Below are 461,373 nucleotides of genomic sequence, written 5' to 3' on the forward strand. Positions count from 1 at the left end.
GTATCCCGATCTCATCGTCTTGCTCTACCATTTCAAGTACATGTTCGATTTCGGTCCATGTTTGATAATTCAGGGCGTTGCGGACTTCGGGGCGGTTGATTGTCACTTTGGCAATTTTACCCTGTTTCTCGAAAATCAGGTTGAAAAAATCCAAAATGATCCTCCTATTTCTTGTTGCCATATTCGTATACTCCCCGGCCAACCTTCCGACCGATACGCCCAGCTTTTACATACTTAGACAACAGCGGAGCGGGTCTGTATTTCTCACCCAATGTTTGGTGCAGGTACTCCATGATTTTCAGGCGGGTATCCAGGCCGACCAGGTCGACCATTTCGAATGGCCCCATTGGATGGTTGAGTCCGAGCTTTATCGCTTTGTCGATATCTTCTGGGGACCCGAGCCCCTCCTGAAGCATCGTGAAAGCTTCATTACCGATCATGGCATTGATTCTAGTTGTCACAAATCCAGGAAATTCGTTAATTCGAACCGTTTCTTTACCCATTCGTTGGCATGCAGCTTCACAGGCAACCAGCGTTTCCTCGGTTGTCTCAAGCCCGCAGATGATTTCTACCAGTTTCATGATGTGAACTGGATTGAAGAAATGGAGACCAATTGTGCGGCCTGGTTCGGATATTACAGCGCAAATTTCGGTCACACTCATTGAAGAGGTGTTCGTAGCCAGGATCGTATGAGACGGGCATGAAGCTTCTATGCTCTTGAATATTTTCTGCTTCAGTTGGAGGTCTTCCGGAATCGCTTCGATAACAAGGTCGGCATTTTCAACAGCCTCGCCGAGATTCGTCGTTACCGACATATTCGCTTCAGCTTCGGATTTTTGTTCCGGAGTCAATTTTTTACGGTCTACGCCCTTTTGCATATTTGCCGAAATGGTATTGATCGAATTCTGGAGCAGCGCTTCGCTAACATCGTTTAGTTTGACGTTGAAACCGCCGAGTGCGCATACATGAGCGATTCCTCTTCCCATAATTCCGGCACCAACAACCGTTACATTTTCGATATTCATAATTTTCTGCGTCTCCTATGGCATTCAATATTGTATACAATTTAAAATCCAAATTTACCTTTGCCACTTGCCTATCTCTCCCCTAATTAATCAGTAGCGGCCAAGCTGTTTGGACAGTGATGACAGGTAAAGCGGAATTTTTTTCTTTTCTCCGATGGAGAGGGTAATGTCGATATCCTTGTAGATGAGATCGAGGGTGCCACCCTCGAAATAATTTTTCTTCCATCCATGCACGGTTTCCCAGTTGTCGATCACCCAGCTTTGCCCAGTGCCGGACTTGACGATATCGAAAACTTCGGAAGGGTCCATTCCTGCGCATTCGGCTAAACTCACCGCTTCATATGCAGCACACATGTGGACCAGAAGAAACATGTTGTTGATCAGCTTTGCATACTCCCCGGCGCCAACACCACCGACATGGACGATTTTGGAGCCGAGGGTATCAAACACAGGGAGAAACTTTTGAAAAGCATTCCTCTCGCCGCCTACCATGATCGTAAGTTTTCCGGTCTCCGCTCTTTCACGGGCGCCGCTGACGGGGGCATCTAAAAATTCAATGTTTTTTTCTTTTGCCAGGGCCGCCATCTCCCCTGCATCAACCGGACTGATAGTGGACATTACAGCTACGGCCGATGGAGTCGTATCAGCCGATACCACTCCGTTGTCGTCGAATAGGACTTTTCGCACTTGATCGGTTGTACGCACAATGACCATCACCAGGTCCGAATTCTCTGCGACCGCATCAGGTCCTGAAGCTGTTTCTGCACCCATCGCTTTAAGCTGTTTGAGAGGCTCATGGTCCAGATCATAAACTGTTATCGGAAACCCTTTCTTAACAAGATTCTTGGCCATCGGAAACCCCATCTCCCCCAGGCCAATAAAACCAAGCTTCGTCTTCATGAATCCTCCAATCCAGTGGCTCTAACCAAACGGAATTATCTATTCTTAAGGATTGACAAGCAAATCTATCAGATCCGAAAGATCCTCAGTTTTATCGAGTTTTGATATCATTTCCCATGTTTTATCTATTTGAGACTCCGTCAGCACCGGACGCGTGTATTTTCTGTATAGGGTTTCTACCTCAGCGTCGGACACCGGTTCTTTTGGACCGCCCCTCGCCTGTTCCTTTTCCCTTGAAATAACCGTCCCGTTCTGAAGCGTAATTTCGAGAAGAGCCAGACCACTCATGAATTCACTCGGCCAATCGTCGTGACGGATAACGTTAACTTTTTTCCGAGCATTTTGAATCCGTTCATCTGAAAGGCTTTCCTTTGTGAAATGATGACTGTCGATATCACCGTCCACCATGATTGCACCTAGGACATGATGAAAACTGAACCTTGCATCCTCAGTGTCCACGGGAAACGGACGATTGCAGGTGTAATCCACCGGGCCGACGTGAATATCGATTTTTTCTATTTCCTCTTCCTTGACGGATTTCTCGGCAAGGATATCTAACATCATGTCTATGTGCCGGTGTGTTAAAAAGCAGCACGGATATTTCTTGATCCACGTCTGATGAACCTTCCAAGTCGGCTCTCCAAGTCCTTCAACGACTTTGTTGAGATCGAAATTTGTGCCTTTGCACACACCGGTTAACCATCCTTCCAGATCTGCAGTTCCTGTCATTCCAAGCTTGGCCAGCCGGGCAGCCATCAACCCGTCCCGGCATGCGGCGGCAGATTCAACATAATGGGCATCTGTTCCGAAATTTGCGATAAACCCGCTGGCGCGCCCCAAGGAAATCCCGATGGCCGATTTGATTTGCTCAGGTGAGAGGTTTAGCATTTTGGCTGCAGTTACTGCAGCTCCGATAACACCATAGAAAGGAAGATCGGTAATCCCCTTGGACGAAAGGGGAAACATTCCGATTCGGTGCATCACTTCTATTCCAACGGCAGAGGCAGTGATAAGCGACTTTCCCGACACATTATACTTTTCGGCTAATGGAAAGCCCACGGGAAAGATGGTGATATCGCTAGTTGCCGAAGGGAATTGGTCATCTTCGAGTTCTGCTGCGTGGCAAGTGATTCCATTGACAAAGGCGGCATCTTCCAATGAAAACTTTTTTTGAGTGCCAATCGCACCAACTTCCTTACCATTTCCGCTTGCCCTACCATATTCGATCGCCCGCTGACCTGCGACCGTTTTGGCACCTACAAGCATCGCTGCTACGATTTTTGATGTCATAGAACGGGTGTATGAAACGGTTTCATCTGGAATATCTTCAAATTCGGTTTTGGCAACAAACTCGCAGATGGTATCCATCATTGTCATATTTCTCTCCTTTATTGGTGGTACCGTTTCAATTAACCTACTATATTAACTTCATATCTTTAATTAACTACCCCGTCGCAAGCAGCGAGGTATCGACGAAGGATTGAGTCAGTCTCAGCGTCGCAATCGACGGGGTATTAGACCCGAAGCTTCGCAATAAAGGTGCCCTGTTCATGAACTTTCTTCAAACTCACATAATCAGTCGACCAAAATAGAAGGCAGCCATGTAATCGTCTTGGGAAACAGAACGCATATGACGAGCCCGAGTTCCATCAGGCGCCAGAATGGGAATGAACCCCAGTAGATATCCTTGGTCTTAACCTCTGGAGGAGCCACGCCCTTTAGGTAGAAAAGGGCATATCCAAATGGCGGGGTAAGGAAAGAATCCTGCAGCATCACTGCGATGATGACTACGAACCACAACTTATCAAAACCGAGCTGCTCAGCAATTGGCAGAAAAATGGGAAAAACGATCATAACAATCCCTATCCAATCGATGAACATGCCAAGAAAAAAGAGAATGATCATCATGACGATGAAAGTTCCCCATTTTCCAAACCCAACACCAAGAATAAGATTTCTGACCACATCACCGCCGCCCAAGCCAAGGAAAACACCGGTAAAGCATGTGGCTCCGCACAAAACGATTAAAACCATCGAAGTGGTGACCGCTGTTTCCTTCAACACCTCGTAGAAACCCTTCCAATTGATTTTCCGGTAAGCGACCACCAAAAAGAAAGCAAGCATCGCACCAACTCCCGAGGCCTCCGTGGGCGTCGCAACTCCAAGGAAGATCGATCCCAGAACACCGAGAATGAGGATCAGAGGGGGAACCATAGAACGGAGAACCATCAATGTGATGTCCTTGTTGCTGACAGCCTCGCGTTCTTCTTTAGATATGGGTGGACCCAGCTTCGGATTCAAGCCGCATTTAATCAATATATAGCCTATGTATAACCCGGATAACACCAGTCCAGGACCGATAGCACCCGCGAACAGTTTTCCTACAGAGAGATTCGCCTGGTTTGCCATGACGATGAGCATAATGCTTGGGGGGATCAGAATGCCCAAAGCGCCTCCTGCAGTGATGCACCCGCAGCTTAAACGCTTGTCATAGCCGTATTTCAGCATCAGCGGCAAACCCAACAGCCCCATGGTTACTACGGACGCACCGATGATTCCAGTGCATGCACCAAACAAGGTTGAAACCACTATCACAGCAATTGCAATGCCTCCCCGAACTGGTCCGAACAAATAACGCATGGCATCGAACAGCTTTTCAGCCACTCCGGAGCCATCTAGAAATCTCGCCATCAAAATAAATAAAGGAATCGCTATCAGGATGTAATTATCCATAATATTGTATATTCTTCCGGCGAACATATAAAAACATCCTGGTCCCCATCCTAGTAATCCGAAGATTACCGCCAAGCCACCAAGAACAAATGCCAGACTGTGGCCCATCAACAATCCCGCTATCAGCCCTGTAAACATTAGAATCGTAACAGCCTCTGGACTCAGCTCTAACATACTACCTCTCTTTGATTAAAAACCGAATATGGCTGATAAAGATTGCGATGCCCTGTAGAAGCATCAGTGCTACGGCTACCGGTATTACAGTTTTTATCGGGTACAGCGGCGGCGCGAAAACACTCCAGCTTGTCTCGGATATTTGCCATGATTTTTTGGCGAACTTGATCCCCTCGATGAGCACAACCGTACAAAATGGAAAGAAAAAAATCAGGTAGGAGATGATATCGAGTATAGCGCGGGTTTTTGGTTTCAACATTTCGTAGATAACATCTATGGCGACATGGCCTTTTTTCTGCAGCGTGTAACCACCCAGGATCATAAAATAGAATCCGTAAATCATCTTGGTCACTTCGAAACTCCAGGTGGTCGGCCGCCCGAAAAGGTATCGCATTACTACTTCTAAGACCACGAGTATGGTAAGCACGATGACCAAAAAGCTACCGCATCTTCCAGCCCAGCGATTGATGAAATCCACTGTCTTTATAAATTTATCGAGCATATCTCCCTCACTATTATCCAGATACGGCATTGGATGTGCTCCCGACCAAAGATCGGGAGCACATGGTTTACTTAATACAGCTTTTAATAGCATCCATATCAGGAAGTTTGGGATTTCTGCCGGATGTAAAAGGCGAGGCTACTGAGCGCCATTTTGCACTTTTTTGAAGGAATTCGAGTTGCGCATGAGCGATCCGGGCAAACATCGGATTCTTTTTACTGGACTCGAGAAGATGCTTGTAGGCAAGTTCCTGAATCTTATCGAGGTCCGCATCGCTAATGCGAGTAATCTCGATGCCTGCGTCGATAAATTTATGGGTTGCATTTACAGAAGAGTATTCATAGAAAGCGTAGGTCCACCCAAAAGTTTCCTTTGCCAATGTCACCATAAGTTTTTGGCTCTTTTCAGGCAGGGAATCCCACGCTTTTTTATTGATCATCACACCCCCAACAGAACCGGGCTGGTGCCATCCGGGACTCGCCCAATATTTTGCTATCTCTTGGAAACCGAGACTCCAATCATTGGCGGGATCCGAAAACTCACCGGCATCGATGACTCCCTTTTCAAGGGCCTGGTAAATTTCGCCACCAGCCATCATCACCTGTGAAGCTCCCAGGTCCTTGAGGATCTTACCCTGGGTTTGGCCTGACATCCTAATCTTCATCCCCTTGTAGTCTTCCAAAGAAGTAATTTTCTTGTTACCCCTTACGCCTGATTCTGATGTCGAAACCCAGTAAGGCAGGTAAACGATACCGAATTGGGCATACAGCTCTTGATACAGCTCAAATCCGCCGCCCTGATAGATCCAGACAAAATAGTCGTTGGGCGTCAATCCCATTGGGTAGGCACCAAGCAGATCAAACGCTGAATTCTTGCCAGCCCAATAATTTGGCCAGTCGCCCCCCGCTTGCACAACGCCATTGGATACCGCATCCAGCAGTTCGAAAGCTGGAACCAGCGATCCGCCTTCAAAAAATTTGATCTTGAGCTGTCCGCCCATATGCTCGTTGACCAAATTAACAAAATGCCGGTCTGCCTCAATAAATTTGATCGATGGCGGCCAACAGGTTGTCATTTTCCAATTCTTTTCTTCCGCTGCTACATTTGCAGCGATTAGACCGACACAGAAAAACAAAATCGCGCTCAAGAAATACCTGCTCAAATTTCGTTGGACATTCATAGCTCCTCCTTTTGTCTGTTGTTTCAGCTGACATTAAAAGCCCTCATCAAGCTTTTCCCAAACACCTCTATGCGTGAAATCAATTTGTATTGTTTTTAATAGCATACAATTTGGTATACAATTGCGCGCAAAAAAAAATACAAAACAACCGCACGCGGACAAAACTACGAATATTTTCGAATCATCATTTCTACCAAGGCCTTACTGGCCTCAAGAATATGCGCTTTCATTAATCGTTGCACGGTTTTGGGTTTATTGCCTACTAACGCCTCCATTATCTGATGGTGGGAGTTAAGATACTTATCTACGTTCATCGGAAGGGAGAGGCCTTCAGAAACCATTCTATACATCTTATTTCTCAGGTCCTTCGCAATGTTAGCAATAGTTGCATTGTTGCAGCGGTCAAGAAAAAATTGGTGAAATTGAATGTTGAGATGGTTGTATTCTATAAAATCCTTTGCCTTGGCGGCATTGGACATTTCATCGTGCAGTTTTTGCAGATTTAGGATTTCCGATTCTGAAAAGCCCGCCTCTGCAACCATTTCTGCTGCCTCGCTTTCTAAAATTGCAATAACCCGGAATATCTCCTCGACCTTTTGAGGAGATATTTTTCTGACCGTTGCCCCCACGTTCTTAATGTGTTCAATGTAGCCTTCCTTCTCGAGATGGAGCAACGCTTCCCTGATAGGGGTACGACTGACAGAAAATCTTTTTGCAAGATCGGCTTCGACTAGTTTTTCACCAGAATTGATTCGGCCTTGTAAAATATTATCAACAAGCTCGCTGTAAATCACATCTCTTAGCGGCTTTTTTTCAATTTGTTTCGGATCCATAGCAATTCTCTAAAATATTGTATGCAATCTTGTATTCGATTTTGTATCTTGTCAGAATCATGATTGTCAAGAAAAAAATGAAAATTTTGTTGGATCGGGGACGTCTGATGATCCTCACAGCAACATTAATTGCCTACCATACCAATCTAATGTAAATACCATCAAATGGATTACCATGATTATGAATATTTCTGTAAAACTGAAGTTTGACAGTTAGGCCCGATATTTGGCCCTTCTTGTGATGCAACCTATTGAAATTACTATACCGCATTAAAAATGGTCGCCAAAAGGTAGTGCCACAGAATTGCGGTTTATATATTGACTGCCAATGCTTTAACCGATAAATTTGGGGTGTCTCTTCATCAAGGAGCCCCCCATGTTTGCTCGCGTTAAAAAGTCCGGCAAATATCAGTACCTGCAAATCGTCGAGAACCGAAAAGAAAAGGGTAAAGTCAAGCAACGGGTCATCGCCACGGTCGGTCGAATGGACCAACTGCACGCTAAAGGCCGGGTGGAAACGCTCATCCGCTCGCTGTCCAGGTTCTCAGAGCAGACCCTGATGATTCTCTCGGGCAACAGTGATATGGCGGCCGATGCCAAAAAAATCGGGCCGGTGTTGATCTTCGAGCGGTTGTGGAGAGAAACCGGGATCAAGGCCGCCATTACCCGCGTGCTGTCTGGCCGTAAATTCGAGTTCGATGTCGAGCGGGCTATCTTTCTCACGGTGCTTCACCGCTTGATGGTATCGGGTTCCGATCGTTTCTGTCACCGATGGTGCCGTGACTACACCATTAACGGCATCGATAGTTTGGATCTTCACCACCTTTACCGGGCGATGGGCTTTTTGGGTGAAGAGATCCAGGATCAGGATGGGGCCACCCCCTTTTCACCCCGATGCAACAAGGATCTTGTCGAAGAGTTGATCTTCTCTCATCGACGGGATTTGTTCTCGAATCTCGATCTGGTCTTTTTTGATACGACCTCGATTTACTTTGAGGGCCACGGCGGTGAAAGTATCGGTCAAAGAGGCTTCAGCAAGGACCACCGGCCCGATCTTGTCCTGATGGTCGTCGGTGCGGTTCTCGACGATAAGGGCCAGCCTATTTGTTGTGAGATGTGGCCGGGTAATACCGCCGATGTCAAAAGCCTGCTACCGATCGTTGACCGACTCAAAATGCGATTTAAAATCGCACGGATTTGTATCGTTGCCGACCGCGGCATGATCAGCGCAAAGACGCTGGAACAACTCGAATCTGGTGAGAACCCGACGCCCTACATCCTCGGTGCCCGTATGCGCAAGGTCAAGCAAATCCGGGATCGTGTGCTGTCCCACCCGGGCCGCTACAAGCAGGTACGGTCCGAAAGCAGTGATCCGAAAAAACCGGCCCCGCTGAAGGTCAAGCAGGTCGAAATAGATGGTTGTCGTTACATCGTATGCGTCAATCCCAGTCAACAGCGCAAAGATGCCGCTGATCGTGAAGCCATCGTTTCCGCTCTGACCAAGCAGCTCAAAAAGGGTCCCAAAAGCCTGGTCGGTAACAAGGGCTTCCGTAAGTATGTGAAGATCGAAAAGGGCAGCACGAGCATTGACGAAAACCGAATCAAGTATGAATCGCGTTTTGACGGCAAATGGGTGCTTAGGACCAACACGGACCTATCAGCCGATCAGGCAGCGCTTAGGTACAAAGAGTTGTGGCGGGTAGAAAAGGTCTTTCGTGACGTCAAGTCGTTACTTACGACCCGCCCGATTTTCCATCAGAAGGACCAAACGATCCGTGGCCATGTTTTTTGCAGCTTTCTGGCGCTGGTCCTTCGCAAAGAGTTGGACCGGCGACTGATTAAAGCCGGGCATCGCTTTGAGTGGGCCGAGATCAAGCAGGACTTGAAAGCCCTGCAACGCGTAACCATCACAGAAGATGGCAGGCAACTTTCGATCAGAAGCCAGAGCAAGGGCACATGCGGCAAGATCTTTCAAGCAGTTGGAGTAGCGATGCCGCCGACGATACAGGACGCATAAGCCGCGCCTGAAATTTCAAAAGGTAGTGCCAAGAACTTTTTTGTGCCTTGTAGCACCTTGAAATGAATGGATATTTAAAAAACAACTGTCAAACTTGAGTCACGATGGTGTTGACGCCACGCCATGCGAATACCCTTTTTCGGCGGCAATCAAATCAAGATGGAGGGAGGCCACCTGTTCCAGCGGCGGATAGAAGCCGCGGTCCAGCTTGCGCGTATCCACCACTTTCATATATCGCCGGCACTCATGGCACAGGTTGACCCGGTATTCCGGTTCGTCATCGCTGTATACGTATTCCAGGGAAGTGTTGTCCCGGTTGCTGCAAAACGGACAGGCCAACCGCTTTACCGGCCAGCGGTGCCAGCAGAAGCCGCAATGATTCCACTGCTTGCCCTCAGCGTCCAGTTCTCCGAGGATGGGGGCGCTGCCGCAGACCGGGCAGCTGCTTCTATTTTCCTGACTGGCGGTTAGCCGCGACGCCAACTGCCGGGAACCGGCTTCGACGCTGGGTTTTGCGGCCAGATAAAACAGCAGCGAAAGCATGTCCGGCGGTACGCCCATCGTATGGGCAAAATCCCCTATCCGGCCGCTCTCATCAAGGATATCATCAAAAAAGGCATTCACAGCCACGCCTTCAGTCATGGCTTTAGCCAGCGCATTACCGGCAGCGCTCAATTTTTCACCTGACTGCGACGCAACACGGCAGACCTGTACCAGCAGCTTTTCAGCCGCCGGTTTGTCGATCGAAAATGCCGCCGGTTCGATAAGAGAGAAACCCTCTGCCGATCTCATTTCCACTGCGGAGGTGTCCACCTGGATTGCCGCCGGGCAGGTCTGGTCGGCCGCATTGGCCTGGGCGACAAAAACCGGCCCGTAAAAACCGAGGATGGCGGCATATACCGGCCGACGCGTGGCAACTTGGGCGACGGCGTTTTCCACGGCGGCCGCATCCCAGACGGGGGTAATGCTCATTGAATCGTTCCTTTCCGTTATCAACTCGTAAACATGCGTCAAGCATACCATGCCCTGACGCTGGTTTCGACTGGTTTTTCGGACAAAAAAGGAGAGGCGCCGCAAGCGCAGCAACCCCTCCTTTCACTCATGGGCATATACGGGACCGGAGCATGGGGCCCGTCAATTGTTAAACCCGCTTAAGCCAGCTGGCGAAACGCCCGCGCAAAAGGCCGGACCATTTTTCTCAGGGCCATTTGGCGCGTAACCCCGTGGGAGCCTGCCGAGGCCATCACAAACTCATGATAGTCGGCAGGCGCTTCCCCGAGCAGATAGATCACATTGACCTCGTCCGCATCCACCAGCTGGGCTTTTTCATGTTTCTGGCGGACCCGGGCCAGCCGCTGCCCGGCCAGGGCAACCATCTGTTCGCGGTCGCCGAAGTTCATGGCGCCCGTGGGGCAGGTCTGCACGCATGCCGGCAGAAGGCCGTTGGTTACGCGGTCGTTGCACATGTCGCATTTGGCCAGGGTGCCGTCGGCCGCTTTTCGGGGGATGTTATAGGGACACGATTCGATGATCTCGTCCGCGTCCAGCCCTTTGGTATTGGCCGTAAAAATAACGGCACCGGTTTTTTCGTCCTTGTAGATGGCGGTTTCGTCATCGGCCGTTTCCAGGCAGGGCGGCTCGATGCAGTGGCGGCACTGTTCCGGAAAGAAGAGCCATTTCAATTTGCCGTCGGTTTCCACTTCGCGCATGCGGACCAGTTTATAGGTGAAAAAAGAGAGATCCGGCGGATTTTCAAAGGTGCCCCGGTTCCGGGTCTCTTCTGCCGGCAGGTCATGCCACTGCTTGCAGGCCACCTGGCAGGCCCGGCAACCGGTGCAGCGGGTGGTGTCGATAAAAAACGATTTACTCATGCCGATTCCCTCCTTTTACAATTTGACCACGTTGACCATGAATGCCTTGGTTTCCGGAATCCGGGTGTTGGGGTCTCCGGCCGACGGCGTGAGCAGATTGGCGCTGTCCTCCTTGCCGGTGGACGGCCATCGCCAGCCATAGTGCCAGGGAATCCCCACCTGGTGCACCGTCAGGCCGGCGATGGTGAAGGGCTTGAACCGCTTGGTGACAATGGCGCTGCACGCCACCTGCCCGCGTGCCGACGTGACGTTGACCCGTTCGCCGTTCCGGATGCCCTTGAGCCGGGCCAGCTCTTCGCTGAGTTCCACGAACATCTGCGGCTGCAATTCCATGAGCCAGCTCTGGGTGCGGGTCATCAACCCCGTCTGCCAGTGCTCGCTGACCCGGTAGGTGGTGCCCACATAGGGGAACCGCGGGTCGCAGGTGGCGTGGGCATCGGCCTCGGTGGCGTACACCGCGGCCGTGGGGTTGGTCATCTGGGGGTTGAGGTAATTTTTTTCCACCGGGCATTCCAGGGGTTCGTAATGCTCGGGAAAAGGACCGTCCGCCCGGCCGGGCCCGAAGATCTGGGCATGGCCGTGCTTGCGCATGATAAAGGGGTGCTTGGCGTCGGCCCGCCATGACCCGTCCGGATTCTGCAGGGGATACCAGCCGCCGTCAGGCACGTCCCCCAGCCATTTGCGGGAGACATACTTTCCCTCTTTTTCGTCGCCCTTGAAGTACACCACCCAGTCCTTGCGGTCCCAGGGTATCCCCTTGGCGTCCACCGAGGCCCGGTTGTAGATGATGCGACGGTTTACCGGCCAGCACCAGGCGAATTCGGGGTAGAGGCCGATCTTGTTGACCGCATCCTTCTGGCCGCGTCGGGCGGCCATGTTGCCTTTTTCCGTATAGCTGTTGCAGTACAGCCAGTTGCCCGACGAGGTGGACCCGTCGGCCTGCAGGTACGCGAAGCTGGGAACCAGGGTGCCCTTTTTAAATGTTTTTCCTTTGATGGTGACGTCTTTTACGAAATACCCGTTGATCTCCCTGGCCACCTTGTGAGGATCGTAGGCCCCATCGGTTTCGTAGTCCCATTTCAGGTTGAGGATCGGTTCGGGGAAAACGCCGCCGTCCTTGTATAGCGCTTTGATCTTCTCCCCCAGTGCCAGGATGATGTCGCCGTCCGGCAGGCTGTTTCCCAGGGGCTTGGGCCCCTGATAGCGCCACTGCATCCAGCGGCCGCTGTTGGTGATGCTACCCTCTTTTTCCACGGACACACAGGCCGGCAGCATGAACACTTCGGTTTTGATGGAAGTCGGATCCATTCCCGGCCCATGCCAGAACGAACCGGTTTCGTTGTCGAACAGGTTGACGTTGACCATCCAGTCCAGTTTGCTTAGGGCCTCGCGGGTCTTATTGGAATTGGCGCCGCTGCAGGCCGGATTCTGCCCCCAGGCAAAAAACCCCTTGATCTTCTCCTTGTACATGGCATCGAAGAGGTCGAACCAGGAGTAGACGGCCCCGTCATCGACCTTGGGCAGCCATTGATAGCCGAACTCGTTGCCCGCATTGCCCTTTTCGCCAAAAAAGGATTTGAGCATGGAGACGCTGTATTTGGGGTAGTTCTGCCACCAGTTGGCGGAGAGAGGATCCTTGCTGGTCGGCGTCCATTTTTGATTGTATGCCGCCAGGGTGGTGTTGGATGCCCGCGCCGTCTTCAGGTAGCCGGGCCAGATGTGCCACAACAGGCAGTGGTCCGTCGACCCCTGGACATTGGATTCGCCGCGCAGGGCGTTGACGCCGCCGCCGGCCACGCCCATGTTGCCCAGCAGCAGCTGGATGATGGCCATGGTGCGGATGTTCTGGGTGCCGGTGGTGTGCTGGGTCCAGCCCATGGCGTACATGATCGTACCGGCCATGCCCCGTTCACCGGTGGCGCTGTATGCCTCGTAGACCCGTTTCAGGTCGGCCTCGGAGGTCCCCGTGATCATGGATACGGTTTTCAGATCATACCGGCTGTAATGCTTTTTCAGGAGTTGAAACACACTTCGCTTGTGCTTCAGCGACCGGTCCATTTTGGGTACGCCGTTCCTGTCCATCTCGAAGGCCCACTGGCTCTTGTCGTATTTTCCCATGGCGGGGCCCTTGGGATTTTTCTCGTAGCCGGAGAAAAGGCCGTTCTTGAAGCCGTATTTCCTGCCGACGATGAAGGGCGCATTGGTATACAGCGACACGTACTCCTCGCTGAAGCGCTTGTTCTCGAGGATGTACTTGATCATGCCCCCGAGAAACGCGATGTCCGTTCCCGAACGCAAGGCCGTGTATATGTCCGCCTTGGACGAGGTCCGGGTGAAGCGGGGGTCCACGTTGATCATCGTGGCCCCGTTTTCCATGGCCTCGGTGACATACTTGAAAGCAACGGGGTGGTTTTCAGCGGCGTTGCTTCCCATGATGAGGATGCAGTCGCTGTTTTTGATATCGATCCAGTGATTGGTCATCGCACCGCGTCCGAACGACTCTGCCAGAGCCGCAACCGTAGCGCTGTGTCAGATGCGCGCCTGGTGCTCGACGTACACCAGCCCCAGCGATCGCATGAGGGCCTGGTAGACCCAGCACTCCTCGTTGTCCATGGCGGCGCTGCCCACCGATGCAATTTCCGTGGTCCGGTTGACCGTCTGCCCCTTGTCATTTTTTGCGGTGAATGAGGCATCGCGGGTCTCTTTCACGCGATGGGCGATTTTGTCAAGCGCCCAATCCCAGGACACCGATTGCCACTGGTCCGAATAGGGCGCCCGGTACATGGGTTCGGTCAGCCGGTTTTCGTTTTCCGCCAGTTGCTTCAAGGAGGCGCCTTTGGAGCAGAGGGCGCCGCGGTTGATGACGTGATCGGGATCCCCCTCGATGTTGAGGACCCGGCCGTCACCCCGTCTGCTGGTGTGGACGATGGCGCCGCAGCCCACCGCACAGTAGCAGCAGATGGTGGTGGTTTCCTTGGCATAACTGGTTTTCAGCATCCCGGCATGAGCCCTGACCGGCTTCAGGTCAAAGCCCAGTCCGCCTACGGCCAGTCCGGCAGCGGTGGCGCCGGTAATCTGGATAAATTGCCTGCGGTTGACATCCATAACGGTTCTCCTTTTCTTTTACCGGTTATCCGTTCCCGAATCGTTTCCTGTCGAAGCAGATCAGACACTGAACCGCCTGAAACCAGACTTCCGACAAGCGGGTCCGGGCCTCCACCCGGAGGTGCCGACTCAGCAGGTGAAAGCCCGGACGCGCCACAAAGAGGATCTTCTGGGACGACCCGAAAACCGTCGCCCCCATGGTGAGATTGCTTTACCACAGCCGCGGTTACAAAAAGGATACAAGGGGGTTACACAAGAATGGGGGGGGGCGGCCCGCCGAAAACGGGGCGCTGTTGGCCGCGATACGGTGGGGTGGCGGGCTGCGCCGCCGTCGGTGTGATTACGATGCCCTCACGATTTCCTCGTACAATCGGGTGGTGGCAGGGTCGGGGGCGGTGTCCAGTTCCGCGGCCAGGGTGTCTGCCAGGTCCCGATAGACTTTCAGGGCGGCGCTGCGCCGGCCCTGACGCTGGAGCAGGCGCATGAGTTGCTGGTGGGCCTGTTCGGCCAGCGGATCCGCCTGGATGACGATACCGCAGTGACGGACCGCCTGTTCCAGATCCCCTTTTCGTTCGAAAAGCCCCGCCATTTCCATGAGCACGGTGAGATACTGATCCTTCAGGGCCGCGCGCTTCGTTTCGGCCCAACTCAGATAGGGTTCCTCAGGCAAAAAATCACCCCGATAGATTTCAGCGGCACGCCGGCAGGCCGACAGGAGCCGACGGTCATCGTCATCGCGCCTGAATTGCCGGATCTGGTCGCAGGCCGCCAGAAAATCGTTGACGTCCACCCGGCAGCGCCCCATGTCGAGGCTGACCCGATTGTCTTTCAGCGAGATGCACGATGCGCCCGCCCGCGGATTCCCATCCGATGCCAGGATTCTGCGCAGCCGGTGCAGGGTGACTTTAAAACGCTTCAGGGCGGCCTCCTGGCTGCTGTCCGGCCAGAGCGCGTCCATGAGGATGTCCTTGGGAATCTCCCGGCACCCGTTGACCAGAATGGCTTTGAGAAGCAGCTTCTGCCGAAGGCCGGTCCACTGGGCATCGGCAAGCACCTTACCACCGCCCAGGCGCACTTCGAACCCACCCAGGGTACGAATGTCAAGATCAGGCCGGGACCCCCCTTTTCCAGATGTTTCCGCCGGGCGCCGGGCCCCTGAGCCCCCCCCCGCGTCGCTGCCCCCTGCCGGTACCGGAGGGTGCGGGGACAGACGGGCCAGGACACGCCGTGCCAGGCGGGCGGTCCTTGAACGGGAATCGGGAAGAACCGGCGAACATGCCGCCGCCACATCGAAGGCCGATAAGATCGGGAAGGTCTCGTATCCCTTTGACGCCGCCAGGGAAAGGCCCGATTCCAGATGCCCCTGGGCCGCCTCGTCCTCGCCCATGGCCCTGGCCACCAGTGACAGCCCCAGGCGGGCCTCTGCCAGCGACAGGTGGCTGGACATCCGGCTGAAAAAATCGCGGGCCGATTCCAGCGCCTGTCGGGCGCCTGTCAGATCATCCAGGTGATAAGCCACCATGCCCACGATCAAGCGGCAGCGAAACAGGTGAATACTCTCTCCCAGGCTCCGGGAAATCACCTCGGCCGCCTCGCCGGCCCACCTGCACGCCCGCTCATAGTGCCCCTGGTGATAGGCTTTGAGTGCCCGCAGGCGCAGGGCCAGTCCGTTGTACAGGGGGTTGGCCGCCAGGGTGGCCACGTCCGTGAGGTGATGGGCGGTTCGCCCCACGGCATCAAAACGCCGCTGATGAATCTGGAGCAGGCCGGAAAAATCCACATGAATGGGATAAAGGAAAAGCAGACCGAACTTGTCGATATCTTCCTGGTTGTAATCCAGCAGCCGCTGGGCGCTCGCCAGGTCTCCCTTGGACAGGGCCAGTTTAATGCGCACCAGGTTGCGCAGGGCGCGGTATTCGGGGTAAGCGGCCGCCACCAGTTGATGAATACCCGCCAGGGCTTTTTCCGCGGCGGCAAACTCGCCGGCCATGGTGTACCCGAAAACATGAATGATGGTGGCATTCACCGTCAGCGTTTCGTCTTCGATGGTGCTGGCCAGCAGCATGGCGTTGCGGCAGGCCGACAGGCCTTTCTGGAGATCGCCGGTGCCGGAAATGAATCCGAAAGCCACCTGCATCCACAAGACGGCCTTGGCAAAGGGATAATATCGATTGCCGCTCACCCGTTCGAGCATGGCCCAGGCTGTTTCGAGCCATCGGTTCAACGCCGGTGCCGGATGGCCGATAAAAACAGCGGATTCGATGAGATAGGCCAGCGCCAGAAGTTGGCCCCGTTGGTCGCCTTTTGTATTGAACCGATCCAGAGCCGCTGAAAAAACACGGATATTCCGTCGGCCGTCGCTGATGCGCCGCCCCACGGCCCGGTATAGGGACAGCCAGGCATCGTCTTCGATCATGGCACCGGGCAGAATGTCGATCCAGCCGGCCAGGTCGGCAAACCGTCCCTGGGCGGAAAGTCCCATGGCAATTTTCTTGATTCCGGCCGCCGCCTTGTCAAAGGCCTCGGCCTGCAGAAAAAAGCGGATCGCCTCCTCGAAACGTCCGGCGTCCCAGGCCAGGTCGGCAGCCCGTCCAAAAAGTGCCTGCTGCGTCTGCCTGTCCAGGACCCGATGAAATTTATCGAGCAGGAAATCACGGAACAACTGGTTGTAGCGATAGCCCCAGCCGGTTTTGACGTCATAAAGCGGATGAATGAACAGGTTGCGCCGGACCAGGGTATTGATAATGGCATCAATGTCCCCCACCGGCTGGTCGTCCAGATAGCGGGCGGCCATTGGGGGATCGATGGTTTCAAAAATCGACGATCGAATCAGGAAGTTCCGGGTGGCCTCGTCAAGGCCGGAAAAAACCGCCTCGGAAAAATACGCCAGCCGCTGTCCGTGCATGGCGGCAGGCAGGCCGTTGTCGATAAAGGCCATCCGCTGATCGTCCGGGACATGGCGCAACACCTCCCACACCAGCACAAGGCCGCCGGCCCAACCGTCCGTGATTTTCCGGATCATGGCCAATTGGGGCGGCGCCAGACGAAGACCGTACAGCACGGAATAGAAACGATAGATTTCATCGGTCGAAAATGCCAGATCCCCATTGTCCAGGACGACCAGTTCCTGGCGGATGCGCAACGATTCAAGATGCAGCGGCGGTGTCTCCCTGGACACGAGCACCAGGCAGCTTGGCGGGGAAATGGCATCGAGAACCCTTTGGACCAACGCCATGCTTTCGGCGTTTCCGGACAGCTGATCGAGCCCGTCCATCACGATACGAACCGGCGTCCGGGCAATGATCTCGTCTACGAATGCGCCGGCCAGTTCGGCAATGCGGCCTGCACCCGCTTTGGTTCCCAGGGCGATGGCGGGATTTTTCAAAAAAGTGGAGACGTCCCGGCCCCGCCGCGAGGTTTCAAGGGCATGGACCAGCAAACGGAAAAAATTGACCGGGTCGCTGTCCGTGGAATCCAGGTGCATCCAGGCGCCGGTCGGACCGGGACGCCGGGCAATCTCCGCCGCCAGTGTCGATTTTCCCTGGGCCGCCTGTCCGGTGATCAGGATCACCCGGGCGGCTCTCGAATCGGTCGCACGCTGGACCAGCCGCGGACGCGGGATCGCCCGGGAAAGATCCGGCAGGGTGATTTTGGATATGATTCGCTGGTCGATCATGGCTTTTCGGTTCAGCAATGCGGAGCCGGTCGGTTTCGGGGGAAGTCGCAAGGCATAAAATGAAGTCAGGCCCCACATAAGTGCTATACAATAGATTCCATTGCCAGTGCAAACAGGGCCTGGCCATGGGGCGCCCTATAAGGAAATCATTGCAAATATTCAGGTTTTAGGTATCATGAGCGTGTCGGCCAGGACAGCAGCGCGCCGACAGCACCCATGCGACCCAACCCGTTCCCGAAGGAAAGCCCTTGCCATGGAACCCATGAAAACGGTTCTGGTCATCGATGATGAAACCGCGACCTTGACCATGTTCCGTCTGTTTTTAAATGCGTACGGCTATTCGGTAATAACCGCGGATAGCGGTGAAACCGGCCTTGAGATGGTCCGGGAGCACCATCCCGGGATCGTCTTCACCGACCTGAAAATGCCGGGCATGGACGGGTTTGAGGTACTCCGGCAAATCAAGAAAACCGCACCGGCGACCGAGGTGATCGTGATCACCGGTCATGGCGACATGGATCAGGTCGTCCGCGCCCTGAACCTCGACGCCACCGATTTTATCAATAAACCCATCGGCCGCAGCGCCCTCGATGCCGCACTCAGACGGGCGGAAGCGCGCCTGGAGGCCGACCGGCCCGATGGGGTCCCCATCGAGGTGGACATCTCGTCAGGGGTGGCGATCGTTTCTGTTCGCAACACCCTGACCGCCCGGCACAAAAGCCTGCTGAAGGCATCCCTGCAGCGTGCTCGGGATTCGGGCGCCGACGGCATCGTCATCAACTTCGATGACCATTCAGCCGTCAACGGAACCGGCATCGCCCTGCTCACCCGGCTGCTCACCGAGGCCAAAGCACAAGGGATGCAGGTCTGCATTGCGGGCCTGTCGGAAAACTTCAACACCATTTTCGACATGGTGGGCATCACGCGGGTGGCCCCGTGCGTGGACACGGTGGAAGCCGCCATCTCGGTCATCGACAGAAACGAAACGGCATGACCCTCTTTTTTTTGTGCATGTGGCCAAAAAACGACCTTGCGGTTTCAAATCCGAATCAGTATAAAGCCGCGAATATTTCAACGAGGAGGGACTATGGTTGATTCCCGAAGCTGGGACTGGAAGACCAGTGAAAAAAAGATTTCTCTGGCCCCTTGGAAAGCGAAATACCAGTGGGTCGAAGAACCTTATGTGAGCCCCGACGGAGAGAAGGTCGCCGCCATTGTCAACATCGACGAGGGAGAGTTTACCGTCTGCGTCAACGGCTCGGCCTGGGGAGAAACGGTGTTCGATAAAATCTGGCACCTGCGGTTCTCACCGGACGGGCGGCTCGCCGCCCTGGTTTCCGAAATGGGCGAGTGGACCATGGCCCTGGACGGCCGGGCCTGGGAGAACAAATTCGGCTACATCTGGGAGCCGCAATTCAGCGCCGACGGCACCGGTATCGCCGCCGCCGTGCAGCAGGACATGCAGTATGCCATGGTGCTCAACGGGACCCCCTGGGAGCAGACATACGCCAACATGACCTATTTTGCCCTGAGCGAGGACGGCAGGCACACCGCCGCTGCCGTCCAGGTGGAAGCAGTGGATTCCGGAGAGATCCACAAGTTCCAGGAAGGCTCCTTCACCGCCGCCCTGGACGGCACGGCATGGGATGCCCGATTTGTCAACGTCTGGAACCTGGCCATCAGCCCGGACAACGGGCATCTGGCCGCCGAAGTGCGGCTCAATCTTTACGATTACACGATTGCCGTTGACGGCGTACCGTGGGCGACGCGCTACGCCACCGTCTGGGAGCCGTCGTTCAACCCGGCCACCGGAACGGTCGTGGCCCCGGTAAGGGAAAAGGGCATGTGGACCCTGGCTGAAAACGGGAACATCCTCTGGGACCGCCGCTTCGTCCAGCTCTGGCACCAGATGTTCAGTGCCGACGGCAGCCGGCTGGCCGCCATCGTGGCACCCAGCTACGGCCGATGGACCGTTGCCGTGGACGGCGTGCCCTGGCCGGCCACATTCACCCAGCTGGTCACCGACGCCACCTTCAGCCCGGACGGGCAGCGTATCGCCGCCCTGGCCAAGGACAAGGAGACCTTCCGCGTCGTAGTTGACGGAAGCCCCTGGTCAGACACCTGGGACATGGCCTGGAAGCCGGTCTTCAGCCCGGATGGAAAGGACGTGGCCGCCAAGGTGGAGAAAAAGGGCCGCTACACCTACACGGTGAACAACCGGGTCTGGTCCACCGCCTGTGATGCCGCCTGGCCCCCGGTCTTCAGCCCCGAGGGCTCGCATCTGATGCTGCGAACCATCGAGGCGGGCAGCTACATCCGGCGCATCGTGCCTGTTTCTACCATCACCGGTTAGGAGAAATAACACATGCATACCTTCTACAACATCGTCAGTGGGCCGCTGGCATGGATCGCCTTCATCCTCTTCTTCGGAGGCAGCGTCTACCGCATCGCCCGCATGCTGGTGCTGGTCGCCCAGAAAGAGAAATTCATTTTCACCTACATGAGCTGGCGCTACAGCCTGCGATCCATCCTGCACTGGGCCATCCCCTTTGCCACGGTGAACTGGCGGCGCCAGCCCGTGCTCACCGTGGTCACGTTCGCCTTTCACATCTGCCTGGTGGCCGCGCCCCTGTTCCTGCTCTCCCACGTGATTCTCTGGGACGAGGCCTTTGCCATCAGCTGGTGGACCCTGCCCGATGCCGTGGCCGATATCATGACCGTCATCGTCATCCTGGGGGCGCTCTACTTTCTCGTACGACGACTCACCCAGCCGGAGGTCAAGTTCGTCACCTCCCCCTCGGACTTCGTGATCCTGGCCATCGTGGCGGCGCCCTTTGTGACCGGATTCCTGGCCTACCATCAATGGTTCAACTACCCGCTGATGATGGGTCTGCATGTGCTGACCGGAGACATCATGCTGGCGGCGATTCCATTCACGCGCCTCAGCCACATGCTCTTTTCGCCCTTTACCCGGGCCTACATGGGGTCCGAGTTCGGCAAGGTGAGGCACGCCCGGGACTGGTAGGGACAATCGAGTGAATCAACCAGCGGCCGGAATGCATTTTGCGGCGGCTTAAGTTGAATAAAGGAGTTTTCATCATGGCGGAACCGTCAAAAAAAGAAGAAGCGAACCGGGTCGTGGATGAAGGTATCGATGTCGGCATCTCCCGGCTGACGGAAGAAAAAATCCAGTCGGTCATCAACAGTGTTCTTGACAATGAGACCGGCGCCCGGCTGAAGACCTACGTGGAAACCTGCATTCACTGCGGGCTGTGCTCGGAAGCCTGCCACTACTACCTGTCCCACGACAAAGACCCGCACTACTCGCCTGTGGGCAAGGTCAAGCAGACCATCTGGGAAATGATCAAAAAAAAGGGGCGCGTGAGCCCTGAATTCATCCGCCGGGCCGCCATCATCGCCCATACCGAATGCAACCTGTGCAAGCGCTGCGCCCAGTACTGCCCCTTCGGCATCGACATCGCCTACCTGATGAGCGTGGTGCGACGGATCATCCACCGGCTGGGGGTCACCCCGCTCTACATCCAGGACACGGCCCACAGCCACTCGGTGACCATGAACCAGATGTGGGTCAAGGGCGACGAATGGCCGGACACCCTCCAATGGCAGGAGGAGGAGGCCCAGGCGGAAATTCCCGACCTGCGCATCCCCCTGGAAAAAGAAGGGGCCGACATCATGTACAGCGTCATCGCCCCGGAGCCCAAGTTCCAGGCCCAGCTGATCTACCAGGCCGCCTATATCATGCACGTGGCCGGCGTGGACTGGACCATGCCCGCCTCCGTGGGGTGGGACAACAGCGACATGGCCATGTTCACCGGGGACAACGAAATCATGGGGCGCATCAAACGCGCCCATTTCGAGACGGCCGCCCGGCTGAAGGTGAAAAAGATTGTCATGGGCGAATGCGGCCACGCCTTCCGATCGGTCTACGACATGGGCAACCGCTGGCTGGGATGGTCAATGCCGCCGTTTACCATCGTCCATGCCATCGAGTTCTACCACGATCTGATCAAGGAGGGCCGCATCAAGATTGCCAAGAAGTACCAGCCCCCCATCACCCTCCACGACCCGTGCAACGTGGTGCGCGGCGGCGGGCTGCACGAAAAGGCCCGCTATGTGGCCCACGCCCTGTGCGAGAATGTGATCGAAATGCACCCCAACCGGGAGCATAACTACTGCTGCTGCGCCGGTGGCGGCGTTATCAACACCGGCCCGCCATTCAAGATGACGCGCATCGAAGGCAACCGGGTCAAGGCCGAGCAGCTCTTCGGGGCCAAGAGCAAGGGGGCCCAGGTCCTCGTGGCACCGTGCCACAACTGCCACAGCGGCCTGGAAGACATCGTGCATCACTATGAAATCGGTCTGGACATCAAGTTTTTCGGGGATATCATCTACGAAGTCATGGAAAAGCCCGAATGAGCCCAGGAGGAGATATGAAAACCATCACGCTGATCGTACTGCCGCTATTGATCGGAATCGTATTGGGCATTTCCCCGGTGTGGTCCCAGGAGGACATGACCGTCGTGGATAACGCCGTCTTCGACGCCCCCCAGCGCACGCCGTCGGTGTTCGTCCACGATGAACACAACGAAACCGCCGGCATTGACGACTGCGCCGTATGCCACCATGTCTACGAAGACGGCCAGCTGGTGGAAGATGAATCGTCGGAGGACCAGAGCTGCTCGGACTGCCACAGCCTGGAAGGGGATGACGGCCAGCCCTCGCTGATCAAGGCGTTTCACACCAACTGCAAAGGCTGCCACCAGGAGCAGGGGAAGGGGCCGATACTGTGCGGGGAGTGCCACATCAAGTAATGTTGACAGAGAAAGGGCATCTTATGCTCCAGGCCGGCGTTCTCACGAAGTTGAAATCCTCGACGTAGCGCTGGTGCGCCTCCGGTTTCGACATCGCTGCGGCCTTGGCCTGAACCATAATCTACCCTTTCTGAGTCAACATCAAAAACCGAATAGAACGAACTGATTGCGACATTTTGCTGGAGCGGCTTCTATGCGCGATAGAGAAGGACCCAAAAAATATGCCCAGGTCGTAAACAGCCAGAACACTTCTATCTTTGTCTTTCCCGCAACAGCGGGAATCCATTTAAAGTGGAGGTTTCCATCATGCCCAAGAAAATCCTCATCATCGACGACGACCCCATTGTGGTCAGATATCTGGAAGCCGTATTCAGTGACAACGGTTATGAAACCTGCACCGCCTCCAGCACGATGGAAGGCCTTGAGGTGGTCAAGCAGGAAAAACCCGACCTGATCACCCTGGACCTGCAGATGCCCGGCGAGTGGGGGCCCCGCTTCTACCGTAAGCTGAGAAAAGACAAAGACCTGCGCGACACCCCGGTCATCGTGGTCAGCGGCATCGACGGCGACCACGCCATCAAGGACGCCATCGCCTTCGTGAAAAAGCCCTTCGACCCGGAGAAACTTGTGGGAATTGTGAAAAATACCATTGGCTGACCGGAAACGGCGCTGAAGGTTCACGCGCCGTCCACCCAGCGTCATCGTCCGTCCCAGTTTGTCGTGGCTGATTTTGGGGGCCGAATTTTCATGTGATGCCCAGCGCTTTTCCGGCCGTTGCGTCCCCCGCCATTTTTTTCAGTACTGTCGTTCAGGCCATATTCAACCGGCCCAGAACCAATCGGACGCCCACCCATAGCATGGAGCACGCATATCCGGCCCCGGCAGCGGAAACACGGGCCAGCGTCGCCGCTCCGCAGGCGACGGCACGGATGACCCGGCCCGGTGCCATCTCCTATAATGAATCCACCCATCGAGCCAGCATGGTTCCCCCTGCAGGGGGGTGACTCAATCTCACGGTGTTGCCCGTAAGGCCCGGCGGTCAGCCGTCACCCAGATCCGCATCGGCTATGCCTAAAAACGCAAGGGCCTTTGATCTTTTCTGGAAGACATCCACCTCGATCACCCCGGACAGGAGCAGGTGGCTCATGTTGGCACTTTGAAAGGTCACCGGGTCTCTGGAATAGATAGCCCATTTCCGGTGAATGTTCGCCTGTTGGAGGGATTCGAAAAAAGACTGGTAGGCACCGAGGCCGCCATCCTTGAAGGACACCGTGGCATCTTCAAAATCAATGAAGCTGTTGAAGGAGGGATCAAAGTCGGGATGGCCATGCAGATTCATGATCTGACGCATCAGATAGGCAAAGCTGATATCGCCGGTTCCCAGAAAGTGAATACACCTGGCGTTTTTCAGTATCCTGAATTCGATGTTACCCATGTCATGCCCCGTCGGTTCAACTGTCAGCACACCGGCGACAGCCCCGTTATCGCTGCCGGGCCGTATACTACCACATGCATGGGGTAATGGCTACACCCTGTTCACGGTAAGCCGGGAAGGATACGGGGGCCCCATTGACACGCTGCCGTCCTGCGGCGGCGGCGCGGAGGTACCGGAGGTCCGCGTTCCATTGACCGTCGTTTTCAATTTTGCCGGAGCGTCGATCCGTCGGCAGAACCCTCTGGGCAAGCACCTCAGATGCGGCGGCCCGGCCATGGCCCGCCGCTTGTGAGAATCATCAAGGCGATGGCGGAATCTTCCGGCAAAAAAAGTGCAGATTGAACGGATCGTCGGGAATCTCCATCACCGCCACCTGACCGAATCCGGCCTGGGCGAGCATCTCTTCGGCCCGCTGCCGCCCCCACATCATCCCCAGTCCGTCACCGCCGTCCACCAGTCCCACCGGCATACAGTGCATCAGGCTGACCGTATACAGAAACGGTCCCATGGGGTGGTCCCGATTGCCACCGATATCGGTGTCGGCGGCGATGTCGATCATGGAGAAGGCACCGTCGTCCGCGAGAATTTGATGAATCCCCTGCAGCGCCTCCAGCGGCCGCGTCTGATCATGGATGGCATCAAAGGCGGTAATGTAATCAAACCGTCCGGACAGGTCTCCGGGGCGGCGCAGGCCGGCTGCATCCCGCCGCTCGAAACAGACGTTGGCCAGGCCCTTTTCCCGGGCGTCGGCCCGGGCCGTTTCGAGTGCCTCGGTGCTGATGTCGATGCCGGTGAACCGGCTGGCGGGAAAGGCCCGGGCCATCAGGAGGGTGGCAACCCCCTGGGCACATCCCAGGTCGCATACATCGATACCCCGATGCAGGGCCTCGACCAGCCGCCCGTCGTCCACCGACGGCAGAAAAACGTCGACAAGGGTCTGGCGGTGCTTGGCGTCTCCCAATTGCGCCATGAAATCATGAAAGTCCGGGTACTGGGTATAAGGGATCCCGTCACCGGTCTCAAAGCCCCGGGACACCGCCCCCATGGCACATGCCGTCAGCAGCGGGATCTCCTGGGCATAAACCCCCAGGTTCCCGCTGCCGGCACGACGGGCGAGCACATCGCCATGGGCCGCAGGCAACAGAAACCGGGGTTCACCGTCGTCTTCCCGGACCCATTCCACGATGCCGCCGCAGACCATCACGCCCAGCCACTCCCTCACGTAGCGGTGGTTCAGGCCGGTATCCCCGCAAATCTCATCCACGGTGCCCGGCCGGCCGATCCTGTCCATGATATCGAAAAGGCCGGCCCGGTACCCCAGCCCCATGGCCAGGTTCAGGGCCCCATGGTTGAGGATGTCGACCATCTTGTCCTGAAAGGGTTTTTCATCCGTTGGCATTATTTTTCCTTTTTTTAATGGCGTGGCAAACAGGTGCCTGTCCCTGTCCGGGGTCAGGCGGTAATGCTGTCGGCACCGGTGATGTCCGGTCCTTCTCCAGCAGCAGACGCATCGGATCAGGCAATCCACCGGACTGGAACCGGGTGGGGTGGTCATCGCCGGGAAGGGTTAGCGTCAGAGCATGGGCGTGTAATCCCAGCCGGTTGAAATCGAGGTGCCGCCGCAGGTATGACAGGGAACGGACCGAACCGTAGCGTCGGTCGCCCGCCACCGGGTTTCCGGCCAGTTTGGCATGCCGGCGGATCTGGTGTTTCCTGCCGGTCAGCGGTTCGCATTCGATCAGGGAGAAGTGAGGGCTGTGGGCCAGTGGCCGCCACCGGGTGGTGCAGGGCTTGCGGGGGCCCTTTCCCATTGGATGGTTCCGGCCGGCGGCCCCGGCGGTCAGGGGCCAGTTCCAGACTGCCCACGCCTGAGTTTCGGGTCGGGCACGGCAGAGCCCATGGACCAGGGCCAGGTAGCGCTTGTGAACGGACCGGGCACGGAACTGCCCGCCAAAACAGGCCAGCGTTTTCGAATCACCGGCCAGCAGAACGAGACCGCTGGTGTCCCGGTCGATGCGGTGGGCCGCATGGATGGTGGCCACCTCAGGGCCCACAAGAGGCAACTGCCCTGCCCGCACGGCAGCCAGGGCCACCGAACACAGGTCGCGGCCCGGGTCGTTGTGGATGCTCATGCCACACGGTTTTTCCACCAGCAGCCATCCGCGTCCGCAGGCCACCACCGGGATTCTGGCCGCGCCGTCGGCAATAACGGTTCTGATCTGTCCAGCAGGAAGGGTCATGGGGGAAGCGCCTCCAGCGCCTCCCGGGCTTCGGCAAGCAGCACGTCGGCGCCGCACGCGTCGAGCAGATCGATGCTTCGGGCAAGATAGCGGCGGGCCTGATGGAATTGTTTTTTATGGGCGTACAACAAGCCAAGATCATGGGTTGCCAGCGCCAATCGCAAGCGTGCGTTGATCTGTGTGCCGATTTCAATGGCCTCGCGCAGGTATCGCTCGGCCAGGCGGGAGGCGACCGGCAGGGTCCGCACCAGAAATCCGGCATTTTTTAAAAAGGCTTTGAAGCCCAGTGTCCCCTGGCGTCGGGCCAGGGACAGATAGAACCGGCCCAGCATATGCGTAAAAATCAGGTCGTGGTTGCGTTTGCCCCGCTGCCGATGGCACTGGATCTGTTCATGGATGAGGCGCACGCCTTTTCTAAGGTTGCCCATGGCCGCCGATACGATACCGTAGAAGGCATTGGCGGAGGTGCCGACATATTCGTAGCCGAACTGTTCGGTGGCGGCAATGACCGATTCGAGGGTCTGGGCGGCGATGGCGACCTTGCCCTGGGAAAAATAGGCATAGCTGAGAAAGAATCTGGCATTCAGGCTGTAAATGGGATCGACCGAGGCCTCGATGGCCCGACCCAGCAGCACTTCGGCCCCGGAAAAATCCCCGGCGGCCATCCGGGCGGTTCCCATCAACAGATAGCCTTCCGAAAACGTACGCACATCACCCTGTGTTTCACCAAACCGGATCAGTTGCTCTCCGCCTTTCCAGCAGGCATTGATATCGCCGCTGAAAAAATGCAGCAACCCCATGCCGGTGAGATTAAAACGGACCAGTTCATGATCCGATGGAATCCGGTCGGCCACTTCAGCCGCCTGCCGCCCGTAGGCCAGGGCTTCATCCATCCGGCCCAGGTCGGTGCAGGTCCAGCACAGACAGGCGCTGCTGTATGCGATCAGGTTGTCGTCGTCCAGGTCCCGGCCGGTCTTCAAGGCCCGGGTCAGGTAGGTATAGGATTCCGAAACCAGTTCCCGGCGCTGCATGGCCCATCCCATGCAGATTTCATACATGCCCGTTCTCAAGGGGTCGCCGAAGGCCTTCACGGCAGCCTCATGGCTTCTCAGAAGATCCAGCATCTCGCGGAACAGCCCCCGTTTGTTGAAGGCAAAGTACCACTTGATGATCAGGTCGATGAGCATGGCCTGTTCTTGGGCGGTGGGGACGGCAATCCCGTTGAGAAACCGATAGGCCCTTTCGTAATACCGGTGGGACTCCTCCACCGCATATTTTTCGAGGCTTTTTTCACCGGCGCGGATCAAATACTCGGCGGCTTTGATCACCCGGGCACTGTTGGCATAGTGCAGGGCCAGGGTCTCCACGGCACTGTCCAGACGACCGGCAAACAGGCTTTCCAGGATACGGGCGATTTTTTCGTGAGTGGCCCGCCGATCCTTTTTCAACAAGCCTTTGTAGACCACTTCCTGAACGATGGCATGCTTGAAACTGTAGGCCCTGTCATTCTGATCCGGAATCCGGCGGATCAGATCCGCCCGTTCAATCAAATCGATACAAGATCTGAATGCGTCCGGAAATGCCGTGACCCGTTCCAGCAGATCCAGGCGAAACACCCGCCCGATGACGGATGCTTCCTGAAGAACGATTTTGGCAGTGCGCCCCAGGCGGTCCAGCCGCCCATGGATGATGCCGTTGATCGTCGAAGAGACATCCGAGATATCAAAGGTCTCATCAAGGTACCACTGGTTGTCGAGGCGCTTGAGACGTCGGTTGTCGAGCAGGGAGTTGATCACCTCTTCCAGGTAGAATGGATTGCCTTCGACATGTTTGAGGATATAGCGGTCAAGGGCCTCTGGGATAACCTGGGTATCCATCAACGACCGCACCATCTCCCTGGACGAGGGTGCATCCAGATCCTGCAGCCGGATGCTTTCGCGCGCATAGGAAAGGGGCTCTCCGCCCTCGCCATCCGGAAACGCCAGCACCGGCCGGTAGCTGATCACAAACAGGATGGGAAGGCCCGATTCCTTGAGGATGAACCGAATCAGCGCCAGCGAGGAAGGATCCGCCCAGTGCAGGTCCTCGATGCAGACAATCGTGGGTCCCTGGCGGGCAAATGCAGACAGCAGGGTAATGAAGGCATGTTGCAGGCGGGATTTGTATATTTCGGGTCCCGCCGCCAGGGGTTCCAGGGAAGAGCGCGCATACAATCCTGCCAGGAAGGGAACCACAGCGTCGGGATCATCCACCAGCGGTCCGATGCCGGACCGGATTTTGGTGTCGATGACCGCGTCGGAATCCTCATCACGGATATCGAAGAGCCGGTTGAGCATATCGATGAACGGGTAATATGGGACACCGCCGCTATAGGCATAGGCATAGCCGTCCAGCCAACGCAAGGTCTCTGCAACAGGAGAATTTTTGAATTCCGTGATCAGGCGGCTTTTCCCGGTACCGGCGTCCCCGGACACGGTCAGAACCGTGCCCTCTTTTCGCCGCAGCCGCATGGCGGCGGTTTCCATCTGCGTCAGCTCCCGGTTCCGCCCGATGAGCCGGGCCTTCACGCCGTGTACGCGGCGGACCTTGTCCGGCCGGATCACCGCAGCCCGAACCCGGTATACCTTCACCGGCTGCGCCCGGCCTTTGACCGTCACCTGGGTTTGGGGCTGAAAGCTGAAAAAACCGGCCGTGGCTGAAAAAACACGGCTGCTCACCAGCACTTCTCCGGGCAGCGCCAGGTCCCTGAGCCGGGCGGCCAGATTCACGGTATCCCCGGTAATACCATGCCGCCCGATCTTTTTTTGGGTCGATCCGGTGACCACCAGGCCTGCCGCAAGGCCGGATCGCATGGCCAACACGATGCCGATGCGATGGGCGTATTGGCGCCCCAATCGCGAAACCATCCGCTGAATTTCCATGGCCGCCCGGATGGCCCGGATAGAATCGTCCTCATGGGCCTGCGGCATGCCGAACACGGCCAGCACCCCATCCCAGAGAATGCGATCCACATGCCCTTCGTAGCGGGCGACGATCTTGACCGTCTCCTCGAAAAGATGGCGGGTCACTTCCCGGAGCTCTTCCGGGTCAACCCGATTGATGATTTCCCGGTATCGGCAGATGTCCGAGAACAGGACCGTTACATGCTTGCGCTCACTGGCCAGGGTCTCGCTGAACGGGTCCGGCCCCTGCTCGAGGGGCGTCCCGCACTGGTCGCAGAAGTTGCTGCCCGGCCGGCTGAGGGTCTGACATTGGCTGCATTTTACGGGCGGTGCCAGAGAAGCGCCGCAATGGCGGCACACCACCGCATTATCATCAAGCGCACCGTGGCACTCGGGGCAGATCATGAAGGCAGGCCTTTCATGGAAACGATTGGCACGTTCGGAAATTCACCAACAGATACCCGACAGGTGAAAACAAGTCAAACTTTTCATTGGCCGTATGCAACGGCAACGGCTGACAGGCCGAAAAGGGATGTATGAAAACCAAAAAAGCCGGCTGCATGAATGCTGCAGGCGGCTTATGGCTGATAGGAGATTCTCTGCCTTTCCCTTTAGCGCGTTCAGAACCAGGAGCGATGGCTCCAGATATCTTCCTCCAGGTTCTTCTTGTCTTCCTGAAGCTTAAGGTACATGGATGCGTTCTGGATGGCCAGGCCGCCCTGATGCGCCAGGGCTTCCACCATGACCATTAATTCCGACGGGAACTCCCGCTGGACGCCGCTGTAGAGCCGCATGACGCCGATCACCTGATCCCGCGCCAGGATGGGCGTGACGATCATGGAAACGATGCCCTCTTTTTTCATGGCCTCTTTGAACCGGATGCGTTTGTCGGTGGTGGCGTCGTTGATGACGATGGTTTCGCCTTTCAGGGCGCGTGTCGCCGTTTCCGTGGTGGTGAGGCTGCCGATTTCGAGAAATTCATCGCTGAGGCCCTGGCTGGCCACCAGTTTCAACGATCCGGTGTCTTCGTCCAGCAGACGTATGAGAACGCCTTTCATTCCCAGGGTATCGCAGATGTTTTCTGTCAGGTTGCTGAGGACTTCTTGAATATCCAGAGAAGAGTTGATGCTGGAAGCCAAGTCCAGAAACAGCATGGACAATTTCTGCAGGCGGTTGACCAGGCGGGTTTTCTCAATGGCGATACCGCCATGTTCGGCCAGCGCCCGCAGGAAATCGATCTCATCGGGCTCGAATTCATGTTGGGTTCCCGTATAGAGGGACAGCACCCCGATGGTGCGATTCTTGACGATAACGGGAACGGTCAGCAGGGAAGCGATCCCTTCGGCCCGCTTGGCCTCGTGATTTTCAAGACGGGGATCGGTGGCGGCATCCGGGAATGCCAGGAAGCCTTCCTTCTCCAATGCCGCAACCACGTCCCTGGCCTTGAGGGGATTGGCATGCAGGTAGGCGTCCGAGAGGCCCTGCTGGGCCATGGGCACGAAAACATCCTGCTTCTCGTCCCGCAAAAACAAGCAGGCCGCCTTGCCCGCCATGGCATCGATGGCACTGATCACAATCAGGTCCAGAAGCTCCTGTTTGGTGATGGCCGTACTGAAGGCCTTGCTGATTTTACAGAACGTTTTGAAATAATCTGTATCTCTGGTCATCGCTTACCTCCTCGTGGGGTGGTCGGCCCACGTTTCCGTTTATTCGCTCCAGACGCAGCTTCCGATTGGGATCTATTGGGCGCAGCTTTCTTCGATGCACGTTTAGCGGTGGCCTTCTTGCCCGGCACCTTTTTTTTCGATGCAGCAGCCGAGCGGGTTCCAGGGGACTTCTTCCGGTGTTTGCTTTTATTTTCAGGCAACGCGTCGCGTTCTTTTAACCAGGCGGCAATTTTGGGTGCAAACGCTTGCTGGAATTTTGAACTGACATAGATGCCGATATGCCCGGTCTTCAAACAGATGTCTTCGGTGTCCTGGCTGCCTACGTGCTTGACCAACTGGTCACAGGCCTCCGGCGGCACCAGGTGATCGTATTGCCCGTATATATTGAGAAGGGGCATGGTCAGTTTTTTCAAGTCGACGCGCCGGCCGCCGACCTCGAGTTTGCTCTGGATGAGCTTGTTGCCCTGATAGCATTCCTTGATGAATTGACGAAACACTTCTCCGGGTAGATCGGGGCTGTCGAAAATCCATTTATCCATGCGCACAAAATTCTCGACGAACTTCTTGTTGTCGGAGTTCTCCATGAAAGCTACGTATTTATCGATCATCAAGCGGGCGGGGTTGAGAAGGAGAAATCCGAAATTCATTATATCGGCCGGCAAATTGCCGAATGTGTCCACCACCCGGTCCACGTCGACATTTTTCATCCAGATATGCAGCAACCCCTTCCTGGTGTCGAAATTGGTGGGCGTGACCGTGGTGACCAGGTTTTTAATCTTTTCCGGGTGCAGGGCCGAGTAAATGACGCTGAAGGTCCCCCCCATACAGATTCCCATGAGGTTGATCTTTTCGATGCGGTGTTTGGCGCGGATGAAATCGACAACATTGTCCATGTAGCCGTTGATGTGATCGTCAAAGCCCTGGAAACGGTCTTTGCGCGTGGGATACCCCCATTCGATCATGTACAGGTCGATGCCGGCATCCAGAAACCGTTCGACGACACTCAGACCGGGCTGCAGATCGAGCATGGTCTCTCGGTTGATCAAGGCATACACAACCAGCAGCGGGGTGTTATAGCTCGCTTGTCTGTGCGGTAGGTAATGCTTCAGTTTGATCCGGTCTTCCCGGTAGACCACCTCATACGCTGTCTTGGCCAGGTCGGTGTCCAGATCACCCAGCAGCACTTCCGATGCTTTGCGGACGCGGGATTGCGCCTTTTCGGTATTCTCTGCCATTTTCGACAGAATCAGATCTACTGGAATTTTGGCTTGTGGCATGCCATCCCCCTTAGAAGAACCGGGTTGTTGGGCGGATCATGCGGTGCATAAGGCCCAATGTCTCTGCAGGTAATGGACTCACTGCCCGCTTCAACGATACAGCAGCGGTTCAGGTAACGAATCGGTGGAACACACTCAGCCAAAGGGCAACGGGTTCGTCAATACCAGTCAACGGGTTGTTTTTTGCAACTTTTCAAGCTTTTTCAAACGTTTTTTCAATTCATAAAGTTCCTGGGCCATCTCGTCCATATCGGTCTTTTTAGCGACCGGCAGCAGGCTCAGGGCATCCTCAATGGCTGCATCCCGGGCAGCCGCAAAATCAGCCAGGGAGTTGACCGTGCGCGTCAGCGTATCCACATATTCCGGGGTTTGAAAAAGGGTCATGAAATGCCCCTCCAACACTTTGACCCACATGTTGTAGTACATTTTTGGATCATCAGGAAGTTCGTCGGATTCGGCCATCTCATTTATTTTTTCCTGCATGACCTGCACCGTGCGGGTGAAGGGCATGCCGAGCAAACTCAAAAACTCGGACAGTGTGGACTGATACAGGTTGTACTTATCGGCCACCTGGCTGGCCTTTTCCTGATAGGTGCGCATCAGGCCCAGTTGCGGGATCTGGAAAAATTGGCGGAACTCTTTTTCGTAAATATCGGCCCAGATCCGGTTGATGTTTTCATCAATATCCTGAAATTGATATGCTTTAACCGATTCCCCCATCCGGCCAAGACGCTCGAACATATTCTTTTGCAGCTCGACCAGACTGCTCATGGTACTCTGGGCAAGGCCAAGCAGCACCTCCGGGACGGCACCGCTGCCTTTGAACAGTGCGGTCATGGACTCCGGTGTCGCCATGGCATCGGCCGACTTCTGCCAATTTTTAAACGCCGCCGCCATGGCTTCCTGGGTTTTCGATGGCGCCGGCTGCGGTTCCGTCTGAGCCGCAGCCGGTTTTCCGTCCAAGGAACCCCAAAAAGTGTTCATGGATTTCATCCAGGAGGAAAACATCGATGTCATTCCAAAAGGGTCTTCTGTTTTTTCTGACATGAACGGTATTCTTATTTTTGGGTGAACATTTACTCAATCGCTTGTTTAGACGTCCTGCGACCGCTTGAATCGGCCGGCTTGACGCGCGCCGCCTTGGGCTTGGATTTCCTGGCAGGCGCCGCCGCGGCTGTTGGTTTGGGCTTCCCCTTTCTTGACGGTGCCGGTCTGGATGGTGTCCGACCGGCAGGCTCGCCTGCTTTCGGGGATGGTTTGCGAATCCGTGTTGGCTTGCCAGCCGCTTTTTTTGCCGACGGTGAGGCGGCTTGCATGGATGCTGCCGGAAGCGGCTTGGAGGCCCGGGCAGATCGCTGCCGGGCATCATCCAGAGCGGCGTCCAGATCCATATGATAACGCACCGGACCGCGATAGTCGCCATCGCCGAAGCGCGTATGCAGGGCGCATGCAGATTGCGGAGAAGACCAGGAGGTGGCGATGGCCACATGCCCCTTGGGAAAAGGGGCGACCTCGGCATCGATAAAGTCCAGCGGGGCCAGGGCGGTTTCTTTTTCCACCAGATCGTCATGAATGCCGTAGCAGATCAGCCAGGGAATCTTTTTTTCCTTGAGCCGTTTCAGATTCAACTTTCTGCCGAACAGACGCACCGGCAGGATGCCGTCTGCATCGATGGGCGTGTTGTAGGAAGCAAAGCTGATGCGCGTCATTTCCAATGGCAGATCGTATCGTTCGTTCTGCAGCCAATAGTTCAGTGCGGCCGCGGTTTTGCTGATCTGGCGATCCCCGTTTTTCTCGCGGGCAAACATCATCAAATCCCGATAAAAAGCCGCCGCGGGGATCTCCTGCTCGATGCTTTTGAGTTTATACACCCACCCCATGAGTTGGCCGTCGGCCACCTGGTTGCCGTTGGGCAGGGTTTTGGTGCCATAGGCCAGATCGTTGAAGCGTTGGGGCAGCCGCGCCAGAAAGCGGGCCAACCCTTTGCTGCGGGTGCCGTCCATGGGGGACACGCAGGTAATGAAAGCGTCCACCAAGCCGTCCAGTTCCCCGCTGAGAAGGTTGCACAGGGCATTATACCCACCCTGGCAATACCCGTTCAGCGTCACCAACTTGCCATGGGTATTTTTGATGGTCTCGCAAAAGCGGCGGGTATCGTTGGCATCGTCATCCCCATCCATGGTTTGCAGGGCCGGATGTGCATCGATCACCTTGAGGATACGGATATAGGTGGGAAAACCCTGGTTGGCAAAACAGTGGGCATAACTGCGCTGTTCACCGGGCAGAAACCCCAGAATATTTGCTCCGAGCACATAAGGCGGTATGATGAGAATCGGTTTGGCGCCTGCACGCGTTTCTGCATTGGGGATCGAGGGAGCCACCCGATAGAGGTAAAAACGGTCGGTTTCATCCGCCAAAACATGCTCACCACGCTCGAAATGGAAACCGTATTCGGGGGCGATGGCATCAATGGCCTTCGGGTAGACGTTGGCCACCAGGTCCAGCAATTCGGCCTGCCGGGAAGTGAATTGAGCCAGTTTGGCCGGATTGCCTTTCAAAATTGCCTCTTGCAGGGCTTCGACCAGACCATCGGCTTCGTTGCGGGAGAATGTCTCCATCAAAGCGGCGCTGCCTTCGAGACTGCGCGTCATCAATTCGATGTTGTTCTCCAGCAGACCGAGGTAGGCGTCCAAACTTTCCGCCGGTGGCCGTTCCAGCAAACGCAGGGATTCGACCCGCTGGAAATACTGGGTCGCAAGCAGATAGGGGACATAGAAACTGGCGGTATACCGCGAGATTCCGTTTAGGCCGGATTGAATGGCGCCAAACAGGTTTTGCAAAACAGAAAGCCCATCATAAAACGGATCATCCTTGGCGGTGGCGTGATTACGGGCGGGGTCTGATTCCGGCATATTGTTCTCCTTCTGGCCGCCCTATGGGGAGGCCGGTTCGGATGACCAACTGGCGTCTTTGCCGATGCCAACTGCTGGTGTTGTCGGCATGGGGTTCCCCCCATGCATGCGATCATCTCTTCCGTATCGAACACATATCGAAGCGATTCCAGGCTCCCGATTGCGGGGCGGGAGTACAGTAACATAATCACTCCATCGCGATTGTCATAATGCGATGCAACATTAAATCGAACCGGGATACGCCGATGCCGGCCATCGGCCGGCAGCTCGGTTTCGAGCGTTATGGATCAGCAGGCGATCGTACGCGTTCCCTTGCCAAGTATCCCAGGGGGATCCCTTTAGGAAGGCCATTGGGCACGGGAAGGCGACAACGGTGAGCATGGAAAACGGATACGATCGGGGGGTCGCCCTGTCAATAGAAAAATTTTGCGGCGCACAAAAAAAAGCCGGCCCAAGTGTGATGCGCCGTACCCGCGATGACGGATCGCGGGTACGGGTAACCAGGGGGCACCTGTCAACTGATGCTGGTGTCTCTCCGTCGCAGGCTTTCACGGCGATCCATCCATCCGACCATCTCGATATAGCAATACCCCTCGCATGACTTTTTGCGTCGATCTTCCTGGCGCCGCTCGCTTTCCAAGGCGGCCCGGGCACCATTTGTGCGCACGTGTTGTTCCTCCCGCTGATCGTCCATTTCACACCCCTTGCGCAGAAAGGCTTCCGGTGATCCAGCTCGTTGCCGGCAACCCTTTGTTAATGCCGATCGACGGCCATCTATCCTCCCGGAGAACACTGCCTATCTGCAGCCGAATTGGCCGCCTAAAGCGACCTTGATAACAACTGCGCCACCGGCCGAAAGACGGTTAAACCGCAGGTTCAGATGGAGTTCGCTCATTGCAGGAGCGGGGCGACAGGGCGGATTCACAGGAAAGACAGAAAACGGATTGTACCGCAAATCGGTCAGCGCAGAACGATATTCTTTTATTTTAGCGCTGCGGGGTTTGCCACGCAAGCACAAATTTCCGGATCTGTATGGATTCGATCGTCGGGCGCCGAGGCCTCCCGATCGCCCCGTCTTTTATGTTGCAATGCAAAATTTTTGCTTGACATCTTTTCCTGCGCGTATAGATTACTATATTATAGCATGTGTTCGAATATAATGCGCAGCACAAACTAACCAACTTATTGTCAGGGTCAGGAGGGAAGTCAGATGGATGCCATGAAGGTCAACCAACAGATGCTTGCTTTTCAAAAAGAGTCTTTTGCCGCTTTTCAGAACCTCTGGGAACTCACCCAAAACCAAGCCTCGGACTCGGTCAGCCAGATGATGGATCAGTCTCCATGGATGCCCGAGAAAGGCCGCCAGGCCATGGAAAAATGGCTCACGTTAATGAACCGGGAGCGCAAACGTTACACGGCTTATGTCGAACGGGGTTTTGCCATTTACGACCAAATGTTCTCCCCACCCAAGGCCGCGACAGCACCCAAGACAAAAACCAAAAGAACCGCCACCGCCGAATAAGGAGGGCCGCATGGAAATGAACAATTTCGTCAACCAAATGATCAAATTCAATCAGTCGCTTTTCGACAGCACCTTTGAAACCAGCGTACAATTTCAGGATCAGGTCGAGAAGGCTGCCAACACCATGATGGACCAGGCCGAATGGCTGCCCGGCGAAGGGCGTAAAATTTACGACACCGCCGTGGAGGCCTACAAGGCGGGTCGCAGCAATTTCAAAACCTACATCGATGATGGCTTTCAACAGGCCGGTAATCTTTTCAAATAGATCAATCGCATAGTCCCTGTTCGCTCTGTGCCCGATCCCGCCGATGATCGCGACGAATCCGCTGCAGCCAATTCTTGATCCGCATTGTCGCCCGGGGGACGGCTTCGTTCCCCGGGACGATTCTTGTTTTATCTTTATCTAACCGCGCATCTTTGGGTGTTAATCGGGCTTACACCCCAAAAGGTCGGCAATAGCAGCATGCGCCTTCATCATCTTGACATCGGCGGATGTTGTTCCGATCAACAAATCCGCGGCAATGGCCAGGGCTTTTTTGCGATCGGCCTTATCGGGAAGCATGCGGGTCAAGGACGAGCGTGCACCTCCCCGGTCACAAGTCACGATACAGGACTGCCGCCAGATCATCTCGCGCAAGGCGCCCCCCTCAAGCGCCTTCAGCCGGTCGTCCTGATCGGCAAGGCTCTTATACGCCGTCAGGTTTTGCCGGCAGGTGACGCAATCGTCACCCGCTAAAAGAACCATGATACGCACCACCGCCTCGGGGAAACCGCCCTTGTCAATACGGTCCAGCCATTGCGGCCGGCATTCGGTCGGCGTCGCCCTGCTCTCCAGGTATCCGTCCGGTGACATGGCGCGAACCCACGGATTATCGAAAACCGCAAAAAACCATGATTCCAGGATCCCGTCCCGAAAATCGCGATACAGGTTCAGGCCGCGGGAGATGGCATCGGAAACCAGCGTTTCCATGGCAAGAAAGGGATTGTCCGGAGAGACCGGTTGTCGCTGGGCCTTCACGCCTCTGGCCGCCTGCTTTAGCGGCGCCATCCACGGGTTCAAATCGGAGAGGCCGTAACGGGAGATGCGCAGCGGATGCAGCTGGCGCAGTGCCTCTGCATTGGCTTCGTTCACCCAGGCCTTCACCCATGGCCGTGCCAACATGCGGTAGGCGCTGTCGTTGAAACGGGACAGGGCGTCTGCCGGCATGAAGGCCGCCTCATCCTCATTGCCGTCGTCCAGGGCCATGATGTCACCCATCTCCCTGGGCTCGAACCGCACCTGCCGGAGGCCGTCTGCGTCTTCATCGGAAATGATCATTTCATAAAGCCCCGGAGCGAGGTAGCCGATCAGGTCGATGCTGGCAATGATCTCCCGATGCTCCTTTCTCGATACCCCCGCGGAGACAAAAATGCCCAGGTGCCCGATGGTGTCGTGGAGCATGTAAACGATGGTCTGCCCGCGCCGACAGACTTCTTCCACACTGCCCCACCGGGCCGGGATCCAGTTCAAGGCCTGTTGAGGCGGGGTGATGTTGTCGCCATGGGAGGCAAAAACTACGATAGGGCCTTTGAGCGACATCAGGTCTACCGGTTGGGCATTCATCATCAGCCGCCCCTGCTGGGCGCGGTTGCCCACGAACAACTGGTCCACAATGAAGTGGATCTCTTCGGCAGTCAGCATGAAGAATCCACCCCACCAGCGCTCGAAATCCAGGTAGCGATCCGCCTCGGTGTCCACGCGGGACCACAAATAGTAGTGCTTGTCCCAGATCGTGTTGGCCGGGTTGAGATCTTCGAAACCGGCCACCAGGTGAGCGCCGTCGAACATGCCGTTGCCCAGGTCCCCCCACAGTGAAGCCTGCCATACGCCACCCGTCAGGCCCCCTTTGTAGCGCATGGGATTTTTCCCTTTCACCCCGGCCCAATAGGAGAGCGGTGCGCCGTTCAACACGATGGGGCCGGTGATGTCGGGCCTTACGGCCCCCAAAAGCGCGGAAGCCCAACCGGCCTGGCAGTTGCCGATAATGGCTGGATTGCCCGCCTGGGGATGACGATCGCGCACCGCCTCAACGAAACGGGCCATGGCCTGTTGGACGCGGTCCAATGTCTGCCCGGCAACGGGCCAGGTGTTGAAAAGGATCACATACACCGGGAAGCCCTGGTCCAGGGCCATGCCGATCTCCGAATCACGTTTGGAACCCCCGATTCCGGGGCCGTGGCCGGCCCGGGGATCAATGATGACAAAGGGACGCCTGGAGGCATCGGGGCTTTCTTGGAGCAACGCCTTGTGCCGTTTCTCTTCGAAATCGGCAGAATGAGAACCGGGCGGCGACCGCCTGTCCTTGATCTGGGCCAGGTAGTAGTTGGTCGGCGGGTCCATGTGGCGGCCATCCAGCAGGATTTCGTAGTCAAAGGTTAAAACCGGCGGCTGGCCCCGCCGCAAATGGTCGAGATACTGATTGCCCCTGCGCCGGAGGATGTCGGCAAACAGGACCGACCGCTGGAAAAAATCCCTTGTGTATTCAAACGCATGGGCCTGCCAGGAAATGGGCGTCGCGGGCATTTGGATCAAATTCGTATTCATCATGGCACCTCGGATCTGTTTGACAAACGGAAGAAGGACTGAGCAACGCGGCAGCAAACGCACATCGGCGGATAAAGCCGGATGGCTATGCACCGGATTCATTTTCGTCACTGGTGTCCTGCGCGTCCCGATCCTTCCGCTCTTTTTGGGCGGCGGGCGCACCGGACAAGCCGAACATTTCCATCATGGCGTTGACGGGAGCACCGCCGGGCATCATCTCCGGCATGCGCCGGGACATATCCAGCCCCATATCCAGCCATTGGCCGAACTGTTCGTCAAAAGCCTTCTTGGTCTGCAGGTAGTTTTGGATGGTTTTTTGAAAGTATTTGTCGAAAAACTCCCCCAGAGCATTGTCGCCATAGCGGATGATCAGATGCAAAACCGGAACCGGCAACAGACTATTTTTGCGCTTGGCCACCTCCAAGACAATCTGGGTAAGAATGAAGGCGGTCACATCCTCTTTGGTGCCGGCGTCCTGAATCTGCACCTCTTCACCCGAGCGGATCATCCCGGCCACATCTTCCAGGGTGACATAGCAGCTCTTGCGGGTGTCGTATAAGCGTCGGTTGCTGTATTTTTTTAATATCAAAGGGTTAGACATGGTTGCTTTCTGCCTCCTCTTTCGGCTCGGTTGCACCATCGTTTTTTTGCTACACTGCAAAAAAACAAATGACCGCCATCGTCGATTACGGCCTACGTTGTAATATATGCAATATCGGCAAAGATACAACCTGAATTAACAGTTTTTGTGCATCGCACCATTTTTCCATTGACATTGTCCACCGGGGACCTATATTGAATTCACGAAAAAAGAAACCCACGAATTCACAAACCACAAATAGGGAGTACAATCATGGATCAAAAACAAATTTTCAGACAGATGGTCGACTTCAACAAGGGCGCTTTCAACAATGCATTCAACGCCATGGTCATGGTCCAGGACCAGACCGAAACCCTGGCCAATTCGATGCTGAACCAGGCCACCTGGATGCCCGAAGAAGGCCGCAAAGCGATCAAGGAGTGGGTGGAGGCCTTTAAAAAGGGGCGCGAAACCTACAAGCAGAGCGTGGATGAGGCCTTCAAGAAAGTGGAGGAGTTCGTTTAACTGAATCCAACAAGGATGGCACCATGACTGGCAGAACCTTCGATCAGCTTACCGTCGGAGATGCGGACCGGTTCACGAAAACCGTGACCGATGCCGACGTCTACCTGTTTGCCGGCGTCACCGGAGACCTCAACCCCGCGCACGTCGATGAAACTTACGCGCAAGGTACATTTTTCAAAACACGCATCGCCCACGGCATGCTGTCTGCCGGGTTTATCTCCGCGGTGATCGGTATGCGCCTGCCGGGTCCGGGGACGGTGTACATGCGGCAGGAGCTGAATTTTGTGGCACCGGTACGCATCGGGGATACGGTTACCGCAACGGTGGAGGTCATCGAAAAGCTGGGAGAGAAAAAACGGGTGCGCCTGAAAACCACCTGCGTGAATCAGGACGGAACCACGGTCCTGGAGGGAGAGGCCCTGGTGAGCCCTCCCCGGCCACCGAAGACCGCCTGATCGCCGGCTTGTCCACACAGGCGTGTCACACGGACATGCAAGAAATCGCGATTCACAAGGCGCCGCACAAGAGCCGGGACAGCGAGCCTCAGCCGGCGAGCGGAAAAAATCGTCGCCTCCGTAAATGGTCCATCATGCGCCATCCCGGGAATGCCGCAATCGCGGGTGCCGCAGGCAGCGTACACATGCTGGCCCACGGCAACGAGGGATGAGGCGTAACGCCGATATCGGATTTTGCCGGCGCCTTCTTACTTGGATTCGGGCCGCCAGCACCAGTTCTCGTAGTAATCCCACCCGACCATGGAGTTGAGTTGTTTGAGCTCCTCATCCTTTTCCTGGATGGATGCCTTCATGACATCCCCGCCGGAAATCATGCCGATGGTCTCGCCGTTCTTTTCGATGAGCAGGTGTCGCACGCGCAGCCCCAGGAACTTGTCCATGAGATTGTAGACGGTATCGGTGTGCGCGGCAAAGATCAGACTTCTGGTCATCACCTCCTCGATGCGGGTGGTCGCGGGATCGAAGGCCTCATCGAGGATGTTTCGCATGAGGTCCCGCTCCGTCCAGATACCGGTCGGCTTGCCGTCACGGGTAACCAGAATGGCCCCCACCTTGCGCGCATTCATCTTTGTCAGCGCCTCCAGGACAGCGGTTCCCTCCGGTACACAGAGAATATCACTTCCCTTCTCCTCGAGCATGTCGTTGGCTGTCTTCATCTTTCACCGCCTTTTTCGAAGGGGTTGCATACAACCGCTGAAGCCGGTGCCTGACCGTTGTCTCCGGATTCTGGATCAAGGAAGGCCCAACCCGACTGGCGGCGTGATCGTTTGAAAATAAGATAGCCTTCCGGCCCCGGGCTGTCAACGATACCCAAGCTGTGTGTTGACACCGGCCGACCCTCCCCATTATAGTTCTGCACAGTTCGGTGCCGGCCGACATCCATACGGCACCCCGACCCTCCACACGAGCGGCGCAGCCATGCAGCGGACTCCCAAAACCCTTTTTTCCGGCATCCAGCATCTTTTCCGGCGGCGATCCCCGGGCGATGTCCAACTGGGCCAGGTATTGGTGGATCGAGGCATGCTTACCGAAGAAGAGCTGGCCGCCGCCCTGGCCGCCCAGCGCCAGCGGCTGATCGAAACCGGCCAGGCCGTTCGCCTGGGGCACATGATTACCGAGCTGGGACTGGCCTCCGAGGCTGCGGTTGTCGATGCCATCAATGAAAATTTCAGGATCTCCGTCGCCTCCCTGTCGGACAACATCCGGGAACTCATCCTTCACCAGCGCGGCCCGCTGGCCGAACGTCTGCCCGCCCCGGCCATTCCCATCTGGCTCAAGCTGTGCATCGGCGCACTGCTCATCGTCACCGTCACCATCTTCTCTTTCAGTTATTTTATCATCAACCGGCAGAAGGCCCAGCTTTTCGACCAGACGGTGACCGTTGGGACGGTAAGCCTCAACTATTTCGCCAACAACGCGCGCATTCCGCTTATCGACGACGATATCCTGAGCCTCAACACCCTGATCAAGGAGGCCACCGGAACCGAAGGACTGCGCTATGCCGTGGTTGCCAACACCCGGGGGGTGATCCGGGCGCACACCGATGTGGATCGGATCGGCACCCCACTGGCCGCCCCCACCCCGGCAGCACCGCCGGTATCCCGGGGAAACCTCTCTTATTTTTCTTACACGGCCGATTCGGGCGAGCAGATACTGGACCTGACCCGGGAAGTGGTCTTTCAGGACAAAATCCTGGGGACGGTCCACGTGGGCGTCTCGCTGGATTTTATCGAGCAACTGGTGGACCGGGAAAAAGGATCGATCCTGGTGATGACACTGGTCATGCTGATTGTCGGCCTGGCCATCGCCGTCTTCCTGGGCGTCCGCTTTTCCCGGCCCATTTCTCAACTGGTCGCCGCCACCGAAGCCATCGGGAAAGGGGATTACCGCTATCGGGTGGAACTCGACCGCCAGGACGAGCTGGGCAACCTGGCCACCGCCTTCAACCAGATGGGCGAAGAGCTTTTCCGGCACACGCTGACCCGCCAGTCGTTCGGCAAATATGTGGGCGAGGAGGTGCTGGAAATGATTCTCGCCGATCCGGAGAAAACATGGCTCAAGGGGCACAAAAATGATGCCACGATTCTCTTTGCCGACATCCGTGGTTTTACCGCCTATGCCGAAGAGCGGGAACCCGAAGCGGTAGTGGAGATGCTCAACACCTATTTCGACCTCGCCACCCGCGCCATCCTCGATTACGGGGGCTACGTGGATAAATTTATCGGCGACTGTGTGCTGGGGGTGTTCGGGGTGCCGGTGTTCAGAAAGGATCACGTGGAGCGCACGGTGCGGGCCGCCGTGGATCTCATGGATCGATTGCGCCATCAGAGCATCCATGGTAATCCATTGCTGGCATCGGTGGGCGTCGGCATCCACACCGGCCCCATCGTTTCAGGCAACCTTGGATCCCAGGCAAAAATGGAATACACCGTTATCGGCGACACGGTGAACCTGGCCTCCCGGCTCAGCGGGCTGGCCGCCCCCGGTGAAGTGCTGGTGACGGACACCGTTTTCGACCGCCTGCGCGGCCTGGTCGGCGTGGAGCCGGCCGGCACCCGCACCATCAAGGGCAAGACGGCACCCGTGGAGACCTTTCGCGTGACGTCCATCAAACAGAGGGCCCATGTCAAATCAGCCGAATAATCCGTCCGGGAATCCGCGACGGCAGGCAGCGGGTGCCATAGCACGCACCCTATTGCAGGTGACGGCCTGCCTGCTGACCCTTGCAACCGGCCTGCCGCCCTCCTCCCTTCATGCCGAAACGACCGGGGAGCCCCCGGCCCCGGACCGGCCCCTCCTGGTCAGGCCCCGCCAGGGAGACACCCCGGCCAGCATCGCCCGGCGCTATCTGAACGATGCCGCCAGAGGCTGGATGATCGAAGAATACAACGACAGTGACACCCTGTCCGGGGGCGGGGCGGTCATCGCCCCCGTGGCCCCGTTCCGACTCGGCGGCCTGACGCCCGACGGCTACCAGACGGTTCCGGTTTTGGCCTATACGGATGTCGGCGACACCCCGAACAACGGCCGGCAGGTGTCCCGGTCGGCATTCGGGCGTCAGATGAACTGGTTGAAAACCGAAGGGTTCACGGCCATCACACCGGGTCAGCTGGTCAATTTCATGGAATTTACCGACCAGCTGCCCCGCCGGTCGGTGTTGATCACCTTCGACACGGCCTCCCGGCGCCTTTACGAGATCGGCATTCCCATACTCAATGAACACGGCTTTACGGCAACGGTTTTCCTGGCCACCAGTGAAGTGGGGGCAAAGGGCGCCATGAGCTGGGAGCAGGTAAAACAGCTGGCGGACAAGGGGTTCACCATCGCATGCCGGGGCCGAAGCGGGCGATCATTGACCCGCAGGCCCCAGGGGCAGTCATTCGCAGCCTATTTCAAATCGGTGGAAACGGAACTGCGCCTGGCACGCGAGGCGATCGAAGCCCGCCTGGGCACCCCCTGCCGCTTCCTGGCCTATCCCCACGGCCGCACCAGCCGCCTGGTCTCCGCCATGGCCGCCAAGATCGGATTTTCGGCAGCCTTCAGCCGGCAACCGGGGGACAACCCCTTTTTTTCCGATCGGTTTGGCATCCATCGAACCGTCATCGACAGCCGGACCAGCCCGGAGCAGTTCGGGAAAAAACTTACCACCCTCATCAAGGCGGATCTCAACTGATGCGGCGATGGCTGCCAACCATCGCCTTAACGGCCACCGTGCTTCTCTGCGGCTGCGCCGGCACACTGAATTCGGTGTCGGATTATTTGCGTGCCGGCCCCTGGTGGTCGGCGGCACAAGCCGGCAATATCCGTGGGCGGGCCCGCAACCTGGAAGCGCAGGGTGAACTGGCCATGGCACTGGATCATTGGCGTCTGGTCCGTCGGATATCAATGGATCGGACAGAAGCCGGCCGCGAAATCACCCGCCTGGAAGAAAAAATTGCGCGGGCGGTAAACGCCCATTATCAAAAGGGCCTGGCGAGTCTGAAAGCGAAGCGGCCCACGGCGGCCCGCAACCATTTTCTGGCGGCGCTCCGCCTGGACCCCGACTTCCAACCGGCCCTGAAACAGATCAGGGCCCGCTATTCTCCCTTTCCCATTGCCGTTCATCTGTCGGCACCCGGCGACCGGCCCGCCACCGTGGCCCAAAAAGTCTTCGGCGATGGGGAAAAAGCCTTTGTCGTGGCCTGGTTCAACGATCTTCCGGAAGACGCGGCCCTGCCGCCCGGGACCCTGCTGATTCTGCCCAAACTGGGCAAGCTCCCCGCCAAAAAGGTCCGCAAAAAAAAGCCCTCCAGCCGACTGGCCGAAGCCGGCACACGGCTGGCCGAAAATGACCTCGATGGTGCGCTGGCCCTGGCCAGAAAGGCGAACCCGTCCGATCCCGGCGTCCAGGCCCTGATCCACACCATCCATCTGAAAAAAGCCCGGACCCAGATCGAATCCGGACGCCTCGATGAGGCCCGGCAATCCCTGTCTGCGGTTCCGGACGGATTCACGGGCAAGGCCGACGCCCGGGAAAAACTGGAGGCCGCCCGCCAGGGAATGCAGGCCACCCTCGACCTGGCTGCCGCCCGCAATCATTTTGATCAGGGGCGCTATCAGGAGAGCCTCGACCTGGCCGAAGGCGTGCTGGCCAGCGCACCGGGCAACGACAAGGCCCGCGAACTGGCTGCCGAAGCGCGCTACCGGCTGGCCCTGGACCACTTCGACCACAGGCGTTTTTTCAAGGCACGGGAAGTGCTGGCCCGGACCGATGAGGGTCACGAGGCCGGCATGGCCTTGAAGGAAACGGTCCACACCCGATTGCGTGCCCTGGCCCAGATTCACTACCGCAATGGCGTCAAAGATTTCATCAACGAAGATCTCCAGTCAGCCATCGCCGAATGGGAGATGGCCCTGGCCTGCGACCCGGACCACGCCAAAGCCCGGGAAAACATCGACAACGCCCGCCGGCTGCTCGACAAGATCGAGACCCTGCCCTGACAAACGGTCAAAACTCCGACCGCGCCATCACGTTGGGCATTACCTTCATCAGTGTATCTGTTTCAGAACCCATACTGATCGCCAATGCGGCGCAACCACTCCTCCTGGCGTTCATAATCAGGTGCGGCGCGCTTCAACCTGTCGTAAGAAGCCGGGCTGTGGTTGTGCCCGTGAAGATGCACCAGTTCATGCAAAATCAAATAATCGATCCGCTCGGGAGGGAGAAGAATCAACCGCCAGTGGAAGAGGAGTTTTCCTTTGCTGGCACATGATCCCCAGCGGAACCCCAGGTCACGAATCTCAATGGATTCTGGCTCAATTCCCACACGCTCCTGCAGCAGCCGAAGCCGCCGGGGAACCCATTCAGTGGCAGGAGGTCATGCTCGACGATTCGGCGGTCAAGATATCGGGATAACACAGCAGGAGTTTTTCCTGTCTGACCATTTTTGAAAGATAGTGGTTTTTCAAGGTTTCGATACTGCGCTTTAAAATCTGGGAAAGCTCACTTTCATTTTATGGCTACCTGCCAAGCCAAAGTTTCAACAAAATGGTTTCCGTGTGACCGTATCTGTCACACGCTGTGGCTATAATGTCCTATACGTCAACAAAGAAGGCCACCATGACCGGCAGGTCGCCGAGGAGAAAGCATCCCTGAAAAAAGAACGTCAGCGGGAAAAGGAGGAGTACGAGTATATCTTTACCCGTGAGAAAGAGCAGCGTAAGAATGCCCTGGAAGACGAACTGCATGCCCTTGCAAAAGAGATAGCCGACAAACGCGGCGACTTCGACCACAGCGTTCAGGAGCGAACCGCAGCCCTCGATCTCCGTGAGGAAGCGGTTGCCGCCCGCGAAAAAGATATTGATGCTCTGCGAAAAGAGGTGGATGGGTTTCCCAAACGACTGGAAACGGCCGTTCAGTCCGCGTTGGCGGACGCCACCAAGCAGCTGACCCGGGATTTTGAAAGTGAAAAGGCCCTTATGCAGGCACGCTTTGACGGTGAAAAGAATGTGCTGACCGGGAAAATCGAGGCCCTGGAAAAGATGGTGGGGTCCCAGGAAGCCCAGATCCGGGATCTTTCCAAAAAGAGCGAACAGGCCTATGAGAAAGTCCAGGACATCGCCAACAAGGCCGTCAGCGCCTCCCGCCGGGAAAGCTATGCACCGCCGTCGTCACGCAGCGGGATTCCCGTTCGCGACGAGGACCAGGGGTGACGAACCGGTAAGAAGCTTTTTGATGCCACCTGTGGCAAACATTCCAAAGAAAGTGGTGGATTCGATAGGGGTCGGGAAGGGCCGTCGCCCTCCCCGCCCTCCGAACCGTGCGTGCGGTTCTCCCGCACACGGCTCTCCAGTCGGTGGTTTCAACATCGTGATTGGCTTGCCAGTGCATGGGCTTCGGTCATGGTGAAAAGCCCACGCTCAGCAAAGAAAGCATTCGGCCAGCGGGTATGGTCTTTACGGCATTGACCCATTCCAGGACGCTTCTGCTGTTTCCGTAGCACCGATCGAAGCCGACGACGGATAAATCCATCGACCGATTTGAACTCATTGGAATTCGCATGTTTGAAATAACCAAACCACCCACGCAGCATCGGGTTCAGGTCCTCAATAATGTGTTTGAGGCTGTTTCCTCGCGTGCGCCGGGTCTTGGTCCGAATGCGATCCCGCAAGGCGTTCAAACTTTTGCGGCGGACCCATCGTCTTCCAGCCTCGAACCGATATCCCAGAAACTCGAAGCCTTGCCCCGGTACCGTGCAATCCCCCACGTGGGTTTTGTCCGGATGCAAGGTCAGACCGTTTGCCGCTACCCAGGCGTTTATAACGGCCAGCGCCGATTGAGCCGTCTCCGGGCTCGGGCACATCACGACAAAGTCATCGGCATAACGCACCATGCGGTACCCTTTGGACCGCATCAGACGGTCCAGCGGATGCAGGTACAGGTTCGCCAACAGCGGGCTGATAACCGCACCTTGCGGCGTGCCACCAATCGGCGTCCATCGCTTGAGCTCGCTGATGATATCCTGTTTGAGATACCCGTGAATCAGGTCGAGAACCCGCCCGTCGCTGATGCGCGTTTCCACCAGCGCCATCAACCGGTCATGGGCAATGGTGTCGAAGTAGCTCGCCAGGTCCGCATCCACGACATGGGTGCAGCCATTCTTAATCAGGCGGTCCACCTCTCGAAGGGCGCTCTTGCAACCGCGCCCCGGTCGGAAGCCAAAGCTCGTCTCCTCGAATTCCTTTTCGAAAATCGGTTCTATCACCAACTTCAACGCCGTCTGCACGATGCGGTCCTTGACCACCGGAATTCCCAGTGGGCGGGTCTTACCCGGTCCCTTGGGAATCTCCACGCGCTTGACCGGCTGGGGGCGATAGGTTCCCGATTTCAACGACTCCGACAATTCCTCAAGGTAAGCCGACGCCTTGTACCCAAACCGTTCGATACTCTGGCCGTCCACACCTGCCGACCCCTTGTTTGCGGCGACCTTCTGCCACGCGATTTCAAGGGTTCGCTGACGGGCAACCTTGTCGATCAGGCTGAACCATGTGCCTCCTTTGACGCCGTTTTCCAGCGCCGCCAACATGCGCTCTGTCCAGATCGAGGCTTCCACCCAACTTCGGGTTTCTGTGCCTTGTTTAGTCCCGCCGCGACGGGACACTGGCGACACGTAGCTTGTGCATTGCCTGTTACTGGATTTCACACATCCACCTTCCTGCCTCCCTTCCCTCGGCACGGGTTTGCTCTCCGCGCTTCTCACGACAGTCGCCGCTGCAGTACTATGAAGGCTCTGACTCCTGTCCACATCACCCCACAGACAGGTCTCCCCGCTTTACCCACGACGCCTTCCGACCATTCCATCTCCAACCACCTGACGTCCCCCTGTCCCAGCTTTAACACGCTACCCCTTAGCTCGGCAGGTCCCCTTTCTTCGGGTAGAGGCTTCGCCATTCTCCAAGCAGGCTCGCCGGCAACGCCCGGCCGAATCGAGTTCGTCATCCTACGGACTGGTCGTTCACCTCCGGTTGCTTCCCACCCCGCCTCACGGCGACGCAGTTACCTTCGGTTACAGGCCCGGAGAGCGATAGGCCTGAAGAGAACTTGCACCTCTTTGACATCGTGCGCTCACGGGCGCACTTGGAGCGGCGTCCTCGCCGCGACTGTCCAGATTGCATCGCGGCTGGAAGCCGCTCCAACGAAAAAATAGCCCCCGGCAGCTGCCACTTCCTTTTTCAACACTCCCCCGCCAGGTCGGCAATAACCCCACGCACCCAATCCCGCAGCTGCTCCGGCGTCATCCCGGCGCAGACCGAAAAGGGGATCGGCGGGCCAATCGCGACCTGAACCGGTTTGGGGTTCAGGTGAAAGGCGCCCTTGGCATTGTATTCGAACAATCCGCTGATGGCGAAGGGCAGGATATCGGCCCCCGCCTGGCGGGCCAGGTGAAAGGGCCCTTTCTTGAATTCCCCCATCCGGCCGGTAAGGGTGCGGTGCCCCTCGGGCAGGATAATTAGGGAAATTCCCTCCCGCAGGCGCTGTCGGGCGATATCGAGGCTCTCTTTGGCTTTTTCCAGGTTCCGGCGATGGATGGGGATGCACCCCCAGCGGGCTATCAGGCTGCCCCACAGGGGGATGGAAAAGTGATAGGCCGCCTCCACAGCCGTATAGACGCCCGGAAGGGCCGCCGGAATCACGAACAGATCGAACAGGCTCTGGTGATTTCCCATGATCAGGTAGGTTTTCGTCCGGTCCAGGTGTTCGAGACCGGTCACATTCAGCCGGATTCCCATGAGCCGCGTCTGGATGGAAAAGAGAAACCGGGCCAGGGCAAAGACCCGTTCCCGGGAAAGCATGAACAGGCCCACGGATAGAATCACGAAGGTAAAGGCAAAAAAGGCCGTACCCGCGGTCCACAGCATCGTCGAACGCACCATTTTCATGAGAAGTACCTGACCCATTGGGGATGAATGGCAACCCGCGTCGGTGTCGACCCGAAAAGTTCACCATCGGGCAGCAGGGGTTTGGGTGGATCGGTTCGCACCGAAGCCGTTCGGGCACGATAAAACCGGACCGCCGGATGCTGCCCGTGGGTGCCGCTGAATATTTTGGGGAAGGTTGCCATCAATGCCCCCCGGCTAATGGGCCCCGCGACCACCACATCGAACCATCCATCGTCAATCTTCGCATGCGGTGCCATAAGCATTTTACCCCCTGTGTATCGGGAATTGCAGAATTCTACGAAACAATTGTCCCCGTTGATTCGCCGGCCGTCGATCTCCAGTTCCATATGGTGAAACCGCAAATTCAGCATCCGGTGGAACACCCCCATTACATAACTGAAGTCGCCGACCCGTTTCAAATGGTGGGCCGTCTGGGCCACATCGGTCACAAATCCGAATCCGGCAAGATTGACGAAATACCAGGGCTGTCCTCCCCGGTCAAAGCTGCAGACATCCACCGGCCGCGTCCGTCCCCGGATCAATGCCCGGAGGCCGTCTTTCGTGGTGCGGATGTTCAGATCGCGGGCAAAGGAGTTGCCGCTGCCCACGGGGATGATGCCCAGGGGCGGCAACCGGTCCGGATCATGGTATTTCAAGAGGCCGTTGAGCAAATGGAAGTTGGTTCCGTCGCCGCCTATGGACACGATGCCATCGTAATTCGCGGGTGTCAGCCGCCTGGCAATATCCAAGGCATGGGCATGCTGCTGGGTGATGAAAATACGGTAGTCCAGCCCGTATAGGCGCAACCGTTTCTCCACCTGGGGGATGACTCGGGCTCCCTTGCGGCCTCCGGCGCTTGGGTTGGCGATCAGTGCGAGGGTCATGGAGGGTATCGGAAAATCCTTTCCAAATCAGTTCCAAAGCGACGGCGCGTCGGGTCTGTCGGCCTTGTGAAAACAGCGGCGAAGGTCATCCCTGATCGGCGTCTGACGGATAATTGGGAAACACACAGGGATCCATCGATGGTACAGACACAATTCCTATTGCACAAATTTAATATATTATCAATATATTATAGGCGTTTAATAACGATTCATAAAAAATATACTTGACATATATTTGAAATACACACAGAAATAGGTCACATATCCGCTAACCATCATCGAACCGGTGCCCCATGCCCCTGCCTGGCAGTTATACGTCGACAAACCTCAAAAAGTCCGCGGGAAGCGGTCGGCAGTCCCTGGCCGCCAATGCATACCAAACCCTGTACCGCCATATCATCAGCCTGGCCTACGAGCCGGGGCAGCGGCTGGAAGAGAACCAGTTGGTGGAGCAGCTGGGCATCGGCCGGACACCTGTCCGGGAAGCCCTTTTGCGCCTGGCCGCCGATCTGCTGGTCGAATCCTCCCCCGGCAAGGGCTACACGGTGCGCCCCATCACGATCCAGAACACCAAGGCCGCATTCGATGCCCTGTTGATCATGGAACTGGGGGTGGCCCACCTGGCGGTCAGGCAGGATACGGCCCGTTTTCTGACGATGATGGAAGCGGCCAACGACGACGTGGCAGGGGCGATGAAAAACATGGACATCCTGGAATTGGTGGAAGCCAACGGGGTCTTCCACAGTCACTATGCCGCCTGTTCCCGAAACCTGTACCTAATGCAGGCGCTCCAGAAAGTGAGATGCGAGACCAACCGCCTGGCCTACCTGTCCTATGGTAACGAAATCGAACTGCAGCGGTCGCTGAAGGAGCACTACACCTCCGTGGTCGAGCAGCATCAACAGATCATCGAACTGATCCGGGACCGGGACGAAAGCGGTCTCAAAGCGGTCATCCAGGCGCATATCCGGATCTTTAAAAACCGGATGATTCAATACCTGATCGACTCGTAAAAAAACGCAATTTCGACGGATTCGTTAAAACGCCCGGATCAAGGTTTGCGGGCCGCCAAACCGAGCTTGTGCGAGCGAACAGCAAATCGGCCTTCATCCTTACGGCAAACATTCATGTTCCATCCCGAGAAATGGGCTTGCTCACAGTACGGCGCAGTGACGAGGGGTGAAGCGTAACGCAGACCTCGGCGTTTTTACGAATCCGTCAAGATCTGGCCGACCGAGCCGGGACAGTTCGCATACCACCGGTTGTATCCATGGTGCCAGCCGCCGGGCTGGGCCACCACCGTGTTCGAATAACCCGCCAGCGTTAAAGGAGGAAGAAAAATGAAAAGAGCCCTGTTAATCCTGTTCTGTGTCGTTCTCGCCGTTTTTGTTGTCTCCGATGGTTTTGCCAAAACCAAGTGGGACATGCACCTGAATTACCCGGCCGGCAATTTCCACTCCCAGGGAGCCCAGCGCTTTGCCGACAGGGTGGCGGAGGCCACCGGCAGTGAACTCACCATCGTACTGCACCCCGGCGCGGCCCTGGGCTTCAAGGGGCCCGAGCTGCTGCGCGCCGTGGCCGAAGGCCAGCTGGCTGTGGCCGAAGTCCCCACCGGCATGGTCGAAGGCGACGCCCCGGTGCTGGCCCTGACCGCCCAGCCGTTCATCTCCACCAATGCCTTCGAGCAGCGCCTGCTCTACCAGCTGTCCAAGCCCACCTACGCCAAGGTGCTCAAAAAATTCAACCAGTTCACCCTCTACACCTCGGTATGGCCCTTTTCCGGCATCTACACCCAGCGGGCCATCGGTTCCGCCGCCGATCTCAAGGGCTTGAAAATGCGCGTGTATGACGGAACCGGCCTGGCATTCGGCAAGGCCACCGGCATTGCCGCCCGCAAAATGCCCTTCTCCGAGGTCTACCCGGCCATGAAGGCGGGCCTGCTGGATTCCATGTACACCTCGTCCGTCTCGGGTGTGGATGCCAAATCCTGGGAGGTCCTCAAGTATTTCACCCCGATCAACATTGTGGGGCCGGTGAACATGGTCAACGTCAACCAGGCCGCATGGGACAGGCTCCCCGCGGATATTCAGGCAAAAGTGCTGGAAATTGCCGCCGACATGGAAGATGAGATGTGGAACCTGGCCGGCGACATGGATCGCAAAAGCCGGGCCACCCTCGTTGAAAACGGCATGCGCGTATCACCGGTCAGCCAGGCATTCCGCAAGGAGATGGACGCCATCGGCAACCAGCTGCGCGGTGAATGGGCTAAAAAAGCCGGCGCGGACGCCCAGGCGATATTGGACCAGTATGCCCGGATCACCGGCAAATGAAGTGATCTTCCAGAGATAGCATCTTGCAGCCCGGGCCGGCGTACTTACGTTGGCGCAATCCTCGATGAAGCGCTGCTACGCCTGTGGTTGTGCCAACGCTGCGGTCCCGACCTGAACCACAAGCACCCATTTCTGGAAAATTACGTGTCAGCATCATTGGTTATGCAATATGTCCGGGGTTGAAAACGCAATGAACCGAATCGTAGGCCTTACCGAAACGCTCAGCGACTGGATGGCCGGCATTTCCGCCGTCATGCTGGCCCTGATGACCCTGTTGATCCTCGTTGAGATCCTGCTTTGGAACACGTTGAGCAAGACCACGTTAATTGCCGATGAATACAGCGCCTACGGCCTGGCGGCCATCATTTTCATGGGGGCCGGCTACTGCCTGAAGGAAAAGGGTCACATCCGCATCACCCTGATCCTGAGTTTGTTGCCCCGGCGACTGGCCGCAACGATCACCTTCGCGGCCACGGCTGTCACCACCGCATTCATGGGCTACCTGTGGTGGTACCTGTTCAAGATGGTCCAGTCCACCATCCGCTACGGGTCCACCTCCGGCACGCTGACCCAGACACCCTTGTGGATTCCCCAGACCCTCATGCTGGCCGGTGCGGCCTGCTTTCTGATCCAGCTGGCCGGCACCACCGTGAAAACCTTTGCGGCCATCGGGACCGGAGAGGAGGTGGTCTGATGGAAGCCGGTATGGCCAGCATGTCCCTCGTCGTTTTCGGCGTCCTGTTTCTCGCCCTGGGTGCCGGCATCTGGGTGGGTTTTTCCCTGTTTATCGTCGGCTTCGTGGGCATGACCCTGTTTTCCGGCCTGCCCGCGGGAAACAACATGGCCTCGTCGGTGTGGGCCACCATCGAAAAATGGGAGTACGTGGCCCTGCCCATGTTCATTCTCATGGGCGAGATCCTCTACCGGTCGGGCATCTCCGAACGGCTGTTCCGGGCCCTGGTGCCCTGGCTGTACCGGCTGCCCGGTGGACTGCTGCTGATGAACATCATCTCGTGCACCCTATTTGCCGCCGTTTCCGGCTCCAGCGCCGCCACCACGGCCACCGTGGGCCGCATCACCCTGGCCGAGCTGCAGAAACTGGGCTACGACCGCTCCATCGCCCAGGGCTCCCTGGCCGGCGCCGGCACCCTGGGATTTCTGATCCCACCGTCGCTGATCATGATCGTCTACGCCATCCTGGCCGAAGTTTCCATCGGCAAGATGTTCATGGCCGGCATCCTGCCGGGGGTCCTGCTTTCCGGGATTTACGCTTCCTACATCATCTACCGGGGCATCCGTAACCCGGAGATCGCCCCGCGGATGCAGGCCACCTATTCGTGGATGGAGCGCATCCGGGCGTTAAAGGATCTGGCCCCCACGCTTATCCTCATTCTGATGGTGCTGGGCAGCATCTACGCGGGCGTTGCCACGCCAACCGAAGCGGCCGCACTGGGTGTCCTGGGCGCCACCATCTTCGCCTTTCTCAACCGCCAGATGAACATCCAGATCCTGTTCGACTGCCTGGTGGGGGCCGTGAAAACCAACGCCATGATCATGCTGATCGTGGTGGGTGCGGGTTTTCTTTCCCGGGTGATGGGTTTTCTGGGCATTCCGGCGGCCATCACCCAGGCCATCACCGGAATGGACCTGTCGCCCTATACCCTGATGGTACTGCTGGGCCTGGTCTACGTGGTGCTGGGCTGCCTGCTGGATGGCTTTTCCATCGTGGTGATGACCCTGCCCATCGCCCTGCCCATGGTGGTCGCCGCCGGATTCGATCCCATCTGGTTCGGCATCTACCTGATCCTGATGGTGGAGGTCAGCCAGATTACCCCGCCCGTGGGGTTCAACCTCTTCGTCATCCAGGGCCTCACCGGCGATCCCATCACACGCATCGCCCGCCACGCCCTGCCGTTCTTTTTTCTCATGTTGCTGACCACGGCCATCATCACCCTGTTTCCGGAGATCGCCCTCTATCTTCCCCGGTTGATGACTGCCAAATAGTGCCTGCCTGGAAGTGAACATTTCGGGCAGCAGAACCGGTTTCGGACGGACACTGAACAGGAGCGACCCATGAAAGCGATCAACCTCGAGCGATTATCCTGGAAAGCGGTGGCGGCCTACCTGGCCTCGGACAGCCGCATCATTCTGCCCGTGGGCAGCACCGAGCAACACGGCCGGTTTGCCCCGCTGGGGACGGACACCTATGTGGCCACGGCCGTTGCCGAAGGGGCGGCACAGACGACCGGCGTCCTGGTGGCACCGCCCCTGTGGTTCGGCTGGAGCCCCCACCACCTTGTCAAGCCGGGCACCATCTCCATCCGCGCAGAGATCCTCGTCGAGGTGCTCAGCGATGCCATCGGGTCGCTGGCCGAACATGGTTTTAAAAACTTCGTGGTGGTCAACGGCCACCGCATCGTCAACATCCCCTGGATGCAGATCGCTGCCGAGCGGGTCCAGCGCACATTAGGGGTCAAGGTGGTGCTGTTCGATCCCGCCTACATGTCCAAGGAGGTGGCCGGCACACTGGGGTTCGGACCCATCGGCCATGGGGAAGAGATCGAAATTTCGCACATGTGCCACTGCCACCCTGACCTGGTTCGCCTGGACGAAGCCGCGGACAACCCTCATTCGGAAACACCCCTCTACCACCTGGACCCGCAGGATCCCCGGGACACCCTGTGCTACGTCCCGGCCACACGGGAAGGTCTGCAGCAAACGTTCGAGCACACCGGCGACACCATTACCGGCTGTCCCAGCAAGGCCACAGCCGAAAAGGGCAGGGCCTACCATGATCATCTGGTTGGCCGCCTGGTCCAGGTGCTGGAGATGCTGAAAGGGGATTAGGCGTTATTAACCCGCGAAAACGATTTTCCCTGAGTCTTTGGAGTCTTTTGTAACCCAACAGCCCGGAATTAAGGAGTCAGGAGCCTGAATCCAGTAGAAAAGCGGCGGTTAAATCGATCATTCTTATCCGACAGCGACAACGCCGAAGGCGAATCCTTCTTCTGGATTCTTTTTCCATTTATCCGATTTTACCCGTTAATCCAATAAAGTGACCCACCATGACCGATTTAAAAAAATATCGATTTTCCATCGACCGCGGCGGCACCTTTACCGACATCTACGCCGAAGTGCCCGGTGAACCCGGGTTCCGGGTGGTCAAGCTGCTCTCAGAAGATCCCCAGAATTACGACGACGCCCCCCGGGAAGGCATCCGTCGCATCCTGGCCGAGACCACCGGCATCGACCTGCCCAAGGACAGCGTGCCGGCGGATGCCGTCGAGTGGATCCGCATGGGCACCACGGTGGCCACCAATGCCCTGCTGGAACGCAAAGGTGCCCGCTGCGCCCTGCTGGTCACCCGGGGATTCCGGGATATCCTGCAGATCGGCAATCAGGACCGCCCGGCCATCTTCGACCTGGAGATCAAAAAGCCGGATCTGCTCTACGAAACGGTCCTGGAGGTGGACGAGCGGGTACGCATGCTCAGGGACGATGAAGCGACACCGGCCGAACCGGTCGTACAGGGGATCACCGGTGAACGCATGGTGGTGCTGGAGGCCCTGGATGTCGAGGCCCTGCGCCCCCGGCTGCAGGCCATTCTGGACCGGGGCATCCGCAGCCTGGCCGTGGTATTCATGCACGCCTATGCCTGGCCGCAACACGAACTGGAAGTGGGTCGGTTGGCCGGGAAAATGGGCTTTACCCAGATCTCCCTCTCCTCCGGGGTGATGCCCATGGTCAAGCTGGTGGCCCGGGGCGACACCACCATGACCGACGCCTACCTCAACCCCCACATCCAGGCCTACCTGAACAGCTTCCGCCGGGGCTTTGCCGGCGGACTCAAGGAAAAAGGCCTGCAGTTCATGCAGTCGGACGGTGGTCTGGCCCGGGCAGACGACTTCACCGGCAGCCGCGCCATCCTCTCGGGACCGGCCGGCGGCGTGGTGGGCTATGCCATGACCACCTACAGCAGCAGGGACCGGCAACCGGTAATCGGCTTCGACATGGGGGGCACCTCCACCGACGTCTCCCGCTTCGGCGGCGATTACGAACTGGTGTTTGAAACAGAAACCGCCGGGGTGCGTATCCAGGCGCCCCAGCTGCAGATCAAGACCGTGGCCGCCGGCGGCGGCAGCCGCCTGTTTTTCGACAACGGCATGTTCATGGTGGGCCCGGAGTCCGCCGGTGCCCACCCCGGCCCGGTCTGCTACCGCAAAGACGGCCACCTGGCCGTCACCGACGCCAACCTGGTCCTCGGCCGTCTCCAGCCCGATTATTTTCCCCGTATTTTCGGTCCCGGCGAAGACCAGCCCCTGGACCTCCGGGCCGCCCGGGCCGCCATGGCGGATCTGACACGGGCGATCAACGACAGCACCCATCAGGACGGCCAGTCCGCCATGTCCGTTGAACAGGTGGCCATGGGCTTCATCCGGGTGGCCAACGAAACCATGGTGCGGCCCATCCGTGAAATTTCGGTCATGCGCGGGTTCGACATCAAGGAACACACCCTGGCCACCTTCGGCGGGGCCGGCGCCCAGCATGCCTGCGCCATCGCCCGGGCATTGGGCATCTCTAAAATTTTCATCCACCGCTTTTCCGGCATCCTGTCGGCCTACGGCATCGGCCTGGCCGACGTCGTGGCTGAACGCCAGCAGCCGGCCGCCGAGGTGTTCACCAGGGCCAAACGTCATCAACTGATGAAGCGCCTCAAGGGCATCCGGGCCGACGCGCAGAAAGAGTTGGAGCGCCAGGGGTTTTCGCCCGGACAGATCCGCTGCACAAGCTATCTGAACATGCGCTACCAGGGCACGGATACGGCCCTGATGATCCCCGGACCCGAAAACGGCGATTTCAAGGCGGCTTTCAAGGCCACCTACCGCCGTGAATTCGGGTTTGATCTCAAGGACCGCGACATTCTCGTGGACGACTTGCGGGTGCGCGCCCGCGGAGAAGCCTCTACCCTGCGCAAAGTGTCCATCGAAACCGCTGACGCCCCGGCGGTCCGGGTGGATCGCAAACCCTGCTATTTCGAGGACGGCTGGCTGGAAACGGCCGTCTATCGCATGACCGATCTGAAGGCCGGCCATGCCATCGACGGCCCGGCCATCATCATCCAGGATACGGCCACCATCGTGGTGGAGCCGGACTGCCGTGCGACGGTCAACCGCTATGGGGACATCGAGATCCGGGTGGGTGAAAACAGCAGCCGCCGGTTGAGCACCCGGGTCGATCCGGTCCAGCTATCGATCTTCAGCAATCTGTTCATGTCCATTGCCGAACAGATGGGCCGCATGCTGCAAAAAACGGCCATCTCCACCAACATCAAGGAGCGCCTGGATTTTTCCTGCGCCCTGTTCGGCCCCGACGGTGCCCTGGTGGCCAACGCCCCCCACCTGCCCGTTCACCTGGGCGCCATGAGCGCGGCCGTCAAGGAGCAGATCCGCCGCCAGGGCAATACCCTGGCGCCGGGCGACGTGCTGGTGACCAACCACCCGGCGGCCGGCGGCAGCCACCTTCCGGACATTACCGTCGTCACGCCGGTGTTCCGCAAAGGGGCGATCATTTTCTGGGTGGCCAGCCGCGGGCACCACGCGGACATCGGAGGCATATCACCCGGCTCCATGCCCCCCAACTCACGGTGCATCGAGGAAGAGGGCGCCTGCATCATGTCCTTCAAGCTGGTGGCCGACGGTATCTTTCAGGAAGCCGGCATCGCCGACCTGCTGACGGCCCCGGGCCGGCTCACTCCCCAGCCGGGCCGCCCGGCCATCTCCGGCACCCGCCTGCTGGCGGACAATATTTCGGACCTCAAGGCCCAGGTGGCCGCCAACCGGAAAGGCATCGAACTGGTGCTGGAGATGGTTGACCACTATGGGCTTGATGTCGTGCAGGCCTACATGGGCCATGTCCAGGACGCCGCCGAAACGGCGGTGCGAAACCGGCTGAAGGAACTGTCCCGTTCCAAGGGCATGCAGGCCAGGGACACGGTGCAGGCCGTGGACTATCTGGACGACGGCAGCCCCATCGCACTGGCCCTGACCATCGACCGCACGGACGGCAGCGCCGCCTTCGATTTTACGGGAACGGGCCCCGAGATCTGGGGAAACTGCAATGCCCCGTCCGCGGTGGCCCGGTCCGCCATCCTCTACAGCCTGCGGTGCCTGATCGAAAAGGATCTGCCCCTCAACGACGGCTGCCTGATTCCCATCACCATTCACATCCCTCCGGGCAGCCTGCTGGCCCCGTCCGCCGGGGCCGCCGTGGTGGGCGGCAACGTGCTCACCTCCCAGCGGGTGGTGGACGTTATCTTAAAGGCCTTTGGCGTGGCCGCGGCCTCCCAGGGGTGCATGAACAATTTCACCTTCGGCAACGACCGCTTCGGCTACTACGAAACCATCGGCGGCGGCGCCGGCGCCGGCCCCACCTGGCACGGCCAGACCGGTGTGCACACCCACATGACCAACACCCGCATCACCGACCCGGAAATCCTGGAGCGGCGCTACCCGCTGCTGCTCAGGGAATTTTCCATTCGGGGCGGCTCCGGCGGAGAGGGCAGACACCACGGCGGAGACGGCCTGGTCCGTGAAGTCGAATTTCTGGAACCGCTGAACATGGCCATCCTTTCCGAACGCCGGGTGTTCGCACCCTATGGCCTCGAGGGTGGCCGGCCGGGCAAACGGGGTGAGAACATCTTTATCCACCGGGACGGACGCCGGTTGAACCTGGGAGCAAAAAATGAAATTCTCGCCGGCCCCGGGGATCGCTTCCGCATCCTCACCCCCGGAGGCGGGGGGTTCGGGGAAAAGGGCTCCTGACCGCCCCCTGCCGGCCCCGTGGCAAGGGTTGCGGGCCCGGCTATTTTTCCTATATTATCCAAAAGGTTACAAAATTCAACCGACCAAACGACATCGATCCTAAGATCTTGACAAGCACCGATTCCTTATTTATTTTGCCGTTGATTCAGCCATCTGATTCAACCATGCAGGCGCGACGGCACCATCTTCGCGTCCCTGGGGCATCGATATGAAAACGGGCAAAAGGAGACTGCCGTGCCACTGGAAGCACTCAAAGCGCAAATTGAAGAAAAACATCTTTTGGTCAACCGCATCCGGGAAGAGATCGGCAAGGTTCTGGTGGGCCAGCGGGAACTGATCAACGGCCTGCTCATGGGTATTTTCACCCGGGGCCACATCCTGATCGAGGGCGTGCCCGGCCTGGCCAAAACCAGTGCGGTCAAGGCCCTGGCAGACACGGTACGCGCCGATTTCAAACGCATCCAGTTCACCCCCGACCTGTTGCCCGCCGACCTGGTGGGAACGGAAATCTATCGTCCCAAAACCGGCGATTTCAGCATTAAAAAAGGCCCCTTGTTCAACAACATCATCCTGGCGGACGAGATCAACCGGGCCCCGTCCAAGGTCCAGTCGGCACTGCTGGAAGCCATGCAGGAGCGCCAGGTCACCATCGGCGACAACACCTTTTTGCTGGCCGACCCTTTTCTGGTCATGGCCACCCAGAACCCCATCGAACAGGAAGGCACCTATCCGCTGCCCGAGGCCCAGGTGGACCGGTTCATGCTCAAGATTCTGATCGACTACCCGGACAAGGCCGAGGAGAAGGAAATCATGAAGCGGGTGGGCTTCGACCTCCCGGAGGCCGTTCAGCCGGTGCTCGACCCGGCCGAGATCAGCGCCATCGGCCTGCTGATCAACGGCGTTTACATGGATGAAAAACTCAAAGACTACATCGTGGACCTGGTTTTCGCCACCCGCAGTCCGAAGACCTACAACATCGATGTGGCCAACTACATCCAGTTCGGTGCCTCGCCCCGGGCCACCATCTTCCTGAGCCTGGCCGCCCGGGCCTATGCCTTTTTGCAGGGCCGGGCCTACGTGACCCCCCAGGATGTGAAAACCATCGCCCCGGCCGTGCTGCGCCACCGGATCCTGTTGACCTACGAGGCCGAAGCCGAGGATATCGACACCGACAGCATCATCGCCCGCATCTTCGATTCGGTGGAGGTGCCATAAGTTCACGGTTCACGGTTCACGGTTCACGGTTCACGGTTCACAAAAAATATCCTGACGGTCTCGTTTGGCAAACGGCAATTTGACAAAACCTCAAGATTATGTAGCAACTGAAGTCGAAGCCCATGCTCTCCCCCGACATCATCAGAAAAATAAAAAAAGTTCACATCAAGACCGGCCGCATGGTCAACACGCTGATGGCCGGACAGTACCGGTCGGTCTTCAGGGGGGCGGGCATCGAGTTTGAAGAGGTGCGCGAGTATACTGCCGGCGACGACGTCAAGAGCATCGACTGGAAGGTGTCGGCCCGCATGGGCAAACCCTTCATCAAACGCTACCGGGAGGAGCGGGAGCAGGTGGTCATGCTCCTGGTGGACATGAGCGCGTCCGGCCGCTTCGGCACCACGGAAAGCATCAAGCGGGAAACCGCCGCGGAGATCGCCGCCATCCTGGCCTTCAATGCCATCCGCAACAATGACAAGGCCGGCGCCATCCTGTTCACCGACCAGGTGGAGCGCTACATTCCCCCCAAAAAAGGATCGGCCCACGTGTGGCGGCTCATTCGCGAAATTTTCGCATTCCAGCCCGAGCACCCGGGAACCGACATCGTCGCGGCCGTGGATTTTCTGGCACGGGTGTGCCGCAAACGCACGGTGGCCTTCCTGGTTTCCGATTTTCTCACCGAAGATTTCGGCCGGGCCACCAGCCTGCGAATCCGTTCGGCTGCCAGGAAACATGAGCTGATCAGCGTGCTGGTCACCGATCCCGGAGAGTTTCGACTGCCCGACGGCGGCATCGTTGCCTTCAAGGACCTGGAAACCGGCACGGTACGCCACCTGGACGCGTCGGACCGGGTCACCCGCGAACGGTATCGAGCCGGCCGGCAGGCGATTCACGAGCGGATCCTGCAAACCCACAAGGCCATGGACATGGACTGCATCGAAATGCCCACGGACGGTGATGCGGCCGAGGCCCTGGCCGGGTATTTCAGATACCGGGAGCGACGGCGGCGATGAAGACGATAGGCGTCACGAGAATGGTTTTGGACCTCGTTATCGGTCGTTGCGATATTGGTGATACAGCGTCCTCCCGCCGGCCCTGCCAAACCCGTTCTCGTGTCATCTATACCACGGGAGTTATTCTTTGTTTGCTCACTTTTCTTCAGGCGGGCCAGGTCATGGGAGAGGAAGCCGCGGCTCCTGCCGGCCCGGCGGCAGCATCTGAATCGCCAGCTCCACATGCCCCGGCACCCATGACCGATATCCACGACATCCTGCCGCCGGTGCCGGTGGGCATCGATGCCCCCTGGCTGGTCCCCGTGCTCCTGGCCCTGGCCGCAGCGGCCATTCTGGCGGCGGCATGGTGGTGGTGGAAAAAACGCAGGAAGGCCCGAGCCATCGAGACCCTCGTTCCCGAGCTGCCCCCGGAAATGACGGCCATGCAGGCCCTGAAGGAAATTGCCGATGTCCGCCGCCTGGACGGAAAGACCTTTTACTTCCGCCTGTCGGCCATCCTGCGGCAATACGTGTTCGGCCGCTTCGCCGTGGGCGCGCCGGAGATGACCACCGAAGAGTTCCTGCCCTGTATCGACCGGCTGCCGGTCGACAGCGACCTGGCCCGGGGGCTGAGAAGCCTGTGCCGGGCCATGGACCCGGTGAAATTCGGCGGCGAGACGGTGGTGGAAAAACAGATGGAAACGGACCTCTTCTTCGCCCGGGAGTTTGTGCAAAAAACCACGTTGGCGGACGAAGCGGAAAATAAGGGAGAACAACATATTGTGCTCCCCCCAGACGATGGAAATTCCAAAAAACAAATTCCAAACCGCAAATAATATCCAATTTCAAATATCAAAACGGGAACCGCAAATATTGTACGATCTGTTTGGGATTTGAAGTTTGGCCTTTGTGATTTGTCTTTTGATTATTGTGATTTAAAATAATTATGTTTCGTTTCGCATCTCCCTATTTTCTCTTTCTCCTGCTGCTCCTGCCGGCCTTGTTCTGGTATCGCCACCGGCGGCACCGCTCCCCCGCCATGGCCAGCAGCGCCCTGTTTCCGGCGGCAGCGATCCCGGCTTCGCCGGCCCTGAGGCTGCGCCGGCTGGTACCGGCCGTCAAATTTGTGGTGCTCTGCCTGATGGTGGTGGCCCTGGCGCGGCCGCAGTGGGGCACCGAACGGACCGAAGTGCTCACCGAAGGCATCAACATCGTACTGGCCATGGACCTGTCCGAGAGCATGGCCGCCCTCGATTTCAAGAAGAAAGGGCGCGTCGTCAACCGCCTTGAGGCGGTCAAGGGGGTGGTTGAGGAGTTTGTGGCCGGACGCAGCGGCGATCGCATCGGCATGGTGGTTTTCGGCACCCACGCCTACACCCAGCTTCCCCTGACGCGCGATTACAACACCATGGTCAGCATTCTCGACCGGCTGGAAATCGGGGCCGCGGGAAAAAGTACCGCCATCGGCGATGCCATCGGCATCGCCCTGAAGCGGCTGGCCGACATCGAGAGCTCCTCCAACATCATCATCCTGCTCACCGACGGGGTGAGCAACGCCGGCGAACTCTCGCCGGACACGGCCGGTGAAATCGCCGTACAGAAGGGGGTCAGGATATACACCATCGGCGTGGGCACCCGGGGCAAAGCGCCCTTCCTGGTCAAGGATCCCCTGTTCGGCGAACGCTATGTCTACCAGCAGGTCAATATCGACGAAGCGACCCTGCGGGCCATTGCCGACCGGACCGGCGGGCTGTATTTCCGGGCCGAAGACCTGGAGGGGCTGCAGCAGATCTATGACACCATCGACGCCATGGAGACCACCGAGGTGAAGGTGGACATCTATGCCGAATACAGCGAGGTCTACCCCTGGCTCCTGATCCCGGCCCTGGTCCTGCTGCCCGTTTACGTTATCTTGCGCAACACGAGGTACCTGGTCATCCCATGACGTTTTTCAGAATCGAAATGCTGTTTTTCATCTGGACCGTGCCGCTGTTGCTGCTGGTGATCGTCTACGGCATGCGGCGGCGGCGTGATATTCTGAACCGGTTTTCCTCCGGCCACGGCCTCGGCGTCATCGCTCCGGACACGGTCGGCGGCCGGCGGTGGATCAAGGGGGCGCTGCTCATGGGCGCGGTGCTCTTTGGCGCCGTGGCCCTGGCCGGCCCCCGATACGGCTACCGCTGGCAGGAAATCCGTCAGCAGGGGGTCGACATCATCATCGCCCTGGACTGCTCCCGCTCCATGACCGCCGCCGACATCCAGCCCGACCGCCTGGAACGCGCCAAGCGGGAGGTCTTCGACCTGCTGGCCATGCTGGAGGGCGACCGGGTGGGGCTGGTGGCCTTTGCCGGCACCGCGTTTCTGCAATGTCCCCTGACCCTGGACTACGATGCCTTCAACCTGTTTCTGGGCGCCCTCTCGCCCGATTATCTGCCGGTGGGGGGTACCGATATCACCGGCGCCCTGGAAACGGCATTGACCAGCTTCGACCCCAAGAGCGCTTCGGACAAGGCCGTGATCCTGATCACCGACGGTGAAAACACCGGTGACGGCGATCCCGTCAAGGCTGCAGAGGCATTGAAAAAAGAGGACATCAAGTTGTTTTGCATCGGGGTGGGCGGCAGCGCCGGGGTGCCGATTCCCGAAGCGGCCGGCGGCTTCAAAAAAGACCGCTCCGGACAGATCGTGCTCTCGCGGCTGGATGAAACCACGCTGAAAAAAATAGCCATGGTCACCGGCGGCACCTATGTCCGTTCGGTGGCCGGAGACATGGACCTGGATGCCATCTACACCGATGAAATCCGCCGGAAGATGGAGGCCGAAACCCTCGCTTCGGGTCGCCGGCAGGTGTGGGAGGACCGCTTCCAGTGGCCCCTGGCCCTGGCCCTGCTCTGCCTCGTGGCGGAGCTGATGCTGCCGGTCACCCGTAAAGGCCTGGTTGCCGGGCTGCTGGCTGCGCTGATCCTTTCCCCGCTGCCGCCGGCCGAGGCCAGCGACACCCGCGAGGGTATCGCCGCCTACGAAAGGGAAGATTTCGAACAGGCCCTCAAACACTTCACCGACGCTCAGCTGGATGCCCCTGACCGCCCTGAAATGCTTTACAATGTGGCAGATGCCTACTATAAAACCGGCAATTTCGAGGCCGCCGCCGACCATTACCGGCAAGCGCTGGAAACCGATGATGCCGGACTGAAACAAAAAGCCCTCTATAACCTGGGCAACACCGAATTCCGAAGGGGCAACGCCAGGGAGGCCATCGGCCACTACGAGGCGGCCCTGTCCCTCGATCCTGAGGACAGCCGGACCAAAGAGAACCTGGAATTTGTGAAAAAGGTTCTGGAGCAGCAAAAACAGCAGCAGCAGTCGGGCGACAGTCAGAAGAACGGGGACCCAAAAGATCAGGAGGACCAGGAGCAGAAATCCCAATCCGACGGGGCCCGGGATTCGAAATCGGACCAAGACCCGCAGCAACAGGAGGGTTCCCGGGACAGCCGGCCGGAAGGCGACGGGGAACCGCAACGCCCCGAATTTGGAGACGAGATGGACCCGCAGCAGGCCCAACAGGCGGCCGGGGACAAGCCGCCGGACGATGGGCCGCCCGACCAGACGCCCCGGGCGGACCGGCAGGGCGGGCAGACCGGCGACCCCGGACAGGCCGAGCGGATGCTGAACCGCCTGCAGGATCAACCGGGCCGGGCGCTCATGCCCGCCGGGGGCAGACGGACGGTGGAGAAGGACTGGTGATGGTCAGACAACTGGTCATGGCGATGGTAGCGTGTCTGCTGGCGGCGGCAACGGCCGACGCGGCGAGCGTGCGTGCCGTGGTAGACCGCAACCAGGCCACGGTCGGGGAGTCCATCGCCATGCAGGTCACCATCGAGGACGGCAAAGGAACGGTCGATCTTTCCGGGATCACCGGTTTCAAAACCATCTCCCGGGGAACCAGCAGCAGTTTTAACATGATCAATGGCCGGACCTCCCGGCAGCTGGTCCATAATTATGTGTTGATTCCCCTGAAAGCCGGCAGCCTGACGATCCCGGCCATACCGGTGACCATCGACGGCAAGGCCCATTTCACGGCCCCCATCCGCGTCACGGTCTCGGAAGAACCGCCGGTCGACAGCGGAAAGCGCGATGTGTATGTGACCGCCGCCGTCTCGGAAACCTCACCATGGCTTGGCCAGCAGATCATTTACACCTTCCGCCTGTTCAACGCCGTCCAGATTGCAGACGCCAAATTCCAGGCCCCTGAATTTGATGGATTCAATGCCGAGGAACTGGAGGACCGCCACTCCTTCCGCACGGTGGTCAATGGCCGGGAATTCATCGTCACCGAGGTGACCTTCATCCTGGTTCCCGTGAAAACCGGCACCCTCCAGATTGAACCGGCCGTGCTTCAGGCGGGCCTTGTGCAGCGCAACCGCCGGCCGAGGCCCTTCGCCGGCATGGACGCTTTTTTCGGTCGAAGGGAATTGACCACCCGCGTCCTTGACACCGACCCCATTTCGGTCCGGGTGCGGGCTCTGCCGGATGCACCGCCGGGCACCGCCTTCTCCGGCCTGGTCGGCCGGTTCGAGATTTCAGCCAGCCTGGAAAAAACGGACATCCAGGTGGGCGACTCCACCACGCTGGCCGTGACCATCAACGGCAGCGGCAACATCATGGACGCACCGGCACCGGTCATTCCCGCGCCGGAGGAGTTCAAGGTCTACGCCGACAACCCCGAGGTGCAGGTCCAGCCGGGGACCGACGGCTACACGGGAAGCAAAACCTTCCGGACGGCCCTGGTTCCCGTCAAACCGGGCCAGTACCGTATCGATCCCATCGTCCTAACCTATTTTGACGCCGGCGCCGGTCGCTACCGCACCCTGTCCAGCCCGGCATTTGATCTGACCGCCTCGCCGTCCGATACGACAGCGGCCGACATCGAGGTGTTCCGGGCCGCGCCCGGGCAGCCCCCGTCTTCGAAACGACGTGTGGAGTTTACCGATCGGGATATCCTCCCGTTGAAGGCGGGACTGGAAGCCCTGAAGACCCGTCGTTCGATGACGCCCCTGTGGTTCGGGATCTTTCTGGCCCTACCGGTGCTGGGGTTTGCGGCAGCCAGGGCGGTGGTGAAGATGATGCTGAAAGAGGACGACCCCGGCAGGATCATGGCCGACCGGGCCCGGCAGTCCCTGAAAACAGCCGCCGGCGACTGCGCGGATGCCGATTTTCTCACGGCCCTTTACCGGGCGCTGGTGTCGGCCATCCAGGGCCGTAAAGGAATCATGGGAACCTCCCTCACCTGGTCGGAGGCCAGACATCAACTGACCGACATCGGGTGGGATGACGACGAAGCCGCCGCCACCGCAGGCCTGCTGGAAACGATCGAGTCCCTCAATTATTCCGGCAGCCCCCTGGACGGGAACAAGCGGACGGAACTGCTCGACCGGACCCGGCAGGCCGTACGGAGACTGACCCGATGAAACGACGGACGCTCACCTTCGGATGCATCATGCTGCTCCTGGCGCTGGCCACAGCTTCGGCATCGGAGCCCGCCCGCACCTTCATGGACGGCACCGAAGCCTACCGAAATGGAGATTGGCCGGCGGCCATCGCCGCATTCGAAAGCCTGGCCGACGGCGGGGTAGACAACGGCAGGCTCTTTTATAACCTGGGCAATGCCCATTTAAAAAACGATGACCTGGGCCACGCCCTGCTGTGGTATGAGCGGGCACTGCAACATATCCCGGACGACCCGGATCTGCGCTTCAACCACGACTATGCCCTGACCCTGACCAAAGATGAACGCGGCGAGCGGGAGTCCCCCCTGCTGCGCATCCTGTTTTTCTGGAAATACCAGCTGAGCCATGCCACCGTCCGCTGGACGGCCATCCTGCTCAATGCGGCCCTGTGGACGGCCTTGTCGGTCCTGGCCGCCCGCAAAAAACGCCTCCTGCGGCCTTCCGTCATTCTGACCGCCGCCGCCACGATTGTCTTCAGCGCTACAGCGGCCTATAACTATGTCGAGGCCCGACAAGTCCGGTATGCCGTGATCCTGACCGAACAGACCGCCGTGCGCTCCGGTTTCAGCGACACCGCCACCCAGCTTTTCATCCTGCATGCCGGCACCCGCGTCCGGGTCGAACGTCAAACCGACACCCACCTGCTGGTCCGCTACACCGAGGACAAGATCGGCTGGGTCAGGCAAACCGATGCCGGGATAATCTGATCGCCACCCGGCGGGGAATGGGCTGCCGGCGCTCAATCACCCGACAGCAGAAGCAGCCGAACGGCATCCAGGGACGGTCTCTTTATCTGGGCAATCCATTGGCGCAGAAGGGCGATGGCGTCCTGGTCAACCCGGGATGTTGCCAGAGGCGGCATCTGAAAGAGACCGTCCCGCAGTGTCATCCGAAGAAGCAAAACGGAATCATCCACCCGACCGGTTGAAATGATCAATGCGCCGTCTAAGTTGAAATCGCCGTTTCCCGGAGGCACATCGACAGCGTTCATCCTTGAATTCACCACCTCCCACCGCAGATCAATATGGGTGGGGGCGGGGCCGCCCGGCTGGTGGCACATGGAACAATTGGATGCCAGATAGGCCCGTGCCCGTCGCTGCAGGGAGGCAGACGTGTCCGCAGGGTCCGGCATGCGGGGAAGCAGATCAGGATCAGCCGGCAGGGATGGCGTGAAAAGGCCGATATGATCCAATGTCCGCAACTGGTTGTCGGTAACCTGTGAGGCCGGATATAGATAGTCCACATTTAACTGCGCGGTTGTCAGGCCGAGCACCCCGTTGGCGACGCGGGTATGACATTGAATGCACTGACTGCGGCTGGGGTATAGGTAGGAGAGGATAACCGGCAGGCCGTTTTTATCCGTGATGTTGAAGGTCTTGGTCTTGCCGGTCAAAAGCAGTCGGGCATCTGACCCGCTGTCATCCCATTCGTAGGAAAATCCATGCCACAGGCCATTTTTCCTGTAGAGCAAACGCGTTTCTGCCCTTTTGGCGGATCCCGCGGGATCCCGTTCATCCAGTGGAATAACAAAATTTTTAATCAGAATGCTGTTTTCGGGAAAATCCCAGCCCCCCCTGTTTTGATAGCCGGCCGGTTCCAGTTCGGGAAGGGCCATGAACCGTTCTTTTAATGCGCCGTCGGACCACAGGGCGGCGCTCGGTTTATAGGGAATGATGCCCAGGTGGGTCTGATCGACGCCACGACCGGCGGCAAGCAGGGCCGGGATATCACTGAGCCTCGAGGGGAAGCCGCCGCCACCGGAGGATTGATCCAGCACATAGACACCGCCGCCATGATAATCCAGTACATACACCTCGCCGGAAGCATCCTGGCCGAATCCGGAGATATTCAAACCCGAATTGCTCACCAGCACATGAGGACCGTGAACGGTGGCACCGGTATACCCGAGGCTCCATATTTTCCCGCTGGCAAAATCACCGTAGACATACTGCCCATAAAGCGCGGAGACCTCACTGCCATAATAGACATACCCGCCGGTCACCGAACTGCCCTCCGACCGGCCATAGTCGGCCAGGGGGAGAACCAGGCCCGCGGGATCGCAGGTCGGTGGGTCATAGCACCCGGAGCCCTCCATAATCCGCCAGCCAAAATTACCTCCCGGCGTAATGGAATCAATCTCTTCCCGCGCAGCTTGTCCCACATCGCCGGCAAGCAGGTACCCGTTTAAGGAATCGAAGCTGAACCGCCAGGGATTTCTCAACCCATAGGCGTATATCTCTTTTCGGGTTGAAGGGCCATCCGGCCCGCCGCTGTAAAAAGGGTTGTCGGTCGGGATCCTATAGTTCAAGCCAGGGTCGGTTTCATCGCTGCGCACATCAATTCTCAGGATACTCCCCAGCAAGGTGGTCGTATCCTGCCCGGAGTTCAAAGGATCGCCGCCGGATCCGCCATCTCCCAGACCGACATACAGCATCTCGTCCGGACCAAAGGCAATCATCCCGCCGTTGTGATTGGTATAGGGTTGTGACACCTCAAGAACAATTTCCTGAGAGGACGGATCTACAGTGTTGTCTGCAGGATTGTCATTGGTAAACCGTGATATACGGGACGTTCCGGGGTCGGTTCCGTTCCATGAATAGTAGACATAAAATTCGCCGCTGGAGGCATAATCCGGGTCAAAAGCCAACCCGAGCAACCCCTGTTCACCGGCATCCAGAACCTGGTCGCTGATATTCAAAAAAGACGAGACATCCTCCGAAGCAGGATTCACCGTTTTCGGAAAAATCCGGATAAGGCCGTTTTTCCGGACGACGCAAAGACGATTGGAGGCGTCGGGGACGTCGACGATAAGTACCGGATTGGAAAAGCTGAGGCCGGGGAAAACCCGACGGGTCTGCATGGTTCCCGGAAGTTCGGACGGAAGTTCATCGATCAGCAGTGCGGTATTGGGCACACGGGTTTCGATGCCATAGGGATGGGCAGCCCCGCTTGAAAAAAGGGTCAAAGCGATGGCCGCGGAGATAACCGAAAAATACGTTACCATGAAAGTCACCGATGGCCGGATCTTTTTGGAAAATGGATGCGGATGATTTTTAGGTCGCTCGTTCCTTTCGGGAGCGTTCCATTTGTGGGGCGCTGATTTTTTGATACCATGATGAAAGATATTCCCACCCGTTTTTTGGCCACCATGGTATCATATCAGTCTATTTTTTTAACTTCTGCCTTGTCAACCCACTTCCTATGCAATAAATTTGCATAGCGTCATCAGGCGCTCAACGCAAAAAACCAGCAACTGACCGGGAGATACAAGATGGCCCATTCCAAAATATCGTTTTGGATTGTTTTTTGGATATTAACCGGGTTAACGCCCTGGGCGGGGGCCGGCGAGCGCCTGCCCGTCTTCGTCAGCATCCCCCCCCAGGCTTACTTCGTGCAACAAATTGGCGGGGATCGGGTCGACGTGCAGGTGATGGTGGAACCCGGAGCCGACCCGCACACCTACGAACCCAAGCCGCAGCAGATGGTGGCCCTGTCCAGGGCGGTGCTCTATTTTGCCGTCGGCATCGAGTTTGAAACCGCCAAACTGGACAAACTGACGGCCATCAACCCCGGGATGAAGGTGATTCACACCGATCATGGCATCATGAAGCGGCCCATGGCAACCCATGACGGCCACCAGGCGGACGATGCGCATGGACACGGGCACCACCCGGACACGCTCGATCCCCACATCTGGTTGTCACCGCCCCTGGTCATGCTGCAGGCACGATCGATACTGACGGCGCTTCGGGCCGCCGACCCGGCCGATGGGCCGGTCTATGAAACCCGTTATCGGGAATTTATTCTTGAACTCGTGGACCTGGACGCCGACCTGAGAACCGCGTTCGACGGGTTGAAGGGCTCACCCTTCATGGTGTTTCACCCCTCATGGGGAACATTTGCCCACACCTATGGACTGAACCAGGTGCCCATCGAAATCGAAGGGAAAAGCCCCAAACCGGCTCAGCTCAAAACACTGATCGAGCATGCACGATCCAACCGGATCCAGGTGGTTTTCGTGCAGCCCCAGTTTTCGTCCAGAAGCGCCCGGCAGATCTCCAGGGCGATCGACGGCCGGGTGGTCGCTGTCGACCCGCTGGCCCGGGACTGGGCAACCAATTTGCGCCATGTCGCCGAGGAATTTAAAAATGCGTTCAACTAATCACACCGCCAGCGATCCGATCATCCAGGTCACGGATCTCGATTTTACCTACAACGGGCAGCGGGTGCTCGAAGACGTCAACCTGGAGGTCGGGGAGGGGGATTTCATCGCCATGATCGGACCCAACGGCGGGGGCAAGACCACGCTCCTCAAGCTGATGCTGGGGCTGCTCAAACCGCAACGGGGACGAATCCGGGTCATGGGCGAGCCGGCCGTGCGCGTTTCCCATCATATCGGCTATGTGCCCCAGGATGTGCACATCAACCGACGTTTTCCCATTACCGCCCTGGACGTGGTGCTCATGGGAAAGCTGGCCCCCGGCAAAAGATGGTCTGCGAACAAAGCGCAGGACCGCCGGGATGCCATGGATGCCCTGGACCGGATCGACATGGCCGATTTGGCCCAGCGCCGGATCGGCGAGCTGTCCGGCGGCCAGCGCCAGCGGGTGTTCATCGCCCGGGCCCTGGTGACCCGCCCCCGGCTGCTGCTGCTGGACGAACCCACGGCCAGCATCGATTCCAGGGGCCAGACGGAGTTCTACCAATTGCTCAAACGGCTGAACCGGGACGTCACGATTGTGGTGGTCAGCCACGACCTGCTGGTGATTTCCACCTATGTGAAGTCCGTGGCCTGCGTCAACCGCCGCCTGCACTACCATCGGCAGGCCGAAATCACCGGCGACATGCTGGAGACCATGTACCCGTGCACCGTGGAGGAGGTCTGCCCCGTGGAACTCGTGACCCACGGCCACCTTCCCCACCGGGTGCTGCAGCACCACGAGGAGTGACCCATGATTGATGCGCTTCAATTCGAGTTCATGCGCAATGCCCTGGCCGCCGGCCTGCTGGCCAGCATCATCTGCGGCATCATGGGCACACTGGTGGTGGTGAACCGCATCGTTTTTCTCTCCGGGGGAATCGCCCACGCGGCCTACGGCGGCATCGGCCTGGCCTTTTATTTCGGCTGGCCCTACCTTGCCGGCACCCTGGGTTTTTCCATGGGCGCGGCCATGCTCATGGCCGCCGTCACCCTGAAAGCCCGGCACCGGGCCGATACCATCATCGGGGTCATCTGGGCACTGGGCATGGCCTGCGGTATCATCCTGATCGACCTGAGCCCAGGCTATAACGTGGACCTCATGAGCTACCTGTTCGGCAGCATCCTGACCGTACCGGACGCCGACCTGTGGATCATGGTCGTCATGGGACTGTTTATCGTCGGCCTGGTGGCGGTCTATTACAAGGATCTGCTGGCCCTCTCCTACGACGAGGAGTTTGCCCGCATTCGGGGCGTACCGGTGACCGCCCTCTACTTTATGCTCATCGGCATGCTGGCCGTCACCGTGGTGATGGTCATCCAGGTGGTGGGCCTTATCCTGGTGATCGCGCTGCTGACCATTCCGCCCTTTATCATGGAAAAGCATGCCAACTCCCTGCTGCAGATGATGGTCGGCTCCAGTGTACTGGGCGTCGTGTTTACGGTGGCCGGGCTGTGGATCTCCTACGCATTCGACCTCACCTCGGGGGCATCGATCATCATGGTGGCCGGCCTCTTCTTTTTTTTAAACCTGATGGTCGAGCGATTGAGCCCCGTTCGACGCGAGACCGCACCATCCTGGAACCGGAAGGAAAACACCGCCGTGGATTCGCAAAGGAGCTGATCATGTGCGATCGATGCGACTACGAACACCTGCTGAATAGGGCCGGCCTGGATGTCACCGACAACCGGGTGCGTGTGCTCGAAGTGGTCGGTAACAACAACTATCCCCTGTCCGCCGGCGATATTTACCAGACGCTGGAGCGAACCTGCAGCATCAACCGGGTCACGGTCTACCGCATCCTGGATCTGCTGGTGTCCCGGGGACTGGTGGATCGCATCAGTACCGGCGGCAGGGCGTTTTACTATGGCATGGCGCCCAATGAAAACCATCGCCCCCATCCCCACTTCTACTGCAAACGCTGCGGCCAGATGGACTGTTTGACGCCGGAAAGCCTGAACGTGAATAGCGACACACTGCGTAAAACCTTTCCCGGCCGCATCGACAAAGTGGAAATCCGGGTGGACGGCCTCTGCAAGAACTGCATGAAATAAATGAGCCCCCCGATCCCGGCCGAGCCGACAGCCCATCCGACGCACCACCACCCGCCGCCCGGGGAAACGGGCTCCCGGTTTTTCATCGTCGCCCAATTCGGGTCTGTGGCCGCCCTGGTCGGCCTGATTGTTTTTTTCCGCCGCACGCCTGGATTCGCCACCCTGAGCATCACCTTCGTCTCCATTTTTCTCGAAGCGCTGCCCTTCATGCTGCTGGGCGCGGCCATCGGCGGATTCATCGAGGTCTTCGTCTCTAAAACGGCGATCACACGCATCGTTCCGGCACGCCCCCTGCCGGCGATTCTGCTGGCCGCCGGCCTGGGCCTGGTGTTTCCGGTATGCGAATGCGCCATCGTGCCGGTGGTGCGCCGGCTTTTCCAAAAGGGCCTGCCCCTGGGCGCCGGCATCGCATTTCTGCTGGGCGGCCCCATCGTCAACCCGCTGGTGGCCCTGTCCACGGCAGTGGCCTACGGCAACGATCTCCTGATCGCCGGGTATCGGCTGGCCGCCGGCTACCTGATCGCCGTGGCCATGGGACTGCTGATCGACCGCCTCTTCTCACGGAAAAGCGCACTGCTGGCGGGAACCATGGCAAGCCTCCCGGAATCGGGAGGCGGGCTTGAGCGGCCGGCCATCCCACTTCGGGCCCGGGTTAAAATGCTGCAGGCACTGGGCCACGGCGCGTCCGATTTTCTCGATACCGGCCGTTTTCTGGTTGTGGGAGCCCTCGTGGCCGGCCTTCTGCAGACCCTGGTGGCGCGGGGTGACCTGGCCGCTGTTTCCGGATCCCCGTCCCTTTCCATCCTGGCCATGATGATCCTGGCCATCGTCCTGAGCCTTTGCAGCGAAGCCGATGCGTTTGTGGCGGCCTCCTTTCGCACCTCCCTGCCCCTTGGCGCCCAGATGGCCTTTATGGTGCTGGGCCCCATGCTGGACCTTAAACTGCTGGCCATGTATTTCCGGATCTTCAGAAAACGCCTGATTCTGGTCTTATCCGTTTCGACGGGCATCATCGTTTTTCTGAGCATGATGGCCGGCACATGGATGGGCCAATGACCCGGACGGCCAAAACCATCGCCGCCTTCGTCTGCCGCTACCTCGATGCGCTTTTGTATGCCCTCTGGCTGGGCGTCCTGTGCTGGCTGCTGCTCACCGGCAGCGACAGCGCCTTTCTTCATCCCCGGTTCCGGTTCTTCCTGGCGGGTGGCGCCATGCTGCTGGCGGCATTCATGGTGGTGACCCTTTCCGGCCCGAAGCCAGTCGGCACCGGCTGGTCATTGGCCGCGACAACCGCCCGGGCACTCCTGCTCATGACGCCGCTGCTTTTCCTGACCACGGTGACCGGTCAGGGCATGGGCGCCCATGCCCTGACCCGAAAATTTACCGGGATGGAGCAGCAGACCCTTTCACGCCTGCTGGAACGCGGAAACGAACCATCCAGAGGGGCGGACCGGGACCCGGAGGTGTCACTTCTGGACATCGCCCGGCGGATGAAACGAATGGAGGGCCGGCAGGTGGTCACCGAAGGGCTGGTCTACCGCCCGGCCATCATGCCGGAAAACTATCTGACCCTGTTCCGCTTCGCTATCTTCTGCTGCGCGGCAGACGCGCTGCCGGTGTGGGTCTTCGTGGAAAACACCGGCGTGGAGGCCTTTGAGGACGAGAACTGGATTCGCGTGGCGGGTACGGTCCGGATCGTCAATTTCAACGGAACCGATGTGCCGGTGATCGAAGCCGACACCATCGTAAAAAAAGCGGCCCCGTCACCGGCCGAGCAATACCTGTTCTTCTAGCCACGGGTCGGGACATCCGGCCTGACAATCGCGCAAAGCAGGATCTACCTGACCTGCCAGCATCGGGAAACGGCAAGTGTTCACAGGGTGAACGCATATGCGTCGTTACCGGGCATTTGAAGCACAAATAGTACGTCTGCATGCCCGAAGCCCTGCATCTGCGGCGCCCTGTAAACGCCTACAGTTCAGTCATTGTTAAAAATTGATCGTTTCAACCCCGTGTGCGCTTACGGGAAACGATATCTGAATTTGACGGAACCGGCTATTACTCAATACCTCTCAAGTGGCCACATTTCTGGGATAGCTTCTTTTCCCCCAATGCAATCTGCAAGGGCTTGGCAATTCAGGCGTCCCCAGATATCGTGGTGCTTGGGATGGGCCCACGATCCACCCAATCGACAACCTATGGCTATCTGTCGTTACGTCAAGGGCAGATAGCTTTGGTTTTCAAGATCTATTCTGAATCGATTGGTCCCGGCTCTTATCATTTTTCAATACCCAATCCAGCCCTCCCGGAGTCAACACATCCTGCAACTGCTGTCAGCATATGACATCCTCATCGTTTAGGAATGGCTTCATTGCCTTCTCCCCAAACATTCGCGCTGCGGGTTACCTTTTTGCGCACAGTTGTCCATTCTCCATCCACGCTGAACATGGATTCCGGCAAGGCCGCTAACATTTTCTTATACAGAGACCAGGGGACCGTAAAGGTTAACTCATCGGTTTTCATATATTTCCTGGCCGAAGGGTCAAACCCGCCAAGTATGGCCTTCTCGATCCCTTGCTCTTTATAGAAAAGTGGCCAAGCGATTATGTTGGTACATCCTGCTCCAAAGGGGGAGGCGACACAATCCACATCGCCAGTGGTGAACGTCGTTTGGATGAAAAGACCGGTCAACACTTCGGGCCTTGCGAAAAAGATTACGAACTCTGGCACCTCGCTGTCAGTAAACAAAGAAAGCGGCTTAAAAATACAGTATTTTCCAGGAGCTTTGCGGGGGTTGACTTTGTCAAGAAATTTCCTCATGGCCTCAGGCGAAGGCAAAAACCGCTCGCCATGCAGGGGAGTACCACTAAAGCCCGTGGTCACATAATGCTCAATGAATCTAACATTGGGTTTCATCATGGAGCAGTAGAACACGCCTCCCGGACATCCATACTCTTCCGTGGAAATATAGGCGGCACGATGCTTTTTCCTTGCTAGCCAAATGTTGCCGATGACGCAGGAAAAGTGCTTAAAAACCTCTTGCATATCTACTTCTCCCTGCTCTTCCAGCTCGCGCGACAAGGGTATGCCAGGCTTTGGCCCGAACGCATTTTCGGGTTTGATGTTATCGTAATACACTCCGAATGGCTCTTCGATCAAACCGAGATGGTCCAGAAATTTATTGGTTTCTTCGAGTACCGATTTCATGGTCATGGTATCTTTCCTCCCTTTTTAGGTGAAACTTTCGGGGTCGCACGCGATATTAAGCAGCCCGCATCTCGCGCACCATCTCAGCAGGACTTTGACCAAAGTAGCGCTTGAATTCGCGACTGAACTGAGAAGGACTTTCATATCCCACCTTTTCAGCGGCAATGTATGCTTTCAGGTTTTCCTGTATCATTAAATCCCTTGCTCTGGTCAACCGGATCTTCTTCAAATACTGCATGGGAGAATCCGATGTAATTTCCTTGAAGGCCCGGTGAAAGGCAGAGGCGCTCATGCGCGCCTTATCGGCCAATTGTTCCACGTCGAGTTTTCCCGCATAGTCGCTTTGCATGATCTGTAGTACACGCGCCACCTGGGAGAACGCGCCGCTATGCATGGCCAGCGAATAAAGGACCGGCGCCTGGGCGCCGCACAGCGCCCGATAGAGTATTTCCCGCACCAGACCTGGACCCAGGATTTGGGCTTCCGCTTCTGACTGCAGGCACTTGACCAGTCGCGTCGTTGCCTCCGCCATATCTTCATCCATGGCAGCCGGACCGATCCCGCAGGGCAAGCCCTTTTCACTGGCAATGCCAATCTCTGCCTGAAGCCCCAATCGGCCGATCAGGTCGTGCAGCTGGGCCATATCAATATCGATGTAGAGACCACGCAACGGTTCCTCGGGGCTCGCAAAAGACTCGCATTCGAACGGCATGGTCACCGAAGTCACCAGGTAATGGCTGGCGTCGTATCGAAACTTCTGGCCGCCCAGGTAGCCAATCTTGTGGCCTTGGGCAACGATGCAGATGCCGGGGTTATAAACCATCGGTCTTCGGGGGATGGGCTGGGTCTCCTTAAAGAAGAGCACTCCTTGGAGCCGCGATTCAAATGCTCCGTCATTAATGTTCGGAAAGCGTTTTAACAGTTCCGCCATTTTTGACATGGTCGATCCCTCCTTCTTCGCATGTCAGATTTAGACAATATTCCAAATTATTAATCAACCAAAAATAAAGATATAAGCAGGAATAGGCAATATTCTGAGAGGATCGGATATTTCCTGTCGGTCGGCCTCGCATTACTATCCATTCAAAACCATCAACAAGCCAAACGAAGGAGGCCTTTCATGAATTTCGAATTTTACAACCCAACCCATCTGATCTTCGGTGCCGGAACCTTGTCAAAACTCGGTGAAGTGGTCAGCAAGCATGGCAGCAAAGCGTTGATCGTCACCGGTGGCGGCAGCGTCAAACGCCATGGCGTTTTTGACAAGGCGGTCTCCAGCCTGGACACCGCTGGCGTTGCCTATGCGGAATGCGCCGGAATTGACCCCAACCCGAGAATCACATCTGTGAAGCGCGGCGCGGATATCGTCCGGGAACAAGGCTGCAATGTGATCGTTGCTTTGGGCGGTGGCAGCACAATGGACGCCGCCAAGGTGATCGCAGCGGCAGCTTTGTATGATGGCGATCCCTGGGACCTGATTGGACATGGGCAGGAGAACTGGGTGATCCCAACAGAAACCCTTCCCATTGTCACGGTTCCAACTCTGGCAGCCACCGGCTCGGAGATGAACTGCGGCGCGGTCATCAGCAACCATGAAACAAAGGTAAAATCCTTTGTACAAACGGAGGCTCTATTTCCAAAGATCGCCCTGGTCGATCCGGAACTGACCCTGAGCGTGCCCAAAGATCAAACCGCCTATGGTGTCTGCGACATTATCACCCACGTGACCGAAGGATATTTCAACGGCGCCGACGGCACACCGATCCAGGATCGATTCGCCGAAGGCACGATTATCAACGCCATCGCGTGGGGTAAAAAAGCGGTGGCCAATGGCAGCGATCTCGAGGCGCGAACCCAGGTGCAATGGGCTTCCATCGTGGCGCTGAACGGTTTCGTGCAGGCCGGGGCAAATCCGGCAGGATTTCCGGTACACATGATCGAGCATGCACTATCCGCCCATCATGACATCACCCATGGCGCCGGCCTGGCAATTGTCAACCCGGCCTGGATGCGGTTTGCCGCCAAGGCCCGTCCTGACAAATTTGTGCAGTTTGCCGAGCGTATCTACGGCCTCAAGCCCGAGCGCAGCGATGACCTGGAATGCGCCCTTGAAGGCATCAACCGTTTGGAAGCGTTCCTCCGGTCCATTGGCTGTCCTACCCGTCTGTCGGAACTTGGCATCGGCGAGGAGTTGTTTTCCAAATATGCCGAAGATGCAGCGCTGGTTCTCCGAGATGAGGACGGCAATCTCCTCGGTCGTCCTGCCATGAGCAAGGAGGATATCGCTGAGGTGCTGAAAACCGCTCTGTAAGCGTCACTCCGATGGCGCCCGCCGGTAAACGACAGCTTTCAGTGGTCACGAGGTGCGGCGCCCGCTTTAAAAATGGCACCAAGATAGGAGCATCAACCGTGGAAATAAAGAAAAACGGTTCTCAGCCATCGATGCAAGGACCCGCCGAATGGCTTACCGGTAGCGTTCGCATCGATCCGCTCTTTCTGATGGCCAACGATCCATCTCGTGCTCATCAACTGCCGATAACCCGGACAGTATGCGGGTATCTACCGGTATTCGCTCTCCGGGCTTGATCAGGATTTTGTCCGACCCCCACCTTCTCAATCGGGACAGTCTTTTCTTCATCGCCGCTTATTACCGTGGCGGTTTCCGGTGTTATGTGCACCAGTGACGTGATGGCCTTGCGTGCCGATTCGCTGGTGACCTGTTCAATCAGCCCGCCCATGGTCATCACAAAACTGACAACGGCGGCGGTTAGAAATTCGCCCTGGATGAGACTGGCGATGATCGCCAGGCTGACCAATTCATCTACGTTGACTTCGCGCTCGAGTAGCCCCTTCACTGCGCCCCAAACAATGGGGGCACCATTTATGACTACGGATATGATGGCCAGGATGTTTCCCAAGAGGCTGGTATTTGGGCTGCCATAATCAATGAGGAAACTAAACAGTGCCAGTACCGCCGCTGCGAAAGCCAGGTAGAAATCTCTCAATCTGAACAATTCCTGATACACACCCAGTTTGGAAAAAACGCCCAATTATTGATTCAATCCTGTCCAATTAAGGTTACCATGCAATTGAAGTGATAATAATCAATTTACTATCCGTTTACAGCCATACCGGCTTCAAAGAGAATGATCTCATCTACCTGTGGCCTGATACCAATCTTCTGACCAATCGAGTGATTATGATGGCTTGATACCAACGCAAGCACCTCCTCATCACTTTGTAGTTGCAACGAATAAAGAATGTTTGCGCCTCGAAATCTCTTTCTGATTACTTTGGCTTTAAATGGGCTGCTGTCATCGTGGATGATATCGTCCGGCCGAATCAGCACATCGGCGGGGCAGCCATTTCTGCATGGATAGGAAAAACGACCTTTTAGAGTGCCAAGACTAGTCTGAACTTCGTCCGCCGATGTGACTTGCCCTTGAACCAGCACCCCTTCGCCGACAAAGTCTGCTACATATTGGCTTTTGGGTCGGTGATAGAGGTTATAGGCCGTGTCCCACTGTTCTAGCGCCCCTTCTCTCATCACGCCAATGATATCTGCCATGGCAAAGGCTTCATGCTGATTGTGGGTAACAAGCAGGGCACTGATGCCGATATCCTTGAGGATGTTTCGTACATCGATGCAAAGCCGTTCCCGCAATGCGACATCTAAATTCGAAAAGGGTTCGTCCAATAGCAGCAATTCCGGATTGGGTGCCAGCGCCCTGGCCAAGGCAACGCGTTGCTGCTGGCCGCCGGACAGTTCATGGGGGTATTTTTTGGCGTCGTTTTCCAAACCAACCAGCTCAAGCATATTGCCTACGCGCCTCCTCCGGTCTTTTGAAGGTCGGTTTCCGATACCAAATGCAATATTCTTTTCAATCGTTAAATGGGGAAACAGTGCATAGTCTTGAAATACCATTCCCAGCCGTCTGTCTTCAGGAGGCACATGCCTGGATAAGCTTGATACCAACGTCCCGTCTATCCGGATCGTACCCGATGGAATGGTTTCGAATCCGGCGATACAACGTAATGCAGTGGTTTTACCGCACCCGCTTTCTCCCAACAGACAACCAATATGACCCCTTTTAAGATCAAGTGATAACGCGCTGATGACGCATTTGTCATTAAACGCTTTTGAAATTGAATCTATGTGTAGCGCACTCGACATTATTAATATCCTGAAATTATAAAGTTGATCCTTCCGCTTTTTTGTTCAGCAGCATCAATGGTAACAAGCCAGCAGCAACCAGGGTGATGGATGGCAGTGCCGCCCGCTGCCACTCGCCTTCAGATGTCAACTCAAACACTTTGACGGCAAGGGTGTCCCACCCGAATGGACGTGTCATCAACGTGATCGGCATCTCCTTCATCACATCCACAAATACAAGCATCGCAGCGATAAAGAGACCATTTTTTAAAATGGGAATGTGGACGCGCTTGAGCAATTTGAAGCCGGTAATTCCCATAAGAGTTGCGGCTTCATCCATGTTCTTTGTAATCCGCAGCATGCTGCTATTAATGGTATTAAAACCTGCGGTCAGAAAACGGACGGTATACGAAAATAAAACCACAGCAATGGTACCGTTCAACACGGATGACAAATCGATCCCGAAAATATCCCTGAACACCCAAACCATCGGTTTGTCGGCCCAATTGATGATAATCACAATACCGACAGCCAGAACGGTTCCTGGCAAAGCATACCCCATCGTAGCAAACCGTATGATCCATTTAGTGAAAAGATCGTTGTTTAGCCGCTGGATATAGGCCAGAAGCAGGCCAAGGGTGGCAATTAGCGCTGCAGCCATTGAAGAAAACAACAGGCTTCTGAATAGTAGGCCGAGGTAGCGGCTATCCAGTTCAGCGGATATCGAGGCGATTGACCAAACAATCAATTGCAGGCATGGAACTACGAAGGCAACCATAACGATGAACATCAGCGAAAAACAGGCCGCCCATTTACTCCAACCGTTGAGTTTCAATCGATTCGACGCCAGAGATAATCGGCCTACCTGATGAAACTGCATTCTACTGCGCATGCGTTGCTCGATGATGATGATCACAAAAACAAACAGGAGGAGCACCGAGGAGAGTTGTGCGGCAGCCGTAAGTGAAAAAAAACCGAACCAGGCTTTATAGATGCCGGTGGTAAACGTGTCGTAGTTAAATATGGAAACCGCGCCGAAGTCAGCCAATGTCTCCATGAGTACCAGCATCATACCGCTGGCGATCCACGGCCTGGCCATAGGCAAAGCAGCCTTGAAAAATGCCTTCATGGGGCTGTGCCCAAGTATTCGTGACACTTCCAGGACGTTTTTCCCCTGAGTCTCGAACGCATTGCGAGCTAGCAAATACACATAGGGAAACAGCGCCAACGACATGACCAGGATCACACCACCGGCAGAGCGGATCTTGGGGAACCAACTTACGGATAGATGAAGCTGGCCTCTTAGAAACGACTGTACCGGTCCGGAAAAATCCAGCAGGCCAATAAAAACAAATGCCAGTACGTAGGTCGGTACCGCCAAGGGCAGCACCAGCGCCCAATTGAAAAACGATCTTCCGGGAAATTCACATGCGGCTGTCAGCCATGCCGAACCAACACCAAGAACGAATGTTCCCGCCAACACCCCAACACTCAAAACGAATGTGTTTTTCAGCCATCCGATAAGCAGCGTGTCAACAATGTGCTGCCAAATTTTCGATTCCGGCTGGATGATGGAAGTGACAATCACCAGCAACGGCAAGATAACAGCTAATGCCGCGACCACCGCAATTGCTTTGATGCTGATCAACGCTTGCAGCTTGCTAAGCAAGGTGTTGCCTGCAGGATCGTGATACTTGCTGTCGGTTACACATACCGAAGTGTTCATAACACCACATGAAGGTGCCCAGACCCTCATCTGCCAAGTTTTAGTTTTGCAGGTGGGGGCATGGGTGTTGAAAGATTAAAAACCAATTCGGCTAATTGTATCCGGCACGGTCCATCAGCTGGATAGCGGTGGCCTGGTTTTCACCTGCATTGGCCAGATTGATTTGGTTTTGCTTGAACGATCCCCATGACGCGACAGTCGGGTTGACAGGGACATTGGGGTTGACCGGATATTCCATATTTACATCGGCAAATATCTGCTGGGCACTTTCAGTTGAAAGCCATTCCAGGAAAGCGACGGCCTGGGGTTTATTTCTGGAGGCAGCCACTATACCTGCTCCGGATACATTTACATGAACGCCTCCGGTTGACTGGTTCGGCCAGTACAGAGCAATTGGAATAGTTGGATCTTTTTTGGTCAACCGTCCAAAATAATAGGTGTTCACAATCCCAACATCACCTTGACCGGCAATGATTGCTTCCATGGTCTTGGTGTCATTCGAAAAAGGTGGCGCTGCCAGATTGTTCACCCACCCCCTTAGAATTTCGCTGGTCCTGGTCTCTCCATGCTCCTTAATCAACATAGCGACGAGAGACTGATTGTACACTTTCTTGGAAGTCCTGAGGACCAATCGATCTTTCCAGTCCGGATTGGCCAGATCCTCATATGTGGCCAACTCACCGGCCTTAACACGATCGGTGCTGTATACAATTGTCCTGGCACGTATTGACAGCCCAAACCATCGATTATCCGGATCTCTCAAATGGCTTGGAATATTGGCGGCTAAGACTTCCGAGTCCACTGGTTGGAGAACGTGCTCTTTGGCGGCATGCCACAGATTGCCCGCATCGACGGTGATCAAAAGATCTGCCGGTGTGTTTTTCCCCTCGGCCTTGATCCGCTGGAGCAGGACAGGGGCTTTGTCAGTAATGTATTTGATTTTGACGCCGGTTTCTTTTGTGTAGCGATTAAAAACGGGTTTGATCAGGTGTTCTTTGCGCGCAGAATATACTACCAATTCTTGGCTGAATGCAGTTCCGGCATAAGCGATAATGCCGATCAAGAAAAAAATTGAAATTACCGTGCGATTACGTTTGTTCATCGAAACAGAATCTCCTTTATTATAAATGATTACAAAATATTAAAAGCTAAGATGTAAAAACCGCAGTTCCAATTTGACAATGTTTGATAGCCCAAACATTATATTTAGTCAACGACATTTTTATATCCCTCAATAATTTTTTGACAAATTGATTAAAGTATGCGATTTGCATAGATATTGGAAACGATTGACTGTGTCCGGAGGGATAGCGTTTATGGAAGGATTGTCAGAAAATTTGGAAGATTACCTCGAAACCATCCTGGTGCTTCAAAATGAAAATACCGTGGCTCGGGTTAAAGATATTGCCGAAAAGCTGGGTGTGCTCAGCGGAACCGTTACCTCGGCACTACGAACACTTTCCGAGAAAAAGTTGATCAACTACAAGCCATATAGCTTTATCACCCTTACGAAAAAAGGGAAAACCATCGCCGAGGAAGTATTAAGGCGGCATAATGTGGTCAAAGACTTTTTACAATGCGTGTTGCTATTGGATGAGGAGAAAGCCGAAGAGAACGCCTGCCGCATGGAACATTCCATGGACAAGGTTGCGATCAACCGGCTTGTCCAATTTATTGAATACATCTACCAGTGTCCCCGAACCGGCGAAGATTGGATTGGCAATTTCAATACATTCTTTACACAAAATAAAATTGCCGAGGCCAACTGCCCGGAGTGTTTAAATAATTGTATGAAGCGATACCTAAATAAAACCGCTAAATAGGACCCTACGTTTTTTTCTATGATAGTTTTAGCCCTTCAAGAATAGGACACTCTCCCGATAGGCTGTTGTCATCGCATTGAATCAACATTCGACCAAGAGCATCGCGGATCTGGATGAGTTCATTGATTTTTTGATTTACAGCGACCGCTTTAGCAGTAGCGTTCTCTTTAACATCCCGGCAGTTCATGGCTTTATTCGTCCTAAGTCCCAATAGGTCATCAATCTCATCAAGGGAGAAGCCAACGGATTCACATCGTATTATAAATAATATCCGTCTGATCGCTTCGGTTGAAGACCGTTTCGGCACGATCAATCACAAGGCCGGGATGTTGCTGCCGAATGCGTTACCGAGATGACACCACGGTCCTTGGAAGTATATCCAACCAGGCCGTCGACCTATCTGATTGACTGTGTGCTGATCATCTGATTGAGACCGTCCTTCCCTGAATTTGCGTGGTCATGCCTTGTACCGATATGGGGCCAGGCATGATGTCCGCATTTCAACAGCCACCTTTACGGCGATTCAATAAAGATTGCCCATACACTTGGAGGCCGATCTCAATGAAACATCGATTTAACCAACCTTTGGTAATTATGATTGCCGTCGTCCTGATGGCGAGCGCCCTTTTCGCCACCGCAGCCCTTTCAACCAAACCTTCAGCCGGTGATGCGGTGCGCGGACGCGCAAAGGCCGTTTTGCGCGTGGATGGCATGACCTGCGGAGGCTGCATCGCGACAATCGAAAAGAGCCTGGCCGGATTCGAAGGCGTCGACGACGTTCAGGTCGAGAATGCCTCCGGAACCACCGAAATCTTATACGACAGTGCCCTCGCCCCGGATGTGGAGCGCATGGCGGCCGCCATTACGGCCAACGGCTACCCTGGGACGGTGATGCGCACCCTTTCGCCCGACCCGATACGCGAGCAGGATCGCGCGAACACTGCCCGGTCGGAAAAGGCGATCGCATCCGTGGGCGGCGTGGAGATCCCCCGCAGCGACCTTGAAATCGAGATGGCCCATGTCCACAGCCGATACCAGATGGCCTACGGGGAAAACGCCATGGCCAGCGATCAGGACCAACGGCTGCTGAACAACCTGAAGGTTCAGATCGCGCGCCGCCTCGTCGACGAAAGCATCAAGTTGCAGGAGATCCGAAGCGCAGGATTCACCGTTGATCCATCTATGTTGGCGCAGCAGTATGAGACCTTCTGGAAGGAAAGAGGGTTTGCCGATCAGGCCGTCGACAAATTGAGGAAGCGTACCGAAGTGGCGAACCTTTGCTTGATCGAACAGACGGGTATCGGTGGCGCGCGCATTCACGCTCAACCGCTTCAGATCAATGATGAACTGGATGGAGAGAAAAGGTGCGTCGCGCTTTCCTTGTCTGTCGAATCGTGTAGCGTCGTATTATTCTCGACGAATCTTAAAAGGGATATTTCATGCTTATGATGGGCAGATCGTACACAACGATTTCCTGAACGGCAGGTAGCTATAAAGAGCCATACGAGAAAAAAGATGGCCGATCACAACCCATAGTGCTGGGTCCGTTCCGATGATCAGTTGGCTTTCAAATTGCTGTCAAAGGAGAAAAACGAGCGCGGATTCCGTTGCTCCCTCCAACAGATGCAACTTTTGGAAGACTCCAGAAAAGCCATGATAGGGTCACTCGAACGAAGCACGTTCTTTCCAGTTCCGCCAGTCCACGCATAAGCGACTGCACGTTAACGTCCCAGCCGCTTCACCGCCTTTACCACCACGATAACCGCACGATCGATCTGATCGACCGTGGTCATTCGCCCCGTGGAAAACCGCACGGTTCCCCTGGCCCATTCCACCGGCACCCGCATGGCTTCAAGGACGTGAGAAAGGGTTACCGTATCCGAATGGCAGGCGGCGCCGGCAGACGCGGCCACCTCCAGGCCGATCTCCTCCAGAATGCGGTTGGCCTCAAGCCCCCTGAAAGAAAGGCTCACGGTGTTGGGCAGCCGACGCTCCGGGTGGCCATTGAGTAGCAGGTCGGGGATCTGATCCGCCAGCCCCCGGTGCAACCGGTCGCGCATGGCCTGCAGATGACGCCGGCTATGATCGAGGCTGCGGTCGGCCATTTCGCAGGCCTTGCCCAGCCCCACGATCGCCGCTACGTTTTCGGTGCCGGCCCGCCAGCCCATCTCCTGCCCGGCCCCATGGCAGAACGTCTCCGGCAGCAAACCGCTTCTCACATAAAGGGCACCGATTCCCTTGGGGGCGTAAACCTTGTGTCCGGCCACGGAGAGCAGATCCACGTTCAGGGCTTCAACATCCGTGGCAATCTTGCCCACGCTCTGAGCCGCATCGGTGTGGATACAGATGCCTTTCTTTCTGGCAAGGGCGGCGATATCGGCAACCGGCTGAATCGTTCCGACCTCGTTGTTGGCGTGCATAATGGTAATCAGGATCGTGTCCGGCCGAATGGCGGCCGCCACATCCTCCACGCGGACCATGCCGGCATCGTCGACATCCACATAACTGGTTTCAAAACCCTCTTTTTTCAGGGACCGGCATACCTCCAGCACCGCCGGGTGTTCGATGGTGCTGGTAACGAGGTGGCGGCCTTTTTCCTTTAATGCCCGGGCCATGCCCTTGATGGCATGGTTGTTTGATTCGGTGCCGCCGGAGGTGAAAACCACCTCCTGCGGTTGACAGCCCAGCAGGCCGGCCACCTGCCGGCGGGCCGCCGCCACCGCCTTTTTGGGTCGGATGCCATACCAGTGGGAGCTGGACGGATTGCCGAATTCGGTTTCCAGGAAAGGCCGCATGGCCGTGATCACTTCCGGGTCGAGGGGAGTGGTACCGTTGAAGTCCAAATAGAGTGGTTGAATCATGGGAATATTCCGATTTATTTTTGATACTTTCGTAAAAAGTCCTTTTTCCGGCGGGTTCGTAAAACACCGAGCTCAAGGATTGCGAATTCCCAGAAATGAGAAGTGCTTACGGCACTCCGCAGGACGAGGGGTGAAGCGTAACGCAGATATCGGTTTTTTCGAACCCCTCATTTTTTATTCGCAGCCAGATAGGCGTCCACCGACTGCAGGCGCCAGTTCTCTTCTCCCTGCAGGTCGAGAACCCGGTTGTGAAACGGCAGAATCGTGGGGCGGTGCCCCACACTGTTATAGCGGATGCCCAAACTGCATTGCTGCTCGCCGGCGGCAAAGCCGTTAATCTCTTCAATCTGGGAGACGATCAGGCTCATGGCCGCATACACCTGGGTGAAGGCGAAGTCGGTATGGATTCGGTGTGGTCACGCACACGTACCAGGCTGTATCGGAAACCGGCCTCGTAGCCCAATTGATCGAAATTGAGCCGCACCAGGCGGCGTCCGATCAGCGCCGTGATCAGGGTGCCCGATAGGGAATACCCCAGCACCACCGCCAGCAGAAGCATGATCATGAGCAGCAGGGTCATTCATGTTCCCAGTCGAGCCGCCGCCAGTCCCAGGGCGGGCGGTCACCGTCCGCCGTTTCTACCTCCGGCCAGGGCCATGACCGGGGAATCGGGCAGGTCAGATGCAGCCGCATGCCCCGGGTAGGGTGATCCACGGACAAATGGCGGGCCAGCAGGGCGATCTGCTTGCCCGGGAGCGGACCGGGGGCCCCATAACGCAGGTCGCCAAGGATGGGATGCCCCATATCTGCCAACTGGATACGGATCTGGTGGCGCCGCCCGGTCTCCAGGGCTACATCCAGCAGACTGCTGCCCCCATCATGCCCGAGGACCTGATAGCTCAGCCGCGCCTCCTGGCTCTCCGCGGTGGGCGTTGCCACCACCCGGCTCAGACGGCCGCGGCGCTCGATATGGTTGATCCGCCTGCCGGATTTTTTTCCTAAGATGCCCTGAACAACGGCCAGGTATCGCTTTTCAACGGTCCGTTCCCTGAACTGGCGGGAGAGGCGGCCGGCGGCCTTGGATGTACGGGCAAAAAGGACCACCCCGGCCACCGGACGATCGAGACGGTGCATCATGGCCAGAAACACCTTGCCCGGTTTGGCATACCGCTGTTTGATCCATTGTCTGGCCAGGTCCAGCAAACACGCATCTCCGGTGCGATCCCCTTGCACCAGCAACCCCGATGGTTTATAAACCGCCAGCAGATGGTTGTCCTCGTAAAACACTGGCCAGCGCCTGTCGAAAAAAAACGGATTTTCAGTTTCGTCGCCAATGGCGTTCACGGTGTCCATCCTTATGTGAAATCACCGCATCGCACCCATGCGGCTTACCGAAGGGGTATCATGTGAAACCAAAGGGTACAAGATCACAGCATTCAAAAAAAAGGACCTTTGAAAAGCCTCCCAACCCTGAACAGATGGACGCCCTTTTGCGGCGGTGCGGCATCCGGCTGACCCCCGGACAACTCGGGCAGCTGTGGGTCTATCACCAACTCCTGAGACGATTCGACGCCGAACTGAACCTCACCCGCATCCACAACTTCGAAAACATGGTGGTCAAACTTTATGCCGATTCCATCCTGCCGGCCATTGAATACACCCACCTGCCGTCACCACTGCTGGACCTGGGCACCGGCCCCGGCATGCCGGGCATCCCGCTGGCCATTTTTCGTCCGGACCTGCAGCTCCTGCTGGCTGACAGCCGGACACAGCGCACCGATTTTCTGAAAACGGCTGTCTCACAAATGGGTTTACCCGGAATCGAGGTGGTAGAGCGGGGCATCGCACCGGATTTCGACCGACCCGTTGCCGGGGTCATCACCCGGGCGGTGGAGCCCATGGCCGATACCCTGGCCCGCGTCGCCGGCTGCCTCCAGCAGAACGGGTCGGTCATTTTCATGAAGGGGCCGGCATGCGATGAAGAAATCCGCGCCGCCGCCACGGCCTTTCCCGCCGATTATGAACTGACCGATGACATTGCCTACCGGATTCCCCACACTCCGCACCAGCGCCGTCTGGTCATATTCCGGCGCAAGGTGGCCCCGGAGCAAACCGTCAGGGCCGTCAGCAGACACCGCATCCGGATCATCGAAAGTGAAAGCAATGCGGTTTTCAAGGATCTCAAGAAGCTGCACAGTGGGCGGGGCGTCAAAAAGCTCGGCCGTACGCTGGTTTGCGGTCAGCGATTGATCGAAGAGGTCCTGGAGCGATCGCCCCAGCGGTGCCGGGCATGGATCAGTCGGGGAGATCGCCAGCCGCCGCCGGACCACGCGCCTGTCCCGATGGAGTGGTATCAGCTTTCACCGGAGCTGTTTCAAATCCTGGACCTTTTCGCCACCCGAACCCCCATGGTGCTTTACGACACGCCGACACCGGCAACCTGGCGACCCGCGGAGCCAGCGCCGTCCGGTTGCAGCCTGCTGGTGCCCTTCCAGGATCCGGAGAATGTGGGGGCCGTCATTCGCTCGGCCGTGGCCTTCGACGTTGGCCGGATCATTCTGCTGGCCGAAAGCGCCAATCCGTTCCACCCCAAGGCAATTCGTTCTTCCTCCGGCACCGTCTTTTCCGCCAGATTGCTCCAGGGACCGCCCCTGTCCGAAATCCCGCGGGACCTGCCGGTTATCGCCCTGGCCGCTTCCGGACAGCCGCTGGCAGCAACCCGGTTTCCACACGCCTTTGCCCTGTTGGCCGGCATGGAAGGCCCGGGGCTGCCGCCTCGCTGGCAGGCCAATGCCGTGGCCATCCCCATGAACCCCGAGGTGGAATCCCTGAATGCCGCCGTGGCCACGGCCATTGCTCTCTACGAATGGCGCAGGAGTTTAAAATAATCCTTTTGGACTGCGTTATGGGTATTCATATTAAAAAAGGGGGCCTAAGCCCCCTTTTTTAAAACACCCCACATACGACATCGATAATTTATTTTCGATCGCTGTACTCCTGATACGCCATGGCCGTGGTGCGATAAACGATATGGGCCAGTTTGGAAAACGGCGTATAGGCAAACAGGCTCCAGACGAAAATAAGGTGCAGGAAGTAGACGATGGCCGACAGACCATACATACCGCCCAGCCGCAGCATCTCGGTGAGCATACCCGTTGCACCAAGGGCCAGCACCAATCCGACCAGATACCAATCCCAGTAGCTTGAGATCTGGTCTTTTTTGGCCAACCGGTTTTTCAGCAGCAGGATGCCGCCGATCACCAGAGCGATACCGCTGATGTTGCCCAGCCATTTCACCGGGTTGATCTGGCGGTAGGGGCCTTCGATGTGGAAAATCCACTCGGCGGCAAAAAAGCAGTTGGTGACGATGAACAGGCCGATGAAACTGAACAGAACCATCATGTGAGCCGTCGAGCGGTCCCGGTTGTCGGTGCACTCGTTGAACTTCTGGTGCTTCATGATCGTGGGCACCGTTTTGATGAGGGCCTGGATGAAGCCGGCCGGATCGATCTTGTCTTTATTGGTCTTGCCTTCTTTGATGGCATTGGCATGCATGTCGGTCAAGAAGCGTTTCAGGCCCAGGGCAAAGACCGCCACGGCACCGAAAAACGTGGGGATCATGATGATGTCCACCAGATAGTTGCCGATATAATCCGCCTGCCACAGATGGTCGCCGGTGGGGGCGAAATTGAGCCAGTCCACGCCGACCATCTTCAGCAACAGCCCCACAATCAGAAAAATCGCCGCCGGAATGGCCAGCAGGATGGGCAGTTTCTTGGGGTCGCTGACCATCTTGGCCACGGCCTTGGGCGTGGCGTACTCGATCACGGTGGCTGCGCGTACGGCCGCCAGCACATCACCGGGTTGGGCGCCACGGGGGCACAGGGTGGAACAGTCGCCGCAGTTGTGGCACAGCCAGACGTCGCCATTGCCGATCAGCCGGTCCTTCAGTCCCCAGGATGTGGCAATCATCTCTTTTCGGGGAAACGGCTTGGTATCCGGAGAGATGGGGCAAGCCACGGCGCAGGTGGCGCACTGATAGCACTTTTTGACATCGGCGCCGCCCAGCCGGCTCACTTCGTTGATAAAACCCACATCAGGTTCGACCAGATATGAATTCGCCATTGGTATCCTCCTCAATTGGACAAAATGGGTGGGAAAGGCGGCCGCGGCCGCCTTTCCATCGTATCATTAAAGGATTAGAAACCCTTGAACGGGTTCGGTCCGAGCGCCTCGATGGATTCCACGAAATCATTGATCATCTGCGGAACCTTGTCGTAGTCGTCGATGGCCACTTCAAACTGGGCCACACGTTCGTTTTCCAGCGCCAGGCTGGCCAGGGCGTCACCGATCTTTTTCATTCGGATGTCCGCCAGCTCTGAGCCTTTGACAAAGTGGCACTGGTAGTCGTCACCGTGCTTGCAGCCCAGCAGGAAAACGCCGTCCATTCCCTGTGAGAGGGCATCCTTGATCCAGATCACGTTCATGGAACCCAGGCACCGGATCGGAATCAGGCGAACATCGGCCGAGTAGGACAGGCGGTTGAGACCGGCCATGTCCAGTGCCGGATAGGCATCGTTTTCGCAGACCAGCCCAAGGATACGATAGGGCGGGTCGGTGTAGTCGTCTTCGGACGGCACCCCCACGGCCTTGACCATGGAGCCGACGCTGTCGATATTGTAGTCGGCAAATCCGATGATGCGCTCGGGACAGGCCCCCATGCAGGTGCCGCAGCGGCGGCAGCGCGTGGGATTGGGTTTTGGGGTCCCTTTTTCATCATCGTCCAGGGCGCCGAAAGGACACTCTTCCGTGCAGCGTTTGCACTGGGTGCAGCGCTGGAAAAAGAAATCCGGGAAGGTCATGTCGCCGGAGCGCGGATGCACACTGACGCCGCGATTGACGGACTCCAGGCATTGGATGGCCTTGAGCGCGGCGCCGGAGGCATCTTCCATGGCCTCTTCCATGGTCATGGAGCGCCGGACAGCACCGGCGGCATAAATGCCGGTCCGCTGGGTTTCGTAAGGAAAGCAGATGAAGTTGGAGTCCGCGTAACCGTTGAACAGGCCGATATCGCGGAACCCCGGTCCCTGGCGATAGGCCAGATTGACCACCGGGTCGTCCTTGGTCACCGGAACCATGCCGGCACCCAGCACCACCAGATCCGCCTTGACCTGAAGCTTTTCGCCCAGCAAGGTGTTTTCGGCGTCGACGATCATGCCGTCACCATTTTTGGCCACACCCGTCACGGCGCCCTTGGTCATGAAAATACCCGGATCCTGCTGCAGCCCTTTGTAGAACAGCTCGGAAAAACCGGGGGTACGCATGTGCTGGTAAAAAATGAAGGCCTTGCCATCGTCGTAGTCTTCACGCACGTACTTGGCCTGCTTCAGGGAGACCATGCTGGTTACCGCGCCGGCGTAGGCGAAGTCGCTGTCGGAGTCCCCCCTGCCCGGACTCTGAACGAAAACCACCGACTTGGCAGGTTTGCCGTCGGAGGGGCGCATGATTTTTCCGGCCTTGGCAATCTCTTCGAACTGATGGTTGGTGACCACGTCGGGAATTTCACCGTATCCCAGGTGGGCGAAATCACCGTCCGCGAGGTCGTCCGGGCGCCATCCGGCGGCCAGGATCACGGCACCGAACAGTTCGCCGTCCGGGTCCAGCTGGAGAATGTCTTCCCGGCCTTCATTGTAAGCCAGGTAGGCCTCGTGCTGTTTTTCGGCATCAAGTTCCTTGCCGGCGTCATCGACTTTCATCTCATCGGGCAACGGAAAAGGCACGTCGAAGGGAATCTTCTCCCCGGGTTTTTTCAAAGTGACCGTGAATTCACCGGGCTGGCCGGCAATCCGGGCCACCTCGGTCTCGGTTCTGACCGTGATGTTCCCAAGGGCTTCCACTTCCTTGATCTTGTCCTCCACCACCGGGGGAATCAGCGCATCGTAGGGTGCGGCAACCGGAATCTGTTTTCTCACCTTGGCCGCATAACCGCCCAGGGCAGGCGTTTTTTCGACGATCGTAACGTCAAAACCGGCCTTGGCCGCGTCGACGGCTGCGGACATGCCGGTGATGCCGCCGCCCAGGACCAGGATTTTTTTGGACAGGTTCTCCAGTTTATAGGGCTCGGGCAGCGTGATTTTCTCCACGCGGATCATGCCCATCTTGATGTAGTCCTCGGCCATCATCTGGACGCGGTCGAAGTTGTCCTCGTCTTCTTTCTCTTCTTCGGTCAATGCCGGGAACTCGCTTCGCGGGTGGGACCAGACCACGCCTTCACGCAGATTGACCCGGTCCACGATGCAGCCGTCGAAACGGAAAACGTCAAAGTTCACCCGGCGGGAACAGGCGGCGATCACCAGGGTATTGGTGCCGTCGGCAACGTCTTTTTTAAGCAGCTCGACCCCGTCCTTTCCGCACAGGAACGGATGGGATTTGACGGGCACGCCCTCTTCTTCCGGGACCCCGCACAGGGCCTTTACATCGAGGGATTCCCCGATGCCACAACCTTCGCAGATATATACGCCATACTTTTTATCCATGGGTTACCTCCTACCTTTTCACCAGGGTTTGAATGGCTTTCAGGGCCATGCCGGTCGCATTCTGGTTGGATGTGATCACGTCCGCCGGCTTGTTGGCGCAACCAGCGGCAAACATGCCACCCTTTGCAAAGTCATTGATGATGAACCCGTCATCGTTGACGTTGAGGTCGGCAGGCAGTTTGGCATTGGCGGCGGTGGGTTGCATGCCCGTAGCCAGAACGGCCATTTCCACCGTCTTGTGAATCTTTTCCCCGGTGACTGCATTTTCGGCAACCACGGTGATGTTCTTGGTGGCCGGATCTTCACTGACCTCGGCGACTTTCCCCTTGATCAGGATAACGTTTTCGTCTTCTTTGATCTTGTTGTAAAACTTTTCGTACCGGTCGCCGGGCGAACGGATGTCGATGTAAAAAATATACACCTTCGTGTCAGGATACTGCTCCCGGATGTAGGTGGCATGCTTCAGAGAGGCCATGCAGCAGATGTAGGAACAATAGGGCAGATGATTTTCATCCCGGGATCCGGCGCACTGAACAAAAGCCACGCTTTCCGGTGCCTTGTCGTCCGAGGGCCGCACGATCTTGCCCTGAGTGGGGCCGGATTTGGAGGCCAGGCGTTCCAGCATCATGTTGGTGACAATGTTGTCATACTGGCCGAAGCCCAGATTGTCGATCCGGTGGGCATCGTAGGGTTCCCATCCGGTGGCCCAGACAATCGACCCCACGGGCAGATCGACGGTCTTTGCCTGCATCTCCAGATCCACCGCGTCGTATTTGCAGGACGCTTTGATCCGGTTGGCATCGTCGGTGCCGATAATCTGCGGCGAGATGACGAATTTTGCAGGAAAGGCCATTTCAAAGGGCAGATAGGCGCCTTTGGTTTTGCACATGCCCAGGTTGAACTCGTCGGACACCTCAGTCTGGCAGGCTTCGGCGCAGGCACCGCAGCAGGTGCAGTTTTCGTTTACATAGCGGGGGTTCAGCTTTACGCTGACCGTGTAGTTGCCGGGCTGACCGTCGACCTTCTCCACTTCAGCCAGGGTGAAGACCTTGATTCTCGGGTTGTCCTTGATGCGCCTGAAGTTGATCTCCAGTCCGCAGGTCGGCGGGCATAGCTTGGGAAAGTACTGATTCAGCTGTGCAACTCTTCCGCCCAGATAAGGATTCTTTTCGACCAAAAACACTTCATACCCCACTTCAGCGGCCTCGAGGGCCGTGGTCAGACCGGCGATGCCGCCGCCGACTACCATAATGCTTCCACTCGCAGGGGCTGCTTTGTCGTTTGTCATGCTATCCCTCCGTGCATCAACGTTTCAAAAAAGTCATGAAAACCGGTTGTTAAGTAAACGCTGCCATTGGTTTCGGGTAGTACCCTTTTATTGAAACTGGAAACGGGGAACTGGAATCCGCGGGTCCGACGGGTGCGGGCCTCCAGGTGCCGGTTTCACGCTCCAAAAAAAGAAACCGGTCCTGCCGGAACAGCATGCCGCTCGGCAAGGTGATTTCCCAGATGGGTAATACCCGAAAACATAAAAGAACAACATCATTTCGGTAATAAAAACCTCCAGGTGCCGTAAAGACACCTGGAGGCGTGTTGCTATTCGACTAGAAAAATCGTCGACATTCCATTAGTCCGGGATGATCTTGATGTAGTCTTTCTTGAAGACATCCCATTCTTGCTTCTCGGGATCGAACTTGGAGTTGACGAAGCAGAACCAGTTCTCGTCATCCTGTCCCGGGTAGTCCGCCTGATAGTAGAAGCCCGGATAGCGGGTCTCTTTGCGGTACTGGATGTGACGCAGGTGGGCCTCGACCGTCCAGATGCGGTGTTCGATTTCCCAGCATCTCATCAGTTCATGCAGGTCACCGGCGGCCATCTTGGCGCAGTCTTCGCGCATGGTGGCCAGCAGATCCATGACAATTTCCAAGGACTTGCTGGTGGTCTGGTAGAACGTCGCGGTACCGGCACCGTACTCATGGGTGGCCTTCATCAGGCGATACATCATGCCGTTCGGTTTGACGTAGTTGGGGTTGATGTCAATCGCGGTGGTGTAGTCGCAGTTGTCCAGGAAGGTCCGGACCGGCTTGTAGACCAGGTCGACCAGCTCCTGGTTGGACTGCTTCAGGGTCGGGGTGAAATCAGCGAAGTCCGCAGCGTAGCGCACCATCTGTTTGGCGGTGATACGACCTTCGGCATGGGACCCGGAAGAGAACTTGTGACCGGAGCCGCCCACACCGTCACCGGCGGTGAACAGGCCATTGACGGTGGTCATGCGGTTGTAGACCTTGCCGTTGGTGGCTTTGATCTTGTAGCTGTCCGGCACCCAATCCAGATCCGGGCCGGAAGTCCACAGACCACAGCAGCCGGAGTGGGAACCCAGCAGGTAAGGTTCGGTCGGCATGACCTCGGAGTTCTTCTTCTCCGGCTCACAGTCCTGCGCACACCACAGGTTGGCCTGGCCACAGGTCATGTCCAGGAAATCTTCCCAAGCTTCGGACTCGAGGTGCTTGAGTTCTTTCTTGTCCATGGTTTCGCCCAACGTCGCCAGCGCGGTCACGGTGTCCATCATGATGGGGCCGCGGCCCTCTTTCATTTCGAACAGCATGAGGTGGTTACGCAGACAGGTCGGGGTGATGGCGGCCGTGCCGTAAGGTGCGTATTTTTCCAGCTCGGCTTTGGCAGCGTCGCTGGCGGCAAAGTTTTCGCCCAGACCGTTGAGGGTTTTGGCCTTGAACAGCAGGAACCAGGCACCGACCGGGCCGTATCCGTCTTTGAAACGGGCCGGGGTGAAACGGTTTTCCATCATGGTCAATTCGGCGCCGACCTTCATGGCCATGGTGTAGGTGGAACCGGCGTTCCATACCGGATACCAGGCACGGCCTTTACCTTCACCGACCGAACGGGGCTGGTAGATGTTCACCGCGCCGCCGCAGGCGACCATCATGGTCTTGCATTTAATGATGTAGACGATGTTCTCGCGAACGGAGAAACCAACGGCGCCGGCGATCTGATTGGGCACCTTGGCATCCAGGAGCAGCTCCACGATGAAGCAGCGCTCGATGATGTTGTCATCGCCCAGGGCCAGTTTGGCAGCTTCGGCGACGATACGCTTGTAGGATTCACCGTTGATCATGATCTGCCATTTACCGGTGCGGACCGGTTTGGCGCCGGACTTCAGGGTCCCCATCTTCTGACCCTTCTTGCCGTCCAGGTTCTTTCCGTCTTCGGTTTTCTTCCAGACGGGCAGGCCCCATTCTTCGAACAGATGAACGGAATCGTCGACGTGGCAGCCCAGGTCGAAGATCAGGTCTTCACGGACCAGGCCCATCAGGTCGTTGCGGACCATGCGGACATAGTCTTCGGGAGCATTTTCGCCAACATAGGTATTAATGGCGGACAGACCCTGGGCAACGGCGCCGGATCTTTCCATGGCGGCTTTGTCGCACAGCAGGACGCTCTGGCCGTCTTTCATCCATTTTTTGACTTCAAATGCGGTACCGCAGGCAGCCATACCACCGCCAACGATGAGAATGTCAACCTCTTTTTCGACGACTTCGGGATCCCGTACGGCCTTGAGTTCACCCACAGGTTTATTCGGTAATGCCATATTTTATCCTCCTGTAGAAATACGAATTCTTAAATATTGTTTTTTCAGCAAACAATGGACCGGATCAGACCTTCGGCGTCGGGATGGCGTATCCGTCGGCTTCTTCGGTGGACAGCAGACCGCTTTCGAGGTCTTTTCCCTTAAGATCCGCATAGGCATTGGCCTGACCTTCGGGGGTGGTCCGGATGGGGAACTTGAAGCGTTTGATGAGGCCGTTTCTGAACTTACAGGTCCACATGACGTCTTCGGTACCCATCATGGGCATGATGGAGCTTCCCAGGGGTACGAAATCGGCATAGCCGCGGACTTCGATGGCCTGTGTCGGGCAGATTTTTACGCAGGAAAAGCACTCCCAGCACTGGTCCGGTTCCTGGTTGTAAGCTTTCATGGCGTTGGGATCCAGCACCATCAGGTCATTGGGACAAATGTACATGCAAGCGGTCTTGTCGCCACCCTTGCAGCCGTCACATTTTTCCTGAATCACAAAACTTGGCATTTAGTATACCTCCTACGGTTAGTTAAAAAGATTTCACTCAACCTACTACCGAAACTAAGGATAGAACCTCCTGTTCGTCGCACCTCCCTTCCATTGATTAGGCGTCCGAATGGTTTCAATCCGGACGGTTACGCTGGTTTAACTTAAACCTCCATACCCCGTTAAACTAAACACGTATCGCGGACATGAGTTCAATGCGCTGCGGCATTGATTTGGTCGATTGAATATATCGTATAAATTCGGGAAGATAGTCATTGTGCAACACAAGGTAAGATCAATACCATCCAGCATATTCATTGTCAAGAATTTTCGGCGGCATAAAATCCCAAAAGATGCAGCCACTTACATTCAAAGTGATGATCGCCTACATATCGTTGAACCGCCCGATAAAGACACAATATGTGGTGGGAAATCCCGATCGGCGAAACCCCTCTCAGCCGGCCCCCGATCCTTTTTCGGTCGTACCGGCAGGAATACAGAATGAAAATTGCGGTTGACATGGCGCCCCAGCATGCTACCACTGCCCACCAGCGGCCCGAAACACCCTTTGGCAGGGCCTCGAAAAACGTCATGAGAGCAGGCAAGACAGGGCCAACCAGGAATAAAACCGCAGCAGCAGCGTCGACGCCCCCATGGTAAAACCGAAACGCCGCACCCGTCGGTCGGACAACCGATCCTTTCCGATGGGAACCGGGCAGGAGACAGATGATGCACGACCCCCTTACGCCACTGGCAAAAAATCAGACATTCTGCTTTTCCTGCTCTCCTGAAGTGGCCTGCTTCAATGCCTGCTGCCGCGATCTGAATCAGGTGCTGACCCCCTATGACGTCCTGTGCCTCAAAAGGTTCCTGAACATGTCCTCCGGCGATTTTCTCGACGCCTACACCAACGTCAGCACGGGTCCCGGAACCGGGTTGCCGGTGGTCAGTCTCCGTTTTGAGGACGCCGCGGACCTGGCCTGCCCCTTTGTCTCCGATGCCGGCTGCCGCGTTTACCCGGCCCGGCCCGCGTCCTGCCGCACCTATCCGCTGGCCCGGGGCGTGTCCCGCCACCGGGGTACCGGAGACCTGACCGAACACTGGGCCCTGATACGGGAGCCCCATTGCCGGGGCTTTCGAAACGGACGGCCCCAAACGGTTGCCGAGTGGATCGACGACCAGCAGATTGCCGAGCACAACCGCATGAACGACATGATGCTGGAACTGATCAGCCTGAAAAATCGATTCCGGCCGGGCCCGTTGATGCCCGCCGAAAAAAACCACGTGTATACGGCCCTGTACGATCTGGACCGCTTCCGCGACGATTGGTTAAAAAAGGAGGGCCACATGGCAACCGCCGCAGGAGTCCGGCCCCCTGACCGGGACCAGATCGAAGACAAGGACCTGCTGGTCGCCGCCATGGACTGGATCAGGGACCGTCTGTTCAACCCGAATCCGGAGAAACCGCAACCATGACCTCCAACGGGAAAGTGGCCCTTTTGCTCGGCGGCATCAAAGGCATCGGAAAAGCCATCGGGATCGACCTGCTGCAGCGCGGCACACGGGTCGCCGCGACCTGGCATGACTGGCCGGAAAGCCTCGCATCCATGCAGACCGATTTTACCGGCACGGGAACGGACCACATGATCGAGCAGGTCGACCTGCTGGACACCGATGCCATTCCGGGCCTGGTGGAACGGATCATCGGCCGCTTCGGCCGGCTGGATATCCTGATCAACAACATCGAACGGGGGGGATGGCCGGTGGTTCACGGCCGGTACACCCGTCAGCAGTGGGATCTGGAAATGGCCACCACCCTGCGGGCCAAACAATGGGTGTTCGACGCGGCCCTGCCCCACCTCAGGAAGTCCGGCAACGGCGCCGTGGTCAACCTCTCGTCAATTGCCGGCATCGTCGGCCGCAGCGGTCCCGCCAGCTACCTGTTCAACGAAGGGTATGCGGCCGCCAACCGCGGCATCTCACTGCTCACGGAAACCTGGGCCCGCCTGGGCGCCCCCCATGTGCGCGTCAACGAGTTGATGCTGGGAATCGTTGAAACCCGGCATGGCCCACGGACGCGGGGCTGGGGCTTGCTGACCGACCGCCAGCGCCGGGCGGTGGTCGATCACACCCCGCTGGGTCGAATCGGACGGACGGACGATGTGACCCGCGCCATCCGCTTTTTACTGGATGAGGCGCCGTTCATGACCGGCACGGTGATTCGCCTGGATGGCGGCTACCCCCTGGGGGGCGACCCCGTGGCGCCCATGCCCGACGGGGTCGTCTGATGACCGCTGCCGGAAAACCGATGATCACCTACGCCGCACTGACCGCCACCATGATCTTCTGGGGGCTCTCCTTCGTGGCCACCAAGGTGGCCCTGGAAAGCATCCCGACCTTCACCCTGGTGTTTTTCCGCTTTTCCCTGGCAGCCCTGATCTTCCTGCTGATCCGGCAGGGACGCAGGTGGCCCAGTTTTACGCGCAAGGACCATGTGAAAATGGTTTTGCTGGCATTGTTCGAGCCGGGCCTTTACTTCATCTTCGAGACCATCGGCCTGCAGCACACCAGCGCCCCGAAAACCGCACTGATTATCGCCACCATCCCCGTTGTGGTACTGGTCTTGAGCGCACTGATGCTGGGGGAGCGCGCCAGCGGCGCCAGCATCACCGGCATCATCCTCTCTTTCGGGGGCATCGCGTTGCTGGTGGTCGGGGATCCCCAATTTGGCTGGTCGCTGAAAGGATCGCTGCTGGGCGACCTGCTGATCGGCGGCGCCGTGGTTTCGGCGTCCCTGTACATGATTTTTGCCCGTGACCTGGGCCGGACCTATTCGTCCCTGGACATCACCTTCGTGCAGATCGTATACGGCGCCGTTTTTTTCTGCCTGCCTTTCATCTGGGAACTGCCCGGTTTAACGGGGTCCGCCGTCACCCTGAGGTCCTCCCTGGCGGTCATCTACCTGACCGTTTTCGCTACGGTGGGTGCATTTCTGTGTTACAATTACGCCCTTTCCCAGGTGCCTGTTTCCCGGGCAGCCGTATTTGTCAACGGCATCCCGGTGGTCACCGCCATCGGCGCGTGGGTGCTGCTGGAGGAAAAACTCACCGGCATTCAGGCCGGCGGCGGCGCATTGGTCCTTCTGGCCGTTTTCATAACCAACCTGCCTGCCAGAACCCAAACCTGACCACCGGATCGTGTCATCTCGGTTCCGTCCGGAAAGGAGCCCTTGCCGCCGGCATCGTGCGGGCGGAAAAGCACACAGGAATCAATGTGGTGTGGAAAAGGCAGACCGGGCGCTTCCGGACGGGCCGGTCTCAGGCGTATTTTAACTTTACCGCATCGACGATCCGACTGCGGCGCAGGCGGTCCCTGGGATCACCATCCTTCCCTGTGAGAATTTGGGTCAGATAGGCCTGCTGATTGTCGATGGCACGCTGATAAAGATCCTCGTCGATCTGCCAGCGGGCCTTGAAGTGGTGGACCATAAGACGATTGCAGGACGACAGCTGGGTTTCAAAACGCGCCGCCATGCGGTCGTAAAATTCCTCTGACTGACGCAGAAGCGCCACTTCATCGGAATAATCGTCAATACGCGCCTCGTCCAGTTCGTAATACAAAAAAAGCAGTTTCTCCAGATAGGTCCGATCGGCCATCTGGGCCAGGATATCCGCCGTAGCCAGCATCTTGCCGATCTGCTCGGTGACAGGATCCGGAAACGGCACGTCCGCCAGGTCGCAGTTGAGATCGGTGCAATGGATCATGGCCATGCAGGCGTGGATTTCACTCTCCTGAAGGTCGAACACCGCAAAGTGCCGTTGAATAAAATCCATGCTCCGCCGCACATGGCAGCATGTGTATTTGGCGCCGGTGCCTTCGGTGTCATCGCGACTTTGCAGGTATCCCGAGTCGTGCAGCAGGGCCGCCACCATCCCCTGGTGAATCTGCCGGGGAGAAAATTCAGCGCCTGTCTCCACGGCACCATGAAAAAGCCGTACCATGGCCAGAAAGCAATCGGTGACATGTTTGAGGTTATGGTAGTCGGTGTTGCAGCCACTGGTCTCTTCCCATGCCCCCTCGTATAGTGAAACGGTCTGATTGAATGCCGACCTGACGGCCAGTGGGTTTGCACCCGGAAGAAACTGTACGACCAACTTGATCCCCTCGTCCAGCACCGCTTGGGGGGATTCCATCTGAACCAGGTTCGCCAACTGGACGTCAGCCATGCGAAGCGTATCCTTCCTGTCTGTCGCCGCCCACTGCCGTTGACATCCGGGGGACGGGGTGGATTTATTTCGCCCGAAAACGCGGCCGCAACTTTGCTTTCTGTCATGCATCGGCTTAAACATCAAGCCCAATTTACACCCTGACGGCCATCGGATTCGCCGGCATCGACGGGAAGCTATTGCGGTTCAACCGTATTGTTGATACATTTGCGTTCCCGGCCGACAGTGCCGACCCACGTTGAAAAACAATCGTTCTCGCCCGTTCACAAAAGAAGGCGTGGAATTTTTTCCGGTGGCTTAGGTCTGATACCCGACGGATAAGAGGTTGCTCATCACACCGGCGCAGGGCCAAACCGTCAGTCGAAAATGGCCGATCGTTGATCGATAGGGCAAACAGGCCTTTTTGTCCACCTCAATGCCTGCCTTGCGGGAGTAAAGGAATTGACCCGATGAGAGTCGTAACCAGGCCCGATTTCGACGGTGTGGTGTGTGCCGTCTTGCTGATGGACGCGCTGCAAATCCCCCCCCCGGTGCTATGGGTCCAGCCCAGCGATATGCAGCACCGTCGGGTGGACATTCAAAACGGCGATGTCATCGCCAACCTGCCCTTTCACGAAAACTGTACCTTGTGGTTCGACCACCACTACTCCAACCGTCCCAAGACGCCCGTGAACGGTGTTTTCAAAATTGCACCCTCGGCCGCGGGTCTCGTCTATGAGCATTACCGGGAGCGCCTGGATCGGGATTACGGGGAACTGGTCCGCCAGACCGACCGCATCGATTCGGCGGATCTGACATTGGACGAGATCCTTCACCCCCAGAACCACCCCTATGTTCTGCTGTCGATGACCATCACCAATCACGACCCGTCCGAAGCGCGCTATTGGGAGCATCTGGTCGCCCTGTTGCGGTCCGAGTCCGTGAATGCGGTCATGGATGATCCGCAGGTCAGCCAGCGGTGCCGGCAGGTGGTGGCGGCCAACATTGCCTATGAAAAAGCCCTCATTGCGCACACCACACTCGTCGACCACATCTCCGTCACCGATTTCCGCGGCCTTGATCCGGCACCCAACGGCAACCGATTTCTGGTCTACAGCCTGTTTCCCGACTGTACGGTGAACGTCAAAATCGTTTTTGACGGCGACCATCTGGCCAGTATCAAGGTGGGGCACAGCATCCTGAACCGGGGCTGTGAGGTGAATGTGGGGAAAATGCTGTCCGCTTTCGAAGGCGGCGGCCATCCCGGCGCCGGCGCCTGTCGGTTCTCCCGTGAGAAGGCGCCCGACTACCTGGCGCGCATCATAGAAATCCTCAGAAAAAATGTTCCGGTGTAAACCGTGGCGGCCCACTCCCCTTCCCGACACCGGCAACCGGCCCAGCGGAATGCCGTATATTCGATGTCAACCCGATTGCTGACACCCCCGCGAGAAGGCCGCCAACAATCACAATCATCCCGGAGGAAAGATTGCCCACCAACGGCCAGCGACCATACCACCACGGCGACCTGCGTCGATCCCTGATTCAGGCCGGATCGAAGATCATCGAGGAGAGGGGACTGGCCGCGTTGAGCCTGCGTGAAGTGGCCCGGGCCGCCGGTGTCAGCCATACGGCACCGTATCGTCATTTTCAGGACAAGGCCGACCTGCTGGCGGCCATCGCCCAGGTCGCCTTTGAGCAACTCACCGACGACGCCGGAAAGGCAGCCCGGAATCACGACGGAAACCCGAAAAAACAGTTTGTGGCCGCATCGGTGCAGTACATTCTTTTCGGAGTCAGGCACCCGCGAATGGCCCATCTGCTGTTCGGGGGCGTGATCAACATGCGGACCGCCCCACGCGATCTGAAGCGGGCATCCTGGGCCGCTTTTCAGCTGGTTGAAACGATCATCAATGAGGGCAAAAAAACAGGCCTGTTCAGAAACCGCGACACCATGGAATTGGCAGTGACCACCTGGTCCGGCATACACGGCCTGGCCCAGCTGATCTCCGGCGGCTACCTGACCCGCCTGGCCGCCACCGAACGGCAGGTGGAATCCCTGGGAAAAATGGTGTGCCAGCTGATCCTGACCGGCATTCTCAATCCGGGGGAAAAAACATCTCCCTGATCCGATCCCGGCTCTGCACCAGCATATCACGGTTGGTATCGAACACTTCCAGGGTGAGCGTGTCATCATAGCCAAGGGCTTTCAGGCGAGCCACCAGATCCCTGAACCGGACGGTCCCCTGCCCAACGGCCAGGTGGTCGTCCAGCTTCCCCCGGTTGTCGCTGAAATGAAGGTGGCCGATCCGGTCACCCAATCCATCCACCAGCCGCTTCAGGCGCCGCCCCCGCCGGTCATCGACGTTGGCGTGGCCCGTATCAAGAGTCAGCCGCAGGGACGGAAAGGTCCTGAATATCACCGCCAAATCATCCGGTTCGACGCCCAATCGGTTTCGGGGAAACATGTTTTCCAGGCAGATGGTCATGTTCAGCCGCTGGGCGGCAACCACCATTTCAGACAGAAAATCAAATGCGTAGCGCTTAACCGTATCCAGGACGAAGGCCCCCATGCCACCGGCCATGCTGGGGTGCAGGACCACCTTTTTCGCGCCTAATTCGGCCGCCACGTCCAGGGAATCGCGCATTTCCATTACCGATGCACGCCGAAGGCTGTCGGTCAGGTCGGCGGTGGACACGAAGGTGGGCAGGTGGCAGACCAGACCCAGGCCGCCTGCTGCCAGGGCCCGGACAATGGCCTTCCGGTCGGCCGAGAGGCGGGAGTGGTGGGCCATGGGTGGGTCCATGGCCAGTTCCAGATAATCGAACCCCAACCGGGCAAAGGTTTCAATTTCTTCCAGTACCGGTGCAACCGGAAAGTTCATGGCGCCAAATTGCATGTCACAAGCCTCGTCCCAAAGGAAAACTGAAGGTCGGTTTTTTCGGACTTAAATGAACCATCAAAATGCCGGCGGCAATGAAAACCATGGCCACGATGAGGTTGGGGGTGATCGGTTCTCCCAGAACGATCCAGCTGAACACCACCCCGGCAATGGGCATGATGAACACAAAGGCGTGCAGGGTGGACGCCCCGTAGCGCTTCAGCATGGTGCTCCAGGCCACAAACCCGAAGGCCGCGCTGACCAGACTCTGATAGGCGTAGGCAACGAGTACGGTCGGATTCAGGTCGAAAAACATGCGATGGTCCCACAACAGCCCAGCGGAAATGAAAACCGGTACCGAAAAAATCATGGGGTAAAGTACCAGATGGAACGGGGAATAGGCATTGATGATGCGCTTGGTGTAAACCACGTTACCGGACCAGACCACCACCGCCGCCAGGATGATCAGATCCCCGGTGTGAAGAGATCCGGAAAAGCCCCGGGTGCCGGAAAACATGAAGGCCACACCGGTAAAACCCAGCATGATTCCCACCGTCTTTTTCCAGGTGATGCGTTCACCGGGTATGAATCGATGGGAGAGGAACAACACGAAAAAGGGCAGCAGGTTGGCGATCAGCACGCCCCTTGAGGCATAGGTCCGATCGAGCCCCAGGTAAAAAAGGCTGAGCTGCACAGTGAAAGCGACGGACACGACCAGCAATTGAGGTCTCTGGCCCGCCTGAATGCGAAAAGAGCGGCCGGTGGCAAACGCCCAGGTCGCGATGGCAAGCGCCGCCAGGGCAAACCGGAGGCCTGCTGTGGTCAGCGGCCCCATGCCGTTCAGGGCCAGCTTGATGGCCACGGTGTTGCCGCCGAAAACCACGGTCAGGAAAACGATGAACACCCCGGGAAGCAGGGTCATATTCGCGTTGCCGGAAGACATGTGCGCCACCCCTGAAAAGTTGTATCATCCCGACGGCATACCGGGGCAAGGGGCGGCTTGCGCAAACGCCCCGCCGCACCCTGAAGATGGCCACCGGGCTCTGGTTCGTCCACCTGCCCCGATGCAATGGGCTGATGAAGGGCGTCTGCCCCCTGAAGCATGGAAAGGTCATGGCCCCTGACGGGACCGTTGCGTTATCCGCTGTTCACCACCGGGCATCAGCACGCCCTATCCAGCATGAAATCCAGAAAGTGGGCCACGTTTCTGGCCGCATAGTGGGTGCCGGTCCGCCGGGCAAAATCGGGGTCTGCGCCGAAGACCGGCCCACCGGCAACAATCCGTGTTTTTTGGGGCAACGCCCTGGCGATGGCCGCCAGATCGTCTTCGGTATCGAATTGAAGAATGGTCATCCCCAGGTAATCCGGCTGGTGAAGGCGGCAGGCGTCCACGACGGCCTCTGGCGATCGCATCAGACCCAGCGAAAACAGCCGGATGCCGATGACAGCGGCATACCTTTCGATTACGGCCAGTCCCTGGCCCAGGCCGTCGTCCAGGGTGGCCGTCACCATGGACGGGGCGTCTTCCCAGATGCCGGAAAGCTTGAGCCGCTCCCGCAGGCGCTCCAACCCCATTGCGGCCCGGTCGAGGCCCTGACGGGAAGGCAGCGACGTCGCCAGCCACTGTTCGGAAAGGCTGCTCACCGCCTCTCGAAACAGCTGCAATGGGGGATTGTTTGTCATCGGCAGCCTTTCGGCCGGGTTCCCTGAACACGGATCCGACGGGGGCCGCCGGGCCGTGGCGAGGGTGCCGGCCCTGTTTTGATACACAGCGATGATTCCGATTTTTTCCGGGCTCGCAGCGGCAAAACGCCTGAAGAGTCACCCGGATACCACCACCGGCGAGGTGAGTCAAACGATGTTTCCCAATCCTTTTTAATCAAAGGCGCAAAAAATATTACAAATTTTTCCTATTTTCTGTCCTGGAAGCCATTTTTTTTCTCAGTTGCTGACAAGAAACCCTTGAAACAGAATGTCATGTAATCATCAATTAGACAGAATAACAAAGTGTTAAACCGAAAGACCGATTTGGCAATAAAATTGCTTTAGCGGATACTACCATCCCGTCAACGAACCTTAGCGCCATTGGAAAGGAGATATCCCATGACCGATTTCATTCTTGCCGGTTTGAGCGCTGGTCTTTTTGCCTTTTGCGCACTATTTGTGGTCTCTTTTGTCGTCCTTGGCCTGATCACCGGGGCCATCCACGTGGCTGCCCTGGTATACCGCAACCTGGTTAGCGGTAAAAACCAGCCCTACCAGGAGCAGGCTGTTTAGGGGGTGACAGCCGATCGGGTTTTGGACCCAGGACCCTGCCGGCCAACCATTGACCATTTTATCCCTTTCAGAAAAAGATCCCTGCCGGTCCCAATCGGCATTTTCTGCTGAAGGTCCACCAAGGTGGGGTGTACCGATACAATCAGGTGCACCCCACCTTTTTTCTTGGAATACCACGAACGGCCCGCCCACCCCATTATTTTCTTGACTTGAAATTCATTTTACAAATAAATAAAGACCGGTTGGTTTTAAAAAGGAGGCCGCACCATGTCCGCCAAGGGTGAATTGACGCGTCGAAACATCATCGAAAAATCCCTGCAGCTGTTTTCGGTCAAAGGCTACTACAACACATCCATCAGTGACGTCCTCCAGGCCACCGGCCTGACCAAGGGCGGGCTGTACTGCCACTTCAAGAGCAAGGAGGATGTCTGGCGGGCCGTTTACGATGATGCCGTGGCGGTCTGGAAATCCGTCGTCTTTAAAGACACGCGGTCGGTTGCCGATCCGATGCAGCGAATCGAGCGGACCATCGAGAACGTCCTGATAGACTATTTGGGCCGAGAGGTGTTTGACGGCGGGTGTTTTTTCGTCAACATGCTCGTGGAATTGTCCGGGCAGTCCGACACCATGGGGCGCCGCATCCTCAAAGGCTTCGTCGGGTTTTCCAAATTGTTTCAATCCTGGCTGACCGAAGCGGAAAGCGCCGGCCTGCTGAAGCCGGGTCTGGACTACCGGGAAATTTCCAACTTCCTCGTGATCACACTGAACGGTGCGGCCACGCTGTACATGTCCACCCGCGACGGAGCCATCCTCCAGCAAACCAACGATCAGCTGCGCTTTTTCATCCGGCAGCTGCGTAAAGAATAAAACGGAAAGAAAAGAGCCAATCGTATTGACGAACCCGTGCTGGGGCTTTTTTCGAAGGCATCTTTTTAAATGGATGCAAAAACAGCACCCTGCGACCGGTTGAATTTTTGAGCCCTTTTAAATACCAACCGGTCTTACTTTTAAAACAGGAGATCCACCCCATGACCATCACCCCCCTGCTGGCCCGACGCACCCGCAACATGGGCGCCAGCGCGATTCGTGAAATCCTCAAGGTGGCATCCCGCCCGGGAATGATTTCATTGGCCGGCGGCATTCCCGCGCCGGAAAGCTTTCCCATGCACATCATGCGCGATGTCATCGACAGCGTAATCGAAAAATACGGGCCCAACGCGTTTCAGTACGACCTCACCGAAGGGTTCCTGCCGCTGCGCGAGGCCCTGGCAGCCTATCTGGCCGACAAGGGGGTCGCCGCCGCCCCGGAGCAGGTACTGATCGCCTCCGGGTCCCAGGGCGCGTTGGACGGCCTGGGTAAAATCCTGATCAGCCCCGGTGACCATGTGGCCCTGGAAGCCCCCACCTACCTGGGCGCCCTGCAGGCCTTTACCCCTTACGAACCGCAGTATGTTCAGATCGAGACCGACCACCGTGGCATGCTGCCCGACGCACTGGAAAATGCCCTGGAACGGCATCCGGTCAAATTCGTCTACCTGGTGCCCAACTTCCAGAACCCCACCGGCCGGACCCTGCCGTTGAAACGGCGCCGGGCCATCGCCGAAATCATCCAGCGCTTCGACACCCTGCTGGTGGAAGACGACCCCTACGGCGACCTGCGCTACCGCGGCACCCCTCTGCCGCCGATCAAATCCATGGCGCCTGATCACGTGGTGTATATATCGACGCTTTCCAAAGTCTTCGCACCGGGGCTGCGCATGGGGTTCAGCCTGGCTCCGGACCGGGTGCGCCGCTGGCTGGTGCTGGCCAAGCAGGGGGTCGACCTGCACACCAGCACGTTCAATCAGGCCCTGGCCGCCGAATATCTGGCCGGGGGGCACCTGAAACGCCATCTGCCGCACATCGTCGACCTGTATCGTCCCCGGCAGCAGGCCATGCTGGATGCCATGGCCCGCTTTTTCCCGGATGCATTCACCTGGTCGGTGCCGGACGGCGGTATGTTCGTCTGGGCCGAAGGCCCTGAAGGGATGGATATGGAAGCGGTGAACCGGAAAGCCCTGGAACGCAACACGGCCTTCGTGCCGGGGACCTTCTTTTTCGCCCGTCCGGGAGACGGCAGGGAAACCCTTCGGCTCAACTACACCATGGCCGATGAAGCGACCCTCTCCCGCGCGATTGAACTTTTGGGCGAAGTGCTCAGCGATGCATTGTCGCAAAAGCAAATCTACAAACGGATGGGATAGCAGAACGTTTATCGCCGGAAATGGTAGATTGCGGTTCAGATCAAGGCCGCAGCCATTTGAAAACCGCAGGCGTCGCAGCGCGACGTCGAGGATTTCCAGAAGGCGAGAACGCGGGTCCGGGCCGCAAGATGCCGTTTCTGGCTGTAAACTAGAAGGGGATGTCCTCCGCCCCCTCAAAATCATCGATGGTCTCGGAAAGATGCTGGACCACGGCGCCCTTGGTGCCCGATTGAAAAAGGGTGGTCAATTCGTGCAGGGCATCGTACCCCTGGTCAAAGGTATTCAGGTGAAAATCCTGGGCCAGCAGGGAAAACCGCTCCATGTCCGACTCCTTGAGGCAGGCATCGGTGTAAAAGTGAATCAGTTCGCCCAGCATGCAGTCGAATTCGCTGAAATAGGACAGGTCGTCCAGAAGATCCAGGTCGGTCGGGTTGCCGGCCAGCCCTTTCAGCAGGATCGCCTTTAAATTGGGATTGGCCCGTTTGAAATATTTTCGGATCAACGGGACATTGGACGTCTCGGAGTAGCGCTCTTCCAGGTAAGCGTCAAGGATCTGCCGGCTGACCGGACCACCGGCATCCAGAAAACGGATCAGCCGCCGCTGGTTGTCCGTTTCCGGCACCGCCGCCCGCTCTTCCCGGCCCTCCTCCTCGAAAAGCAGATCGTACTCGTCTTCCTGCCACTCGAACCCGGCCTCTTCCAGCCGTTCGCGGTAATCCCGGGGGTGTTTTTTTATGATCTCGCTGACCTGGGCAAAACGGTCTTCGGTGTTGTCGGCGTCAAAAAAGAAGCCCTCACAGGCCGCATCGATCTCCGGATCACCGTCCGGCTCGGCCGTGCCGGTGATACAGCGGAAGCAGCCGTATCCGGCAACGGCGGATCCCGCCACCCACAGGGCATTTCCGCAGGCACAGCGCACGCCCTGGCGCCAGGCGGCAAGGGCGTCTTCAACAGCGGCACGAACCGTATCGCCATCGGCATCCGTGTTGTTGCGAAGGTATTGTTTAACAAATTGGTTGATACGGACGGGAACAAATCCGGACATAGAAACTCCATTGTCGTTGTCGATTCGGCCTGGCCCGGGCCAAGCGCTTCGATTTTCTTCAGGCTTTTGGCACAACCGTTTTTAACCGTCAAGTGTTTGCCGGCATTGCCTGTGCGGGAAAATTTATAAAATCACGACAATCCCTAAAATTTGTTTTTAAATCCAAGCGTTCCACGCGTTTGACATCATCGGCGCGGTGTTTATATTTGAAATGCAAAATACAGACCAAACTTAATTCAAGCCCGTTGTCCAATCAAGGAGGAGATGATGCGCTTTGACCGATTTACCCTGAAATCACAGGAATTGATCCAGAACGCCCAGACGTCGGCATCGACCCACGGCAACCAGCAGATCGAACCGGAACACCTGCTGGCGGCCATGCTCGAAGAGAAGGAGGGGGTGGCACGATCCGTTTTCCAACGGCTGGGCGCCTCCGGCGACGGCATCGCCAACGCTGCGGCCACCGCCATCGACCGGCTGCCCAAGGTCAGCGGCGGGGGGGAGGTCTACCTCTCTTCCACGGCCAAGGCTGCCCTTGAAGCGGCATTCGTCGAAGCCGGCAAGATGAAGGATGAGTACACCAGCATCGAGCACATCCTGCTGGCCCTGTGCGACAAGAAAACGGGGGAGGCCTCCCGCATTCTGGGTGCGGCCGGGGTCAACCGGGATGCCATCTTAAAGGTCCTCATGGAGATCCGCGGCAACCAGCGCATCACCGATCCCAACCCCGAGGAAAAATACGAGGCCCTTAAAAAATTCAGCCGCAACCTGACGGACATGGCCCGCAGCGGACGGCTCGATCCGGTCATCGGCCGGGACGACGAAATCCGGCGCATCGTTCAGGTGCTGTCGCGCCGGACCAAGAACAACCCGGTGCTCATCGGCGAACCCGGCGTGGGCAAGACCGCCATCGTGGAGGGCCTGGCCCAGCGCATCGTGGCCGGTGACGTTTCCGAAAGCCTCAAGAACCGCCGGCTGGTGTCCCTGGACATGGGAGCGTTGATTGCCGGCGCCAAGTACCGGGGCGAGTTCGAAGACCGCCTCAAGGCCGTGCTCAAAGAGGTGGAAAAAGCCGAAGGCGAAGTGATCCTGTTCATCGACGAGTTGCACACCCTGGTGGGGGCCGGCGCCAGCGAGGGGTCCATGGATGCCTCCAACATGCTCAAACCCGCCCTGGCCCGGGGGTCGCTTCGCTGCGTGGGGGCCACCACCTTGAACGAGTACCGCAAATACATCGAAAAGGATGCGGCCCTGGAGCGGCGCTTCCAGCCGGTGCTGGTGCGCGAACCCAGTGTCGAAGACACCGTCTCCATCCTGCGCGGGCTCAAGGAAAAATACGAAGTCCACCACGGTGTGCGCATCAAGGACTCGGCCATCGTGGCGGCCGCGGCCCTGTCGCACCGCTACATCGCGGACCGGTTCCTGCCGGACAAGGCCATCGACCTGATCGACGAGTGCGCCTCCAAGCTGCGCATCGAAATCGATTCCATGCCCTTGGAAATCGACGAAATCCAGCGCAAGATCCTCCAGGCGGAAATCGAACGGGAGGCCCTCAAAAAAGAGTCCGATCCGGCCTCCCGGGAACGTCTGGCCCGGCTGGAAGATTCCCTGGAGGCCATGCGCGCCCAGATCGCCGGCATGAAAACCCACTGGGAGGATGAAAAGCGCCTGATCCAGAACATCCGCACGATCAAGGAGGCCCAGGAGCAGCTGGGAATCGAGGAACAGCGGGCCGAACGGGAAGGCAACCTGGCCCGGGTGGCCGAGCTGCGCTATGGCCGCAGCAACGAATTGAACGGGCAGCTGGAACAGGCCAAAAAGGACCTGGAGGCACTGCAGCAGGACAAGAAAATGCTCAAGGAAGAGGTCGATAACGAAGATATCGCCGAGGTGATCTCGCGCTGGACCGGCATTCCGGTCAGCCGCATGCTGGAAGGCGAGCGCCAGAAGCTGGTGAAGATGGAACAGCGCCTGGGCCAGCGGGTCATCGGCCAGGAACTGGCCATCGAAGCGGTTTCCAATGCGGTGCGCCGTGCGCGCTCGGGCCTCCAGGATCCCGACCGGCCCATCGGTTCCTTTATCTTCATGGGGCCCACCGGGGTGGGCAAGACCGAACTGGCCAAGGCCCTGGCCGAATTCATCTTCGATTCCGAACAGGCCATGGTGCGTATCGACATGAGCGAATTCATGGAAAAGCATTCGGTCTCGCGGCTCATCGGCGCCCCCCCCGGCTACGTGGGCTACGACGAGGGCGGCTACCTCACCGAGGCGGTCAGGCGGCGCCCCTATTCGGTGGTCCTGTTCGACGAAATCGAAAAGGCCCACCCGGAGGTGTTCAACGTGTTGCTGCAGATCCTGGACGACGGCCGCATGACCGACGGCCACGGCAAGACCGTGGATTTTACCAACACGATCATCATCATGACCTCCAACGTGGGCAGCCAGTTTATTCAGGAGCTGGGCGGACGCGACCGCAAGGAGATGGAGCGGCGGGTCACCGAGGCCCTGCGGGCCGGCTTCAAGCCCGAGTTCCTCAACCGCATCGACGAGACCATTATTTTCCTGAACCTCGAGCCGGGCCAGATCGGCCGGATCGTGGAGATCCAGATGGCGCATCTGTCCGATCGCCTGGCCGAACAGAACATCGAACTGGTCCTGTCCGATTCGGCCCGGGACCTGATCGCCCGCCAGGGCTACGATCCCGTCTACGGCGCCCGGCCGTTGAAGCGGGTGATCCAGCGGCAGATCGAAAACCCGCTGGCCATGGAGATCCTGGAAGGCAATATACGGGAAGGCACACGGCTGAGCGCCGAGGCGGAAGGGGACCGGATCGTGTTCCGGCAGGTGTGATTGGAAATCGTGTCCTTGTAATGCAAAGTGCTCTGGTGCCCAATCGGCGCACGGTTATTCAATGGAGCGAAGAGGATATTCCCGGCAGGACGGGTAAAACACGATTTCAGAACTGATGGCCGGGCAACAATCCGGAAATAGCGGATGGTTGCCCGCCCATCAGCTTATAGCCAAAAACAACCACGGCCACAATGACGGCGATCCACAGGACCACCACGACCGTGGCTCCGATGAATGCGCCGGCCCTTGTCCCGGGCAAGACATCCCCGGCCCTGACGCGGCAGTCCTGCATGACCTCGGCCGGAATCATCTTGATCGCCAGCACGATGCCCAGCGGCAGGATGATCAGGTCATCCAGGTAGCCCAGCACCGGAATGAAATCCGGGATCAGGTCGATGGGGCTGGCGGCATAGGCCACCACCAGGGCCGCCACCAGCTTGGCCGGCCACGGCATACGCGGGTCCCGGCAGGCCAGCAACAGGGCATGCACTTCCATTTTCAATGTCCGGACGCGTGCTTTCCAGCGATCCACCCGGCCCGATCCCTCTGTCATTCTGCTTCTCCAGTGGCCATGGGATGGGCCGCGAAAAAATGAACGTCCACATCCTGCCTGCATCTCAACGCGTTATGGCACAGCACCAATGGCCTGTGAAACCATTGCCGAGCCCCGTTTGCGATCCCGCTTCCGGAGTCACCTCAAATCCATTTTTTTCCCGCGGCCCTTTTTGGGAATATTACGCGTCCCCCCGGAAATGGTAGATTTTGGTTCAGGCCAAGGCCGCAGCGCAGTTGAAACCGGAGGCGTAGCAGCGCTACGTCGAGGATTTCAACTGCGTGAGAACGCCGGCCTGGGCCGAAAGATGCCATTTCCGGATGCTCACTTGGCGAACACGCGGAACGCGTCCCGCGGCGACTCCACCACCTTCTGGATCTTCTCCTGGATGTCCTGTTTCTGGAGACCATCCTTTTTGTCCCAGGCCCCCTCGATTTTGGCCACCAGCTCGTCGATCCGGCAGGGTTTGGTCAGGTAGTCGTAGGCACCCAGTTTGACCGCTTCCAGGGCCGAATCAATGGACCCGTGCCCGGTGAGCATCAGCGTCTGGGTAAAAAGGCCCAGCTTTTTGATCTCCTTCAGGGTGGTCAGTCCGTCCATGCCCGGCATTTTCAGATCGAGCACCACCACGTCAACGGTTTCGTTTTCGAGGGCCCGGATGGCTTCCGCCCCGCTGTTGACCGCATGGGTCCGGTATCCCCGGGCGTCCAGCAGCCGCTTCATGTTCTTTGTAAAAATCACCTCATCATCGACCAAGAGTATTTTGGATCCGATCATCGCGGCCTCCTTTCAAAAGGGGCGATCGTCGCCCCGGAAAAAGATGGCAGTTCAAAATGCCATTGTCGTATCAGCCAATTCATGCGGCTCGCTCCAATGGGTCTTCATGGCGGTTCGGCCCCGCCTTCAGGTCGGGCGAACGCAGCGGCAGCCGGACGGTAAAATCGGTTCCCTGACCCGGCACGCTTTTGGCCTGGATCCGCCCCCCCAGTTGCCTGATGATGCTGTAGCAGATGGAAAGCCCCAGCCCCGTGCCTTTGCCCACGGCCTTGGTGGTAAAAAATGGGTCGAACACCTTGGACAGGTTCTCCCGGGATATGCCGCAACCGGTGTCCGACACCACGATCTCCACGGCGCCTTCGGATTCCATGTAGGTGGAGCTGACGGCCACGGAACCGTATTGCTTTTCTTCGTGGGCATCGATGGCGTTGCTGATCAGATTCAGGAAAACCTGCTGGAGCTGGGAAGGATCCGACAAAATCGGCGGGACCTCCGGGGAAAGACGCTCGAAAAAGGTGATCCCGGAAGATTTGGCCTCACGCGCCACCAGTTCGATGATCTCCCGGATGTACGCATTGATGTCCACCGTATCGATGACGGACTGCGTTCGTCGGGAAAATCGGAGCAGGTTATGGGTGATGCGCTTGCACCGTTTGATCTGGATGTCGATCTGATTCATGGAGTCGTCCAGTTGGGCGCCGAAGTCCGGATCCATGCCGTCGGCCTGACGGGAGGCATCCAGGAGGATTTCGCGTTCCGTTGAAATGATCGCCAGGGGATTGTTGATCTCGTGGGCCACCCCCAGGGAGAGTTCGCCGATGGAGGCCATCTTGCTGGTCTGCATGAGCTGGCGGTTCAGGATATCGGCCTCGGCATCCCTGCGTTTGACCAGGTTCAGCATGTAGCGGGTCACCAGGACCGTGACCAGCAGGATGGTGGCGGCGCTCACATGCAGAAAGATCAGTACGCTGAGGTTGGCCCGGTTTTCGGCACCGAAGGCCTCGTCGAGATCCTGCCGGACCACCAGCATCCATGGGGGCGTTTCCAGCCAGGCGGTGCTCACGATCTGCCGCACCGGCCGTTCACCGTTGAAACCGGCATCGGCGGCCTCCTGCCGCACCCGGATACCGGGGTGGACCTCCCCCACGGGCATGGACGCAGGTTCCATGATCCGGCCGCTGTATCGGGGCGTGGTCTGATAGACGCCCTCCGTGTTGACCAGGAACACCTCTCCGGTGCGGCCGATCATGACATTTTCCACCAGGGCACGAAAGGCCTCTGTGTCCACGGTGGCCCGAAGGATCCAGGGCCCGTATCCATCCTCGCCCCGGACGGCAATAATGAAATGCGGCTCACGGCGAAACCCCATGAACATGTCGCTGATGTAAAGCCCCTTTTCCATCACCTTCTTGAACCAGTCTGCATCGCTGTAATTTTTGTCCAGCAGATCGTAGGGCCCCACATAGGCGACATGATTCCCGTCGGCATCGATGACCCCCAGGTCCGTCAGGGTCCATCGCTCCTTGTTGATCATCTCGAAAACCGATTGCAGATGCCGGGAGCCTCTGAAATCCTCCCGGCTGTGGGTGCCGGCAATCAGCGCCAGCTTGGAACTGTGCTCTTTCAAAAACAGTTCGATGACCTTCCTGTGGTGCTGCACTTCGTTCCTGAAAGACGACAGCAGCCGGGTTTCGGCGAAACGATGGTAGTGAGTGCTGATGCCCCATCCCACCACCAGCAGCGGCACGACGGAACAGACCAGGGTCAGCAGGACAAAGCGTTTGAAAAGCCGCCGATACCGGTATTGACGATCGACATCGGAAACGGTGGCGGTGGATTTCTCGGAAACGTTCGGTGGCAGATCCGGCATGAGGCCTCCTTATGGGCGATCGTTTTAACCGACTTGACCCTGCCGATGGTTCTTTTATGGGATTGCAGATCAAAAAACATGCCAATCCAACCGCACCCATAAAATAAATATTTCAATAAAATATCAATAGATTAAACCCGACGTCGCAGGATAAAGGGTCCACCGGAGGCACAGGTGTATACCGGTCGGTGACAGGGGTGTCTCCCTGCCGGACGGCTGGCCGGCTGGCCGTTCAGAAGAGGTGAGGCCAGAATGCCTTCTGGACGTCGATCACCCTGGAAATGATGGTTGGCATAAAAGGAGGACGCCGGGTGCCGACACCAGATGGGTCACGGTTGCGGCTGTCGGTGTCGCATAATTGCTGCAGGAACCGGAGGCCGCAGGTTTCGATGCCTTTGACGCTGTATCCGCCTTCAAGGACAAAAGCGATGCGCCCCCGGCATTCCCGCTCGGCCATCCCGATGAGCATGGCGGTCAGCACCCCGTAGCCTTCTGGAGTGACGTTCATGCCCCCCAACCGGTCGTGCAGATACAGATCGAACCCCAGTGAAACCAGGACGGCCCCGGGCCTGAATCCATGGGCCAGGGGGGCGACAATCTGCTGGACCACGGCGGCAAACGCCCTGTCGCCGGCACCTTTATCCATGGGGATATTCACCGTGAACCCTTTCCCCGGCCCCTCGCCGATCTCACCGATGTTTCCCGTTCCCGGATAGGCCGGGAAACGATGGGTGGAGACATACAATACCGAGGGGTCATCATAAAAAGCAACCTGGGTGCCATTGCCGTGGTGGGCGTCTATATCGACAATCATGATGCGTTCCACGCCGTGAACGTTTTGAAGGTAACGCGCGGCCAGGGCCACATTGTTAAGCAGGCAGAATCCCATTGCCCGATGCGGTTCGGCGTGATGTCCGGGGGGACGCACGGCGGCCACTCCCCGGGTGGCCCGGCCGTCACAAATACCATCCATAAGCCGGAATAGGCCGCCCACGGCCAGGCAGGCCACCTCCCAGGAGTGTTCGGTGGTCTGGGTGTCCATGTCCAGGGACACCAGCTGCCGGCCCGAGGTTTTTTCCAGACCGTCCAGATAGCCGGCTGAATGGACCCACAGCAATTGCTCGCGCTCGGCCGGTTCGATGGGCAGGGCGTGCCACCGCCCGGCGACGCTGGGATGGGCAAGCGCACGGTTGAAGGCATCCAGTCGTCGGGGGCTTTCCAGGTGAAACACCTTTTGCAGGTGCAGGGAGAACCGCGGATCGTTGACCACCAGGACCGTGGCCCTTGAATCGGGGGTCTCTCCGGCGATGCGGACCTTGCCGGTCCGGATGGCCAGGTCGATAAGGGCCGTTGCTTCGGGGATCCGGGCCTGATGCTTCAGCAACCCGGCCAGTGCCGTGGTTGCCGGATAGGGCTGATAGCGGCACATGAGACAGCGGTGGATAAACCGCAGGATCGACGCCCGCCTGGCCCCGGATGCGCGGCGCAGGACCTTGATCGACCTGTGGATGAGCGCCTCCAGCCTGGCCTGGACCCTCCCACCCGGCGGCCGGTGATCGTCAGCCATGTCAACAATACCCGTCAGCAGGTATCCGCGGGGCGTCTCCAGCACGTACCGGCACAGCCGCTGTTCCTTGAAGCCGCCGTTCAGGTAAAACGTCCGGGCGCCCAGTTCCCCGTCCAGAAAAATATGGCGGGCGCCGGGGTAGCAAGTCTGCCAGAGCATCCAGACGCCCGCCAGCAGAAAGGTTCCCACCCCTTTCGGCGGCGTGTCGGTGTCCAGGTGCTGTGGCATCCGCCGGGCGATATATTTGATTTCCAGGCGGGTGTCGACCGCCTCATGGTGCATCCGAAGCATGACCAGGCCCAGGATCCGCTGCCGGGAAATGCAGGCGAATATCCACGGCAGTGTGCCATCCGACCAGCACGCAAGCAGAAACCGGACGGTGAAAAATTCGAAACGCTGCCCGGCCACCTGTTGCATCGTTGCCCGTGTGAGGGGCAGTGGCATGAACCGGGCCGGCTGCCCGCCGGCAAGGTGTCCGCAAAAATGGGGTCCGCTCACGCTGGCATCGGGCAGCCGAAGCGGCTCGTCCAGGCCGGTCGGCAGTACCGCCAGCCGCCGCAGTTCATGGTCCACCACCAGCCTTGCAGCGCCACGCTGGATCTCACCGGCCAGTTGGCGCACGTTCCCTGAGGTCCAGTCGGCGGCCATATCCTGCTTGTGCCGGAGCGCTCCCAATTTAAAGACCAGGGACTGTTCGAGGGCGGCAATGCCTTCCGCGACAAAAGCCGTTTTGGGGATCGTCACCCGCTCGCCTTCAAAATAGTAGTGAAATCCACGGTCCCCGTAGTCCCTTACAGGGGTGTCTTCAGTGGTCGGGAGGCGTATCCGGTTCGCATCAAACAGTTCCCGCAGCCCGTAGCCGCATTCCCGGTCCACGGCATCGATGGCATCGATGGCCTTTTTCAGGTGTTCGCGCTTGATCATGTCCCGCTGGTCGTCCGTCGTTCCCGGTTGGTACAATCGGGCAGGGAATAACCGGATGGCAGCACCATCCTGAACATCGCTCCCCCGGCAGATGATCGCTCCAGCGTCAGTGAGCCCCCCAGGGACTCAAAAATATCCCTTGCCACAGGAAGCCCCAGGCCGGTGCCGTCGGATTTGGTGGTGAACAGGGGTTCAAAAATCCGCTCCCGATCGGCCGCCGGGATTCCCGGGCCGCTGTCGGCAATGGTCACGGCCACACCTTGGCCCTCGGCGGCGACGGCAATTTGAATCTCTCCATGCTTGTCCACGGCGCGCACGGCATTGAGCAAAATATTCTGAATGGCATGACGCAATCGGCCGCGATCGCTTCTGATCACCGGCGGTTCCGGGTCAAGGGCCCATGCCACCCGGATGCATCGCAGGGCCAGGTCCTTTTTCAACCACGCGACCAGCTCCTCCAGCACCGCCACCAGGTTCACGTCGGTGATCAGGGAGGCCTCAGCACGCATGCTGGAAAGAAACTGGCCCAGACGTTCCCGGGCGGTGGTGGCCGACTCCCTGATCTGTGCCAGGTCGTCGCCCACCTGGGGCGTGCAAGCGCCGGCCAGATGATTCTCCATCCACTGTGATGCCACCGTGATGCTGGCCAGCCGGCCTGCGATGTCCTCGAGCAGGCCCATCCCCAGCTCCATGGTCGACGCCATGAAACTGCTCCGGCAAAGCTGGCGGTTCAGGTGCTGGATCCGCTGCCGTTTGTCCTCCAGCCGGCTGACGAGGGTGTTGGCGGTGAGCAGGATCAGAAACATGATAATGATCCCACCGAGAATCAGGGCCCAAAAGGAAAGAATACGCATTTCCAGGGCCGGGGCAAACACCTCATCGGCATCGAAGCGGGCCGCCAGCACCCAGGACGCGGCCGACAGCCAGGTGGTAACCAGAATTTTTCCGCTGGCCTCATGAACCCGGGTGCCGTCGAACCGACCTTGAACGCCGAGGCCGGAGTCGGCCATCAGGCGCCAGCCGGTCCGTGGCCGGGTCTGATAGTGCCCCTGTCGATTGACCAGAAAAAAGTCCGCCGTTTTGAAGGTTTCCCCGTTGGGCATCAGCTGCCGCCCGAGAATTCCGGCATCGATACTCGCCCGGATGATCAGGGATGGGTGGTCGTGATCCCTTCGGACGGCAATACTGACGTGGGGAAGCTGACGGTACCCCAGTTCCTGGTCACTGATGCAGGCCCCCGTTGAACGGGCCATCCGAAACCAGGGCCGATCACTGAAATTGCGGGTCTCCCTGGCCAAAAACCCCTTGTAGGCCAGCTGATTGCCGTCCAGGTCGAAAATCGCCAAATCATTAATCCAGGGAAATTCACGGGTCAGGTCACGGGTATACGCCTCGAAGTTTTCCTGGCCGGTAAGGATGGTGGTGGGTGTTCTGGCCACCCATTTCAGCTCCAGGACGCGGTCGCTCAGGAACCGGTCCAGATTCTGCCGACGCAGCTCAACATCCCGGACGAGCATGTCGATGGTCCTGGCCTTGAAGATCGACACGGCATAGATGGAAAAAATACCGCCGAGAACCACCAACGGGATAAATGCGGACCCCATGAGCGCCGCCAGTACCCGGTTCCACAATCGCCGAAAATGAGGATAATCATTTTTCATGGTTTCTCATCGTTCAATCTGTATCGATTGCGCCGTCTGCACTGTCCAGGTATACCAGGACATCCCTGAGCCGAATCACACCAAGCACCCGCCGATCCGCACAGGTAACGGGCAGCGTCCGGATGCCCTCGTCCATCATCAGTTTCGCCACCTGCTTCAGCGGCGTTGCCGGGTCAACCGAAAGGGTGTCCGAAATCATCACCGCACCGACCGTCACATCCGGCAGCCATTGGGGGTTGGCGGACAGATCTTCCCAGGTGAGGGCCTTTAACCCTTTGAAACGGGCGACACGATTGACGATATCCTGTTTGCTCAAGTGGCCGGCCAGACAATCGTCGGCATCCACAACAAAAAGCGTTTCTCCGGCCATCCTGGGCAATCGGTGGTTGAGGATGGAAAAGGCTTCCAGCAGGGGGTCCCCATCCTCGATTCGCCGGAAGGCATTCAGGATCAACTCCCCGGCCAGCCTGCGGGGCCACAGGATAGGCCGGCGCCGAATCTGCCCGACGGTGCAGGCCGCTTCCAATTTCGCCACCAGGTCCTCAATCCCGCATGGTTTCATCAGATAGTCGAACGCACCCCGGCGAATCGCTTCGATGCCCGTTTCCAGTGTCGCGTGGCCGGTCAGCATAATCACCGGCGGCGCCGGCTTTTTTGCCTGTATCCGGCCCAGGGCCGTCATGCCGTCCATGACCGGCATGCGAATATCCAGCACCACGGCATCGAACGTCCGGCCACCGACCAGATCCAGGGCCTGCCGACCGTCTCCGGCGGTGACCACATCAAAGCCACGCGCGATCAGGAGACGGCGCAGCTGGGTTGCAAACCGATCCTCATCGTCCACCAGAAGTACCCGCCGGGCCGGCGGGGATCGGGTCGCCAGGGCATCATCCATAAAGGGCCTCTTTGGGGTGATGGGTTGTCGCTTTCCGACCACGGTCGCCGTTGATGATCTATACCGTTGAATCAAAAGCCGTGCCATCACGGCAACAACCGGAACGCCCACCGATGGCAAAAGAGGTCCGGCGCCGCAGGGCCAACGTGCTGACCGCCGGGAGGGCTGCAACGGCAGGGATGGCCGTTGAGAACACCATTGGTGGACAGGCGGTCGGCACACTGTCTCCTGAACCTGGACACCGCGGGTCGTCCAGGTGACCGCTTCAATGTCAGACCACCACAAGAAGCAGCCCCCGGGCCGAATCGACCACCGATGCTGAACCGGTCCGGGGCAGGTATCGAAATGGCATTTGGCTTGCAAATGTTTTCATCCAGACGAGAAACATGCAACCAGCAGAATCCCATAAGCCGCAGACGACGAGCCGGGGCGATTTTGAACACCGACTGAACGCCGGCGGCTACCGCCGTCACTTGAGACGTCGTCCATGCATACACGAACCCTGAACAGCGTCAGAGAGATCCTGCTCCCCTATAACGGGAAACTGCCCCTGAATCCGTCGGTGCACCTCAACGATCCGGTCACCACGGCCATCGAAACCATGGTCAGGCACAACCGGCACATCATTCCGGTCGTCTGCAACATGCACCCCGTGGGCCAGGTTCGCCTCAAAGATGCTTTCGCCGCCGTCGGCATAAGGATGCCCTGAACACCGGGCGCCATTTCGATCCGCAGTTTAATTCATCTCCGGTTCCGCGCTCTGGTGATCAGGCAGCCCCTTGTATTGGTCGGTGACAATGCCCGCTTCTTTCATCAGGCGGTGCAGATACTGACGCTGAATACCGGCCTTCTGGGCCGCACGGCTCACGTTCCCGCCATGGTCCCGAAGCAGCTGGTCAATGTACTGCCGGTGGAAGATCGCCACCATTTGATCCTTGGCATCCTTGAAGGGCAGCTGGCCCAGTGAAGGCGGTAATGCGCCGATCATTTGGGAACGTTCCCTCTCCAGAAACAGGTCCTCGGGCATCAGGGTTTCGGTCCGGCAGAAAATCACCCCCCGCTCGATAATGTTTTCCAGCTCGCGCACATTGCCCGGATAATCCAGAGCCATGAGGCGCTGCATGGCCGACGGGTGAATTCCGCTAATGCGCTTATTGTTGATCCCGGCGTATTTTTTCAGGAAATGGTGGCCGAGCAGGGGAATATCCCCACGCCGCTGGGCCAGCGACGGCAACTCGAAATGAATCACGTTGAGGCGGTAAAAAAGGTCTTCGCGGAACCGCCCGCGGGCAATCTCCTTCCTGAGGTGACGGTTGGTGGCCGAAATAAACCGGGTGTCCGCCTTTCGAGTGACATTTCCGCCCACGGGCCGGTATTCACCCTCCTGGAGCAGGCGCAGCAGTTTGGTCTGGAGAATAGGGCTCAGATCCCCGATTTCATCCAGGAACAAGGTACCGCCATGGGCATCTGCCACCAGTCCCCGCTTGTCTTTCCAGGCCCCGGTAAAGGCACCTTTGACGTGACCGAACAACTCGCTTTCGAGCACATTTTCGGGAATGGCTGTACAGTTGATGGTAATAAAACGATTCTCTTTCTGGCGGCTGTGGGCATGGATGGCCTTGGCCACCAACTCCTTTCCCGTACCGCTGGGTCCGGTAATCAGGACGGTTCCCTGGGTCGGCGCCACCTGGCGGATTCGATCGAAAATGTCACGCATCACCGGCGTGACACCCAACAGTGAGGCAAATCCGTTCTGCTTGCCCAGCGCCTCCCGCAAGGCCCTGTTTTCCCGCGTGATGGACTGAATACTGATGACGTTTTCGATGGTAACCAGTATCCGCTCCCGGCGGAAAGGCTTGGTGATGTAATCGCAGGCGCCCTTGCGGGTGGCTTCCACGGCCGTCTCGATGGTGCCGAAAGCGGTCATGACAACCACCGACAGGGTGGGATCGATCTCCTTTATGCCCTCCAGCAGGCGAATGCCGTCCATTTTAGGCATCTTCAAATCCGTGATCACCAGGTCGAACCCACCTGCCTTCACACATTCGAGGGCCACCATCGGGTCGCTGGCGGTTTCGACCTGGTGATCGGTTTCTTCCGTGATGATGCGCTCGAGCAGCAGCAGCATGTCCCGTTCATCGTCAACGACCAATATGCGGCCTTTCATAGACCCTCCTGTGGGCACTGCGGCAGTTTCACGGTAAACGTGGTGCCGCTCCCCCCCCCGGCCCCACCATCCGCCACACGGCTTTCACAGTGGATGGAACCGCCGAAATTGTTGATGATGCCGTAACTGACAAAAAGCCCAAGCCCGGTTCCTTCACCTTCTGGCTTGGTCGTAAAAAAGGGTTCGTAAATACGATCCAGATTCCCTTCCTGAATCCCGCAACCGGTATCCGACACCCTGACCACGACCCGCCGGGAGCCTTTCTCCAGATGGACGCCGATGGTCAGGACGCCTCCCCGGGGCATGGCGCCGACGGCGTTGTTCATCAGGTTGAGAAAAACCTGCTGCAGTTGCCGGTTGTCTCCCCGCACCCGCGGCAGCCGTCGGGCGATATCGGTCCTGACCGTTACGGCCTTGTGCTCGATGCTGTGCCGGGCCACCTGGATGATTTCATCCAGGCAGCGGACCAGGTCCGTGGATTCCTCCGAAACATCGCGATCCCTGGCGAAACTGAGCAGGTTTTCAACGATCTCCTTGCAGTGCAGGCCCTGGCGCTCGATGACCTTCAGATCCTCGAAGGCTTGGCTTCCCGGTGGCTGCTTGCGTATCTGAAGGTCACAAAATCCCAGAATCACCCCGATCGGATTGTTGATTTCGTGGGCCACACCGGCGGCCAGGGTGCCCAGTGCCGCCAACTTCTCGGTGGTCACCAGGTGACGCTGAAGTTTTTTGTTCTCCGTGATGTCCCTGGCGATGCAGAGCACGGCGCTGAGTTCTCCGGCTTCATTTTTCAGGGGCATGTAATTGGCGCTGAGCCATACCGGAGGATCCACGCTGCGGATCTCAATCTCCTCCCGGACACTCCGTTCGGTGGCGTATACCTGTTTGACGGCCTTGATGTTTCGCCGGGCCACGTCGTCGGCGAGCAGATCGGCCAGGGACCGCCCCGTGAGATGCTCCGCATCGCTGCCGAAAAAATTGGCCGTAAAGCTGTTTGCGGACGTCAGCCGGGCCGACGCGTCCAGGGTGAAAATGAAATCCTCGGCGCTTTCGATGAGCAGGCGGTATTTCTCTTCGGAGCGTTTCAATGCCCGGGTGCGGCTGTCCACCAGCCGTTCCAGCCCCCGGGAGAAGCGCATCTCGAACAGGTAGAGGGCCGTGGCAGCGGCGGCCACCACGAACAGCATCAATCCCTGGAGTACCAGCAGCCATCGATGGATCTGTCCCATGGCGCTGGCGATTTCATGGGTCGGCGCCACCACGGCGACACTCCAGAACTGCCCGGGTGTCTGTGAGATATGAACGGGACAAAAGGCGATCAGTTTGGGCATCCGTCCGGTAATGCCGCGATGCCAGGCCGAGATATATGTGCCGGTGCCTTCCCTGCCCTGGAGCATTTCGTCCTTCTGGATCCGGTCGATCTGGACGAAATCCAGGTCCGGATAGGTCTCTTTTCGGGCATCGAAGGCGCTGCGGCCGATAAAGTCCGTATAGGGGTGGTAAAGAAAGCGCCCCTGGCCATCGATGATCCAGGCATAGCCGCTGTTGCCGGAACGGACATCCTTGAGCAGGGGGGAGAAAAACCAGGCCAGGTTGATCCGAAACAGGAAAAAATACCGGCTGCCCGAACCCATTGGGGTCATCATGATCAAATCGAGGCCGGAACCATCCAAAGGGGAACGGCTCACCCGGATTTCTCCCGGACCAGGCAGCCGGTCCGGGACATGGCCCCGGCCAAATACCGGAGGCGCCTGAAACGGATTGCCGCGGGAAAACACCCAGGCGGTCCCCGCAACACGGTCCCATATCCGGATCTCGGTGCCTCCGGCAGCGGAGATCCGTTCCAGTGCAGGCTGCAACCGGGCCTGCCATATAGCCGGGTCCGACACGGGTGCCGCATCCCCGCCGGCGATTTTCAGCAATTCTTCTTCCAGGGTAACCAGTGAATTTTCCACCAGCTTGCGGATAATTCGGGCAACGGTCAACTGCTCCTGGTTGAACTGGTCGCTTACCAGCAGCACCATCTGCCGTGTGAACCGCAGGTGAATGGCGACCGCGGACACCAGGACCACAAGGGCAGCGGCCACGATGATCCGGCCGATCCGCTTTTGGCGGGGTTGGCGCAAAACAACTTTCATAACAGGTTTGGCAGGAGCAAATCACATGCCACGGAGAAAACGGGCGGCGTTGCCTGCAAAACCTGCACGGTCAGGGCGTTTCCGCACGCACGGACATCGGCTGAAAACAGATTCCCCCGGCCGTCTGTCAACATTTTTTACCGGGTGTAAAAACATGGAGCCCATGCACGGGAGAGGCAAGGACGCCCCAAGCCAACTGCAAGGGCGGGGGTCAGGCGCCAAACGCGGCGATCAGCACAAAAACCAGGCACGCCAGGCAAACGGTGTGGCTCACCGCCCCCTTTTTGACGGGGTGGAAAAGCGCGTCGGGCCGCCGGTGGCCATGGGAGCATGTGTATTTCACCACCGGCCTTCCCGACCGCGTGGAGACCTGACGGATACGTTTGACCGGCGCACCGCAAATCCCGCGGGCACCTTTCCCCTTGGCCTTGCAGGTCATGCGGTTGCCGATGAGAATGCTGGTCAGGTTAAACACCCAGTTCCAGGAAATGGCACCGATGAGGATCGACAGCAGCAGCAGGATCACGTGTCGCCGGGTGACCCCCAGGCCCGCCAGGGCGGCACCCATTTTGGCCGGGGTCAGCGGCCCGTCCACCGTTCCGAAACAGCCAAGATAGTATAGAAAAAAACTGGCGCCCATGACAACCATGGTCAGGCCGAAAGACTGTAACCGATTGCGCACCAGACCGTTTTGGGGTTGCCTGCCAGCATCTTCCATCGTGGGGTCAAGGGCCGGTTCATTCATCGTTCAACGTCTCCTGTGGGGCGCGAATGGGTTTGCTGGAAACGAAACATCCGTATGACCGTATCCCCCGAGCCCCACCTGTGGGGCCCGGGGAAACGGATCATCCTGGCGCCATCAAGCGCCGACCAGCTTGGCCATGATGCTCGGGACGATCTTCCAGAAGCATATCGCCGCCACCACCAGGCAATAGGCGGGGACCACGATCTTCCACAACTTCTCCGGGAACACCCGTGTCATATAAGGCGCCGCGATGGCGGAAAACATGGTGGCGATCATAAAAGACGGCAGCAGCAGGTAGTCGATCTGCACCCCGCTGGTGAGCAGGGCCAGCCAGACAATGATCGAAAAGCCGCTGACCGTTCCCTCGCAGATGGCCGTCACCGCCAGCATGCTCTTGACCGGGACCCCGGCAATCAGGCCGCCGATGGTGACCACCGGCCCGTAGCCGCCGCCTCCCACGCCTTTGTTGAAACCGGCCAGGGCGGCAAACCCGATCATTTTGCCGGGCTTGTAGGGTTTGTCTTTGCGCCCCTGAAAAAGAGAAACGCCGCCCATCATGACCAGCAGAACAGCCACGTAGAGCTTGATCCAGACCTTGTCGACATGGAGGATCTTGTATACGCCGATGATGGAGACCGAAACGGCGATACAGCCCACCACGCCGATGATAAACCACAGCTTGACCGTCTCGGACATGGGCTTGAACTTCCATTCCACATTTTCGAACTCCCGGTGCAAAAAGGCCCCCACCAGTCCGGCGACGCCCTGCTGGATCATGACCACCGGTACGATCTGCTTGGGGTCGAAGCCGAGCACCAGCAGAATCGGGGTCAGGGCGGTACCGAAGCCCATGCCGGCCGACGCGTCCATGAACTCGAAAAAGGCGGCCAGCAGCACCACGCTCCAGACGATGTGCCAGGAGTTGCCCTGAAGCCCGTGGGCCACCGAGTAGGGAGACTGAATTCTCACCGTGGGTTCAAAGGGATTGCCCGCCAGCCAGCACCCCAGCAGAAAAACGAGGAAAAAAACGAAAATGCCCCCCATTGCGGCCTTCATATGGCGCCACTCGGGAATCATACGCTCCAAAATGGTTTTCTTCTTGCCTTCCAGGTCCCTGGCGACCTCCCACCCTGCCACTTTCTCACTGGTTGAGTTTCCCATCTGTACCTCCTTCTTCTTCTTGCGATGAATGGTGAATCGTTAACGCAACGTCGATGTTTCTCGATACGGGGTTTGACGCTTCTCTTTGGCCGTGTTGTGAATACGCACGGTTCGATTGAGAAGAGTCTTTGAAGCCGTTTACTACAAGGGGCATGCCAGGACGAAAAAAGACGAAGTAAGATCATAAACTATTGATATAATTTATTTTATAGTCACATCACGAAACAGTTAACCGCGCAGACTCATCGTATGAACACTACCAGGTGACAATTTGCTTCAGGGGTGTCTTTCCTCTGGAGACAGGAAAAAGAGGGATTATGAATCAGTTCTCACGGCACAACGATCGGAGGGCGTGGTGCGGTTCACTGTAAACCGGGCTGTCCAGGTGCTCGGAGAATAAAGAAGAGAAAAAGTTGAACCCGTCCTTCCGGGGGGCCTCCGGTTGGACGGGTTCGCGAGGAGGATGACAGAATCATGTGAGGGTCTGCATCCGGGAACGTTGGGTTACACGCTGTCTATCGGTGATCGCTGGACACCGAAACCGGATGGGGGCCTCCGGCCATGTCCATCGACGGCACCGGTTCCAGAGCCGCCTGCTTCCGGCGAAAAAGAATCCATTTCCCCATGGCGATCACGCCAACGGTAAAAAAGGCCATCACCGCATATTCGACCGCCTTGGGCGGGTGCAGCCAGTTGTGCACCACTGCATCGGTGATCATCATCTCACCGCCCACCTTCCCCAGGATACCGGAACCGATGTACAGGATGATCGGATACCGGTCCATGAGTTTGGCGAGAATCGAACTCATGAACACCACAAAGGGAATACTCAGCATCAGGCCGAACATGAGCAGGAAAAAATTGCCGTGGGACGCACCGCCGACGGCCAGCATGTTGTCGATCCCCATGCTCATGTCCGCCACGATGATAATCCACACCGCCTGCCACAGGTTTCCCGCCTCCCTGACATTTTCGTCTTCCGCGCCCTCCACCAGCAATTTCACCGCAATCCAGAGGATCACGGCCCCGCCCAGCAGTTTAATGAACGAAATCATAAGCAGTTTGGCGACAAAGAATGTACAGACCACCCGGACGAGAACCGCGCCGCCCGCACCGGCAGCGATTCCCCAGGTCCGCTGGCGGCCGGTGAGTTTTTTTACCGCCATGGCGATGACCACCGCATTGTCGCCGGCCAGCACCAGGTCGATGATCACGATACTGATCAACGCCGAAAAAAACTGTGCATTCAGGTGAATTTCACCGAGGAAACCTAAATTCATTGCATACCCCCTATATTGATTATTCTTGTTTCGAAGCCGTTTACCGTGTTCAATAGCAACGGGCATGCCTGGTTCGCCCCACCCCTTTAATTTTTTTTAAAAAAAATAAATTCAAACAGTTAAAGCCTCGATGCATCCACCGCACCCAATTCATGGGCGTGCACTGTCATCCCGGTGATGACGTTGCTGAAACAACCAGTTGACAACGAAAGATGCCGGAAAAAAGGAAAGGAGGACGGGAGACGCATACGGGGAAAGCAGAGATTATGGATGCCGGGCCATGTCTGCGGCGATGGAACGAAAAACCGCCAGGGACTCAACGTCCCTTTCATCGCCGGACGGGATGTCGTCCGCATCGGCCGATGTCTTGGCGATAACCACCCGATAACGGGGGTGGACGTAGATGAACTGGCCGCAGATCCCGATGGCGCAGTAGTCTCCGTCAGGCGGTTCCGGCAGCCGCCACTGGTACCCAAATGCCGGGCGGCTTGAGGAATTCGGGTTGTCGGCGCCGGGCAGGAGATGGGGGCGGCCTGGCGTCACGGCGTCTTGGATCCACCGGGCCGACAGGATCTGCTGACCCCTGAACGTCTTGCCCTGGTTGAGAAAAAAAAGCCCGAAGCGGGCATAATCCCGAAGCTGCGCATGGAACCCGCAGAAAACCAACTCCATGCCATCGCCGTCGACGATCCAGAAGGCGTCCGATTCCATCCCTAAGCGGGACCACAGCTTCTCCTCCATGTAGGTTGACAGGCTGCGGCCGGTGGCCTCGCGAAGCACCATAGCCAGCACCTGGGCGTCCATGCTGACCCGGCGGTGAAACGTGCCCGGGGGGCGCTCATTTTCAAGCGACACCACGACATCATCGATGGCCTTGCCCAGGGCAACGCGCCGAGCCAGGCGATTGATATCCGAATGCCAGTCGGCATCGTCTTCATTGAATCCGATCCCCGAGGACATCTGCAGCACCTCCCGCAGGGTCACGCCGTTATAGCCGGACGCCCCCAGCCGGGGGACATAATCATTGACCGGATCGGCCAGGCTGCGGATCAATCCCTCTTCCATGGCGAAACCCACCAGGGCCGAGACGATGGATTGGCCAACAGACCAGGAAGCCCAGCGGGTGGATGCATGGTTTCCCAGATAGTAGCGTTCGAAGGCGATTTTGCCGTCATGGATGATGATGATGCCGCTGGTGGCCGTCCGTTCGATCCATTGGGCCAGGTCATGGTCCTGTCCCTGGTACGGATAGGACGCGGGAAGACGTTTGCTTTCATAGGGGATCCGATAAACCGGTCCCCTGCGGCGAACCGTACGATAATCGAGGACCCGGGTCATGTTCCGAAAGTTTTCAACGATGCCCGCCGGTTCGAAAAGGGTGAGAACGAATTGAAGGCGGATCAGGTCTTTTTTGAAGAATTGGGCTGCCCCCAACGAAACCAGCAGGAATATCCCGATTCCAAACCCAAGTTTACGCCAGATGGTTTTTGGGGAAAACGGCACGGCCTGTCCTGACCCGAATGGAAACACGACGACGGGAGCTATTGTTTTCTCAAGAGCCTTTGTTCCAAGTATAGTGAAACCAAAACGGTTGCAACCAGTTGCCCGGTGAGCGGCTGAAACACAAGGAGTCTTCAAATCCCCCTGGGGGCCAAGGAATGGTCCGGGGAGGAAAGCCGCGCGACAATCCGCGATCAATGCCCGGGCTGAGGATCGCGGCAGTGTTTCGCGTGGACTGAATCCATCGACGCATCAATGAGACGGTGTCCAATAAAATCCGTTAAGCGTCGACCTTTGCGGACAACGCCCGGTCCACCGCTTTGGCCGCATGGATTCTGGCCGTATCGAATAAAGGCACTGCCGTATCCGACCCATCGATCAACAGGCCGATTTCAGTGCATCCCAGGATCACGCCCTCGGCACCCCGTTGCCTGAGTTGGTCCACGATCTTCAGGTAGGCCGCTTTCGACTCCGGCGCGACCTTTCCCAGGCACAATTCATTGTAGATGATATCGTGCACCTGCCGACGGTCGGCGGCGTCCGGCACGATCACATCCAGCCCGTACCGGTCGGCCAGCCGCCCCTTGTAAAACGCCTGCTCCATGGTAAAGGCCGTGCCCAGCAACCCGATGGTTTTCATGGTCTCCCGCCTTTAGAAGAATCTCAGGGCGTTCTGGAACCCGGAACGCCGGATAACCCGAAGCGTAACGGATGTCATCCCATATGGCAATCCGAAAAAGCGTTGGCCCGCCCCTGGACATTTGGATGGCGGGACCGGCAAGGCCCCCCTGCCATGGGTGCGCCTCACCGGTCCTCTGACGTGGACCGATGGAGATCGCCCCGGAGTTCTCATAAAACCACTGTTTTGCTTGACAATCCCTTCAATTTATTGTTTTTAAGGGAAAAAGGGGCAAAATATGATTATGGTACAAGCCGCTGGTTTCAGTGACATCGGAAAAGTTCGCAAGGCCAACGAGGATTGCTTCCTCCTGAATGAGCCCAACGGTTTGTACGTCGTGGCAGACGGCATGGGGGGGCATCGCGCGGGTGGGATCGCCAGTCGCATCGCCGTAAAAACCATCGACGCCTGCATGACAGTCCAGTCCCGGGATTCATCCGGTGAAGACGAAACCCGCCCCCCTGAAGAGCAGAGTTCAGCCGCCAAACGATTGCTTCAAGGCATTTTTGCCGCTAATCAAAAAATCTACGAGCAATCCATTGCGGATAAATCCTGCCGGGGAATGGGCACTACCGTTTCCGCGCTCTACCTCACCGACAATTCCATTATTACCGCCAATGTGGGCGACAGCCCCATTTACCTGATGCGAAACGGGGAAGTGGAAAACCTTTATACGCCGCACACCCTTCTCCATGAGCGGAAAAAAATACCCAAATCTTTAGAAGGCCGGTTTTCGAGCGGAAAGCTGTCGCATATTCTCACCCGCGCCGTTGGTATCCGCTCGGATGTGCGACCGAATATCGTCGAGACCCCAATCTTCAAGGACGACATCATCGTCCTTTGCAGCGACGGCCTCAGTGGAAAAGTTTCCAAAGAAGAAATTCGGGACCTGGTTTATCAGAATGATTCGGAGGCCGCCTGCAGAAAACTGACGGATATGGCCAACCAAAGAGGCGGAGAGGACAACATAACCGTTATTGTGGTTAGAATCGTTTCTGCTAATGGGGGGGCGGATAAGAGCTGGTTCGGACGGATTTTAGGCATTCCCGAATGGATTGGATCACTTTTCGGTGGTAAATAGCGATTTTGAGCGAGTCCCTCCCAAAAAGGCGGCCAAATGATCAGATTGCTTGTCAAGTTCAAGGACAGAACGATCAAAGAGTTCGCCCTCGATCGTATCGACCGGCTTTCCATCGGCAGGAACCCCACCCACCACCTGGTCATCGACAACTATGCGGTTTCAGGAAACCATGCCGCCATCCTCAAACAAGGCAACCGCTACGTTCTCAAGGACACCAACAGTAAGAACGGCACCTTCCTGAACGGACTGACCGTCCAACAGGCCACGCTTAAAAACGGGGATATCATCACCATCGGCAAGCATACGCTGGTGTTCCTGGACCGCGGGAGACCACGGCCAAGGCTCGAACAGGGCGGACTTAAAACCTCCGCCTTGCCGGGCGATCCGGGTCCGGACCATACCATGTTCATGGATACCGAAATCTACCGCCGGATGCTTGCCGAAAGTGGCGATATTCCCGAACTTCCCAAAGCAAGGTCCTATGTGGCCTTCCTGGCAGGCGGAAACGGAAGGTTCGACCTGGTCAAAAGTCTGGTGACCATCGGCAGGACCCACCGGTGCGATATCGTCATCGGCGGCCTGTTTTCCTTTCTGGCAGGAGATCCGGCCGCAGCGATCAGCAAAACCCCTCAACACCACTACATCAGCGGCGTCAGCGGATGGATCAAACCGAAAGTCAACGGACAGACCGTCCGTGGACCGGTCCGCCTGAAAGACATGGACGTTATCAAGATCGGTGCGGTGGTCCTCCAATACGCCTCAGAAGGCCAGGCGTCTCCCTAGCGGAAACGCGACGGGATATCAGGATGAAACGGATGTGGGCACCATGAAAAAATGGATCATCGTTGTCGTGTTTTCTGCGCTTTGCACACTACTGGTCTCCCTGGTGGAGGTTGACGTCAATCTGGAGCGGCAGATCATCTATATTGACGGCGCGGAGCCGGTCCTTGCCGATCGTGTCAGCGAGTCCGACCAGTTCGTTTTTTACGAAACCGACGGAAAATCAGGCATGTTCATGAAGGCTGACGTCACCTCCGTCGGGTCGGTTCAGGTCACCAAAAAAACCGCTTTATTGACGATCCTCGACCAGACCAGACAGCAGATCATGGCAGATCTGGGATTCAACACGAAAATAATCCGTGCCACCGACCCCCGGCTGATTGTTTTTCTGGTGATCCTGGCGGTGGCATCAGGGTTCCTGAAGCTGATCCTGATGCTTGCCGCCAGCGCAAAAAAAATGGCACCCCAGCCTTCATCCGACGACGCCTTGCCATCTGCGGCGGACCAACCCCGCAAGTTCATCGAGGAGGGCAAGGAGAGCTCTGATCTGCGGGACATCGCCATGTTTTTCCTCGAATTATACAAACTCCAGAACGGATTGAAAAAGGATGCCGCGGCCCGTTTTTCCATGACCCCCGCCTCGGCGACGAGCAAGATGAAGGTTTTCGAATTGGGCGTCAAGGGAAACAACGACTGGCTTACCCGCCGTATGTCCGTCGGTCCGCTGGGGGAAGACACCGGCAGCAAGAGCAAATGCTTTTACGTGATCTACGACACCCACATGGTGGTTAAAATACCGCCGGTACCGGTCACGGATATGGTTAAATATGTGCGGGACATTCGACGGGAGGTGCAGATCGCCGCCCACCTGTCACCGGTCGCATGCATCGTCCCCATGGTATCCGTGGTGCTCAAGAAGGTTAAAAAGCTGCCCTATGAGTCGAGCCTCACCCAGGAACAACTGGAAAAACAGTACATCCGGCTGGTTGAAGAAAAACCCGAATATCAGGAATACCTGAAAATCGGAAACCGCTTTGCCTTTTTCATGGAGCTGACCAACAATTTCTTTTTGGCTCGCGTCATCGATGAATTACACGCGTCCAAGAATAAAACCGGTGATGAAATCCGTGAGGTGCCGGACGTGGCCTGGGACCAGGAGGCTTTCACCACCCGATACGGGTTGGCCTCCCTGCCGGTTTTTGAGGGCCTTCAGACACTTTATCGCAATTGTGAAGCCGAAGCCGGCCGCATCATCAAGGCATCGCGCCAAGGGGTGAAGGTTCACCCCTTTCAAATCAAAAACTGGTTTCTCACCTGTATTGCCGGCGAAAAAATTGACCGCAACGAAAAAGGAATCGGAGAGGCATTGATCGCACAGATCGAAGCGGGCTTTTCCGATGTTTTCAAGGCCAACCAGAATAATGTTGACGGTCTGGTCCAGTTGTTGAGAGCGCATCTGGAAACCAAAACCTTCATGAAAAGCCGTCAACAGATCGAAAACATCGCATCCAACACGCTTCAGCTGCTCTGCCGGCTGAGAGAAAAACGAATCGCCCTGAGGGACCTGAAGCCGGACAATTTATTTTTGGATGCAGATCCTGACAACTATCCTGTGTTTTTACAAAACGCCGCTGATTTTTCCATCGGTGTCATCGATGTGGAAACGGCCATTTCCCTGATTCCCACACGGGACGGCAGCATTTCACAACCGCTGCTCGGAGGAACCCCCCTTTACGCCACACCGCTTCATCTTTTGAAAAACAGGTCCATCGAATCACACTTCGGACCGCTCACCGAAGCCCTCTATCTTGAGGACTGGTTCGCCACCATCGCGATCATTTTCAAGGCCATTACCGGCAGGAACCTGTTTCCGCGAGCGGCCCGCTCTTTTCCGGGAATATTGAAAATCCTCAAGTCAAGCCCTTCCCGATCGGACCCTGACAGAGCAACCGTCAAGGCCATGAGCCAAAAATTCTGGTCCGCCGCAGCCACTGACATGAAAACCCATCTGTCCTCATTTTCCAATGTATTGAATCAGCTGACCCTGTCGGTTCCCGAGGCCATGGCACCCGCTATCCGGGCAGAGCTGAAAAGGGAAAATGAATGCATCCAGCTGGCGATTCGCAAGCATGTGGCGTTGTCGCCACTTTTCAAAAGTGAGAAAAACAGGGAATTTTTGCTGGCGGCGTCCAGCGACACCCTCATCAAGCAGGTAAACCGGTGGAAAAACCCTGCCCACCTTCCGGAGCAGCACCGTCAGGTGGCCCCCAAGATGGTCGCCTTCCTGAACAATCTATACCGGTTAAAAGAAGGTGGGTCAGAAAAGCGCAGGGCGATCTCCGCTTTTGCCGACCCGCCCCACCACGTTACCGCCTACTCGCTTCTGGAAGCCATGTTCCAGATCGTCTTCCAGGGCATGTACAAATCCCGTTGGAAGGCGATACCGAAATCGGCCGGTGAGTCAGCCCGGCAGGCAGCGGTAAAAGAAGACCGTTCCATGGTCACAACGATTTTAAACGGCAGCTGACCCGACGCCCCTTCACGAGGGGGATCCAGACGACCGGTCATGCATGCGTCAATCCGTTCCGATGGCCGTCAAAAATGCCTTGATTTGCCGAATCTGAGTCCCGGCACGATTGCGCCTCGTGGTGATCGGGCCGCCATGGTCCGCCGCAGGTCACTCTCGCTGGAACCGCCCCCTGGAACCTACCTTGACGAGGCGTTGATCCATTCCGAGATGGCGGCCTTGTCCTTGATCCCGTCCTCGGTGACCAGAACGTCCACATGTCTGAGATCCACGGTATCGTGGGAATGGGTGGTGAGCTTGAAAGAGACGTCTCCATGGGTCTGGGACGCCACTTTCCGATGAATCCGCTGCTGGGACGAGGGCCGGTGGGAAAACTTGAGCGTATTGGCAAACAGGTACACCGGCAGGCGGTTCAGGTGGCACAGGCTGACGATGTTGGCCGAACCCACGGCCGACACCACCCGCATATCCTCGGTGATGGACAGCGCCCCCATGAACATCTTGTTTCCCTGCTCGACGTAGTGGCCCAGGCTGTATTCGGGAATGACCTCCATGTCGATGCCGGCTGTCTCCAGGAATTTGATCAGCTGACGGGTTTTCAACGGATCCTGTTTGAGCACGATCACCTTGAAGGGCTTGTGCAGCACCTGGCTGGCCAGCTTGAGCATATTTTTGACGTCGTATCCGATGGTATGGACAATGATCACATCCCCTTCGCTGATGCAGGTCAGGCCGTATTCGATCAACCGGCCGATTTTGGTTTTTATCTTTCGGTGCTTGGCTTCAAGAATCCGGATCGCCCTCTCCTTGATCTCTTCGATGGTCCCATCGGGCGAGTCGCCGATCTCATTTTCAAACTCCTCGATCAGGTGAATCAGCGGGATCACTTTGGGCTCCGTATTTTTTATGGCTCCGGAAAGTTCCGAATACAGTTGGCGGACCTCCCCGACGCCGCACCGCACCTGCTTGATGGACTCGATGAAGGCCGTCAGGGCCATCATCGTCACCCGTGAGGAGCCCACGGTGTCCTCGTGGTCACGGATCAGACTGCACAATATTTCTCTGTCTTCCTTTTTCATAACGATATCCACAGATATAGCATTAAGTAGCCCGATGCGATCACCAGGGTGATCAGGGTGATGACCACACTCTTTTTGGCAAAATCGAGAAAGGAAATCTCCTGTCCCAACTTTTTCGCCACGCCGATCGATACGATATTGGCCGATGCCCCGATCATGGTCAGGTTGCCGCCCAGGCAGGCCCCCAGGGAAAGCGCCCACCACAGGATGTTGTTGGGGATGGGATTGTTTTCCAGCATCAGCTTCACGATGGGGATCATGGTGATGGTAAAGGGAATGTTGTCCAGGAACCCGGAAACGATGCCGGACACCCACAGCACCGTCAGCACGATCACGTAGGGGTTGTCCCCCACGCGCATGAAAATGTGGTGGGCGATCCATTCGATCACACCCTGTTCCTCCAGCACCCCCACCAGGATGAACAGGCCGGTGAAAAACAGAAGGGTGCTCCACTCGATCTCTTCGAGCATCTCTTCAACGTCAATGCGGGTAATGACGAAAAGGATCATGGCCACCAGCATGGCCACCACGCCCGGGGACAGACCGGTAATGGTCTGGGTGACAAACAGGAGGATGGCCAGACCTAAACAGACCAGCCCTTTGGTCAGGAAAATCTTGTCGATTCTGGTATCCAGAAAATTATAGCGGATCTTTTCGAGCAGCAGCTGCACCGAAAACAGTTTGGCCAGGTTGGTGTCGATGGGCTTGAATTTATCCCGGTTGGTGGCCCACAGATAGGCGAGCGCGGCCGCGAGGCAGACGATCACCGGCAGGGTGAGATTGACCATGAACTGGTTGAAGGTCAGCCCGACCTTGGAGCCGATGATGATGTTGGGCGGATCACCGATCAGGGTCGCCGTCCCGCCGATATTGGAGATGATCGCCTGGCTGATCACGTACATCCTGGGATCCAGCCCCATACCGGCGGTCAGTTCGATGATGATGGGGATGATGATCAGCACCGTGGTCACATTGTCGAGGAAAGCGGACAGGACGGCCGTGACAATGGAAAAAAGGATCAGGATCTTCAGCGGGCTCCCCTGGGTCAGTTCCGCGATCCTGACAGAGACGATCGAAAAAAAACCGGATTTCCTCAGTATGGCCACAATGGACATCATGCCCAGCAAAAGCATGATGGTCTCGAAATCAATAAACTCAACGGCGGTGTGTTCACTCACCACGTGCAGCACGATCAGGATCATGACGCCCAGCAGCGCGGCGACGGCCTTGTTGACCAGTTCAAAGGTCAAGGCCACATAGACCACCAGGAAAACAACAATCGGAATCAGAGGCCCTTCCATCTGTTATCCTTTTCACGAAATGGATGATGATACGGTTGACGTATATGCCGTTACGGGTAGCCCCCCGTCGAGCGGGCTTGAACCGTGATTGCGCCGTCACGCACCCGGGAAAAGCACTCCCTTAATTCACTCCCGGACCAATGTCAAACAGGTAAATGGTTTTTATGGCCATGTAAAAACATGAATGATACCAAGTTGATAAAGGATCCAAAGTGGGTGAATCAAGTTCACCGCCACGGATGGTGTCAATCCCGCCACAGTGGTTGGCAACGGGGATGGAGGAATGGACAAGATGGAAGCAGCCGTTCAGAAACGGCCATGACAAACAGCCGCGCCGGTGATGGCATCACCGGCGCGGCTGTTTGTCATGATATGGACACCCGGCCTGAAGCCGGCAAGTGTTAGCTTTTAACGGTCTTTCTTGCGGCTGGTTTTTTTACCACGACACCTTTGCCACCAACCACCATGCCGATCACGGCGCCCAGGGCCGCGTCGACGCTTAATGTTTTCGTGTTGATCACCAGTTCATAGTTGCGCGGATCGGCAACATCGGCATTAAAGGACTGGCGGATGAAAGCGGATCGACGGCTTTCCCGGTTGATCACCCGCCGTTTGGCTTCTTCCCGGGTAACACCGAATTCCTTGGCCACGTTCCTTACCCGGCTGTCCAGTGGGGCAATCACCCGAATACTTAACCGCTCTTCCGGCGGAATCAGAAAGTTGGCCCCACGACCGACAATGATCGCATTGCCGTGGCTGGCAATCGCGGCGACCACTTTCATCAGATGATCCAGGTAAACTCCCGGCCACAAATAACGATCGTCCACCAGGGATGAAATGAAATCCTTAATCCCGGACAGCCGCACTTTCTCCATGGTTTCGATGATGGCACTGCTGATGTGGGCGCTTTCGGCAATTTCCTTGACGATGTCCCGGTCGAACAGGTCGATATTGAGCCGCCGGGCCAGTCCCCGGGCAATAATCCGCCCGCCACTGCCCGGTTCCGACGAAACGGTGATCACCGGTATATGCGTCTGGGTCTTCTTCTTCCATTTCTCGATCTGGTCCTTGATAAATGTTTCGATGGAGGGGTTGTTTTCCATGTTTTCCGTCTCTTTGCTCCCGGCGTGTCTTTCCAGAGCGGCTTATGGGTTGATCACATCAATAACGAAACCGGATTCTTAAAGAAAAGAGGGGGCCTGTGTCAAGCCTCCTCAAACCGACAGGACAATGCCGCGTTCCATGGCTATGAAATCGCATCCTGTTCAGCTTGCATGCCCTGCATGTACCTTTCCAGGAACCGCTGGTTGTCGTTTTCGGTTATAACCTGGGGCAATCGTTGAATGGCCTGATCGAAGGCCATGTCCGCCAGTTCAATCTTGAGTTTGTCTTTGGCCTGAAGAATACGGGTTTCCATTTTCTTCTGGGTTTCTTCGATCATGAGGGTGCCCTGCTGCCGGGCCTGGTCCACAATCTGTTTCTTTCTGATCTCCCCCTGGGCAACCAGCCGCGCTTTCATTTCTTTAAATCGACGCCTGTTCTTTGCGGATTGAACCTCGGCGGCGCTGATCTCCCCGAGGACACGATCTTTTTCCGCCTCCAGCTTTTTCATTTCCGAGACCACATCTTTTTTTTGTTGCTTGAGGAATGTCTTGATCGGGTCGCGGGCATACTTGAAAATTATCGCTGCAAGAATGATGAAATTGACCCACATCATCGCCATGTCATATGTGGGCCGCCAATCGGCGCTGGATGCCACGGCTGACCCCGGCACCATCACCAGGAGGCAGGCAAAGACGGTCAGCGTGTTGTTTTTGCTGAAGTATTCAGTCCTTTTCATGATTGCAGCCTCCGACGCAACACCTTTTCCATGATAGCGATGGTAACCGCATCCACCTCTCCGGCCAACTGCGTTCTGGCGTCTTTGAGCTGGGCATTGATTTTTTCCTGGGTTTCATTGCGCAGCTGTACAATTTGCGACCGGGCCGCAGCGATGAGTTCGGAAGCGCGCTGGTCCGCCTCTTCATCTAACTGATGGACAGAGGTATCGGCTTCCTTAAGCACTTGTGAGCGCTGTTCGTCCAGATCCTTGTTCAGGCTCACAAGATCCGATTTCGCCCTGTCGATTTCTTCGTGTATGGTGGCAAGGTATTCTTTGCGCTGATCCATCGTACTGATCAGCGGACGAATCATGACCCGGTTGAGGATAAACAAAAACACCAGGAATGATATCAACTGGACAAAAAAAGTTTCATTAATGCTGATCAGTGCAGTCGCGCTGATGATCTCCATGGCACATCACTCCGTCAAATTCAAAGAAAGACGCCCTGCTTGGCAGAAACGCCCTGTCCGGGGAACGGTCGGGATGCCGTGACGATGCGTCTAGACCACAAACAGCAACAGCAGGGCAACCACAAGCGAATAAATGCCCGTCGACTCGGAAACCGCCTGCCCGACCAACATGGTTCGCGTCAGCAGGCCGGCTTCCTTGGGATTCCGTCCGATGGCTTCACAGGCTTTTGCTGCGGCCATGCCTTCGCCGACGCCCGGCCCGATGGCACCAAGGCCCATGGAGATGCCTGCTCCCAGAAACGCTGCCGCTTTGATCAAATCTGCGCCTTCAATTGCCATTTTATTCCTCCTGTTAAGTTACTTTTCGATCGGATACCGATCCAAAACCACTCCGCTAAACCACAAAAATCAGAACCAATGAAATCACCATCGCATAGATGGCGGTGGATTCGGCGACAGCCATACCCACCAGCATGGTACGGGTCAGGGTTCCGATCTCTTTTTCGTTGCGGGCAATCCACTTGACCCCGCCGCTGGAGGCGATGCCCTCCCCGATTCCCGGACCGATCCCGCCGATGCCCATGCACAACCCGGAACCCAGCAGGGCCATGGCCGGGGCGATGGTCTCCGTTGCACCAAACTCCTTGAAAATCAAAATGAACGCGACCAGAAGCCCCAGGATGGCGGGGGTCTGGGCAATCGCCTGCCCCAGGAGCATGATGTTGGTGACGGGCGACACCGATGTCGGCTGGCGGGCAATGCCTTCGGAACTGGCCCCGGCCACAATTCCACCGCCGATACCGGAACCGATGGCACTCAGTCCGGAGGCCAGGCCAGCACCCAGAATGGCGCCCCATGCGGGCCAGAGGGGATGGGTCGCGAAATCGGAAAAAATCAGGATAAAGGAGATGACCAATGCGAAAATCGAAGGGGTCTGGCACACGGCGGACCCGATGAGCATGTTGGTGGTCAGTTTCGCGCTCATCGAAGGCTGCCTGACCAATCCGGTACAGGCGGCACCCGCTGGAAACCCGGCCCCGACACCCGAGCCGATGGCACCAAAACCCATGGCCAGACCGGCCGCAAAAACAGCGGCAACGGTAACATAGGAACCCGCCGGAATGTTCGAAAACAGCAGAATCATGGCCACAACCAGGGAAAAAATGGAAGCGGATTCCGCAATGGCCTGGCCGACGAGCATGGATTTAAACACATCGCCTGCCAGGGCGGGATTTCGTGATACGGCAGCATTGGCCTGAGCGGCCGTATACCCTTCACCAATGGCGGCGCCGATGGCACCGAATCCGATAGAGAGCCCGCCACCCGTATAGGCCGCCAGCTTGACCCACGTCTGAATGTCTTGTTCCATGGATTACTTTGCCTGTACAGAGATGTAAACTACGGTTAACATGGTAAAAACAAAAGCCTGAATCGCTCCGACAAAAAGACCGAAAAATGCATTCAGAAACGGCGGCAGCAAGATGCTGTATGTCAGGTAGGAAACCACGAGGATGATGATGGAGCCGCCCATGATATTGCCGAACAGACGAAACGAGATCGACACGATTTTTGCCAGTTCCCCGATCAGGTTCAATGGCATCATGATGAAAAAGGGTTCGAAATACTCACTGATATAGGCTTTGAACCCCTTGGTTTTAATGCCGACATAATGGGCAATAAAAAACCCCATGACACCCAGGCTCAGCGGGGTGTTCAAATCTTTGGTCGGTTCTTCCAGATGGGGAATGATGCCGATCCAGTTACACAGCACCAGAAACATGAACAGGGCGCAGACCAGCGGTGCGTAGGTTTTGGCCATTTCCCGCCCCAGTGCGTCTTCGGTCAGGTCGTAAAGCTTGGACACGAACAGTTCCCCCATCACCTGCAGGGAACCGGGAACCATGCCTCTTTTTCGGGCGCTCAGGACGCCGAACAGCAGGATCAGCAGCATCACGATCCAGGTGAAGATGATGGCGTCCAGGTTGAACACCATGTTGTGGCCAAACAGAGGAATGATGAGTTGGTGAACTTTGCCTAATTCTTCCATCGATTATGCCTTTATTTCACTTTCTCCATGAAAACAGAAAATGACGTGAAAGATGATCGGCCAGAATAACTGTCTGCACCATAAACAGGCCGGTAACCGTAGCCACCAGGTCGAATCTGGGGAATTTTATTGCCAGGAACAGGGGAACGGCCATGAATGTATATCTGAAAAGGATATTGCCCAGCGCGGAAAGGGAGGCTTTGGAACGGTCGTGATTGAGCTTCAGATGAAGGGTTTGCGCCATCAACACGAAATTGATCGTGCTGAAAAGAGCACCCAGAACCAATCCCCGGCAAACGGCCTTTTGGCCGAAGATCAAAAACACCAGGCCGATGCCGATGGCCAGGGCCATGGCCTTGGTGCCATAGCTTTTTTGAAGTTCACGAACGGGTGGTGCGGTGGTCATCGGGATCTTCCTCTGGTTTGGGATCCGTCACCTCAAGAATCTGTCTGTAGCAGACGTTGGCGCCACCGGCGATGCCGAGGAGGATGAAAATCGTGGTGAATACCCCCCGAAATCCCAGCCACTTATCCAAGTAATACCCCACAAAGAAACAAAATACGATGCAGCCGGCCATGGTCAGCCCCAGCTGCATGACAATGGTCAGGTTTTCTGCCCAGTCCCTGTTTTTTTTGTAGTTGAACAAACAGCGTTTCCGTTTTGATTCATCCGTCTTCTTTTTTCATCCGCCAATGTTTTACGGGGCGGACAGGATCGTGCAAGAATGCATCAGCCACTGAGGAAAAAAGGGCCTGCCGGCGGCGGCGCACGATGGGACGACATTTGATACGCCGCAGGTATTTTGTATACGACAACAACTTTTAGAATAGCGGCAGAAATAACAAATACCATTCAGCGTTGTCAAGCCGCTTGATGGGCGTCCACCGTCGTGCAAAGGTATCGGAAAAGATCAAGTTGCGCCGTTCAGCGCCTTTTTTCAAGGTCGGGCGTCTCGCTTACTTTTTTTCATTGGCGGCCATATTTATTGTTTCGCTCCCGGGGATCTTGCAGTTGTATTCTGTCCGGGTTCGTCATACCATGGCGGATCCAATCAGCATGAGGAACCGTTCTAAGGATCGGAAACGCCATGGAAAGTCAGATCACCATTTTGGGTTCGGGAACCTGTGTGCCTTCGCTGGTGCGCAACCCATGTTCGTTGTTGATGCAGACCGGTGGGAAAAATCTGCTTTTCGACTGCGGGCCGGGGACCATGCGGCGCCTGCTCGAAGTCGGCGTCTCCATTTTCGAGATCTCCCATCTCTTTCTCAGCCATTTCCACCCGGATCACAGCGGAGAACTGGCATCCTTTCTCTTTGCCTTGAAGTATCCGTCCCCGCCTTCGCGGCAGCAGCCGCTGACCATCGTGGCCGGGCAGGGATTCCTTTCGTTTTTCGAAAGACTGAAAACGGTGTACGGCGATTGGATAGTACTGCCGGACGACCTTTTCACGGTGATCGAGCTGGACACCCAAAAAGCCGATAACCACGCGTTTTCAGGCTTTACGGCAACTTCCATGCCTGTTTCCCACCGGCCCGAAAGCCTGGCGTATCGCATTGTCGACACCAATGGCAAAACGCTGGTCTATTCCGGCGACACCGATGTTTGTGCGGGCTTGACCGCCATCGCCGCCGATGCGGACGTGATGGTCTGCGAATCGGCCTTTCCCGATGGCCAGAAAGTCGACGGCCACCTGACCCCTTCGCTGGCCGGAAGCGTTGCCGAGGCCGCCGGGGTCAAGCAGCTGGTGCTGACCCATTTTTATCCGGCATGCGATAATGCCGATATTGAAAATCAATGCCGAAGCGCCTATAGTGGTTTGGTTGTACTGGCCCGGGACATGATGACCTTTACCCTGTGAGCGGTGGACATGCGATACTATCCGGTAAATCTTGATATTCGAAACCGACCCTGCCTGGTGGTCGGCGGCGGGCGGGTCGGCGCCCGCAAAGTGGCGACCTTGATCCAATGCGGCGCCGTGGTGACGGTGGTCAGCCCCCGGGTAACGACTGCGGTGAAGCAACTGGCCGAAGACGAGGCCATCGTCCTCGAACAGCGCCCCTATCGATCTTCGGATGGGGAGGGCATGTTTCTGGTCATCGGCGCAACCGATGACGAAACGCTGAACCGCCAGATCAATGCTGACGCCGAAGGCCGGCACCAGCTGTGCAACATCGCCGATCGGCCGGAAATCTGCAATTTCATCCTCCCGGCCATTGTCCGGCGCGGCGACTTTGTGATGGCCGTTTCCACTGCCGGCAAAAGTCCCGCCTTTGCCAAACATATCCGCAAATGTCTCGAGGCCCAATTCGGTCCCGAATATGGCGAACTGCTGGACCTGATGGGTGCCATCCGTTCCAGGCTGCTGGCCGAGGCCCATGAACCGGAAGCACATAAACCTCTTTTCGAGCAACTCATTTCAGAAAACCTGCTTGATCTGGTCAAAGATAAAAAGACCGATTCAATTGACCGCTTGCTGGAAAAGGTGCTGGGCCCGGGCTACCGATATGACAGCCTGATGCCATCCGAACCACAGCCCGGGGAGTAAAATGGAGCCTGTTTTCATCATCGCGACCATCACCTACATGGTCAGCTGTGCCTGCTATTTCGGCTTTCTTTTTTTCCAGAAAACAACCCTTCAACGTGCGGCGGCCGGCCTGATGATGGCCGGGTTCGCCCTGCACACGGTTTCACTGGTGGCCTGCGGCATCCGGGCGGGCAATTTCCCGGTCAACAACCTCCACGAAACCCTGTCGGTCACGGCCTGGGCCATCGCGGCCGTGTTCCTGTCCTTGTTTTTCAAATACAAACTGAAGATACTGGGCATTTATGCCGCCCCGTTGATCACGCTCACCATGATTGCGGCCTATCAGATGCCCAAACCGGTGGCCCAGAACCCCCAGCTGTTCAAGAGCTGGTGGCTGGCCGCCCATATCATCACGATTTTTTTGGGAAATGCCGCCTTTGCCCTGGCCTGTGGCCTGGGCATATTGTACCTGCTCCAGGAAAAGGGGATTAAAAGAAAGACCCGGGGCTTTTTTTTCAGCCGCCTGCCGTCACTGGACCTGCTGGACACCACCGGATACGCCTGCATTGTTGTCGGTTTTTCCATGATTTCTATTGGCCTGATTACCGGCGTGATTTATGCCAAGGCAATCTGGGGGCGGTTCTGGGGATGGGACCCCAAGGAAGTGTGGTCCGCCATCACCTGGCTGCTATACGCGGCCCTGCTGCATGCACGACTGACCATCGGATGGCGGGGGAAACGGGCGGCCATCATAGCCATCATCGGATTCGTGGTGCTGCTCTTCACCTTTTTTGGCGTTAATTTTTTACTCGAGGGCCACCACGGCACCTTTACGGCCATGTAGGCGGATGAAAGGATAAACCACGGGGCCTCCCGGCAGTCATTGCAAGCTGCCGCGAGCTGACAGTGGTAATGAACTATGCGCGATATTGTACTGCTTGGGCTGAATCACAAAACCGCCTCCGTAGATGTTCGGGAGTGCATCGCCTTTACGGCGGAAGAAACCGATCGGGCACTGATGATGCTTCGGGAAAACCCGGCCATCGGCGAATCCGTCCTTTTCTCCACCTGCAACCGGATCGAGCTGCTCATGGCGGTCGACGACCGCAGGGCCGCCGTCGCCATTGCCAAACAATTCATTGCCGAGTTCAAAAAAATTCCCCTCTCCCGGTTTGAAAGTTCACTCTACCTGTATGAGGGGGACGACGCGGTGCGACACGCCTTTCAGGTTGCCGCCAGCCTGGATTCCATGGTGGTCGGCGAGCCCCAGATTCTAGGCCAGATGAAAGAAGCCTATCGCAAGGCCACGTTGGAAAGCACCTCCGGGACGATCCTCAACAAACTGCTCCACCGCACCTTTTTCGTGGCCAAAAAAGTACGCACGGAAACGGGTATCGGTGACCACGCGGTGAGCATCAGCTATGCCGCCATCGAACTGGGGAAAAAGATCTTCGGCGATCTTGAAGGCAAACGGGTCATGCTGATCGGGGCCGGGGAAATGGCCGAGCTGGCCGTGGACCATCTGATCCGCAACCGGGCCGGCACCATTACCGTGGCCAACCGCACCTTTGCACGGGGTGTTGAACTGGCCGACCGTTTCCGTGGAAAGGCGATTAACTTCGAGGAAATTATCGACGGCATCAAAGACGTGGACATCGTCATCAGTTCCACCGGCGCCACTGAATACGTGCTGCACAAAAATCAGATCAAAGACGCCATGAAAAGCCGCCGCAACCGCAGTCTCTTTTTCATCGATATCGCCGTGCCCCGGGACATCGATCCGGGCATCAACCGGATCAGCAACGCCTATGTTTACGACATTGACGACCTGAAGGGCATCGTGGATGAAAATGTCGAAGACCGAAACCGGGAGGCCGTTAAAGCCCGGCGCATCATCGATGAAGCCGTAATTGGCTTTCGCAGGTGGTACGACACCCTGGAGGTGGTGCCGACGATCGTCTCATTGCGCGGCAAAGTGGAAGCCATGGCCAGACAGGAACTGGAAAAGACCCTCGGATCGCTGAGCCATCTCTCCGACACCGACAAGCGCGCCATCGAGCGCATGACAAGCGCCCTGGTGAATAAAATCCTCCACGGGCCCACCGATTTTTTGAAAAAGGACGGCTGCCATGGCAATAAATCGGCGTCCCTGGACCTGACACGAAAACTTTTCAACCTCGAGGAAAATCAATGAAAAAAATAGCATTCCTGTTTCCCGGACAGGGCTCTCAATCAGTGGGTATGGGGCAGGACCTGTTCGACGAATACGACTTTGTCAGGGAAATCTTCGACGCAGCCGACGATATTGCCGGCGCCCATATTTCCCGATTCTGCTTCAACGGTCCCATGGAAACCCTGACGCAAACCGTCAACCTCCAGCCGGCGATTACGGCCGTCAACCTGGCCTGCCTGGCAGCCATCCAAAACGCCGGCATCAATTGCAGTTTTTCTGCCGGTCACAGCCTTGGAGAATTCAGTGCGCTGGCCTCCGCCGGTGTGGTTTCCATGGCGGACACCCTCGCCCTGGTATTCAAACGGGGCGAATTGATGCACCGGGAGTCGCTGAAACACAAGGGCGCCATGAGCGCCGTCATTGGATTGGATATCGCGGCGGTGGACGCCCTGGTGGAAACCGGACGGCAGACGGGCGTGGTTGCCGTGGCCAATCACAATTCCGAACAGCAGATTGTCATTACCGGCAGCCCGGAAGCGGTGGCGGCCGTCTCGGAAGCGGCACAGGCACAAGGTGCCCGGGCGATTCCACTGAAGGTCAGCGGGGCCTGGCACAGCGATCTGATAAGAGGGGCCGAAAAGGAATTCATCGATTTTCTGGAGACCTTTCAGTTCCGATCACCGGAAAACAGGGTTATCCACAACGTTACGGCTGACCGGTGCGATGACGGAAAAGAAATCCAACGGCTGATGGCGCTGCAGTTGTGCAGTCCGGTGAAATGGTACGACACCGTTCGTCGTCTGATGGCTGAAGAAGTGGCGGTTTTCGTGGAAGTCGGCCCGAAAAAGGTGTTGGCCGGCCTGCTCAAAAAAATAATTCCGACGGATTACGACCACCGCATATTCAATGTCAACAACATGAAAACGTTGGAAGCCGTGGCCTCAGAACTGTCCTGACGGCCCCCACAACCGGCATCGAAAAAACGCAAGGGCCGGCCGGCGTCTCGCGAAACGCCCGTCCCTGGATGTCAGGGCGTATCAATCCTCAGGCTCGATCCAGACGATGTGCCCCTTGTTGATAAACAGGGTTTTGCCTTTGACGTCCTGATAACTGGCATCCACAATCACCAGAAAAGGACCTTTCTGCAGGGTCAGCAGATCGGATACCCGCTGGTTGGGTGAAATATTTACACGGCCCTGAACCGTTGAACCGTCTATGGTTTTAATGGTTACCGTCCGGTAATCCGTTTCGTAGGCAACTTTTGACCCGGCCATGCATTTTTCCCTTCAGTTAACGGTTTCGTGAATATTAATGAATATAAGGGATTTATCGGCAGGACTCAAGAAAAATATGAGACCTGGCCCTCCGTGTTGGAGAAAAAGCGGGTGCCCCCGTCCGGATATGGCTCGGTTTTAGGGGCAACCATCTAAAATTTTAAGCCAATAAATCCTTCGGAGTCAGCGTTGACGACACAATAGCTCTTTACATGCCCATATCATTGTGTTAGCTTGCATATTTCGGTAAAAATAGGACACTTCTCTTTTTGCAGGATTGAGCGATGAACAAAAAAGACTTGAAATTTTTTGAAGAGCTCCTTCACCAGCGGCTGCAGGAATTGCTGAGTCATGCAGGCGAAACCGTTTCCGGGATGACGGAACAGAAAGAAAATTTTCCAGATCCCACGGACCGGGCTACACTGGAATCAGACCGCAACTTCATGTTGCGAATTCGCGACCGGGAGCACAAACTGATCAAGAAAGTGAAAAAAGCACTTGATCGGATCGAAAATGGCACCTTCGGTATCTGCGAAAAGTGTGGTGAAGATATTTCCGTTGAACGACTCAAAGCCCGGCCGGTCACCACCCAGTGCATTGATTGCAAGACCAAAGAGGAGGCTTTTGAAAAAGCCCTTGGCATCTGACCCGCGCACCGGGATAGATCTGCATGTCCACTCAACGGCCTCTGACGGCACCCTGACCCCATCCGAGATATTGGCGATGGCAGTCCGGCTGGGCCTGAAAGCCATCGCTATCACCGACCATGACTCGCTCTCCGGTTCAGCCGCCGCCGTTGCCGGCGGTATTCCATCCACACTCAGGTTTTTGACCGGGATCGAAATCAGCGCGGCCTCCCCCGAGGGGTATAGGGTCAACGGCAGTGTCCATATCCTCGGATACGGAATTGATCCCGACCATGGGGGGCTCAATGCAATGCTGCGGGTCCTGAAACGCTCCCGCGAAAACCGGAATCCACAAATTATCGCTCAGCTCAATGCCCTGGGGTTGGATCTGAGCACCGATGAACTCGCCCGGGTCGTCGGTGGCGCCACAGCCGGACGGCCCCATATCGCCCGGCTGATGGTCGCAAAGGGAATGGCGGCATCCATTAACGATGCCTTTGATCGGTTCCTGGGGAAAAATCGACCGGCCTATGTCGAAAAATACCGCGTCCCCATGGCAGAGGCCATCGGCACCATTAACGACGCCGGCGGTATTGCCGTGCTGGCGCATCCCTACTTGACCGGGTTGACCGATCCGACAACCTTCGAGGCCTTTTTACTGACCCTTCAAACCATGGGATTGAAGGGCATCGAAGCCATCTACCCCGGCCATAACGAAGCCGCCACCGCCGAGTACTGCCGGCTGGCCCGTAAATACGACCTGCTGATCACCGGCGGTACGGACTTTCATGGTGAGGTCACGCCTGGAATCCGCATGGGTTCAGGCGATGGCAGTTTTTTCGTGCCCTACTCGATTTACGAAAAGTTGATGGAGCGTTTAGGGCGATGACCATGGATGACCCGACCCCGCAGCCCCCCTCCCGGGAAGCCCTGGAACAGGCACTCGGATACCGATTCAACAACGCCGAACGGCTTACCGCCGCCCTTCGCCACAGTTCATTTGTCAATGAACAACCCCAGACGGACATCAGCAGCAATGAGCGGCTTGAATTTTTGGGGGATGCGGTGCTGAACCTGGCCATCAGCCACCTTTTGATGGAACGATACCCGGATCTGGCTGAAGGCGAACTGTCGAGGAACCGGGCGCATTTAGTCAATGAAACACAACTGGCCACGGTTGCCAGGCAGATAAACCTTGGCGCCCACCTGCTGCTGGGAAAAGGCGAAGCGCTGACCGATGGCCGGGAAAAAAATTCCATCCTGGCGGATGCCACCGAGGCGGTGATCGCCGCCATTTATCTGGACGGCGGGTTTGATGCCGCATTCACCTTTGTGGGGTGTCAATTCCGGGAACGGCTGCGTGCCGCAACCCAAACGGGATATGAAACCGACTACAAAAGCAGGCTTCAGGAACGCGTCCAGTCGAGGTATCACGAAGTGCCCCGATATCAGGTCGTCGGTGAACGCGGACCGGATCACGAAAAGATTTTCACGGTGCGCATGTCGGTATCCGGAATCGCGGCCGAAGGGGATGGAAAAAGCAAAAAAACGGCCGAACAGGAAGCCGCCCGGGCAGGCCTGGAACTTCTGGACCGATCCGATCGCCCATGACACCCCGCGGCGACACCACCCCGGCCGGCAGGCCCCTGATCATTCCTCTTTTCATCCCCCACATGGGATGCCCCCACCAATGTATTTTTTGCAACCAGCAATCCATCACCGGCAAATCCGTACAAACACCCTCCCGGGATCAGATCCACCGTGAAGTCAACCGTTTTCTGAAATACGGGAAAAAACGCCCCTCCACCACCCAGATTTCCTTTTTCGGCGGCAGTTTTCTGGGACTCGGAAAAACAACCATCCTGAGCCTGCTGGAAGCGGCCATTCCCTTTGTGCAGGAGGCGGATGTGGACAGCATCCGTTTTTCCACCCGGCCGGACACGGTCACGCCGGAAATGCTTGATCTGTTAAACGGGTTTCCGGTCTCCACGGTGGAATTGGGTGTTCAATCAATGAACGACCCGGTTCTCGACGCTGCCGGGCGGGGTCACCGTGCTGCGGACACGGTGGCTGCCACCGCCCTGCTGAAAAAACGGGGCTATCAGGTCGGATTGCAGATGATGGTGGGACTTCCCGAGGACGACGACGACGGCGCCATGGAAACCGCCTGCCGGATTGCCGCCCTGCAGCCGGATTTTGTCCGCATCTATCCCACCCTGGTCCTGAAGGGCAGCCCGCTGGCCAGCCGGTTCCTTTCCGGCCGCTATCATCCCATGGGACTGGCGGCGTGTGTCACGCTGGTAAAACGGCTCTACCTTTTTTTCAAGACCCACCACATTCCAGTGGTGCGCATGGGGCTCCAGGCATCGGACGGGCTGACCCGGGCAGGCGACTTCATCGCCGGCCCCTACCACCCGGCCTTCGGCCATCTGGTGCACGGGGAAATCGTTCTCGATGCCATCTCATCCGCACTGGGCAGGATGGAAAACCCGCCGGACCCCCTGACCATCACCGTCCACCCCACCATGGTCTCACGCGTTCAAGGCCTGAACAAAAATAATCTCCGCCATCTGAAGCACGCATTTGACCTGAAAAAAATAGCACTGCTTCAAAACGCGAACCAAGACCAAAACCATCTCATGGTCGCCGACCGGCAAGTCACGCTCCCTTAGACATATAAACGTGAAAACCCCCGCCCGGCAAGGCAGGGGTTTCCATGAGGATCGGCAGCGGGTGCGAAAACCGTATTGCGTCGATCGGTCAGGCGGCCGGGGCTTTTTTAAACCACCGGCCGATCTGCTTGATCCAGATGCCACTCAACAGATAGGAATAGAGCCAGGTGCCCAATATGATCAGGACAAAGGCCTTGACGATGTCCATGGCGCTGCCGTCCAGGGAGAAGGCCGGCACGTAGCCAAACAGGAACGGCCCCAGATACAGAAACTTGGCAAATTTGAAGGCGGCGAAGGCCGTGCGCCACATGTTGGCCTTGGCGATCGTCGCCCCCGCAAAGGCGGCGATGCACACCGGCGGGGTGATGTTCGAATCCTGTGAGAGCCAGTAGACGATCATGTGGGCGGCAATGGGATTGACGCCCAGGTGGGTCAGGGCCGGTACGGCTACCACGGCGGTGATCAGATAGGCGGCCGTCACCGGCACGCCCATGCCCAGGACCAACGAGGCCATGGCAATAAACAGGATCGTCAGCGGAAGCGAACCGCCGGCCAGTTCGATGACAATGTCGGCAAAGGTCAGTACCAGGCCGGTATACGTCAACACCCCGATGATAATGCCGATGACCCCAATGGTGGCCCCGATCTTCAGGCTGTTTTCGGTTCCCGAACGGGAGGCCTCCATAAAGCGCTTCAACCCGGTATTGATTTTAGGCCGCTGATCTTTCTTGAGAATATACCAGATCGCGCAAATGCCGATGCCGGCCCAAACCATCTTGCCTTCGGAAAAAACCTTGAGAAAACTTCGTCCCGCATCGGCGCCCACGGTCTTGCTCAGAAACAGAGAGGTCAGCTGAACTGCCAGCACCAGGGCCATGACCACAGCCATGGTCTTGTCGATACGGTTCTCCTCATATTTGTAGCTGACGATGATGCAGGTAGCCAGGCCCAGGATGGCCGAATAGCCCGGTGAATAACCGGTCAACATGAAAATGGTGATGATGATCAACGGCAGGGTGAAAAACCACTCCTTTTTGAGGATCTCCATGGCGCTGTGTTCGCTGCGTTCACCCACGATGTTGTACATCTTGGCTTCGTAGTGCACCATCATGAACACGCTGAAAAAGTACATGAAGGCCGGAAAGAGCCCCACCAGCATGATGCGCGAGTAGGGCACGCCGGTCAGTTCCGCCATGATGAACCCGCCGGCACCCATGATGGGAGGCATGAACATGCCGCCGATGGAGGCCGCCGGTTCGATGCCGCCGGCGATATGGGGCCGGAAACCCGCTTTTTTCATCATCGGAATGGTAAAGGCCCCGGTCGAAACCGTGTTGGCGATGGCGCTGCCGGAAATGGAGCCGAACAGGCCGGATGCAATGACGGACACCTTGGCCGGTCCGCCAATCTTGTGGCCCACGGCCGCCAGGGGCCAGTCGATGAAAAAACGCTGGGCACCGCTCTTCTCCAGAAACGCACCGAACAGGACGAACAGGATCACGTAGGTGGCCAGCACGTTGGCCATGATGCCGAAAACACCGTCGCTCATGTAGTAGATGGTGGTACACAGATTGGGGAAGGTGTCGCCCGGATGGGCAAACAGATCCGGGGCATAGGGGCCGTAGACACCGTATAAAAGCATCACGGTGCCGATGATCACGAAAGCGTTTCCCACCACCCGCCGGGCCAGTTCGATGCCGATGAGGACACCGACCACGGCAACGGTCTTGTCAATCGCGTTTTCCGCCCCTGTCCGGTAGTTGATCGCCTCGAAATTGAGTATCCAGTAGCCGATGCAGACGATGGACAGCAGGATCAGGATGTAGTCCACCACCCGCATGACGGTTGATTTGGATTTATAGAGCAGAAACACCAGCACATAGGTGATGATGACATAAATTCCCCGGTGGTACTGCGTGGATGCCGGCTGGACCACGGCAGCATAGGAGTAGAACAATACCAATAATACCGAGAGCACATCGAAAAGGATCTGTTCGAATCGTTTTAATTGGTCGTACACGGCGGCCCCTGCCTTCTGTATGAGTAAGTAATTACCAAGATTGCTATCAGTCACCCGATATATCATTCCCGCGAAGGCGGGAATCCAGTACCAATCAGCTTTGGATTTCCGCCTTCGCGGGAATGACAAACAGCGCCTCGGCTGTTTATAATGCCTCCACTGGAATTTGGGATGGAAAAAGGGCCGGCAGCCCATGCTGCCGGCCCATGACTGCAATCGTTCCTATTTCAACACACCTTTTTCCTTCCAGAACTTCTCGGCACCCGGATGCAGCGGGGTGATAATACCGGTGATCCCGCCCTCGACGCTCATGGCCTTGGCAGTGGATTTCACATTGACCATGTGGGCCAGACCTTCGGGGGTATAAATTTTGGACAGCAGGGCGTAAACGACGTCCGCCGGAACCTTGGCATTGGCCACCCACAAAGCGGAATCCTGAAAAGAGGGGACGTCGTAGTCGACGCCCTTATAGGTCCCCGCCGGAATTTTCAACCGCGAAAAATAGGGGTATTTATCGAAGAAACCGGATTCTTCGGCATCTGCCGCCAGGTTAATCATTTCGATGTCGTTCTGCTGGGCGGCCATAACCACGGCACCGGACGGATAACCCACAAACAGCCAGAAGGCATCCAGCTGGTTGTTACCGAAAGCGGCGGCCGCATCGTTGTATCCCATGGCGTTGCGTTCAATCTTGTCCCAGACGCCCATGTGACTGAAGAACAGTTCGCAGTTGGCAAAGGCGCCGGAACCGGCATTGCCCACGCCGACTTTTTTCCCAGCCAGATCCTTGACGCTTTTGATGCCGCTGCCTTTTTTAACGACCAGCTGTGCCGGGGCACCGTAGAAATAGCCTACGCCCAGCACATCTTCATATTTCCTGGTATCGTTTTTCATCAGCCCGTTGCGTCCCTGATAGACATGGCCGGAATAGACCACGCCGAAGGCATAGGCCCCGGAGTTGACTTTGCGCAGGTTTTCCACGCTGCCTCCGGAAGCACCGGCGAGCACCCTGAACTCCTTGATGGCTTTTACAGGCGGATAGGTGGAAATGCCACCGGCCATGAACTGAAACGTACCACCGGCAGGCCCGCCGCCGAATTTGTAAATGGCTTTGGCGTTGGCATCGGCCGAAAAGGTCATCGTCATCATCAGAACCGCGCAGACACCGATTGCGATCGTAAAAAATTTGTTCCTCATTCGTTCCTCCTGCATCTTGATGGGGGTTATCCGCGGCGACCGGGGTGCATCGCCGCAGAGCGCCAGAAAACTTCCTGCACGATCTGCAAGCTAACAGCGCATGGAAAAGCGGTCAATTGGGGTATTTCTGATTGTTGTGTAATACTTTTTCTTACAAATGCCCGTGGCCTGATGTCGACGGCCAACATGCAGGGGGGCGGGAAGGGGCGGTCCGTTTCAGCGGCTCGGGCCGGAGATTTGCACTAAACCCGATCCTCCCGCCATCCAGTGGTTTACATTCCATCCGGTTGGCATTAAATTGGGGCCCATCGAAATCAACGTGAAACGAATCAACCAAGGAGAGTCACCATCGATACCACAGCTGAACCAACATCCCCGGTCCTGAGAGAGATCGTCGACCTGACCAAAGACCTGATCCGCTTTAAATCCACCCACGCCAACCCGGAAGCGATTCACCAGTGTGCCCGGTTCATCGAAACATGGTTCAGGAATCATGACATTCCCTGCACGTTCATGACGTTCAATGGCGTGCCATCGATCCGTGCGCTGCCGGCAGGCAGGCGGACAGCGCTATTGCTGATGTCCCATATCGACGTGGTTAACGCGGCTGATCCGCTTTTCGATCCCGTTGAAAAGAATGGCCGGCTCTATGGCCGCGGCGCCATAGACGATAAATATGCCGCGGCCCTGTCCATGGTGCTGCTGAAAAACCGCATGGAATCAAATCGCCGCAGGGGTGCGGCCGACCCGTCCACGCCCCTGGGCGTGCTGATCACCGGCGATGAAGAGGTCGGCGGAATCAACGGCGCCCGCAGCGCCCTGGCGGAAACGGCCTGTGATTTCTGTATCGCCCTGGACGGCGGCAACGTGGAAAAAATCGTGGTCAAGGAAAAGGGCATCCTGCAGCTCAAACTGGTTGCCAGCGGCAAAACCGCCCACGGGGCGCGGCCGTGGATGGGGGAAAATGCCATCGAGCGGCTGATCGACGATTGCCTTATCGTCAAGCGGCTCTTCGACGATCAGACACAACCGGAGCACTGGCATCGCACCATGAACCTGTCGGTGATCCACGCCGGCGACTCGGTTAATCAGGTCCCGGACCGGGCGGAAGCCACCTTCGACATCCGTTACACGGAAAATGACGATCCGGATGACCTGATCGGCGCTATTCGGTCAGCCGTTTCCAGCGAGGTGATCATCAAAGAGCGCGAACCCCTGTTCATCAGCCCCGCATCACCCTACCTGGACCGCCTGCGGGCACTGGCACCGAAAACCGGCACCGGCATCGCCCACGGGGCCAGCGACGCCCGCTTCCTGTCCCAGTTCGACATCCCGGGCATCGTGTGGGGCGCCGACGGCAACAGCAGCCAGCATTCAACGGATGAGCATGTCGAGATCCAGAGCATCGAACGGCTCTATGGCATTCTGGATCGATTTTTGACCGATATCGAGAACCATCCAATCTAGGAAATTCCATTGGATGTCCAGCGATCGGTCGGCGCACCCGGCGGCTGCCCTCATTTCGGGGGAGGTCCGGCGGGTGCGCCGTCCAGCAGCCCCAGCAGTTTCATTGCCATCAATGCCGCCGCCCCGACCCCGGCAAAAACCAGTATGCCCACCCACAGGGGCCAGTGCCACCACAAGGGGCCGTTCACCAGCACGGTACAGCCACCGACCACCGGCAGTGCGAAGACATTCATGACCGCGATTTCGTATGCGACAGGCGTTTTGAAATCCGGATCGACGATGCGCAGCAGCAGCAGGCCGCAGGACACGGTGCCGGTGACGACCCCGAAAATGGCTGCCGTCCGTTCCAGGCTGTAGGCCGACAGACGCCGGCCAAAATAGACCACCAGCATGGTGGTGAAAAACCCGTTGACCAACGCCATCAAGCTGATGGGCAGCCAGTAGTCCCAGACGATCTTCAGCTGAATGGCCGCCACCGTGGCCACGATCAGGAAATCAACCGAAAACCCGGTGATCCGGCGCTGTAAGCCCGCGTCCGCCAGGTGGATAATGTTCAGCCGTTTCAGGATCCATTTGACCATCAGGGCCATGCCCAGGCCGAAAAAGAAAAAGAACCCCCACAGCATTCCGGCGACATCGGCCGGAAGCAGACGTCCGAGGGCGGCGATGGCCAGGGCGGTCAGGCCATACACCCCGCCCACCAGGGCTGCCTGAAACGCCAGGGTTTCCGCATTTCCCGAATGAAGGGTCAGGCGGCCTGCCGATTCTGTGGTCGTTTTTCCATCGAGGATACCGGTAAGAAATTCCCCGGGAAGCCGCCGGGGAGCGAATGTGGCCCGCCCCGTGCGGATGCCCCGGTTCACCAGGGGAACCCCGATAAAAAAAGCGCAGAAATAACCGACCGCGGCAAAGGTCAGCCCGATGGTGGCGGCATCGGCAAACCCAACGCCTTCCCATACTTTACCGATGGACAGGGCCTGGCCGGGGCCTTCGTTGAACCCCAGGGGCACCAGGAAACCGAAGGTGGGAAAAAGCCCGACACCGAACCACCCCAGAAGAATCACCAGCATGCCGCCCAGGCACGCCTGCATGGGAAAGGTGAGTCCCTGTATCAGGGCCATCCAGGCCGGCCCCTTGAGCATCCCGGTCCGGGCCGCATGTTCACCGCCGTTGTCGTCGTGCGTCAGTCCCACGGAAATAAACGAGATGTTGAAAAAATGATAGGCGACGGCCTCGATGGTCGCGGTCTCCAGGCTCAGCAGCCCCGTGTGCATGAGCACCAGCCCCATCAGGCCGCCGATGAGACAGCCGGGCACCAGAAAATGCTGGAAAAACCCCACCCGGGCCCGCAACCCGACGCCGGCCAGCAAAAGGGCTGACAAAAAGGCGAAGACCAGCATGCCGTCAAAGGGGAAAGGCGTGTTCATCGGGATTTCCTTATTGATACGAACGTCTGACGCTTGCAGCCATCAGGGTTGAGAAAACATGTCATTGACAAATGCGGTGAGCACCTTTTCGCGGACCGGGGCCGGCAGCGCATCCAGAACCCCGTTGATGTCGGCCATGCGGCCGGGCAGGGAGCCGTCCGCAACGCCGGCCGCCGCCATCATGTCCATGATCTGCGTATCGGAAATGGTGGACAGGTCCACCCCTTGCAGGCCACCCTTGATCAGAGCGGTCAACTCCCCCTCCGGCAGAGTTCGGGCGACCCGGACGCACTCGGCCAGGTTGTCCAGCAGGTCGTGTTCCCAGCCCACGTTGGAGGCACTGACCGACAGGTGGATGTGGGCCGGCGAATTGTCGAATGAGAGCGACGGCTGGATATACCATCCGCGGCGGTTCATCTCATCGATGATGTGAAAAACGTTGACCTCGTCGGACGTAAAGGAAATCAGGCACATGTCCGGGCGGGTGAGCAGCCGCAGGCCGTCGATCCGTTCAATGCCGTCGGCGATGGTTCTGACAGCCGCCAGCTTCTTGCGGGCCATCTCCAGGTAGCCGTCGTCACCCACATAGTTGAGCACCGCCCAGGCCGCCGCCATGGGGCCGCCGGACCGGCTGCTCTGCACGGCGTTGTTGACGATGGTATACCCGATCCAGCGGGAGCAGGCGTATATCTGATGCCGGCGATACGCTTTGTTGCGGTAGAGAACCAAGGACGCCCCCTTGGGGGTGTAGGCATATTTATGAAGATCGAGGCTGATGGAGGTCACACCGGGCACCGTGAAGTCGAAATCCGGCACCGGTTCTCCCAGGCGGCGGAAATAAGGCAGCAGAAAGCCGCCCATGCAGGCATCGGTATGCATCCACAGCTCATGTTCCTGCGCCAGTGCGGCCATTTCGGCAATCGGATCCACGACCCCGTGGGCATAGGACGGCGCCGAGCCCACGATCATGATGGTATTGCCGGTAATGGCGGATCTCACCCGCTCCACGTCGGCGCGGAAGGTTTCCGGATCCACGGAGACCGTCACCGCTCTTACCCCCAGGTAATGGGCCGCTTTGTGAAAGGCCGCATGGGCCGTGGCCGGCAGGACCATTTCCGGCACCGTGATCTCCGGACGCCGCTCCCGGTAGCAGTCCCTTGCGGCCTTCACCGCCAGGAGGATGCTTTCGGTGCCGCCGGAGGTAAAGTTGCCCACCACCCGGCGGTCTCCCCGAAGATGGGTGGCCCCGAAGGCGGCCAGTTCCCGCTCCAGTCGCAGCAGGCTCTTGAATACGGTGAAATCCAGGCCGTTTTCCGACAAAAATGCGGTGTAGGCCGCTTTGCCTACCTCCAGGACCTCCTTTCCCGGGTCGAAAATATAGCCGTAGGTACGCCCCTCCTGCCACTTGATGTCATGGTTTCGAAATTCGGCCAATCGGTCGAAGATGGCTTCCCGGGTCATTCCCCGTCTGGCAATTTTCATTGGATCGCTCCTGTTTGGCATTGGGTGGTCAAGGGTCATGCCGCCACTTCATATACCGCCCGCACCAGCATCAGCCCGGACAGCCACATCAGAAAAAGCAGGGCCCGTTTTCGAAACCTTGTCTCGGAGGTCCGCAAAAAGGACCGTTTGCCCAGAAACAGGCCCGCCGTCATGGGAAGGGCCAGGATCAGGGCCCGCCCGGCATGGCCGGGGGTCAGGAGGCCGGACGCGATACAGGCGCCGGCGGCCAGGATGTCCGTCACCATGAAAAAAAAGATCAACGAGGCCCGGGACACCGCGGCCCCTGACGGCGTCGAGAAAAAAAAGAGAATCGCCGGCGGACCGCCGATGGCTGCCGCGCCGTTGAGCACACCGGCGGCCACCCCGGCGACGATCGTCTCCGGCCGGTTCAGTTGCCGGACCACCGCGAACCCCCGACGCAAGAGCAGCGCCAGCATGAAAATAATCGCGGCCACTGCCATTTTCATGGCCGGCGGAGACATGCCGGCGAGCAGCCAGACCCCCAGGGGCGTTCCCAGGCAGACCCCGAGCAGCATCCATGAGAGAACCGGCCAGGCGACCGACGGCCAGGCACCGGGCAGGAGGAACAGGCTGGCGGCCACCTCCAGCAGCAACACCACCGGCACCACCTGCGCCGGCGTGTAAAAAAAAGACAGGGCCGCCACCGTGATCATGGAAAATCCGAATCCGCCGTAGCCGCGCACGTATCCGGCCGCTGCCACCGTGGCCATTGAAAAAAGCAGAAACGCTGACGATTCGTTCATCTTGTGCCTTGACGGCAAACAGGAAAAATTGATATTCATTGGAATGTTTTTTTATTCACTATGGTGAAATAACATTCACCAGCCATCATTGTCAAATCAAAAGTCCCCGCATCATGGGGCTTTCAGCCAAAGGAAATGGGATGGTTTCCACCGACCGCAAGGCCTGGGAGCAGGAGCAGCGCAAACAACGACTCGTGGAAATCGCCGAAGCCGTCTTTTTCGAAAACGGTTTTGAGGGAACCACGCTGCCGGCCATCGCCGATGCCGCCGGCTACAATAAGCGTACCCTCTACCTTTACTTCAGGGACAAGCGGGATATTTTTCTGGCAGTGGTGCTGCGGGGGCTGGAAGGCCTGCGCGAGGCCTTAAAACGCGCCCTTGAGGCGGAAGTGCCGGCCGGCAGCGGTCTGCGTGAACTGGCGGCTGCCTTTTTCGACTTTTCCATCGACCATCCGGAATACCTGGACCTGATCATGATATACGAAAGCCGCTATTTTATTTACCATGACCGCGATGCGTCCACGGATCCGGACAGCCATTTAGAACGGTGCCAGCAGGTATCCGATGATATGGCCCGTCTGGTGACGGCCGCCATTGAGACCGGGATGACCGCCGGCAGGCTGAAAAGCGATCTGACCCCGCGCCAGCTCATGCTGATTCTCTGGGGCCAGATTTTCGGGGTAATGAAAATTTTCAGAATGCGACGGCGGCATTTCGAGGCCGCCTTCGGCATCGGTCGCAGGGCCCTGTTCGAGCACTTCGTGGACATGGTTGAGCGTTCCCTGACCGCTTGACCGGACGCTGCAAAACCGGTCATCGAAACCGGCACGGCCTTAGCGCTTGAAAAATGTCGCCGCATGGCCTTGCTCTCAGGGGCGCGGGTCCGGCTCAGGCGCTCGTGGACCGGAGCATGATCCGGCAGTCGGCCACCACGGCGCCCTTGCCCTCGGGATAGACGATCAGCGGGTTGATGTCCAGTTCGCTGATTTCCGGATGGTTCGCCACCAGGGTCGACACCCGCAGGATGCAGTCCTTGATGGCCTCCAGATCCGACGGCGGGTTGCCGCGGATCCCCTGGAGCACGTTGAAGGTCTTGATGGAACGGATCATGTTCTCGGCACTGGCAATGCGCATGGGCGCCAGGCGAAAGGTCACGTCCTTGATGGCTTCCACCAGGGTGCCGCCGAGCCCGAACATGACGATGGGGCCGAATTTGGCGTCCCGGGCGCACCCGAGGATCACCTCCACCCCCTTGCCGGCCATCTCCTGCATGAGCACCCCGTCGATGCGGGCATCCGGGTTGAACCGCCTCCCGTTCTCCACGATCTGTGCGAAGGCCTCCCTGGCCTGAACCGCGTCGGCGATGTTCAGCCGGACGCCCCCCGCGTCCACCTTGTGGACGATGTCCCGGGAAACGATCTTCATGGCCACGGGGAAGCGGATGCCTTCAGCGGCTGCGTCGATGGCGTCCGGTCCGGTCACCAGGCGGCTGGCCAGCAGCGGCAGGCCATAACTGTCCAGCAGGTCGGCGGCCTCCCTTTCCGGCAGGTAGCATTTCAGGTTGCCGTCGAGTTTGGCGCGAATCAGATCGTTGGCATGATCGCGGTTGCAGGTCAGTTCCGGCAGGACGCGGTTCCCGATCGCCAACCGTTCGCCAAAGCGGGCCATGGCCGCCATGGCCCGTGAGGCCGCCTCGGGAAACACATAATTGGGAATCCCGTTGCTTTCCAGGTGGGCGACCCCTTCGGAAACATCCACGATGCCCATGAACGAGCAGAGGATCGGTTTGTTCATATCCTTTGCCACGCTGGGCACGATCCGGGCCGTTTCCAGGATGTCGGTCATGGCCTGGGGGGTCAGCAAAACGATGGCCCCGTCCACGTTGTCATCCTGCAAGGCGGTTTTCAGGGCGACCTCGTAGCGCTCATGGGTGGCGTCGCCGATCACGTCCACCGGGTTGCGGATGTTGGCCGTGGGCGGCAGGGACTCCTTGAGCCGGGCTTCGGTCTCCGGGGAGAACGTGGCCAGCTGCAGACCGTGGCGCACCGCCGCGTCCGTGGCCATGATGCCCGGCCCTCCCGCGTTGGTCACGATGGCGATGCGTCGTCCCCTGGGCAGGAGCTGGCGGGAAAAGGCCATGGCATAGTGGAACAGCTCGTTGACCCCCTCTACCCGCTGGATACCGCTTTGCAGAAAAATTGCATCGTAGGCCGAATCCGTTCCCACCAGGGATCCGGTATGGGACGCCGCCGCCCGGGCACCTTCCGAAGAGGTGCCCGATTTGACCGCCAGGATCGGCTTGCCCTTGTTCCACGAGATGTCACTGGCCACCCGGATAAACTCCTGACCGGCGGACAGATCTTCCAGGTACATGCAGATCACCTTGGTGGCCGGATCCTCTCCCAGGTAGCGCAACAGGTCGATTTCGTTGACATCCGCCTTGTTGCCGAAGCTGATGAACTTGGAAAACCCGATCTTGCGCCCCTCGGCGTAATCCAGAACCGACGTGCACAGGGCCCCCGACTGGGAAATGAAGGCGATGTTGCCCGGCCGGGGCATTTTGCGGGCAAAACTGGCATTCATGCGCACTTCGGCGGCCGTGTTGATCACCCCCAGACAGTTGGGGCCCACCAGGCGGATGCGGTGGTGGCCGGCCAGTTCCTGGATCTTTTTTTCCAGAATGGCCCCTTTTCCGCCGACTTCCTTGAAACCGGCCGTGATCACCACGGCGCTGGAAATCCCCTTCTGGGCGGCATCCCTTAACACCGCGGGCACCATCTCCGGTTTGATGATGATGACCACCAGATCGACCGGATCGGGTATGTCGCCAAGGCGTTTGTAAGCCTTGATGCCGAAAACGGATTTGAGGGTCGGGTGCACCGGGTAGAGCACCCCCTGGAATTCCCCCTGAATGAGGTTGCGGACCACCGCCTGGCCCACGCTTTGCGGCCGGTTGGTGGCACCCACGATGGCGATGGATGTCGGGTTGAAAATGGTGTCGATTTGACTGCTCATGAGAAATGCTCCTCTCTGAAAAAATGGTTGTCCTATAGATATGTTTCCGCTGCTGCCTCCCGCTTCACAAAGGGTGCAACGGCCCTGTTGTATACGCCTTGCACGTAGGCAATGGCCATGCCGTAGTTGGTAACCGGAATGCCTGCTTCATGCGCCGGCCGAAGGCGGTTGATCAGCTGTCGGCGGGTAACCATACAGCCGCCGCATTGAATGACCAGGGCATAATCGGTGATCTTGCCCGGGATGTCATCCAGTCCGGCGACCACTTCGAAATGGAGATGCCTGCCCGTAAATTGAGAAATCCAGCGGGGTATTTTCACCCTGCCGATATCGTCGCAGGACGTGTGGTGAGAACAGGACTCAAGGAGAAGAATCCTGTCGCCGTCTTTGAGGTCCGATATCTTGGGCGTGCCTTCCAGATACGCGTCAAAATCCCCTTTAAATCGAGCCAGCATCACACTGAAGCCCGTTAGCGGAACATCTTTGGGAATCATGGCATCGGCTTTCAGAAAAATGCTGCTGTCCGTGATGACCAGATGCGGCCGGAGACCGGTCCTTTTCAGGAAAACGTCGGCTTCCCGTTCCTTCAGGACAATAGCGACGGCATCGTTGTCGAGGATATCGCGAATGGCCTGCACCTGTGGCAGAATCAATCTTCCTTCCGGGGCTTCAAGGTCAATGGGAACGATCATCATCACCATATCGCCGTAGGAAAGCAGGTCGCCGACAAGCGACTGCCGTCGAAACGCCGAATCGGGAATGATACCTTTCAGCGCCGTCAGGACCGGCCAGGGGTCTTGATCGGATACGCTCGAAAAATCCAATACCGGTGCCTTGTCGGGAATCGGGGCCGCGTTGTTGTGCCATGACGCCAGATCACTTTTGTTGTGGATGAGCAGAAAGGGGATCGCTTCCGATTGAAAGGCCGCCATCAACGCTTGGTCCGTTTCAGATATGGCGTTTTCCGAGATGAGTAAAATGGCCGCATCGATGGTTGGCAGCACGCGTCTGGTGCTGTTGACGCGAAGGGCACCGAGCGCCGATGTATCGTCAAGACCGGCCGTGTCCACCAGAACAACTGGACCGATGCCGGTTAATTCAATGCTTTTTTTCACAGGGTCGGTGGTGGTCCCCGCCAGATCGCTGACAATCGAAATATCCTGTCCGGTGATGGCATTGATAAACGAACTCTTGCCGACATTGGTGCGGCCGAAAATGCCGATATGCGGTCTGCTTTCTCTGCCTCCCATCGGCTTACCTGTTCCCGTCCATCAGGTCGTGCAGGGAAAACCCTTCTTTTAGAAGATTGCCGGGTGACAGCAGGGTTTCCAGCGTTTCTTTCTCAATCAACGACAAGGCGTCGTTCGCCGCATAGACCGAGCAGGCCGATTCCTTCATTTCTGCGGCCAGCAGCGCTGCCTGATGATACCCGGTAAAAGGAAGCAGCGCCGTGACGATGGAAGGACTGTGGAAGAGTTTTTCCTCGGCGGCGTTCACATTCACCTTCAACCCGGCAAACAGGTTTGCCGTCAGGGTCTGGTTGGCCGCGATCAGCAATTCGATACTGTTTAAAAATGCATGCCCGATAATCGGCAGATACGCGTTCAGATCCAAAACGCCTTGTGCCGACAAGCTGTCGATGATCAGCCCGTTGGCATATACCTTATGGGCCGAACTGATTACGAACTCGGGAATGACAGGATTGACCTTGCCCGGCATAATGCTGCTTCCCACCTGTTTCCGGGGAAGATGGATGTCGTTTTTACCCACCAAATCGGAATCCAGCAACCGCAGGTCATTCACCATTTTTTCAAGCGAGACGGCATGGGCTTTCAAAAAACCGTGCACTTCCACAAACGGGTCGAGGTTGCAGGTGGCATCGTGCATGTTTTCGCTTCGGGTGATGGGCAGCCGCGTTAACTTCCGCAATTCCTGAACCGCTTCCATGACAAAAAATCGCGGCGACGCAAGTCCGCTGCCAATGGCGCTGCCGCCCAGATTCACGACCTTCAGGCGTTCCTGACCCCGAGACATACGCCACCAGTCACGCGACAAGGCCTCGTTGTAAGTGCTGAACAAACGTCCCAGTGATGACGGTACCGCCTGTTGCATCTGGGTATAGGCAATTCGCAGGCTGTTACGGTGGGCCGCTTCAACTTTTTCGATCTCGTGCCGCAACCGATTGATTTGCCCCTCTAATACCAGCAGCCGCTGCAGACAAGCCACATGCAGTGCCGTAGGGATGACATCGTTGGTGCTTTGGTATCGGTTGGCATCTTCTAGGGGGTCGATGTCGGCGTAGGCGCCTGGCGCCTTTCCCAGCTTTTGCAACGCCAGGTTGGCGATGATTTCATTCACATTCATATTGATGCTGGTTCCTGCGCCACCTTGTACCGCAGGAACGATAAAGGATTCAAAATGCTTTCCGGCCATCACCTCCCTGGCGGCTTTTTGAAGGGCTGTGACTTTCTCCGGCCCCATCATTTGGATAGGGAGCGTTTTCCCGAACGTTTTTTCGGAAGACCGCCTGAATTTTTCAATCGTATTGAAACAGGCCAGCTTGACCATTCCAACCGCTTTATACCAGGCATGGGAGAAGCGTTCGGAATCGGGAAAATTCTCCCTGGCCCGCCATGCATGGATGCCGTATAGGGCATCGGCAGGAATGGGCAGGGTCCCGAGAGGGTCGGTTTCTGTGCGAAAATGGGGGTCGTTCATCGTCATGCACTCGTGCGAGAAAACAGGTTCAGACGATGGCGTTGCGGTTTGCGGCCTGCAAACGCCATCAGCGTGCTTCGATCTCCTGCCAGATCTCCTTCATGGTATGTTTGATGGTTCGTTTGCGCTCCCGATAGGTGGTATGCAGCAGGTCATGGGCCTTATGCGAATTGGGCTGGCCTAAAAAATCATCGTAGATCTTTTCGATGAGCGGGTTGTTGTGGGACTGGCGCACCGGCCGCTGGCGGTCGATGGCATACAGGGCGTTTTGCCGCTCCCGCCAGCTGGCCTGGTAGGCTTTCTTGCTGCGCGGCTGCCCCCCGCCGCCCATGCACCCGCCGGGGCAGGCCATGACTTCGATAAACTGGTAGGCCGATTCTCCCCGGCGAGCCGTTTCCGCCATCTGCCGGGCCGCCTTGAGGCTGTGGGCCACGGCCACTTTCACCACTGGCAATCCGTTTTTCAGATCCACCTCGGCTTCACGGATCTCTTCCCGGCCGCGCAACGGCTGGAATTCAACCGTTTCAAGCTCCCGGCCGGTGAGCACCTTGCAGACCGTTCGCAGGGCCGCCTCCATGACACCGCCCGTAGTGCCGAAAATGGCGGCGGCACCGGAGTAGTCCCCCATCCACGGGTTGTCGTATGCCGACGGCGCCAGGCCGGCGAGGTCAATGCCCTCCCGCTCCAGCAGGCGGGCGAACTCCCGGGTCGTCAGGACCACATCCACGTCAGGGATGCCGTCGCGAACGAACTCCGGCCGTCTGGCCTCCTCCTTTTTGGCCGTACAGGGCATGATCGACACCACCCGCATCTTTTTGCAGTCGAGCCCCATCCCCTCGGCCAGGTAGGTTTTGGCCATGGCGCCGAAGCATTGCTGGGGCGAACGGGTGGTGGAAATATGGGGCAGAATTTCCGGGTAGTTTTTTTCCGCAAAGGAGACCCAGCCGGGACAGCAGGAGGTGAACATGGGCAGCCGTCCCCCCGTTTCGATGCGCCGCAGCAGTTCGGTGCCCTCTTCCATGATCACCAGGTCGGCCGTAAAATTGGTGTCCAGGACCACATCGGCCCCCAGCTGTTTCAGGGCCGTGACGATCTGGCCCTCGACGTTGGCCCCGGCGGGCATGCGAAAGGCCTCTCCCAGGGCCACCCGGACGGCCGGTGCAAACTGGAACACCGTGATGATATGCGGATCGTAAAGATAGTCGATCACCGTTTCGGTGTCATCCCGTTCAGCCAGCGCCCCCACCGGACAGACCAGGATGCACTGGCCGCAGGCCACGCAGTCCGAACTGCCCAGGGGCAGGCCGTCGCGAACACTGATTTCGGTGGCCAGGCCCTTTTGGGTGATCACCAGTGCGTCGGTGCCCTGAATCTCCCGGCAGACCTTGACGCAGCGAAGGCAGCGGATGCACTTGCTCATATCCCGCACGATGGCCGCCGAGGAGTCGTCGCGGGTGCGCTTTTCGTAAAAATGGGGATAGTGGTAGCGCGACTGCTGCAGGCCCACGAACTGGGCCACATCCTGAAGCTCGCAGTTGCCGTGGCGGATACACACGGCGCAGTCCTGGTTGTGGTCGGCCAGCAGCAGCTCCACCTGGAGTCGCTGCTGCTCACGCAGGGCCGGCGTGCGGGTCAGCACGGCCATGCCGTCTTCCATGGGCGTGTTGCATGAGGTCACCACCTGCCGGCCGCGGCCGTTCTGTCGCTGGATCTCCACCAGGCAGACCCGGCAGGTGCCCGGCGCATGGTCCAGATCCGCCATCTCACAGAGGGTCGGAATAAAATGGCCGTTTCGCTTGGCCACCTGAAGGATGGTCTCATTCTCGCTGAATTCCACCGGTTTGCCGTTTATGGTACCATTCATCATCATTCTCCTCATCATTGCTCAGTGATCACCGAGTAGACCCGATAGCACCGCATGCAGCGCTCCGCCTCGTGGTAGGCCTCTTCCACCGAGATGGGTTTTTCCACCTCCTCGAACATGCGCTTGCGTACCTGGGGATCCAGTTCACGCACCTTGACCCGGTATTCGTGGCGAATGGGAATGGAAACCCCCTGGGAGGTCATGGGCTGGACGGCCCGGACCAGGTCGCTCATGCGCGCATCGGGGAAAAAGCGCACCCGCCCCAGGGTCAGGTAGTCGTCCATGCAGCGGGCCGCCTGGTGTCCCTGGGCCATGGCCTGGACCAGCGTGGCCGGTCCGGTGACGCAGTCGCCGCCCGCAAAAACCCCCTTGCGGCTGCTCATCAGGCTGTTGGGGTCGACCGCGATCAGCCCCTTATCGGTAAACCGGATCCCTTCGTCCGGATTCACAAAGCTGTGGTCCACCTGCTGGCCGATGGCCGGCACGATGGTGTCCACATCCAGGTCGAATTCCGACCCGTCCACGGGGCGGACGCTCCGCCGGCCGCCGGCATCCACCTCCCCGAGTTCCATGCGGGTCACCTCGATCCCCGAGACCCGTCCGTCGGCAATCAGGACCCGGACCGGATGGGTCAGGTAGTGGAAAATGACCCCTTCTTTTTCGGCGGCCTCCACCTCCTCGGCGTCGGCGGGCATCTGGTCGCGCGAACGCCGGTAGAGCAGGTGCACTTCCTTGACGCCCATGCGCAGGGCCGAGCGGGCGCAGTCCATGGCCACGTTGCCGCCGCCCACCACGGCCATCTTCTCTCCAAGGTCCATGGGAATACCCCGGTCCACATAATCATGATTGATGTGCAGCAGCATGTTCACGCCGAACAGGTAGCCCTCGAGGGTCGTGTCTTCGCCGGCAATGCCCAGCATTTTACCCTTGTGGGCGCCGACCCCTAAAAAGATGGCCTGGTAGCCGTCGCCGAGCAGGCTTTTGATGGTAATGTTCTGCCCCAGGCGCCGGTCGTATAAAATGCGACCGCCCAGGGTTTCGATTATACTGATCTCCTTGCTCAGCACCGCTTTGGGCAGGCGGTAGTCGGGGATCCCCGTGGCCGCCATGCCGCCGGGCACCGTCTTGGCCTCGTAGACGTCCACCGGGTACCCCCTGAGCAGCAGATGATAAGCGGCCGAGATGCTCGCCGGACCGGTGCCGATGACGGCCACCTTGAGGTCGTCGGACTTTTTTTCCACCACCGGGTAGCTGCTGAACCATGCGTTGGTGATGTATTTTTCCCGATCGGCCACGAACCGCTTGAGCACTTTGATGCCCACGGCCTCGTCCACCTGGGTCCGCCGGCAGGCCATTTCGCAGAACCGCACGCAGACCCGCCCGCAGGTGGCGGCCATGGGATACTTCTGCAGGATGACGCCTAAAGAATGGGTGAACTTGCCGTCCTTGATGTAATCGATGTACCGGGGCACATCGACCCTGGACGGGCAGGCCTCGATGCAGGGCGCCGTCACATAGGTGGCACAGGGCTGGACGCGGTCACCGGGCCCGTTTTCGATTTCGGCCACCAGTTCTTCACCCAGGTACCGGATCATGGCCAGCAGGGCCACGGGTGCCGTCTGGCCCAGGCCGCACAGGGAGGTGCTGCGGATGTGCTCGGCAATGGCGGCGATCTCATCCAGGATGGCCGCATCCCGGTTTCCGTTGGACAGGTCCCCGAGCTTGGAGGCGATGATCTGCGTTCCCACCCGGCAGGGGGTGCATTTGCCGCAGGACTCCCGGGCCACCCGTTCCATGTATTGGCGGGCGGCATCCAAAAGATGGACGCCCTTTTCAAAAATGAAGAACCCGTGGCCGCCCATGAAGGCCTTGATGGGATTGCCGGGATTGAATTCATCGAATTCCCGGAAGGCGGGATCTTCTTCGATTTCGAAAATCTTGCGATTCCTGTTGTCGATGACCTTGCCGTCCCAAACGCCGAAAATCACTTTTGCCATGGTACGATCCTCACTTTTTTCGTTTCAATGGATAGTGGGTCCGTCACCCCGTGTCGCCGCCGGCGCCGGGCAGCGTCATCGGATCAGGGCCAACGGCCACCCCGGGAGGGCGGCCCCGTCAGGCGGACCGCAGCAGTGCCTGCCGGTGAAACACATGGGGTGAATCCCCCCACTGGTGCCGCCCCACCGTCCGCCCCATGCCCCGGATCCGGGACTCCAGCGCTTTCTGAAACCCGGGGTCGGTTTCATCGCCGCACGGCTTGTCGTCGTAGAGGGTGTAGTTTTTCCGGCAGCTGGCGGGGGTGACCTGGGGCATGATCACGTTGGCGCCGCTTGCCAGCCCTTTTTCCCGTCCTAAAGGTGCCAGGGTCTGCAGGGCCGTGGTGGCGGCAATATTGACATCCTTGAGCACCAGGCGGACCACGGCGATGGCCAGCAGGGCGCGACGCAGGCGTACCGCCGGGGCGTCCACGCCAACCGCCGCCAGGGGAGCGGCGTGGTGGGGGATGTAGGGCCCCATGCCGATCATATCGATGTCCATATCCCTGAAAAAGGCCACATCGGCCGCCAGGTCGGCCGTGGTCTGCCAGGGTGCACCGATCATGACGCCGGATCCCACCTGGTAACCGAGGGACCGCAGGTGGTCCAGGCAGCGCAGGCGGCTGTCGAAGGTCTGGCGGGCGGGATGCCACCGACGGAACAGGCGCGGCGATGACGTTTCGATACGCAGCAGGTAACGATGGGCGCCGGCATCGAAAAAACGGCCGTAGGTCTCCCGGGACTGTTCGCCGACGCACAGGGTAATGCCCAATCCGTCGGGCAGGATAGCCGACCGGGTCTCCCGTTTGATGGACCGGACCACATCGGTCACGAAATCAACGAAACAGGCGTCCCGCCGCTCCCCCGACTGGAGAATCACGGACCCGAAGCCCCGGTCGGCGCACCACCGTGCCTGGCGCAGGATCTCGCCTTTGGCAAGCTGGTATCGCGCCGCGTCCCCGTTGCTCCGGCGGATGCCGCAATACCTGCAGTCGCAGTCGCAGATGTTGGAAAACTCGATGATGCCCCGAAAATAGACGGTGCGGCCACAATGCAGCAGGGTCATCCAGCGGGCTTCACGGGAGAGGGCATCGATCTCGTCCCCGTCGGTCAGCTCCAGCATTGACTGGATCTGGCCGGCCGACAGGGCCGACGGCGGGTTGATGTCCGGCATCTGAATGGGTGTGGACATATCCATCTCCCTTATGGTCGATATAAATGGCAGTCGTTCAGAAATGAGAATTTCCGGTCGAGATCAAGGTATGCGAAAAATCGGTCCGGAGTCATATGGGTGATATTCCGGGGAGCCAATTTTGAGCATGACGCGGATATCGGGCAAAATAACCATTTCTAAAAATAAAGATCCCGCTCACCGGCCACGGTCCGCCGGTAGTAATTCATGAACGTTTCAACCCTCTCGGGCTGCTCTCTGCCGATGGCTTCGATCTCCTGTTCGATGACGGCTTGGGCGGCGGCGGCCGTCTCGGGAGAGGCAAAGTCATCGAGCCATTCCCGAAAGGTCAGAACCGCGTTGAGTTTGCAGAACCGCCCCTCCCTGCCGGTGCGCAGCAGGTCCATGATCCGCTTGCCCGTGCGGCCGCACCGGTAGCCGGCCGTGCAGAAGGAGGTGATGGTGCCATTCTGCGCCAGTTCCCGGATCACGGCATCCAGGCTGCGGGTATCGCCCAGCACAAACTGCTGCCGGTTGTCCTGGACATGGTCGGCCGTCCCGTCGGCGTAGGCGCCCACACCGATGCGGCTGGACGCGTCGATCTGGGTGATCCCCAGGGGCATTAGCGCCCGCCGCGTGTCGGCCGATTCCCGGGCGGTCAGGATCATGCCGGTGTAAGGCACGGCCAGGCGCAGGACGGTGACGGCCTTTCTGAAATCGGCGTCCGCCACACGCAGGCGGGCATCCTGGAGAAAAGGCGTGTTTTCAGCCGGCTCGAGCCGGGGAAAGGAGATGGTATGGGGGCCGATGCCCACGGCCCGCTCCAGTTCATGGGCGTGGGCCAGAAGGCCCAGCACCTCGAAGCGCCAGTCGGCCAGGCCGAACAGGGCGCCGATGCCGAAGTCGTCCACCCCCGCCTCAAACGCCCGGTGCATGCAGTACAGCCGCCACTGGTAATTGCCCTTGATCGTATCCGCCGGATGGATGCGCGCATAGGTGGCGTGGTGGTAGGTCTCCTGAAAAACCTGAAAGGTGCCGATTCCCACCGTTTTCAGCCGCTCCAGGTCCTGGATGCACAGGGGGGCCGCATTGACGTTGACCCGCCGGATCTGGCCGGCTCCCCGTCGCACGGGTACCGAAACGTCGTAGATGGCGGCGATGGAGTCCACCATGTAATCGATGTCCGACACCGGGTGTTCGCCGTAGACCACGATCAGCCGTTTGTGCCCGATCCGGCCGCACAGCACCTCCGTCTCCCGCCGGACCTCTTCCATGGACAGGGTCACCCGCCGGATACTGCGGTTCTCCCGGCGGAACCCGCAGTAGCGGCAGTTGTTGACACACCCGTTGCTCAGGTACAGCGGCGCAAAGGTGACGATGCGGTTGTCGTAGACGTGGCGCTTGATCTGACCGGCGGCCGCTTCCATCTCCGCCAGCAGATCGGGGTCGGTGACGTTGATCAGGGCCGCGGCCTCGTCGATGGCCAGCGTCTCGATGGCCAGGGATTTGGCGATGATGTCCCGGATGCGTGCCGGGTCCGGGGCCCGGTTGGCGCCAATGGCCGAAGTCAGCGCCCCGTCGTCGATGAAATCCCGGCCGCCGTGCATGTATCGGTCGATTTCGTCCCACCTGATTTTTCGTTGTTTCCATGAATCGATTTTCACGGGTGAACTGAGCATGGGAAACCTCCCTGTCGGCTGGATGCCGTTTGAATGGACGCGGTCGCGTTCATGCTATTGGGTTTCGTGGGGTTCTCATAAGCCGTCCAGGCCTCCGGAAACGGTTCCAGTACCCGCCGGAGAACCCGGTGCAGGGCGGCGATGCACACCCCGTAGTTGGTGATGGGCACGCCTGCCGCCGATGCCCGCTGGATTCGGGCCAGCATTTCCCGCCGGGTCAGCATGCAGGCGCCGCAATGCACGATCAGCCGGTAGTCCTCAAGGTTGTCCGGATAATCCCGGCCGCTGGTGGTGTCGATCCGCAAGTCGCAGCCGGTGGCCTCCCGCAGCCAGCGGGGAATCTTGACCCGCCCGATATCGTCTTCCACGGGGTGGTGGGTGCACGCTTCGGCCACCAGCACCCGATCCCCGTCGCCAAGTGCTTCGATGGCCGCCGCGCCCCTGGCCGCCGCACAAAGATCGCCCTTCAGCCGGGCGAAAAGAATCGAAAAGGTCGTGCAGGGAATTCCGGCGGGGGTCTCATTCACCATCTGTTCGACCACCTGGGAGTCACAGACCACCAGATCCGGCGTCCGGCCAAGCCGTTCCAGCACCTGTCGATACCGCCTTTCGTTGACCACAACGGCGGCCGACTCGTAATCCAGGGCATCGCGGATCGTCTGTACCTGGGGCAGGATCAGGCAGGCACAATCGTATTGCCGGGCTGCGGCCAGAACCGTTTTTTCGTATTCGGTCCAGCAGTCCGGTTCGACAAGCAGAACATAAATATCGGCCCGTTCGAAAACCCGCCGGGTGCGTTTCAGGCGCTGGGCCGAAAGGCGGGTCGCGTCGTCGATGCCGCCGGTGTCGAGAAACATGACCGGACCGATGGGCAGCATTTCCATGGCTTTTTCCACCACGTCGGTGGTGGTGCCGGGAACGGCTGAGGTCACGGCCACATCCTGTCCGGTCACCATGTTGAGAAAACTGGACTTGCCCACATTGGTCCGTCCGAACAGGCCGATCTGCAGTCGTAAGGATTTGGGTGCGCGGTTCACGGGGTCCTCCGGGTTGCCGGCCACCCCGTCCCATTGTCTGACCGGCAGGTAGGCGGCGAATTGAGAATCAATGCAGGGCGGACACGATGTCGGTACAGAGCAAGGGAGATGCCATCGAAGACGGTCGGCCGTTAAAATCGGTAATTATAAATGAATTGAAACAGTTATTACCAAATATCAGCAGGGGGGCGGCAATCGGCCCTGGTGTCGCGAATGTCACCTTTTTTTTCAAGGTGTAAAGTGGGGGGAGACACCACGAGGCATTCGAAAGTTGTCTTTTTCCAATATTTTTGTTGCATTTTATAAACATTTTGCTTTATACAATGCAACAGCACAGCCAAACCAAACCGTCTGCTTAAGAAATCATGAACAAAAACTTCCAAATTTTCTTTGACCGTGCCGCCGGCGCCCTGGGTATCAGGAGCCTTTCCGAGCTGGCGGCCATTTTAAACGTCAATCGTTCCTCCATCACCCAGGCCCGCAAAAAAAACTCCGTACCGGCCAACTGGCTGCTTGAACTGTTCCGAAGCCACGGTTTGAATCCCGACTGGCTCGAGGGCGGCAGCGGTCCGCAATGGCTGAAATCCGGAGATGCTTTTAAAAACGATTTTTTCCCGGTTCCGAAGGTGCGGGCCCGGTTGTGCGCCGGGGCGGGATCGTTTGAAACGGAAGCCCGGATTGAAGATTATTATTCGTTTCAAACCCAGTGGCTGCAGAACAAGGGGGTCAAAGACCGGATGGTACTGATGGATGTATCGGGCAACAGCATGGCTCCGGAAATCAAAGATGGGGATACGGTGCTGATCGATCAGTCCCAGACCGACATCTTCGCCGGCATGGTTTATGCCGTGGGGGTCGAAGACACCATCATGGTCAAACGGCTGGAAAAACACCCCCGCAAACTGGTGCTGCTGAGCGATAACAAGGCATATACACCGATTTTTCTGGCAGATGACGAGATGGACCGCGTACGCATCATCGGAAAAGTACTCTGGATCTGCAGGGAGTTGAGGTAGTCGGCTGCGTAAAAAGTCCGATATCCGCGCTACGCTTCATCCCTCGTCACTGCCAAGTACCGTAAGCACACCTCATTGCTTGGGGACTCGCAAGCCTTGATCTCGAACTTTATTCGCAGCCGACAGCATTCCAAATTATACAATTACATCAGGGTCGTGGAATGAATAAAACAGAGCAGCCACTTGATGTCTATCACCCACCGGTGAATGATCTATTCTGTTCTCCCCCCGGACGCATTGTCATTAAAGCTGTCAGGGACTGCATCGCCATGGCCGGCGGTATTTTTTGCGCTGCCATGACCACCTTGCTTCTGGGATTGTAAGGCATCGTTTTAATGACACGGCCGACGGGGCCGGACCGCCGTAAAAAGCCTGCCGTTCAAATCATCTGCTTGACGATCGTCGCCAGGGTGACGATGCCCGTTTCCATCTTCTCGCTCCAGGGATAGCCGCAGCTGATGCGGATATAGTTGCGATAGCGGCCCGTCGTGCTGCAGATAATGCCCGGGAAAATGGATATGCGTCGCTTGCGGGCCTCCTGAAAAACCTTGAGGCCATCCACCCCTTTGTCCAGCTCCACCCACAGGGAGAGCCCGCCCTGGGGGGCGGTAATGCGCGTGCCGTCCGGGAAATGGCGGGCAATGGCCAGGGCCGTATTGGAAATCTGGTTTTTCAGGGCGGTGCGCAGGCGGCGCAGATGGCGCTCGAACCCACCGGTTTTCAGAAATCGGGCCACCACCTGCTGGTTGAGTGTCGGCGATGCGACGGTGCTGTTCATTTTCAACCGTTTGACCCGGTCGGCGAATCGCCCCGGAAGGGTCCAGCCCACACGCAGCCCCGGTGAAAGCGTTTTGGAAAACGACGCACAATGGAGCACCAACCCCCGTCGATCCATGGATTTCAACGTGGTCGGGCGTGCGTTCCCGAAATAGAGTTCACCGTGAATGTTGTCCTCGATAATGGGGATGTGTTTACGGCCCATCATCTCGACCAGGGCCTTTTTTTTCTCCACGGGCATCTCGTAGCCCAATGGGTTGTGAAAGTTGGGAACCAGCAGGCAGGCCGCCACCGTATTCTTCTGCACGGCCCGCTCAAGCTGGGCCAGATCGATGCCCGTCTGCGGATCCGTGGGGATCTCCAGGGCGAACTTGTTCTGGTCTTCGATAATCTGAAGAAACCACGGGTACGTGGGCGATTCCACCACCACGGTATCGCCGGCAGCACCCACCGCCTGCAGGCACAGGCTCACCGCCTCGATACACCCGGTGGTGACGACCATCTCATCCAGAACGTCCTGCCGGGCCTGCCCGACCATGCGTTTGGCGATCTGCCGTTTCAACTCGTCGTTCCCATAAGGCTTTTCGTAGCGCATCAGGCTGCGTTTCATCGCTTCCATGGATTCCGATCGTATGCAGCGCACAAGCTGCTTGAATGGCAGCAGTTCCGGCATGACCACCGTTCCGCCCATCGGCAGAAAATCCGGATTGCCCATGTCTGCCACGATCGAATAGGCCAGGGTATCCATGGTGACTTTTTTGGGCACCGGCCGCAGCTTCTGGGCTTCCGGCGGCGGCAGGATCCGGGACAGCTGGGGTTTGACATAATACCCGGATTTTTGCCGCGGCTCCACGACCCCCCGTTTTTCCAGTTCGATGTAGGCCTGGTATACGGTGGTGATGCTCAGGCCGGTCTGATGGCGCAGCTTTCTCAACGATGGCATCTTCTCACCCGACCGATAGACCCCGTCCCTGATTCTGGACTCCAGGTCGTCGGCCAGGCGGGCATATCGAAAGCCTGAAACGGAACTGGGTGCCATGTTCATATCCTCAATCTGTTATTAAAATTTTTTTGAATTTCTGTATCTGTTATCGCTTATCGGATCTGTTAGGTTAAATCAATGGTCGATTTCAGCTGCAGGAGGTGAAAAATGCCACACCCGATGATGAATACCGGCACAACCGGGAAGGGGATGCACTTTTTACTGGCACCTGAAGATTCGTCCGGGTCGCCTTCTGGCGTACCTGCGGCTCACGGGCGCGCATGTTGGAATGCCACCAAAACCGTTCTATGGATCGTTTTCAGTATCCTGGCCGCGTTATTGATCGGACAATTATGAAATGCGGAAACAACGCCGAATGATCGAAGAGATGCGCAGGGGTGCCGTTGCCAATCTGCCGGTGGGCGCCAGCGTGGCCGCCTATGGCAGCGTGCTGGGAATGCTGGCCGCCCAGAAGGGGCTGACCTGGGTGCAGCTTCTGGTGATGAACCTGTCGGTTTTCGCCGGTTCCGCCCAGTTCGTCATGGTGGAAATGTGGGCGCCGCCCCTCCCCGTGGTGGAAATGACCCTGGCCGTATTGATCATCAACATGCGCTACCTGCTCATCGGCGCCTCCCTGAACCCGCTGTTCAAGGATGAGCCATTGATCCACAAGGCCGGGATCATGCACCTGGTGGCCGACGAAAACTGGGCGGTCACCATGGCGGCCCACCGCAGCGGCGACGCCACGACGGGTTTCCTGCTGGGCGGGGGCATCTGCCTGTGCAGCGTCTGGTCCATGGGCACACTGCTGGGCCACCGGTTGGGGGCGGTGGTGACCCAGCCGGAACGGTTTGCCCTGGACTTTGCCTTCGTGGCGGTCTTTACCGCCCTGGCGGTGAGCATGTGGCGGGGAAGAACGGACATCCTCCCGTGGCTGACCGCGGCGGTGCTGGCCATTGCGGCCGAACGCTGCCTGCCCGGAAAATGGTACATCCTTGTCGGGGGTATCGGGGGGGCCCTGGTCCCCGCCCTGCAGACGCCCTTCGAATCGAAAAAAAAGGCCCCGGTCAAGAAAGTTTCCACGTCCGGTGGAAAATCGAAAATGGAAAACAACCCATGAACGCGTTCTTAACTGCTGACCTGTCCGTCGCCCTGGCGATTGGCGGGGCCGCCCTGGCCACTTACAGCCTGCGCCTGGGCGGCCTGCTGCTGGCGGAACGCCTGCCCGCAAACGGTGGATTCAAACGTTTCATGGACGCGCTTCCCGGAACGATCCTGCTTTCTCTGGTGGCACCGGGTATTTATTCTTCGGGGGCGCTTGGAGGCGCTGCCGCACTGGCCACGGCCCTGTGCGCCTGGAAGACCAGAAACATCCTGTTTGCCATGCTCGTGGGGGTAGGTATGGTGGCCGCCGGAAGAATGATTTTCTGAAAAGGGCCGATCGGTGTCTGTCCGCACGCGGCCGGGCACCGCCTAATCGTCCGGCGCATCCAGGATTTCACGTGCCGCCGCGGACAGCGTGTTCATGCCGAAGGGCTTTTGAATAAACCCGTTGCACCCCCGTGACAGAATGTCGGCGGCCTGGCCGTCAATGCTGTAGCCGCTCGACAGCAGCACCTTCAGACCGGCGTCGAGTTGCTTTAACCGATCATAGGCTTCCCCGCCGTTCATTCCCGGCATGATCATGTCCAGGATGACCAGATCGAAGACCGGCTCTTTCTGCGCCACCATCGCGACCGCCGCCTCCCCGCTCGGAACGGTGAACACCGTATAGCCCAGTTTCCGAAGCATCTGGCCGCCCACGTTGCGAACCATCTCTTCATCATCAACCAGCAGTATCGTTTCCGTTCCGGCTGCCTTGGGAACGGGTGGCGCCTTTACCTCGACAATCGGTTTGGTGGTCGCAGGAAAATGCAGGTTAAACGTGGTTCCCCTTCCGACCTGGCTGGTGACCGCGATAAAGCCCCCGTGGTTGCTGACAATGCCATAGGCGGACGCCAGGCCCAGCCCGGTGCCCCGCCCCCTTTCCTTGGTGGTGAAAAATGGTTCAAATATCTTATGAACCGTATCTTCGGCCATACCGATTCCGGTATCGGTTATGGACACGCGAATGAATCTGCCGGGTTTGACGTTGTAAGGCTGCACATCCTTTTCGGCCAGGTTCACATTCTCCGTTTTCAGGTAGAGATCCCCTCCGCCCGGCATGGCCTGCCAGGCGTTGACATAAAGGTTGAGCAGAACCTGCTCAACCTGCCGAGGGTCCGCTTCAACCCGATTCAACGGGTCGTCAGCATCAACATGAAGGTTGATCTCTTTACGGGTCCGGCCGAACATTCGGGCGCTCTGCTCGACGAGCTGGTTCATGTCAATGGTTTTCAATTGATATTTGCCCCCGCGGGCAAACCCCAGCAGCTGCCGAGTCAGGTCGCTGGCGCTTTTAACGTATTCTTCAATGCCTGAAAGATGCTCACCATAAGCCGGCGGCACATCGGTCTCGGCCATCATCAGCGACGTTCTGCCGATGATGCCCATGAGGATGTTATTGAAGTCATGGGCGACCCCGCCGGCCAGGGTGCCGATGGCCTCCATCTTCTCTGCCTGCTGGAGCTTCTTTTCAAGCCGGGTCCGCTCGGTGATGTCTTCGTAGATGACGAACTGATTCCGGTTGTTCAGGGTGACCGGCCTGAAAAGGATCTCCCGGAGGGAACCGTCTTTCGCGGTAACAGAATACGTCCTCGGCCGGGCTTCTCCGGAGGCGAACTGGTTTTGATCGTGAATCCATGTTGAAAGCGCCTTGCGGCGACAGGAAGGGTCGGGAAAGGCCTTTTCGAACCATTGTCGGCCGGTAGGGACGTCGTCGATGGCATAGCCGAACATCTCCGTAAATTGGGGGTTGATATACTGGTAGCGGCCATCCTTTCCAATCAGTGAAATCCCCAGCGGACACTCTTCGACCAGCGTCCTGAACCGTTCTTCGCTGTCGTTGAGCCGCCGTTCGGCCAGCTTTCGCTCGGTAATGTCAAGGGCCGTGAACGTGACCCCCTGTGCCCAGACGTCAGGATTCAACGGGGTTGAACTCAGCAGGACATCCATGACCCGGCCATCCTTTCGCTGCCAGCGGGTTTCCACCGTTCCGGTTCCCCGTTTTTTTATCTGGCGGTATTTCTCCCGGCCCACATATTCAAAATCCTCATCCGAGGGATAAAGCATTCTCGTCCCCTGATTCAGCAATTCCTCCTCGGGAAATCCGATCATCTCACATAACCGGTGGTTGGCCTTGGTGATGACGCGGTTGACCACCATGCCGATGCCCACCGGCGCAGACAAAAAGATACTTTTCAAAAGGCTTTCGCTTGCTTTCAGTTCCGTTTCCACCCGCTTGCGCCGGTTGATGTCATGGACCACGGCAATCCTGACCCGGCGACCGCGATGCTCGATCATCTGTCCCCGGATTTCAACATGGAACCGTGTGCCGTCTTTCCGTTGGGCGACCGCCTCATAGGGTTTCTCATAGCCGGACAGCATGTTCTCCCGAACCCGTGCTTTGGACTCGGGCGCGATCACATCCGTGCCGAAGATTCCGATCAACTCCTCCCGAGGGTATCCGAACATCTTTTCGGCGGCCTGGTTGGTGTCGATGCAGCGGCCTTCAACGGAAACGAACATGGCTTCGAACGCGGCATTGGACAGCGCCCGGTAACGCTCGGTCTGTTTTTGCAGCGCCGCCTTGGTGCGGTGTCTGTCAGTGACGTCGGTCAGGGTTACCAAGGCGCGTCCGTCAGACAAAAACGACGCTCTGAATTCCATGGTCTTTACCTGGCCGGCGTTACAGGTCACCGCGAACGTCCTTACCGCAGCGGGCCGTGCCGTCGATGCGTCCCACGCGGCCCTGACGGTCTGCCGGTAGGCGGCGTCGGGATACGCCCTCGAAAACCAGTCGTCCAGGGTTCGCATGTCCGCTATGGAATATCCGGTGAGCCGTGAAAATTCCTGGTTGGCATGCAGCAGCCGCCCCCGGGCGTCCCAGACGGTAACTCCCATGGGGGCATGTTCGAAAAGGTTGTCCAGCAGGTTGTTCTGGGCGGACAGGTGATCCCTGGTCTTTTTCAGCCGTTCAACTTCGTCGGACAGTTGCTCGATCTTTTTGAGCAAATGCCGGTCTGCCGGCAAGGGTGGGCCGGGTATCGCATCGTTCATTTCAGCCAGTCGCCTCTTCGATGGGGTTGATGAATGCAATCGACCCCGGACGGGGTGATCGATCCTGAAAGATTTATCGCCCGAAACCGGAAAAAGTTAAGCGATTACAGGCGGGTAAATCAGAAATGGCATGCACCTGTCGTGGCAACAAGCTGCCGGCACACCCGGCCAGAGAGCTATATATTATTTATAATCAAGTGGTTAAACCATTTTTCGCCCCGGATCGTGGCCGGACGGCAACCCCACCGCATGCCGGCCAGCCCGTGTGGATCATGGGCCGCCCCAGTCGTCCGGCCGCACGCCAGCCCTCCTTTGCACTCTCGCAGGGTCGCCACTGAATTCGCATGGAATTCCCGTCAGTTAAAAATTGTATGTGCCAAATTAAAAATGGAATTATTTATAAAGATAGGGAATTGATTTTTCAAAAGGAGGTTTTAACAATGAGAAAGAAAACAATTTCTTAGTTGAACAATCAGGCCGGTACGGTTTTTTTGCTGCCGACCGTTCGGACAGGGTGCCGGATATTATAAATCATACCGCCGTTAAACGGTCCTCTCCCTGACCTGTTGTTATCAACCACCCGCGACAACGATGCCTTTTCCGGACCACCGAGCTTTACTACGACGTCGTAGTCTTTGAAAAGTCCCTCGTACGGTGGTTGTGCCAAAACAAAAAGGCGCAACCACCATGCCCGGAAAGCAGGTCAGGTGCGCCATTTTTTCTGGCCGGTTGTTGCCTCAGCCCCCTTAAAACGCTATGGCTAATTGCGCTGTGAAACCATCCTCTTCGTCATCGTTTTCGTACTCGTCATGGAAGTATTCAAAGGCAAGCGTCGTATTATCAACAATCCCCAGGACGAAAGTTCCCAGATAACGGGTTTCGGGAAGGCGGTTATGGGCTTCATCCGTGCCTTGAAGGGCCACGGCGACGGCAGCCTCTTTTTCACCGATGGCAAAGTCGTATCCAGCCTCCAGATTCCATGCGGAAACTTCGCCCTCAACGATCAAGTTGTCACCCTCATCAATCCATTCGATATCATCCATGGCAGTCACATATTCGGCAATAAAAGTGACCGGTCCGACATTAACGATGGCATGCGCCCCCATGCCGGCCGCATAAGCTTTCAAGGCCAGTTCTTCTTCATCCATCACGTCTTCCCAGCCATCGGCATCGATCAAATTGTTGATGAAGCTGAACCCGAAATCCAGATTGAAGGCATCGCTCTCCATGGAATAGCCGGCATTGGCGCCGAAATTATCGATGTGGCTGTCGTCCTCGTCCACCTCATCCGCATCGCCGTTAAAAATGAAGGCCGAGCCATAAAACCCACCCCTCTCAAACCCCATTTGAATAGCGGCTTCGCGTGTTTCGGCAATTTCAAGCGTGAGCGGATCGGAAATCATATGGGACTCAAAATTGCCGAAGGGGACATACATTTCACCCGCTGTCAGGTAGAGCGGGACAATGTCTTCACCGCTGATGGTAATCGTGGCCTCATCAACGGCAATGTCCTCTCCATCTTCATACAGGAAAAGGATGTTGCCGGAGACATGATCGATGATTTTCGCTTCGATGCCCAACTCCACAGTGGAAACGGCGATATCGCTTTCGTCGTCACCGTCACCGTCGGCCGGGTCGGTGCTCGTGTGTCCGGCTTCCACTTCGATGAGGCCGCTCACGGAAATGCGTTCGGCCCACTTCGCCGGCATGATGCCTTTTTCAATTTTCGCTTCGATAAGCGATACGCGCTTGGACAATTCATCGTGGGACGTTCCCTCGGCATATGCAGTTACTACAAAAAACGCACTGCAAATCGTTAGACACAATAGATTTATTACCATTTTTCTCATCAATTTTTCCTCCTGAAGTTAAATTATCCTTCTTTATCGGATTCGTTAGTGTTGCCCCGGCGTTCATATACCGGGCCTGGACCGCAGCTGAATCCTTCTCCTTTCTGATTCAATAAAAAAGGCGCAAGAGGGCTTCCCTGCAGGGAAAACCTGACCCTCTTGCGCCTTCACTTCCTGCGCGTCAATCAGCAACCGCAGGCCGTAAGGTTCTATTTGATACTATCCTCTATCCTATCACCATTATTCTCATTGTTTTACCAATCATAATGAGCCCCCCTGACATAACCGAAGACAATTACGGCGACGATTAAAAGAGAGGCATGAGCGGTTTGTTTGGATAGTCAATTATGCATACTAGTTCACGCGACCGATTTCGAGTTGCCAATCAATGGTATCATCACCGTAAGCCGGACATCCCAGCAAGAGCAGTTCATGGTTGGCCATCAGGTCCGCCACAGCGGCATCTGTCACCTCCTTGACTTCCGTTTCGAGACCGGATTCCTCCAGCGCCGTCTTGATGATACCGGTCATATCTTCAGTATTGCCGGTTGTGCTGCCAAAAATAATCAAAGCCTTTTTCATTTCTTCTCCTATTATTGGTATGGGCCATGTATGGGGTTACAGATTGCCTTGATTACGAAATCAAGGCCTTCAAAATGGGCTCTGGCGGACTTCCATTTTTTTTGCTTATTATCACCCGGCTACCGTCAGGGGCGATCTTAAATCCTTTCTCACCCTTGAAATAAAGCCAGTCCGACGGCAACTGCTTTCGGGTCATGTGAGATTTGAACATGTATGCACCGGCAGACACGACTTGCTTCAGATCGGCCGTATTGACAAATATTCGACCGGCGTCGGTTCGCTGCCGTCGGATGGTCTTGATAAGTTCCCAGGCACACATACCGTTGAATTCTCCACAAAGATAAATGTGAAGGTTGCCGACACTGTGGCGATAGTTAATTTGAAATCCAGATCGCATTGCAAACACTCCTTAATTTGAACTATGAATCCATTCCTGCAGAACCTTCACCAATGCGCAACTGCATTGGCGAACCACAAAAAAAGGCACAATGGGATTCATATTCAACGAATTCCTTGCACCTTCACTGCAAAGCGCACCGGCCATCCGGTCACCTGTCGTAAGGCGGATCAATAATAGATACAATCTTCATGTCAACAGCCAACGTGAGGCTGCTTAGGTTTTTCTTTTAGCCTTAATAATGCCCTCCACAAGACCGGCCGCATATATCCAGTCTGCTTTTTGGCCCATACCGGCATCCGGCAGGTAAATCTCGAGACCGACATAGGAGTATTTTTCTGATTTCCAGACCGCACGGGGGATAGCCGTGCGACATACCTGGAAACGTTTTTTGTCCGCATGCGCCTTGAAGGCATTTTTATGGATGCCGATGACCAGTCCCTTTCGCAAACCCGGTGTTTTACTCAATCCATTCATAGGTCGTAATGGTTGCAGGATCACACTTGCAACAGCCCTTCTGGCATCCAAGATTGCTGGCATGCTTTTTAACCCTACCCTTACGGGCCCATAGGTCCAGCATGGGCTTAACGGTATCCGTATCCATTCTGAAATGGACAGCGATGTCCTTAAGCGTCGCAAGCTTCCGTCCTGATAAATACTGCTTTATTGCAATGGGCGTCATGGTATTCCCCCGCATACATCGTTCGGGTTGGAGGTTGAAGCCGGAAATCATCAACCGACGAGTCTACCCTCAACCCGATCATGGAAATATTTCAAGCCTTGGCACCGGCAACAAGGGCCAATTCCGCCTGATCTCTCCTGCCGATCATTTTCAATATGCCGACAACTGCCGCGAATGCGACCGCCATCACCAGCACCCACATCGTTGACGATGCCGGGTGGCTGCCAAAAGTCGCCACCTGATAAAAAACGACCGCAGCAAAATAGGCCATGAACGTCGTCCAGAAGCCGGCGAATGCCGTCCATTTGAGGTTGGTTTCGCGATAAACGGCGGCTATGGCTGCACTGCAGGGAAAGTAAAGCAGAATGAAAAGCAGATAGGCAAAAGCTGCCACTTTGGATCCAAACAAGGTCACCATGGAACTGAAGGTTCCCTCACTGACGTCTTGCCCTTTAGCTGCAGCGGCCGGATCCCTGACATCGCCGACTGAAAGGCCGAGTGGATCCAGCAAGGTACCACCCAGATCTGACAAATTGGCTGGAATGCTGGCGAAGGATTCACCAATCGCACCCCAGAAGCTGACGCCTTCTTGCTCTTCTCCTGACGCGGCAGCGTCCATTGTGCCATACAACGCATCCAACGTGCCGACGACAGCTTCTTTGGCAAAAATACCGGTGAACACACCTACGGTTGCCGGCCAGTTCTCATCGGTAACGCCAAATGGCTTGAGGGCCGGTGTAATGGATTTGCTGATCGAAGCCAGGGCCGAGTTCTCACTGTCTTCGTTTCCAAAAGTGCCGTCGGTACCCAATGAGTTAAGGAAGGACAACACAACAATTACCGGTATCAACACCTTGCCGGCCTTGAACAAAAATGTTGTCAATCGCTCATAGCTGCGCAATAGGACGGCTTTTAACGTCGGTAAATGATAGGGAGGCAGTTCCATGACAAAAGGGGTGATTTCTCCCTTTAGCATGGTATTTTTAAGTACCAGGCCGGTAATCACCGCAAAACCGATACCGATCAGGTAAAGTAGAAAGACCAGGTTCTGGCCGCCGGTCGGAAAGAAGGCAGCGGCAAAAAGCGCATACACCGGCAGCCGCGCGCCGCAGGACATAAACGGGTTCATCATGATGGTCAACGTGCGGTCCCGCTCACTTTCCAGTGTTCGGGTCGCCATGATCGCCGGGACATTGCAGCCGAAGCCGACCAGCATGGGAATAAACGCTTTGCCAGGCAGGCCGATGACTCGCATGAAACGATCCATTACAAAAGCGGCCCTGGCCATGTACCCCGAGTCTTCAAGAAAGGACAGAAAGAGGAACATGAAACCAATGGGCGGGATAAAGGTGGCCATGGTCTGGATACCGCCCCCAATGCCCCCCGCCAGAACCGTGACCAGCCATTCGGGAGCGTTTAGGTTCGCCAGCAGTGCGCCGAACCCATCGACAACAATGGCGCCGGTAAAAATATCGAAAAAATCGATAAAAGCACCACCCAGATTGATGGTAAACATGAACATGAGGTACATTGCCAACAGAAAAATGGGGATTCCGTAAATCCGGCTGAGGAAAACCTTGTCGAGCTTGTCCGTAATGGAATCGGCTACCTGGCGGGTCTTCCTAATCGTGTCTTTGGTCAACCAGTTGATGAATCCATATCGGGCGGTGGCGATAAGAATCTCGGCGTCGTCCTCGAGCTTGTCCTCAATGGCCTGCTGCAGTCGTTCCGTTTGGGCCAGTGCTTCACGGCTAACCATTGTGCCAACCTGTTCGTCATTTTCAAGGAGCTTGAGCGCCATCCAGCCGGCGTCATACTGTTTTGTTTTGGCCACCTCTTGAACAAGCGGCCGCAGCTCAGCCGCTGCTTCCTGGATTCCTACCGGATAGGAGATTCCAGCCGTCGATCGTTTTTTTTCAGCGGCCGCTTCGTTGATGACATTTTTCAGATGGGCGACGCCTTGGTTTTTGGAAACCACCAGCGGAACAACCGGGCATCCAAGCTGTTTGGCCAGGCTGTCCACATCGATTTCGACCCCCCGTTCCTTTGCGATATCCATCATGTTCAGTGCGATTAACAAGGGGGGGCGCATCTCCAGCAGCTGGGTGGTGAGGTAAAGATTACGCTCGATATTCGAGGCATCGACGATATTTACAATAAGATCGGCCTCGCCGGAGAGGATATAGTCTCTGGCCACCTCCTCGTCCAATGAAGCAGCGGAAAGCGAATAGATGCCCGGCGTATCGACCACCTCGACCCGATGTGCTTTATGCCGGTAGGAACCTGTCTTTCGGTCTACGGTAACTCCCGGCCAGTTGCCAACACGTTGCCTTGCACCGGTCAAGGCGTTGAACAATGTTGTTTTTCCACAGTTGGGGTTGCCAACCACGCCAATGGTAAAATCACTCATTTTTATACTCCCTCCACAAAAAGTGCCGTTGCTTCGTCTTTACGCAAGCTAAGGTTGTAACCGCGCACTTCAATTTCTACCGGATCACCCATGGGCGCTACCCGGTTAATCGTGAACGTGGTACCTTTAATCAGTCCCATGGATATGAGTTTGGTGCGGTACTTTTCGAGCCCTTTTTCAAAACCGGTCACGCGGCCTCGATCTCCAACAGACATGTCTGCCAATTTTCTTCCCATCGTTCAGGTCTCCTTTATCACGTGAATTTTTAGCGCCATCCCACCGCCGAGTGCATAGCGGGTGTTCTCCTTGGAAATAACGACGGCTCCTTTGTCCCGGCGCTGCTGAACCTTGACCACATCGTCCAGCTGAATGCCCATGCTAAGCAGTCGTTCTTGAAAGTTTCGCCCGTGACGAAATGATACAATTCGAACCATTTCACCATCTCCTGCCATGGCAAGCGGGAAAGACGGCCGGGAGGTTTTTTGCTTGATCATATGCTCTTTCTGTCCCACGAAAACGGTTTTTAATTTCCATACATAAATGCCGCATGGATTCAAATTCAATCATCGTCAAGACCAAAAAAAAGGCGTGGCCGGAACGTATCTGTCGCGCCCCGTGCTACGCCTTCACTTCCCCCGCACCATTTTATGGCCGAAAGCCGTAAGACCCTTCTCGCTTAGATAGAGCCTTCTAACTAAGTGAGAGAACTAAATTTCATATCGGCTAAGGGATGTCAAGCTAATTTTTGTTTTTTCCTGCCAGCGAGGAAAATGACGGTCGCAGAACCCGTCAATCCCAACGACCCATCACTAATGGGGTTGGCGGTGCCTTCGAATTCTCGCAAGGTCGCCTATATGCTTGCTGATCGTCAGGCCAATGAATCGACGGTTACTTTGCCCAAACGACAACATCCACACCCTTACAGGTTGCCCTTTGCACCAACATCCCTCCGAGGCCCCCTGCTATTGTATCTGCACAGCTTTGCAGGCAGAGGCGGCAGAGGCGTTTTTTCGAATCACAATCCAGGCAATTTAAGTCCGCTGCACAAACCTGACCACCTGCCAAGAGGCGAAGCAGGGTCTTTTCACCAATTTCGACACGAATATGTTTATCCTCTGCAGCTTCCATATGAAAAGCCCCTGGATTCTATTTTCTCAATGGTTTTTCTTTTTTTGGGAACAAACACAATTCGCGCAGTTCCCTGGTCACCGGTGCTTTGGAAAAGACTCGATGACGTTACTTCCCTTGGGTGCCATGTCGACCCCCTTTTCCCCTTTGAAAATGAGTCGATCGGCGGGAAGGTGCTTTCGATTCAGACCACACTGAAACGTGCTGCAGCCAAAAGGGCACAATTCCCGCAGATTACTGGTCTCAATGTAGACCTGTCCTCTGCCATCATATTGTTCGTGCAGCACCTTAATTAACTCCCATGCGGCACTGCCATCAAAATCGCCTCTGGGATTGACATGCTGATTTCCGTTGCTTTTTTTGAATTCAACTTGGAAATTGATGCTCATCGGAACGTCCTCCATGAAGGGGTTAAGTCCTTTAAAAGAATACTTCTCGAATTTCCCGGATCAGTTGAGCGTGCATGCAGCGTTACCTGTCTTGCCCCAAATCACCTGGGATACGGTACTTAAGCTTGAATTGGCCAGTATATGAACCGTTTTGTTATGCTTTTTGCCTAAATTTTTAACAATGGAACAGGCCGCATGGCTGTTGCAGTTGACCGGACAAAGCACCATGTCAGCCCTTTTGAGGCGGGATTCTATATCCCTGGCTCCTTTTTTGACATACCCGTCGTGGTACTCGAAGACACCGTTGCTGCCCTCAATCAATTCGCGATACAAGGATTCCATGCGCGTGACCCCGCCGACGATCAGAATTCTTTTTTTGCATAGATCAAACGAGGGACAGCTTTCATCACAGCGGTTCATCGACGACATCTCGGTGATGATCGCCCGGGCTTCCTCTCGAAAATGTTTTTCCATTTCGAGTTGCTGGCCCAGCTGCGATAAAAGCTGGCTGTTTTTTTCCTCAAGGGTCGCTATCTTAACTTGTGCTGCCGCTAATTGCTCGCCGAGTCCCTCGCAAACGAGCTGCAACCTCCTGCACTCATGATCTTGATCGTACGTACCATCGCGACTGCTGAGTTCGTGGAGGGTTTTATGCAACGTGCAGTTCTCTATCGTCGCAGCGGATAGTTTACACAGCAAATCTTTCTGTTCCCGCTTGTGGCTGTTGACTTCTTTTTTCAATGATCGCCGTTGCCGGGCAGAATCATTGAAGCGCTGCTGCACCCTGTCCAGATCATGTTGCTGCCGGGACAGTTTCCGCTTGAATTGCATCAGCTGTTCGCCGTTCCAGTGCATGGTCATGTGAATGTCGCCGAAGATTTCCCGGCGACATGCCGTGGATAAATCGGGGCCGACTGCCGTGGCCCACAACACTGCGGCAGCATCCCCGGATGCCAACGCCTCCTTGAAATGCGCCAATATGGCCTTCTCGTCGAGTTTGAGCAGCACGGCTGCCTGCTTTCCGAATTTGCGTTCGAGCAGGTTGTCGATTCGCCGTGACAACCGGTTTTCGCTATCCATAACGGAAACCATCTTCTCGTGCATCTCGAAAGGGCTGTCATTTTTTTTAAGCAAGCCCATTTTTTTAAGCAGCTGCCGCTGCTCGGCAAGGTTCAGGCACATCCCGACCACCGGACATTTGAAACAGTGGCTGGTCTCTCAGATTCTAAACCGGCCCTCAAGGCCGGAGACCGGTTCATCCGGATCATGCATTCGTGTTACACCATCATTAACAGGATGTTTTTTCATTAACATCGTCATGTCCTCCCTGGATATTTTTTCGCTTTGATCGATCACTATTGAATCAGACCGCCCCATAAAAAAAGGCGTATCTCGATCATTTTCGATCTTGAGTTACGCCTTCACTTGTTCCATTCCATTTCAAAGACATGGAACCCGTAAGACCTCCCTTGCCGATATTATTCCACGTCGATCAGCACATGGGTGAGTTGTTTACGCAATCCTTCAAGTTTTTTGGATTTAAATGCTTTTCGGCTCTCCTCCAGAACGTCGATAGCGTCAGTAATCGCTTTTTCCAACCTGAGTTCCCGTGATCGCTTGGGACAGCGATCCAATATCGGCTGCAGGTTGTTCTCGTTCAACCGCTCCTCCACGATGGAGGTTATCAGGCAACAATGCATATCAATGCCCTTTTGCAGATCCTTAACGCTGGCATTCAGCACATCGACCAATTCTTTTTTATCCACCCCCATGACAATAGTATGTCCTTTCTTTAATAGAGTATTCTAACAATTAAATTAAAAAAACACCGCCTGCAACTTTTTCCCTTGAAGGCGGTTAAAACCCTGAATTCTTGTCCGTGACCGGTCTTGTCAACAAGGGGTCAGGATTATTGGGAAGACTCAATATAGTTGTTTATATCAGAAGAAAAGGTTTCACAGCGTGTTTTGCAGGCTTCCGGTCGGTGACCATTTGATCGGTAGTCGTCGAAAAACCGAAGCCAGTCCTCCCCTGTACGGGGACATACCTGGATGAAGGCCATAAAATCGGTCAGTCTGTCCAAGGTTTCAGAACTGAGCGCATGCTCCATTTTACACGCTTCTTCATCAGCAGTTGGGAGATCAACCTTTAAGATTTCGGTCAGAAACTTGAGCAGGACCCCATGTCTGCGCCGCATTTCCTGCCCGACGTCCATTCCGCCTTTGGTCAGTTCCACGTATTCGTATTTTTCGTAGTTCACCAACCCCCGGGTATTCAAGGTTTTGAGCATACTGGAAACGGTGGGCATTTTTACGTTCATTCGCTTGGCGATATCTTTGACGCGAACCACTCGCTTCTCCTTGTCCAGATCGAAAATCGCCTCCAAGTAGTCTTCCATGACGGAAGTCAGGGGTTTTTCCACCATCTCTTCCCTGGCAGCAGATACCATAACGAAAACCTCATTGTTAGATTATTCTATTTTTTATAGGTTATCCTAATTAATCGAATCAACCTCCGCATGTCAAGCCCTTTTACGCATACCGGTATCAAATGGAATAATTATTTATCTAGTGTTCATCCAGAAATAGGCAAATTGGGTTGAGATCAAGGCGCGCGAAAAATTTTACCGCAGGCATATGGCTGATATTCCGAGGATAAAAATTTGAGCGCAACGCAGATATCGGACAAATTGGCCATTTATGGATGGGCACTATCTACATTATCAGGATAGCAGGATTACACTCTTCAGGAAAAGCACCTTCGCCTCGCATACATTCAGGCATCCCTGTTTTCCGCAAAGAAGGCCAAACTCGCTGATGCAAAAACAACCAGGACGCTGCCGACATTGTGAACGATGGCGGCCATTATTGGCGTCAACCAACCCATGCCGCCAGCAACTACGGCCACTCCATTGAATGCCAGTCCGAACACAATGTTGAGCCTGATAATGCTCAGCATCCGTCGAGACAGCCGTATCAACCACGGCAGCTTGGATATGTTGTCATGGGTCAGGGCGATGTCTGCCGTCTCCAATGCCACATCGGTTCCCGCAGCACCCATGGCCACACCGACCTGAGAAACGGCCAGTGCCGGCGCATCGTTTATCCCGTCACCGACAAACATCACCGGCAACTTTCGCGATTGATATTCCTTGATGACACCCACTTTGTCCTGGGGTTTGAGCCGTGAATAAACTTGACCGATTCCGACGGTGTCGGCAACTCGTTGAACGGCCTTGTCATGATCGCCGGATAAAATGGCCATCGCTTCGATTCCAAGCTGATTGAACCGATTGACCGTCGAATGGGCAAGGGGTCGGACCTGATCGGTAACATTCAGCACGCCAACAGGCGTTTGATCACGATAAACCACCAGCGGCGTGATACCACGCGCAAGCGAGGTGTCGATGCATTGTTGGAGATTACTTGGCAACGCGGCCGAATTGTCACCGGCGGAAACACTCCCGACTTCTACCAGGACGCCATCCACCATCGCTCGAACGCCGAGTCCAATTTCCTGGAACGCATTTTCGGCTCCGCTCACGACGACCTTGGCATAATGTGCTGCTTTCAATATCGCTCGGGCCAGCGGGTGCGAGCAATGCTGCTCGGCACTGGCAGCGCAGGAGAGTACCGCTTCTTTTGCGATGCCTTCAGTGCAGGCAATGTCCTCGACCCTGGGCTCGCCCAGGGTCAGGGTTCCTGTTTTATCGAACAATACCGCCTTCACTGACGCGGCCCTTTCGAGGTACTGGCCCCCTTTCACTAAAATTCCAGCCTTGGCAGCTCTCCCTATCGCCGCTACCGTCGCAGTAGGGGCTGCCAGTATCAAGGCACACGGGCATCCAACAATCAATACGGCAACCGCTCGGCTGATATCTCCGGTAATTATCCAGGTAATCACCGAACAGCCCAATATGACGGGTGTGAACCAGGTTGCATACCGATCAATGAGTCTAACGGCTTCGGGACGGTGTAGTTCGGCCTGGCTGATCAGCTTGATCACCTTGCCCAGGGTGGTGTCCTGACCAACTTTCGTTACCGCCGCCTGGATCACACCATTATGATTCAAGGTGCCGGCCAAAATGACATCTCCGGTCTGTTTTTCAACCGGCAGGGGTTCGCCGGTCATTGCCGACTCATCCACAGTGGAAACACCGGAGAGAATTCGGGCATCTACGGGAATCCGTTCCCCCGGCTTAATGAGAATATGATCCCCAACACAAACCGTATCGATGGGCACGGTTTTTTCTTCCTCGCCTGTCAGCACGGTCGCCGTTTCGGGTGCGATACGGACAAGCGTTTGGATTGCCTTGCGGGCGGATTCACTGGTTACCTTTTCGATTAATCCACCGAAGGTCATTACAAAACTGACAACCGCTGCGGTTAAGAACTCTCCCTGGATCAGGCTGGCAATAATGGCAAGGCTGACCAGTTCGTCGACATTGACTTCCCGGTCAATAAGCCCCTTGATCGCGCCCCAGATGATCGGGAACCCGTTTATGGCAACCGAAATGATGGCCAGCGCATTTCCAACAATACCGGTCGACGCTTGTCCGTAATCAATGACAAAGCTCAATAACGCTATAATTGCCGCAGCGAACGCCAGGTAAAAGTCTCTCATTCTGAACAATTCATGATATACACCCAGTTTGGAAAAACGACCGATCATAGCTTCATGTCCTATCTGCTGAACTTGTTAAAAATGTCGACAACTTCTGTTATCAATTCCGCTTCATGGTCCTTGTTTTGGATAGCCGTCGCCACACAGCCCTTGAGGTGATCTTCCAAAATAACCGATCCCAACGATCTCAATGCACCGCCGGCTGCGGCGATCTGTTTAAGCACTTGAAGACAGTCTCGATCGTCTTTCACCATTTTTTTTAACCCGCGCACCTGCCCTTCGATTCGATTTATCCTGGCAATCAATTTAGGATGGTCATCTCCGCATAAAGACATTTCAACCTCCTTGTATACATATAGGGTGTATATGTATATGAAAGGCCGCATTCCCTGTCAAGCGCTTTTATCGTTGGAAATCTGGAAAGGAACTGCGCGGGGAGGCTAAGCGGTCAATGCCGGTGAAGGCAACACGGTTTCCCTGGCCTGTCGACAACCATCAGCAGGCAGCCTTCCAATAATTCGACCCCTGCCCTCCAATCGTCATTCAATGTGCCTGTTCAGGTTGGATCTTACGCACTGGAATCATTTATCTCCGCCCGCTGACAGTTGACAAAAAAAACCGCCTGTGGTCTTTTTGATTATCGCTCAACCGGGTCTGCACACCTCTTTTCACCACCCGGTTAAAGTCACCTTCGCGTGGTAATCAGCACTTTTTCAGCACGATCGTAAACATGCGCCTTCGCGGGCATTGAAAATAAGCTTTAGGTTTTCACCCGACAACCTGCAAGGAGGAATGAACCATGAAGCGATTTCAGCACGTTGTAAGATTCCTGGGGATCATCACCGTCCTGGCATGCCTGGTTTGTGTGGGATGCGCCGGCCCCAAACCCAAACCCGGAGAAGTCTTCCCCTGCGCGGCCGACAGCAAGATCGAGACATCCATCGCACCGGAAGCCGAGCTGGCGGACTTCTCATGTGTCCTTAAAAAATGGGAGGGCAGCGACACCCTGCACTACAATGTGAGCCTCAAGAATGTCAGCGACCGGCCGCAGCGTTACCGGGTCAACATTTTTTTGGACAACGGCAAAGCCGTCGGTGGCCTGATTCCCCGTAAAACAGCCAAGGGGCTGGTTCAGCCCGGAGAGACCGCCTCGTTCGTCTACCCGGTGAAAGATATGGACCGCGGGCCCGAATCGGTCACACTGATGGTCAAAACCATGAGTCAATAGAACCTGACAAGCAACCAGGAGGTCTTCGATATGAAACGCATCAGCATCGCAATCGTGTTTATCTTCATCGCCGGTCTGCTTGCATCGCCAGCCCTGGCCAGAACCACTTTCATCAGCATCGGCACCGGCGGCACCGGTGGCATCTATTATCCCTATGGCGGCGGCGTGGCCGAAATCTGGTCCAAGCATGTCAAAGGGGTCAAGGCCGTGGCTGAAGTCACCGGCGCCAGCGTGGAAAACGTCAAACTGGCCCACAAGGGCGAAACGGTCATCGGCGAAGTCATGGGCGACGTGGCCGTGGCCGGGTTCAACGGCCTGAGCAAATTCAAGGGCAAAAAGCATGCGATTCTGTCCATGGCCATCATGTACCCCAACCTGCTGCAGATCGTGGGATTGAAAAGCACCGGCGTCACCGACATCATGGGGGTGAAGGGCCGCAGCATCAGTACCGGAAGCCCGGGCAGCGGCACCAACTTCATGGCCGAAGCCGTGCTCAAGTCCCTGGGGATCGACAAAGGCACTTACAAGGACAGCCGGCTCTCCTTTACCGAAAGCGCCAACGCCCTGCGGGACGGCACCATCGATGTGGGCGTCTGGTCGGTCGGCCCCGGCACCAGCTCCATCCTGGACCTGGCAACGACCCACGAGATCACCATGATCGGGTTCACCCCCGAGCAGACCGAACGGATACTGGCGGCCAACAAGACCTATTCGTCGGTGGAACTGGCCGGCGGCGTCTACCGCGGTATCGATCAGTCCGTCGCGACCATCGGTGTCTGGAACGTGATGATCTGCCAGGCCTCCCTGGACGAGGACATGGTCTACCGGCTGGTCAAGGCGCTTTTCGAGAACAACGACTACCTGCAGAAAATTCACCCGTCGGCGGCCTACACCACGCCTGAAAATGCGGTGAAATACTCACCGATCCCCCTCCACCCGGGAACGATCCGGTACCTGGAGGAAAAAGGCCTCGCCGTGCCCGACAAGCTGCGGCCGTAAGTCCAGGATGACCACCCGTCCGGCCAGGCGTTTCTCCATTGCCGTGATCCTGCTGTTGCTGGTGGTCGTATCCAGCACCCTGCATGTTGCCGGGGGGCTGGAGCTTCACGTGACGCCGGTAAAGGGGGATGCACCGCTGCTGGTGCTGCCCCTTGAAGCCGGTGAACCCTTTACGATTCACTACTTTCATTCGGTGGAAAACGCTCCGATCTGGGAAATGCACAGCCTGGACCCGTCGGGGCGGATTTTCATCGAGGAGGAGCGCTACCTGAAGTTCGGGGCGGGCATGGGCAAAATGCCCGGCGTGGGCCGCATGGTTACCCGGGGACCCTACGAGGTGATCGAAGACATGCACATGCCGGTCGGCGATTTTGTCCTTCGCATCGGCAGTCCCGGCGTCGATCATACGGTGGTCTGGCGCGGCACCCGGACCAACCTGAGCGCGCTGGCGCCCCACGTGGCGGTTCAGTTTTCGGCCACCCCCGTGTCCTGGCCCTATCGGGCCTGGCGACGGGTGTTCCCCCATACAGCAACACCGGAAAAGCCGGTGAACCGTGACCGGTGATCAGTGCTCGGAAAACACATTCTCCGCCGAACACCGTTCACGGATCACTGGTCACTGACAACATACGCTCAACCACAAAAGGAAAATGGCGATCCAGGACTGGCAGACCGTGAATGGAAAACACACCCCCAACTGTTCACTGCGCCCTGATCACGGATCACCGAAAAAGCCCATGCCCGACACCGATCCAACCCAGACCGATACCCCACAAACCCTGTTAGCCGCCACCACGGCGAAGATCGTCATGGTGGTCGCGGTCAGCCTGAGTCTCTACCAGCTCTACACCGCCGGCATTGCCACCCTGACGGCCCTGGTCCAGCGATCCATCCACCTGGGGGCCATTCTGGTGCTGACCTTTCTGCTCAAGCCGCCCTTTGCATCCGCCCGCAAGGACCGCTTGAATCTCTGGACCGTCCTGGACTGGCTGCTGGTGGCCGCATCGATTGCCTGCACGGCCTATATCTGCATCAACCTGACGGAAATTTTCGAGCGCCAGGGCGACTGGCTGGCCGCCGACCGGGCGGTGAGCATCGTCGGCACCCTGCTGGTGCTGGAGGCCTGCCGTCGGGTCATCGGCGGAATCATGACCGGCATCTGTCTGGTCGCCATGCTGTATGCCTATTTCGGCCCCTGGATGCCGGAACTGATCATTCACAAGGGCTACTCCATCGAGCGCATCACCACCACCCTGTGGCTGACCACGGAAGGGATCTTCGGCCTGCCCATCGGCGTGGCCGCAACCTTTGTCTTCGTCTTCGTCCTCTTCGGCGCCTTCCTGGAATCCACCGGCGGCGGCAATTTTTTCATCGAACTGGCCTACGCCCTTACCGGCCGCTTTTCCGGCGGTCCGGCCAAAACCTCGGTGGTGGCCTCGGGCTTCATGGGCTCGGTCTCCGGATCTGCCGTGGGCAACGTGGTGGCCACCGGATCGTTTACCATCCCAATGATGAAAAAGGTCGGCTACCGGCCCCACGTGGCCGGGGCCATCGAGGCGGCCGCATCCACCGGCGGGCAGCTCATGCCCCCCATCATGGGCGCCGGGGCCTTTCTGATGGCCGAATTCACCAACACCAGCTACCTGACCATCATCAAGGTGGCCCTGATGCCGGCCGTCATGTATTACGTGACCGTGCTCTTTTTCGTACATTACGAGGCCAAAAAATTCGGTCTGGAAGGCCAGCCCAGGGAGAGCCTGCCCCGTGTGGGCCGGGTGGTCAGGGAGGGGCTGCACTTCATCATTCCCGTCCTGATCCTGATCTACGTGCTGGTCAACAACTACTCGCCCATGATGGCCGGCTTCGTGGCGGTGGTCAGCACGGTGGCGGCCAGCCTGGCCGCCAATGCGGTACGGTGGCGCGTGGCCCCGACGCCGTCGGCGGAGGGCAGAGCCCGTGCGACGGCATCGGCATTTGCCGCGGGCGAAATCATGAGCATCGTCAGAGCCCTGGAAAAGGGGGCCAAGAGCGCCATCATGGTATCGGTGGCCTGCGCTGCGGCCGGCATCATCGTCGGCATGGTGACGCTTACCGGCATGGGGTTGAAATTTTCCAGCCTGGTACTGGAACTGAGCTACGGCATCAAGGTCCTGGCCATCCTGCTCATCGGCGCCGCCTCACTGGTATTGGGCATGGGCCTTCCGGTCACCGCCAGTTACATCGTTCTGGCCACCCTGGCCGGACCGGCCCTGCTGGACATGGGCGTTCCGCTGATGGTCAGCCACATGATCGTTTTCTGGTATTCCCAGGACGCCAACGTGACGCCGCCGGTCAGCCTGGCCAGTTTCGCCGGGGCCGGGGTGGCCGGCGCCAACCCCATGCGCACGGCCTTCACCTCCTGGAAGCTGGCCAAAGGACTCTACATCATCCCCATCATCATGGCCTACCGGCCCCTGCTGGGCATGGGACCCGGTTATGAACTGCTGCACTGGCAGGTGGGCCTGACCGTGGTCACCACCCTTCTGGGGCTGATCGCCTTCGCCTCGGCCATCGAGCGCTATTTTATCCGCCGGGCGACCTGGCCGGAAACCATCCTGTTCTGGATCGCCGCCGCCGGCCTGTTCTGGCCCCAGTACTGGGCCGACGGTATCGGCCTGGCTGCCTTTGCCGCCGTATTCGCCATGCAGAAATGGACCCGACCCGGCATGGGTGAATAGCGCCGGGGAACATTGCCCTTGCTTTTCGGCCCGGCTTCATTTACCTCCAGCTATTGAGAGTCATTGCGTTCAGCCTTCCAGGCTTTATAAACCGGGTACCAGGCAACGGCTTCCGACACACCATGGTTCTTCTGCATGGCGGGGGCCTGACCGATTTGAAAGGGACGTCACATGGGCGGATTGTTTGGGGTTGCATCGGCATCGGACTGCGTTTCCGACCTTTTCTACGGAACCGACTATCATTCTCACCTGGGCACCCGTCGGGGCGGCATGGCCGTGTGCAACGGCAAGGGCATCCAGCGGGCCATCCACAATATCGAAAACAGCTATTTCCGAACCAAATTCGAGGCCGAACTGAACCATTTCCACGGCCGCTTCGGCATCGGCGTGATCAGCGATACCGATCCCCAACCCCTGATCGTGGGGTCCCACATGGGCACCTTTGGCATCGTCACCGTGGGCAAGATCAACAACCAGGCGGATCTCGTCAAGCGGGCCTTCCGGCGAAAAAGCTACTTTTCCGACACCACCGCCGGTGAGGTCCACCCCACCGAAGTGGTGGCCATGCTGATCTGCGAGGCCGACAATCTTGTCGAAGGCATTAAAAACGCACAGGATGCCATCCAGGGTTCCTGCTCGATGCTGCTGCTCACCGAAGCGGGTATCTTCGCCGCCCGCGACCGGCTGGGGCGGACGCCCCTGACCATCGGCTGCCGGGACGGCGCCTATGCCGTCAGCTCGGAAACCTGCGCCTTTCCCAACCTGGGCTACGAGGTGGACCACTGCCTGGGGCCGGGCGAGGTGATCCAGGTCAGCCCCGACGGCTGGACGCAGCAATCGCCCCCCGGCCAGCGGATGCAGGTCTGCGCCTTCCTGTGGGTGTATTACGGATACCCGGCGTCGGAATACGAAGGCATCAACGTGGAGGACGTGCGCAACCGCTGCGGCGCAGCCCTGGCGCGTGACGACGATGTGGCGGTGGATTTCGTGGGCGGCATCCCCGATTCGGGCATCGGCCACGGCATCGGCTATGCCAACCAGCGCCGATTGCCCTACCGGCGACCCTTCGTCAAATACACCCCCACCTGGCCGCGCAGCTTCATGCCCCAGAATCAGGGGATGCGCGACCTGGTGGCCCGCATGAAACTGATCCCCGTGCGCCAGCTCATCGACGGCCGGCGCATCCTTTTCTGCGAAGATTCCATCGTACGAGGCACCCAGCTGCGCGACAACGTGCAGATCCTGTTCGAATACGGCGCCAGGGAGGTGCACATGCGCCCGGCCTGCCCCTGCCTGATCCATCCCTGTGAATTTCTCAATTTCTCATCATCACGGTCAACCCTGGATCTGGCGGGCCGCAAGGCAATCCAGACCCTCGAAGGGGCCGAAGACCGGCACCTGGACGAATACGCCCGCCACGGCTCGGAAAAGAACCTGGCCATGATCGACCGGATCCGTGAAAAGCTGCACCTGACCTCATTGAAATACCAGCGTCTCGACGATCTGGTCGAGGCCATCGGGCTACCCGGGGAACAGTTGTGCACGCACTGCTGGGATGGCACCAGTTATACCTAAAGGATTCAAGAGAAGAACCGGCTCTTGCCCCCTCGAATCCTCGAACCCTTTTCTTTTTCTTTCCATTGACTAATTATACCGATTGGTATAGTCAGCTCGGCATGAAACCCGCTGCGACGCCCCGCGCCCAAAAAACCCGACAGTTCATCATTGAGACCGCCGCCCCCATCTTCAACAAAAAGGGGTATGCCGGCACATCCATGTCCGACCTCACTGAGGCCACGGGCCTGACCAAGGGCAGCATTTACGGCAATTTCAAGGACAAGAACGACGTGGCCGTCAACGCGTTCCAGCATAACCTCGACCTGATCTTCGACTTCTTCACCAAGGAGCTCGAAACGGCCGGTTCGACCCTGGACAAGCTGCTGGCCTACCCGCGCGGCTTCCGCAAGATCTACCCCATGATCCTGGCCTACGGCGGCTGTCCCATTCTCAACACCGGCGTGGAGGCCGACGACACCCACGCCGTGCTTCGCAGGATGGCCGTGGACGTCCTGGCCAGATGGAAGCGGAGCATCGTCGTCCTGATCGACAAGGGCATGGAACAAGGCTGCATCGATCCGTCAACGGATGCGCCATCGACCGCCGAGATCCTCATTTCCCTGATGGAGGGCGGCAGCGTTCTGTCCAAGGTGACCGGCGAGGCCTCTTACATGCACAATGCCGTCGATACTGCCGAAAGGATGATCGAAGCGATGCGACGCATCCCGCAAAACGACAATATACCAAACGGTATATAAAATGAACTGCCAAAGGAGACGAGCGATGACCGATGTCTATGAAAAACTGGCCCAGCACCTGGACAACCTGCCCGCAGGCTACCCGCGCACCGAATCAGGCGTTGAGATGCGCATCCTCAAACGCCTGTTCTCCCCCGAAGAGGCCCTCATCGCAACCACCCTGACCATGATGCCCGAGCCGGTGGCCGGTATCGCCGCCCGAGTGGACACCGATGAAGCGCAGTTGGCGGCCTCCCTGGAGGCGATGGCCCAAAAAGGGCTGATTTTTCGCATCTCAAAAAAAGACAATACCCTTTACAGCGCCGCCCAGTTTGTCATCGGCATCTGGGAATATCATGTCAACAGCCTGGATGAAGATCTGATCCGGGATGTCAACGAGTACATGCCCGCCCTGATGAAAAAGGCCTGGCTGGGCACCAAGACCAAGCAATTGCGCGTGGTGCCGGTGGCCAGAAGCGTATCGGCCGAAATGGCGGTCATGCCCTTCGAGGCGGCAGAAGAGATCATCAACAGACAATCCAAAATCGTGGTGACGAACTGCATCTGCCGCAAGGAGCAGAAGATGATCGGCAAGGGCTGTGATAAACCCATGGAAGTGTGCCTGTCCTTTGGTGCCGGCGCCTACTACTACGAAAAGAACGGGCTCGGACGCGAAATCGACAAACAGGAGGCCCTGGAAATCGTTAAAAAAGGCGTCGATGCCGGCCTGGTGCTGCAGCCGGGCAATCAGCAGAAAGCCATGAACATCTGCATGTGCTGTGGATGCTGCTGCGGGGTGCTGAAGAACCTGAAAACCCTGGACAAACCGGCCCGGCTGGTCCACACCAACTACTACGCACAGGTGGATGAAGCGGCCTGCACCGCCTGCGAAGCCTGCGTGGAGCGCTGCCAGATGGATGCCATCGCCGTCGACGACACGGCCCGGGTGGACCTGGATCGCTGCATCGGATGCGGCCTGTGTGTCACCGACTGCCCCACCGAGGCCATGCAGCTGAAGCAGAAAGAGGCGGACAGCCACTACGTGCCCCCGAAAAATGTATTCGAAACCTATATGAACATCGCCCAGGAACGGGGCTTGATGTAGATCCATCTGCAGGGGCGCGGCGCACCGTGCCCCTGTTTCGTGTCCGTCCGGATCATGCGTGCAAGGCCATATCGTGCGACCGGCCGGTCCATCGCATTTTTAACCCAGCAGATCCTCCAGGCGCTTCCTGATGATGCCCTCGGCATCAGCCATGATGCTGTCGAGCAGCGCCTGACAGGTGGGGATGTCGTGGATCAGGCCGGCCACCATGCCGCAGGACCAGACGCCGGCATCGACCTGGCCTTCCGTCATCACCCTGGGATAGACGCCCACCACCTCTTCGATGATATCCTCGAACTGAAGCTCGCTGCCCATGGAGACCTCTTTCTCCAGCAGGCGCTCGACGGCCGCGTTGTTGAGTACCCGCTCCGTGTTGCGCAGCGGCCGCATCACCAGGCGCGTGTCCAGCTCGGTGGCCGCCACGATGGCCTGCTTCACGTTGTCGTGCACCGGCGCCTCAACGGTGGCGATGAAGCGGGTGCCCATGTTGATGCCGTCGGCGCCCAACGCCAGGGACGCCACCAGGCTGCGGGCGTCGGCCATGCCGCCGGAAGCCACAAAGGGAATCTTCAATTCTTCGGCCGCCCGGGGCAGCAGGATCATGTTGGGGATGTCGTCCTCGCCCGGGTGGCCGCCGCACTCGAACCCATCCACGGAGGCCGCGTCGCAGCCGATGGCTTCGGCTTTCAACGCATGCCGGACCGAGGTGCATTTGTGGATCACCCTGACCCCGGCATCCTTCAGCGCCGGCATGACCGGTTCGGGGCTGCGGCCGGCGGTCTCCACGATCCTGACCCCGCCTTCAATGATCGCAGCCACGTAGCCCGGATAGTCGACGGCATGGACCGTGGGCAGAAAGGTCAGGTTGACCCCGAAGGGTCTGTCGGTCATTTCCCGGCAGCGGGCGATCTCCCTGGCCAGGTCCGCGGGCGTCTTCTGGGTCAGGGCCGTGATGATGCCCAGCCCCCCGGCATTGGAAACGGCCGCGGCCAGTTCGGCGAAAGACACATAATGCATGCCGCCCTGGATGATGGGGTGCCGGATGCCGAACAACTCGGTGATGCGGGTTTTCATATTCTTCTCCTTCGCAATGATGATGACTGCATATCAGTGTTCGTTCAGAAGTCTGCATATTGGGTCGAGATCAAGGCCCACGATAAATTTACCCGCAGGCATCTCGTTGATCGTCCGAGGAGTAAATATCAGGCGCAACGCAGATATAGGGCAAACTGGCCATTTATGAATGGACACGGACCGGCTCAACCCGGCACGGCACGAACCGGTGCAGGGGCGTACCGATGGGGTCCCGGTGGGTGTTCCGGGTCAGGTGGTTGGCGTTGATCCCGTATACGCTGCCCGCGTAATTCAATCCGAACCCATGGGGCACCAGCACCATACCGTCGCGGACCTGGTCGCTGACCTCCAGTTCGCCGACGGCGCTGCCCGCGGCGGTGGTGACGTTCACGTCCTGACCGTCGGTGAGGTCCATGGCGGCGGCATCGGCCGGGCTCATGGCGACCGTGCAGGCCCGCTTGCCTTCGTTCCACGCCGGATTGCGCATCAAGGTGTTGATATTGTACTTCATGTGCCGCCCGGCGTTGAGTATCAGGGGAAATTCGGCCGGCATGGCCAGGTCGGCGGCTTCCTTCTCCGGAGTCAGTCCCAGAACGCCTTCCTCCAGCTCCTCGATGAACACCTCGATCCTGCCCGAGGGCGTCTTGATGCCGTCCATGGGGTTGTCCGCATCGGCTTTGCCCACCCAGAGTCCCTGGGGGGTGTCCAGCAGGGCCTGGAAGATGCGGTCGCCCTGGTCGATGCCCGGCGCGAAGCCGGCCCGGGCCGCGTTCTTGCGAAAGGCCTTGGGCGCCGTCATGAGCAGTCCCCACAGCCCGGCCTTGGCGGCGCTGTCCCAGGCCCGGCCCAGGGTCTGGGCCAGCACGAAAGGCATGCGCGGCAGGGCCTCGGGAACCTGGCCCGCATATTCCATCAGCCGGGCGCCGAAGGTCAGGCGGTCGCCCCGGGCGGCCGCATGCAGGTCCTCGGCAATCTCGGGAATCAATCCCAGACGGTCGGCCAGGCGGGTGAAGATCTGGGAGGCTTCCAGGCACTCGCCCGGCGGATCCACCACCGGCCGGCGCAGCTGGAAGAAGACCTCCGGGTAGGTCCACGGAAAAAAGGTCGCGTCCCAGGATTCGTAGAAGGTGCGGCAGGGCAGCACATAGTGGGCCCGCCGGGCCGTCTCGCTCATGGCGATGTCGTTGACCACCAAAAGATCCAGTTCGCCGAAGGCCTTTTCCAACGCCTGGGAATCGGGCCAGGAGCGCAGGGGGTTGCAGGCGCTGACCATCACCGCCCGCAGCCGTTCGGGGCGGTCGTTCAGGATTTCTTCCGGAATCACGGCCGGCGGGAAGGAGCCGGCCGCCGCCGGGGGCATATGGGTGGCCACGGTTCGCCAGGTCTTCTCGCTGCGCTCATCGGCGTGAAACCCCATGGGCATGACCATGCCGGGGATGATGTTGCCGCCCCGCACGCCGAACCGTCCGCAAACCGCCTCCAGGATACAGGTCAGATAGGAGTTGAGGGTGCTGTGGCGGCCCATGTAAATGCCCAGGTCGGTGTGCAGACACCAGCGTTTGGCAGTCATCAGCCGGCAGAGCGCGCGCACCTGTCCGGCATCGACCCGGCAGACGTCCAGGGCGCCGCCCACATCGAAATTCTCGAACCAGGGCCGGATGCGGTCCCAGCCGTCCACATGCGCATCCAGGCAGGCCTGATCCTGCCAGCCCTCCTGAACGATCAGCGCGGTCATGGCCCTGGCCAGCAGGGCGTCGGTGCCCGGCCGCACGGCCAGGTGGATGTCGGCGATGGCGGCGGTCTCGCTGCGCCGCGGGTCCACGGATACCAGGATCCGCTCGGGATCCCCGGCAAAACCCTTGAGGACCAGGGGCGCCCGCGGCATCTGGTGGCTCTGCATGCCGTTCCATCCCCAGGCCACCATCATCTCGGCGGCATGTTCGTCGGGGATGGCCACGTTGTACTGCTTGCCCAGCATGCGGCCGAACACCCACCAGGAACCGCTGAATTCCTGGCCGGCCGAGGAGTAGAAATACTGGGATCCCAGGGCCCGCAGCAGGGTCAGACCGAAACCGGCCTCCATGTGTCCGCCCTGGGCGCTGCCGCCCATGTAGGCCAGGCAGCGGGGACCGTGTTCGTCCAGCAGGGCCTGCAGCCGGCTGGCGATTTCGTCCATGGCCTGCTCCCAGGAAATCGCTTCGAACTCATCGCCCACCCGTTTGAGGGGGTGGGTCAGCCGGTCGGCGGGATACTGGTGGTAGATCACGTTGAGGCCCTTGCGGCAGGCGTAGCCCCGGCTGCGCGGGTTGGCCTTGTCCGGCCGCACCCTGACCATGCGGCCTTGCTCCACAAGCACTTCCAGTCCGCAGTTCTGGGCGCACAATACGCATCCGGTCTTGAGCCATTGTCCCATGATCCCCCCTTTGACAGGTCCGTCGGAGTGCATTTGATAGTAGCGTATTGACACCCTATCTCTTGCCATGACAATTGAAAAGTGGCATAAGTGACAAAATTCATGCAAAAAATGCCATAAGCGTTCAACAGGGCACCGCATCTGCCTTGTTCCCGGGTGCTTGAATTAGGACCGGGCCGTCTTCGCACCCGGCAAACACGTACCGAACGGCAAGTTGCCACCTGCGACCCTGTGATCAAATCCAAAAGGTCATTATGCCCAAATTCAGCTTCTGGATGTCCGAAGGCGCCCTTTTTTCCAGTGTCTCCATGCTCGTCGACGCCTTTGCCATTGCCAACCTCTGGCAGCGGTCTCTTGAAGAGAACGAATCGACCCCGCTCTTTGAGACGGAAATCCTGACCACAGACGGTGCACCGGTGACGGCCCTGGGCAACATCCCGGTCATGCCCCACGGGGCGATCGACGAGAAGGCGCCCACCGACTGCCTGGTGATCGCCCCCACGCTGCCCAACGTCACCCCCATGTCCGCCAACCTGGACCGCCTGGCACGATGGATCGACGCACTGCGCCGCGATGCGGTGCCCATCGCCACGGTGTGCACCGGCACCTTCATCCTCGCCGAACTGGGCCTGCTGGACGGCAAAACCGCCACCACCAACTGGAAGTACGCCCGCATGTTCCAAAAACACTATCCCAAGGTGAAGCTGAACGTCCAGTACATACTGACCGAAGACGACGGCATCCTGTGCACCGGGGCGGCCACGGCCGTCTACCATCTGTCCCTGCACCTGATCCGGCGGTTCGGTTCCAGCCGCCTGGCCGCCACCTGCTCCAAAGCCCTGCTGGTGGACCCCAACCGCAGCAGCCAGGCCCCCTACGTCCAGTCTGCCCCCATGAGAAATCATGGCGACGCCCAGGTCCTGAGAGCCCAGCAAATGATCGAAGAGAATTATGCCGCCATCGACACCGTGGATACCATCGCCCGGGAGGTGGGCATCAGTCCCCGCCATTTCAAGCGGCGCTTCAAGTCCGCAACCGGAGATCTGCCCCTGAAATACCTCCAGCGGATCCGCATCGACGCAGCCAAAGAGAAATTGGAAACCACGCACGAGACCATCGAGGCGATCACCTGGGCGGTGGGATACCGGGATGTCAGCTCCTTCTGCCGCCTGTTCAAGCAGCACACCGCAATCTCACCCCGGGCCTACCGGGAGAAGTTCTTTTCCCCATCGTTGCATAACACCATTCGAAAATCATTGCTGCGGTTTGAAAGCCTTGATAAATGATTATAATCTTTATCCATTGAGGACTGGACCACAAGTGAATCCATGGGAAACAACGATTTTCTCATGTTGTCCCCCCAACGTTGCAAAAGGGAGCATCCAATGAAATTTCTGAAGCGTATCTTCGGGATCTGCGAAACCCCGCTGCCGGTCAACGCCGACGCCTGGACGGTGGAAAGCGGATCCGTTCGCATCGACCTGGCCCGCATGTCCGAGCTAACACCGACCGGCAGCGGCGTGCGCCTGGAGGGCAGCGGCCTCGATCCCCGGCTGCTGGTATTCCACGGCGACGACGACCGGTATTATGCCGTGGCCAACCGCTGCACCCACATGGGCCGCCGCATCGACACCATCGCCGGCAGCGGCACCATCCAGTGCTGCAGCGTCTCGAAATCGACCTTCACCTACGACGGCAGTCCGGTGGGCGGAGCGGCGAAAACGCCGTTGAAAACCTATCCGGTGGAACTGGAGGGAGAGACGCTGACGATCCAATTGAATCCCTAACGGAAAGGATCCAAGGGGTCCGGGATTCGAGGGGTCACGTGACTGGAGGATGAATGGTGCGCGCTTGGCCCCTCGACCCCTTGACGCCTGGAATCCTTTTCACTCGTTTCCGCAATCACATTGAACCCGTTGCAGCCCAATAAATGCATTTAAAACAACATTGTAAGGAGTATGAAATGCCCACCTCCCCCCTTTTCGAAGCCACCACCATCAACGGCCTGACCCTGTCCAACCGGTTCGTCCGCTCGGCCACCTGGGAGGGCATGGCCACCGAAGACGGCCGTGTGACCCCCAAACTCATCGACACCATGACGGCCCTGGCCCAGGGCGGCGTGGGCCTGATCGTCTCCGGCCACGCCTATGTCGATAGAATCGGCCAGGCCAGCCCATGGCAGATGGGCATTTACGACGACAGCCTGATCGAGGGCCTGCAAGCCATGACCGCCGCCGTACACAACGCCGGCGGCCGGATCGTGGCCCAGCTGGCCCACGCCGGCCACTTCGGCCTGGAAAAGGCCATCGGCGCGCCGCCGGTGGTGGCCTCTGTTTTCGACGGACTGGCCGAAACCCCGCGCAGCGAACTGACCATCGGCGCCATCGACGAATTGAAGGCGGCCTATGTCGCCGCCGCCCGCCGGGCCCGGGCCGCCGGATTCGACGGCATCCAGCTGCACAGCGCCCACGGCTACCTGCTCAGCCAGTTTCTCTCGCCCTGGTTCAACCGGCGGACCGACGCCTACGGCGGAACGGTGGACAACCGGGTGCGCCTCCACGTGGCGATCATCACGGCCATCCGCCAGGCCGTGGGCGGGGATTTTCCCATGCTGGTGAAAATGAACTGCGAGGATTTCGCCGACGGCGGCCTGACGGTTGCGGAGAGCATCGAGGCGGCCCGGCAGATGGAGGCGGCGGGGCTGGACGCCGTGGAACTGAGCGGCGGCCTGCTCACCGGCGGCAAGCTCTCCCCCAGCCGCCCCAACATCAACAAGCCGGAAAAAGAGGCCTATTTCCAGGAAGCCGCCCGGGCGTTCAAACAGGCCCTGGACGTGCCCCTGATCCTGGTGGGCGGCATCCGCTCGCCGGCGGTGGCCAAACGCCTGCTGGAAGAAAAAAGCGCCGATTATTTCGCCATGTCCCGGCCGTTGATCCGTGAACCGGACCTGGTCAACCGCTGGCGGTCGGGCGACCGCAGCCCGGCCCGCTGCCTGTCGGACAACCTGTGCTTCCGGCCGGGGATGACCGGGGATGGGATCTATTGTGTCACCGAGAAAAGAGAAAAGAAATAGGCCAAAACGTCCCAGTTCGGCCAAATGCCTTCATCGGGCATTTGGCCGCTGGCTTTTCTCTCTATGAGTTGTGCAAAAAATCCACTTCCACCGGCCCGTCTTCCAGTTCCACCCGGCTGACCACCGGCGGCGTGCCGGCAACCACCCTTCCCCCGCGGATCACGTGCAGCCGCGCCGGTTTGAGGCGCAGGGCCTCGTGCACGCTCCTGGCCTGGAGAATCACCAGGTCGGCCCGGCAGCCGCGCTCCAGGCCGTATCCCTCGAGCCCCAGCGCCCTGGCGCCGTTGACCGTCACCGCATCGAACATCTGCCGGATCTGGTCGGTGCCGGTCATCTGGGCCACGTGCAGCCCCATGTGGGCCACCTCCAGCATGTCGTGGGAGCCGAAGCTGTACCACGGGTCCATGACGCAGTCGTGGCCGAAGGCCACGTTGACGCCCGCCGCCATAAGCTCCTTGACCCGCGTCATGCCCCGGCGTTTGGGGTAGGTGTCGTGGCGGCCCTGCAGGGTGATGTTGATCAGCGGGTTGGCCACGGCATGGATATGGGCCTCGGCCATCAGGGGCAGCAGTTTGGAGACGTAGTAGTTGTCCATGGAGTGCATGGAGGTGAGATGGGAGCCGGTCACCCGGCCCTCCAGCCCCAGGCGCTGCGTGTGAAAGGTCAGGGTCTCGATGTGCCGCGACCAGGGGTCGTCGCTCTCGTCGCAGTGCATGTCCACCATCAGCCCGCGGTCCGCGGCCAGTTCGCACAGCAGCCGGACCGATTCGGCCCCCTGGCCCATGGTGCGCTCGAAGTGGGGGATGCCGCCGATCACGTCCACGCCCATGTCCAGGGCGCGCTTCAGATTCTCCATGGCGCCGGGGCTGCGCAGCACCCCGTCCTGGGGAAAGGCCACCAGCTGCAGGTCGATGTAGGGCCTGAACCGTTCGCGCACCGCCAGCAGGGCCTCCACGGCCAGCAGCCGGCGGTCGCACACGTCCACATGGCTGCGGATGGCCAGGGTGCCCCGGGCGATGGCCCAGCGGCACAGCTTCTCGGCACGGTCCCGGATCGCCTCGACGGTCAGGCTGGGCTTCAGTTCGCCCCACAGCGCGATGCCCTCCAGCAGCGTGCCGCTCCGGTTGACCCGCGGCAGGCCGTAGCTCAGGGCGGCGTCCATGTGAAAATGGCTGTCCACGAAGGGCGGGCTGACCAGGTATCCAGCGGCATCGATCTCCCTGTCCGCCGCGGCGTCCATGGCCCGGTCCAGCGCATCGATCCGTCCATTTCGAACGGCGATATCCATGCCGGTCCGGCCGTCGGGCAGGCTGGCGTTGCGAACGATCAGGTCGAGCATCAGCGTTCCTCCTTTCTGAAGGGCACCAGCAGGGCCGCCGGCGCCCTGGCGCTTCTGGACACCAGGGCCATGCCCACGATGGTCAGCACGAAAGGCATCATCAGAAACACCTGGTAGGGCAGGTTGATGGTGCTGGCCTGCAGCCTGAGCTGCAGGGCGTCGATGAAGGCGAACAGCAGGGCGCCGGCCATGCTTTTCCAGGGATTCCACTGGCCGAAAACCACCAGGGCGATGCACACCCAGCCGCGGCCGGAGATGACCCCGAAGGTATAGGCGTTGTACTGGGCCATGCTGAGAAAGGCGCCGGCCAGGCCCATGAGGGCCCCGGACAGGACCAGGGCCTGGTAGCGTACGGCCATGACACTGACCCCGGCGGTAAAGGCGGCGTGGGGATTTTCGCCCACGGTGCGCAGGTTCAGCCCCCAGGCGGTGCGCCGCAGCACCCAGGCCGCCGCCGGCACCAGGGCAAAGGCGATATAGACCAGGGAAAAGTGCTGGAAGAGCACCGGCCCGACCACGGGAATGGCGGACAGGCCGGGGATGGCCACGGGTTTGAAGGCCGTGATTTTGGGAATGGAGGAGGGCTGGCCGAAGATGAGGCGATAGAAGAAGAAAGAGAGCCCCGAACACAGCAGGGTGACGCCGATGCCCGACACATGCTGGCTCAGGCCCAGGCTCACCGTCAGCAGGCCCATGAGCAGGCCGGCCAGCACGCCGGTGGCCATGGCCGCCAGCACTCCCAGCCACAGGCTGCCGGAAAAATAGGTGGCCGAGAAGCCGGTCATGGCGGCCAGCATCATGATGCCCTCGATGCCCAGGTTCAAAATGCCGGCCCGTTCGGCGAACAGCTCCCCCAGGGTGGCGAACACCAGCGGGGTGGCGATGCGGATCAGGGCGGCGAAAAAGCCGACCTGGAACAGCTGAGATAAAATTTCATCCATGGGAAAACCGTCGTATCCTCAGGCGGTAACGGGTGAACAGCAGCGCCACCAGCATGGCAATCAGGGCCGTGCCCTGCATCACGTCGGCCAGGAACACCGGAACCCCGGTGGCCCGGGACATGGCCTCGGCCCCGGTGATGATCACGGCGAAGAAAAAGGCCGCCGGAACCACCCCCAGCGGGTTGAGCCGGGCCAGCATGGCGATGACTATGCCGGTATAGCCGTACCCCGGGCTGAGCCCGGCCATGACCTGGAAATGCAGCCCGGCCACCTCGCCCACCCCGGCCAGTCCGGCCAGGGCCCCGGAAACCACCGCCGTGAGCAGGATCACCCGGGTCACGCTGAAGCCGGCATAGCGGGCGGCCACCGGGTTTTCCCCCACCGCCTGGAGACCGAACCCCAGGGTGGTCCGCTTCATCAGCAGCCACGTGCCCCCGGCGGCGATCACGGCCAGCAGGACCCCCAGGTGAAGCCGCGTGGCCCGCAAAAGGATGGGAAACTCCGCGTCCATGCGGATATCGGGCGAATCGGGGTAGCCGCTGAGCGGGTCCTTCCAGGGCCCGTCCAGCAGGGCCATCATGCCATAGAAAATGATGAAATTGAGCAGCAGGGAGGTGACCACGTCATCCACCTGGAAGCGCGATTTCAGCACGGCGGGAATCATGGCCCACAGGGCGCCGGCGGCCGCACCGGCCAGAATCATGGACGGGCACAGGGACCAGGCCGGCAGGGACGCCCTGGCGCCGACAAAGGCCGCCGCCATGGCACCGGCCAGCAGCTGCCCCTCGGCCCCGATGTTCCAGAAGCGGGCCCTGAAGGCCACGGCCACGGCCAGCCCCGTGAAGACCAGGGGCGTCGCCTTGACGGCGGTTTCCACCAGGTTGAAGCGGGTGCTCAGGGCGCTGAGAAACAGCTTGGAATAGGCCGTGAACACATTGGCGCCGGCCAGCAGGATCAGCCCGCTGCACAGCACCAGGGTGGCCCCCACGGCCAGCAGCGGCAGGGTCACGTTGAGCCACACCGGGGTCTGCTCCCGGCTCTCCAGGGTCAGTCCGATCATGCCGCCTCCCGTACGCCGGCCATCAGCAGGCCCACCCGTTCCACGCTGGCCGCTTCGATGGGGATCACCTCCATGATCCGGCCTTCGAACATCACGGCAATGCGGTCGCACAGCAGAAAGAGTTCATCCAGATCCTCGCTGATCACCAGCACGCCGCTTCCTTTGAGCCGCAGTTGAAGGAACTGGCCATGGACGAAGCCGGCCGCGGAGACATCCAGCCCCCGGGTGGGCTGGGCCGCCAGCAGGACCCGCGGGTTCCAGGCCAGTTCCCGAGCCAGCAGGGCCTTTTGCAGGTTGCCGCCGGAAAGCGTACCGGCGCGGATGCCGCTGCGGGCGGCCTTGATGCCGAACTGGTGGATCCGGTTGCGGGCAAAGCGCCGGATGGCGCCCGGCTTGAGAAAACCGAACCGGCTGAAGCGCCGCTCACGGATGCGGGGCAGGACGATATTGGCGCTCAGGGGCAAGGTGGTGATCAGCCCGGTGCCCATGCGGTCTTCGGGAATCCGGCCGATGCCCAGCCGCTGCACATTCTGCGGCGAGAGGGGATTGACGGGGGTTCCGTCGATCTTCACCCGGCCCGCGGCCGGGGTCAGGACACCGGCAAGGATATCGGCCAGTTCGCGCTGCCCGTTGCCGGAGACCCCGGCCACCCCGACGATCTCGCCGGCATGGACCTTCAGGCGGATTCCCTTGAGTCCCATGCGTGAACCGCCGTTGGTGGAGATGCCGTCCAGTTCGAGCACGACCGGGCCGCGCGCCACGGGCCGCTTTTCCGGGGGACTGACCGTGCGGCCGCACATCAGTTCGGCCAGCTGGCGTTTGCTGGTGTGCGCATCGTTGTCGACGGCGGCGGCCACCCGTCCCTGGCGCAGGATCACCACCCGGGTGGTGATTGTGCGCACCTCGTGCAGTTTGTGGCTGATGAAAATCACCCCCATGCCGTTGTCGGCCATGGATCTCAGGGCCCCGAAAAGCCCCCGGGCCTCCTGGGGCGTCAGGGCCGCCGTGGGTTCGTCCAGAATCAGGATGCGTGCGCCGCGGACCAGGGCCTTGATGATTTCCAGCCGCTGCTGCTGGCCCACGGTCAGGTCGCCGGCAAGGGCGAACGGGTCGAGATGCAGTCCGTAGCGCCCCTTGATCTCGTCCATCCGGTCCAGGATTTTTTTGCGTTTGCGCCGCCACCGGCCCCCGGACTGACCGACCATGAGGTTTTCCAGCACCGAGTGGGAGGGCACCAGGTGATAGTGCTGGTGCACCATGCCCACCCCCAGGGCCAGGGCGTCGGCCGAACTGCGGACGACCGCCGGCCGGCCGTCGATACGAATGGTGCCTTCATCCGCGTCGTAGGCGCCGAAAAGAATGTTCATCAGGGTCGTCTTGCCGGCGCCGTTTTCCCCCAGCAGCCCGACGATCTCTCCGGCGGACAGGGTCAGGTCGATGCCGTCGTTGGCCGTGACGGAACCGAAGCGCTTGGTGATGCCGCGCATTTCCAGCAGCGGCGGTTGATCGTGCATGGGGCTTCCCATTTCGTTTCCATACTTGTACTCACCGCAGAGGTGCTGAGGACGCAGAGGCAAGACACAGAGGATTGTTTTTCTCTGCGAACGCTGCGCCTCTGCGGTTAATAGTCGAAAGATGCCGTTTCTGGGTGGATATTTACCAGAAGCTGATCTTAAAAATTGGATTCCGGCTCAAGATCAAGGCGGATCCACGCTTCGAACCGCAGGCATACGTGAAGTATGTCGAGGATTCGAAGCGTGGATCCAACGCCGATATTGGGCTGGAAGATTTTTTTAAGGCAGCTTCTAATTGGATTTGGGTATGGATTCATCAATATCCACCCGAAACGTCCCGTCCAGAATCTCCTGGGTGCGCTTTTCAATCAGCGTTTTAACCTCCGCCGGCAGCTTCGTTTCGAATTTATGATACGGCGCCAGATAGGAGCCGCCCTTGGACATGTAGGAAAACCCGCCGAAGTCCTGGGCGGTGTAAACGCCGGCCTTGACCAGGCTGATGGCCTGCTTCACCGTGGGCCACATGTCCCACACCGGGCCGGTGATCACCGTATCCGGACCCAGGCTGGACTGGTCGGACATGTTGGAAATGGCCAGAACGCCCTTTTCGACGGCCGCCTCGACCACCCCGAAGCGCTCGGCATAGATCACGTCCACACCGGCTTCGATCTGTGCCAGGGCGGCTTCCTTGGCCTTGGGCGGATCGAAGAAGGAACCGATGAAGGAGAATTTGCACGTCACGTCCTTGTTGACCTCCTTGGCCCCGGCGTAAAACGCGTTGGAGAGCCGGTTGACCTCGGGGATGGGCATGGCCGCCACCACGCCGATGGTATTGGTCCTGGTCATCTTTCCGGCGATCATGCCGCACAGGTAGGCCGGTTCATGGATCCAGTTGTCGAACACACCGAAGTTGGGTTCCGCCGGGCCGATGCCCGACCCGAACACGAAGGCCACGTCCGGATAGTCGCGGGCCACCCGGCGGGCGATCCGTTCGGCGCCGAAGGCGTCACCGGTGACCAGCTGGTAGCCCTTTTCGGCGTATTCACGCATGACGCGGGCGAAATCGGCCGACTTGACGCTTTCGGAATAGTCGTAGACGATGCCCAGCTCTTTTTTGGCCTTGACCAGGGCCACGTGGATCTGGTTGACCCAGGGCTCCTCGATGGGGGTCTCGAACACCGCCGCCACTTTCAGCGGTTCGGCAGCCACGGCCACCGGCGCAACGCCGATGGTCATCGCCACGACCAGAAACAACACGGACAACCCGAAACCGCTTACCCCCCCGTTGAATCGCTTCATTCCATTTCCTTTCATGTTCAATGTGTATGTAAGCCATTATGGACATGCATTGGCTGCGTCTCTCAGACCGCAGTAAACCTCTGCAAGCGCGTTGCCAGTGTATCGGACGATTGTTAAGTGCCGGGTATCAGGAGCGTTTTGAATAGTTCGGACCGGTCACGGCGATAAAAACGCAGAAACGTCGGAACAGAACTTTCGGTTTTGTCGATCTATACAACAATTTTGTCTGGAATTGGAGAGGAAAAAGATTAAAGTGAGGGCTTGCGATACCTGAGGAAGGTGACGTAAATATCGGACACGACTGCGACGGGGGATGGATGGACTGCCCCTGGCCGTCAACGCTACCCGCGCGGCCCCACTTCGCGCCGCCAGCTACCATGTGCTCACCCGGATGCTCCCCGTAACCATCACGCAGAAAAACCGTCTCCCTATGGGGTCAGCCGACAAGCGGATAGCCACGTTACCGCCTTTTCTCGTTGTCCTCATGCTGTAAATCCCACCTTTTCGGTCATTTATCTGAATAATTCTTTGATTCGCAGTATCAAGGAAGGTTCAGCCGAGAGACCGGCGTGTTTCCATTCAAAGTCGGAATGGTAAGGAGAGGAGTTGTAGTGCGATTTGAGGGTGTTTTCTCTGAGAATGGTGAACCGGATGAGGCCGAAAGTCAAGGGTAGATGCTCGTCAGGATTGGAGCGACCAGCAGCAGTGATATATTATTGATAGAACGACGACCGCCGGTCGTACTTAAGATAGTACGTGCGCGTGTTCCATTAGATGCACTGGCGAGGGCCTACGGGGGAAACGGCTACGTCACGTAAAAAGGATACCGGTTCACATTTTTGGGTCTGAAATGAAAGCCTTTAAGCGTGTATGGTGAGAATAATAACGGTTTTATATTATTGACATTACGTGGCTTTTAGTGTAGTAAGCTTAACCGAAAAGTCGGTTGTACTCGATTCCCGATGCTCACGTAAGTGAGTGCTTGGTGGCTCCTGAGGAAGACTGTAGGCAATGTAACTTTTCTGAAACTGAAAAGGAGGTAAAGCCTATGGTCAAAATAATGAATGGTCTCAAAAAGGGCATCATCAAATCGTCGTTCGTTATTATCGTTATAATGTCAATTTTTCACATTGGCATTGCCTACATTCATTCTCGGGATTCGGGTAGAGCCGACCTTTCTACTTATATTCTAGATTCCCACCCACCCACTTCTTTCCTTAACTCAAAAGGTGGCAAAGGGTCCCAAGCAAGAGAGCCAGTATCCCTTGATGGTTCAGTGTTCGTGGGCTTCCTGACTCTCAGTACTACTGAGATGCGGTAGCTATACTTCACGGAAGGCTCTGAAGGACCGTCTAAAAATGGATACCTTCAGTTCTAAGCATCTCAAGAAATGTAGTGTGCCTTATATTCAAATCTCGGCACACATTCGGAATCTTGGGGCGTTTCGCGTTGTTTCCTACTGGAACCTCACCAGTAACAACAATAGCACCACGAGCCTTAGCTAATGCTATGGCATATGGATCAGCCCATATTCCGTCATGGCTTTGGTCTGGGAGAAAGGAGGGCCAACGATTCACAATGTCTGCTACCACCAACTCCATATCAGCGTCGAAGGGTTGAAATATTGTTTCATTGTTCTTAGCCCAATCGTATAGCCTGTCACCACCTCTCTCAAGCTCAAGCAGCACTTCCTCAGGAGAAATTATTTGGCCTAAGAATGCCAGTTCATCCATTTTTGACCACACACTTGGAAAAACATCAGGAGGGTAGTCCCTTCTCCAAGCGTGTATGAAGGCACTGGTATCTATTGAATAGGTGCTCGACATCAATAACCGATCCCCAACTCATGACCTATTGTCCTGATGTGCTTTTGTTTCACATTCCCAAGGTGCTTTGAGAAATCCCTTGCAGATAGTACGTTGTTGTAATAGGCGTTGAACAATAGATGGGTAAAGGCTTTCCCGCTATCCCTTAGCGCTTTTCTATGAGGTGCAAGGAATCCTTTTGCTTTCTTCATTCGCTTATACTGGTCTAAGTATTGCCCCCTTTTCATCCTGTAGAATCGTTCAGTAGTGAGACCCAGCGACAACAATCGCCTAAGTATAACTTCGCGGCCCACAGTGAATCGTTTGGCAAGCAAACTGAGGTCTCTATCTTCCCATTCCTCAGTGTTGTTGACGCGCACTTGTTCTTGCGCCTGTAGTGAAAAGGACGGGACCAAAATTTCACCAGCAATCTGATTAAAAAATGGTTCAATGTAGTTATAGCCTTCATGGTTGTTGTGAAGGTCGCAGAGTCCACCCTCGTTTGCAGCAATATGGGCAAACTCATGAAGGACGGTGAATATCCTTCCAAGCGGACTGTCAGAACCATTGATAGCGATTACAGGGACAGGCCGTTCGCTAAGTGCAAACCCACGGACTTCAGTTGTTGATACACCGCTGAACTGGAAAACCATGACACCCTTAGCCTCAAGCGCCTCAATCCATCCGCGAAGACCTTCATATTTGTCAGACCAACCCATTTGCGTTTCAAGAGAAACGGACAGGTAGTCCCTCAGCTTATTCGCGATGATTGTTGTTCCTTCAGTTTTCTGGATAGATAGGTCAACGTCGGGAGGCGTGTGCCCCAACTGTTCGTATAGCTGGATAGCTGTTTCTTTTTTGGATCGAGCAATTTGGATTTGAGACAGCAACTCAGGCGATTTCTCTATGAATGCATCTGGTAGCCTTCGAAAGTCAGGAATCTCAGGAGGAAGGGGGGGTGGAGTCTCTAAATAAAAAAATGCCGCGGGCTTATGATATACCTTACCAATCTTACGTAGTTGTATCACTGTTGGTAAGGCGTCACCGTTCTCCCAAGCATCCAGCCTTTCAGGTGTTGTTCCTATCTTTCTTGCAGCGTTAACGGGTACAAGTCCAGCAACCCTTCTGGACCAGACAAGTATCTCTGGATTTATGTTAACCCGTGTTGTCATAGCATGTATCTGAAGCGAACTTTTTGAGCGGTTTTGGGCTTGTCTCCTAACATAATTAGCTCCCATCACAACCTAAATTACCGATAGCGAGTTCGCGAATCAGATTGATGGAAGAAATAAATCTGGAGCAAGAGGAAAAGAAACAGCACAAAGACGGTTATTTATACCACCATGACTTGGTGATTTCAAGCATAGGATTGATACGGTCTTTTCCCAACCGGTTTCTTGATGAAGTCCATACGGTTTGCTGATGTGGTATGGTGATTCGGGGTTGCCCAGACCAAGTGATTCGGGGTTGATTCGGGAGTTTGATTCGGGGTCGGACCAAGCTCGATGATTTATTGCCGCGGGTTCAGATCAAAAACAGGGCCCCTTTTTGGTCTTAAATCGATGTTTTCGGGGTCAAAAAGAGCGGTTTAAGGAATCATCCGGTAAAAGTCCGGAAATCGGGAATATGGATTTCGGCTGGAGGTTCTTTTCATTTTCTTGAACGGCCAAGAAAACGAAACAAAAGAATCCGCCCGCGTCACGGGTTGCCCCCTGCGCTTCTCGCCATCGGCGGGGTCTGTGGAACTCGCTGCGCTCAGACAGCCACAGACCCAACATCCGCCGATAGCTGCGATGCTCGGCCCGTGACGAAGGGGTAAATAGATTCGCCGTTGGCTCAATCCGATGGTCGTATCGGTTGTCGAGGCACAATAGGGACATTCTTTTAAGCTTTACGAACCTTTCCTTCTATGACTGCGCTTCTCAGTTTGAAATCAGCGCTTGCGAGCCATCTCAAACCTGCGATGCTCGCGGCTCAACCGCGGCGTTATGCATACTTTGCGAATAATTTGACAACTATAACGGACCCCATTATAATATGACCCATGATAAAAGCCTTTAAGTCTTCTGGCACAGAGGATATTTTTGATGGTATGGCATCTCAAGCAGCTCGAAGATGCTGCCCTCAATCTATTTGGCCAGTTGTTCGCCGGAAGTTGGATCAAATCAACAGAGTTCGGGAGATCAATGAACTTAAAGTGCCTCCTGGAAATCGCTTGGAACGCTTGAAGGGCGACCGAGAGAGTCAATACAGAATCCGCATTAATCAACAATATAGAATTTGTTTTACATGGGAGGAAGGCCATGCCTACGAGATCGAAATCACAGATTACCACTGATGTTGGGAGGCGGCTGCCTCGGAATCGTCCCCCGACACATCCTGGGGAAATGCTTTTCGAGGAATTCGTTAAGCCGCTTGACCTTACACAAGTAGAACTCGCTCGTTGCCTTGGCGTTTCTTACCCTCGTCTCAACGAAATTATTAAAGGCAGACGTTCGGTAACGCCTGATACGGCATTGCGACTTTCCCGTGTTTTGGGTATGTCCGCAGATTTCTGGCTGGGCTTGCAACAGGATTGGGATCTTTGGCATGCAATGAACAGTCCTGAGGCAAAACAGATTAATCGCCTGAAACCAATTCCCAGAGATCAACATTCTTTTGCATAACCATTTTCTGCGGTTGCGCTTCGCTCCAATGGACCTGACAGGCTCCGCTCACGCTCCCCCCTATCAAGGCCATTGGAGCCTACCGCGCTTCTCAGTTTGAGACCGGAAAATTTTGGGGACGCCTCTAATTATCTAATCAAGGAGACAAGGGGCCCTTTGCTTTTAAACTTAGACAAAGAGGATACGGGGTCGGATACGGGGTCGGACCAAGCTCGATGATTTTTTGCCGCGGGCTCAGATCAAAAACAGGGCCCTTTTTCGGTCTTAAATCGATGTTTTCGGAGTCAAAAAGAGCGGTTTAAGGAATCATCCGGTAAACGTCCGGAAATTGGGAGTATGGATTACGGCTGGAGGTTTTTTCATTTTCTTGAACGGCCAAGAAAACGAAACAAAAGAATCCGCCCGCGTCACGGGTTGCTTCCTGCGCTTCTCACCATCGGCGGGGTCTGTGGAACTCGCTGCGCTCAGACAGCCACAGACCCAACTTCCGCCGATGGCTGCGATGCTCGGCCCGTGACGAAGGGGCAAATGGTTTCGCCTCTGGCTCAATCGGTTGTATGGCACCAGCCAGGTCGGGGGGAGTTGGGGTGATGAATTAATAGAACACGGGGTCTATACATTCAACAAAATGAAATCGAGTCCATTCGACATTTCCGAAAAAGGTGAATCGCTCAGTTTGGGTGAATGCTATGCCGATTGCTGGGAATGATGTGAATGGATCTCATTCTGCGCGAGGTGAACGAGAAAGGAGGATCTTGACATTCCCCGTTTCTTTGCAGCTGCATCAATTTGTTTAAGGGTCATCTCTGGTACAGTAATATTCACCCTTACGGTGCGGGGTTTGGTATCCGGAACAGAAACAACAAGGTAGGCGACGGCCTCAGCGGAATCCTCATCAGCCATGATATCTTCAAGTTTGGACGGGGACGGCAATTGATCGCCGTCTTCAACCATTCCGTTTATATGGAGGGCAAGCGCCTCCTGGGCTAAATCCTTGGCCTCGTCAACGGTTTGCCCGGCTGTAACACAACCAGGAAAGTCTGGAAAAGATACGCCAAAATCAGATTTGGCCTCTTTGTGAACAATAGCGATATAATTTGCCATGATATTACCTCATTTGAACTTAATTCCCGATTGGCGCTCGATGCTTTTCAATGTGCCTATCGGCAAATCCTTTTTAGGGTGTGGCACGGTAACTCGCCCCTTTATTTGTGGATGCCGGAATTGAGTATGAGAACCAACTTTGGCAACCTCGTACCAGCCGTTTTGTTTGAGTATCTGAATGATTTTCCGGCTGTTCATAGTGTGTATTAATACACATCAAATAAGGCTTGTCAATATACATCAGTGTGGATACAGGAGGGATACGAGGTCGGACCAAGCTCGATGATTACGCGGATTCAGATCAAAAACAGGGCGCTTTTTTGGCTTTTAATCGATGTTTTCGGGGTCAAAAAGAGCGGTTTAAGGAATCATCCGGTAAACGTCCGGAAACTGAGAATATGGATGGCTGTTTGTGGTATTTTCATTTTCTTGAACGGCCAAGAAAACGAAACAAAAGAATCCTATCCGTTCATAGGGTTGAAATAATCAATGCATTGAAAGCACCGAATTTCAGGCGGTTACAAGGGGTCGCAGTTGCAAGGCGTCGGGCATGAAGACGTACACGTGGTACTTCGAATGCCCGGTAACGAAGCAGATGCGGTGCCCTGTGAACGCCTGCAAAGAATCCGCCCGCGTCACGGGTTGCTTCCTGCGCTTCTCACCATCGGCGGGGTCTGTGGAACTCGCTGCGCTCAGACAGCCACAGACCCAACTTCCGCCGATGGCTGCGATGCTCGGCCCGTGACGAAGGGGTAAATGGATTTTACAGTCAACTATTAAATCATGCGGCATTCAACGGTTGGATTTGAGACAATTCTTTTCTGTAGCGTTGCTCCGAATCCCAAAGGTCCCATGAATGCTGCACATTCAACCAGAATTCGGGCGAATTGCCGAAAAGACGAGACAATCTTAACGCCATAGCAGGACTTACCGCACGTCGTTCTCTTAAAATTTCATTTATCGTCTGGCGAGATACACCTAAGGCTTTTGCCATGGAAGTCGTTTTGAGTTCATAGTCCGGCATGAAATCCTCTCTAAGCATTTCGCCGGGGTGAGTTGGCCTGATTTCTCGCTTTGATGAGTTAGGTATAGCCATTTTATCTATCCTTAATGGTAATCGGTAATCTCAACATCGTAAGCATCGCCTTCGATAAAACGAAAACAAATTCGCCACTGGTCATTTATCGATATTGAATGTTGGCCTTTCCTGTCGCCTTTTAAAGCATGAAGCCTGTTACTGGGTGGCACCAAAAGGTCATTTATGTCATTTGCAAAATGGATAAATTCTAAACGTCTTATTGCCCTTCGTAATAAATCGGAAGGCATGCGTTTCGATTTGCCAGAAACGAATAACCGTTGGGTTTCCTTATTGGCAAATGATTTTATCATGGAGACACTGTAAACAGTCACGTGACAGTTGTCAATCATAATCAATGCTTGATAATTAAGCGGGTTGCCCAAGCGGGACAGGAAGCCGTTTCGCGGCTTTCCCCTCTCACGCCACCGGATATACGGGTCGCATATCCGGCTGTTCGGCTGGCCAGGACAGGCGCCCAAGACCTTGCGGCGACAGACCGAGTGACAGAAATAAGCGCTTTGGCATCCATCGTTGTTCGAACGCGGCGAAAAGGATTTCACCGTCATTCAGGCCGGTAAGGCAAAAATAGGATTTTTCATCTGCACTAAAATACCGGTTACCCCGGTCGCCAACCGCGCTATTTGGAGGGGGTATGAATTGGAATGCAGAACGCCATCATTTAACCGAACAGCTGGAAATTCTGAAGAAACTCAAAGAGCGTTTCGGTGAAGAGGCGATCGAGATCGCCAGCCAGGCGCGTTTGGAGGTCCATAAAACATGGATACGGCAATGGTCGCAAAATGCGTCGGGACGGCCTTCTGATATATTCAACCATTCCGCATTCGGTGTCACTTCAGCCGATGAAAGCCTGCTGGAATACGAGGTGCTTGAAGATACGGAAGAAAAATTCGAGGTGCACATTACCAACTGCAAGTATGCGGAATTCTACATCGCGCAGGGTGAACCGGAAATCGGCTATGCCATGCACTGCGCCCTTGATTTTGGTGAAGCAGCGGCCTTCTCACCGGATATGATCCTGAAACGCACAAAAACCCTGATGCAGGGCGATAACTGCTGCAACCACTGCTATGAACGGCTGCCATCAAGGCGCTGATTCTATTGCCACCGGTCGCGCCTGTCATCGTCAGCGAATTGCTTTTGAAGCGGAAGCGGAAATGAAAAAGAATTCCATAAAATATGTTGTCGATGTGATCTTATTTGTCGATATGTGTTCCATCGCCATGATCGGATTGCTGCTGGCCTTCATTATCCCCGATGGCAGGACCGGCCGCGGCGCCAGATATTTTCTGGGGCTGCACCGGCATGATTGGGGGAATATTCATCTTTATCTTTCAATACTGTTATTGCTGCTGCTGATTATCCACATCTGGTTCAATTGGACCTGGGTCGTTCAATCTTCTAAAAGATATTTTGGTCGTAACTGGAAGAATGCGCTGTGGTGCATTTCAGGCGCATGGATAGTGGTGTTGGCCGTTGCCTGTATTGTCTTAAAAATCGTTTAGATCATCTGCAACGACCTAATTGCGGTTAATTACACCTCGGGCTTTGCCCGAGCGACCCGGAGCGGTCCGGCAAGATATTCAATCAGCAGGAGCTTTTTTTGAACATCGAACGTCGAATGCGGAGATCGCTTCGTGCCGTCGTTTGATAAAAAAACACTCTCCCGCAGAGCCGCAGAGAGAAACAGCAGAATGGTTGGGCTGATGCCCAAAGATCAAAAGACAAAAACGGAACCAGACCATTTGTTCTTCATTTGGTTTCTCTTCAGAAAACAAACACCTCTGTGTCTCTGCGCCCTCGAGCGAAGCGGGCGAGAGAAAAAACCTCGGTCAATGTTGGACGTTCGGTGTTCGACGTTTCGAACCGTACGTTTCTAAAACAGCGACATCTGTCCTTTCAAATCCAAGGTCATGCCGGATTCATTTTCGAAGTCATCCTGAACCCCCTGGATCTCATCGGGCGTGAGGCCGGCCACGCTGGCGGTGATCGTATGGCCCTGTTCGTCTGCGTCCAGGTTGTTGATGCGGCACCCTTCGGGCAGCATCGAGAGGAGCAATGTCCGGGGGCCTAAGGGTCGCCCTCTGCGTTTGGGCATTTCATAGCGCACCGTACGCCCGGTGACCCTTTCCAGGTGCCACTTCAGGTAGGCATAGCGCTCGTTCTCCGTCCCGGGTGACCGGAAGGCAATTCGAAGGATCGTATCATCCACCCTCAACCTGGCGCCAGCCACCCCCGCCTGCCTGAGGATGTCCCGGGCCGATTTTCGGGCCGTTTCAAGGGCGCACCGTTCCTCTTTCGCCTCATAGTGCAGCACCGGTTCGCCGTCCAGACCGGCCGTAACCACCTCCGGCGGAAGGCTCATCAAAATCGACTGAACCGCTTCCATGGAGGTGGCCTCCCGCAGGCGCAGGAAGGCATCGGGGCAGGTGACCTTGATTCCGGAGACCGACCGGGCCTGGCGGAACGGATCCGAACCGCGGCTGCGCCATTTATTCGGAAGGCCCGCCATCTGGGTGGCCCCGTATTGCAGGGGATGGGCGCTTCGGTCGACGATGTCGATGACGATGCAGGCATCTTTGCCGGGAGCCGTCCGCAGGCCCCTTCCGATGCACTGGGTATAAACCAGCGGAGACGTGGTGGGCCTGGCCATCAGGATGCATTCCACGCCGGGATCGTCGAACCCCTCGGTGAGCACGCCGTAGTTGGTCAACACCTGGATGTCGCCATTGGTGAAGCGCTTCAGGATTTCGCCGCGATGCTTGCTCTTGCCGTCGATCATCTCCGCCCGGAACCCCAAGGTCGAAAAATCCGCGGCCAGATCTGACGCGTGGTCGACGCCGGAGCAAAAGGCGATGGTCTTTTTCCCCCCGCCCTGCTCCATCCACGCCTTGAGGGACAACGCCCGGTTGGCGGGCGTGTTCATCACCCGGGAGAGCGCGCCCACCTGAAAATCGCCGGCCGACATCCTGACCCTGTCCAGGTCCAGCTTCCCCCGGATGGTGAAATAGCGCATGGGCGCCAGATAGCCCAGATCCTCCAGGTCCGGACGGGAAATTTCGAATGCGGTGCGGCCGAAAATCTCCAGGGCGGACTTGCCGTCCGTGCGCTGCGGGGTGGCCGTCATCCCGAGCAGCAGGGTGTCCCGGTCGGCCCGGGTATGAAAATAATCGATCACCTCCGCCCAGCTCGGCGCCAGGGCCCGGTGGCACTCATCGCAAATGATCAGGGCGTAGGCCCTGGGATCGTAGTTGTCCTTACGCCGCACCAGGGACTGGACCGATGCCAGGAGGATGTCGCTCTCCCCCCTGGTGGTTCGCTTTCCCTGCTCGATCTGCACCTTGAGCCCCGGCAGATGCCGCCGGATGGTGCGGGCGGTCTGGTCGATGATTTCCCGGCGATGGGCCACGAAAAGCACCTTTCCGAACGCCCTCGTGGTGCGCAGGGCCTTGATGATGTGGGTCGCGATCACGGTTTTTCCGGCACCGGTGGGAAGGTAGAGCAGCATGCGCCGCTGGCGCTTCTCCCGGTAACGCGAGACCACGGCGGCAACGGCCTTTTTCTGATAGGGTCGCAGTCGAAAAAGTTTACGCATGCGTAAGCAATGATCCCCATACGGCTTCAATGTCCCCGGTGCTCAGGCCTTCCTGTGGCCAGCGCAGCGTATGGACGTTTTTCAGATAACGCGCCGCCAGGTCCCGGCCGAGCCATCGGCGCGCCCGGGCCGCGTCGTGATCGTTTTTTTGGCAGCGGGCGTAGGGGACCGGCCGGTTTTTCTCCAGCAGGGCCCGATAGAGACCTCGCTCCGCGGCCAGCGGGGGCATCTGCTTCTCCTCCCGGTACCGGTTGATGCGACAGGGAATGGCGATGCCGGTGGGATCCAGGTCGCCGAAGTAGCGGATACCGGCGGCGGCCACCTGATACTGGATTTCCTGCAGACCGTCGCTGGCGCGTTCGGCGGCGCAGGCCGCAAACCCCTGGCCGTAGACGATGGCGGCGTAACGGTGAAGGGTGTCGTTGGCCCGGCAGCAGCTCCAGTAGGTGCTGGAATTTTCCACGACCAGCAGGGGTTTTCCCGCGGTCTCGTCCGGGTTCAGGGAGAAGGAGCGGAAAGGGAGCGGCTCCGGGCAGTAGAAACAGTCCAGGTCGTCCAGGGTGATGCGGCCGCCGAACAGCCCGGTGCGGGTGTGGACGTCCAGGGCCTTTTCATCGCCGAACACCCGCAAGGCCCGTTCCCGGTGGGGCACCCTTACCGGCGCCGGCGGACGGTCGCGCAGGTAACGGTTCACCCGGACGGCCCGTTCCAGCTCCGCCCGGGTCCGCAGGGTGTGGGCAAAGGCCACCATGCGCGTGGGTTCCCATGCGGTTTCATTGCGCAGCGCGGCCAGCGTCTGCCGCCGGGTCAGCTGACGCTGATCTTCATCCGCGCGAATGGCCGTCACGTAACGCGGCAGGCCGGTCCGGCGATCCCAGAGATGCCGTGCTTTCGGCAGCCGCAGGCGTCCCTTTTCCGCCAGCGCGTTCAGGGTTTCCCGCAGCCGGTCCTGGAATTCGAAGTCGGACAGGTGCCCGGCGGTCAGGCGGCGGACGGCTTCCGCGAGGGTCTCCACCGGCACCCGCCGTCGCCGGCTGGCACCGAGCCCGGCCAGAACGGCATCACGCCAGGACGGATTCATCGGTTTTCTCCACGTTCAGTTCGGCGACCTCCAGCAGGTCGTAGGCCGTGTGATCGACCTCGACCTTTTTGTTCCCTTTGCGGATCGCCACCCGCAATTCGAACAGGTCCAGGGATTCGCGGTCGTTGATGCCGGTCAGGTACACGCACTGAATGCCCATGGCCCGGGCGACCTTCAACTGGGCATCCAGAAAATCCGATCGGTTGCAGACCCCCAGGGGGTTGTCCAGAACGAGAAAGGCGGGGATGCGGCCGTCGGGGTGGCTGTGGCGCTTTTTGCGCATGGAGATGAGCAGGGTGTAGAGCAGCACCGACGTGGTCAGCGCCTCGCCGCCCGACCCCAGGTCCTTGCCCACCGGTTCGTAGTTGCGGCCGGTGTCGTCGCACTTGAGCAGACGGATGCCGAAGGTCTTTTTGCCCGTGGCGGCCCCCAGCAGCTGATAGAGCAGTTCCCCGCCCAGGCAGTTGCCCGCACGCGGATTGACTTCGGGCAGGCGGTCCTGCTGGATCAGCTCGTGGAGCCAGTTTTCCACCGACCGCCTGAAATCCTCGCCATGGCGGGTGAAATCCAGCCGCGTGCCGGCACGCAGGATGCTTTGCCCGCCGTAGACGTAGACGTCGGCGGGCAGGCGCTGCTGCGCAGCGGTCTGCAGCTTCTGGTGATACTCCTTGGCGCGAGAGAGGAGCATGTCCACCAGGTTGTCCATGATCTGCTGGGAAATCGACAGGTCGCTTTCCATGTTCTGGGCGATCTCTTCACAGCGCCCGATCAGTTCCTCGGCCTGGACGCCGAGGGATTCGGTATCGTGGCGCCTGAGTTCGTCGATCACGGCGGGCAGGTGGCTGCGGAAGCGTTCACCCTGGAGGTCGGCCTGGAGGCGTTCGAAGCCGTTGCCCATCCGGCGGCGGGCCGCATCCACGGCGCTGCGTTCCTTGTCACAGGCGGCCATGCGCTCGCGCACCTGCGCCTGCAGGGTACGCACCGCCGCGACGGCCGCGTCCACGGTCGGCGCGCCGGCGATGTCCGGCCAGTCCTCACGGGGAGAGTGTTGGTCCCACACCGGGGCGAAGGCCTGGGTCTCGGCCAGGCCGATCCGGGTCTCCTGACGCCAATCCGCGTGGGCTTTGAGTGCGGTCTGGAGTTCCCGGCAGCGCAGGCTCAGGCGTTCGTGGGTCTGTTCGTGGCGGTCCGCTTCGCGCTGGAAACGGTGAATCACGCCGACCAGGTCCTGACCGGCGAGATCCGCCTCGAGAATATCCGGCCGGATGCCCCTGCCGGCGAATTCGGACAATGCGTCGTTTTGCCGATGGACCTCCTCCTTCCAATGCCCGATACTCGCACGCAGGCCGCCACGCTTGCCGGTACGCACCTCGACGGCGTCGCTGATCTCCTGCCGGCGCGCGTCCCTGTCCGCCGTACTCCGGGCGGCCCAGCGATCGGCCAGAGCGGCGTCGTGGGGGTGATCCCGGCGCTGGGTTTCCAGCCGCGCTTCCCTCTGGCCGATGGCGGCCTGAATCGTGTCCAACTCCTTCTGCAGGGTCTCTATGCCCAGTTCGTCGGCCTTGCGGCGCTGTTGCTCGCGGGCCTCTTCGAACAGCGTTTTCAGGGTCGCCCGATCCATGCTCCGGGCCGCGTCCCGGTCTCCGTCGGAGAGGACGGCGTCTTCGGGTTTGGGAACATCGCCGGCGCGTTCATCCAATCCTTTGATCAGGATGCGCCGCTCCCGGATGTCGCCCCTGAAGTCGGCCGCCTCCGCCTCGATCCGCCTGAGGTTCCGGTCCTCGGCATCGATGCTGGCGGCCAGCGCCGCCTTTGCGGCGAGCATCTCCTCCGCGTCCCGCTTCCAGTCTTCCAGCAGTGCATACTGCCCCAGCCAGGCCTCGACCTGGCTGCGGCGCTCGGCCAGGCGGACCGCGTCGGCGGCGAGGGCCTGGATGGCCTGCTCCTGGTCGGCCTTGCGTTCCCGCAGGGTCTCGGACAGGTCATCCGCATCGGCGATCTTTGCAGTCAAATCGGCCAGGGTGTGGTCCAGTTCCCGCACCCGCTCGGCCAGGGCGGTCACGGCGGCCGCGTCCGGGAACGTCTCGCGATAGGCGTGCAGGTCCCGGCTGTCGGCCGCCATCTCGCGCAGTTCGCCGGTCCGTTCGTCGATATCCCTGACCAGGGCGTCGCGCCGTTCGCGGACCCGGTCGCGGGTTTTTTCCAGGTGGTGTTTCGCGTAGACACCCGGATCGTTCGGACAGATCACCGCCTGTGCGACGGCCTGCAGCCGGTCGGGCGCCACAGGGGTGGAGACGACCACGGGACGGTGGAGCCATTCCGGCACAGGCAGGCCCTGCACCGCCTCGACGACCGCCTCGGTGGCGGCCATGATCCCGGTGAATCGCCCGGGATCGCTCTCGATGAACCGGGCGATCTCACCGGGCGATGCGTACAGCCCGGCCAGGTATTCGGGGAAGGCTTTCAATTCGCCGGGGGAGATCCCCTCGGCGTGGCAGTGGGCGATCAGCTTGCGCGTCTGGTCGTCGACGGTCAGGGTGTCGATGCCGGTCAGCCGCTCCAGTTCCATCTCCAGGTCCAGGCGCCGCCGCTCTTTACGGGCCAGCTGATCCCGTCTGCGCACGATGGTGTCGTCGAACCGGGACACCAGTTCGGCGGACGTGGGTGCGAATTCCGGCTTGCCGGCCACCCGCTGAAGGTGGGGGGAGGCCAGCAGTTGTTGCCGCTTCCGGGCCTCGTCGTCCTTGCGCTCGCCGGCCTGCTGCCGGTGGACGTCGGCCTCGGAGCGTTTTCTCTGCAGCGTCCGCCACCGGCTGTCGCCGGCGCGCATCTCCTCATCGAGAGCCGCGCGGCGGCCATGGGCGGCGGTGAGACGCTCCTCCAGGGCGCCGATCGCTTCGGCCAGACGCTCCCGGGCATCCTCGGGCCGTTCGCCCGGCTTCAGGGGCAGGGCGTCGCGGCGCTCTTCGGCCGCCCTGACGCGGGCGGCGTTGCCGAGTATTTTTTCCTCCAGGTCTCCCTGTTGCGCAGCGAGGGTTGCCCGCCGCCCTTCTGCGGCCGTTGCGGCGGACGCCAGATCCACGATACGCGATTCCCGTTCGCCGACCTCGTCCAGCAGCCGTCGTCGGTCCGCGTCGAGGCGGGCGTGGTATTGAAGGGCCAGGTTGTCGATCCGCTGCAGCAGGGGCGAGAGCGCCGCATCCGCCTGGAGCAGGGCGTCCCGCCGGATCTCCGCCTCGGCCCGCTGGCGGCGGATGTCGGCGATGAAGCCGGCGGCGTTGAGGGCGCTCTCTTCGTCCTTGAACGACCGGATCTCCGTCTCGGCCTGCTCGACCTCCCGCCCGGCCTGGGCGATCTGCTGCCGGACCTGAAGGCGCTCAACGGCCAGGGCGTTGGCCCGGGCGGCCTCCCGTCGGGCGCGCGCCGCGAGGCGCTGTCCGTCGGCCTCTTTCATCGCGGGATCGAGGATCTTCAGCTGGCGCGCGGCCGCGTCGTCGGCCTGCTTCATCAGGTGGGCCGCCTCACCGAGAACGGCCTGGGAGCCGGCCACGGCATCCCCGGCGTCGCGCCAGGTGCGCGCCAGGAGGTCGAAGTCCGCGATGCGCGCCTTCAGGTCCCGCGCCACGCCGAGCTGGGCGATCTTGCGGGGCCGGTCCTCCATCTTCTTCAAGGATTTGCCGATGGTGTCGCGCAGGGTGACGGCCGCGTCCATGTCGGCCACGCATCCCAGGAAAAAATTGAGGAACTCCGCCTCGGAGCGGAACTTGAACGCATCCTTGATACCGCCTTCGCTGCGCGCGAAGTCGATCTGGCGGTCGATCAGCCAGGGGTCTAAACCCAGCCGGTCTAAGGAGTCGGTCCACTCCTTCTGACTGGTGGTGTGCTGAACGTGCGGTGCGGCGAAATCCCGCACGGTCCGCCAGGGCTGCTCCTGATCCAGAAGGGGGTTCCATTTCTCCCGCAGCCGTTCAAAGAAATCAGGGGAATGGGCAATGAAGAAATGGCGGTCCACCTTGTCCTTCGCGCTGCGATGCCGGTAGAGGAGCTGGCCGAGGACCAGGTGCGCCTCGGGGGCGGCGTCGAACAGGGTGGGCGCGTCCAGGCTGGCCATGTCCAGCATCACCACGGCGGGACGGCCCGGGATCAGGTACTGCTCCAGCGTCTTGTCCCCGGTGGACTGAAGATGCTGGACGAAACGCCGCTGGTCCGGGGAGAAGACGTTGAGAATGAACGACAGCACGGTGGTCTTGCAGGTGCCGTTGGCGGCGAAGAGCACACCGTGGTCGGCCTGGCCGCTCTCGCGTACGATGGGCACGAAGGCGTTGCGCAGCAGGTTCTCTCCGGCGGTGATGTCGCTGATGAAAATTTTACAGAGTCGATACATCGTCGTTCTCTCCCGGTTCGGCCGACGATCCGGTTTCCGCATGGTCGGCCAGAATATCGCGGAACGCGTGGAAGGAGTAGACGATCCCCTCCCGCATGGAGGTCTGGTATGCCGGTGTGGGTCGGTACTCCACGTCGCCGGGGGTCTCCTCGAAGACGAGCAGGTAGCCGGTCTCCACGAGGTGCTCCAGAACCCGCTCGACCAGGTCCACCCACGAATTGCCGGCGCCGGCGCGCAGCCGGTCCGGGTTGTCTTCGGGCAGTTCCCGCAGCCGCCGGGCCACGCTGCGCACCTGGGGGTGCAGGCGGTCCTCTTCTTCGGGCAGGGCGGCTTCGGCATGGGCAAAGCGGCGCAGGATGGCGATCACGTCCTCCATGGTGATGGCGCCCAGGTCCTCCACGGGCATGTCCAGGTCCGCCTCGGTCGGGAAAAAGGCGGTCGCGACGGCACAGTGCACCGGCAGCACATCCGCGGCCTTGAGGTCGCTGCGGGCCAGCAGCCGGCCGTAGTCGGTCAAGGTGGCGGCGAAAAAACCGTCGGCGTTGCACGCCGCCAGGCGCAGCCCCCCCTCATCCAGGGCCAGCAGCCGCAGCGCCATGGCCCGCAGGCCCGCATCCACCGCCGAGCGGAAGGCTTCCTCGGCCTGGAACCGCTGCACCAGTTCGGTCATCTCGGCGCTGTTCTGGGTGACAATGCGTTTCCGGCCGCTGCTGTAGGCCAGGCTCAGGTAGATGAGCCGATTGGCTTCATAAATCGTCTCGACGCTCATGGGGAAACCTCCGGCGCCCGAACGGCGCCCTGATGGATCAGCCGGATGTCGTGACCCCGGTAGCGGCGGCCGGCACACAGGGGCACCGTCACCCGCAGCCCGGGATCGTGCACCGCCACCCGGATGCGGTGCCTGGCGGCCAGACGCCGCTCCACCGTGCACTGGAACACGGCCATGGCCACGGCCACGGGGAGCAAATCACCGTCATCCGCAGCGGCGGCACGGTGTGACGCCGCTTCCAGCAACCGGCTGAGCAGGACCTCACCGTCGGAGGCCACCATGTCGTGAACCAGTTCGAAAGCATCGTGCATCAGCCGATCGTTCAGTTCGGATTCGAAGCGCCGGATCGGGCTGCCGTCGATCTCGTGAACCGGCTGGCTTCGGTCCCCGGGCACATTCTGGCGCTCCAGGGCCCGGTCGCACGCCTCGATCACCGCCGCCGGATCGAACAGGGTGCGCTGGGCCGGCGGATCGATGCGGGCAATGAACTCCGCGCCCACCCGCGCCGCGTCGTCCTCGCCCAGGCGGCACAGGCGGCGCATCACCGCCTCCATGGGCGGAAACGCACCGAGACTGCGCCGCCGGAAGAGCTTGAAACTGTGATAGTCGTAATCATCGGGAAGCTGCTGCAGCTCGGTGGTAAGATTCATCAGCTGGGTGTTGAGACGCTCGAGCCTCTCGGCCAACCGGTGAAGCGTGGCCTCGTGCCGGTTGCCGGCCGACCGGGTCAGGCTCTCGACGACCATGTTGTGCAGCCGCCGCCCCTCCTTCTGGATGGTCGTGGCCTGGCTGACGCCATCCTCGGCCAGTGCCCGCACCCGGCCGAAGTCCACGGCGTGGATGTTGCGCCGGATCTGCCGGCGGGTGGTGCGCACCTCCAGGGCTTTGCGGGCGCACTGCTTGCGGTTGCCGTCGGCAACGGAGATGGCGTCGGCCACGTTGCCCCGCTCGATCAGCAGCTTGATCCGAAGATTGCCGATGGCCGTGGCATCCAGGGCGCCGGTTTCGTGAAGCCCGAAATAGGCCGTATAGCCTTCGTCGGTGAGCGTGAACAGGGCCTCGCGCCCCTCGCCGGTGTATACCGTCTTGATCAGCCAGAACCGGCGGTGGCGATATTCGCCGGCGGTGCCGTCGAACCAGGTGTATTCGAAGGGCAGGTAGCGGTTGTGGCGGTTGACCAGATGATCGAACACCTTGCCCAGCACATCGGCCAGTCCCTCGCCGGTGGCCTCGATCCCGCAGGCCGCCGCCTGCTTGCGGGCCAGGGGACAAATCCGGTCCAGAATTTCGGCGCGGGTGGCGCCGGACTGGTACTCGGTCAACTCCGAGATGACATCAAGGATGGCAAAGGCGAGCCACAGCAGGTCCAGCCCATCCCATATGACGCCGGGGTCGTCGGCGTCTCCCAGTCGGAAGCGGCGGGCCTCCAGCTCGAATACGGGCCGCATGATCAGCGCGCTATAGACCGCCCGGCCCACGTCCAGCGCAAAACCCGCATCGGCCTGCTTGTCCGGCCCGGCAGCGGCTGGCGATTCCGTAACGGCACCGTCGCCCTCGTCCGTGGTTTGTCGTCGCCGTACGAAATCAATGAGATCGAGTTGAATGGGCATCTTCGCTTCAGGGCCTCTGCGCCGGTGGTGTTGCAATCAGAACCTGCGAGGTTCACGAAAGGGTATAGCCCAAAGCGGGTCGGTTTTCAATCGGGACAAAATGCGTTAACCGCCCCGTCAGCCCTCGATCCCGGCCAGGCACAGATACTTCATCTCCAGGTACTCCTCCATGCCGTAACGGGACCCTTCCCGGCCGATGCCCGACTGCTTGATCCCGCCGAAGGGGGCCACCTCGGTTGAAATCAATCCCGCATTGATGCCCACCATGCCGAACTCCAGGGCTTCGGACACCCGGAAAATCCGGCCGAAATCGCGGGCGTAAAAGTAGGCCGCCAGGCCATAGGGCGTGTCGTTGGCCATGCGGATGGCATCCGCTTCCGATGAAAAACGGATCAGCGGGGCCACCGGGCCGAAGGTTTCGTCGGCGGCGACGTCCATGTCGGCATCCACGTCTCCCAGCACCGTGGGCTGGAAAAAGGTGCCGCCCAGGGCATGGGGCTTTCCGCCGGTCAGAAGCGTGGCGCCCCTGGAAAGCGCGTCGTCGATGTGGCGGGACACCTTGGCCAGGGCCGAATCGTCGATGAGCGGTCCCTGCTGTACGCCAGGGTCCACGCCGCGGCCGACCTTCAGCTTCTGCACTTCGGCAACAAACCGTCTGGAGAAATCATCGTACACGCCGTCCTGAACAAATATCCGGTTGGCGCACACACAGGTCTGGCCGGTGTTGCGATACTTGGACACCATGGCCCCCTGCACCGCCTGATCCAGGTCCGCATCGTCAAAGACGATAAAGGGTGCATTGCCCCCCAGCTCCAGGGAAACTTTCTTGATGGTCGCACCGCTTTGGGCCATGAGCGTTCGCCCCACCTCCGTGGAACCGGTGAAACTGAGTTTGCGGACAATGGGGCTGGCGGTGAGCTCGCCGCCGATGATGCCTGCCGATCCGGTGATCACGTTGAAGACGCCGGCGGGAACCCCCGCCCGCTGGGACAATTCGGCCAGGGCCAGGGCGGTCAGCGGCGTCTGGCTGGCCGGTTTGACCACGATGGTGCAGCCGGCGGCAAGGGCGGGGGCCGCTTTGCGGGCAATCATGGCTGCGGGAAAATTCCAGGGGGTAATGGCCGCGCAGACCCCCACCGGTTGTCGAAGGACGATGATGCGCTGGTCCGCTGACGTCGCCGGTATGGTATCCCCGTATACCCGCTTGGCCTCCTCGGCAAACCATTGCATGAACGAGGCCGCAAAGGCGATCTCCCCCCTGGCCTCGGCCAGGGGCTTTCCCTGCTCACTGGTCAGGACGGCCGCCAGGTCCTCCTGGTGATCCATCATCAGGCGGTACCAGCGGTGGAGCACTTCCGAGCGTTCTTTGGCGGTGCGGCGGCGCCATGCCGGCAGCGCCCTGTCGGCCGCGTCGATCGTCTGGCGGACTTCTTGGGCGGAAACAGCGGGCACGGTGCCCACGCTGCTGCCGTCGGCAGGGTTGGTCACCGCGATGGTCTTGCCGGATCGGGCATCGGTCCATTTTCCGTCTATCCAGGCCTGTTGGCGAAACAGGCCGGTATCATTGAGTGCAATCATGATCGAGGCCTCCATGGCGTTGATGTGGTTTCAGGTCGTGCCCATCCATTAATGGCTATTTCCGGATCGACACCAGGCAATGAACTGTAAACTTAAGGCCGGAAGGTCGTCCGTCAATCGGGATTGGCCTTTTAACCGTTGGCGCGCTTCCGTTTTATTTCAGGAAGAAGCCTTTTTTCTCCAGGAAGGGTTTCATGTGGGGCCGGATCACCCGGCCCATGAAGTCGGCCATCTGCCGGGTCCAGGTCTCATCTTTGAGGTTGCTGTTGCGATTCAGGTAATAGTGGTTGGTGGTCCGGTCATAGGCCCCGAACATATCCGGGTCATGCTGCGGCGGATAACGGTCGGTAAACAGCACGGCCTCGACCGGCAGGCGCGGTTTGGGGGGCGGGTCGTGGGCCGGCCACCCCAGGCACATGCCGAAAACCGGATAGGCCTGGTCGGGAATGTCCAGCAGGTCGCACACCGTCTGGGGGTCATTGCGGATGCCGCCGATGAACACGCCGCCCATGCCCAGGGACTCGGCGGCCAGCAGCACGTTCTGGGCCAGCAGGGCCGCATCGACGGTGGCGGTGACAAACTGCTCGGCCCACCCCTTTTCCGCACTGGTGTCATGGAGGCGGCAGGCGGCGTCCAGCCGGTTGAGATCGGCGCAGAAAACCAGGAACACCGGGGAGCTGGCCACCCAGGCCTGGGGGCCGGCAAGGCGGGCGAGGGCCTGCCGCTTGGCCATGTCCCGCACCCGTATGACGGTGTATGCCTGGACAAAATGGGAAGTGGCCGCGCATTGGGCTGCCGCAACGATCGCCTCGAGGGTCTGGTCATCCACCTCCCGGTCCGCAAATTTACGGATCGACCGGTGGGCTTTCATCAGGTCAATGATCGCATTCATTCAGGCTTCACCTTTCGCTAAGGTCGGGGATGAAGCGCCCTTCACGCCGATGGCGGCATTGTCGTCCACACTGCGCAGGTGCAGGTCCCGCTGGGGAAAAGGAATCTCGATGCCTTCGTCACGGAACCGCCGGTCGATGTCCCGTATCAGGGCACTCTGGACGATTCGCCGGTCATTGAAATCGGCAATCCACACCCGCAGCTGAAAATCCAGGGAGCTGTCGCCAAAATTCAGGAACAGCACCACGGGCTGGGGATCCTTGAGCACCCGGTCACTTTCCGTGGCCACGGCCATGAGCACCCGCATCACCGCTTCCACATCGGAACCGTAGGCCACGCCCACCGGAATGGAAAGGCGCATGCCGCGGTCACCCAGGGTCCAGTTGGTCACCTGATTGGCGATCAGGTCTCCGTTGGGCACCACGATCTCGGCACGGTCGAACGTCTGCACCGTTGTTGCCCGCAGCCCCAGGTTAAGCACGCGCCCCTGCTGGCCGTCGTTGAGCTGGATGACATCGCCCACCTTGACGGGTCGCTCGAACAGCAGAATCAGTCCGGAAACAAAATTATTGACGATGGCCTGCATGCCGAAACCGATACCGACGCCCAGCGCGCCACCGATGATGGTGACGTTTTTCAACTCAAATCCCAGGGCGGACAGGGCAATCAGAAAGCCGACCAGCACCAGGGCATAATGGACCAGGCGCACAATGGACAGCCGGGCACCGGTATCCATCTGGCCGCGGTTAAGCACATTTTCCATGAGCAGGGCCTGAAGACCCCATGAAAAAACGAATGCACCATAGAGGATCAGACCGGCCGTCACCACCACACCGACGGTTATTCGCTGCTCGCCCATGGTGACCCCGAAGGTGAAAAAAGCCTGCAGGGCCTCCACGGGAAAAGCATACCACTTCCAGACCACCAGCAGGTTGGCGGCCACGAAAACGACGATCAGGGTGTTGGTCAGAAAGATGACCCGCCGCAGGATAGTGTCGGCATTCCGGCGGAGAAAGGAAAACTGGTCCATGGGCAGAAACTCGACGCCCAGATTCAGGGCCACGCGCACCAGCCGGAGCATGGCCCACCCCATGAGCAGCAGAATCGACGTGCGGATGGCACCGTCCATGATCTGGACGGCGAAATTGCCAAAGCCGATGACGTCCGCCGCAGCGACCAGGGTAAACACCGCAACAATCAGCCGGAACAGCCACACCTGCCAGGCCGGCTTGCCGGCGGCGGCCACGGACCGGCTCCGCCAGCCAAAATAGACCAGGCCGGCCACGGACCAGGCCAGGAGAAACAGACGCATGGGGGCCATGGGCACCCTCAGGACCAGCAGCACCTGAAATCCGATGGTCACCAGGATCAGGATGTAGATGGCCCGCTTGATCCAGGGTTCTTTGACAAAGGCCGAAACGAGCCTGGCCGTCACGACCCCGGCCACGGTCTGTACCACGACGCGCCAAAGGGTCGGCGACGGCCCGTAAAGAAAGGAGAGGGTAAAGATGGCCACAAAAATCGACAGGGAAACCGGTCGTTTGGCCAGGAACCGGCGATCGGCATGGTCGAGCAGACGCGGCCGGTATCGCCGAACCAGTGCAAACATGAAGGCGAAAACGACCCCCTGAAGGGCAATGACCCACCAATTTTGCTCAAAAAACACCGGATCCGGCTGAATCAGTGGCTTGATCAGCCGCGCGGGTTCATGGGTCAGTTCAATCAGCTCCTGCAGATAGGCAATGGAAAACATCGCAGGCATGCCGCCGCGCAGGGTTTCGCCACGCTGTTGCGCCATCATGGCGTCGATCTGATCGGTAAGGCTGCCGAATTTCGCCCCGATATCTCCGGCCTGCTGCTGAACGGCCAGCAGCGGCTCCAGTTTTCGGGAAATAATATCCAGCGCCTCGCCAATATCCGTGCCGGCCCGGGTAAAGGCATCGGCAACGCTCTTTAATGCCAGATCCGCCCCCAGCTGAGAGCGCCACCCATCCCAGCGGTTCTTTTCCGCCAGCCAGGCGTGGCGGCGCGCCTCCACCTCCCGGATCGCCTCGGTGAGGGCTTCCGAAACGCGCTGGACGGCGTCGGCTTCGCTGCGGACCTCCCCCTTCAGTGCGGCCAGCTGCTGATAACTCTGCAGGTCTTCATCCTTGAGGAGGCTCAGCCGGAGGTTGAACCGGTCTGCCTCTGTGCTGGCGGCTTTGAGCCGCAATTCCAGTTTCTGCAGATTGTCGACGGCTGCAGGCCTGTTCTTAAGTACGGAGAGGCGCTGCGACAGGGCGCCGGCCTGGTAGACGACATCGGCCAGGCTGGGGATCACGGGCGGGGTTGCAGCATTGCTGACCGCTGGCGCCGGCTCTTGACCCGACACCGGGGTGACGGTACCGAAAGCGAACCAACCCATGACCATAAACGCACATAGAACACGGACGGAAACAACGGTGGACGATCTCATAGTCAGGAGTTCCTGGTCAGGTTAAACGAAAAGGGGTGGATCATTAAGGTGACGGTCCAACGCCTGCAACCGGTATGGATTCTATACCAACCGGTATGCGGAATCAATGCCGGAAAAAGCGCCCGGTGGTCTGACCCTTTCAGAATCCGGCCAGGCATTTTTGAACCCCGGCGATGCTTCCCGCAGCCATCATCTCCAAGGCGTGGTTCCGGCATCGGTTGATTTCCAGGCCGGCGATGCACTGGTTCACGCCGGGCATGAACTGGGGGTCGAGACTCAGCCGTCGGATGCCGATTCCCAGCAGGAAAGGAATCATGGCCGTGTCGTGGCCCATTTCCCCGCAGATGCTGATCGGTTTGTCATGCGCCCCGGCAATCCTCACCACCCGCTCAAGCGCCCGCAGCACCGCCGGGTGCTCGGGTCGATAATAGTCGGCCACCCGCTTGTTGCCGCGGTCGACACCGAGCATGTACTGGACGAAATCGTTGGTGCCGATGGCGAAAAAATCGGCCAGGGCGGCAAACTCGGCCATGGTCTCCACCACCGCGGGCAACTCCACCATCATGCCGATGGCCGGGTGGTCGTGGTGGTCCAGCCCCTCCGCCTCGAGGCGATCCATGCAGTCGTTCAGCACCTGTCTGGCACGCAGAAAATCGTCCGGCGAAGAGATCAGGGGAAACATGATGCCCAGTGACTCGCGGCCGGCGGCGGCACGCAGGATGGCACGGAGCTGCTGCTCGAAAATATCCCGGTAGGCCAGGGTGAACCGGATGGACCGCAAGCCCAGCTCCGGGTTGGCTTCTTTGGCGGCATCCGAATAGGCCAGCGTCTTTTCACCGCCGAGGTCCAGAGTGCGAAACACCACCGGCCGGTCGCCCATGGCCGACACCACCTTACGGTAGACCAGGTACTGCTCGGTCTCCGATGGAAACGAGGGCCGGATGAGAAAGGGAAATTCGGTCCGGTAAAGGCCGATGCCCGCCGCACCCATCCGCCGGGCCAGGGGCAGTTCCCCCAGCAGGTTGATGTTGGCCAGCAGGTCGACCGCCGTGCCGTCCGTTGTCCGCGCGGTGCCGGCCGGCATCGACGTTGGGCGGGCGGCCACCTGCTGCCGGGCCCGGTTGCGGGCATCGAACCGGTCAACGATGTCCGCGGAAGGATCCACGTAGACATTGCCCACCTCCCCGTCCACCAGCACCAGGGTATCGGGAGGCAGATGGAGCAGTTCCGGGCACTGGACGACCACCATGGGAATCTTCAGGGAACGGGCGACAATGGCCACGTGGGCGGTCACGCCGCCGTTGGCCAGCACGATGCCCGCCACGGATTCGGCGGACAGCTTCAGCAGTTCCGACGGGTACAGGGCCCGGGCGACGACCACCCTGCCGGTGCTGTCCTGGCTGTCATCCGTTGACGGCGGCGCCAGGTTGCCGAGCAGCCGGCCGGCCAGGTCTTCGATGTCACCCACCTTTTCCCGGATATACGGATGGGGGCTGTCGGCAAACAGGTCGATGTATTTGCCGGCCACCTCCCGCACCGCCCGGGTGGCCGGCAGGCCAGCTTCGATTTTTGCGGCCATGCTGTCGATGAATTTAGGGTCCTTGAGCATCATGAAATGGGCGGCAAAAATCAGGGACGCACTCTCCGGCAGCCGCTCGGCGCAACGTTGCTGGAGGACGTCCAGCTGATCGGCGGTTCTGGCTGTGGCCCTTCGGAAATCGGCCATGGTGCCGCCTTCCGATTCCCGGGAGCCGGCCACGAGCTGGGCGTGGCTTTTTCCCCATACCGTGGCCCGGCCGCGTGCAAATCCACCGGAGACGCGCTGTCCCTTGATAAACCCCAGGTTGCACACCGGTCGTTCGGGAATGCGGCACATGCGCTGCAGATCCATGAGCAGGCGGGCATTTTCCAATACCGCGGCCAATTGGGCGCCGGTGGCCTTCAAGGCCGTGACATCCGTGGTCTCGAAATAGTCGGGTTCGGTGTGCTGCACCACCAGGACACCGATCTTGACCACACCCTTCTGGATGGGCACGGCCAGGAAGGATTCATAGGGCAGCTCATCGGTTTCCGGAAAATAGCGGAACCGCGGATTCTTGCTGGCGCGCCCCTCGCAAACCGGCTTTCGGGAGGCCATCACCGTGCCCACCAGTCCCTGGCCGGGCCCCATGCGCACCCGGTCCACCGCTTCCGGATTGAGTCCGACGGTGGCCTTGAGCACCAGTTCGTCAGCCGTTTCGTCGTGCAGGTAAATGGAGCACACCGGTGTCCCCAGATGCTCGGAAACCAGGACCACGGTGCGCTGGAGAAAATTTTCGATATTTTCACTGCCGGTGACCAGGGCGGACAAATCGCTCAGGTCACAAAGCATATTCAGCAGATCTTGCCGTTTGCCGGTCATCGGTGGTCGAACCTTTCAGATCAATGGGAGAATCGGTTTGGGAATGGCTAACATAATGCATCTCCTGTACCGGGTCCAGTATCAGGCTGAAAACCGCCAAAAATGGAACCGGCAGGTGTAAATATTAACAAAAATGAAACTTTTGGAACAACATATGTACGATTTTGTAGTAAAGGCCCGCACGGATTTAGGCCACTGTTCCCCCCACCACCACCCGAATGCGGGGCAGGCCGATCAAGGGGCTTGCCAAACCCCCCGATGGTGGTCCATAAACGGAATGTAGCTTGCACTCTATTCGCAAACGTTATTTCCATTCGGACATGACTTGAAAGAAAGTGCGGTGACACCATGCCCCCTGCCGGCATCACGACAGCCCCTCGCCCGCCTCATAACGGTCTTTACCATCCGGGATTCGAGCACGACGCCTGCGGCGTCGGCATGATCTGCGACCTCAACAACCGCCCCGGCCACCAGCTGGTCCGGGATGCCCTGCAGATCCTGGTGAACCTCACCCATCGCGGTGCCTGCGGCTGCGACGAAACCACCGGCGACGGCGCCGGCATCCTGATCCGAAAGCCCCACCGGTTCCTGCAAAAAGCCACCCGGGAGGCGAATGTTCCTCTGCCGGCCGAAACGGATTATGCCGCCGGCCTGGTCTTCCTGCCCACGGACCGGGATCGGCGCCGGGCGGCTCAATCCGCGCTGGCTGATGCCGCCCATCAGAAAGGGCTGGTCTTTCTGGGCTGGCGGGCGGTGCCGGTGAATCCGGAGGCCGCAGGCGACCTGGCCCGCCGGGTCATGCCCGAGATTCGTATGCTGTTCGTGGGCAAGGCCGATCCCCGTGAGGATGCCGTGTCCTTCGAACGCCGCTTGTATCTCATGCGCAAAAGCGCCGAACGCCGGGTTCACCGTCCGGTTGATCCCGAAGGCGGTCTGTTTCACATCGCCAGTCTCTCGTCACGGACCCTGGTCTACAAGGGCATGCTGCTGGCGGACCAGATGAGCGCCTTTTACCCGGACCTGTGCGACCCGGAAATGGCCAGCGCCCTGGCCCTGGTCCATCAGCGCTACAGCACCAACACCTTTCCGTCCTGGGACCTGGCCCAGCCCTTTCGCTATCTGTGCCACAACGGAGAGATCAACACGGTACGGGGCAACATCAACTGGATGCGCGCCCGCGAACCGCTCTTTCGCGACGGTGCGTTCGGTGACGGCATGGCGGACCTCATCCCGGTCGCCACCCCCGGCGGCAGCGATTCGGCCACCCTGGACAACGCCCTGGAGCTGCTGCTGCACACCGGCCGGCCCCTGGCCCAGTGCATGATGATGCTGGTTCCGGAAGCCTGGCAGCACCATGAGACCATGAGCCGGGCCAAAAAGGATTTTTACGCCTACCACGCCTGTCTGATGGAACCCTGGGACGGCCCGGCGGCCATTGCGTTCACCGACGGGATCAACGTGGGCGCGGTGCTGGACAGAAACGGCCTGCGGCCCGGCCGCTACACCGTGACCCGGGACGGCCGGGTGATCATGGCCTCGGAAACCGGCGTGCTGCCGGTGGACCCGGCCGACGTGGCCCTCAAGGGCCGGCTTGAGCCCGGCCGCATGTTCCTGGTGGATCTGGAGCAGGGCCGCATCGTCCATGACGACGAGATCAAGGAGAGCATGGCCGCCAGACGCCCTTACGGGCGCTGGATGCAGGAAAACCTGCTTCATTTGAACGATCTGCCGCCGGCCGGTCCGCCGCCGGCCCCCTCCGGCGACGACCTGAACCGCGAGCAGCAGCGCTTCGGCTACACCGCCGAGGACCTTAAACTGATCCTGGGCCCCATGGCCGAAAAAGGGATCGAACCCACCGGGTCCATGGGCGACGACATCCCCCTGGCCATCCTTTCCCGACGGCCCCGGCTGCTCTACGACTATTTCCGCCAGCTGTTCGCCCAGGTGACCAATCCGCCCCTGGACGCCATCCGGGAGCGGCTGGTCACGGCGCTTTCCGCCACCATCGGCCGTGAACGCAACCTTTTTGCCGAAACGCCCCTGCACTGCCGCCAGCTTCACCTGGCGCAGCCGATCCTCACACCGGAGGACCTGGCGGCCATCCGTGCATCTGGCCACGAGGACCTGCAGTCGGCGGACCTGTCCATCTGCTGGCCCCTTGCTGAAGGCGGGCAGGGGCTGACCCGCGCGCTGGAGGCCTTGTGCCGCCATGCCGCCCGGCAGGTGGAAGCGGGCGCCCGCCTGCTGATCCTCTCCGACCGGGATATTCCCGAGGGCCACGCCCCCATGCCCGCCCTGCTGGCCACCGCCGCCGTGCACCACGGCCTCATCGATGCCGGCATGCGCTCGGAATGCGGCCTGATCGTCGAAACCGGCGAGGCCCGCGAGATCCACCACGTCTGCTGCCTGCTCGGCTATGGCGCCGGGGCGGTGGTTCCCTGGCTGGCCCTGGCCACCATCGACCGGCTGGCCGAAACGGGGCGCCTGGACGGCACCGGCCGGCATACGGCCCGGGAGTACTACACGGCTGCCGTTGACAAGGGGATCCTCAAGGTCATGTCCAAGATGGGCATCTCCACCCTGCAAAGCTACCGGGGCGCCCAGATCTTCGAATGCGTGGGCCTGGACCGGTCCGTGGTGGACCGCTGGTTCACCGGCACGGTCTCGCGTATCGGCGGGGCGGATATGGACGTGATTGCCCGGGAAATCGAGGCGCGCTGCCGGATGATCGACGCGCCGGCCGCAGCTGACCCGCTATTGACCCCGGGCGGCCGCTACCGGTGGCGCCGGGACGGCGAGGCCCACCAGTACAACCCGGAAACCATCCCGTTGATCCAGCAGGCCGTGCGCCAGGATGACCAGGCCGCCTGGCAGCGCTATTGCCGGGCCGTGCAGGGCCTCAACCGGCAGGAGGGACTGATCCGCGGGCGGTTCGATTTCATTCCGGCCGGCACGCCGGTGCCCCTGGACGAGGTGGCGCCCTGGACCGACATCGTCCGGCATTTCAAGACCGGCGCCATGTCCTATGGTTCCATCAGCCGGGAGGCCCACGAAACCCAGGCCATCGCCATGAACCGCATCGGCGGCAGGAGCAACAGCGGCGAAGGGGGCGAGGACGCGGACCGTTTCGATCCCGATCCCAACGGCGACTGGCGCAACAGCGCCATCAAACAGATCGCTTCGGGGCGGTTCGGTGTCACCATCGGCTACCTGGCCAGCGCCGTGGAGCTGCAGATCAAAATGGCCCAGGGGGCCAAGCCCGGCGAGGGCGGACAGCTGCCCGGGGAGAAGGTCTACCCCTGGATCGCCCGCACCCGCCACAGCACACCCGGGGTCGGGCTCATCTCGCCGCCGCCCCACCACGACATCTACTCCATCGAGGACCTGGCCCAGCTGATCTATGATCTCAAGTGTGCCAATCCGCGGGCCCGCATCAACGTCAAACTGGTTTCCGAGGTCGGGGTGGGCACGGTGGCCGCCGGTGTGGCCAAGGCCGGCGCCGACGTCATCCTGATCAGCGGCGAAACCGGCGGCACCGGCGCATCCCCGCTCACGTCCATCCGCTACGGCGGCCTGCCCTGGGAGCTGGGGCTGAGCGAAAGCCAGCAGACCCTGGTGCAAAACGGCCTGCGCGACCGGGTGGTGCTGGAGTGCGACGGCCAGCTCAAAACGGCCCATGACGTGGCCGTGGCCTGCCTGCTCGGTGCCCAGGAATTCGGTTTCGGCACCATCTCCCTGGTGGCCCTGGGCTGCGTCATGATGCGCGTGTGCCACCTGAACACCTGCCCGGTGGGCATCGCCACCCAGGACCCCGAGCTGAGAAAAAAATTCACCGGCCGGCCCGAACACCTGATCCGGCTGATGCGATTCATTGCCGAGGACCTGCGCACGATCATGGCCCGCCTGGGCTTTCGCACCATCGCGGAAATGGCCGGCCGGGTGGACCGGCTGAACATCAGCCCGGCAGTGGCGCACTGGAAGGCGCAGGGCCTGGACCTGAGTCCCATCCTTCACCACCCCGAGCCGCCGCCGCACATCGAGCGGCTGTGCATTCCCGGGGGGCTGATGAACGACGCGGACGGCCCGCCGGACAGCGACCTGATCCGGCAGGCCCTGCCGGCCCTCGAAGGCGGACCGCCCGTAACCATAGATCTGGCCATCACCAATGTCCGGCGCACCCTGGGCACCCGCCTCAGCTACGAGATCGCCAGGCGCCATGGCGGCCTCGGGCTGCCCGACGACAGCATCGTGATCCGGGCGACCGGCAGTGCCGGCCAGAGCTTTTTCGCCTTCGGCGCCCGGGGCGTCACCGTGCGGGTCAAGGGGGATGCCAATGACTATTTCGGCAAGGGCCTTTCCGGTGCCGTCCTGGCCATCCGGCCGCCGGACCATGCCGCCTTTGCCGCCGAGGAGAACATCATCGTCGGCAACGTGGCCCTGTATGGCGCCACCGCCGGTCGGGCCTATATCCGCGGCCGGGCCGGGGAGCGCTTCTGCGTGCGCAACAGCGGCGCGAAGGCCGTGGTGGAAGGCGTGGGCGACCACGGCTGCGAATACATGACCGGCGGCCGCGTGGTGGTGCTGGGACCCACGGGGCGCAATTTCGCCGCCGGCATGAGCGGCGGCATCGCCTATGTGCTGGAAGACGAAAACGGGTGGTTCCGCCAGTTCGGCTGCAACCGGGAATCGGTGGACCTGGACCCCCTGACCGACGACGACGCCACGGAACTGTCAGGCCTCATACAAGCGCATGCCGCCGCGACCGGCAGTTCGGTTGCCGAACGGCTCCCGGCGCACCCCGCTTCGCTGAAAGGGCAATTCGTCAAGGTGATGCCCAGGGAATACAAACGGGCCCTGGCCCGCCTGAGCCCGGAGGAAAGGTCGATGGAGGGATAACGATCATGGGAAAACCCACGGGATTCATGGAGCACGACCGCCAGCTGCCCGACCGGCGGCCGGTTGAAGAGCGGGTCGGGGATTTCAGGGAGATCTACCGGCCCTTTCCTGAACAGACGCTGCGCGACCAGGCCGCCCGCTGCATGGACTGCGGGGTGCCGACCTGCCACGCCGGCTGCCCGCTGGGCAACCGCATCCCCGACTGGAACGACGAGGTGTACCACGGCCGGTGGGAAGCGGCCTTCCGGCAGCTCATGGCCACCAATAACTTTCCAGAATTTACCGGCCGCCTCTGCCCGGCCCCCTGCGAGGAAGCCTGCGTACTGGCCATCAATGCCCCGGCGGTGACCATCGAGCAGATCGAAAAAACGATCATCGAAAAAGCATTCGAGAAAGGCTGGGTGCGTCCGCAGCCGCCGTTGCGGCGCACGGGAAAAACGGTGGCCGTGGTCGGTTCCGGCCCGGCCGGCCTGGCCTGTGCCGTGCAGCTCAACAGCGCCGGCCACACGGTGGTGGTGTTCGAACGCGACGCCATGCCCGGCGGACTCCTGCGCTACGGCATCCCCGACTTCAAGCTGGAAAAACAGGTGGTGGACCGGCGGCTGAACCTGATGGCGCAAGAGGGCATCGCCTTCAAAACCGGGGTTCATGCCGGCGTGGACCTGAGCGCAGAACGCCTTTGCGCCGACTTCGATGCACTGGTCCTGTGCTGCGGCGCCACCCGGCCGCGGGACCTGCCCATACCCGGCCGCGAACTGGACGGCGTCCACTTTGCCATGGCGTTTCTCACCGGCCAGAACCGCGTGATCGCCGGCGAAACACGGACCGTGGCCGTGGATGCCGGTGGCCGGCAGGTCATCGTCATCGGCGGGGGGGACACGGGCAGCGACTGCATCGGCACCAGCCACCGCCAGGGAGCCGCATCGGTGATCAATTTCGAGCTGCTGCCCCGGCCGCCGGAAGATCGGCCCGAGTCCCAGCCCTGGCCTTACTGGCCCATGCGCCTGCGCAGCAGCAGCTCCCATGAGGAAGGCGGCAGGCGCCACTGGAATGTCCTCACCAAACGCTTCATCGGCGACACGGGCCGGGTGCGGTCACTGGAAACCGTTGCCGTGCAGTGGGTCGAGGAATCCGGCCGTCCCGTGCGATTCGAGGAAGTGCCCGGATCCCAGCGAATATGGCCGGCGGACCTGGTGCTGCTGGCCATGGGCTTTACCGGACCGGAGCCGGATACCATCGTGGCCCGGCTGGACCTGGCGCTGGACAAACGGGGCAACATCCACACCGGCAGCGACTACATGACGTCGCGAAACGGTGTTTTCGCCGCCGGCGACGCCCGCCGCGGCCAGTCCCTGATCGTCTGGGCCATCTCCGAAGGCCGGGAGGCGGCACGCGCCGTGGACCGGTTCCTCATGGGACGGACCGACCTGCCGGAGAAGGAATGCTGCGACCTGCCGCGGAGGTAAGGGGCCACGCAATTGACCGCTTCCCCCGATTTGGAATGTCCCCCCCAATACCCGTCGCCGCCATGGCGTCGCCCCTTGCCGGGCGGCCCGGACGGCATCCCGCCAGCGCCCCCAAATATTACATTATAGTAATATAAGCCCTAAATACAGACAACATTGTCGTTTTGTTGTCGCACCCCCCGCCTGCCACCGACCCATCGATTTTCATTAAATGAAAATATTTTTCACTGTTAAAACAGGGGTTACCTGACCCGCAAGGGGTTGACCGGTTCGATTGGAACACCTCTTGCTGGAGTACGCCTATACGATCAGGAGCCACGGGGCCAATTCAAGAGAAAGGGGTATTGCGGGATGAGAAAAATCGAAGCCATCATCAAACCGTTTAAACTGGATGAAATGAAAGAAGCCGTGAGTAAAATCGGCATCAAGGGAATGACCTTGTCCGAAGTCAAGGGCTTCGGCCGCCAGAAGGGGCATAAGGAAGTGTATCGGGGAGCGGAGTATCAGGTGGATTTCGTGCCGAAAGTCAAACTGGAAATCATCGTGGATACGGATATGTGTACAAAAACCGTCGAAACGATCATGCGCGTTGGCAACACCGGCAAAATCGGCGACGGCAAAATTTTCGTGCTGCCGGTCGAACGCGTTGTCCGCATCCGTACGGGGGAGTCGGGCGTCGAGGCGATATAGGCATACTTTTTATTTTTGGATGCACGTCAACACAAGGAGATCAAAGATGAAACAGACACGGGCTTGGTCGATTACGCTGATGGTCGTATTACTCACGATGGCATGGGGAATGCTTTTCCCGGCCGGCGCCGCCCAGCCGGCAACGGATGATGTTGCGCTCAGGGCCTTCCCGGCCGAACTGTTTCAAGGCAAAAGCCAGGCAGACATCCAGAAGGAGCTGCCGGTCTCCGGTGCCTATCGGGATGAGACATCTCCCGTTGCAGAAGAGATCGCGGTCGAGGTGGATGGGGTCGCCCGGCAGTTCACCGTCTTTCGCTACCTGTCGGCTATCGAGATTATGCAGTATCGCGGAGATGTGCTCTGGACCTGCATTGCCGCCTTTCTGGTGTTTATCATGCAGGCTGGTTTCGCCATGCTGGAGGCCGGTTTCACACGGGCGAAAAATGCCGTTAACATCATGATGAAAAACATCATGGATTTTTGTATCGGCACCATCGCCTTTCTGGCCATCGGCTTTCACCTCATGTTCGCCGGCCCCGATGAATCCCTGTTCTGGCTGGGCAGCACGGCCGCCACCCAATGGGGATTTCCCTTCTGGCTGTTTCAGTGCGTGTTTGCCGCCACCACGGCCACCATTGTTTCCGGCGGCGTGGCCGAACGGACCAAATTCACCGGCTACCTGGCCTACAGTGTGGTCATCTGCGCCTTCATCTATCCGGTATTTGGCAGCTGGGCCTGGGGCAGCCTGCTGGACGGCAGCGGGTGGCTGGAAGGACTCCTGGGCGTCGGCTTTTACGATTTCGCCGGGTCCACGGTCGTTCACTCCATCGGCGGGTGGCTGGCCCTGGCCGGTGCACTGGTCATCGGTCCGCGAATCGGCAAATTCGCGCCGGATGGAACGCCCAAGGCCCTTCCCGGACACAACCTGCCCTTTGCGGTCATCGGCGGTTTCATCCTGTGGCTGGGATGGTTCGGCTTCAACCCCGGCAGCACCACCACATTCGACGGCAACCTGGCCCGTATCGCCGTGATGACCAACATTGCCGGGGCAGCCGGCGGCATCGGCGCCATCATCGCGATATGGGCATACATGAAAAAACCGGATGTCGGCATGACCGTCAACGGATTTCTGGCCGGCATGGTGGCCATCTGCACGGCAGTGGATGTGGTCAGCGTCACCGGTGCATTCATGATCGGCCTGGTTGCCGGTGTTCTCGTTGTCTTCAGCGTCCTTTTCATTGAACGGACCCTCAAAATAGACGACCCGGTCGGCTGCATCAGTGTCCATGGTGTCTGTGGGGCATGGGGAACCCTGGCCTATGCCTTCTTTGGCGTCGAGGAATTCAGCATGACCGTTCTTTTCGCTCAGCTGATCGGTATCGGGATCGGTTTTATCTGGGCATTTGGCACCGGGATGGTTCTCTTCCTGGCAATCAAACACACCATCGGACTCCGGGTCACCCCTGAGGAAGAAGAAGAGGGGCTGGACATCGGCGAACATGGCGGGGCGGCATATACGGCCTTCCCGCAGCACAATCTGGCGCCCTGAAGCCTGCGGGTATAACAGGCTGAGGCAACCCGAGTGGGCCGGGAATTCTCTCCCCCGGCCCACTTCACCCGATCATTGGATACCCTAACCCCGGTGGATCATCCCGCGCCGGTTACTGGATAACGGCGAAAACCCCTCAACAAGGCCCGACGGCGGCATCGGGGCCGGGAGGGATGAGGTCGCTCAAAAATGTTTCATTATAATAAAAATATTTTAATTTAAGGCAACCGTAAAGGGGCCGGGAGAATTGACGGCGTTTTTGTTACCTGTTAAAAGAGCCCGACACGTCACCCAAGCAGTCCGAGAACGGATAAAACCGGCAATGTGTTCAGCAGGCATCGAATGAAAAAGCAAATCGACCCATCCAGGCGCTCCGGTCAGTCCAACAAACTGGAGATTGCCATCGGGAGCCAGATCCGCAGCTTCCGGAAAAAAATGGACCTGACGATTGCCGAACTGGCCCACCTGGCGAACTTGTCCATTGGCATGCTGTCCAAGATTGAAAATGGCAATGCGTCGCCGTCGCTGTCCACATTGCAATCCCTGTCCGATGCACTGAACATTCCGGTAACCGCCTTTTTTCGAAAGTATGAAGAACGGCGGGACGCCAGTTTTGTTCGCGCGGGACAGGGCCTGGTGATCGAGCGAAGAGGGACCCGCGCCGGCCACGCATACCAATTGCTGGGCCACAGCGTTGGAAAATCCATCTCGGTGGAGCCGTATCTCATCACGCTGACAGTCGAATCCGAAGTGTTCCCCCTATTCCAGCACACGGGCATGGAGTTTCTGTATATGCTGGAGGGAAAACTGCTCTACCTGCACGGTAACAAATCCTACATGTTGGAACCGGGTGATTCGCTCTTTTTCGATGCGGACACCACCCATGGTCCCGAAGAACTGGTCGAACTGCCGATCCGGTTCCTGTCCGTCATTGTCTCTCCCCGATTTTCTGAATAGTCCGGCCGCTCTGTAACCACGGCAAAAACGGATACCCCGGCTGCGTCCGACGGCGCCCGGGCGTCACGGCGCCGTTTGCAGAACGGCCTCCCGGCCATCCGATCACGTGACGTCATCGGATGCGAAAAAGGAGAGCGCCATGTGTGCAATCGCAGGACTTCTATTTAAAAATGGGCAGCGCAATACCCTGAACATGACCACCGGAGAGGCGTTGACCGCCATGCTCGATGCCACCCTGCACCGCGGGCCGGACTCGGCCGGATGGGCGCTTTATCACGAACCGATGGACCGCCTGCTGCGGGTGCGGTTTTTTCTCTCGGACACGCGTTCACCCGAAGCGGAGATCCGGCACATTCGCGAACTGCTTGCCGGCCAGAAGGTCCTCATCAAAAAGGAGAAAACCCTCGGCTGCACATACGGCGCCATTGTCGCTTATGACGGTGATGTGCTGGCGTTGACCCATGCGCTCGAAAGCAAGGCCCGCCTGGTCTCCATCGGATCCAGCCTGGATATCATCAAAGACGTGGGACAGCCCGTCGGTCTATCGCAGAAATACGACATCGCCCGCTTCGACGGCAATCACGGCATCGCCCATATTCGCCTGGCGACCGAATCCGGGGTTCACCCGGACACGTCCCATCCCTTCTGGGCCTGCGGGTTTTCGGATGTGGCCACGGTGCACAATGGCCAGATCACCAACTACTGGATCATGCGCCGGCGTCTGGAACGCAGGGGCATGCGCTTCCAGACAGAAAACGATACCGAGCTGATCGCCGTCTACCTGGCCTATCAGATGAGCCGGGGCATCTCTTTGGAAGCATCCCTGGAAAGCAGCCTGGAAGACCTGGACGGGACGTTTTCCTACCTGGTCGCCACCCGGGACGCCATCGGATACGCCAAAGACAAACTGGCCGCCAAGCCCATGGTCAAATACGAGGATGAGGAACTGATCGCCATCTCTTCGGAAGAAGTCGGCCTCAACCGGCTCTTTCCGGGACGCGCCCTGGAGACGACCGAACCGGCGCCGCTGACCTGCGGGTTGTGGTCCCGGAATTGAATTTTGATCATCGACAAGCAGCATCCTTGGCCCCAGGCCGGTGTTCTCACGATGTTTAAATACAGCAATCACTCACAAAGGCAAACATATATGGCTACGATTGATCTTTCGACCATGCCGATCAAAACGGCAAATGAAGTCATCAAGGGATACGGCGCAATCCATCAGGATGTAGAGATCCTCAACCCGGACGCCAGGCACTATATTGCCGTCGGCCTGACCAATCCCGTCGCCATCGATATCCGTGGGTCGGCCGGATATTTCTGTGGCGGGCTGAGCGACAGTCCACGGATTCGTGTGCGCAAAAACGTCAGCTGGGGCGTCGGCGACAATCTGCTTTCCGGTGCCATTGTCGTGGAGGGCAACGCCGGCGCCATCGCCGGGGAAGCGCTGCGGGGCGGCGAAATCGTGATCAAAGGCAATATGGGCAGCCGAGCCGGGCAGGTGATGAAAAAAGGAACCCTGTGTTGCGGGGGCAATGCCAGCTTCATGGCCGGCTATATGATGTATGGCGGCCGGCTGATCATCCTGGGCGACTCCGGCCCGCAGGTGGGTGAGAACATGGCCGGGGGTGAGATTTTCGTGGGCGGCACCATCGACTCCATCGGCTGCGACGCCATGGAAACCGACGCCGGCGCCGCGGAGATCGAATCGATTTTCGAATTTCTGGACCGCTACGGCATCCCTTTCACCGGCGCCTTCCGGAAAATCGTCAGTGCCGGCAAGGATCTGAAATACGGAAAGCCCGAACCGGCATCCACCCGCATGCCTTACCCCGTCTTTTCCGGAGCGGCCGCGTCCTACTGGAACGAAAAAGTACAACAGGATCTTCGGGTCAAGAGCAAGATCGGCCGTTACCGCATCCGGGGGTATGGAACCACCCGGCACCTGCCCCACTTCAGTGATCTGGCCTTTAGAAAGGATATCTCCGGGGCAATCGAAAAAGACGGTGGGGAAGGACCGGTGAACCTCAGGACCCTGATCGGCGACCGGCACGGTGCGCGGGCCATCGACCTGAGCATGCCGGCCATGATCGCCCCCATGAGCTATGGGGCCTTGAGCCCGGTCATGAAACAGGCCCTGGGGATGGCATCCCACCTGTCGGGCATTGCCGACAACACCGGTGAAGGCGGCATGTACTCGGTGGAACGGGCGGAAGCCAGGCAGTTGATTGCCCAGTGCCTCTCCGGTCGGCTGGGGTGGAACATCCACGATATGAAACGCTCGGACGGGTTGGAAATATACATTTCCCAGGGGGCCAAACCCGGCCTCGGCGGCCAGCTGATGGGCGCCAAGCTGACCCGCGACATCGCCGACATGCGCGGTATTCCGGCCGGCATGGACCTGCGCTCGCCGTCCCGCCACCCCGACATCCTGGGCGGCGACGACCTGATCATGAAGGTCCGGGAGTTCAAGGAAGCGGTCGGCGGGCGCCTTCCGGTCAGCCTCAAACTGGGTGGCGGCCGCACGCGGGACGACGTCAAGATCGCCTTCAAGGACGGACTGGATTTTATCGAGCTGGATGGGCTCCAGGGGGGCACCGGGGCCGCCGGCGATGAAGTGTCGGAATACGTGGGGATTCCCACCATGGCGGCACTCATGGAAGCCGTGGACGGACTGGAGGAGATCGATGCCGGCGGCAAGCTTCCCATCGTGCTCATGGGGGGCATCCAAAACGGCGTCGATGCGGCCAAGGCCATTGCCCTGGGCGCGGCCGCCGTCGGATTGGGCACGGGGATGCTGGTGGCCGGCGGCTGCACCGGCTGCATGGACTGCAGTTCCGGCAATTGCCCCGTCGGCATGGCCACCCAGGACGAGACGCAGACCCGCCGCCTGGACGCCCGGCAGGTCGCCCTGAAGATGCATGCCTACCTGGAATCCTTTCGCTGGCAGATGGCCGCGATCACCCGCGCCCTGGGCCATAGCGATGTCCGGCAGCTGTCACGGGACGACCTGGTGGCCCTCACCCCGGAAGCGGCCGCAATGACCCGCCTGCCGTATTGCCCCGAATACCGGAAGCCGTTGACGGTCGCGCCGGGCCATGCCGGCCGTGAAGCGACAAAGGGAAGAGAAACCGGCTCGGCCAATTTTACGCGCGGCGACCGCCGCTTCATTCGGGAGATGGCCGGCACGGATGCCGGCGATGCCGAGACCCGGCAGCGGCTCTTGCGGGGGTTATTGGTGCCGCGCGAGAATCCATTTCCGGCGGAACGCCCCGCCTGCCTGGATGACGTGGTCTTTCTGTCGGCGGCGCTGACCCGGCTGGTGATCGACCCCTACCGCGAAGCGTGCAGCACCCAAACCGATATCAGCCGCTGGATGGAGGTGGGCAAAAGGCCGGCGCAGATTCCATGCCTGCCGCTTTCGGAGCCCTTGCTGATCACCGGCTTCGACGAGGCGCCGGCGGGTGTCCGTGAAGCCCTGGCCACGAGCCTGGCCAGGAAGGGCTGCGCCTACATCGGCCGCCGGCCACTTTCCCCCGGCGCCGTGGAGACAACCGGAAAGCAACCCGTCAAGTGGCTTCAGCTCCTCCGGGCGGCCGATTTGCCGGATCCCGAGGCCGACGGGCTGATCTTTGCCTGCAGCTCCGGATGGGAAGGGGTTTCCATGAAACGCCTGCGACCGGACCAGCTGCTCGGCATGACGGTGTCGTCCCAGACCCTCCCCACGGCGATTCCCCATGCCCTGGAACAGCAGATGGACCTGCTGGTTCTGGATTGCACGGCCGGGATCGATCGGCCCGGGTGTGAATTGACGGCCACGCCCGACCTGACCGTCCTGCGGGACGCCATCCAGACCCTCAGGCAGCTGGGCAGGGAGGAGGAAATCGCCCTGGTGAACTTCGGCGGCATGCGCTCGGGCACCGATGTGGCCAAGGCCCTGGCAATGAATTGCATGGCCTCCGTTTTCAGCCTCGCACCGGGGCTGGCCATGGGCGGCGTGCTCGACGGTGACCGGCTGATCTTTCCGGACGCGGCACCACCGGCATCCCTGGCGGCGGACCTCGACAACTGGATCACGGCCACCTCCCAGGAAATCGCCATCATTGCCCGCTGCACCGGAAAAACCGATGTTCACAACCTGGAGCCCGAAGACATGCGCTGCATCAGCATGGCCACTGCCGAAGCCATCGGGATTCCGCTGGCGTCCGGTCAAGTCAAACGGGAAGGATTTTAACGACGGATCAACCGGCGCCTGAAGCCCGAAGCCATATACGTTTACGCTTAACAGGGGGATGAAACAATGAATCAAGTCGTCGCAATGAAAAAAGAGGCCGCATCGGATGCAGAAAAGCGCGAACAGGTGCGCAAACAACTGGAGGAACAGGGAATTGAATTCCTTTTGGCGCAATTCATCGATATTCACGGCAGTCCCAAGGTCAAACAGGTGCCGGTCGGGTGCTTCGACGATATCGTCGAGGCGGGTGCCGGTTTTGCGGGGGCGGCCGTCTGGGGGATGGGACAGGGACCGGAAAGCCACGATTTGATGGCCCGGGCGGACCTGGATACCTTCTGCCAGCTGCCATGGAAGGATAACGTCGCCATCGCCAGCTGCAATATCTACGTTGACGGCGTCCCCTGGCCTTACTGCCCCCGCACCAACCTGATACGGATGATGGATCTTTTCGCATGCGAAGGGTACCTGCTCAACGGCGGCTTCGAACCCGAGCATTTCCTGGTCGAAAAAGGGCCGGACGGAACCCTCCGAGCCTGGGACCCGCAGGGCATCGATGTGCTGTCCAAACCCTGTTACGATTTTAAAGGCATGAGCCAGACCATGGATTACCTGCAGGACATCATCCGCTTCGGCAACCAGATGGGGTTCGGCATCTACCAGAGCGACCATGAGGATGCCAACGGCCAGTATGAGATCAACTTCGGCTGGACCAACGCCCTGCATACGGCCGACCGGCTGGTCCGGTTTCGGATGCTGGCCGGCCAGACGGCCGCCAAATATGGCGCCACCGCCACCTTTCTGGCGAAGCCCTTTGACGACAAGACCGGATCGGGCGCCCATCTGCACTTCCATGTCGCCGACGCCCGTAATCAGGAAAATCTCTTCCCGGCCGGCTCCGAAGCCGAAAACATCAAAGGGCTGGGACTGTCCGAAACGGCCATCTACTATATCGGCGGCCTGCTGAAGCATATCGGCGCCCTGACGGCAATCTCGTCGCCCATCGTCAATTGCTACCGTCGCATCCAGAGCGGTGAATTTGTCTACTCGTCGGCATCCGGCTACACGTGGACACCGTCGTTTGCCTCCTATGGGGACAACAACCGCACCCAGCTTTACCGGTGCCCGGACAACAATCGGGTCGAAGACCGGTCACCGTCGGCCATGGTGAACCCCTACCTGTTCATGGCCGCCCACATGGCCGCCGGGCTGGACGGGATAAAAAATAAAATCGATCCCGGCGAGCCGATCATCGGGGAAAACGTCTGGAACCTGTCCTACGATCAGCGCCGCGAGCGCGGGATGCTGCTGCTCCCGCAAAACCTGCTCGAAGCCATCGAAGCGCTCGAGGCCGATGAGGTCGTCAAGTCCGGATTGGGGCCAATCGCCGACGAATACATCAAATTGAAGAAAAGCGAATGGGGCGAATTCATGAAACATGTCACGCCATGGGAGGTCGATCGGTACCTCACCATGCTTTAACCCCGCCGGCGCGGGCCGCAAGCCGTTTATTCCGGTGGCACCTGAAGATGCCGGCCACGTCGTGCCGGACGTGATCCGGCATCCGGTCTTTTCCCGCCCAAGGGCAACCGTTTCCGGCGTGGCCGTGACACGCCTCCGGTCTGTTTGGGAGATAAGGCCGGGCTGGGCCGATGAAACCGCAATCGCCTGCTGCCGGCGCACCGTCCGTGATCCAGGGCCCGGCAGCGGATGGCCCCCGCATCGCAACCCCATCGCCCCGAGTGACAGAACATGGTATACCCGACCGTCATAGAAATGCTTGAACAAAGCGGCGCCGCCTTTCACATTCACGACCACGTGCCCGTTACCACCATGGACGAGGCAACCGCAAAAGTCCCCCACCTGACCCACGATCTCATCAAAACGGTGGTGTTCAGAATCAGGCACGCGGACTGGATTCTGGCTGCCGTAAAAGGCGGCGACCGGATACACTACAAAAAGCTGGCGGCCGCCCTTGCCGTCAAACGCACCGACCTGCGGTCGATCGCTCCGGATCAGGTTGAATCCGGATTGGGATTCGAGGTCGGCGGGGTAGGCCCTTTTCCTGTGCGCAGCGATATCCGGATCGTTTTTGATGAGGCGCTGCGGCACGCAGGAACCGTATTTTGCGGCAGCGGAAAAAACACGCAGACCGTCGAGATAAAAATGGCCGATCTGATGGCGCTCTCTGGCGGCCGGGTCTACCCCATCACCAAGCCAGGACGATGAGTCCGACAACCCGTCGCCCTTCTGTCGTCGACCCGGCCTGAAGTCCCCTCCCCGGTGTTGCCGGCAAAATAGGTGTTACCTGAACTGAGTTTAAGTGCTAATATGATGGCAACGGCTACTTATTATCCGATCGAAGGACCCCAACCATGGATTATTTCGAATACCGCGACGGCGCCTTGTGGGCGGAAGACAAACGCGTCACCGACCTGATGGAAACATTCGGCACGCCCCTGTATGTCTATTCGGCCAAAACCCTTCGGCGCCATTACAACGCGTTCGATGAGGCATTAGGGGGGCTGAGCCACCTGGCCTGCTTTTCGGTAAAAGCCAATTCCAACATCAGCCTCCTGCGCCTTCTGGGCCGTCTGGGGGCCGGCGTGGACATCGTCTCCGGCGGAGAACTGCACCGGGCCCTGACCGCCGGCATCGACCCGGGAAAGATCGTTTTCTCCGGCGTGGGCAAGCAGGCCCACGAAATCCGGGAGGCCCTGGCGGCCGGCATTCTCATGTTCAACGTGGAATCCGTGCAGGAACTGGAGCACATCGGGCGAATCGCCGCCGCCTTGAAAACGCAAGCCCGGATCAGTATCCGCATCAATCCAGACGTGGACCCCGAAACCCATCCCTACATCTCCACCGGGCTCAAAAAAAACAAGTTCGGCCTGGACATGCGCGACGCCGCCGACGCCTATCTGCTGGCCAGGGATCACCCGGCAATCGATCCGGTGGGCATGGACTGCCACATCGGCTCCCAGCTGACCCGCATCGGACCGTTTGTGGAAGCCCTGGAAAAACTGCTGGCCTTCGCCGACCGGCTCGCCCGTTCGGGGGTCGGCATCCGCTACCTCGATCTGGGCGGCGGCCTGGGCATCACCTATAACGAGGAGGCCCCGCCCCTGCCCGCGGATCTGGGACGGGCCATCGCCGGGGCCCTGGCAGAAAGAGACCTGACCGTCATCCTTGAACCGGGGCGCGCCATCGCCGGCAACGCCGGTATTCTGGTGACCCGGGTTCTCTACACCAAAAAAACCCGGGCCAAAAATTTCGTTATCGTGGATGCGGCCATGAACGACCTGGTGCGGCCCTCCCTTTACGGCGCCTACCATCGCATCGGCGAAGTGGTCCCCGGGGGCCGCGAAAGCATGATGGTGGACGTGGTGGGTCCCATCTGCGAAAGCTCCGATTTTCTGGCCCAGGACCGGATGCTCCCGGCGATGGAACCCGGTGAGGGTCTGGCCGTCTTTTCCGCCGGCGCTTACGGCTTCACCATGTCCTCCCAGTACAACTCCCGGCCACGGGCCGCCGAAGTCATCGTGGACGGCGAGCGGGTCACCCTGGCGCGCAGGCGGGAGACCTACCAGGATCTGGTCGCATTGGAAATGTAACCCGAACGGGAATCCGGAATAACAAGGTTTCATCCCGCGGATGACCGTCGTGCCGGAGGCAACAGACCCATGAAGGACATCCGTGAATTAAAAGCCCGTCTCGCCACCCTGTTTGCCGAGCAGTACTTTGCCGTCCTGGCCACCCGCAGCACGGACCGGATCCACACCACCCTGGTGGCGTTTGCCGCCGCGGATGACCTCAAGACCCTTTTTGTGTGCACCCCCCGGGCCACCCGTAAATACAGCAACCTCAAACTAAATCCCTCGGTTTCCCTGCTGGTGCACAACAGCGCCAACATGGCCACGGACATCCGCCAGGCCATGGCCGTGACCATCTCGGGCGATGCCGCCGAGGTTCCCGAGAACCGGCTGGAGGGGGCCCGGCGCGTGTACCTGGGCAAGCAGCCCCACATGTCCGACTTCGTCAGATCGCCCAACACGGCCATCATCGAGGTGGCCGTCCGGCGCTACGATGTGGTGGCCCACTTCCAGGACGTCACCATCCTGGAAATCCGGGAAGACCGGATCGTGGCCCCATGACGGGCATCCTCCCCTTCGAGGGCATCGAACCGCGCCACCGGGGACTGGTGGGGGGCAAGGCCCTGGCCCTGGCCGCCCTGCAGCGCAGGGGGATCACCGTCCCCGGCGGTCTGTGCGTCACCACGGCCGTTTACCGGGAGGTCCTGCGCACCACCGGCCTGGGCACCCGCATCGCCATGGAGCTGGGCCGGCTTCCCCTGACGGCGATGCGCTGGGAGGAAATCTGGGACATGGCCCTGCGCATCCGCAGTCTTTTTCTCCGTACGCCCATCCCCGGCCGCCTGAAAGACGCTCTCACACCTGAACTTGAAGCCCGTTTCGGCGGTCATGCCGTGGCCGTGCGTTCATCGTCTCCCCAGGAAGACCGGTCCGGCGCCTCGTTTGCCGGCCTGCATGACAGTTACGTCAATGTGCGGGGCACCGATGCCATCCTCGAGCACATCCGCCTGGTGTGGGCCTCCCTGTGGTCCGACGGTGCATTGCTCTACCGCCGGGAGCTGGGCATGGACATGCAGAAAAGCGCCATGGCGGTGATCGTCCAGAGGCTGGTGGACGGCGACTGCTCCGGGGTGGCCTTTTCCATGAGCCCCGATGGCGCCGGCCATGCGGTGGTCGAGTCGGTCTACGGACTCAACCAGGGGCTGGTGGACGGCACCATCGCCCCGGATCGGTGGAACCTGGACCGGCGAAGCGGTCGGGTTCTGGAACACACCCCGGCCGTGCGCCGGCAGGCCCTCCGTCCCGTGGACGACGGCGTCGCCGCGATGCCGCTGACGGATGCCGAAAAGAACCAACCGCCGCTGGCGGCCGGGGCGCTCGACCGGGTGTTCCGCCTGTCCATGGACCTGGAGGAAACGTTTGGCCGGCCCCAGGACGTGGAGTGGACGGTCAGGGGCGACAGGCTGTTTCTGCTCCAGAGCCGGCCGGTGACCACGGTCGGGGATGCGTCGGCAGACGGCAACGCCTGGTCGGCGGCGGACAAGCGCCCCTGGTACCTGAGCCTCAAGCGCAGTTTCGACAACCTGAAAACCCTGCACCGCCGCATCGAAGATGAACTCCTGCCGCAAATGGCGGCCGAGGCCGAGCGGCTCTCCCGAACCGACCCGGCCGGGCTTTCCGATGAAGGGCTGATCGACGCCATCCGGACGCGCATGCGCATCCACCGGCACTGGGTGGATGTCTACTGGCGCGATTTCATCCCCTTTGCCCACGGGGCCAGGCTGTTCGGCCAGGTCTACAATGACCTGGTCAGACCCGACGACCCCTACGCCTTCACCGCCCTGCTGGGCGAGACCCGCATGACCGGGCTTGATCGCAACCGCGACCTGCAGCGGCTGGCCGGAATGATCCGGGAGAGCGATCGGCTGCGCGAACAGCTGACCGCCGGTGCACCGGACGATGCCCCCCCTGACTTTACCGAACACCTGAATGCATTCCTGGCCCGATATGAAGACCTGACCTTCAAATCGGTTCGTTTTTTCAAGGACCGGTCCGGATTGGTCCGCCTGCTGCTGGAGATGGCCGCCCAACGCACACCCGGGCCCGTGGCCGGGAAACCGGACATGGCCGCATTGACCGCCGACTTCATCAACCGGTTTCCCCCGGATCGGCAGGGGTTTGCCCGGCAGATCCTGGAAATCGGCCGGTCCAGCTACCGGCTGCGCGACAACGACAACATCGTCCTGGCCCGCATCGAGGCCCAGCTGCTCAAGGCCGTCGACGAGGGAAAACGACGCATCGGCGTCCTCGACCGGGTGGACGTGGGCGTCCTCACCCCGACACAGGTGGCCACCCTGCTGTCGGATCCGGATGCGCGGCCCGACATCGCCGGCGAACAGGAGGCCATCGACGAACCCGTCCAGCATCAGGGCCGGCCGGGTCTGGGCCCGGCGGCAGGGGTCACCGCCGACGGGGACTTCGTCATGCGGGCCCGCCAGGCGATCGGCCAGCCCGCCGGTCAGGGTCTGGCCGTGGGTCCGGCGCGGGTGATCTCGGCGGTGGACGATCTGTTCCGGTTCAAAGCCGGCGAAATCCTGGTCTGCGATGCCATCGACCCCAACATGACCTTTGTGGTGCCCCTGGCAGCGGCCATCGTGGAGCGCCGGGGCGGCATGCTGGTTCACGGGGCCATTATCGCCCGCGAATACGGCCTGCCCTGCGTCACCGGCGTGGCCGACGCCACCACCCTGATCCACACCGGCGACCGGATTACCGTGGACGGTTACCTGGGCATCGTCACCCTGGACACGTGACGGCACCCCGATGAGGGCCCCGCCCGACGGTTCCGCCGGTTGCGCCAGGGCCCATGGCGTGATAGAAAGCACATGAGAATTTGCGGCTTTCGCATCCTGGCGTCGCACCGCCATCCCACAACGCCTGAAACACCCTACCAACCATGACCCCGCGGGGTTTGCCCATGGTGCTCGCGGGGTGAGACGCAATCGGTGTCAACAAGGGGGCTGCACATGAAACGAACCGGTCTGAAGCTGTCGATCATCATCGCGCTGGCAATCGTCTTCAGCGCACCATCCTGCTGGGCAAAGGAAAAAGGCTATTGCTACATCGTGAGTTACGGCCTGCGTGAGAAAACCGCTTACATCACCCCGGTGTTTGTCGCCAAGGTATCGGGGGCGACATACAGCGAAGAAGAATTTGTGGCCGACATTGAACTGATCCGCAAAATGGAAGGGCAATTTCAAAACTATCTTTCCGGAAAGGGCCTGAATACAGCCGACTATGTCACCAGCGCCCGGGTGGCCTACCGTTCACAGGCCATTGCCGAAAAATACCGGGCCGATGAAAAAAACGGTTTAGCCGGCAGGGGCTATGCCATCAAGGACACGGGCGGCTTTAAATTCAGGAACTGACGGCTTCGTTTCGCGGGTTCTCTGTCTGGTAAAAATTCAGGGGTGGTTCAGGTATGGCCTTGCAGGCGTCAGATTACATAATTGGGGGGGTCATGGCGGTGGCGGCAGTTATCGCTGCCGGATCCTTTTCGGTCATCGCAAGCTACCTGTTCGACCGTGGCCTTGCCGATCGCAACGCGAAGGCGCCGAACATCATGGTGTGGTATAAAACCTATATGGCGCAGACCCGGCGACAAACCGGCCGGATCGGCACGCCATTCTGGCTCCATAGTGTATCCACCGGTATATTTATCCTCACCGGCGTGGTGTATACGATTGTACGGTTTATGATGCCCCGCTTCTTTTAACCCTGTTCCACCGGCACACGCTGTCACGCCTGACACCGGAGGTCTGCATGACTGTTCCCATCACACCCCAACACTACCGGCTCGCCATCGAGCCCGATCTTGAGCGCTTTACCTTTGACGGCCGGATGACCCTGCGGGCCACTGCCGACCAGCCCACCGGCACCGTCGATCTCGACTGTGCCGAGCTGGCCGTCTGGGGGTGCCGGATTGAACCGGACGAATCCGATGGGGCCCCGGTGGAATGCCCGTTTTCCGTAGACCCGGCCAACCAGCGGTTGACCCTCCATCTGCCCCGGCGAATGTCCGGCCCCATTCGGTTGACCATCGACTATACCGGTAAAATCAACGACCGCATGGCCGGCTTCTACCGCAGCCGCATCAAAGCGGGCACGCCCCCGGACCATATCGCCGTCACCCAGTTTCAGGAAAGCGACGCCCGGCGGGCCTTTCCCTGTCTGGACCACCCTGCGAAAAAGGCGGTCTTTGCCGTAGAAATGGTAATCGACCCTGCCCTGACGGCCATTTCCAATACCGACGTCCGCACGATCACCGAACTCGACGACGGGAGGCGTCGGGTCACCTTCGACCCGACGCCCGAAATGTCCACCTACCTGCTGTTTTTCGGCGTGGGCCCGTTCGAAATTCACGAGGATGGCGTCGATCCCCGGGTAAGGGCCGTCTGTCTGCCGGGGATGGGGGACCAGACCGCCTTCGGCCGCGAATTCGGCCGCCAGGCCCTGGCCTACGGCGAAGCCTACTATGCCATCGACTATCCGCTGTCCAAGATGGATCTGATCGCCGTTCCCGATTTTGCCTTCGGGGCCATGGAAAACTGGGGGGCGATCACCTTTCGCGAGAACCTGCTGCTCAACGTACCCGGCGTGACCTCGCGGGAAGCCCAGGCCCGCATCTGCGAGGTCATCGCCCATGAAATCACCCATCAATGGTTCGGCAACCTGGTGACCCCCGCACAGTGGAAATACCTGTGGCTGAACGAAAGCTTTGCCACCTATTTCGGTTTCGGCATGGTGGATCACCGCTACCCCGACTGGGAAATCTGGCACCAGTTTATCAGAAGCCAGACCGAAACGGCGCTGGCCCGTGACGCGCTGCAGGAAACCTTTGCCATTGAAATGCCGGGGGACGCCCAGGTGGCCATCACCACCAGCACGGCCCCGATCATCTACAGCAAGGGGGGCAGTATCCTGCGGCAGCTGGAAGCCTGGATCGGCCCCGCCCATTTCCAGGCGGGACTCCGGCGCTATCTGACGGATTTTGCCTATGGCTGCGCCGCGAGCCACCACCTGTGGGAATCCCTGTCGGCCGCTTCCGGCATGCCGGTGGACGAATTGATGCGCAACTGGGTCACCCAGCCGGGTTTTCCCGTGATCACCGCCCAGCGCGACAACCACACCCTGACCCTTCGCCAGCAACGCTTCACCTACCTGCCCGACGATGCGGCCCAGACATGGCTGATACCGGTATCGGTGGTCGCCTATGGCCCGGACGGCTCGACAACCACCCGGACGGTCCTGATGGAAAACGAACAGGCCGACATCCCCCTGCCGGCGGACACCGCCACATACAAGATCAACCCCGATCAGGCCGGGTTTTACCACGTCTGCTACACCGACGCGCAAAACCTGGCCCGCCTGGGGGATATGGTCAGGCAGCAGCAGCTTGTGCCCATGGACCGCTGGGGCCTGCAAAACGACCTTTTTGCGCTGGTCAAATCCGGCCGTGCGTCCATGGCGACCCTGCTGGACATGGCCGTCAACTATAGCGGAGAGCGCTCCTACCTGCCCCTTTCCAGCCTGGACAGCCACCTCTTCGAGGCCTTTCTGGTGCTGCGGGGCGACATCCGCGCCCGCATCGCCCACACGGCCACCGCATTGACGAACGCCGCCCTTGAGGCGATCGGACGCCTGCCCGAACCGGGCGAATCCCAGACCACGGCCATGCTGCGCGACCAGCTTCTGGTCCACGGCGCCTTGATCGGCAACCCGGACGTTCTCGCCTTCCTTGCCGATCATTTCGAGGCGTTTGTTAGCGGTTCCGCCATCGCCCCCGACATCTTCAAGGGCGTGGTGGTCGCCGGTGCCGTTTCGGGCGACCGGCCGGCCCTGGATGCCATGGTCCAGCGGTTGGCGGCCAGCGGGGTCGAGCATGAACGCATGACCCTGGTCGGTGCGCTGGGCGCGTTCGGTCAATGGCCCCTGCTGGAAAAAGCGCTGGCGTACACCCTGGAGAACGTACCGGATCGTATTCGGTTCATGCCCCTGGTGGCGGCGGCCGGAAACCCGGCAGCGGTCGACCGCCTGTGGCCCTGGTTCGAAGACCATTTTTCGCAAATCGCAGGGATGCATCCCCTGCTGTTCGAACGGGTGGTGGCCGCTTTCGTGCCCGGGCCCGGCCTGCTGGACCCGGAGCGCACCCGGGCATATTGCAGCGGCTTGCTGCAGACGCATTCCCGCCTGAAAGACGTGATTGCGCTCTCACTGGAACGCCTGGCCGTCAATGCCGCCTTTCGCCGGCGGGAAAAACAATAACTGGAGCGAGGTGACAGACGGGGTTGCGATCATCAAGCCAATACAATCTATTCTGTTGATTCTCAATTGTATTCTCCTTATTTTGACCGCAACGTTAGACCATGAACCATGAGCGTTGATATGTTTGGATCACTCATCGAGAGTATAAACATCTCGGCCCAATAATCAGTTATAGGGAGGGAAACCGCAGGCGATCTCCACCATCCGGCGAACCGCGGAGGCGGCTGCCCTGCGCATGATACTGGTCGACCTGATGAAAGGCACCGACACCCCCGTGGTGATCCTTGGCGACATGAACGACGCGCAGATGAGCAACACCCTGAACGTGGTCACCGGACAGCCGAACTACCTGGTCGGCCTCGACCAGGGGGGAAGCGACGTGGACCTTTACACCGTGGGCACCCTGCAGGAATACCGCAGCCTCCGGGACGTCTACTACACCCGCATCCACCAGAACCAGCGCGAATCGCTGGACCATATTCTCGTTTCCCAGGAATTCTACAATTCCGCCAAAAAGCGGATCTGGGCCTTTACGGGCATGCAGATCTTCAACGACCACCTCAACCACGACCACCACCGGGCCGACGGCACCTCGGATCACGGGATTGTCAGAGCGACCTTCGAATACCGCCCCAACCGGGGGCAGGCGATGAGAAGCACGTCCTCACCAGCAAGAGGAACGGCTCGATCCCGACAGACACCTTGAAAATTTTCGCCGACAGAAGCGCAGGCGTTCTCATGGACGCATCTGTTATGGTTGAATTTTTGCGTTCCTGTATCTGTTACCTGCACCCCATCCGGTTTATGATCCGGGCGGAAAGGATGGAGAGCCCTCTAACCTCATGCCCGTAATAAACGGGGATGGGCACGAACCCGAAAAAGGAGCCGCCACCATGAGCACCGATCAGGAACGACTGTCGCTGGCCCATGCCCTGGGCGCCCGGGAAACCCTCCGGCCCCACCTGTCGCCGACGCCCCTCAGGCAGTATCCCCGCCTGGACCGCCGCATCGGGGCGCAGCTCTATATCAAGCACGAGAACCACAACCCCACCGGCACCTTTAAGATCCGGGGCGGCATCAACCTCATGCACCACCTGGCCGGCCGGGGGATATCCGGGGTGACCACCTATTCCACGGGCAACCACGGCACCTCCGTGGCCGCCAGTGCCCGCCTGTTCGGTCTGACGGCCACCGTGGTGGTGCCGGAAGGGTCGAACCCTTTAAAAGTCCAGGCCATCCGGGATGCCGGGGCCGAACTGATCGAGCATGGAAGGGACTTCGAGGCGGCAGGGCAAAAAGTGGCGCAACTGGTGGAGGAGCGGGGGCTCTATTTCGTCCATCCGGCCAACGAGCCCCACCTGATCCACGGGGTGGCCACCGAATTTCTCGAAATCGTCGAGCGGGTGCCGGACCTGGATGTGATGATCATCCCCATCGGCGCGGGCAGCGAAGCCGCGGCGGCCATCACCGTGCTCAAGCAGATCCGCCCGCAAATCGAGATCATCGCCGTTCAGGCCGAAGCGTCGCAGGCGGCCTACCTCTCCTGGAAGGCCGGGGAAATTGTCACCGCCCCCAACAGCACCTTTGCCGGCGGGATGGCCACCGGCACGGCCTACCCGGTTCCCTTTGCACTCTACAAAGAGGCCCTGGCGGACTTCGTGCTGCTTTCAGAATCGGAACTTTACGAGGGCATCGCCCTGGCCGCCCACCACACCCGCAACCTCACCGAAGGCGCCGGTTCAGCCTGCCTGCGGGCCGCTTTTAAAATCCGCGATCGGCTGGCCGGCAAAAAAGTGGCGGTCCAGATGAGCGGCGGAAACGCCTCGGGGGTGGAGTTACAAAAAGCGATGGCATTACCGTGCCTGACCGACGGGACCTGTTAGTCCCCTTCCACAAACGGTCATTTTCAGAAAATGACCGCTCAATAAAATATTGGCACGTCGTTTGTATAGATTAACGGTAACTTACGACTTCCGTTCTACAGTACCTCCCTCCATCTGCCTCAGCACGAAATTGATAGCCTTTCGTGCTGAGGCTTCTCCTTACAAACGATGTCCGTCCAGAAATAGGCGAATCGGGGCGAGATCCGGGCGCACAAAAAAATTTCCGCAGGCATATGGTTGATATTCCAGCAATAACATGTTGAGCGCAACGCAGATATCGGGCAAATTGGGCATTGATGGATAGGCTTGAAATAGCCGCATGCCGTCTGCATCCAAGGAAATGTCTTTCATTTCGACCGATCTTTTTAATGGGAGCCACGGTTACGGGATGCAAAGAAGTGCATGCATAATATTTTTGCGGGCGAAACATTTTTATTTCGATTGGCGTGTGCGCCGTTTTGGGGTCGAAACCGGCTATAGGTTCGATTTGCAAAGGTTTGACAAACGGTCCAGGGTCCCTGAAGAGCATTTCAAGGAAACGCGGCGAACCTTTAATGGATGAAAATGGGTTCACGGATCCTGTCCACAGGGACATGCTCATCCCTGGCGGCGTTGCCCTGTAGCTGCAGCGCTATACGTTCACCCCGTTCATCCCCTTTCGGGTATATCTCTCTTCCTTGACCGCACCCGGGCAGAAAATGGCGTCTGTCTGTTCTATCTCTTCATGGTCAAGCCAACAGTTCACCGATTCGATATTATCCATAAGATAGCGGATATTGCCGGAACCCGGGATGGGAACGATATCATCGCCCTGGTGGAGCAACCACGCCAGCGCCAGCCGGGAAAGGGTGATGTTTCTGGCACCGGCGATCGTTTCCAGCCGACCGACCAGACGCATGTTCCCGTTGCAGCTCGCTTCGGAGGTTCAGGAAAGCAGGCGCCGGAAATCCTCATCATCCTGAATGGATTCTCGCGTCAGCTTTCCGGCGCGCAGTCCCCTGCCAAGGGGGCTGTAGGAAACAAAACCGATGCCGTTCTGGCGCAGCACCGGCAGCAGTCCGGCTTCTACATCCCGGGTAAACAGGGCGTATTCGGGCTGGATGCAGGTGACCGGGTGAGCGGCGTGCGCCTTCAATACGGGTCAGATGGAATCACCGCCTTGAAATCCATACTACAGAAGACATAAAGTTCTTGCATCCGCATAAATGACAATTTATTCTCAAATATGGACATAACCAGTCAATTGACCGACATTCCTTTAGAATCAAACCGGCCCCCGGCGTTTGTCCTTGAAGGCACGCTCAGGTCCCACTCGACGAAAAACCTGGCCCATCATGCCTGCCACCAGATTATGAAAATCCGTACCGGCATCACCCTGCTGGTTGAAAAAGACCGCCAGCAACCGCTGTTCAGCAACATGACAGCCTTTATTCCGGCCGGACTCCCGCACCGGTCCACGCCCCTGGGAGAAGCCGTTTACTACAAATCGATCTATCTTGACGAAGCCATGTTCCGCCGGAACATCAGCGACATTGTGATTTTTGATATGAGCGATCTCGGGGCGGCCCTGTTTGACCGAATCAGCAGTTTAATGGCCCCGCAGGGCGCCGACCCGGAAGACCTGGACGGTCAATGCCTGAAACTGCTGCTTAAATTAATGGAAACGGAGATTCACCACCGGTCTCACCTGGCTCGCATTCCGGTGCCCCGGAATCCTGCCAATCTGAGAATCACGGCATTTATCGCCAGCCGGTTTCAGAGCAAACTCACACTGTCCGACTTTACGAATGCGTTGCACTACTCTGAAAGGCATCTGTCACGGGTGTTCAAGGAAGATATAGGCATCACCATTTTTGAATACCTGAGGCTGTACCGGATTTTCCAGGCATCGCTGAAGCTGTTGAGGAAGGGCGCATCGAAGACCATCACGGAAATAGCCCTGTCATGCGGATACGACTCGCTATCGTCGTTTTATAAGGATTTTAAGGAGATTTTCGTGATGACGCCCCGGGCCTTCAGCCAAAAAAATGGAGAAACCCATTCATGACCATCGAATTCTGGATTCTGCTGGTGCTGGCATCGGCCGCCGGTGCATGGGGAGGATATCAATTGCGGCGTCAGCGTAAACGGGTGCACAAATTGAAACAATCCCTGCTGGAGATCAATCAGCACACCCACGAACGGGAAGCATCCTACGCGGAAGACAAGGCCAGGTGGGAGCAGACGGAAGAGAAACTGCGCAACTTTCTGCAGTTGATGGACACCTTGATGAACACCATCCCCAACCCCATCTATTTCAAGGACGCCAAAGGCGTCTACCAGGGATGCAACAAGGTCTTCGCCAAAAAAATAGTCGGCCTGACCCGGGACCGCATCGTGGGCAAACGGCCCCAGGAACTGCCCGACCGGATCCCCGCCGACCTGGCCGCCGCCTACCAGCGAGAAGAGCACAAGATGGCTGACAAGGCCGGCTTTCACGCCTTCGAATCGCCGGTGCAGTGCGCGGACGGTGTGCGGCGGGATTTTCTTTTCAACCTGGCCCCGGTACTGGACGGCCATGACAAACCCGACGGCAGCGTGGCCGTCCTTTCAGACCTGACCGAAAAAAACCGTGCCGCCCGGAACCGCATTCAGAAAGAGCGTCTGGAGGGGGTATTGGAGACCGCCGGTGCGGTCTGCCACGAGCTCAACCAGCCCCTGCAGGCCCTCTCCGGCTACACCGAACTGATGGCCATGCAGCTGGAGGGTCACGATGCCCGGCCCTATGTCGACAACCTCACCGCCCAGATCGACCGCATGCGCGACATTACCGACAAGCTGCAGGGCGTCACCCGCTACGAAACCAAGGACTATGCCGGCAACACCCGGATCATCGACATCCACAAAGCGTCCGAAAAAGAGTAGACCGGGGCGCGTTCCCGCAGGGCGCAGGGCGCAGGGGGCGCCGTCCACGATGCCGGGCCGGACCATTGCCCGAACGGGCGTTAGAAATACACTTCCCCGAAAGTAATGCCGGCTTCCTTCAACCGGGCATAATCCATTTTAAGGCGCTGATTGGCGACATGGCGTGTGGTTTTCGCATCGACTTCGCTTTCGTTGATGGGACCGATCGCATAGACTTTGGAGACCGTATCCGGTCCGTCCGGGACACCGGAGGCATCCTGAAAACTCGCCATGAGCAGGGACATGTCCGTTTCGACATCGATGTCGTCCGTTGACTCCGACCGGGTGACGCGCTTGACGATGTCTTCGTATATCTTGATATCAAGCCGGACGGGTTGGCCGGATCCGGCAAGTTTGATAAAATCGTCCAAGCGATCTTTCAGGCCGATTCTTACCTCGTCAATAGCCATGATGAACCCTCCTTTCCATGGGGAAGTCACCCGCTGCTGCGGGACATTCCGGAATGTTGATGGGTTTAGGGGTTTTCCTTCAATAAAGCACAAACCAGGCCAAACCATAACAACATGAAAAGACTGACAAATAGAAGTTTATGGGCGATTAGGCGGGGCAATGATCGTCAGCATTGTTTACAATGTGGAAAATCGTCGGCCAGCCTGCCATTTTCCCGTTCTAAAGGGTACCGGCCATGAACGCTTTGGAACGATGGGTCCATTGGGTGGTCTTTGTGTGCCTGCTGGCTGGATGCGCGGCCCCGGGCCGCCTTCCGGAGACAGGGGCGACGGCGCCCACCGTCCCGACAGCCGGATGGAACCCGGACAGGCTCGACGACGCTTTTCGGCTTGCCGAACGCTATGGAAGCTGTTCGCTGATCGTTATGACCCACGGTAAAATCATTCGCTCCCGAGGAGACCTTACCACGCCCCACCGGGTGCACTCGGTCCGCAAAGCACTGCTGGGGGCACTGGTCGGTCAGCACGCGGGTTCCGGCCCCGGACAGGTCGATCTGGGGGCCACATTGGAAGAACTGGGCATTGACGACCGCCCCGGGCCCTTGACCCCTTTGCAGAAGCAGGCCACCGTTTTGCACCTGGTGAAGAGTACATCCGGCATAAACCATGACGCGGCCGGGGAAATTCCTTCCATGACCCGGCAAAAGGCGCGACGATTGGGCACCGCGCCCAATGAACCGGGTACGATCTGGGCCTATAACAATTGGGACTACAATGCCCTGACCACCATTTTTGAACAGACCACCGGGCTGCGTGTCGGCCATGCTTTTCTGAAAGGCATCGCCCAGCCGCTGGGCATGCAGGATTTTGACGAATCATCGGTATTCTATTTGAAAAAGGAAGCCCTTTCCATGCACGCCAAGGCCGGTTTCCGGATGTCTGCGCGCGACCTGGCCAGGTTCGGGCAGGTCTATCTGGACAAAGGGATGTGGCAGGGGCGACAGATCATTCCGGCCGCCTGGGTCGAACGCATCACTGCGGATTACACGCCCACCCACAACAGCGGACTTGGCAGCGGTCATGGTTATCTGTGGTGGGTCCCCTGCGACCGGAAAGCACGATCCATGGGACTCCCCGCGGGGTCGTTTATCGCCAGCGGCTGGGCGGGACAGCATATCGTCGTCATCCCCGCATGGGATACGGTGATCGTGCATACGGTGAGTACGGATGATTACTTCGGTTTTTGTGTCCGGTGGGCCAGAAAAAAGGGATTCGATTTGGATCAGGCCGTGCGCTATTCCAGAACCACCTGCAGGCAGCCAGGACACATGAGCGACCCGTTTTGCCAGCGGTGCCGATACTATACCGGCCGCGATTTCGAAACGCTGCTGGCCAAAATCATTGCCGCCCGATCCTTTTAGCCCCGCCATCAGGCCGGTCGAGTCCTGCCCGGCCTCGCTTTAGCCTGAACGCATAATTGAAATTTAATCGATAAATTGGATTCAAATTATTTTATTTCAATATTTCTTGGAATAATCTATACTGAATATCAACGGCCCGGGCGGGGATCGCACAGCCCGCACCCGAAACGGGTGTTCCCGGCGCCGCTTGCCATGCGGCAGGGTCCGATGCCGCTTCAGAAACCGGAGCAACCGGCACACAGGCACTTTTTCAGATCAATTGTTTCAAGAAGGAGGTGAAAAATGGGAACCCGTTTTGAATCGGTCGCCGCCAGACTCGAGGAAACCGTCATCCACTTTTTTTCACCGAACGGATTGTTGACCGCCGTCTTCCTGATCGTTTTGAGCGTCATCCTGTTCAGCGGCAGCACCGTCGAGCGGCGCATGATGGACAACCCGGCCGCCGGCTACCGGCAGGCCACCGGATCTCCGATCCTGGATACGGCCAGATAGCCTGGTCCTATTCCTTTTTCCGGCTGAACGATAAATTGATCAGCGCCAGCATGGAGGTGCCCACGATGAGCAAAAAGGAGATGGCGTTGATGACGGGCGTGGAGCCGTCGCGAACCTGCAGGTAGAGGGTGATGGGCAGGGTGGACTGGGAGCCCACCAGGAACAGGGTCGTGTTGAAGTTTTCGAAGGACATCAAAAAGGCCACGGCACCGGCACCAATGATGGCGGGACGCAGGAATTTGAGCGTGATGTGCCAGATCACCTGCAGCCGGGTGGCGCCGAGGTTCAGAGCCGCCTCTTCAAGGCTGCGGTCGAATTTCTTGAGCCGCGCCGACACCACCAGCGTCACCAGGGTCGAGATGAAGGAAAACTGACCCAGGACCACCAGCCAGAAGCCGGGCCGGAACAGGGGCACGTCCAGATTGAAGGTGTTTTCGAAAAACATGCCCAGGGTGTTGGCGAACAGCAGGATCGAAATGCCCAGGATCACGCCGGGGACCACCAGGGGGGCCAGCATGAGAAAATAAAGGGCCTGTTTGAAACGAAAACTCTCCTGTTCGAAGAGAAAGGCGCCGCAGGTGCCGACGATCGTCGATAAAATGGAGACCCAGAAGGCCACCTTGAAACTCACGCCGATGGCGGAAAGGTTGACCGAATCGTTAAAAATCCCCACCCGATCCGGCAGGTCCGCGACGAACCATTCCAGGGTGAACCCTTTCCAGGGAAGCGCCGGAAACTGGGAGTCGTTGAAGGCCAGTACACAAGTGATCAGCAACGGGGCGAAAAGGAACACGAAAAACAAGGCCACATAGAGCTTGAATCCCAGGGTGTAGGACCGTGTGTTGGGAAGTGTCCGGATCATTGCACCACCTGGCTGAGCTTCTGGCGGGTCAGCTTGAGCCCGATCCAGACGATCGTAGAGGACAGCGCCAGCAACAGAAAGCCGAAGGCCGCCCCCTGGTTCCAGTTGAAGCTGGCGATAAACTGGTTGTAGATCTGCTCGGTAAACCACAACGAGTTCTTGCCCCCGATCAGGTTGGGGGTCAGGTAGTTGCCCAGGGTGAGCATGAAGACCACGATTCCCCCGGAAACGATGCCCGGCATGGAATGGGGGATGATAATCCGCGTGACGATGGAGAAAACATTGCCCCCCAGGTCGTAGGCCGCCTCGATGAGGCTGTCGTCCAGGCTTTCCAGCACCGATATCAGCGGCACCACCATAAAGAGCATGGAGGTGTAGACCAGTCCCATGACCATGGTGACATCATTGTAGAGCATTTCCACGGGGCGCTGCATCAACCCGAGTTTAACCAGAGCATGGTTGACCACGCCGCTTTCCCGCAAAAGGATCATCCACCCGTAAACCCGCACCAGCTCGCTGACCCAGAAGGGCATCAGCAGCAGCAGGCTGAGAAAACCGCTGTATCGGGGCGAGACCACCTTGGTAATATAAAAGGCCACCGGCAGGGACACGGCAAAGGTGATCCCGGTGACCAGGATGGCGTAAACGGCGGTGCGTGCAAAGGTGCTCCAGTATATCGGTTCGTCAAAAAAATTCAGATAGTTGACCAGGCTCCACACCATGGTTCCGGAGTCGTCTTCGGTGCGGAATGACATCAGCAGCAGATCGATGTGGGGCAGGACGATGAGCAGAAACAGCCACACCAGCACCGGCGTCACGAAGATGAGGAAAGGAAGCGTGATCCGTGTTCGAAGGTTGTTCATGACACCTTGAAGCAGCTGGCGGAACGGGCATTCCAGCCGATGTCGATACGGTCGCCGACCGCCAGGTGATCGTATTGCCGGTTCTGGGGAAGGGCGATCATCAGTTCCTCACCACCGTCGCCCGGCGTGGCCAGCAGGCGGCTGTTGGCCCCGTCGAAAAGGATGGACCTGATGGTCACGGTCAGCCGGTTGAAGTGCTGCACGCCGGCTTCCGGTGCAATGATGATCGCCTCGGGGCGGATAAAAAAGGCCACCGTTGCGCCCGGCGCCAGATCCGGTGCGCCAGCGGCGGTAAACATCTGGCCATCCGCGGTTTCAAGCCGGCACAGATCCTCCTGCTGATCGCGAACGGTCCCCTTCCAGGCGTTGTTGTCCCCCACGAACCGGGCCACGAAGGGCGTCTTCGGATGGGCATACAGGTTGCGCGGGGTGTCCACCTGTTCGAACCGGCCGTTGTTCATGACGGCCACGTGGTCGGACATGACCAGGGCCTCCGACTGGTCGTGGGTAATGTAGATGAAGGTGGTGCCCACCTGGACCTGCAGCTTTTTCAGTTCCACCTTCATCTGTTCGCGAAGCTTGAGATCCAGGGCGCCCAGGGGCTCGTCCAGCAGCAGCACGGCGGGATCCAGCACCAGGCAGCGGGCAATGGCCACCCGTTGTTTCTGTCCGCCGGACAGCTGGTCGATCTTTTTGCTGCCGAACCCCGGCAGCCCCACCCGCTCCAAAATTTCCGCCACCTTTCGATCGATGTCGGGCTTTTTCTCCTTGCGCCGCTCGAGTCCGAAGGCGATGTTCCCGGCAACGTTCATCATGGGAAAAAGGGCCAGGTGCTGAAAAATCAGGTTGACCGGCCGGCGGTTGGGCGCACGGCCCGCCATGTCGCTGCCGCGGATGAGAATACGTCCCCCGGTGGGTTCGATGAAACCGGCAATCATCCGCAACAGCGTGGTCTTTCCACACCCCGAGGGACCCAGGATGGAAAAGAACCGCCCCTTTTCCACCGCAAAGGAGACGTCGCTCACCGCGGTGAAGTCGCCGAACGTCTTGGTTACTTTTTCTACGGAAAGGTCTACGGCCATATTCTTAGCATTTAAAAATGCCTCTCCCCGCCTCAAGCGGAGTGGGTATCAGCAAAGGATGCAATCAATTATATAGTCGCAAGCAACGGGGTATTCGACCCGACGCTTCGCAATAAAGAAATAGTTGGGATCGCCTCTGCATCGTATTCGTTCAGAGATGGTAGATTGGGGTTCTGGCCAAGGCCGCAGCGTTTCCGCAATCCTCGGCGTAGCCCGGCTACGCCTGCGGTTGCGGAAACGTGAGAACGCCGGCCGGGGCCGCAAGATGCCATCTCGGGGTGGATACTAATTGGCGGCCTTGACCTTGTCTAAAATCAACCCCTCTATCGATTCCAGCCGGGCGGGCACCGGCGGATACCATTTGATGTTGTCGATATCGGCCTGGGAAAAGGAGCGCTGGAAATTGGCTTTGACATCGGCGTCGTAATGGTCGATGGCCCCGGCCGAGGCGGTGCCGTATTTTTCCGCATTGGTGAACACCGCCGCGTTTTCGGGCCTCATCATGAAATTGATCCATTGGTAGGCCGCGTCGACGTTTTTGGCCTTGGCAGGAATGGCGAAGGTGTCGATCCAGCCCAGGGCGCCGCTTTTGGGGGCCACAAAGTCGATGTCCGGATTTTCGGCGTGCAGCTTCCACCCGCCGTTGTCCCAGGCCATGGCCACGAACACCTCTTCCGAACGCATGGACTGCAACAGGGCATCCCCGTTGGTCCAGTAATTTTTTACCAGCCCCTTGCCGCCGATCAGTTTGGCACCGACCCGATCCATCAGTTTCTTATAGCTCTTGGGATTGGCGTACAGCACGAATGGGTCCTGCTGCATGGAGTAGGCAATACCGATCAGGGTGGGTCGTTTGAGGCGGTAGCTGACCCGCCCCGCATAGGCGGGGTTGAGCAGGTCCTTGTAGTCTGAGGCGTCCGGCGCATATTTACGGTTCACGATCAGCCCCGACGTGCCGTATACATGGGGAAGGGCGTAGCTCTTGCCGTCGACCATGGTGTTTTTCTTGACCGCCGCCAGCATGGAGGGAACGATCTGGCCGGCATCCACCCGGGCAAAATCGATGGGCTGGTACAGCCTGTATTTTTTCTGGACCGACGAAATACGGTCCTGGCTGGGCTGGGCCAGATCAAAGCCCGCCCCGCGGGTGGCACGAAGCTTGGCAATGATCTCCTCGTTGTTGGAGTAGGTGGGCTTGACCGTGATTCCCGTTTCTTTCTCGAATTTGTCCATCAGCACCTTGGGGGCGTATCCCGACCAGGTCAGCAGTTCGAGGGTTTCGGCCTGGCACGACAGGGAAAAGGTGATAACCAGAGAGACCGCCAAACAGACAACCGCCAATCGTTTCATTTTTGATCCTCCTGTTAAATTTTGATTTTCTAGAGATAGCGTTGAATCGTGACAACATGTCCGGGTCACACGGTAACGCGGCATCCGATCCGGGAATCATAAACCTGGAAGTGAGAAAAAGGACTCGGGCTGTATTCACTTTATTGCCCGGCCGCCGCGCCGTCAACATGAAACCTGAAAAAACCCGGAACCGGATGGTGCCGCAGCACCGGCCCACCGGGCAGGGGGGCCCAATGCCCCATGACGTGAACCTGTCACAAACGTGTTAAGATCTGATGAGAATACCGCGACGTCCGGCATGCCGGTGCCAGGCCCGGCGCCCCGCCCCCGGACGGGGGCCGATCCGCGTCACAATCCGGTTTGCATTCACACGGCCTTTCCCGTATGAATACCGGCGCGTCTTCGGTCGGAAGGGTAAACGGGCGATCGAACAAACAGCATTTGACAAAGACAGGGTCCTGCGAATAAATACGTGGTGCCCATCCAGAAACGGTTATGTTACCCGGCATCTGGGTTGTGCGAAGGCTTTAATCCTCGGAATATCAACTCGATGCCTGCGGTAAATTTATTCACGCGCGTTCCTGCCCCGTATCGTCTTCAGCGGGAGCTCTCGACCCACATTCCTCGTTTCTGGACCGGCACGCTCAGGATCGTGAACCACAACCGGGGTTGAACCCATTGAACTATACCTTTGAATACAGATCGTTGTCCGAAACCCTCTACGATGCCCTGGTCGACGATGCCTTCTATATCACCATGGAGGGCAGCGTTTCCGGGACACCGGGCCAGCGCAGGGAGGCCATGCGGCGCTATTACGATTTCTCCATGCAGGAAGCCCGAAAATACGGCCGCCTGGTGACACCCGATGGCAGGGCGTTCGGTGCGGCCATCTGGACCCGACCGGTTTACGGCGACCTGGCCGGGCAGATGAGCAACGAAAAAAAAACCTTTATCCGGGACCATATGGGCGCGGCCAGTCTGGAGACCTATAAACGGATCACCGCATCGATGGCCCGACAGACGGCGACGGTGGTGCCCCCAGCCGGCTGGTATCTTTCCATTGTCGGCATCGCCCCGCCATTTCAGGGGCAGGGACTCGGCGAAACGCTGGTCCGGCCCGTTCTGGACCGGACGGACGATTATGGTGTGCATACCTATCTGGAAACCTTCACCCCCCGGAACATGCGCTTTTACGAACGGCTGGGATTTCAGGAGGCCGGCAGTTTTGATGAACCGGTTACCAGGGCGCGCTATTGGGTGATGGTCCGGCAACCGTCATAGGGACACCCGCTAGCGTCCGCGCTTTGTATAAAACCCGAAACGGAACCGACTATTGCAGAAGCGAGATCCAATTAAACAGGAGGTTGATAATGCTGAAATTAGGTGAAAAAGGCGCCATTTTACAACGTGACAAAGAGACCTACGCCATTGCCCCGCACATCCCCTGCGGCGTGGTAACGCCCCAACTGCTGCGCACGATTGCCGATGTGGCCGAAAAATACGACGCCCAGGCCATCAAAATCACCGGGGCCGCCCGGGTGGCCATCGTGGGGCTGAAAGAAGCGCATATCGATGCGGCCTGGGAGGACCTGCAGCTCGATAAGGGGGCTGCGGTGGGCATGTGTGTCCGCAGCGTGAGGGCCTGTCCCGGGACCACCTTTTGCCGGTTGGGCAAGCAGGACGCCCTGGGCATGGGCATGACGCTCGATAAAAAATATCACAGCGTGGAGCTGCCCGGCAAATTCAAAATGGCCGTGTCCGGCTGCAACCTGAGCTGTTCGGAATCCTGGGTCCGGGATATCGGCCTGATCGGCCAGAAAGAGGGCTGGCAGCTGGTGATCGGCGGCAACGTGGGTGCCGCACCGCGAATCGCCCAGGAACTGGTCGCCGGCCTGGACGACCGGCAGGTCCTCGATGCCGTCGAGAAAACCGTCCAATGTTACCGGGACAATGCCAAAAAAGGCGAACGCCTGGGAAAGATGATCGAGCGGGTCGGGCTGGCGCCGTTTCAGCAGGCAGTGGCCTGACAGTGTGGGGGCTACGCCCGGGCCGCCAAGTAGAAAAATCGATCAACCCCAGCGGCCGGGTTCGTCGCAGGTGGGTGATGGCAAGCCGCATGCTCGCACCTGGTCGACAACGTCGGCCACCGTGTACATGTGCCGGTAGGGGTGAGTCATCAGCGGCCGGCAGTCCCGCCCCGGGAAGCCGGAAAAGCTGTCGATGGACAGGTCTTCCATTGAAATTACAGTCGGTTCAGCTTCATGGCCAGCACCTGGGGCAGGGGTGTTGCCATCATTTCAAGCAGAAGGATTGCCTGCTGCCGGCGCAAATCAAAAAGGATCGCCCCGGTTGAGGGCATGGTTTGAACAACAAGATGGTGTCCGTCCGGAAACAGGCCAATTGGGCCGGGGTCTCCCGCTGAAGACTGGACGGGACAGGAACGCGCGTGACAAATTTCCCCGCAGGCATCGCGTTGATCGGCCGGGGATAAAATCCTTCGCGCAACGCAGGGATCGGCCAACGTGGCCATTTAGGGATGGGCACGCGCTGAATTGGTGCCTGCCGGACATATGTGCAGACAAACGGTCCCATGCGTACGTGACCCGGTGGGGCCGGATGGCGCCAATAACGATATCGCAGCGCAGGTGTGCCACTCACCGACGAACACCTGACGCGTTGCATTTCCGGCGGATTCGTGTAAAGCCCGAAGTCAGGGCTTGCGGGCCGCCAACCTTAAACGAAAGGTACCCATATGAAACGCATTGGTTGGATATCCCTGGTCGTCATTACGGGCATGATGGTCCTGGCTCCCTGGACGGCCCTTGCCGACAGCCATGCCGACACGATTGCCTTGTTTAAAAAATCCCCCGCGGTCAAGCCTTTTTTTGAATCGGCTTACGCCTACGCGGTCTTGCCCACCGTGGGCAAGGGGGGGTTCGTCGTCGGGGCGGCTTTTGGAAAGGGGAAGCTGTTCCGGGGCGGCACAGCCACCGGAACGGTAACATTATCGAAAATGACGATCGGTCTTCAGCTGGGCGGGCAGGCCTTCAGCGAAATCATCTTTTTCGAGGACAGCCGCGCCTACAATGAATTCACCAGCGGCAGCTTCGAGTTTGACGCCAACGCATCTGCTGTGGCCATCACGGCCGGCGCCCAGGCGCAGGCCGGGACCATGGGGGCCACCGCCGGCGCCAGTGCCGGTCCGGCCACCGGCGCCCAGGCCAAAACCGGCTACAGAAAAGGCATGGCCGTGTTCGTCCATGCCAAGGGCGGCCTGATGCTGGAAGCGGCCATTGGCGGACAGCATTTTACATTTGAGCCTTATCAGTAAACGATGGAACCGCCCCGGCTGACTTTCCGGGCAACGACAAGTCGCCGTGCATGCAAAAAATAAGGGGAAATCATGGGTTGGTTCATGATTTCCCCTGTTGTTATTGGAGGGTTCTACTGCCGGCAGGTCAATGGCGTTTCCTGCCTTGAAATATAGTATAAGATCGGTTTCCCCTCAGTTCAAGGGGGGGTGGCGCTATCTTTATCAAATCCGTCTCAGACTGCTGCCAAAAGCCATGAGGCCGGCGCCGAAAAGAAAAAGGTTAAGCGGTTCGGACAGCAGGCTCATCGGAAGTGCGCCTGCACCGATAAAATCGGCAAAGGCGCCGGAATTGAGCAGGGGGAAGACGACCAGAAGCAGGACCAGTGTCATCAAGGTTGCTGTTTTTTTCACGGTTCACGCTCCCGATAGAATCGTTTAATTCCTGGAAAAAAGGATCTCTGCTTCGTGAGCAGTCGAGAGGCGTAAGAGCAAGCCGGGTGCCAGAGTCGATGTAAAAATGGTGAGAATTCTATTGAAACTCGTGAATACCAATCAATTACAGACATTTAAAAATATTTAAAATCTCAGCAAGCACGGTCTGCCGGGGTCGGGATGGTGTTTTTCCGTCCGCCCGATTGTGGAGAGCATTTCACAGGAGAAGATGGGGTGGGTAATTTTTTACACAACTGATCACCCATTGCGGAACCCGCCCCTTCCGCCCAGCTGCCCGCAGGCAGCCATGATGCGGCCACCCTTTTCACCGCGCCGCCTGACAAAGACCCCTTCCGCCACCAGCCAGTCGTGGAATCGCTCGTAGGCGGCGACGGACGGTGGCTGCAAATCGGAACCCGGTGCGGGATTGCAGGGAATCAGATTCAGCTTGACCTTCATGGGCGCCAGGTATCGCGCCAGGGCCGTGGCATCTTCCTTGCGATCGTTGACCCCCCGGATCAGGACATACTCCACAAAAAGGGCTGATTTTTTGGCCAGCGGGTAGGCCTGCAGCGTATCTCTCAGTGCAGACATGGATATGGCGCGGTTGACCGGCATGAGCCGGGAACGGATGTCATCATTGGGCGCATTGAGGGAAACGGCCAGGTTTACCGGGCCGCCGTCGAAACGGGCAAGGCGGTCGATGCCGGCGGTCAAACCGACCGTGGAAACGGTGATATAGCGACGGGCGATGTCCATCCCCCGCTGGTCCACCAGCACACGGAGTGCCTGAATCAGGTTGTCCGGGTTGTCCAGCGGCTCGCCCATGCCCATGAAAACCACATTGCGGACATCGACCCCCAACTGGTGGCGGGCGGTAAACACCTGCCCGACAATTTCAGCTGCCGTCAGGTTCCGCAGCAGGCCCATCTTGCCGGTCCGGCAGAAGCGGCATCCCATGCGGCACCCCACCTGACTGGAAACACACAGGGTGTAACGCCTGAACATGGGAATCACCACCGATTCAATGTCCAGGTCATCCGCCAGCCGGGTGACGAATTTGACGACGCCCCCGTCGGAAACCCGATGGACCAGTCGTCCCGGCGACAAGGCCAGCCCGGATGCCAGCTCCCCGGCCAGTCCGGGACGGCGGGCAACGGCATCCAGGCCATCGAAAGCGGTTTGCCCATGCTTCATCACCTGCCGGTATACCGCCGTTCCGGTATGGGTCCCCCCTCCATGGTTCCGGCGAAAGGCGTCGACAAACTGATCGTGCGTCTGGTCTAATATTTTCAAGAAAACGGCCAATCCCTGGTTAAAGTTAATCGTTTTCGGGTCGATACCCTAATTTATCGGCAGAAAAAAGCAACTCCCATATGCAGCACCGACCTTGTTTCCATGCATGGCGAACGGGCAGGAAAGCACTATCGATGACCGATTCCCGAAACACCGAACGCAGAACAGGCCCCCGGACGTCAACCGGCACCCCGCAAGAACCGATACTGAAAGTGGGCCGGCAGGCGTTCGACGTGGTGGACTACAGCTGCAGCGGACTGCGGATTGCCGGTGGAAACCGGTTTCCCCTGTCCGGCTGGATCCAGGGAACCCTCTGCCTTGCCGGCCGCAATCCCATCCCCATCGACGCCATCGTCATCCGGCGACAGGACGGCGAGGTGGGCCTGCGCCTCATCGTTCCCATAGCGGTTTAGCCCGGGACGCCCGCCCTTCCCCAGGAACCGCTCCCCCTCGACGATTTGCACGTTTCCAGCGGTTATCGGTTTGACACCCCCTGTCGTTTTTGCCATATTCAAAGCCGCCCGGAATACGGATGGCCAGGCGAACGACCGAACCCGACAACCTTTCAGGCAGCTTGATCTGCCAGGGATACCTTAGATGACAGAAAACGAAGCGACAACCGGATCCAACTTTATTACCACCATCATCGAAACGGATCTGAAAGCGAACAAGAACAATGGCCGGCTGGCCACCCGGTTTCCCCCGGAGCCAAACGGATACCTGCACATCGGCCACGCCAAATCCATCTGCCTGAACTTCGGGGTTGCCAGGGCCTACAACGGCACCTGCAATCTGAGATTCGACGACACCAACCCCACCAAAGAGGACGTGGAGTATGTGGACGCCATCATGGATGACGTCCGCTGGCTGGGGTTCAGCTGGGATGATCGCCTGCACTATGCCTCGGACTATTTCGAACAGCTCTACGCATTTGCCGTCCAGCTCATCCGGGCCGGCAAGGCCTATGTGGAGGACCTGAATGCCGACGAAATCCGGGAGCACCGCGGCACGCTCACCGAACGGGGAACCAACAGCCCCTGGCGTGAACGCAGCATCGAGGAAAACCTGGACCTGTTCCGGCGCATGCGGGCCGGCGAATTCGAAGACGGCACCCGGGTGCTGCGGGCCAAAATCGACATGGCCCACCCCAACCTGATCATGCGCGACCCCACCTTGTACCGCATCCGCAAGACCAGCCACCACCGGACCGGCGACACCTGGTGCATCTATCCCATGTATGACTTTACCCACTGCCTGTCCGACAGCATCGAGGGCATCACCCACAGCCTGTGCACCCTGGAATTCGAAAACAACCGGCCCCTGTACGACTGGGTGCTGGACAATGTGGCGGCACCCTGCCACCCCCGGCAGATCGAATTCGCCCGTTTGAACCTGAGCTACACGGTGCTCAGCAAACGCAAGCTGATCCAGCTGGTGGACGAAGGGGTTGTGGATGGCTGGGACGATCCGCGCATGCCCACCATCTGCGGCCTGCGGCGACGGGGATACCCGCCCGAAGCCATCCGTAATTTCTGCGACCGCATCGGCCTGGCCAAGCGTGACAGCGTGGTGGACGTGGCCCTGCTGGAATACAGCGTACGCGAAAACCTGAACAGGCGGGCCCCCCGGGTCATGGGTGTGCTGCGGCCCCTGAAGGTGGTCATCGAAAACTACCCCGACGGCCAGGTGGACGAGCTGGACGCGGTCAACAACCCCGAGGACCCGGACGCCGGCAAACGCAAGGTTCCCTTTTCCCGCGAAATCTACATCGAGCGCGACGACTTCATGGAAAGCCCGCCAAAGAAGTTCTTCCGCCTGGGTCCGGGGCGCGAGGTGCGCCTGCGCTACGCCTTTTTCGTCACCTGCACCGATGTAATCAAGGATGCGGCTACCGGCGAAGTGACCGAGCTGCGCTGTACCTACGACCCGGCCACCCGCGGCGGCGACGCCCCGGACGGACGCAAGGTCAAGGCCACCCTGCACTGGGTGTCTGCCGCCCACGCGGTGGATGCCCAGGTGCGGCTCTACGACCGCCTCTTCGACAAGCCCAACCCCGACGAAAAGGTGGAGGGCAAGACCTACAAGGACTTCATCAATCCCGAGGCCCTGGAGGTGCTGGAAGGCTGCAAGCTGGAACCTTGCCTGGCCGACGCCCGGCCGGGCTATTTCTGCCAGTTCGAGCGGTTGGGGTATTTTTGTGTGGACAGCCAGGATTCCAAACCCGGCGCCCTGGTGTTCAACCGTACCGTCACCCTGCGCGACGCCTGGGCCAAGCTGAAAAAAAAGAAGTCCTGAAAAACCGAACACTAGTCGCATTGTAGGGACGAAATATTTTTCGCCCCTACTTTATGGTCCCCACCAGAAGCGTCAAACGCAATCCGCCATGCAGCAGCGGCATCTGCCGAACGGCAAAAGGCAGCGTTTCCACTAAATCCCGGTGCGGTGCAATCAAGGCCACATCCCACCCATGGAAGGCGGCCTTCAGGTGACTGCCGATGTGCGCGAACAGTTCGGCGGCCCGGTTCTTCGAACCGATCCGGATGCCGTAGGGTGGGTTGATCGCCACCAGCCCTGGCCGAACATCGTATTGATCCCCCTTGCAATCAAAAAAATCCCGAGTCACCACGCCTACGGCATCGGACAACCCATTTTCAGAAATTGTGGCCGATAATTGTCTGCAAGCCGCTCCATCGATGTCCGACGAAAAAATCCGCGGTCGCTTCAGCACCTGCTCGCTGGCAATGGCCTGGCGTTTCAGGAAGGTCCACTGGCGCTCGCTAAATGCCGGCCAATCCGTGAAGGCAAAGCCGCGCCGCGAACCCGGCGCCATCTGTTTGGCCAGCATCGCCGCTTCCAAGGCAAAGGAACCAGAACCACACATGGGATCGGCCAAAGGGCGGCCACCATCGTAGCCGGCCTTCATCAGGATAGCTGCTGCCAGAGTCTCCCGCAGGGGTGCCTGCGCCGGCCCCTGTTTGACCCCACGCTTATAGAGCGGCATGCCGCTGCTGTCCAGGGAGAGCGTCACCCGGTCGTCAACCAGACGCACAAACAAAGTTTGCTCCGAACTGGAGGGCGGCAGCGTGCCTGAACGCCGGCCGATTCCTTCCAGGATGCCCTGCGACACGGCTTCGGTATGGTAGAGCCTGGAGTTTCGGCTGGTGGCTTGAATGCGTGGCAGCACGCCGGCCGGCAGAAACAAGTCCCAAGGAACCGCCGCAGACCGTTTTCTCAACTTACGCAGATTGGTGGCCTCAAAGGAATCGATGCGCATGAGAATCCGAGTGGCCGTACGCGAATGCAGATTGACCCGCTGGCAGTCCACGAACCGCCCGGCAAAGGTCACGCCGCCAGGTTCTACCCAGATGTCGCTCGCATCAATCCCTAAATCGATCAACTCCTGCCGGAAGCATTCCTCGAAGCGCGGGGGAACGATCGCGAAATAGTCCCGCACCCGGCCGATGACGTGTCGTCGGAGGCGTTTCTGAAAAGCGGGCGTATTAACGGTTTTCTCCATATCGTACTCGGCAGAGATGAGGGGGAAGGTTGCTCCGATATCGAGCGATTTACGAAACCGCCAACTTGGGGTTGGTAATCAACCGCATCGATACTAAGTTGCTTTTACGCAAACAGTATCAGTTCGCGAAACCATGTTCAATCGCTGTCACTCCGAAAGCGCCTGCTGTCATGCCCACGGTCTTCATTCGTAACGCTGCCTACAACGAGCATGTCTTGCGGCCCATCATTTACGAGATGCTGGCTTCCGGGGAAGCTCCGGTCATCAAGGCCGGCACCCGGGTGTTGATCAAGCCCAACTTTCTCGCTCCGGCGGTTCCCGAAAAGGCCCTGACCACCCATCCGCTGATCGTCAGGGCCGTGGCCGAATTCGCTCTGGAAAAAGGGGCCCGCGTCCAGATCTCGGACAGCCCGGCCATGGGCAGCTTCGCTAAGTTGATGAAAAAGGGCGGCTACGAGGAGGAGTTGAAAGACTTGGATGTATCGGCCCGGCCCTTCGAGAAAACCGTTTCCGTGGATGTGGGCGAGCCTTTCGGCAGCATCGCAGTGGCCAAGGATGCCCTGGAAGCCGATGTGGTGCTCAACCTGGCCAAACTCAAAACCCACGCCCAGATGATGCTGACACTGGGAGTTAAAAACCTGTTCGGCTGCATCGTGGGTTTTGAAAAGCCCGAATGGCACATGCGCACCGGGGTGGACCGCCACCTGTTCGGCCGCCTGATCGTCAGCATTTTCGAAGCGGTGGGGCCGGAATACACAATCCTGGACGGTATTCTGGCCATGGAAGGGCAGGGGCCGGGCAAAAGTGGCACCCCCAGGGAGTTGGGCCTGCTGCTCGGCGGGAAAAGCGCCCATGCCGTGGATCATGTGGCCTGTCTGATCACCGGGATGGACCCTGAATCCCTGGAAACCCAATGCAATGCCCGGGAAATGAACGTTTACGACGGCCGCGTCCACATCAATGGCGACCTCAACATCCTGGACAACTTCCAGTTTCCAGAGCTGGGATCGCTGACCATGGGGCCGGACTATCTGGGCCGACTCATGCGCAAATACATAATCCAGCAGCCGGTGGCCAACAACAAACTGTGCAAATTGTGCGGCGAGTGCTGGAAATACTGCCCGGCGGAAGCGGTCTCCTACACGGACCGGGGCATCTCCTTCAACACTGACATCTGCATCCGTTGTTACTGCTGCCTGGAGGTGTGCCCTCATGCGGCCATCCGTGCCAAAAAACCCTTGGCAGGCAAAATGATCGACTGGTTCCGGAACCGGTAGGGTTTGCAATGACAGAGAATTTTATTTTCGATGGAAACAACGGGCAAAATTGTTAGCCCATTAATGAAAGGAAGGATGCATATGGCTGGCATCAATAAAGTAATCTTGGTAGGCCATCTGGGAAGAGATCCTGAAGTACGGTACACACCGGACGGAAGGGGCGTTTTAATTTCACTATGGCAACCACCGAAACGTGGAAAGATAAAAACACCGGTGAACGCCGCGAAAAAACGGAATGGCATCGCGTGGTTATTTTCGGCCCCGTAGCCGAGATAGCAGGCCAATATCTGTCCAAAGGGAAACAGGTATATATAGAAGGAAAACTGCAGACCCGCAAGTGGCAGGGTCAAGACGGCCAAGACCGCTACACCACCGAGGTGGTGGTCGATATGCGAGGAACCATGCAGATGCTGGGCTCCCGTGGAGATGGCGGCGGCTACCAAGGGCAGAGCGCGTCTCAACAGGCCTCCAGCGGTGGCTATGGAGCGGGAGGGGATGGCTCCCCGGACCAAGGCTACCCCCAGCAGCCGTATCAGGGCGGCCAGGAGGATGACATTCCCTTTTGATGAGCGATAAAGTTGTTGCTTTTCTTCTCTTTACTATTTTTCTTGCTAAATACCAGCGCATTCGGGTTTTCAAACGGAAGCTTTGAAACAGGAGATTATTCAGATTGGTCAATTATTGGAAGCAATCTCACGATGGATTCGGATGGTACTCTTCCCTTTCAAAAAATCGATTATAAACGCTATGCTGAACTTCGGTGGCACGCTCATACACATGTGGACATGGTCTGACATCAGATACCCTTCAACCAGTTCAACTCCCTTCTGGCCACATAACTGGTTGATAATCTCACCAACCGATTTCCGAAATTTGCCTCATAATCGCATCTTGCGATACTTGGGAACAATTACCACATGTTATTTGCAATCCCATCTTACATGCGATAAGCTTTGCCAATCGTGCATAGGTTCTTCCTCCAGTTCCGCCCCTTGGACGCTTTCCCGGAGGAAGAACCTATTTTATTTCTCGCCGGAACGGGAAAGCCTTTCCGGGTCCTCCACCAGAGGTGGAGGGTATTGTTCGCAACTAAGCGATTCTTCTGTTTCATATAATCCAATGCGACCCCACCCACAACCTCTGCTACATCCTGCCTCCTGCCATTAATTTTGCCTGCGGACTAAACCGCAACAGGACCGCTCCCAAAGGCGCCATCAAAGCCCCTACTCCAAATAAAGCAAATGCCGGCCACCAATTCGTAGCAGCAGTCGGGTCACCTGGACCGTTAAAGATTTCTAACACATACCCAAATCCGAGTGGTGAAATCACCATCATCAAGGCGCCGATAGCTCCTTCCAGCCCTAAAAAGGTCCCTCTTATTTTTGGTTCAGTCATTTCAGTTAAACCCGCCTTAAAAATGGAGGTATCGGCAACTACCCAGAACCCAATCCACAACGCAACCACCATTACCAAGGTTAAACTTGTCTTACTACCGATCAAGAAACCCAGAATAAATTGCGGAATAAGGCTGCAAAGCGAACATAGCAGGATGCTTTTGGTACGGCCGATTTTGTCAGCCAGAAAACCAATTCCTAATACCGACGGCGCTGCGATTACGGTAATAAAACCTGCCGCAAAACCTCCCCAGACGACCGATTTATCAACAGCCATTCCCGACAAACTTGCCGCAGCCACCATGGCCGGACCAATCCATTGCTGATACCCTAATTCCCACATATGCCCCATGTATGCCAAAATAATATAAATAGGTCCCTTATAACCACCTGCTGGGGCTGGTAATGGCCCGTTGCCTGGAGTCGCACTTTGTTTGCCAACAGGCTGAGGACCGCTAACTTCAACGTTGGTTCCTTCTGGCAGTTCTGGTTTTTCAGGAATAAAAAGCGCAATCAAGAATCCTATGAACACGGGCATCGTTGTTGCGATTATTCCGGCCCGCCAACCATAGGCTGCAGCCATTGGAGCCGCCACAAAATATCCGATAAGCCCAGAAACCATGATTGCTGCACTGTACGTTCCTATTGCCCCGCCACGCGCACGGGGTTCAAACCAGTTGGATAACAACGACATACCTGGAGCATAAATGGCCCCTGCTGCAATGCCGCAACCCAACCTTAAAATTAAAATACTAATCAGATTTTTGCTAACTAGCGCAAACAGAATTGAAAAAATGCCGGAAAACAGCGTCGCTACGACAACAATCTTTTTGGGCCCCATACGATCCGATAACACGCCGGACACGATTACAATGAACACGTATCCGGCAACTGTGGCAGACATGATTAAGCCCGTATCCGAGGGTGACAGCGAAAATTCCATAGCCAAATATTTAACTATCGCCGAAAAATTGTAAAAAGGAATATACCCAAATAAAATTGAAATAGACATCATAAGAAGGACTTTATTTTTTTTAGACATATTGTGTTTTTCCTTTCAGTAAACTTCCTTCCGATAACTTTTTGTGAAAGAGGTGGGGTATGCGTTTTAGTCAACCATCCGCCATTTATTCCATTTTTCCACTTATAATCATTTTGCGTTGTCTGCTCCATCAGACGGTAGAAGGGCAGAACACTGGCTTTGGATGTACGCCTTAAATCTGAGCTAAAAGATCCGACCCGAAAGGGGCCGGAATTGGTATAGCCTATAGAAGAGGTTAAACTGCCTTGCCTCCTGAGGAGGCAAAGGGGAGTTGCCCCAGGTTTGTTTTAATTCTTCGGTGTTTCTGATTCTCGCTCTTTTGATTCTTGATACTTTACATATTTCCGGATCTTTTCTGAATCCAGCCCAATGGTATCAACACAGTACCCTCTGGCCCAGAAATGATTACCCCAATAGGGTTTTTCTTTGACCTTACGAAATCTGTTAAATATTCGAATTGCTGTCCTTCCTTTAAGCGTCCCGACATATCCCGAATTAGACACCTTCGGAGGCACAAGCGCTAAGAGGTGCACATGATCCACTTGCACATTCAATTCCACTACCTCACAGCCTTGTTGATCGGAAAAGGCCCGAATACATGCTTCAACCTCCCCAGCTACCTTCCCAGTAAGAACCCTGAACCGGTACTTGGGGACCCAGACGATGAGATGTTGGCTAAACCATAATGTCTGTGCTAACTTGCGAAATCGACTCATTTGTTACTCCTCGGCTCAGTTGTGGGGACAACTCGGCCTTGGATTTATAGGGATAGGGAGTAGCCTCGCGGCTACCCCCTCCCACACCACCGGACATACGGGTCACGTATCCGGCGGTTCGGCTGGTCAGAACAGGAGCAGATAAAAAAAACATCAATCCTGCCGGGCTTTATACAAGCACAACGCTACCGGCATTTCAGCGGCTGCTGCAATATGCCGGTAAGAATATGCTCTTCAATAACCACGACCATTTACCCATACCATTCGGCTGGGCACCGTTCGGGCCTTCGTCGGGGTGAGGCCTCCGGGTATACTTCTCCCTCCTTCGGGAGGCCCGGCTCGTTTCCACCGGCTACTATGCCCTCTGCTGACTTCTGCCACGCGGTCGCCTCCCCTTAATGAGTCGTTCAGATGGCAAAGCCACTGAACTCTGACCAGGTCCAGAGGACCAGGGTTTCTATGCTGGACTAAAATCATCGAAACTGCAATCAAGGCCCAACGCAACGGCATCATCAAGGCTACCATGGGATTCCATCATTACCTGCTAGGTGGCCCATAGTTGCTTTCAGAAGGATCGGTCCACTCCCCCCGCAAGCCGCCGGGGCATATCAACGATAGAGGAAATCGCGGCCTGCGGCGGAGAATGGTTCCGGAATGGTTTAATGGAATTTCAGCTCGGTCCTTCTGATGACTTCATCCTGTACCCCTTTATCCAAGTGGATGAAATAGGCGCTGAATCCGGCCACACGGACGACCAGATCTCTGTATTTTTCCGGATGCGCCTGGGCATCTTTCAGGGTGTCGGAGTCGACGCAGTTAAACTGAACATGGGATCCGCCCTTGTCCATATAACCCTTTACAATTGAAAGAAGATTACGCGTCCCGGCTCCACCCTCTAAAGTCGCTGGATGGAATTTCATGTTGAGATGATTCGAGGTGAAGGCTGCGGCATCTTGCGCCTGAGCCGCTGAGTTTGCGAGCGCCGTTGGGCCGTTCGTGTCGGAGCCGGGCATTGCCGAAACGCTTCCGTCAGTGAGTGCCCTTCTGGCTTCTCTTCCGCACGGGAGCGCACCCGTCACGGCTCCGTGAAGATTGTGGGCGCTCTTGGAATAGGCATCCGGTTTGCCTTTCTTGCCCAGATAACACGGGCCCGCCCTGTAGTAGCTCACTAAATAGTCATCGTAGACCTTCCGCACCAGTGCGGTCATTTCATCATCATCGTTTCCATGCTTGGGGGCGTTCAGACACATCTTCTTGATTTTCTCATAGCCTTCAAAATTGGCTTCCAGCGCCTTCATTAACTCTCCCATCGTCAGCTTCTTGTCTTCGAAGACCAGCTTCTTCACGGCAGCCAATGAGTTGGCCGTGTCGACGACCCCACAGATGATATGCACGGCAGTACTGTACTTCGCACCGCCCGCCCAGCAGGCCTTGCCGTTTTCAATGCAACCGTCCAGCAGGCTTGACCGCAGGGGAACGGGCAGGTATTCCTCCGACATCATGCAGCCTATTCTGCCGTGGTTACGAACGAGCTCCGTACCATACTGCATCTGTTCTCTGAAGGCCTCATACAGGTCTTCGTAGGTGGCGAAAGACTCGGCGGCTCCCGTCTTGGGTCCAATCTGCTGCCCCGTGAGAGGGTCCTTTCCATCGTTCAAGGCAAACTCAAGCGCCTTGGCAATACAATGGCTCCCTTCAAGATGATGAGAAGTCGCACCATTAGGAGCGGTGGTCACGCAGCCGGCAACAGCGCCGCGTCGAGCCTCCGCAAGGGTTATTCCGTCCGCACGGTACTGATCCAAGAGCCTTTGCACCATGATGTTGGTGTTCATGAACTGGGGTTGGCCCACTCCGGTCCGCACCAGATCAACCGCCTTCGAAAGGAAGTCCTCCTTCAAATTGTCATGATAGAAAAGGGCAAAGGTGGGCTGAATATTCCTCAGAGCTATCTGGGCGTCAAGCAGCAGATAGTCCAGCTCCGCAGTGGCATCCTTCCCATCTGACGTGATCCCTCCGATGGATATGGTTTGACCCATGTCCGCCGAATTGGCTTTTTGAAACTCCTGGCCGAAATAATATCCCATCTCCTGAAACTTGATGAAAAGCATCTTAAGCAGGTAGACGGCTTCCTCCTTCGTGATGAGGCCGGCCTGCTTATCCTTCTGATAGAACGGCTCAAGGATCTGGCCCATATAGCCCAGTGAGGTTCCGCAACCCACCTGCTCAATTTGAAGGGCCGTATGCGTGAAGAAGAGGGATTGGACAGCCTCCCGGAAGGACCTCGGCGTGTTCTCAGGAACCCACTCGCAGATCTCCGCAATTTCAAGCAACTCCTTAACCCTTTCTGGATTTTTTTCCTTGGCTGCCATGTCTTTGGCCAGTTCGGCATATCTATGGGCCCAATGAATGACCGTCCGCAACTCGGTATGAACCGCCTCATAGAAGACCCTTTTCTCGTTTGCGGCGTCCACATTGCTCAGCGGCAGCGCTTTGAGCCGTTCCTCGACATCCTTGATAATCCCTCCCACCCCTTTGGTGAGCACCTTGTGGTAATTAGCAAGGCCTGCACCGTTGGGCCACGAAGTAAAATTGTAAAAAAGGCCTGCCACTTGGGGCGGAAGAGGGCTGAAACCATACATCTCCTCGAATTTTTTGTTGGATCGGTCATTGAGGGTCTTACCATCCCAGTAGGCGATAACTTCCTCGAACAGTTTCTTGTCTTCATCGGAAATCGTGACGTCGCCGAGGTGGCTCACGGCCTTTACGTCCTTCTTCATCCAGTCGATATTCCATTCCGGATGGGCATATATTCCCATAGGGAAGGCTGCCATGCTGCCGACGATCAGGCTCTCGTCGACATAAAGTCCCTTTTCTTTCATGAGTTTCTCAAAAAACTTGGCCCTTCTGATCAAATGGGGCAGTCCTTCGGTTTCCCGATAAGACTCCATCAAGACCTCGATTCTTTGTATGTCGAGCTTTTGAGGCGTATCCAACAGCTGAGCCTTCAGCCTTTGGATCCGTTCCTCATCAACCTCAAAGCCCCTTTCGTCAAAATTCTCCTTCCTTGCCATTGCCATTGCCATATCGCTTCCTCCTTTCCATATTTACTCGTGATTCATGGGTCCGTGCTGGTTGTTTTAGACCCTTTCCAACGCATTCATACAGCTCGCAGGATTAATGCCAAGGCCATTACATGAGGAAAAAACGTGTAAACATTTAAATTCAGATGGTTTTTGTGTAGGATGGATTTGAGGTCGGAAGGAAATAAGAAAACAAAATGGTCGAAATTTCGTCTTCAGATCGATATATCGTCTCTTTCCCGCTTGGCGGCGATACCAAGACGAGACATAGCGCTATAGAGGGTTGAAGGCTTCAAACCCAGAAGTTCCGCAGCCCCCCTGGGCCCTTTGATTCGCCACCTGGTGGTTTTCAGGATTTTCAAAATATGATGCCGTTCAGCTTCTTTCAGGGTCTCAATCCGGTAGGGGGAAGCTTTGTTTACCTGAGGAAGTTCAACAATGAGAGTATCTCCGGAACTGATGATGACCGCACGTTCAATCACGGTGGGTGCCAACTACCTTGACACCCACCGTTTTCGGTATCCTGAGTGCGCTTATACACTCTGCCATGTCTAATGAATTATGACCGCATTAGCAAGAGTTCACTCTTCCATCAAACGATAGTCACCGCGAGGTCAAAACCCTCCAGTATTTTCACCACCCTCTGAACCTTGGCTTCGTCCGGGCTGGGGAGTTCCTCTATACCATACTCCTTTCCGAGAGCCTTGTATTTGCTCAGGGAAAACCGGTGGTATGGCAACAGGTCGATCCTCAAAAGACCACATGACTTCATGAATTGACCCAGTTGGTTTATGTTTTCGTCGGAATCGTTCAACCCGGGAATCAATGGGACTCTAATAATCATAGGCACTCCCTGGGCTGCAATTAAGGCCGTGTTTTCCAGGATCAGTTCATTGCTGACGCCCGTCAATTTCTTGTGGGTCGCCATGTTCATGTGTTTGTTGTCCATCAGAACTAGTTCCACATGCTTCAGCGCCTCTTTCAGGATACCCCAATCGCCGAAGCCGCAGGTATCTAAACAGGTATGGAGGCCCATCTCTTTTAACTCGACTAGCAGTTCAAGCAAGGACTCCGACTGGCTGAGGGGCTCGCCGCCGGAGACGGTCACGCCGCCGCCGGAGTTCCTGTAGTAACTCATATCCTTTGCAACAACGCGGCAGACCTCTTCTTTCGTCATTTCCTTTCCTGAAATAGATCTCGCCTCGGCCAGACATTCCTCCACACAGGTGCCGCATGCGGTACAGGATTGGCGATCAAGGGATAGCCTTCCGTCGTCGGCTTTGCTGACCGCGCCGGTAGGACACACGTCGATGCATTTATTGCAGTGGGTGCATTGATCTTCAAAATAAAGAAGCTGGGGCATCGGGCTTTGGGATTCCGGATTGCTGCACCAAAGGCACTTCAGAGGACACCCTTTCAAAAAAACCGTGGTCCGGATGCCAGGACCATCCTGGATCGAAAACCGTTGTATATCGAAAATGTTCATTGCTTGCCTTATCTTGTGATAAATATGACTTATGATTAATATGCTTAAGCGGGCACAGAAACGTCAACTTCACGCGCTTCCGCTTACGACAAAGCCGCTCATACCATCCCGGATTTCAAAATCAATGCTAATCGGGGCTATCTTTTTGAGTAGGTACTTATCGATCACGCAGGTGATCCCGGTGATTTCAAAGACCTTATCATTATCCTTCGACTCATCCAGAGTCAGACGCAAGGAGGCGGAACACGCTCATCCTCCCCCGCCAAATTCCTCATTGACCCGAATGACCGAGGTCGGGTTTTGCCTCATGACTTCCATCAGTTTTTGATGGGCCTCGGGTGTTACGCTTAGCATTGCCTCGAACCCCCTTCTCTCTTTGCAAATCGGTCCACTCCCCCCGCAAGCCGCCGGGGCATATCAACGATAGAGGAAATCGCGGCCTGCGGCGGAGAATGGTTCCGGAATGGTTTAATGGAATTTCAGCTCGGTCCTTCTGATGACTTCATCCTGTACCCCTTTATCCAAGTGGATGAAATAGGCGCTGAATCCGGCCACACGGACGACCAGATCTCTGTATTTTTCCGGATGCGCCTGGGCATCTTTCAGGGTGTCGGAGTCGACGCAGTTAAACTGAACATGGGATCCGCCCTTGTCCATATAACCCTTTACAATTGAAAGAAGATTACGCGTCCCGGCTCCACCCTCTAAAGTCGCTGGATGGAATTTCATGTTGAGATGATTCGAGGTGAAGGCTGCGGCATCTTGCGCCTGAGCCGCTGAGTTTGCGAGCGCCGTTGGGCCGTTCGTGTCGGAGCCGGGCATGGCCGAAACGCTTCCGTCAGTGAGTGCCCTTCTGGCTTCTCTTCCGCACGGGAGCGCACCCGTCACGGCTCCGTGAAGATTGTGGGCGCTCTTGGAATAGGCATCCGGTTTGCCTTTCTTGCCCAGATAGCACGGAGCTGTCTTGTAGTAACTCTCCAAAAAGTCATCGTAGATCTTCCGCACCAGTGCGGTCATTTCATCATCATCGTTTCCATGCTTGGGGGCGTTCAGACACATCTTCTTGATTTTCTCATAGCCTTCAAAATTGGCTTCCAGCGCCTTCATTAACTCTCCCATCGTCAGCTTCTTGTCTTCGAAGACCAGTTTCTTCACGGCAGCCAATGAGTTGGCCGTGTCGACGACCCCACAGATGATATATATGCCTGTATTGTATTTTGCGCCGCCCGACCAGCAGGCCTTGCCGTTTTCAATGCAACCGTCCAACAGGCTTGACCGCAGGGGAATAGGCAGGTATTCCTCCGCCATCATGCAGAGTACCTTACCGTGGTTACGACTGATCTCCGTGCCATACTGCATCTGTTTTCTGAAGGCCTCATACAGGTCTTCGTAGGTGGCGAAAGACTCGGCCGCTCCCGTCTTGGGTCCAATCTGCTGCCCCGTGAGAGGGTCCTTTCCATCGTTCAAGGCAAACTCAAGTGCCTTAGCGGCACAAAGGTCCGATTCAGGATAGAATGAGGTCTTCCCATAAATGTTGGTGGCTACGCAACCGGCAACAGCGCCGCGCCGAGCCTCCGCAAGGGTTATTCCGTCCGCACGGTACTGATCCAAGAGCCTTTGCACCATGATGTTGGTGTTCATGAACTGGGGTTGGCCCACTCCGGTCCGCACCAGATCAACCGCCTTCGAAAGGAAGTCCTCCTTCAAATTGTCATGATAGAAAAGGGCAAAGGTGGGCTGAATATTCCTCAGAGCTATCTGGGCGTCAAGCAGCAGGTAGTCCAACTCCGCAGTGGCATCCTTCCCGTCTGACGTGATCCCTCCGATGGATATGGTTTGGCCCATGTCCGCCGAATTGGCTTTGACATACTCCTGGCCGAAATAATATCCCATCTCCTGAAACTTGATGAAAAGCATCTTAAGCAGGTAGACGGCTTCCTCCTTCGTGATGAGGCCGGCCTGCTTATCTTTCTGATAGAACGGCTCAAGGATCTGGCCCATATAGCCCAGTGAGGTTCCGCAACCCACCTGCTCAATTTGAAGGGCCGTATGCGTGAAGAAGAGGGATTGGACAGCCTCCCGGAAGGACCTCGGCACGTTCTCAGGGACCCACTCGCAGATCTCCGCAATTTCAAGCAACTCCTTAACCCTTTCTGGATTTTTTTCCTTGGCTGCCATGTCTTTGGCCAGTTCGGCATATCTATGGGCCCAATGAATGACCGCCCGCAACTCGGTAAGAACCGCCTCATAGAAGACCCTTTTCTCGTTTGCGGCGTCCACATTGCTCAGCGGCAGCGCTTTGAGCCGTTCCTCGACATCCTTGATAATCCCTCCCACCCCTTTGGTGAGCACCTTGTGGTAATTCGCAAGGCCTCCGCCGGTGGGGAAAGTAGCGAAGCCGTAAAAAAGGCCTGCCATTTGGGGGGGGAAAGGGTTGAGGTCATAAATCTCCTCGAACTTTTTGTTGACTATCTCATTGAGGGTCTTACCATCCCAGTAGGCGATAACTTCCTCGAACAGTTTCTTGTCTTCATCGGAAATCGTGACCTCGCCGAGGTGGGTCATTGCCTTTACGTCTTTCTTCATCCAGTCGATATTCCATTCCGGATGGCCATATATTCCCATAGGGAAGGCTGCCATGCTGCCGACGATCAGGCTCTCGTCGACATAAAGTCCCTTTTCTTTCATGAGTTTCTCAAAAAACTTGGCCCTTCTGATCAAATGGGGCAGTCCTTCGGTTTCCCGATAAGACTCCATCAAGACCTCGATTCTTTGTATGTCGAGCTTTTGAGGCGTATCCAACAGCTGAGCCTTCAGCCTTTGGATCCGTTCCTCATCAACCTCAAAGCCCCTTTCGTCAAAATTCTCCTTCCTTGCCATTGCCATTGCCATATCGCTTCCTCCTTTCCATATTTACTCGTGATTCATGGGTCCGTGCTGGTTGTTTTAGACCCTTTCCAACGCATTCATACAGCTCGCAGGATTAATGCCAAGGCCATTACATGAGGAAAAAACGTGTAAACATTTAAATTCAGATGGTTTTTGTGTAGGATGGATTTGAGGTCGGAAGGAAATAAGAAAACAAAATGGTCGAAATTTCGTCTTCAGATCGATATATCGTCTCTTTCCCGCTTGGCGGCGATACCAAGACGAGACATAGCGCTATAGAGGGTTGAAGGCTTCAAACCCAGAAGTTCCGCAGCCCCCCTGGGCCCTTTGATTCGCCACCTGGTGGTTTTCAGGATTTTCAAAATATGATGCCGTTCAGCTTCTTTCAGGGTCTCAATCCGGTAGGGGGAAGCTTTGTTTACCTGAGGAAGTTCAACAATGAGAGTATCTCCGGAACTGATGATGACCGCACGTTCAATCACATTACGCAGCTCTCGAACATTGCCTGGCCAAGGATAGCACTGAAGGGCTTCAATGGCTTTCCGGGGGACATTCCGAATTTCCTTACCCATTTTCTTGGCGAATTCATTGACGAAGAACCTAACTATGAGAGGGATATCCTCCGTTCTTTCACGAAGGGGTGGAATATAAATGGGAAAAACCGCCAGCCGGTAATAGAGGTCTTCGCGGAACTTCCCCTGTCGCACATACTCCTCCAGATCCCGATGGGTGGCCGCGATGATCCGGACATTGGCCTGGATAGGCCTCGGACTCCCCAGCCGCTCAAATTGCCCTTCCTGAAGAACCCGCAGCAGCTTTGCCTGAAGTTCGGGCGCCAGATCTCCGATTTCGTCCAGAAACAGGCTTGAACCATCGGCCATCTCAAAACGACCGATCTGTCTGGTCAGGGCTCCGGTGTAGGCGCCTTTTTCCCTGCCGAACAACTCGCTTTCAATCAGGGTGGGAGGCAGAGAGGCCGTATTGATGGTCACCAGGTGCTGGTCCTTGCGCTGGCTGAGCTTGTGGATAGCTCGGGCCAGCAACTCCTTTCCGGTCCCGGTTTCACCCAGGACCAGGACCGTGGAATCCGTCCCAGCCACCAGTTGGGCCTGAGCCAGAACTTTTTTTATCCCCGGGCTCTCGCCCACAATCTCCGAGTGTTCAACCTTGATCTTGACTTCTTCCAGCAGGTAAATATTCTCCTTCTCCAGTTTTTGTTTGAGCGCTTCAATCTCCCGCAAATGCTCATTCAACTCCACCATGTTCCGGTAACGCACCAGAGCGTTTCCCATAATTACACCCAAAAGACGCAGGCGCGGAATATAGACTTCCGGCCATTTGCGTTTGTTGCGGACAGAGTTGATGATTAAAGAATAAACCTCTGATTCGTTGGCGACCACCGGAATGTTGAGGTTGGCCTGAGTCCCCAGGGTGTCATAGCGTTCCCTGTCGACCGATGCCTCGGCTGGGAGCTCTCGCTCAGAATCAAAAAACACGATCTCGCACTCAGATATCTTTTTGTAGACCCAGGGGAACATACTGTCTGGTATTTCCGTATTGACCGGCAGAGGAAACACTCCCTCCTTTTCGACGATATGTTTGATTTTCCAACAGCCCTTATCCTTCAGTACCCGAACAAATCCGCAGCGATCGGCTTGAAAAAATTCCATTATCTGAGTTAAGGCATACTCGATTTCATGGGTTATAGAATCCTGAGACAATAGGACAAATCGTGCCGAGAGGTCCGACAACAAGGCTTCAAACCCCAGTTGCTCTTTAAGCTCTTTCTCGCTCTGCTTCAGCCGCACGACCTCCGAACGCAGTCCCGTGTTGATTCCCAGCCCCATGGCGCGATCTTCCACCTGCCTTTCCGGGGCTGGGCGGGCATGCTGCAATGTTTCGGAGTGCAGATGGCGCGCAGTTACGTCCTTGATGATATGGATGGTCCCGTTTAATTCCCCCTCTTTCTGAACAAAAGGCCAACAAATCACTTCCAGCCATTTCCCGAGCCGAATTTCAAAGAACATCGCCGTCACAGACCGACGCTTCGACAGGGCCTGCACATGCGGACACCTTTCCATTGGTTTATTCATCCCATGGATAATTTGATAACATTTTTTTCCAAGGATACTTTCCGCCTTTTCTTTCACCAAGGAGGCAAAGGCCTGGTTGGTCTTTACGATCCTGAACTGGTTGTCGAGGATGAAAACCGGGTCGGTAAAGTTTTTATAGTTTGTATCCCATTCATTGTAAATCCCACTCATGCTTGTACGCCCCTTTACCATTCCGAATCTGATCCCGATGGACCGTTGCTGCTTCTAATGCGAAAAAACGCTTCAGAGAAAAGTAAAGTACTCAATTTTCCTTGATTTGAGGATAGGGGAAGGATATCTATATGTCAACGAAGCTTAGATTGATATTGATTTATGGGTCTTAATTGGAGGCCTGTTGGGCGCTTGTACGCCGCCGGAGGAAAAACCAGCCTCGGAGACCAAACCCCGGGCTGTACGGGTCGAAACCGTGACCAGCCGGACCTGTCCATTGTCGTCAGTGCCGTGGGAAGGCTGGCATCCGACCGGGAAGTGGTGCTCTCCGAACAGGTATCCGGAATTGTGGAGCGGTATACCGTCGATGTGGGCGCCCGGGTAGCTGCCGGTGCAACCCTGGTACAACTGGACGATACCGATTACATCCTGGCCCTGCGGGAAGCCGAGGCCAATTTGGTTACGGCGCGCATCCGCCTGCCGGTGGAGAAAAACGCCTTTTTACGCGCCCAGCGCCTGCTGCCGGAAAAAACGATCACGCCGGAGCTTTACGATCAGGCCGAAGCGGCTTACGCCTCGGCCCAAGCCACCGTGACGCGGCTGGAAACCCTGTTGGCCATGGCCCGGCGGAGCGTCGAAAAAACGCCCACCGGCTTTCGCGAAATGCCGGCCAGTCCATGAAGGCGAAGTCGCGTTTCACCCCCGGGGCCATCCGTTTGGCCATCATGGCCGCTTCCAGGGAAAAGGTGCCCGACCCGCACAGCGGATCCACCAGGGGCCGACCGGGATCGTAGCCGGCGGCCATGAGAATGGCGGCCGCCTGGGTCTCGCGAAGAGGCGCCCGGGCCGGCCCCGACTTCAGCCCCCGTTTGTAAAGCGGCGCCCCGGTGCTGTCCAGAGAGAGGGTATAGCGGTCTTCGACCACACGCACGAACAGGGTCTGGGGGCGGTCGGGGCGGGATGATCCGGGCGGACGGCCAAGCCGTCGCGCCATGCTCTGCCGCAGTGCCCGGGATATGACATCGGTATGGTAAAGCCGGGATCGTCGGCTGCGCACTTTTATCTCAGGCAGGATCCCCGGCGGAAGAAACAGTTCCCAGGGAACCCCGGCGGATTTCTTCTCCAGCCGGCGTACGTTGGTCGCCAAAAAGCTGCCGATGCGCATGAGAACACGGGTGGCCGTGCGAACGTACAGGTTGGCCCGCTGGCAATCCACGAAGCGTCCGCCAAAGGTCACCCCGCCGGGGCCGGCCGGTGACATGCCGACGGACCCGTTTTTCGATCGCCGTGTTGTCATCCGTTTCCCTGTTGCGCCCCACGGCGGACGGATCAGTCATCGGTCCCAGCCATCTTTTTATACAATCTTAGGGTTGATTAACCGCTGCATCAATATTAAGTTGCCTGACAAACACCCTATCAGTTCAAATATATATGTTCAATCACCGTGGTTCTGAAAGCACCCACTGCCATGTCCACCGTCATCGTTCGGAAAGCGGATTACGAATACCCGAAGATCCGGACCATCGTGTTCGAGATGCTCGGGTCTGCCGAGGCACCGGCCATCGACGCCGGCACCCGGGTGCTGATCAAGCCCAATTTTCTCGCCCCGGCGGCCCCCGGGAAAGCGGTGACCACCCACCCGACAATCGTCAGGGCGGCCGCTGAATTCGCCCTGGCCAGAGGGGCCAGTGTCCAGATATCGGACAGCCCGGCCATGGGCAGCTTCACCAAGCTGCTGAAAAAAGGCGGCTACGAGGAAATGCTGGAAGACCTCGACGTGACGGTCAAGCCCTTTGAAGCGTCGATCCCGGTGGATGTGGGCGACCCTTTCGGCACCATCGATGTGGCCAGGGATGCCATGGCCGCCGATGTGGTCATCAACCTGGCCAAGCTCAAGACCCACACGCAGATGATGCTGACCCTGGGGGTCAAAAATCTTTTCGGCTGTATCGTCGGTCTTAAAAAGCCGGAGTGGCACATGCGTGCGGGGGTCGATCGCCAGATGTTCGGCCACCTGATCGTGAGCATCTTCGAAGCCGTCGGACCGGCCTATACCATCCTGGACGGCATCCTGGCCATGGAAGGGCAGGGCCCGGGAAAAAGCGGAACCCCCCGGGAGCTGGGCCTGTTGATGGGCGGCAAGAGCGCACACGCCGTGGATCACGTGGCCTGCCTCCAGGTGGGGCTGGACCCCGACACCCTGGAGACCCAGCGCAACGCCAGGCGCATGGGGGTGTATGACGGCAGCGTACACATCAACGGCGACCTGAACATCCTCGATGATTTTCAGTTCCCGGAGCTGGGCTTGCTCACCATGGGCCCGGAACGCCTGGGCCGCTTCATGCGCCGGTTCGTTATCCAGCAGCCGGCGGTGGACAACCAGGCCTGCAAACTGTGCGGCGAGTGCTGGAAGTATTGTCCGGCCGGGGCCATCTCCTACACGGACCGCGGAATTTCATTCAACACCGACACCTGCATCCGCTGCTACTGCTGTTTAGAGGTGTGTCCCCACGCGGCCATCCGGGCCAAAAAACCGCTGGCCGGAAGAGTGCTGGCCTGGCTGACTGCAAATCGATGAGCAAAACCCGTGCATTCCTTGCCCCCCTCCTTCAACATTGCCGTGGTCACGTGCATCGCGGAAACCGCTATGGTTGGTTTAATCACCGGCCCAACGGTGGACTCACCTGATGCTCGTAGCCTGATTCAGGATCTTTTTATGACCGTAGCCGACATATTACCAGATCCTGAAGCGGATAATCCGCCCCCACCCTGCCGAGGGTGTCAGACACTCTTCCCAGAGATACAGTGTCCTGAATTTTCCAGCTTTTTTACATCTTGCATCAGGGCTTGATCGGCAATGGTATTGTTAAGGGATTTTGATATTATTACATCCGATGGATATAACTTCTATAAACACTTATTCGCTGAGAGGGGATTTTCACTGACCACTTGCCGGCATTGACAAAGACCAACCTTAATCGCGGCTTCATCGCCTAACTTAAAATTGTCCAACTGCACCCGGCATCGGTTTGCCCTATACTGGATGTCTTTCAATTTGGCATCAATATCCGATTGCTTGCCATGCGCTTGTATGCATTCATCTATATCTTCGAACAGCAGATGATTTTCTTTTTTGATTCTCGCTATTGAATTGGAAAGCGAGTTCATCATTGCATTAATTTGTTTGGCTTCATTCTTTAAAAAATCGCCCTTTCTTAAATAAATCGTACGGGAAAAATCACTTTCAGATATTCTCGCAATGGTATGGCCAATGTTGACCAAAGGCCCGCAGAATTTATGAGTAAAGATTACAAAATGAAAAAACGATATGACCGCAATAAAAATGCTGGTTATGGACAACCTTCCCAGCAAAACGCTGAACGTTTTAGCGGAAAAATGATTAGCCCATATATCGCCTGTTGCAAAAATATCATAGTAATAAGGAGATAATACGGTTGCAATGATTGCAACAAATACAAACAGAAGATATGCTAAATGGGCAATGATCATGGGCCGCTGCAAATCTTTAGAGATAAATAGATTCCTGAGTTTTCTACGATTGGCTTTTGACTCCATTTTCAATACTCCAGTGACATTCAGACAAGCAGCAAAGTTATGGTGCCGGATTTGTTTATAGAAATATTCGCTGCAAAATATTTCTGTATCCGAAATCATATCGATCAGGAAAAAACGAAAGAAACCTTCATGCGAACTGACTGGTGAACACAGCGTCATTCATTTTAATACGACGATAATCTTAATAGTTGCATACCAATCCCATAAAACCGCCGTTGTTGGCGCGTATAATATCGTCCTGGCTTATTTTTGCCTTCAGAGGGGCCGTACTCTTTCCATCTCTCCCCGCACTGTATAGATCGAAGTCCGTATTTATCGGATGCTGTGATTGATCTTTTCTGAGTTGGCCTTTACCGTCTTTGACATCATCACTGTTAAATATTTTCTGGTATTTATAGGGCCTGCCCCAAGGATCTGTAATCTTGCCCAATCCAATGGCGCTGAGGTCCTCAGGCAATTCACCGTTCTTTGCGACAAGGCTTACAATTTTGTTTTCGATGATTTTCATCTCTGTTATCGCCACTTCAATTCGGGCTTCTTTTTTGTATTTTATAAAAATAAGTATTGCAAAGGAGACCAAAACACCAATGATAACGATTGCAATCATCACATTGATCAAAGTTATTTCAGAATTTATGGCCTTCAGGTCTGTATTCAATTTAACAACATCCGGTCGCACATGATTATAGGTCCGTCGTAATGATTTGAATGCATAAAGAATGCATCAATTTATTTATTGGCGCATGGGAATAATACTTTAGGTCTGGCAGGGGGTTTCACGGAAAATTTATCATCCGGAAGTCACCAGCAATCCGAATCATGGTGATATTTCTTTTAATTCAGCGGACATTGCGTACTGATGGATAAAAAGCGCATTTGGTGGCAGGCTTCCAGGTATGTGCTGGCGCTGTTCGGGAGAAGCGTAACCGGCGAAGCGGTGTCCAGACGGTTGAACATCGATTGATCTCAGATCAGCTTGCCCCCCCAATAACCGTTCCGAACGAGCTTTGCGTTTTGGTGTACTGTGCCGAAAACGCATTCTGGGCACGCAACGTAAAATGGGAAATCAGTGGGTTGAACGGATCTTGTCGTTAACAGAAACCTGCCGTTTAAATGCCAAACCGACGTGCCCGTTTCCTGAAGAAGGTATTGCTGCTGATTTTCGAAATTCGACGCCCGACCTGTCCTGGATTCGATTCATACGGGAATATCCCGTGAACGCTGAAAAAATATTCCAAATTTGGCAGCATCGTCTAGACAGGCTGTTAAAATTTCCTTATAGATGATATATATGAGAGAATTTACACAATGACGAACACTTGAGTCGCCGAGCTGAAAAACTCTGTAATTGGGGCTGATGTTAATCTCAATTCAGAAAGAACCTCCTTGACGGCTGAACAGCAATTTTTTTGAATTGGCATGAACTTGGGTCCATTGACACTAATTTTTGTAAAAGACAAAAGGAAGGTTACTTATGGCGGGTGGCATCAATAAAGTGATTCTGGTGGGCAATCTGGGACGGGACCCGGAGATCCGGTATACCGCCGATGGCAGGCCCATCGCCAATTTTTCCATTGCAACCTCGGAAACCTGGACCGATAAAACCAGCGGCGAGCGCCGGGAAAAGACCGAGTGGCACCGGATCGTCGTTTTCGGCAAGCTGGCGGAAATCTGCGGTCAATATCTGTCCAAGGGGCGGCAGGTCTACATCGAAGGCAAACTGCAGACCCGCAAGTGGCAGGGTCAGGATGGGCAGGACAAATATACCACGGAGGTCGTGATTGATGGCTTCAGCGGTACCATGCAGATGCTCGGCTCCCGGGAGGGCGGCGGCGGTGGCGGCGGCTATCAGGGCCAGGGCGCTTCCCAACCCGCTTCCGGCGGGGGCAGTTATGGCGGTGGGCAGGACCAGGGCTACCCCCAGCAGCCCTACCAGAATGACAAGGAGGATGATATTCCGTTTTAGCGACGATGCTGACCGTTTGAAAACCGGAAAAGGGGGTTACCGCCACGATGGCGGCGCCCCCCTTTTCAATTGGCCGATCCGGCGTCGATCATCCCAGGATCGCCTTCAGATCCTCATCGCCCTTCCGATGGGCGTGATGTCGAAAGTCTTCACCAGGGTGTCCGGCACATTGGGCGTGATGAAGGCCGGCGGGGTCGGCCCCAGGCGGAGACCCTTGATATCGAGGTGCAGCAGTGCCCGCGGCACGCATCCGCCTTTTGCTCATACCAGGAAATGATCAGCGACAGGGGCCGTTCGTTGACGCCAATGCTGATTACTCCGCCGCACAATGGATTGGCGGCGGTTTTACCGGCGGGACCCCGATACGGCCCGCACATGCCGTGGTAATGCCCCGCACGGTCACTGCGGTGAGTACGACGATGCCGCCAATGAAGGCCCACATCCCCGGCGCTTCGCCGGTGGCCAGAAAAACCCAAACGGGATTGATCAGCGGCTCGATGGCGGGGATCAGGACCGCCTCGAGCGCCCGGACCCGCTTGACGGCATAGGCAAAAACGGCATACCCGGCCCCTAAGGAGAGGACCCCCAGACCGGCGAGCCCCAGCCACTCCACCGATGTCGGCGCCTGCCGGAACATGAACGGCAGACACACCCCCGCAGCCATGAAATTGCCTAAAGCGATGGGCCAGGCGGTGGAACGGTGGCGCGATTTGCGCAGAAAAATCATGGCGCCGGCCCAGAAGATTGATCCCGCCACACCAACCAGGATGCCCAGCCGGCCGTCGGTGGAAAGATCGTCCATGAAAAACAGGCAGACACCGGCAACGACCAACGATAAAAAATACCAGTCCTGTCGCCGGGTGGGCTCACCGAGCATTCGGGGCGCCAGGATGGCCACGTATGCCGATGCCGAATACTGGAGAACGATGGCATTGGCAGCCGTGGAGAGTTTGGTGGCAACCACGAAGCAAATACAGAAAAGGCCCATGCAGGCAGCGGCGATCAGTGGCTTGATGCCCCAGGAGATCTTGACCTCTTTTCGGCAAAGCAGCATGATGACGCCGCCGGCGATCAGGCTGCGCCACCCGGCAATGGCCATGGGGTGAAGGGCCACCAGTTTGATGAGCACGCCGCTGGTGCTCCACAAGATGGCTGCGGCAAGGAGCATCAAAACGGCCTGTCGATTGTCATTCATGGCAAGGGGTCTTTCCCGGCCTGTGCATTGATGGCGTGGATGCCGGATGCATCGGTGATGGCCTTGTCTTTTCTTCTCATGGTCGATCGCTCCTGCTTGCCGCTGATGTACGAATGCATGCACCCAACGCCCCGTTCGAATCAACCGACCGCTGCGCACCGCAGGCGATCAGGCGGGCGTTGAAACGGCGCTCAGCTGAACACCGTCTGGCTGAACCGACCTTTAAAGGGAACCGGCATCAGGTGTTCTGCGTACCCGAGACGCGCCGGGCGCATGGCCCGCACCATCACCAGCCCCGGGAGCGTGATGAGGAATGCATCGCCCGCTTCAAGCACGTAATCCCGAATGTCGCATTCCTGGGTCACCCACAGGCTTCCCCGCAGACAAAACAGGGTTTGCTGCCGACGCCTTCCCTTGATCCGCCAGCCTTGTCCGGCGGCCAGGTCGAACACGGTGTCCGGCGCGCTGAGGTTGGTAAAACTAAATCGTTGTGCGGTTCGGTTGATGTTTCCGGTATCCATCAGTTGTGGATTCATTGCGGCCTCCCATCCCTGTCGCCGCGGGCGACAGGAGCCATACCACCGGTGTTGTCATCCGCCGGAAGATCCGGCGCTGCCGGGGATCAGCAATCGGCTGAACCGGGCGTCAGCGGGTAACCATTGCCACCCTGGACCCATCTATACAATTTCCGAAAAAAGAATAACAGCCACAACAATGATGTTTTGTTAGCAGTACAGTTATGATAACCTGTCATCTGTACTGGTTGATAAACGGCAAAATTGTACCGATACAGTGCAGATGGAGTCGAAAAAAGGACAGGAAAACAGTCTGCCAGGGACACAATCATGGGCAACCCACCCAAATATCAGCAGGTCGCCGACCGGTTGACCCGTCTGATCGAAGACGGGGCTTTCGGCCCCGGAGAAGCGGCACCGTCGGTGCGCAAGTTGAGCCGGCAGTGGACGGTCAGCATTACGACGGTACTGAAAGCCTACTACCTGCTGGAGGCGCGGGGCCTGCTGGTTCCCCGGCCACGATCAGGATTTTATGTCAGCAACCACCTGCCCAGCGCGCCGCCAGAACCCGCACTTTCCGACCCGGAACCGGATCCTAGCACCGTCGGAATGCGCGAGCTGATCACCCGGATCGTTCTGCACGACACCCTCAACCCGAAACTGACCCAGTTGGGGGCGGCCCACCCGGCCCAGGAATTGACCGCCACCCGGCATTTGAACCGGATCATGGCCTCTGCTGCCCGTCGCATGGGGGATCGGGCCGGTCTGTATATGGCCCCGCCCGGCAACAAGCCCCTGCGGCAGCAGATCGCCCGGCACGCCGTGGACGCCGGCTGCACCCTGGACGCCGATGAAATCGTGATCACATCGGGGTGCGGGGAAGCGGTGTCCAGCTGTCTGCAGGCCGTCTGCCGTCCCGGCGACACCGTTGCCGTGGAGTCCCCCATCTGCTTCGACGTGTTTCAATACATGGAGAATCTGGGCCTCAAAGCCCTGGAAATCCCCACCCATCCCCGGGACGGCATCAGCCTTGAGGCCCTGCAATTCGCCCTGGAAAACAATTCCGTACGGGCCTGCCTCGTCATTTCCAACTTCAACAACCCATTGGGCAGCTGCATTCCGGACGAGAATAAAAAAGCCCTGGTCCGCCTGCTGGCGCGCCACGACATCCCCCTGATCGAGAATGACATCTTCGGGGATATTCACTATTCGACCAAGCGGCCAAACACCGCCAAGGCCTATGATACCGATGGACGGGTCCTGTGGTGCGCGTCGTTTTCCAAAACACTGTCCCCGGGCCTCCGGGTCGGCTGGGCCGCACCCGGGCGATACCGGTCGACGGTGGCCTGGCTGAAATACAGCACCAGCCTGGCCTCGGCGACCCTGCCCCAGGTGGCGGTGGCCCAATTCATGGCTGAAGGGGGCTACCGCCAGCACTTGCGCCGCATTCGCCGCATCTATCGGGACCGTGTCGCCGCCCTCAGGCGGGCGGCGATCCGTTTTTTCCCCTTCGACATCCGTGTGACCGACCCGTCCGGCGGCTACCTGCTCTGGATTGAACTGCCTGAAACCATTGACGCGCTCGTGCTGTATAAACTCGCCCTCAAGGAAGGCATCGCCATCACGCCCGGCCATCTTTTTTCCACCGGCGACCGCTATCGAAATTTCATCCGCCTGAACGCCGCCAACTGGTCCGACGCGGCAGCCCCGGCCATCCGGCGCCTGGGAAACGTCATCAACACCATCCTCCAGGGGGCATGAACGGCTGCCCCGCCATGAAGCCCCTCCCGGCGACCTGAAAGACTTAGCCCTTGCATTCAAAGCGCATCTGTGGGACATTTTCAGTACCAGCCATCAACGCATCCGACCTTCTGCACCTGATCGATAGCGACCCGTTCGACTGCACATCGTCCATCTTCTCATCGCCGTTGACCTTTTCAGACCCGTTGAACCGATTCCGCAACGCGCACACCGGTCAGCCACACCGCACCTTTCGGAGACGGATGCACCGCCGTGCCTGAAATCGATGGCCGGAACCGATTAACCATCTTACCCAAAGGAGGTCGCCATGGAAAAACCGGTCATCAACTATGAGAGCCTGGTGCGCATCACCCGCTCCATCTCCATGATACGGGATCCGGAGGAAGTCGTCCTGATATCGGTGGAAGGGGTCACCAATGCACTGAAGGTAAAAGGGTGCACCCTGTTTTTGTTCGACAAGAAAAGTGACGTGCTCTCCCTGGCCGGCAGCTACGGGCTCAGCCGGGAATACCTGGACAAAGGGCCGGTCAGCGCCCTTCGGTCGATCTCATCCTCCCTCGAGGGGGGCCATCCGGTCGCCATTTACGACGTCAATGACGATCCGCGGCTTCAATACCCCGACGCCGCCCTGAAGGAAGGGATTGCCTCGATTCTGTCGGTGCCGATCATCATCGGTGAGCGCACCATCGGGTGCCTGCGGGTCTATACGGCCGACCCGTGGGAATTCGGTCACAATGACGTCAATTTCGTCCAGGCGGTGGCCCAGGTGGTCGGCATGGCCCTGGAATTGTGCCGCGTCAACAAAGGATACAAGGAAAGCATCGACATTCTCAGGGCCATGCGTGATCCCAGGACGCTGAAATCGACGAAACGGACCCCGTACGAAGGTGTGCCCAAAAGCTTTTCAAAAGAGGAGATGGCCCAGTCCGGCACCTGATCGTTTCCCTTCGACGATATGAGACGCCTCGGCCATGGTTGCGCTCACCGCCCGAAAGGTCCGCCTTGCCGCAGAGGACGAATCCGTCGTCCTCTGCGGTCACCCCTGACGCATCCCGTGTGATGCCGCTTCGCGCAATGGTCCGGCGCGAAACCAATGCCTTTCCAACAGGAAACCCCGTCCCTTGTAACCACCTTTGCCCCCAGGGTTGCCGGCCTTCGGTCATTGACCCGGACGCCACATCCGGGAGATAACAGACGATCAGGGGCAGGGATGAGTCTTCCCTGCCTGCGAACCGCTCTCCCCCAACCAACCCATATGAACAGGAGGCTGTCATGACCGGCGAACTGGAAGGAAAAACCGCGATCGTCACCGGCGCATCCCGGGGCATCGGCCGTGCCATCGCCCTCAAGCTGGGCACCATGAACGCAGCGGTCGTCGTCAATTACCTCAACAACGAACCTGCGGCCGGCGAAACCGTGCGGGCCGTGCAAAAGGCCGGTGGAAAGGCCATTGCCCTAAAAGCCGACATGCGACAGGTCAAAGCCGTGCAGGCGCTGTTCGACCGAACCGGTGCCGAATTCGGCGGCCTGGACATTCTGGTCAACAATGCCGGCGTCCGCCTGTTCAAACCCATCGCATCAGTGACCGAGGCCGAGTTTGACGATATCTTCGCCGCCAATGTCAAAGGGGTCTTCTTTGCCTGCCAGATGGCGGCCAGGCAGATGACCGACGGCGGGCGCATCATCAACATCTCCTCATCGGTGACCCGGGTCCTGATGGCCGAGTACGGCCCCTACGCCGCCACCAAAGGCGCCGTGGACCAGATCACCCGCGTCCTGGCCAGGGAGCTGGGCCCCAGGGGCATCACGGTCAATGCCATATCCCCGGGTCCGACGGACACGGAGCTGTTCCGAAAAGGGAAAACCCGGGATCAGATCCAGGGATTTGCCCAGGCCACCGCCCTGGGCCGCATCGGCACGCCGGCAGATATCGCCGATGCCGTGGCCCTGCTGGCGGGGGACGCCGCCGGCTGGATCTCCGGCCAGAACATCTGCGCCAACGGCGGATTCGTGGCCTGACGGCCCGTATCCGTTTCCGAGCCGACAGATTAAACGCCGCAGGGTGAGCAGTGGTTGAGAAAACAATGGCGTTCCGGAAATCCTGTATATTGTGTTAATGGTTGATCCACAACTCAACGGCATGTATAAGAGAGGAGAGAATTCAAAGACCGGATCGATTCAACGGTCTCATTGGGACAGTAAACGCATCGCCCACCAGAAGGGTGGACCACCCGGCAGCAGGCCGGAGAAACGCTCAGCAACGGATGAATCGACGTACCTTTCTGGTAAAAAGCGGCGGGCTTCTTCTGGGCAGCCTGCTCGGTTCAGGCATTCCGGTTTCCGCAGAAGTATGCATCCCTCAGGCAGCGGCGAAGCCCCGCATCGCCCTGATCATCGACGACATCGGGTTCAATCTCAACAGGGCCCGGCGATTTCTCGAAGCGGACATTCCCATTACCTTTTCTGTACTGCCGCGACTGTGCTGGTCGGAGGAATCGGCGCTGGCCCTCCACGCCAAAGGCCACGAAATCATGCTGCACCAGCCCATGGAACCGTTCAGCACCGCCGTCGATCCGGGTCCGGGGGCCATTTTCGTGGACGACCGACCGGAGCGCATCCAACATGTGGTGGCCGAAAACATTGCCCGGCTGCCCAACGTGGTCGGGGTCAACAACCATATGGGTTCCAAGTACACCCAGCGGCCCCAAAAAATGGGGCAGGCCCTGGATGAGGTCAGGAGCCGCGGCCTGTTTTTTGTAGACAGCCTGACCACCGGGCATTCGGCGGCATACGCCTGTGCCCGGAAAATGGGGATGTCGGCCATCCGGCGGGATCTGTTTCTGGACAACCGGCGGGACGTATTGTCCATACTGGGGCAGCTGAGGCGGCTGCGACAGCTGGCGGTCAGGTATGGCAGCGCCATCGGTATCGGCCACCCCCGACCGGCCACCGCCGAAGCGATCATGCGATTCAGGGAATCGCCCGAAGGCAGAAACGCGGCCTTCGTCTACATTTCTCAACTGCTATAGCCTGAACGCCTTCCAGCAAGACCGTGTTGGCCCCTCCGCCGGGGCGGCCACACACCTCCCCCGGGTTGCCGACGCCTGAACGCTTCAGCGCCGCAGCGGCAGGGGTGACGCCGTTATTTTTTCATGCAGCGGGGGGGGAGTGCTCTGCCGGCGCCACAAACCACTGCTTCTTTCGGTACACCAGGTCCTGACTGCGGGCAATGAGGGTGCCGGTTGTCTCCTCGACCACCGTAATTTCGTACAGCCCCGTTCTGCCACCCAGATGGCACTCCCTGGCCTCGGCCACCAGCCGGTCGCCGACGCTGGATGGATTGAGAAAACAGATGTTCACATTCAGGGCCACGGCCACCTGCCCCCTGGAATTGCCGGCGGCGGCAAACGCCAGGTCACCCAGGGCAAACACCAGGCCGCCGTGGGTGATGCCGTGAAAGTTGGTCATCTGTTCGGTGACGGTCAGTGAGACCCGGCTGTGCCCCGGCGCCACAATGGTGACCTCGGCCCCCAGAAAACGGGCAAAGGCATCGTTTCGAATATGGGCATCGATGGCGGCCTGGCGTGTTTCATCGGGCATGGATCGTTCTCCTCGGGCAAAAAGGCATCCGGTCTTATTGTGGCGGGGCAACGCCCCTGGAAGTCTGCCAGGTGTGGATGGGCAGGCGGTAGTGGTCGATGGTGCGGTTGAGCTTCTCCCAGTATCGCCGGTCGCTGGCATGCTCCATGATCAGGACGATACCCGCTTTTTTCCCTGTTTGAAGGGCATAGTGGAGGCTTTCACCGATGGCCTCGTACCAATGGTCTGCATAGTCGAATTCGATCACGTAGGTGTCCGTCCGGCAGTCGTAGACACTGGAGGCGGGTTCCGCCCTGGCGCCGGCCATCCGGGCGCACCAGCGCTCCTGGTACCAGTGTTTGGAATGCAACCGCCCGGCGGAAGCACCAACAGGCCACACCAGGAATATCAACAGCATCAGGAAAACCATTCGTTTCATCATCGCCCCTTCCAAACACCTGCGGCGGCACGACCACCAGCGGCGGCTACAGGTAGGTGATCGGCGGCAGCCCTTCCCGCAGCCTTACAGCCTCCATGAGTCCCACCGTGCCGGTCATCATGTTGTCCCCCCAGGGGGCCCCGAAGACGACCGGCAGGGAGGACGCCAGGGCCATTGCCCGGCGGGGGCCGGTGGCCAGAATCAGATCGACCGCGTCGTAGCCGAAGGCCCGGCAATGGTAGGCCCCGTGCCCGCCTTCCTCCAGAATCTGCCGGTGGGACAGCTTGCCGTCGGGCAGGTCCGCCAGCAGCCCGTCCAGCCGCGCCGCGGTGATGTCTGAGGTGTGATACTCGAAAAAACCGCACAGGCGCCCTGCGTCCATGGCGGCACCCACGGTGTGGGAGGTGGCGATGTCCAGCACGAGCATTCGCTTGGCGTTGGCCGCCAGCACATCCTTGGAGGCGCCCAGAATGGCGGCCATTCCCGAATCCATCACGTAGACCCGATCGGTGGGCAGGGCCCGGGCCTGGCCGGCAATGGCCGACAGCCGGTTCATTGCTTCCGGCACCTGGTCGGATCGGTACAGCAGGGCCTGGGGAACCGGATGGCGGTCCAGGGCCGCCGTGAACATCCGATGCCTGAAATCCAGATGGGAAACACCGGGCGGGGCCACGCCGTGATCCTGGGCACAGACGGCAACGGCATCGAATTCGAAGGGAACCCCCATTCCCTGAACGAGCCGCCGCAGCCGATCGGGCTGGAGATCTCCGGTGATGATGTGAGAAAATCGTGAATCATTGACCAGACCATCGGTCTCGGCGGCGTCCACCACGCGGATGCCGCGGGCCATAACACGCCGGTCGTCGTGATGGATGGTGGCGGCGGCGTCCCGGGACATGACCACATCGGCCGACCCGGCACGGTCGATCAGGGCCTGGGAAACCGGGCCGCCGCCCATTTCAGTGCCGGTGACCACCAGCGCACCGCGGGTCTGCCTGATTTCGTCCGCCAGCACCCGCACCGGTGATCGCACCACCGCTTTGTAGTGCAGATCGTGTTCCGTATCATAGTAGAGCATGTCCAGCGTACCGGCACCGATGTCCAGCATCAGATAGCGTGCCATGGGACAATTCCTTTCACGAGGGGTTGAATTTGCTGAGCTGGTCCCTGAGAAATTGCCTGAAGCCATTGCGTTCTTTATCAAAAGCCTGCGCCAGGGGGCTGCTGTTGCGGTTTTCGATCAGCGTTTTAATGGTCCCCAGAAGCCCGGGGTCGGCCTGAACGATCTGGGCGGCTATGGTTCGGGCGCGTTCCAGCAGGTGCTCCCGGGGCAGCACCTCGTTCACGAGCCCCCAGGCCAGCGCCGTATGGGCGTATATGGGCTGGCAGGTAAAAGAAATCTGCTTGGCCCGGCGCTGCCCCACGGTCTGCTGAAGCAACTGGGTCATTCCCCAGCCCGGATGGATGCCCACCCGGGCGTGGGTATCGGAAAACTGCGCATTTTCGGCGGCGATGATAAAATCGCAGTTCAGGGCCAGCTCAAACCCGCCGGTGATGGCATGGCCGTTGACCGCACCGATGATGGGTTTTTTGCAGGCATGCATCAGATCCGGCAGGTCGCTGCCGTCTCCCCGGGGATCGAAAAGGTTCTCTTTTCCGATGGCGCCGAGGTCGAGGCCGGCACAGAAAGAGGGCCCGTTTCCGGTGATAATGGCCACGCGAATATCACTTCGGGCGGACACCGCATCCAAAGCGTTGTATAGATGGACCAGCAGCTGCTGGTTGATGGCGTTGCGCCGTTCAGGACGGTTGAGCGTGATCACCGCAATCTGATTCTCCACGTCAAAAAGCACGGGTGGCGCCATCGTTTTTCTCCTTGTTGGACGGATAGGATACCGGGGGCGTCAGGCGGTCATCTGCCGGGGATCGTCGACAATCAGGCCGTCCACACCCATGGCGAGCATCCCACCGGTGTCCATCCGGCCATCCACGGCATAGGGAAACACCCGCGCACCCACATCGTGAAGGGCGTCCACCTGCGGGCGGGTCAGCACCCGATAGTCCGGGTGCCATGAAAACCCCCTGATCCGCTGGTACCAGTAGAGCAGGCTCCGGTCAACGGGAAGATCGGAAAGCAGGCCAAGGGCGATCCCTGGCGCCAATGTTCTCAAATTGTCCAGCACCTGCCATTCAAAGCTGGACACGAGGACATCGTCAAGCATCTGTTTTTTACACACCAGATCCAGCACCTGCCGCTCCACTGCATCCGGGGGGCCATGGCTCTCATAGGCTTCAGGCTTGATCTCAATGTTCACCATGACCTGCCCCTTTACGGCATCCAGAACCTGGGCCAGCGTCGGCAGCGTCTCCCGGCAGAACTGCGGGTCGAACCAGCTGCCGGCATCCAACCGGCTGAGCTGGCTGAGGGTATGCTCGGCCACCCTGCCGGTGCCGCTGGTGGTTCGGTCCACGGTTTCATCGTGGATCACCACCATCTGGCGGTCCCTGGACAGATTGACGTCCAGTTCGATCATCCGGGCACCGGCATCAATGGCTGCGTTGAACGCGGCAAGGGTGTTCTCCGGGTAACGGGAACTGTAACCCCGGTGAGCGATAAACAAAGGTGTTGGAAAGCGATCGATATTCATATACGTTCTTGAAATTCGTTTTTTGCCGGGAACCCGATACCGGCCGACTGCCGGAAAATTTTCAATAAATATCGTATCAGCCTGTTGATTTCAATTGAAATGTCAAAAAGCGGCTGCGTTGCCACCCTCGGGGGCAAACGACACAACCGCCGCCCCCCTTAATCGACGGGCCGGCCCTCAACAGCCGGCAACAAGAGGCCAACGGAGATGAAACCGATCCAATCTTTTCAACGGGAGAACAAGCCCGGCATCCGGTATGTGCTCACCGACATCGACGACACGCTGACCGTAAACGGCAGGCTGCCGGCGGTGGTGTTCGCCGCCATGGAACGTTTGCAAGGGGCCGGCATCCGCGTGATCCCCATTACCGGCCGCCCGGCCGGGTGGTGCGACCACATCGCCCGCATGTGGCCGGTGGATGGACTGGTGGGAGAAAATGGCGCCTTTTATTTTTACTACGACCGTCATGGCAGAAAAATGATCCGCCGCTTCTGGAAGCCGGCGGAGGAGCGACGCACGGATCGCGACCGGCTTGACGCCATCCGGGAAACGGTCCTGGCCGAGGTTCCCGGATGCGGCGTATCGGCGGATCAGGCGTATCGGGAAGCGGATCTGGCCATCGATTTCTGCGAAGACGTACCGGCCCTGCCCGCCCCGTCGGTTGCGGCCATCAAGGCCATCTTCGAGGCAGCCGGCGCCACCGCAAAAATCAGCTCGATCCACGTAAACGGATGGTTCGGTGCCTACGACAAGTTGTCCATGTCCCGATTGATGTTCAAGGAAGTATTCGATGTGGACCTGGATGCGGTACGGGACCGGGTGATTTTCTGCGGCGACTCCCCCAACGACTCGCCCATGTTCGGGTTTTTCCCCCATTCGGTGGGGGTGGCCAATGTCCGGGTTTTCGGGACGCAGCTGGAAGCGCCGCCGACGTGGGTAACGCGAGCCGAGGGAGGGTTCGGGTTTGCAGAAATGGTAAAAATACTTCTGGATTGATAAGGAGGGGGCAATGATGCTGACCCGCCGTGAATTTATAAAAGGGACCCTGTCGGCCGGCGTTGTCTTGGGAAGCACCGCCATGTTTAATGGCTGCACTGATGCGACGCGACAAGCGCTCCCTGATTTTCAGGACACAACCATACCGGTAGCCGGCCTGGACAACACGGCATTGACCCTCCTCTATCACGCCAGCCTGGCCCCCAGCGGTCACAACAGCCAACCCTGGCGCGTCCGGATTGAAAGCGCCGACAGCTGGATCATTGAAGCCGATGCAGAGCGTCGATTGCCATGTGTGGATCCGCTAAACCGCGAATTGATGCTGTCACTCGGAACCTTTATCGAAAACCTGTCACTGGCTGCCGGGGCCTTTGGGCTGGGCACCGACATTCGGGTGATTGCCCGGGACCGCCATGATCAGGAGGTGGTCCGTGTTGCCTTCCACAAAGACAAACCGACCGATTATCCGTTGCAACGAATAAAAAAGCGACGGACCGTCAAGCTCGGCCATCTGCCCAGAGAAATTACGGCTACGGATGTCAACATCCTGTCCGGCGGGATGAAAGGGCAGGTGTTTTACTTTCCGCGAGGGTCCAATCACGCTGCGTGCATAAGGGATTTGGCTGTGGAAAATTTCCGTGTTCAAGCCAGCCGGGATGAGGCCCAGCAGGAGCTCGTGCGGTGGTTGCGCCTCAAGCCCCGGGAGGCGAAACTTCACCGGGACGGGTTGTCCACAGAAGGCATGGAGATAAGGGGCGTCAAAGGATGGTTCGTGCGCCAATTTGTCCAGCCCCGGGATTTTCTCAAGGAAACCTACCGTCAACAGGGGGTCGATTTAACAGCCGAGCTGGCACAACAGGGAGGGGGATGGGTCGTGATCACCAGTCCGGGTCAGACCGTAGCCGACTTGATCGACACCGGCCGCCGCTTTGAACGCATGGCGCTGCTGGCCCGTGAACATGGGATCGCCATCCATCCCATGACCCAGGTGCTCGAAGAAAAACAGGGCATCGAGCAGATCGCGGGTTCTCATGACAACGGCTTTTATCCTCAATTTGTCCTGCGCGTGGGGTATATCGACACCTATCCGGAGCCGGTCAGCCTGCGCAGACCCGTGGATTGGTTTGTGACCACAGAAGAAAATTGAGGGCTTCGGTTATGGAATACCTTCGACGCCTCCATCCCACAATTTCCAATCCCTTAATTTCCTTTACCCCAGCCTGTTTCAAAACGTAGCCGATCAGATCAGACGGCTTCGTAAACGGCCGAGATCAAGGCTTGCAAATCGTGAGGAATGAGAAGTACTTACGGTACGCCGCAGTGAGAAGCGATGAAGCGCAACGCAGGTATCGGCCGTTTACCAAACCGCCAAGCCTATTTTTCCCGTTCGACCAACCCCTTCACAAACCAGCGTTGCATGAACAGCACCACCAGGATGGGCGGCAGCATCACCAGCAGGGATCCGGCCATGGCGACGTTCCAGTATGGCAGGTCGTCCGCCTGGGGGATCAGGTTCTGAAGCCCGATAACCGCCGTCATCATATCCGGATCGGTGGTGATCAGCAGGGGCCACAGGTACTGGTTCCATCCGTAGACGAACTCGATCACCACCAGGGCGGCGATATTGGTTTTGGAAAGCGGAAAGAGAATTTTCCTGAAAAAGGTCATGGCCGAGGCGCCGTCCATTTTTGCCGCTTCGCAAAGCTCCTCGGGAACAGTGAGAAAAAACTGACGGAACAGAAACGTGCAGGTGGCCGAGGCCACCAGGGGCAAAATCAGCCCCGTGTAGCTGTCCAGCAGGCTGAAATCCAGGTTGATTTCCACGTCGTGGCCGGCAATCCAGCCGGCCACGGCACCCAGGCCAAGCTTTTCCCACATCAGGTTCAGCGGGCCGAAAAGATTGGCCGCCATTTCATAGGTGGGCAGAATACGGACCTCCACCGGCAGCATCAGGGTACAGAAAACGGTGACAAATGCCACGGTCCGCAGGCGGTAATCGAAATAGACGATGGAAAACGCACCGAGCATGGACACACAGATTTTACCGATGGTGATGCCCGAGGCCATGATAAACGAGTTGACCAACTGGGTGCCCAGATTGCCCTTTTCCCAGGCCGCCTGGATGTTGACCATGAACTGATCACCCGGAATCATCGGCATGGGGACCCGGGAAACCTCTTCGATAGGCAGGGTCGCCGCAATCAGGGCATAGATGATGGGAAACCCCACGATAAGTATCCCAAGCATGAGAAAAATATAGGTCAGTGCGTCGAGTATGGGTGTTTTTTCAACCATAGGGATCCGTCTATCCGGTATATTGGACCTTTCGCTCCACGTATTTGAACTGCAATACCGTGATGGTGATAATCAGCACCATGAGCACCACGGACTGGGCCGACGACGACCCCAGGTTCAGGCCGATGAAGCCATCCTGATACACCTTGTAGACCAGGATGTTGGTGGCGCCGCCCGGTCCACCCTGGGTCACGGTATGGATCACGCCGAAGGTTTCGAAAAAGGAGTAGATAATGTTCATGACCGTCACGAAAAACATGGTTGGCGAGAGCAGGGGGATGGTAATGAACCAGAACCGCCTGAACGGGCTGGCGCCATCCATGGAGGCCGCTTCGATCAGCGATTTGGGGATGGATTGCATGCCGGCCAGAAAGAAAACGAAATTGTAGCTGACCTCTTTCCAGGCGCTGGCCATGATCACCATGATCAGGGCGTCATTGCCCCGAAGCACCGGATTCCAGTCCAACCCGAAAGTTTTCGTCAAAAAAATGGAAACGATGCCGTATGACGGGTGCAGTAAAAACAGCCAGAGAATACCCGAAATGGCCGGCGCCACGGCATAGGGCCAGATCAGCAGGGTCCGGATGACGGCTTTGGCCCTCAGGGCACGATTGGCCATGGTGGCGACAAACAGGCCGAAGGAGATGGATACGGCCGCGGTGGCTGCGCTGAAGCCCAGGGTGATGCCGATGGATTTTAAGTAAAGGGGGTCTTTAAACAGGGAAATGAAGTTGTCGAACCACACGAAGGTATTGTGCAGCCCGAACGGGTCGCTGAGCATCATCGACTGCATCAGGCCCTGGAAGGCCGGCCAGTAGAAAAACGTGACCGTTACCAGGATCTGGGGAAGAATCAGCAGATAGGGCAGCGTTTTTGAGGTGAAGTAGGATCGTTTGATCATGTGAGGTCCGCTTAAAAATTCCGTCGAGGCCAGAGTGCGGCCTCGACGGAACGTTTAACAGGGTCTTACTTGTAGGTTTTTTCAAACTCCCTCAGCTTCTGGTTGCTGCGCGCAACCGCGCTGTCCATTGCCTCTTTTGGAGATTTCGAATCGTTCCAGACCAGCTCCAGCTCTTCGTTGATGATATTGCGGATCTGGATGAAATAGCCCAGGCGCAGCCCGCGGGAAATTTTGGTGGGAATACGCCGGGTCATCTGCTTGATGCCCACTTCCTGGTAAGGCTGTTCGTCATAATAGCCCTTGGCCTTCAGGCTGCGATAGGCGCTCTGGGTAATGGGAAAATAGCCGGTTTCCTTGTGCCAGAATTCCTGCATCTCGTTGTTGGCCAGAAACTCCAGGAATGCGGCAACCCCTTGATACTCTTTTTTACTGTGTCCCTTGAGCACCCAGTTGGATGCGCCGCCGATAATGGAGTTCTGGGGCTCTTTCATCCAGGACTCCACCGGCAGGGGCGCCACGTCCCACGTAAAATCCTTGACGGCTTTTTTCAGCTTGGCGATGCCGCTGATGGAGTCGATGTAAACGGCCGCATTCTGGGCAAGGAATTCGGACTTGGGGCCCTGGTATTTCTGGCCGCCGTAGAAAAAGCGCTTGTCGCCCATCCAGCCCTTGAGGCGGGCAATGTGGTTCACGACCTTGTCGTTATTGATGGTCAGCTCGCAATCCAACCCTTCGTACCCGTTGGCTTTTGAGGCAAAGGGGATGTTGTGAATGGCGCTGTAATTCTCGATCTGGGTCCAGGACTGCCAGGCGGTAACCATCCCGCCGGGAACGCCGGAACCGACAATTTTCTTGAGCATGCCGCCCAGTTCGTCCCAGGTGACCGGCTTTTCCTTGGAAAGCGGCGCCAGCCCCGCCTTTTTAAACAGGTCGACATTGTAATACATGACCGGTGTCGACGAGTTGAAGGGCATGGACATCAGGTTGCCATCGGCATTCATGTAATACGAGAGCACCGGCTGCAGGTAATCGTCCCAGTCGATTTTATATCCCGCGTCTTTCATCAGCTCGTACACCGGATAGATGGCCCCGGAAAGCATCATGGTCTGGGTTCCCACTTCAAAGGACTGAAGGATATGGGGCTGTTTTTTGGCCCGGATGGCCGCGACACCGGCATTGACCGTTTCGTCATAATTGCCTTTGTTGGTGCCGACCACCACGTATTTGTCCTGGGATTCGTTGAACTTTTTGATCATGGCGTTGCAGACTTCACCCCGGGCACTTCTCATGGCGTGCCACCAATGAATCTCAATGGGTTTTGCAAACGCCTGCCCGACGGTAAAGACCATCAGGGCCCCCAATGCCATCAACATCGTGAGTTTTTTCATCATGGCTGAACGCTCCTCCTGGTTTGAATATAACCGATTGAAAATAAATAGTAAAAAAGATGGCTCCTCCCGAGCTGAAATCAACGTTAATGGGTTCGCTCTCACGAGTCAAGGATTTATTAAAAACACCCATGCGACTTGCGCCCGTGGAGGCGTGGGTTTGCAAATTAATTGATTCAAGGCGAAAGAGTGCTTGACTTGAACCGGAAAAGCGTGCTCCTTTTCCACAGTTCGTATTCCGAATCAGGTTAACGCGCTATCACGGGCGCCCTGGCCAGCACCCAGGAGCGGGAGACAAAGGACAGGCAAGCAATGGCACAGGTCATTCTCAAGGACATCGTTAAAAAGTTCGGCAAAACAGAAGTGGTTCACGGCATCAGCCTGGAGATCGCAGACAAGGAATTCGTTGTGCTGGTGGGCCCCTCCGGCTGCGGTAAATCCACCGTGCTGCGCATGGTGGCCGGGCTGGAGAAAATCACATCCGGCAGGGTCGACATCGGAGACCGGATCGTCAACGACATCGCCCCCAAGGACCGGCACGTGGCCATGGTTTTCCAGAACTACGCCCTCTATCCCCACATGAACGTCTTCGGCAACATGAGCTTCGGGCTGAAGCTGAGCAAAACCCCCAAGGCGGAAATCCTCCAACGGGTCAACGAAGCGGCCACCATCCTGGGCCTGGAAGACCTGCTGCACCGCAAACCCCACGAACTCTCCGGCGGACAGCGGCAGCGGGTGGCCATGGGCCGGGCCATTGTGCGCAAACCGTCGGTATTTCTCTTCGACGAACCCCTGTCCAACCTGGACGCCAAACTGAGGACCCAGATGCGCACGGAAATCAAACGGCTGCATCAGAAGGTCCAGTCGACGATCATCTACGTCACCCACGACCAGGTGGAGGCCATGACCCTGGCCGACCGCATCGTGGTGATGCGCGACGGTAAAATCGAGCAGGTGGGCCAACCCATCGAGCTGTTTCAGAACCCGGCCAACACCTTCGTGGCCGGCTTTATCGGCAGCCCGCCCATGAACCTGGTGCCCGCCCGCATCGTCAAGGCCGGCAACACCCTGAAGATCCGGTTCAACGACCAGCTCAGTGTGCCCCTCCCTGTAAAAGAGGGCATGAAGGTTAAGGAAGAGACCGATGTGATCATGGGCCTGCGCACCGAGGATTTTACCGTGGACAACGGCAACGGTGGTTTTCCCGACGCGTGGAAGCTGGACGGTACGGTGGAGGTGGTCGAACCCCTTGGCGGTGAAACCCACATGCACATGGATTTCAAGGGGGTCTCCTTCATCGCCAAAAGCGAGGGCCGCAGAATTTTTCATGCCGGCCAGCAATTGCGCATGGCCATGAACCTGAATCATCTGCACCTGTTCGATGCCGACAGCACCCAATCCATCTATTGATTGAACAGTTGTTTCCATAAAGCCTGCTTCCAGCGCGCATCGAGCCGCAGGATCGGCAGACGCCGCACCCGGCAGGCCCTTGCCACCGGGAGCCGGAAGGGGAAGGCTCCCGCTTCGGGGTGGTCGTTGACTCACGCATAAAATAGGTGTATTTGTAACGGATTAGCTGGTCTGCCTTTAATAATCCTGAACTATTCCTATTTATTTTCCTTAATCCGGACGCCGGATCGAAATCGTTTCACTCACCGAGGAGGCACCATCATGCAGATAACCATCACCAACGCCGAACAGCTCAAAACCAAGCCGGATGAAAACCAACTGGGGTTCGGCACCATCTTTACCGATCACATGTTCAACATGGATTACAGCGTGGAAAAAGGCTGGCACAATCCCCGCATCGAACCCTATGCCCCCCTGGTGATGGATCCCTCCACCATGGTGCTGCATTACGGCCAGGGCGTCTTCGAAGGCCTGAAAGCGTACCGCAACGACAAAGGCGGTGTTCAATTGTTCCGGCCCCAGGAGAATTTCAGCCGGCTCAACCAGTCCAATCGCAAGCTCTGCATCCCCGAAATCGATGAGGCCTTCGCCCTGGAGGCGCTCAAACAGCTGCTCACCGTAGAAAAGGACTGGATCCCCAGTGCTCCGGGCACCTCGCTTTACATCCGCCCCACCATCATCGCCACCGACCCCTTCCTGGGCGTCCGGGCGTCGTTCACCTACCGGTTTTTCATTATCCTGAGCCCGGTGGGTGCCTACTACGCCGAAGGATTCAACCCGGTAAAAATCATGGTGACCAAGGAGCACGTGCGCGCCGTGCGCGGCGGCGTGGGGGACACCAAGACCCTGGGCAACTACGCGGCCAGCCTGCTGGCCGGCGACCTGGCCCACAAGGCCGGCTACACCCAGGTGCTGTGGCTCGACGGGGTGGAGCAGAAGTATGTGGAAGAGGTCGGCGCCATGAACATCTTTTTCGTCATCGACGACGAACTGGTGACGCCCGAACTATCGGGCAGCATCCTGCCGGGCATTACCCGGGACTCGGTGCTCGCATTGGGACGGTCCTGGGGCATGAAGGTGTCCGAGAGAAAAATCAGCATCGATGAGGTGATCGATGCCCATGCCTCCGGGCATCTGAAGGAAATTTTCGGTTCCGGCACCGCCGCCGTGATCTCCCCGGTGGGAGAACTGAAATACGGAGACACGGTAATCACCGTCGGCGACGGCCAGGTCGGCCCGCTGGCCCACAAATTTTTCCAGGCCATTCAGGATATTCAGTACGGCGTCATCGACGCCCCCCAGGGCTGGGTGGAGGCGGTCTGAACGATCCGGGCCAACAGCTGAAGCACATCTTCTCAACCAGGGAGGTTTCATGAAAGTCAGAAAAGCCGTTTTCCCCGTTGCGGGTCTGGGCACCCGGTTTCTGCCGGCCACCAAGGCCATGGCCAAGGAAATGCTTCCCATCGTGGACAAGCCCCTGATCCAGTATGCCGTCGAGGAAGCTTACGCCTCCGGGATCACGGAGATCATCTTCGTCACCGGCGCCGGGAAAAAGGCCATCGAGAATCATTTCGACCACTCCTGCGAGCTGGAACACATGCTCATGGCCCGGGGCAAGGACGCGGAGTTGAGAGAGATTCACGCCCTGATCCCCGAATCCGGCTCCATTATCTATACCCGCCAGAACCAGCCGCTGGGGCTGGGCCATGCCATCTGGTGTGCCCGCAACATCGTGGGCAACGAACCCTTTGCCGTTCTGCTGGCCGATGATCTGGTCAAAGCGAAGACGCCGGTTCTCAAACAGATGGTGGAAAAATTCGACGAACTGCAAGCCTCGATCGTCTCCGTCGCCGAAGTGGCGCCGCAGGACACCAGCAAATATGGCATCCTCGATGCGGACCCGCTGGTCAACAGCGTCACCAAAATTCGCGGCCTGGTGGAAAAACCCAGGCCCGAGGAGGCGCCCTCCAACCTGGCCATCATCGGCCGCTACATCCTCACCCCGGAGATATTCGACATCCTGGCCGGCAAAGAAGTGGGGGCCGGAGGAGAGATCCAGATCACCGACGCCATGGCCCGACTGCTGGAGACACAGAATATCTACGGCTACCGCTACGAGGGGATCCGCTTCGACTGCGGCAACAAGGCCGGCTTCCAGATGGCCAACCTGGCCTTTTCAATGGATCGTCCGGATATGCGGGAGCGGCTGCTGCCGTTTATTGAGGGCCTGATTGAAAAATATTGAGGGTTTTTCAAGCCTCCTGCCACGGGCAGGAGGCTTGAAAGGCGATCCCGTTCTCACCGCGCCTCTCCGATACCGACCGGTGCTTCAAGCCACTCCCATCTCCCTTCTTGCCCTGAAACAATCGACATGGCACAACGTTTGCTGTGAATTTAACTGAGTAAGCAATCAACACCTCCATGTTGATTCACTCAACCTTACTCTCACCTCCTGTCGCCCCGGCACGATGAAAGGCATGCTCATCGTGCCGGGGTCTCCATTTTTTGGCACACTTGTTGAATTTTAGAGAAAAATAAAATCCCCCGGAGGCGTTTCAACGCCGCCGGAATTCAACCACAACCGATTGAGAAGGAGTGAATCTATGACCGCGTTTGTTACCGAAATCGAAAACAACCAGTTCGACCAGCAGGTTCTCCAGCAGACCAAACCCGTCATCGTCGACTTCTGGGCCCCCTGGTGCGGCCCCTGCAAAGCCATGGCGCCGGCATTCGCGTCCCTGGCCGAGGCTTACCAAAATCAGATGATTTTTACGAAATGCGATGTCGACATCAACACGACCGTCGCCGAGCGTTACGGCATCAAGTCCATTCCCACCCTGATGATCTTTCAGGGGGGAACCCCCATCAATTCCATTACCGGAATGGTCTCCCAATCCGTTCTTGAAGAGGCGATTCAAAAGGCCCTCGCGGGTGAGGCCTCCCCGGCCCCGTTCATCGTCAATTAGTGCAGCGAAAAAGGAGGCTGTCCAATGAAAGCCCTTGTCGTATATTCCAGTCAAACCGGAAACACTCAAAAGCTCGCCGAGACCGTTTGCGAGGCGTTGCCGGCAGGCACGCAGATGTGCGTGGTCGACGATGCGCCGGACCCGGCCGACTACGATCTGGTCGCCCTTGGATTCTGGCTTCAGGCCGGCAAACCGGACCCCAAATCGTCAGGCTACCTCGAACGGCTGAAAGGCCACAAAAAAGTATTTCTCTTTGCCACCCATGGCGCCCGCCCCGGGTCCGACCACGCCAACAACGCAATGGCCTGCGCCCAATCCCTGGCTGAGGGGGCGGCGGTCGCCGGCACGTTCAGCTGCCATGGCGAAGTCAATCCAAAAGTGCTGGAGAAGGTCAAAGCCAAACCCCAGCCGCCGGTGTGGCTGGATGATGCCGCCGATGCGGTGGGACATCCGAAAGCGGCCGACCTGGACAACCTGCTCACGGCGCTGAAGGCCGTGCTGAAATAAAATCGGGTGACCCATCATGGAAACCGTTACCCAATCGATTGCGTTACGTAGCGCTACATAACGTTACCCAAAAAGGTGTCATTATGAAATCACCGGGATTTGCCGATGTGTCGATCGTTTCCTGCGGGACCTTGTCCATGGAACTGAATCATCTGCGCGCCGAAGGGTTCCTGGATACGGAACATCTGTTTTTCACCACGCCGGGCCTTCACGAAAACATTCATGAACTGGAGCGCCAACTCCTCGATCGCATCGCCACTGCCAGGCAGCACACGGACAGGGTCATCGTGGTCTATGGGGGCAAGTTCTGTTATGTCAATGCCGACGAACCCACCCGCACCATGCAGCAACTCATCGCCGAACAGGGTTCCGGGGTGGCGCGGATTGAAGCCACCCACTGCATGGACATGATTGCCAGTGAAGCCGAAAGGCAGCGCATCGCCGACGATGTGGCCGGTGGTGAAAAGGTCTGGTGGATGACCCCCGGCTGGATCAAGTTTCGCCACAAGGTCTTTAAAGGATGGGACCGGGGACTGGCCAACGAAAACTTTCCCCGCCATAGCGGCGGGGCCGTGGTTCTCGACGGCGTGGGCTACCTGGACGCCTATATGGCCGAACATCCGGAGGATTTTTTAGACTATTCCGACTGGATGGGAATTCCGATCATTCCGTACCCGGTAACGCTGGACCGGTTCAAAACACTGCTGGCCGAGCAAGCCGAAAAATTGCGGACCTAAACCCTGATATCCCCTTTTTGCCCTCTTCCAGCCCCGGTTCCACCCGGGGCTGTTCTTTTTAGTCAAATGATCATTTATTTGATTGACACCATGTATATTAATATTTATATTTTGGTCAAACGACAGAAACATGGGATGAAAACATGCCGAGACCCAAGAAACCAAGAGTCGTGTCCGCATACCCGGCCATCGCCGCATTTGTCCCCCAGGGCATACCGATCACCGGAGAAGTGATGCTGTCGGTCGAAGAACTGGAAGCCATCCGATTGAGCGATTTCGAGCGCCTGGACCAGGAATCGGCTGCTGCGCTGATGCAGGTGTCCCGCCAGACCTACGGCAGGATTCTTTCGGCAGCCCGCGCTATCGTCGGCGAAGCCCTGGTCACCGGCAAAGCCCTGAAAATCGCCGGCGGCAATTATGCCATGCGCGGCGGAGGCCGACGGTGCCGCGGCAGACGGGGCCGGATGGGGGGTCGGTAATATCGGCGGAAAATTGTCAATCCTTTGAAGAAACAGTCAATCGCTTTAAAACAGATCAGAAGGGAGGTGAAACACATGCCAAGAGGAGACGGAACCGGCCCGGACGGACAGGGTCGGCAATCAGGCCGGGGGCAGGGTCCCTGCGGCCGGAGCAACCCGCCGGCTCGACCGCAAGGTCAAGGCGGCAGGTGCGGCGGTCAAGGAGCCGGCCAGGGAAAAGGCCGGCGTGGCGGTCGCGGACAGGGACAAGGTGGCGGTTCAAGAGGCGGTCGCGGTCAAAACCGCTGACGCTGAAACCAGCCGCACGAGATCTAAAACCCTAACAAGGAGGTTCGTATCATGCCAGGATTAGACCGAAGCGGTCCCATGGGGGCCGGACCCATGACCGGCGGTCGCAGGGGACTCTGCGGCCGCGCAGGAGGTGCCTATGATCGTCCCGTTTACGGCGGCGGTTATGTCTATGGCAGGGGCATGGGGTTCAGACGCGGATTCGGCAGGGGCCGTGGTTTCGGCTTCGGGCCGGCCTACGGCGGCGTTGCCTATCCGCAGCCTTATGGCAGCGGGTATCCGGCAAGCAGAGCCGGTGAAATGGAGATGCTGCGGGCAGATGCCGAGGCCATGAGGCAATCACTGGACGCCATCCAGCAAAGAATCACCGAACTGGAAAAGGAAGGCTCCGAATAACGGTGGATCGGGGTACCGGCCTGACGGGATTTCTCGTCCACTGCTCCGCCACACCGGTACCCCTGTTGTTGTTAGCGACACCCTGGACCCGACCGGAATCGCCAAGCCATGAAAATCACCATCGTCTACGACAATGTTGTCTGGAAACAGTCGCTGACGCCCGACTGGGGATTTTCCTGCCTGGTGGAAACCGGTACCCGGGCCCTTCTTTTCGATACCGGCGCCAGGGGCGACATCCTGTTGGGCAACATGGAACGGCTCGGCATCGCCCCGTCGACCATCGATGCGGTCTTCATCTCCCACGGCCACTGGGACCATATCGGGGGCCTTGCCGATTTTCTGCGCATCCATTCCCCCCCGGTGTTCATTCCCCCCGCCTGCCCGCAACCCGCGGCGAACGTCCGGGTCGTCACCGTGACAAACCCCACGAAAGTTTTTGACAACGTTTACTCGACCGGACAACTCGGCGGTATCGAACAATCGCTGGTTCTGCGAGGGAACGACCGGACGGTGATCATTGCCGGCTGTTCTCATCCCGGAGTCGACCCGATCATCACGGCAGCATCCCGTTTCGGGAAGGCAAGCACCCTGATCGGCGGCCTGCACGGCTTCGACGACTATTCTCTGATCGACCGGCTGGATACCATCTGCCCGGCCCACTGCACCCGGCATATCGACGAAATCAAGCGTCTCTATCCGGACAAGTATCTGGCAGCCGGTGCCGGCAGGGTCGTGACCGTTTGAAGATGTCCGAAAGAGGAATCCTAAAAATGGAAAGGAGAAATCCATGGCTATCGAGGTGTTGATCAGAAGACGATTTATCAAGGAAGAAGAAGCAAGGCTCGCCCCCCTGGTTGTCCGTTTGCGCTCCCTTGCACTGGCGCAAACCGGCTATATCTCGGGCGAAACGTTAAAATGTATCGACCCGGCCGGTGAAGACGAATATCTGGTCAGAAGTACGTGGCGATCCGTCGAAGATTGGAAAACATGGCTTCACAGCGAGACCCGGACGGCGATCCAGAGTGAAATCGACGCCATCACCGGGGAAGTCACCGATTACCGCATTTATGAACCGCTTGTCGGCGGTATTTTGCCAAGCTATGAAGAAAAGGGAGATACGCCTTCAACGAAGACGCCCCTGTAAGGTCGAGGCTCAGGTCAGCCCGGCGGCATTTCAACAACGCTTACTTGACGGGTCTTTGTGACTGGCTCCGGCCGCCGCAAAGGTAAAACACCGCGACCCCCACGAGCAATGCGCCCACCATGTTGAGGACGGTAAACGTCAAGGAAAACCGCCAGCCGAAATACCCGATCATCAGGGGAAGCAGAGCGGGTTTGACGGCACGGCTGGACAAAAAGTTGGCCAGGTGAAAATCAGAGGCGCCCTTTTCCCGAACTTCCGCTAAAAATGGCAGCCAGACGTATACAGGCCCCATGGAAAGGATACCCGCAACCGACGAAAGCAAGACGCCCTTTATTCCGGCCCGCCGGCCCAGAAAACGCGAAACATGGGAGGGCCTAACGAAACGATTCAGCACGACCATCACCACAAACACCAGTAACAGCGGCAGGACCATCTGTTTGAGGACCGTTCCACTTGCCATCAGCGACTTGACGGTGCGGTGCGGCGCAATGAAGTAAATCACCACATAGGCGGCAGCCATGATGATCGGAAAAAGCCATCGCCGCTGTTTCCCGCCGATCCTTGATTGCCCATCATGCCCGGAGGTTTTCACTGCACCTGCCCCCCGGCCAGGATTACGGTCAGGATCGATACCCCAATGGCCATCAGAAATGCGGCTATCGTCCGGGTGATGGCAAACCGCGCGCCCAGGGCCGACATCTCGGCGGGAAGCTTCAGCAGCCCAACGTTTACCCAGGTCAGCATCAGGGATGTCGCGCCGAACAGGCTGAGCCCCATCCTGAGCAGGGTTTCAGCAACCACATAGCTGTTGACCGGATTGCCTGACAACATGCTCCAGATGCATGCCCCCCAGAGTGTATCTCGAAACACGTTTCCTGAAAAAATGGTCAGAAGCAGGTTCCGGGACACGAAACCACGGAAAAGACCGACCAGAAGAAGAACGCCGATCAGCACGGGAATGAGGATGAAAAACTGCCGGGCTGCCTTCCGAAACGCCGGCAGAAGCCGCGGGCCGTGTAAAGCGGCCATTTGCACGTCTTTGTGCCGGGACGCCTCGGTCATCCCGGGCAACGCACCCCGCCGGTAGGTTTCAATCACATCCATTACCCGGCCATCGACGGGCGTGATCACCGCAATCCCATGTTTTTCGAGCGCCAACGCAACACGGGGCGAGACAAATCCGGCTAAAATGACCCTGGCCCCCCTGTCCGTTACCGTGGAGACCGCCTCGATACCGGCCCCCGGCCCGGCAGCTGCCGAGGGCCCGGCCAGGGCCTCGACGGACAGGTCTTCCATATCGATGACCGGCAAATAGGAGGCCGTGCCCAGCCTGTTCTCGACGCGGGCACCAAGATCCGGTGCACTGGCAGGAATCGCTATTTTCATTTCGGTTCATCGCCGGGGGTACCGCAGTTGCGGGTTTAAATCGGCCAGATTGGATTCCAATAGCACCCGGGCAGTGCAAAGACAACGGGCTTCGTTTTTTATCATGACCGGGGGCAGCGCATCGGGTTGAATGCAGGGCAACGGGGTGGTCGTGACAGGAAGGGTTAAAAATGAACCCTTTCCGTCTTTATCAAGCCTGATTTTGCAGCCTGCCGTCCAGGTCAATGGGGGGCACCGGGAAACCAGGTTTTTTCATTTTAATCAGTTTTTCAGGGCATTATCCTTGGAGCGGCAAAACGTTTCTCTTTGGCACCGATGTTGCTGCTGGACCATGACAGCGCGCTCTCCATTTCTCCCGTGTATCCGTCGTTTGCCTTGAACGTACGAAAGAATCCCGCTGCCGGACGCATACCGATCCGAATTAGGGGTTGAAGACAACAGCCACATCATAAGCCCGGAGAGTATACCTCATCGCAGTAGGACGGGGTCACTTTCAGACGTCATGTTTTGCAGGGAGGTGGTGCCATTTTCTCGGCTTTAATTCTAAAAGGCGATGAACACATACATTTAACACCAAAGGAGGAGACAATGCCAAGTTTTGTCATCGATGAAAAATGCGACGGGTGCAAGGGCGGAGACAAAACTGCATGTATGTACATCTGCCCCAACGATCTGATGGTGCTGGATGCGGACCGGATGAAGGCGTACAACTGCGAGCCGGATATGTGCTGGGAATGCTACAACTGTGTCAAAATCTGCCCGACCCAGGCCATCGAAGTCCGGGGGTACGCTGATTTTACGCCACTGGGCGCCAGCGTCGTCCCCATGCGGGGATCCGAAGACATCATGTGGACCGTCAAATTCAGGGGGGGGACGATCAAGCGGTTCAAATTCCCCATCCGGACCACGCCGGAAGGCGAGGCCAAACCGGACGGCGGCTTCGGCATCGGACCGGGCACGCTGGACGATCAGCTCCTGTTTACGGAACCGGCATCATTGAAAGCCGATAAACTCTGGACGCTCGGAGACTAAAGGGGGTGATGAAAATGCAGGAATTCAAAACCATCGAGGTAACCACCGATCTTTTGATAATCGGTCCGGGGATGGCAGGCGCCGGGGCGTGCGTGGAAGGCGCCCACTGGGCCAGAGAAAACAATGTGAAAATCACCGTGGTCGACAAGGCCGCCATGGAGCGCAGCGGGGCCGTGGGCATGGGCCTTTCGGCCATCAACCAGTACCAGGGTGAAAACAGTCCCGTCGATTACCTCAGCTATGTCCGTCAGGATCTCATGGGCCTTTGCCGGGACGACCTGGTCATGGATATTTCCAGGCACGTCAATGGCACGGTCCACATGTTCGAAAAATTCGGGCTTCCGATCTGGACGGATCCGGACGGGAACTATGTCCACGAAGGCCGCTGGCAGTTGATGATCAATGGTGAGTCCTACAAGGCCATCGTTGCCGAAGCCGGCAAGAACGCCGTCGGCATGGACAACATTATCGAACGGGTATTCATCGCTCGCCTGCTGCTTGATAAGAACGACAAAAACAGGGTGGCGGGCGCCATTGGTTTCAGTGTGAGGGACCCTGAAATCTATGTGTTCAAATTCAAGGCGTGTATTGTCAGCGCCGGCGGCGCCGTTCACGTGTTCAAGCCGCGGTCCACCGGAGAAGGTCTCGGAAGGGCCTGGTATCCACCCTGGAACGCCGGATCGAGTTCCTATCTGACCACCACGGCCGGCGCCGAGATGACCTCCCAGGAAGTCGTCTTTATTCCGGGACGGTTCAAGGACGGCTACGGTCCGGTGGGGGCATGGTTCCTCCTGTTCAAGGCCTCGGCAACCTCGGCCACCGGATTCAATTACATGGCCGAAGGGTTGGCCGAAGGCGGCGAACTGCACAACTGGCCCCCATATGGAGAAGTAAAACCGATTCCCACCTGCCTCCGGAACCACCTGATGATGATTGAAATGTACCAGAAAGGCGACGGGCCCATCTTTATCCACACGGACAAGGCCATCGCCAAAATTGCCGAAAAGGCACCGGATGAGAAGGCATACAAAAAGGAGATCAAGAAGCTGGAGGCCGAGGCGTGGGAGGATTTTCTCGACATGACCATCAGCCAGGCGGTTCTCTGGGCGGCCAAGGACGTCTTTCCCGAAGAAGGTCCATCGGAGATCATGCCGTCCGAACCTTACTTTATCGGCTCCCATTCCGGCGCCTCCGGGGCATGGACCAGCGGGCCTGAAGATATTCAGACCGACGCCAGCAGGAACGAGTATTTTTGGGGATACAACCGGATGACCACGGTCAAGGGGCTCTTTGCTGCCGGTGACGGGGTCGGCGTGTCGAGCCACAAATTCTCTTCCGGCTCGTTTACCGAAGGCCGGATTGCGGCCAAGGCGGCGGTAAAATACTGCGTGGACAACCCGGAGCGGCCTGAATTCGACGAGGCCGTGGTGGACAGCCTCAAGGAACAGATCCTGCTGCCGCTCTCGCACTATGAAAAACATAAAGCCTATACCACCTTGGGGACGACCGACAAAAAATATGACCTGCCGGTCGAAGAGGTCAATCCGAACTATATCACCCCCAAGATGGCCATCTTCCGCCTCAACAAAATCATGGACGAATATGTGGCCGGATGGGGAACCCAGTACACCTGCAGCGCGATTACGCTCAATATCGCCCTGGATCACTTAAAGATGCTCAAAAAAGACCTGTCCAAACTCGCCGCACGAAACCTCCATGAACTGATGCGCTGCTGGGAAAATATTCACCGGGTCCAGATCGCCGAAGCCCATACCCGTCACAAACTGTACCGCGAGGAAACCCGGTGGCCGGGGTATTACTACCGATCGGATTTCAAGCGGATGGATGAGGACAAATGGGGCAAGGTGTTTGTCAACTCCGTCTACGATGCCGACAAGGATGAATTCACCATGCTCACCCGCCCCATCATACACCAGGTTGAAATTAAGGAAGTTGTTGGTATGTAGGCCACGAGCGCTGTCCCCGGCCCTGATATCCGGTGGCCGGGGCGTTGCCGTTTCTGACCAGGGTGATTTCAGATCGTCTGACCCACGCCAAAGGAGTTGAAAATGCCGGGCCCGGACAGGCACGAGTCAATGGTTGAACGGGTGACGGAGATCTACGTGGCGGTTTTTCCCGTACCAGTCAGCGAAGACCGGATGGCGGAAGTGATCCTGGCCGGCTATCAAAAAGGGTCATCCCTTCCGAACATGTCCCTGGTCCGCGCGACTGTGGAAACCCAAGCGGAAGCGGTTCCGGACCTGGTAAGGCTCTGCGATGAGATCGTTGAACAGCAAGAGGAAATCGGCTCCTATCGATTGTTGAAGTTCAACAGAAACGGGATACAGATCCTGAACCCCGGTGATTTCCGGACGTTTGAACATCCAAACCCCAACGTCCAGTGGCGGCCTTGCTGAAATAAACACCGTCCTGAAAAGATACCTGGACAATGCCATACAGGTATCCTCCTGCGGCAGCCGCAAGAGCATGGCCCCCTCTCGCGGCTGTCGTTCGTCCGGAGTTCCCTATTTAAGCGCATGTCATGGCATGCAACAGGCCGGATCGCCCGCACCCCTTCGAAAGATCCAGCCCCTATTCCGGAGGCACTGAACATGACCGTACAGAAAAACAATACGGTCTTTGAAACCTGGTTCGACCGGGGCTACCGGACAGGGACCGGCTTCGCCAGGCATGAAGCGGACTATGATGAACTGGCGGCCGTGTACCGGGCCGGAGGAATCCCGGCGAATTGGGATCTTTATCGCGCCGAAATCCTGAATCGCCATTTAGGAGACACGGGTTTCGATTTTAAGGCGTACACTGCCGGCTTTGCCCGGGCGTGCATCGATTTTTTCGAGCGGATTTAGATCCGCACTCATCATTGACCGAAAGAGACCATCCATGATCGTCGACAACCGCGTGACCTTCGATACCCTGTCCGAAGCGGATCTCGAACCCGTTTTAAAAATGCTTCAGGGCGGAAGCCCGGACGCGATCGCTCAAACGTCCGGCATCAGCAAAGCACACCTTTTGCGGGTCCGGGATGATCTGCTGGCACAGATTGACCGGGAACGGGCCAGGGCGACAGATGCGTCTCCCGGAAAAACCGGCAGAAACGCCCCGTGCCCGTGCGGCTCGGGAAAGAAATACAAGCATTGCTGCCTGGGTCGGCAGACGGTGGCCGAACGTGCGGATTCGACCGGCAAGGACGAACCGCGAACGGCACGAAAAGCAGAGCAGACCCGGCTGATCAAACGTATCGAAAAAGCGTTCAACCTGCTGCATTCCGGCCGATATGCCGAAGCGATCGACCAGGCGTCAACGTTGATCCTCCGGTATCCGAATGAGGACAGGCTCCACGATATCCTGGCGACCGGTCATCTATACGCCGGCCAATTCAAGGCCGCCATCGATATCTGCCGGCACCGGCTGGCTGTTGCCGAAGCGGAAAAAGCCTGCTTTATCACGCACGGACAGTACCGGGATTCACAGATCGGCCAACCGGCCTTGTCTTATCGCTATCCGCCCCTGACCTGGCTTCAGAAAACCTGGATCGCCTCCAAGGCAAGCGCCTATCAGGCCCGTCGTCCATCGAAAAAAAATGCAGCGATCATCGAACTTGTCGGGGCCCTTCAAACGGCGGATGATGCGGCCCGGTTTCCGGGAAACCAGACCCAGGGCCTCGAACGGCGACGCCACGCGTTGAAGGAAACACTGGAAACGCTCAAAGCCATCGGTCCTGATGTAATCCCCTATCTGCTCCCACTGGCCGTAAAATACTCCTGGGCCGGTCTTTTTGTGCCCGAGATTCTATCGGTCTACCCAGCCGCTGCGGCCACCCGGGGGCTTATTGATATCTCCATGTTCGGGTTTGACTATGCGTCCGGTGCCAGCCTTCACTATCTGGAAAAACGGGGAGATCGCGTCATATCAGATATTCGGGCGGCGTTTTCAAGAGACAATGAATTCGACCCGATTAAAACCGGTATCGTATCGGTGCTGGGAAACATTCAAACACCGGCCGCTTATGAATTGCTGCTGGATCTCCTGGCCCATGAGAGCCCTCATATCGTCAACTGGGCCGGTGATGCGCTGGGAAAATTCGGGAACGTCGGGGCCCTGTCGGTACTGGAAGCAGCAAGCGAAAGGATCGGAAGGGAACAGATGATCGACGCCGCCATCCGGCGGCTGAGGGATCTGGATAAACCGGTGTAGCCGACAGCGGCCTGACGCGGCCCTTATTACGCAGCGCCAGCTACCGCTGCCGTTCCCCGGCAAGTCTGGCTTTGAAACCTGAAAACTGGGAAGCGCTGCGGATGTAATGCCGAACCCGATCCAGGGTCGCCTCATCCTGACAGACAATCAGGTGACAACGGCATTCTCTCCGGCACTTCGCGCAACGATAATCCTCATCGAGGCGGTTACCGCATGCACAACAGGGTTTCATCGACAGCGAGCCGTTTTCCAGAGCGGCTTCATAGTAATCGCGGGGAATATATTCTTTTTCGACGATCCGGGTCATGCGCCCCCCTTTTTTCCTGTGACGGGTTGATCCGGCCCATCCCGACCCGGACAGGCCGGGTGGGGATGGATGATTGAAGAAACGAGATAAAGCAATGGTCGACCAGAACCAACCACGCTGTCCCCACTGCGACCGGAAGATGAATAAATGGCGCGTTCCCCTTGCCTCCACCTGGGTCAATGATTTTTTCTACGTCTGTTTTAACGACGATTGCCCCTACTATGTCCAGGGATGGCGGCGGTTATGGGAGAAACAGGCCACCCGGGCATCCTATCGCTGCCGCCTGGACCCGGATACCGGCAAATTCTCGCCCCTGCCGGTCTGGTCCGCTGACGCCCTGAAAGAGGACATTATTCCGGACGACGGCTGAACTGAAGGGTCATTTCTCCGAACAGTGAAAACTTGAGCCATCGACAGGCAATCGCCGCCAATTCCATATCGTCCGTCCGGATGTGAGCCAGGCGCTCTTCAGGGATAAAGAACCGGTCCAGAAATGAGCTTTCAAAAACAAAGCGCCGGAAGGCATCCAGGTCATAGCAGGCCATGTAGACCATCTGTATCCGGGCGCTGCTGAGCGTTCTAAGGGTTTTCGGCGGCCGTCCGGTGACGATCCCCATGAAGCGGTCGTTCATGGTATTGTATTCATCCAGCCCCTGGTCCGTCAGCCACGCCTGAATGGTCCATTCTTTTTCTTCCTTCCATCCGAGACAGTGCGCTTCTTTCACCGTAAAGTAATATTCCCCCGGCTGGGTTGCGGAAAACATCGAGGCGGCGCGGCCCAGGGGATATAGACGGCAGGCGCCGGGTCGGTCCGCATAGACGGCACAGCCATCCGGACTCACAAATGGACACCGCCGTTGTTGATCGGCCTGCATCTTGAGCTTGACCACCGGAAGCCCGGAAAGCCGATCGGCGGAGACGGTGGTGTGGCGGTCAAGAAATTCCCCCGAGGAAAGATGCAAGCGCTGTTTCAGGCGAATGATGTCGTACGGTGTCAGCACCAGTTCAAGGTCGGCGCAACATCTGGTAAAACAAGGCATCGACTGGTGACAGGCGAAGTGAAACGTTCCGCCCGGCACAGGCTGCATTTCAGGTGCGTCGATCATTCAATCCCCAGTGCCTGCTTTTTGGCCGCCATGGCCTCCGGTTTGATCTTGAGCACATGCTGGGCGAGGAGACCGTATTCAAGCCATTGGATGCCGAAGCGGTAGAGGGCCACATCATCCGTCTGGATCTGCTCAACCGTTTCCGGCCCGATGTCGAAGCGTTCCAGAAATGTACTTTCCAGCACAAACCGCCGGAAACGATCCAGGTCATAGCAGGCCATGTAAACCATCTCCTGGATCTTTTTATTCGTGATCTTCTCTTTGGTCAGGCGTTCGTTGGTGGTAATTTTCTTAAACAGCGCCTCCATTTCATGGTAGACGGGGATCGCCTGTTCCTCGATCCAAACCGACAGCGAGACGGTCCTGTCGGACAGAAGTCCCCGGCAGAAGGGAACATCCATCACCGAATAATATAATTTACCGGCTTTTTCCGTAAGCGTGGTGCTTTCAGGCTGCAAGGGGTAGATGCGGCATGCCCAGGGGCGGTCCGGATAGATCGTGCATCCGCTGCCGGCGAGAAACGGGCAGTGTTTCTCGTCGTCCTTCCGCATCTTTAAAACGACGACCGGAAGACCGGTGTCGCCGATCATGGACACCGTATACGCGCTCAAAAAATCTCCGGAGGACAGGCCCAGTGCATTTTTCATCCGAAGGATATCGTACGGGGTCAGAAAAATGGTGATATCCCGGCAGCATCGCGTATAGCAATCCAGGCCCTGGTGGCATTCAAACCGGAAAACATCGTGCGGGCCAAGAACGGTCAGCGGCCTCTTTTCCGCGGGTTCGATTTTTTTCGTCATGGGTTATCCTCACACCGACCCCTCGATGCCGTACCCGACAATCTTGCGGCGGAGGGTGTTTTTGTTGATCCCAAGCTCCCGTGCGGTAACCAGTTTTTTCCCGTTGTTCCGCCGAAGGGCATTGAGGATGGCGTTTTTTTCTATATCTTTGAGGGTCCTCGGATTGTTGGCAAACGCCGCATTAATCTCTGTCAGCAGTTTATCGGGCAAATGCCGCAACCCGATCCGTTCTTCCTTGCAGAGAAGGAACGCGTGTTCGATGGCATGCTCAAGCTCACGGATGTTGCCAGGCCAGTCATAGAGCATCAGTGCCGCCATCGCCTCGTGGGTAAGGCCCATAATTTTTTTCTTGGTTTTTTGACCGAATCGATCGATGAAATAGTCCACCAGCAGGGGAATGTCCTCTTTTCGGTTGACGAGTTTCGGCAGGGAAAATTTTATTACATTCACCCGAAAATACAGGTCTTCCCTGAACTTTCTCTCTTCAACCAGCTTGTCCAGACTGCGATGGGAAGCAACGACGACCCGGGCATTGGTCCTGGCGGATTGGACAGCCCCCAGGGGTTCATAACTCCCATCTTCTAAAACGCGCAGCAATCGAACCTGCAGGGCATGGGAAATATCCCCGATCTCGTCGAGAAAAATGGTCCCGTTCTGGGCGCGTTCAAAGCGCCCCGGCTTGTCGCTTTTGGCGTCCGTAAAAGCCCCGGCCTTGTATCCGAAAAGCTCGGACTCGATGAGCGTATCGGGCAGGGCACCGCAATTGACCGGTACAAACGGCCCATTTTTTTTGGGGCTGTTATTGTGAACGGCCTTGGCCAGCAGTTCTTTTCCGGTGCCGGTTGCCCCCTCGATCAAAACGATGCAGTCGCTGTCGGCAATTTGCTTGAGCGTTGAAAAAATTTCGAGCATCTTTTGATCTTTGCTCACCATGTTTTCAAAAACGTGGTGCCGGTAGAAAGATTTTCGCAGTTTGCTCAGGCTTGACAAATCCCTGAAGGTCTCGACGCCACCGATCATGCGGCCCTTGTGGTCCCTCAAAATCGTGGCATTGAGCGCAACGGGGATGCGCGTTGAATCCGAGCGGGTCATGTATGCCGGCAGATTGAAGACCGGTTGGTTGGTTTCCAGGGCTTTTCGAATGGCACAATCGGATTGACAGATATTGGTGTTGAACACCTGCCCGCACGGCTGCCCCATGGCCTCTTTTCCGGAAACCCCTGTAATTTTCTCCGCCGCCCGGTTGAACGACGTAATCCGCCAATTCAGATCGACGGTAAACACCCCCTCCTCGATACTGTCAAAGATGTCGTGGCAGCTTTGTTCCATATATGTCTGAGATCGGCCCATTAATGACTCGAAAGCGCGACAGCGTATTAAACATTGAACGAACCCGATCAGCGGAGCAGCCCGGCTGCCATCCGCTGGGGGAAAGACCATCTTGAGTCATGCCAAGAACTGTCACCGGATTCATCATCGGCGGGATCATCTTTTCGGAACCGGCATACGCTGATTTTATGCAAGGAAGGTGCCTGCCGCCAAAGAAGGAAAGACATCCCGATCAATCCCTTCGGCAGGGTTGTTCAACACGGAGACAAACAAAGAGAGGGTATGGGGATCCGCCGAGGTTATCCTTCTTTTTGCAAGGGGATATCAAACTTTTTCATATACTTCCATATGGCCGTCCGGCTCAGGCCGACTCGCCGGCCCACCTCTGCCTTGTTCCAGTCGCATTCATCAAGCAGTTCGTACAGGGTTTCCTTCGACAATTTCTTGCGCCGTGTTTTGGGTGAAAAAGAGCCGTCTGCGGTGGCATTGCAGTGGACCGGATAGGTCGGCTGCCGAATTTCAAGGGGAAGATCAGCGGTGCCGATCAGCTTGCGATTGCACAGCACGAATGCGTGCTCGATGGCATTTTCAAGCTCGCGGACGTTGCCCGGCCATGGATAGTCCATAAAAATCCGAAGGGCGGCTTTTGACAGCCCCGCAACGGCCTTACCCGTTTTTTTGTTCATGCCCGCGATGAAATGATCCGCAAGGAAGGGGATGTCCTCCCGGCGTTCCCACAGGGGCGGCAGCTGAATGGGAAACACCTTCAGGCGATAATAAAGATCCTCTCTGAAGAGCCCCTCCCGTACCCGTGCGTACAGGTCTTTGTGCGTTGCCGTGATTATGCGGATGTCGATTTTACGCTTTCTTGAATCCCCCACGCGCTCGATCTCTCTCTCCTGCAGCACCCGCAGCAGCTTGACCTGGATGTACGGACTCAGTTCGCCGATTTCGTCCAGGAAGATCGTACCGCCGGAAGCCTCCTCGAAGCGTCCCATGCGATCCCTGTTGGCCCCGGTAAAAGACCCTTTGACGTGCCCGAACAACTCACTCTCAAGCAGGTTTTCAGCCAGTGCGCTGCAGTTCACCGTCACCAGGGGGCCCTCCCGGCGCTCGCTGTTGAAATGGATCGCACCGGCCACGAGTTCTTTGCCGGTACCGCTTTCTCCCTGGACCAGAATGGTGGCTTCGCTGGCCGCTGCCGCCGATATGGCTGCGAACACCTGCTGCATGGCTCGGCTCCGGCCGATGATGTTGTCCATGCGGTGAATCTCTCCCAGCCGCAACGCCGCCTCTTCGGCTTTCTTCCGGGCTTGATTCAGCTCGGTAAGATCGGTAACCGTTTCAACGATGCCGATGATGTTGTCGTCGTCATCCCTGACCACGCTGGCATTTTTGATCACCGACACATCGAAGCCCTTCTTATGCCGCAGATGGCACTCCTTGGCTTCCGGATAGGCCGTTTCCATAATTTTACATTTTTTAATATTTGCCGGGCAGGCCTTGCCAAAACAATGGGAGCATTGAAGCAGCTGGCATGTTCTGCCCAGCGCCTCCTTGGCCGTATACCCGCTGATCCGCTCCATGGACGGATTCCACGAAGAGATTCGCCCTGATGCATCCATGGTGAAGACCCCGTCGGCCATGGAGTCGATAATCCGGTTGATGAACCGCACATTCCAGATCTCGTGAATTTTATCGTCCATTCGTTGCTCCTGTTCGCCGCGATGCGTTACGATAACGTTACCGTTCGTTACCGTTTCTGTATCCAGAAACTGCGGCAGGGGTCAAGACAAAAAAACGGCTGAAAGAGACCCGCCTGCCGGCGAACGGCCCCGACAGATGATTGGCATTCAATGTGCAGTGTTTTTTAGACAACCCCTAACCCGAGGAGGTGGCATATGTTTGCATTAATCTATGACACCCATGAACTGAACAAGCCTTTCAAACAGGTGCTTTCCATACACAAATCCCGGGAAACCGCTGAACGTGCATTGGAAAAACGAATGGCCCGGTTAGGCAAAAAAAAAGTGTGGGAGTGCGACACCCGCATTGTCTGGCTCAAAGAGAACGCAAAACCCGGATATGGCGTCACGGAAAATGCGTTTTCAACCTGGCGTCCGGGCGAAACGATCCCTTACGGGGAGCTTCACCCCGATTGTGACTGACCGGCATTTAACGCGCAAGCGCGTTTTCCCTGTCTGGCACCCACACGGCCAGGCCATCTCCCCGACACCGGCTTGACCCGAAGCGGCCCGGTATCGTATACCTGTGCTGAACCTGCCCTTTTCGACCACCATGAAACCATGCAGGTCGGGCATCATACCGGACGCAGGCGACCATTTCTTGCGAACCGCACGACACAGGGGAGATGACAATGGAGATGCTGATTCATTTTCCGGGCGGAAAACGCGTAAGCTCCAGCTACAAGGGCTTTACCGTAGAGACGGATCAACCGCGGAGCGAGGGGGGCGAGGGTGTGGCGCCCGAACCCTATGACCTGTTTTTATCCTCCATGGGGACCTGCGCCGGGGTATATATCGTCTATTTTTGCGAAAGCCGCAACATCCCCACGGACGGACTGTCCATGACCCTGCGCTTTGAACGGAACGCTTCGTCTCACCTGGTGGAAAAGATAGCGATGGAAGTCCACCTGCCGCCCGGGTTCCCCGACAAATACCGCAAGGCCGTGGTTCGTGCGGCCCAGATGTGCACGGTGAAACGCACGCTGGTCCATCCGCCGGAAATTGAGGTTACCACGACTGGCAAGGATTAGGAAAACCATGAAATTCGTGATCATCGGTGGGGATGCGGCCGGTATGAGCGCTGCCAGCCGGGCCAAGCGAACCCTGCCCGACATGGAGGTCATCGTCCTGGAAAAAACCGGGGATGTCTCCTACAGCGCCTGTGGCATGCCCTACAACATCGCCGATGCAGACCGCCCGATGGATGACCTCGTGGTCAGAAGCGCCGACGTGTTTCGCAAAAAGCAGGGAATCGATGTGTTGACCGGATACCGTGCCGAAGCGATCGATACCAAAAACCGGATCGTCTCCGGGACAAGCCGTCACAACCGGGAACCGTTCCGTTTCTTTTACGACCGGCTGCTCATCGCCACGGGGGGGCGGGCGAAAATCCCGGCGCTGCCCGGTTTTGACCATCCCGGTGTGGCCGCCTTGAAAAGCCTCAAAGACGGAAGAGCAATCAAGGACTTCATCCGGGCGAACCCGGTACGCAAGGTGGTGATCGTCGGCATGGGATACATCGGATTGGAAATGGCCGAAGCCCTCAGAATGCGAGACCTTGAGGTTGAAATGGTCAAACCCGGCCCGGCGCTCTTGCCATGGATGTCGCGCGAACTGGCGTCGGTGGTTGAGCAGGAGCTGCACGCCAACCAGGTCAGGTTGCACCTCGGATGCAACATCACCGCCGTCGAAAAAACAGCCGGAGCGCTTCAGGTGGTCTGCGACGACCGCACCCTGCCGGCCGATATGGTGCTGGCCGCCATCGGCATCGATCCGAACAGCGAGCTGGCCGCCGATGCCGGAATCGAGACGGGGGTCGGCAATGCCATCGCCGTAAACCGGCGGATGCAGACCTCGGACGAAAACATATATGCGGCCGGCGATTGTGCCGACGCCTATCATGTGGTCACCGGCCAAAAGACCTGGATTCCCCTGGCATTGAGGGCCAACCGGGCCGGATGGACGGTAGCGGACAACGTCTGCGGCAGGCCGAACCGCCTGGAAGGGGTGGCCGGGACCGCTGTTTTCAAGGTCTTCGGTCTCGAAGTGGCCCGCACCGGGCTGTCATTCGAGGAGTCGCAGCGCTTCGGCTTCGATCCGGTCGATGTCACCATCCAAACGCGGTCCCGCGCCCACGCTCACCCCGGGGCCGAAACCATCTGGGTGAACCTGATCGGGGATAAAAAAAGCGGGCGGCTGACCGGCGCCCAGATGGTCGGCAGGGAAGGGGTCGCCCACCGAATCAATGCCGCCGCCGTTGCCCTGCACAACCGCATGTCCGTGAGAGCCTTTTCTCAAACCGATCTGGCCTATGCCCCGCCCTTTGGCCCGGTGTGGGACCCGCTGCTCACCGCTGCCAATCAATTGCTGAAAAAAATGATTTAATACCCCACTCACCCGTTACAAAGCGTTACCTTTTGTCGAACCGCAACCCAGGTAACGTTATTGCGTTGCCCGTGCTCCGCCCCCTCCCGCTTCGCCACGGACTACACATTCCTTTAACCATTCAATTTAATTATTAAAGACGTCGAGGTTACGTTTTGATTGAGACGATGGCACAGTTGTTGATTTACGTCTCCATACATTCAGGCATCACCCCAATCGCTGTCGTGTTCGCGATTCAACCAAGGAGATCGATATGTGGCGCGTGCTCTCACTGCTTCAAAAAAATCTGGTCTGGTCCATCCCCGTCTCCATGATCGTCGGGTTGCTTTACGGGTATCTGTTTGATGCCGGCCCCCTTAAACGCGTCATCATCCCGGTCACCTTCATGATGGTTTACCCCATGATGGTGACCTTGAATGTAAAAAGTGTTTTCAAGGGCCGGGACTACAAACTCCAGATCACCACCCAGATCATAAACTTCGTCCTCGTGCCGTTGCTGGCCTTCTACACCGGCCGGCTGTTTTTCAGCGGGGGACCGGAAAAATACGGCTTGTGGGCCGTGGGATTGTTTCTCATCGGAGTGCTGCCCACCTCCGGCATGACCATTTCCTGGACCGGGTTCGCCAAGGGCAACAAGGAGGCGGCCATCAAAATGGTCGTCTTCGGGCTGGTGCTCGGCGCGCTGGCGGCGCCCATCTATACCAAAGTCTTCATGGGTGCCGCCATCGATGTGGACGTGCTGCACATGTTCAGGCAGATCGCCCTGTTTGTCTTCGTGCCCCTGATCGCGGGCCTGTTGACCCAGACCCTGGCCAGAAAAAAATATGGTCCCCGGATGTGGAACGATCGTATCAAACCGAAGTTTCCCCCCTTTTCGGCGCTGGGCGTCATCCTGATCGCCTTCGTGGCCATGGCCCTGAAAGCCAGGAACATCATCGCCAACCCCTCAGATATTCTCACCATCCTGGCTCCCCTGGCGGTGTTTTATCTGCTTACCTATGGCATGCTCTCCGTTGCCGGTCGGATTTTCTTCAAGCGGGAGGATGCCATCGCCATGGTTTTCGGGGTGGTCATGCGTGACCTGTCCATCGCCCTGGCCATTGCCATGACCGCCTTCGGCAAACAGGGCCTCACCATCGCCCTGCTGATCGCGCTTGCCTATGTGATTCAGATCCAGTCGGCCGCCTGGTATGTCCGTTTCGTGGAAAAAATATTCGGCCCGGCCCAAAAACAGCCCGCACCGGAAGAAGGTCGGGTTGCGCCGGAAAAAACAGCCACGGTAACCGAACTGTCCACCCGGCTGACACCAACGGATGAGCCTCCGGTGCCGTCCATCCAAAAAATCCTCTATGCCACCGACCTGTCCGACACGGCCCGACATGCGGTCCGCTATGCATGCAGCATCGGTAACCGTTTCGGCGCCTCGGTGACCGTGCTTCACGTCATTCCCGACGTTCTGGACGCCCTCTCCAGAGAAGCCGGCATCGACCTGGCCGATCATATGAACAGGAGGGCCCTGGCCGACTTTCATACCAATGGCATCGAAAAGGCGAAAGCCGCCATTTATCGGCGAATCCGGGAAACCTCCCGCCGCGTCGCCAGAGAAATTCCCCACTGCCCCTTGACCGAGGACGGCGTGGTGGTCAAAGTGGGCAGCCCGGTCAGGCAGATTGTAACGACCGCCAGGGACGAAAAATTCGATCTGATCATCATGGGCACCCATGGCCACGGAAAAATGGAAGAACGCATCATCGGCAGTACGGCCAGTGATGTGATCCGGATGAGCGAGGTTCCGGTCATGGTGGTCCGGCTTCCCGCAGCGGCATCAATTCAGACCCATCCGCAGAGACGAGCGAATCAGCCGCCTGAAAACCCGATCAGGCCGCCGGCACAGCCTGGACGAGACCGTTTATGGCGGGAGCAGGGGGTGCGCCGCGAAGAGTAACGGTGACCCGGCGCCGCACCCTGTCTGGGTCGCCCCGGACAACGCGCTGAAAGACATTGAACGAGTTCACAACCTTATGTTTTTAAAAGATATTGATCTTTCCCAACCAATCTTCGCCCGAGCTCGCATGTGGCACAGAAATTGTTACTAAACCTTAATGAAAGGTTGCCCGCGCGTTAACGGCTGGGCTGACGTTCACGGCAAGACAACATAACCCACAGAAAAGGAGGACCTCGTCATGATCATGAAGGCAATTAACTGCTGCAAAACAATGGAAATGGAACTCACCGGATGGAAGGCCATCGTCTATGACATCACCCGTAAGATGGAAGCCCTTCCCGGTGGCGAGAAATCGAAGGTTCTGCCCAACATCGAAGACCTGCACATGCTCATTGCGGAAATGGATGACCGCATCGATCAGATCCGGGAAAACTGCAAACCAGAGACCTGCATTGATGATATTCAGACTGAACGAGCCGCCTTCAATGCCTCGCTGTCCACACTTCGCGTCACCACCGAAGAAGCCATGCAGGGATTGGGAGGCGGTAATTTCGGCGGTTGACGACCCCATCCATGCACGGAGCGCCACTGTCACAGGGGGCGGCAATGGCCCGGGTTGCCGCCCTCAGTTTACCAACGGGACCAGGAGAAGAACAATGGCTGCAATTGGGCGATTAACTCAGAAAAATTTTGAGCAGTCGATCCTGCACGGCGTGACGCTGGTGGATTTTGATGCACCGTGGTGCAAGCCGTGCCGTGCTCAGCAACCGATCATCGAGGCATTGAAAAAAAACTACCGGGGTAAAGCAGCGGTCAAGAAGATAAACATCGACGAAAACCGGGACATCGCCTTTCATCTGGGTATCCAGAGCATCCCGACCATCATCATCTATAAAAACGGCAGAGAAATAAACCGCTTCATCGGACTTCAAACAACGGAAACGCTTAAAAACGCGCTGCGACACGTGATCAATCAGGCGACATGGTAGCCGACACGAAGGAGAGATCAGCAATGGGAACGTGCATCAACCACCCGGATCGGGAAACCCCCTACCTCTGTATGAAGCATCAGATATACTTGTGTGAGGACTGTCTGGAATGCCGGGACCCGAAGATCTATTGCAAGCACCGATCGGCCTGCCCCATCTGGTTCATGGGCAAGCGAAACCAGGACGGGGATGCCGAAGACAAACCGGCGGCGGCCGCAGCCACCCGAACCATCACGTTTCTGCCAGGCGGCCGGACGGCTTCGGTCGCCGAGGGCAGCACCCTGCTGGGGGAAGCCGGCATGGCCTTCTCCATGGTGGACCGCATCATCATCAGCGGCGGCTTCGGCCAGTATCTCGACATCGAAAAAGCGGTGACCATCGGCCTGCTTCCCGACATCGACCGCGCCAAATTCTCCTACATGGGCAACAGCTCCATCGCGGGCGCCTACATGGCCCTGCTGTCCAGCCGGTACCGTCAGGAGGCCCGGGAGATCTGCAGCGGCATGACCTATATCGACTTTTCCAGCGCCCCCCGGTACATGGACGCATTCACCTCGGCCCTGTTTCTGCCCCATACAGACCTGGAAGCCTTTCCCAACGTATCCAGTGTCCGTCCTGAAACGAGGGCTTTTGGTCGAGATCAAGGCGTACGAAAAATTTTACCGGAGGCATATCGTTGAGATTCCGAGGATAAAATTTTTCGCACAACGCAGAGATCGGGCAAAATAATCATTTATGGATGGACACTATTTAATGCCGGCATACATGAACGACTGAACGAACTGGCGCTGAAAAAGAAGAAAGGCGACCAGCAGCGGAGCCACGGAAAGCAGGGTGGCCGCCGAGATGACCGACCAGTTCACCCCGGATTCGGGTGCACCGAAAATTCCCAGGCCGACGGTCAGCGGACGGGTTTCCACCGAATTGGTCACGATGAGGGGCCAGAGGAAATTATTCCAGTGGTGGCTGATGGACACCAGCGCATAGGCCAGGTAGGTGGGGCGCGCCAGGGGCACATATACCCGCCACAGGACCCCCATGGTCCCGCATCCTTCCAGGCGGGCGGCCTCTTCCAGTTCCTTGGGTGTGGATTTGAAGGCCTGCCGCAGGAGAAAAATCCCGAAGGCACTGGCCATGTATGGCAGGCCGATGCCAAGGATCGTATCCACCAGGCTGAACCGGGCCAGGGTGCTGTAATTTTCGACGATGAGTATTTCCGGTGTGATCATCAGCTGGACCAGTACGAGGGCAAAGGCGATGGTGTGGCCGCGGAACTGATAGCGGGCAAAGGCATAGGCCGCCAGGGTGCACAACACCAGCTGGGCAACCAGAATCGTGCTGACCAGAACAAAGGTGTTCAGGGCGTAGCGGGGGAACGGCGCCTGGGAGAGCGCTTCCCGGAAATTGTCCAGCGTCAGCGGGGCCAGCAGATCAAAATTGACGGCATACTCCCCGGGATGAAAGGCGGCCCAGAAAGCGTATACCAGGGGCGAAATCCAAAGGGCCGCCAGCAGCCATGCAGCACCGGTTTCCAGTGTCGCGTTGAACACCTGAGAAAATGATCGTGAACGGTTCATCGATAGTGCACCCGTTTGTCCAGCACGAAAAATTGCAGCAACGCCATAATCGCCAGGATAATCAGCAGCACCACCGTCAGCGCGGCGGCGAAATGCGTTTCAAAATAGGAAAAAGCGGTTTCAAAGATATAGTAGAGCAGCAGGTTGCTGGCATTGTCCGGCCCGCCCTTGGTGAGCACGAACAGGTGGTCCACCAGCTTGAACGAGTTGAGCACCGCATTGATCAGCACGAACAGGGTGGTGGGCATGAGCAGTGGAAACATCACCCGGCGGAAGTAATACCACCGCGAAGCCCCTTCCAGCTGCGCGGCCTCTTCGAGTTCCGGCGGTATGTTCTGCATGGCCGCCAGATAAAAAATCATGAAAAACCCCGCCTCTTTCCAGATCGTCATCACCATGATGGCCGGCAGCACCGTGTTCGGGTCCCCGAGCCAGTTGTGGCCGGAAAAACCGAACCCGCTCGCAATTTGATCGATCAGCCCGATATCCGGCGTATAAAAAAACAACCAGATGTTGGCGACGGCGATCATCGGCAAAATGGTCGGCGTGAAGTAGGCCATCCGCACCAGTGACCGCCCTGCGATGGAGCGGTTCACAAACAGCGCCATGACAATGGCCAGGGCGATGGAGGTGGGAATGGTGCCCAGGGCAAACCAGGCGTTGTTGGCCAGCACTTTCCAGAAAATGGGGTCGTCCAGCATGCGCTGATAATTCAGCGCCCCCACAAAGCGGGAGGGGCGAATCGCCGTCCCCTTGGAAAAAAGGCTGTCGATCACCGTCGCCACGGTGGGATAGTGGGTGAAAGCGATCAGCAGAATCGCGGCGGGCATTAACAGGAGCCAGCCCTGAACGTGTCTTGACGCGTTTGTTCGCATTTGCTTCCGGTGGGTTGATAACGTTAACGAGCGGCGGGCAATCGAACAGCCCGTCCGCCCGTTGTCGTCTATTTTTTCCTTACCGGTCTCTATTCCGAAAGGGTAAGGTTCCGGTTCAGGCCGAGCCCGCAACGCGTATGAACCCACAGGCGTGGCAGCGCCACGTCGAGGATGTCAAAGGCGTGAGAACGAAGGCCTGGGCCGGCAGATGCCCTTTCCGGGTGGAGACGAATCAGCGGTACTGCTTTAAAAGCCGATCGGCCTGAGACTGGGCTTCCCCCAGCGCCGCCCGGGGCGTCTTGGAACCGGTCAGCGCGGCCTGGATGGCATCATCCAGCCCCTTGCGCACACGGCCGGTCTGATACGTGGACAGCTCGGCGGTGGCATACTCGAGCTGATCCCGGGCCACGGCAGCATAGGGGAAGTCCTTGACATAGTCCTTGAGCTTGGGGGTCTGGTAAGCCGCCGGGCTGACCCCCATGTAGCCGGTCTTCATGGACCATTCGGCGGAGCTTTCCGGGCTGGTCATGAACTTGATCAGCCGCATGGCCGCCTTGCGTTCCGCCGGGCTGGTTTTCTTGAAAATATAGAAATTGCCGCCGCCGGTGGGGGTGCCCCTGCGCTTGCTGGCCGGCAGCATGGCCACGCCGAAATCAAACTTGGCATTCTTTTTAACGGCCGTCAGGTTGCCGGTGGAGTGCCACATGATGGCGGTTTTTCCTTCAAGAAAATTCTGTCTCAGGGTTCCCCACTCGATGGTTCCTTTGGGCATGATCCGGTGCGTCTCTCCCAGGTCCTTCCAGAATTGCAGTGCTTCGACCACGGCCGGGTGATCAAAGTAGGTCGTGTCGCCGTTTCCGCTCATCAGTACCTGGCCGTTCTGCATGGTCAGCGCACCGAACATCCAGTAGGGATATCCCGTGGAAGGAATCATGGCGCCCCACTGCGAACCGTCCGCTTTGGTGAGCTTTTTTCCCACGGAGACCAATTCCTCCCAGGTTGCCGGCGGCGCTTCCGGGTCCAGTCCCGCAGCGCGGAATGCGTCTTTGTTGTAGTACATGACGATGGTGGATCGCTGAAAAGGAATGCCCCATGTCTTGCCGGCAGTGCGTCCGTTCTCCATGAGGGTCGGATAAAACGAGTCCAGCCAGGCCTTTTCCTCCGCCGTCTCCACCACGTCGTCGAAGGCAACGATGGCATCCTGCTCGATGAGTTCATAGATGTCGATGGAAAACATCACGGACAACTGGGCCGGCTGCCCGCTCCTCAGGGCAGCCAGGGCCTTGATGCGCGCATCGTTGTAGTTGCCCGCATAGATGGCCTTGACCTTGACATCCGGGTTTTGCCTCATGAAATCGTCGACGATCCCGTCGACGACCTTGGTCAACGGTCCGCCAACGGCCACCGGATAATACATGGTCAGGTCCGTGGCGGAACCTGCCGAGACGGACACGATCAACAATGCCGTCGCCATCAGCCCAATGAAAAGCCATTTCATTCCTTTAAACATGGTTCACCTCCTCTTTTTGGGTCGGGTTCGATGGGTCGTCCGCCGGAAAAGGCGGACGGGATTGCAGTCGATCAGGACACGGCCCGATCCGGAGCTCCGATTCGAAGGCCATCGGCGCCAAAGCGATGAACCGCCTTTTCAGGCCAGCTGACATGTACCCGGTCACCGGGCTGATAACGGAGTCGTCCGTCGGTCTTGGCAAACAGGGTCTGCTGGCCATGCGTCATCCGCAGCACCGTTTCGGCACCCAGGTAATCGGCCGCAGAAATCCTGACCGGCAGGCCTGCCGTCCCCACCTGCACATGTTCGGGCCTCACGCCGACGAAGCCCTCGGAAAGGTGTTCTTCGGTCAGGGCTCCGCCGCATGCATCGGCCAGTGCGGATCGTTTTTCGATCAAATCGATTTCAAGCAGGTTCATGGGCGGCGAGCCCATGAACTGGGCGGCAAACGTGGTCCGCGGACGTTCGTACAGATCGTGGGGGCGTCCGGTCTGCACGATGCGGCCATTTTTTATCAGCACCACCTGGTCGGCCATGGTCATGGCCTCCACCTGATCGTGGGTGACGTAAACCATGGTGAGGCCCAGCTTCTGCTGCAGGCTGCGGATGTCGTCACGCATTTCTGCCCGGAGCTTGGCGTCCAAGTTGGACAGCGGCTCGTCCATGAGGCAGACCCGACGCCGTGAGACGATGGAGCGTGCCAGGGCCACCCGCTGTCGCTGCCCGCCTGAAAGCTGGGCCGGCTTGCGGCCGAGCAGGTCTTCCAGGCCCACCATCCGGGCGGCGTCCTCGAGGCGGGAGCGTCGGTCCGCAGGGGAGATGCCGCGAACCTTGAGCCCGAAAAGGATGTTTTCACGGACAGTGAGATGGGGAAACAGGGCATAGGACTGAAAAACCATGGAGACACCACGTTTGGCAGCATCCATGCCGGTCACCTCGTTTCCTCCGATGGAGATGGCCCCCGAGGAAACATTTTCCAGGCCGGCGATCAGACGCAGGATGGTGGACTTGCCGCATCCGGAAGGCCCCAGCAGCACGGTCAGGCTGCCTTCGGCAACGGAAAAGGAAACCCGGTCAACAGCAACGACCGCTCCCCACTGCTTGACCAGTTCACGGATCTCAATGCGGCTCATGGGGATGCGTCTCCTTTACACACAATCAGTTGGGTGCCGGACAGATCGATCATGTCACGGATGGACGCCGGCGGCGTCCGGTCGCAGAATATGGCGGTGGCCTCGTCAATTTTTCCGCCGCGCACATGGGCGGCGCGGCCAAACTTGGTATAGTCAAGCACAAGATAAGCCCGGCGGCTGTTTTCCCGGATCATCTGTCTGGCCCGCACCTCTTCTTCGTAAAAATCCAGCAGGGTACCGTCGTCATCAACCCCGGCCGCACCGTATATGCCGATGTCCAGCTTGTAGGCGCTGAACAGGGTTTCCATGCCCGCGCCGATCACATCCCGATCCTCATTGCGTATTCGCCCGCCGGCCACAGTGACCTCGAAGGTCGGGTTGGTGCAGGCCAGCACGGCGATGTTCAGATTGTTGGTAAAAATCCGCAACTGCTGATGGTTTAAAAGCGCTTTGGATACGATTTCCGGCGTGGTGCCAATGCCGAAGGCCAGGGAAACGCCGTTGGGCACGTGACGGGCCACTTCACGGGCAATGGTCTGCTTGGACTCGATATTAAGAATCTGCCGCCACGCATAGGCAACATTGCCGGGAGTGTTCATCTGTTGAACGCCCCCGTGCACGCGCCGGGCAAGCCCTCGCTCGCACAACACGGACAAATCTCGGCGAATGGTCTGGGTGCTCACCCGGAAGCGACGGGCAAGGTCGTCCACGCGGACCACCTCCTGCTGGCGGACCATTTCGGCAATCTGCGCCTGGCGTTCGGAAAGCAGCATAACTGGTGTCGGCTAATGATTGGCGTTCATTTGAAAGTCGTTTTATCTTAGAACACGATTGCACCCTCAATCAAACGAATTTTGCACTGTTTGAGTTTCATTAGGAACTTGTTTTTTTTCAATTCGCTTTCAAATGAAATTGCCTGGGCATTTTTTCTGAGCACCCGTAAAGCAACATCGAAAGAACGCAGGCGTAAAACCGAGGCGTGACAGCTGACGAGGCCGGCAACGGAGAGGGAAACATGACCGGGTTTTCCCGAGGCCGGCCATGTTTCTGAATGAAAAAGCCCCCGTGGAGGACGACAGCGGAGGGACTGTGTTCACGTCGAGACCAGGGGAAACCCGGCATTGGACCAGGCAAACACGCCGCCGGCCAGGGATTTGACACGTTTGTAACCCGCCTGGCGCAGAATGCTGGCGGCAATATTGGATCGATAGCCGCTGCCGCATTGCAGGACCAGTTCTTCATCCTTGTCGGCCTTGGGGAAATGATCGGCGAGAATCTCGGACAGCGGCAAATGCTCGGCCCACTTGATTCGACTGGCCTCCCATTCGGCCGGCGTGCGCACATCGATGACGCGCAGGCCGCTCTTTTCCAGGCGTGCGGCCAGCTGATGGGGAGAAATCTGCTCCAGTTGATCGACAGCCCGCCCGCTCATCAGCCAGGCCATGATCCCGCCGGAGAGATAGCCGAAGATCAGATCGTATCCGATGCGATGCAGCTCGGTGACCATGCGGTCGTAATCCTCCCGGTCATCCACCACCAGGAGCAGTTCCGATTTGGGGTCCACCACCATGCCGACCCAGTTGGCCAGCTGTTTTTCGAACCCGATGTTGATGCTGCCGGGAATGTGGAAGCCGCCGAAGGCGGCGGAGTCCCGTGCGTCGATGATGACAGCGCCGTCGGCGACCATCTCTTCGAACTGCTTGGGCGTCAGGCTCTTGTCCATGGGGCAGGCGTCCAGGGTGGCCGCGCCCTCGAGGTTGGTCCGGATAATGTGCGAAAAACTTTTCGGCCGTACCGGAAACGCCGACATCACCTCTTTCTTGAATGCCTCGAAGGTGTCGAACCGCAGCATGGGGTTGGCCCGCCGCTCGTATCCGAGGGTGGAGCTCTTCTTGGCGCTCATGCCCCGCCCGCACAGCGATCCTTCGCCATGGGCGGGAAAAACCTCCAGATGGTCGGGGTAGTCGGCCAGTTTGACGTAGAGGCTGTTGTACAGATTCTCGACCTGTTCATCGAGAATTTCCGCACCGGGCAGGTCGGGCCGGCCGATGTCGCCGACGAAGAGCAGGTCGCCGGTAAGCAACATTTCCGGCTCCTCGGAGCGCGCCTTGTCGGTCACCAGCAGGGAGACGGCGTTGGGGGTGTGCCCCGGCGTATGCAGGACTTCAATCCTGGCGGCGCCGAGTTCGAAGACGTCCCCCTCCTTGAGATCCTTGTGTTTGTATTCGACCGGTGCGCTTTCGTGAATGTAAATGTCCGCGCCCGTGGCCAGGCGCAGCTCCTGATCCCCGCTCACATGATCGGCATGCACATGGGTGTTGATGACATGGGTGATCCGCATGCCTTCCTCACGGGCAATGGCCAGGTAGTCCTGCACATCCCGTTTGGGGTCGACGACGGCCATGGCTTTGGCGCGCGGACAGCCGATGACGTAGGAGAGGCAGCCCAGACCCGGTACGGCGATTTGGTTGAAATACATTAAGACCTCCTTTCCTGGATGGGTTTGGGCTGCACGGATAACAGCGGTATGCCGGGCAGCCCCACCCAAAACTGGTATATACTCGTAATTCTGCCTTACTATAGACTCGCCTTGACACGGATGCAACCCCAGACCCCGTCCGGTGGTCCGATGGCCACGATGCCGCAAAAGGTATTCCGCCGCCGCGATGATGGCCTTGCATCATCGCGGCGGCGGAAGCGGGGGCGTTGAGGCGGGCGCGGGACTACTTTTCGGCTTTATATCCCATGGGCAGTTTCTTGAACCGACCGCCGTAAATGATCGGATCGCCCTTGTACCCCAGGGCCTTGAAGTCGATATAGTCCGTGGTGCCCACCAGATGGCTCACGTCACGGCCCTTGGACGCCATATAGGAAAAGTCGGTCCCCTTGTGGGCAATGGATTTGAAATCCACGTCCCGGCTGTCCTGGTGGCAGCGGTTGCAGGTCCGATCGCCCTTCAGGCTGTCGTGACACTGCACACAGGACAGGGCCATATTGGCCGGCATGACCTCATGTTCGACGCCCCAGTACATGTTGGTTTGAATCCACTCGTATTTGCCGCTGTACTTCATGCCGGCGGCCTTCATGCCGTCGGTAAAGGCCATCTGCCAGTCCCGGTGCTTCCAGTAGGCGGTTTTGTCCTCCTTGTCCCGGGGGTACAGATGGGGAACCAGCAGGTATTTGTACCGGGCGTCCACGGCCTGGACACCGGCCATGATCTTGAACGGCGAGATTTTGGAATTGGGGTCGTTAATGGATCCGACGGGTTCGGTGATGCTGATCTCCTCTTGCGTCAGATCCAGCGTGTCCCCCAGCAGCACCCGTTTGGTAAAGCCGCCATACCATCGGTACACGGGCTTGGCCGACTCTTTCCAGACGAATTCGCCTTTTTTCCAATGGTAATCCTTCATGCCGTATTTGTCTTTTTGGGGTTTGCGTGTTGTGTCGCCGGCTTTTGACCAGTCCCAGAAGGTCTTGGTGGGTTTGCACTTGGCATAAACCGGTGCATGGCAGGTCGTGCAGGCGATCGTGGCGCTGTGCTTGTTCAGATGGTGATCGAGCAGGTCGTCCCCGTAATGCGGGGTGCCCGAGTGACAGTTGGTGCATGACAGGCTGCCCTCCACCACAGGAACCGAGGAACTGCGGCCGGCAATCTTGTGGTTGCGGGTGCGGTGGCATTCACTGCACTGGAAATCGTACCCGCCCATGTGGACGTCACAGCTGCGCTCCGGATGAAGGAGCTGGCGGGAAAGGTCGGCATGCTTGACCGCTTCGCCGCCGCCCCCGTTGAAGTGACAGTCCCCGCAGGTCTTGCGGGACGTCGCGCCCACGCTCTTGGCCACGGCCGCCAGATCTACCTCAGGGTCGGGCATGCCGGCTCCGGTGGGGATTTTTTTGTATGTCCCGGTGGTATCGTGGCACACCAGGCAGTCGATCCGGGTCATGTCGTTAAAGTCAAAGGTTGCGTCCTTCCATCCATAGCCGGCGTGACAACTGGTGCAACGAGCCTCGTTGCTGATGATGCTGATTCAGAAGTTGTTCGTGGCAAGGGTTGCCTTGCCGAGCTGGACCTCCTTTCGGTGTTCAAGGGTGTAGGAAGAGGGCCCTTTCCACAACCAGTGGGCCGACTTGAGCATGTCCTCGCCGGCCGGCCGGTGGCAGCGCAGGCACTCGGCGGTCACCTGGGAGGGCTCCGGGTTGTCTGCCAGCTGGATCAGGTCCTTGTGGTCGGGTACGTTCTTGCGGTGGCAGCCGGCGCAGTCGACAGGGCCCTTGTTCATCTTCTGGTGGCACCCCATGCACTGCTGATGATAGGCGGCCTTGAGCCCCAGGCGTTCGGGATGATCCTTTTGGAAGGGCTGCTGGTGGCATGCCGAGCAGCGGGTGGTTTCCGATGCGGATGCGTCCAGCGGCCGGTAGTGGTGACACAAGGCGCAGTCCTTGGTTTCGCTGGCATGCTTGGCGTGCATGAACCGTACGGGTCCATAGTGGTCTTCCGTTTTACGGATGATGGGGCTGTCCAGCAAAAAATAACTTTCCGACTGGTCGTTGACGCCCAGGCCCTTGTCCCGCAGCCGCTGCTGCCGGCACAACCGGCATTCGTCCATGACGGCCTCGACGAAGGGCACCACCTCCTGGGAACGCCGTTTGGCCGCCTCCTGGTCGGGGGCGAACCAGTCCGTCTCGGCCGGCGCCGTCGTCGCCGCCGGAGCCGGGGCCGCCGCCAGGGCCGCCGAACAACCAAAGATGCCGGCCAGGGCAACCATGACAATTAAACGCACACCCGATCCTGTTCTGGTCATGCGGACACCTCCTGTTCCGGTTGGTTGAGAACGGGCAAATAGGTTACGATCGCTCGATAGATGAACATCAGTGCAGCGATGAGCCCCACCGTGACCAGGATTTCACCGATGGCCGGAAAATAATTGGCCTCGCTGATGGGGGGACGGTATCCCACCACAAAGACGTTGATCCGGTTGACGAGCACGCCGCCGACAATCAGTGAACAGGCAATGAACAAGGCCTGCCGTGACCGGCGCACCTTGGGAGCGAGCAGCATCAACCAGGGTACGAGCACGCCGAATACCACTTCGACGAGAAAGGCGTTGGTCTGGGCGGTTCCGTCCAGCAGATACACATACGTGCCCCGTACCACCATATCGCCAAGCTTGAGCGCCAGATAGAGTCCCAGCAAAAAAATGGTGATGCGGGTGAGCGGGGTCAGAACCGTCATCTCTGAATCCAGTTTGAGGGATGTGGTGGCCAGGGTGGCCTCGAAAACCACCATGGGGTAGCCCACGGCGATGGCCGAAACCAGAAACAGCAGCGGCAGCATGGGCGTGTACCACAGCGGGTGCAGCTTGGTGGGCGCGATGAGCATCAGGGACCCCAGACTGGACTGGTGCATACAGGAAAGCACCACGCCGGCGATGATAAAAAACCACATGATCCGGGGCAGGATGCGGTCGGCCAGGTTGAGGAGCCCGTCCACCGGTGCATTCATCCCCGCCAGCAGCCCGGGCAGGTTCACGCGGCCCCTGAAGCGTTCCACCACGACGGGCAGAAACTCGATGTACAGCACGTTCAGGTAAAACATGACACACATGGCCACCTCAAACAGCACCGAGTTGGGATTCCAGTACAACAAGGGCTTCCAGATGGCCCAGGACCGGCCGATATCCACCAGCAGTCCCAGCACCACAAAGGTGTAGCCCAGCATGGCCGTCAGCAGGGCCGGCCGGACCACCGGTTCATAATAGTGACGGCCGATGATGTGCGCCAGAAAGGCGGTGGTAAACCCGCCCGCGGCCAGGGCCACCCCGGAGGCCACATCCACACCGATCCACAGGCCCCAGGGCCGCGCCGTGGTCAGATTTGAGACATAGCCGATGCCGCCGATGAAACGGGCGACAATGGCCGCGGCACCGGAGGCCATGAGCACGGCCAGCACCACGACGCCGGGTGTCCAGAATTTCGCCCTGACGGGCGCTGCATGTTGGCTCATCGCTCTCCTCCTTGGTTGCCATTGCCGGCCCGGTCCCCCTTGTCCTTGGATGCCCACATGACCCCGCCAAGCATGCCGAACAGCACAATGGGAGACCACAGGTAGCTGAACAGGCGGTGTTGAATGGTTTCCGCCAGCCGGGGCATGGGCGTTTCCGGAAGGGTATTGAAACCCAGCCGCCCGAAGGGCACGGCGGACAGATACATCCAGCTGGTGCCGCCCACCTCTTTCTCGCCGTATATGTGATCGACGTATCGGCCGGGGTTGCCTTTAATGCGCTGGTGAGCCACGGCGAGCAGGTCGCTTCGCCGGCCAAAGGTGATGGCCTCTACCGGACAGATTTCCGCACAACCGGGAAGCTTGTTTTCAGACTGCACCCGCTCATAGCAGAAGGTGCATTTCATCACCCGGGGCGTTATGGGATCATGGTATTCATAAGCCGGAATCTCAAAGGGGCAGGCCACCATGCAGTAGCGGCAGCCGATACACCGGGTGACGTCGTAATGCACCGTCCCGTTATCCTTTTTGGTCAGCGCACCGACGATGCAGGCGGAGGCACACGCCGGGTCCTGACAGTGCATGCACTGCAGCTTGACGAAGGTGGGCACCAACTGGTCGCGTTCATCGATGATGCCCGATGTATATCGGTTGACCACGGTGTAGGCCCGTTCATCGGGACGGCGCTTGCGATCCAGCACCGTCAGGTCCTCAAAACCGTGATCCGGCTCCGGCAGGCCGTTGACGCGGTTGCAGGCCTCTTCGCATTTTCGGCAGCCGATGCACCGGGTCAGGTCCACCAGGCAGCCGACCGGATCGGAAGGCGCCCTGGACTGCCAGGCGTGGGCCGATCGATCGGACCCGGCCAGCGCCGCGCCGGCAGCGGTCACATATTTGAAAAAATCGCGTCTGTTCAACCCCATAGGCCCTCCTCGATAACCGTTAAAATTGAGGATCCCCCGCCGATTGGCGGATGTTTACCCGTTGTCCCGGATCATCCGTTCGGTCTTTGGTTACCCGGATGCGGTAATCCGTTTCCGCTTGAAATACGTCGAAGTGCAATCCGGCCCGGTTGCCCAGCAGCTGCTGGAGGTTGTCGACGACATCCGCATCTTTGATCGTTGCCGTCACGTCGTCTCCCGGCTGCATGTCATGCACCATCTGGTTAAACTTGAGGACATTCACCGGCCATGGAAGATCCTCAAGATTGATATGAAGATGCCGGCACATAAATCCTCTTTTCCCGAGCCTTTTCGCTCGGACAGCAGCGCCCTGTTACGGTTCCCGAGCGATATAAAACAAAATATGTGCCACCCCTGGCCACGATTCTGACAACACTCAACACGTTGTTATTTATAATAAATAAACATTTTGCGCCCATGGGACACCCAATTAATGATTAAACAATGTTTAATCACATGTTAAAATGAATTAACACTTGATTAAACATAGCGAAGAGGGGGCGGGTCGTGCAGATCAAAGACATCAACAGACACTGGGAGCGGGTGATCAACACCATGAACGAGGCCCTGATGATCATCAGCAAGGCGGGCCGGATTCTGTCGGTCAACCGCTCCTTCGAAGAGATGACCGGGTATTCGGCCAGCGAGGTGACCGGCCGGCCGTGCACCGTGCTGGCCTGCGATGCCTGTGAAATGGCCATCAACAACCGGGGAGACGGGTGGTGCAAACTGTTTGACCCCGACCAGCCGGAAATGCGCCGCTGCCGCTGCACCATAAAGAAGAAAGACGGGACCTTTTTGCCGGCCCTGAAAAACGCCTCGGTCCTGCGCGATGAAGAGGGGGCCCTGCTGGGGGCGGTGGAGACCCTGACCGATCTGAGTGAACTCGACCGACTGGATCGAAAGGTGGAAATCCTGTCGCGCCAACTGGACGACGACAGCGGATTCGGGGGTATCATCGGCAACAGCGACCAAATGAAAGCCGTCTTCGCCATCATCGACAAGGCGGCCCAGAGTGATGCACCTATCATTATTTTCGGTGAGAGCGGCACCGGCAAGGAACTGGTGGCCAAAGCCATCCATGATCGGGGAAAACGAAGCGCCGGTCCCTACGTCCAGCTCAACTGCGCGGCATTAAACGAATCCCTGCTGGAAAGTGAGCTCTTCGGCCATGTGAAGGGGTCGTTCACCGGTGCATTCCGGGACCGGGCCGGCCGTTTTGAAGCGGCCAACGGGGGAAACCTGTTCCTGGACGAGATCGGGGACATCCCCCTGTCCATCCAGATCAAGCTGCTGCGGGTGCTGGAGACCCGTCAATTCGAGCGGGTGGGAGAGAACCGCCCCGTGTCGGTGGATGTCAGGATCATCACGGCCACCAATCGCAATCTGCTGGAACTGATCGACCAGAAGCGATTTCGGGAAGACTTGTATTTTCGCATCAACGTGATTCCCATCCATCTGCCGCCGCTTCGAAAACGAACGGACGACATCCCCCTGCTGGTCAACACCTTCATCAACCGCCTTGAAATCCGCACCGGCAAAACGATCCGGGGATTGACCCGGGAGGCGTTGAACCGGTTCATGGGATATCGCTGGCCGGGGAATGTCAGAGAGATAAAAAGTGCACTGGAATATGCCTTTACCGTTGCGGATAAAGACACCATCGACATCGATCACCTGCCGCCCCATTTGGTGGCCCCGGCAGGCCCGGCCGTGTCGGCACCCGAAGGGCCTGTTCACGGGGCCGGCATCACCGAACGGCAACAGCTGATCGAAGCCCTTCTGGCCGCCGGCGGGAACCAGAGCCAGGCGGCTCGGCTTTTGGGCATCAACCGGGTCACCGTATGGAACCGGATGCGAAAATACGGAATCAGCCTGAAACGGGAAATCAACCGACAGGGGGGGTGAAGGGAAGGCGAAAAAACACGATCGAACCTGCGGAATCCCATTATTGGTCTTCCAGGGCCCTCAAAAATTCTTCCTGGGGCACCTCTCTGCCGGTCCACAACAAAAAGGTTCGCCGGGCCTGACAGACCAGGGCGGACAATCCGTCGATGAAAGGGATGTCATTTTTGTCCGCCATGGCCTGCCATATGTTTTCCCGGCGGCCATAATTGAGATCGAACACCAGCTGGCAGCCATTGACCGTCATGCCGCAGACAAGGCCGGTCAACGAATCGGACTCATCCTGGCTGGAGACAGAGGTGGCGTTGACGACAAGGTCCGCATTCAGGGGCGCCTCCGCCAGGTCGGTCAGCTTCAGCGGGGTGCCGCTGAAATGCTCGGCCAGACGGCGGGTTTTCTCATTGTCCCTGCCGGCCACCACAATCGATTCGGCCCGCAGCCAGTTGAGAATGAACACAACGGCCCGTGCCGCCCCACCCGTGCCGACGACCAGGGCTTTTTTGCCGGCAACGTCGAATTGCACCCCATTGAGGGCATCCATGATGCCGATGGCATTGGTGTTGTACCCCTTCAGCTTACCGTCCTTGCTGACAATGGTGTTCACGGCGCCGATGATATTGGCGCCTTCGGACAAGACATCCAGATAAGGGATCACCGCTTCCTTGAAAGGAGAGGTAATACTGGCTCCGGCGATGTTCAGCACCCGGAGGCTCTCCAGGGCCTTGCCCAGATTTCCATCTGCAACCATAAACGGCACATAGGCGCCATTGATGCCCACCCGAGCGAACACCGTGGTAAACATCGCCGGCGAGCGGGATCGAAACACCCGCTGGTTGCTGATGACACAAAACACCTTGGTCTGGTATTCGTATGTCGTGTCCAGAACGCCTGAAAGCGGTTTCATCTGGCTGGGTCCCGGTCTCTGAGGATCATTGCCTCACCGACATGCACTGCCGCCGCGTTGATAGGGTTTTCCGTTCAATGGGGAAACAGGATAAAAAACCCGCTCCGCGCTTCCGAGCAGGCCTGCTTCCGTTGATAAGCGTGACGGATTTCGTCATTCGTGGTTGGCAAAAAAATACTTCCGAATCCTGCGCACCCATTCCCCCAGGAGAGTGAGCCACCGTGTCTGTTGCGGAAAACACAGTAACACCGCTTCCCTTTTTTATCACTGCAATGCGCGGATTCGGAAGCAGCCGGTGCCCGCCCCCTGACCCTACCCCTATAGGATCGTTGGGATCATCACACCGGACGCGGAGACTCCGGCGCAGCGGGCCGATCCATCGGTGAGTCGATCGACCGGCCAGCCACCGCCGGAATTCCGCGTTAACTCAAAAAGGCATTACAGGTTCAACAGCCCCTTCAGGCTGTCGGTGATCTCTTCCGCGGAGGCCGGTTTGGGAAGATAGTCGTCGGCTTCCATGCTCATGCCATCATAGTGAGAATAACGGGTAGAAGAGACGTGGGACGCCACGGCGGTAAGCATCACAATAGGGATGTCGGCGTATTTTTCATTGCTTTTCAACTCCTTGCACACCGCATAGCCGTCTTTTTCCGGCATCATGACGTCCAGAACGATGGCGTCCGGCGGATTGGCCGAAACCTTTTCCAGGCCCTGCACGCCATCATAGGCAACCTCCACCTCGAAACCCTCTTTTTCCAGATTTCCCTGAACAATGGAGCAAAAATCGGGCTCGTCATCCACCACTAAGATTCGTTTTTTGTCGCTCATTTTTCGTTCTCCTTTATACCAAAAAGCTGATTGTTGATTAATCAGCAGCCTGAGCTTCTAATCGGGACCGGACGGGACCGGGGATGTCGGTGGCAATGATAGCGTCCCCGACCCCGCATTTCCGGCCGAACCGTTTCAATCGATCTGGGGACGGGGCAGCACCTTGGCCCGCTCTGCGATTTCCGGGACCTTGTGCTCCCATTCAATGGCCATGAGGTGAACGCCGGCAACACCATCCATCTCCTTGAACTCTTCAATCTGCTCGATGGCGAATTTGATGCCCTCTTCAGCCTGCTTGCCTTTGCCCGCGCCTTTCAGCCGCTCGATCAATTCCTCGGGAACATCCATGCCGGGTACCATTTTGGCCATATACTGGGCCATGCGAGCACTTTTCATCGGTGTGACGCCGGCCAGAATAAACGCCTTTTCCGTCAGGCCCATGTCCACGGCCTTTTTCATAAAATCACGAAACCGGGGCATGTTGTAGATGCACTGGGTCTGGATAAAGTCGGCCCCGGCATCGATCTTATTGGCCAGCCGGTAAATCCGGAATTCATACGGGTCGGCAAAGGGATTGGCCGCAGCGCCGATGAACATCTTCGGCGGCACGTCAATGTCCTCGTCGTTGATGAACTTGCCGTCGTCTCTCATCTTTTTCACCATGGCGATCAGCTGCATGGAATCGATGTCGTAGACGTTCTTGGACTGGGGGTGATTACCGAACTTCTGGTGGTCGCCGGAGAGGCAGAGCATATTTTTTACCCCCAGGGAGTATACCCCCAGCACATCGGCCATCATGGCCAGGCGGTTGCGGTCCCGGCAGACCATCTGGAAATTGGGCTCAACCCCCTCGGCCACCATGATGGCCGAGGCCGCCGCACTGGACATGCGAACCACGGCGGTCTGGTTGTCGGTGACGTTCACCGCGTCCACCATTCCCCGCAGGTGTTCGAACTTCTCTTTAAGATGCTCCACATTGGCGCCCTTGGGCGGTCCGCATTCACCGGTAAACGCAAAGTGGCCAGCCTTGAGCACCTTCTCCAGGTTGCTTCCTGATTTCAGACCGTTATTGCTCATTGCACCAACTCCTCCCTTATGCTTTTACGGGGACCGCCATCCCTTGCCGTCTGCCAGTCCTTCGGGGCCCGGATGACTCTGAGATCCTCAAGGCGCCCCTGTTCGATTTTCTTCTTGACGATGGTGTCCCAGATACACTCCACATCCTTGGCAATTTCACACTTTCCGTCGGCGCTGCCGCCGCAGGGCCCGTGCTGAAGGCTTTTGGAGCACCGGGCGATGGGGCACAACCCGTCATAATGATGGATGACGCAGGTGCCGCAGCCGGCGCAGCGCTCCTCCCAGATCCCGTGCTGAACCGCACCGCCGAAGAACTTGGTGTTTACCGCCGGAAAAAACTTCTGGCTGGGGTAGGCCTCGGAAAGAAACTGGGGCCCCACGCCGCAGGCCATGGAGACCACGGCATCGTATTGGTCGAAAATGTCCCGGAGCTGCTCAACGTATTCGGGGTCGCATTGTCGCTCTATGGTCTTTTCGTCGATTTCGATGGGATTGCCGTCTTTCTTGCGGGCAATCTTCAGGGTGGCGGCCAGCACCCCCACCTCTTTGGCCCCGCCTACATTGCAGACAGTGACGCACCCTTTGCATCCGACAAGAAGAATTTTCTTATACTCCTTGATCATGTCCTGTATCTCTTCCAGAGATTTTCGATCCGCAATTATCATGGGTTCACCTCTTGGGGTCCAGGGGCGGAAGACTCCGCCTCCTGGCCGTGGTTAAGAATTCACCGGGCTGGGTCCCAGCGCCTTGATCTTCTCCGTCATCTCGGTTGCAATTTCAGCAAATCGGGGTCCCTGGGCCGAAGAAAGGTTATACATCTGCGCCCTTTCGGGCTCGATCCCCAACTCTTCAAGGGTTCGCTGAACGTATTCGATTTTCCGTCTGGTTTTTAGATTTCCTTCCAGGAAATGACATTCACCTTCCAGTCAGCCGGCCACGTATACGCCGTCAGCGCCGCCCTCGAAGGCCGTCAGCAGGTGGAGGATGTCCACCCGGCCGCTGCAGGGCACCTGAATCACCTTCACATTGCTCGGATAATTCAAGCGCATGGATCCGGCCAGGTCGGCCGCTGCATAAGCACAATACTTGCAGCAGTACGCCAGGATCTGGGGTTCAAAGGTTTCATTCATGGTCGTTCTCCGATGAGGTTAGGTTTTTAGTTTTTTAGCCTGAAGGTTGTAGAGAAAAGGCAACGCTCCAATTTTGGATTTTTCTCATCCATGTCTTCAGCCTAAACCCCTTCAGCCGATCTGCTTATGTCTTGGGCGCCCGGAGTTCTCAGGCTGCCGTATTTGATGGCGCCCATATTCCCCGTGGTTCAGGCGGCCGCCCCTTTTTTCTTTTCGAAAAGGGCCGCCGTCTTGGCAACGATCTGTTCGTCGGTAAAATGCATGAGCTGGATGGCCTTGCCCGGGCATTCGGCCACACAGCAGCCGCAGCCATGGCACTCGGCCGGCTCGATCACGGCATGTCCCTCCTCTCCGATATAAGGGATGTTATACGGGCAGGTCCGCACACAGGTGACACAGACGGCGCACTTGTCCGGATCCACCTCGGCCACGACGCCGCCCACCATGATCGAATCCTGGGAGAGAACGGTCATCACCCGCGACACCGACGCCCGGGCCTGGGCGATGCTTTCATCCAGAGGCTTGGGGTAGTGGGCCAGACCCGCCATGAAGAGCCCCTCGGAACCAAAATCCACGGGGCGCAGCTTGGCGTGGGCTTCCACCAGGAAGCCATCGGCATTGATGGGCACCTTGAACAGTTCAAACACATCCTTGTTCTCATTGGGCAGTACGGCCGTGGCCAGCACCAGCAGGTCCGGGTTCAGTTCCACCGGCACCTGGAGCACATGATCCCTCACCGTTACACTCAGGCCGCCGTCGGCCTCCTTCACGTCGGGCAGGTTGTCTTCCAGGTTGTAGCGCATGAAGATGATGCCCTTTTCCCGGGCCGTTTTGTATAACTCTTCGCGGAATCCGTAGGTACGGATGTCCCGGTACAGGACGTAGATGTCCATCTCCGGGTTGCGATCCTTGAGACTCAGGGCGCTCTTGACGGTGTGGGTGCAGCACAACCGGCTGCAGTAGGGCCGCTCTTTGGTCCGTGACCCGACACACTGGATGAAAGCGACGCTTTGGGCCGCATCCAGGCGGGGGTCGTCTGCATCCATGGCCGCATCCAGATCGAAATGGGTGAGCACGTTGGGATTTTTTCCGTACAGGTATTCGCTGGGGGTGTACTCCTTGCCGCCGGTGGCGAGAACGGTGGCGCCGTGTTCCACCACCGTCTCCGTCAGGGATTCACCGGAGGTCATCAGCGTGGTCGTGAAGTTACCCATGATACCGGTGGTTTCCACCGGCTCTGTTTTCATGAAGACCCGGATATGTTGATGGCTGCGCACCCGGTCAATCAGATCTTCCAGGTAGGGCTTTACGGGCTCCCCCTGCCAGGTGGAGCGCAGTTTATGCGCCACCCCGCCCAGCAAGTTGCCCCGCTCCACGAGATAGACCTGGAGGCCCTGGTCGGCAACACCCAGGGCCGCCTCCATTCCGGCGACACCACCGCCGACCACCAGCACCTTCTGGATTACCTCCAGCCGGACCTGATGCAAGGGTTCGATGTAGGCGGCCTTGGCCACGGCCATGCGGACCAGGTCCTTGGCCTTGGCCGTGGCCCGATCCGGATTGTTCATGTGAACCCAGGTGTTCTGGTCCCGAATGTTGGCCATCTCGAACAGGTACTTGTTCAAACCGGCATCCCGGATGGTTTCCTGGAACAGCGGCTCGTGGGTCCGGGGAGAACAGGAGGCCACCACCACGCGGTTGATGCCATGTTCCGTGATCACCTCTTTCATCTTGTCCTGGGTGTCCTGGCTGCAGGTGAACAGGTTGTCTTCCACATGAACCACATTGGGCAAGGTGGCGGCGTATTCACGAACCGCCGGCACATCCGCCACACCGCCGATGTTGATCCCGCAGTTGCAGACGAATACGCCCACCCGGGGCTCCTGATCGGACACGTCAATTTCCGGAGGCAGCTCCTTGGTTTTTATCAGCGACCCTCTGGCTTCGGCCAGGGGCCGGGTGGCCGTGGCCGCAGCGGCGGACGCCTCCATGACGGACTGGGGGATATCCTTGGGTTCCTGAAAAGCACCGCAGACGAACACACCGGGCCTGCTCGAACTGACCGGTTCGAGGGTGTGGGTGGCCGCGTGCAGGTGTTCGTTGAGATCGATGCCCACCGTTTTGGCCAGGTCCACCGACTCCTTGTTGGGGGCCAGCCCGACGGCCAGGACCACCATGTCGAAGGTTTCCTCAACCAGTTCCCCCTCTTCGGTAATATAACGCAACCGCAGGTCGTCATTTTCCACCGGGTCAATGGTGTGCACCTTGGACCGGATGTACCGCACCCCCTGTTCATCCCGGGCGCGCATGTAGTATTTTTCAAACTCCTTGCCGTGGGTGCGCATGTCCATGAAGAAAACGGCCGTGTCCAGGGGCTTTTCGCTGTGCTCCTTGGCGATGATCGTCTGCTTGTTGGTGTACATGCAGCAGACCGAAGAGCAGTAACTGTGATCGCTGCAGTTGATGTCGCGGGAACCCACGCATTGGAACCAGGCGATCTTTTCCGGTTCCTTGTGGTCCGACGGCCTGACCAGATGCCCCTCGAAAGGACCGGACGCCGAGAGAATCCGCTCCATCTCCAGGCTGGTCACCACGTTGGGATGGCTGGCGTAGGGGTAGGACTTGTGCTCTGAGGGATCGAAGGGCGTGAATCCGGGAGCCAGGATGATGGCCCCCACGTTGATGGTCTTCTCTTCGGCCACCATGTCATGGACCACCGCATTGGCCAGGCAGGCATCCACACACTGGTAGCATTCCGAGCAGACCCCGCACTTCAGGCAGCGATCGGCTTCACGCTTGGCCTCCGCCTCGTTATAACCAAAGGAGACCTCCAGGAAATTGCACTCCCGGGCCTCGGGATCGAGACACCTGACCGTTGTCCGCGCTTTGTTGGGCTCCTGGCTCAGATCCTCGGGTTTGACGTAGTCCCACACTTTCTGTCGGCCTTCGGCCAGGTCCAGGCCATTTACAAAGCGATGGATACTCTCGGCCACCTCCTTGCCGCAGGCGACCGCATCGACCACCGATTTGGGACCATAAAAGGCATCGCCGCCGGCAAAGACCCAATCGATGGGAGTCTGCAGCGTGAGCGGGTCAGCCTCCAGGCCGCCGGGCCGGGAAACGGCAATGCCCTGCTCCTTGATGCCGGTAAGGTTGGTGCTCTGGCCGATGGCAACGATGATGGTATCACCGAAAAAGGGCTGGCACTCCGCCTCGTCGTATGCAGGGTTGAACCGGCCATCTTCGTCGAACACCGCCGTACAGGTCTTGAATTCAATGCCCGATACGCGCTTGTTTTTATCGATAAAAAAAGATTTGGGGCCAAAGCTGTTGACGATCGTGATGTCCCCCTCCAGGGCTTCTTCGATCTCGTGCTCCCAGGCGGGCATCTCTTCGCGCTTTTCCAGGCAGATCAGGGTGACGTTCTTGGCCCCCTTGCGCTTGGCGGTGAGGGCCACGTCGATGGCCACATTGCCGCCGCCGACCACGATGACGTCCTCGCCGAGGTCGATGTCCTTGCCCATTGAGGCATCCCTCAAAAAATCAACCCCTTGAAGCACCCCTTCGGAATCTTCGTTTTCCACCCCCAGGCTGCGCCCGCCGTGCAGGCCGATGGCCAGGAAGCAGGCGCTGTAACCGTCCGCCTTGAGACTGTCGAGGGTAATGTCCGAACCGAAGGTCACCCCGCATTGGATTTCGGCACCCATTTGGCGGACCACATCGATTTCGCCCGCCAGAATGTCCCGCGGCAGGCGGTATTCGGGAATGCCGTAGCGCATCATGCCGCCCGGTTCAGGCTGTTTTTCAAAGATGGTCACCTGGTAGCCCTGCTGGAGCAGAAAGTACGCCGCCGTGACACCGGCGGGGCCGGAACCGACGATGGCCACCTTCTCGTCACGGGGTTCAGCCGTTATTTCAGGAATGTAGGTTTCCCCGCCCTGCCGTTCGAAATCGGCCAGAAAACGGTGCAACTCGCGAATGGCCAGCGGCTGGTCCACATCGTTGCGCGTACACTCGCTTTCACAGGGGTGATGGCACACGCGCCCGCAGACCGCCGGGAATGGATGATCCTCCTTGAAAAGCTTCAGGGCCTCTTTGTATCGACCGTCGTTGATCAGGGCGATGTAGCCCTGGATGCTCACGTGCGCCGGGCAGGTGGCCTTGCACGGCGCCGTGCCGCGCTTTTCGATGGCGTAGGCGCTGGGCATGCCCTGTGGGTAGAGTTTAAACGCCGCCCTGCGATCCCGCAGGCCTTCGTCGAAAAGGTTGGGGGTTTCAATGGGGCAGGCCTTGGCACACTCGCCGCAGGCCGTGCACTTGTCCATGTCGATGTATCGGGCATTCTGACGCAGTTTGACCGTAAAATTGCCCACCTCGCCGGTGACCTCTTCGATCTGCGTCAGGGTCATCAGGTCGATGTTCAGATGCCGCCCGCACTCGACCAGTTTGGGGGAGATGACGCACATGGAGCAATCGTTGGTGGGAAAGGTTTTGTCCAGTTGGGCCATGACGCCGCCGATGGCTGACTTCGTCTCGGTCATATGGACGTAATAGCCAGAATCCGCCAGATCCAGCGATGCCTGTATGCCTGCAATGCCGCCGCCGACAACCAAAACGGAACCGACGACATCCTTGCCTTGGGTGTTTTCTTTTTCTGCCATTACGCATTCCTCATGAAAGTGTTGGTAAGTGAGGGACTATGGGCGATCCGCCATCCATCAAACCATATCCAGCAGCTTCTGAAGTTTATCTTCCCACCCCATGGCCGAAATCATCACTCCGGCAAAACCGGCCTCCTTGGCTGCCGAAATAATTTCGGTGGCGATGGAAAGGCTTTCCAGGGGTTTATCCGGGGCCCGCATGATCCGCTTGATCAAATCGTTGGATATGGTCATATTCAGATGACGGGCCAGGTAACGCGCCATGCCCACGGATTTAAGCAGCATCACGGTGGGGACCACCCGGTTTTTTTTCAGGTCTGCTTTTTCCATAAACGGGGCGATGGCATTGATGTCGAAAACCGGCGGAGCGATAAAAAAATCGACGCCCGCATCGGCCTTTTCAGCCATCAGATCCAGCTCTTTTTCAAGCTCGTCACCTGTGGCCCGTGCATTTACGGATGCGCCAACCAGAAAGGCGGGGGCTCCGGACAATTCGTTGCCGGCCATATCCCTGCCGGTCTGGAGGGTGGCAACGGCCTTGAACAGCGTCATCAGATCGATATCATGGACCGCCTTCGCCTGGTGATGATCCCCCAGGGCGGGGTCTTCTCCGGAAACCCCCATCATATTAATGATACCGGCCCCATAGGCGGCCAGCAGGTCAGCCTGAAGGGCGATCCGGTTGCGGTCCCGGCAATTCACCTGCAAAATGGTTTCCAGGCCCTTGCCCTGGAGAATCATGGCCCCGCCCAATGCACTCATCCGCATGACGGCGTTGCCCATTTCAGGCACGAGGAACGCATCGACCGCTTTTTTTACACGGGTTGCGCTGTTGACCATTGCAGAAATATCAACCCCCTTTGGCGGCTGCATCTCTGCAATAATGGTGAACTTGCCCACATCAAATTTGTTTTTTAAATGCATAGCCAATCCCCTTATGGTTGCTGCAGAAAAAAAGCGTAACAGTTAATAAAAAAGGCGAGACAACCCTGACTCCGGTGCGGAAGGCGCTGGCAGCCTTCCAGAATCGACAGGCCTGCAGGTGACACGGGCCAAATTGTACCATTTGTCTGCCATTATGGAACAGCAAGGGCTGTGCCATACCGCCAACATCGTGCAACAAAACGATTTACCCTGTAATTCCAGGAATAAAGGCTTTTTCTCCGCCAAACTGATCGACAAGCCCGGCATCAAAAACAACTGGACAGCTATGCCAATATGGAATATATAGTATTAAAAACCATGATAATTTAGCTGGTTATAAAAACAAGGCCATTTTGGCACAGGCCTTTTTGGCATAAAGCAGGAGAATGGAGAGGGTCGATGAACCATAAAATCGTCGTCGTCGATGATGATCGGGACTATCTGGACGTTTTGGGGAGGAAGCTGGCCGACATCGGTTTCCATCGGGTCCGGCTGGAAGACAGTTCCGTCAGGTTGGCTCAAGAAGTAAAGGCAGGCCTGTCTTTTGATCTGGCCCTCATCGACATGACCATGCCGGACGTAGACGGCATGGCCCTGCTGGAAACGATCAAGACCCATTCACCGTCCACCGAATGTATCATGGTAACGGCCATCAACGAAGCAAGAATCGCCGTAGAGTGTCTGAACAAAGGGGCCTATGACTATCTGGTCAAACCTGTGGCCACGGAGGACCTGGCCCTGGCCATCAAACGGACGCTCGAACGGAAGCGGCTTCTCGACCTCCTGGATCTCGAGAAGCGCGACGATCTGCCCACCCTTGAAAACGAAGCCCCCTTTCTGCCGATCATTACCCAGTCTAAAAAAGTCCTGCGCATCCTCAAGGAGGCGGAGCTGCATGCCTCCAGCCTGGTGCCCGTATTGATCACCGGCGAAAGCGGCACGGGTAAAGAACTGCTGGCGAGGGCCATTCACGGCGCCAGCCATCGCGCACAACATCCATTTACCCCAATCAATATGGCGTCACTGACCAGTTCCCTCTTCGAAGCGGAGTTTTTCGGACATACCAAAGGCGCCTTTACCGGGGCCGAAAGCGGGCGGGTCGGCTACCTGGAATACACGAACAAGGGAACCTTGTTTCTGGACGAAATCGGAGACTTGCCCTTGTCCCTCCAGGGCAAATTGCTGCGGGTGCTCCAGGATGGGGATTTTTCCAAACTCGGATCGAGCACCCGTCAAAAGGTGGATCTTCGATTCATCGCGGCGACCAACGAGAACCTGGAGCAGATGATCGCCAAAAAGCGTTTTCGAAAAGACCTTTACTACCGCATTCGGGGCGGCTGGCTCCATCTTCCGCCGCTGCGCGAGCGTCAGGAAGACATTTTTTTACTGACGCGCAAGTTCTTGGAAAAATACTACGATGTGAACAGGGATGGATTTATCGAAAAAAGCGCATTGACCCTGTTGATGCACTATTCCTACCCTGGCAACATCCGGGAGCTGAAATCCATACTCCAGTCGGCGGTCAACCTGGCCCGTGGCGAAGCGATCCGGGAGTCCCACCTGCCGGCGCATATCAGCGCCTCCCTGAAGGATTGTGCGGAAGAAAACACCCTGACGGCGAGTTCGCCGATCAAACCCCTGAGTGAAGTGGAAAAAAATCACATTTCGGATGCATACCGGCAAACGGGGAAAAACAAATCCAAGACGGCCCGGCTGCTGGGCATTGGCCTGAATACCTTGCGGCGCAAGCTGGTGCGCTATGAGATCCAATGATGGAATTCATCCGGATTTGCATCGCCGGTGATGTCGGAGTTGACCGGCAGCCGATGCATCCCGGCCGAGCCGTCACGTTTTCCCTGCGAAAAAACCGGGGCCGTCACCGCTCTCCCCGACGATAAGGTTCTGCCAGCATGGCAGGCGCGTTGAGACGGCGGCTGTCACGCAGACCGCCGACCAGCAGCACCATCAAGGTCGCCATATAGGGCAGCATGGCTAAAAAATTGGGAGAGATGCCCAGCGGCTGGAGCAGGTACTGAAGCACAAAAATTCCGCCGAAGAGAAAAGCGCCCACTATGGCCCGCATGGGGTTCCACAGCGCAAAGATGGTCAGGGCGATAACGATCCAGCCGCGGCCGGCCGTCATTCCCTCTATCCATGACTTGCTATAGGAAATAGAGAGGTGGGCACCCGCCATGGCATAAAAGCCCCCCCCCGATGATGACGGCGAAATAACGAATCCGCGAAACGTTGACGCCCTGGGTTTCCGTGGCTTTGGGGTTCTCGCCGGTTGAACGGATGCGGATTCCCAGCAGGGTATGTTCCAGCACAAACCATGCGCCCACAGCCAGAAGCACCGCCAGATATAAAAACGGGCTTTGATTGAAAAACAAGGGACCCACCACCGGTATGTCCGCAAGAAAAGGAATGGGCACCGCGTTGATTTTTATGGCCAGGGGCTTTCCCACGTAGGGTTTGCCCAACACGCCGGAGATTCCCAGGCCGAGCATGGTCAGCGCCAGTCCGGAGACCACCTGATTGGATTGAAGGGTCACCGACGCAAAGGCATGTATAATGGAAATCAGCATCCCCGCAAGAATGGCCACGCACAGCCCGAGCCATGGATTTCCCGTATGATGGGTGACGATAAAAGCCGCCACGGCACCCACGGCCATCACCCCTTCCACGCCAAGATTGAGAATGCCGGATCGCTCACAGATAATCTCACCAACGGTGCCGAGCAACAGCGGGGTACCGGCAACCAATGTGCGATGAGCCACAGAAAAGATCACCTCATCCATGGATTAGACCCTTTCCGCCAAAGAGGACACGAACCTTGTTTTTGGTGAAAAAATCACCCGTGATCAGAAAAATCAGCAGGGTTCCATTGAAAATGTCAACGGTCGCCGCAGGCAGTCCGAGGGAAATTTGAATGGCGTCGCCGCCAACCAGGATGCCGGCAAAAAAGATGCCCGAAAAAATCGTATAAATCGGGTTGAGCTTGGCCAGCCAGGCCACAATGATGGCCGTGAAACCGTAACCGGATGAAATCGAGTCCGGATAGCTCAGATAATGATGAATACCGGCGACCTCCCCGACACCGGCCAAGCCGGCCATGCCGCCGCTGAGAACCATGATGAGCATGGTCGTTCGGCTGAAATCGATGCCCGCATATTTGGCCGCGTCAGGATTTTCACCAATGACCCGCACCTCATATCCGAACCGGGTCTTGTAAATGACAATGGTCAGCACCACAACGGCGACCACGGCCAACAGCAGCGTGGGGACATGAATCCGGGAACCGGGAATCAGAGACAGGATGGCCGATGCCGGAAGATCGTCGGTATAGGGAAAGCCGAATTTTTTGGGACTTTTCCATGGACCGACGATCAGCAGCGTCAGAAATTCAGCGCAGATGTAGTTGAGCATCAGGGTAGAAATGACCTCGTTGATGGCGAAACGGAGCTTGAGGATGGCCGGAATCAGGCCCCATAGCGCGCCGCCGATAAATCCGGCCAGAAACATCAAGGGAACGATCAGCGGTGCGGGCAATGCCGGCCCCCAGTTCAACCCCACCCAGGTACCGAAGATGGCGCCCATAAGCAGCTGACTCTCGGCTCCGATGTTCCAGAATTTCGCCTTGAACACCAGGGCAAGTCCGCCGCCGATCAGAATGAGCGGAATGGACTTGGTAATGGTCTCTTTAAATCCGTAGATGCTGCCGAAAGAGCCACTGAATATTTTCTTGAATGCAAACAATGGATTGACGCCGCATAACAGAAAAATGAACCCGATCACCACCATTCCGGCGGCCAGCGCGAGAACCAGCGTCAAAAAAGAGCCGACTGCGGATATCTGTTCCCGGTCCGAGACTTTAAAGTGAAGCATCCGCCCCGTCTCCTGTCTTTATTTTCTTGGTACCGGCCATCATTAGTCCGATATCCGCGATCCGGGGATCATCCGACTCCAGAATTCCCATGAATCGCCCTTGAAATATGACGGCAATCCGGTCGCAAAGCTCAAAAATTTCGTCCAGGTCTTCGGACACCAGCAAAACAGCCCCACCATCCGACCGACGCTTGAGAAGCTGGTTGCGCAGATACTCCGTGGCCCCCACATCCAGACCGTAGGTCGGGTGGGAGGCGACCAGCAAATCCGGTTTGTCGGAAATCTCTCGGCCAAGGATCAATTTTTGGATATTGCCGCCGGAAAGGTTTTTGGTCTGTACATTGATAGACGGCGTCGCCACCTGAAAATCTTTGATCAGCTGTTGAGCGTGCGCCCTGATTCGCCCGTAGGCAAGAAAAGCCCGCCGTGAAAATTTTTTCTGATGGTGTTGTTTAAGGATTGCGTTTTCGTATAAGAAGAGATTCGGTGCGATGCCAAATCGAATTCGTTCCTCCGGTACATGGGAAACACCATTATTGTGTATCTTTCGAGGACTCTCGTTGGTGATATCGATGTCATTGATCCGAATGCGGCCCTGCCGGACGAGCCGCAATCCGGTGATGGCCTCTACCAGCTCGCGCTGGCCGTTGCCGGAAACGCCGGCGATGCCAAAAATCTCATTTCTGTAAATCTGGAAAGAGATGCCGTTTACGACCTGGTACCCTTTGTCGCCATCGACCTTGACGTCTTCCACATCCAGCACTTTCTGAAGCCTCGGCATCTTCTCTCTCGAAAAAGAAAAAACAACATCCCGTCCGATCATCATACGGGCCAGAGAGCGATTGTCTAAGGAGTCGGTGTCCGAATGTCCCTCGACCCGCCCCTTTCGAAGAACGGTCACCCGGTCGCACAATTTCTTGATCTCATCCAGCTTGTGACTGATGAGAATAATCATCTGTCCGTCATTTTTCATTTTCTCCAGAATTTCAAAAAAATCCCGGGTCTCCTGAGGGGTAAGGACTGATGTGGGTTCATCAAGAATGAGCAGACCGGCACCGTTCACGAGCGCCTTGATGATCTCCACCCGTTGCTGTTCGCCCGCGGACAGCTGCCATATTTTTTTATCCGGATCGATGTTGAAATTGAACTTTTCCGAGAAGGAAACAATGCGCTGCCGAATTTTTTTCCCCGGGAACAGCGCGGGTGAATGAGAATAACCAAGGGCGATATTTTCTATGACCGAGTGGTTTTGGATCAGCATGAAATGCTGATGCACCATGCCGATGCCGTGGTCGATGGACGCCCTTGGAGAATCGATTGAAACCGGGCGGCCATTAATTCGGATCTCTCCGCCGTCAGGCTGGTAAATACCATAAAGAATATTCATCAGAGTGGTTTTACCAGCACCGTTTTCCCCCAGCAAACCCAGAATTTCGCCGGATGAAATCTTCAGGTTGATGCCGTCGTTGGCCCGAACGCCATGAAATGACTTCGATATATCTATCATTTCAAGCGTTTCTATTGTTTTCATAATATCCTTGTTCCGATCATGAATGCAGCAACCACGAACGATGCAGCCATGCGGGCGTAAAGGTGCAGAAACCAGAGCCCTAAAACAAAGGGGGAGCCGGATGCCAAGCCCCCAGCCCCCCTTTTATGGTCATGATAAGAAGACTATTTAGGAATACTGCCGACAACGTTGTCAACATAATACATGATGCTCAACAGGTCACCTTTTGATGCCGTTTCCCCGGCTTTGATCTGCAGTTTTCCGGTATTATCTGAAATGGGCCCCATGTATGGATCGAACACATCGGTACCTTTTTTCATCTGTTCATAGCGTTTAAAAACCAGCTCGTAGACAGACAGATTGCCCAAATCCTTGGTTTCAACGGAAACGGTTTTCAACGCATCGACAAACTTGGCGTTTATCGGCTCATCGAAAGATCCGCCAAGAATGGCAGCCTTTTCGGCAACCAGCCACCATTGATCATCACTTTTCCAGGTGCCGTCATAAAGGTCCTTGAGGATTTTTTCATACATGACCCCCCAGTCGACCAATTGCCCGGACACCACCGAGTCCTTTCCATAAGGCTGCATGGGGCTGTAATGGCTGAAGGTGAAGATCTGTTTGCCTTTTTCGGTGTGCTCCTGGCCAACCTCGATAACTGCCGGCGTGTCTTCGGTAAACGCCAGGGAATCGCAGCCCTCTGCGATTAATGCCTCGGCCGCCTCCCTGGCTTTATCGGGCCCATACCAGGCGTAAGTCCATCGTACGTGAACCTCGGCCTTGGGATTCACCGCCTTGATTCCCAGCGCAAACGCATTGATATGTCGTACCAGCTCGGGAATGGGGAAAGCGGCCACATAACCGATTTTATTGCTTTTGGTCAGTCCGCCGGCCATCAGCCCGTTCAGGTAGTAAGTCTGGTAGAGGTCGGCAAAATAGGTGCCCACATTCTTGGTTTGCTTGAAGCCGGAGCAATGCATGAAATGCTTGTCGGGATATTTTATCCCCGCTTTAATCGTGTCATCCATGTACCCAAAACTGGTCGTGAAGACCACATCGCATTTTTCTTCTTGAATAAACCGATCGATAATCCTTGCGGAATCCGCTTCGGCCACAGACTCGATAAAAACGGTATTCAGCCAGGGCAGCTTTTTTTCCGCATATTTCCGACCCACGTCATGGGCGTGGGACCAGCCGTAGTCGCCAACAGGACCGACGTAAACGAAGCCGGCTTTGAGCTTTTTTTCTGCAGACACGGCTGAACCTGCGGTAAAAAAAGCCAGCAGAATGGCTACGCTGATTGCCCAGATAAAAGATTTTCTCCAGATTGCCCCCCCTGTCATATGCTCCTCCTTTTCTTGACAACGAATGGTTCTTGTTCTAATGGATTAAATATGTAACCCTTTTTTCTACGATGATACCAATCGTTAAGTCAACAGCCAAGTTCTTACCTCTTGTCCAACAGGTTTCAAACTTTTAATTTCGCCAGATCCTCGACATCCCGTCTTTCATGTAAGAAATATTCTTATTTTTTCAAGACGCTGGCTTTGTTATTGACATTGGTTTTGTGTTGTGCGTTTTTAACAAACTCGGATTTACATGGACGATCGACTTGAACCAATCTTTAATCGCGTTTGCCTTGTTCCTTGTATAAAAAGGACCAGACAGCCTCGGCAGCAGGAGGAAACATGTACGGGATTGCAGCTATTCAACAGGCCAACGGGTGGGCGATGGCCGGCGCAGGCGCCGGTATCGTTCTCATCGGTCTGGGCGTATTGTCTTTTCTCATTTCGATGATTCCCCGCCTAACCGGTTTTTTCGAAGAAAAAGCCCAGCCTCCGGTGGAACCCGAGGCAAAGGAGAGCCGACCAAAAGCGATCATTCCTGAAAAAATGCCTGAAGACATCGACGCCGCATCGACGATCTATGTGTCCTTGACCAAGGAATTGGGTGAATCGTTTACGTTGATCGATCTGCACAGAAAATCAAAGGAACTCGGGATTCCACACCCCCATTTGTCTATCAATCGATTCAGAGACGCCGGGATACTCGTCTCTGCCGGTGAGGGACGCTTCACCTGGAAATCCAAATCCGAATAAACGACAAGGACCTAAAAATGGATCTGTTACTGCAGTTTCTCACCAACACCGGGTACTATCTGGCCGATTACCGGCACTTTCTAATGTGGGCCGTGGGCCTCTTTTTTGTCTATCTGGCAATCGCCAAGCAATACGAACCGCTCCTGCTGCTGCCCATCGGCTTCGGTGTTCTGGTGGGCAACGTTCCCTTTTTCAAAGGGTTCGGGCTGGGCATATATGAACCGAACAGTGTTCTTCATTATCTTTATTTTGGGGTCACCTCAGGTGTTTATCCCTCCATCGTTTTTCTGGGTCTGGGTGCCATGACCGATTTTTCATCCCTGTTGGCACGTCCGAAATTGATGCTGCTCGGTGCCGCCGCGCAGATGGGCATCTTTTTTACCCTGCTCAGCGCCCTGGCCCTTGGCTTTTTACCCAAAGAGGCCGCCTCCATAGCCATTATCGGGGGTGCTGATGGTCCGACATCCATCTTCTTGACCGCGAAACTGGCCCCGCACCTGATCGGCCCCATTGCCATTGCCGCATATTCTTACATGGCCTTGATCCCCATCATTCAACCTCCAATCATGAAATTGCTCACGACCAAGCAGGAGCGATTGATCCACATGCCTGACCCGAGGCCGGTTTCCCGAAAAGAACTTTTGGTTTTTCCCGTGATCGGACTATTCCTTTGCTGCTTTCTCGCACCGGCCTCCATCCCCTTGTTAGGAACTTTCTTTTTCGGCAACCTGATGAAGGTAAGTGGCGTTGTCGACCGGCTTGCCCAGACAGCCCGGACCGCAATTATCGACACTGCCACCATCTTTTTGGGATTCACCGTCGGAGCCAGTACCCAGGCAGATGTTTTTCTCACCACGAAATCCGTTGGTATTTTTGTTCTCGGAGCCGTGGCCTTCAGCATTGCGACAGCCTCGGGCCTTCTTTTCGCCAAAGTCATGAACCTGTTCTCCAAAGAGAAAATAAACCCCCTGCTCGGGGCTTCCGGCGTTTCCGCCGTTCCTGGTTCCGCAAGAGAAGTTCATTTAATGGGCCAAAAAGAAGATCCATCAAACTACCTGTTGATGCATGCGATGGCCTGCAACTCTTCCGGGGTGATCGGGTCAGCTATCTGTGCCGGCATTCTCTGGAGTTTTAATGTGGGATAGCCTCTCTTTCGAGGCCTGACCCAATACAAATGCCGGTGTATGAATGACATACACCGGCATTTGTATGTGCGGATTTTCAGGACACGCTTTTTTCTTGACCGCCCGGTTTTACCTGTGCCATGCTTCTTTCATCATTGAAATGGACCGGCAGACTCAACGCGCCTTTTCCAAACGCTTTTCCTCCTGCATAGACCACCGTCAGCCTCCCGCCGCTTTCATTTCTGACCAAATATCATAAATGGAGGTCGCCATGATCGCAAAAATTATTATCAAAAGACGTTTCGTCAAAGAGAACACACCACAAATTCTTTCTCTGCTCAATAAAATCCGATCGATCGCCATGAATCAAACAGGCTATATTTCAGGTGAGACGTTGATGCAATCTGATTTTCCGGAAAATCTTGCTGTCATCTGCACGTGGCAAAAGATGAAGGATTGGGAGGCATGGAAGAACAGTGAAGAACGTAAAACATATGAGGCGATGCTGGAAATCTACCAGACACGACCCACACAGTATGAAGAATATCTTCTCGGAACGTCATTTCATAATGACCAATGAGCGTTTCCATTTCCGGCAACCGGGTCACCTCGGGTGAAGATACGTTTATACTATATGGATTGGACTGCTGCCTACAGGAGAGAGCCAACCAAAAAACAGCGAGATCGTATGATTCGGGAAGCGAAATCCAGAACGTTACCGCTTTTCGTTGGAATCTATGCGGATACGTTAAAATAACGTAACAAAACAGACAGTTAAAAACAAGTCGCTGAGGTCCTTATTTTTTAACGATTTTAACCCGGCCAATATCATTATATACACATTGCCGTATCGTTCAATAGAGCGCCTTTAACCAGGCATATGGCGCCCCAGCCCTTTTCACAAGCACTCTGATATAGAAAATATCCTCCTTTTTTATAAAAATCGACAACCATATCGGTTTCTTCTGATTTTAACCCTGAAAAGATGAGCAAATTCTCTGTCTCAACAATATTTTCCAGGAGATTCCGAAAACCACACAAAGTCGGAGCCCTCAGGTTTGCAAAAACCATATCGTAAACACCGTCAATCGCATTCAGGTCCTTATCAAGAATATTAACGACAGTGTCGACCTCGTTCAGATCCACGTTATTCCGCGCCTCAAACCGCGCACAGGGGTCGGTGTCCAAACCACACACATGCCCCACACCCATTTTGGCCGCAACAATCGCCAAAACGCCGGAACCCGTTCCGATATCAATAACCCGGAGTTTTTTTTTCCTATCCTGCAAGCACGGCCAATGGAGAACGTGATCGATCAAACGGATCGCCAGACGGGTCGATGGATGTTCCCCTCCCCCGAAGGAGGCGCCCCTGGATAGAGAGATGACCGAGAGATCCCCGGAGTCGTCCCATACAGACCGAGGTGACTTGAGTACGACATGATCGGAAACGCGCCGGGGACGGTCAAATGAAATTTCAATAAAAGAACGACCGTAGTGGCACGTGTAACATAACTGTCCATCTTGAATAAGACCGGTCACCACTTTTTTCAACGTATTGGTGCTCACCGGCCCTGCTTCATTGACATGGCGCTTTAAGCGGGCAAAACTGACCTTGAAAGGAGAGTTGGCAATAAATCGTAAAACATGTACATCCAGTGACGCCGATGAAACAGACATTTCAGTTCGCTATTTCGTAAAAAAAATTGTGTTGAATCCCCTTGGCGCTACTCGCACCCTTCTATCTCCAGCAAGTTTTTATGCCACAGGGCAAACTCATACATGCCGATAAACCGGTCATCGTCATTAATAATTCCTACCGCCATTTCCAACACGCCACGCCCGTAACTATTGGAATACCCCTCCATTGGTCGCGACCCTAAAAATTCACGAACCAGCATTTGTGACGTCCGGCGGCTCTTATCCTTCCGGATATCGATTGGATCCTTTGGTTTTTCAAATGGATTCCATTTTTCATAGCCGATTTTATCTCGGATATATTTTTGCCTCCGGGAAGACATTGCGTCAAAAACAGCTTTTTTCTTTTCTTCATCGGAAAAACCAGAATCCATAGGACCCCCTATTCCTGACCATGCATGGGTTTCTTCTCGCCTTTTTGAATTCCAAGATAGTCGTCATCAAAAACAGTTATCAGCGCCATGGACAACGGCATCAATACATCACCCATTTTAGCGTGTTTGGATTCAAGCACGCCGACAATTTCCTGCGACAACTCATGGAGTTTCGCATTAATCGAATCCAAATTCACCGTGGGGTAGGATTCGCCCTCCTTAAAACCGGACAGTCCGCAGGTGTGGCCGCGCCCGCCAATGGAGGTGGGAACACCATAAATTCGGCAGGTAACGGGACGGGAATCGTACAATTCACATCGATTGTCATCGTTCAACAAGGGGCACCGGACCCTTTCTGCGGCCATTTCGAGAAGAACCTGCTCCTCGGATTTTTCACCGGATTGGACGGCCTTGAAAGCCTTTCGTTTCATCCGATAAATGGTACGATCGGCAACGTTGGCGAGATCCAGGATTTCTATTTTTCTCTGATCGGCAACCTCTTTCAAAAAATGCCGGTTAATGTAAAGCGCTTCGACCAGGGACAGGTCAAAAAGAGCATGGCAGCAATCCGCGCACTCCAGTTTACATGCGACACAATCCGGATATTGTTGGCGGACTTTTTCAAAAACGCTATCCACTTGTTCGACAAGGCGTTCATACTTATTAAAAACAAGATCCAATTCGGGTATCATCTGTGAATCTCCTGGTACAATGTTTCACGTGAAACATTATTTTCCCACACAAAATTGGTTAAAAATATGATCGTACAGATCCTCTCTGCCATCGACCCCTGATATCTCCCCTATAAGCTGCAATGAATGTTTTAATCGTTCGGACACGAGTTCAATCGGTTGACCGGAGACGCCTTGACCAGTCAACGGCGCCAGGGCCGCTGATGTTTTTTCCAATATTTTTCGCTGCCTGAGGTTTGGCGCCGCCCACGTGTCGCCCGCCCCTTGTTGTCCGTGGACAATATCTTTGAAAATTAAAGATTTCAGTTGATCAATGCGTGTCCCCGTTTTGGCCGAAACGCGGATCCATGAATATTTGGCGACGCGCTTTTCAATACCACGAATCACCCCCTCATCGACAACATCATCCTTGTTAACGACAACGATGGTTTTATCTTCCTTTATTTCCGTAAGTAATTTTTCTTCGAAGGCATTCACGTCTCGGGTCCCATCGAGAACCATTAAGACGATGTCCGCATGGTGAATTTGATTCCGTGATTTTTCAATACCCATGCATTCAACAGGATCGCTGGTCTCATGAATACCGGCGGTGTCACACACCACAACCGGAATTCCGTTGATGGAAATGTATTCCCTGACCACATCCCTGGTGGTGCCCGGAAAATCCGATACAATGGCCGCTTCCCTTTCAACCAACCGGTTTAGCAAACTTGATTTCCCGACGTTAGGAGAACCCGCGATGGCGAGATGCAACCCCTTTCGGAAAATGGCGGTCTCTTTTTGTCTCTGGATCAATTTTGAAATACCGGGCAGAATTTCATTGCGAACCTCCCGGGAAACATCGGAAATAAGTGTGCGATCTTCACCCGTTTCCAAAAATTCAATGGCTGCTTCGCACTTGGCTTGTAAATTGTTCAGCTTGAATGTCAGCGTTTGAACGATGTCTCTTATACCGCCGGTAAGGTGGTGGCTGGCCATTTGTGCAGCGGTTTCACAGGGTGCGTTGATAAGGTCGATCACCGCTTCGGCCTGGCTGATATCGATGCGGCCGTTTAAAAAGGCGCGCTTGGTAAATTCACCCGGCATCGCCAACCCGGCACCGGCATCGATAATGGCGCTTAAAATTCTGTTGAGAACGATAAACCCGGAATGAGATTGAATTTCGACAACATCTTCTCTCGTAAAACTTTTCGGACCTTGCATGAAAATGGCTAGCACTTCGTCAATAATCGTTTCTCTGTCCACCCCCATGATATAACCGTGGTAAACCATATGGGAACGGAAAGTATCATTGGATGAAGATTTGAAATGGGTCCGTTTTTTCTTGGCGCGCAGTTGTCTGACAAAGAGACGTTTAAGAATCGCGTAGGCGGAAGGTCCCGAGATCCTTATGATCCCTATCCCCCCGGGTCCCAGTGGGGTCGCTATGGCAGCAATCGTATGGTTGAACATGAATTAAGAATTTAAAAAATCATTTATCTATTTATGGTTTTTCTTCTTGGCCCCTGATTGTTTCTTAGGGAAAATCATCAACTTCCTAAAATATCCATCCCCTAAGCTTTGCGTCCTCACACCTTTATCATCTTTCAGATGAATATGCACAATTCTCCGATCATGGGCATTCATCTGACCGATGGTGACCGGCTTTTTAGTACGCTTTGCTTTCTCAGCCATACGGGAGGCCATCTGTTGAAGATTGTCTTTTCTTTTTTCAAGATAACCTTCAACGTCGACGACAACGCGAATCCGATTCGTGCTTTTTTTATTAATCATTTTTTCAAGAAGATATTGGATGGCTTCCAATGTCTGCCCCCGCTTTCCAATGAGGACGCCGCTGTCTCCTCCTGAAATGGTAAAGTATAACCGTTCCTTTTGTCGGTCCAGGTTAACGGTGGCTCCGGAAGTAATCGCGTCAATTATTTTTTGCAAAGCCAGGATCCCGCCGGCCACCAATTCGTCATCGTTCCCACTCACCTCACCCGCTTCGTGGGGAGGTTGAACAAAATCTTCGTTTTTTTCGGAAGAATCGTGTTTTTTCTTTTCATCCGTTTTGGATCGACTGCCCCCGGCAGCATCATCTATAAAGACTTTAATAATTGCTTTTTTAACACCAACAAGGCCGAAAATTCCACTTGAACCGTAGGCAAGCACTTCATGTTTAATCCGGTCAACTGGAAGATTGAGTTCGTCACTGGCATTCGCAAGGGCTTGGTCGACATTTTTACCTTTAAATTCTAAGGTCTTAGACATTTTTGCCTCCGGAACTTATGCGGTTTTCTTTTGAACGTAGTATTGTTGGCTGATTGAAAGGACATTGTTCACAAGCCAGTACAAAACAAGACCTGAGGAAAAATTAATGAAGATGAATGTAAACACGACAGGCATTAACATCATCATTTTGGCTTGTGTCGGATCTCCCGGAGGAGGTGACATTTTTTGTTGAAGCAACATCGTTGCCCCCATGATCACGGTTAGAACCGGAATACCGTAGGGAGGTTCCATAAATGGAATGGAAAAACCAAAATTAAAAAGACGGTCGGGGGCCGACAAATCGTTGATCCAAAGAAAGAACGGCGCGTGTCTCAGTTCAATGGCCTGGTAAAGCATTCTATAAAGCGCAAAAAAAACAGGAATCTGGAGTATCATAGGCAGGCACCCGCCCATGGGATTGACTTTGTAGGTCCGGTACAAAGCCATCAGCTCCTGATTCATTTTTTGTTTGTCCCCTTTATATTTTTCCCTTATTTCGGTCATCAGGGGCTGAAGTTTTTTCATTTCACTCATGGACTTGTAGCTTTTATTCCCCAATGGCCACAGCAGGACTTTGGTAAAAATAGTAAGAATAATAATGGCTATGCCATAGTTGGGAACCACGCTATGTATTTGGTTCATGAACCACAGGCAGGGTTTGGCAATAAAATTGAAAAACCCGAAATTTAACGCTTTCCCGAGGTCGTACCCAAGGCTGTTCAGCAAATCCATGCTTTTAGGCCCCATAAAGACAAAAAACTTAAATTCTTTCTGCTCTCCCGGTGAAAGCTCGAACATCGGGTTTACCAGCTGGTTCTCCACAAGTTTATCGTCCGCAACCAGCTTTATATGGCTATTGACTTCTGATGAAGGGATGATGCTCGAAAGAAAATAGCGATCTTCAACACTGATCCACTTGATGGTTCCTTTATATTCATCCTTGTCTTCAATTTTTTTGGTTTTTACCTGTTCTAACTTGTTGTTGATCAGCGCGCTCGGCCCGACAAACCCATACCCTTTGTTTTCTTCAATGGGTTTCCTGACCGAGAGTACCAGCTGATCTTTCAAAATCCGCTCTGTGCCGTTGTTAATTCGAATGTTTAAATCGATAAGGTATGAAGCGGGATCAAAGGTGTAAGTTTTTGTAAATATCGTCCCGTCTTCGGCTGCCCACTTGAAACTGACCGCCTTTTTAACATCATCCACCACCAGACGCTCTTCCGCCTGCGAAATGGAAAAGATGGCGTCCTCCAGTCCTTTTACCGATTTTCCGGACAGAGAGGCCAGTATGTCGCCATTTTTGAACGTGCTCGGAATCAGTTGCTTGTTGGGAGAATCGCTTTGAACGGATTCCCGGTATCTTTTTAGAATGTAACTGTTGAAAGATGCCCCCCTGGCGGAAAGGCCGACGGTGTAAAAGGGCGTCTCGACTTTAATTTCCCTGGCTGGGTTTTCCTGCGCCTGGGCGGTTTTAGTTTCTTGGACCTCTTCCTGACTCATGGCCGGCGGAGTCACATTCCCGGCCGGACCCTCAGCCGAATCGTCGGACACGGTTTTTTCAGCTTGAACCGCCTGTTGATTGTCTGTGACCGGCTGCTTCTCAACAAAAAACATGCTCCATACAAAAAGCACCAGAAAAGACAGGCCAATGGCCAGCAGAAGTCGAACTTGTTCCATTTTTTTCTCCTTGACGCACCATAGCGTCAACAATCGCGAAAATGACGTTAGTAGATGTTTTTGAACGGCGTAAACATTTCGCAGAAGACAGTCGCGGCGGGCATGGAACCAGACGTTGGAATTTTCGAATGGAAAAGAAAGATTACGGAACCGGATCAAACCCACCCGGGCTGAACGGGTGGCACCGCAAAATTCTTTTTATCGCGAGTAGGCCGCCCCTTAAAAAACCGTGGGTCGTTATGGCCTGATAAGCGTATTCTGAACAGCTTGGAACAAATCGGCATGCCGGTCCAATAATGGGTGAAATTGAAACCTGATAAACCTTGATCAGTAATAAAGCCAGTTTTTTAATCATTTCCCTGTACGGCTTTCAGGCCGATCGCCCGGAAACAATTTTCGAGATGTTTTCTTATTTCTGCGGATTCGGTACACCCCGATGATTTTCTGGCGATGACATTAATATCAAGCCGGCCTGCCAAAAGGCTTCTGTTCAATCGAAAATATTCGCGAATGGTTCGCTTGATCCTGTTTCTGGTTACGGCCTTTCCTACCTTTTTCGAAACGGTGATGCCAAGGCGAGATCTCGAAAGGTGATTGTTTTGGAAAACAAAAACGAAATGGTCGCTATAATGACGTTTCCCCTTTCTTGACATCACCCGGTATTGCGCGGTCGTCCTGATTCGATCTTCCTTGGTAAATGTTAATCGGCTCAACAAAATAGACCCTTTTCCGATGAAAGTGAGGAGGTCTTAATTGCACCTATCATCCAAAAAAGGGTCTTCATCGACAAGCCGCTTAAACTGCCAGTCGTTTTCTACCCCGTGCGCGACGGCGGTTGATGACACGTCTCCCGGCCTTGGTTGACATTCTTTTCCTGAATCCATGGGTACGGGCGCGTTTGATCCTGCTGGGTTGGTAGGTACGTTTCATTTTTCAGATTCCTTCTTTCCTATTTTTTTAATACCAATATAAACCAGTGCAATTTGTTGAATCGGGTATTCTAACCATATGAAAACTTAGGTGTCAACCCGCAAGTGCTGTGTATTCCCATCGAAAGTCTGATTTTTCAGTATGTTTATCACCCCGACGCGTCGGTAATTTATTTCAGCCATGGGTTGACTCAATAAATTCAAAGGCTTCCATATGATATCGATTATCCGGGTAAATCACGATCTGTTTACCGATGGTCTTTTCCAGTCCAGGAATCAAACGATTTTCTTCCCCATGAAGAAAATCGGCAACATCCGGATTGACTCGCAAGGTAAGCCGGGATCCGGTCATGTCTGCAGCATATCTTAATATTTCCCGGTAGATAGAATAGCAAATAGATTTAATGGAGATGATATACCCTTCCCCGTCACAATAGGGACAGGGGTCACACAACAGGCGGCTCAGGGGTTTACGGGTCCTTTTCCTGGTCATTTGAATGAGACCCATTTCAGATATCGGAAGGATGTGGGTTTTACTCCTGTCTTTGGTAAACGCCTCATTGAGCGCAGAAAAAACTTTCTCCTGATTGGACTTCTTTTCCATATCAATAAAATCGATGATGATGATGCCACCGATATCCCGTAACCGGATTTGATAAGCAATCTCTTTGACCGCTTCAAGATTGGTTTTTAAAATCGTTTCTTCGAGATTGTATTTACCCACATAACGTCCCGTATTCACGTCGATCGCCACCAATGCTTCGGTATGTTCGATGACGATATACCCACCGGATTTGAGCCACACCTTACGCTTCAATGCCCTTGAGATATCACCTTCGAGGTTGTACGCATCGAAGATAGGCTCATTTCCCTCAAACAATTCAACGGAGTCTTTCAAAGAGGGGTTAAAGGTATCTAAAAAAGCCAGTACCGACTGGTAATCCTTTTTCGAATCGATGAGCAGTTTTTCAGCTTCCTGAAGGAGCAGGTCTCTGACCGCCCTGAGGCTGAGATTCAACTCCTGATGAAGAAGTGATGGTGTACCGGCAGTCTGATATTTTTTTTGAATGTTGCACCACAGGTTTTTTAAAAAACCCATTTCATAGGCTAATTTTTCTTTTTGAACACCCTCAGCGGCAGTACGGACAATATACCCCATAGAACTGTTATTGGATAACTCGGTAACAATTCCTTTAAGCCGCTGACGTTCGGATTCATCCTCGATCCGTCTTGAAATGCCAATATGGGAGGAGGTGGGCATCAGAACCAAAAAACGTCCCGGAAGGGAAATATTGGAGGTAATTCTGGCACCCTTGGTACCAATGGGCGATTTTGAGACCTGAACAAGAACTTCCTGACCTTCATTGATCAAATCCTCGATGTTGTCTTTTTCTTCTTTTTGTTCAGGTGCTGCCTGCAGGTCATCCGCTTCAAGTTCGTTGCAAGTGAATGCTTCCTCTATGTCGGCAAAATTATTGCGGACCACATCATCTACGTAAATGAAAGCCGCCTGGTTCAGTCCTATATCCACAAATGCAGCCTGCATCCCCGGAAGTACACGCTGAACCCGGCCTTTATATATGTTTCCGGTATTATCCCGGCTCCCCTTCCGTTCTATAAAAAGCTCAACGATGGTTTCATCTTCCAAAAGCGCCACACGCGTTTCGTGGTCGGCCACGTTGATAATTATTTTTTTATACATGATTTGTTTTTCTTTTGGTAATTATTGCCTTGAGGATCTGTTGATCGGTCAGCTTAAAAACCGTTTTCATCACATGGGCAGGCCTCACCATTAAATTATTATCCGTTCCGAGGATCATAAAGGCTTCTTGGCGGTTCACCAAACCAATGTCGGAAACCGCCCTTTTCAAATCAACAACGATATTCTTGCCTTTCTTGCTTTTTCTTTCAATAGTTACGCTTTGTTGCCCGACAAACCACTCTAATTCTTTTTGAAGGAAAAAGCCATCTTTTAGTTCCACCCGATAATGTTGATTGGCTCCCCGGTTTGGCGTTTCTTTCCCTGTACCGGTTGTACAGCCGGTGATGTCCAAACCTTCCGGCATCTGCCGACTGATACGAACCTTTAATTCTTCGGGGTTCATGGCTTCGGTCAGGGATACCAGCAAGGTTTCATCTTCGCTTTGCATCCCCATTGGCAGCGTGTCTCCAAAAGAGACTTTGGGCATGGGATGATACCCTTTGGAATATTTCAATGGAATCTTTTCCCGCCGCAACCCTCTTATAAAAATTTTCACCATTTCAAGGTGACCCAAGAACCGGGCGGTACTCATTTTTCTGAAATTGATTATGTACTTAAAAATTGTTTCTGTCCCTGCGACCTCTTCCTTTTGGTTCGCTGTATAAAAATGGTTTTCCTTATCGTGATAAGAAACCGGTTGAATCGATTTAAAATCGCAAACGCCGCAGCCGCTGCATAATCCTGTCCGGCAGTCGTCTGTAAGATTGCCGTCTTTTGCCCGTTCATTCTCATTCCACAGAAAAGACCGCTCCACGCCGATATGAATATGATCCCATGGCAATGCCGTGTCTGGTTCCGACCAACCCTGTGTGAAATGAATCGGATTAATGCCGCTTTCTTTAAAGACAACCATCCATCGGTCATAATCAAAAAAGTCGGTCCACCCGTCAAAACGGCAACCCTTTTTCCATGCGTTTATCAATACCCGGTTCAACCTTCGATCCCCCCTGGCCCAGACCCCTTCGACCATGCTGACCCGCGGGTCCTGCCACTTGACCTGTACGCCCGCCATTTTCAGGTGGGACTTTAACCAGTTGATCCGATAAAGGGCGGTTTCAAGGTCGATCTGAGGCTCCCATTGAAAGGGAGTATGCGGTTTGGGAACAAACGTCGCCACACTCACGTTAATCTTTCCGCTTCTACTTTTTTTTTTGGTTTCACTTTTCAAACGTTTGACCAGAGCGACAATGGCTTCTATGTCTTCTTGCCTTTCAGTAGGTAAGCCAATCATGAAATATAGCTTGATGATTTTCCAACCCAATGAAAAGGCGTTTTCCACCGTTTCCAGGATATCCGATTCGCTTATATTTTTATTGATAACGTCTCTAAGCCGCTGGCTTCCCGCTTCAGGCGCAATGGTAAACCCCGTTTTTCTGACTTTTTTAATCAACCCCATCAATTCGGGAGTCAGTGACCCGGCTCGCAGTGAAGGAAGCGACACAGCCACGCGGTCATTTTGCCCGTAATCCATTATCGTTTTCAACAGCGGAGCAATACATGAATAATCTCCGGTACTCAGGGATAACAAAGAGAGATCTTCATACCCGGTTTCTTCCAATGACCGCCCCACAGAATCCACAATGGCTTCCGGTTGCCGTTCCCGCACCGGACGGTAAATCATTCCGGCCTGACAGAACCGACACCCCCGGGTACACCCCCGGGCAATCTCCATCCGCAGCCGATCATGAACAGGCCTTCCGAAAGGGATTATGGGGCTGGTTGGAAAGGGCGCATCGTTCAGATCTGAAACAACGGCCCGCTCTACATATTGATACGACGCGTTTTTGGGAATTGACCGCCGGCTTCCATCCGCTTCATCCCGGATGTCAAAAAAAGAGGGCACATAGACCCCTTTTATCCGTGACCAGCGCTGCAGCAGATCATTCCTTTCCCGGTTTTCCGACTCCCGCCAGGCCTTCCATGCATCCGTAATTTCATAAATAACAGCTTCGCCGTCACCCACCACAATGGCGTCAAAAAATTCGGCGACCGGTTCCGGATTACAGGTGCATGGACCGCCGGCGATAATGAATGGATCTTCATCCCCACGCTGCCGGCTGAAAAAAACAATGCCGGAAAGATCAAGCATATTGACCATGTTGGTGTAATTCAGCTCGTAGAGCAGGCTGAAACCGACAATGTCAAATTTTTTCACCGGCGTTTCGGATTCCAAGGAACAAAGCGGCATTTTTTTTTCACGCAGCTGTTTCTCCATATCCACAGCCGGTGAAAATACCCGTTCAGCAAGGATGTCATGTCTGGCGTTCAGCATCTCATACAATATCTGTATACCGAAATGAGAGCAGGCAATTTCGTATAAGTCCGGAAACGCAAGCGCCATATGCAGGTGGGTCTTTTCCCAACTTTTTTTAATCCGATTGACTTCACTGCCTAAGTAGCGGCTGGGCATCTGGATCAACGGGAGGATATCTTGAATGGTTGTTTTGCTCATGGTATATCTTTTCGGGTTAAACCTTATTTATGGAAAATGGTTCAGATGACAAAGAAAGTTATTAAAATCAATAGAAAAATAAGATTTTTGTCCTGGTTTATAGTCTTTTTGACGGTTAATTTCATTTTTGGGCAGAATGGTTTCTGCAGTTTGAAATCCCGCGAAAATGGTGTGGTTAAAGCATTACGAAAAGTCAGTCCGGCAGTCGTCAACATAAGCTCACAATATGAAATCCGCAAGAAATCCAACCCGTTTTTCAATTATGGCATGGACCCAGTTTTTGAAAAGTTTTTTCAGGACTTTTTTTCTCCGGAACATGAACGCAGGGAACAGCGATCCAGTCTGGGTTCCGGTGTGATCATCGACGGTCACCGGGGGCTGGTGTTAACCAATGCCCATGTCATTGACAAAGGGACAACGATCAATGTGGCGTTGAAGGATAATCGCGAATTCGAGGCCGCCATTGTGGGTATGGATCCAGACTCTGACCTGGCTGTTCTTAAAATTAAATCCCAACACCCCCTGCCGGCCATTCAAATGGGTGATTCAGGGGATATCATGATCGGTGAATCGGTGATTGCCATTGGTAATCCATTTGGGTTTTCCCATACTGTTACCACCGGCGTGGTCAGCGCGGTGAACCGAAGCATAAAAACCGACAAACGGGTCTTCCACCAGTTCATTCAAACCGATGCATCCATCAATCCGGGAAACAGCGGTGGACCGCTGCTAAACATCAACGGAGAATTGATCGGTATCAATACGGCAATTTACGCCCAGGCCCAAGGCATTGGTTTTGCCATTCCCATCAACCGAGCAAAGCGCATCGTTTCGGATCTGATCAACTATGGTGAAGTCATTCAGCCATGGATCGGTATGACGGTTCAACCCCTTGATTCAACCCTTTCCGAATACCTGAACCTCAAAGCCGGTGCGGGTGTGATCGTCACAGCGGTTGAGGAGCGCAGCCCGGCCGCCACAGCAGGAATTGAGGAAGGAGATATCGTCATTTCAATAGACGGGTTCCGCATAACCGGCGTATCCGCCTACGACCAGACAATAAGGGAGTTGTCAGCCAACAAAGTGGTCCCGATTGAAATCAACAGAAAAGGAGCAATTTCCTCCGTTCCCCTAAAAACAATGATATTTCCCCAGGATCGCGCGCTGGAACTGACCAGACGGCGCTTGGGTATCCGTGTATCGGATCTGGATGACGCTACCCGAAGCAAATATGGCATACGCGCAACGCAAGGGGTGCTGATCACAGACATGCACCGGGGGTCCCATCTTGCCCGTATCGGTGTAAGACCGGGGGACATCATCCGACAGATTGATGAAGAACGGGTGAACCATCTGACGGATTTTAAGGCGGCCATGGTAAAATACCGAAACAAGCGCTCGGTGGTTCTTTTGATTCAGCGTGATGGCCATCTCTACCACATCAATGCACCCATGAAGGAAAATGGACAATGAAACGACATAAAATTGCCGAGTTGTTAAAAACCGACAAACCTGTAGGTAGTATATTGATCAAGGGGTGGGTCAGAACCAAGCGAAATGCAAAAACCTTTTCCTTTATCGAGGTCAATGACGGCTCATGCCTGAAAAACATGCAGATTGTAGTGGATGGGAAAACATCGAATTACCATGAAATCAAAAAACTGACGACAGGATCGGCGGTAGCGGTGCGCGGGAAGATGGTTCCATCCCAAGGTGGCGGTCAGCAATGGGAGGTTCAGGCAACGAACATAGATATTATCAGTATGGCTCCGGAAACATTTCCTTTGCAGAAAAAACGCCATACCGATGAATACCTGAGAACCATTGCCCACTTGAGACCACGCACCAATAAATACGGATCTATTTTCAGAATTCGTTCCGAACTCGCCTACGCGGTCCACCATTTCTTCAGGGAACGTGGGTTCCGCTACATTCATACCCCGGTAATCACCGGATCGGATTGTGAAGGCGCCGGGGAATTGTTTCGCCTGACAACCCTGAATCCCCCCATCCCGATGACACCGGATGGAAAAATAGATTATTCCAAGGATTTTTTCGGTATGGAGTCCAACTTAACGGTTTCCGGGCAACTTTCCGCAGAGATGTTTGCCCTCGCACTGGGGGATGTCTATACTTTCGGTCCCACGTTTCGCGCTGAAAATTCCAATACCAGCCGTCATGTAGCAGAGTTCTGGATGATCGAACCTGAAATGGCCTTTTGCGACCTGGCCGGCAACATGAATATGGGCGAAACCCTGATTAAACATTTAATTTCGTTTACCATGGATAACTGCGCTGAAGATCTGGCGTTATTTGCCCGGTTCGTAGATAAAACCCTGATGAACACCCTTGAAAACATCGTTGATTCTGAATTCGTTCGCATTCCTTACCAGGCCGCTATCGATATACTGCTCAAATCAAAGCAGCCCTTTTCTTTCCCGGTTGCCCACGGGGCGGACCTCCAATCCGAACATGAACGCTATTTGACCGAAAAGCATTTCAAAAAACCGGTCATCATTTACGACTATCCCAAAACCATCAAACCTTTTTATATGCGTCTGAACGACGACGGCCAAACTGTCGGTGCCATGGACATTATAGTCCCAAGAATCGGAGAATTGGTGGGTGGAAGCCAGCGTGAAGAGCGATTGGATGTTCTGGAGCAGCAGATGGCATCATCTGACCTGTCGCCCGAAAACTACTGGTGGTATCTTGAATCGAGACGCTTCGGAACGGTTCCCCATAGCGGCTTCGGTCTGGGTTTCGAGCGTCTCTTAATGCTGGTTACCGGTGTCTCCAATATCAGGGATGTCATTCCCTTTCCCAGGACTCCGGGAAATATTGAATTTTAAAATCTGGCTGATGTCGTATTGCTGAAAATATTTAAAAACGTCGCCAATTTAGGTCAGAACTGAATCGGTTCCCCTTGTAAGGGTTATTGTGAACATCCATAAAACAATAATCCGACGGATCCCGTTCATTCATCTGATGATTTTTATTGTCAATGTATTCTGCCAGCATTTGAAGAAGTAAAAGATATTATTGTTTTTTTTGAGCATAAAACAATTTGGTAAAAAAAATATACCAACTTTTACAATATCTTACAAAAAAATATTATAAAAAAAGGATTGACAACGGGTAGGGTTTATGCAAATTAATATTTGCTCTTTATTGCAAATATCTTGGCCTGACGTTGAATCTCATACTGATCTTCCTTTTCTGACCTGACGCTGAATTTCCTGCTGATCCTGTAATTTGCCATTAATAGAGCGCACCCATTCAAAAACCCCTGAGTTTTTATAAAACTCAGGGGTTTTTCTTTTGGTCTTCCTTATTTTCAGCAGCCTTTTAAATATCGAGCATACTGACTTCCAAGGCATTGTTTTGAATGAAATCCCGCCTGGGTTCCACATCATCACCCATTAAAATAGTAAAAATTTCATCCGATTCAACCGCATCTTCCACCGTCACTTTGAGCAGGTTGCGCCTATCCGGGTGCATGGTAGTTTGCCATAATTGTTCAGGATTCATTTCTCCAAGACCCTTATATCGCTGAATATTAATACCTTTTTTACCATCTTCGAGCAGGTGTTGCAGTAGTTCGCGCTTATCTTCTATTACTATCGGCCCGTCGTCGCGGTCTTTGGTGTATATTTCATAAGGAGGATTATCCATCTGCTCCAATTTTTTATTCAACATGAAACACTTTTGGAAATCGGAATCGTATATCAAACTTCTGCCCACAACCATCGTTGGTTGATAATTATCCTGATTCGGCGATGTGACGATCATTTCAAAGATATCATCTTCTTCATTCCAGGATAATGATTCGGTTACGAACCCACTGGCCTCTGTCTTATTTTTTAATTGTAACATTTTATCTTTATCCTGCAAAAACCCTTTATCCTGAACACCTGCGCGAATAAGTGTTTCTACAATCAAAGGATCGAAACCACGATTTTTCAGCTTGTTGATCGCTGCCGCATATTCACTCAAATCACATAGGAAAATAAAAAGCTGATGATCGGCAAGGGTGGTTTCGTTTTGAGCGATTTTAACTTTTTTCTTTTCACATATTTTTTTCAAAATAAAATCATTCAGTTCCAATTCATCCTTAAGGTAGGTTTCACTTTTTCCTTTGCCTATTTTAAATAGTGGCGGTTGAGCAATATACAGATATCCTTTATCCACCAGCTCAGGCATTTGGCGATAAAAAAAGGTAAGCAGCAGTGTGCGGATATGAGAACCGTCAACATCCGCATCAGTCATAATAATGATTTTATGGTACCTTATTTTATCGATATTGTATTCTTCTTTGCCCACACCAGTACCCAGGGCGGTAATAATATTTTTAATTTCTTCACTTCGAAGAATTTTATCGAAACGCGCCTTTTCTACATTTAAAATTTTTCCTTTTAAGGGCAAAATAGCCTGAAATTTTCTATCTCTGCCTTGTTTGGCAGAACCACCTGCCGAATCTCCCTCTACCAGAAACAGTTCACGCAAAGCCGGATCGGAAATCTGACACTCTGCCAATTTACCGGGAAGAGTGGAATCGATTAATGCACCCTTGTTTCTGGCAATATCCCGGGCGCGCTTCGCCGCATCCCTGGCCCTGGCTGCATCCACGGCCTTTTCCAATATCTTCCGTGACACCGAGGGATTTTCTTCCATGAACGCACTGAGCTTTTCATTGACGAGTGATTCAACCAGTCCTTTTACTTCACTGTTACCCAGTTTGGTTTTGGTTTGACCCTCAAATTGGGGGGATTTAATCCTTACACTGATAATGGCCGTCAACCCTTCCCGAACATCATCCCCACTTATTTTGGCGGACAGATTTTTGGGTAGGTTGCCGTTTACTGCGTATTGATTGATGCTCCGGGTTAACGCCGCCTTGAAACCGATCAGGTGGAAACCACCTTCTACCGTATTGATATTGTTGGCAAAAGAAAAAATATTTTCTTTATAGGTTCCATTGTATTGAATGGCGACTTCAATACTGACGTCATTTTTATAACCTTCGATAAACACCGGTTCATGAAGGATGGTATGCCGTTTGTTCAAGTATTCGACAAATGAAACAATACCTCCTTCATAGCAGTAACGGTCACTCTTATCGAATCGTTCGTCTTCGATTAAAATGGTTAAGCCTTTATTGAGAAAAGCCAGTTCTCGGAGACGGCGGGATAGAATATCGTAGTTAAACTCGGTTACATTAAAAATCTGTTCGTCCGGAACAAAGTGAATTCGGGTACCTCTTTTTTCAGTTTCTCCGATTACTTTCAATTCACTTGTTTTTATTCCTTCCGCGTAGGTTTGGAAAAAAACTTTTCCCTTCGCGTAAATTTCCACTTCAAGTTTTTTTGACAGCGCATTGACCACGCTCACACCCACCCCGTGGAGTCCGCCGGAAACCTTATAACTGTCATTGTCAAATTTTCCGCCGGCATGAAGTTTGGTCAGCACCACTTCTACCGCGGGAACATTCTCCGTGCGGTGAATATCTACAGGAATACCGCGTCCATTGTCCTCAACGCTGATACTGTTGTCCGGATGAATGACCACACGGATGGTATCGCAAAAGCCGGCCATGGCCTCATCAATGCTGTTGTCGACCACTTCATATACGAGATGATGAAGACCAGCCACATCAACATTTCCAATGTACATGGACGGCCGCAACCGAACCGGTTCGAGCCCCTCTAATACGTCTATACTGTTTGCATCATAGTTATCGTTCATCAATAGTTACCTGAAATTAGATATTGTCGCCTTGACCGCAAGAAGAGAATGCAAATGCAGTTAACTCGACAATTACGAAAAAATTTGAATGATTAATCCCAAAAGAACCTGTTAAACATATTTAAATGATCAGTTTAAATTCTCATTGGCATAATAACGCTGATGAAGGTTCTATCGGAATCTCCCTCGATGATACATGGACGGCTGCTATCGACGATGTTGATAATCACATGATCATCATCGACAACACTCAGGGTATCCAAGAAAAATTTTGGGTTGAAAGCAGCTTCGATGGGATTTCCTGAAAAATCAATTTCCGTCTCTTCCTTGGATTCACCATAATCAGGATTGGTGGCGGTGACCATCAGTTTATTGTTATCAAAAGTAAAAACAGCGCCTTTGTAGTTGTCGGTTGCCAGGATGGACATGCGCTTAAGCATTTTTCCAAACTTGACTTTATCCAACTGGATATGGTGATCCTCTCCCTTGTTCAAGATATCTTCATATTTTGGAAATTCACCCTCCAGCATGCGAATGATTATCGTTTCCTTTTCTTTTTTAACGATAAAATTACTGTCCTTGATACCAACTTGCACCTCGCCCTCAACATCTAAAAACTTGGCGACTTCATTAAGTCCTTTCTTGGGAACCAGCACCCCTTCACCAGATGGAATGGTTGCGGGTAACCGGTATTCGTGGTCAACAGTATTCAACCTGCTTCCATCCGTTGAGACAAAACGGAGACGGTGACTGTTTTCACCATGCATTCGTTCAATAAAAACACCATTAATATGCGCCCGCTTTTCATCACCGGCTGAAGAGATGATCGTGGACCGTTCGATCATTTTTTCGAAAACAGATGCATCAATGGGGAAAAAATCCACCTCGGTAATATGAGGGGTTTCTGGAAAATCATCCGGGTTCATACCTACAATGTGATATTGAACCGTTTCATTGCCAATTTCAATCCAGCGGTTTTCCACTTCATTGATGAGTATATCTTCCGATGGAAATTCACGAAGAATTTCATATAATTTTTTGGCACTGACGGCGACCGCACCTTCTTTTTCCACGGATGCCGGATAAAACCCTTCAAATCCGGTTTCCAGGTCAGTGGCCGTTAAATGAATTCCCTCGGGAACGGATCGGATTAATATATTTTCGGTAATGGCCAGATTGCTTCGTCTTCCGGTCAGACCCTGTACTTTTGCCAGCACATTTACAATTTGGAATTTGTTGATAATGAATTTCATAGTATAATTCCTTTTGAAGAAATTGTTCTTGTTATAGGATCTGACAAAACGTCTATAAGTAATATAACTTATTGTTTTATTATAATAAATTAACCAATAAAATGGTTGATAAGTGGAACAGGCGCTTTCTAAAAAAAAGATTTAATAGTCAGGAAAAACCGGATTGTTCAAAACTGAAAAGTTATGAACAGCCTGTAAAGATGGCTGCTGTTGATAAACTCGATCACTCAGGCATGCAGCCATTTTTTTATTTCCGGTACGGTCGTTTTCATCCACGCCACCGAGGATCGCAGTTTTATAAACGCATCAAATAGGTTGTTGACCAGAGAAATGGCCTTTTCATACAGGTACGCTTTTTCCAGAAGTATTCCTTCTATATCGTCTTTGGTTTCAACCGGACCGGTTTCCGGAACCTTCAGACCTGAAAAACTGAGATTTTCACCTTTCAGCGTAAATTTCCATTCCTGATTTTCCGTTTTATAGACAATATTCATTTCGATGACCACCGCCCCTTTTCGAAGGGATAAAAGCCCCTCTTCCAATCCGGCATCGTCGCCTTTGATGGTGATTATCTCGTTGGCATCATTACTGCTGTTTTCGAGGACAATCCGATTGCCGAGATAGATGGACGTGATGGTCTCATCCACGCCATTAAAGAAACCTTGGTTGGTCTCGATGGTAAACCATAACCATGTCAAAAATTCATTTCCGATAAATTTATAACGATTATATGCAACGGCGACATCAAGCATGGTGAAGGTTTACTCCGTGAATCGGGTTGGTGTGAATTGAGATACGGCATCTTTTTCCATATCGGTCAATGGAGATGTCAGCGTCGCCATGGTAAAAGGGAACAGGCGAATTAATTTCATTTTAAAGGATCTGGTAAACAAGGTTTCCAACTCTTCATTGGCACCTTTGAGGTTAGAGAAAAACCAGAGTGTGGCGGATTCATAATTCCAAATAAGGTCATAGATATTCGGAGTCGCCGGAATTCTCAAATTGAGAACATGAAGAACATGATCCTTGATCTCTTTTTTTTCGGTTTTGCTTAAAAATTCGCGCCCGCTGTTTTTCAGGCGTTTTTTCATTTCCAGCGTATATTGTTTTTTGACGATTTTCGCAGGGATCGTTTTTTTATCAATCCGCATGGAGAAAACCAGATGCGTGCCGATAAGAAACGGGGATTGGTCAAAATCGGTGCTGAAAGGGTCGTTGAAGCAACTCCACCCGATGGCCTTGTCCGACGATTCGTTGTCTATTTCTTCAATTGCGTTTTTTTTTAATCCCTTGGAAACGGTTTCCAGAATCGGTTCCGGAAGTTTCCCTTCAACGTGATATTGGGTGATGGATGCGGATGATGATAAAATACCCATTAAATGATCCTAAATACATGATGTTGTGTAATTTTTTTAAAAAACAAATACATATAGCGTTTTTTAGATGGTTTTTCAAGTTCTTTTTAGAGCCATGGACGTCATCGGCTGCGCGGATGGAATCGAAGCGCTTTTCCGACTGAAAAAATGTTTGATCCATTCAGATTCGTATCTTGACAAAGCACGATGAATATTCCATTATTTTATTTAAATTCAAATAATTATAAAATTTTAAATAGTTGTGCGTCATGAGTTCCGATCCGTTCATTGCCGATTTTCATATCCATTCTAAGTATTCGCGGGCAACGGCCCGAAATCTGGACCTGGAACATATATACATCTGGGCTCAGTTAAAGGGGATTTCAGTGGTAGGGACCGGGGATTTCACCCACCCGGAATGGTTTTCCCGGATAAAGGAGATGCTGGTGGCGGCCGAGCCGGGACTGTTCCGGTTAAGACCGGATATTGCCCGCTGTTGCGATGAATCGGTGCCACCTTCCTGCAGGGCGCCTGTCCGGTTTCTTTTGAGTTGTGAAATAAGCAATATTTATAAAAAAAAGGGGGCTACCCGGAAGAATCATAACCTTGTTTTTTTTTCGAAGATGGATAGTGTGGCGCGATTCAATTCCCGTTTGGAGGGCATTGGAAACATTCGCTCAGACGGTAGACCCATACTCGGTCTCGATGCGAGGGATCTGCTTGAGATCGTACTGGAAACTTCCGAGGACGGGTTTCTCGTTCCTGCCCATATCTGGACACCCTGGTTTTCAATGCTGGGATCAAAATCCGGATTCGATTCCATCGCGGAATGCTTTGGTGATTTGAGCCCCTACATTTTCGCCGCCGAAACCGGATTGTCATCAGATCCAGCGATGAACTGGCGCGTGAAGGACCTGGACGGTATCACCCTCATTTCCAATTCCGATGCCCATTCACCTTCTAAACTGGGCCGGGAATGCAATCTGTTCAAAACGGAAATGAACTATCCTGCCATTCGATCGGCCATGGAAAAAGGGGATCGGAATCATTTTGCCGGCACATTGGAATTCTATCCCGAAGAGGGAAAATACCACGTGGATGGCCATCGAAAATGTGACGTCCGTTTTACTCCCGAACAAACCCAGTCTCACCACGGAAATTGCCCGGTGTGCGGAAGGCCGTTGACCCTGGGAGTACTTCACCGAGTGGAAGATTTGGCCACGCGACCCGCAGGCATAATGCCGGCGCGGGCGTTTCCGTTTTACCGGTTGATCCCCCTGGTCGACTTGTTGTCGGAAATATTAAAAGTCGGCGCCCAATCCAAAAAAGTGACGCGAACCTACCTGAAGGTATTGGAAACGCTGGGCAATGAATTGAATATTCTCCATCGTCTGGAAAAAAAGACCATCCGGTCTGCAGGGGTGCCGCTGCTGGCGGAAGCCATTGGTCGAATGCGTGACAATCGCGTTTCATTTTCTCCGGGTTACGATGGGCAATATGGAACGGTTCAAATTTTCAATCCCCGTGAAAGGGAAACCCTTCTGGGGCAGCAGAGCCTTTTTTCGACGTTTGACAGAAGCGCCGAAGCGGGCGACACCGATAAAAATGCAAAGGAAACGATTTTTTCAGGAAAACCGGTCTGTTCAGCCATCGATGAGGTGAATGCACCGGTCCAACCCCTTATTCGACTCAACGACGACCAGCAAAGAGCGGTGGACCATTTCCGCGGGCCGCTGATGATCGTGGCCGGCCCGGGGACCGGTAAAACCCGCACGATTACCCACAAGATTGCCGGGTTGATTGAAAGCGGTTCGGATATCGAACGGATGCTGGCAGTGACGTTTACCAACAAAGCCGCCATAGAGATGAAAGAACGGCTCAGCGCTTTACTGGGAAAAACCTGCTCCTTGCCTTTTGTGGGAACCTTTCATGCGCTGGGCTACCGCATCCTGAGTCGATACATGGCGGACACCCCGCTGACCGTGGTGGATGAAGATAGCCGCAAGGCGCTGGTTCGAGATGTGCTGGCCTTGAACGGGCTTTCTCAAAAAAGCGGCGAAATCCGTGTGGATGAACTTATGGCGTGGATTGTATCGGCCAAACAGAAGATGCTGTCCAGCGAGGATTCTCTCGATGGGGTCTGCCCGTCGGACCGGTTGCCATCCTTCGTCCGATGCTACGATACCTACGAGCAATTGCTGGGCGTCAACCATCTTGCCGATTTTGAAGACCTGATTTTTCGAACGGTACATCTGCTTGAAAAAGATAAGGCCATTCGCGATTTGTATGTTAATCGCTTTCGCCAGATGTTTATCGATGAATACCAGGATATCAATGCCGGACAATACCGCCTCATCCGACTGCTGGCCGGAGATCAGGCCACCATCTGCATCATCGGCGATCCGGATCAGGCCATATACGGTTTCCGGGGTTCGGACCCCGCCTGTTTTAAATGGTTCGCCGATGATTTTCCGGAAAGCCGTACCCTTTTTTTGAATAGGAACTACAGATCCACCCAGACCATTTTAGATGTTTCCGCCCAGGTGATAAAACCCAACCCGGTGTCAACGGAAACCGGCAGCCGGCGCTCGGTCCATTCCGGAATAAAGGGAGATCGAACCATCCAAGTCATGGCGTTGGCGACGGAAAACGCCGAAGCGGTGGCCATCGGAAAAACAATAGAAAAGATGGTGGGGGGAACCGGTTTTTTTTCATTGGATTCAGGTGCGGTGGACGGCACCCTCGATCAGCGACCATTAAGTTTTTCCGATTTTGCCGTTTTGTTCAGGACGCACGGCCAGGGAGAGATCATTTCCGGTTTTTTGGAAAAAGCCGGCATTCCCTGCCAGGTCATCAATCGGAGGGCGGTGCTGGACCACCCCGGGGTCAAGTCGGCGCTATCGATATTTAAACTGTGGCACGGTATGGGGATCTTCAGCGATCTTCAAGCCGCTGTCGGGATGTTTAAACCCGCGGTGTCGAAAAAGGCATTGGAAATTTTCAAATCATGGGCATACCGGAAAAAGCTGTCATTGGCGGAAGCATTGATTCAAACGCGCCGCTTGCCCATTCCCCACATGGGCCGTACCCGCCAACAGCAATTATATGATTTTTGCGGACAACTGCTGGCATTCCAACAACGCATTGATGGGCAGCCGGTTACGGAAACCTTCGAATTAATATCCAAAGCGACCGGTTTAAAGGAACAATACCCTGGTGATCCCGTATTTGAAAAGGGATACCACTATTTACTGGAAATGGGCAGCGCCCATCAAACCGACAGTGTCGGTTTTCTGGCCTCGGTCGCCCTGTCCGGCGACACGGACGTTTATGATCATCGTGTGGAAAAAGTTGCCCTGACCACCATTCATGCTGCCAAAGGTCTTGAATTTCCGGTGGTCTTTATCGCCGGCTGTGAGGATGAATGCATACCGTACCGATCGACCGCCCGTCCGGCGGATATGGAAGAAGAGCGGCGGCTTTTTTACGTGGCGGTGACGCGGGCCAAAAATCATCTTTTTTTAACCAGGGCGGAGAGCAGGCGGGTGAATGGGCGCAAGCAGTCCCGCCAATTATCCCCGTTTGTAAAAGAAATAGAAAACAGATATAAACGGTTTTCCGGTCAACACGTCAAAAAAACTGAAACGTCTGCCCAGGAGCAACTTTCCCTGTTTTAGAGAGGATCCGCATGAAACCCCGTCCCCTTCTATCCTGTCCGTTGAAAAATGGGCTGACCCTTTTGTGCCTGGATCAGTCAAAAAAAATTGCAGCCGATCGATGGTACGTCTGCATAGGGGTTCAAATTGCCATACCGGTGGATATAAAATGGTTCGCCAACCATCCCGTGGAGCAGGACATGTTTCATGAGATGCGCCGGGAACTGGGCCAAGAGGTCCTTTTTGAACAGTTGAAAGAAAGAAATTTCGTCAGCGACCTCGTCAAGGACCAAGTCGTCAAAGAAATCTGCGACAGCGTTGAAGAGATGGGATCCCGATATTTCAGTCACCATGATTTTGCGGCCAAATATATCCTCAAGCGATATGCTGACCAACACCGCCGCCGGTAAAGGTGATATGAAAAAAGGTATCCTCATTCCATTGGATCGCCCTGCCCGGCTTTTAAAAAAAGCGCGAGCCTATCTCGCAGATGTGGAACGGTTTCTTTCGGAAACACCCGTTGCCGTGAATATTTTGCTGGATGCGCTGCCCCACGCCGATACGGATATGATTTTGAAAATTCTGCCCCTAATCGGATACGCCGGCAAAGACAAGGTCTTATGGCCGCTCTATCACCTGATGACAGGTCCCTGCAAAGACGAACAGGTCCGCCATTCGGCAGCCCTGCAGTTGGGGCTGGCCGCTTCATTGAGTGACGACCCGTCGGCGTTGAAAGGGGCATTGATAGCCAAGCTGAATCATCCTGAACCTTACGTTAGAAGCAGCTGTGCATTGGCTCTAGGCTGGGAGGGAAACTGGCCGGCGGTTGAATCGCTCGTTGCTCATCTGTCCGATCCTGACCAGGATGTGCAGGCATCGGTAATTGCAGCGTTGTCATCGGTGGGTGACGCTCGCGTGTTCGATATTTTAAGAGATCGCCTTGAATACGGAACCAGGGAGCAACAGCGCAGTATCCTGTTGAACCTGTGGCGGTTTGCGGAGCGCATTCCCCACGTAGAGGACGTTTATGTGGGATGCATGGACACCATTGCATCGGATCTGCGACTGGATGCTCTTTCCGGTTTAGGAATAATTCCCTTGTCCGGTGCAATTATAGATACCTACCGGCGGCTCCTGGCAGATGAAGATCCCCGGATCCGCCATCAAATCCTGAAAAATCTATCGGCGGAGGATCCTGCCGACTATGGCCCGCTGAATGATATTCTTGAACGGATGCTCGAGGACGCGGATCCCCGGGTCCGGCAGGCCGCGATCCACCTTTTTGCCAAAACATAGGGGGCGCTCCGCTGGTTCCGGAGAAACGGAAGGTGCAGGATGGACGGTTCCATGAAGCGTCCGGGGTCCGGGTTACGGTTTATCAGGTTTCGATGAGGTTGTTCTGGATGGCAAACCGGGACAGATCGGCGTTATTACGCAGATTCAGCTTCTTGAGCAGTCGGAATCGATAAGTATCCACCGTTTTGATGCTGATGTGATACGCTGACGCGATTTCCCGGTTGGTATTCCCCAGGGCAAGGCGCCTCAGTACCTGAAGTTCCCTCGTGGAGAGGGTGTCCATGGGACTTTGAATTTTATTCCCCTTGGCCACGCGTAGGGCCAGTGCTTCGGCGGCTTCATCGGTCAAAAACAGCGAACCGGAATGAACTTTACGAATGGCTTTGACCAGTTGTTCCGGAGCGCTTTGTTTGGTGATGTACCCCATGGCGCCGGTTTCAATGGCCCGGACCACATACTGGTTTTCCTCGTGCATGGTCAGGACCAGAATGGGTACCTCCGGGCTCTCACTTTTCAGTTGGGTGATCACTTCCAACCCGTCCAGAACGGGCATGGATATATCGATCACCGCAACATCCGGTTTTTCCTTGCGCACCGCCAGCACCGCCTCCCGGCCGTCCGAGGCTTCGGCCACGACTTCGATGTCACCGCTTTCTTCGACGATTCGACGAAGTCCGGCACGAACAATGCCGTGATCGTCGGCAAGAAGAACTTTGATCATGGTGGTCAGCTTTCCGTTAGGGGCACCGTAAAGCAGATCCGGGTTCCTCCCCGGGGTCTGGATTGAACATCGAACGTTCCGCCTGCCAGGCTGGCGCGTTCCCGCATGTTGGCCATGCCCAGGCCATCGGCTTCACCCGTCGAATCCTTTTCGAATCCTTTGCCGTTGTCTTTGATGGTGAGCGTCAGTGTTTCGCCGCTGAAGGACAGGGCCACATCAACGCGGGATGCCGATGCGTGGCGCGCCACATTGGTTAACGCTTCCTGGGTGACCCGGTAGGCGGCGGTCGCGATATTGCCGCGAATTTCCGGGCCGGGTTCATGTTTGAAAATACAGGAGATGTGGCTTCGTTTTTCAAAGTCAGCGGTATACCATTCAATCGCCTCCACCAGTCCCAAATGGTCCAGGACGCCCGGGCGCAGCCGGATGGCCAGGCCGCGAACCTCTTCGATGGTTGTATCGATGAGTTCGCACATTGTCAACGCACGCGCCGAGGCATCCGGGTCGGATGCCGCGACCCGATTGCGGATCCAGACCGCTTCCAAACGAAGGGCGGTAAGCACCTGCCCCAGTTCATCGTGAAGCTCGCGGGCCAGGTAGGCGCGTTCTTTTTCCTGCCCGGCCATGATGCTGGCGGACAGTCGCCGCAACCGTTCCTGGGCCTTTTTCAGGGCGGAAATGTCCGTGGCGATTCCGCAAACGCCCGTTACCCGTTTTTGGCCGTCGTAAAGGGGAAATTTGGTGCTCAGGTAGGTATGGGTGTCACCGTCGATGACGATGCTTTCCTCCACCTGGATCGACTGTTTCTCCCGAAGGACCCGATCATCATTTTTGAAGAACTGGTCGGCGATGTCCGGAGCAAGAAAATCCCGGTCAGTTTTTCCGCGTACATCAGCTGAACGGATACCGAACAACTCTTCGAAACGGGAGTTGACCATGGTATATTTGCCGTCCGCATCCTTTATATGAACCACGGCCGGCGTATATTGGAGAATTCCGGATATTTCCCGGGTGCGCTTGCGTACCTGGCTTTCCAGATCCTTGGAATGAATACTCAGCGCCTCCTTCGCCTCCTTCAATGCCAGCTCCGCTTTGTTTCGCTCCGTGACATCCATGGATACGGCAAGGGATCGAATGGTTTGTCGCTGTTCATCACGATCGGTGATGGCCGACAGCTGGACGTCGATGATTTCCCCATTTTTTTTGATGAACTGATAGGGCACATCCTTGATAAACCCTTTTTTGAAAAAAGCGGGGATGATTTCTTCCTCCGCATATTTGCGGGAACCTGCGGAAAGATAGTCGGTGAATTTTTTCCCGATGACCTCTTCGCGTCTGTAGCCAAGGGCTTCGGACCAGTAATCACTGACGCTGACCAGGATTCCCTTGCTGTTGATGGAATGCAGCATGGCCGGCGTATGATGATAAAGGGAGCGATACCGTTCTTCACTTTTTCGAAGGGCCTTTTCCACACTGCGGCGCCTGGCAATTTCCAGACTGGCCCGGCGATAGAGAAAGAAAATCGAAGCCCCGAGCAGTGAGCAAAGGATGATGATGACCGGCCGAATGATTTTAGACAGGGGTTCGGAAACGATTTTCGACGCGGCTTCGAGGTCGTAGAGGTGGATGATTTTCCAATCATGATAGTTGTCCACCGGGACCTGGTGAAACAGGTACGTCTTTCCGGATTCATCGACAACGTGCGTATCTCCTTTTCTGCGGATTCCGGTCCAGTGCCAGGGGCCGTTTCCGAACTGCCGGGATAGTCTCAGCCGGCGAAGATCTTCCGGTTTCAACGGCCACAGAAGCTGGTAAAGCCATTCGGGGCGGCTGGATATGAATATCACGCCCTGGGGATCCACCACCAGCTGTATGCTGGTCGGTTCCGGATTCAGCTCCCTTTCCACGAAAAAGATGGATGCCTTGATGACGGCGATTCCCAAAGGGGTATCGGCATTTTCACGGTAGACCGGATAGCTGTAATAGGCGCCCCGTTTTCGTGAGGTGGTGCCCAGGGCCAGATAATTGGATGGCAGTCCCTGCATTGCGTGCTGAAAATAGGGGCGAAAAGAAAAATTCATACCCACAAAGCTGTCCGGCGCATTCCTGTTGGACGAGGCGATGGTGTTCCCGCCGGCATCCATGAGATAGCATACATCGACCCCCAGGGTTTTTTGGAACAGGTCCAGCAGGGCATTGGCAGCCTTCAACGACGGTGGATCAGTTTGGATCAGGACATCCACCAGGGGCTGCATTCCCGCCAGAACCCGAACGGGCTTGTTGTTTTCGGAGAAAAAGGCGGACAGGTTTTTTTTGGTGGTCTGGAGCCGTATAAGGGCGTTGCGTTCCGCTTCCTGATAAGCGTATTCCCTCAGGAAACTATAGTATAGATAACCGGCAACGCAGGCGGATACAAATGCCAGCAGGGAAAGAATCCGCAGGATAGATCTTAGCTTCATCGGATGGTGCCCCGGCGGTTGGTTTCTTTTCCGTCAGTTTCGTTTTTTCTGCAACATGCGGACACTGCCGGGTGGAAACGGCTACATGTCAGATTTGAAAAAGGATTCGGCATCCACAATCGTATCCGGCTTTTTCGTGTATTCAGTTGGAACCGTGCCCTCTTTGAAACACTCGAAGCGGGTCTTGGTGGATTCGGGGATCGGCAACAGCCCGGTTTCCGCGTCTATTTTCGAGAAAACCACACCTTCGGGAACCTGAAACACGCGGACCGGCTTGCCGGTCAAGATGGTGTTCATGAACCCCAGCCATATCGGACTGGCGGTTCTTGAACCCGTCTCCCCCTTACCCAGGGTTCTCCCGTTGTCATACCCGACCCATACACCGGAAATGAACCGCGGGGTGTAACCGACGAACCAGGCATCCTGAAGATCATTGGTCGTCCCGGTTTTTCCGGCCACCGGCCGTTGCAAGGCTTTAACGCGTTTTCCGGTTCCCTCTTTGACCACACTTTCCAGCAGGCTGGTCATGATATAGGCGGTGCTTTTGTCGATCACGCGTTCCCTGGACGGGTTCATTTCTTCGAGGATATTACCGAACCGGTCTTCTATTTTGGTGATGAAGGCCGGTTCCACCAGATAACCCTGATTGGCGAAAACGGCATAGCTGTTGACCAGTTCCAGCAAAGAGACGCCCGAAGAGCCCAAAGCGATGGACAAATCGCGGGCCAGTTCGGATTCGATGCCCAATTTTCTGGCATAGTCGATGCTGTAATCGATACCGATATCCTGAAGAATTTTAATGGTGACCACGTTTCGCGACTTGGTCAGTGCTTCCCGCAGCAGTGTGGGACCGTAAAATTTCTTGCCGTAATTTTTGGGTTTCCAGGTAAAATCGTTAACCTCATCTTCAAAAACGATGGGGGCATCGATGATCTCGGATGCGGCGGTAAACCCCTTGTCCAGGGCCGCTGCGTAGATGATGGGTTTAAAGGCGGATCCGGGTTGACGGCGGGATTGAATGGCCCGGTTGAACTGGCTCTCCATGAAGTCGCGGCCGCCAACCATCACTTTCACCAGCCCGGTTTCCGCTTCAATGCACAGCAGGGCGCTCTGGGCATCGGGCGTTTGTTCCAGGGAAAGGTCCCACAGATCCGAGGCATCCTGCTTTTTTACCACCCGCACCTGAATCACATCCCCGGTTTTCAGGACCTGGCTGACCTTTTTGACGCGGGCCTGGTAAAAAGCCAGGTTCGGATTGGGTTTGCGCGCCCAGCGCATGTCATCGATGGAAACGATACCCCGGGAGTCACCCATGCGGATGGTGGCTGTTCCCGACCGGTCATTCACATCAATGACCACCCCTTTGGTTGTGGCACCTTCGACCAGCGGGTTTTCCAGCAACACGGTCTGGCGCTTATCGCTGAACGCTTCAATCTCTTCGGGCGCCAGGCGCGTCTCCGGACCCCGGTATCCCCGCCTGCGATCCAGGTCCCGAAGGCCTTTTTCGATTTCCTTTCGGGCGGCCTTTTGCATTTCGATGTTAACCGCCGCGTAAATCTTCAGGCCCTGGGTGTAAAGCGCGTCCTTGCCATATTTTTTTTCCACGTACCGCCGGATGTGTTCCGTATAGATTGGCACTTCTTCGATGTACCAGTTCCGGCGGGGCTTGATGTCCATCTTTACATCGATGGCTTCGGTCACTTCGGTGTTGTTGATGAAGCCTTCCGCCAGCATCCGGTTAAGCACGTAAATCTGCCGCTGCTTGGCGCGTTCGGGAAAGCGAAACGGCGAATATCGGCTGGGCGCCTGGGGCAGGCCGGCCAGAATGGCGCATTCCGCCAGATTCAGCTGGCTGACCGACTTGCCGAAGTAGTTTTCCGCAGCGGCCTCCACACCATAGGCGCCATGGCCCAGATAGATCTGGTTCAGATAGAGGTAAAGCACTTCTTCTTTCGTAAAGGTTTTGTCGATCCGGTAGGCCAAAATGGCCTCCTTGATCTTTCGTTCGTAACTGCGTTCAGGGGTGAGCAGAAATGATTTGGTGACCTGCTGGGTGATGGTGCTGCCCCCCTGGACAATGGTTCCCGCCTCGATGTTCTTGATGAATGCCCGGATGATGCTGAAAAAATCGATTCCCTGGTGCTTGTAGAAGCGGGCATCTTCAGCAGCGATGAAGGCCTGTTGAAGCTGAAGGGGTATGCTTGACAGGGGGACAACGATGCGTCGCTCCTTATAAAATTCGGCGATTTTGCGGTTGTCGTCCGAATAAACCGTGGTGATGATGGACGGATGGTAGTCCGTCAGCGACGTGATTTTGGGCAGGTCGTCACTCAGATAGAGATAGACGCCCACCATGGCCGCGGCCCCCATGAGCATCAAGATGACGGCCGTGAACAAGGACCATTTGACGAGGCGGCCAAGGATCGCTCCCGGTTTACGGCGTGCCCGTTTTTTCAAAATCTGAGAAGCACTTTTTTCTTTGGACATAGCAGACCTGGAAAACCTGATAGTGTCTTGGCATCCCGAGGCGGTGGCAGCAACGCCTCCTCTGGGACGCAACCCGGATCCAACAACCGTATCACCCTAACAAAGTAAATAATTTTTCGCAAGATTATCCCGCAGTTGCGAAAAAAAGGGATTGACTCCCACAGGTGATGTGGGTAGATAATCCGGTTTCGGCAAAACAGGTTGAAAACTGCGGAAAAGGCGGTCTCCACAGGAAAAAAAAGCCCCGACTGCATCCAATACGGAGAGAAACGAATGATCGAACTGAATTTTGAAAAAATGGGAGGCCTGGTACCGGCCATCGCCCAGGATGAAAAAACCGGAGCGGTGCTCATGCTGGCCTTTATGAATCGGGAGGCCTGGGAGGCAACCCTGAAAACCGGCCGGGCCACCTATTACAGCCGCACCCGCGATACCCTGTGGGTCAAGGGCCTCACCTCGGGACACATCCAGAACGTCAAAGAAATCCGTGTGGACTGCGATGCCGATACCGTGTTGCTGACGGTGGAGCAGGTGGGTGGTGCCGCCTGCCACACCGGTTTTGCCAGCTGCTTTTATCAGAAGGTGGAAGACGGCGCCCTGGTCACCGAGGGAGAGCCGGTTTTCGATCCCAAGGAGGTTTACAAAGAATGACGACGCCGCTGAAACTGGGCATTCCCAAGGGAAGCCTGCAGAAATCCACCATGTCCCTGTTCAAACGATCCGGTTGGAACATTAATGTCAACGACCGCAGTTATTTTCCCGAAATCAATGACGATACCATCGAGTGTGCCATCTGCCGGGCCCAGGAAATGTCCCGTTATGTGGAAAACGGAACGCTGGATGCCGGCCTGACCGGCAAGGACTGGATTGCCGAAAACAGTTCCGATGTCCGTGTGGTGGAAGATCTTGTTTATTCCAAGGTCAGCGCCCGGCCGGCCCGGTGGGTGTTGGCCGTGCCCTACGATTCGCCGATCCAGACCATTGACGATTTGAGCGGTAAGAAAATTGCCACGGAACTGCTCGCCTTCACCGAGCGTTATTTCAAATCGCGCGGTATTTCCGTGGACGTCGAGTTTTCATGGGGCGCCACGGAGGCCAAGGTGGTGTCCGGACTGGCCGACGCCGTGGTGGAAGTCACCGAAACCGGCAGCACCATCAAGGCCCACGGGCTTCGCATTATTCACGAACTCATGCAGACCAACACCCAGCTGATCACCAACCAGCAAGCATGGGACAATCCCCGCAAGCGGGAGAAAATCGAACAGATCGCCCTGTTGCTCAAAGGTGCGCTGCTGGGAGAAAAGATGGTGGGGATCAAAATGAACGTTCCCCAGGACAAACTGGAAAAGGTCGTGAGGTTGCTGCCCAGCCTCAATGCGCCTACGATCGCCTCCCTGTATCAATCCGACTGGTTTTCAGTGGAAACCGTGGTCGGCACCGATGTGGTTCGGGACCTGATTCCCTGCCTGATGAAAAACGGTGCCGAAGGCATTATTGAATATCCGCTCAACAAGGTAATTTAAACCGTTGGTCGATTACGGTCGACGCTGCTGTTAAGGGGACCACCATGGCATCGAAACGCACCGAGGAAATGACATCCTTTATCGTCATGGATGTGCTGGAACGGGCCTGCGCCCTGGAATGCGAGGGAAAGCACATTATCCATCTGGAGGTGGGCGAGCCCGATTTCGACACGCCGGCGTGCGTCAAAGCCGCCGCCTGCAAGGCTCTGGAAGACGGGTTCACCCACTATACCCACAGCCTGGGCATTCCTGAACTGCGCGAAGCCATCTGTGCCTACTATCGCGATACCTACGGGGTTGGCGTGGACCCGGATCAGGTGGTGGTCACCTCCGGAAGCTCTCCGGCTATTTTCATGACCTTTGCCGCCCTTCTGGAGCCCGGTGATCAGGTGATCCTTTCCGACCCCCACTATGCCTGCTACCCCAACTTCATCAAATTTGTCGGCGGAGAACCGGTGCGGGTGCCGGTCTTTGAGGAGGACGGATTTCAATACCGGCCCGAGGCCATCGAAGCCAAACTGTCGGAGCGCACCCGGGCCATATTTATCAATTCCCCTTCCAACCCGACGGGCAATCTGTTATCCAAAGCACGTATGCAGGCCATCGCCGACATGCCTCCCTGGATCGTTTCCGACGAAATTTATCATGGGCTGGTATACGAGGGAAAAGAGCACTCGATTCTCGAATTCACCGACCGGGCTTTCGTTCTCAACGGGTTTTCCAAACTCTTCGCCATGACCGGCCTGCGCCTGGGTTACCTGATCGCGCCCAAGGAGTTCGTGCGCCCCATTCAAAAGGTACATCAGAACTTTTTCATTTCGGCCAATGCCATGATCCAGAAGGCCGGGATTGCCGCATTAAAGGAATCCTGGAAAGATGTGGCGCGAATGAAACGCATCTACAATGAGCGGCGCATCTTCATGATTCGTCGGCTAAGAGAAATGGGACTGGGGATCACCGTGGAACCCACCGGGGCGTTTTATGTGTTTGCCAACGCCCGGCACATTTCCAAGGATTCCTATGCCCTGGCATTCGATATCCTGGAAAAGGCCTGCGTGGGGGTAACGCCGGGAATCGATTTCGGTCAACACGGAGAGGGATACCTGCGTTTCTCCTACGCCAACTCCATGGAGAACATCGCCGAAGGCATGGACCGCCTGGAAGCGTATTTCAAGGCCCGAAAATGACCGGTACCCATCGACATGATCGTTAAATCGGCAGAATTCGTCACCAGCGCGGTCAAGGCTGCCCAATACCCCGAGGCCCGGCACCCGGAGGCGGCCTTCGCCGGACGTTCCAATGTGGGAAAATCGTCGCTGATCAACACCCTGGTCAACCGGAAACGACTGGTTAAAACCAGCTCCACCCCCGGCCGGACGCAGTTGATCAATTTTTTTTCGGTCAACGACGCGCTTTCCCTGGTGGACTTGCCCGGATATGGCTATGCCAAGGTTCCCGCATCGGTGCGTCGCAAATGGGGACCCATGATCGAAACGTATCTGAAGGGGCGGGAAACCCTGAAAGCGGTTGTCCTGATTCTGGACATCCGCAGGACGCCCGGCCTCGAAGAACAAAATTTTATCGACTGGCTGGAACTCTATCACCGAACCGCCATCCTGGTGCTGACCAAGGCGGACAAGCTGTCCAAAACCGACCGGAAAAAGCGGCGGCAGGCCATCGGTGCCGCCTTGGGCGTGGACGAATCGACCCTGATCCTTTTTTCCGCCAAAACGCGGTTGGGCAAGTCGGAGGTCTGGTCCGCCTTAGAAAGGGCCGTTCTTGGTGAACCCTGTGAACGAGACTGACCCAAGCCAATCTTTCAGATCCGGCTTTGTCGCCATTTTAGGCGCGCCCAATGCGGGAAAGTCCACCCTGCTCAACCGCATGCTGGGCCAGAAGATCTCCATTACCTCGAAAAAGCCCCAGACGACACGCAACCGGATCCTGGGCGTGGTTCACCGGGCCGCCTCCCAGATGGTTTTCCTGGATACGCCCGGAATTCATCGGGCCCGGCATCCGCTCAATACGCGAATTGTTGATGCCGCCTTGGCGACCCTGTCGGAAGCGGATGTGGTCCTTCTGGTGGCGGACGCCCAGACGCCGGACGGCCCCTCTGAACGATTGTTGCTCGAAAAGCTCTCCCAGCAACGGCTCCCGGTGCTCCTGGCACTCAACAAGATCGACCTGGTCCAGCGGCCGGCCCTGTTGTCCCAGATCGAAGGCTGGTCCGGCGCCTTCGCCTTCAGAGCCATCGTTCCCATCAGCGCAAAAAGCGGCGAGCAGGTGAACCCGCTGATGGATGCCATGGAAGCCACCCTTCCTCCCGGGCCGCCCTTTTTCCCGCCCGACAGCCTGACCGACCTGCCGACGCGGTTCATTGCCGCCGAAATCGTCCGAGAAAAGGCCTTCCGGCTGACCGGCCAGGAAATCCCGTACGCCCTGGCCGTTACCATCGATTCTTTCAAAGAGGAGAAAAAAGGGGCGCTCGTCCGGATTCATGCCACCATTCACGTGGAGCGGGACTCCCAGAAAGGCATTGTGATCGGTCGACAGGGCGCCAAGCTCAGGCAGATCGGTGAGGCGGCCAGAAAGGAAATCGAGGCCCTTTTGGGCACCGGGGTTTTTCTCAAACTCTTTGTCCGGGTGCAGAAAAACTGGACCCGGGATACCCGGGCGCTGCGGAAGTTCGGTTATTGATGATTCTTTCTTTTCACCCGTGTTATGAGGCCGACACCAACATCCTTTGCGCCGGCCGGCTGCCGGATGAGAAGGATCTGTCGGCCATCCAGGCGGCCGATGCCGTTATTTTGCCCCAGGGTTGCCGGGAAGTGCTCTACCGGATGGCCCGAAAAAACTGCCCGCATGTCTTTCCCGACTATGATGCCCGCTTCCAGTACCCGGGAAAAACCGGTCAGGCCAAGCTGTTTAAGACCCTGGAGGCGCCCCATCCCCGAACCTGGGTGTTTGAAGACACGGCTCACTTCCGGCGCCGGTACGGGGCGGTTGGCGATGCCGGATTTCCCCTCGTATTGAAACTGGATTGGGGAGGAGAGGGCGACACGGTCTTTCTGCTCCAATCAGGTTCCGATCTGGCGAAAGCCCTGTCCAAAGCAGAGGCATACGAACGTTCCGGCCAGCGGGGATTCGTCCTCCAGACCGTTGTCCCCGGATCCCAACGCACGTTGCGGGTCGCCGTGGTCGGACAGACCCAGCGGACCTACTGGAGAGTTCAGGACCACCCGTTCCGTTTTGGAACCAGTGTGGCCAAAGGTGCCCGTGTTGACCCAGACTCGGATCCGGACCTGCGCCGGAAAGGGTCGACTCTGGTCCGCCGGTTTTGCCGGCAAACACGAATCAATCTGGCCGGATTTGATCTGATTTTCGATGAATCCAAAGAACCGGGGATGGATGCACGGCCGTTTTTTCTTGAGATCAATTACTTTTTCGGCCGGTCGGGCCTGGGGGGATCCGAACGGTTTTATGTACTGCTTCAGACAGAAATCGACAACTGGCTGGCCAGCCTGGGATTGGGGACGGCCTTGCCCCCCGCTGACGCCGCCGCAAGGGAGACACCATGAAACCGTATGCTTATGATCCCGATGATCGGGGTCTTAAGCGGGAGCGTCAGAAGGCCCGGGAACTGAGACAGTCCCAGTGGTGGAAGCGGCGCTGCGCCAAAGGCCGCTGCCATTACTGCGGCCGCCGGACGCCGGCTGCCGAGCTGACCATGGACCATGTCGTCCCTGTGGCCAGGGGTGGGAAAAGCACCAAGGGAAATGTGGTGCCGGCCTGCAAGTCCTGCAACACCAGGAAAAAACAACTGCTTCCCATGGAATGGGATGACTATCTCCGCTCGCTTCAATCCTCACCCTGACCTGATGCCATCGCGCCCGGAAAAACGCCCTGGAACTGGTTTCAGTTGCGGGGACCCGTCATTTCAGGGACCACACCCCCTTCTTTTCACCGCATAGCTGTTGACATCGTCACGAATCTGTCTTTTAATCGCCCGACCACAGGTGTGTCCGGACACAAAACCCCCCGGAGGTCTGATGCGCACGGAAAAAGAGCAGAATCTGCTGCTCAGGGCGCTGGATGCGTTCAAACGAAAAATCGTCGTCATTTCAAAGGATTTTCGTATTCTGGTTTCCGCCGGTGTCGATTCCCTTATCGGTGGAGAGTCCCCATCGGGAAAATGCTGCCACGAGGTGTTTTACAACCGCCCTCAACCCTGCGACAACTGCCCGGCCAAAAAGGTTATGGATACGGGTAAGCCTTCCCTGAGAGACCTCTCTTCCAGTTCCTTGAGCAAACAGAAACGATCCTGCCTTTATGCCTACCCCATTGCTGACGAAGACGGGCAGGAGGTGATGACGATTTTCAACTTCGAGTTGCCGGCGCTGGACGGTCTTGAGGAAGAACTCCGGCGGGCCAACAGCTTTTTGTACAACCTGCTCCAAAGCGCCTGTGACGGCGTGATTGCCGCAGACGTGACCGGCAAGATCATTATTTTCAACGATGCCGCCGCTGCGGTGACCGGTCATAGCGTGGAGGCGGCGCTCGATCATCTCAACATCAGAGCGATCTATGAAGGCGATGGTGCCAAGGAGGTGATGCGGCACCTGCGAAGCGATGGTTATGGCGGTAAGGGAAAGCTCAAAAAGTATCGGATTAAGGCGAAGGGTAAAAACGGAGAAAAAATTCCCATCAGCCTTTATGCGTCCATCATTTACGATGAAAATGGCAACGAAGCCGGCTCCATCGGGTTTTTCCATGACTTGAGAGAGCGTATCCATATTCAGCAGAAACTGGAAAAAACCCAGCTGCAGCTGATACAGTCCGAAAAGATGGCGTCCCTCGGGAAATTGTCTGCCGGCGTGGCCCACCAGCTCAACAATCCCCTGGGGGGCATAACGCTTTACACCAAGCTGATGCTGGAGGATTATGATCTGGAGGACAATGCCAAGGAGGATTTATACCGTATTTTCAAAGATGCCCAGCGGTGCCGGGAAACCGTCAAGGAATTGCTGGAATTTGCCCGGCAGACGCGTCAATTCATGAAACCCCTGAACATCAACAAGGCACTGGAGCGAACCCTCTTTCTCATCGAAAACCAGACCTTGTTCCACAACATCACCGTGAAAAAAAAGATGGCCCCTTTTATCCCCCTGGTGATGGCGGACAGCCAGCAACTGGGACACGTGTTCATGAACATCATCATCAATGGCGCCCAGGCCATGAACGGCACCGGCACGATCACCATCACCACCCGGGAATCGGCCACCAAAGACGGGGTCATCATCGAAATCGCCGATACCGGCCCGGGAATTTCGGCCGAAGACCTGGAGCATATATTTGAACCTTTTTTTACCACCAAAGAAGAGGGCAAGGGCACCGGATTGGGATTGAGTGTGGTATACGGCATTGTTGAAAATCACCGCGGCGCCATTGCCGCAAGGAGTATTCCCGGCCGCGGCAGTACGTTCACCATTGAACTTCCCATCACCCATGAAACCGAAAAAGGAGCCGAACATGCAGAGTTCGCCTGATCCTCTAACCGTTCTGGTCGTAGATGATGAAAAGGGAATCCGGGACGGGTCGAAGCGGATCATCAGCCGGATGGGATGCAATGCGCTGACGGCTGAAAACGGAGAAGCGGGCCTGGACATTATAGGACGGGACGACGTGTCGATCGTGCTCCTGGATCTTAAAATGCCCGGCATCGACGGCATGGAAGTACTCCGGCGGATACAGGCCATGGACCGGGATATCATGGTGATCGTCATCACCGGCTTTGCCACCATCGAAACCGCCATCGAGGCGATGAAGCAGGGTGCCTACGACTTTATCCCCAAACCATTCGAGCCGGACCAGCTGCGGATCGTGGTCAACCGGGCCCGGGAAAAAATATGGCTTAAAAAGGAAGCGGTGAAGCTGGAAGCAGAGCGTCGCCGGACCCTCGCGGACCTGGGAACTGAAAAAAGCAGAATCCATACCATCATCGATTCGCTTCCCAATGGTATCGTGGTGACCAACGCCGACGGCCAGGTGGTGTTGATGAACCCGGCCTTTGGCCGGCTTCTTGATCTTGACGCGGACACCACGGCCGGCGGCCAGATTTCCGCCTATCTTCCCGACGAGGGGTTGTGTCGGTTGATCATGGAGATTTCCACCGGATGCCATGTGGATTTTGACGATATTCCCACCTACGATTTTTCCGTTGGCGACGACCGCTTCCTCATGGCTCGCGGCCGGCCGGTTATCGGTGAGCGCAAAGCGTGCCTCGGCGCCGTGGTGACCATTATCGACATCACCAACATGAAGGTGCTGGATCGGCTCAAGTCCGAATTCGTGGCCAAGGTGTCCCATGAACTCAGAAGCCCGCTGTCCACCATCCACGAGCAGCTGGCACTGGTGCTCAACGACCTGATGGGCCAGCTCAGCGAATCTGAAGAACACCTGCTCGCGCGGGCCAAGGAAAAGACCCAGGGGTTGATTTCCACCATCGGCGACCTGCTGGACCTGTCGCGAATCGAATCCGGAAACACCTGTCAGGAACCCAAGCCGGTTCAACTGGAAGATCTGTTGAGCAACATTGTCGATTTCCTCGGTACACGGGCCAGAACCAAGGATCAGACGCTTCTCCTGGAGCGGCCGGCCGATCCGCTGCCCACCATCAAGGCCGACCCTCTGGCCCTGGAGAGTATTTTCGGCAACCTGATCACCAACGCCATCAACTACACCCAAAACGGTGGAGAGATTGTGGTCAAGGCGGACACCACCGGCATCAACCTTCGGGTGCGGGTGATTGACAACGGATTCGGCATCGAAACCCGCTATCTGGACAAAATTTTCGACCGGTTTTTCCGGGTGAAGAACGACAAGACCCGGTTCATCACCGGCACCGGTTTGGGGCTGCCCATCGTCAAGGGACTGGTGGAGGCCTTAAATGGCCGGATCGTTGTCGACAGTGTTCCCGACAAGGGAACGACCTTCATGGTGTTGCTGCCGGTTAATTAATCCGGCACCTTCCAGAGTGGGGCTTTCGGCACCCGGCCCGCTCATTTTTCTTGACTGGATGATCGCTATGGGTTACCGAGGATAAAAAAGATACCAGTGCCGCCCCTGCGGGCGGGCACTGCAGCTATTGAGTTATGCAACAGGCATCAGCCACCCAGGCTCAACCGGGGTGGCTGTTTTTATTGGCGGTGTCGAAAAACGTCCGACACCTGCGAAACGCATCATCCCCCGTCGAAGGGGCGCACCGCACGGACGCCTCGTTTCCGGGGGGAGAAGGCCTTGGTGGTCCGCGTTTTAAACATTCGTCTCTCCGCCCAGCCTGGATGTGGATCCATCGCCGGGTGGTGTCTCCATCAACAGCCAGAATATCCGGGAGGCAAGTGTGGCCACATTGCTGGTGATCGACAACTACGATTCGTTTACCTACAACCTGGTGCAGATGTTCATGCGCCATGATCTTGCCATCCGGGTGTGCCGAAGCGATCGGATTTCCCTGGAACAGGTGGCCGCGGCCTCCCCGGATTACATCCTGATCAGCCCGGGGCCCAAGGACCCGGAACACGCCGGCATATCCAAAGCCTTGATCCGGTCGTTTTTCCGGACCATTCCCATTCTGGGCGTCTGCCTGGGCATGCAGTGCATCAACGAGGTGTTCGGGGGGCGGACCGTGCGGTCGCCGGCACCGACCCACGGTAAAACCAGCCTGGTTTTTCACCGACGCCAGGCCCTGTTCGCCCGGATGCCCTCCCCGTTCACGGCCGCCCGCTACCACTCCCTGGCGGTCCAGCCGTCGGCCGGGGCCCTGGAAAAGGATCTGGCGGTGACCGGAGAAACCGAAGACGGCACCATCATGGGGCTCTCTCACAACCGGTTCCCGCTCCATGGCGTCCAGTTTCACCCGGAAAGCTTCTTGACCGAGAAAGGCGGTACGCTGATCGAGACCTTTTTGCAATTGGGACCGCTGAAAGCAGCGCTGGAAAAAGGTCGGCAGCCCCAGCCGGCCGCACCGTTTTTATCGCCCGGACCGCCAAGCGGGACGGTTGTCCAGGCGGGGGCCTGTTGAAAGCGTTGAAAAGCCGCCTGCCCGGCATCGTCGGGGTCAGGACCGAATCCCTGGCACTGGAGGAGCCCTTTGCAGCCATGGCAGCCCGCTTTGCCGGGGAAGCGGGCTGTGTGGTGCTGCTCAGCGGCGGCGATCTGGATTGCGCCCGCTATCATATCCTGGCGCTGCGCCCCTGGCTCACACTCACCGGGCGGGCCGGAACAACAACCCTGCTGATCGACGGAGCCACCGTCGCGGTTCCCCGGGCGCCCCTGGATGTGCTGCAAACGGTTCTCGATCGCTGCCGCCTGACCGCCAAAGGGCTGGTGGACCCGGTGGTCGCCGGTTTGTTCGGATACCTGGCCTACGACCTGAAAGATGATCTGGAGGACCTGCCGAAAACCAGCGTCGACGATCTGGGACTGCCCAGCCTCGTCATGGCCGCCCCCTCCCTGGTCGTGGTTCAGGACAAGGCCGACGGCGCAACACGGGTCCACGCCATTCTTCGTGAGGACCGGGATCCTTCGGCGGCCGGTGCCGCGATCGACGCGTTTCGCCGGGATTTGAACACACCGCCCCGGGAAAATGGCGGGTTCTCTGGAAGCGGCAGCCGTTGGACATCCAACTTCACCCGTCCCGAGTACGAATCCGCGGTCCGCCGCATCCGGGAATACATCGCCTCGGGCGACGTTTACCAGGTGAATCTGTCCCAGCGCTTTGAAGTGGAATTCCAAGGCGACGGCTACAGCCTGTTCCGGACCCTATACCGCCTCAACCCCGCACCCTTTTTCGCCTATGTGCATGCCGGCGGTCACCGGATCGTTTCCACTTCGCCGGAACGCTTTCTGCTCCGCAACGGGGACCGGGTGGAAACCCGTCCCATCAAGGGCACCCGCCCCCGGGGGCAAACGCCGGAGCAGGATGACAGGATGCGGGCCGAACTGGCCGGGAGTTCCAAGGATGACGCCGAGCTTTCCATGATCGTGGACCTGATGCGCAACGACATCGGCAAGGTGTGCGCCGGCGGATCGGTGCGCGTGGCGCAGCACAAGCGATTGGAAGCCTACCGGAACGTTTACCACCTGGTTTCCGATGTGGAGGGGACCCTGGCCGGGGGCAGGGATTCCGTGGATCTGATCCGGGCTGCCTTTCCGGGCGGCTCCATCACCGGCTGTCCCAAGATCCGCGCCATGGAGATCATCGACGAGCTGGAAAGCCGTCGCCGGCACGTCTACACCGGTTCCATCGGTTACGTCAGCTTTCATGACACCATGGACCTGTCCATCGCCATTCGTACGGCCACCATTGTCGGCAACCGTCTGGTCTTTTCCGTGGGCGGGGGCATCGTCTACGACTCCGACCCTGCTGACGAATACGAGGAAACCCTGCACAAAGGGCGCACCCTGATGTCTGTTTTTCAGGGAACGGTCGGGCTGCGGACAGATGCCGACGAGGGGTCGCCGCAGGTGTGGCTGAACGGACGCATCCTGACCCAGACCCGGGCGGTTGTTCCGGTATCCGATCTGGGGCTCCAATACGGCTTCGGCTTTTTCGAGACCATCCGGGTGGAAAAGGGCGCCGCCTGTCGGCTGCAGGCCCACCTGGATCGCTTCAACCGCTCCTGGAGGGCGTTGTTCGGCGGTGAGCCGCCCGATTTGACCTGGCGGGACATCATCGCCCAGGTCATCGGGAAAAACGAACTGGACGATGCAACGGCGGCCGTCAAGATCCTGGCCACCCGCGGCCCGGCCGAAAGCGCCGGGGGTGACGGCGTGCTTCTGGTAACGGCCCGGCCCTACGTTCACCGCCTGGAAGCCCTCGGGGCCGGGGGCCTGCGCCTGGCCACCTTTCCGCATCCGCGCATGACGGTCATGGCCGACTTCAAGAGCCTGAACTATCTGCACTGCCACCAGGCGGGCCTCTGGGCGCAGAAGAACGGCGCCGACGAAGCCGTCATCCTGAATCCGGACGGTACGGTATCGGAGACGAATTCCGCCAACCTCGTGGTCGCTACCGGCCGGTCGGTGACCCTGCCCCGATCGCCCCACGTGCTGCCCGGTGTGATGCAGGCGGAGACCTGCCGCCGCCTGGAAGCGCGGGGTTACCTCATCACGGAGGCCCCCATCCGGCCGGAAGACGTCCTGAAGGCCGATGCGGTCCTGCTCACCAACGCCCTCATGGGGGTTGTCCCGGCCCTCAGTCTGGACGGGCAGCCGCTGAAAATAGATCATGAGCTGCTCGAATCCCTGAACCGGAATCTTTTCATGCAGCGGTGAACGGCGATGGACATAATACGCTGGTGGAAAGCTGTCTCCTGTCTGCCCTCATCCGTTGAAACCATGTGCCGGCCAAAGCTGAAAAAGCGCGGCTCCCTGCCCACCCCTTTCACTCCGACGAAAGACCCGGTCAGGAGGCCGGTTAAGGATGAAGCCGGGAAAGACAGCGCCGATATCCGCCTTCATGCGCGGGGGGAGTAATCCCCTCACTGGAAAGAGGTCGATTGAAGAAAACGGCCCAGTTTCTGGCCAGGGAGGCGGCCGCACCTCATTCCGATAGGAGCTGAGCGGGCAGGTCATGGCGATGGAGCTGGGCGGGCGGATTGAGTGCAGCCAGACCTGCGGTGTCCTGCAGGGCAGAACCGCTGTGCGAAGCCGGAACGTCGAGCTATCCCGTCAACTTCGGATTGTCGTGATGGCGCTTGCTGTCCCGGGCGGTTTTCTTTTCCAGGTTTCGGGCGATGGCGGATTCCAGGTTCACGCCGGTCTGGTTGGCGATGCAGACCAGAACGAAAAGCACATCGGCCAGTTCATCACCAAGGTCCGAGGTCTCTTTTTTACCCTTAACGCTCTGCTCCCCGTAAGTCCGGGCCATGATCCGGGCCACCTCCCCCACCTCCTCCACCAGCACGGCCAGGTTGGTCATTTCGGAAAAATAGCGCACGCCGTGAGTCCGGATCCATCGGTCAACGATGGATTGCAGGTTCTCGACGGTCAGGGGGGTCGGCCAGGGTGTTATATCGGTCATCGTCATCCTTAAGTACCCATCCGTTGTTTCTCCACAAAGGGAGGATTCAGCTTCGGTCAAGGCGGCAGCGATGTTGAAACCGGAGGCGCGGCCGTCCTGCTTCGAAGATTTCAACTGAGCCCGAAGGGCGGTCTGGGTTCAAAGATGCCGCCGGTGGCGCGTCACTGCCTGATGTGGGCCACCACATGCCCCAGTTCCGGGAATATCAGCGCTTTGCAGGCCAGCTTGCAGGCTTTTTTACTGCCGGGCATGCAGAACACCACCGTACTGCCGATAATGCCGGCTGCTGCGCGGGATAGGATGGCGGCGGAATCGATCTCTTCGTAGCTGAGCTGGGCGAAGAGGGTCCCGAAAGCGGTCATCTCCTTGGCAAACAAGGGTTTGATGGCTTCGATGGTGACATCCGTCGGGGTGATCCCGGTGCCGCCGGTGACCAGCAGGGCCTGAAGGCCGTGATCCCGGATGGCTTTCAAGGCGGCCTCCCGGATAGCGATGGTGTCGTCGGTGACCACCTGGTGAAACCGGACGTCGTGACCTTCTTTTCCTGCCTGTCGGGCAATCCACCGTCCGCTGTCGTCGTCATCTATCGACCGGGTGGTGGAAACCGACAGGATGCCGACGCCAACCGACGCCGGAGCCATTTTCCGGTGCTGGTGTACACCCATATGTGCCTGCCTTTTTTAAGCGTTGACGGCTCGACGCCCCCTGTTTGGGGGCCATCAATATCTGGTTCGGTCGCTATCTCCGATAGCTGGAACCCGTTTCTGAAAGGATTCTAACTAACCCATCGGGCATGTCAAGGCAAGCCAAGAATCCCTTAATCTCCTTGCTTTTAAAGAGGCATTTTTCTATGTTAAAAAGCAATCGGGCCAGTCCTTCATAATGATCATATGGCCCCTTGATTACCATTTTTCCGGGGAGATGGGATGGCGGCACCCTGCACCGGCGTGATTCTCGCCGGCGGACTGAACACTCGTTTTGACGGACAAAACAAGGCCTTCATCAAAATCGGGGGCAAGCGTATCGTGGATCGCCTGCTGGATGTCTACACCCGGCTGTTCGAACAGGTGGTTCTGGTGACCAATGATCCGGCCGCTTACATGGATGTGGATGCCCTGATCGTCAGTGACCATTATGCGGTGCGCAGTTCGCTCAACGGCCTTCATGCGGGGCTGTTCGCCGCCAGCCATGAATATGCTTTTTTTGCCGCCTGCGATACGCCGTTCATCAAGGGCGCGCTGGTCCAGCTCGTGCTGGCCCATATCGCACCCAAGGCGGACATCTTCATGCCGTCCACATCGGCCGGCTACGAGCCCATGTTTGCCGTCTACCGAAAAACCTGTCTGCCGGCCATGGCGTGGCAGTTGGAGCACGACCGGCTGAAGATCCAGGGCCTGTTTCGAAAGCTGCGGGTCAAAACGGTGGCCGAGGCCGATCTGCGAGAGGTCGACCCCGAGCTGGTTTCTTTTTTCAACGTCAACACCCCCGAGGATTTAATCAGGGCCGAAACCTTTCGTAAAGGCAATCGCTGAGGAGCACACGAGATAATGAATGCAGATAAGCTGATTTCCAAAATAAAGCACCACCCGGCTTACGACCGGGTGGGGATGATTCTGTGCCACAACGGAGTGGTTCGGGGAACCTCCCGCGACGGTCGCCGGGTGACGGGTCTGAGGGTGGCCGTGGATCGAAAACGGCTGGATCTGGTTCTCGCCGAGCACAGGCGCCGGCCAGGGATTGTGGACATCCAGGTTGAGATCGCCGCCGATACCGACCTGGTTGTCGGGGATGATGTAATGATGCTGGTCGTGGCCGGTGACATCCGCGAAAATGTCATCGACGTCCTGACCGATACCCTTAACGCCGTAAAAACCACAGTGACCGCCAAAACCGAGTTTTTTGCCTGATTGGTGGTTTTCTTGTCCGGGAGTGTATGATGTCCGAAATGACCCATATCGATGACCAGGGCCGCGTGCGCATGGTGGACGTGACTGCAAAAAAGCCATCCCAGCGAACCGCTGTTGCCCAGGCCGTGGTCCATATGACGGCCGAGACCTTCCAGCGCATTGTTGACGGCGCCGTATCCAAGGGGAATGTGCTGGAAACGGCCCGCATTGCCGGGGTCATGGCGGCCAAAAAGACCGCCGACCTGATTCCCATGTGCCATCCGTTGAACCTGACCCACGTCCAGGTTGATTTTTTTCCCGATGCGGCCGTGCAGGCCATCCGCATCGAAGGTACGGCGCGCATCGTGGACCAGACAGGCGTTGAAATGGAGGCGCTGACCGCCGTTTCCGTTGCGGCGCTTACCCTTTACGACATGTGCAAAGCCATCGACAAGGCCATGACCATCACCGATGTCTGCCTGCTCAAAAAAAGCGGCGGAAAAAGTGGCTCTTTCAGCCGTGAACAATCCAGCCCATGAAACCATTGAAGCCAACCCGTCAATGCATTCAGTGGTTCTTTCTGGGCCTGGCCCTGACCATGGCATCGGGTTGCTCCCTTTTCCAAATCCCCTCCGTCCAGCCTGAGACCGAGCTGGTTCGGCTGGACAGGGGGGACTATCCCGATTTTTCAGACGGCCTGTTTCTGGACAACCTGGCCTACGGCATCGGCAAAAGCCTCGAATACCTGGGCAGGGTGCCGCCCGAACGGACCTTCCGCTTCGGTAAAGACCGTTACAGTGCCCTTCACCTCATGCATTCCCTGGAGGCGCTGCAGGTTTTTGTGAAAACACGACCGGACCCGGCGGCGTTGAACCGGTTCATCGCCAACCGTTACCGGGTCTATCGATCCGTCGGGGGGCCTGACAGTGGACAGGTGCTGTTTACCGGCTACTACGAGCCCCTCCTCAACGGAAGCCTGGCGCCCGACGAACGCTACCGGTACCCGGTGTACACCTTGCCCGAAGATCTGATGGTCATCGACCTTTCCCCCTTTTCAGAAGCGTTCAAGGGAAAGCGCATCATCGGTCGTATCAAGGGCAACACCGTGGAACCCTACCCGGATAGACAGGCCATCGAAGCGGACAAGGACTTTGCCCGGGTCGCCACGCCCATCGCCTGGGTGGACGACCGTGTCGAGCTGTTTTTCCTCCAGATTCAGGGCTCCGGGCGGATCTACCTGCCCAACGGGTCCTTTCTCCGGGTGCACTACCATGGTGCCAATGGTCATCCCTACCGCAGCATCGGCCGGTTGCTCATCGATCAGGGTAAGATTCCCCGCGAGGAGATGTCCATGCAGCGCATCGAGGCCTATCTGCATGCCCATCCCGATGAAGTGGACGCTGTGCTCAACTACAACCCCAGCTACGTTTTTTTCCAAACCGAGACCTCCGGCCCCATCGGCGCCATCGGCGTGGACCTGACTCCCGGACGATCCGTTGCCGTGGATCGTCGGGCATTTCCCATGGCGGCGCCCGCTTTCCTGCAAACACGGATTCCGGTGATCGACGGCAACGGCCGCATCGACCGATGGATGGATTTTTCCGCCTTTGTTCTGAATCAGGACACCGGCGGCGCCATTCGGGGGCCGGGCCGGGTGGATCTTTTCTGGGGCAACGGCCCCTACGCGCAGATTGCTGCCGGCCACATGCAGCACAAAGGCTCGTTTTACCTGCTGGTGCTGGCTCCGGACCGTCCCTGACCCGGATGCCATAGCGAATTGATTTAACATCTGATTTCGAGTAAACAACGCGGTGCTCTTGTCTTGACACCCCCCGCCAAAACCAGTAGTGTTGCCCTTTTTAGAAAGAACCCATATCAAACGAAGTAAAGGAGACGTTCATGTTCGGTATCGGAATGCCGGAAATGATTCTGATTCTGGCCGTGGCCCTGATTGTCATCGGGCCCAAGAAGCTGCCGGATCTGGCCAAGTCGTTGGGGAAGGCCATGGGTGAATTCAAAAAGGCGACCAGCGATCTTAAAGAGAGCATGCAGATCGATACGGAACTCAAAGAGGTGAAAACCGCCTTCAACGACATCAACCGGGATGATAAAAGAGAAGCCCCGACAGATGCCGCCCAACCGGATCAAGAACCGGTCGCGGCCACCGGACAGGTTGAGACCGATGACACAGGAAAGTCTGAAGACGGTGACGACATGGACAAACTGAAGGCCGCCTTCGATCGGCAGCACATGGATGTTCCGGATGTGGATGGAAGCACGTCTGCCGACGGGGATGCGACCACTGAAAAGGCAGAACCGAATGATGAAACGCGCAAGGAATAACCAACGTGGCTGATCTGGATACGGATACGGAAGACAAAATCCCTTTTACCGCTCACCTGGAAGAGCTTCGAAAACGGCTGATCTACAGCTTTGTCGCGGTGTTTATCGGTTTCGGCCTTTCCTACGGATTCAAGGAGCGGCTGTTTCAGATACTTACCCAGCCCCTGATTTCTGTCATGAAGCAGGGGGAAACCCTGATCTATACCGGGTTGCCCGAAGCCTTTTTTACCTTCCTCAAAGTTTCCTTTCTTTCCGGGCTCATGATCGCCTCTCCGGTCATTATCTACCAGTTCTGGATGTTCGTGGCGCCGGGCCTGTATGATCGGGAAAAACGACTGCTGATTCCCATCGTGTTGCTCTCCTCGGTTTTCTTTGTCGGGGGCGCCCTGTTCGGCTATTTTATTGTTTTTCCATTCGGGTTTGATTTTTTCCTGGGCTTTGCCACGGAAACGATCCGTCCCATGCCTTCGATGAAAGAGTACCTGAGTTTTTCCGCCAAGCTGCTGCTGGCCTTCGGCCTCGTTTTCGAGCTGCCCCTGGTGATTACCTTCCTGGCGCGCCTGGGCATCGTGTCCGTTCCCTTTTTGAAGAAAAACCGCAAGTATGCGCTGCTTCTTTTTTTTGTGGGTGCGGCCATTCTCACGCCACCGGATGTGGTCACCCAGATCATGATGGCCCTGCCGCTGATGCTGCTATATGAAATCAGCATTGTGGGCGCCAGAATATTCGGTCGGAAAAAAGAAGCCCCGGCCACCACCACTGAAGCCGACGGCACCAGCGAGTGAGGACCCCGGCTGGAAAACGGATCGACTACCGGCTTGAATTAAAAGAGACGGCCGAAAGCACCGGGTACTTTACCGCCGTCCCCCATGATCAACCGAGCCTGGACGCAGGGCTCGACTATCTGCGCCAGCACCCTAACGACAGTTTCATGCACGCCCATTTGTTGGAGTGCATCGGGCAGCTGTCCCCTGCTGCGGCAGCCAATCTGCTGGATGCGGTGGACAGGACGGACGGCACCGTCCGGGCGCTGTTGCTGGAAGCCGCCACGGTTTACGGCCACCTGGAAACGATTCGGAAGCGTTTCAAGCGCCGGGAGATGAAAGCCCTGTCGCGCCTGACACCGCTGGTGTTCCTCCGCTCGGAAGCGCTCGCCGATCAATCGCTTCACCGATCCTGGGCCCAATTGTTTCACGCCAATATGACGAGACACCGCCCCTTGCCTCCACCGGCAGCAACCGGGCTTTCCTTTCCCGTGGACGGGGTTGACGGCAGCGACCATGCGCCGCCGGCCGAGTCCCATCTGAAAGCGGTCATCGAACGGGGCCTGTCGGTCGCGGACGGTTTCGACAAGCCGCGGCCGCCGCTGGCGGACACCATTTCCCGCGCCCAGGCGCGGCTCTCCGCCCTGGCTGTTTTCAAAGGGGAGGAGATGCGCCACCAGTCGTCCATGAGCCCCTGCGCCCTGTTGCGAAAATGGCGATTTCGCCACCGGGTGAAATGCGGCGAATTGAATTACTCCCTGTCCGGCATCCAGACATCATACGGTCGGGGCCTGTCCCTGGAATCGGCCCGGGCCTCCTGCCTGATGGAGGTGGTCGAACGGAGTTCTTCATTTGCCAGCGTTGATGAAACGGGCGTTGCGGGAACCCGGCGCCCCCACCCGATCGTCCATGGCACCCCGGCGGCGTTGGCCGCCGGCGGGTATTCGCTTCTGGACCCCAATCGCCTTGGTTTGGAGGTCCCCTATCTGGACGAACCCCTGTATTGGATGGAAGGGGAGCGTTTGACGGCACGCGGGATTGAACCCGTCTGGGTGCCGGTGCAATGCGTTTTCCTGTTTTGCAACCTGGACGAGCGATCCCTGTTCTCCGGGCTGGGCTCCACCGGGCTGGCTTCCGGCAATACCATGGCCGAAGCCCGGCTCAGCGCCCTGTATGAAATCCTCGAGCGGGACAGCGAGGCGGTGAATCCCTACCACCCGTCACGCTGTTTCCGGATCTATTCCGAAGAACCGCGGATGAAGGCCCTTTTCGCGGATTACCGGGCGCGCGGCATCCACGTGCAGTTTCAGGACATCAGCCCCGCATTCGGCATTCCCTGCTGTACCTGCTTCGTGACCCATCGTGACGGAACGGTGGCCAAGGGCGGTGGGGCCAACCTCGATGGTAAACGAGCCGTGCTGTCTGCCCTGACCGAAACGCCTTTTCCTTATCCCGGAGGCCCGCCATCGGCACCCGCCCCGGCGGACCTGCCCTGGCTTGAATTCGAGGCCCTGCCCGATTTTTCAAGCGGCATGCCCGAACGGGATCTGATGCTGGTTGAAGAAACGCTGGCAGCCAACGGGTATGGCCCCATTTATGTGGACATTACCCGCAAGGACCTGGGGATTCCTGTCGTTAAAGCCCTGGTTCCGGGATTTGAGATGATGGCAGACTTCGACCCATACTGCCGAATCAGCCCTCGATTGTTTAATAACTTTTTGAAAATACACAGCAAAAGTTGATATTCGATTCCCATTGACAGCGGACATAAGGATTGATAAAAATTCCAGGCGGAGTGATTGTGGGTGTTTAACCAATTTGCAAGAGGAGAGTGGTGGATATGGGAAAAAGAAATGCTGTATCATGGTTAGCCGTATGTGTGGGGCTGATGTTCGCCGCAGGAACCCTTTACGCGGCCACGGCGGTTCAGGACGTGATCCAGATGGAAAACAAGGCCTACAGCAAACACACCAAAGGCATCGCGACATTCAGCCACAAGAAACACAACGAAGAGTACAAAATCGGTTGCGGCGATTGCCACCACGATGCCGACGGTAATGCCTTGAACGACCTGAAGATGGGAGATGATGTGCAGGGGTGCATCGAGTGCCACAAGACCCCGGGAAAGATGCCCGGCAAACTGAAAAAAGAGATGAAAGCGAACAAGGCGTCCAAGAAAGAGATCAGCGCGAAGATGATGGAGTACCACGCCGAAGCCATCCATGCGAATTGCATCAGTTGCCACAAGGATTACAACAAGAAAAACAAGACCAAGGCTGCGCCTCAGTCGTGTACCAAGTGTCATCCGAAAAACAAATAGTCCTCTGATCGGATCAATCCGATTGTTCCCTTTAACGGGGTCGTGTTGCCGGTTCAGGCGGCATCGCCCCGTTTTTTATTGCATTCCTTCTGTCGATCATGACATTGACAGGTCACGCCGACGGTGGTAGTAATTGTTACCACAGCCTGTTGAATGTGCTCATGCCGCCTCTCCGGTTCCCTTGCTTTGCTCTCAACGCGGTAGCGGATTGCAGAACGATACCTTCAAGCGGCCTTTCCTTCCTGTTTATTTCTGAAACTGATGGCGAAGCATAGATCATTCCCACCATCGAGTATGCGGTTGTCAATCTAAAACAAGACCGGTCTCAAAAGAAGAACGCAATAGCGCAGTAGCTGATCCATCGACATTGGGTGCTGATTTATTTCCATGAGCAGGGAAGGATCACCGAACCGAACGCGACCATGGGGTGAATGTCAACATTCACGTCGATTATCACCGGTATGACCGGCACCACGCGTCATCTCGGTATTTTCGACCGTTTGCAGATTTGATTTCCCCAAACCAGGCCTTGGCAATGTCTCGATCCGTCAAAACCTTAGGGGTCAGTCTGGGAGCAGGGCTGCTTGGCGTGATCCTGTCCATTCCACCGTTTTCACTGGATCTTCAGGAGCATTTCGGGCTCAAATTACTTTTTTACCTCAGGGGCGTGCGCCGGCCTCCCTCGGAAGTGATCATTGTTTCCCTGGACCGAGAATCGGTGGCCGCGCTTCATCTTCCAAAAAAAATACAGAAATGGCCCCGCAGCCTGCATGCACAACTGGTTCAGACGCTTACCCGGCGGGGGGCGGCGGTGATCATTTTTGATTTGCTGTTTGATGAAGCCCACGGCATGAATGTGGACAACGCTTTCGCGGCGACGGTAAACGATTCGGGACGGGTCGTGCTTTGTGAGTCCATCCGCCAGGAAAAAATTCCCATTTCGGACGCACAAGGTGACTATCTCGCGGACTTAAATATTGAAACCCTGGTGTCTCCCATTTCTCCCCTGTCTCAATCAGCCATCGCCATGGCCCCCTTCCCCCTGCCCAAAATTCCGATCCAATTAAGTCAATTCTGGTTGTTTAAAGCTGGTGCCGGCAATTCGCCAACCCTGCCGGTGGTCGCTTTTTTCATATACGCCTCCGGCCATTACGAGTCTTTTTATCGCCTTTTCAATCAGGTACGGCCCAACAGCGATCCAACCTTAAGTCACATCTGGGATGAGGTCGTACATCAACGCCGAATAGAGGAGACATTGATTGCTTACCGGGAAATATTCAACCGCGATCCGTTGATTGCCCGTGAGATGCGGGACCGCCTGGCGTCTCCGGACAACCAGGGGTTCGATGCGGCAGAGCGGAAGATGCTCAACGGTTTTATCAGGATGTTCCAGAGCAAAAACAGCAGATACCTGGATTTCTACGGCCCGGCCGGCACATTTAACAGCCTGTCGTATTACAAGGTGCTGGCGTCGCGTGGCGGTGCCGAAACCGTGGATGGCCACCCGACGCCGAAGCCCTCCGGATTTGAAGGGAAAGTCGTGTTTGTCGGTCTGTCCGAGAACCTGCAGCCTCAGCGTCAGGATGGCTACCACACGGTTTTTTCCAAAAAAAACGGCATCGATATCAGCGGCGTTGAAATAGCGGCCACCGCGTTTTCCAATTTATTGGAAGATCGGCCGCTGACGCATCCGGATTGGCCCATGCACCTGTTGATTGTATTTGCATTCGGCTTATTTCTGGGGGTCGTGTGTGTTGTTTTGCCGGTGGGGATGGCCACCATGAGCGTCATCGGGGCCGGAGGGCTCTATCTGTCGATCGCATGGATATGTTTCGACACCTGGGCCCTATGGATTCCCGTCGTTATTCCTCTTTTCATACTGATGCCCTTGGCTCTGGTTGGAACGGTGGTTTGCCGCTATTGCCTCGCCAACCGGGAACGGGAGGGAATACGCAAAGCGTTCGGATACTTCCTTCCGGACACGGTTATCGATCAGCTGGCCAAAAACCTGGGGAATCTGGATGCAGGCAACCAGGTGGTGTACGGCATCTGTTTGTACACCGATGCCCAGCAGTATGCCGCCCTTTCTGAAACCATGGACCCCAAAGCATTGAGCCGGTTCATGAACCGATATTACGAGCGCCTGTTTGTGCCGGTCAGGAAACACGGTGGCATCGTTTCCGACGTGGTGGGCGATTCCATGATGGCCATATGGGCAAAGTCCAAACCGGATGCCTCCTTGAGGGCGTCGGCCTGCCACGCCGCACTGGGAATTGTCGAAGCGATCAGGCAGTTTAACCGGGATAATGAAAAAATCAGACTGCACACGCGAATCGGAATGCACGCCGGACACATCCTGGTGGGTAACATCGGCGCGGTTGACCACTACGAGTATCGGCCCGTGGGCGACATCGTCAACACGGCTTCGCGGATGGAAGGCATGAACAAATACCTCGGCACGCGGATTCTGATTTCCGATCAGGTACTGCAGCGCCTGGACGGATTTTTAACCCGAAGGCTCGGCGAGTTTTTGCCCTTCGGCAAATCCAACCCGGTCGTGATTCACGAGTTGCTGGGTTACCTAAAAGATATCAGCCCGGAACAACAACAACTCTGCAGCTGCTTTGAGGCGGGGATCCGGGCCTACCAGCAGAAAGACTGGGCGGCGGCGATCGAGGCGTTTGAACAGGCCCTGGCCATCTACCGTGCCGATGGCCCGTCGATTTTCTATAAAAAATACTGTGAGGCCTTCATGAACAACCCGCCGGACGAGAACTGGGATGGAACCGTGGTCATGGGACAGAAATAGCAACCAGGGGTGGAAAAAATGAAGCGAAGGGTAATACACAGGGGAAGCAATGCCCGTTGTCTCAATGCCATTCGACGGGTCGTGGCGGTCTGGGTGCTGCTTTCGGTAGCCTCGATTCCCGGATTCGTATGTGCGCAGCCGCCGGTTCAGGACGAGTGGGTGGCCACGGTGGTCTCCATCCAGGGCCAGGTTCAGGTGCGCAGCAAGCAGATGTCCCAATGGCGGGAGGTGCGCCTGGAGGACCGATTCCTTGCCGGCGATGTGATCAGGGTCGGCCCTGACAGCCGTGCGGCCTTTGTTCTCAAAAATGAAAGTACCCTGAGGGTCGACCAGCAATCCACGCTGGTCTTCACCGAAGCCAAACCCCAGCAGCCATTTTTAATCGAACTGCTCAACGGGGCGGTCCATTTTTTCAGCCGGGTGCATCGCAGCCTGCGCCTGGTGACCCCCTTCGTGAACGGGGCGGTGGAGGGGACCGAGTTCGTTGCCCGTGTGGATGACCGTCAGACGACCATTACCCTGCTCGAGGGCCGCCTGAACGTGTTCAACCAAAAGGGAAGCGTCCGCCTGGTGAAGAACCAGGCCGTGACCGCCATGGCTGGCCAGCCGCCGGTCCCGGTGGCGGTGGTGCGGCCCCGGGATGCGGTGACGTGGACGTTGTATTATCCTGCCGTTTTGTATTTTACGCCCGAAGACTTTCAATGCGGCGATGACTGGTGCGCGAGGGCGCGACAATCGATCGGGGCCTGGCGCAGGGGTGATTTGAAGGAGGCCTTTCGTGCTTTGGGCACCCTTCCGGAGGCCGTCGATGAGCCTCGGTTGCTGATATACCGGGCGGCGCTGAAGCTGTCGGTAGGCCGCGTGGACGAAGCGGCCGTCGATCTTCAGCAGGCGCAGGCCGCACATGGGCCGCGCAGTGATGCCCTGGCGCTTATCGCCGTTACGGCGTTGGTTCAAAATAAAAAAGAAACAGCGCAAGAGCTGATCAATCAGGCAATGTCCCTTTCGCAGACAGGCAGCGGTATCGACATGGCCAATTCATACGTTCAGCAGGCGTTCTTCAACCTGGATGCTGCCCTCGCCAGTGTTAGAGAGGCAACGCGAACAGATCCAAACAATGCCCTGGCATGGTCCCGGTTGTCGGAGCTGTACCTGTCTCAGGGGGCGCGATACCAGGCCCTGTCCGCTGCCCAACGGGCGGTTGCTCTCCAGCCGGAGATGCCATACACCATGACGGTTCTGGGGTTTGCCAGGCTGGCCCAGATAAAAACCGACGAAGCCAAAGAAGCCTTTGCAAAGGCAATCCGGCGGGATTCCGCTGCTCCCATGGCGCGTCTGGGGATGGGGGTGGCCAAGATCCGTGACGGTCAATTGGCCGAGGGCCGGGGTGAAATCGAGATCGCCGCCAGCCTCGATCCGGGCAATGCCCTGATCAGGAGTTACCTGGGCAAGGCCTACTTCGAGGAAAAACGGGATGCTCCGGCCAAGGAGCAGCTGGCGGCGGCCAAGCAACTGGACCCGGCCGACCCCACCCCCTGGTACTACGATGCTCTGCGAAAACAGACCTTGAACCGGCCGGTGGAGGCCCTTCACGACCTGCAAACATCCTTTGATTTGAACGACAATCGGGCCATCTATCGATCCCGGCTCCTGTTGGACGAAGATCTAGCCGTTCGCAGCGCAGGTATGGGACGAATCTTTCGAGATCTGGGATTTCAACAGCTGGCCTTGGTACAAGGCTGGAAATCGGTAAATATCGACCCGACCAACTATTCGGCGCATCGCTTCCTGGCGGATAATTACTCGGCTCTGCCCCGGCATGAAATCGCCAGAGTCAGTGAACTCCTCCAATCCCAGATGCTTCAACCCCTCAATGTCACACCGGTTCAGCCAAGTATAGCCGAGACCAACCAATTTATTTTGGAAGGCACCGAACCCGCTGCGCCGGCATTCAATGAATTCAGCCCGCTCTTTCTGCGAAATCGTTTGGCCCTTCAAGCCAGCGGAGTGGCTGGAAGCAATTCCACATGGGGCGATGAAATTGTACAATCCGGGGTGTCCGGCCGGTTTTCCTACAGCCTGGGTCAATTTCACCATGAAACTGACGGGTTCCGCGAGAACAACGACCGAAATACCAACCTATACAATGCCTTTACTCAGGTCAGCTTGACCCCCGAGGCGTCCTTGCTGGCCGAGTACCGATTATCTGACAGCGAAAGAGGCGATCTGTCATTGCGTTTCGAACCGGAAGCTTTCGACACGTTTTACCGGCAAGAAACTGATAGGCAGTCCTTTCGATTGGGAGGAAGGTATTCTCCCAATACGCGAAACGATATACTCGCCACGGTCATTTTTACTGACTTGGATGCTACCGATAAAAGTTTCATTCCGGGTCCTGATTTCAGCTATGAACTGCAAGGTGAACAAAAGGGCGTTATGGCTGAACTTCAGCACCTTTATCGATCAGAAACGGTTAACCTGATCAGTGGAATCGGCCACTATCATTCAAAACGTGAGGAAAAGAATTTTTACTCCTGGCGACCGTCTGACGAAAATACTACCCGGGTGGATCATACCAACCCCTATGTTTATTCACAGATTCAACTGCCGGGACATGCAACGTGGACACTGGGCGCCAGCATTGATTTTTTTGATGATAGGAACACGGATCGTGAACAATTCAACCCCAAATTCGGACTGACCTGGAATTGTACTCCGGCAACAACACTTCGCATGGCGGCCTTTCGTACCTATAAGAGAAACCTTCTTGCCGATCAGACTCTCGAACCCACCCAGGTGGCGGGCTTCAACCAGTTTTTTGACGAAGGAAATCGTACGGATGCATGGCGCTACGGCGCAGCGGTCGATCAGGCGATTGGACGGAATCTGCATACGGGAATTGAGGTATCAAAGAGGGATTTGGAAATCAGTTACCGGGATTCTGATTATAACTTCTACAAGGCTGGATGGGATGAACAAGCCGCTAGGGCCTATCTTTTTTGGACCCCACACGACTGGATCTCCACCAGCCTTGAATATGACTATTCCTATTTTGAAAGAGACAGAAAATATGTCGGATCGGATTTGTTCACCGAATTGAAAACACATAAAATTCCCATCAGTGCCAATTTTTACCACCCTACCGGCGTCTTTATGAGGCTGAAGGCGACCTATGTCGACCAAAAAGGGGAATTCGGCAACCCCCGTTTTGGGCCGACCGATGATGACAGTGACCATTTCTGGGTGATGGATGCCGCCGTCGGCTATCGGCTACCCAGACAATACGGGATCATTAATTTGGAGGCCAAAAATCTATTTGATTCCGGCTTTCGCTACCAGGATATCGAACCTTCCAACCCTGCAATTGTGCCTGATCGGTCCTTCTTGGTGAAGATGACGCTGGCGTTTTGAAGTCGATGGCCGGGGTTTTTAGACGACTTTTGAGGAGGTGGTAAAAAATCATACAGCCACTAACACCAAAGACATCCGGATACAGGAGGGGCTGGAAATGATGAAGAAAAGAGTTGTGTTGCTGGTAGGTATAATTCTTTTATGCATGGCCGCCTGCATTACGGCCCAGGAACCTAAAATGGAAGGAGAGAAGACAATGGAAACCATGAATATTGATGTTTTTAAGAAAAAACTGGAAGATCCTGCCTTTTTAGAACAAGTTTCCTTTTTTGTAGCCTATGATAGACAAAATGCGGTACCCATTGTGATTTCGACAGGCACCAATAAGGACCCAGAACGAATCGGCAATACGATTAAAAAAGAAGTCTTCCAATCAATCATCAAAGAAAACAGTAAGATAAAAACGACGACAATTCTTCAAACCCACGGCAGCCCGGGGTGCCAAATTATGACTGCCTTTGGGGAGTATATCGTTACGTGCTGGTAATGGTGCCACCGGGGGAATCAACATCATGATGTTTAGCGGTGATGGTATTGGGCAAACCATCGGCAGTGAAGATCTTATATTATTTCCTGCCACGGGCTAAAAAAGCTTCTGATGATATTTCCGGGCGCCCCTTACCAGCGCCCTTGCCCATGCCGTCGTCCCCAACGCATGAATGTGGGTATAGGTGGCCAGGACATTGTTGACGCAGACCCCGTCCCTGCCGTCTAAAAATCCCGAACCGCGCTCCATGGAAAAGGCCAGGTTGTCCCGGTGCCCTTTCCATTCTATTACGCTGGAGTAGTGAAATTCGTGTCCCAGCAGGGTGCTTCCCGGCGCGTAGAAGGGGTTCGGTTTATCCACCCGGACGATGGTGTAGCCGTGGCCCTGGGGCCTTTTGGAAAAGCCGAACACCGCCGGCAGCACTCCCGCCATCTGGAACTCGCCGTCTTCCAGGTGCAGGGCTTCTCCCAGGTACATGAGCCCTCCGCATTCGGCATAGATGGGCAGGCCGTTGCCGGCCAGAACCTGCAATTCCTCTCGGAACGAGGTGTTCGACGCCAGTTCCCGGGCATGGGTTTCCGGAAATCCGCCGCCGATATACAGGGCGTCCACCGGGGGCAGGTGGGGGGCGGTCAACGGGCTGATGTACACTATCCGGGCTCCGGCTGCCTCCAATGCTTCCAAATTTTCCGGATAGTAGAATTGAAAGGCCGCATCCCTGAGAATACCGATGGTGGGGCGGTCAGCAACCGAGATGGCTGCGGGTGGATCCGCTTTTTCCCCCGTACCCCTTTCGGGCGGTTTGGCCATTGCCCCTATAGCCTGAATCCGTTCGAGGTCCAGATGCTTTTCGGCAACCATCCGGATGGCATCGACGGCCGGTTGTGCCCAGCTGTGTTCGGGGGTCGGAACCAGCCCCATGTGGCGCTCCGGAAAGCGCTGTTCTCTCAGTTTGGGTACGGCTCCCAATACCGGTATGCCGGTATATTCTTCAATGCTGCGGGTGAGAATCGATTGATGCCGCTTGCCGGCCACCCGGTTCAAGACCACGCCCCCGATGGCTACTTGCGGATCAAAGGCGGCAATGCCACCCACCACGGCTGCCATGGTCCGTGTGGTTTTGGTGGCATCGATGCACAGGATCACCGGCAGGCCCAGCAATTTGGCCAGTTCGGCAGTGCTGGTTTCCCCCTTGGTGTCGATACAGTCGTACAGGCCGCGATTGCCTTCGATAACGGTAAAATCGGAGTCCCGGGTATGGGTGTGGTAGGATCCGAGGATGGTGTCCCGGTCGATGAGAAAGGTGTCCAGATTGTAGCAGGGCCGGCCGGCCGCGAGGGCAAGCCAGCCGGCGTCGATATAATCCGGACCCTTTTTAAAGGGGGCGATGGATCTGCCCAGGCACCGCAACGCAGCAATGATGCCAACGGAGAAGATGGTTTTTCCCGACCCTCCCCGAAGGGCGGCGACAACGATGCCCGGGGTTGGCTGGGGTTGCTGGTTGGATGGTACCTGTTTCAAAAGCGTGTGCTTAGCGGCGGAAAACCCATGGGGACGGCTTTCCGTCGCAGACAGAAATTAGTCTTCGTGCTCGGCCCCGGCCTGTTTGCCGGTTCCGGGCAGGCCGTACATGGAGGTGCTGCCCGAAGACCAGTACTCCAGCACTTCATCCTGAACGAGCTGGTTGACTATTTTTTTGGCAAGGCGGGGTTTCATCTCCAAAATCTTGGCCAAGTCGTTGAAGTAGAACTTGCTTTTGGTCTTCAGCTTCTTGGTCAGACTGGTCACGATCAGCTCTTTTGCCTCTTCGTATTCCATTGGTAGCCTCTTTTCTGAAGAAGGCAGGGGGGGCGCGTGGCCTCCCCCTGCTCGATTAACGCATATAGGGCGGATTAGAACTTGAACTGCGTGCTCTGACGCCAGGTATAGTAGGCGGGATCACGGAAATCATCGATCAGATGATGGGTGAATTCAAGCTCGGTTTTGTCGAAGAAGCGTTCCCAACCGATTCTTTCGGCCCAGTCGCCCACTCGTTCGTACTTGTTGGCGCCGGCGGAGTAAGCTTCGACAATTTTCTTGATACAGGCGGTGGTGGACTCCCAGCGCGGCGGCTCATTGGGAATGAAGGCCACGACGACCTTGGAGAACTTGGGTGTGCTGATGCGGTTGGAGACTTTACCACCCACCATGATGACGATACCGTCGCCTTCCTGGTCGGCCAGCGGCATGGAGGGGCACATGGTGTAGCAGTTGCCGCAAAACATGCAGCGGTCGTTGTTCACGGCCACGGATTTGAGTTCAGCCTCGCCGAATTTGACCTTGGCCGGCTTGATGGCCGCGGTGGGGCAGGCGGCGATGGCCAGGGGAATTTCGCACATTTTATCCAGATATTCGTGATCCAGCAGCGGCGGTTTTCTGTGGTAGCCGAGGATGGCGATATCGGAGCAGTGCACGGCGCCGCACATGTTGAGGCAGCAGGCCAGGGAAACGCGCAGCTGGGCCGGCAGGCGGTGGTCTTTGAAGTCGTCAAAGAGCACGTCCATGGTGGCCTTGACCGGACCGGAAGCATCGGTGGCCGGGGTGTGGCAGTGGATCCAGCCCTGGGTATGAATGATGTTGGTGACGCCGGCGCCGGTGCCGCCCACGGGAAATTTGTAGCTGCCGCCCTCGAACTTGCGGCTTTCCAGATCCTGAATCAGCGGCTCGACCTTGTCTTTGCTGTCCACCATGAACTCGATGTTGTTGCGGGTGGTGAAGCGCAGGTGGCCGTCGCAGTGCTTGTCGGCGATTTCGCAGATTTCGCGGATGTGGGTCACGGTCATCAGGCGGGCGCCGCCCACGCGTACGGTGTAGCACTCGTCGCCGCTTTCGGCCACGTGCACCAGTACGCCCGGTTTGATGATTTCGTGATACAGCCATTTGCCCTTGTTCTTGGCGATGACTGGCGGATAGAACTTGTCATATTTTTGCGGACCGATGTCAGTGATCCGGTTTTCCATCGGTTTGTCGGGATTGTATCCTGAAGAAATAAATGCCATTGTGTTTCCCCCCTTTATCTCTGGTGTTTCTCTCTGAATTCGTTGATGTCACGATCCCAGCCGCCAACCTCATCCTCTTTCCAGAAGATGTAGGGGTTGTGGCGCGGTTCCTGAACGTGCTGTGGCACCGGCTTGATGTTGGTCATTTCAAGCAGCTTCTGGAATCCCTGACGTTTGATCAGCTCACCGAGACGTTCGCGGTTCTTGCCTTCTTCCATCCACCAATCCCAGATGGCTTCGATGACTTCCTTGATTTCATCGTAGGGCTCTTCAACCTTGATGAAAGGCACCAGCAGGGAACCCATCTGGGCACCGTCGAGGATCGGGGCCTTGGCGCCGACCAGCATGGAGCAGCCGCGGTCGTCACCGATGTGCAGGGCTCTGGGCATGACGTTGATGCAATGCATGCAGCGGGTACATTCCTTGTTGTTGATCAGCAGTTTGCCGCCTTCATACTTCATGCACTTGGTGGGGCACAGGTCGCAGACTTCTTTATCGATGTCGAATTTTCCCCAGTCGCGACCGCTGTGGGCGCCGCCGTTGGGGGCGAATTCGCCGCCGACGTAGCCGGCAACGGCTTCCTGGTCGATTTTGATGTCGTCTTTCCAGGTACCGACGAAGGAGATGTCAGCACGGGCGATGGAGGCCACGCAGCAGTTGGGGCAGCCGTCGAACTTGAACTTGAACTTGTAGGGGAAAGCCGGACGGTGCAGTTCGTCCTGGTATTCCTGCGTCAGGGCGTAGCAGATGGCCTGGGTGTCATAGCAGGAATATTCACAGCGGGAAGAGCCGATGCAGTCGGAGGGGGTGCGCAGGTTGGAGCCCGAGCCGCCCAGGTCCTGATTGAAGTTGTGGGTCAGTTCGTAAAAAATTTCTTCCAGCTGGGGGGTGGAGGTGCCGATAAAGATGATGTCACCGGTGGAGCCGTGCATGTTGGTGACGCCAGAACCGCGGAACTCCCACAGATCGCAGAGTTTTTTCAAGAACTCGGTGGTGTAGTACTTCGCGCCGGGCTGGTTGATGCGCATGGTGTGGAAGTGGGCCACGCCGGGGAAGGTTTCCGGCTGGTCGCAATAACGGCCGATAACGCCGCCGCCGTAACCGAAGACACCCACGATGCCGCCGTGTTTCCAGTGGGTCACGCCGTGCTTGTAGGAGAGTTCCAATACGCCCAGAAGGTCTTCGACACAATCCTGGGGAACCTGGAATTCCACATTTTTCTCGTTCTTGGCCCTTGACGCGGCTTCTTGCTTCAGGTCTGACACGAAGCTTGGCCACGGCCCGGACTCAAGCTGGTCCAACAAAGGGGTTGCATGCTTTGCCATCTTTTACCTCCATTTAATTGATATTAAACCAACCTGCCAATAAAAATAGAACCGTCCCCGACGGGGGGTTTTAAGGTCACCTCCTCTCGAATTTTTTCTTCATATATTGTCGGGAGTGTTGAAATCACGTGGTTTTCATCGTTAAACCTGCAAGGAGCAGATATAGAATTAATCATGGGGCTTGTCAATAAAAAAGCCTGGTTTCGCGCAGTTAAGCCCAAGGCGTTGTTCGCTTGGCGGCCTCTATACAAAATGTAGTGAGCGCGGTGGTCAAAATATCTCCATGTGGTGTTCGGTACCGGATTGCTTATATGGGCTGAAACCGGTTCGGCGGCCACGACACCCTTTCGCGGTCAGGCTGACAATCGTCGATAAATCATCTGCATGTGCGAGTCCAGGTTGCCGGCGGCGACCCGGCGCTCCTCCGAACGGTGGTCGAAAACGGTCTCTGCGACCCGGCGTGCCGAGGCCGACAGATCCGCCGCCTCGTGGCGGCTGATATAATGGCGAAACATCTCGGGAAATCCTTCCGGGAAACCGTTTATCCGTGCGGTCAGGTCGAGTCCCTGGAAGAAACCGGCCATTACGGGTTCAAGGCAGCTGTCGGGGGCCCAGACCACCTCCTTGACCCCATCGAGCCGGTCCAGGCGCATGCGAACCGACAGCTGGATGAAAAATACGACCAGGGCATCCAGGATCTCCGTTTCGTTGGCCGGTGCACCGGTGGATCCGGTCATGGGAATATAGTCTCTGACGGTGATCAGTTTTACGGAGGCCTCTTCACCTTCCAGACGGACCACGAAATCGCCGGCAGCATGGTGCCAGGGAAAGATCTGGTTCGAGGTGACCGGATCATAGCAGGCGGTCAGGATCATGGCGGCATTGCGGTAAAGTGCCCCCGCCTGTCCCTCGGAAAGCAGGCGGCGATCGGCAGCGCCGTCCCAGACCACGATGGCCAGGCCGTTCGCGTCGGGTCGACGGGTCAGGTGAAATTCATGGAAGCCGTCGAACCAGTCCCCCAGGACCATGGGCGGGTCATTGCAGACGAGATCGTAGACCCGGGGAAACCAGCCGAATGGGCGTTGCTCCTCGAGCGTTTTCAGCGCCGCGGCCTCGCGGGTCAGGGCGCGCCGTCCCCGTCTGGATGCCGCCACGTTGACGACAAAGGAGAGCCTCTGATTTTTAACGGCCACCTGGAGCCGGGCCGGGTGGTAAAAGGCCCCGTGTTTTTCCAGAAAGATGGACAGGTGTTCCAGATCCGATTTTACGACCGGCCGCGCCAGCTTCCGTGAGGCGGCCTTTACGATCCGCTGCCACCCGTCGGCGGTGCAGAAGTTCAGGATCGCGGTAAAGTACCTGCCGTAGGTAAGGGGCTCGGGGTCATCGTTTTGGGCTTCCCGTACGCCGGGCTGCCGCGCCCCTGGCAATGGACACGACCACAGCTGATGGTCTGCATTGAACGGGTGGTCGGTTGTGGACAAAAAATAAGAGACGGTCGGCATTGGGCGCAGACGGGTTGCAAGTGTGAGCGAAAACCTGCATCCGGATCCGGGATGGTCCCGGTCCGGATGCACGGCGGGGTGTCGATCAGGCGCGGTGGGGCTCCAGTTCTTTGAGAATTTCCGGTGCCACCTCATAGCCCAGCGCTTTGGCTTTGTCCGCGTGCTCTATAGCAAGCGCCGGCTGCCCGTCTTCCAGGTAAGCGATGGCCAGGTTGTTGTGAGCAACAGCGAATTCCGGCGACAGTTTCAATGCTTTCAGGTTGGTCTCGATGCTTTCTTTGATCTGTCCGTTCATCAGGTAGGCGTTGGCCAGGGTGGCAAAGGCCTGAATGAATCGAAAATTGAAGGTCGTCGCCTTTTCCAGAGCCTTTATGGCGCCCTCGATGTCGCCGCGCTGGAGCAGGACAAATCCGATATTTCCCCATCCCTCCGAGAAACCGGGCTTGACCCTGATGGCCCGCTGGTTCCAGTCCAGGCAGCCATCCGCATCGCCGCGTTTCAGGCAGATGCCGCCCATCTGGACGTAGGCTTCGGCCAGGCCGGGGCTGCACTCGATGGCCATGGCCAGGGCCTCTTCCGCTTCTTCGATTTTTCCCTGGCCCAGCAGTGCGACGCCGAGGTTGTAGTGGGAGGTGCCGCAGTCGGGGTTGGAGGAGATGAAACGTTTTTGCTGGGCTATGAACGCTTCGGCATTGGGTGCTTTTTCCATGGTTACATCCTTTTCCGGTGGCTCCACCGATATGGTTTTCTTTTGAAATCAAAATGGGTAACGTGGCTGACCTGCCGTGTCAAGGAAAATAATCGTGGCCTCCCAGCTTTTTTCTTGACATAAAATCCCAACTTCCTTAGTGTTTTTTATCATTGTGCTGTGTGCCGGCCCATCGGCACCGTCGGCCGTGGATTTCGGTCGCTGCTATAACCCACAGGATACCATGCCATGACACCGGAGACCGTCGGGGACTTTGCCAAAACGCGCGTTGCAGCAGCTCGCGACGTTGATGTCAAACCCCCGAGTCGTAAGCGCCGCTTCCGGTCATAACGGTCATCTCGCGCCTTTCTTTTTTTTCAATACCATGTGATGTTTCCAGGAGGTAACATGAATTCAGGATGTTATACCGCTATCGTGACCCCTTTCGATGGCACAACGGTCGATGAAACCGGACTTGCCCGTCTGGCTGATTTTCAGATTCAAAACGGCATTTCCGGAATTCTGGCCGTCGGAACCACCGGTGAGAGCCCCACCCTGGCATGGGAAGAACACCATCGGGTCGTTCAGATCGTTTCACAGCAAACCCGGGGCAAGTGCCTGTGCATCGCCGGCGCGGGAAGCAACAACACCAAAGAGGCTTTATCGGCCACGCGCCATGCCGCTGAAGCCGGGGCCGACGCGGTCTTGCTGGTGGACCCCTACTATAACGGCCCCAGTTCCATGGAGATCAGAAAAGAATACCTCGCGCCGGTAGCTGCGGCCTTTCCCGATATCTCCATTATTCCCTATGTCATCCCCGGGCGAACCGGAGCCCAACTGCTGCCCGAAGACCTGGCCCTGGTGTTCCGGGAACACCCGAACGTCAATACGGTCAAAGAGGCCACGGGAAATCTGGACAACATGCGGCGAACGCGGCAATGTTGTGGGCCCGAGTACACGATACTTTCCGGCGACGACGGGTTGACGGTCGACATGATGACCGATCCGGACATTGCCGCGGCAGGTGCCATTTCGGTGGTATCCAATCTCGCTCCCAAGGCCATGAGCGATCTGGTTCGCCTGCTGGGAAGCGGTGAAAGCGAAGCGGCGAAACCGCTGGCCGAGGCGTTGAAGCCGCTGTTCGGTCTGGTGACGGTGAATACGATCGAGAAAACCCCGTATGGTGACGTGACCTGTCGGGCACGCAATCCGCTGGCACTCAAGACGCTGATGCAGTTGCTGGGCGTTCCTGCGGGTCCCTGTCGTCCACCGCTGGGAAAAATGAGCCGGGCCGGCTTGGATGTGGTGGTGGCCATCGCCAGGACCGTTCAGTCGAAAAATCCGGAGATTCTGACGCCGCTGGCGGAATTTTTCAATGTGGATATCGACGCTCGTCTCAACGACGCTCGTTTGTTGGAGGCGCTGTACTACCCGACGTATTGACGGCTGCCCGGAAACGGCACCTGTTGGCCCATATCTGCGTTCCCGGTTTCCCTGAATCCGCGATGCGGCATCGTTGCGCCGCCGGTTCCAGGACGCCTGCGGCTTTGGTCTGAACCGCAACCACTTCTGGACGGACATCGTCGTTTGTCTTTCCCCCAATTCTATCCTGCCTGGCGGCCGGACCATGTTTCTCATCAAGCGACACGGCCCCTCCTGATCGCATCAGGAGGGGCCGTGTGATTCGTAAGGCGGAATCGTGGCGTTTCTCAGGCGGGCAATTACCTGTCTGCAGCGTTCGACGCCTGCTGTTCGGGATCGGTCTCTTTGAACAGAACGGCTTTAAGCCATTCCAGCCCGAATTTCAGCAAGGCGATTTCGTCTTGCTTTATTTTTTCCACGGTGGCGCCGTCCACGTCGATGCGTTTTAAAAAAGAGCTCTCAAAGACAAATTCCTTGAATTTGTCGATGTCGTAGCTCACCAGGAAAAACATCTTTTTGGCCTTTTCCGTCAATTTGATGTTGGGCGGAAAAGAACGCTTGCGTACCACCAGGTCCGTCCACTCGCGGTTGATTTCGTCCCTCAGATCCACACCCTGGTCCTCCCGCCATTCGGCCACGGTCCAGTCGCCGTCTTCTTCAAAGCCCTTGCAGTGGGGCTCGTTGATGAAAAAGAAGAAGCCTTCGTCGTCGGCGCCCTCCTTGTGCTGAAGGGTGGCCGTTCCCAATGGGTAGTAACGGCAGGAAGTGGGGCGATCTTCGTAAATGATGCATCCCTCCCCGTCTTTGACAAAGGGGCAGGATTCACGCTCGTCGTCCAGCAGTTTGAGGGTGACCATGGGCAGATCGGTCTTTTCCAGCATGTGCGGTTCGGTGTAGATGGCCAGAAATTCCCGGGAAGAAAGACCCAGGCGGTTTTTCATCTGGATGATGTCGAAGGGGGTCAGGATGATATTGATTCCCCGGCAGCACTGGGTAAAGCACGATACCCCGGGATGGCATTTGAACTTGAATTGACTGCTGTACCCCAGGCGCACCGGCGATATACAGGCCGTTTTTTCGGCGTCGTTCATGGAATGTCCTTTCATGGCTGTTCGATTTGTGGCCGGACCCTAACCAAGGCTGTCGCTAAAGTCAATCCGTGTTAAGTCGAAAGTGTTAAGTTTTAAATTAATGCATTCTAACCATTATAGAACGATAGCCGTTACCACGGCATTCGCTTGAGAATGCTTTTATCAAATCGGCTCAATCCTTCTCCTTTAAAATGCCATTAAAAAATAGCGGGGCCGGCTCAATCCAGAGCCGACCCCGCGTTTTACCATTCCGTCAGGATAAGGTCTACTTCACTTTGCCCGCCCGCCAGGCTTCGATCAGTTTGTCGTAATCGACCGTTTCCCCCTTGGGTTTTTCATTGGCCAGTTTGGCCTTGGGGGATCCGGGCTGGTTCAGCCAGTAGGCTTCATCCTTTTTGGGATTCAGCTTGGGGCCGCAGTCGCCCTGGGTCTTGGAGCGGGCGATGCGTTCCAGCACCCGGTCCATCTCCTTGGCCAGGTTGTCCATGGCGGTATCCACGGTCACCTCACCGGAAACGGCCTCACCGATATTCTGCCACCACAGCTGGGCCAGTTTCGGATAGTCGGGCACATTGACACCGGTCGGCGTCCAGGCAACGCGGGCCGGGCTGCGGTAAAACTCCACCAGGCCGCCCAGTTTGGGGGCGCGGTCGGTGAACGACTGGTGGCGGATATCGCTGTCACGGATGGGGGTCAAACCCACATGAGCCTTCTTGAGGGAGGTGGTCTTGGCCACACAGAACTGCGCGAACAGCCAGGCTGCTTTTCTACGCTCCAGGGGGGTGGTTTTCATGAAGGTCCATGAGCCGCAATCCTGGTATCCCAGCTTCATGCCTTCTTCCCAGTAGGGGCCATGGGGCGAGGGGGCCATGCGCCATTTGGGGGTGCCGTCGGCATTCACCGTGGGTCCCGGCTCGACCATGCTGGGAAGGAACGCGGTGTACCAGAAGATCTGCTGGGCGACACTGCCGTTGGCCAGAAATGGCAGATAGGTGTAAAAATCCATGCCCAGGCTGCCCGGAGGCGCATATTTTCTCAACCAGTCCATATACTTTTGAAGGGCGTATTTGGCCGCCGGGCCATTGGCGGCGCCACCGCGGGCAACGGTTGCACCGACCGGCTGGCAGCCTTCCATGCGGATACCCCATTCATCGACCGGTTTGCCATTGGGAATTCCCTTGTCGCCCGCGCCGGCCATGGAGAGCCAGGCATCGGTAAATCGCCAGCCCAGATCCGGAGCCTTTTTGCCATAGTCATTGTGGCCGAATACGGCCTTGCCGTCTATCTCGCGCACATGCTCGGTGAAAAACTCGGCAATATCCTCGTAGGCCGACCAGTTGACCGGTACGCCCAGTTCATAGCCGTAGATCTGCTTGAATTGCTTCTTGAAGTCCGGTCGCTTGAACCAGTCGTAGCGGAACCAGTAAAGGTTGGCGAACTGCTGATCCGGCAGCTGGTAAAGCTTCCCGTCCGGGCCCGTGGTGAAGTCCTTGCCCATGAAGTCGTCGACATCCAGTGTCGGCAGGGTCACGTCCTTGCCTTCCCCGGTCATAAAATCGGACAGGGGCACCACATAACCATACCGGGCATGGGTGCCGATCAGGTCGGAATCGTTGATCCAGGCATCGTAAATGTTCTGGCCCGAGGCCCATTGGGTCTGCAGCTTTTCGATAACGTCGCCTTCCTGGATCAGGTCAAAAGAGACCTTGATGCCGGTGATCTCTTCGAATGCCTTGCCCAGGACTTTTGCTTCGTATTCATGGGTGGGAATGGTCTCGGAAACGACCTTGATGTTCATGCCCTTAAACGGCTTGGCCGCATCGATGAACCACGCCATCTCCTTGAGCTGTTCTTTTTTGGACAGGGTCGATGGCTGGAACTCTTCGTCAACCCACTTCTTTGCGGCCGTCATATCCGCCATGGCCGGGCCTGCCGTCAGGGCCAACATGACCGCCAATGCGACTCCCAGAAGCATCGACTTTTTCAATTTCAATTTCATGGGTCTCCTCCTTTGCGCCTTCAGGGGTAGGATTGGTGCTGTCGGACGCCATCGCAGGCGTGAAGGCAGTGATCGCCATACGATAGAGGAACGTCCTTTTTTTAACGGGTGGAGCTATTGTGGATCCGTGGTGTGCATGCCGCGTGCGGCGTTGCCGTTTTTATCCCCAGCGCATGACGATAAAAACCCAAACCGCTGAAATGGGCATCGCATACCACAAAGCAAAATCCGAGAGTCCGAGCCAGGCAAGATGAATATAGGCGGTGCCCAGCAAGCCGACAAAAAATCGCGTACCCCGTGTTGTCGGGATTTTCAGGAATCCACGACGTTCAACGGTCGGGGACACCAGCTCCCAGACGAGCATGCCGGCGATCATCAGGAAAATGGTACTGAAGAATATCGCCGTCGGCACTGTCCAGTACATCCATTCGAAAGTCATTCTGATTCCCCTTTAGACGCGGCCCAAAGCGAATCCCTTGGCCAGATGGTTGCGCACGAACCAGATGACCAGGGCGCCCGGAACGATGGTGAGGATGCCGTTGGCCGCCAGCAGACCCCAGTCCAATCCGGTGGCACTGATGGTCCGTGTCATGGTGGCGACAATCGGTTTGGCCTCGGTGACGGTCAGCGTCCGGGCAAACAGCAGTTCGACCCAGCTGAACATGAAGCAGAAAAACGCCGTTACGCCCACACCGGCCCGGATCAGTGGAATGAACAGGGTGAAAAAGAACCGGGGAAAGGAGTAGCCGTCGATAAAAGCCGTTTCGTCAATTTCTTTGGGGATGCCGGACATGAAGCCTTCCAGGATCCATACCGCCAGCGGTACGTTGAAAAGGCAATGTGCCAGGGCCACGGCAATGTGGGTGTCGATCAGGTTGACGGTGGAGTAGAGCTGGAAATAGGGCAGCAGGAAAACTGCCGGCGGGGCCATGCGGTTGGTCAGCAGCCAGAAAAACATCTGTCCGTCGCCGAGAAACTTGAAACGCGAAAAGGCATAGGCCGCCGGCAGGGCAAAGGCCAGGGACATGACGGTGTTCAAGCTGACGTAGATCATGGCGTTGATATAGCCCGAGTACCAGGTCGGGTCCGTGAAGACCTTGATATAGTTGTCAAAGGTGATGTTGGACGGGTACAGGGAGAAGACACTCAGGATATCGGCGTTACTGCGCAGCGACATGTTGAGCATCCAGTATATGGGCACGATCAGCAGCACAAAATAAAAAAGCAGGGCGAAGGTCCGCTTTCGGAGTTTCATGATGTTTTTTCTCCTTTGCCCACATTCAAAAGGGCCTGGTAGAAGATAAAGCTGAACAGGAGAACGATGAGAAAGTAGATCAGGGAAAACGCCGCAGCCGGACCGAGATCAAACTGACCGGTGGCCAGTTTGACCAGATAGATGGACAAAAAGGTGGTTGAATTGCCCGGTCCGCCGCCGGTCAGTGCAAAGGGTTCCGCATAGATCAGAAAGCTGTCCATCCACCTGAGTAAAACCGCGATCGTGAGAACGCCCCGCATCTTGGGCAGCTGGATATAGAGGAAGACTGCCCAGGACGATGCCCCGTCAATTTTAGCCGCCTGATAGTAGGCCTCCGGAATCGCGCGCAGCCCGGCATAACAGAGCAGGGCGACCAGCGGTGTCCAGTGCCACACTTCCATGGCCATCAGGGTGACCCAGGCGTATGCCGGGCGGGCGGTATGGTCGAAGGGGATTTCGAGAAGGTCCAGGCTGTTGATGCCGACGCCGAACAGGCCGATATCCGGCCGGGTGAAGATGATCCAGATGGTGCCGATCACGTTCCAAGGAATCAGCAGGGGGATGGCCAGGGTAACCAGGCTGGCGGAGGCGCCCCAGCCCTTTTTGGGCATCGCCAGCGCGATCAGGATGCCCAGGGGAATTTCGATCAGCAGGACCAGGCCCGAAAATACAAACTGGCGACCCAGGGCGTCGTGCAGGCGGTGGTCGGTCAGCATCTCCTTGAACCATTCGGTCCCCACGAAGACGGCGTTGCCCGGACCGAAGATATCCTGGATGGAGTAATTGACCACGGTCATCAGCGGTATGATGGCGCTGAAGGCCACGACGACGAAAACCGGCAGCACCAGGAACCACGCCTTGTTGTCCGCCCATTTTTCCATGGGATCCTCCCTTTATCTGACCAGCCGCTCGTCGGCGAATAGTTTGGTTCGTTGCGGTGGAAACACCAGCCATGCCGTGTTTTCAGGAACGGGATGCCCTTCGGGCAACCGGGCACGCAGGGTATGGCCATCGAGGGTGGCCGTCAGAATTTTGAAGCTGCCCTGATCCTCCACGGCGTTCATGGTTGCCGGCACCGCGCCGTCAACGGCCGCCCCATGAACTTCCAGGTGCATGGGGCGAATGCCCAGTTCCAGCGTTCCGCTGGCCTCGGATCCGAGGGCGGCCGTTTCCGGATCCAGGGTGATGGTTGCACCGCCGATCCGGGCCGTTTGGCCCTCCAGGGTGCATGGCAGAAAGTTCATGCCGGGGCTTCCGATAAAATACCCGACGAATTTGTGCCGGGGATTTTCGAACAGCTCCTCCGGCGTGCCGATCTGAACGATTTCGCCCTCGTACATGAGGATCACCTGGTCCGCGAAGGTCAGGGCTTCCACCTGGTCATGGGTGACATAGATCATCGTCAGTTTCAGCTGTTCATGGATTTCCTTGAGCTTGCGGCGCAGGTGCCATTTCAGGTGGGGGTCGATAACGGTCAGGGGTTCATCGAAAAGGACGGCCGCAACGTCACTCCTCACGAGGCCGCGGCCCAGAGAAATTTTCTGTTTGGCATCGGCACTCAACCCCGCTGCTTTCTTGTTCAGGTCCGGCGTCAGGTCGAGAATCTCGGCCACCTCACGGACCCGCCGGGTGGTGTCCGTTTTGTTGAATCCCCGGTTTTTCAACGGAAAGGCCAGATTGTCGAAAACGGTCATGGTGTCGTAGAGCACCGGAAATTGAAACACCTGGGCGATATTGCGCTTCTCGGGGGGCAGACCGGTCACGTCAGTGCCGTCGTAAAGCACCCGGCCCCGGCTGGGTCTGAGCAGGCCGGAAATCACGTTGAGCAGCGTGGTCTTTCCGCAGCCGGAAGGTCCCAGCAGGGCATAGGCCCCGCCGTCCTCCCACAGGGTGTTGATTTCCTTCAGGGCGTAGTCCGATGCCGTTTCGGGGTTCGGATAATAAGAGTGGGCGATCTGATCGAATTCTATGCGCGCCATGACGTTCTCCCGGCTATCGCTATGCGGAGGGCCCGGCCGCCGGAGGAGCGGCCACCAGCCGGCCGGCGGTGTCGTAAACAAAAAGGTGCTTCGGGTTGATGTACACGGTAATCTCGTTTCCCATGGAAAAAGGATGCACGCCATACTGTTGAACCACGAAAGCGCTTTTGCCATGGTGGACGTAGACGAAGGTTTCCGAGCCGTTGATCTCGGACAGTTCAACGGTGCCGGTGATGGCCAGGTCTTCTTCCGTCTGGCTGGAAAGCCACAGGTGGTTGGACCGGAAGGCAAACCGGTAAGATCCGCTCGCAAGATCGGCCATGTGCCCGGTCAGGGGAACCGGAATATTATCCCCCATGACCGCCCCGTCCTCAGTTACCGCACTGTCCAGGGCATTGATGGGCGGGTCGCTGAATACTTCTGCGGCTCTCAAGGTTTCGGGCCGCTGGTATACCATGGCGGTGGCGCCGGTCTGCATCACCTGGCCTTCGTCGAGAACCACGACGTTACCACCCAGCATCAGGGCTTCGGAGGGTTCGGTGGTGGTATACACCACGATCGCGGACCGTTTCCGGAAGATGTCCTGAAGCTCGACCCGAAGCTCTTCCCGAAGCTTGTAGTCGAGGTTGACCAGGGGTTCGTCCAGCAAAAGCAGCTGGGCTTCCTTCACCAGGGCGCGGGCGATGGCGGTTCGCTGCTGCTGACCGCCGGACAACTCTGCGGGAATGCGGTCCAGCATGCCCTCCAGGTGGAGCATTTCGGCCGTTTCGCGGACCCGCCGGTCGATTTCTTTTTTGGGTATGCCGCCGATTTTCAGCGGAGAGGCGATGTTGTCATAAACGGACAAGGAGGGGTAGTTGATGAACTGCTGGTAGACCATGGCGATGCTTCGCTTTCTTACGGAAACACCGGTCATGTCCTTACCGTCGATTACGATTTTTCCATTGGTGGGCCGGTCAAGCCCCGCCATGATGCGCAACAGGGTGGTTTTGCCGGAAAGGGTCCGACCCAGCAGAACGTTGCGGGACCCCGTTTCAAAAACAAGATCAATCTGATGGAGATGGGTTTCCCCATCCACCACTTTGCTGACGTTTTCAAGCTTCAAACCCATCGGCTGGACCCCGATCTATGGATACGGTGAACTGTCGTTCGGATATGAGAAAGAGGGCATGTCAATTGATATCAAACTAACATCCCGGCTATGTTTTCGCAAGTGAAAATTTATCGAGCCCCCCTGCCCGCCGTGAAAAATCCTTTTTCGCAAGCGAACGATCATGTTGGCCGGATCTGTTCCGGCCGCTGAAATTCACGATACAGACGCCTCAGGCGACGTAGAGTTCAACCTCCGATGCGGCGATGACTTCGGCAAGGCCGGCAGGAGGCTGGCGGTCCGTGAACAGACAATCGATCTCCGCGATGTTGCCGAGTCGGACCATGGCGTTTCGGCCGAACTTGGTGTGATCGGTTGCCAGAAGCACGTTGCGCGAATTGTCGATTATGGCGCGTGCGGCCCGGACCTCACGGTAGTCGAAGTCCAGCAGTGTTCCGTCCAGGTCGATGCCGCTGATGCCGATGATGCCGAAATCCACCTTGAACTGGCTGATAAAGTCGATGGTGGCCTCGCCGATAATGCCCTGATCCCGATGTCGGACCAGTCCGCCGGCGACAATAACCTCGAAATTTTCGTTTGCGCTCATGATGGAGGCCACGTTCAGGTTGTTGGTGATCACCCGCAGTCGCTTGTGGTTGCAGAGGGCGTGGGCAATCGCTTCGGTGGTGGTGCCGATGTTGATAAACAGGGAGGCGTTGTCCGGAATCTGCTGGGCAAGGAGCTGCGCAATTTTCTGCTTCTCGCGGAAACATAGCACTTTGCGTTCGTTGTAGGCCACGTTTTCTGTGGAGGTCGGCACGGCGGCGCCACCATGATAGCGACACAGATGACCCTTTTCACTGAGGCTGTTGATGTCCCGGCGAATGGTCTGGGGGGTCACCGAAAAAGACTGGGCCAGCGTTTCAATGGTCACAAAGCCCTGGGCGTGAACCATTTTTCTTATTTTTTCCTGGCGTTTGCGAACCGGCGCCAATTTTCCGTTCTTTTTGGCGGGTAACGATTTCCCGGCAACTTCGTTGGTTTTTTTCATCTGCACCCTGCCTCGCCCGTCCCACATTTTTCGTTAAAGAAATTATTGTTCAGTTTTGGTTGGAAGCGAACATTTTAAGGTGACAACAAGCGGCTGTTGTGTTACTTTTAAGCCATGGATCATTGTAACCGGTCATTATTATGATCACAATAAATAACATTTGTGGTGTTTTTTCTCAAGTGAAAACCTTTTTTCTCATCGAACCGAAAATTTTGGTATACACCTTGTCGGGGGTGAAATGAACAACATCGTGTCAACCCAGGTGCTGATCATTGGCGGCGGGGCGACGGGATCGGGCCTGGCTCGCGACCTGGCTCTTCGCGGCGTCCGTTGTATCCTGGTGGAAAAACGGGACATCAACGCAGGCGCTTCCGGCGGAAATCACGGCCTGTTGCACAGCGGAGCCCGGTATATCGCTTCGGACCCGGCCGCCGCGCGTGAATGCCGTGACGAAGGCGAATTGATCAAACGCCTGGCCCCCCAATGCGTGGAAGACACCGGCGGCCTCTTCGTCGCCGTCAAGGGAGATGACGAGCGATATATCGCCGATTTTGCCGACCGATGCCGTCGGTGCGATATTGATGCGATTCCCGTCGATCCCAAAGAGGCGCTTGAAATGGAACCGTCGCTTTCAGCGGATACGATTGCCGCCTTTGCCGTGAAAGACGCCTCCATCGATCCCTTCAAGCTGTCTCTGGACAACCTGGCCCAGGCCGGCGCCCTGGGAACCCGGCAGTTGCTTCACCACGAGGTGGTCGGTTTTGACCGGCGTGGCGGTCGTATTGAAACGGTGCGGCTCAGGGATCAGCGGCGCGGGGTCGAGGTGCGCGTTCAGGCGGAACAGATCGTCAACGCCAGCGGGGCCTGGGCCGGTTCGGTGGCGGCATTGGCCGGCGCCCGTATCAATATGGTCTATTCCCAGGGCAGCCTGATTATCAGCCAGATGCGCCTGGGTGAACGGGTGATCAACCGGCTGCGCAAGGCCGCCGATGCCGACATCCTGGTTCCGGCGGGAACGGTTTCCATCTTCGGCACCACATCCAAGCGCATCGATGCGCCGGATGACTGCCGCCCCACCACGGCCGAGATCGATGCCATGATCGATGACGGCATGGCCTTGATTCCCTCGCTTGCGGAGACCCGTTACATCCGTGCCTATGCCGGTGTCCGCCCCCTGGTGCGGGCCGGCGGCGGCTCCGATGACCGGGCGGTGAGCCGCGGCTATTCCCTGCTGGACCATGATGCGGACGGGTTGAGTAATTTTACGACCATTACCGGCGGCAAGCTGACCACCTACCGACTCATGGCGGAAAAGACCGCCGACCTGGTCTGTCGGCGGCTCGGAAATACCAGCCCCTGCCGGACGGCTGTCGACGCCTTGCCTGCTTCCAGCGAAGCCCAGTATACGGAGCCCGGCCTCACCCCGAAAATGTGGTTCAAAAAGAAAGACGCATCGGATCTGTTGCTGTGCGAGTGCGAAATGGTGCCGACCAGCGTGTTCAATGAGATCGTCGCCTCCCTGTCGACCAACGGGCACCGTCCCGGCCTGCGGGAGATGGGACAGCGCAGCCGGGTGGGCAAGGGGCCGTGCCAGGGCTCCTTTTGCAGTCTGCGCATGGCCGCCCACATGTACAATGAGGGCATGCTCAGCGGCAGTGAAGGGATCGGTGAACTCAAGGATTTCCTCAACGAGCGGTGGCGGGGGATGCAGCCGCTGTTGTGGGGGCCCGCCGTCTCCCAGGCGGAGCTGCAGGAGGCCCTGCATTGCGGGCTGCTGGGCCTCGATGTAAGCGAAACCGCTTAATGTCCACCCAAAAAAAGATAAACCGTCCCTGCAACCGAACTTGATGTCGATGGTTTCAAGAAATCCAAAAAAAGCGCAATGCTTATGAAGGCAACGAATACAGAACCGATAGAATGTCAGCTGATGGTCATCGGTGCCGGCATGGCCGGCATGGCGGCAGCTCTTTTTGCCGCCCGTCGCGGCATTTCCACCGCCCAGGCCGGGCTTACCGGCGAAACCCTGTATGCCAGCGGATTGTTCGATCTGTATGGCGTTACCCATGGCCGCTCACGGGCGCCCGTTGACGATCCCTGGCAGGGGCTGGACCGGCTGAGGCGATCCCACCCCGATCATCCTTTTTGCCGTGTGTCCAACCACCAGATCCGTCTGGCCATGGATCTGCTGACCGAATTTCTGGGCGAGGCCGGACACCCCTATCGGGGACATGCGGACAAAAATGCCCGGCTGATCACACCGGTGGGTACCATCAAGCGCACGTTTCGGGTGCCGGCGACCATGTGGGCCGGCGTTCTGGCCCTGGAAGCACGGGAGCCGTCCCTGGTTGTTGACATCAGGGGGCTGCGCGGCTTCAGTGCGGAACAGATCGTGAGCACCCTGAAGCCTGCATGGCCCGATTTAAGGGCTGCGTCCATCGATCTTCCCTGGGAAGCCCGGCTGGGACCCAAATATGCCGAACACATCGCCCGGGGGCTTCACGTGGAAACGGCTCGCCGCGAACTGGCCGATGCCATCCAACCCCATCTGGGACAGGCGAAATCCATCGGGCTGCCGGCTGTTTTAGGTATCCACGATACCGAAACCGTCCGCAAGGATCTTGACCGGTTGCTCGGAGTGCCGGTATTTGAGATTCCCACCATGCCGCCGGCGATTTCCGGTGTGCGCCTCAAAGAGGCCTTCGACATTCACATGCCCGCGCAGGGGATCAACGCCCACTACCACCATACGGTGCAGGCCCTGCACCGTCGGCCCGACGGCCGGTTTGTCCTCGATGTCGGCAGGACCCAACCGGAGACCTCGGTCATTGCCGACCGTGTGCTGCTGGCCACCGGCCGGTTTCTGGGAAAAGGGCTGGTGGCCGGGCGACAGGGCATCCGCGAAGCCCTTCTGGATATACCGGTCAGCCAGCCGGTAAACCGTAGCTGCTGGCATCGTGAGGCCTTCCTGGACCCCAAGGGCCATGCCATCAACCTTGCCGGGATAGAGGTGGACGACCGCTTCCGGCCCGTGAACGCAAACGGCCGCCCGGTTTACGACAACCTTTATGCCGCCGGATCGATTCTGGCCCATCAGGACTGGATTCGCACCAAAAGCGGTACCGGCCTTGCCGTGGCCACGGCCTATGGGGCGATCGAAGCCATGGCAGAGGATTCGACTGGCAAGCCGAAGGGCTGACAGGACAGCCATTATCCGTTGTCGAACAGGGCGCCGCAGAGCTGATGCGCGTGGGCATCCCGAAGCCCGGTCGTGCGATGACTGCCATGGCAGTCCGCTGATTGCGGAACGATCGCCGGTGATGGCGGCATGTCCCGGACGGTTGTTCCTGTGGATAGAAAATGATAATAATGCATCCATAATCCCCTCTCCCGACCACCTTTTTCCGGAATAAGGAGTCACTCATGACCCGCTACATCGGCGCATTGGATCTGGGAACCACCAGCAACCGGTTTATCCTTTTCGACCATCAGGGACAGGTCGTCGGCACGGACCAGGTCGAGCACGAGCAGATTTTCCCCAGGCCCGGATGGGTGGAGCATGACCCCATGGAGATCTGGCAAAACACCCGGCGGGTGATCAGGGGCGCCATGGGCAAAGTCGGTATTTCCGGAAAAGATATTGTGGCCATCGGCATTACCAACCAGCGGGAAACCACCGTGGTGTGGGACAAGAAGACCGGCCAGCCTTACAGCAACGCCATCGTCTGGCAGTGCACCCGCACCGACGACATCTGCGAAGCCCTGGAAGAAGAGGGCGGCCAGGACCGTTTCCGCCGGACGACCGGGTTGCCCCTGGCCACCTATTTTGCCGGTCCGAAAATCAAATGGATACTGGACAACGTTGCCGGGGTGAAGGCTGCGGCAGACAAGGGCCGGGCCCTCTTCGGCACCATTGAAACCTGGATCATCTGGCAGCTCACCGGCGGGACCGCCGGCGGCGCCCATGTTTCCGATGTTACCAATGCTTCACGGACCCTGCTCATGGATCTGGAGACCCTGTCCTGGGATGAGGAGATTCTCAAGGTCATGGGCATTCCCCGGCAGATGCTGCCGCGTATCGTGCCTTCCATCGACAAAAACACCTGGGGGCACACCCTGAACGAAGGCCCCCTGGGGGCGTCGGTTCCGGTTTGCGGAGCCCTCGGGGATCAGCAGGCCGCCCTGGTGGGGCAGACCTGCTTTGGGGTTGGTGAAGCCAAGAACACATACGGCACCGGCTGTTTCATGCTGCTCAACACCGGTACCCAGCCGGTCCAGTCGGCCCATGGCCTGCTGACCACCGTGGGATACCAGATCAGCGGGGAAAAACCGGTCTACTGCCTGGAAGGGTCGATTGCCATCGCCGGGGCCCTGGTGCAATGGCTGCGGGACAACCTGGGTTTGATCCGTTCGGCCCCGGAAGTGGAGACCCTGGCCCGCACCGTTGACGACAACGGCGGGGCCTACATCGTGCCGGCCTTTTCGGGCTTGTTCGCCCCCTACTGGCGTTCCGATGCCCGCGGCGTCATTGTCGGCCTCACCCGTTATGTCAACAAGGGTCACATCGCCCGTGCCGTCCTGGAAGCCAACGCCTACCAGACGCTGGATATCATGGAGGCCATGAAAAAGGATTCGGGGGTGGATCTCAACAACCTCAAGGTGGACGGGGGCATGGTGGCCAACGAGCTGCTCATGCAGTTTCAGGCCGACCTGCTGGATGTGCCCGTGATCCGGCCCGCCATCACCGAGACCACGGCACTGGGCGCCGCGTATGCCGCCGGACTGGCCTCCGGGTTCTGGAATTCCATGGCGGATCTGAAGCAATACTGGTCGGAGGACAAGACCTGGACGCCCCAGATGGATGACGGGGTCCGGCAAGCCGGCATCCGGTCCTGGAAAAAGGCGGTCCAGCGAACCTTTGATTGGGAGCGTTGATCGCTGGGCCGCGGCCCCGCTAACCCACTCCAAAGTCCCCCCGGCCAGGCGATGCAGTCCTGGGCCGGGGGGACTTTTTACGTGGTCCGGCGCTGATCCCCGGGGGCGCTTTTGGAGTTGACGGTTTGTAATGTTCGATGGATGCGTTACTTTATGCGGCATCCGCAGGCTGACCCCTGACCATCGAGGCAAAATCCAATGGCAGAACATGCAGACCGGGAACGATTTATTCCCATCGGAAAAGTGGAACTGGTTGACCGCCTGGCCCATAGCCGGATGGTCCCGCCGAATGCCCGCCAATCCTTTCTCCTTTTTGCCAAAATTCTCGACAGTATTTTTCATTTTGAATTTCATGAGCAAACCGAATCCCTCAAGGAGAACTATCGCCCGTTCAACCCCGACAGCGATACGGTGACCGCGCGACGTTTTTCCCGGCAAGAACGAAAATCCCACGAAGACCGCCTCATGGCGACGTTCAAAGACGTGTTGAATCAGGCCAACTATCAACAGATCACCGAAGCCGATCTGGCATACGCCATGAGCCGGGAGTCGCTTTTCAAGATCAATCTGCTGGTGGATTTCGAGGATTTTGAGAGCCAGCTGGTTTTTGGAAGGGGCACCCGATCCCGTCGGATCCGTCGTAAAAAATGGCTGCTCAAAGAAGAAACCGTTGAGATTACCGTATACGAAAGGGTGGCGCTGATCATCAAGTACAAAGATGATTCCTATTTTAAAGCCCGCAATCGCAAGGATCTGAATTTCAATCCGGGGACCATGATCGTCAAGCTGTTCAAGAACATCCCCAAGGGGGATCTGGAGATGCTCTTTCCCAATGCGCAGGTGGGCATGAAGCTCAAGGACAAGCTGCTCATGGGCGGTTTTGCCTTGGGTGGCGGCGTTGCGGTGTTGTTGAAGGCCGGTGCAGGACTGGTGGCCGCGGCCAGTATCCTGTGGCTGATGACCCGTTCTGTCGTCTCCAGCGGTGGGGCGATCCCGCCGATGGGTCCGGTGGAAGTCTCCGCCATGGTGGGCGGGGTGACGGCCCTGGCCGCCATAGGGGCCTTTCTTTTCAAGCAGTGGAACAGCTATAAAAACCGAAAAATCAAATTTATGAAAATGCTGGGGGACAATCTTTATTTCAAGAACCTGGACAACAATGCCGGCGTTTTTTACCACATCATCGCCGATGCGGAAGAAGAAGAGTTCAAAGAGGCCCTGCTGAGCTATCTTTTTCTGATGCATGCCGACACAGAAATCACCGCGTCAGCCCTGGATGATGCCATCGAGGACTGGTTCAGCGAGAGCTACGCGGCCGCCATCGATTTCGAAATCGACGACGCCCTGAAAAAATTGAACCGTTTGAACCTGTGTAAACAAACCGGAACGGATGACGCCGGCTCACCCTTGTGGCGGGCCGTCCCCCTGCCGGAAGCCTGTGAGCGGCTGGATTTTATATGGGACCACTTTTTTCAGACGTATTCGCCGGCATCGGGATGATTTCATCGCTGGTGCGACCGCCACGGGGGCTGTTTTTTTCCTAATATTCATACCCGTTGACTGCCGCCGGCCGCAACCGCCGGGTGTGATTGACACCCGCGCGGGTCTCTTTTAACGGGGCTTGACCCCCACGAACAGGTTGGCGATGCCCAGTGTCAGGCGCCGGCAGGATATGTGGCCAAAGCCTGCATCCGCCATGATGGACATGAAAGCCCCGGTTGTCGGAAACCGGGTGACCGATTCGGGGAGGTAGGAATAGGCGAAGCGGTGATTGGAAAAAAGGCGGCCGATGATCGGCAGCACCCGTTGAAAATAGGTCAGGTAGGCATCCCGAAGGCGTGTTTTTTTGGGCGTGGCCAGTTCCAGCACCAGCACCATTCCGCCCGGCAGAAGACAGTCGAAAAACGCCTTCAGGGCGCCCGCCTTGTCCTGGATGTTGCGGATACCGAAGGCAATGGTCACCGCGTGGAAGGAGCCCGCGCCAAAGGGCAGCGCCAGGGCGTCGCCGGCCAGCAGGCTGACGGCCGGGTGTGGCGTGCGCTGGATTTTCTCCCGGGCCAGGCGAAGCATTCCCGGTGAGAAATCGATACCGGTCACGCTCACCATCGCTCCCTTCTGTCTGACGATCTCCAGGGTCACGTCACCGGTGCCGCAGGCCACATCCAGCACCCGCCCGTTTTCGGGAAGGCGCATTGCCGACACCAGTTTTTTTCGCCAGACAACATCCTGGCGGAGGCTGAGCAGGCGGTTGAGCAGATCATAACGGGGGGCGATGCTGTCGAACATCTCCCGGACGAAGGGAAGCTCCCTGCTTTGCATTGACATCCTTTCATCTTGCATTAAATTTATGCATCATTTAAAGGAGAAAAATTAACATATCACGTCGCTCGTGACAACATGAAGGGATAACGGTTTCAGGACTACCCATGGCAGCCAAACGAGACTATTACGAAGTGCTTGGCGTTGACCGCAACGCCGCCGATTCGGATTTGAAAAAGGCCTATCGGAAACTGGCCCTTAAATTTCACCCCGATAAAAACCCCGGTGATCGGGAAGCCGAAGAAAAGTTCAAGGAGGCCGCAGAGGCCTACGAAGTGCTCCGGGACAGCAACAAGCGCCAGATCTACGACCAGTATGGCCACCAGGGATTAGAAGGGTCGGGGTTTTCCGGGTTCGGCGGTTTCGAAGACATCTTTTCCAGTTTCGGCGACATTTTTGAAGACTTCTTCGGGTTTGGCGGTGGGCGACGGTCCAGAAGCCGCGCGAACCGGGGAGCCGACCTGCGCTATGATATGCAGCTCAGCTTCATGGAAGCGGCCTTCGGTACGGAAAAAGAGATCGATGTGGAAAAGGCGGAATCGTGTGCCGCCTGCGAGGGTACCGGCGCCGAACCGGGATCCGGCGTGGAAACCTGTCCCCATTGCGGCGGCAGCGGCCAGGTGGGCCGCAGCCAGGGGTTTTTCACCGTTCGCACCACCTGCGGTCATTGCCGCGGACAGGGGCAGGTGATCGCCAACCCCTGTAAAGCCTGCCGGGGTCAGGGAAAAGTGCTGGCCCGCAAAAAGGTGTCTGTCAGAATCCCTGCCGGCGTGGACAACGGGTCTCGGCTGCGCCTTACCGGTGAGGGTGAGGCCGGAGCCTACGGCGGACCGCATGGGGATCTGTATGTGTTTATTCACGCGGAGGCCCATGACTTTTTCAAGCGGGACGACACCAGCGTTTTGTGCCAGATTCCCGTTTCCTTCGTCCAGGCGGCACTGGGAGACACCATTTCCATTCCCACCCTTAACGGCGAGACCGATCTGGAGATCCCCAAAGGCACCCAGCCCGGTGATGTTTTCCGACTGCGGGGCGAGGGGATTCCCTCTCTCAGAAACGGTCACCGCGGCGACCAGATCGTTCAGGTCAACGTGAAAACACCCACCAACCTCAACAAAAAACAGGTGGCCCTGCTCAAGGAATTCGCTTCACTTGAAGAGAGCAAGTTTACCAGCAAGCTGAAAAACATCCTGAAAAGCGGCCCGACCCGGGCGGCCAACTAGGCGTATCCGATCACCAAACCGGAAGCGGTTTGCAAGAACGGCCGCGATACAGACAGGTGCACAGGAGTCCTTCGATCATGTTCGAGCTAAAAATTCTCAGTCATTTTGCCGCTGCCCACCAGTTGACCATGGTGGCCAAAAAATGCGAAAATCTTCACGGCCACAACTGGAAGGTCGAGGTGTGTGTCAAGGGTGAGCGCCTCAACGATGCCGGCGTCGTGGTCGATTTCGGCATCCTCAAGGGATATGTCAAAGAGATCATGGGCCGCCTGGACCACAAATTCTTGAATGAACTGCCCTATTTTGAAAAAGACGCCCCGTCTTCGGAAAACCTGGCCGTATACATCGCCAAGAGCCTTCAGGAGATGATCAAAGAGCCCGGGCTGGCCGTCAGCCGGGTCACCACCTGGGAATCGGAAGACGCCTGTGCTACTTATTTCCCGTAATGGCACGTATCCCTCCGGAAACGGCATCTTTCAGCCCGGGCCTTCGTTCCCGCTCCGTTGAAATTCTCGACCTTGTGCTGCTGCGACTCCGGTTTCAACCTCGCAGCAGCCTCGCCCTGAACCCAAAGCGACCCTTTCTGGATGGCCACGAGTTCGCGACAGCAGGAAGATCAATAATGCCCGACGCTTGAGCGATGGGCCCGCCGGTTTCTATTTTTCCATCTGTTTCCAGCAATCCACCAGTTCGTCCCGGGTGATGATGGCCGTTGTATCGGACACATGGGCGCGGATGTTGTCCACCCCCCCCTCCTGCCGGTCTACCAGCACCACCGCGCGAACCACCTCCAGCCCTTCGGACCGGGCCCGCTCGATGGCTTTGATCGTAGAGCCGCCGGTGGTGGCCACATCGTCAATGACCACCACCTTTTCACCATGATGGATATCCCCCTCGACCCATTTGACAATACCGTGGTCTTTCTGGTCTTTGCGGATGGAGAAGGCCTTTACCGGATGGCCTTTGAGCTCAGACGCAAAGGCAGTGGCCATGGCAATGGGGTCTGCGCCGAAGGTGAGCCCGCCAACAGCCGAGGCCCCGCTGTCCTGTATGGCCGCGAACATCAGGTGCCCGGTCAGAAACATGCCGCGGGGGCTTAATGTGGTGGGCTTGCAGTTCACATAGAATCGGCTCATTCGGCCCGATACCAGTTTAAATGCGGGCGTTTCGCTGAACCTGAAGGATTTTCGGCACAGCAGCGCGATCAGTTCTTTTTTCATGGGGGCCTCCCAGGCGGCCGGATTTATAAGAAATACTTGATTTTAAGGGAGTTTTCGTATAGAAAAGCCTCCACCGAACTGGAAGAAGCCCGTCATTGGGATTCAGTGGAGGCTTCGGCAAGGAAAACTGGGAACAGCACTCCTTGAGCTTAAGAGGGTTCCATAACAGCTGCGAGGTTGCCGGTCAATGCCAAACCCCGGGAAGACATCAGCCAGATGGTCGAAGGCGTCTAAGGTCTCGCCCAATAATACGTTCACATTGTCGACCTCGATTCATCCCGCCCGGTGGCGATGCGAAAACCTTGGAATCGTCCAACTGTGCCTCCGGTTTTCGCGCCTTGCCGGACGGGCGCCTCGACGCCCAATTCTGCGAACTTATTTTTGTGCGAACCCTAAGCGTTATCGATGCTTTTTCACATTTCTGGTCATGCCCTTTTTCTGGCTGGGTGTCGTGGTGCCGACTTACGGTGATGAAAACACGGCGCCACCTGATATGGACCTTGAAAAGACGGTGGCGCAGGCGCTTGAGGCGAACATTTCCGCCCAGATCTCCAAACAGCGGACCCGTGCGGCCGATGCCGTGGTCAAAGCGCGGAAGGCCGAGCTTCTGCCCACCTTCAGTACCCAGTACAACTATACGCGCAACGACGAACCGCGGTTCAGTGTGATTCCCACCGTGGGCGTGGTGCAGCCCGAAGACGAGTATGCCTGGGTAACCAGCGTCACCCAGCCCCTGTTCACCGGCTTTGCCCTGACCAATCAATACCGTCTGGCCCGGATGGGGTTGGATGCCGCCCGCCTCAACGAGGCCCTGGTCCACCAGGATATCGTTTTCGACGCCAAGCGGGTCTATTTTCTTCTGCTCCAGGCCCAGAAGCTGGAGGCCGTGGCCCAGGAGGCCGTCACCATGCTGGAGGCCCAGACGGAAGTGGCCGTCAACTATCACGAGGTGGGGATGACGCCGCTCAATGATCTGCTCAAGACCAAGGTCGAGCTGGCCAATGCCCGGCAGGACCTGGTTGCGGCGCAAAACACCCTGGAGATCGCCCGGGCCGATTTTAACCTGCTGCTGCGACGACCCATCGGCACACCGGTGACGCCGGTGGATGTCCTGGACTATGCGCCACTGTCCCGTACCCTTGCAGAGTGCCTGAAAACGGCGGAAAGGGGCCGCCTGGAAGTTGCCGTGGCCGACGTGGAAATCCGGATCCGCGAAAAGGAGGTGACCCTGGCGAAAAAGGATTACTATCCGACGGTTCAGGTTCAAGGCAATTATTACAGGCTGGGCACGGACTGGCAGGTGGACGGTGGTGAGGGGATAGACGACAGCAGTTTCTGGGATATTCAGGCCCAGGCCCGCTGGGATTTCTGGCAGTGGGGAAAAACCGGACACGGCGTTGCGGAAAAGAAAAGCAATCTGGCCGAAGCCAGGCTCAGCCGCATCCGACTGCTGGACAATATCCAGAGACAGGTTAAACAGGCCTGGCTCAAGGCCGATGAGTTCGAAAAGAATATCGCCACGGTGCAGTCCGCCATCGCCCAGGCCAGGGAAGGCTTTCGTATCAGCGAAGCGCTGTTCAAAGAGCAGATGGCCACATCCACCGACGTTCTCGACGCCCGGACCCAGCTTTCCGAAACCATGACCCGCTACTACAATGCCCTTTACGATTTTCAAATTGCGGTGGCGGCCCTTGACCGGGCCATGGGACAGCCCAGCATCGACATTGCCGAGGCCCAATGACCAGCATGGCTGAAAAGAGTGCGGTGATCCGGATGTTCCACGTCCACAAACGGTACGGCGCCAAGCTGGCGCTGGTGGATGCCACGCTGGATATCGCCAAAAACGAGTTTTTATTCATCAGCGGACCCAGCGGCGCCGGGAAATCAACCCTGCTGAAACTCCTTTACCTGGCCGAACCCGTTTCGGAAGGTCAGATTCTGGTTGACGGCATGAACCTTTCCCGGATCAATCGGCGCCGGATTCCTCTGCT

406 protein-coding genes and 5 pseudogenes (2 of these 411 running past the window's edge) are annotated in these 461,373 nt (G+C 57.1%); 182 read left to right on the forward strand and 229 right to left on the reverse strand.

The features are described from left to right. The 8 genes from DSCA_RS18625 to DSCA_RS18660 form a co-directional block, all read right to left on the reverse strand. A protein-coding gene (locus DSCA_RS18625) for an enoyl-CoA hydratase-related protein (protein WP_155317849.1) crosses the window boundary here: on the reverse strand, positions 1-154 show its beginning. The gene continues 623 nt to the left of window position 1, outside the view; the window shows 154 of its 777 coding nt (coding positions 1-154); its start codon is at positions 152-154; the stop codon falls past the left edge of the window. Positions 155-164: 10 nt separating this feature from the next. Beyond that, positions 165-1,025, reverse strand: a complete 861-nt coding sequence (locus DSCA_RS18630; RefSeq protein ID WP_155317850.1) for a 3-hydroxyacyl-CoA dehydrogenase NAD-binding domain-containing protein — start codon at positions 1,023-1,025, stop codon at positions 165-167. Positions 1,026-1,115: 90 nt separating this feature from the next. After that, positions 1,116-1,925 (reverse strand): NAD(P)-dependent oxidoreductase, encoded by an 810-nt coding sequence (locus DSCA_RS18635; protein ID WP_155317851.1) that lies wholly within the window; start codon positions 1,923-1,925, stop codon positions 1,116-1,118. Positions 1,926-1,970: 45 nt separating this feature from the next. Continuing rightward, entirely contained in the window at positions 1,971-3,302 is a 1,332-nt protein-coding gene (locus DSCA_RS18640; protein ID WP_155317852.1) for an MmgE/PrpD family protein, read from the reverse strand. A 198-nt stretch (positions 3,303-3,500) separates the two neighbouring features. Then, positions 3,501-4,832 carry a TRAP transporter large permease gene (locus DSCA_RS18645; protein WP_155317853.1) on the reverse strand — a complete coding sequence of 444 codons (1,332 nt, stop codon included), beginning with the start codon at positions 4,830-4,832 and terminating at the stop codon, positions 3,501-3,503. Between the two features lies 1 nt (position 4,833). Next, a complete protein-coding gene (locus tag DSCA_RS18650; RefSeq protein ID WP_167527858.1) occupies positions 4,834-5,364 on the reverse strand; it encodes a TRAP transporter small permease subunit in 531 nt (176 codons plus the stop codon). A gap of 37 nt (positions 5,365-5,401) precedes the next feature. Continuing rightward, positions 5,402-6,514, reverse strand: a complete 1,113-nt coding sequence (gene dctP, locus DSCA_RS18655; RefSeq protein WP_155317855.1) for a TRAP transporter substrate-binding protein DctP — start codon at positions 6,512-6,514, stop codon at positions 5,402-5,404. Positions 6,515-6,678: 164 nt separating this feature from the next. Continuing rightward, positions 6,679-7,347, reverse strand: coding sequence for a GntR family transcriptional regulator (locus DSCA_RS18660; RefSeq protein WP_155317856.1), 669 nt, complete (start codon positions 7,345-7,347; stop codon positions 6,679-6,681). A 376-nt stretch (positions 7,348-7,723) separates the two neighbouring features. Here DSCA_RS18660 and DSCA_RS18665 point away from each other — a divergent pair, with 376 nt between their 5' ends. After that, on the forward strand, positions 7,724-9,364 hold the full coding sequence (locus tag DSCA_RS18665) for an IS1634 family transposase (RefSeq protein ID WP_155317857.1): 1,641 nt from the start codon (positions 7,724-7,726) through the stop codon (positions 9,362-9,364). 99 nt (positions 9,365-9,463) lie between these two features. On the opposite strand, the gene DSCA_RS18670 is transcribed toward DSCA_RS18665, so the two are convergent. The 4 genes from DSCA_RS18670 to DSCA_RS18685 all read right to left on the reverse strand — a co-directional run bounded on the left by DSCA_RS18670 (position 9,464) and on the right by DSCA_RS18685 (position 18,016). After that, positions 9,464-10,336, reverse strand: coding sequence for a formate dehydrogenase accessory protein FdhE (locus tag DSCA_RS18670; RefSeq protein WP_167527859.1), 873 nt, complete (start codon positions 10,334-10,336; stop codon positions 9,464-9,466). Between the two features lie 179 nt (positions 10,337-10,515). Further along, complete coding sequence (locus DSCA_RS18675) at positions 10,516-11,235, reverse strand: 4Fe-4S dicluster domain-containing protein (RefSeq protein ID WP_155317859.1); 720 nt, start codon at positions 11,233-11,235, stop codon at positions 10,516-10,518. Positions 11,236-11,250: 15 nt separating this feature from the next. Next, entirely contained in the window at positions 11,251-14,340 is a 3,090-nt protein-coding gene (gene fdnG, locus DSCA_RS18680) for a formate dehydrogenase-N subunit alpha (RefSeq protein WP_155317860.1), read from the reverse strand. Between the two features lie 340 nt (positions 14,341-14,680). Continuing rightward, complete coding sequence (locus DSCA_RS18685; protein ID WP_155317861.1) at positions 14,681-18,016, reverse strand: BTAD domain-containing putative transcriptional regulator; 3,336 nt, start codon at positions 18,014-18,016, stop codon at positions 14,681-14,683. A gap of 253 nt (positions 18,017-18,269) precedes the next feature. Here DSCA_RS18685 and DSCA_RS18690 point away from each other — a divergent pair, with 253 nt between their 5' ends. The 6 genes from DSCA_RS18690 to divK all read left to right on the forward strand — a co-directional run bounded on the left by DSCA_RS18690 (position 18,270) and on the right by divK (position 23,505). Next, positions 18,270-19,010 (forward strand): response regulator, encoded by a 741-nt coding sequence (locus DSCA_RS18690; protein ID WP_197904626.1) that lies wholly within the window; start codon positions 18,270-18,272, stop codon positions 19,008-19,010. A 93-nt stretch (positions 19,011-19,103) separates the two neighbouring features. Next, entirely contained in the window at positions 19,104-20,369 is a 1,266-nt protein-coding gene (gene tmcD / locus DSCA_RS18695; RefSeq protein WP_155317862.1) for an electron transfer complex subunit TmcD, read from the forward strand. A 12-nt stretch (positions 20,370-20,381) separates the two neighbouring features. After that, positions 20,382-21,041 carry a TmcC family electron transfer complex membrane anchor subunit gene (gene tmcC / locus DSCA_RS18700; protein ID WP_155317863.1) on the forward strand — a complete coding sequence of 220 codons (660 nt, stop codon included), beginning with the start codon at positions 20,382-20,384 and terminating at the stop codon, positions 21,039-21,041. A gap of 74 nt (positions 21,042-21,115) precedes the next feature. After that, on the forward strand, positions 21,116-22,453 hold the full coding sequence (tmcB, locus tag DSCA_RS18705; RefSeq protein ID WP_155317864.1) for an electron transfer complex ferredoxin TmcB: 1,338 nt from the start codon (positions 21,116-21,118) through the stop codon (positions 22,451-22,453). 14 nt (positions 22,454-22,467) lie between these two features. Then, a complete protein-coding gene (tmcA, locus tag DSCA_RS18710) occupies positions 22,468-22,848 on the forward strand; it encodes an acidic tetraheme cytochrome c3 TmcA (RefSeq protein WP_155317865.1) in 381 nt (126 codons plus the stop codon). 306 nt (positions 22,849-23,154) lie between these two features. After that, complete coding sequence (gene divK / locus DSCA_RS18715) at positions 23,155-23,505, forward strand: DVU0259 family response regulator domain-containing protein (RefSeq protein WP_155317866.1); 351 nt, start codon at positions 23,155-23,157, stop codon at positions 23,503-23,505. Positions 23,506-23,887: 382 nt separating this feature from the next. On the opposite strand, the gene DSCA_RS18720 is transcribed toward divK, so the two are convergent. From DSCA_RS18720 to DSCA_RS18760, 9 genes are all read right to left on the reverse strand, one after another. Continuing rightward, positions 23,888-24,283: a hypothetical protein gene (locus DSCA_RS18720; protein ID WP_155317867.1), complete on the reverse strand. Its 396-nt coding sequence runs from the start codon at positions 24,281-24,283 to the stop codon at positions 23,888-23,890. Between the two features lie 298 nt (positions 24,284-24,581). Then, the gene (locus DSCA_RS18725; RefSeq protein WP_155317868.1) at positions 24,582-25,682 is read right to left on the reverse strand and encodes a class I SAM-dependent methyltransferase; all 1,101 of its coding nucleotides are present in this window, start codon (positions 25,680-25,682) and stop codon (positions 24,582-24,584) included. Next, positions 25,669-26,523: an RluA family pseudouridine synthase gene (locus tag DSCA_RS18730; protein ID WP_155317869.1), complete on the reverse strand. Its 855-nt coding sequence runs from the start codon at positions 26,521-26,523 to the stop codon at positions 25,669-25,671. Before DSCA_RS18730 ends, DSCA_RS18725 begins: the two co-directional genes overlap by 14 nt. Next, positions 26,520-29,870 (reverse strand): AAA family ATPase, encoded by a 3,351-nt coding sequence (locus DSCA_RS18735; protein WP_155317870.1) that lies wholly within the window; start codon positions 29,868-29,870, stop codon positions 26,520-26,522. The genes DSCA_RS18730 and DSCA_RS18735 overlap by 4 nt, the downstream gene beginning before the upstream one ends. 215 nt (positions 29,871-30,085) lie before the next feature. Beyond that, the gene (locus DSCA_RS18740) at positions 30,086-31,132 is read right to left on the reverse strand and encodes a GAF domain-containing protein (RefSeq protein ID WP_155317871.1); all 1,047 of its coding nucleotides are present in this window, start codon (positions 31,130-31,132) and stop codon (positions 30,086-30,088) included. Then, positions 31,129-32,409: a class III poly(R)-hydroxyalkanoic acid synthase subunit PhaC gene (gene phaC, locus DSCA_RS18745; protein WP_155317872.1), complete on the reverse strand. Its 1,281-nt coding sequence runs from the start codon at positions 32,407-32,409 to the stop codon at positions 31,129-31,131. The genes DSCA_RS18740 and phaC overlap by 4 nt, the downstream gene beginning before the upstream one ends. 168 nt (positions 32,410-32,577) lie before the next feature. Next, positions 32,578-33,456 carry a poly(R)-hydroxyalkanoic acid synthase subunit PhaE gene (locus DSCA_RS18750; RefSeq protein ID WP_155317873.1) on the reverse strand — a complete coding sequence of 293 codons (879 nt, stop codon included), beginning with the start codon at positions 33,454-33,456 and terminating at the stop codon, positions 32,578-32,580. Positions 33,457-33,485: 29 nt separating this feature from the next. Beyond that, on the reverse strand, positions 33,486-35,321 hold the full coding sequence (locus DSCA_RS18755) for a metal transporter (protein ID WP_155317874.1): 1,836 nt from the start codon (positions 35,319-35,321) through the stop codon (positions 33,486-33,488). A gap of 514 nt (positions 35,322-35,835) precedes the next feature. Continuing rightward, entirely contained in the window at positions 35,836-36,015 is a 180-nt protein-coding gene (locus tag DSCA_RS18760; RefSeq protein ID WP_155317875.1) for a hypothetical protein, read from the reverse strand. A 516-nt stretch (positions 36,016-36,531) separates the two neighbouring features. On the opposite strand from DSCA_RS18760, the gene DSCA_RS18765 reads away from it, so the two are divergent. Continuing rightward, positions 36,532-36,843 (forward strand): hypothetical protein, encoded by a 312-nt coding sequence (locus DSCA_RS18765; protein ID WP_155317876.1) that lies wholly within the window; start codon positions 36,532-36,534, stop codon positions 36,841-36,843. A 10-nt stretch (positions 36,844-36,853) separates the two neighbouring features. Next, complete coding sequence (locus tag DSCA_RS18770; RefSeq protein ID WP_155317877.1) at positions 36,854-37,108, forward strand: hypothetical protein; 255 nt, start codon at positions 36,854-36,856, stop codon at positions 37,106-37,108. A gap of 159 nt (positions 37,109-37,267) precedes the next feature. Here DSCA_RS18770 and DSCA_RS18775 read toward each other — a convergent pair whose 3' ends face one another. Together DSCA_RS18775 and DSCA_RS18780 are read right to left on the reverse strand one after the other, a co-directional pair. Continuing rightward, positions 37,268-39,430, reverse strand: coding sequence for a DUF3141 domain-containing protein (locus tag DSCA_RS18775; RefSeq protein ID WP_167527861.1), 2,163 nt, complete (start codon positions 39,428-39,430; stop codon positions 37,268-37,270). A gap of 82 nt (positions 39,431-39,512) precedes the next feature. Then, the gene (locus tag DSCA_RS18780; RefSeq protein ID WP_155317879.1) at positions 39,513-40,028 is read right to left on the reverse strand and encodes a polyhydroxyalkanoate synthesis regulator DNA-binding domain-containing protein; all 516 of its coding nucleotides are present in this window, start codon (positions 40,026-40,028) and stop codon (positions 39,513-39,515) included. A 252-nt stretch (positions 40,029-40,280) separates the two neighbouring features. Here DSCA_RS18780 and DSCA_RS18785 point away from each other — a divergent pair, with 252 nt between their 5' ends. After that, positions 40,281-40,532 (forward strand): hypothetical protein, encoded by a 252-nt coding sequence (locus DSCA_RS18785; RefSeq protein ID WP_155317880.1) that lies wholly within the window; start codon positions 40,281-40,283, stop codon positions 40,530-40,532. Positions 40,533-40,555: 23 nt separating this feature from the next. Continuing rightward, on the forward strand, positions 40,556-40,987 hold the full coding sequence (locus DSCA_RS18790) for a MaoC family dehydratase (RefSeq protein WP_155317881.1): 432 nt from the start codon (positions 40,556-40,558) through the stop codon (positions 40,985-40,987). A 248-nt stretch (positions 40,988-41,235) separates the two neighbouring features. Here the strand turns inward: DSCA_RS18790 and DSCA_RS18795 are convergent, their stop codons facing one another. After that, the gene (locus tag DSCA_RS18795; RefSeq protein ID WP_155317882.1) at positions 41,236-41,703 is read right to left on the reverse strand and encodes a CBS domain-containing protein; all 468 of its coding nucleotides are present in this window, start codon (positions 41,701-41,703) and stop codon (positions 41,236-41,238) included. Positions 41,704-41,965: 262 nt separating this feature from the next. On the opposite strand from DSCA_RS18795, the gene DSCA_RS18800 reads away from it, so the two are divergent. Genes DSCA_RS18800 through DSCA_RS18810 form a run of 3 tightly spaced genes read left to right on the forward strand, consistent with a single transcriptional unit; the run spans position 41,966 to position 46,027 of the window. Further along, positions 41,966-43,690 (forward strand): adenylate/guanylate cyclase domain-containing protein, encoded by a 1,725-nt coding sequence (locus DSCA_RS18800; RefSeq protein WP_155317883.1) that lies wholly within the window; start codon positions 41,966-41,968, stop codon positions 43,688-43,690. Beyond that, positions 43,671-44,720, forward strand: coding sequence for a polysaccharide deacetylase family protein (locus tag DSCA_RS18805; RefSeq protein ID WP_155317884.1), 1,050 nt, complete (start codon positions 43,671-43,673; stop codon positions 44,718-44,720). Before DSCA_RS18800 ends, DSCA_RS18805 begins: the two co-directional genes overlap by 20 nt. Continuing rightward, complete coding sequence (locus tag DSCA_RS18810; RefSeq protein WP_155317885.1) at positions 44,720-46,027, forward strand: tetratricopeptide repeat protein; 1,308 nt, start codon at positions 44,720-44,722, stop codon at positions 46,025-46,027. Before DSCA_RS18805 ends, DSCA_RS18810 begins: the two co-directional genes overlap by 1 nt. 62 nt (positions 46,028-46,089) lie before the next feature. Here DSCA_RS18810 and DSCA_RS18815 read toward each other — a convergent pair. Next, positions 46,090-46,386: pseudogene (locus tag DSCA_RS18815) on the reverse strand (M48 metallopeptidase family protein); the annotation flags it as partial. A gap of 199 nt (positions 46,387-46,585) precedes the next feature. On the opposite strand from DSCA_RS18815, the gene DSCA_RS18820 reads away from it, so the two are divergent. Continuing rightward, positions 46,586-47,239 carry a hypothetical protein gene (locus tag DSCA_RS18820; RefSeq protein ID WP_155317887.1) on the forward strand — a complete coding sequence of 218 codons (654 nt, stop codon included), beginning with the start codon at positions 46,586-46,588 and terminating at the stop codon, positions 47,237-47,239. A 149-nt stretch (positions 47,240-47,388) separates the two neighbouring features. Here DSCA_RS18820 and ltrA read toward each other — a convergent pair whose 3' ends face one another. The 3 genes from ltrA to DSCA_RS18835 all read right to left on the reverse strand — a co-directional run bounded on the left by ltrA (position 47,389) and on the right by DSCA_RS18835 (position 50,850). Continuing rightward, on the reverse strand, positions 47,389-48,639 hold the full coding sequence (gene ltrA / locus DSCA_RS18825; protein ID WP_197904613.1) for a group II intron reverse transcriptase/maturase: 1,251 nt from the start codon (positions 48,637-48,639) through the stop codon (positions 47,389-47,391). 619 nt (positions 48,640-49,258) lie between these two features. Beyond that, complete coding sequence (locus DSCA_RS18830; protein WP_167527862.1) at positions 49,259-49,966, reverse strand: lysophospholipid acyltransferase family protein; 708 nt, start codon at positions 49,964-49,966, stop codon at positions 49,259-49,261. Beyond that, positions 49,963-50,850 carry a diacylglycerol/lipid kinase family protein gene (locus DSCA_RS18835; RefSeq protein ID WP_155317889.1) on the reverse strand — a complete coding sequence of 296 codons (888 nt, stop codon included), beginning with the start codon at positions 50,848-50,850 and terminating at the stop codon, positions 49,963-49,965. The genes DSCA_RS18830 and DSCA_RS18835 overlap by 4 nt, the downstream gene beginning before the upstream one ends. 293 nt (positions 50,851-51,143) lie before the next feature. Between DSCA_RS18835 and DSCA_RS18840 the strand changes: the two genes are divergently transcribed. From DSCA_RS18840 to DSCA_RS18900, 13 genes are all read left to right on the forward strand, one after another. Next, entirely contained in the window at positions 51,144-51,863 is a 720-nt protein-coding gene (locus DSCA_RS18840; RefSeq protein ID WP_155317890.1) for a GntR family transcriptional regulator, read from the forward strand. A gap of 327 nt (positions 51,864-52,190) precedes the next feature. Then, positions 52,191-53,180 (forward strand): TRAP transporter substrate-binding protein, encoded by a 990-nt coding sequence (locus tag DSCA_RS18845; protein WP_155317891.1) that lies wholly within the window; start codon positions 52,191-52,193, stop codon positions 53,178-53,180. 190 nt (positions 53,181-53,370) lie between these two features. Beyond that, entirely contained in the window at positions 53,371-53,874 is a 504-nt protein-coding gene (locus tag DSCA_RS18850; protein ID WP_167527863.1) for a TRAP transporter small permease subunit, read from the forward strand. Then, on the forward strand, positions 53,874-55,184 hold the full coding sequence (locus DSCA_RS18855) for a TRAP transporter large permease (protein ID WP_155317893.1): 1,311 nt from the start codon (positions 53,874-53,876) through the stop codon (positions 55,182-55,184). Before DSCA_RS18850 ends, DSCA_RS18855 begins: the two co-directional genes overlap by 1 nt. Before the next feature lie 69 nt (positions 55,185-55,253). After that, the gene (locus DSCA_RS18860) at positions 55,254-56,027 is read left to right on the forward strand and encodes a creatininase family protein (protein ID WP_155317894.1); all 774 of its coding nucleotides are present in this window, start codon (positions 55,254-55,256) and stop codon (positions 56,025-56,027) included. 218 nt (positions 56,028-56,245) lie between these two features. Further along, positions 56,246-60,001: a hydantoinase B/oxoprolinase family protein gene (locus tag DSCA_RS18865; RefSeq protein WP_155317895.1), complete on the forward strand. Its 3,756-nt coding sequence runs from the start codon at positions 56,246-56,248 to the stop codon at positions 59,999-60,001. A 234-nt stretch (positions 60,002-60,235) separates the two neighbouring features. After that, a complete protein-coding gene (locus tag DSCA_RS18870; RefSeq protein ID WP_231716216.1) occupies positions 60,236-61,216 on the forward strand; it encodes an AAA family ATPase in 981 nt (326 codons plus the stop codon). Between the two features lie 122 nt (positions 61,217-61,338). Then, a complete protein-coding gene (locus DSCA_RS18875) occupies positions 61,339-62,229 on the forward strand; it encodes a DUF58 domain-containing protein (RefSeq protein WP_155317896.1) in 891 nt (296 codons plus the stop codon). A gap of 161 nt (positions 62,230-62,390) precedes the next feature. Beyond that, a complete protein-coding gene (locus DSCA_RS18880; protein ID WP_167527864.1) occupies positions 62,391-63,044 on the forward strand; it encodes a DUF4381 family protein in 654 nt (217 codons plus the stop codon). 110 nt (positions 63,045-63,154) lie between these two features. Then, entirely contained in the window at positions 63,155-64,153 is a 999-nt protein-coding gene (locus DSCA_RS18885) for a vWA domain-containing protein (RefSeq protein ID WP_155317898.1), read from the forward strand. Next, positions 64,150-65,952 carry a VWA domain-containing protein gene (locus DSCA_RS18890; RefSeq protein ID WP_155317899.1) on the forward strand — a complete coding sequence of 601 codons (1,803 nt, stop codon included), beginning with the start codon at positions 64,150-64,152 and terminating at the stop codon, positions 65,950-65,952. Before DSCA_RS18885 ends, DSCA_RS18890 begins: the two co-directional genes overlap by 4 nt. Next, positions 65,952-67,676 (forward strand): BatD family protein, encoded by a 1,725-nt coding sequence (locus DSCA_RS18895; RefSeq protein WP_231716543.1) that lies wholly within the window; start codon positions 65,952-65,954, stop codon positions 67,674-67,676. The genes DSCA_RS18890 and DSCA_RS18895 overlap by 1 nt, the downstream gene beginning before the upstream one ends. Then, entirely contained in the window at positions 67,673-68,422 is a 750-nt protein-coding gene (locus DSCA_RS18900) for a tetratricopeptide repeat protein (protein WP_155317901.1), read from the forward strand. The genes DSCA_RS18895 and DSCA_RS18900 overlap by 4 nt, the downstream gene beginning before the upstream one ends. A 32-nt stretch (positions 68,423-68,454) precedes the next feature. Here the strand turns inward: DSCA_RS18900 and DSCA_RS18905 are convergent, their stop codons facing one another. Next, on the reverse strand, positions 68,455-70,719 hold the full coding sequence (locus DSCA_RS18905) for a PQQ-dependent sugar dehydrogenase (RefSeq protein WP_155317902.1): 2,265 nt from the start codon (positions 70,717-70,719) through the stop codon (positions 68,455-68,457). Between the two features lie 267 nt (positions 70,720-70,986). Here DSCA_RS18905 and DSCA_RS18910 point away from each other — a divergent pair, with 267 nt between their 5' ends. The 6 genes from DSCA_RS18910 to DSCA_RS18935 are packed head-to-tail and all read left to right on the forward strand — an operon-like array spanning position 70,987 to position 75,761. Next, the gene (locus DSCA_RS18910; RefSeq protein ID WP_155317903.1) at positions 70,987-71,877 is read left to right on the forward strand and encodes a metal ABC transporter solute-binding protein, Zn/Mn family; all 891 of its coding nucleotides are present in this window, start codon (positions 70,987-70,989) and stop codon (positions 71,875-71,877) included. After that, on the forward strand, positions 71,864-72,664 hold the full coding sequence (locus DSCA_RS18915; RefSeq protein WP_155317904.1) for a metal ABC transporter ATP-binding protein: 801 nt from the start codon (positions 71,864-71,866) through the stop codon (positions 72,662-72,664). The genes DSCA_RS18910 and DSCA_RS18915 overlap by 14 nt, the downstream gene beginning before the upstream one ends. Before the next feature lie 3 nt (positions 72,665-72,667). Continuing rightward, a complete protein-coding gene (locus tag DSCA_RS18920; protein WP_155317905.1) occupies positions 72,668-73,537 on the forward strand; it encodes a metal ABC transporter permease in 870 nt (289 codons plus the stop codon). 2 nt (positions 73,538-73,539) lie between these two features. Continuing rightward, positions 73,540-73,968, forward strand: coding sequence for a Fur family transcriptional regulator (locus DSCA_RS18925; RefSeq protein ID WP_155317906.1), 429 nt, complete (start codon positions 73,540-73,542; stop codon positions 73,966-73,968). Then, complete coding sequence (locus DSCA_RS18930; protein ID WP_155317907.1) at positions 73,969-75,024, forward strand: permease; 1,056 nt, start codon at positions 73,969-73,971, stop codon at positions 75,022-75,024. Further along, positions 75,021-75,761: a TIGR03943 family putative permease subunit gene (locus DSCA_RS18935; protein ID WP_167527865.1), complete on the forward strand. Its 741-nt coding sequence runs from the start codon at positions 75,021-75,023 to the stop codon at positions 75,759-75,761. Before DSCA_RS18930 ends, DSCA_RS18935 begins: the two co-directional genes overlap by 4 nt. Positions 75,762-76,317: 556 nt before the next feature. Here DSCA_RS18935 and DSCA_RS18940 read toward each other — a convergent pair. Together DSCA_RS18940 and DSCA_RS18945 are read right to left on the reverse strand one after the other, a co-directional pair. Continuing rightward, on the reverse strand, positions 76,318-77,181 hold the full coding sequence (locus DSCA_RS18940; protein ID WP_155317909.1) for a DUF169 domain-containing protein: 864 nt from the start codon (positions 77,179-77,181) through the stop codon (positions 76,318-76,320). A gap of 49 nt (positions 77,182-77,230) precedes the next feature. Then, complete coding sequence (locus tag DSCA_RS18945) at positions 77,231-78,115, reverse strand: AraC family transcriptional regulator (RefSeq protein ID WP_155317910.1); 885 nt, start codon at positions 78,113-78,115, stop codon at positions 77,231-77,233. A gap of 180 nt (positions 78,116-78,295) precedes the next feature. On the opposite strand from DSCA_RS18945, the gene DSCA_RS18950 reads away from it, so the two are divergent. Next, positions 78,296-79,486, forward strand: a complete 1,191-nt coding sequence (locus DSCA_RS18950) for an iron-containing alcohol dehydrogenase (protein ID WP_155317911.1) — start codon at positions 78,296-78,298, stop codon at positions 79,484-79,486. A 214-nt stretch (positions 79,487-79,700) separates the two neighbouring features. Here the strand turns inward: DSCA_RS18950 and DSCA_RS18955 are convergent, their stop codons facing one another. From DSCA_RS18955 to DSCA_RS18970, 4 genes are all read right to left on the reverse strand, one after another. Next, positions 79,701-80,180: a cation-translocating P-type ATPase gene (locus tag DSCA_RS18955; protein WP_155317912.1), complete on the reverse strand. Its 480-nt coding sequence runs from the start codon at positions 80,178-80,180 to the stop codon at positions 79,701-79,703. A 107-nt stretch (positions 80,181-80,287) separates the two neighbouring features. Next, positions 80,288-81,349 carry an ABC transporter ATP-binding protein gene (locus DSCA_RS18960; RefSeq protein WP_155317913.1) on the reverse strand — a complete coding sequence of 354 codons (1,062 nt, stop codon included), beginning with the start codon at positions 81,347-81,349 and terminating at the stop codon, positions 80,288-80,290. Positions 81,350-81,365: 16 nt separating this feature from the next. Continuing rightward, a complete protein-coding gene (locus tag DSCA_RS18965; protein ID WP_155317914.1) occupies positions 81,366-83,054 on the reverse strand; it encodes an ABC transporter permease in 1,689 nt (562 codons plus the stop codon). Positions 83,055-83,145: 91 nt separating this feature from the next. Beyond that, a complete protein-coding gene (locus DSCA_RS18970) occupies positions 83,146-84,156 on the reverse strand; it encodes an extracellular solute-binding protein (protein ID WP_155317915.1) in 1,011 nt (336 codons plus the stop codon). Positions 84,157-84,370: 214 nt separating this feature from the next. Between DSCA_RS18970 and DSCA_RS18975 the strand changes: the two genes are divergently transcribed. Continuing rightward, positions 84,371-84,877: a metal-dependent transcriptional regulator gene (locus DSCA_RS18975; RefSeq protein WP_155317916.1), complete on the forward strand. Its 507-nt coding sequence runs from the start codon at positions 84,371-84,373 to the stop codon at positions 84,875-84,877. A gap of 16 nt (positions 84,878-84,893) precedes the next feature. Here DSCA_RS18975 and DSCA_RS18980 read toward each other — a convergent pair whose 3' ends face one another. Next, on the reverse strand, positions 84,894-85,184 hold the full coding sequence (locus DSCA_RS18980) for a MerR family DNA-binding protein (RefSeq protein WP_231716544.1): 291 nt from the start codon (positions 85,182-85,184) through the stop codon (positions 84,894-84,896). A 254-nt stretch (positions 85,185-85,438) separates the two neighbouring features. Here DSCA_RS18980 and DSCA_RS18985 point away from each other — a divergent pair, with 254 nt between their 5' ends. Further along, positions 85,439-86,326, forward strand: a complete 888-nt coding sequence (locus DSCA_RS18985) for a cation transporter (protein WP_167527866.1) — start codon at positions 85,439-85,441, stop codon at positions 86,324-86,326. 272 nt (positions 86,327-86,598) lie between these two features. Here the strand turns inward: DSCA_RS18985 and DSCA_RS18990 are convergent, their stop codons facing one another. From DSCA_RS18990 to DSCA_RS19005, 4 genes are all read right to left on the reverse strand, one after another. Beyond that, entirely contained in the window at positions 86,599-87,738 is a 1,140-nt protein-coding gene (locus DSCA_RS18990; protein WP_155317919.1) for a cysteine desulfurase family protein, read from the reverse strand. A gap of 167 nt (positions 87,739-87,905) precedes the next feature. Next, positions 87,906-88,106: a hypothetical protein gene (locus DSCA_RS18995; RefSeq protein WP_155317920.1), complete on the reverse strand. Its 201-nt coding sequence runs from the start codon at positions 88,104-88,106 to the stop codon at positions 87,906-87,908. Continuing rightward, entirely contained in the window at positions 88,103-88,318 is a 216-nt protein-coding gene (locus DSCA_RS19000; RefSeq protein WP_155317921.1) for an SbmA/BacA-like family transporter, read from the reverse strand. Before DSCA_RS19000 ends, DSCA_RS18995 begins: the two co-directional genes overlap by 4 nt. Next, positions 88,315-89,082 (reverse strand): RluA family pseudouridine synthase, encoded by a 768-nt coding sequence (locus tag DSCA_RS19005; protein WP_231716217.1) that lies wholly within the window; start codon positions 89,080-89,082, stop codon positions 88,315-88,317. Before DSCA_RS19005 ends, DSCA_RS19000 begins: the two co-directional genes overlap by 4 nt. Before the next feature lie 134 nt (positions 89,083-89,216). On the opposite strand from DSCA_RS19005, the gene rsmG reads away from it, so the two are divergent. Continuing rightward, positions 89,217-90,626 carry a 16S rRNA (guanine(527)-N(7))-methyltransferase RsmG gene (gene rsmG / locus DSCA_RS19010; RefSeq protein ID WP_155317923.1) on the forward strand — a complete coding sequence of 470 codons (1,410 nt, stop codon included), beginning with the start codon at positions 89,217-89,219 and terminating at the stop codon, positions 90,624-90,626. Between the two features lie 88 nt (positions 90,627-90,714). Here rsmG and qmoC read toward each other — a convergent pair whose 3' ends face one another. The 5 genes from qmoC to aprB (DSCA_RS19035) form a co-directional block, all read right to left on the reverse strand. After that, the gene (gene qmoC, locus DSCA_RS19015; RefSeq protein WP_155317924.1) at positions 90,715-91,863 is read right to left on the reverse strand and encodes a quinone-interacting membrane-bound oxidoreductase complex subunit QmoC; all 1,149 of its coding nucleotides are present in this window, start codon (positions 91,861-91,863) and stop codon (positions 90,715-90,717) included. A gap of 74 nt (positions 91,864-91,937) precedes the next feature. Continuing rightward, complete coding sequence (locus tag DSCA_RS19020) at positions 91,938-94,274, reverse strand: FAD-dependent oxidoreductase (protein ID WP_155317925.1); 2,337 nt, start codon at positions 94,272-94,274, stop codon at positions 91,938-91,940. A gap of 10 nt (positions 94,275-94,284) precedes the next feature. After that, complete coding sequence (locus tag DSCA_RS19025) at positions 94,285-95,562, reverse strand: CoB--CoM heterodisulfide reductase iron-sulfur subunit A family protein (RefSeq protein WP_155317926.1); 1,278 nt, start codon at positions 95,560-95,562, stop codon at positions 94,285-94,287. Positions 95,563-95,901: 339 nt separating this feature from the next. Continuing rightward, entirely contained in the window at positions 95,902-97,881 is a 1,980-nt protein-coding gene (gene aprA, locus DSCA_RS19030) for an adenylyl-sulfate reductase subunit alpha (protein ID WP_155317927.1), read from the reverse strand. A gap of 64 nt (positions 97,882-97,945) precedes the next feature. Continuing rightward, on the reverse strand, positions 97,946-98,377 hold the full coding sequence (aprB, locus tag DSCA_RS19035; protein WP_155317928.1) for an adenylyl-sulfate reductase subunit beta: 432 nt from the start codon (positions 98,375-98,377) through the stop codon (positions 97,946-97,948). A gap of 705 nt (positions 98,378-99,082) precedes the next feature. Here aprB (DSCA_RS19035) and DSCA_RS19040 point away from each other — a divergent pair. Genes DSCA_RS19040 through DSCA_RS19050 form a run of 3 tightly spaced genes read left to right on the forward strand, consistent with a single transcriptional unit; the run spans position 99,083 to position 101,543 of the window. After that, entirely contained in the window at positions 99,083-99,832 is a 750-nt protein-coding gene (locus DSCA_RS19040; protein WP_155317929.1) for a YkgJ family cysteine cluster protein, read from the forward strand. Continuing rightward, a complete protein-coding gene (locus DSCA_RS19045) occupies positions 99,829-100,644 on the forward strand; it encodes an SDR family NAD(P)-dependent oxidoreductase (protein WP_155317930.1) in 816 nt (271 codons plus the stop codon). Before DSCA_RS19040 ends, DSCA_RS19045 begins: the two co-directional genes overlap by 4 nt. Positions 100,645-100,664: 20 nt before the next feature. After that, positions 100,665-101,543: a DMT family transporter gene (locus tag DSCA_RS19050; RefSeq protein ID WP_167527867.1), complete on the forward strand. Its 879-nt coding sequence runs from the start codon at positions 100,665-100,667 to the stop codon at positions 101,541-101,543. Between the two features lie 130 nt (positions 101,544-101,673). On the opposite strand, the gene DSCA_RS19055 is transcribed toward DSCA_RS19050, so the two are convergent. Next, the gene (locus tag DSCA_RS19055; RefSeq protein ID WP_155317932.1) at positions 101,674-102,582 is read right to left on the reverse strand and encodes a hypothetical protein; all 909 of its coding nucleotides are present in this window, start codon (positions 102,580-102,582) and stop codon (positions 101,674-101,676) included. Positions 102,583-103,031: 449 nt separating this feature from the next. Here DSCA_RS19055 and DSCA_RS19060 point away from each other — a divergent pair, with 449 nt between their 5' ends. Then, positions 103,032-103,916, forward strand: coding sequence for an exopolyphosphatase (locus tag DSCA_RS19060; RefSeq protein ID WP_155317933.1), 885 nt, complete (start codon positions 103,032-103,034; stop codon positions 103,914-103,916). Between the two features lie 131 nt (positions 103,917-104,047). Further along, on the forward strand, positions 104,048-104,686 hold the full coding sequence (locus DSCA_RS19065; protein ID WP_155317934.1) for a TetR/AcrR family transcriptional regulator: 639 nt from the start codon (positions 104,048-104,050) through the stop codon (positions 104,684-104,686). Here DSCA_RS19065 and DSCA_RS19070 read toward each other — a convergent pair. The 3 genes from DSCA_RS19070 to DSCA_RS19080 form a co-directional block, all read right to left on the reverse strand. Further along, the gene (locus DSCA_RS19070) at positions 104,658-105,458 is read right to left on the reverse strand and encodes a sugar phosphate isomerase/epimerase family protein (RefSeq protein WP_155317935.1); all 801 of its coding nucleotides are present in this window, start codon (positions 105,456-105,458) and stop codon (positions 104,658-104,660) included. The two genes, DSCA_RS19065 and DSCA_RS19070, sit on opposite strands and share 29 nt — an antisense overlap. A gap of 1 nt (position 105,459) precedes the next feature. Further along, positions 105,460-106,383, reverse strand: coding sequence for a DMT family transporter (locus tag DSCA_RS19075; protein WP_155317936.1), 924 nt, complete (start codon positions 106,381-106,383; stop codon positions 105,460-105,462). A gap of 218 nt (positions 106,384-106,601) precedes the next feature. Then, positions 106,602-107,123, reverse strand: coding sequence for a hypothetical protein (locus DSCA_RS19080; RefSeq protein ID WP_155317937.1), 522 nt, complete (start codon positions 107,121-107,123; stop codon positions 106,602-106,604). A 420-nt stretch (positions 107,124-107,543) separates the two neighbouring features. Between DSCA_RS19080 and DSCA_RS19085 the strand changes: the two genes are divergently transcribed. The 3 genes from DSCA_RS19085 to DSCA_RS19095 all read left to right on the forward strand — a co-directional run bounded on the left by DSCA_RS19085 (position 107,544) and on the right by DSCA_RS19095 (position 109,960). Continuing rightward, positions 107,544-107,717 (forward strand): hypothetical protein, encoded by a 174-nt coding sequence (locus DSCA_RS19085; protein ID WP_155317938.1) that lies wholly within the window; start codon positions 107,544-107,546, stop codon positions 107,715-107,717. Positions 107,718-107,984: 267 nt separating this feature from the next. Beyond that, the gene (locus tag DSCA_RS19090; protein WP_155317939.1) at positions 107,985-108,584 is read left to right on the forward strand and encodes a TetR/AcrR family transcriptional regulator; all 600 of its coding nucleotides are present in this window, start codon (positions 107,985-107,987) and stop codon (positions 108,582-108,584) included. A gap of 161 nt (positions 108,585-108,745) precedes the next feature. After that, positions 108,746-109,960 carry an aminotransferase-like domain-containing protein gene (locus tag DSCA_RS19095; RefSeq protein ID WP_155317940.1) on the forward strand — a complete coding sequence of 405 codons (1,215 nt, stop codon included), beginning with the start codon at positions 108,746-108,748 and terminating at the stop codon, positions 109,958-109,960. Between the two features lie 148 nt (positions 109,961-110,108). Here the strand turns inward: DSCA_RS19095 and DSCA_RS19100 are convergent, their stop codons facing one another. Next, on the reverse strand, positions 110,109-111,005 hold the full coding sequence (locus tag DSCA_RS19100) for a hypothetical protein (protein ID WP_155317941.1): 897 nt from the start codon (positions 111,003-111,005) through the stop codon (positions 110,109-110,111). 267 nt (positions 111,006-111,272) lie between these two features. On the opposite strand from DSCA_RS19100, the gene clpB reads away from it, so the two are divergent. Continuing rightward, positions 111,273-113,855, forward strand: a complete 2,583-nt coding sequence (clpB, locus tag DSCA_RS19105) for an ATP-dependent chaperone ClpB (RefSeq protein WP_155320483.1) — start codon at positions 111,273-111,275, stop codon at positions 113,853-113,855. A gap of 106 nt (positions 113,856-113,961) precedes the next feature. Here clpB and DSCA_RS33305 read toward each other — a convergent pair whose 3' ends face one another. The 6 genes from DSCA_RS33305 to DSCA_RS19135 all read right to left on the reverse strand — a co-directional run bounded on the left by DSCA_RS33305 (position 113,962) and on the right by DSCA_RS19135 (position 122,102). Then, positions 113,962-114,408, reverse strand: a complete 447-nt coding sequence (locus DSCA_RS33305; RefSeq protein ID WP_155317942.1) for a YkvA family protein — start codon at positions 114,406-114,408, stop codon at positions 113,962-113,964. Between the two features lie 324 nt (positions 114,409-114,732). Next, positions 114,733-115,185, reverse strand: coding sequence for a response regulator (locus DSCA_RS19115; RefSeq protein ID WP_155317943.1), 453 nt, complete (start codon positions 115,183-115,185; stop codon positions 114,733-114,735). A 79-nt stretch (positions 115,186-115,264) separates the two neighbouring features. Further along, positions 115,265-117,055, reverse strand: coding sequence for a sensor histidine kinase (locus tag DSCA_RS19120; protein ID WP_155317944.1), 1,791 nt, complete (start codon positions 117,053-117,055; stop codon positions 115,265-115,267). A 232-nt stretch (positions 117,056-117,287) separates the two neighbouring features. After that, complete coding sequence (locus DSCA_RS19125; protein ID WP_155317945.1) at positions 117,288-119,546, reverse strand: histone deacetylase family protein; 2,259 nt, start codon at positions 119,544-119,546, stop codon at positions 117,288-117,290. Continuing rightward, positions 119,543-121,207 carry a sensor histidine kinase gene (locus DSCA_RS19130; RefSeq protein ID WP_155317946.1) on the reverse strand — a complete coding sequence of 555 codons (1,665 nt, stop codon included), beginning with the start codon at positions 121,205-121,207 and terminating at the stop codon, positions 119,543-119,545. The genes DSCA_RS19125 and DSCA_RS19130 overlap by 4 nt, the downstream gene beginning before the upstream one ends. Before the next feature lie 13 nt (positions 121,208-121,220). Beyond that, positions 121,221-122,102, reverse strand: a complete 882-nt coding sequence (locus DSCA_RS19135) for a CBS domain-containing protein (protein ID WP_155317947.1) — start codon at positions 122,100-122,102, stop codon at positions 121,221-121,223. 113 nt (positions 122,103-122,215) lie between these two features. On the opposite strand from DSCA_RS19135, the gene DSCA_RS19140 reads away from it, so the two are divergent. Together DSCA_RS19140 and DSCA_RS19145 are read left to right on the forward strand one after the other, a co-directional pair. After that, positions 122,216-122,362, forward strand: coding sequence for a hypothetical protein (locus DSCA_RS19140; RefSeq protein ID WP_155317948.1), 147 nt, complete (start codon positions 122,216-122,218; stop codon positions 122,360-122,362). Between the two features lie 227 nt (positions 122,363-122,589). Beyond that, the gene (locus DSCA_RS19145) at positions 122,590-122,811 is read left to right on the forward strand and encodes a CBS domain-containing protein (RefSeq protein WP_155317949.1); all 222 of its coding nucleotides are present in this window, start codon (positions 122,590-122,592) and stop codon (positions 122,809-122,811) included. Between the two features lie 27 nt (positions 122,812-122,838). Here DSCA_RS19145 and DSCA_RS19150 read toward each other — a convergent pair whose 3' ends face one another. From DSCA_RS19150 to DSCA_RS19180, 7 genes are all read right to left on the reverse strand, one after another. Beyond that, positions 122,839-124,269 carry a sigma-54-dependent transcriptional regulator gene (locus DSCA_RS19150; RefSeq protein ID WP_155317950.1) on the reverse strand — a complete coding sequence of 477 codons (1,431 nt, stop codon included), beginning with the start codon at positions 124,267-124,269 and terminating at the stop codon, positions 122,839-122,841. Continuing rightward, positions 124,266-126,395, reverse strand: coding sequence for a sensor histidine kinase (locus DSCA_RS19155; protein WP_167527868.1), 2,130 nt, complete (start codon positions 126,393-126,395; stop codon positions 124,266-124,268). Before DSCA_RS19155 ends, DSCA_RS19150 begins: the two co-directional genes overlap by 4 nt. Positions 126,396-126,618: 223 nt before the next feature. Then, positions 126,619-127,152, reverse strand: a complete 534-nt coding sequence (locus tag DSCA_RS19160) for a hypothetical protein (protein ID WP_155317952.1) — start codon at positions 127,150-127,152, stop codon at positions 126,619-126,621. Positions 127,153-127,266: 114 nt separating this feature from the next. Further along, a complete protein-coding gene (locus DSCA_RS19165; RefSeq protein WP_155317953.1) occupies positions 127,267-128,313 on the reverse strand; it encodes a sulfite exporter TauE/SafE family protein in 1,047 nt (348 codons plus the stop codon). A 515-nt stretch (positions 128,314-128,828) separates the two neighbouring features. Next, the gene (locus tag DSCA_RS19170) at positions 128,829-129,593 is read right to left on the reverse strand and encodes a TerC family protein (RefSeq protein WP_155317954.1); all 765 of its coding nucleotides are present in this window, start codon (positions 129,591-129,593) and stop codon (positions 128,829-128,831) included. 264 nt (positions 129,594-129,857) lie between these two features. After that, positions 129,858-131,096 (reverse strand): serine hydrolase domain-containing protein, encoded by a 1,239-nt coding sequence (locus DSCA_RS19175; RefSeq protein ID WP_155317955.1) that lies wholly within the window; start codon positions 131,094-131,096, stop codon positions 129,858-129,860. Positions 131,097-131,373: 277 nt separating this feature from the next. Then, positions 131,374-131,733: an aspartate/glutamate racemase family protein gene (locus DSCA_RS19180; RefSeq protein ID WP_155317956.1), complete on the reverse strand. Its 360-nt coding sequence runs from the start codon at positions 131,731-131,733 to the stop codon at positions 131,374-131,376. 277 nt (positions 131,734-132,010) lie between these two features. Here DSCA_RS19180 and DSCA_RS19185 point away from each other — a divergent pair, with 277 nt between their 5' ends. The 3 genes from DSCA_RS19185 to DSCA_RS19195 are packed head-to-tail and all read left to right on the forward strand — an operon-like array spanning position 132,011 to position 136,160. Continuing rightward, on the forward strand, positions 132,011-132,853 hold the full coding sequence (locus DSCA_RS19185; protein WP_155317957.1) for a PP2C family protein-serine/threonine phosphatase: 843 nt from the start codon (positions 132,011-132,013) through the stop codon (positions 132,851-132,853). Positions 132,854-132,889: 36 nt separating this feature from the next. Beyond that, a complete protein-coding gene (locus tag DSCA_RS19190) occupies positions 132,890-133,636 on the forward strand; it encodes an FHA domain-containing protein (protein WP_155317958.1) in 747 nt (248 codons plus the stop codon). 43 nt (positions 133,637-133,679) lie between these two features. After that, positions 133,680-136,160, forward strand: coding sequence for a protein kinase family protein (locus tag DSCA_RS19195; RefSeq protein WP_155317959.1), 2,481 nt, complete (start codon positions 133,680-133,682; stop codon positions 136,158-136,160). A 179-nt stretch (positions 136,161-136,339) separates the two neighbouring features. On the opposite strand, the gene DSCA_RS19200 is transcribed toward DSCA_RS19195, so the two are convergent. The 10 genes from DSCA_RS19200 to DSCA_RS19245 form a co-directional block, all read right to left on the reverse strand. Further along, complete coding sequence (locus DSCA_RS19200) at positions 136,340-137,239, reverse strand: eIF2B alpha/beta/delta subunit family protein (protein WP_155317960.1); 900 nt, start codon at positions 137,237-137,239, stop codon at positions 136,340-136,342. Further along, a complete protein-coding gene (locus DSCA_RS19205; protein WP_155317961.1) occupies positions 137,236-138,540 on the reverse strand; it encodes an ArsB/NhaD family transporter in 1,305 nt (434 codons plus the stop codon). The genes DSCA_RS19200 and DSCA_RS19205 overlap by 4 nt, the downstream gene beginning before the upstream one ends. 401 nt (positions 138,541-138,941) lie before the next feature. Next, complete coding sequence (locus tag DSCA_RS19210) at positions 138,942-139,643, reverse strand: cytidylate kinase-like family protein (RefSeq protein WP_155317962.1); 702 nt, start codon at positions 139,641-139,643, stop codon at positions 138,942-138,944. A gap of 143 nt (positions 139,644-139,786) precedes the next feature. Next, positions 139,787-140,380 (reverse strand): ATP synthase F0 subunit B, encoded by a 594-nt coding sequence (locus tag DSCA_RS19215; protein ID WP_155317963.1) that lies wholly within the window; start codon positions 140,378-140,380, stop codon positions 139,787-139,789. Next, positions 140,377-140,832 carry an ATP synthase F0 subunit B gene (locus DSCA_RS19220; protein ID WP_155317964.1) on the reverse strand — a complete coding sequence of 152 codons (456 nt, stop codon included), beginning with the start codon at positions 140,830-140,832 and terminating at the stop codon, positions 140,377-140,379. Before DSCA_RS19220 ends, DSCA_RS19215 begins: the two co-directional genes overlap by 4 nt. Positions 140,833-140,922: 90 nt before the next feature. Further along, complete coding sequence (atpE, locus tag DSCA_RS19225) at positions 140,923-141,171, reverse strand: ATP synthase F0 subunit C (protein WP_155317965.1); 249 nt, start codon at positions 141,169-141,171, stop codon at positions 140,923-140,925. A gap of 55 nt (positions 141,172-141,226) precedes the next feature. Next, a complete protein-coding gene (locus DSCA_RS19230; RefSeq protein WP_155317966.1) occupies positions 141,227-142,201 on the reverse strand; it encodes an ATP synthase F0 subunit C in 975 nt (324 codons plus the stop codon). Between the two features lie 3 nt (positions 142,202-142,204). Then, positions 142,205-142,879, reverse strand: a complete 675-nt coding sequence (gene atpB, locus DSCA_RS19235; RefSeq protein ID WP_155317967.1) for a F0F1 ATP synthase subunit A — start codon at positions 142,877-142,879, stop codon at positions 142,205-142,207. A 16-nt stretch (positions 142,880-142,895) separates the two neighbouring features. Then, positions 142,896-143,285, reverse strand: a complete 390-nt coding sequence (locus DSCA_RS19240) for an ATP synthase subunit I (protein WP_155317968.1) — start codon at positions 143,283-143,285, stop codon at positions 142,896-142,898. Continuing rightward, positions 143,260-143,526 (reverse strand): AtpZ/AtpI family protein, encoded by a 267-nt coding sequence (locus DSCA_RS19245; RefSeq protein WP_231716218.1) that lies wholly within the window; start codon positions 143,524-143,526, stop codon positions 143,260-143,262. The genes DSCA_RS19240 and DSCA_RS19245 overlap by 26 nt, the downstream gene beginning before the upstream one ends. A gap of 441 nt (positions 143,527-143,967) precedes the next feature. On the opposite strand from DSCA_RS19245, the gene DSCA_RS19250 reads away from it, so the two are divergent. From DSCA_RS19250 to fabD, 5 genes are all read left to right on the forward strand, one after another. Continuing rightward, complete coding sequence (locus DSCA_RS19250; RefSeq protein WP_155317969.1) at positions 143,968-144,738, forward strand: MBL fold metallo-hydrolase; 771 nt, start codon at positions 143,968-143,970, stop codon at positions 144,736-144,738. A 9-nt stretch (positions 144,739-144,747) separates the two neighbouring features. Then, entirely contained in the window at positions 144,748-145,425 is a 678-nt protein-coding gene (locus DSCA_RS19255) for a precorrin-2 dehydrogenase/sirohydrochlorin ferrochelatase family protein (protein ID WP_155317970.1), read from the forward strand. Position 145,426: 1 nt separating this feature from the next. After that, positions 145,427-146,248, forward strand: coding sequence for a c-type cytochrome biogenesis protein CcsB (gene ccsB / locus DSCA_RS19260; RefSeq protein ID WP_155317971.1), 822 nt, complete (start codon positions 145,427-145,429; stop codon positions 146,246-146,248). Positions 146,249-146,323: 75 nt separating this feature from the next. Next, positions 146,324-147,598 carry a glutamyl-tRNA reductase gene (gene hemA / locus DSCA_RS19265; RefSeq protein WP_155317972.1) on the forward strand — a complete coding sequence of 425 codons (1,275 nt, stop codon included), beginning with the start codon at positions 146,324-146,326 and terminating at the stop codon, positions 147,596-147,598. Then, on the forward strand, positions 147,595-148,533 hold the full coding sequence (gene fabD, locus DSCA_RS19270; RefSeq protein ID WP_155317973.1) for an ACP S-malonyltransferase: 939 nt from the start codon (positions 147,595-147,597) through the stop codon (positions 148,531-148,533). Before hemA ends, fabD begins: the two co-directional genes overlap by 4 nt. Before the next feature lie 81 nt (positions 148,534-148,614). Here fabD and DSCA_RS19275 read toward each other — a convergent pair whose 3' ends face one another. Further along, a complete protein-coding gene (locus DSCA_RS19275) occupies positions 148,615-148,851 on the reverse strand; it encodes a DUF6812 domain-containing protein (protein ID WP_155317974.1) in 237 nt (78 codons plus the stop codon). A 284-nt stretch (positions 148,852-149,135) separates the two neighbouring features. Here DSCA_RS19275 and dksA point away from each other — a divergent pair, with 284 nt between their 5' ends. From dksA to DSCA_RS19295, 4 genes are read left to right on the forward strand one after another with little or no spacing between them, the layout of a single operon-like run. After that, positions 149,136-149,498 (forward strand): RNA polymerase-binding protein DksA, encoded by a 363-nt coding sequence (gene dksA, locus DSCA_RS19280; protein WP_155317975.1) that lies wholly within the window; start codon positions 149,136-149,138, stop codon positions 149,496-149,498. Beyond that, positions 149,476-150,366 carry a PHP domain-containing protein gene (locus tag DSCA_RS19285; protein WP_231716219.1) on the forward strand — a complete coding sequence of 297 codons (891 nt, stop codon included), beginning with the start codon at positions 149,476-149,478 and terminating at the stop codon, positions 150,364-150,366. The genes dksA and DSCA_RS19285 overlap by 23 nt, the downstream gene beginning before the upstream one ends. A gap of 2 nt (positions 150,367-150,368) precedes the next feature. Next, positions 150,369-151,088 (forward strand): ribonuclease III, encoded by a 720-nt coding sequence (gene rnc / locus DSCA_RS19290; RefSeq protein WP_155317976.1) that lies wholly within the window; start codon positions 150,369-150,371, stop codon positions 151,086-151,088. Further along, positions 151,085-152,149, forward strand: coding sequence for an elongator complex protein 3 (locus DSCA_RS19295; RefSeq protein WP_155317977.1), 1,065 nt, complete (start codon positions 151,085-151,087; stop codon positions 152,147-152,149). Before rnc ends, DSCA_RS19295 begins: the two co-directional genes overlap by 4 nt. A gap of 88 nt (positions 152,150-152,237) precedes the next feature. Here the strand turns inward: DSCA_RS19295 and DSCA_RS19300 are convergent, their stop codons facing one another. From DSCA_RS19300 to DSCA_RS19310, 3 genes are all read right to left on the reverse strand, one after another. Further along, complete coding sequence (locus DSCA_RS19300) at positions 152,238-154,169, reverse strand: TRAP transporter permease (protein ID WP_167527869.1); 1,932 nt, start codon at positions 154,167-154,169, stop codon at positions 152,238-152,240. Positions 154,170-154,391: 222 nt separating this feature from the next. Continuing rightward, the gene (locus DSCA_RS19305; RefSeq protein WP_155317979.1) at positions 154,392-155,366 is read right to left on the reverse strand and encodes a TAXI family TRAP transporter solute-binding subunit; all 975 of its coding nucleotides are present in this window, start codon (positions 155,364-155,366) and stop codon (positions 154,392-154,394) included. A gap of 216 nt (positions 155,367-155,582) precedes the next feature. Beyond that, a complete protein-coding gene (locus DSCA_RS19310; protein ID WP_155317980.1) occupies positions 155,583-155,861 on the reverse strand; it encodes a hypothetical protein in 279 nt (92 codons plus the stop codon). An 84-nt stretch (positions 155,862-155,945) separates the two neighbouring features. Here DSCA_RS19310 and DSCA_RS19315 point away from each other — a divergent pair, with 84 nt between their 5' ends. Next, positions 155,946-156,833 (forward strand): M20 family metallopeptidase, encoded by an 888-nt coding sequence (locus DSCA_RS19315; RefSeq protein ID WP_197904629.1) that lies wholly within the window; start codon positions 155,946-155,948, stop codon positions 156,831-156,833. A gap of 50 nt (positions 156,834-156,883) precedes the next feature. Here the strand turns inward: DSCA_RS19315 and DSCA_RS19320 are convergent, their stop codons facing one another. From DSCA_RS19320 to DSCA_RS19330, 3 genes are read right to left on the reverse strand one after another with little or no spacing between them, the layout of a single operon-like run. Next, positions 156,884-158,260: a sodium/glutamate symporter family protein gene (locus DSCA_RS19320; RefSeq protein WP_155317982.1), complete on the reverse strand. Its 1,377-nt coding sequence runs from the start codon at positions 158,258-158,260 to the stop codon at positions 156,884-156,886. A 42-nt stretch (positions 158,261-158,302) separates the two neighbouring features. After that, positions 158,303-159,742, reverse strand: a complete 1,440-nt coding sequence (locus tag DSCA_RS19325; RefSeq protein ID WP_155317983.1) for a pyridoxal phosphate-dependent decarboxylase family protein — start codon at positions 159,740-159,742, stop codon at positions 158,303-158,305. 35 nt (positions 159,743-159,777) lie between these two features. After that, complete coding sequence (locus DSCA_RS19330; RefSeq protein ID WP_167527870.1) at positions 159,778-160,527, reverse strand: sulfite exporter TauE/SafE family protein; 750 nt, start codon at positions 160,525-160,527, stop codon at positions 159,778-159,780. A gap of 140 nt (positions 160,528-160,667) precedes the next feature. Between DSCA_RS19330 and DSCA_RS19335 the strand changes: the two genes are divergently transcribed. Beyond that, positions 160,668-161,321 carry a TetR/AcrR family transcriptional regulator gene (locus DSCA_RS19335; protein WP_167527871.1) on the forward strand — a complete coding sequence of 218 codons (654 nt, stop codon included), beginning with the start codon at positions 160,668-160,670 and terminating at the stop codon, positions 161,319-161,321. 94 nt (positions 161,322-161,415) lie between these two features. On the opposite strand, the gene DSCA_RS19340 is transcribed toward DSCA_RS19335, so the two are convergent. The 8 genes from DSCA_RS19340 to DSCA_RS19375 form a co-directional block, all read right to left on the reverse strand. Beyond that, positions 161,416-163,542 (reverse strand): acetate--CoA ligase family protein, encoded by a 2,127-nt coding sequence (locus tag DSCA_RS19340; protein ID WP_155317986.1) that lies wholly within the window; start codon positions 163,540-163,542, stop codon positions 161,416-161,418. 32 nt (positions 163,543-163,574) lie between these two features. Then, complete coding sequence (hydF, locus tag DSCA_RS19345) at positions 163,575-164,792, reverse strand: [FeFe] hydrogenase H-cluster maturation GTPase HydF (RefSeq protein WP_155317987.1); 1,218 nt, start codon at positions 164,790-164,792, stop codon at positions 163,575-163,577. Positions 164,793-164,796: 4 nt separating this feature from the next. Further along, complete coding sequence (locus tag DSCA_RS19350; RefSeq protein ID WP_155317988.1) at positions 164,797-166,260, reverse strand: lyase family protein; 1,464 nt, start codon at positions 166,258-166,260, stop codon at positions 164,797-164,799. A 67-nt stretch (positions 166,261-166,327) separates the two neighbouring features. Next, positions 166,328-168,124, reverse strand: coding sequence for a [FeFe] hydrogenase, group A (locus tag DSCA_RS19355; RefSeq protein ID WP_155317989.1), 1,797 nt, complete (start codon positions 168,122-168,124; stop codon positions 166,328-166,330). Positions 168,125-168,138: 14 nt separating this feature from the next. Further along, entirely contained in the window at positions 168,139-170,121 is a 1,983-nt protein-coding gene (locus DSCA_RS19360) for an FAD-dependent oxidoreductase (RefSeq protein ID WP_155317990.1), read from the reverse strand. Positions 170,122-170,239: 118 nt separating this feature from the next. Beyond that, entirely contained in the window at positions 170,240-171,352 is a 1,113-nt protein-coding gene (gene hydE, locus DSCA_RS19365; RefSeq protein ID WP_197904630.1) for a [FeFe] hydrogenase H-cluster radical SAM maturase HydE, read from the reverse strand. Between the two features lie 158 nt (positions 171,353-171,510). Beyond that, positions 171,511-173,010 (reverse strand): [FeFe] hydrogenase H-cluster radical SAM maturase HydG, encoded by a 1,500-nt coding sequence (gene hydG, locus DSCA_RS19370; RefSeq protein WP_155317991.1) that lies wholly within the window; start codon positions 173,008-173,010, stop codon positions 171,511-171,513. Next, the gene (locus DSCA_RS19375; RefSeq protein WP_155317992.1) at positions 172,992-174,047 is read right to left on the reverse strand and encodes a GTPase; all 1,056 of its coding nucleotides are present in this window, start codon (positions 174,045-174,047) and stop codon (positions 172,992-172,994) included. Before DSCA_RS19375 ends, hydG begins: the two co-directional genes overlap by 19 nt. A 365-nt stretch (positions 174,048-174,412) precedes the next feature. Between DSCA_RS19375 and DSCA_RS19380 the strand changes: the two genes are divergently transcribed. Beyond that, positions 174,413-175,063, forward strand: a complete 651-nt coding sequence (locus tag DSCA_RS19380; RefSeq protein ID WP_155317993.1) for a LexA family transcriptional regulator — start codon at positions 174,413-174,415, stop codon at positions 175,061-175,063. A 161-nt stretch (positions 175,064-175,224) separates the two neighbouring features. Beyond that, the gene (locus DSCA_RS19385) at positions 175,225-175,386 is read left to right on the forward strand and encodes a hypothetical protein (RefSeq protein WP_155317994.1); all 162 of its coding nucleotides are present in this window, start codon (positions 175,225-175,227) and stop codon (positions 175,384-175,386) included. A 56-nt stretch (positions 175,387-175,442) separates the two neighbouring features. Here DSCA_RS19385 and DSCA_RS19390 read toward each other — a convergent pair whose 3' ends face one another. Beyond that, entirely contained in the window at positions 175,443-176,879 is a 1,437-nt protein-coding gene (locus DSCA_RS19390; RefSeq protein WP_167527872.1) for an aminotransferase-like domain-containing protein, read from the reverse strand. A gap of 301 nt (positions 176,880-177,180) precedes the next feature. On the opposite strand from DSCA_RS19390, the gene DSCA_RS19395 reads away from it, so the two are divergent. Together DSCA_RS19395 and DSCA_RS19400 are read left to right on the forward strand one after the other, a co-directional pair. Then, positions 177,181-177,942 carry an AzlC family ABC transporter permease gene (locus tag DSCA_RS19395; protein WP_155317996.1) on the forward strand — a complete coding sequence of 254 codons (762 nt, stop codon included), beginning with the start codon at positions 177,181-177,183 and terminating at the stop codon, positions 177,940-177,942. Continuing rightward, the gene (locus DSCA_RS19400) at positions 177,939-178,253 is read left to right on the forward strand and encodes an AzlD family protein (RefSeq protein WP_155317997.1); all 315 of its coding nucleotides are present in this window, start codon (positions 177,939-177,941) and stop codon (positions 178,251-178,253) included. The genes DSCA_RS19395 and DSCA_RS19400 overlap by 4 nt, the downstream gene beginning before the upstream one ends. 42 nt (positions 178,254-178,295) lie before the next feature. On the opposite strand, the gene DSCA_RS19405 is transcribed toward DSCA_RS19400, so the two are convergent. From DSCA_RS19405 to DSCA_RS19475, 15 genes are all read right to left on the reverse strand, one after another. Further along, positions 178,296-181,019, reverse strand: coding sequence for a hybrid sensor histidine kinase/response regulator (locus DSCA_RS19405; protein ID WP_155317998.1), 2,724 nt, complete (start codon positions 181,017-181,019; stop codon positions 178,296-178,298). Positions 181,020-181,765: 746 nt separating this feature from the next. Continuing rightward, positions 181,766-182,869: an LbtU family siderophore porin gene (locus DSCA_RS19410; RefSeq protein WP_231716545.1), complete on the reverse strand. Its 1,104-nt coding sequence runs from the start codon at positions 182,867-182,869 to the stop codon at positions 181,766-181,768. 354 nt (positions 182,870-183,223) lie between these two features. Further along, complete coding sequence (locus tag DSCA_RS19415) at positions 183,224-183,451, reverse strand: flavodoxin domain-containing protein (protein ID WP_155318000.1); 228 nt, start codon at positions 183,449-183,451, stop codon at positions 183,224-183,226. 613 nt (positions 183,452-184,064) lie between these two features. Beyond that, on the reverse strand, positions 184,065-184,388 hold the full coding sequence (locus tag DSCA_RS19420) for a hypothetical protein (protein ID WP_167527534.1): 324 nt from the start codon (positions 184,386-184,388) through the stop codon (positions 184,065-184,067). Continuing rightward, complete coding sequence (locus DSCA_RS33310; protein ID WP_407924256.1) at positions 184,309-184,581, reverse strand: FeoC-like transcriptional regulator; 273 nt, start codon at positions 184,579-184,581, stop codon at positions 184,309-184,311. The genes DSCA_RS19420 and DSCA_RS33310 overlap by 80 nt, the downstream gene beginning before the upstream one ends. A 40-nt stretch (positions 184,582-184,621) precedes the next feature. Beyond that, on the reverse strand, positions 184,622-186,940 hold the full coding sequence (gene feoB, locus DSCA_RS19430; RefSeq protein ID WP_155318003.1) for a Fe(2+) transporter permease subunit FeoB: 2,319 nt from the start codon (positions 186,938-186,940) through the stop codon (positions 184,622-184,624). Between the two features lie 2 nt (positions 186,941-186,942). Continuing rightward, on the reverse strand, positions 186,943-187,176 hold the full coding sequence (locus tag DSCA_RS19435; protein ID WP_155318004.1) for a FeoA family protein: 234 nt from the start codon (positions 187,174-187,176) through the stop codon (positions 186,943-186,945). Between the two features lie 3 nt (positions 187,177-187,179). After that, on the reverse strand, positions 187,180-187,434 hold the full coding sequence (locus tag DSCA_RS19440; protein WP_155318005.1) for a FeoA family protein: 255 nt from the start codon (positions 187,432-187,434) through the stop codon (positions 187,180-187,182). 394 nt (positions 187,435-187,828) lie between these two features. Then, a complete protein-coding gene (locus DSCA_RS19445; RefSeq protein ID WP_155318006.1) occupies positions 187,829-188,068 on the reverse strand; it encodes a hypothetical protein in 240 nt (79 codons plus the stop codon). A 77-nt stretch (positions 188,069-188,145) separates the two neighbouring features. Then, a complete protein-coding gene (locus DSCA_RS19450) occupies positions 188,146-188,457 on the reverse strand; it encodes a hypothetical protein (RefSeq protein ID WP_155318007.1) in 312 nt (103 codons plus the stop codon). Between the two features lie 60 nt (positions 188,458-188,517). Next, entirely contained in the window at positions 188,518-189,639 is a 1,122-nt protein-coding gene (locus DSCA_RS19455; RefSeq protein ID WP_155318008.1) for a DUF2325 domain-containing protein, read from the reverse strand. 296 nt (positions 189,640-189,935) lie between these two features. Continuing rightward, entirely contained in the window at positions 189,936-190,229 is a 294-nt protein-coding gene (locus tag DSCA_RS19460; RefSeq protein WP_155318009.1) for a hypothetical protein, read from the reverse strand. Positions 190,230-190,366: 137 nt separating this feature from the next. Next, complete coding sequence (locus DSCA_RS19465) at positions 190,367-190,882, reverse strand: metal-dependent transcriptional regulator (RefSeq protein ID WP_231716220.1); 516 nt, start codon at positions 190,880-190,882, stop codon at positions 190,367-190,369. Positions 190,883-191,232: 350 nt separating this feature from the next. Beyond that, positions 191,233-193,128, reverse strand: a complete 1,896-nt coding sequence (locus DSCA_RS19470) for a heavy metal translocating P-type ATPase (RefSeq protein ID WP_155318011.1) — start codon at positions 193,126-193,128, stop codon at positions 191,233-191,235. Between the two features lie 11 nt (positions 193,129-193,139). Next, on the reverse strand, positions 193,140-193,415 hold the full coding sequence (locus DSCA_RS19475) for a metal-sensitive transcriptional regulator (RefSeq protein ID WP_155318012.1): 276 nt from the start codon (positions 193,413-193,415) through the stop codon (positions 193,140-193,142). A gap of 464 nt (positions 193,416-193,879) precedes the next feature. Here DSCA_RS19475 and DSCA_RS19480 point away from each other — a divergent pair, with 464 nt between their 5' ends. The 7 genes from DSCA_RS19480 to DSCA_RS19510 all read left to right on the forward strand — a co-directional run bounded on the left by DSCA_RS19480 (position 193,880) and on the right by DSCA_RS19510 (position 201,423). Continuing rightward, entirely contained in the window at positions 193,880-194,308 is a 429-nt protein-coding gene (locus DSCA_RS19480) for a hypothetical protein (protein WP_155318013.1), read from the forward strand. Between the two features lie 30 nt (positions 194,309-194,338). Continuing rightward, positions 194,339-195,307, forward strand: coding sequence for a TAXI family TRAP transporter solute-binding subunit (locus DSCA_RS19485; RefSeq protein ID WP_155318014.1), 969 nt, complete (start codon positions 194,339-194,341; stop codon positions 195,305-195,307). 7 nt (positions 195,308-195,314) lie between these two features. Then, a complete protein-coding gene (locus DSCA_RS19490) occupies positions 195,315-195,872 on the forward strand; it encodes a DUF1850 domain-containing protein (RefSeq protein ID WP_155318015.1) in 558 nt (185 codons plus the stop codon). Positions 195,873-196,044: 172 nt separating this feature from the next. Next, entirely contained in the window at positions 196,045-198,024 is a 1,980-nt protein-coding gene (locus DSCA_RS19495; RefSeq protein ID WP_155318016.1) for a TRAP transporter permease, read from the forward strand. Positions 198,025-198,195: 171 nt separating this feature from the next. Beyond that, positions 198,196-199,599, forward strand: coding sequence for an amidophosphoribosyltransferase (locus DSCA_RS19500; protein WP_155318017.1), 1,404 nt, complete (start codon positions 198,196-198,198; stop codon positions 199,597-199,599). 101 nt (positions 199,600-199,700) lie between these two features. Further along, positions 199,701-200,339 (forward strand): TetR/AcrR family transcriptional regulator, encoded by a 639-nt coding sequence (locus DSCA_RS19505; protein ID WP_155318018.1) that lies wholly within the window; start codon positions 199,701-199,703, stop codon positions 200,337-200,339. A 25-nt stretch (positions 200,340-200,364) separates the two neighbouring features. Continuing rightward, entirely contained in the window at positions 200,365-201,423 is a 1,059-nt protein-coding gene (locus DSCA_RS19510) for a 4Fe-4S binding protein (RefSeq protein ID WP_155318019.1), read from the forward strand. Between the two features lie 99 nt (positions 201,424-201,522). Here the strand turns inward: DSCA_RS19510 and DSCA_RS19515 are convergent, their stop codons facing one another. Beyond that, positions 201,523-202,497, reverse strand: a complete 975-nt coding sequence (locus tag DSCA_RS19515; RefSeq protein WP_155318020.1) for an NAD(P)H-dependent flavin oxidoreductase — start codon at positions 202,495-202,497, stop codon at positions 201,523-201,525. A gap of 163 nt (positions 202,498-202,660) precedes the next feature. Then, a complete protein-coding gene (locus tag DSCA_RS19520; RefSeq protein WP_155318021.1) occupies positions 202,661-204,910 on the reverse strand; it encodes a molybdopterin-containing oxidoreductase family protein in 2,250 nt (749 codons plus the stop codon). Positions 204,911-205,164: 254 nt separating this feature from the next. Between DSCA_RS19520 and DSCA_RS19525 the strand changes: the two genes are divergently transcribed. From DSCA_RS19525 to DSCA_RS19535, 3 genes are all read left to right on the forward strand, one after another. Beyond that, entirely contained in the window at positions 205,165-206,196 is a 1,032-nt protein-coding gene (locus DSCA_RS19525) for a GlxA family transcriptional regulator (RefSeq protein WP_155318022.1), read from the forward strand. A 99-nt stretch (positions 206,197-206,295) separates the two neighbouring features. Then, the gene (locus DSCA_RS19530; protein ID WP_155318023.1) at positions 206,296-206,697 is read left to right on the forward strand and encodes a QcrA and Rieske domain-containing protein; all 402 of its coding nucleotides are present in this window, start codon (positions 206,296-206,298) and stop codon (positions 206,695-206,697) included. Between the two features lie 176 nt (positions 206,698-206,873). Beyond that, a complete protein-coding gene (locus DSCA_RS19535) occupies positions 206,874-207,983 on the forward strand; it encodes an NADH:flavin oxidoreductase (protein WP_155318024.1) in 1,110 nt (369 codons plus the stop codon). Between the two features lie 61 nt (positions 207,984-208,044). On the opposite strand, the gene DSCA_RS19540 is transcribed toward DSCA_RS19535, so the two are convergent. The 7 genes from DSCA_RS19540 to DSCA_RS19570 form a co-directional block, all read right to left on the reverse strand. Beyond that, on the reverse strand, positions 208,045-209,322 hold the full coding sequence (locus DSCA_RS19540) for an amidohydrolase family protein (protein ID WP_155318025.1): 1,278 nt from the start codon (positions 209,320-209,322) through the stop codon (positions 208,045-208,047). Next, positions 209,322-210,263 carry an ABC transporter permease gene (locus DSCA_RS19545; protein WP_155318026.1) on the reverse strand — a complete coding sequence of 314 codons (942 nt, stop codon included), beginning with the start codon at positions 210,261-210,263 and terminating at the stop codon, positions 209,322-209,324. Before DSCA_RS19545 ends, DSCA_RS19540 begins: the two co-directional genes overlap by 1 nt. Further along, the gene (locus DSCA_RS19550) at positions 210,256-211,323 is read right to left on the reverse strand and encodes an ABC transporter permease (protein WP_155318027.1); all 1,068 of its coding nucleotides are present in this window, start codon (positions 211,321-211,323) and stop codon (positions 210,256-210,258) included. The genes DSCA_RS19545 and DSCA_RS19550 overlap by 8 nt, the downstream gene beginning before the upstream one ends. Beyond that, positions 211,320-212,837 carry an ABC transporter ATP-binding protein gene (locus DSCA_RS19555; RefSeq protein ID WP_197904631.1) on the reverse strand — a complete coding sequence of 506 codons (1,518 nt, stop codon included), beginning with the start codon at positions 212,835-212,837 and terminating at the stop codon, positions 211,320-211,322. Before DSCA_RS19555 ends, DSCA_RS19550 begins: the two co-directional genes overlap by 4 nt. Positions 212,838-213,128: 291 nt before the next feature. Next, positions 213,129-214,136 (reverse strand): BMP family protein, encoded by a 1,008-nt coding sequence (locus DSCA_RS19560; RefSeq protein WP_197904632.1) that lies wholly within the window; start codon positions 214,134-214,136, stop codon positions 213,129-213,131. Between the two features lie 1,352 nt (positions 214,137-215,488). Continuing rightward, the gene (locus DSCA_RS19565; protein ID WP_155318029.1) at positions 215,489-215,962 is read right to left on the reverse strand and encodes a DUF4411 family protein; all 474 of its coding nucleotides are present in this window, start codon (positions 215,960-215,962) and stop codon (positions 215,489-215,491) included. Beyond that, a complete protein-coding gene (locus tag DSCA_RS19570; protein ID WP_155318030.1) occupies positions 215,962-217,179 on the reverse strand; it encodes an XRE family transcriptional regulator in 1,218 nt (405 codons plus the stop codon). The genes DSCA_RS19565 and DSCA_RS19570 overlap by 1 nt, the downstream gene beginning before the upstream one ends. 854 nt (positions 217,180-218,033) lie before the next feature. Here DSCA_RS19570 and DSCA_RS19575 point away from each other — a divergent pair. Together DSCA_RS19575 and DSCA_RS19580 are read left to right on the forward strand one after the other, a co-directional pair. Further along, positions 218,034-218,279: a type II toxin-antitoxin system RelE/ParE family toxin gene (locus DSCA_RS19575; protein ID WP_231716546.1), complete on the forward strand. Its 246-nt coding sequence runs from the start codon at positions 218,034-218,036 to the stop codon at positions 218,277-218,279. Continuing rightward, the gene (locus DSCA_RS19580; protein WP_155318032.1) at positions 218,245-218,607 is read left to right on the forward strand and encodes a HigA family addiction module antitoxin; all 363 of its coding nucleotides are present in this window, start codon (positions 218,245-218,247) and stop codon (positions 218,605-218,607) included. The genes DSCA_RS19575 and DSCA_RS19580 overlap by 35 nt, the downstream gene beginning before the upstream one ends. Before the next feature lie 687 nt (positions 218,608-219,294). Here the strand turns inward: DSCA_RS19580 and DSCA_RS19585 are convergent. The 4 genes from DSCA_RS19585 to DSCA_RS33065 all read right to left on the reverse strand — a co-directional run bounded on the left by DSCA_RS19585 (position 219,295) and on the right by DSCA_RS33065 (position 221,355). Continuing rightward, entirely contained in the window at positions 219,295-219,711 is a 417-nt protein-coding gene (locus DSCA_RS19585) for a type II toxin-antitoxin system HicB family antitoxin (RefSeq protein ID WP_155318033.1), read from the reverse strand. A 9-nt stretch (positions 219,712-219,720) separates the two neighbouring features. Next, entirely contained in the window at positions 219,721-219,909 is a 189-nt protein-coding gene (locus tag DSCA_RS19590) for a type II toxin-antitoxin system HicA family toxin (protein ID WP_155318034.1), read from the reverse strand. A gap of 583 nt (positions 219,910-220,492) precedes the next feature. Next, entirely contained in the window at positions 220,493-220,807 is a 315-nt protein-coding gene (locus tag DSCA_RS19595; protein WP_155318035.1) for a HigA family addiction module antitoxin, read from the reverse strand. A gap of 11 nt (positions 220,808-220,818) precedes the next feature. Beyond that, positions 220,819-221,355 carry a type II toxin-antitoxin system RelE/ParE family toxin gene (locus DSCA_RS33065; RefSeq protein ID WP_331457108.1) on the reverse strand — a complete coding sequence of 179 codons (537 nt, stop codon included), beginning with the start codon at positions 221,353-221,355 and terminating at the stop codon, positions 220,819-220,821. An 86-nt stretch (positions 221,356-221,441) separates the two neighbouring features. Between DSCA_RS33065 and DSCA_RS19605 the strand changes: the two genes are divergently transcribed. Continuing rightward, positions 221,442-221,903: an L-2-amino-thiazoline-4-carboxylic acid hydrolase gene (locus tag DSCA_RS19605; protein WP_155318036.1), complete on the forward strand. Its 462-nt coding sequence runs from the start codon at positions 221,442-221,444 to the stop codon at positions 221,901-221,903. After that, positions 221,878-222,312, forward strand: a complete 435-nt coding sequence (locus DSCA_RS19610) for a DUF4405 domain-containing protein (RefSeq protein WP_155318037.1) — start codon at positions 221,878-221,880, stop codon at positions 222,310-222,312. The genes DSCA_RS19605 and DSCA_RS19610 overlap by 26 nt, the downstream gene beginning before the upstream one ends. Before the next feature lie 371 nt (positions 222,313-222,683). Here DSCA_RS19610 and DSCA_RS19615 read toward each other — a convergent pair whose 3' ends face one another. The 9 genes from DSCA_RS19615 to ptsP form a co-directional block, all read right to left on the reverse strand. Then, positions 222,684-224,402: a DEAD/DEAH box helicase gene (locus DSCA_RS19615; protein ID WP_155318038.1), complete on the reverse strand. Its 1,719-nt coding sequence runs from the start codon at positions 224,400-224,402 to the stop codon at positions 222,684-222,686. Next, positions 224,395-225,483, reverse strand: a complete 1,089-nt coding sequence (locus DSCA_RS19620; protein WP_155318039.1) for a hypothetical protein — start codon at positions 225,481-225,483, stop codon at positions 224,395-224,397. Before DSCA_RS19620 ends, DSCA_RS19615 begins: the two co-directional genes overlap by 8 nt. Continuing rightward, on the reverse strand, positions 225,464-229,867 hold the full coding sequence (locus DSCA_RS19625) for a coiled-coil domain-containing protein (protein WP_155318040.1): 4,404 nt from the start codon (positions 229,865-229,867) through the stop codon (positions 225,464-225,466). The genes DSCA_RS19620 and DSCA_RS19625 overlap by 20 nt, the downstream gene beginning before the upstream one ends. Further along, positions 229,851-230,636: a hypothetical protein gene (locus DSCA_RS19630; protein ID WP_155318041.1), complete on the reverse strand. Its 786-nt coding sequence runs from the start codon at positions 230,634-230,636 to the stop codon at positions 229,851-229,853. The genes DSCA_RS19625 and DSCA_RS19630 overlap by 17 nt, the downstream gene beginning before the upstream one ends. After that, positions 230,633-232,246 carry a hypothetical protein gene (locus DSCA_RS19635; RefSeq protein ID WP_155318042.1) on the reverse strand — a complete coding sequence of 538 codons (1,614 nt, stop codon included), beginning with the start codon at positions 232,244-232,246 and terminating at the stop codon, positions 230,633-230,635. Before DSCA_RS19635 ends, DSCA_RS19630 begins: the two co-directional genes overlap by 4 nt. A 117-nt stretch (positions 232,247-232,363) precedes the next feature. Next, complete coding sequence (gene gabD / locus DSCA_RS19640) at positions 232,364-233,824, reverse strand: NADP-dependent succinate-semialdehyde dehydrogenase (RefSeq protein ID WP_155318043.1); 1,461 nt, start codon at positions 233,822-233,824, stop codon at positions 232,364-232,366. A 154-nt stretch (positions 233,825-233,978) separates the two neighbouring features. Then, positions 233,979-234,716: an oxygen-insensitive NADPH nitroreductase gene (gene nfsA, locus DSCA_RS19645; RefSeq protein ID WP_155318044.1), complete on the reverse strand. Its 738-nt coding sequence runs from the start codon at positions 234,714-234,716 to the stop codon at positions 233,979-233,981. Next, positions 234,717-237,170 carry a mechanosensitive ion channel domain-containing protein gene (locus DSCA_RS32305; RefSeq protein ID WP_197904633.1) on the reverse strand — a complete coding sequence of 818 codons (2,454 nt, stop codon included), beginning with the start codon at positions 237,168-237,170 and terminating at the stop codon, positions 234,717-234,719. A gap of 139 nt (positions 237,171-237,309) precedes the next feature. Continuing rightward, complete coding sequence (gene ptsP, locus DSCA_RS19655; RefSeq protein ID WP_155318045.1) at positions 237,310-239,571, reverse strand: phosphoenolpyruvate--protein phosphotransferase; 2,262 nt, start codon at positions 239,569-239,571, stop codon at positions 237,310-237,312. 348 nt (positions 239,572-239,919) lie between these two features. On the opposite strand from ptsP, the gene gltB reads away from it, so the two are divergent. The 17 genes from gltB to DSCA_RS19740 all read left to right on the forward strand — a co-directional run bounded on the left by gltB (position 239,920) and on the right by DSCA_RS19740 (position 265,160). Beyond that, positions 239,920-244,467 carry a glutamate synthase large subunit gene (gene gltB / locus DSCA_RS19660; protein WP_155318046.1) on the forward strand — a complete coding sequence of 1,516 codons (4,548 nt, stop codon included), beginning with the start codon at positions 239,920-239,922 and terminating at the stop codon, positions 244,465-244,467. A gap of 5 nt (positions 244,468-244,472) precedes the next feature. After that, positions 244,473-245,933 carry a glutamate synthase subunit beta gene (locus tag DSCA_RS19665; protein WP_155318047.1) on the forward strand — a complete coding sequence of 487 codons (1,461 nt, stop codon included), beginning with the start codon at positions 244,473-244,475 and terminating at the stop codon, positions 245,931-245,933. 351 nt (positions 245,934-246,284) lie between these two features. Further along, entirely contained in the window at positions 246,285-246,623 is a 339-nt protein-coding gene (locus tag DSCA_RS19670; RefSeq protein WP_155318048.1) for a P-II family nitrogen regulator, read from the forward strand. Positions 246,624-246,669: 46 nt separating this feature from the next. Further along, the gene (locus tag DSCA_RS19675; RefSeq protein ID WP_197904634.1) at positions 246,670-248,172 is read left to right on the forward strand and encodes an ammonium transporter; all 1,503 of its coding nucleotides are present in this window, start codon (positions 246,670-246,672) and stop codon (positions 248,170-248,172) included. 342 nt (positions 248,173-248,514) lie between these two features. Then, the gene (locus DSCA_RS19680) at positions 248,515-249,129 is read left to right on the forward strand and encodes a helix-turn-helix domain-containing protein (protein ID WP_155318049.1); all 615 of its coding nucleotides are present in this window, start codon (positions 248,515-248,517) and stop codon (positions 249,127-249,129) included. Between the two features lie 139 nt (positions 249,130-249,268). Further along, complete coding sequence (locus DSCA_RS19685) at positions 249,269-250,186, forward strand: class II glutamine amidotransferase domain-containing protein (protein WP_155318050.1); 918 nt, start codon at positions 249,269-249,271, stop codon at positions 250,184-250,186. A 90-nt stretch (positions 250,187-250,276) separates the two neighbouring features. Beyond that, positions 250,277-253,363 (forward strand): glutamate synthase-related protein, encoded by a 3,087-nt coding sequence (locus tag DSCA_RS19690; protein ID WP_155318051.1) that lies wholly within the window; start codon positions 250,277-250,279, stop codon positions 253,361-253,363. A 66-nt stretch (positions 253,364-253,429) separates the two neighbouring features. Further along, positions 253,430-254,842, forward strand: coding sequence for a type III glutamate--ammonia ligase (glnT, locus tag DSCA_RS19695; RefSeq protein ID WP_197904635.1), 1,413 nt, complete (start codon positions 253,430-253,432; stop codon positions 254,840-254,842). Positions 254,843-255,112: 270 nt separating this feature from the next. Then, positions 255,113-255,589 carry a YbaK/EbsC family protein gene (locus DSCA_RS19700; protein WP_155318052.1) on the forward strand — a complete coding sequence of 159 codons (477 nt, stop codon included), beginning with the start codon at positions 255,113-255,115 and terminating at the stop codon, positions 255,587-255,589. A gap of 146 nt (positions 255,590-255,735) precedes the next feature. Continuing rightward, a complete protein-coding gene (gene lysA, locus DSCA_RS19705) occupies positions 255,736-256,974 on the forward strand; it encodes a diaminopimelate decarboxylase (RefSeq protein ID WP_155318053.1) in 1,239 nt (412 codons plus the stop codon). A 69-nt stretch (positions 256,975-257,043) separates the two neighbouring features. Beyond that, a complete protein-coding gene (locus DSCA_RS19710) occupies positions 257,044-257,514 on the forward strand; it encodes a pyridoxamine 5'-phosphate oxidase family protein (protein WP_155318054.1) in 471 nt (156 codons plus the stop codon). Continuing rightward, the gene (locus tag DSCA_RS19715) at positions 257,511-259,766 is read left to right on the forward strand and encodes a PEP/pyruvate-binding domain-containing protein (protein WP_155318055.1); all 2,256 of its coding nucleotides are present in this window, start codon (positions 257,511-257,513) and stop codon (positions 259,764-259,766) included. The genes DSCA_RS19710 and DSCA_RS19715 overlap by 4 nt, the downstream gene beginning before the upstream one ends. A 213-nt stretch (positions 259,767-259,979) precedes the next feature. After that, a complete protein-coding gene (locus DSCA_RS19720; RefSeq protein ID WP_155318056.1) occupies positions 259,980-260,381 on the forward strand; it encodes a hypothetical protein in 402 nt (133 codons plus the stop codon). Positions 260,382-260,473: 92 nt separating this feature from the next. Continuing rightward, positions 260,474-260,728, forward strand: a complete 255-nt coding sequence (locus DSCA_RS19725) for a hypothetical protein (RefSeq protein WP_155318057.1) — start codon at positions 260,474-260,476, stop codon at positions 260,726-260,728. A 47-nt stretch (positions 260,729-260,775) separates the two neighbouring features. Further along, positions 260,776-263,277, forward strand: a complete 2,502-nt coding sequence (locus tag DSCA_RS19730; protein ID WP_155318058.1) for a M1 family metallopeptidase — start codon at positions 260,776-260,778, stop codon at positions 263,275-263,277. Positions 263,278-263,479: 202 nt separating this feature from the next. Next, positions 263,480-263,983 carry an endonuclease/exonuclease/phosphatase family protein gene (locus DSCA_RS19735; protein WP_331457169.1) on the forward strand — a complete coding sequence of 168 codons (504 nt, stop codon included), beginning with the start codon at positions 263,480-263,482 and terminating at the stop codon, positions 263,981-263,983. A 187-nt stretch (positions 263,984-264,170) separates the two neighbouring features. Next, positions 264,171-265,160: a threonine ammonia-lyase gene (locus DSCA_RS19740; protein WP_155318059.1), complete on the forward strand. Its 990-nt coding sequence runs from the start codon at positions 264,171-264,173 to the stop codon at positions 265,158-265,160. Between the two features lie 159 nt (positions 265,161-265,319). On the opposite strand, the gene DSCA_RS19745 is transcribed toward DSCA_RS19740, so the two are convergent. The 3 genes from DSCA_RS19745 to DSCA_RS19755 form a co-directional block, all read right to left on the reverse strand. Beyond that, positions 265,320-265,511, reverse strand: coding sequence for a hypothetical protein (locus tag DSCA_RS19745; protein WP_155318060.1), 192 nt, complete (start codon positions 265,509-265,511; stop codon positions 265,320-265,322). 280 nt (positions 265,512-265,791) lie between these two features. Further along, positions 265,792-266,058: an aldo/keto reductase gene (locus tag DSCA_RS19750; RefSeq protein ID WP_155318061.1), complete on the reverse strand. Its 267-nt coding sequence runs from the start codon at positions 266,056-266,058 to the stop codon at positions 265,792-265,794. Between the two features lie 27 nt (positions 266,059-266,085). Then, positions 266,086-266,295: an aldo/keto reductase gene (locus DSCA_RS19755; protein ID WP_155318062.1), complete on the reverse strand. Its 210-nt coding sequence runs from the start codon at positions 266,293-266,295 to the stop codon at positions 266,086-266,088. A 216-nt stretch (positions 266,296-266,511) separates the two neighbouring features. Here DSCA_RS19755 and DSCA_RS19760 point away from each other — a divergent pair, with 216 nt between their 5' ends. After that, on the forward strand, positions 266,512-267,207 hold the full coding sequence (locus DSCA_RS19760; RefSeq protein WP_167527875.1) for an AraC family transcriptional regulator: 696 nt from the start codon (positions 266,512-266,514) through the stop codon (positions 267,205-267,207). After that, on the forward strand, positions 267,204-268,064 hold the full coding sequence (locus DSCA_RS19765; RefSeq protein WP_155318064.1) for a PAS domain-containing protein: 861 nt from the start codon (positions 267,204-267,206) through the stop codon (positions 268,062-268,064). Before DSCA_RS19760 ends, DSCA_RS19765 begins: the two co-directional genes overlap by 4 nt. A gap of 80 nt (positions 268,065-268,144) precedes the next feature. Here DSCA_RS19765 and DSCA_RS19770 read toward each other — a convergent pair whose 3' ends face one another. Beyond that, positions 268,145-268,513, reverse strand: a complete 369-nt coding sequence (locus DSCA_RS19770; RefSeq protein ID WP_155318065.1) for a hypothetical protein — start codon at positions 268,511-268,513, stop codon at positions 268,145-268,147. A gap of 236 nt (positions 268,514-268,749) precedes the next feature. On the opposite strand from DSCA_RS19770, the gene DSCA_RS19775 reads away from it, so the two are divergent. Together DSCA_RS19775 and DSCA_RS19780 are read left to right on the forward strand one after the other, a co-directional pair. Next, entirely contained in the window at positions 268,750-269,934 is a 1,185-nt protein-coding gene (locus DSCA_RS19775) for a serine hydrolase domain-containing protein (RefSeq protein ID WP_155318066.1), read from the forward strand. A 282-nt stretch (positions 269,935-270,216) separates the two neighbouring features. Continuing rightward, positions 270,217-270,426, forward strand: coding sequence for a hypothetical protein (locus DSCA_RS19780; protein WP_155318067.1), 210 nt, complete (start codon positions 270,217-270,219; stop codon positions 270,424-270,426). Positions 270,427-270,433: 7 nt separating this feature from the next. Here DSCA_RS19780 and DSCA_RS19785 read toward each other — a convergent pair whose 3' ends face one another. From DSCA_RS19785 to DSCA_RS19800, 4 genes are all read right to left on the reverse strand, one after another. Then, positions 270,434-271,288 carry an ABC transporter permease gene (locus tag DSCA_RS19785; RefSeq protein WP_155318068.1) on the reverse strand — a complete coding sequence of 285 codons (855 nt, stop codon included), beginning with the start codon at positions 271,286-271,288 and terminating at the stop codon, positions 270,434-270,436. Next, complete coding sequence (locus tag DSCA_RS19790; protein WP_155318069.1) at positions 271,285-272,151, reverse strand: ABC transporter permease; 867 nt, start codon at positions 272,149-272,151, stop codon at positions 271,285-271,287. Before DSCA_RS19790 ends, DSCA_RS19785 begins: the two co-directional genes overlap by 4 nt. Further along, positions 272,148-273,233 carry an ABC transporter ATP-binding protein gene (locus DSCA_RS19795; RefSeq protein ID WP_155318070.1) on the reverse strand — a complete coding sequence of 362 codons (1,086 nt, stop codon included), beginning with the start codon at positions 273,231-273,233 and terminating at the stop codon, positions 272,148-272,150. The genes DSCA_RS19790 and DSCA_RS19795 overlap by 4 nt, the downstream gene beginning before the upstream one ends. A 285-nt stretch (positions 273,234-273,518) precedes the next feature. Continuing rightward, on the reverse strand, positions 273,519-274,583 hold the full coding sequence (locus DSCA_RS19800) for an extracellular solute-binding protein (protein ID WP_155318071.1): 1,065 nt from the start codon (positions 274,581-274,583) through the stop codon (positions 273,519-273,521). Between the two features lie 678 nt (positions 274,584-275,261). Between DSCA_RS19800 and DSCA_RS19805 the strand changes: the two genes are divergently transcribed. Together DSCA_RS19805 and DSCA_RS19810 are read left to right on the forward strand one after the other, a co-directional pair. Further along, positions 275,262-275,864: a GNAT family N-acetyltransferase gene (locus tag DSCA_RS19805; protein WP_155318072.1), complete on the forward strand. Its 603-nt coding sequence runs from the start codon at positions 275,262-275,264 to the stop codon at positions 275,862-275,864. Between the two features lie 89 nt (positions 275,865-275,953). Then, positions 275,954-276,610 carry a nitrite/sulfite reductase domain-containing protein gene (locus tag DSCA_RS19810; RefSeq protein WP_174783994.1) on the forward strand — a complete coding sequence of 219 codons (657 nt, stop codon included), beginning with the start codon at positions 275,954-275,956 and terminating at the stop codon, positions 276,608-276,610. Positions 276,611-276,652: 42 nt separating this feature from the next. On the opposite strand, the gene DSCA_RS19815 is transcribed toward DSCA_RS19810, so the two are convergent. Continuing rightward, positions 276,653-276,820, reverse strand: coding sequence for a hypothetical protein (locus tag DSCA_RS19815; protein ID WP_155318073.1), 168 nt, complete (start codon positions 276,818-276,820; stop codon positions 276,653-276,655). A 515-nt stretch (positions 276,821-277,335) separates the two neighbouring features. Between DSCA_RS19815 and DSCA_RS19820 the strand changes: the two genes are divergently transcribed. Next, complete coding sequence (locus DSCA_RS19820; RefSeq protein ID WP_155318074.1) at positions 277,336-277,914, forward strand: lipid-binding SYLF domain-containing protein; 579 nt, start codon at positions 277,336-277,338, stop codon at positions 277,912-277,914. Between the two features lie 204 nt (positions 277,915-278,118). Here the strand turns inward: DSCA_RS19820 and DSCA_RS19825 are convergent, their stop codons facing one another. Both DSCA_RS19825 and rlmN read right to left on the reverse strand, forming a co-directional pair. Next, a complete protein-coding gene (locus tag DSCA_RS19825; protein ID WP_155318075.1) occupies positions 278,119-278,307 on the reverse strand; it encodes a hypothetical protein in 189 nt (62 codons plus the stop codon). Between the two features lie 279 nt (positions 278,308-278,586). After that, positions 278,587-279,624: a 23S rRNA (adenine(2503)-C(2))-methyltransferase RlmN gene (gene rlmN, locus DSCA_RS19830; RefSeq protein WP_155318076.1), complete on the reverse strand. Its 1,038-nt coding sequence runs from the start codon at positions 279,622-279,624 to the stop codon at positions 278,587-278,589. 134 nt (positions 279,625-279,758) lie between these two features. On the opposite strand from rlmN, the gene DSCA_RS19835 reads away from it, so the two are divergent. Together DSCA_RS19835 and DSCA_RS19840 are read left to right on the forward strand one after the other, a co-directional pair. Next, on the forward strand, positions 279,759-280,037 hold the full coding sequence (locus tag DSCA_RS19835) for a hypothetical protein (RefSeq protein ID WP_155318077.1): 279 nt from the start codon (positions 279,759-279,761) through the stop codon (positions 280,035-280,037). 184 nt (positions 280,038-280,221) lie between these two features. Then, positions 280,222-281,919: a glutamine--tRNA ligase/YqeY domain fusion protein gene (locus DSCA_RS19840; protein ID WP_155318078.1), complete on the forward strand. Its 1,698-nt coding sequence runs from the start codon at positions 280,222-280,224 to the stop codon at positions 281,917-281,919. A 46-nt stretch (positions 281,920-281,965) separates the two neighbouring features. On the opposite strand, the gene DSCA_RS19845 is transcribed toward DSCA_RS19840, so the two are convergent. Further along, on the reverse strand, positions 281,966-283,141 hold the full coding sequence (locus tag DSCA_RS19845) for a THUMP domain-containing class I SAM-dependent RNA methyltransferase (protein ID WP_155318079.1): 1,176 nt from the start codon (positions 283,139-283,141) through the stop codon (positions 281,966-281,968). Between the two features lie 170 nt (positions 283,142-283,311). On the opposite strand from DSCA_RS19845, the gene DSCA_RS19850 reads away from it, so the two are divergent. Together DSCA_RS19850 and ssb (DSCA_RS19855) are read left to right on the forward strand one after the other, a co-directional pair. After that, positions 283,312-284,418 (forward strand): DUF362 domain-containing protein, encoded by a 1,107-nt coding sequence (locus DSCA_RS19850; protein ID WP_155318080.1) that lies wholly within the window; start codon positions 283,312-283,314, stop codon positions 284,416-284,418. Between the two features lie 81 nt (positions 284,419-284,499). Continuing rightward, a pseudogene (gene ssb, locus DSCA_RS19855) lies at positions 284,500-284,984 on the forward strand (single-stranded DNA-binding protein). Between the two features lie 108 nt (positions 284,985-285,092). Here ssb (DSCA_RS19855) and DSCA_RS33315 read toward each other — a convergent pair. The 9 genes and pseudogenes from DSCA_RS33315 to DSCA_RS19905 form a co-directional block, all read right to left on the reverse strand. Next, positions 285,093-285,281 (reverse strand): annotated as a pseudogene (locus DSCA_RS33315) (transposase); the annotation flags it as partial. Positions 285,282-285,561: 280 nt separating this feature from the next. Further along, complete coding sequence (locus tag DSCA_RS19865) at positions 285,562-286,854, reverse strand: MFS transporter (RefSeq protein ID WP_155318081.1); 1,293 nt, start codon at positions 286,852-286,854, stop codon at positions 285,562-285,564. Between the two features lie 287 nt (positions 286,855-287,141). Continuing rightward, positions 287,142-287,570, reverse strand: a complete 429-nt coding sequence (gene tnpA / locus DSCA_RS19870; protein ID WP_155318082.1) for an IS200/IS605 family transposase — start codon at positions 287,568-287,570, stop codon at positions 287,142-287,144. Positions 287,571-288,229: 659 nt separating this feature from the next. Next, a complete protein-coding gene (locus DSCA_RS19875) occupies positions 288,230-290,653 on the reverse strand; it encodes a glycyl radical protein (protein WP_155318083.1) in 2,424 nt (807 codons plus the stop codon). Positions 290,654-290,865: 212 nt separating this feature from the next. Then, positions 290,866-291,144, reverse strand: coding sequence for a helix-turn-helix domain-containing protein (locus tag DSCA_RS19880; protein ID WP_155318084.1), 279 nt, complete (start codon positions 291,142-291,144; stop codon positions 290,866-290,868). Between the two features lie 98 nt (positions 291,145-291,242). Then, positions 291,243-292,136 carry a glycyl-radical enzyme activating protein gene (locus DSCA_RS19885; RefSeq protein WP_155318085.1) on the reverse strand — a complete coding sequence of 298 codons (894 nt, stop codon included), beginning with the start codon at positions 292,134-292,136 and terminating at the stop codon, positions 291,243-291,245. 468 nt (positions 292,137-292,604) lie between these two features. Continuing rightward, entirely contained in the window at positions 292,605-295,028 is a 2,424-nt protein-coding gene (locus DSCA_RS19890; RefSeq protein ID WP_155318086.1) for a glycyl radical protein, read from the reverse strand. 212 nt (positions 295,029-295,240) lie between these two features. Next, positions 295,241-297,289 carry a sigma 54-interacting transcriptional regulator gene (locus tag DSCA_RS19895; RefSeq protein WP_167527876.1) on the reverse strand — a complete coding sequence of 683 codons (2,049 nt, stop codon included), beginning with the start codon at positions 297,287-297,289 and terminating at the stop codon, positions 295,241-295,243. Positions 297,290-297,824: 535 nt separating this feature from the next. Further along, complete coding sequence (locus tag DSCA_RS19905; protein WP_155318089.1) at positions 297,825-298,586, reverse strand: THUMP domain-containing class I SAM-dependent RNA methyltransferase; 762 nt, start codon at positions 298,584-298,586, stop codon at positions 297,825-297,827. 147 nt (positions 298,587-298,733) lie between these two features. On the opposite strand from DSCA_RS19905, the gene DSCA_RS19910 reads away from it, so the two are divergent. Beyond that, positions 298,734-299,867, forward strand: a complete 1,134-nt coding sequence (locus DSCA_RS19910; protein WP_155318090.1) for a DUF362 domain-containing protein — start codon at positions 298,734-298,736, stop codon at positions 299,865-299,867. 329 nt (positions 299,868-300,196) lie between these two features. On the opposite strand, the gene DSCA_RS19915 is transcribed toward DSCA_RS19910, so the two are convergent. Together DSCA_RS19915 and DSCA_RS19920 are read right to left on the reverse strand one after the other, a co-directional pair. Continuing rightward, a complete protein-coding gene (locus DSCA_RS19915) occupies positions 300,197-300,865 on the reverse strand; it encodes a methyl-accepting chemotaxis protein (RefSeq protein ID WP_155318091.1) in 669 nt (222 codons plus the stop codon). 181 nt (positions 300,866-301,046) lie between these two features. Then, entirely contained in the window at positions 301,047-301,523 is a 477-nt protein-coding gene (locus DSCA_RS19920) for a type II secretion system protein (protein WP_155318092.1), read from the reverse strand. Between the two features lie 816 nt (positions 301,524-302,339). Between DSCA_RS19920 and ssb (DSCA_RS19925) the strand changes: the two genes are divergently transcribed. Beyond that, a complete protein-coding gene (gene ssb / locus DSCA_RS19925; RefSeq protein ID WP_155318093.1) occupies positions 302,340-302,831 on the forward strand; it encodes a single-stranded DNA-binding protein in 492 nt (163 codons plus the stop codon). Between the two features lie 105 nt (positions 302,832-302,936). On the opposite strand, the gene DSCA_RS19930 is transcribed toward ssb (DSCA_RS19925), so the two are convergent. From DSCA_RS19930 to DSCA_RS19940, 4 genes are all read right to left on the reverse strand, one after another. Beyond that, on the reverse strand, positions 302,937-303,077 hold the full coding sequence (locus DSCA_RS19930; protein ID WP_155318094.1) for a hypothetical protein: 141 nt from the start codon (positions 303,075-303,077) through the stop codon (positions 302,937-302,939). 67 nt (positions 303,078-303,144) lie between these two features. Then, entirely contained in the window at positions 303,145-304,026 is an 882-nt protein-coding gene (locus tag DSCA_RS19935) for a DMT family transporter (RefSeq protein ID WP_155318095.1), read from the reverse strand. Next, a complete protein-coding gene (locus DSCA_RS32980; protein WP_269434605.1) occupies positions 304,023-304,145 on the reverse strand; it encodes a hypothetical protein in 123 nt (40 codons plus the stop codon). Before DSCA_RS32980 ends, DSCA_RS19935 begins: the two co-directional genes overlap by 4 nt. Before the next feature lie 72 nt (positions 304,146-304,217). Then, on the reverse strand, positions 304,218-304,562 hold the full coding sequence (locus tag DSCA_RS19940; RefSeq protein ID WP_155318096.1) for a DUF2917 domain-containing protein: 345 nt from the start codon (positions 304,560-304,562) through the stop codon (positions 304,218-304,220). A gap of 309 nt (positions 304,563-304,871) precedes the next feature. Here DSCA_RS19940 and DSCA_RS19945 point away from each other — a divergent pair, with 309 nt between their 5' ends. From DSCA_RS19945 to DSCA_RS19960, 4 genes are all read left to right on the forward strand, one after another. After that, positions 304,872-306,302 carry an aminotransferase-like domain-containing protein gene (locus DSCA_RS19945; protein WP_155318097.1) on the forward strand — a complete coding sequence of 477 codons (1,431 nt, stop codon included), beginning with the start codon at positions 304,872-304,874 and terminating at the stop codon, positions 306,300-306,302. 307 nt (positions 306,303-306,609) lie between these two features. Next, a complete protein-coding gene (locus DSCA_RS19950; RefSeq protein ID WP_155318098.1) occupies positions 306,610-307,239 on the forward strand; it encodes a GAF domain-containing protein in 630 nt (209 codons plus the stop codon). Positions 307,240-307,574: 335 nt separating this feature from the next. Beyond that, positions 307,575-308,321 carry a glucose 1-dehydrogenase gene (locus DSCA_RS19955; protein WP_155318099.1) on the forward strand — a complete coding sequence of 249 codons (747 nt, stop codon included), beginning with the start codon at positions 307,575-307,577 and terminating at the stop codon, positions 308,319-308,321. A 245-nt stretch (positions 308,322-308,566) separates the two neighbouring features. After that, positions 308,567-309,331 (forward strand): divergent polysaccharide deacetylase family protein, encoded by a 765-nt coding sequence (locus tag DSCA_RS19960; RefSeq protein WP_155318100.1) that lies wholly within the window; start codon positions 308,567-308,569, stop codon positions 309,329-309,331. 121 nt (positions 309,332-309,452) lie between these two features. Here the strand turns inward: DSCA_RS19960 and DSCA_RS19965 are convergent, their stop codons facing one another. Genes DSCA_RS19965 through DSCA_RS19985 form a run of 5 tightly spaced genes read right to left on the reverse strand, consistent with a single transcriptional unit; the run spans position 309,453 to position 312,968 of the window. Beyond that, entirely contained in the window at positions 309,453-309,902 is a 450-nt protein-coding gene (locus tag DSCA_RS19965; RefSeq protein WP_155318101.1) for a hotdog fold thioesterase, read from the reverse strand. A 34-nt stretch (positions 309,903-309,936) separates the two neighbouring features. Continuing rightward, positions 309,937-310,323, reverse strand: coding sequence for a hypothetical protein (locus tag DSCA_RS19970; protein ID WP_155318102.1), 387 nt, complete (start codon positions 310,321-310,323; stop codon positions 309,937-309,939). A 43-nt stretch (positions 310,324-310,366) separates the two neighbouring features. Further along, on the reverse strand, positions 310,367-311,443 hold the full coding sequence (locus DSCA_RS19975; RefSeq protein ID WP_155318103.1) for a DUF1786 family protein: 1,077 nt from the start codon (positions 311,441-311,443) through the stop codon (positions 310,367-310,369). Positions 311,444-311,456: 13 nt separating this feature from the next. After that, on the reverse strand, positions 311,457-312,185 hold the full coding sequence (locus tag DSCA_RS19980) for an enoyl-CoA hydratase (RefSeq protein WP_155318104.1): 729 nt from the start codon (positions 312,183-312,185) through the stop codon (positions 311,457-311,459). A 39-nt stretch (positions 312,186-312,224) separates the two neighbouring features. Next, entirely contained in the window at positions 312,225-312,968 is a 744-nt protein-coding gene (locus tag DSCA_RS19985) for a glycerophosphodiester phosphodiesterase (protein WP_155318105.1), read from the reverse strand. A gap of 207 nt (positions 312,969-313,175) precedes the next feature. Here DSCA_RS19985 and DSCA_RS19990 point away from each other — a divergent pair, with 207 nt between their 5' ends. Next, positions 313,176-313,964, forward strand: coding sequence for an HAD-IIB family hydrolase (locus DSCA_RS19990; RefSeq protein ID WP_155318106.1), 789 nt, complete (start codon positions 313,176-313,178; stop codon positions 313,962-313,964). 13 nt (positions 313,965-313,977) lie between these two features. Next, positions 313,978-315,111 carry an Acg family FMN-binding oxidoreductase gene (locus DSCA_RS19995; protein WP_155318107.1) on the forward strand — a complete coding sequence of 378 codons (1,134 nt, stop codon included), beginning with the start codon at positions 313,978-313,980 and terminating at the stop codon, positions 315,109-315,111. Between the two features lie 227 nt (positions 315,112-315,338). Here DSCA_RS19995 and DSCA_RS20000 read toward each other — a convergent pair whose 3' ends face one another. The 3 genes from DSCA_RS20000 to ugpB form a co-directional block, all read right to left on the reverse strand. Further along, positions 315,339-316,259 (reverse strand): ABC transporter permease subunit, encoded by a 921-nt coding sequence (locus DSCA_RS20000; protein WP_155318108.1) that lies wholly within the window; start codon positions 316,257-316,259, stop codon positions 315,339-315,341. Positions 316,260-316,269: 10 nt separating this feature from the next. After that, positions 316,270-317,160, reverse strand: coding sequence for a sn-glycerol-3-phosphate ABC transporter permease UgpA (gene ugpA / locus DSCA_RS20005; RefSeq protein ID WP_155318109.1), 891 nt, complete (start codon positions 317,158-317,160; stop codon positions 316,270-316,272). A gap of 65 nt (positions 317,161-317,225) precedes the next feature. Beyond that, positions 317,226-318,551: a sn-glycerol-3-phosphate ABC transporter substrate-binding protein UgpB gene (ugpB, locus tag DSCA_RS20010; RefSeq protein WP_197904636.1), complete on the reverse strand. Its 1,326-nt coding sequence runs from the start codon at positions 318,549-318,551 to the stop codon at positions 317,226-317,228. Between the two features lie 309 nt (positions 318,552-318,860). On the opposite strand from ugpB, the gene DSCA_RS20015 reads away from it, so the two are divergent. The 10 genes from DSCA_RS20015 (at position 318,861) to DSCA_RS20060 (ending at position 326,475) form a co-directional block, all read left to right on the forward strand. Then, the gene (locus tag DSCA_RS20015) at positions 318,861-319,958 is read left to right on the forward strand and encodes an ABC transporter ATP-binding protein (protein ID WP_155318110.1); all 1,098 of its coding nucleotides are present in this window, start codon (positions 318,861-318,863) and stop codon (positions 319,956-319,958) included. A 261-nt stretch (positions 319,959-320,219) separates the two neighbouring features. Beyond that, a complete protein-coding gene (locus DSCA_RS20020) occupies positions 320,220-321,281 on the forward strand; it encodes a branched-chain amino acid aminotransferase (RefSeq protein ID WP_155318111.1) in 1,062 nt (353 codons plus the stop codon). Positions 321,282-321,330: 49 nt separating this feature from the next. Continuing rightward, complete coding sequence (galU, locus tag DSCA_RS20025; RefSeq protein WP_155318112.1) at positions 321,331-322,203, forward strand: UTP--glucose-1-phosphate uridylyltransferase GalU; 873 nt, start codon at positions 321,331-321,333, stop codon at positions 322,201-322,203. A 358-nt stretch (positions 322,204-322,561) separates the two neighbouring features. Then, entirely contained in the window at positions 322,562-322,924 is a 363-nt protein-coding gene (gene trxA, locus DSCA_RS20030) for a thioredoxin (RefSeq protein WP_155318113.1), read from the forward strand. Positions 322,925-322,948: 24 nt separating this feature from the next. After that, positions 322,949-323,431 (forward strand): flavodoxin family protein, encoded by a 483-nt coding sequence (locus tag DSCA_RS20035; protein WP_155318114.1) that lies wholly within the window; start codon positions 322,949-322,951, stop codon positions 323,429-323,431. 83 nt (positions 323,432-323,514) lie between these two features. Continuing rightward, positions 323,515-324,168 (forward strand): DUF1638 domain-containing protein, encoded by a 654-nt coding sequence (locus DSCA_RS20040; RefSeq protein ID WP_155318115.1) that lies wholly within the window; start codon positions 323,515-323,517, stop codon positions 324,166-324,168. Positions 324,169-324,311: 143 nt separating this feature from the next. Continuing rightward, positions 324,312-324,647 carry a DUF134 domain-containing protein gene (locus DSCA_RS20045; protein ID WP_155318116.1) on the forward strand — a complete coding sequence of 112 codons (336 nt, stop codon included), beginning with the start codon at positions 324,312-324,314 and terminating at the stop codon, positions 324,645-324,647. A gap of 339 nt (positions 324,648-324,986) precedes the next feature. Next, positions 324,987-325,331 carry a DUF5320 domain-containing protein gene (locus DSCA_RS20050; protein WP_155318117.1) on the forward strand — a complete coding sequence of 115 codons (345 nt, stop codon included), beginning with the start codon at positions 324,987-324,989 and terminating at the stop codon, positions 325,329-325,331. Between the two features lie 108 nt (positions 325,332-325,439). After that, complete coding sequence (locus tag DSCA_RS20055; RefSeq protein ID WP_155318118.1) at positions 325,440-326,075, forward strand: MBL fold metallo-hydrolase; 636 nt, start codon at positions 325,440-325,442, stop codon at positions 326,073-326,075. 43 nt (positions 326,076-326,118) lie between these two features. After that, a complete protein-coding gene (locus DSCA_RS20060; RefSeq protein ID WP_155318119.1) occupies positions 326,119-326,475 on the forward strand; it encodes an antibiotic biosynthesis monooxygenase family protein in 357 nt (118 codons plus the stop codon). 40 nt (positions 326,476-326,515) lie between these two features. On the opposite strand, the gene DSCA_RS20065 is transcribed toward DSCA_RS20060, so the two are convergent. Beyond that, positions 326,516-327,067, reverse strand: a complete 552-nt coding sequence (locus tag DSCA_RS20065; protein ID WP_155318120.1) for a permease — start codon at positions 327,065-327,067, stop codon at positions 326,516-326,518. Continuing rightward, positions 327,064-327,861 carry a NifB/NifX family molybdenum-iron cluster-binding protein gene (locus DSCA_RS20070; RefSeq protein ID WP_155318121.1) on the reverse strand — a complete coding sequence of 266 codons (798 nt, stop codon included), beginning with the start codon at positions 327,859-327,861 and terminating at the stop codon, positions 327,064-327,066. The genes DSCA_RS20065 and DSCA_RS20070 overlap by 4 nt, the downstream gene beginning before the upstream one ends. A 588-nt stretch (positions 327,862-328,449) precedes the next feature. Here DSCA_RS20070 and aprB (DSCA_RS20075) point away from each other — a divergent pair. The 5 genes from aprB (DSCA_RS20075) (at position 328,450) to DSCA_RS20095 (ending at position 333,108) form a co-directional block, all read left to right on the forward strand. Next, positions 328,450-328,893 (forward strand): adenylyl-sulfate reductase subunit beta, encoded by a 444-nt coding sequence (aprB, locus tag DSCA_RS20075; protein WP_155318122.1) that lies wholly within the window; start codon positions 328,450-328,452, stop codon positions 328,891-328,893. A 14-nt stretch (positions 328,894-328,907) separates the two neighbouring features. Then, positions 328,908-330,860 carry an adenylyl-sulfate reductase subunit alpha gene (gene aprA / locus DSCA_RS20080; protein ID WP_155318123.1) on the forward strand — a complete coding sequence of 651 codons (1,953 nt, stop codon included), beginning with the start codon at positions 328,908-328,910 and terminating at the stop codon, positions 330,858-330,860. A 102-nt stretch (positions 330,861-330,962) separates the two neighbouring features. After that, the gene (locus DSCA_RS20085) at positions 330,963-331,310 is read left to right on the forward strand and encodes a hypothetical protein (RefSeq protein WP_155318124.1); all 348 of its coding nucleotides are present in this window, start codon (positions 330,963-330,965) and stop codon (positions 331,308-331,310) included. A 195-nt stretch (positions 331,311-331,505) separates the two neighbouring features. Then, the gene (locus tag DSCA_RS20090) at positions 331,506-331,760 is read left to right on the forward strand and encodes a hypothetical protein (protein WP_155318125.1); all 255 of its coding nucleotides are present in this window, start codon (positions 331,506-331,508) and stop codon (positions 331,758-331,760) included. Between the two features lie 34 nt (positions 331,761-331,794). After that, the gene (locus tag DSCA_RS20095; RefSeq protein ID WP_155318126.1) at positions 331,795-333,108 is read left to right on the forward strand and encodes an SEC-C metal-binding domain-containing protein; all 1,314 of its coding nucleotides are present in this window, start codon (positions 331,795-331,797) and stop codon (positions 333,106-333,108) included. 40 nt (positions 333,109-333,148) lie between these two features. Here the strand turns inward: DSCA_RS20095 and DSCA_RS20100 are convergent, their stop codons facing one another. Then, positions 333,149-333,415 (reverse strand): hypothetical protein, encoded by a 267-nt coding sequence (locus tag DSCA_RS20100; protein ID WP_155318127.1) that lies wholly within the window; start codon positions 333,413-333,415, stop codon positions 333,149-333,151. Positions 333,416-333,488: 73 nt separating this feature from the next. Between DSCA_RS20100 and DSCA_RS20105 the strand changes: the two genes are divergently transcribed. Beyond that, on the forward strand, positions 333,489-333,785 hold the full coding sequence (locus DSCA_RS20105; protein WP_197904638.1) for an ogr/Delta-like zinc finger family protein: 297 nt from the start codon (positions 333,489-333,491) through the stop codon (positions 333,783-333,785). Here DSCA_RS20105 and DSCA_RS20110 read toward each other — a convergent pair. From DSCA_RS20110 to DSCA_RS20125, 4 genes are all read right to left on the reverse strand, one after another. Next, complete coding sequence (locus DSCA_RS20110) at positions 333,766-334,521, reverse strand: YkgJ family cysteine cluster protein (RefSeq protein WP_155318128.1); 756 nt, start codon at positions 334,519-334,521, stop codon at positions 333,766-333,768. The two genes, DSCA_RS20105 and DSCA_RS20110, sit on opposite strands and share 20 nt — an antisense overlap. Beyond that, positions 334,518-335,321, reverse strand: a complete 804-nt coding sequence (locus DSCA_RS20115; RefSeq protein WP_155318129.1) for a YkgJ family cysteine cluster protein — start codon at positions 335,319-335,321, stop codon at positions 334,518-334,520. The genes DSCA_RS20110 and DSCA_RS20115 overlap by 4 nt, the downstream gene beginning before the upstream one ends. A 9-nt stretch (positions 335,322-335,330) precedes the next feature. Further along, a complete protein-coding gene (locus DSCA_RS20120; RefSeq protein WP_231716221.1) occupies positions 335,331-336,650 on the reverse strand; it encodes a sigma-54 interaction domain-containing protein in 1,320 nt (439 codons plus the stop codon). Between the two features lie 299 nt (positions 336,651-336,949). Further along, positions 336,950-338,356, reverse strand: coding sequence for a sigma-54 interaction domain-containing protein (locus DSCA_RS20125; RefSeq protein WP_155318131.1), 1,407 nt, complete (start codon positions 338,354-338,356; stop codon positions 336,950-336,952). Between the two features lie 195 nt (positions 338,357-338,551). Here DSCA_RS20125 and DSCA_RS20130 point away from each other — a divergent pair, with 195 nt between their 5' ends. The 7 genes from DSCA_RS20130 (at position 338,552) to DSCA_RS20160 (ending at position 344,394) form a co-directional block, all read left to right on the forward strand. Continuing rightward, positions 338,552-338,818: a hypothetical protein gene (locus tag DSCA_RS20130; protein ID WP_155318132.1), complete on the forward strand. Its 267-nt coding sequence runs from the start codon at positions 338,552-338,554 to the stop codon at positions 338,816-338,818. Between the two features lie 209 nt (positions 338,819-339,027). Continuing rightward, complete coding sequence (locus tag DSCA_RS20135; RefSeq protein WP_231716222.1) at positions 339,028-339,426, forward strand: OsmC family protein; 399 nt, start codon at positions 339,028-339,030, stop codon at positions 339,424-339,426. 7 nt (positions 339,427-339,433) lie between these two features. After that, positions 339,434-340,780 carry an FAD-dependent oxidoreductase gene (locus DSCA_RS20140; RefSeq protein WP_155318134.1) on the forward strand — a complete coding sequence of 449 codons (1,347 nt, stop codon included), beginning with the start codon at positions 339,434-339,436 and terminating at the stop codon, positions 340,778-340,780. Positions 340,781-341,033: 253 nt separating this feature from the next. Beyond that, entirely contained in the window at positions 341,034-342,725 is a 1,692-nt protein-coding gene (locus DSCA_RS20145) for a universal stress protein (RefSeq protein WP_155318135.1), read from the forward strand. Between the two features lie 238 nt (positions 342,726-342,963). Beyond that, on the forward strand, positions 342,964-343,287 hold the full coding sequence (locus DSCA_RS20150; RefSeq protein ID WP_155318136.1) for a hypothetical protein: 324 nt from the start codon (positions 342,964-342,966) through the stop codon (positions 343,285-343,287). 94 nt (positions 343,288-343,381) lie between these two features. Then, on the forward strand, positions 343,382-343,714 hold the full coding sequence (gene trxA, locus DSCA_RS20155) for a thioredoxin (RefSeq protein WP_155318137.1): 333 nt from the start codon (positions 343,382-343,384) through the stop codon (positions 343,712-343,714). 23 nt (positions 343,715-343,737) lie between these two features. Beyond that, positions 343,738-344,394, forward strand: a complete 657-nt coding sequence (locus DSCA_RS20160) for an ASKHA domain-containing protein (protein ID WP_231716223.1) — start codon at positions 343,738-343,740, stop codon at positions 344,392-344,394. A gap of 66 nt (positions 344,395-344,460) precedes the next feature. On the opposite strand, the gene DSCA_RS20165 is transcribed toward DSCA_RS20160, so the two are convergent. From DSCA_RS20165 to DSCA_RS20210, 10 genes are all read right to left on the reverse strand, one after another. Continuing rightward, a complete protein-coding gene (locus DSCA_RS20165; protein ID WP_155318138.1) occupies positions 344,461-345,291 on the reverse strand; it encodes a carbohydrate ABC transporter permease in 831 nt (276 codons plus the stop codon). After that, a complete protein-coding gene (locus tag DSCA_RS20170; protein WP_197904639.1) occupies positions 345,288-346,121 on the reverse strand; it encodes a carbohydrate ABC transporter permease in 834 nt (277 codons plus the stop codon). Before DSCA_RS20170 ends, DSCA_RS20165 begins: the two co-directional genes overlap by 4 nt. Positions 346,122-346,398: 277 nt before the next feature. Continuing rightward, a complete protein-coding gene (locus tag DSCA_RS20175) occupies positions 346,399-347,676 on the reverse strand; it encodes an ABC transporter substrate-binding protein (RefSeq protein WP_155318140.1) in 1,278 nt (425 codons plus the stop codon). A gap of 71 nt (positions 347,677-347,747) precedes the next feature. Beyond that, complete coding sequence (locus tag DSCA_RS20180) at positions 347,748-348,809, reverse strand: ABC transporter ATP-binding protein (protein WP_155318141.1); 1,062 nt, start codon at positions 348,807-348,809, stop codon at positions 347,748-347,750. After that, entirely contained in the window at positions 348,806-349,582 is a 777-nt protein-coding gene (locus DSCA_RS20185; RefSeq protein ID WP_155318142.1) for a DeoR/GlpR family DNA-binding transcription regulator, read from the reverse strand. Before DSCA_RS20185 ends, DSCA_RS20180 begins: the two co-directional genes overlap by 4 nt. A 320-nt stretch (positions 349,583-349,902) precedes the next feature. Then, positions 349,903-351,288, reverse strand: a complete 1,386-nt coding sequence (locus DSCA_RS20190; RefSeq protein ID WP_155318143.1) for an MBL fold metallo-hydrolase — start codon at positions 351,286-351,288, stop codon at positions 349,903-349,905. A gap of 244 nt (positions 351,289-351,532) precedes the next feature. Then, positions 351,533-353,611 carry a tetrathionate reductase family octaheme c-type cytochrome gene (locus DSCA_RS32645; RefSeq protein WP_407924206.1) on the reverse strand — a complete coding sequence of 693 codons (2,079 nt, stop codon included), beginning with the start codon at positions 353,609-353,611 and terminating at the stop codon, positions 351,533-351,535. Beyond that, positions 353,608-354,813: an NrfD/PsrC family molybdoenzyme membrane anchor subunit gene (nrfD, locus tag DSCA_RS20200; RefSeq protein WP_155318144.1), complete on the reverse strand. Its 1,206-nt coding sequence runs from the start codon at positions 354,811-354,813 to the stop codon at positions 353,608-353,610. Before nrfD ends, DSCA_RS32645 begins: the two co-directional genes overlap by 4 nt. Continuing rightward, entirely contained in the window at positions 354,810-355,733 is a 924-nt protein-coding gene (gene hybA / locus DSCA_RS20205; RefSeq protein ID WP_155318145.1) for a hydrogenase 2 operon protein HybA, read from the reverse strand. The genes nrfD and hybA overlap by 4 nt, the downstream gene beginning before the upstream one ends. A gap of 19 nt (positions 355,734-355,752) precedes the next feature. Further along, positions 355,753-356,040, reverse strand: a complete 288-nt coding sequence (locus tag DSCA_RS20210) for a hypothetical protein (protein ID WP_155318146.1) — start codon at positions 356,038-356,040, stop codon at positions 355,753-355,755. Positions 356,041-356,279: 239 nt separating this feature from the next. Here DSCA_RS20210 and DSCA_RS20215 point away from each other — a divergent pair, with 239 nt between their 5' ends. Further along, entirely contained in the window at positions 356,280-357,680 is a 1,401-nt protein-coding gene (locus DSCA_RS20215) for a sigma-54 interaction domain-containing protein (protein WP_155318147.1), read from the forward strand. Positions 357,681-357,720: 40 nt separating this feature from the next. Here DSCA_RS20215 and DSCA_RS20220 read toward each other — a convergent pair whose 3' ends face one another. From DSCA_RS20220 to DSCA_RS20250, 7 genes are all read right to left on the reverse strand, one after another. Continuing rightward, positions 357,721-358,581, reverse strand: a complete 861-nt coding sequence (locus tag DSCA_RS20220) for a shikimate dehydrogenase family protein (RefSeq protein ID WP_155318148.1) — start codon at positions 358,579-358,581, stop codon at positions 357,721-357,723. Between the two features lie 438 nt (positions 358,582-359,019). Next, the gene (locus DSCA_RS20225; RefSeq protein WP_155318149.1) at positions 359,020-359,409 is read right to left on the reverse strand and encodes a response regulator transcription factor; all 390 of its coding nucleotides are present in this window, start codon (positions 359,407-359,409) and stop codon (positions 359,020-359,022) included. A 135-nt stretch (positions 359,410-359,544) separates the two neighbouring features. Further along, entirely contained in the window at positions 359,545-360,486 is a 942-nt protein-coding gene (locus tag DSCA_RS20230; RefSeq protein WP_155318150.1) for a methylenetetrahydrofolate reductase, read from the reverse strand. After that, the gene (locus tag DSCA_RS20235; protein WP_155318151.1) at positions 360,483-361,151 is read right to left on the reverse strand and encodes a methylenetetrahydrofolate reductase C-terminal domain-containing protein; all 669 of its coding nucleotides are present in this window, start codon (positions 361,149-361,151) and stop codon (positions 360,483-360,485) included. Before DSCA_RS20235 ends, DSCA_RS20230 begins: the two co-directional genes overlap by 4 nt. A gap of 51 nt (positions 361,152-361,202) precedes the next feature. Next, positions 361,203-361,616, reverse strand: coding sequence for a hydrogenase iron-sulfur subunit (locus DSCA_RS20240; RefSeq protein WP_155318152.1), 414 nt, complete (start codon positions 361,614-361,616; stop codon positions 361,203-361,205). Between the two features lie 188 nt (positions 361,617-361,804). Next, complete coding sequence (locus DSCA_RS20245) at positions 361,805-366,277, reverse strand: FAD-dependent oxidoreductase (protein ID WP_155318153.1); 4,473 nt, start codon at positions 366,275-366,277, stop codon at positions 361,805-361,807. A gap of 57 nt (positions 366,278-366,334) precedes the next feature. Continuing rightward, positions 366,335-367,201 carry a methylenetetrahydrofolate reductase gene (locus DSCA_RS20250; RefSeq protein WP_155318154.1) on the reverse strand — a complete coding sequence of 289 codons (867 nt, stop codon included), beginning with the start codon at positions 367,199-367,201 and terminating at the stop codon, positions 366,335-366,337. 399 nt (positions 367,202-367,600) lie between these two features. Here DSCA_RS20250 and DSCA_RS20255 point away from each other — a divergent pair, with 399 nt between their 5' ends. Beyond that, entirely contained in the window at positions 367,601-368,974 is a 1,374-nt protein-coding gene (locus DSCA_RS20255; protein WP_155318155.1) for a sigma-54-dependent transcriptional regulator, read from the forward strand. Between the two features lie 103 nt (positions 368,975-369,077). On the opposite strand, the gene DSCA_RS32655 is transcribed toward DSCA_RS20255, so the two are convergent. The 5 genes from DSCA_RS32655 to DSCA_RS20275 form a co-directional block, all read right to left on the reverse strand. Next, a complete protein-coding gene (locus tag DSCA_RS32655; RefSeq protein ID WP_231716225.1) occupies positions 369,078-369,344 on the reverse strand; it encodes a hypothetical protein in 267 nt (88 codons plus the stop codon). Positions 369,345-369,363: 19 nt separating this feature from the next. After that, positions 369,364-369,978 carry an ABC transporter permease gene (locus DSCA_RS20260; RefSeq protein ID WP_231716226.1) on the reverse strand — a complete coding sequence of 205 codons (615 nt, stop codon included), beginning with the start codon at positions 369,976-369,978 and terminating at the stop codon, positions 369,364-369,366. A gap of 13 nt (positions 369,979-369,991) precedes the next feature. Further along, the gene (locus DSCA_RS20265; protein ID WP_155318156.1) at positions 369,992-371,086 is read right to left on the reverse strand and encodes an ABC transporter permease; all 1,095 of its coding nucleotides are present in this window, start codon (positions 371,084-371,086) and stop codon (positions 369,992-369,994) included. Further along, positions 371,073-372,617: an ABC transporter ATP-binding protein gene (locus DSCA_RS20270; protein ID WP_155318157.1), complete on the reverse strand. Its 1,545-nt coding sequence runs from the start codon at positions 372,615-372,617 to the stop codon at positions 371,073-371,075. Before DSCA_RS20270 ends, DSCA_RS20265 begins: the two co-directional genes overlap by 14 nt. A gap of 143 nt (positions 372,618-372,760) precedes the next feature. Next, a complete protein-coding gene (locus tag DSCA_RS20275; RefSeq protein ID WP_231716227.1) occupies positions 372,761-373,852 on the reverse strand; it encodes a BMP family ABC transporter substrate-binding protein in 1,092 nt (363 codons plus the stop codon). A gap of 432 nt (positions 373,853-374,284) precedes the next feature. On the opposite strand from DSCA_RS20275, the gene DSCA_RS20280 reads away from it, so the two are divergent. The 3 genes from DSCA_RS20280 (at position 374,285) to DSCA_RS20290 (ending at position 376,399) form a co-directional block, all read left to right on the forward strand. Then, a complete protein-coding gene (locus DSCA_RS20280) occupies positions 374,285-374,695 on the forward strand; it encodes an OadG family protein (RefSeq protein ID WP_155318159.1) in 411 nt (136 codons plus the stop codon). Positions 374,696-374,712: 17 nt separating this feature from the next. Then, the gene (locus DSCA_RS20285) at positions 374,713-375,840 is read left to right on the forward strand and encodes a sodium ion-translocating decarboxylase subunit beta (protein ID WP_155318160.1); all 1,128 of its coding nucleotides are present in this window, start codon (positions 374,713-374,715) and stop codon (positions 375,838-375,840) included. A 250-nt stretch (positions 375,841-376,090) separates the two neighbouring features. Continuing rightward, positions 376,091-376,399 carry an antibiotic biosynthesis monooxygenase family protein gene (locus DSCA_RS20290; RefSeq protein ID WP_155318161.1) on the forward strand — a complete coding sequence of 103 codons (309 nt, stop codon included), beginning with the start codon at positions 376,091-376,093 and terminating at the stop codon, positions 376,397-376,399. 251 nt (positions 376,400-376,650) lie between these two features. Here the strand turns inward: DSCA_RS20290 and DSCA_RS20295 are convergent, their stop codons facing one another. From DSCA_RS20295 to DSCA_RS20345, 12 genes and pseudogenes are all read right to left on the reverse strand, one after another. After that, the gene (locus DSCA_RS20295) at positions 376,651-377,499 is read right to left on the reverse strand and encodes a 50S ribosomal protein L11 methyltransferase (protein ID WP_155318162.1); all 849 of its coding nucleotides are present in this window, start codon (positions 377,497-377,499) and stop codon (positions 376,651-376,653) included. Between the two features lie 47 nt (positions 377,500-377,546). After that, complete coding sequence (locus DSCA_RS20300; RefSeq protein WP_155318163.1) at positions 377,547-377,891, reverse strand: hypothetical protein; 345 nt, start codon at positions 377,889-377,891, stop codon at positions 377,547-377,549. Between the two features lie 8 nt (positions 377,892-377,899). Continuing rightward, complete coding sequence (locus DSCA_RS32985) at positions 377,900-378,031, reverse strand: hypothetical protein (RefSeq protein ID WP_269434709.1); 132 nt, start codon at positions 378,029-378,031, stop codon at positions 377,900-377,902. A 156-nt stretch (positions 378,032-378,187) separates the two neighbouring features. Beyond that, positions 378,188-378,583: pseudogene (locus DSCA_RS32660) on the reverse strand (YkgJ family cysteine cluster protein); the annotation flags it as partial. A 36-nt stretch (positions 378,584-378,619) separates the two neighbouring features. Next, positions 378,620-380,035, reverse strand: coding sequence for a tRNA uridine-5-carboxymethylaminomethyl(34) synthesis GTPase MnmE (mnmE, locus tag DSCA_RS20310; RefSeq protein ID WP_155318165.1), 1,416 nt, complete (start codon positions 380,033-380,035; stop codon positions 378,620-378,622). A gap of 27 nt (positions 380,036-380,062) precedes the next feature. Then, a complete protein-coding gene (gene jag / locus DSCA_RS20315) occupies positions 380,063-380,833 on the reverse strand; it encodes an RNA-binding cell elongation regulator Jag/EloR (RefSeq protein ID WP_155318166.1) in 771 nt (256 codons plus the stop codon). Between the two features lie 15 nt (positions 380,834-380,848). After that, positions 380,849-382,510: a membrane protein insertase YidC gene (gene yidC / locus DSCA_RS20320; protein ID WP_155318167.1), complete on the reverse strand. Its 1,662-nt coding sequence runs from the start codon at positions 382,508-382,510 to the stop codon at positions 380,849-380,851. A gap of 142 nt (positions 382,511-382,652) precedes the next feature. After that, positions 382,653-382,865, reverse strand: a complete 213-nt coding sequence (gene yidD / locus DSCA_RS20325) for a membrane protein insertion efficiency factor YidD (RefSeq protein WP_155318168.1) — start codon at positions 382,863-382,865, stop codon at positions 382,653-382,655. After that, positions 382,858-383,226: a ribonuclease P protein component gene (rnpA, locus tag DSCA_RS20330; protein WP_331457112.1), complete on the reverse strand. Its 369-nt coding sequence runs from the start codon at positions 383,224-383,226 to the stop codon at positions 382,858-382,860. Before rnpA ends, yidD begins: the two co-directional genes overlap by 8 nt. A 79-nt stretch (positions 383,227-383,305) precedes the next feature. After that, on the reverse strand, positions 383,306-383,440 hold the full coding sequence (rpmH, locus tag DSCA_RS20335; RefSeq protein ID WP_155318169.1) for a 50S ribosomal protein L34: 135 nt from the start codon (positions 383,438-383,440) through the stop codon (positions 383,306-383,308). A 174-nt stretch (positions 383,441-383,614) separates the two neighbouring features. Continuing rightward, positions 383,615-385,141, reverse strand: coding sequence for an Rne/Rng family ribonuclease (locus DSCA_RS20340; protein ID WP_155318170.1), 1,527 nt, complete (start codon positions 385,139-385,141; stop codon positions 383,615-383,617). Continuing rightward, positions 385,134-387,653: a TIGR03960 family B12-binding radical SAM protein gene (locus DSCA_RS20345; protein ID WP_155318171.1), complete on the reverse strand. Its 2,520-nt coding sequence runs from the start codon at positions 387,651-387,653 to the stop codon at positions 385,134-385,136. Before DSCA_RS20345 ends, DSCA_RS20340 begins: the two co-directional genes overlap by 8 nt. 45 nt (positions 387,654-387,698) lie before the next feature. On the opposite strand from DSCA_RS20345, the gene DSCA_RS20350 reads away from it, so the two are divergent. Further along, the gene (locus tag DSCA_RS20350; RefSeq protein ID WP_167527877.1) at positions 387,699-389,126 is read left to right on the forward strand and encodes a Do family serine endopeptidase; all 1,428 of its coding nucleotides are present in this window, start codon (positions 387,699-387,701) and stop codon (positions 389,124-389,126) included. Next, positions 389,123-390,505 (forward strand): asparagine--tRNA ligase, encoded by a 1,383-nt coding sequence (gene asnS / locus DSCA_RS20355; protein ID WP_155318173.1) that lies wholly within the window; start codon positions 389,123-389,125, stop codon positions 390,503-390,505. Before DSCA_RS20350 ends, asnS begins: the two co-directional genes overlap by 4 nt. A 496-nt stretch (positions 390,506-391,001) precedes the next feature. Here asnS and gyrB read toward each other — a convergent pair whose 3' ends face one another. From gyrB to rdgC, 4 genes are all read right to left on the reverse strand, one after another. Further along, positions 391,002-393,398 carry a DNA topoisomerase (ATP-hydrolyzing) subunit B gene (gene gyrB, locus DSCA_RS20360; protein ID WP_155318174.1) on the reverse strand — a complete coding sequence of 799 codons (2,397 nt, stop codon included), beginning with the start codon at positions 393,396-393,398 and terminating at the stop codon, positions 391,002-391,004. A gap of 134 nt (positions 393,399-393,532) precedes the next feature. Further along, positions 393,533-394,651 carry a DNA polymerase III subunit beta gene (gene dnaN / locus DSCA_RS20365; RefSeq protein WP_155318175.1) on the reverse strand — a complete coding sequence of 373 codons (1,119 nt, stop codon included), beginning with the start codon at positions 394,649-394,651 and terminating at the stop codon, positions 393,533-393,535. A gap of 227 nt (positions 394,652-394,878) precedes the next feature. After that, positions 394,879-395,403 (reverse strand): hypothetical protein, encoded by a 525-nt coding sequence (locus tag DSCA_RS20370; RefSeq protein WP_155318176.1) that lies wholly within the window; start codon positions 395,401-395,403, stop codon positions 394,879-394,881. 9 nt (positions 395,404-395,412) lie between these two features. Further along, entirely contained in the window at positions 395,413-396,027 is a 615-nt protein-coding gene (gene rdgC / locus DSCA_RS20375; RefSeq protein WP_155318177.1) for a recombination-associated protein RdgC, read from the reverse strand. Between the two features lie 611 nt (positions 396,028-396,638). On the opposite strand from rdgC, the gene DSCA_RS20380 reads away from it, so the two are divergent. Genes DSCA_RS20380 through DSCA_RS20390 form a run of 3 tightly spaced genes read left to right on the forward strand, consistent with a single transcriptional unit; the run spans position 396,639 to position 400,958 of the window. After that, positions 396,639-399,683, forward strand: coding sequence for a UvrD-helicase domain-containing protein (locus DSCA_RS20380; RefSeq protein ID WP_167527878.1), 3,045 nt, complete (start codon positions 396,639-396,641; stop codon positions 399,681-399,683). 11 nt (positions 399,684-399,694) lie between these two features. Further along, a complete protein-coding gene (locus DSCA_RS20385) occupies positions 399,695-400,072 on the forward strand; it encodes a hypothetical protein (RefSeq protein WP_155318179.1) in 378 nt (125 codons plus the stop codon). Between the two features lie 7 nt (positions 400,073-400,079). Next, positions 400,080-400,958 carry a HEAT repeat domain-containing protein gene (locus tag DSCA_RS20390; protein WP_167527879.1) on the forward strand — a complete coding sequence of 293 codons (879 nt, stop codon included), beginning with the start codon at positions 400,080-400,082 and terminating at the stop codon, positions 400,956-400,958. A gap of 82 nt (positions 400,959-401,040) precedes the next feature. On the opposite strand, the gene DSCA_RS20395 is transcribed toward DSCA_RS20390, so the two are convergent. From DSCA_RS20395 to DSCA_RS20405, 3 genes are all read right to left on the reverse strand, one after another. Then, entirely contained in the window at positions 401,041-401,679 is a 639-nt protein-coding gene (locus DSCA_RS20395) for a response regulator (protein WP_155318181.1), read from the reverse strand. Positions 401,680-401,684: 5 nt separating this feature from the next. Then, positions 401,685-404,138 carry a sensor histidine kinase gene (locus DSCA_RS20400; RefSeq protein ID WP_155318182.1) on the reverse strand — a complete coding sequence of 818 codons (2,454 nt, stop codon included), beginning with the start codon at positions 404,136-404,138 and terminating at the stop codon, positions 401,685-401,687. An 81-nt stretch (positions 404,139-404,219) separates the two neighbouring features. Then, entirely contained in the window at positions 404,220-406,625 is a 2,406-nt protein-coding gene (locus tag DSCA_RS20405) for a penicillin-binding protein 1A (RefSeq protein WP_155318183.1), read from the reverse strand. Between the two features lie 273 nt (positions 406,626-406,898). Between DSCA_RS20405 and hisI the strand changes: the two genes are divergently transcribed. The 11 genes from hisI (at position 406,899) to pabB (ending at position 418,483) form a co-directional block, all read left to right on the forward strand. Beyond that, complete coding sequence (gene hisI / locus DSCA_RS20410) at positions 406,899-407,276, forward strand: phosphoribosyl-AMP cyclohydrolase (RefSeq protein WP_155318184.1); 378 nt, start codon at positions 406,899-406,901, stop codon at positions 407,274-407,276. Next, complete coding sequence (gene hisG, locus DSCA_RS20415; protein ID WP_155318185.1) at positions 407,273-408,148, forward strand: ATP phosphoribosyltransferase; 876 nt, start codon at positions 407,273-407,275, stop codon at positions 408,146-408,148. Before hisI ends, hisG begins: the two co-directional genes overlap by 4 nt. Before the next feature lie 44 nt (positions 408,149-408,192). Continuing rightward, a complete protein-coding gene (locus DSCA_RS20420) occupies positions 408,193-409,335 on the forward strand; it encodes a pyridoxal phosphate-dependent aminotransferase (RefSeq protein WP_155318186.1) in 1,143 nt (380 codons plus the stop codon). A 15-nt stretch (positions 409,336-409,350) separates the two neighbouring features. Further along, positions 409,351-409,953, forward strand: a complete 603-nt coding sequence (gene yihA, locus DSCA_RS20425; RefSeq protein WP_155318187.1) for a ribosome biogenesis GTP-binding protein YihA/YsxC — start codon at positions 409,351-409,353, stop codon at positions 409,951-409,953. Then, complete coding sequence (gene era / locus DSCA_RS20430; RefSeq protein WP_231716228.1) at positions 409,940-410,845, forward strand: GTPase Era; 906 nt, start codon at positions 409,940-409,942, stop codon at positions 410,843-410,845. The genes yihA and era overlap by 14 nt, the downstream gene beginning before the upstream one ends. Further along, on the forward strand, positions 410,845-411,726 hold the full coding sequence (locus DSCA_RS20435) for an ATP-grasp domain-containing protein (protein WP_155318189.1): 882 nt from the start codon (positions 410,845-410,847) through the stop codon (positions 411,724-411,726). The genes era and DSCA_RS20435 overlap by 1 nt, the downstream gene beginning before the upstream one ends. Continuing rightward, positions 411,723-412,022, forward strand: coding sequence for an HNH endonuclease (locus tag DSCA_RS20440; RefSeq protein WP_155318190.1), 300 nt, complete (start codon positions 411,723-411,725; stop codon positions 412,020-412,022). The genes DSCA_RS20435 and DSCA_RS20440 overlap by 4 nt, the downstream gene beginning before the upstream one ends. Positions 412,023-412,197: 175 nt before the next feature. Beyond that, complete coding sequence (locus tag DSCA_RS20445) at positions 412,198-413,694, forward strand: PAS domain-containing sensor histidine kinase (RefSeq protein ID WP_155318191.1); 1,497 nt, start codon at positions 412,198-412,200, stop codon at positions 413,692-413,694. Next, positions 413,678-415,165 carry a hybrid sensor histidine kinase/response regulator gene (locus DSCA_RS20450; RefSeq protein WP_155318192.1) on the forward strand — a complete coding sequence of 496 codons (1,488 nt, stop codon included), beginning with the start codon at positions 413,678-413,680 and terminating at the stop codon, positions 415,163-415,165. Before DSCA_RS20445 ends, DSCA_RS20450 begins: the two co-directional genes overlap by 17 nt. A gap of 382 nt (positions 415,166-415,547) precedes the next feature. Continuing rightward, a complete protein-coding gene (locus DSCA_RS20455) occupies positions 415,548-416,228 on the forward strand; it encodes an anthranilate synthase component II (RefSeq protein ID WP_155318193.1) in 681 nt (226 codons plus the stop codon). Next, positions 416,225-418,483 carry an aminodeoxychorismate synthase component I gene (pabB, locus tag DSCA_RS20460; protein WP_231716229.1) on the forward strand — a complete coding sequence of 753 codons (2,259 nt, stop codon included), beginning with the start codon at positions 416,225-416,227 and terminating at the stop codon, positions 418,481-418,483. Before DSCA_RS20455 ends, pabB begins: the two co-directional genes overlap by 4 nt. Positions 418,484-418,871: 388 nt before the next feature. On the opposite strand, the gene DSCA_RS20465 is transcribed toward pabB, so the two are convergent. Together DSCA_RS20465 and DSCA_RS20470 are read right to left on the reverse strand one after the other, a co-directional pair. Beyond that, positions 418,872-419,231, reverse strand: a complete 360-nt coding sequence (locus tag DSCA_RS20465) for a nucleotide pyrophosphohydrolase (RefSeq protein ID WP_197904640.1) — start codon at positions 419,229-419,231, stop codon at positions 418,872-418,874. A gap of 161 nt (positions 419,232-419,392) precedes the next feature. Then, on the reverse strand, positions 419,393-419,896 hold the full coding sequence (locus DSCA_RS20470) for a MogA/MoaB family molybdenum cofactor biosynthesis protein (protein ID WP_155318194.1): 504 nt from the start codon (positions 419,894-419,896) through the stop codon (positions 419,393-419,395). Between the two features lie 261 nt (positions 419,897-420,157). On the opposite strand from DSCA_RS20470, the gene mobA reads away from it, so the two are divergent. The 10 genes and pseudogenes from mobA to DSCA_RS33320 form a co-directional block, all read left to right on the forward strand. Then, on the forward strand, positions 420,158-420,763 hold the full coding sequence (gene mobA / locus DSCA_RS20475; protein ID WP_155318195.1) for a molybdenum cofactor guanylyltransferase: 606 nt from the start codon (positions 420,158-420,160) through the stop codon (positions 420,761-420,763). A 15-nt stretch (positions 420,764-420,778) separates the two neighbouring features. Further along, a complete protein-coding gene (locus tag DSCA_RS20480; RefSeq protein ID WP_155318196.1) occupies positions 420,779-421,138 on the forward strand; it encodes a molybdenum cofactor biosynthesis protein MoaE in 360 nt (119 codons plus the stop codon). A 29-nt stretch (positions 421,139-421,167) separates the two neighbouring features. Continuing rightward, the gene (gene moaC / locus DSCA_RS20485) at positions 421,168-421,656 is read left to right on the forward strand and encodes a cyclic pyranopterin monophosphate synthase MoaC (protein ID WP_155320501.1); all 489 of its coding nucleotides are present in this window, start codon (positions 421,168-421,170) and stop codon (positions 421,654-421,656) included. After that, complete coding sequence (mltA, locus tag DSCA_RS20490) at positions 421,653-422,876, forward strand: murein transglycosylase A (protein ID WP_155318197.1); 1,224 nt, start codon at positions 421,653-421,655, stop codon at positions 422,874-422,876. The genes moaC and mltA overlap by 4 nt, the downstream gene beginning before the upstream one ends. A 140-nt stretch (positions 422,877-423,016) precedes the next feature. Then, entirely contained in the window at positions 423,017-423,460 is a 444-nt protein-coding gene (locus DSCA_RS20495) for a twin-arginine translocase TatA/TatE family subunit (protein WP_155318198.1), read from the forward strand. A 14-nt stretch (positions 423,461-423,474) separates the two neighbouring features. Further along, positions 423,475-424,245: a twin-arginine translocase subunit TatC gene (gene tatC, locus DSCA_RS20500; RefSeq protein ID WP_197904833.1), complete on the forward strand. Its 771-nt coding sequence runs from the start codon at positions 423,475-423,477 to the stop codon at positions 424,243-424,245. Continuing rightward, on the forward strand, positions 424,242-425,966 hold the full coding sequence (locus tag DSCA_RS20505; RefSeq protein WP_155318200.1) for a YcaO-like family protein: 1,725 nt from the start codon (positions 424,242-424,244) through the stop codon (positions 425,964-425,966). Before tatC ends, DSCA_RS20505 begins: the two co-directional genes overlap by 4 nt. A gap of 98 nt (positions 425,967-426,064) precedes the next feature. Further along, positions 426,065-426,544, forward strand: coding sequence for a cytochrome c3 family protein (locus DSCA_RS20510; protein ID WP_155318201.1), 480 nt, complete (start codon positions 426,065-426,067; stop codon positions 426,542-426,544). 535 nt (positions 426,545-427,079) lie between these two features. Then, positions 427,080-429,353 carry a CHASE2 domain-containing protein gene (locus tag DSCA_RS20515; RefSeq protein WP_155318202.1) on the forward strand — a complete coding sequence of 758 codons (2,274 nt, stop codon included), beginning with the start codon at positions 427,080-427,082 and terminating at the stop codon, positions 429,351-429,353. Positions 429,354-429,563: 210 nt separating this feature from the next. Continuing rightward, a pseudogene (locus tag DSCA_RS33320) lies at positions 429,564-429,827 on the forward strand (FecR domain-containing protein); the annotation flags it as partial. On the opposite strand, the gene DSCA_RS32665 reads toward DSCA_RS33320, so the two are convergent. Continuing rightward, a complete protein-coding gene (locus DSCA_RS32665; RefSeq protein WP_231716231.1) occupies positions 429,732-430,088 on the reverse strand; it encodes a hypothetical protein in 357 nt (118 codons plus the stop codon). The pseudogene DSCA_RS33320 and the gene DSCA_RS32665 overlap by 96 nt on opposite strands. Before the next feature lie 48 nt (positions 430,089-430,136). Here DSCA_RS32665 and DSCA_RS20520 point away from each other — a divergent pair, with 48 nt between their 5' ends. Both DSCA_RS20520 and DSCA_RS20525 read left to right on the forward strand, forming a co-directional pair. Then, on the forward strand, positions 430,137-432,764 hold the full coding sequence (locus DSCA_RS20520; RefSeq protein ID WP_231716232.1) for a tetratricopeptide repeat protein: 2,628 nt from the start codon (positions 430,137-430,139) through the stop codon (positions 432,762-432,764). A 97-nt stretch (positions 432,765-432,861) separates the two neighbouring features. Then, positions 432,862-433,251 carry a hypothetical protein gene (locus tag DSCA_RS20525; RefSeq protein WP_155318204.1) on the forward strand — a complete coding sequence of 130 codons (390 nt, stop codon included), beginning with the start codon at positions 432,862-432,864 and terminating at the stop codon, positions 433,249-433,251. 96 nt (positions 433,252-433,347) lie between these two features. On the opposite strand, the gene DSCA_RS20530 is transcribed toward DSCA_RS20525, so the two are convergent. The 6 genes from DSCA_RS20530 to DSCA_RS20555 form a co-directional block, all read right to left on the reverse strand. Further along, a complete protein-coding gene (locus DSCA_RS20530) occupies positions 433,348-434,772 on the reverse strand; it encodes a cobyrinate a,c-diamide synthase (RefSeq protein ID WP_155318205.1) in 1,425 nt (474 codons plus the stop codon). Between the two features lie 57 nt (positions 434,773-434,829). Then, positions 434,830-435,069 (reverse strand): dissimilatory sulfite reductase D family protein, encoded by a 240-nt coding sequence (locus tag DSCA_RS20535; RefSeq protein WP_155318206.1) that lies wholly within the window; start codon positions 435,067-435,069, stop codon positions 434,830-434,832. 74 nt (positions 435,070-435,143) lie between these two features. Then, positions 435,144-436,289 carry a dissimilatory-type sulfite reductase subunit beta gene (gene dsrB / locus DSCA_RS20540; protein ID WP_155318207.1) on the reverse strand — a complete coding sequence of 382 codons (1,146 nt, stop codon included), beginning with the start codon at positions 436,287-436,289 and terminating at the stop codon, positions 435,144-435,146. A 14-nt stretch (positions 436,290-436,303) separates the two neighbouring features. Then, the gene (gene dsrA, locus DSCA_RS20545; protein WP_155318208.1) at positions 436,304-437,614 is read right to left on the reverse strand and encodes a dissimilatory-type sulfite reductase subunit alpha; all 1,311 of its coding nucleotides are present in this window, start codon (positions 437,612-437,614) and stop codon (positions 436,304-436,306) included. Positions 437,615-437,967: 353 nt separating this feature from the next. Beyond that, positions 437,968-439,041, reverse strand: a complete 1,074-nt coding sequence (locus DSCA_RS20550) for a hypothetical protein (protein WP_155318209.1) — start codon at positions 439,039-439,041, stop codon at positions 437,968-437,970. Positions 439,042-439,201: 160 nt separating this feature from the next. Continuing rightward, positions 439,202-439,825: a tetratricopeptide repeat protein gene (locus tag DSCA_RS20555; protein ID WP_155318210.1), complete on the reverse strand. Its 624-nt coding sequence runs from the start codon at positions 439,823-439,825 to the stop codon at positions 439,202-439,204. Positions 439,826-440,212: 387 nt separating this feature from the next. On the opposite strand from DSCA_RS20555, the gene dapA reads away from it, so the two are divergent. After that, positions 440,213-441,247 carry a 4-hydroxy-tetrahydrodipicolinate synthase gene (dapA, locus tag DSCA_RS20560; protein WP_155318211.1) on the forward strand — a complete coding sequence of 345 codons (1,035 nt, stop codon included), beginning with the start codon at positions 440,213-440,215 and terminating at the stop codon, positions 441,245-441,247. Between the two features lie 278 nt (positions 441,248-441,525). On the opposite strand, the gene DSCA_RS20565 is transcribed toward dapA, so the two are convergent. The 8 genes from DSCA_RS20565 to DSCA_RS20600 form a co-directional block, all read right to left on the reverse strand. Then, complete coding sequence (locus DSCA_RS20565; RefSeq protein WP_155318212.1) at positions 441,526-442,317, reverse strand: YkgJ family cysteine cluster protein; 792 nt, start codon at positions 442,315-442,317, stop codon at positions 441,526-441,528. A 265-nt stretch (positions 442,318-442,582) separates the two neighbouring features. Beyond that, positions 442,583-444,316: an ABC transporter substrate-binding protein gene (locus DSCA_RS20570; protein ID WP_174783995.1), complete on the reverse strand. Its 1,734-nt coding sequence runs from the start codon at positions 444,314-444,316 to the stop codon at positions 442,583-442,585. A gap of 160 nt (positions 444,317-444,476) precedes the next feature. Beyond that, positions 444,477-444,755 carry a DUF2160 domain-containing protein gene (locus DSCA_RS20575; RefSeq protein ID WP_155318213.1) on the reverse strand — a complete coding sequence of 93 codons (279 nt, stop codon included), beginning with the start codon at positions 444,753-444,755 and terminating at the stop codon, positions 444,477-444,479. A gap of 12 nt (positions 444,756-444,767) precedes the next feature. Continuing rightward, on the reverse strand, positions 444,768-445,571 hold the full coding sequence (locus tag DSCA_RS20580; RefSeq protein ID WP_155318214.1) for a carbohydrate ABC transporter permease: 804 nt from the start codon (positions 445,569-445,571) through the stop codon (positions 444,768-444,770). Further along, on the reverse strand, positions 445,568-446,452 hold the full coding sequence (locus DSCA_RS20585; RefSeq protein ID WP_155318215.1) for a carbohydrate ABC transporter permease: 885 nt from the start codon (positions 446,450-446,452) through the stop codon (positions 445,568-445,570). The genes DSCA_RS20580 and DSCA_RS20585 overlap by 4 nt, the downstream gene beginning before the upstream one ends. Positions 446,453-446,464: 12 nt before the next feature. Then, the gene (locus tag DSCA_RS20590; RefSeq protein WP_155318216.1) at positions 446,465-447,550 is read right to left on the reverse strand and encodes an ABC transporter ATP-binding protein; all 1,086 of its coding nucleotides are present in this window, start codon (positions 447,548-447,550) and stop codon (positions 446,465-446,467) included. A 19-nt stretch (positions 447,551-447,569) separates the two neighbouring features. Further along, on the reverse strand, positions 447,570-448,661 hold the full coding sequence (locus DSCA_RS20595) for an ABC transporter ATP-binding protein (protein ID WP_155318217.1): 1,092 nt from the start codon (positions 448,659-448,661) through the stop codon (positions 447,570-447,572). Positions 448,662-448,872: 211 nt separating this feature from the next. Beyond that, positions 448,873-449,691: a DeoR/GlpR family transcriptional regulator gene (locus DSCA_RS20600; protein WP_155318218.1), complete on the reverse strand. Its 819-nt coding sequence runs from the start codon at positions 449,689-449,691 to the stop codon at positions 448,873-448,875. Positions 449,692-449,929: 238 nt separating this feature from the next. Here DSCA_RS20600 and glpA point away from each other — a divergent pair, with 238 nt between their 5' ends. Further along, positions 449,930-451,495 carry an anaerobic glycerol-3-phosphate dehydrogenase subunit GlpA gene (glpA, locus tag DSCA_RS20605; protein WP_155318219.1) on the forward strand — a complete coding sequence of 522 codons (1,566 nt, stop codon included), beginning with the start codon at positions 449,930-449,932 and terminating at the stop codon, positions 451,493-451,495. Positions 451,496-451,579: 84 nt separating this feature from the next. Further along, the gene (gene glpB, locus DSCA_RS20610; RefSeq protein WP_269434607.1) at positions 451,580-452,887 is read left to right on the forward strand and encodes a glycerol-3-phosphate dehydrogenase subunit GlpB; all 1,308 of its coding nucleotides are present in this window, start codon (positions 451,580-451,582) and stop codon (positions 452,885-452,887) included. An 11-nt stretch (positions 452,888-452,898) separates the two neighbouring features. Here glpB and DSCA_RS20615 read toward each other — a convergent pair whose 3' ends face one another. Continuing rightward, a complete protein-coding gene (locus DSCA_RS20615; RefSeq protein ID WP_155318221.1) occupies positions 452,899-453,063 on the reverse strand; it encodes a hypothetical protein in 165 nt (54 codons plus the stop codon). 48 nt (positions 453,064-453,111) lie between these two features. Between DSCA_RS20615 and glpK the strand changes: the two genes are divergently transcribed. After that, complete coding sequence (gene glpK, locus DSCA_RS20620) at positions 453,112-454,623, forward strand: glycerol kinase GlpK (RefSeq protein ID WP_155318222.1); 1,512 nt, start codon at positions 453,112-453,114, stop codon at positions 454,621-454,623. 198 nt (positions 454,624-454,821) lie between these two features. After that, positions 454,822-456,120: a TMEM143 family protein gene (locus DSCA_RS20625; RefSeq protein WP_155318223.1), complete on the forward strand. Its 1,299-nt coding sequence runs from the start codon at positions 454,822-454,824 to the stop codon at positions 456,118-456,120. 111 nt (positions 456,121-456,231) lie between these two features. On the opposite strand, the gene ubiE is transcribed toward DSCA_RS20625, so the two are convergent. Then, on the reverse strand, positions 456,232-456,939 hold the full coding sequence (ubiE, locus tag DSCA_RS20630) for a bifunctional demethylmenaquinone methyltransferase/2-methoxy-6-polyprenyl-1,4-benzoquinol methylase UbiE (protein WP_155318224.1): 708 nt from the start codon (positions 456,937-456,939) through the stop codon (positions 456,232-456,234). A gap of 107 nt (positions 456,940-457,046) precedes the next feature. On the opposite strand from ubiE, the gene dnaJ reads away from it, so the two are divergent. Both dnaJ and queD read left to right on the forward strand, forming a co-directional pair. After that, positions 457,047-458,162, forward strand: a complete 1,116-nt coding sequence (dnaJ, locus tag DSCA_RS20635; RefSeq protein ID WP_155318225.1) for a molecular chaperone DnaJ — start codon at positions 457,047-457,049, stop codon at positions 458,160-458,162. Positions 458,163-458,239: 77 nt separating this feature from the next. Then, entirely contained in the window at positions 458,240-458,608 is a 369-nt protein-coding gene (queD, locus tag DSCA_RS20640) for a 6-carboxytetrahydropterin synthase QueD (protein WP_155318226.1), read from the forward strand. Positions 458,609-458,818: 210 nt separating this feature from the next. Here queD and pyrE read toward each other — a convergent pair whose 3' ends face one another. Then, on the reverse strand, positions 458,819-459,382 hold the full coding sequence (gene pyrE, locus DSCA_RS20645; protein WP_155318227.1) for an orotate phosphoribosyltransferase: 564 nt from the start codon (positions 459,380-459,382) through the stop codon (positions 458,819-458,821). A 493-nt stretch (positions 459,383-459,875) separates the two neighbouring features. On the opposite strand from pyrE, the gene DSCA_RS20650 reads away from it, so the two are divergent. Further along, positions 459,876-461,123 (forward strand): TolC family protein, encoded by a 1,248-nt coding sequence (locus tag DSCA_RS20650; protein ID WP_167527881.1) that lies wholly within the window; start codon positions 459,876-459,878, stop codon positions 461,121-461,123. Continuing rightward, on the forward strand, positions 461,120-461,373 hold the 5' end (the start) of the coding sequence (ftsE, locus tag DSCA_RS20655; RefSeq protein ID WP_155318229.1) for a cell division ATP-binding protein FtsE. The gene runs 436 nt beyond the window's last position; 254 of the gene's 690 nt are visible here — the first part of the coding sequence; the start codon lies at positions 461,120-461,122; its stop codon lies off the right edge, out of view. Before DSCA_RS20650 ends, ftsE begins: the two co-directional genes overlap by 4 nt.

It is taken from the genome of Desulfosarcina alkanivorans (assembly GCF_009688945.1).
GTDB lineage: Bacteria > Desulfobacterota > Desulfobacteria > Desulfobacterales > Desulfosarcinaceae > Desulfosarcina > Desulfosarcina alkanivorans.

Coding starts and splice junctions, on each gene's coding strand:
- DSCA_RS18630 (WP_155317850.1), bottom strand. CDS start 1,025: ATGAATATCGAAAATGTAACGGTTGTTGGTGCCGGAATTATGGGAAGA.
- DSCA_RS18635 (WP_155317851.1), bottom strand. CDS start 1,925: ATGAAGACGAAGCTTGGTTTTATTGGCCTGGGGGAGATGGGGTTTCCG.
- DSCA_RS18640 (WP_155317852.1), bottom strand. CDS start 3,302: ATGACAATGATGGATACCATCTGCGAGTTTGTTGCCAAAACCGAATTT.
- DSCA_RS18645 (WP_155317853.1), bottom strand. CDS start 4,832: ATGTTAGAGCTGAGTCCAGAGGCTGTTACGATTCTAATGTTTACAGGG.
- DSCA_RS18650 (WP_167527858.1), bottom strand. CDS start 5,364: ATGCCGTATCTGGATAATAGTGAGGGAGATATGCTCGATAAATTTATA.
- dctP (WP_155317855.1), bottom strand. CDS start 6,514: ATGAATGTCCAACGAAATTTGAGCAGGTATTTCTTGAGCGCGATTTTG.
- DSCA_RS18660 (WP_155317856.1), bottom strand. CDS start 7,347: ATGGATCCGAAACAAATTGAAAAAAAGCCGCTAAGAGATGTGATTTAC.
- DSCA_RS18665 (WP_155317857.1), top strand. CDS start 7,724: ATGTTTGCTCGCGTTAAAAAGTCCGGCAAATATCAGTACCTGCAAATC.
- DSCA_RS18670 (WP_167527859.1), bottom strand. CDS start 10,336: ATGAGCATTACCCCCGTCTGGGATGCGGCCGCCGTGGAAAACGCCGTC.
- DSCA_RS18675 (WP_155317859.1), bottom strand. CDS start 11,235: ATGAGTAAATCGTTTTTTATCGACACCACCCGCTGCACCGGTTGCCGG.
- DSCA_RS18685 (WP_155317861.1), bottom strand. CDS start 18,016: ATGATCGACCAGCGAATCATATCCAAAATCACCCTGCCGGATCTTTCC.
- DSCA_RS18690 (WP_197904626.1), top strand. CDS start 18,270: ATGGAACCCATGAAAACGGTTCTGGTCATCGATGATGAAACCGCGACC.
- tmcD (WP_155317862.1), top strand. CDS start 19,104: ATGGTTGATTCCCGAAGCTGGGACTGGAAGACCAGTGAAAAAAAGATT.
- tmcC (WP_155317863.1), top strand. CDS start 20,382: ATGCATACCTTCTACAACATCGTCAGTGGGCCGCTGGCATGGATCGCC.
- tmcB (WP_155317864.1), top strand. CDS start 21,116: ATGGCGGAACCGTCAAAAAAAGAAGAAGCGAACCGGGTCGTGGATGAA.
- tmcA (WP_155317865.1), top strand. CDS start 22,468: ATGAAAACCATCACGCTGATCGTACTGCCGCTATTGATCGGAATCGTA.
- divK (WP_155317866.1), top strand. CDS start 23,155: ATGCCCAAGAAAATCCTCATCATCGACGACGACCCCATTGTGGTCAGA.
- DSCA_RS18720 (WP_155317867.1), bottom strand. CDS start 24,283: ATGGGTAACATCGAATTCAGGATACTGAAAAACGCCAGGTGTATTCAC.
- DSCA_RS18725 (WP_155317868.1), bottom strand. CDS start 25,682: ATGCCAACGGATGAAAAACCCTTTCAGGACAAGATGGTCGACATCCTC.
- DSCA_RS18730 (WP_155317869.1), bottom strand. CDS start 26,523: ATGACCCTTCCTGCTGGACAGATCAGAACCGTTATTGCCGACGGCGCG.
- DSCA_RS18735 (WP_155317870.1), bottom strand. CDS start 29,870: ATGATCTGCCCCGAGTGCCACGGTGCGCTTGATGATAATGCGGTGGTG.
- DSCA_RS18740 (WP_155317871.1), bottom strand. CDS start 31,132: ATGACCAGAGATACAGATTATTTCAAAACGTTCTGTAAAATCAGCAAG.
- phaC (WP_155317872.1), bottom strand. CDS start 32,409: ATGCCACAAGCCAAAATTCCAGTAGATCTGATTCTGTCGAAAATGGCA.
- DSCA_RS18750 (WP_155317873.1), bottom strand. CDS start 33,456: ATGTCAGAAAAAACAGAAGACCCTTTTGGAATGACATCGATGTTTTCC.
- DSCA_RS18755 (WP_155317874.1), bottom strand. CDS start 35,321: ATGCCGGAATCAGACCCCGCCCGTAATCACGCCACCGCCAAGGATGAT.
- DSCA_RS18760 (WP_155317875.1), bottom strand. CDS start 36,015: ATGGACGATCAGCGGGAGGAACAACACGTGCGCACAAATGGTGCCCGG.
- DSCA_RS18765 (WP_155317876.1), top strand. CDS start 36,532: ATGGATGCCATGAAGGTCAACCAACAGATGCTTGCTTTTCAAAAAGAG.
- DSCA_RS18770 (WP_155317877.1), top strand. CDS start 36,854: ATGGAAATGAACAATTTCGTCAACCAAATGATCAAATTCAATCAGTCG.
- DSCA_RS18775 (WP_167527861.1), bottom strand. CDS start 39,430: ATGATGAATACGAATTTGATCCAAATGCCCGCGACGCCCATTTCCTGG.
- DSCA_RS18780 (WP_155317879.1), bottom strand. CDS start 40,028: ATGTCTAACCCTTTGATATTAAAAAAATACAGCAACCGACGCTTATAC.
- DSCA_RS18785 (WP_155317880.1), top strand. CDS start 40,281: ATGGATCAAAAACAAATTTTCAGACAGATGGTCGACTTCAACAAGGGC.
- DSCA_RS18790 (WP_155317881.1), top strand. CDS start 40,556: ATGACTGGCAGAACCTTCGATCAGCTTACCGTCGGAGATGCGGACCGG.
- DSCA_RS18795 (WP_155317882.1), bottom strand. CDS start 41,703: ATGAAGACAGCCAACGACATGCTCGAGGAGAAGGGAAGTGATATTCTC.
- DSCA_RS18800 (WP_155317883.1), top strand. CDS start 41,966: ATGCAGCGGACTCCCAAAACCCTTTTTTCCGGCATCCAGCATCTTTTC.
- DSCA_RS18805 (WP_155317884.1), top strand. CDS start 43,671: ATGTCAAATCAGCCGAATAATCCGTCCGGGAATCCGCGACGGCAGGCA.
- DSCA_RS18810 (WP_155317885.1), top strand. CDS start 44,720: ATGCGGCGATGGCTGCCAACCATCGCCTTAACGGCCACCGTGCTTCTC.
- DSCA_RS18830 (WP_167527862.1), bottom strand. CDS start 49,966: ATGAAAATGGTGCGTTCGACGATGCTGTGGACCGCGGGTACGGCCTTT.
- DSCA_RS18835 (WP_155317889.1), bottom strand. CDS start 50,850: ATGACCCTCGCACTGATCGCCAACCCAAGCGCCGGAGGCCGCAAGGGA.
- DSCA_RS18840 (WP_155317890.1), top strand. CDS start 51,144: ATGCCCCTGCCTGGCAGTTATACGTCGACAAACCTCAAAAAGTCCGCG.
- DSCA_RS18845 (WP_155317891.1), top strand. CDS start 52,191: ATGAAAAGAGCCCTGTTAATCCTGTTCTGTGTCGTTCTCGCCGTTTTT.
- DSCA_RS18850 (WP_167527863.1), top strand. CDS start 53,371: ATGAACCGAATCGTAGGCCTTACCGAAACGCTCAGCGACTGGATGGCC.
- DSCA_RS18855 (WP_155317893.1), top strand. CDS start 53,874: ATGGAAGCCGGTATGGCCAGCATGTCCCTCGTCGTTTTCGGCGTCCTG.
- DSCA_RS18860 (WP_155317894.1), top strand. CDS start 55,254: ATGAAAGCGATCAACCTCGAGCGATTATCCTGGAAAGCGGTGGCGGCC.
- DSCA_RS18865 (WP_155317895.1), top strand. CDS start 56,246: ATGACCGATTTAAAAAAATATCGATTTTCCATCGACCGCGGCGGCACC.
- DSCA_RS18875 (WP_155317896.1), top strand. CDS start 61,339: ATGCTCTCCCCCGACATCATCAGAAAAATAAAAAAAGTTCACATCAAG.
- DSCA_RS18880 (WP_167527864.1), top strand. CDS start 62,391: ATGGGAGAGGAAGCCGCGGCTCCTGCCGGCCCGGCGGCAGCATCTGAA.
- DSCA_RS18885 (WP_155317898.1), top strand. CDS start 63,155: ATGTTTCGTTTCGCATCTCCCTATTTTCTCTTTCTCCTGCTGCTCCTG.
- DSCA_RS18890 (WP_155317899.1), top strand. CDS start 64,150: ATGACGTTTTTCAGAATCGAAATGCTGTTTTTCATCTGGACCGTGCCG.
- DSCA_RS18895 (WP_231716543.1), top strand. CDS start 65,952: ATGGTCAGACAACTGGTCATGGCGATGGTAGCGTGTCTGCTGGCGGCG.
- DSCA_RS18900 (WP_155317901.1), top strand. CDS start 67,673: ATGAAACGACGGACGCTCACCTTCGGATGCATCATGCTGCTCCTGGCG.
- DSCA_RS18905 (WP_155317902.1), bottom strand. CDS start 70,719: ATGGTAACGTATTTTTCGGTTATCTCCGCGGCCATCGCTTTGACCCTT.
- DSCA_RS18910 (WP_155317903.1), top strand. CDS start 70,987: ATGGCCCATTCCAAAATATCGTTTTGGATTGTTTTTTGGATATTAACC.
- DSCA_RS18915 (WP_155317904.1), top strand. CDS start 71,864: ATGCGTTCAACTAATCACACCGCCAGCGATCCGATCATCCAGGTCACG.
- DSCA_RS18920 (WP_155317905.1), top strand. CDS start 72,668: ATGATTGATGCGCTTCAATTCGAGTTCATGCGCAATGCCCTGGCCGCC.
- DSCA_RS18925 (WP_155317906.1), top strand. CDS start 73,540: ATGTGCGATCGATGCGACTACGAACACCTGCTGAATAGGGCCGGCCTG.
- DSCA_RS18930 (WP_155317907.1), top strand. CDS start 73,969: ATGAGCCCCCCGATCCCGGCCGAGCCGACAGCCCATCCGACGCACCAC.
- DSCA_RS18935 (WP_167527865.1), top strand. CDS start 75,021: ATGACCCGGACGGCCAAAACCATCGCCGCCTTCGTCTGCCGCTACCTC.
- DSCA_RS18940 (WP_155317909.1), bottom strand. CDS start 77,181: ATGACCATGAAATCGGTACTCGAAGAAACCAATAAATTTCTGGACCAT.
- DSCA_RS18945 (WP_155317910.1), bottom strand. CDS start 78,115: ATGTCAAAAATGGCGGAACTGTTAAAACGCTTTCCGAACATTAATGAC.
- DSCA_RS18950 (WP_155317911.1), top strand. CDS start 78,296: ATGAATTTCGAATTTTACAACCCAACCCATCTGATCTTCGGTGCCGGA.
- DSCA_RS18960 (WP_155317913.1), bottom strand. CDS start 81,349: ATGTCGAGTGCGCTACACATAGATTCAATTTCAAAAGCGTTTAATGAC.
- DSCA_RS18965 (WP_155317914.1), bottom strand. CDS start 83,054: ATGAACACTTCGGTATGTGTAACCGACAGCAAGTATCACGATCCTGCA.
- DSCA_RS18970 (WP_155317915.1), bottom strand. CDS start 84,156: ATGAACAAACGTAATCGCACGGTAATTTCAATTTTTTTCTTGATCGGC.
- DSCA_RS18975 (WP_155317916.1), top strand. CDS start 84,371: ATGGAAGGATTGTCAGAAAATTTGGAAGATTACCTCGAAACCATCCTG.
- DSCA_RS18985 (WP_167527866.1), top strand. CDS start 85,439: ATGAAACATCGATTTAACCAACCTTTGGTAATTATGATTGCCGTCGTC.
- DSCA_RS18990 (WP_155317919.1), bottom strand. CDS start 87,738: ATGATTCAACCACTCTATTTGGACTTCAACGGTACCACTCCCCTCGAC.
- DSCA_RS18995 (WP_155317920.1), bottom strand. CDS start 88,106: ATGAGCCTGATCGTCTCCCAGATTGAAGAGATTAACGGCTTTGCCGCC.
- DSCA_RS19000 (WP_155317921.1), bottom strand. CDS start 88,318: ATGACCCTGCTGCTCATGATCATGCTTCTGCTGGCGGTGGTGCTGGGG.
- rsmG (WP_155317923.1), top strand. CDS start 89,217: ATGGACGCCCTTTTGCGGCGGTGCGGCATCCGGCTGACCCCCGGACAA.
- qmoC (WP_155317924.1), bottom strand. CDS start 91,863: ATGGCGAATTCATATCTGGTCGAACCTGATGTGGGTTTTATCAACGAA.
- DSCA_RS19020 (WP_155317925.1), bottom strand. CDS start 94,274: ATGGATAAAAAGTATGGCGTATATATCTGCGAAGGTTGTGGCATCGGG.
- DSCA_RS19025 (WP_155317926.1), bottom strand. CDS start 95,562: ATGACAAACGACAAAGCAGCCCCTGCGAGTGGAAGCATTATGGTAGTC.
- aprA (WP_155317927.1), bottom strand. CDS start 97,881: ATGGCATTACCGAATAAACCTGTGGGTGAACTCAAGGCCGTACGGGAT.
- aprB (WP_155317928.1), bottom strand. CDS start 98,377: ATGCCAAGTTTTGTGATTCAGGAAAAATGTGACGGCTGCAAGGGTGGC.
- DSCA_RS19040 (WP_155317929.1), top strand. CDS start 99,083: ATGATGCACGACCCCCTTACGCCACTGGCAAAAAATCAGACATTCTGC.
- DSCA_RS19045 (WP_155317930.1), top strand. CDS start 99,829: ATGACCTCCAACGGGAAAGTGGCCCTTTTGCTCGGCGGCATCAAAGGC.
- DSCA_RS19050 (WP_167527867.1), top strand. CDS start 100,665: ATGATCACCTACGCCGCACTGACCGCCACCATGATCTTCTGGGGGCTC.
- DSCA_RS19055 (WP_155317932.1), bottom strand. CDS start 102,582: ATGGCTGACGTCCAGTTGGCGAACCTGGTTCAGATGGAATCCCCCCAA.
- DSCA_RS19060 (WP_155317933.1), top strand. CDS start 103,032: ATGAGAGTCGTAACCAGGCCCGATTTCGACGGTGTGGTGTGTGCCGTC.
- DSCA_RS19070 (WP_155317935.1), bottom strand. CDS start 105,458: ATGCAATTTGGCGCCATGAACTTTCCGGTTGCACCGGTACTGGAAGAA.
- DSCA_RS19075 (WP_155317936.1), bottom strand. CDS start 106,383: ATGTCTTCCGGCAACGCGAATATGACCCTGCTTCCCGGGGTGTTCATC.
- DSCA_RS19080 (WP_155317937.1), bottom strand. CDS start 107,123: ATGACAAACAATCCCCCATTGCAGCTGTTTCGAGAGGCGGTGAGCAGC.
- DSCA_RS19085 (WP_155317938.1), top strand. CDS start 107,544: ATGACCGATTTCATTCTTGCCGGTTTGAGCGCTGGTCTTTTTGCCTTT.
- DSCA_RS19090 (WP_155317939.1), top strand. CDS start 107,985: ATGTCCGCCAAGGGTGAATTGACGCGTCGAAACATCATCGAAAAATCC.
- DSCA_RS19095 (WP_155317940.1), top strand. CDS start 108,746: ATGACCATCACCCCCCTGCTGGCCCGACGCACCCGCAACATGGGCGCC.
- DSCA_RS19100 (WP_155317941.1), bottom strand. CDS start 111,005: ATGTCCGGATTTGTTCCCGTCCGTATCAACCAATTTGTTAAACAATAC.
- clpB (WP_155320483.1), top strand. CDS start 111,273: ATGCGCTTTGACCGATTTACCCTGAAATCACAGGAATTGATCCAGAAC.
- DSCA_RS33305 (WP_155317942.1), bottom strand. CDS start 114,408: ATGACAGAGGGATCGGGCCGGGTGGATCGCTGGAAAGCACGCGTCCGG.
- DSCA_RS19115 (WP_155317943.1), bottom strand. CDS start 115,185: ATGATCGGATCCAAAATACTCTTGGTCGATGATGAGGTGATTTTTACA.
- DSCA_RS19120 (WP_155317944.1), bottom strand. CDS start 117,055: ATGCCGGATCTGCCACCGAACGTTTCCGAGAAATCCACCGCCACCGTT.
- DSCA_RS19125 (WP_155317945.1), bottom strand. CDS start 119,546: ATGATCAAGCGCGAACACCTGAAAAAGGCCATCGATGCCATCGATGCC.
- DSCA_RS19130 (WP_155317946.1), bottom strand. CDS start 121,207: ATGAAAAATGATTATCCTCATTTTCGGCGATTGTGGAACCGGGTACTG.
- DSCA_RS19135 (WP_155317947.1), bottom strand. CDS start 122,102: ATGGATGATGCCCTGGCGACCCGATCCCCGCCGGCCCGGCGGGTACTT.
- DSCA_RS19140 (WP_155317948.1), top strand. CDS start 122,216: ATGGCAAAAGAGGTCCGGCGCCGCAGGGCCAACGTGCTGACCGCCGGG.
- DSCA_RS19145 (WP_155317949.1), top strand. CDS start 122,590: ATGCATACACGAACCCTGAACAGCGTCAGAGAGATCCTGCTCCCCTAT.
- DSCA_RS19150 (WP_155317950.1), bottom strand. CDS start 124,269: ATGAAAGGCCGCATATTGGTCGTTGACGATGAACGGGACATGCTGCTG.
- DSCA_RS19160 (WP_155317952.1), bottom strand. CDS start 127,152: ATGAATGAACCGGCCCTTGACCCCACGATGGAAGATGCTGGCAGGCAA.
- DSCA_RS19165 (WP_155317953.1), bottom strand. CDS start 128,313: ATGGGAAACTCAACCAGTGAGAAAGTGGCAGGGTGGGAGGTCGCCAGG.
- DSCA_RS19170 (WP_155317954.1), bottom strand. CDS start 129,593: ATGAATTTAGGTTTCCTCGGTGAAATTCACCTGAATGCACAGTTTTTT.
- DSCA_RS19180 (WP_155317956.1), bottom strand. CDS start 131,733: ATGAAAACCATCGGGTTGCTGGGCACGGCCTTTACCATGGAGCAGGCG.
- DSCA_RS19185 (WP_155317957.1), top strand. CDS start 132,011: ATGATTATGGTACAAGCCGCTGGTTTCAGTGACATCGGAAAAGTTCGC.
- DSCA_RS19190 (WP_155317958.1), top strand. CDS start 132,890: ATGATCAGATTGCTTGTCAAGTTCAAGGACAGAACGATCAAAGAGTTC.
- DSCA_RS19195 (WP_155317959.1), top strand. CDS start 133,680: ATGAAAAAATGGATCATCGTTGTCGTGTTTTCTGCGCTTTGCACACTA.
- DSCA_RS19200 (WP_155317960.1), bottom strand. CDS start 137,239: ATGAAAAAGGAAGACAGAGAAATATTGTGCAGTCTGATCCGTGACCAC.
- DSCA_RS19205 (WP_155317961.1), bottom strand. CDS start 138,540: ATGGAAGGGCCTCTGATTCCGATTGTTGTTTTCCTGGTGGTCTATGTG.
- DSCA_RS19210 (WP_155317962.1), bottom strand. CDS start 139,643: ATGGAAAACAACCCCTCCATCGAAACATTTATCAAGGACCAGATCGAG.
- DSCA_RS19215 (WP_155317963.1), bottom strand. CDS start 140,380: ATGAAAAGGACTGAATACTTCAGCAAAAACAACACGCTGACCGTCTTT.
- DSCA_RS19220 (WP_155317964.1), bottom strand. CDS start 140,832: ATGGAGATCATCAGCGCGACTGCACTGATCAGCATTAATGAAACTTTT.
- atpE (WP_155317965.1), bottom strand. CDS start 141,171: ATGGCAATTGAAGGCGCAGATTTGATCAAAGCGGCAGCGTTTCTGGGA.
- DSCA_RS19230 (WP_155317966.1), bottom strand. CDS start 142,201: ATGGAACAAGACATTCAGACGTGGGTCAAGCTGGCGGCCTATACGGGT.
- atpB (WP_155317967.1), bottom strand. CDS start 142,879: ATGGAAGAATTAGGCAAAGTTCACCAACTCATCATTCCTCTGTTTGGC.
- DSCA_RS19240 (WP_155317968.1), bottom strand. CDS start 143,285: ATGACCACCGCACCACCCGTTCGTGAACTTCAAAAAAGCTATGGCACC.
- DSCA_RS19250 (WP_155317969.1), top strand. CDS start 143,968: ATGGAAAGTCAGATCACCATTTTGGGTTCGGGAACCTGTGTGCCTTCG.
- DSCA_RS19255 (WP_155317970.1), top strand. CDS start 144,748: ATGCGATACTATCCGGTAAATCTTGATATTCGAAACCGACCCTGCCTG.
- ccsB (WP_155317971.1), top strand. CDS start 145,427: ATGGAGCCTGTTTTCATCATCGCGACCATCACCTACATGGTCAGCTGT.
- hemA (WP_155317972.1), top strand. CDS start 146,324: ATGCGCGATATTGTACTGCTTGGGCTGAATCACAAAACCGCCTCCGTA.
- fabD (WP_155317973.1), top strand. CDS start 147,595: ATGAAAAAAATAGCATTCCTGTTTCCCGGACAGGGCTCTCAATCAGTG.
- DSCA_RS19275 (WP_155317974.1), bottom strand. CDS start 148,851: ATGGCCGGGTCAAAAGTTGCCTACGAAACGGATTACCGGACGGTAACC.
- dksA (WP_155317975.1), top strand. CDS start 149,136: ATGAACAAAAAAGACTTGAAATTTTTTGAAGAGCTCCTTCACCAGCGG.
- rnc (WP_155317976.1), top strand. CDS start 150,369: ATGGATGACCCGACCCCGCAGCCCCCCTCCCGGGAAGCCCTGGAACAG.
- DSCA_RS19295 (WP_155317977.1), top strand. CDS start 151,085: ATGACACCCCGCGGCGACACCACCCCGGCCGGCAGGCCCCTGATCATT.
- DSCA_RS19305 (WP_155317979.1), bottom strand. CDS start 155,366: ATGAGGAACAAATTTTTTACGATCGCAATCGGTGTCTGCGCGGTTCTG.
- DSCA_RS19310 (WP_155317980.1), bottom strand. CDS start 155,861: ATGATTCCTGAACCATGTTTCGATGAACCGGGCACACTGGTGAATCGC.
- DSCA_RS19315 (WP_197904629.1), top strand. CDS start 155,946: ATGTCCCATATCGACGTGGTTAACGCGGCTGATCCGCTTTTCGATCCC.
- DSCA_RS19320 (WP_155317982.1), bottom strand. CDS start 158,260: ATGAACACGCCTTTCCCCTTTGACGGCATGCTGGTCTTCGCCTTTTTG.
- DSCA_RS19325 (WP_155317983.1), bottom strand. CDS start 159,742: ATGAAAATTGCCAGACGGGGAATGACCCGGGAAGCCATCTTCGACCGA.
- DSCA_RS19330 (WP_167527870.1), bottom strand. CDS start 160,527: ATGAACGAATCGTCAGCGTTTCTGCTTTTTTCAATGGCCACGGTGGCA.
- DSCA_RS19335 (WP_167527871.1), top strand. CDS start 160,668: ATGGTTTCCACCGACCGCAAGGCCTGGGAGCAGGAGCAGCGCAAACAA.
- DSCA_RS19340 (WP_155317986.1), bottom strand. CDS start 163,542: ATGAGCAGTCAAATCGACACCATTTTCAACCCGACATCCATCGCCATC.
- hydF (WP_155317987.1), bottom strand. CDS start 164,792: ATGGGAGGCAGAGAAAGCAGACCGCATATCGGCATTTTCGGCCGCACC.
- DSCA_RS19350 (WP_155317988.1), bottom strand. CDS start 166,260: ATGAACGACCCCCATTTTCGCACAGAAACCGACCCTCTCGGGACCCTG.
- DSCA_RS19355 (WP_155317989.1), bottom strand. CDS start 168,124: ATGAATGGTACCATAAACGGCAAACCGGTGGAATTCAGCGAGAATGAG.
- DSCA_RS19360 (WP_155317990.1), bottom strand. CDS start 170,121: ATGGCAAAAGTGATTTTCGGCGTTTGGGACGGCAAGGTCATCGACAAC.
- hydE (WP_197904630.1), bottom strand. CDS start 171,352: ATGTCCACACCCATTCAGATGCCGGACATCAACCCGCCGTCGGCCCTG.
- hydG (WP_155317991.1), bottom strand. CDS start 173,010: ATGCTCAGTTCACCCGTGAAAATCGATTCATGGAAACAACGAAAAATC.
- DSCA_RS19380 (WP_155317993.1), top strand. CDS start 174,413: ATGAACAAAAACTTCCAAATTTTCTTTGACCGTGCCGCCGGCGCCCTG.
- DSCA_RS19385 (WP_155317994.1), top strand. CDS start 175,225: ATGAATAAAACAGAGCAGCCACTTGATGTCTATCACCCACCGGTGAAT.
- DSCA_RS19390 (WP_167527872.1), bottom strand. CDS start 176,879: ATGGCACCCAGTTCCGTTTCAGGCTTTCGATATGCCCGCCTGGCCGAC.
- DSCA_RS19395 (WP_155317996.1), top strand. CDS start 177,181: ATGCGGAAACAACGCCGAATGATCGAAGAGATGCGCAGGGGTGCCGTT.
- DSCA_RS19400 (WP_155317997.1), top strand. CDS start 177,939: ATGAACGCGTTCTTAACTGCTGACCTGTCCGTCGCCCTGGCGATTGGC.
- DSCA_RS19405 (WP_155317998.1), bottom strand. CDS start 181,019: ATGAACGATGCGATACCCGGCCCACCCTTGCCGGCAGACCGGCATTTG.
- DSCA_RS19410 (WP_231716545.1), bottom strand. CDS start 182,869: ATGAGAAAAATGGTAATAAATCTATTGTGTCTAACGATTTGCAGTGCG.
- DSCA_RS19415 (WP_155318000.1), bottom strand. CDS start 183,451: ATGAAAAAGGCTTTGATTATTTTTGGCAGCACAACCGGCAATACTGAA.
- DSCA_RS19420 (WP_167527534.1), bottom strand. CDS start 184,388: ATGCCAGCAATCTTGGATGCCAGAAGGGCTGTTGCAAGTGTGATCCTG.
- DSCA_RS33310 (WP_407924256.1), bottom strand. CDS start 184,581: ATGATTTCCGGCTTCAACCTCCAACCCGAACGATGTATGCGGGGGAAT.
- feoB (WP_155318003.1), bottom strand. CDS start 186,940: ATGAGTGATTTTACCATTGGCGTGGTTGGCAACCCCAACTGTGGAAAA.
- DSCA_RS19435 (WP_155318004.1), bottom strand. CDS start 187,176: ATGGGAAGAAAATTGGCAGACATGTCTGTTGGAGATCGAGGCCGCGTG.
- DSCA_RS19440 (WP_155318005.1), bottom strand. CDS start 187,434: ATGATCAAGCAAAAAACCTCCCGGCCGTCTTTCCCGCTTGCCATGGCA.
- DSCA_RS19445 (WP_155318006.1), bottom strand. CDS start 188,068: ATGGAAGCTGCAGAGGATAAACATATTCGTGTCGAAATTGGTGAAAAG.
- DSCA_RS19450 (WP_155318007.1), bottom strand. CDS start 188,457: ATGAGCATCAATTTCCAAGTTGAATTCAAAAAAAGCAACGGAAATCAG.
- DSCA_RS19455 (WP_155318008.1), bottom strand. CDS start 189,639: ATGTGCCTGAACCTTGCCGAGCAGCGGCAGCTGCTTAAAAAAATGGGC.
- DSCA_RS19460 (WP_155318009.1), bottom strand. CDS start 190,229: ATGGGGGTGGATAAAAAAGAATTGGTCGATGTGCTGAATGCCAGCGTT.
- DSCA_RS19465 (WP_231716220.1), bottom strand. CDS start 190,882: ATGGTGGAAAAACCCCTGACTTCCGTCATGGAAGACTACTTGGAGGCG.
- DSCA_RS19470 (WP_155318011.1), bottom strand. CDS start 193,128: ATGATCGGTCGTTTTTCCAAACTGGGTGTATATCATGAATTGTTCAGA.
- DSCA_RS19475 (WP_155318012.1), bottom strand. CDS start 193,415: ATGTCTTTATGCGGAGATGACCATCCTAAATTGATTGCCAGGATAAAT.
- DSCA_RS19480 (WP_155318013.1), top strand. CDS start 193,880: ATGAAGCGATTTCAGCACGTTGTAAGATTCCTGGGGATCATCACCGTC.
- DSCA_RS19485 (WP_155318014.1), top strand. CDS start 194,339: ATGAAACGCATCAGCATCGCAATCGTGTTTATCTTCATCGCCGGTCTG.
- DSCA_RS19490 (WP_155318015.1), top strand. CDS start 195,315: ATGACCACCCGTCCGGCCAGGCGTTTCTCCATTGCCGTGATCCTGCTG.
- DSCA_RS19495 (WP_155318016.1), top strand. CDS start 196,045: ATGCCCGACACCGATCCAACCCAGACCGATACCCCACAAACCCTGTTA.
- DSCA_RS19500 (WP_155318017.1), top strand. CDS start 198,196: ATGGGCGGATTGTTTGGGGTTGCATCGGCATCGGACTGCGTTTCCGAC.
- DSCA_RS19505 (WP_155318018.1), top strand. CDS start 199,701: ATGAAACCCGCTGCGACGCCCCGCGCCCAAAAAACCCGACAGTTCATC.
- DSCA_RS19510 (WP_155318019.1), top strand. CDS start 200,365: ATGACCGATGTCTATGAAAAACTGGCCCAGCACCTGGACAACCTGCCC.
- DSCA_RS19515 (WP_155318020.1), bottom strand. CDS start 202,497: ATGAAAACCCGCATCACCGAGTTGTTCGGCATCCGGCACCCCATCATC.
- DSCA_RS19520 (WP_155318021.1), bottom strand. CDS start 204,910: ATGGGACAATGGCTCAAGACCGGATGCGTATTGTGCGCCCAGAACTGC.
- DSCA_RS19525 (WP_155318022.1), top strand. CDS start 205,165: ATGCCCAAATTCAGCTTCTGGATGTCCGAAGGCGCCCTTTTTTCCAGT.
- DSCA_RS19530 (WP_155318023.1), top strand. CDS start 206,296: ATGAAATTTCTGAAGCGTATCTTCGGGATCTGCGAAACCCCGCTGCCG.
- DSCA_RS19535 (WP_155318024.1), top strand. CDS start 206,874: ATGCCCACCTCCCCCCTTTTCGAAGCCACCACCATCAACGGCCTGACC.
- DSCA_RS19540 (WP_155318025.1), bottom strand. CDS start 209,322: ATGCTCGACCTGATCGTTCGCAACGCCAGCCTGCCCGACGGCCGGACC.
- DSCA_RS19545 (WP_155318026.1), bottom strand. CDS start 210,263: ATGGATGAAATTTTATCTCAGCTGTTCCAGGTCGGCTTTTTCGCCGCC.
- DSCA_RS19550 (WP_155318027.1), bottom strand. CDS start 211,323: ATGATCGGACTGACCCTGGAGAGCCGGGAGCAGACCCCGGTGTGGCTC.
- DSCA_RS19555 (WP_197904631.1), bottom strand. CDS start 212,837: ATGCACGATCAACCGCCGCTGCTGGAAATGCGCGGCATCACCAAGCGC.
- DSCA_RS19560 (WP_197904632.1), bottom strand. CDS start 214,136: ATGAAGCGATTCAACGGGGGGGTAAGCGGTTTCGGGTTGTCCGTGTTG.
- DSCA_RS19565 (WP_155318029.1), bottom strand. CDS start 215,962: ATGTCGAGCACCTATTCAATAGATACCAGTGCCTTCATACACGCTTGG.
- DSCA_RS19570 (WP_155318030.1), bottom strand. CDS start 217,179: ATGGGAGCTAATTATGTTAGGAGACAAGCCCAAAACCGCTCAAAAAGT.
- DSCA_RS19575 (WP_231716546.1), top strand. CDS start 218,034: ATGGCATCTCAAGCAGCTCGAAGATGCTGCCCTCAATCTATTTGGCCA.
- DSCA_RS19580 (WP_155318032.1), top strand. CDS start 218,245: ATGCCTACGAGATCGAAATCACAGATTACCACTGATGTTGGGAGGCGG.
- DSCA_RS19585 (WP_155318033.1), bottom strand. CDS start 219,711: ATGGCAAATTATATCGCTATTGTTCACAAAGAGGCCAAATCTGATTTT.
- DSCA_RS19590 (WP_155318034.1), bottom strand. CDS start 219,909: ATGAACAGCCGGAAAATCATTCAGATACTCAAACAAAACGGCTGGTAC.
- DSCA_RS19595 (WP_155318035.1), bottom strand. CDS start 220,807: ATGGCTATACCTAACTCATCAAAGCGAGAAATCAGGCCAACTCACCCC.
- DSCA_RS33065 (WP_331457108.1), bottom strand. CDS start 221,355: ATGACGGTGAAATCCTTTTCGCCGCGTTCGAACAACGATGGATGCCAA.
- DSCA_RS19605 (WP_155318036.1), top strand. CDS start 221,442: ATGAATTGGAATGCAGAACGCCATCATTTAACCGAACAGCTGGAAATT.
- DSCA_RS19610 (WP_155318037.1), top strand. CDS start 221,878: ATGAACGGCTGCCATCAAGGCGCTGATTCTATTGCCACCGGTCGCGCC.
- DSCA_RS19615 (WP_155318038.1), bottom strand. CDS start 224,402: ATGCGTAAACTTTTTCGACTGCGACCCTATCAGAAAAAGGCCGTTGCC.
- DSCA_RS19620 (WP_155318039.1), bottom strand. CDS start 225,483: ATGAATCCGTCCTGGCGTGATGCCGTTCTGGCCGGGCTCGGTGCCAGC.
- DSCA_RS19625 (WP_155318040.1), bottom strand. CDS start 229,867: ATGTATCGACTCTGTAAAATTTTCATCAGCGACATCACCGCCGGAGAG.
- DSCA_RS19630 (WP_155318041.1), bottom strand. CDS start 230,636: ATGAGCGTCGAGACGATTTATGAAGCCAATCGGCTCATCTACCTGAGC.
- DSCA_RS19635 (WP_155318042.1), bottom strand. CDS start 232,246: ATGCCCATTCAACTCGATCTCATTGATTTCGTACGGCGACGACAAACC.
- gabD (WP_155318043.1), bottom strand. CDS start 233,824: ATGATTGCACTCAATGATACCGGCCTGTTTCGCCAACAGGCCTGGATA.
- nfsA (WP_155318044.1), bottom strand. CDS start 234,716: ATGAATGCGATCATTGACCTGATGAAAGCCCACCGGTCGATCCGTAAA.
- DSCA_RS32305 (WP_197904633.1), bottom strand. CDS start 237,170: ATGAGATCGTCCACCGTTGTTTCCGTCCGTGTTCTATGTGCGTTTATG.
- ptsP (WP_155318045.1), bottom strand. CDS start 239,571: ATGACCGGCAAACGGCAAGATCTGCTGAATATGCTTTGTGACCTGAGC.
- gltB (WP_155318046.1), top strand. CDS start 239,920: ATGCCCCCTGCCGGCATCACGACAGCCCCTCGCCCGCCTCATAACGGT.
- DSCA_RS19665 (WP_155318047.1), top strand. CDS start 244,473: ATGGGAAAACCCACGGGATTCATGGAGCACGACCGCCAGCTGCCCGAC.
- DSCA_RS19670 (WP_155318048.1), top strand. CDS start 246,285: ATGAGAAAAATCGAAGCCATCATCAAACCGTTTAAACTGGATGAAATG.
- DSCA_RS19675 (WP_197904634.1), top strand. CDS start 246,670: ATGAAACAGACACGGGCTTGGTCGATTACGCTGATGGTCGTATTACTC.
- DSCA_RS19680 (WP_155318049.1), top strand. CDS start 248,515: ATGAAAAAGCAAATCGACCCATCCAGGCGCTCCGGTCAGTCCAACAAA.
- DSCA_RS19685 (WP_155318050.1), top strand. CDS start 249,269: ATGTGTGCAATCGCAGGACTTCTATTTAAAAATGGGCAGCGCAATACC.
- DSCA_RS19690 (WP_155318051.1), top strand. CDS start 250,277: ATGGCTACGATTGATCTTTCGACCATGCCGATCAAAACGGCAAATGAA.
- glnT (WP_197904635.1), top strand. CDS start 253,430: ATGAATCAAGTCGTCGCAATGAAAAAAGAGGCCGCATCGGATGCAGAA.
- DSCA_RS19700 (WP_155318052.1), top strand. CDS start 255,113: ATGGTATACCCGACCGTCATAGAAATGCTTGAACAAAGCGGCGCCGCC.
- lysA (WP_155318053.1), top strand. CDS start 255,736: ATGGATTATTTCGAATACCGCGACGGCGCCTTGTGGGCGGAAGACAAA.
- DSCA_RS19710 (WP_155318054.1), top strand. CDS start 257,044: ATGAAGGACATCCGTGAATTAAAAGCCCGTCTCGCCACCCTGTTTGCC.
- DSCA_RS19715 (WP_155318055.1), top strand. CDS start 257,511: ATGACGGGCATCCTCCCCTTCGAGGGCATCGAACCGCGCCACCGGGGA.
- DSCA_RS19720 (WP_155318056.1), top strand. CDS start 259,980: ATGAAACGAACCGGTCTGAAGCTGTCGATCATCATCGCGCTGGCAATC.
- DSCA_RS19725 (WP_155318057.1), top strand. CDS start 260,474: ATGGCGGTGGCGGCAGTTATCGCTGCCGGATCCTTTTCGGTCATCGCA.
- DSCA_RS19730 (WP_155318058.1), top strand. CDS start 260,776: ATGACTGTTCCCATCACACCCCAACACTACCGGCTCGCCATCGAGCCC.
- DSCA_RS19740 (WP_155318059.1), top strand. CDS start 264,171: ATGAGCACCGATCAGGAACGACTGTCGCTGGCCCATGCCCTGGGCGCC.
- DSCA_RS19745 (WP_155318060.1), bottom strand. CDS start 265,511: ATGAAAGACATTTCCTTGGATGCAGACGGCATGCGGCTATTTCAAGCC.
- DSCA_RS19750 (WP_155318061.1), bottom strand. CDS start 266,058: ATGCGTCTGGTCGGTCGGCTGGAAACGATCGCCGGTGCCAGAAACATC.
- DSCA_RS19760 (WP_167527875.1), top strand. CDS start 266,512: ATGAAAATCCGTACCGGCATCACCCTGCTGGTTGAAAAAGACCGCCAG.
- DSCA_RS19765 (WP_155318064.1), top strand. CDS start 267,204: ATGACCATCGAATTCTGGATTCTGCTGGTGCTGGCATCGGCCGCCGGT.
- DSCA_RS19770 (WP_155318065.1), bottom strand. CDS start 268,513: ATGGCTATTGACGAGGTAAGAATCGGCCTGAAAGATCGCTTGGACGAT.
- DSCA_RS19775 (WP_155318066.1), top strand. CDS start 268,750: ATGAACGCTTTGGAACGATGGGTCCATTGGGTGGTCTTTGTGTGCCTG.
- DSCA_RS19780 (WP_155318067.1), top strand. CDS start 270,217: ATGGGAACCCGTTTTGAATCGGTCGCCGCCAGACTCGAGGAAACCGTC.
- DSCA_RS19785 (WP_155318068.1), bottom strand. CDS start 271,288: ATGATCCGGACACTTCCCAACACACGGTCCTACACCCTGGGATTCAAG.
- DSCA_RS19790 (WP_155318069.1), bottom strand. CDS start 272,151: ATGAACAACCTTCGAACACGGATCACGCTTCCTTTCCTCATCTTCGTG.
- DSCA_RS19795 (WP_155318070.1), bottom strand. CDS start 273,233: ATGGCCGTAGACCTTTCCGTAGAAAAAGTAACCAAGACGTTCGGCGAC.
- DSCA_RS19800 (WP_155318071.1), bottom strand. CDS start 274,583: ATGAAACGATTGGCGGTTGTCTGTTTGGCGGTCTCTCTGGTTATCACC.
- DSCA_RS19810 (WP_174783994.1), top strand. CDS start 275,954: ATGCTGAAATTAGGTGAAAAAGGCGCCATTTTACAACGTGACAAAGAG.
- DSCA_RS19815 (WP_155318073.1), bottom strand. CDS start 276,820: ATGGAAGACCTGTCCATCGACAGCTTTTCCGGCTTCCCGGGGCGGGAC.
- DSCA_RS19820 (WP_155318074.1), top strand. CDS start 277,336: ATGAAACGCATTGGTTGGATATCCCTGGTCGTCATTACGGGCATGATG.
- DSCA_RS19835 (WP_155318077.1), top strand. CDS start 279,759: ATGACCGATTCCCGAAACACCGAACGCAGAACAGGCCCCCGGACGTCA.
- DSCA_RS19840 (WP_155318078.1), top strand. CDS start 280,222: ATGACAGAAAACGAAGCGACAACCGGATCCAACTTTATTACCACCATC.
- DSCA_RS19845 (WP_155318079.1), bottom strand. CDS start 283,141: ATGGAGAAAACCGTTAATACGCCCGCTTTTCAGAAACGCCTCCGACGA.
- DSCA_RS19850 (WP_155318080.1), top strand. CDS start 283,312: ATGCCCACGGTCTTCATTCGTAACGCTGCCTACAACGAGCATGTCTTG.
- DSCA_RS19865 (WP_155318081.1), bottom strand. CDS start 286,854: ATGTCTAAAAAAAATAAAGTCCTTCTTATGATGTCTATTTCAATTTTA.
- tnpA (WP_155318082.1), bottom strand. CDS start 287,570: ATGAGTCGATTTCGCAAGTTAGCACAGACATTATGGTTTAGCCAACAT.
- DSCA_RS19875 (WP_155318083.1), bottom strand. CDS start 290,653: ATGGCAATGGCAATGGCAAGGAAGGAGAATTTTGACGAAAGGGGCTTT.
- DSCA_RS19885 (WP_155318085.1), bottom strand. CDS start 292,136: ATGAACATTTTCGATATACAACGGTTTTCGATCCAGGATGGTCCTGGC.
- DSCA_RS19890 (WP_155318086.1), bottom strand. CDS start 295,028: ATGGCAATGGCAATGGCAAGGAAGGAGAATTTTGACGAAAGGGGCTTT.
- DSCA_RS19895 (WP_167527876.1), bottom strand. CDS start 297,289: ATGAGTGGGATTTACAATGAATGGGATACAAACTATAAAAACTTTACC.
- DSCA_RS19905 (WP_155318089.1), bottom strand. CDS start 298,586: ATGACAACACGGCGATCGAAAAACGGGTCCGTCGGCATGTCACCGGCC.
- DSCA_RS19915 (WP_155318091.1), bottom strand. CDS start 300,865: ATGGAGTCAAAAGCCAATCGTAGAAAACTCAGGAATCTATTTATCTCT.
- ssb (WP_155318093.1), top strand. CDS start 302,340: ATGGCGGGTGGCATCAATAAAGTGATTCTGGTGGGCAATCTGGGACGG.
- DSCA_RS19935 (WP_155318095.1), bottom strand. CDS start 304,026: ATGAATGACAATCGACAGGCCGTTTTGATGCTCCTTGCCGCAGCCATC.
- DSCA_RS32980 (WP_269434605.1), bottom strand. CDS start 304,145: ATGCATTCGTACATCAGCGGCAAGCAGGAGCGATCGACCATGAGAAGA.
- DSCA_RS19940 (WP_155318096.1), bottom strand. CDS start 304,562: ATGAATCCACAACTGATGGATACCGGAAACATCAACCGAACCGCACAA.
- DSCA_RS19945 (WP_155318097.1), top strand. CDS start 304,872: ATGGGCAACCCACCCAAATATCAGCAGGTCGCCGACCGGTTGACCCGT.
- DSCA_RS19950 (WP_155318098.1), top strand. CDS start 306,610: ATGGAAAAACCGGTCATCAACTATGAGAGCCTGGTGCGCATCACCCGC.
- DSCA_RS19955 (WP_155318099.1), top strand. CDS start 307,575: ATGACCGGCGAACTGGAAGGAAAAACCGCGATCGTCACCGGCGCATCC.
- DSCA_RS19960 (WP_155318100.1), top strand. CDS start 308,567: ATGAATCGACGTACCTTTCTGGTAAAAAGCGGCGGGCTTCTTCTGGGC.
- DSCA_RS19965 (WP_155318101.1), bottom strand. CDS start 309,902: ATGCCCGATGAAACACGCCAGGCCGCCATCGATGCCCATATTCGAAAC.
- DSCA_RS19970 (WP_155318102.1), bottom strand. CDS start 310,323: ATGATGAAACGAATGGTTTTCCTGATGCTGTTGATATTCCTGGTGTGG.
- DSCA_RS19975 (WP_155318103.1), bottom strand. CDS start 311,443: ATGGCACGCTATCTGATGCTGGACATCGGTGCCGGTACGCTGGACATG.
- DSCA_RS19980 (WP_155318104.1), bottom strand. CDS start 312,185: ATGGCGCCACCCGTGCTTTTTGACGTGGAGAATCAGATTGCGGTGATC.
- DSCA_RS19985 (WP_155318105.1), bottom strand. CDS start 312,968: ATGAATATCGATCGCTTTCCAACACCTTTGTTTATCGCTCACCGGGGT.
- DSCA_RS19990 (WP_155318106.1), top strand. CDS start 313,176: ATGAAACCGATCCAATCTTTTCAACGGGAGAACAAGCCCGGCATCCGG.
- DSCA_RS19995 (WP_155318107.1), top strand. CDS start 313,978: ATGATGCTGACCCGCCGTGAATTTATAAAAGGGACCCTGTCGGCCGGC.
- DSCA_RS20000 (WP_155318108.1), bottom strand. CDS start 316,259: ATGGTTGAAAAAACACCCATACTCGACGCACTGACCTATATTTTTCTC.
- ugpA (WP_155318109.1), bottom strand. CDS start 317,160: ATGATCAAACGATCCTACTTCACCTCAAAAACGCTGCCCTATCTGCTG.
- ugpB (WP_197904636.1), bottom strand. CDS start 318,551: ATGATGAAAAAACTCACGATGTTGATGGCATTGGGGGCCCTGATGGTC.
- DSCA_RS20015 (WP_155318110.1), top strand. CDS start 318,861: ATGGCACAGGTCATTCTCAAGGACATCGTTAAAAAGTTCGGCAAAACA.
- DSCA_RS20020 (WP_155318111.1), top strand. CDS start 320,220: ATGCAGATAACCATCACCAACGCCGAACAGCTCAAAACCAAGCCGGAT.
- galU (WP_155318112.1), top strand. CDS start 321,331: ATGAAAGTCAGAAAAGCCGTTTTCCCCGTTGCGGGTCTGGGCACCCGG.
- trxA (WP_155318113.1), top strand. CDS start 322,562: ATGACCGCGTTTGTTACCGAAATCGAAAACAACCAGTTCGACCAGCAG.
- DSCA_RS20035 (WP_155318114.1), top strand. CDS start 322,949: ATGAAAGCCCTTGTCGTATATTCCAGTCAAACCGGAAACACTCAAAAG.
- DSCA_RS20040 (WP_155318115.1), top strand. CDS start 323,515: ATGAAATCACCGGGATTTGCCGATGTGTCGATCGTTTCCTGCGGGACC.
- DSCA_RS20045 (WP_155318116.1), top strand. CDS start 324,312: ATGCCGAGACCCAAGAAACCAAGAGTCGTGTCCGCATACCCGGCCATC.
- DSCA_RS20050 (WP_155318117.1), top strand. CDS start 324,987: ATGCCAGGATTAGACCGAAGCGGTCCCATGGGGGCCGGACCCATGACC.
- DSCA_RS20055 (WP_155318118.1), top strand. CDS start 325,440: ATGAAAATCACCATCGTCTACGACAATGTTGTCTGGAAACAGTCGCTG.
- DSCA_RS20060 (WP_155318119.1), top strand. CDS start 326,119: ATGGCTATCGAGGTGTTGATCAGAAGACGATTTATCAAGGAAGAAGAA.
- DSCA_RS20070 (WP_155318121.1), bottom strand. CDS start 327,861: ATGAAAATAGCGATTCCTGCCAGTGCACCGGATCTTGGTGCCCGCGTC.
- aprB (WP_155318122.1), top strand. CDS start 328,450: ATGCCAAGTTTTGTCATCGATGAAAAATGCGACGGGTGCAAGGGCGGA.
- aprA (WP_155318123.1), top strand. CDS start 328,908: ATGCAGGAATTCAAAACCATCGAGGTAACCACCGATCTTTTGATAATC.
- DSCA_RS20085 (WP_155318124.1), top strand. CDS start 330,963: ATGCCGGGCCCGGACAGGCACGAGTCAATGGTTGAACGGGTGACGGAG.
- DSCA_RS20090 (WP_155318125.1), top strand. CDS start 331,506: ATGACCGTACAGAAAAACAATACGGTCTTTGAAACCTGGTTCGACCGG.
- DSCA_RS20095 (WP_155318126.1), top strand. CDS start 331,795: ATGATCGTCGACAACCGCGTGACCTTCGATACCCTGTCCGAAGCGGAT.
- DSCA_RS20100 (WP_155318127.1), bottom strand. CDS start 333,415: ATGACCCGGATCGTCGAAAAAGAATATATTCCCCGCGATTACTATGAA.
- DSCA_RS20110 (WP_155318128.1), bottom strand. CDS start 334,521: ATGATCGACGCACCTGAAATGCAGCCTGTGCCGGGCGGAACGTTTCAC.
- DSCA_RS20115 (WP_155318129.1), bottom strand. CDS start 335,321: ATGACGAAAAAAATCGAACCCGCGGAAAAGAGGCCGCTGACCGTTCTT.
- DSCA_RS20120 (WP_231716221.1), bottom strand. CDS start 336,650: ATGGAACAAAGCTGCCACGACATCTTTGACAGTATCGAGGAGGGGGTG.
- DSCA_RS20125 (WP_155318131.1), bottom strand. CDS start 338,356: ATGGACGATAAAATTCACGAGATCTGGAATGTGCGGTTCATCAACCGG.
- DSCA_RS20130 (WP_155318132.1), top strand. CDS start 338,552: ATGTTTGCATTAATCTATGACACCCATGAACTGAACAAGCCTTTCAAA.
- DSCA_RS20135 (WP_231716222.1), top strand. CDS start 339,028: ATGGAGATGCTGATTCATTTTCCGGGCGGAAAACGCGTAAGCTCCAGC.
- DSCA_RS20140 (WP_155318134.1), top strand. CDS start 339,434: ATGAAATTCGTGATCATCGGTGGGGATGCGGCCGGTATGAGCGCTGCC.
- DSCA_RS20145 (WP_155318135.1), top strand. CDS start 341,034: ATGTGGCGCGTGCTCTCACTGCTTCAAAAAAATCTGGTCTGGTCCATC.
- DSCA_RS20150 (WP_155318136.1), top strand. CDS start 342,964: ATGATCATGAAGGCAATTAACTGCTGCAAAACAATGGAAATGGAACTC.
- trxA (WP_155318137.1), top strand. CDS start 343,382: ATGGCTGCAATTGGGCGATTAACTCAGAAAAATTTTGAGCAGTCGATC.
- DSCA_RS20160 (WP_231716223.1), top strand. CDS start 343,738: ATGGGAACGTGCATCAACCACCCGGATCGGGAAACCCCCTACCTCTGT.
- DSCA_RS20165 (WP_155318138.1), bottom strand. CDS start 345,291: ATGAACCGTTCACGATCATTTTCTCAGGTGTTCAACGCGACACTGGAA.
- DSCA_RS20170 (WP_197904639.1), bottom strand. CDS start 346,121: ATGCCCGCCGCGATTCTGCTGATCGCTTTCACCCACTATCCCACCGTG.
- DSCA_RS20175 (WP_155318140.1), bottom strand. CDS start 347,676: ATGTTTAAAGGAATGAAATGGCTTTTCATTGGGCTGATGGCGACGGCA.
- DSCA_RS20180 (WP_155318141.1), bottom strand. CDS start 348,809: ATGAGCCGCATTGAGATCCGTGAACTGGTCAAGCAGTGGGGAGCGGTC.
- DSCA_RS20185 (WP_155318142.1), bottom strand. CDS start 349,582: ATGCTGCTTTCCGAACGCCAGGCGCAGATTGCCGAAATGGTCCGCCAG.
- DSCA_RS20190 (WP_155318143.1), bottom strand. CDS start 351,288: ATGTATTTCAACCAAATCGCCGTACCGGGTCTGGGCTGCCTCTCCTAC.
- nrfD (WP_155318144.1), bottom strand. CDS start 354,813: ATGAGCCAACATGCAGCGCCCGTCAGGGCGAAATTCTGGACACCCGGC.
- hybA (WP_155318145.1), bottom strand. CDS start 355,733: ATGGGGTTGAACAGACGCGATTTTTTCAAATATGTGACCGCTGCCGGC.
- DSCA_RS20210 (WP_155318146.1), bottom strand. CDS start 356,040: ATGTGCCGGCATCTTCATATCAATCTTGAGGATCTTCCATGGCCGGTG.
- DSCA_RS20220 (WP_155318148.1), bottom strand. CDS start 358,581: ATGAAACCGCTTTCAGGCGTTCTGGACACGACATACGAATACCAGACC.
- DSCA_RS20225 (WP_155318149.1), bottom strand. CDS start 359,409: ATGAGCGACAAAAAACGAATCTTAGTGGTGGATGACGAGCCCGATTTT.
- DSCA_RS20230 (WP_155318150.1), bottom strand. CDS start 360,486: ATGAGCAATAACGGTCTGAAATCAGGAAGCAACCTGGAGAAGGTGCTC.
- DSCA_RS20235 (WP_155318151.1), bottom strand. CDS start 361,151: ATGATAATTGCGGATCGAAAATCTCTGGAAGAGATACAGGACATGATC.
- DSCA_RS20245 (WP_155318153.1), bottom strand. CDS start 366,277: ATGGCAGAAAAAGAAAACACCCAAGGCAAGGATGTCGTCGGTTCCGTT.
- DSCA_RS20250 (WP_155318154.1), bottom strand. CDS start 367,201: ATGCATTTAAAAAACAAATTTGATGTGGGCAAGTTCACCATTATTGCA.
- DSCA_RS20255 (WP_155318155.1), top strand. CDS start 367,601: ATGAACCATAAAATCGTCGTCGTCGATGATGATCGGGACTATCTGGAC.
- DSCA_RS32655 (WP_231716225.1), bottom strand. CDS start 369,344: ATGACGGCCGGCCGCGGCTGGATCGTTATCGCCCTGACCATCTTTGCG.
- DSCA_RS20265 (WP_155318156.1), bottom strand. CDS start 371,086: ATGCTTCACTTTAAAGTCTCGGACCGGGAACAGATATCCGCAGTCGGC.
- DSCA_RS20270 (WP_155318157.1), bottom strand. CDS start 372,617: ATGAAAACAATAGAAACGCTTGAAATGATAGATATATCGAAGTCATTT.
- DSCA_RS20280 (WP_155318159.1), top strand. CDS start 374,285: ATGTACGGGATTGCAGCTATTCAACAGGCCAACGGGTGGGCGATGGCC.
- DSCA_RS20285 (WP_155318160.1), top strand. CDS start 374,713: ATGGATCTGTTACTGCAGTTTCTCACCAACACCGGGTACTATCTGGCC.
- DSCA_RS20290 (WP_155318161.1), top strand. CDS start 376,091: ATGATCGCAAAAATTATTATCAAAAGACGTTTCGTCAAAGAGAACACA.
- DSCA_RS20295 (WP_155318162.1), bottom strand. CDS start 377,499: ATGTCTGTTTCATCGGCGTCACTGGATGTACATGTTTTACGATTTATT.
- DSCA_RS20300 (WP_155318163.1), bottom strand. CDS start 377,891: ATGGATTCTGGTTTTTCCGATGAAGAAAAGAAAAAAGCTGTTTTTGAC.
- mnmE (WP_155318165.1), bottom strand. CDS start 380,035: ATGTTCAACCATACGATTGCTGCCATAGCGACCCCACTGGGACCCGGG.
- jag (WP_155318166.1), bottom strand. CDS start 380,833: ATGTCTAAGACCTTAGAATTTAAAGGTAAAAATGTCGACCAAGCCCTT.
- yidC (WP_155318167.1), bottom strand. CDS start 382,510: ATGGAACAAGTTCGACTTCTGCTGGCCATTGGCCTGTCTTTTCTGGTG.
- yidD (WP_155318168.1), bottom strand. CDS start 382,865: ATGATTAAAAAACTGGCTTTATTACTGATCAAGGTTTATCAGGTTTCA.
- rpmH (WP_155318169.1), bottom strand. CDS start 383,440: ATGAAACGTACCTACCAACCCAGCAGGATCAAACGCGCCCGTACCCAT.
- DSCA_RS20340 (WP_155318170.1), bottom strand. CDS start 385,141: ATGTATAAAAAAATAATTATCAACGTGGCCGACCACGAAACGCGTGTG.
- DSCA_RS20345 (WP_155318171.1), bottom strand. CDS start 387,653: ATGAGCAAAACAACCATTCAAGATATCCTCCCGTTGATCCAGATGCCC.
- DSCA_RS20350 (WP_167527877.1), top strand. CDS start 387,699: ATGACAAAGAAAGTTATTAAAATCAATAGAAAAATAAGATTTTTGTCC.
- asnS (WP_155318173.1), top strand. CDS start 389,123: ATGAAACGACATAAAATTGCCGAGTTGTTAAAAACCGACAAACCTGTA.
- gyrB (WP_155318174.1), bottom strand. CDS start 393,398: ATGAACGATAACTATGATGCAAACAGTATAGACGTATTAGAGGGGCTC.
- dnaN (WP_155318175.1), bottom strand. CDS start 394,651: ATGAAATTCATTATCAACAAATTCCAAATTGTAAATGTGCTGGCAAAA.
- DSCA_RS20370 (WP_155318176.1), bottom strand. CDS start 395,403: ATGCTTGATGTCGCCGTTGCATATAATCGTTATAAATTTATCGGAAAT.
- rdgC (WP_155318177.1), bottom strand. CDS start 396,027: ATGGGTATTTTATCATCATCCGCATCCATCACCCAATATCACGTTGAA.
- DSCA_RS20385 (WP_155318179.1), top strand. CDS start 399,695: ATGAAACCCCGTCCCCTTCTATCCTGTCCGTTGAAAAATGGGCTGACC.
- DSCA_RS20390 (WP_167527879.1), top strand. CDS start 400,080: ATGAAAAAAGGTATCCTCATTCCATTGGATCGCCCTGCCCGGCTTTTA.
- DSCA_RS20395 (WP_155318181.1), bottom strand. CDS start 401,679: ATGATCAAAGTTCTTCTTGCCGACGATCACGGCATTGTTCGTGCCGGA.
- DSCA_RS20400 (WP_155318182.1), bottom strand. CDS start 404,138: ATGAAGCTAAGATCTATCCTGCGGATTCTTTCCCTGCTGGCATTTGTA.
- DSCA_RS20405 (WP_155318183.1), bottom strand. CDS start 406,625: ATGTCCAAAGAAAAAAGTGCTTCTCAGATTTTGAAAAAACGGGCACGC.
- hisI (WP_155318184.1), top strand. CDS start 406,899: ATGATCGAACTGAATTTTGAAAAAATGGGAGGCCTGGTACCGGCCATC.
- hisG (WP_155318185.1), top strand. CDS start 407,273: ATGACGACGCCGCTGAAACTGGGCATTCCCAAGGGAAGCCTGCAGAAA.
- DSCA_RS20420 (WP_155318186.1), top strand. CDS start 408,193: ATGGCATCGAAACGCACCGAGGAAATGACATCCTTTATCGTCATGGAT.
- yihA (WP_155318187.1), top strand. CDS start 409,351: ATGATCGTTAAATCGGCAGAATTCGTCACCAGCGCGGTCAAGGCTGCC.
- DSCA_RS20435 (WP_155318189.1), top strand. CDS start 410,845: ATGATTCTTTCTTTTCACCCGTGTTATGAGGCCGACACCAACATCCTT.
- DSCA_RS20440 (WP_155318190.1), top strand. CDS start 411,723: ATGAAACCGTATGCTTATGATCCCGATGATCGGGGTCTTAAGCGGGAG.
- DSCA_RS20445 (WP_155318191.1), top strand. CDS start 412,198: ATGCGCACGGAAAAAGAGCAGAATCTGCTGCTCAGGGCGCTGGATGCG.
- DSCA_RS20450 (WP_155318192.1), top strand. CDS start 413,678: ATGCAGAGTTCGCCTGATCCTCTAACCGTTCTGGTCGTAGATGATGAA.
- DSCA_RS20465 (WP_197904640.1), bottom strand. CDS start 419,231: ATGACCGATATAACACCCTGGCCGACCCCCCTGACCGTCGAGAACCTG.
- DSCA_RS20470 (WP_155318194.1), bottom strand. CDS start 419,896: ATGGGTGTACACCAGCACCGGAAAATGGCTCCGGCGTCGGTTGGCGTC.
- mobA (WP_155318195.1), top strand. CDS start 420,158: ATGGCGGCACCCTGCACCGGCGTGATTCTCGCCGGCGGACTGAACACT.
- DSCA_RS20480 (WP_155318196.1), top strand. CDS start 420,779: ATGAATGCAGATAAGCTGATTTCCAAAATAAAGCACCACCCGGCTTAC.
- moaC (WP_155320501.1), top strand. CDS start 421,168: ATGTCCGAAATGACCCATATCGATGACCAGGGCCGCGTGCGCATGGTG.
- mltA (WP_155318197.1), top strand. CDS start 421,653: ATGAAACCATTGAAGCCAACCCGTCAATGCATTCAGTGGTTCTTTCTG.
- DSCA_RS20495 (WP_155318198.1), top strand. CDS start 423,017: ATGTTCGGTATCGGAATGCCGGAAATGATTCTGATTCTGGCCGTGGCC.
- DSCA_RS20510 (WP_155318201.1), top strand. CDS start 426,065: ATGGGAAAAAGAAATGCTGTATCATGGTTAGCCGTATGTGTGGGGCTG.
- DSCA_RS20515 (WP_155318202.1), top strand. CDS start 427,080: ATGTCTCGATCCGTCAAAACCTTAGGGGTCAGTCTGGGAGCAGGGCTG.
- DSCA_RS20525 (WP_155318204.1), top strand. CDS start 432,862: ATGATGAAGAAAAGAGTTGTGTTGCTGGTAGGTATAATTCTTTTATGC.
- DSCA_RS20535 (WP_155318206.1), bottom strand. CDS start 435,069: ATGGAATACGAAGAGGCAAAAGAGCTGATCGTGACCAGTCTGACCAAG.
- dsrB (WP_155318207.1), bottom strand. CDS start 436,289: ATGGCATTTATTTCTTCAGGATACAATCCCGACAAACCGATGGAAAAC.
- dsrA (WP_155318208.1), bottom strand. CDS start 437,614: ATGGCAAAGCATGCAACCCCTTTGTTGGACCAGCTTGAGTCCGGGCCG.
- DSCA_RS20555 (WP_155318210.1), bottom strand. CDS start 439,825: ATGGAAAAAGCACCCAATGCCGAAGCGTTCATAGCCCAGCAAAAACGT.
- dapA (WP_155318211.1), top strand. CDS start 440,213: ATGAATTCAGGATGTTATACCGCTATCGTGACCCCTTTCGATGGCACA.
- DSCA_RS20565 (WP_155318212.1), bottom strand. CDS start 442,317: ATGAACGACGCCGAAAAAACGGCCTGTATATCGCCGGTGCGCCTGGGG.
- DSCA_RS20570 (WP_174783995.1), bottom strand. CDS start 444,316: ATGAAATTGAAATTGAAAAAGTCGATGCTTCTGGGAGTCGCATTGGCG.
- DSCA_RS20575 (WP_155318213.1), bottom strand. CDS start 444,755: ATGACTTTCGAATGGATGTACTGGACAGTGCCGACGGCGATATTCTTC.
- DSCA_RS20580 (WP_155318214.1), bottom strand. CDS start 445,571: ATGAAACTCCGAAAGCGGACCTTCGCCCTGCTTTTTTATTTTGTGCTG.
- DSCA_RS20585 (WP_155318215.1), bottom strand. CDS start 446,452: ATGGAAAAATGGGCGGACAACAAGGCGTGGTTCCTGGTGCTGCCGGTT.
- DSCA_RS20590 (WP_155318216.1), bottom strand. CDS start 447,550: ATGGCGCGCATAGAATTCGATCAGATCGCCCACTCTTATTATCCGAAC.
- DSCA_RS20595 (WP_155318217.1), bottom strand. CDS start 448,661: ATGGGTTTGAAGCTTGAAAACGTCAGCAAAGTGGTGGATGGGGAAACC.
- DSCA_RS20600 (WP_155318218.1), bottom strand. CDS start 449,691: ATGAAAAAAACCAACGAAGTTGCCGGGAAATCGTTACCCGCCAAAAAG.
- glpA (WP_155318219.1), top strand. CDS start 449,930: ATGAACAACATCGTGTCAACCCAGGTGCTGATCATTGGCGGCGGGGCG.
- glpB (WP_269434607.1), top strand. CDS start 451,580: ATGAAGGCAACGAATACAGAACCGATAGAATGTCAGCTGATGGTCATC.
- DSCA_RS20615 (WP_155318221.1), bottom strand. CDS start 453,063: ATGCATTATTATCATTTTCTATCCACAGGAACAACCGTCCGGGACATG.
- glpK (WP_155318222.1), top strand. CDS start 453,112: ATGACCCGCTACATCGGCGCATTGGATCTGGGAACCACCAGCAACCGG.
- DSCA_RS20625 (WP_155318223.1), top strand. CDS start 454,822: ATGGCAGAACATGCAGACCGGGAACGATTTATTCCCATCGGAAAAGTG.
- ubiE (WP_155318224.1), bottom strand. CDS start 456,939: ATGCAAAGCAGGGAGCTTCCCTTCGTCCGGGAGATGTTCGACAGCATC.
- dnaJ (WP_155318225.1), top strand. CDS start 457,047: ATGGCAGCCAAACGAGACTATTACGAAGTGCTTGGCGTTGACCGCAAC.
- queD (WP_155318226.1), top strand. CDS start 458,240: ATGTTCGAGCTAAAAATTCTCAGTCATTTTGCCGCTGCCCACCAGTTG.
- pyrE (WP_155318227.1), bottom strand. CDS start 459,382: ATGAAAAAAGAACTGATCGCGCTGCTGTGCCGAAAATCCTTCAGGTTC.
- DSCA_RS20650 (WP_167527881.1), top strand. CDS start 459,876: ATGGACCTTGAAAAGACGGTGGCGCAGGCGCTTGAGGCGAACATTTCC.